This window comes from Devosia lacusdianchii (assembly GCF_022429625.1).
GTDB lineage: Bacteria > Pseudomonadota > Alphaproteobacteria > Rhizobiales > Devosiaceae > Devosia > Devosia lacusdianchii.
In genome coordinates this window covers 2,656,035-3,099,081 of the sequence record NZ_CP092483.1, presented here as the reverse complement: position 1 = coordinate 3,099,081, position 443,047 = coordinate 2,656,035, and the positions used below count along the sequence as shown (strand labels likewise).

At 62.8% G+C, this 443,047-nt stretch carries 444 protein-coding genes, 2 tRNA genes, 2 other RNA genes, 1 pseudogene and 1 riboswitch (2 of these 450 only partly in view); of the genes and pseudogenes, 235 read left to right on the top strand and 214 right to left on the bottom strand.

Annotated features, from left to right (window positions below; translation table 11 throughout):
* From xdhA to MF606_RS15270, 10 genes are all read left to right on the top strand, one after another.
* Positions 1 to 1,279: the 3' portion of a xanthine dehydrogenase small subunit gene (gene xdhA, locus MF606_RS15315; RefSeq protein WP_240230213.1), read on the top strand. The gene continues 188 nt to the left of window position 1, outside the view; 1,279 of the gene's 1,467 nt are visible here — the last part of the coding sequence; the start codon falls outside the window, past its left edge; its stop codon occupies positions 1,277 to 1,279.
* On the top strand, positions 1,276 to 3,603 hold the full coding sequence (gene xdhB / locus MF606_RS15310; protein WP_240230212.1) for a xanthine dehydrogenase molybdopterin binding subunit: 2,328 nt from the start codon (positions 1,276 to 1,278) through the stop codon (positions 3,601 to 3,603). Before xdhA ends, xdhB begins: the two co-directional genes overlap by 4 nt.
* Before the next feature lie 157 nt (positions 3,604 to 3,760).
* Positions 3,761 to 4,624, top strand: a complete 864-nt coding sequence (gene xdhC, locus MF606_RS15305) for a xanthine dehydrogenase accessory protein XdhC (protein WP_240230211.1) — start codon at positions 3,761 to 3,763, stop codon at positions 4,622 to 4,624.
* A gap of 1 nt (position 4,625) precedes the next feature.
* Positions 4,626 to 6,158 carry an ABC transporter ATP-binding protein gene (locus MF606_RS15300; protein ID WP_240230210.1) on the top strand — a complete coding sequence of 511 codons (1,533 nt, stop codon included), beginning with the start codon at positions 4,626 to 4,628 and terminating at the stop codon, positions 6,156 to 6,158.
* Entirely contained in the window at positions 6,142 to 7,224 is a 1,083-nt protein-coding gene (locus tag MF606_RS15295) for an ABC transporter permease (RefSeq protein WP_240230209.1), read from the top strand. Before MF606_RS15300 ends, MF606_RS15295 begins: the two co-directional genes overlap by 17 nt.
* A complete protein-coding gene (locus MF606_RS15290) occupies positions 7,224 to 8,147 on the top strand; it encodes an ABC transporter permease (protein ID WP_240230208.1) in 924 nt (307 codons plus the stop codon). Before MF606_RS15295 ends, MF606_RS15290 begins: the two co-directional genes overlap by 1 nt.
* Before the next feature lie 50 nt (positions 8,148 to 8,197).
* Positions 8,198 to 9,283, top strand: a complete 1,086-nt coding sequence (locus MF606_RS15285) for a BMP family ABC transporter substrate-binding protein (RefSeq protein ID WP_240230207.1) — start codon at positions 8,198 to 8,200, stop codon at positions 9,281 to 9,283.
* A 203-nt stretch (positions 9,284 to 9,486) separates the two neighbouring features.
* Positions 9,487 to 10,713 (top strand): urate hydroxylase PuuD, encoded by a 1,227-nt coding sequence (locus MF606_RS15280; RefSeq protein WP_240230206.1) that lies wholly within the window; start codon positions 9,487 to 9,489, stop codon positions 10,711 to 10,713.
* The gene (gene guaD / locus MF606_RS15275) at positions 10,710 to 12,011 is read left to right on the top strand and encodes a guanine deaminase (protein WP_240230205.1); all 1,302 of its coding nucleotides are present in this window, start codon (positions 10,710 to 10,712) and stop codon (positions 12,009 to 12,011) included. Before MF606_RS15280 ends, guaD begins: the two co-directional genes overlap by 4 nt.
* A 257-nt stretch (positions 12,012 to 12,268) precedes the next feature.
* Positions 12,269 to 14,428, top strand: a complete 2,160-nt coding sequence (locus MF606_RS15270) for a malate synthase G (RefSeq protein ID WP_240230204.1) — start codon at positions 12,269 to 12,271, stop codon at positions 14,426 to 14,428.
* Positions 14,429 to 14,523: 95 nt separating this feature from the next.
* Here MF606_RS15270 and MF606_RS15265 read toward each other — a convergent pair whose 3' ends face one another.
* Complete coding sequence (locus tag MF606_RS15265) at positions 14,524 to 16,170, bottom strand: CocE/NonD family hydrolase (RefSeq protein WP_240230203.1); 1,647 nt, start codon at positions 16,168 to 16,170, stop codon at positions 14,524 to 14,526.
* Positions 16,171 to 16,176: 6 nt separating this feature from the next.
* Entirely contained in the window at positions 16,177 to 17,886 is a 1,710-nt protein-coding gene (gene ade / locus MF606_RS15260; RefSeq protein WP_240230202.1) for an adenine deaminase, read from the bottom strand.
* A gap of 115 nt (positions 17,887 to 18,001) precedes the next feature.
* Between ade and MF606_RS15255 the strand changes: the two genes are divergently transcribed.
* Both MF606_RS15255 and MF606_RS15250 read left to right on the top strand, forming a co-directional pair.
* Complete coding sequence (locus MF606_RS15255; protein ID WP_240230201.1) at positions 18,002 to 18,163, top strand: hypothetical protein; 162 nt, start codon at positions 18,002 to 18,004, stop codon at positions 18,161 to 18,163.
* Positions 18,160 to 19,155 carry a DNA topoisomerase IB gene (locus tag MF606_RS15250; protein WP_240230200.1) on the top strand — a complete coding sequence of 332 codons (996 nt, stop codon included), beginning with the start codon at positions 18,160 to 18,162 and terminating at the stop codon, positions 19,153 to 19,155. The genes MF606_RS15255 and MF606_RS15250 overlap by 4 nt, the downstream gene beginning before the upstream one ends.
* Before the next feature lie 23 nt (positions 19,156 to 19,178).
* Here the strand turns inward: MF606_RS15250 and MF606_RS15245 are convergent, their stop codons facing one another.
* Positions 19,179 to 20,393 carry an ROK family transcriptional regulator gene (locus MF606_RS15245; protein WP_240230199.1) on the bottom strand — a complete coding sequence of 405 codons (1,215 nt, stop codon included), beginning with the start codon at positions 20,391 to 20,393 and terminating at the stop codon, positions 19,179 to 19,181.
* Positions 20,394 to 20,700: 307 nt separating this feature from the next.
* Here MF606_RS15245 and MF606_RS15240 point away from each other — a divergent pair, with 307 nt between their 5' ends.
* The 7 genes from MF606_RS15240 to MF606_RS15210 all read left to right on the top strand — a co-directional run bounded on the left by MF606_RS15240 (position 20,701) and on the right by MF606_RS15210 (position 26,887).
* Complete coding sequence (locus MF606_RS15240; protein WP_240230198.1) at positions 20,701 to 21,729, top strand: sugar ABC transporter substrate-binding protein; 1,029 nt, start codon at positions 20,701 to 20,703, stop codon at positions 21,727 to 21,729.
* A 170-nt stretch (positions 21,730 to 21,899) separates the two neighbouring features.
* On the top strand, positions 21,900 to 22,976 hold the full coding sequence (locus MF606_RS15235; RefSeq protein ID WP_240230197.1) for an ABC transporter permease: 1,077 nt from the start codon (positions 21,900 to 21,902) through the stop codon (positions 22,974 to 22,976).
* The gene (locus MF606_RS15230; protein ID WP_240230196.1) at positions 22,973 to 23,779 is read left to right on the top strand and encodes an ATP-binding cassette domain-containing protein; all 807 of its coding nucleotides are present in this window, start codon (positions 22,973 to 22,975) and stop codon (positions 23,777 to 23,779) included. Before MF606_RS15235 ends, MF606_RS15230 begins: the two co-directional genes overlap by 4 nt.
* A 166-nt stretch (positions 23,780 to 23,945) precedes the next feature.
* Entirely contained in the window at positions 23,946 to 24,998 is a 1,053-nt protein-coding gene (locus MF606_RS15225) for an NAD(P)-dependent alcohol dehydrogenase (protein ID WP_240230195.1), read from the top strand.
* Positions 24,991 to 25,287, top strand: a complete 297-nt coding sequence (locus tag MF606_RS15220; protein WP_240230194.1) for a barstar family protein — start codon at positions 24,991 to 24,993, stop codon at positions 25,285 to 25,287. Before MF606_RS15225 ends, MF606_RS15220 begins: the two co-directional genes overlap by 8 nt.
* Before the next feature lie 9 nt (positions 25,288 to 25,296).
* A complete protein-coding gene (locus MF606_RS15215; RefSeq protein ID WP_240230193.1) occupies positions 25,297 to 26,082 on the top strand; it encodes an SDR family NAD(P)-dependent oxidoreductase in 786 nt (261 codons plus the stop codon).
* Between the two features lie 301 nt (positions 26,083 to 26,383).
* The gene (locus tag MF606_RS15210; RefSeq protein ID WP_240230192.1) at positions 26,384 to 26,887 is read left to right on the top strand and encodes an MgtC/SapB family protein; all 504 of its coding nucleotides are present in this window, start codon (positions 26,384 to 26,386) and stop codon (positions 26,885 to 26,887) included.
* A gap of 292 nt (positions 26,888 to 27,179) precedes the next feature.
* Here MF606_RS15210 and MF606_RS15205 read toward each other — a convergent pair whose 3' ends face one another.
* The gene (locus tag MF606_RS15205; protein WP_240230191.1) at positions 27,180 to 27,626 is read right to left on the bottom strand and encodes a response regulator; all 447 of its coding nucleotides are present in this window, start codon (positions 27,624 to 27,626) and stop codon (positions 27,180 to 27,182) included.
* Positions 27,627 to 27,904: 278 nt separating this feature from the next.
* On the opposite strand from MF606_RS15205, the gene MF606_RS15200 reads away from it, so the two are divergent.
* A complete protein-coding gene (locus MF606_RS15200) occupies positions 27,905 to 29,641 on the top strand; it encodes a hypothetical protein (protein ID WP_240230190.1) in 1,737 nt (578 codons plus the stop codon).
* A 2-nt stretch (positions 29,642 to 29,643) separates the two neighbouring features.
* Here MF606_RS15200 and MF606_RS15195 read toward each other — a convergent pair whose 3' ends face one another.
* From MF606_RS15195 to MF606_RS15185, 3 genes are all read right to left on the bottom strand, one after another.
* A complete protein-coding gene (locus tag MF606_RS15195; protein ID WP_240230189.1) occupies positions 29,644 to 29,976 on the bottom strand; it encodes a DMT family transporter in 333 nt (110 codons plus the stop codon).
* Positions 29,977 to 30,062: 86 nt separating this feature from the next.
* On the bottom strand, positions 30,063 to 31,352 hold the full coding sequence (murD, locus tag MF606_RS15190; protein WP_240230188.1) for a UDP-N-acetylmuramoyl-L-alanine--D-glutamate ligase: 1,290 nt from the start codon (positions 31,350 to 31,352) through the stop codon (positions 30,063 to 30,065).
* Complete coding sequence (locus MF606_RS15185) at positions 31,342 to 32,673, bottom strand: MurL-like N-terminal domain-containing (protein WP_240230187.1); 1,332 nt, start codon at positions 32,671 to 32,673, stop codon at positions 31,342 to 31,344. Before MF606_RS15185 ends, murD begins: the two co-directional genes overlap by 11 nt.
* Positions 32,674 to 32,819: 146 nt before the next feature.
* On the opposite strand from MF606_RS15185, the gene MF606_RS15180 reads away from it, so the two are divergent.
* Complete coding sequence (locus MF606_RS15180; protein ID WP_240230186.1) at positions 32,820 to 33,239, top strand: YciI family protein; 420 nt, start codon at positions 32,820 to 32,822, stop codon at positions 33,237 to 33,239.
* Between the two features lie 5 nt (positions 33,240 to 33,244).
* On the opposite strand, the gene MF606_RS15175 is transcribed toward MF606_RS15180, so the two are convergent.
* Complete coding sequence (locus MF606_RS15175) at positions 33,245 to 34,135, bottom strand: metallophosphoesterase family protein (RefSeq protein ID WP_240230185.1); 891 nt, start codon at positions 34,133 to 34,135, stop codon at positions 33,245 to 33,247.
* Between the two features lie 111 nt (positions 34,136 to 34,246).
* On the opposite strand from MF606_RS15175, the gene MF606_RS15170 reads away from it, so the two are divergent.
* A complete protein-coding gene (locus MF606_RS15170) occupies positions 34,247 to 34,723 on the top strand; it encodes an NUDIX domain-containing protein (RefSeq protein ID WP_240230184.1) in 477 nt (158 codons plus the stop codon).
* 93 nt (positions 34,724 to 34,816) lie between these two features.
* Here the strand turns inward: MF606_RS15170 and MF606_RS15165 are convergent, their stop codons facing one another.
* Complete coding sequence (locus tag MF606_RS15165; protein WP_240230183.1) at positions 34,817 to 35,776, bottom strand: glutathione S-transferase family protein; 960 nt, start codon at positions 35,774 to 35,776, stop codon at positions 34,817 to 34,819.
* Positions 35,777 to 36,126: 350 nt separating this feature from the next.
* On the opposite strand from MF606_RS15165, the gene MF606_RS15160 reads away from it, so the two are divergent.
* The 3 genes from MF606_RS15160 to MF606_RS15150 all read left to right on the top strand — a co-directional run bounded on the left by MF606_RS15160 (position 36,127) and on the right by MF606_RS15150 (position 38,579).
* Positions 36,127 to 36,675: a GNAT family N-acetyltransferase gene (locus tag MF606_RS15160; protein ID WP_240230182.1), complete on the top strand. Its 549-nt coding sequence runs from the start codon at positions 36,127 to 36,129 to the stop codon at positions 36,673 to 36,675.
* Between the two features lie 108 nt (positions 36,676 to 36,783).
* Positions 36,784 to 37,410, top strand: a complete 627-nt coding sequence (locus MF606_RS15155; RefSeq protein ID WP_240230181.1) for a CoA pyrophosphatase — start codon at positions 36,784 to 36,786, stop codon at positions 37,408 to 37,410.
* Positions 37,407 to 38,579 (top strand): CCA tRNA nucleotidyltransferase, encoded by a 1,173-nt coding sequence (locus tag MF606_RS15150; RefSeq protein ID WP_240230180.1) that lies wholly within the window; start codon positions 37,407 to 37,409, stop codon positions 38,577 to 38,579. Before MF606_RS15155 ends, MF606_RS15150 begins: the two co-directional genes overlap by 4 nt.
* On the opposite strand, the gene MF606_RS15145 is transcribed toward MF606_RS15150, so the two are convergent.
* Positions 38,576 to 38,791 (bottom strand): DUF1059 domain-containing protein, encoded by a 216-nt coding sequence (locus MF606_RS15145; RefSeq protein ID WP_240230179.1) that lies wholly within the window; start codon positions 38,789 to 38,791, stop codon positions 38,576 to 38,578. The genes MF606_RS15150 and MF606_RS15145 overlap by 4 nt on opposite strands.
* 142 nt (positions 38,792 to 38,933) lie before the next feature.
* Here MF606_RS15145 and MF606_RS15140 point away from each other — a divergent pair, with 142 nt between their 5' ends.
* Positions 38,934 to 39,896 carry a quinone oxidoreductase family protein gene (locus MF606_RS15140; protein ID WP_240230178.1) on the top strand — a complete coding sequence of 321 codons (963 nt, stop codon included), beginning with the start codon at positions 38,934 to 38,936 and terminating at the stop codon, positions 39,894 to 39,896.
* Positions 39,897 to 39,901: 5 nt separating this feature from the next.
* On the opposite strand, the gene MF606_RS15135 is transcribed toward MF606_RS15140, so the two are convergent.
* The 3 genes from MF606_RS15135 to MF606_RS15125 all read right to left on the bottom strand — a co-directional run bounded on the left by MF606_RS15135 (position 39,902) and on the right by MF606_RS15125 (position 42,679).
* The gene (locus MF606_RS15135; RefSeq protein ID WP_240230177.1) at positions 39,902 to 41,077 is read right to left on the bottom strand and encodes an AAA family ATPase; all 1,176 of its coding nucleotides are present in this window, start codon (positions 41,075 to 41,077) and stop codon (positions 39,902 to 39,904) included.
* Position 41,078: 1 nt separating this feature from the next.
* On the bottom strand, positions 41,079 to 41,975 hold the full coding sequence (hemF, locus tag MF606_RS15130; protein WP_240230176.1) for an oxygen-dependent coproporphyrinogen oxidase: 897 nt from the start codon (positions 41,973 to 41,975) through the stop codon (positions 41,079 to 41,081).
* 233 nt (positions 41,976 to 42,208) lie between these two features.
* Positions 42,209 to 42,679, bottom strand: coding sequence for a tRNA (cytidine(34)-2'-O)-methyltransferase (locus tag MF606_RS15125; protein ID WP_240230175.1), 471 nt, complete (start codon positions 42,677 to 42,679; stop codon positions 42,209 to 42,211).
* Positions 42,680 to 42,913: 234 nt separating this feature from the next.
* Here MF606_RS15125 and petA point away from each other — a divergent pair, with 234 nt between their 5' ends.
* The 5 genes from petA to MF606_RS15100 all read left to right on the top strand — a co-directional run bounded on the left by petA (position 42,914) and on the right by MF606_RS15100 (position 46,577).
* On the top strand, positions 42,914 to 43,438 hold the full coding sequence (petA, locus tag MF606_RS15120) for a ubiquinol-cytochrome c reductase iron-sulfur subunit (RefSeq protein WP_275693090.1): 525 nt from the start codon (positions 42,914 to 42,916) through the stop codon (positions 43,436 to 43,438).
* Positions 43,439 to 43,452: 14 nt separating this feature from the next.
* Positions 43,453 to 44,703 carry a cytochrome b gene (locus MF606_RS15115; protein ID WP_240230173.1) on the top strand — a complete coding sequence of 417 codons (1,251 nt, stop codon included), beginning with the start codon at positions 43,453 to 43,455 and terminating at the stop codon, positions 44,701 to 44,703.
* A 17-nt stretch (positions 44,704 to 44,720) separates the two neighbouring features.
* Positions 44,721 to 45,596 (top strand): cytochrome c1, encoded by an 876-nt coding sequence (locus MF606_RS15110; protein ID WP_240230172.1) that lies wholly within the window; start codon positions 44,721 to 44,723, stop codon positions 45,594 to 45,596.
* 228 nt (positions 45,597 to 45,824) lie between these two features.
* Complete coding sequence (locus MF606_RS15105; RefSeq protein WP_240230171.1) at positions 45,825 to 46,019, top strand: hypothetical protein; 195 nt, start codon at positions 45,825 to 45,827, stop codon at positions 46,017 to 46,019.
* A gap of 24 nt (positions 46,020 to 46,043) precedes the next feature.
* A complete protein-coding gene (locus tag MF606_RS15100) occupies positions 46,044 to 46,577 on the top strand; it encodes an adenine phosphoribosyltransferase (RefSeq protein WP_240230170.1) in 534 nt (177 codons plus the stop codon).
* A gap of 160 nt (positions 46,578 to 46,737) precedes the next feature.
* Here MF606_RS15100 and MF606_RS15095 read toward each other — a convergent pair whose 3' ends face one another.
* From MF606_RS15095 to MF606_RS15085, 3 genes are all read right to left on the bottom strand, one after another.
* Positions 46,738 to 47,142 carry a GFA family protein gene (locus MF606_RS15095; protein WP_240230169.1) on the bottom strand — a complete coding sequence of 135 codons (405 nt, stop codon included), beginning with the start codon at positions 47,140 to 47,142 and terminating at the stop codon, positions 46,738 to 46,740.
* An 88-nt stretch (positions 47,143 to 47,230) separates the two neighbouring features.
* Complete coding sequence (locus MF606_RS15090) at positions 47,231 to 47,623, bottom strand: VOC family protein (RefSeq protein ID WP_240230168.1); 393 nt, start codon at positions 47,621 to 47,623, stop codon at positions 47,231 to 47,233.
* A 144-nt stretch (positions 47,624 to 47,767) separates the two neighbouring features.
* Positions 47,768 to 48,979: an MFS transporter gene (locus MF606_RS15085; RefSeq protein ID WP_240230167.1), complete on the bottom strand. Its 1,212-nt coding sequence runs from the start codon at positions 48,977 to 48,979 to the stop codon at positions 47,768 to 47,770.
* A 137-nt stretch (positions 48,980 to 49,116) separates the two neighbouring features.
* Between MF606_RS15085 and MF606_RS15080 the strand changes: the two genes are divergently transcribed.
* Complete coding sequence (locus MF606_RS15080) at positions 49,117 to 49,722, top strand: TetR/AcrR family transcriptional regulator (protein ID WP_240230166.1); 606 nt, start codon at positions 49,117 to 49,119, stop codon at positions 49,720 to 49,722.
* 42 nt (positions 49,723 to 49,764) lie between these two features.
* On the opposite strand, the gene MF606_RS15075 is transcribed toward MF606_RS15080, so the two are convergent.
* From MF606_RS15075 to MF606_RS15050, 6 genes are all read right to left on the bottom strand, one after another.
* Positions 49,765 to 49,941: a hypothetical protein gene (locus MF606_RS15075; protein WP_240230165.1), complete on the bottom strand. Its 177-nt coding sequence runs from the start codon at positions 49,939 to 49,941 to the stop codon at positions 49,765 to 49,767.
* A gap of 355 nt (positions 49,942 to 50,296) precedes the next feature.
* Positions 50,297 to 51,316 carry a TerC family protein gene (locus MF606_RS15070; protein WP_240230164.1) on the bottom strand — a complete coding sequence of 340 codons (1,020 nt, stop codon included), beginning with the start codon at positions 51,314 to 51,316 and terminating at the stop codon, positions 50,297 to 50,299.
* A 362-nt stretch (positions 51,317 to 51,678) separates the two neighbouring features.
* A complete protein-coding gene (locus tag MF606_RS15065) occupies positions 51,679 to 52,023 on the bottom strand; it encodes a hypothetical protein (protein WP_240230163.1) in 345 nt (114 codons plus the stop codon).
* 32 nt (positions 52,024 to 52,055) lie between these two features.
* Positions 52,056 to 52,613: a MaoC family dehydratase gene (locus MF606_RS15060; protein ID WP_240230162.1), complete on the bottom strand. Its 558-nt coding sequence runs from the start codon at positions 52,611 to 52,613 to the stop codon at positions 52,056 to 52,058.
* Positions 52,610 to 53,080: a MaoC family dehydratase gene (locus MF606_RS15055; protein WP_240230161.1), complete on the bottom strand. Its 471-nt coding sequence runs from the start codon at positions 53,078 to 53,080 to the stop codon at positions 52,610 to 52,612. Before MF606_RS15055 ends, MF606_RS15060 begins: the two co-directional genes overlap by 4 nt.
* A 221-nt stretch (positions 53,081 to 53,301) precedes the next feature.
* Entirely contained in the window at positions 53,302 to 54,174 is an 873-nt protein-coding gene (locus tag MF606_RS15050; RefSeq protein ID WP_240230160.1) for an AraC family transcriptional regulator, read from the bottom strand.
* A 105-nt stretch (positions 54,175 to 54,279) separates the two neighbouring features.
* Between MF606_RS15050 and melA (MF606_RS15045) the strand changes: the two genes are divergently transcribed.
* Positions 54,280 to 55,734, top strand: a complete 1,455-nt coding sequence (gene melA / locus MF606_RS15045; RefSeq protein WP_240230159.1) for an alpha-glucosidase/alpha-galactosidase — start codon at positions 54,280 to 54,282, stop codon at positions 55,732 to 55,734.
* Between the two features lie 71 nt (positions 55,735 to 55,805).
* A complete protein-coding gene (locus MF606_RS15040; RefSeq protein ID WP_240230158.1) occupies positions 55,806 to 56,393 on the top strand; it encodes a LysE family translocator in 588 nt (195 codons plus the stop codon).
* 229 nt (positions 56,394 to 56,622) lie between these two features.
* Here the strand turns inward: MF606_RS15040 and melA (MF606_RS15035) are convergent, their stop codons facing one another.
* From melA (MF606_RS15035) to MF606_RS15015, 5 genes are all read right to left on the bottom strand, one after another.
* Positions 56,623 to 57,993 (bottom strand): alpha-glucosidase/alpha-galactosidase, encoded by a 1,371-nt coding sequence (melA, locus tag MF606_RS15035; RefSeq protein ID WP_240233862.1) that lies wholly within the window; start codon positions 57,991 to 57,993, stop codon positions 56,623 to 56,625.
* 11 nt (positions 57,994 to 58,004) lie between these two features.
* Entirely contained in the window at positions 58,005 to 59,675 is a 1,671-nt protein-coding gene (locus tag MF606_RS15030) for an ABC transporter ATP-binding protein (RefSeq protein ID WP_240230157.1), read from the bottom strand.
* 11 nt (positions 59,676 to 59,686) lie between these two features.
* Positions 59,687 to 60,817, bottom strand: a complete 1,131-nt coding sequence (locus tag MF606_RS15025; RefSeq protein WP_240233861.1) for an ABC transporter permease — start codon at positions 60,815 to 60,817, stop codon at positions 59,687 to 59,689.
* A gap of 53 nt (positions 60,818 to 60,870) precedes the next feature.
* Entirely contained in the window at positions 60,871 to 61,881 is a 1,011-nt protein-coding gene (locus tag MF606_RS15020; protein ID WP_240230156.1) for an ABC transporter permease, read from the bottom strand.
* Between the two features lie 71 nt (positions 61,882 to 61,952).
* Positions 61,953 to 64,025 (bottom strand): ABC transporter substrate-binding protein, encoded by a 2,073-nt coding sequence (locus tag MF606_RS15015; RefSeq protein WP_240230155.1) that lies wholly within the window; start codon positions 64,023 to 64,025, stop codon positions 61,953 to 61,955.
* Between the two features lie 161 nt (positions 64,026 to 64,186).
* Between MF606_RS15015 and MF606_RS15010 the strand changes: the two genes are divergently transcribed.
* A complete protein-coding gene (locus MF606_RS15010; RefSeq protein WP_240230154.1) occupies positions 64,187 to 65,107 on the top strand; it encodes a helix-turn-helix domain-containing protein in 921 nt (306 codons plus the stop codon).
* Between the two features lie 77 nt (positions 65,108 to 65,184).
* Positions 65,185 to 65,445 carry a hypothetical protein gene (locus MF606_RS15005; protein WP_240230153.1) on the top strand — a complete coding sequence of 87 codons (261 nt, stop codon included), beginning with the start codon at positions 65,185 to 65,187 and terminating at the stop codon, positions 65,443 to 65,445.
* Here the strand turns inward: MF606_RS15005 and MF606_RS15000 are convergent.
* On the bottom strand, positions 65,442 to 66,257 hold the full coding sequence (locus MF606_RS15000; RefSeq protein ID WP_240230152.1) for a helix-turn-helix domain-containing protein: 816 nt from the start codon (positions 66,255 to 66,257) through the stop codon (positions 65,442 to 65,444). The two genes, MF606_RS15005 and MF606_RS15000, sit on opposite strands and share 4 nt — an antisense overlap.
* 85 nt (positions 66,258 to 66,342) lie before the next feature.
* Between MF606_RS15000 and MF606_RS14995 the strand changes: the two genes are divergently transcribed.
* Positions 66,343 to 67,176 (top strand): phytanoyl-CoA dioxygenase family protein, encoded by an 834-nt coding sequence (locus MF606_RS14995; protein WP_240230151.1) that lies wholly within the window; start codon positions 66,343 to 66,345, stop codon positions 67,174 to 67,176.
* Between the two features lie 4 nt (positions 67,177 to 67,180).
* On the opposite strand, the gene MF606_RS14990 is transcribed toward MF606_RS14995, so the two are convergent.
* From MF606_RS14990 to MF606_RS14975, 4 genes are all read right to left on the bottom strand, one after another.
* Complete coding sequence (locus MF606_RS14990; protein WP_240230150.1) at positions 67,181 to 67,618, bottom strand: GNAT family N-acetyltransferase; 438 nt, start codon at positions 67,616 to 67,618, stop codon at positions 67,181 to 67,183.
* Positions 67,619 to 67,622: 4 nt separating this feature from the next.
* Complete coding sequence (ychF, locus tag MF606_RS14985; protein ID WP_240230149.1) at positions 67,623 to 68,720, bottom strand: redox-regulated ATPase YchF; 1,098 nt, start codon at positions 68,718 to 68,720, stop codon at positions 67,623 to 67,625.
* Positions 68,721 to 68,792: 72 nt separating this feature from the next.
* Positions 68,793 to 69,488 (bottom strand): anti-sigma factor, encoded by a 696-nt coding sequence (locus MF606_RS14980; RefSeq protein WP_240230148.1) that lies wholly within the window; start codon positions 69,486 to 69,488, stop codon positions 68,793 to 68,795.
* On the bottom strand, positions 69,485 to 70,042 hold the full coding sequence (locus tag MF606_RS14975; RefSeq protein WP_240230147.1) for a sigma-70 family RNA polymerase sigma factor: 558 nt from the start codon (positions 70,040 to 70,042) through the stop codon (positions 69,485 to 69,487). Before MF606_RS14975 ends, MF606_RS14980 begins: the two co-directional genes overlap by 4 nt.
* A gap of 138 nt (positions 70,043 to 70,180) precedes the next feature.
* On the opposite strand from MF606_RS14975, the gene MF606_RS14970 reads away from it, so the two are divergent.
* Complete coding sequence (locus MF606_RS14970; RefSeq protein ID WP_240230146.1) at positions 70,181 to 70,960, top strand: DUF4394 domain-containing protein; 780 nt, start codon at positions 70,181 to 70,183, stop codon at positions 70,958 to 70,960.
* Between the two features lie 148 nt (positions 70,961 to 71,108).
* Here MF606_RS14970 and pth read toward each other — a convergent pair whose 3' ends face one another.
* The 9 genes from pth to lgt all read right to left on the bottom strand — a co-directional run bounded on the left by pth (position 71,109) and on the right by lgt (position 78,820).
* Positions 71,109 to 71,810 (bottom strand): aminoacyl-tRNA hydrolase, encoded by a 702-nt coding sequence (pth, locus tag MF606_RS14965; RefSeq protein ID WP_240230145.1) that lies wholly within the window; start codon positions 71,808 to 71,810, stop codon positions 71,109 to 71,111.
* A gap of 70 nt (positions 71,811 to 71,880) precedes the next feature.
* Positions 71,881 to 72,516: a 50S ribosomal protein L25/general stress protein Ctc gene (locus MF606_RS14960; protein ID WP_240230144.1), complete on the bottom strand. Its 636-nt coding sequence runs from the start codon at positions 72,514 to 72,516 to the stop codon at positions 71,881 to 71,883.
* A 147-nt stretch (positions 72,517 to 72,663) separates the two neighbouring features.
* On the bottom strand, positions 72,664 to 73,899 hold the full coding sequence (locus tag MF606_RS14955; protein ID WP_240230143.1) for an RNA polymerase sigma factor: 1,236 nt from the start codon (positions 73,897 to 73,899) through the stop codon (positions 72,664 to 72,666).
* Positions 73,899 to 74,249: a YciI family protein gene (locus MF606_RS14950; protein ID WP_240230142.1), complete on the bottom strand. Its 351-nt coding sequence runs from the start codon at positions 74,247 to 74,249 to the stop codon at positions 73,899 to 73,901. The genes MF606_RS14955 and MF606_RS14950 overlap by 1 nt, the downstream gene beginning before the upstream one ends.
* A gap of 89 nt (positions 74,250 to 74,338) precedes the next feature.
* A complete protein-coding gene (locus tag MF606_RS14945) occupies positions 74,339 to 74,698 on the bottom strand; it encodes a YciI family protein (RefSeq protein WP_240230141.1) in 360 nt (119 codons plus the stop codon).
* Positions 74,699 to 75,058: 360 nt separating this feature from the next.
* Positions 75,059 to 75,991: a ribose-phosphate pyrophosphokinase gene (locus MF606_RS14940; RefSeq protein ID WP_240230140.1), complete on the bottom strand. Its 933-nt coding sequence runs from the start codon at positions 75,989 to 75,991 to the stop codon at positions 75,059 to 75,061.
* 114 nt (positions 75,992 to 76,105) lie between these two features.
* Positions 76,106 to 76,897 (bottom strand): peptidoglycan editing factor PgeF, encoded by a 792-nt coding sequence (gene pgeF, locus MF606_RS14935; protein WP_240230139.1) that lies wholly within the window; start codon positions 76,895 to 76,897, stop codon positions 76,106 to 76,108.
* Positions 76,897 to 77,973, bottom strand: a complete 1,077-nt coding sequence (locus tag MF606_RS14930; protein ID WP_240230138.1) for a class I SAM-dependent methyltransferase — start codon at positions 77,971 to 77,973, stop codon at positions 76,897 to 76,899. The genes pgeF and MF606_RS14930 overlap by 1 nt, the downstream gene beginning before the upstream one ends.
* Entirely contained in the window at positions 77,966 to 78,820 is an 855-nt protein-coding gene (lgt, locus tag MF606_RS14925) for a prolipoprotein diacylglyceryl transferase (protein ID WP_240230137.1), read from the bottom strand. The genes MF606_RS14930 and lgt overlap by 8 nt, the downstream gene beginning before the upstream one ends.
* A gap of 110 nt (positions 78,821 to 78,930) precedes the next feature.
* On the opposite strand from lgt, the gene MF606_RS14920 reads away from it, so the two are divergent.
* The 6 genes from MF606_RS14920 to MF606_RS21645 all read left to right on the top strand — a co-directional run bounded on the left by MF606_RS14920 (position 78,931) and on the right by MF606_RS21645 (position 81,999).
* Positions 78,931 to 79,185 (top strand): accessory factor UbiK family protein, encoded by a 255-nt coding sequence (locus tag MF606_RS14920; protein WP_240230136.1) that lies wholly within the window; start codon positions 78,931 to 78,933, stop codon positions 79,183 to 79,185.
* Positions 79,186 to 79,187: 2 nt separating this feature from the next.
* A complete protein-coding gene (locus MF606_RS14915; protein WP_240230135.1) occupies positions 79,188 to 79,916 on the top strand; it encodes a metallophosphoesterase family protein in 729 nt (242 codons plus the stop codon).
* 250 nt (positions 79,917 to 80,166) lie between these two features.
* Positions 80,167 to 80,667: a type III secretion system chaperone family protein gene (locus tag MF606_RS14910; protein WP_056235929.1), complete on the top strand. Its 501-nt coding sequence runs from the start codon at positions 80,167 to 80,169 to the stop codon at positions 80,665 to 80,667.
* The gene (gene proC, locus MF606_RS14905; protein ID WP_240230134.1) at positions 80,664 to 81,482 is read left to right on the top strand and encodes a pyrroline-5-carboxylate reductase; all 819 of its coding nucleotides are present in this window, start codon (positions 80,664 to 80,666) and stop codon (positions 81,480 to 81,482) included. The genes MF606_RS14910 and proC overlap by 4 nt, the downstream gene beginning before the upstream one ends.
* Before the next feature lie 14 nt (positions 81,483 to 81,496).
* A complete protein-coding gene (locus tag MF606_RS14900; protein WP_275693089.1) occupies positions 81,497 to 81,886 on the top strand; it encodes a GNAT family N-acetyltransferase in 390 nt (129 codons plus the stop codon).
* A complete protein-coding gene (locus MF606_RS21645; protein ID WP_275693088.1) occupies positions 81,877 to 81,999 on the top strand; it encodes a hypothetical protein in 123 nt (40 codons plus the stop codon). The genes MF606_RS14900 and MF606_RS21645 overlap by 10 nt, the downstream gene beginning before the upstream one ends.
* A 630-nt stretch (positions 82,000 to 82,629) precedes the next feature.
* Here MF606_RS21645 and MF606_RS14895 read toward each other — a convergent pair.
* Complete coding sequence (locus MF606_RS14895; RefSeq protein ID WP_240230133.1) at positions 82,630 to 82,839, bottom strand: cold-shock protein; 210 nt, start codon at positions 82,837 to 82,839, stop codon at positions 82,630 to 82,632.
* 45 nt (positions 82,840 to 82,884) lie between these two features.
* The gene (locus tag MF606_RS14890) at positions 82,885 to 83,454 is read right to left on the bottom strand and encodes a hypothetical protein (RefSeq protein ID WP_240230132.1); all 570 of its coding nucleotides are present in this window, start codon (positions 83,452 to 83,454) and stop codon (positions 82,885 to 82,887) included.
* Between MF606_RS14890 and MF606_RS14885 the strand changes: the two genes are divergently transcribed.
* The 3 genes from MF606_RS14885 to ltaE all read left to right on the top strand — a co-directional run bounded on the left by MF606_RS14885 (position 83,431) and on the right by ltaE (position 86,904).
* Positions 83,431 to 84,309: a class I SAM-dependent DNA methyltransferase gene (locus MF606_RS14885; RefSeq protein ID WP_240230131.1), complete on the top strand. Its 879-nt coding sequence runs from the start codon at positions 83,431 to 83,433 to the stop codon at positions 84,307 to 84,309. The two genes, MF606_RS14890 and MF606_RS14885, sit on opposite strands and share 24 nt — an antisense overlap.
* Before the next feature lie 102 nt (positions 84,310 to 84,411).
* The gene (locus MF606_RS14880; RefSeq protein ID WP_240230130.1) at positions 84,412 to 85,608 is read left to right on the top strand and encodes a glycoside hydrolase family 5 protein; all 1,197 of its coding nucleotides are present in this window, start codon (positions 84,412 to 84,414) and stop codon (positions 85,606 to 85,608) included.
* Positions 85,609 to 85,887: 279 nt separating this feature from the next.
* Entirely contained in the window at positions 85,888 to 86,904 is a 1,017-nt protein-coding gene (gene ltaE / locus MF606_RS14875) for a low-specificity L-threonine aldolase (protein ID WP_240230129.1), read from the top strand.
* Here the strand turns inward: ltaE and MF606_RS14870 are convergent.
* A complete protein-coding gene (locus MF606_RS14870; RefSeq protein WP_240230128.1) occupies positions 86,901 to 87,407 on the bottom strand; it encodes a hypothetical protein in 507 nt (168 codons plus the stop codon). The two genes, ltaE and MF606_RS14870, sit on opposite strands and share 4 nt — an antisense overlap.
* 212 nt (positions 87,408 to 87,619) lie before the next feature.
* Between MF606_RS14870 and MF606_RS14865 the strand changes: the two genes are divergently transcribed.
* Together MF606_RS14865 and MF606_RS14860 are read left to right on the top strand one after the other, a co-directional pair.
* Positions 87,620 to 88,786 (top strand): GNAT family N-acetyltransferase, encoded by a 1,167-nt coding sequence (locus MF606_RS14865; RefSeq protein WP_240230127.1) that lies wholly within the window; start codon positions 87,620 to 87,622, stop codon positions 88,784 to 88,786.
* On the top strand, positions 88,779 to 90,080 hold the full coding sequence (locus tag MF606_RS14860) for an oligosaccharide flippase family protein (RefSeq protein WP_240230126.1): 1,302 nt from the start codon (positions 88,779 to 88,781) through the stop codon (positions 90,078 to 90,080). The genes MF606_RS14865 and MF606_RS14860 overlap by 8 nt, the downstream gene beginning before the upstream one ends.
* A gap of 85 nt (positions 90,081 to 90,165) precedes the next feature.
* Here MF606_RS14860 and MF606_RS14855 read toward each other — a convergent pair whose 3' ends face one another.
* Positions 90,166 to 90,960 carry a phytanoyl-CoA dioxygenase family protein gene (locus MF606_RS14855; RefSeq protein WP_240230125.1) on the bottom strand — a complete coding sequence of 265 codons (795 nt, stop codon included), beginning with the start codon at positions 90,958 to 90,960 and terminating at the stop codon, positions 90,166 to 90,168.
* A gap of 285 nt (positions 90,961 to 91,245) precedes the next feature.
* Positions 91,246 to 94,557 (bottom strand): carbamoyl-phosphate synthase large subunit, encoded by a 3,312-nt coding sequence (gene carB, locus MF606_RS14850; RefSeq protein ID WP_240230124.1) that lies wholly within the window; start codon positions 94,555 to 94,557, stop codon positions 91,246 to 91,248.
* Positions 94,558 to 94,925: 368 nt separating this feature from the next.
* Here carB and MF606_RS14845 point away from each other — a divergent pair, with 368 nt between their 5' ends.
* The 3 genes from MF606_RS14845 (at position 94,926) to MF606_RS14835 (ending at position 96,513) form a co-directional block, all read left to right on the top strand.
* Positions 94,926 to 95,429, top strand: a complete 504-nt coding sequence (locus MF606_RS14845; protein ID WP_240230123.1) for a hypothetical protein — start codon at positions 94,926 to 94,928, stop codon at positions 95,427 to 95,429.
* Positions 95,416 to 96,147, top strand: a complete 732-nt coding sequence (locus MF606_RS14840) for a hypothetical protein (protein WP_240230122.1) — start codon at positions 95,416 to 95,418, stop codon at positions 96,145 to 96,147. Before MF606_RS14845 ends, MF606_RS14840 begins: the two co-directional genes overlap by 14 nt.
* A gap of 78 nt (positions 96,148 to 96,225) precedes the next feature.
* Positions 96,226 to 96,513: a GIY-YIG nuclease family protein gene (locus tag MF606_RS14835; RefSeq protein WP_240230121.1), complete on the top strand. Its 288-nt coding sequence runs from the start codon at positions 96,226 to 96,228 to the stop codon at positions 96,511 to 96,513.
* 468 nt (positions 96,514 to 96,981) lie between these two features.
* Here MF606_RS14835 and MF606_RS14830 read toward each other — a convergent pair whose 3' ends face one another.
* A complete protein-coding gene (locus tag MF606_RS14830) occupies positions 96,982 to 97,476 on the bottom strand; it encodes a hypothetical protein (protein WP_240230120.1) in 495 nt (164 codons plus the stop codon).
* A 183-nt stretch (positions 97,477 to 97,659) separates the two neighbouring features.
* Here MF606_RS14830 and MF606_RS14825 point away from each other — a divergent pair, with 183 nt between their 5' ends.
* The gene (locus MF606_RS14825; RefSeq protein ID WP_240230119.1) at positions 97,660 to 98,313 is read left to right on the top strand and encodes a glutathione S-transferase family protein; all 654 of its coding nucleotides are present in this window, start codon (positions 97,660 to 97,662) and stop codon (positions 98,311 to 98,313) included.
* Between the two features lie 103 nt (positions 98,314 to 98,416).
* On the top strand, positions 98,417 to 99,046 hold the full coding sequence (locus tag MF606_RS14820; protein WP_240230118.1) for a class I SAM-dependent methyltransferase: 630 nt from the start codon (positions 98,417 to 98,419) through the stop codon (positions 99,044 to 99,046).
* 39 nt (positions 99,047 to 99,085) lie between these two features.
* Here MF606_RS14820 and MF606_RS14815 read toward each other — a convergent pair whose 3' ends face one another.
* Together MF606_RS14815 and MF606_RS14810 are read right to left on the bottom strand one after the other, a co-directional pair.
* A complete protein-coding gene (locus tag MF606_RS14815) occupies positions 99,086 to 99,907 on the bottom strand; it encodes an alpha/beta fold hydrolase (protein ID WP_240230117.1) in 822 nt (273 codons plus the stop codon).
* Positions 99,908 to 100,014: 107 nt separating this feature from the next.
* A complete protein-coding gene (locus MF606_RS14810; RefSeq protein ID WP_240230116.1) occupies positions 100,015 to 100,380 on the bottom strand; it encodes a VOC family protein in 366 nt (121 codons plus the stop codon).
* 145 nt (positions 100,381 to 100,525) lie between these two features.
* Here MF606_RS14810 and MF606_RS14805 point away from each other — a divergent pair, with 145 nt between their 5' ends.
* The 4 genes from MF606_RS14805 to MF606_RS14790 all read left to right on the top strand — a co-directional run bounded on the left by MF606_RS14805 (position 100,526) and on the right by MF606_RS14790 (position 103,645).
* On the top strand, positions 100,526 to 101,152 hold the full coding sequence (locus MF606_RS14805) for a TetR/AcrR family transcriptional regulator (protein WP_240230115.1): 627 nt from the start codon (positions 100,526 to 100,528) through the stop codon (positions 101,150 to 101,152).
* A gap of 8 nt (positions 101,153 to 101,160) precedes the next feature.
* Positions 101,161 to 101,667, top strand: coding sequence for a GFA family protein (locus MF606_RS14800; protein WP_240230114.1), 507 nt, complete (start codon positions 101,161 to 101,163; stop codon positions 101,665 to 101,667).
* A 188-nt stretch (positions 101,668 to 101,855) separates the two neighbouring features.
* Positions 101,856 to 102,719 (top strand): flagellar motor stator protein MotA, encoded by an 864-nt coding sequence (motA, locus tag MF606_RS14795; RefSeq protein ID WP_240230113.1) that lies wholly within the window; start codon positions 101,856 to 101,858, stop codon positions 102,717 to 102,719.
* Positions 102,720 to 102,739: 20 nt separating this feature from the next.
* Positions 102,740 to 103,645 carry a flagellar motor protein MotB gene (locus MF606_RS14790; protein WP_240230112.1) on the top strand — a complete coding sequence of 302 codons (906 nt, stop codon included), beginning with the start codon at positions 102,740 to 102,742 and terminating at the stop codon, positions 103,643 to 103,645.
* On the opposite strand, the gene MF606_RS14785 is transcribed toward MF606_RS14790, so the two are convergent.
* Positions 103,642 to 104,442, bottom strand: coding sequence for an alpha/beta fold hydrolase (locus MF606_RS14785; protein WP_240230111.1), 801 nt, complete (start codon positions 104,440 to 104,442; stop codon positions 103,642 to 103,644). The two genes, MF606_RS14790 and MF606_RS14785, sit on opposite strands and share 4 nt — an antisense overlap.
* A 146-nt stretch (positions 104,443 to 104,588) precedes the next feature.
* On the opposite strand from MF606_RS14785, the gene MF606_RS14780 reads away from it, so the two are divergent.
* Positions 104,589 to 104,861, top strand: a complete 273-nt coding sequence (locus MF606_RS14780) for a DUF2277 domain-containing protein (protein ID WP_240230110.1) — start codon at positions 104,589 to 104,591, stop codon at positions 104,859 to 104,861.
* Here the strand turns inward: MF606_RS14780 and clpS are convergent, their stop codons facing one another.
* Positions 104,862 to 105,167 (bottom strand): ATP-dependent Clp protease adapter ClpS, encoded by a 306-nt coding sequence (gene clpS, locus MF606_RS14775; protein ID WP_240230109.1) that lies wholly within the window; start codon positions 105,165 to 105,167, stop codon positions 104,862 to 104,864. It abuts the gene before it with no gap.
* Between the two features lie 140 nt (positions 105,168 to 105,307).
* On the opposite strand from clpS, the gene MF606_RS14770 reads away from it, so the two are divergent.
* Positions 105,308 to 106,147 carry an aldo/keto reductase gene (locus tag MF606_RS14770; RefSeq protein ID WP_240230108.1) on the top strand — a complete coding sequence of 280 codons (840 nt, stop codon included), beginning with the start codon at positions 105,308 to 105,310 and terminating at the stop codon, positions 106,145 to 106,147.
* On the opposite strand, the gene MF606_RS14765 is transcribed toward MF606_RS14770, so the two are convergent.
* Together MF606_RS14765 and MF606_RS14760 are read right to left on the bottom strand one after the other, a co-directional pair.
* Positions 106,148 to 106,618, bottom strand: coding sequence for a GNAT family N-acetyltransferase (locus MF606_RS14765; RefSeq protein WP_240230107.1), 471 nt, complete (start codon positions 106,616 to 106,618; stop codon positions 106,148 to 106,150).
* Positions 106,619 to 106,643: 25 nt separating this feature from the next.
* Positions 106,644 to 107,030, bottom strand: a complete 387-nt coding sequence (locus MF606_RS14760; RefSeq protein WP_240230106.1) for an ArsR/SmtB family transcription factor — start codon at positions 107,028 to 107,030, stop codon at positions 106,644 to 106,646.
* Between the two features lie 112 nt (positions 107,031 to 107,142).
* Between MF606_RS14760 and MF606_RS14755 the strand changes: the two genes are divergently transcribed.
* Positions 107,143 to 108,336 (top strand): MFS transporter, encoded by a 1,194-nt coding sequence (locus MF606_RS14755; protein ID WP_240230105.1) that lies wholly within the window; start codon positions 107,143 to 107,145, stop codon positions 108,334 to 108,336.
* Here MF606_RS14755 and MF606_RS14750 read toward each other — a convergent pair.
* Both MF606_RS14750 and MF606_RS14745 read right to left on the bottom strand, forming a co-directional pair.
* Positions 108,333 to 109,865, bottom strand: a complete 1,533-nt coding sequence (locus MF606_RS14750; protein WP_240230104.1) for a permease — start codon at positions 109,863 to 109,865, stop codon at positions 108,333 to 108,335. The two genes, MF606_RS14755 and MF606_RS14750, sit on opposite strands and share 4 nt — an antisense overlap.
* On the bottom strand, positions 109,862 to 110,605 hold the full coding sequence (locus MF606_RS14745) for an ABC transporter ATP-binding protein (RefSeq protein ID WP_240230103.1): 744 nt from the start codon (positions 110,603 to 110,605) through the stop codon (positions 109,862 to 109,864). The genes MF606_RS14750 and MF606_RS14745 overlap by 4 nt, the downstream gene beginning before the upstream one ends.
* Before the next feature lie 250 nt (positions 110,606 to 110,855).
* Here MF606_RS14745 and MF606_RS14740 point away from each other — a divergent pair, with 250 nt between their 5' ends.
* Complete coding sequence (locus MF606_RS14740; protein ID WP_240233859.1) at positions 110,856 to 112,082, top strand: MFS transporter; 1,227 nt, start codon at positions 110,856 to 110,858, stop codon at positions 112,080 to 112,082.
* Positions 112,083 to 112,087: 5 nt separating this feature from the next.
* Here the strand turns inward: MF606_RS14740 and MF606_RS14735 are convergent, their stop codons facing one another.
* On the bottom strand, positions 112,088 to 112,522 hold the full coding sequence (locus MF606_RS14735; RefSeq protein WP_240230102.1) for an organic hydroperoxide resistance protein: 435 nt from the start codon (positions 112,520 to 112,522) through the stop codon (positions 112,088 to 112,090).
* A gap of 132 nt (positions 112,523 to 112,654) precedes the next feature.
* On the opposite strand from MF606_RS14735, the gene MF606_RS14730 reads away from it, so the two are divergent.
* Positions 112,655 to 113,104, top strand: coding sequence for a MarR family winged helix-turn-helix transcriptional regulator (locus MF606_RS14730; RefSeq protein WP_240230101.1), 450 nt, complete (start codon positions 112,655 to 112,657; stop codon positions 113,102 to 113,104).
* A gap of 45 nt (positions 113,105 to 113,149) precedes the next feature.
* Here MF606_RS14730 and MF606_RS14725 read toward each other — a convergent pair whose 3' ends face one another.
* Complete coding sequence (locus MF606_RS14725; RefSeq protein WP_240230100.1) at positions 113,150 to 115,126, bottom strand: bifunctional 2',3'-cyclic-nucleotide 2'-phosphodiesterase/3'-nucleotidase; 1,977 nt, start codon at positions 115,124 to 115,126, stop codon at positions 113,150 to 113,152.
* A gap of 299 nt (positions 115,127 to 115,425) precedes the next feature.
* Between MF606_RS14725 and ypfJ the strand changes: the two genes are divergently transcribed.
* Complete coding sequence (ypfJ, locus tag MF606_RS14720; protein ID WP_240230099.1) at positions 115,426 to 116,358, top strand: KPN_02809 family neutral zinc metallopeptidase; 933 nt, start codon at positions 115,426 to 115,428, stop codon at positions 116,356 to 116,358.
* A 7-nt stretch (positions 116,359 to 116,365) separates the two neighbouring features.
* Positions 116,366 to 117,190, top strand: coding sequence for a neutral zinc metallopeptidase (locus tag MF606_RS14715; RefSeq protein WP_240230098.1), 825 nt, complete (start codon positions 116,366 to 116,368; stop codon positions 117,188 to 117,190).
* On the opposite strand, the gene MF606_RS14710 is transcribed toward MF606_RS14715, so the two are convergent.
* Both MF606_RS14710 and carA read right to left on the bottom strand, forming a co-directional pair.
* The gene (locus MF606_RS14710; RefSeq protein WP_240230097.1) at positions 117,187 to 117,924 is read right to left on the bottom strand and encodes a GNAT family N-acetyltransferase; all 738 of its coding nucleotides are present in this window, start codon (positions 117,922 to 117,924) and stop codon (positions 117,187 to 117,189) included. The genes MF606_RS14715 and MF606_RS14710 overlap by 4 nt on opposite strands.
* Before the next feature lie 3 nt (positions 117,925 to 117,927).
* Positions 117,928 to 119,133 carry a glutamine-hydrolyzing carbamoyl-phosphate synthase small subunit gene (gene carA, locus MF606_RS14705; protein ID WP_240230096.1) on the bottom strand — a complete coding sequence of 402 codons (1,206 nt, stop codon included), beginning with the start codon at positions 119,131 to 119,133 and terminating at the stop codon, positions 117,928 to 117,930.
* A gap of 196 nt (positions 119,134 to 119,329) precedes the next feature.
* Between carA and MF606_RS14700 the strand changes: the two genes are divergently transcribed.
* Positions 119,330 to 119,782: a GatB/YqeY domain-containing protein gene (locus MF606_RS14700; RefSeq protein ID WP_240230095.1), complete on the top strand. Its 453-nt coding sequence runs from the start codon at positions 119,330 to 119,332 to the stop codon at positions 119,780 to 119,782.
* Here MF606_RS14700 and MF606_RS14695 read toward each other — a convergent pair.
* Positions 119,779 to 120,930, bottom strand: a complete 1,152-nt coding sequence (locus MF606_RS14695; protein WP_240230094.1) for a GGDEF domain-containing protein — start codon at positions 120,928 to 120,930, stop codon at positions 119,779 to 119,781. The genes MF606_RS14700 and MF606_RS14695 overlap by 4 nt on opposite strands.
* Before the next feature lie 145 nt (positions 120,931 to 121,075).
* Positions 121,076 to 122,269: an MFS transporter gene (locus MF606_RS14690; protein WP_240230093.1), complete on the bottom strand. Its 1,194-nt coding sequence runs from the start codon at positions 122,267 to 122,269 to the stop codon at positions 121,076 to 121,078.
* A gap of 168 nt (positions 122,270 to 122,437) precedes the next feature.
* Here MF606_RS14690 and MF606_RS14685 point away from each other — a divergent pair, with 168 nt between their 5' ends.
* Positions 122,438 to 123,001 carry an HdeD family acid-resistance protein gene (locus MF606_RS14685; RefSeq protein WP_240230092.1) on the top strand — a complete coding sequence of 188 codons (564 nt, stop codon included), beginning with the start codon at positions 122,438 to 122,440 and terminating at the stop codon, positions 122,999 to 123,001.
* On the opposite strand, the gene MF606_RS14680 is transcribed toward MF606_RS14685, so the two are convergent.
* Both MF606_RS14680 and MF606_RS14675 read right to left on the bottom strand, forming a co-directional pair.
* Positions 122,998 to 123,891 (bottom strand): YihY/virulence factor BrkB family protein, encoded by an 894-nt coding sequence (locus MF606_RS14680; protein WP_240230091.1) that lies wholly within the window; start codon positions 123,889 to 123,891, stop codon positions 122,998 to 123,000. The two genes, MF606_RS14685 and MF606_RS14680, sit on opposite strands and share 4 nt — an antisense overlap.
* A 35-nt stretch (positions 123,892 to 123,926) precedes the next feature.
* Positions 123,927 to 124,322 carry a hypothetical protein gene (locus MF606_RS14675; RefSeq protein WP_240230090.1) on the bottom strand — a complete coding sequence of 132 codons (396 nt, stop codon included), beginning with the start codon at positions 124,320 to 124,322 and terminating at the stop codon, positions 123,927 to 123,929.
* Between the two features lie 171 nt (positions 124,323 to 124,493).
* Between MF606_RS14675 and MF606_RS14670 the strand changes: the two genes are divergently transcribed.
* From MF606_RS14670 to MF606_RS14640, 7 genes are all read left to right on the top strand, one after another.
* A complete protein-coding gene (locus MF606_RS14670; RefSeq protein WP_240230089.1) occupies positions 124,494 to 125,021 on the top strand; it encodes a hypothetical protein in 528 nt (175 codons plus the stop codon).
* A gap of 91 nt (positions 125,022 to 125,112) precedes the next feature.
* Positions 125,113 to 127,047 carry a DNA primase gene (gene dnaG, locus MF606_RS14665; RefSeq protein WP_240233858.1) on the top strand — a complete coding sequence of 645 codons (1,935 nt, stop codon included), beginning with the start codon at positions 125,113 to 125,115 and terminating at the stop codon, positions 127,045 to 127,047.
* Positions 127,048 to 127,234: 187 nt separating this feature from the next.
* Positions 127,235 to 129,310: an RNA polymerase sigma factor RpoD gene (rpoD, locus tag MF606_RS14660; RefSeq protein ID WP_240230088.1), complete on the top strand. Its 2,076-nt coding sequence runs from the start codon at positions 127,235 to 127,237 to the stop codon at positions 129,308 to 129,310.
* A gap of 104 nt (positions 129,311 to 129,414) precedes the next feature.
* The gene (locus MF606_RS14655) at positions 129,415 to 129,708 is read left to right on the top strand and encodes a DUF2442 domain-containing protein (RefSeq protein ID WP_240230087.1); all 294 of its coding nucleotides are present in this window, start codon (positions 129,415 to 129,417) and stop codon (positions 129,706 to 129,708) included.
* A 24-nt stretch (positions 129,709 to 129,732) separates the two neighbouring features.
* Positions 129,733 to 130,023, top strand: coding sequence for an HlyU family transcriptional regulator (locus tag MF606_RS14650; RefSeq protein ID WP_240230086.1), 291 nt, complete (start codon positions 129,733 to 129,735; stop codon positions 130,021 to 130,023).
* An 85-nt stretch (positions 130,024 to 130,108) separates the two neighbouring features.
* Positions 130,109 to 130,330: a hypothetical protein gene (locus MF606_RS14645; RefSeq protein WP_240230085.1), complete on the top strand. Its 222-nt coding sequence runs from the start codon at positions 130,109 to 130,111 to the stop codon at positions 130,328 to 130,330.
* A gap of 93 nt (positions 130,331 to 130,423) precedes the next feature.
* Positions 130,424 to 131,398 carry a DUF4424 family protein gene (locus MF606_RS14640; protein WP_240230084.1) on the top strand — a complete coding sequence of 325 codons (975 nt, stop codon included), beginning with the start codon at positions 130,424 to 130,426 and terminating at the stop codon, positions 131,396 to 131,398.
* Here the strand turns inward: MF606_RS14640 and MF606_RS14635 are convergent.
* The 3 genes from MF606_RS14635 to MF606_RS14625 all read right to left on the bottom strand — a co-directional run bounded on the left by MF606_RS14635 (position 131,395) and on the right by MF606_RS14625 (position 134,815).
* Positions 131,395 to 132,432: an LLM class flavin-dependent oxidoreductase gene (locus MF606_RS14635; protein WP_240230083.1), complete on the bottom strand. Its 1,038-nt coding sequence runs from the start codon at positions 132,430 to 132,432 to the stop codon at positions 131,395 to 131,397. The two genes, MF606_RS14640 and MF606_RS14635, sit on opposite strands and share 4 nt — an antisense overlap.
* A 475-nt stretch (positions 132,433 to 132,907) precedes the next feature.
* Complete coding sequence (locus tag MF606_RS14630) at positions 132,908 to 133,555, bottom strand: Vgb family protein (RefSeq protein WP_240230082.1); 648 nt, start codon at positions 133,553 to 133,555, stop codon at positions 132,908 to 132,910.
* 33 nt (positions 133,556 to 133,588) lie between these two features.
* On the bottom strand, positions 133,589 to 134,815 hold the full coding sequence (locus tag MF606_RS14625; protein ID WP_240230081.1) for a helix-turn-helix domain-containing protein: 1,227 nt from the start codon (positions 134,813 to 134,815) through the stop codon (positions 133,589 to 133,591).
* A gap of 89 nt (positions 134,816 to 134,904) precedes the next feature.
* Here MF606_RS14625 and MF606_RS14620 point away from each other — a divergent pair, with 89 nt between their 5' ends.
* On the top strand, positions 134,905 to 135,351 hold the full coding sequence (locus tag MF606_RS14620) for an SRPBCC family protein (RefSeq protein ID WP_240230080.1): 447 nt from the start codon (positions 134,905 to 134,907) through the stop codon (positions 135,349 to 135,351).
* Positions 135,352 to 135,374: 23 nt separating this feature from the next.
* Complete coding sequence (locus tag MF606_RS14615; protein WP_240230079.1) at positions 135,375 to 135,575, top strand: hypothetical protein; 201 nt, start codon at positions 135,375 to 135,377, stop codon at positions 135,573 to 135,575.
* Positions 135,576 to 135,647: 72 nt separating this feature from the next.
* Here MF606_RS14615 and MF606_RS14610 read toward each other — a convergent pair whose 3' ends face one another.
* Positions 135,648 to 136,340, bottom strand: a complete 693-nt coding sequence (locus MF606_RS14610; protein ID WP_240230078.1) for a tellurite resistance TerB family protein — start codon at positions 136,338 to 136,340, stop codon at positions 135,648 to 135,650.
* Positions 136,341 to 136,441: 101 nt separating this feature from the next.
* On the opposite strand from MF606_RS14610, the gene MF606_RS14605 reads away from it, so the two are divergent.
* Positions 136,442 to 136,795 (top strand): DUF4189 domain-containing protein, encoded by a 354-nt coding sequence (locus MF606_RS14605; RefSeq protein ID WP_240230077.1) that lies wholly within the window; start codon positions 136,442 to 136,444, stop codon positions 136,793 to 136,795.
* Positions 136,796 to 136,890: 95 nt separating this feature from the next.
* Here MF606_RS14605 and MF606_RS14600 read toward each other — a convergent pair whose 3' ends face one another.
* From MF606_RS14600 to MF606_RS14590, 3 genes are all read right to left on the bottom strand, one after another.
* Entirely contained in the window at positions 136,891 to 137,271 is a 381-nt protein-coding gene (locus tag MF606_RS14600; RefSeq protein ID WP_240230076.1) for a hypothetical protein, read from the bottom strand.
* 180 nt (positions 137,272 to 137,451) lie between these two features.
* On the bottom strand, positions 137,452 to 137,967 hold the full coding sequence (locus tag MF606_RS14595; protein WP_240230075.1) for a TIGR00645 family protein: 516 nt from the start codon (positions 137,965 to 137,967) through the stop codon (positions 137,452 to 137,454).
* A 136-nt stretch (positions 137,968 to 138,103) separates the two neighbouring features.
* Positions 138,104 to 140,344, bottom strand: a complete 2,241-nt coding sequence (locus MF606_RS14590; protein ID WP_240230074.1) for an OmpA family protein — start codon at positions 140,342 to 140,344, stop codon at positions 138,104 to 138,106.
* A gap of 259 nt (positions 140,345 to 140,603) precedes the next feature.
* On the opposite strand from MF606_RS14590, the gene MF606_RS14585 reads away from it, so the two are divergent.
* A complete protein-coding gene (locus MF606_RS14585) occupies positions 140,604 to 141,026 on the top strand; it encodes a secondary thiamine-phosphate synthase enzyme YjbQ (protein WP_240230073.1) in 423 nt (140 codons plus the stop codon).
* Positions 141,026 to 141,856 carry a sulfite exporter TauE/SafE family protein gene (locus tag MF606_RS14580; protein WP_240230072.1) on the top strand — a complete coding sequence of 277 codons (831 nt, stop codon included), beginning with the start codon at positions 141,026 to 141,028 and terminating at the stop codon, positions 141,854 to 141,856. The genes MF606_RS14585 and MF606_RS14580 overlap by 1 nt, the downstream gene beginning before the upstream one ends.
* A 117-nt stretch (positions 141,857 to 141,973) precedes the next feature.
* Here MF606_RS14580 and MF606_RS14575 read toward each other — a convergent pair whose 3' ends face one another.
* A complete protein-coding gene (locus tag MF606_RS14575) occupies positions 141,974 to 142,690 on the bottom strand; it encodes an SIMPL domain-containing protein (RefSeq protein WP_240230071.1) in 717 nt (238 codons plus the stop codon).
* Positions 142,691 to 142,873: 183 nt separating this feature from the next.
* Here MF606_RS14575 and MF606_RS14570 point away from each other — a divergent pair, with 183 nt between their 5' ends.
* Both MF606_RS14570 and MF606_RS14565 read left to right on the top strand, forming a co-directional pair.
* Positions 142,874 to 144,025 (top strand): fumarylacetoacetate hydrolase family protein, encoded by a 1,152-nt coding sequence (locus MF606_RS14570; RefSeq protein WP_240230070.1) that lies wholly within the window; start codon positions 142,874 to 142,876, stop codon positions 144,023 to 144,025.
* Positions 144,026 to 144,046: 21 nt separating this feature from the next.
* The gene (locus MF606_RS14565) at positions 144,047 to 145,486 is read left to right on the top strand and encodes an aldehyde dehydrogenase family protein (RefSeq protein ID WP_240230069.1); all 1,440 of its coding nucleotides are present in this window, start codon (positions 144,047 to 144,049) and stop codon (positions 145,484 to 145,486) included.
* A gap of 40 nt (positions 145,487 to 145,526) precedes the next feature.
* On the opposite strand, the gene MF606_RS14560 is transcribed toward MF606_RS14565, so the two are convergent.
* Genes MF606_RS14560 through MF606_RS14550 form a run of 3 tightly spaced genes read right to left on the bottom strand, consistent with a single transcriptional unit; the run spans position 145,527 to position 147,685 of the window.
* Positions 145,527 to 145,949, bottom strand: coding sequence for a DMT family transporter (locus MF606_RS14560; RefSeq protein WP_240230068.1), 423 nt, complete (start codon positions 145,947 to 145,949; stop codon positions 145,527 to 145,529).
* The gene (locus MF606_RS14555; protein WP_240230067.1) at positions 145,946 to 146,431 is read right to left on the bottom strand and encodes a DMT family transporter; all 486 of its coding nucleotides are present in this window, start codon (positions 146,429 to 146,431) and stop codon (positions 145,946 to 145,948) included. The genes MF606_RS14560 and MF606_RS14555 overlap by 4 nt, the downstream gene beginning before the upstream one ends.
* 48 nt (positions 146,432 to 146,479) lie before the next feature.
* Positions 146,480 to 147,685 carry an aminotransferase-like domain-containing protein gene (locus MF606_RS14550; protein ID WP_240230066.1) on the bottom strand — a complete coding sequence of 402 codons (1,206 nt, stop codon included), beginning with the start codon at positions 147,683 to 147,685 and terminating at the stop codon, positions 146,480 to 146,482.
* A 165-nt stretch (positions 147,686 to 147,850) separates the two neighbouring features.
* Here MF606_RS14550 and MF606_RS14545 point away from each other — a divergent pair, with 165 nt between their 5' ends.
* The 6 genes and pseudogenes from MF606_RS14545 to MF606_RS14520 all read left to right on the top strand — a co-directional run bounded on the left by MF606_RS14545 (position 147,851) and on the right by MF606_RS14520 (position 153,402).
* Positions 147,851 to 149,224, top strand: a complete 1,374-nt coding sequence (locus tag MF606_RS14545; protein WP_240230065.1) for an aminotransferase-like domain-containing protein — start codon at positions 147,851 to 147,853, stop codon at positions 149,222 to 149,224.
* Between the two features lie 13 nt (positions 149,225 to 149,237).
* A pseudogene (locus MF606_RS14540) lies at positions 149,238 to 149,521 on the top strand (YnfA family protein).
* Positions 149,522 to 149,556: 35 nt separating this feature from the next.
* A riboswitch (cobalamin riboswitch) is annotated at positions 149,557 to 149,765 on the top strand.
* A gap of 100 nt (positions 149,766 to 149,865) precedes the next feature.
* Positions 149,866 to 150,624 carry a (2Fe-2S) ferredoxin domain-containing protein gene (locus MF606_RS14535; protein WP_240230064.1) on the top strand — a complete coding sequence of 253 codons (759 nt, stop codon included), beginning with the start codon at positions 149,866 to 149,868 and terminating at the stop codon, positions 150,622 to 150,624.
* Positions 150,621 to 151,568 (top strand): ABC transporter substrate-binding protein, encoded by a 948-nt coding sequence (locus MF606_RS14530; RefSeq protein WP_240230063.1) that lies wholly within the window; start codon positions 150,621 to 150,623, stop codon positions 151,566 to 151,568. Before MF606_RS14535 ends, MF606_RS14530 begins: the two co-directional genes overlap by 4 nt.
* Complete coding sequence (locus MF606_RS14525; RefSeq protein WP_240230062.1) at positions 151,565 to 152,644, top strand: FecCD family ABC transporter permease; 1,080 nt, start codon at positions 151,565 to 151,567, stop codon at positions 152,642 to 152,644. Before MF606_RS14530 ends, MF606_RS14525 begins: the two co-directional genes overlap by 4 nt.
* Positions 152,641 to 153,402 carry an ABC transporter ATP-binding protein gene (locus MF606_RS14520; RefSeq protein ID WP_240230061.1) on the top strand — a complete coding sequence of 254 codons (762 nt, stop codon included), beginning with the start codon at positions 152,641 to 152,643 and terminating at the stop codon, positions 153,400 to 153,402. Before MF606_RS14525 ends, MF606_RS14520 begins: the two co-directional genes overlap by 4 nt.
* A 189-nt stretch (positions 153,403 to 153,591) precedes the next feature.
* Here the strand turns inward: MF606_RS14520 and phoB are convergent, their stop codons facing one another.
* The 7 genes from phoB to MF606_RS14485 form a co-directional block, all read right to left on the bottom strand.
* The gene (phoB, locus tag MF606_RS14515; protein WP_240230060.1) at positions 153,592 to 154,293 is read right to left on the bottom strand and encodes a phosphate regulon transcriptional regulator PhoB; all 702 of its coding nucleotides are present in this window, start codon (positions 154,291 to 154,293) and stop codon (positions 153,592 to 153,594) included.
* A 122-nt stretch (positions 154,294 to 154,415) separates the two neighbouring features.
* Complete coding sequence (phoU, locus tag MF606_RS14510) at positions 154,416 to 155,117, bottom strand: phosphate signaling complex protein PhoU (protein WP_240230059.1); 702 nt, start codon at positions 155,115 to 155,117, stop codon at positions 154,416 to 154,418.
* Positions 155,118 to 155,131: 14 nt separating this feature from the next.
* Complete coding sequence (pstB, locus tag MF606_RS14505; RefSeq protein ID WP_240233857.1) at positions 155,132 to 155,914, bottom strand: phosphate ABC transporter ATP-binding protein PstB; 783 nt, start codon at positions 155,912 to 155,914, stop codon at positions 155,132 to 155,134.
* Between the two features lie 70 nt (positions 155,915 to 155,984).
* Positions 155,985 to 157,349, bottom strand: coding sequence for a phosphate ABC transporter permease PstA (gene pstA, locus MF606_RS14500; protein WP_338084375.1), 1,365 nt, complete (start codon positions 157,347 to 157,349; stop codon positions 155,985 to 155,987).
* Positions 157,350 to 157,351: 2 nt separating this feature from the next.
* Positions 157,352 to 158,731 (bottom strand): phosphate ABC transporter permease subunit PstC, encoded by a 1,380-nt coding sequence (gene pstC / locus MF606_RS14495; protein WP_240230058.1) that lies wholly within the window; start codon positions 158,729 to 158,731, stop codon positions 157,352 to 157,354.
* Between the two features lie 66 nt (positions 158,732 to 158,797).
* Entirely contained in the window at positions 158,798 to 159,817 is a 1,020-nt protein-coding gene (locus MF606_RS14490; protein WP_240230057.1) for a PstS family phosphate ABC transporter substrate-binding protein, read from the bottom strand.
* Positions 159,818 to 160,119: 302 nt separating this feature from the next.
* Entirely contained in the window at positions 160,120 to 160,875 is a 756-nt protein-coding gene (locus MF606_RS14485) for an IclR family transcriptional regulator (RefSeq protein ID WP_240230056.1), read from the bottom strand.
* Positions 160,876 to 161,035: 160 nt separating this feature from the next.
* Between MF606_RS14485 and MF606_RS14480 the strand changes: the two genes are divergently transcribed.
* A tRNA-Ile gene (locus MF606_RS14480) sits at positions 161,036 to 161,111 on the top strand.
* A 113-nt stretch (positions 161,112 to 161,224) separates the two neighbouring features.
* On the opposite strand, the gene MF606_RS14475 is transcribed toward MF606_RS14480, so the two are convergent.
* Positions 161,225 to 162,112, bottom strand: a complete 888-nt coding sequence (locus MF606_RS14475) for a hypothetical protein (protein WP_240230055.1) — start codon at positions 162,110 to 162,112, stop codon at positions 161,225 to 161,227.
* A 114-nt stretch (positions 162,113 to 162,226) separates the two neighbouring features.
* On the opposite strand from MF606_RS14475, the gene MF606_RS14470 reads away from it, so the two are divergent.
* The 8 genes from MF606_RS14470 (at position 162,227) to brxL (ending at position 177,263) form a co-directional block, all read left to right on the top strand.
* Positions 162,227 to 163,519, top strand: coding sequence for a hypothetical protein (locus MF606_RS14470; protein ID WP_240230054.1), 1,293 nt, complete (start codon positions 162,227 to 162,229; stop codon positions 163,517 to 163,519).
* Between the two features lie 112 nt (positions 163,520 to 163,631).
* Positions 163,632 to 164,471, top strand: coding sequence for a BrxR family helix-turn-helix transcriptional regulator (locus MF606_RS14465; protein ID WP_240230053.1), 840 nt, complete (start codon positions 163,632 to 163,634; stop codon positions 164,469 to 164,471).
* Complete coding sequence (locus tag MF606_RS14460) at positions 164,468 to 165,064, top strand: DUF1819 family protein (RefSeq protein WP_240230052.1); 597 nt, start codon at positions 164,468 to 164,470, stop codon at positions 165,062 to 165,064. Before MF606_RS14465 ends, MF606_RS14460 begins: the two co-directional genes overlap by 4 nt.
* Positions 165,065 to 165,066: 2 nt before the next feature.
* Positions 165,067 to 165,657 carry a DUF1788 domain-containing protein gene (locus MF606_RS14455; protein ID WP_240230051.1) on the top strand — a complete coding sequence of 197 codons (591 nt, stop codon included), beginning with the start codon at positions 165,067 to 165,069 and terminating at the stop codon, positions 165,655 to 165,657.
* Positions 165,658 to 165,660: 3 nt separating this feature from the next.
* The gene (gene brxC, locus MF606_RS14450; protein WP_240230050.1) at positions 165,661 to 169,161 is read left to right on the top strand and encodes a BREX system P-loop protein BrxC; all 3,501 of its coding nucleotides are present in this window, start codon (positions 165,661 to 165,663) and stop codon (positions 169,159 to 169,161) included.
* Complete coding sequence (gene pglX, locus MF606_RS14445; protein WP_240230049.1) at positions 169,161 to 172,706, top strand: BREX-1 system adenine-specific DNA-methyltransferase PglX; 3,546 nt, start codon at positions 169,161 to 169,163, stop codon at positions 172,704 to 172,706. The genes brxC and pglX overlap by 1 nt, the downstream gene beginning before the upstream one ends.
* A complete protein-coding gene (gene pglZ / locus MF606_RS14440; protein WP_240230048.1) occupies positions 172,699 to 175,200 on the top strand; it encodes a BREX-1 system phosphatase PglZ type A in 2,502 nt (833 codons plus the stop codon). The genes pglX and pglZ overlap by 8 nt, the downstream gene beginning before the upstream one ends.
* A gap of 11 nt (positions 175,201 to 175,211) precedes the next feature.
* Positions 175,212 to 177,263: a BREX system Lon protease-like protein BrxL gene (gene brxL / locus MF606_RS14435; protein WP_240230047.1), complete on the top strand. Its 2,052-nt coding sequence runs from the start codon at positions 175,212 to 175,214 to the stop codon at positions 177,261 to 177,263.
* A gap of 12 nt (positions 177,264 to 177,275) precedes the next feature.
* On the opposite strand, the gene MF606_RS14430 is transcribed toward brxL, so the two are convergent.
* The gene (locus MF606_RS14430) at positions 177,276 to 178,373 is read right to left on the bottom strand and encodes a hypothetical protein (protein WP_240230046.1); all 1,098 of its coding nucleotides are present in this window, start codon (positions 178,371 to 178,373) and stop codon (positions 177,276 to 177,278) included.
* Between the two features lie 1,191 nt (positions 178,374 to 179,564).
* Here MF606_RS14430 and MF606_RS14425 point away from each other — a divergent pair.
* The 14 genes from MF606_RS14425 to MF606_RS14360 all read left to right on the top strand — a co-directional run bounded on the left by MF606_RS14425 (position 179,565) and on the right by MF606_RS14360 (position 193,615).
* Entirely contained in the window at positions 179,565 to 180,326 is a 762-nt protein-coding gene (locus MF606_RS14425; protein ID WP_240230045.1) for an AAA family ATPase, read from the top strand.
* A complete protein-coding gene (locus tag MF606_RS14420) occupies positions 180,262 to 180,699 on the top strand; it encodes a M41 family metallopeptidase (protein WP_240230044.1) in 438 nt (145 codons plus the stop codon). The genes MF606_RS14425 and MF606_RS14420 overlap by 65 nt, the downstream gene beginning before the upstream one ends.
* The gene (locus MF606_RS14415) at positions 180,692 to 180,904 is read left to right on the top strand and encodes a hypothetical protein (RefSeq protein WP_240230043.1); all 213 of its coding nucleotides are present in this window, start codon (positions 180,692 to 180,694) and stop codon (positions 180,902 to 180,904) included. Before MF606_RS14420 ends, MF606_RS14415 begins: the two co-directional genes overlap by 8 nt.
* A gap of 148 nt (positions 180,905 to 181,052) precedes the next feature.
* Positions 181,053 to 181,904: a hypothetical protein gene (locus MF606_RS14410; RefSeq protein ID WP_240230042.1), complete on the top strand. Its 852-nt coding sequence runs from the start codon at positions 181,053 to 181,055 to the stop codon at positions 181,902 to 181,904.
* A complete protein-coding gene (locus MF606_RS14405) occupies positions 181,898 to 184,234 on the top strand; it encodes a transposase family protein (protein ID WP_240230041.1) in 2,337 nt (778 codons plus the stop codon). The genes MF606_RS14410 and MF606_RS14405 overlap by 7 nt, the downstream gene beginning before the upstream one ends.
* Complete coding sequence (locus MF606_RS14400; protein WP_240230040.1) at positions 184,231 to 185,259, top strand: TniB family NTP-binding protein; 1,029 nt, start codon at positions 184,231 to 184,233, stop codon at positions 185,257 to 185,259. The genes MF606_RS14405 and MF606_RS14400 overlap by 4 nt, the downstream gene beginning before the upstream one ends.
* Positions 185,260 to 185,360: 101 nt before the next feature.
* Positions 185,361 to 187,190, top strand: coding sequence for a hypothetical protein (locus MF606_RS14395; protein WP_240230039.1), 1,830 nt, complete (start codon positions 185,361 to 185,363; stop codon positions 187,188 to 187,190).
* 58 nt (positions 187,191 to 187,248) lie between these two features.
* Positions 187,249 to 187,557, top strand: coding sequence for a helix-turn-helix domain-containing protein (locus tag MF606_RS14390; RefSeq protein WP_240230038.1), 309 nt, complete (start codon positions 187,249 to 187,251; stop codon positions 187,555 to 187,557).
* Between the two features lie 7 nt (positions 187,558 to 187,564).
* The gene (locus MF606_RS14385; RefSeq protein WP_240230037.1) at positions 187,565 to 188,245 is read left to right on the top strand and encodes an ImmA/IrrE family metallo-endopeptidase; all 681 of its coding nucleotides are present in this window, start codon (positions 187,565 to 187,567) and stop codon (positions 188,243 to 188,245) included.
* A 159-nt stretch (positions 188,246 to 188,404) separates the two neighbouring features.
* Entirely contained in the window at positions 188,405 to 189,952 is a 1,548-nt protein-coding gene (locus MF606_RS14380; RefSeq protein ID WP_240230036.1) for an adenylate/guanylate cyclase domain-containing protein, read from the top strand.
* Positions 189,953 to 190,687: an E2 domain-containing protein gene (locus MF606_RS14375; protein ID WP_240230035.1), complete on the top strand. Its 735-nt coding sequence runs from the start codon at positions 189,953 to 189,955 to the stop codon at positions 190,685 to 190,687.
* Positions 190,688 to 190,697: 10 nt separating this feature from the next.
* Positions 190,698 to 191,810, top strand: coding sequence for an adenylate/guanylate cyclase domain-containing protein (locus MF606_RS14370; protein WP_240230034.1), 1,113 nt, complete (start codon positions 190,698 to 190,700; stop codon positions 191,808 to 191,810).
* Positions 191,810 to 192,163, top strand: a complete 354-nt coding sequence (locus MF606_RS14365; protein WP_240230033.1) for a hypothetical protein — start codon at positions 191,810 to 191,812, stop codon at positions 192,161 to 192,163. Before MF606_RS14370 ends, MF606_RS14365 begins: the two co-directional genes overlap by 1 nt.
* A 453-nt stretch (positions 192,164 to 192,616) precedes the next feature.
* A complete protein-coding gene (locus tag MF606_RS14360) occupies positions 192,617 to 193,615 on the top strand; it encodes a DUF2806 domain-containing protein (protein WP_240230032.1) in 999 nt (332 codons plus the stop codon).
* Positions 193,616 to 193,749: 134 nt separating this feature from the next.
* Here the strand turns inward: MF606_RS14360 and MF606_RS14355 are convergent, their stop codons facing one another.
* The 4 genes from MF606_RS14355 to MF606_RS14340 form a co-directional block, all read right to left on the bottom strand.
* A complete protein-coding gene (locus MF606_RS14355; RefSeq protein WP_240230031.1) occupies positions 193,750 to 194,361 on the bottom strand; it encodes a LysE family translocator in 612 nt (203 codons plus the stop codon).
* Positions 194,362 to 194,465: 104 nt separating this feature from the next.
* The gene (locus MF606_RS14350; RefSeq protein ID WP_240230030.1) at positions 194,466 to 195,020 is read right to left on the bottom strand and encodes a fasciclin domain-containing protein; all 555 of its coding nucleotides are present in this window, start codon (positions 195,018 to 195,020) and stop codon (positions 194,466 to 194,468) included.
* A gap of 124 nt (positions 195,021 to 195,144) precedes the next feature.
* Positions 195,145 to 195,363, bottom strand: a complete 219-nt coding sequence (locus tag MF606_RS14345) for a hypothetical protein (RefSeq protein WP_240230029.1) — start codon at positions 195,361 to 195,363, stop codon at positions 195,145 to 195,147.
* A gap of 6 nt (positions 195,364 to 195,369) precedes the next feature.
* Positions 195,370 to 196,311 (bottom strand): nucleoside hydrolase, encoded by a 942-nt coding sequence (locus MF606_RS14340; protein WP_240230028.1) that lies wholly within the window; start codon positions 196,309 to 196,311, stop codon positions 195,370 to 195,372.
* A 144-nt stretch (positions 196,312 to 196,455) separates the two neighbouring features.
* Here MF606_RS14340 and MF606_RS14335 point away from each other — a divergent pair, with 144 nt between their 5' ends.
* The 9 genes from MF606_RS14335 to MF606_RS14295 all read left to right on the top strand — a co-directional run bounded on the left by MF606_RS14335 (position 196,456) and on the right by MF606_RS14295 (position 211,682).
* Positions 196,456 to 197,715, top strand: coding sequence for an AI-2E family transporter (locus MF606_RS14335; RefSeq protein ID WP_240230027.1), 1,260 nt, complete (start codon positions 196,456 to 196,458; stop codon positions 197,713 to 197,715).
* Between the two features lie 79 nt (positions 197,716 to 197,794).
* The gene (locus MF606_RS14330) at positions 197,795 to 199,654 is read left to right on the top strand and encodes a monovalent cation:proton antiporter-2 (CPA2) family protein (RefSeq protein ID WP_240230026.1); all 1,860 of its coding nucleotides are present in this window, start codon (positions 197,795 to 197,797) and stop codon (positions 199,652 to 199,654) included.
* A gap of 96 nt (positions 199,655 to 199,750) precedes the next feature.
* Positions 199,751 to 202,228: a glycogen/starch/alpha-glucan phosphorylase gene (locus tag MF606_RS14325; protein WP_240230025.1), complete on the top strand. Its 2,478-nt coding sequence runs from the start codon at positions 199,751 to 199,753 to the stop codon at positions 202,226 to 202,228.
* 106 nt (positions 202,229 to 202,334) lie between these two features.
* Positions 202,335 to 204,530, top strand: a complete 2,196-nt coding sequence (gene glgB / locus MF606_RS14320; protein WP_240230024.1) for a 1,4-alpha-glucan branching protein GlgB — start codon at positions 202,335 to 202,337, stop codon at positions 204,528 to 204,530.
* 54 nt (positions 204,531 to 204,584) lie between these two features.
* Positions 204,585 to 205,856, top strand: a complete 1,272-nt coding sequence (glgC, locus tag MF606_RS14315; RefSeq protein WP_240230023.1) for a glucose-1-phosphate adenylyltransferase — start codon at positions 204,585 to 204,587, stop codon at positions 205,854 to 205,856.
* Positions 205,856 to 207,316, top strand: coding sequence for a glycogen synthase GlgA (glgA, locus tag MF606_RS14310; RefSeq protein ID WP_240233855.1), 1,461 nt, complete (start codon positions 205,856 to 205,858; stop codon positions 207,314 to 207,316). Before glgC ends, glgA begins: the two co-directional genes overlap by 1 nt.
* A complete protein-coding gene (locus MF606_RS14305) occupies positions 207,297 to 208,931 on the top strand; it encodes an alpha-D-glucose phosphate-specific phosphoglucomutase (protein WP_240230022.1) in 1,635 nt (544 codons plus the stop codon). Before glgA ends, MF606_RS14305 begins: the two co-directional genes overlap by 20 nt.
* Positions 208,932 to 208,944: 13 nt before the next feature.
* On the top strand, positions 208,945 to 210,948 hold the full coding sequence (gene glgX, locus MF606_RS14300; protein WP_240230021.1) for a glycogen debranching protein GlgX: 2,004 nt from the start codon (positions 208,945 to 208,947) through the stop codon (positions 210,946 to 210,948).
* A 2-nt stretch (positions 210,949 to 210,950) separates the two neighbouring features.
* Positions 210,951 to 211,682 (top strand): metallophosphoesterase, encoded by a 732-nt coding sequence (locus tag MF606_RS14295; RefSeq protein ID WP_240230020.1) that lies wholly within the window; start codon positions 210,951 to 210,953, stop codon positions 211,680 to 211,682.
* A gap of 4 nt (positions 211,683 to 211,686) precedes the next feature.
* On the opposite strand, the gene MF606_RS14290 is transcribed toward MF606_RS14295, so the two are convergent.
* Positions 211,687 to 212,151 carry a GNAT family N-acetyltransferase gene (locus tag MF606_RS14290; RefSeq protein WP_240230019.1) on the bottom strand — a complete coding sequence of 155 codons (465 nt, stop codon included), beginning with the start codon at positions 212,149 to 212,151 and terminating at the stop codon, positions 211,687 to 211,689.
* A 209-nt stretch (positions 212,152 to 212,360) separates the two neighbouring features.
* Here MF606_RS14290 and MF606_RS14285 point away from each other — a divergent pair, with 209 nt between their 5' ends.
* Entirely contained in the window at positions 212,361 to 212,780 is a 420-nt protein-coding gene (locus MF606_RS14285) for a hypothetical protein (protein ID WP_240230018.1), read from the top strand.
* A 122-nt stretch (positions 212,781 to 212,902) separates the two neighbouring features.
* Here MF606_RS14285 and ureG read toward each other — a convergent pair whose 3' ends face one another.
* The 13 genes from ureG to MF606_RS14220 all read right to left on the bottom strand — a co-directional run bounded on the left by ureG (position 212,903) and on the right by MF606_RS14220 (position 221,311).
* A complete protein-coding gene (gene ureG, locus MF606_RS14280; protein WP_240230017.1) occupies positions 212,903 to 213,535 on the bottom strand; it encodes an urease accessory protein UreG in 633 nt (210 codons plus the stop codon).
* Positions 213,532 to 213,963: a DUF3995 domain-containing protein gene (locus MF606_RS14275; protein ID WP_240230016.1), complete on the bottom strand. Its 432-nt coding sequence runs from the start codon at positions 213,961 to 213,963 to the stop codon at positions 213,532 to 213,534. The genes ureG and MF606_RS14275 overlap by 4 nt, the downstream gene beginning before the upstream one ends.
* Positions 213,960 to 214,622 (bottom strand): urease accessory protein UreF, encoded by a 663-nt coding sequence (locus MF606_RS14270; protein ID WP_240230015.1) that lies wholly within the window; start codon positions 214,620 to 214,622, stop codon positions 213,960 to 213,962. The genes MF606_RS14275 and MF606_RS14270 overlap by 4 nt, the downstream gene beginning before the upstream one ends.
* A complete protein-coding gene (locus MF606_RS14265) occupies positions 214,619 to 215,083 on the bottom strand; it encodes an urease accessory protein UreE (protein WP_240230014.1) in 465 nt (154 codons plus the stop codon). The genes MF606_RS14270 and MF606_RS14265 overlap by 4 nt, the downstream gene beginning before the upstream one ends.
* Positions 215,084 to 215,178: 95 nt before the next feature.
* Positions 215,179 to 215,562, bottom strand: coding sequence for an MliC family protein (locus tag MF606_RS14260; RefSeq protein WP_240230013.1), 384 nt, complete (start codon positions 215,560 to 215,562; stop codon positions 215,179 to 215,181).
* A 57-nt stretch (positions 215,563 to 215,619) separates the two neighbouring features.
* The gene (locus tag MF606_RS14255) at positions 215,620 to 215,916 is read right to left on the bottom strand and encodes a putative quinol monooxygenase (RefSeq protein ID WP_240230012.1); all 297 of its coding nucleotides are present in this window, start codon (positions 215,914 to 215,916) and stop codon (positions 215,620 to 215,622) included.
* A gap of 55 nt (positions 215,917 to 215,971) precedes the next feature.
* Positions 215,972 to 216,421 (bottom strand): DUF4126 family protein, encoded by a 450-nt coding sequence (locus MF606_RS14250; RefSeq protein WP_240230011.1) that lies wholly within the window; start codon positions 216,419 to 216,421, stop codon positions 215,972 to 215,974.
* Positions 216,422 to 216,495: 74 nt separating this feature from the next.
* Positions 216,496 to 217,614, bottom strand: coding sequence for a methyltransferase (locus MF606_RS14245; protein ID WP_240230010.1), 1,119 nt, complete (start codon positions 217,612 to 217,614; stop codon positions 216,496 to 216,498).
* 48 nt (positions 217,615 to 217,662) lie between these two features.
* Positions 217,663 to 219,372 (bottom strand): urease subunit alpha, encoded by a 1,710-nt coding sequence (gene ureC / locus MF606_RS14240; protein WP_240230009.1) that lies wholly within the window; start codon positions 219,370 to 219,372, stop codon positions 217,663 to 217,665.
* Between the two features lie 112 nt (positions 219,373 to 219,484).
* The gene (locus tag MF606_RS14235) at positions 219,485 to 219,880 is read right to left on the bottom strand and encodes a hypothetical protein (protein WP_240230008.1); all 396 of its coding nucleotides are present in this window, start codon (positions 219,878 to 219,880) and stop codon (positions 219,485 to 219,487) included.
* 99 nt (positions 219,881 to 219,979) lie between these two features.
* Positions 219,980 to 220,285 carry an urease subunit beta gene (locus tag MF606_RS14230; RefSeq protein WP_240230007.1) on the bottom strand — a complete coding sequence of 102 codons (306 nt, stop codon included), beginning with the start codon at positions 220,283 to 220,285 and terminating at the stop codon, positions 219,980 to 219,982.
* A 9-nt stretch (positions 220,286 to 220,294) separates the two neighbouring features.
* A complete protein-coding gene (locus MF606_RS14225) occupies positions 220,295 to 220,597 on the bottom strand; it encodes an urease subunit gamma (RefSeq protein WP_240230006.1) in 303 nt (100 codons plus the stop codon).
* Positions 220,598 to 220,606: 9 nt separating this feature from the next.
* On the bottom strand, positions 220,607 to 221,311 hold the full coding sequence (locus MF606_RS14220) for an urease accessory protein UreD (protein WP_240230005.1): 705 nt from the start codon (positions 221,309 to 221,311) through the stop codon (positions 220,607 to 220,609).
* A 45-nt stretch (positions 221,312 to 221,356) separates the two neighbouring features.
* On the opposite strand from MF606_RS14220, the gene MF606_RS21640 reads away from it, so the two are divergent.
* On the top strand, positions 221,357 to 221,488 hold the full coding sequence (locus tag MF606_RS21640; protein WP_275693087.1) for a hypothetical protein: 132 nt from the start codon (positions 221,357 to 221,359) through the stop codon (positions 221,486 to 221,488).
* A gap of 42 nt (positions 221,489 to 221,530) precedes the next feature.
* Positions 221,531 to 221,863 carry a hypothetical protein gene (locus tag MF606_RS14215; RefSeq protein ID WP_240230004.1) on the top strand — a complete coding sequence of 111 codons (333 nt, stop codon included), beginning with the start codon at positions 221,531 to 221,533 and terminating at the stop codon, positions 221,861 to 221,863.
* Positions 221,864 to 221,920: 57 nt separating this feature from the next.
* On the opposite strand, the gene urtE is transcribed toward MF606_RS14215, so the two are convergent.
* From urtE to MF606_RS14185, 6 genes are all read right to left on the bottom strand, one after another.
* Positions 221,921 to 222,625: an urea ABC transporter ATP-binding subunit UrtE gene (urtE, locus tag MF606_RS14210; protein WP_240230003.1), complete on the bottom strand. Its 705-nt coding sequence runs from the start codon at positions 222,623 to 222,625 to the stop codon at positions 221,921 to 221,923.
* 130 nt (positions 222,626 to 222,755) lie between these two features.
* Positions 222,756 to 223,514 carry an urea ABC transporter ATP-binding protein UrtD gene (gene urtD / locus MF606_RS14205; protein WP_240230002.1) on the bottom strand — a complete coding sequence of 253 codons (759 nt, stop codon included), beginning with the start codon at positions 223,512 to 223,514 and terminating at the stop codon, positions 222,756 to 222,758.
* A 3-nt stretch (positions 223,515 to 223,517) separates the two neighbouring features.
* Positions 223,518 to 224,684, bottom strand: a complete 1,167-nt coding sequence (urtC, locus tag MF606_RS14200; protein ID WP_240230001.1) for an urea ABC transporter permease subunit UrtC — start codon at positions 224,682 to 224,684, stop codon at positions 223,518 to 223,520.
* Entirely contained in the window at positions 224,681 to 226,312 is a 1,632-nt protein-coding gene (gene urtB, locus MF606_RS14195; RefSeq protein WP_240230000.1) for an urea ABC transporter permease subunit UrtB, read from the bottom strand. The genes urtC and urtB overlap by 4 nt, the downstream gene beginning before the upstream one ends.
* A gap of 73 nt (positions 226,313 to 226,385) precedes the next feature.
* Complete coding sequence (gene urtA, locus MF606_RS14190) at positions 226,386 to 227,630, bottom strand: urea ABC transporter substrate-binding protein (RefSeq protein WP_240233854.1); 1,245 nt, start codon at positions 227,628 to 227,630, stop codon at positions 226,386 to 226,388.
* A 371-nt stretch (positions 227,631 to 228,001) separates the two neighbouring features.
* Positions 228,002 to 228,418 carry an META domain-containing protein gene (locus MF606_RS14185; protein ID WP_240229999.1) on the bottom strand — a complete coding sequence of 139 codons (417 nt, stop codon included), beginning with the start codon at positions 228,416 to 228,418 and terminating at the stop codon, positions 228,002 to 228,004.
* Positions 228,419 to 228,820: 402 nt separating this feature from the next.
* Here MF606_RS14185 and MF606_RS14180 point away from each other — a divergent pair, with 402 nt between their 5' ends.
* Positions 228,821 to 229,684: a hypothetical protein gene (locus tag MF606_RS14180; RefSeq protein WP_240229998.1), complete on the top strand. Its 864-nt coding sequence runs from the start codon at positions 228,821 to 228,823 to the stop codon at positions 229,682 to 229,684.
* A gap of 42 nt (positions 229,685 to 229,726) precedes the next feature.
* On the opposite strand, the gene ald is transcribed toward MF606_RS14180, so the two are convergent.
* Positions 229,727 to 230,845: an alanine dehydrogenase gene (gene ald / locus MF606_RS14175; protein ID WP_240229997.1), complete on the bottom strand. Its 1,119-nt coding sequence runs from the start codon at positions 230,843 to 230,845 to the stop codon at positions 229,727 to 229,729.
* A gap of 120 nt (positions 230,846 to 230,965) precedes the next feature.
* Here ald and MF606_RS14170 point away from each other — a divergent pair, with 120 nt between their 5' ends.
* Positions 230,966 to 231,430: an Lrp/AsnC family transcriptional regulator gene (locus MF606_RS14170; protein WP_240229996.1), complete on the top strand. Its 465-nt coding sequence runs from the start codon at positions 230,966 to 230,968 to the stop codon at positions 231,428 to 231,430.
* Here the strand turns inward: MF606_RS14170 and MF606_RS14165 are convergent.
* The gene (locus MF606_RS14165; protein WP_240229995.1) at positions 231,427 to 231,948 is read right to left on the bottom strand and encodes a MarR family winged helix-turn-helix transcriptional regulator; all 522 of its coding nucleotides are present in this window, start codon (positions 231,946 to 231,948) and stop codon (positions 231,427 to 231,429) included. The two genes, MF606_RS14170 and MF606_RS14165, sit on opposite strands and share 4 nt — an antisense overlap.
* 134 nt (positions 231,949 to 232,082) lie before the next feature.
* On the opposite strand from MF606_RS14165, the gene MF606_RS14160 reads away from it, so the two are divergent.
* Entirely contained in the window at positions 232,083 to 232,973 is an 891-nt protein-coding gene (locus MF606_RS14160) for a branched-chain amino acid aminotransferase (RefSeq protein WP_240229994.1), read from the top strand.
* A 176-nt stretch (positions 232,974 to 233,149) separates the two neighbouring features.
* Here MF606_RS14160 and MF606_RS14155 read toward each other — a convergent pair whose 3' ends face one another.
* From MF606_RS14155 to MF606_RS14105, 11 genes are all read right to left on the bottom strand, one after another.
* Positions 233,150 to 233,596, bottom strand: coding sequence for a molybdenum cofactor biosynthesis protein MoaE (locus MF606_RS14155; protein WP_240229993.1), 447 nt, complete (start codon positions 233,594 to 233,596; stop codon positions 233,150 to 233,152).
* A gap of 1 nt (position 233,597) precedes the next feature.
* Positions 233,598 to 233,849, bottom strand: coding sequence for a MoaD/ThiS family protein (locus MF606_RS14150; RefSeq protein ID WP_240229992.1), 252 nt, complete (start codon positions 233,847 to 233,849; stop codon positions 233,598 to 233,600).
* Positions 233,846 to 234,412, bottom strand: a complete 567-nt coding sequence (pgsA, locus tag MF606_RS14145; RefSeq protein ID WP_240229991.1) for a CDP-diacylglycerol--glycerol-3-phosphate 3-phosphatidyltransferase — start codon at positions 234,410 to 234,412, stop codon at positions 233,846 to 233,848. The genes MF606_RS14150 and pgsA overlap by 4 nt, the downstream gene beginning before the upstream one ends.
* Positions 234,413 to 234,582: 170 nt before the next feature.
* A complete protein-coding gene (locus tag MF606_RS14140) occupies positions 234,583 to 235,656 on the bottom strand; it encodes a 3-deoxy-7-phosphoheptulonate synthase (RefSeq protein ID WP_240229990.1) in 1,074 nt (357 codons plus the stop codon).
* A gap of 274 nt (positions 235,657 to 235,930) precedes the next feature.
* Positions 235,931 to 236,731 carry an ABC transporter permease gene (locus tag MF606_RS14135; RefSeq protein WP_240229989.1) on the bottom strand — a complete coding sequence of 267 codons (801 nt, stop codon included), beginning with the start codon at positions 236,729 to 236,731 and terminating at the stop codon, positions 235,931 to 235,933.
* Between the two features lie 3 nt (positions 236,732 to 236,734).
* Positions 236,735 to 237,538, bottom strand: coding sequence for an ABC transporter permease (locus MF606_RS14130; protein ID WP_240229988.1), 804 nt, complete (start codon positions 237,536 to 237,538; stop codon positions 236,735 to 236,737).
* On the bottom strand, positions 237,535 to 238,536 hold the full coding sequence (locus MF606_RS14125) for an ABC transporter ATP-binding protein (protein WP_240229987.1): 1,002 nt from the start codon (positions 238,534 to 238,536) through the stop codon (positions 237,535 to 237,537). Before MF606_RS14125 ends, MF606_RS14130 begins: the two co-directional genes overlap by 4 nt.
* 88 nt (positions 238,537 to 238,624) lie before the next feature.
* Positions 238,625 to 239,170 (bottom strand): putative immunity protein, encoded by a 546-nt coding sequence (locus MF606_RS14120; protein ID WP_240229986.1) that lies wholly within the window; start codon positions 239,168 to 239,170, stop codon positions 238,625 to 238,627.
* Positions 239,171 to 239,200: 30 nt separating this feature from the next.
* Positions 239,201 to 240,211 (bottom strand): magnesium and cobalt transport protein CorA, encoded by a 1,011-nt coding sequence (locus MF606_RS14115; RefSeq protein WP_240229985.1) that lies wholly within the window; start codon positions 240,209 to 240,211, stop codon positions 239,201 to 239,203.
* Positions 240,212 to 240,407: 196 nt separating this feature from the next.
* Positions 240,408 to 242,294, bottom strand: a complete 1,887-nt coding sequence (gene uvrC / locus MF606_RS14110; RefSeq protein WP_240229984.1) for an excinuclease ABC subunit UvrC — start codon at positions 242,292 to 242,294, stop codon at positions 240,408 to 240,410.
* Positions 242,291 to 243,073, bottom strand: a complete 783-nt coding sequence (locus MF606_RS14105) for an SDR family oxidoreductase (protein ID WP_240229983.1) — start codon at positions 243,071 to 243,073, stop codon at positions 242,291 to 242,293. Before MF606_RS14105 ends, uvrC begins: the two co-directional genes overlap by 4 nt.
* Positions 243,074 to 243,300: 227 nt before the next feature.
* Here MF606_RS14105 and MF606_RS14100 point away from each other — a divergent pair, with 227 nt between their 5' ends.
* Complete coding sequence (locus MF606_RS14100; RefSeq protein WP_240229982.1) at positions 243,301 to 243,621, top strand: hypothetical protein; 321 nt, start codon at positions 243,301 to 243,303, stop codon at positions 243,619 to 243,621.
* 79 nt (positions 243,622 to 243,700) lie between these two features.
* Positions 243,701 to 244,624, top strand: a complete 924-nt coding sequence (locus tag MF606_RS14095) for a DMT family transporter (RefSeq protein WP_240229981.1) — start codon at positions 243,701 to 243,703, stop codon at positions 244,622 to 244,624.
* Here MF606_RS14095 and MF606_RS14090 read toward each other — a convergent pair whose 3' ends face one another.
* Complete coding sequence (locus MF606_RS14090; protein ID WP_240229980.1) at positions 244,625 to 245,020, bottom strand: DUF2177 family protein; 396 nt, start codon at positions 245,018 to 245,020, stop codon at positions 244,625 to 244,627.
* A gap of 50 nt (positions 245,021 to 245,070) precedes the next feature.
* Positions 245,071 to 245,781 (bottom strand): pyridoxamine 5'-phosphate oxidase family protein, encoded by a 711-nt coding sequence (locus tag MF606_RS14085; protein WP_338084374.1) that lies wholly within the window; start codon positions 245,779 to 245,781, stop codon positions 245,071 to 245,073.
* A 120-nt stretch (positions 245,782 to 245,901) separates the two neighbouring features.
* On the opposite strand from MF606_RS14085, the gene MF606_RS14075 reads away from it, so the two are divergent.
* A complete protein-coding gene (locus MF606_RS14075; protein WP_240229978.1) occupies positions 245,902 to 246,342 on the top strand; it encodes a hypothetical protein in 441 nt (146 codons plus the stop codon).
* Between the two features lie 37 nt (positions 246,343 to 246,379).
* Here MF606_RS14075 and MF606_RS21635 read toward each other — a convergent pair whose 3' ends face one another.
* Together MF606_RS21635 and MF606_RS14065 are read right to left on the bottom strand one after the other, a co-directional pair.
* A complete protein-coding gene (locus MF606_RS21635) occupies positions 246,380 to 246,871 on the bottom strand; it encodes an SH3 domain-containing protein (RefSeq protein ID WP_275693086.1) in 492 nt (163 codons plus the stop codon).
* A gap of 80 nt (positions 246,872 to 246,951) precedes the next feature.
* Positions 246,952 to 247,374: a MarR family transcriptional regulator gene (locus MF606_RS14065; protein ID WP_240229976.1), complete on the bottom strand. Its 423-nt coding sequence runs from the start codon at positions 247,372 to 247,374 to the stop codon at positions 246,952 to 246,954.
* Between the two features lie 165 nt (positions 247,375 to 247,539).
* Here MF606_RS14065 and MF606_RS14060 point away from each other — a divergent pair, with 165 nt between their 5' ends.
* The 3 genes from MF606_RS14060 to hemH all read left to right on the top strand — a co-directional run bounded on the left by MF606_RS14060 (position 247,540) and on the right by hemH (position 251,241).
* Complete coding sequence (locus MF606_RS14060; RefSeq protein ID WP_240229975.1) at positions 247,540 to 248,439, top strand: LysR family transcriptional regulator; 900 nt, start codon at positions 247,540 to 247,542, stop codon at positions 248,437 to 248,439.
* 9 nt (positions 248,440 to 248,448) lie between these two features.
* Positions 248,449 to 250,134 carry a HoxN/HupN/NixA family nickel/cobalt transporter gene (locus MF606_RS14055; RefSeq protein WP_240229974.1) on the top strand — a complete coding sequence of 562 codons (1,686 nt, stop codon included), beginning with the start codon at positions 248,449 to 248,451 and terminating at the stop codon, positions 250,132 to 250,134.
* Positions 250,135 to 250,215: 81 nt separating this feature from the next.
* Positions 250,216 to 251,241, top strand: coding sequence for a ferrochelatase (gene hemH, locus MF606_RS14050; protein ID WP_240229973.1), 1,026 nt, complete (start codon positions 250,216 to 250,218; stop codon positions 251,239 to 251,241).
* Positions 251,242 to 251,281: 40 nt separating this feature from the next.
* Here hemH and MF606_RS14045 read toward each other — a convergent pair whose 3' ends face one another.
* The 10 genes from MF606_RS14045 to MF606_RS14000 form a co-directional block, all read right to left on the bottom strand.
* Positions 251,282 to 252,007 (bottom strand): FadR/GntR family transcriptional regulator, encoded by a 726-nt coding sequence (locus MF606_RS14045; protein ID WP_240229972.1) that lies wholly within the window; start codon positions 252,005 to 252,007, stop codon positions 251,282 to 251,284.
* Between the two features lie 69 nt (positions 252,008 to 252,076).
* On the bottom strand, positions 252,077 to 253,276 hold the full coding sequence (locus MF606_RS14040) for an aminotransferase class V-fold PLP-dependent enzyme (RefSeq protein ID WP_240229971.1): 1,200 nt from the start codon (positions 253,274 to 253,276) through the stop codon (positions 252,077 to 252,079).
* A gap of 1 nt (position 253,277) precedes the next feature.
* On the bottom strand, positions 253,278 to 254,165 hold the full coding sequence (locus MF606_RS14035; RefSeq protein WP_240229970.1) for an ABC transporter permease: 888 nt from the start codon (positions 254,163 to 254,165) through the stop codon (positions 253,278 to 253,280).
* A complete protein-coding gene (locus tag MF606_RS14030; protein WP_240229969.1) occupies positions 254,162 to 255,091 on the bottom strand; it encodes an ABC transporter permease in 930 nt (309 codons plus the stop codon). Before MF606_RS14030 ends, MF606_RS14035 begins: the two co-directional genes overlap by 4 nt.
* A gap of 178 nt (positions 255,092 to 255,269) precedes the next feature.
* Positions 255,270 to 257,027: an ABC transporter ATP-binding protein gene (locus MF606_RS14025; RefSeq protein ID WP_240229968.1), complete on the bottom strand. Its 1,758-nt coding sequence runs from the start codon at positions 257,025 to 257,027 to the stop codon at positions 255,270 to 255,272.
* Positions 257,028 to 257,097: 70 nt separating this feature from the next.
* Complete coding sequence (locus MF606_RS14020; RefSeq protein WP_240229967.1) at positions 257,098 to 258,702, bottom strand: peptide ABC transporter substrate-binding protein; 1,605 nt, start codon at positions 258,700 to 258,702, stop codon at positions 257,098 to 257,100.
* 242 nt (positions 258,703 to 258,944) lie between these two features.
* On the bottom strand, positions 258,945 to 259,301 hold the full coding sequence (locus MF606_RS14015) for an SH3 domain-containing protein (protein ID WP_240229966.1): 357 nt from the start codon (positions 259,299 to 259,301) through the stop codon (positions 258,945 to 258,947).
* A gap of 40 nt (positions 259,302 to 259,341) precedes the next feature.
* Positions 259,342 to 259,704, bottom strand: coding sequence for a hypothetical protein (locus tag MF606_RS14010; protein WP_240229965.1), 363 nt, complete (start codon positions 259,702 to 259,704; stop codon positions 259,342 to 259,344).
* 442 nt (positions 259,705 to 260,146) lie between these two features.
* Complete coding sequence (locus MF606_RS14005; RefSeq protein WP_240229964.1) at positions 260,147 to 260,656, bottom strand: pyridoxamine 5'-phosphate oxidase family protein; 510 nt, start codon at positions 260,654 to 260,656, stop codon at positions 260,147 to 260,149.
* A 580-nt stretch (positions 260,657 to 261,236) separates the two neighbouring features.
* Positions 261,237 to 261,431, bottom strand: a complete 195-nt coding sequence (locus MF606_RS14000) for a hypothetical protein (protein WP_240229963.1) — start codon at positions 261,429 to 261,431, stop codon at positions 261,237 to 261,239.
* A gap of 153 nt (positions 261,432 to 261,584) precedes the next feature.
* On the opposite strand from MF606_RS14000, the gene MF606_RS13995 reads away from it, so the two are divergent.
* Both MF606_RS13995 and MF606_RS13990 read left to right on the top strand, forming a co-directional pair.
* Complete coding sequence (locus MF606_RS13995; protein WP_240229962.1) at positions 261,585 to 262,121, top strand: hypothetical protein; 537 nt, start codon at positions 261,585 to 261,587, stop codon at positions 262,119 to 262,121.
* 309 nt (positions 262,122 to 262,430) lie between these two features.
* Positions 262,431 to 264,338 (top strand): NACHT domain-containing protein, encoded by a 1,908-nt coding sequence (locus MF606_RS13990; protein ID WP_240229961.1) that lies wholly within the window; start codon positions 262,431 to 262,433, stop codon positions 264,336 to 264,338.
* Positions 264,339 to 264,556: 218 nt separating this feature from the next.
* Here MF606_RS13990 and uvrB read toward each other — a convergent pair whose 3' ends face one another.
* The 4 genes from uvrB to MF606_RS13970 form a co-directional block, all read right to left on the bottom strand.
* Positions 264,557 to 267,115 carry an excinuclease ABC subunit UvrB gene (uvrB, locus tag MF606_RS13985; RefSeq protein ID WP_420842263.1) on the bottom strand — a complete coding sequence of 853 codons (2,559 nt, stop codon included), beginning with the start codon at positions 267,113 to 267,115 and terminating at the stop codon, positions 264,557 to 264,559.
* Positions 267,116 to 267,323: 208 nt separating this feature from the next.
* The gene (locus MF606_RS13980) at positions 267,324 to 268,187 is read right to left on the bottom strand and encodes a DMT family transporter (RefSeq protein WP_240229959.1); all 864 of its coding nucleotides are present in this window, start codon (positions 268,185 to 268,187) and stop codon (positions 267,324 to 267,326) included.
* Positions 268,188 to 268,351: 164 nt separating this feature from the next.
* Positions 268,352 to 268,822, bottom strand: a complete 471-nt coding sequence (locus MF606_RS13975; protein WP_240229958.1) for a DUF3597 domain-containing protein — start codon at positions 268,820 to 268,822, stop codon at positions 268,352 to 268,354.
* A 213-nt stretch (positions 268,823 to 269,035) separates the two neighbouring features.
* Positions 269,036 to 269,434 carry a hypothetical protein gene (locus MF606_RS13970; RefSeq protein WP_240229957.1) on the bottom strand — a complete coding sequence of 133 codons (399 nt, stop codon included), beginning with the start codon at positions 269,432 to 269,434 and terminating at the stop codon, positions 269,036 to 269,038.
* A 325-nt stretch (positions 269,435 to 269,759) separates the two neighbouring features.
* On the opposite strand from MF606_RS13970, the gene MF606_RS13965 reads away from it, so the two are divergent.
* A complete protein-coding gene (locus tag MF606_RS13965) occupies positions 269,760 to 269,972 on the top strand; it encodes a cold-shock protein (protein WP_240229956.1) in 213 nt (70 codons plus the stop codon).
* Between the two features lie 148 nt (positions 269,973 to 270,120).
* Here MF606_RS13965 and MF606_RS13960 read toward each other — a convergent pair whose 3' ends face one another.
* The 8 genes from MF606_RS13960 to gstA all read right to left on the bottom strand — a co-directional run bounded on the left by MF606_RS13960 (position 270,121) and on the right by gstA (position 274,721).
* Positions 270,121 to 270,702 (bottom strand): SH3 domain-containing protein, encoded by a 582-nt coding sequence (locus MF606_RS13960; RefSeq protein WP_240229955.1) that lies wholly within the window; start codon positions 270,700 to 270,702, stop codon positions 270,121 to 270,123.
* A gap of 125 nt (positions 270,703 to 270,827) precedes the next feature.
* Entirely contained in the window at positions 270,828 to 271,478 is a 651-nt protein-coding gene (locus tag MF606_RS13955) for an SH3 domain-containing protein (protein ID WP_275693085.1), read from the bottom strand.
* Between the two features lie 155 nt (positions 271,479 to 271,633).
* On the bottom strand, positions 271,634 to 272,287 hold the full coding sequence (locus MF606_RS13950; protein ID WP_240229954.1) for a peptidase inhibitor family I36 protein: 654 nt from the start codon (positions 272,285 to 272,287) through the stop codon (positions 271,634 to 271,636).
* A gap of 106 nt (positions 272,288 to 272,393) precedes the next feature.
* Positions 272,394 to 272,783, bottom strand: a complete 390-nt coding sequence (locus tag MF606_RS13945) for an acyl-CoA thioesterase (RefSeq protein WP_240229953.1) — start codon at positions 272,781 to 272,783, stop codon at positions 272,394 to 272,396.
* The gene (locus MF606_RS13940; protein ID WP_240229952.1) at positions 272,780 to 273,379 is read right to left on the bottom strand and encodes a thymidine kinase; all 600 of its coding nucleotides are present in this window, start codon (positions 273,377 to 273,379) and stop codon (positions 272,780 to 272,782) included. Before MF606_RS13940 ends, MF606_RS13945 begins: the two co-directional genes overlap by 4 nt.
* A 124-nt stretch (positions 273,380 to 273,503) precedes the next feature.
* Positions 273,504 to 273,710: a tautomerase family protein gene (locus tag MF606_RS13935; RefSeq protein ID WP_240229951.1), complete on the bottom strand. Its 207-nt coding sequence runs from the start codon at positions 273,708 to 273,710 to the stop codon at positions 273,504 to 273,506.
* A 10-nt stretch (positions 273,711 to 273,720) separates the two neighbouring features.
* Positions 273,721 to 274,110 (bottom strand): nuclear transport factor 2 family protein, encoded by a 390-nt coding sequence (locus tag MF606_RS13930; RefSeq protein WP_240229950.1) that lies wholly within the window; start codon positions 274,108 to 274,110, stop codon positions 273,721 to 273,723.
* Positions 274,107 to 274,721 carry a glutathione transferase GstA gene (gstA, locus tag MF606_RS13925; RefSeq protein WP_240229949.1) on the bottom strand — a complete coding sequence of 205 codons (615 nt, stop codon included), beginning with the start codon at positions 274,719 to 274,721 and terminating at the stop codon, positions 274,107 to 274,109. The genes MF606_RS13930 and gstA overlap by 4 nt, the downstream gene beginning before the upstream one ends.
* 128 nt (positions 274,722 to 274,849) lie before the next feature.
* Here gstA and MF606_RS13920 point away from each other — a divergent pair, with 128 nt between their 5' ends.
* Both MF606_RS13920 and MF606_RS13915 read left to right on the top strand, forming a co-directional pair.
* The gene (locus MF606_RS13920; RefSeq protein ID WP_240229948.1) at positions 274,850 to 275,203 is read left to right on the top strand and encodes a winged helix-turn-helix transcriptional regulator; all 354 of its coding nucleotides are present in this window, start codon (positions 274,850 to 274,852) and stop codon (positions 275,201 to 275,203) included.
* Positions 275,204 to 275,462: 259 nt separating this feature from the next.
* Positions 275,463 to 275,852, top strand: a complete 390-nt coding sequence (locus MF606_RS13915) for a DUF2147 domain-containing protein (protein WP_240229947.1) — start codon at positions 275,463 to 275,465, stop codon at positions 275,850 to 275,852.
* Positions 275,853 to 275,879: 27 nt separating this feature from the next.
* On the opposite strand, the gene MF606_RS13910 is transcribed toward MF606_RS13915, so the two are convergent.
* Complete coding sequence (locus MF606_RS13910; protein WP_240229946.1) at positions 275,880 to 276,785, bottom strand: DMT family transporter; 906 nt, start codon at positions 276,783 to 276,785, stop codon at positions 275,880 to 275,882.
* Positions 276,786 to 276,960: 175 nt separating this feature from the next.
* Here MF606_RS13910 and MF606_RS13905 point away from each other — a divergent pair, with 175 nt between their 5' ends.
* Together MF606_RS13905 and MF606_RS13900 are read left to right on the top strand one after the other, a co-directional pair.
* Complete coding sequence (locus tag MF606_RS13905; RefSeq protein WP_240229945.1) at positions 276,961 to 277,557, top strand: MarR family winged helix-turn-helix transcriptional regulator; 597 nt, start codon at positions 276,961 to 276,963, stop codon at positions 277,555 to 277,557.
* A gap of 87 nt (positions 277,558 to 277,644) precedes the next feature.
* A complete protein-coding gene (locus MF606_RS13900) occupies positions 277,645 to 278,388 on the top strand; it encodes a hypothetical protein (protein ID WP_240229944.1) in 744 nt (247 codons plus the stop codon).
* Positions 278,389 to 278,422: 34 nt separating this feature from the next.
* Here MF606_RS13900 and MF606_RS13895 read toward each other — a convergent pair whose 3' ends face one another.
* Together MF606_RS13895 and MF606_RS13890 are read right to left on the bottom strand one after the other, a co-directional pair.
* Entirely contained in the window at positions 278,423 to 279,649 is a 1,227-nt protein-coding gene (locus tag MF606_RS13895; protein WP_240229943.1) for an aminotransferase class V-fold PLP-dependent enzyme, read from the bottom strand.
* 149 nt (positions 279,650 to 279,798) lie between these two features.
* Positions 279,799 to 280,428 carry a Spy/CpxP family protein refolding chaperone gene (locus MF606_RS13890; protein WP_240229942.1) on the bottom strand — a complete coding sequence of 210 codons (630 nt, stop codon included), beginning with the start codon at positions 280,426 to 280,428 and terminating at the stop codon, positions 279,799 to 279,801.
* A 120-nt stretch (positions 280,429 to 280,548) separates the two neighbouring features.
* Between MF606_RS13890 and MF606_RS13885 the strand changes: the two genes are divergently transcribed.
* The gene (locus tag MF606_RS13885) at positions 280,549 to 280,935 is read left to right on the top strand and encodes a GNAT family N-acetyltransferase (protein ID WP_240229941.1); all 387 of its coding nucleotides are present in this window, start codon (positions 280,549 to 280,551) and stop codon (positions 280,933 to 280,935) included.
* Here MF606_RS13885 and MF606_RS13880 read toward each other — a convergent pair.
* Positions 280,932 to 281,567 carry a LysE family translocator gene (locus MF606_RS13880; RefSeq protein WP_240229940.1) on the bottom strand — a complete coding sequence of 212 codons (636 nt, stop codon included), beginning with the start codon at positions 281,565 to 281,567 and terminating at the stop codon, positions 280,932 to 280,934. The genes MF606_RS13885 and MF606_RS13880 overlap by 4 nt on opposite strands.
* Positions 281,568 to 281,583: 16 nt before the next feature.
* A complete protein-coding gene (locus MF606_RS13875; RefSeq protein ID WP_240229939.1) occupies positions 281,584 to 282,012 on the bottom strand; it encodes a CBS domain-containing protein in 429 nt (142 codons plus the stop codon).
* A gap of 591 nt (positions 282,013 to 282,603) precedes the next feature.
* Between MF606_RS13875 and MF606_RS13870 the strand changes: the two genes are divergently transcribed.
* Positions 282,604 to 283,020 carry a DUF4864 domain-containing protein gene (locus MF606_RS13870; protein ID WP_240229938.1) on the top strand — a complete coding sequence of 139 codons (417 nt, stop codon included), beginning with the start codon at positions 282,604 to 282,606 and terminating at the stop codon, positions 283,018 to 283,020.
* A 27-nt stretch (positions 283,021 to 283,047) separates the two neighbouring features.
* Here the strand turns inward: MF606_RS13870 and MF606_RS13865 are convergent, their stop codons facing one another.
* Positions 283,048 to 283,245: a hypothetical protein gene (locus MF606_RS13865; protein WP_240229937.1), complete on the bottom strand. Its 198-nt coding sequence runs from the start codon at positions 283,243 to 283,245 to the stop codon at positions 283,048 to 283,050.
* Positions 283,246 to 283,394: 149 nt separating this feature from the next.
* Between MF606_RS13865 and MF606_RS13860 the strand changes: the two genes are divergently transcribed.
* From MF606_RS13860 to MF606_RS13850, 3 genes are read left to right on the top strand one after another with little or no spacing between them, the layout of a single operon-like run.
* Positions 283,395 to 284,471 carry a LacI family DNA-binding transcriptional regulator gene (locus MF606_RS13860; protein ID WP_420842210.1) on the top strand — a complete coding sequence of 359 codons (1,077 nt, stop codon included), beginning with the start codon at positions 283,395 to 283,397 and terminating at the stop codon, positions 284,469 to 284,471.
* A 57-nt stretch (positions 284,472 to 284,528) separates the two neighbouring features.
* Complete coding sequence (locus MF606_RS13855; protein ID WP_240229935.1) at positions 284,529 to 285,731, top strand: pyridoxal phosphate-dependent aminotransferase; 1,203 nt, start codon at positions 284,529 to 284,531, stop codon at positions 285,729 to 285,731.
* Between the two features lie 6 nt (positions 285,732 to 285,737).
* A complete protein-coding gene (locus MF606_RS13850) occupies positions 285,738 to 286,253 on the top strand; it encodes a 2'-5' RNA ligase family protein (protein ID WP_240229934.1) in 516 nt (171 codons plus the stop codon).
* Positions 286,254 to 286,255: 2 nt separating this feature from the next.
* On the opposite strand, the gene MF606_RS13845 is transcribed toward MF606_RS13850, so the two are convergent.
* Complete coding sequence (locus MF606_RS13845; protein ID WP_240229933.1) at positions 286,256 to 286,630, bottom strand: cupin domain-containing protein; 375 nt, start codon at positions 286,628 to 286,630, stop codon at positions 286,256 to 286,258.
* 55 nt (positions 286,631 to 286,685) lie between these two features.
* Between MF606_RS13845 and MF606_RS13840 the strand changes: the two genes are divergently transcribed.
* Positions 286,686 to 287,138: a MarR family winged helix-turn-helix transcriptional regulator gene (locus MF606_RS13840; protein WP_240229932.1), complete on the top strand. Its 453-nt coding sequence runs from the start codon at positions 286,686 to 286,688 to the stop codon at positions 287,136 to 287,138.
* A 7-nt stretch (positions 287,139 to 287,145) separates the two neighbouring features.
* On the opposite strand, the gene MF606_RS13835 is transcribed toward MF606_RS13840, so the two are convergent.
* From MF606_RS13835 to greA, 8 genes are all read right to left on the bottom strand, one after another.
* Complete coding sequence (locus MF606_RS13835) at positions 287,146 to 287,610, bottom strand: hypothetical protein (RefSeq protein WP_240229931.1); 465 nt, start codon at positions 287,608 to 287,610, stop codon at positions 287,146 to 287,148.
* A 70-nt stretch (positions 287,611 to 287,680) separates the two neighbouring features.
* Complete coding sequence (locus MF606_RS13830) at positions 287,681 to 288,793, bottom strand: hypothetical protein (protein ID WP_240229930.1); 1,113 nt, start codon at positions 288,791 to 288,793, stop codon at positions 287,681 to 287,683.
* Positions 288,794 to 289,953: 1,160 nt separating this feature from the next.
* A complete protein-coding gene (gene corA / locus MF606_RS13825) occupies positions 289,954 to 290,946 on the bottom strand; it encodes a magnesium/cobalt transporter CorA (protein ID WP_240229929.1) in 993 nt (330 codons plus the stop codon).
* Positions 290,947 to 291,215: 269 nt separating this feature from the next.
* The gene (locus tag MF606_RS13820; protein WP_240229928.1) at positions 291,216 to 291,746 is read right to left on the bottom strand and encodes a hypothetical protein; all 531 of its coding nucleotides are present in this window, start codon (positions 291,744 to 291,746) and stop codon (positions 291,216 to 291,218) included.
* A gap of 67 nt (positions 291,747 to 291,813) precedes the next feature.
* Positions 291,814 to 292,521 (bottom strand): HAD family hydrolase, encoded by a 708-nt coding sequence (locus MF606_RS13815; protein WP_240229927.1) that lies wholly within the window; start codon positions 292,519 to 292,521, stop codon positions 291,814 to 291,816.
* 168 nt (positions 292,522 to 292,689) lie between these two features.
* Positions 292,690 to 293,583: a LysR family transcriptional regulator gene (locus tag MF606_RS13810; protein ID WP_240229926.1), complete on the bottom strand. Its 894-nt coding sequence runs from the start codon at positions 293,581 to 293,583 to the stop codon at positions 292,690 to 292,692.
* A 114-nt stretch (positions 293,584 to 293,697) separates the two neighbouring features.
* A complete protein-coding gene (gene trxB / locus MF606_RS13805; protein ID WP_240229925.1) occupies positions 293,698 to 294,648 on the bottom strand; it encodes a thioredoxin-disulfide reductase in 951 nt (316 codons plus the stop codon).
* Positions 294,649 to 294,804: 156 nt separating this feature from the next.
* A complete protein-coding gene (gene greA, locus MF606_RS13800) occupies positions 294,805 to 295,278 on the bottom strand; it encodes a transcription elongation factor GreA (protein WP_240229924.1) in 474 nt (157 codons plus the stop codon).
* A gap of 207 nt (positions 295,279 to 295,485) precedes the next feature.
* Here greA and MF606_RS13795 point away from each other — a divergent pair, with 207 nt between their 5' ends.
* Positions 295,486 to 296,625, top strand: a complete 1,140-nt coding sequence (locus tag MF606_RS13795; RefSeq protein ID WP_240229923.1) for a PQQ-dependent sugar dehydrogenase — start codon at positions 295,486 to 295,488, stop codon at positions 296,623 to 296,625.
* Between the two features lie 6 nt (positions 296,626 to 296,631).
* On the opposite strand, the gene MF606_RS13790 is transcribed toward MF606_RS13795, so the two are convergent.
* Both MF606_RS13790 and MF606_RS13785 read right to left on the bottom strand, forming a co-directional pair.
* Entirely contained in the window at positions 296,632 to 297,615 is a 984-nt protein-coding gene (locus MF606_RS13790; protein ID WP_240229922.1) for a GlxA family transcriptional regulator, read from the bottom strand.
* Between the two features lies 1 nt (position 297,616).
* Entirely contained in the window at positions 297,617 to 298,174 is a 558-nt protein-coding gene (locus MF606_RS13785; RefSeq protein ID WP_240229921.1) for a cysteine hydrolase family protein, read from the bottom strand.
* Between the two features lie 263 nt (positions 298,175 to 298,437).
* Here MF606_RS13785 and ppk2 point away from each other — a divergent pair, with 263 nt between their 5' ends.
* The 3 genes from ppk2 to MF606_RS13770 all read left to right on the top strand — a co-directional run bounded on the left by ppk2 (position 298,438) and on the right by MF606_RS13770 (position 303,292).
* Positions 298,438 to 299,352 carry a polyphosphate kinase 2 gene (gene ppk2, locus MF606_RS13780; protein ID WP_240229920.1) on the top strand — a complete coding sequence of 305 codons (915 nt, stop codon included), beginning with the start codon at positions 298,438 to 298,440 and terminating at the stop codon, positions 299,350 to 299,352.
* A gap of 89 nt (positions 299,353 to 299,441) precedes the next feature.
* Entirely contained in the window at positions 299,442 to 301,610 is a 2,169-nt protein-coding gene (locus MF606_RS13775; protein ID WP_240229919.1) for an FdhF/YdeP family oxidoreductase, read from the top strand.
* A gap of 95 nt (positions 301,611 to 301,705) precedes the next feature.
* Positions 301,706 to 303,292 (top strand): GGDEF domain-containing protein, encoded by a 1,587-nt coding sequence (locus MF606_RS13770; protein WP_240229918.1) that lies wholly within the window; start codon positions 301,706 to 301,708, stop codon positions 303,290 to 303,292.
* Positions 303,293 to 303,295: 3 nt separating this feature from the next.
* Here the strand turns inward: MF606_RS13770 and MF606_RS13765 are convergent, their stop codons facing one another.
* From MF606_RS13765 to MF606_RS13755, 3 genes are read right to left on the bottom strand one after another with little or no spacing between them, the layout of a single operon-like run.
* Complete coding sequence (locus tag MF606_RS13765; protein WP_240229917.1) at positions 303,296 to 304,621, bottom strand: M16 family metallopeptidase; 1,326 nt, start codon at positions 304,619 to 304,621, stop codon at positions 303,296 to 303,298.
* Positions 304,621 to 305,979, bottom strand: a complete 1,359-nt coding sequence (locus tag MF606_RS13760; RefSeq protein WP_240229916.1) for a M16 family metallopeptidase — start codon at positions 305,977 to 305,979, stop codon at positions 304,621 to 304,623. Before MF606_RS13760 ends, MF606_RS13765 begins: the two co-directional genes overlap by 1 nt.
* A complete protein-coding gene (locus tag MF606_RS13755) occupies positions 305,976 to 307,043 on the bottom strand; it encodes a TolB family protein (protein WP_240229915.1) in 1,068 nt (355 codons plus the stop codon). Before MF606_RS13755 ends, MF606_RS13760 begins: the two co-directional genes overlap by 4 nt.
* Before the next feature lie 135 nt (positions 307,044 to 307,178).
* Between MF606_RS13755 and ettA the strand changes: the two genes are divergently transcribed.
* The 3 genes from ettA (at position 307,179) to MF606_RS13740 (ending at position 310,080) form a co-directional block, all read left to right on the top strand.
* Complete coding sequence (gene ettA, locus MF606_RS13750) at positions 307,179 to 308,834, top strand: energy-dependent translational throttle protein EttA (protein WP_240229914.1); 1,656 nt, start codon at positions 307,179 to 307,181, stop codon at positions 308,832 to 308,834.
* 122 nt (positions 308,835 to 308,956) lie between these two features.
* Complete coding sequence (locus MF606_RS13745; protein ID WP_240229913.1) at positions 308,957 to 309,208, top strand: hypothetical protein; 252 nt, start codon at positions 308,957 to 308,959, stop codon at positions 309,206 to 309,208.
* Between the two features lie 20 nt (positions 309,209 to 309,228).
* Positions 309,229 to 310,080 carry an alpha/beta fold hydrolase gene (locus tag MF606_RS13740; RefSeq protein WP_240229912.1) on the top strand — a complete coding sequence of 284 codons (852 nt, stop codon included), beginning with the start codon at positions 309,229 to 309,231 and terminating at the stop codon, positions 310,078 to 310,080.
* Between the two features lie 123 nt (positions 310,081 to 310,203).
* Here the strand turns inward: MF606_RS13740 and MF606_RS13735 are convergent, their stop codons facing one another.
* A complete protein-coding gene (locus MF606_RS13735) occupies positions 310,204 to 310,653 on the bottom strand; it encodes a host attachment protein (RefSeq protein ID WP_240229911.1) in 450 nt (149 codons plus the stop codon).
* Between the two features lie 181 nt (positions 310,654 to 310,834).
* Here MF606_RS13735 and rarD point away from each other — a divergent pair, with 181 nt between their 5' ends.
* Positions 310,835 to 311,785, top strand: coding sequence for an EamA family transporter RarD (gene rarD / locus MF606_RS13730; RefSeq protein ID WP_240229910.1), 951 nt, complete (start codon positions 310,835 to 310,837; stop codon positions 311,783 to 311,785).
* A gap of 21 nt (positions 311,786 to 311,806) precedes the next feature.
* Here the strand turns inward: rarD and MF606_RS13725 are convergent, their stop codons facing one another.
* Positions 311,807 to 312,694, bottom strand: a complete 888-nt coding sequence (locus tag MF606_RS13725; protein WP_240229909.1) for a hydrogen peroxide-inducible genes activator — start codon at positions 312,692 to 312,694, stop codon at positions 311,807 to 311,809.
* Between the two features lie 96 nt (positions 312,695 to 312,790).
* Between MF606_RS13725 and katG the strand changes: the two genes are divergently transcribed.
* Positions 312,791 to 314,998, top strand: a complete 2,208-nt coding sequence (gene katG / locus MF606_RS13720) for a catalase/peroxidase HPI (protein WP_240229908.1) — start codon at positions 312,791 to 312,793, stop codon at positions 314,996 to 314,998.
* Between the two features lie 41 nt (positions 314,999 to 315,039).
* On the opposite strand, the gene MF606_RS13715 is transcribed toward katG, so the two are convergent.
* A complete protein-coding gene (locus tag MF606_RS13715; protein WP_240229907.1) occupies positions 315,040 to 315,390 on the bottom strand; it encodes a hypothetical protein in 351 nt (116 codons plus the stop codon).
* Positions 315,391 to 315,573: 183 nt separating this feature from the next.
* On the opposite strand from MF606_RS13715, the gene MF606_RS13710 reads away from it, so the two are divergent.
* From MF606_RS13710 to rnpB, 7 genes are all read left to right on the top strand, one after another.
* On the top strand, positions 315,574 to 316,704 hold the full coding sequence (locus tag MF606_RS13710; protein ID WP_240229906.1) for a DUF2336 domain-containing protein: 1,131 nt from the start codon (positions 315,574 to 315,576) through the stop codon (positions 316,702 to 316,704).
* A 178-nt stretch (positions 316,705 to 316,882) separates the two neighbouring features.
* Positions 316,883 to 317,833, top strand: a complete 951-nt coding sequence (locus MF606_RS13705; RefSeq protein ID WP_240229905.1) for an ArsR/SmtB family transcription factor — start codon at positions 316,883 to 316,885, stop codon at positions 317,831 to 317,833.
* A gap of 13 nt (positions 317,834 to 317,846) precedes the next feature.
* A complete protein-coding gene (gene metF / locus MF606_RS13700) occupies positions 317,847 to 318,749 on the top strand; it encodes a methylenetetrahydrofolate reductase [NAD(P)H] (protein WP_240229904.1) in 903 nt (300 codons plus the stop codon).
* Between the two features lie 2 nt (positions 318,750 to 318,751).
* On the top strand, positions 318,752 to 319,117 hold the full coding sequence (locus tag MF606_RS13695) for a GFA family protein (protein ID WP_240229903.1): 366 nt from the start codon (positions 318,752 to 318,754) through the stop codon (positions 319,115 to 319,117).
* Between the two features lie 185 nt (positions 319,118 to 319,302).
* Positions 319,303 to 320,127: a hypothetical protein gene (locus MF606_RS13690; RefSeq protein ID WP_240229902.1), complete on the top strand. Its 825-nt coding sequence runs from the start codon at positions 319,303 to 319,305 to the stop codon at positions 320,125 to 320,127.
* Between the two features lie 83 nt (positions 320,128 to 320,210).
* A complete protein-coding gene (locus MF606_RS13685; protein ID WP_240229901.1) occupies positions 320,211 to 320,987 on the top strand; it encodes a molecular chaperone DjiA in 777 nt (258 codons plus the stop codon).
* A gap of 58 nt (positions 320,988 to 321,045) precedes the next feature.
* An RNA gene (rnpB, locus tag MF606_RS13680) (RNase P RNA component class A) lies at positions 321,046 to 321,431 on the top strand.
* Between the two features lie 16 nt (positions 321,432 to 321,447).
* Here rnpB and MF606_RS13675 read toward each other — a convergent pair.
* Positions 321,448 to 321,921, bottom strand: a complete 474-nt coding sequence (locus tag MF606_RS13675) for a hypothetical protein (protein WP_240229900.1) — start codon at positions 321,919 to 321,921, stop codon at positions 321,448 to 321,450.
* A gap of 182 nt (positions 321,922 to 322,103) precedes the next feature.
* Here MF606_RS13675 and MF606_RS13670 point away from each other — a divergent pair, with 182 nt between their 5' ends.
* The 14 genes from MF606_RS13670 to ftsA all read left to right on the top strand — a co-directional run bounded on the left by MF606_RS13670 (position 322,104) and on the right by ftsA (position 337,287).
* Entirely contained in the window at positions 322,104 to 322,529 is a 426-nt protein-coding gene (locus tag MF606_RS13670; RefSeq protein ID WP_240229899.1) for a hypothetical protein, read from the top strand.
* A 4-nt stretch (positions 322,530 to 322,533) separates the two neighbouring features.
* A complete protein-coding gene (locus MF606_RS13665; RefSeq protein ID WP_275693084.1) occupies positions 322,534 to 322,758 on the top strand; it encodes a helix-turn-helix transcriptional regulator in 225 nt (74 codons plus the stop codon).
* Positions 322,759 to 322,880: 122 nt separating this feature from the next.
* Complete coding sequence (gene rsmH / locus MF606_RS13660; protein WP_240229898.1) at positions 322,881 to 323,882, top strand: 16S rRNA (cytosine(1402)-N(4))-methyltransferase RsmH; 1,002 nt, start codon at positions 322,881 to 322,883, stop codon at positions 323,880 to 323,882.
* Entirely contained in the window at positions 323,879 to 324,262 is a 384-nt protein-coding gene (ftsL, locus tag MF606_RS13655; RefSeq protein ID WP_240229897.1) for a cell division protein FtsL, read from the top strand. Before rsmH ends, ftsL begins: the two co-directional genes overlap by 4 nt.
* Complete coding sequence (locus MF606_RS13650; RefSeq protein ID WP_240229896.1) at positions 324,262 to 325,971, top strand: peptidoglycan D,D-transpeptidase FtsI family protein; 1,710 nt, start codon at positions 324,262 to 324,264, stop codon at positions 325,969 to 325,971. The genes ftsL and MF606_RS13650 overlap by 1 nt, the downstream gene beginning before the upstream one ends.
* 25 nt (positions 325,972 to 325,996) lie before the next feature.
* The gene (locus MF606_RS13645) at positions 325,997 to 327,439 is read left to right on the top strand and encodes a UDP-N-acetylmuramoyl-L-alanyl-D-glutamate--2,6-diaminopimelate ligase (RefSeq protein WP_240229895.1); all 1,443 of its coding nucleotides are present in this window, start codon (positions 325,997 to 325,999) and stop codon (positions 327,437 to 327,439) included.
* A gap of 180 nt (positions 327,440 to 327,619) precedes the next feature.
* Positions 327,620 to 329,011, top strand: coding sequence for a UDP-N-acetylmuramoyl-tripeptide--D-alanyl-D-alanine ligase (locus MF606_RS13640; RefSeq protein ID WP_240229894.1), 1,392 nt, complete (start codon positions 327,620 to 327,622; stop codon positions 329,009 to 329,011).
* Positions 329,012 to 329,038: 27 nt separating this feature from the next.
* Positions 329,039 to 330,124: a phospho-N-acetylmuramoyl-pentapeptide-transferase gene (mraY, locus tag MF606_RS13635; RefSeq protein WP_240229893.1), complete on the top strand. Its 1,086-nt coding sequence runs from the start codon at positions 329,039 to 329,041 to the stop codon at positions 330,122 to 330,124.
* 238 nt (positions 330,125 to 330,362) lie between these two features.
* Entirely contained in the window at positions 330,363 to 331,532 is a 1,170-nt protein-coding gene (locus MF606_RS13630) for an FtsW/RodA/SpoVE family cell cycle protein (protein WP_240233851.1), read from the top strand.
* Positions 331,529 to 332,638, top strand: coding sequence for an undecaprenyldiphospho-muramoylpentapeptide beta-N-acetylglucosaminyltransferase (gene murG / locus MF606_RS13625; RefSeq protein ID WP_240229892.1), 1,110 nt, complete (start codon positions 331,529 to 331,531; stop codon positions 332,636 to 332,638). The genes MF606_RS13630 and murG overlap by 4 nt, the downstream gene beginning before the upstream one ends.
* The gene (gene murC, locus MF606_RS13620; RefSeq protein WP_240229891.1) at positions 332,635 to 334,053 is read left to right on the top strand and encodes a UDP-N-acetylmuramate--L-alanine ligase; all 1,419 of its coding nucleotides are present in this window, start codon (positions 332,635 to 332,637) and stop codon (positions 334,051 to 334,053) included. Before murG ends, murC begins: the two co-directional genes overlap by 4 nt.
* A complete protein-coding gene (locus MF606_RS13615; protein ID WP_420842209.1) occupies positions 333,996 to 334,970 on the top strand; it encodes a D-alanine--D-alanine ligase in 975 nt (324 codons plus the stop codon). Before murC ends, MF606_RS13615 begins: the two co-directional genes overlap by 58 nt.
* Positions 334,958 to 335,977 carry a cell division protein FtsQ/DivIB gene (locus MF606_RS13610; protein WP_240229890.1) on the top strand — a complete coding sequence of 340 codons (1,020 nt, stop codon included), beginning with the start codon at positions 334,958 to 334,960 and terminating at the stop codon, positions 335,975 to 335,977. Before MF606_RS13615 ends, MF606_RS13610 begins: the two co-directional genes overlap by 13 nt.
* Positions 335,978 to 335,988: 11 nt before the next feature.
* Positions 335,989 to 337,287 (top strand): cell division protein FtsA, encoded by a 1,299-nt coding sequence (gene ftsA, locus MF606_RS13605; protein ID WP_240229889.1) that lies wholly within the window; start codon positions 335,989 to 335,991, stop codon positions 337,285 to 337,287.
* A 209-nt stretch (positions 337,288 to 337,496) separates the two neighbouring features.
* On the opposite strand, the gene MF606_RS13600 is transcribed toward ftsA, so the two are convergent.
* The 3 genes from MF606_RS13600 to MF606_RS13590 are packed head-to-tail and all read right to left on the bottom strand — an operon-like array spanning position 337,497 to position 339,349.
* The gene (locus MF606_RS13600; protein ID WP_240229888.1) at positions 337,497 to 338,351 is read right to left on the bottom strand and encodes a nucleotidyltransferase domain-containing protein; all 855 of its coding nucleotides are present in this window, start codon (positions 338,349 to 338,351) and stop codon (positions 337,497 to 337,499) included.
* A gap of 9 nt (positions 338,352 to 338,360) precedes the next feature.
* Positions 338,361 to 338,870, bottom strand: a complete 510-nt coding sequence (locus MF606_RS13595) for a chloramphenicol phosphotransferase CPT family protein (RefSeq protein WP_240229887.1) — start codon at positions 338,868 to 338,870, stop codon at positions 338,361 to 338,363.
* A gap of 17 nt (positions 338,871 to 338,887) precedes the next feature.
* Positions 338,888 to 339,349: a VOC family protein gene (locus MF606_RS13590; RefSeq protein ID WP_240229886.1), complete on the bottom strand. Its 462-nt coding sequence runs from the start codon at positions 339,347 to 339,349 to the stop codon at positions 338,888 to 338,890.
* 254 nt (positions 339,350 to 339,603) lie between these two features.
* Between MF606_RS13590 and ftsZ the strand changes: the two genes are divergently transcribed.
* From ftsZ to MF606_RS13550, 8 genes are all read left to right on the top strand, one after another.
* On the top strand, positions 339,604 to 341,274 hold the full coding sequence (gene ftsZ / locus MF606_RS13585) for a cell division protein FtsZ (protein WP_240229885.1): 1,671 nt from the start codon (positions 339,604 to 339,606) through the stop codon (positions 341,272 to 341,274).
* Positions 341,275 to 341,385: 111 nt separating this feature from the next.
* Positions 341,386 to 342,339, top strand: coding sequence for a UDP-3-O-acyl-N-acetylglucosamine deacetylase (gene lpxC, locus MF606_RS13580; RefSeq protein ID WP_240229884.1), 954 nt, complete (start codon positions 341,386 to 341,388; stop codon positions 342,337 to 342,339).
* A gap of 94 nt (positions 342,340 to 342,433) precedes the next feature.
* Positions 342,434 to 343,279, top strand: a complete 846-nt coding sequence (locus tag MF606_RS13575; protein ID WP_240229883.1) for an outer membrane protein assembly factor BamD — start codon at positions 342,434 to 342,436, stop codon at positions 343,277 to 343,279.
* A 232-nt stretch (positions 343,280 to 343,511) separates the two neighbouring features.
* Positions 343,512 to 345,182 carry a DNA repair protein RecN gene (gene recN / locus MF606_RS13570; protein WP_240229882.1) on the top strand — a complete coding sequence of 557 codons (1,671 nt, stop codon included), beginning with the start codon at positions 343,512 to 343,514 and terminating at the stop codon, positions 345,180 to 345,182.
* Positions 345,183 to 345,341: 159 nt separating this feature from the next.
* The gene (gene ligA, locus MF606_RS13565) at positions 345,342 to 347,543 is read left to right on the top strand and encodes an NAD-dependent DNA ligase LigA (protein WP_240233849.1); all 2,202 of its coding nucleotides are present in this window, start codon (positions 345,342 to 345,344) and stop codon (positions 347,541 to 347,543) included.
* A 28-nt stretch (positions 347,544 to 347,571) separates the two neighbouring features.
* A complete protein-coding gene (locus tag MF606_RS13560; protein WP_240229881.1) occupies positions 347,572 to 348,879 on the top strand; it encodes a hypothetical protein in 1,308 nt (435 codons plus the stop codon).
* Positions 348,880 to 349,063: 184 nt separating this feature from the next.
* The gene (locus MF606_RS13555; protein ID WP_240229880.1) at positions 349,064 to 349,531 is read left to right on the top strand and encodes a DUF3828 domain-containing protein; all 468 of its coding nucleotides are present in this window, start codon (positions 349,064 to 349,066) and stop codon (positions 349,529 to 349,531) included.
* A 102-nt stretch (positions 349,532 to 349,633) separates the two neighbouring features.
* Positions 349,634 to 350,125: a hypothetical protein gene (locus MF606_RS13550; protein ID WP_240229879.1), complete on the top strand. Its 492-nt coding sequence runs from the start codon at positions 349,634 to 349,636 to the stop codon at positions 350,123 to 350,125.
* 173 nt (positions 350,126 to 350,298) lie between these two features.
* On the opposite strand, the gene MF606_RS13545 is transcribed toward MF606_RS13550, so the two are convergent.
* A complete protein-coding gene (locus tag MF606_RS13545; RefSeq protein ID WP_240229878.1) occupies positions 350,299 to 352,122 on the bottom strand; it encodes an aminopeptidase P family protein in 1,824 nt (607 codons plus the stop codon).
* Between the two features lie 113 nt (positions 352,123 to 352,235).
* Here MF606_RS13545 and MF606_RS21630 point away from each other — a divergent pair, with 113 nt between their 5' ends.
* Entirely contained in the window at positions 352,236 to 352,370 is a 135-nt protein-coding gene (locus tag MF606_RS21630) for a hypothetical protein (protein WP_275693082.1), read from the top strand.
* Between the two features lie 122 nt (positions 352,371 to 352,492).
* Positions 352,493 to 352,624, top strand: a complete 132-nt coding sequence (locus tag MF606_RS21625; protein ID WP_263574796.1) for a hypothetical protein — start codon at positions 352,493 to 352,495, stop codon at positions 352,622 to 352,624.
* A 112-nt stretch (positions 352,625 to 352,736) separates the two neighbouring features.
* Here the strand turns inward: MF606_RS21625 and MF606_RS13540 are convergent, their stop codons facing one another.
* Complete coding sequence (locus MF606_RS13540) at positions 352,737 to 353,606, bottom strand: 50S ribosomal protein L11 methyltransferase (RefSeq protein ID WP_240229877.1); 870 nt, start codon at positions 353,604 to 353,606, stop codon at positions 352,737 to 352,739.
* Between the two features lie 106 nt (positions 353,607 to 353,712).
* On the opposite strand from MF606_RS13540, the gene MF606_RS13535 reads away from it, so the two are divergent.
* Positions 353,713 to 354,003 carry a putative quinol monooxygenase gene (locus MF606_RS13535; protein WP_240229876.1) on the top strand — a complete coding sequence of 97 codons (291 nt, stop codon included), beginning with the start codon at positions 353,713 to 353,715 and terminating at the stop codon, positions 354,001 to 354,003.
* A gap of 6 nt (positions 354,004 to 354,009) precedes the next feature.
* On the opposite strand, the gene MF606_RS13530 is transcribed toward MF606_RS13535, so the two are convergent.
* Positions 354,010 to 355,758, bottom strand: a complete 1,749-nt coding sequence (locus MF606_RS13530) for a GGDEF domain-containing protein (RefSeq protein WP_240229875.1) — start codon at positions 355,756 to 355,758, stop codon at positions 354,010 to 354,012.
* Positions 355,759 to 355,831: 73 nt separating this feature from the next.
* Positions 355,832 to 356,161, bottom strand: coding sequence for a heavy metal-binding domain-containing protein (locus MF606_RS13525; protein ID WP_240229874.1), 330 nt, complete (start codon positions 356,159 to 356,161; stop codon positions 355,832 to 355,834).
* Positions 356,162 to 356,317: 156 nt separating this feature from the next.
* Between MF606_RS13525 and MF606_RS13520 the strand changes: the two genes are divergently transcribed.
* Positions 356,318 to 356,740, top strand: coding sequence for a hypothetical protein (locus MF606_RS13520; RefSeq protein WP_240229873.1), 423 nt, complete (start codon positions 356,318 to 356,320; stop codon positions 356,738 to 356,740).
* A gap of 37 nt (positions 356,741 to 356,777) precedes the next feature.
* On the opposite strand, the gene MF606_RS13515 is transcribed toward MF606_RS13520, so the two are convergent.
* Together MF606_RS13515 and MF606_RS13510 are read right to left on the bottom strand one after the other, a co-directional pair.
* The gene (locus MF606_RS13515; RefSeq protein ID WP_240229872.1) at positions 356,778 to 357,194 is read right to left on the bottom strand and encodes a hypothetical protein; all 417 of its coding nucleotides are present in this window, start codon (positions 357,192 to 357,194) and stop codon (positions 356,778 to 356,780) included.
* A gap of 6 nt (positions 357,195 to 357,200) precedes the next feature.
* Positions 357,201 to 359,546 carry an ATP-dependent helicase gene (locus MF606_RS13510; protein WP_240229871.1) on the bottom strand — a complete coding sequence of 782 codons (2,346 nt, stop codon included), beginning with the start codon at positions 359,544 to 359,546 and terminating at the stop codon, positions 357,201 to 357,203.
* Between the two features lie 200 nt (positions 359,547 to 359,746).
* On the opposite strand from MF606_RS13510, the gene MF606_RS13505 reads away from it, so the two are divergent.
* Both MF606_RS13505 and MF606_RS13500 read left to right on the top strand, forming a co-directional pair.
* The gene (locus MF606_RS13505; protein ID WP_240229870.1) at positions 359,747 to 361,909 is read left to right on the top strand and encodes an esterase-like activity of phytase family protein; all 2,163 of its coding nucleotides are present in this window, start codon (positions 359,747 to 359,749) and stop codon (positions 361,907 to 361,909) included.
* 195 nt (positions 361,910 to 362,104) lie between these two features.
* Entirely contained in the window at positions 362,105 to 365,749 is a 3,645-nt protein-coding gene (locus MF606_RS13500) for an AsmA family protein (protein WP_240229869.1), read from the top strand.
* Positions 365,750 to 365,904: 155 nt separating this feature from the next.
* Here MF606_RS13500 and MF606_RS13495 read toward each other — a convergent pair whose 3' ends face one another.
* From MF606_RS13495 to MF606_RS13475, 5 genes are all read right to left on the bottom strand, one after another.
* Positions 365,905 to 366,114 (bottom strand): ribbon-helix-helix domain-containing protein, encoded by a 210-nt coding sequence (locus tag MF606_RS13495; protein WP_240229868.1) that lies wholly within the window; start codon positions 366,112 to 366,114, stop codon positions 365,905 to 365,907.
* A gap of 10 nt (positions 366,115 to 366,124) precedes the next feature.
* Positions 366,125 to 366,613 (bottom strand): SspB family protein, encoded by a 489-nt coding sequence (locus tag MF606_RS13490; RefSeq protein ID WP_240229867.1) that lies wholly within the window; start codon positions 366,611 to 366,613, stop codon positions 366,125 to 366,127.
* Positions 366,614 to 366,710: 97 nt separating this feature from the next.
* Positions 366,711 to 367,065: a transfer-messenger RNA gene (ssrA, locus tag MF606_RS13485) on the bottom strand.
* Positions 367,066 to 367,081: 16 nt separating this feature from the next.
* Positions 367,082 to 367,321 carry a YdeI/OmpD-associated family protein gene (locus MF606_RS13480; RefSeq protein ID WP_240229866.1) on the bottom strand — a complete coding sequence of 80 codons (240 nt, stop codon included), beginning with the start codon at positions 367,319 to 367,321 and terminating at the stop codon, positions 367,082 to 367,084.
* Complete coding sequence (locus tag MF606_RS13475) at positions 367,318 to 367,716, bottom strand: RidA family protein (RefSeq protein WP_240229865.1); 399 nt, start codon at positions 367,714 to 367,716, stop codon at positions 367,318 to 367,320. Before MF606_RS13475 ends, MF606_RS13480 begins: the two co-directional genes overlap by 4 nt.
* 176 nt (positions 367,717 to 367,892) lie before the next feature.
* On the opposite strand from MF606_RS13475, the gene MF606_RS13470 reads away from it, so the two are divergent.
* Positions 367,893 to 368,477, top strand: a complete 585-nt coding sequence (locus MF606_RS13470; protein WP_240229863.1) for a DUF1003 domain-containing protein — start codon at positions 367,893 to 367,895, stop codon at positions 368,475 to 368,477.
* Between the two features lie 30 nt (positions 368,478 to 368,507).
* The gene (thyA, locus tag MF606_RS13465) at positions 368,508 to 369,404 is read left to right on the top strand and encodes a thymidylate synthase (RefSeq protein WP_275693081.1); all 897 of its coding nucleotides are present in this window, start codon (positions 368,508 to 368,510) and stop codon (positions 369,402 to 369,404) included.
* 123 nt (positions 369,405 to 369,527) lie between these two features.
* Here thyA and MF606_RS13460 read toward each other — a convergent pair whose 3' ends face one another.
* Genes MF606_RS13460 through MF606_RS13420 form a run of 9 tightly spaced genes read right to left on the bottom strand, consistent with a single transcriptional unit; the run spans position 369,528 to position 381,544 of the window.
* Positions 369,528 to 369,983: an Lrp/AsnC family transcriptional regulator gene (locus MF606_RS13460; protein ID WP_240229861.1), complete on the bottom strand. Its 456-nt coding sequence runs from the start codon at positions 369,981 to 369,983 to the stop codon at positions 369,528 to 369,530.
* Positions 369,984 to 369,991: 8 nt separating this feature from the next.
* On the bottom strand, positions 369,992 to 370,918 hold the full coding sequence (locus tag MF606_RS13455; protein ID WP_240229859.1) for an electron transfer flavoprotein subunit alpha/FixB family protein: 927 nt from the start codon (positions 370,916 to 370,918) through the stop codon (positions 369,992 to 369,994).
* Positions 370,919 to 370,935: 17 nt separating this feature from the next.
* Positions 370,936 to 371,682 carry an electron transfer flavoprotein subunit beta/FixA family protein gene (locus MF606_RS13450; RefSeq protein ID WP_240229857.1) on the bottom strand — a complete coding sequence of 249 codons (747 nt, stop codon included), beginning with the start codon at positions 371,680 to 371,682 and terminating at the stop codon, positions 370,936 to 370,938.
* Positions 371,682 to 372,470, bottom strand: a complete 789-nt coding sequence (locus MF606_RS13445; RefSeq protein ID WP_240229856.1) for a crotonase/enoyl-CoA hydratase family protein — start codon at positions 372,468 to 372,470, stop codon at positions 371,682 to 371,684. The genes MF606_RS13450 and MF606_RS13445 overlap by 1 nt, the downstream gene beginning before the upstream one ends.
* Positions 372,470 to 373,327 carry a hydroxymethylglutaryl-CoA lyase gene (locus tag MF606_RS13440; RefSeq protein WP_240229854.1) on the bottom strand — a complete coding sequence of 286 codons (858 nt, stop codon included), beginning with the start codon at positions 373,325 to 373,327 and terminating at the stop codon, positions 372,470 to 372,472. Before MF606_RS13440 ends, MF606_RS13445 begins: the two co-directional genes overlap by 1 nt.
* Before the next feature lie 2 nt (positions 373,328 to 373,329).
* Complete coding sequence (locus MF606_RS13435; protein ID WP_240229852.1) at positions 373,330 to 375,297, bottom strand: acetyl-CoA carboxylase biotin carboxylase subunit; 1,968 nt, start codon at positions 375,295 to 375,297, stop codon at positions 373,330 to 373,332.
* A 2-nt stretch (positions 375,298 to 375,299) separates the two neighbouring features.
* Entirely contained in the window at positions 375,300 to 376,907 is a 1,608-nt protein-coding gene (locus tag MF606_RS13430) for a carboxyl transferase domain-containing protein (protein WP_240229851.1), read from the bottom strand.
* A 1-nt stretch (position 376,908) separates the two neighbouring features.
* On the bottom strand, positions 376,909 to 378,072 hold the full coding sequence (locus MF606_RS13425) for an isovaleryl-CoA dehydrogenase (protein WP_240229849.1): 1,164 nt from the start codon (positions 378,070 to 378,072) through the stop codon (positions 376,909 to 376,911).
* Positions 378,073 to 378,088: 16 nt separating this feature from the next.
* On the bottom strand, positions 378,089 to 381,544 hold the full coding sequence (locus tag MF606_RS13420) for an indolepyruvate ferredoxin oxidoreductase family protein (protein WP_240229848.1): 3,456 nt from the start codon (positions 381,542 to 381,544) through the stop codon (positions 378,089 to 378,091).
* A gap of 255 nt (positions 381,545 to 381,799) precedes the next feature.
* On the opposite strand from MF606_RS13420, the gene MF606_RS13415 reads away from it, so the two are divergent.
* The 5 genes from MF606_RS13415 to hflC all read left to right on the top strand — a co-directional run bounded on the left by MF606_RS13415 (position 381,800) and on the right by hflC (position 386,087).
* Complete coding sequence (locus tag MF606_RS13415) at positions 381,800 to 382,804, top strand: DUF4424 domain-containing protein (RefSeq protein ID WP_240229847.1); 1,005 nt, start codon at positions 381,800 to 381,802, stop codon at positions 382,802 to 382,804.
* A 21-nt stretch (positions 382,805 to 382,825) separates the two neighbouring features.
* Positions 382,826 to 383,308 carry a GNAT family N-acetyltransferase gene (locus MF606_RS13410; RefSeq protein ID WP_240229844.1) on the top strand — a complete coding sequence of 161 codons (483 nt, stop codon included), beginning with the start codon at positions 382,826 to 382,828 and terminating at the stop codon, positions 383,306 to 383,308.
* Positions 383,305 to 383,829, top strand: coding sequence for a dihydrofolate reductase (locus tag MF606_RS13405; protein WP_240229842.1), 525 nt, complete (start codon positions 383,305 to 383,307; stop codon positions 383,827 to 383,829). Before MF606_RS13410 ends, MF606_RS13405 begins: the two co-directional genes overlap by 4 nt.
* Before the next feature lie 62 nt (positions 383,830 to 383,891).
* Complete coding sequence (gene hflK, locus MF606_RS13400) at positions 383,892 to 384,995, top strand: FtsH protease activity modulator HflK (protein WP_240229840.1); 1,104 nt, start codon at positions 383,892 to 383,894, stop codon at positions 384,993 to 384,995.
* Positions 384,996 to 384,998: 3 nt separating this feature from the next.
* Complete coding sequence (hflC, locus tag MF606_RS13395) at positions 384,999 to 386,087, top strand: protease modulator HflC (protein ID WP_240229838.1); 1,089 nt, start codon at positions 384,999 to 385,001, stop codon at positions 386,085 to 386,087.
* Between the two features lie 67 nt (positions 386,088 to 386,154).
* Here the strand turns inward: hflC and MF606_RS13390 are convergent, their stop codons facing one another.
* Both MF606_RS13390 and serB read right to left on the bottom strand, forming a co-directional pair.
* Entirely contained in the window at positions 386,155 to 386,694 is a 540-nt protein-coding gene (locus MF606_RS13390) for a GNAT family N-acetyltransferase (RefSeq protein WP_240229836.1), read from the bottom strand.
* Complete coding sequence (serB, locus tag MF606_RS13385; protein ID WP_240229834.1) at positions 386,691 to 387,563, bottom strand: phosphoserine phosphatase SerB; 873 nt, start codon at positions 387,561 to 387,563, stop codon at positions 386,691 to 386,693. Before serB ends, MF606_RS13390 begins: the two co-directional genes overlap by 4 nt.
* A 23-nt stretch (positions 387,564 to 387,586) precedes the next feature.
* Here serB and miaA point away from each other — a divergent pair, with 23 nt between their 5' ends.
* On the top strand, positions 387,587 to 388,474 hold the full coding sequence (gene miaA / locus MF606_RS13380) for a tRNA (adenosine(37)-N6)-dimethylallyltransferase MiaA (protein ID WP_240229832.1): 888 nt from the start codon (positions 387,587 to 387,589) through the stop codon (positions 388,472 to 388,474).
* On the opposite strand, the gene MF606_RS13375 is transcribed toward miaA, so the two are convergent.
* Positions 388,471 to 389,886 (bottom strand): MATE family efflux transporter, encoded by a 1,416-nt coding sequence (locus MF606_RS13375; RefSeq protein WP_240229830.1) that lies wholly within the window; start codon positions 389,884 to 389,886, stop codon positions 388,471 to 388,473. The two genes, miaA and MF606_RS13375, sit on opposite strands and share 4 nt — an antisense overlap.
* An 85-nt stretch (positions 389,887 to 389,971) precedes the next feature.
* Between MF606_RS13375 and MF606_RS13370 the strand changes: the two genes are divergently transcribed.
* From MF606_RS13370 to MF606_RS13355, 4 genes are all read left to right on the top strand, one after another.
* Positions 389,972 to 390,343, top strand: coding sequence for a DUF423 domain-containing protein (locus MF606_RS13370; RefSeq protein ID WP_240229828.1), 372 nt, complete (start codon positions 389,972 to 389,974; stop codon positions 390,341 to 390,343).
* A gap of 99 nt (positions 390,344 to 390,442) precedes the next feature.
* The gene (locus MF606_RS13365) at positions 390,443 to 390,715 is read left to right on the top strand and encodes a glycine zipper domain-containing protein (RefSeq protein ID WP_240229826.1); all 273 of its coding nucleotides are present in this window, start codon (positions 390,443 to 390,445) and stop codon (positions 390,713 to 390,715) included.
* A 294-nt stretch (positions 390,716 to 391,009) separates the two neighbouring features.
* Positions 391,010 to 391,225, top strand: a complete 216-nt coding sequence (locus MF606_RS13360) for a cold-shock protein (RefSeq protein ID WP_035101027.1) — start codon at positions 391,010 to 391,012, stop codon at positions 391,223 to 391,225.
* Positions 391,226 to 391,346: 121 nt separating this feature from the next.
* Positions 391,347 to 391,811, top strand: a complete 465-nt coding sequence (locus MF606_RS13355) for an NUDIX hydrolase (protein WP_240229824.1) — start codon at positions 391,347 to 391,349, stop codon at positions 391,809 to 391,811.
* Here MF606_RS13355 and MF606_RS13350 read toward each other — a convergent pair.
* The 4 genes from MF606_RS13350 to MF606_RS13335 form a co-directional block, all read right to left on the bottom strand.
* On the bottom strand, positions 391,801 to 393,231 hold the full coding sequence (locus MF606_RS13350; protein WP_240229822.1) for an inorganic phosphate transporter: 1,431 nt from the start codon (positions 393,229 to 393,231) through the stop codon (positions 391,801 to 391,803). The two genes, MF606_RS13355 and MF606_RS13350, sit on opposite strands and share 11 nt — an antisense overlap.
* Positions 393,232 to 393,351: 120 nt before the next feature.
* Complete coding sequence (locus MF606_RS13345) at positions 393,352 to 394,911, bottom strand: MFS transporter (protein ID WP_240229821.1); 1,560 nt, start codon at positions 394,909 to 394,911, stop codon at positions 393,352 to 393,354.
* 41 nt (positions 394,912 to 394,952) lie between these two features.
* Positions 394,953 to 395,411: an SRPBCC family protein gene (locus MF606_RS13340; protein WP_240229820.1), complete on the bottom strand. Its 459-nt coding sequence runs from the start codon at positions 395,409 to 395,411 to the stop codon at positions 394,953 to 394,955.
* Between the two features lie 60 nt (positions 395,412 to 395,471).
* Positions 395,472 to 396,509 carry a GlxA family transcriptional regulator gene (locus MF606_RS13335; protein WP_240229819.1) on the bottom strand — a complete coding sequence of 346 codons (1,038 nt, stop codon included), beginning with the start codon at positions 396,507 to 396,509 and terminating at the stop codon, positions 395,472 to 395,474.
* Between the two features lie 118 nt (positions 396,510 to 396,627).
* Between MF606_RS13335 and MF606_RS13330 the strand changes: the two genes are divergently transcribed.
* The 5 genes from MF606_RS13330 to MF606_RS13310 all read left to right on the top strand — a co-directional run bounded on the left by MF606_RS13330 (position 396,628) and on the right by MF606_RS13310 (position 401,710).
* On the top strand, positions 396,628 to 397,098 hold the full coding sequence (locus MF606_RS13330) for an SRPBCC domain-containing protein (RefSeq protein ID WP_240229818.1): 471 nt from the start codon (positions 396,628 to 396,630) through the stop codon (positions 397,096 to 397,098).
* A gap of 307 nt (positions 397,099 to 397,405) precedes the next feature.
* A complete protein-coding gene (locus MF606_RS13325; protein WP_240229817.1) occupies positions 397,406 to 399,175 on the top strand; it encodes an acetolactate synthase 3 large subunit in 1,770 nt (589 codons plus the stop codon).
* 21 nt (positions 399,176 to 399,196) lie between these two features.
* Positions 399,197 to 399,751 carry an acetolactate synthase small subunit gene (gene ilvN, locus MF606_RS13320; RefSeq protein ID WP_240229816.1) on the top strand — a complete coding sequence of 185 codons (555 nt, stop codon included), beginning with the start codon at positions 399,197 to 399,199 and terminating at the stop codon, positions 399,749 to 399,751.
* 145 nt (positions 399,752 to 399,896) lie between these two features.
* A complete protein-coding gene (locus tag MF606_RS13315; protein WP_240229814.1) occupies positions 399,897 to 400,817 on the top strand; it encodes a hypothetical protein in 921 nt (306 codons plus the stop codon).
* Between the two features lie 149 nt (positions 400,818 to 400,966).
* Entirely contained in the window at positions 400,967 to 401,710 is a 744-nt protein-coding gene (locus MF606_RS13310) for a pyridoxine 5'-phosphate synthase (protein ID WP_240229812.1), read from the top strand.
* Here the strand turns inward: MF606_RS13310 and MF606_RS13305 are convergent.
* Positions 401,707 to 402,069: a MerR family transcriptional regulator gene (locus MF606_RS13305; RefSeq protein ID WP_240229810.1), complete on the bottom strand. Its 363-nt coding sequence runs from the start codon at positions 402,067 to 402,069 to the stop codon at positions 401,707 to 401,709. The two genes, MF606_RS13310 and MF606_RS13305, sit on opposite strands and share 4 nt — an antisense overlap.
* Before the next feature lie 73 nt (positions 402,070 to 402,142).
* Between MF606_RS13305 and MF606_RS13300 the strand changes: the two genes are divergently transcribed.
* Entirely contained in the window at positions 402,143 to 402,541 is a 399-nt protein-coding gene (locus MF606_RS13300; RefSeq protein ID WP_240229808.1) for a hypothetical protein, read from the top strand.
* On the opposite strand, the gene MF606_RS13295 is transcribed toward MF606_RS13300, so the two are convergent.
* Complete coding sequence (locus tag MF606_RS13295) at positions 402,538 to 403,131, bottom strand: TetR/AcrR family transcriptional regulator (protein WP_240229806.1); 594 nt, start codon at positions 403,129 to 403,131, stop codon at positions 402,538 to 402,540. The two genes, MF606_RS13300 and MF606_RS13295, sit on opposite strands and share 4 nt — an antisense overlap.
* 247 nt (positions 403,132 to 403,378) lie before the next feature.
* Here MF606_RS13295 and MF606_RS13290 point away from each other — a divergent pair, with 247 nt between their 5' ends.
* Entirely contained in the window at positions 403,379 to 404,581 is a 1,203-nt protein-coding gene (locus tag MF606_RS13290) for a multidrug effflux MFS transporter (RefSeq protein WP_240229805.1), read from the top strand.
* Positions 404,582 to 404,618: 37 nt separating this feature from the next.
* Here the strand turns inward: MF606_RS13290 and MF606_RS13285 are convergent, their stop codons facing one another.
* Positions 404,619 to 404,945, bottom strand: a complete 327-nt coding sequence (locus tag MF606_RS13285; RefSeq protein ID WP_240229803.1) for a hypothetical protein — start codon at positions 404,943 to 404,945, stop codon at positions 404,619 to 404,621.
* 325 nt (positions 404,946 to 405,270) lie between these two features.
* On the opposite strand from MF606_RS13285, the gene MF606_RS13280 reads away from it, so the two are divergent.
* The 3 genes from MF606_RS13280 to MF606_RS13270 all read left to right on the top strand — a co-directional run bounded on the left by MF606_RS13280 (position 405,271) and on the right by MF606_RS13270 (position 409,194).
* Positions 405,271 to 405,876, top strand: a complete 606-nt coding sequence (locus MF606_RS13280; protein ID WP_240229801.1) for an NADPH-dependent FMN reductase — start codon at positions 405,271 to 405,273, stop codon at positions 405,874 to 405,876.
* A gap of 157 nt (positions 405,877 to 406,033) precedes the next feature.
* The gene (locus tag MF606_RS13275) at positions 406,034 to 407,962 is read left to right on the top strand and encodes a potassium transporter Kup (protein ID WP_240229799.1); all 1,929 of its coding nucleotides are present in this window, start codon (positions 406,034 to 406,036) and stop codon (positions 407,960 to 407,962) included.
* A 2-nt stretch (positions 407,963 to 407,964) separates the two neighbouring features.
* Entirely contained in the window at positions 407,965 to 409,194 is a 1,230-nt protein-coding gene (locus tag MF606_RS13270; RefSeq protein ID WP_240229797.1) for an FAD-dependent oxidoreductase, read from the top strand.
* Positions 409,195 to 409,208: 14 nt separating this feature from the next.
* Here MF606_RS13270 and MF606_RS13265 read toward each other — a convergent pair whose 3' ends face one another.
* The 4 genes from MF606_RS13265 to MF606_RS13250 form a co-directional block, all read right to left on the bottom strand.
* Positions 409,209 to 409,406, bottom strand: coding sequence for a hypothetical protein (locus MF606_RS13265; RefSeq protein WP_240229796.1), 198 nt, complete (start codon positions 409,404 to 409,406; stop codon positions 409,209 to 409,211).
* Positions 409,407 to 409,464: 58 nt separating this feature from the next.
* The gene (locus MF606_RS13260) at positions 409,465 to 409,893 is read right to left on the bottom strand and encodes a hypothetical protein (protein ID WP_240229794.1); all 429 of its coding nucleotides are present in this window, start codon (positions 409,891 to 409,893) and stop codon (positions 409,465 to 409,467) included.
* Between the two features lie 102 nt (positions 409,894 to 409,995).
* Positions 409,996 to 411,105, bottom strand: a complete 1,110-nt coding sequence (locus MF606_RS13255; RefSeq protein ID WP_240229793.1) for a phosphatase PAP2 family protein — start codon at positions 411,103 to 411,105, stop codon at positions 409,996 to 409,998.
* 51 nt (positions 411,106 to 411,156) lie between these two features.
* Entirely contained in the window at positions 411,157 to 412,287 is a 1,131-nt protein-coding gene (locus tag MF606_RS13250) for an NADH:flavin oxidoreductase/NADH oxidase (RefSeq protein ID WP_240229791.1), read from the bottom strand.
* Between the two features lie 190 nt (positions 412,288 to 412,477).
* Here MF606_RS13250 and MF606_RS13245 point away from each other — a divergent pair, with 190 nt between their 5' ends.
* Positions 412,478 to 413,341: an alpha/beta hydrolase family protein gene (locus MF606_RS13245; protein WP_240229790.1), complete on the top strand. Its 864-nt coding sequence runs from the start codon at positions 412,478 to 412,480 to the stop codon at positions 413,339 to 413,341.
* A gap of 77 nt (positions 413,342 to 413,418) precedes the next feature.
* Here MF606_RS13245 and MF606_RS13240 read toward each other — a convergent pair whose 3' ends face one another.
* The 4 genes from MF606_RS13240 to MF606_RS13225 all read right to left on the bottom strand — a co-directional run bounded on the left by MF606_RS13240 (position 413,419) and on the right by MF606_RS13225 (position 416,648).
* The gene (locus MF606_RS13240) at positions 413,419 to 413,829 is read right to left on the bottom strand and encodes a BA14K family protein (RefSeq protein ID WP_240229788.1); all 411 of its coding nucleotides are present in this window, start codon (positions 413,827 to 413,829) and stop codon (positions 413,419 to 413,421) included.
* A gap of 44 nt (positions 413,830 to 413,873) precedes the next feature.
* The gene (locus MF606_RS13235) at positions 413,874 to 414,491 is read right to left on the bottom strand and encodes an outer membrane protein (RefSeq protein WP_240229786.1); all 618 of its coding nucleotides are present in this window, start codon (positions 414,489 to 414,491) and stop codon (positions 413,874 to 413,876) included.
* A 103-nt stretch (positions 414,492 to 414,594) separates the two neighbouring features.
* Positions 414,595 to 415,977, bottom strand: coding sequence for a sensor histidine kinase (locus MF606_RS13230; protein ID WP_240229785.1), 1,383 nt, complete (start codon positions 415,975 to 415,977; stop codon positions 414,595 to 414,597).
* A complete protein-coding gene (locus MF606_RS13225) occupies positions 415,974 to 416,648 on the bottom strand; it encodes a response regulator transcription factor (RefSeq protein ID WP_240229784.1) in 675 nt (224 codons plus the stop codon). Before MF606_RS13225 ends, MF606_RS13230 begins: the two co-directional genes overlap by 4 nt.
* A gap of 508 nt (positions 416,649 to 417,156) precedes the next feature.
* Here MF606_RS13225 and MF606_RS13220 point away from each other — a divergent pair.
* From MF606_RS13220 to MF606_RS13185, 9 genes are all read left to right on the top strand, one after another.
* Positions 417,157 to 417,807: a TetR/AcrR family transcriptional regulator gene (locus MF606_RS13220; RefSeq protein WP_240229782.1), complete on the top strand. Its 651-nt coding sequence runs from the start codon at positions 417,157 to 417,159 to the stop codon at positions 417,805 to 417,807.
* 24 nt (positions 417,808 to 417,831) lie between these two features.
* Entirely contained in the window at positions 417,832 to 418,851 is a 1,020-nt protein-coding gene (ilvC, locus tag MF606_RS13215) for a ketol-acid reductoisomerase (RefSeq protein ID WP_240229780.1), read from the top strand.
* A gap of 47 nt (positions 418,852 to 418,898) precedes the next feature.
* Positions 418,899 to 419,636, top strand: coding sequence for a hypothetical protein (locus MF606_RS13210; protein ID WP_240229779.1), 738 nt, complete (start codon positions 418,899 to 418,901; stop codon positions 419,634 to 419,636).
* Positions 419,637 to 419,672: 36 nt separating this feature from the next.
* Positions 419,673 to 420,143 carry a GFA family protein gene (locus tag MF606_RS13205; RefSeq protein WP_240229778.1) on the top strand — a complete coding sequence of 157 codons (471 nt, stop codon included), beginning with the start codon at positions 419,673 to 419,675 and terminating at the stop codon, positions 420,141 to 420,143.
* A gap of 2 nt (positions 420,144 to 420,145) precedes the next feature.
* Complete coding sequence (locus tag MF606_RS13200) at positions 420,146 to 420,637, top strand: heme-degrading domain-containing protein (protein WP_240229776.1); 492 nt, start codon at positions 420,146 to 420,148, stop codon at positions 420,635 to 420,637.
* A 9-nt stretch (positions 420,638 to 420,646) separates the two neighbouring features.
* Positions 420,647 to 421,534 (top strand): PhzF family phenazine biosynthesis protein, encoded by an 888-nt coding sequence (locus MF606_RS13195; RefSeq protein ID WP_240229774.1) that lies wholly within the window; start codon positions 420,647 to 420,649, stop codon positions 421,532 to 421,534.
* 792 nt (positions 421,535 to 422,326) lie between these two features.
* Positions 422,327 to 422,452, top strand: coding sequence for a hypothetical protein (locus tag MF606_RS21620; protein ID WP_275693080.1), 126 nt, complete (start codon positions 422,327 to 422,329; stop codon positions 422,450 to 422,452).
* A gap of 111 nt (positions 422,453 to 422,563) precedes the next feature.
* Positions 422,564 to 424,117 carry a 2-isopropylmalate synthase gene (locus MF606_RS13190; protein ID WP_240229772.1) on the top strand — a complete coding sequence of 518 codons (1,554 nt, stop codon included), beginning with the start codon at positions 422,564 to 422,566 and terminating at the stop codon, positions 424,115 to 424,117.
* Between the two features lie 52 nt (positions 424,118 to 424,169).
* The gene (locus MF606_RS13185) at positions 424,170 to 424,619 is read left to right on the top strand and encodes a GNAT family N-acetyltransferase (RefSeq protein WP_240229770.1); all 450 of its coding nucleotides are present in this window, start codon (positions 424,170 to 424,172) and stop codon (positions 424,617 to 424,619) included.
* Positions 424,620 to 424,688: 69 nt separating this feature from the next.
* On the opposite strand, the gene MF606_RS13180 is transcribed toward MF606_RS13185, so the two are convergent.
* On the bottom strand, positions 424,689 to 425,792 hold the full coding sequence (locus tag MF606_RS13180; RefSeq protein WP_240229768.1) for a pyridoxal phosphate-dependent aminotransferase: 1,104 nt from the start codon (positions 425,790 to 425,792) through the stop codon (positions 424,689 to 424,691).
* Between the two features lie 379 nt (positions 425,793 to 426,171).
* Between MF606_RS13180 and MF606_RS13175 the strand changes: the two genes are divergently transcribed.
* Positions 426,172 to 426,375 carry a hypothetical protein gene (locus MF606_RS13175; protein WP_240229766.1) on the top strand — a complete coding sequence of 68 codons (204 nt, stop codon included), beginning with the start codon at positions 426,172 to 426,174 and terminating at the stop codon, positions 426,373 to 426,375.
* A gap of 57 nt (positions 426,376 to 426,432) precedes the next feature.
* On the opposite strand, the gene MF606_RS13170 is transcribed toward MF606_RS13175, so the two are convergent.
* Positions 426,433 to 427,284, bottom strand: a complete 852-nt coding sequence (locus MF606_RS13170) for a mechanosensitive ion channel family protein (RefSeq protein ID WP_240229764.1) — start codon at positions 427,282 to 427,284, stop codon at positions 426,433 to 426,435.
* 132 nt (positions 427,285 to 427,416) lie between these two features.
* Between MF606_RS13170 and MF606_RS13165 the strand changes: the two genes are divergently transcribed.
* From MF606_RS13165 to MF606_RS13145, 5 genes are all read left to right on the top strand, one after another.
* A tRNA-Lys gene (locus tag MF606_RS13165) sits at positions 427,417 to 427,492 on the top strand.
* A 68-nt stretch (positions 427,493 to 427,560) separates the two neighbouring features.
* Complete coding sequence (locus tag MF606_RS13160; protein ID WP_240229762.1) at positions 427,561 to 428,706, top strand: serine hydrolase domain-containing protein; 1,146 nt, start codon at positions 427,561 to 427,563, stop codon at positions 428,704 to 428,706.
* Between the two features lie 164 nt (positions 428,707 to 428,870).
* Positions 428,871 to 429,575, top strand: coding sequence for a YjbE family putative metal transport protein (locus tag MF606_RS13155; protein ID WP_240229760.1), 705 nt, complete (start codon positions 428,871 to 428,873; stop codon positions 429,573 to 429,575).
* Positions 429,576 to 429,688: 113 nt separating this feature from the next.
* Positions 429,689 to 430,873: a lipid II:glycine glycyltransferase FemX gene (locus tag MF606_RS13150; RefSeq protein WP_240229758.1), complete on the top strand. Its 1,185-nt coding sequence runs from the start codon at positions 429,689 to 429,691 to the stop codon at positions 430,871 to 430,873.
* Positions 430,870 to 432,195, top strand: a complete 1,326-nt coding sequence (locus MF606_RS13145; RefSeq protein ID WP_240229756.1) for a lipopolysaccharide biosynthesis protein — start codon at positions 430,870 to 430,872, stop codon at positions 432,193 to 432,195. Before MF606_RS13150 ends, MF606_RS13145 begins: the two co-directional genes overlap by 4 nt.
* A gap of 6 nt (positions 432,196 to 432,201) precedes the next feature.
* On the opposite strand, the gene MF606_RS13140 is transcribed toward MF606_RS13145, so the two are convergent.
* Complete coding sequence (locus MF606_RS13140) at positions 432,202 to 432,807, bottom strand: GNAT family N-acetyltransferase (protein ID WP_240229755.1); 606 nt, start codon at positions 432,805 to 432,807, stop codon at positions 432,202 to 432,204.
* 194 nt (positions 432,808 to 433,001) lie between these two features.
* Between MF606_RS13140 and acs the strand changes: the two genes are divergently transcribed.
* From acs to MF606_RS13095, 9 genes are all read left to right on the top strand, one after another.
* Positions 433,002 to 434,945, top strand: a complete 1,944-nt coding sequence (gene acs, locus MF606_RS13135; protein ID WP_240229754.1) for an acetate--CoA ligase — start codon at positions 433,002 to 433,004, stop codon at positions 434,943 to 434,945.
* A 114-nt stretch (positions 434,946 to 435,059) separates the two neighbouring features.
* Complete coding sequence (locus MF606_RS13130) at positions 435,060 to 435,407, top strand: YciI family protein (protein ID WP_240229753.1); 348 nt, start codon at positions 435,060 to 435,062, stop codon at positions 435,405 to 435,407.
* Complete coding sequence (locus MF606_RS13125) at positions 435,391 to 436,641, top strand: RNA polymerase sigma factor (protein WP_240229752.1); 1,251 nt, start codon at positions 435,391 to 435,393, stop codon at positions 436,639 to 436,641. The genes MF606_RS13130 and MF606_RS13125 overlap by 17 nt, the downstream gene beginning before the upstream one ends.
* Positions 436,642 to 436,870: 229 nt before the next feature.
* Entirely contained in the window at positions 436,871 to 437,962 is a 1,092-nt protein-coding gene (locus MF606_RS13120; RefSeq protein WP_240229751.1) for a glycoside hydrolase family 3 N-terminal domain-containing protein, read from the top strand.
* A 150-nt stretch (positions 437,963 to 438,112) separates the two neighbouring features.
* Positions 438,113 to 438,910 (top strand): UDP-2,3-diacylglucosamine diphosphatase, encoded by a 798-nt coding sequence (locus tag MF606_RS13115; protein WP_240229749.1) that lies wholly within the window; start codon positions 438,113 to 438,115, stop codon positions 438,908 to 438,910.
* A 117-nt stretch (positions 438,911 to 439,027) separates the two neighbouring features.
* On the top strand, positions 439,028 to 440,239 hold the full coding sequence (locus MF606_RS13110; protein WP_240229747.1) for an MFS transporter: 1,212 nt from the start codon (positions 439,028 to 439,030) through the stop codon (positions 440,237 to 440,239).
* A gap of 66 nt (positions 440,240 to 440,305) precedes the next feature.
* Positions 440,306 to 441,370 (top strand): glycosyltransferase family 4 protein, encoded by a 1,065-nt coding sequence (locus tag MF606_RS13105; protein WP_240229745.1) that lies wholly within the window; start codon positions 440,306 to 440,308, stop codon positions 441,368 to 441,370.
* Between the two features lie 87 nt (positions 441,371 to 441,457).
* Positions 441,458 to 442,639 (top strand): MFS transporter, encoded by a 1,182-nt coding sequence (locus MF606_RS13100; RefSeq protein WP_240229743.1) that lies wholly within the window; start codon positions 441,458 to 441,460, stop codon positions 442,637 to 442,639.
* A gap of 94 nt (positions 442,640 to 442,733) precedes the next feature.
* Positions 442,734 to 443,047: the 5' end (the start) of an MFS transporter gene (locus MF606_RS13095; protein WP_240229741.1), read on the top strand. It continues 886 nt past the right edge of the window; only the first 314 of its 1,200 coding nucleotides appear in the window; its start codon is at positions 442,734 to 442,736; the stop codon falls past the right edge of the window.

The following is a 443,047-nucleotide window of genomic DNA, read 5'->3' as shown; positions in this document are numbered from 1 at the left end:
CGAGATCATCTATGACTCGGTAACATCATGCATCCGCTTCGTGGGGAGCCTGCACGGCACCCATGTCGTTACCATCGAGCATCTGCGCGGCAAGGATGGGGCGCTCCATCCGGTGCAGCAGGCCATGGTCGATCACCATGGCAGCCAGTGTGGCTTCTGCACGCCCGGTTTCGTCATGAGCCTTTATGGCCTGTGGATGCGCGAACCCAATCCGACGCAATCGGCCATCGAGAAGGCTCTGCAGGGCAATCTCTGCCGTTGCACCGGCTATGCACCGATCATTCGCGCCGGCAAGGCCATCTCGACCTATGGCCTGCCGCAGGGCGACCCGCTCTGGGCCGAGCGCATTGCGCTCAAGAGCAAGATCAAAGCGATCACCGACGGGACGCGGGTCGAGCTGGGCGAGGGCGCCGAGCGCATCATCGTGCCGGCGAGTCTCGATGATTTTGCTGCGGTCTATGAGGCCAATCCGGCTGCGACCATCGTCAACGGCTCGACCGATGTGGGCCTGTGGGTCACCAAATTCATGCGATCAATCGGGCCGGTGATCTTCATCAATCACTTGGCTGAGCTCAAGCGCATCGCCGAAAATGACAGCGAAGTGCGCTTCTATGCCGGCGTCAGCTATTCCGAAGCCCTGCCGGTGATGGCGGCCAATTTCCCGGACATGGCCGAGCTGTGGAACCGCATTGCCGGTGAGCAGATCCGCAATATGGGCACCATCGGCGGCAATATCGCCAACGGCTCGCCGATTGGCGATACGCCGCCGCCCTTCATCGCGCTTGGTGCCAAGCTCAGCCTGCGCCGCGGCGAACACCGCCGCGAGATCAAGCTCGAGGATTACTTCCTCGCCTATGGCAAGCAGGACCGGCAGCCGGGCGAGTTCGTCGAGAGCGTGACCATTCCGCTGCTGCCGGAGGGCGAGAAATTCGCCTGCTACAAGATTTCCAAGCGGCGCGAGGAGGATATCTCGACGCTATGCGGGGCGTTCCGGGTGTTCGTCAGTGATGCCGGTACGGTCGGCATGGCCCGCATCGCCTTTGGCGGCATGGCGGCAACGCCCAAGCGTGCCAAGGCGGTGGAAGCTACCCTGGTCGGCAAGCCATGGACGCAGGCGACTATCGATGCCGCCATCTCTGCCTTCGCCGAAGATTACCAGCCGATCACTGACATGCGGGCAAGCGCCGATTACCGCCTGCTGACGGCGCAGAACCTGCTGCAGCGATTCTTCCTCGAAACCACTGGTCACGGCCAGCGCCTGCGGCGGGAGGTGGCATGAACAAGCATGAAGCCCCCATCGCCATAGCGTCGCTGCACACCTCGACCCGCCATGACAGCGGGCCCAAGCACGTCTCCGGATCGGCCGAATATATCGACGACATGATCGAGCCGGCGGGCACGATGCATGCCTATCTGGCGCTGTCGACGCGCGCCCATGCCGAGATCGTCTCTATCGACTTCGCCCCGGTCGCCGCTTCCCCCGGCGTCATCGGTATTCTGACCGCCGACGATATCCCCGGCGAGAATGACGTCTCGCCCAGCCACAAGCATGACGAGCCGATCTTCGCCATCGGCAAGGTGCATTTCTGGGGCCAGCCAATATTCGCCGTCATCGCCGAGACGCGCGACCAGGCGCGGCGCGCGGCGCATGCGGTCAAGATTGAGTACAAGGACCTGCCGCATCATACCAATGTCCGTGCGGCACAGGCTGCTGGCGGCAAGCTGGTGACTGACCCACTCAAACTCGAGCGCGGCGATATCACCGCCGGCTTTGCCTCGGCCCCACGCCGGGTCAAGGGCAGCATCGAGATTGGTGGGCAGGATCACTTCTATCTCGAGGGTCAAATTTCTCTGGCCATTCCGGGCGAGGACGAAGACGTCACTGTCTTTGCCTCCACCCAGCATCCGAGCGAAGTGCAGTTGATGGTCGCCGCCGTGTTGGGCATTCGTCATCATGCGGTGACGGTCAATGTGCGCCGCATGGGCGGCGGCTTTGGCGGCAAGGAAACGCAGGGCAATCTGTTTGCCGCCGTAGCGGCCCTGGCGGCCAAGAAATGGAACCGCGCCTGCAAGATCCGCCCCGACCGCGACGATGATATGACCGCCACCGGCAAGCGGCACGATTTCGTGGTCGATTACGATGTCGGCTATGACGACGCGGGCAAAATCCTCGCGGTGGATGCCGTCTATGGGGCTCGTGCCGGCTTCTCCTCCGATCTCTCTGGTCCAGTCACCGACCGCGCGCTGTTCCACGCCGACAATGCCTATTGGTATCCGGCCGTGCGTGTGCGCAGCGAGCCGCTTTACACGAATACGGTCTCCAACACCGCTTTCCGCGGCTTTGGTGGTCCACAGGGCATGATGGCGGCGGAGCGCTGGGTTGAGGACATTGCCTACGCGCTGGGCCGCGATCCGCTCGATATCCGCAAGGCCAATTTCTACGGCACCGACACCGATAATGTGACGCCCTACCACCAGACGGTGGAGGACAACATCATCCATCGCGTGGTCGATGAGCTCGAAGCGTCCTCGGATTACCAGGCGCGCCGCGCCGCGATCATCAAATACAATGCAGGCAGCCCGATCCTCAAAAAGGGGATATCGCTAACCCCCGTGAAGTTTGGCATCTCCTTCACGGCCACCTGGTACAATCAGGCCGGCGCGCTGGTGCATGTCTATAAGGATGGCTCCATCCATCTCAGCCATGGCGGCACCGAGATGGGGCAGGGGCTCTATATCAAGGTGGCGCAGGTGCTGGCCGATGCCTTCGGCGTCGGGCTCGACGTGGTCAAGATCATGGCGACCACGACCGGCAAGGTGCCCAATACTTCGGCCACGGCCGCCTCGTCCGGCTCAGATCTCAACGGCATGGCTGCTTACGATGCGGCCCGGCAGATCAAGGCGCGGCTGGTCAAGCATGCGGCCAAGCTGCATCAGGTCAGCGAAGCCGAGGTGGAATGGGTGCAGGGCGGCATTCAGGCCGGCCCCATATTCGTGCCCTTCGCCGAACTGGCCGCCTCGGCCTATATGAACCGGGTGCAGCTCTCGGCCGCCGGCTTCTACGAGACGCCGAAAATCCACTGGGATCGCGCCACCGGGCGCGGGCATCCGTTCTACTATTTCGCCTATGGCGCTTCGGTCAGCGAAGTCACCATCGATACGCTGACCGGCGAATATACGGTCGACCGTGTCGATATTCTGCATGATGTGGGCAAGTCGCTCAATCCGGCCATCGATATCGGCCAGATCGAGGGCGGGTTCATCCAGGGCATGGGGTGGCTGACCACCGAAGAGCTGGTGTGGGACGACAAGGGGCAACTGCGCACCAAGGCGCCATCGACCTACAAGATTCCGCTCGCCTCGGATGTGCCGCCAATCTTCAACGTTAGGCTCGCCGAGTGGTCCGTCAATGCCGAACCGACCATTGGCCGCTCCAAGGCCGTGGGTGAGCCGCCGTTCATGCTGGCGATGAGCGTGGTCGAGGCGCTCAGCATGGCGGTGGCATCGGTTGCGGACTACAAAATTGCACCCCGCCTCGATACGCCGGTGACGCCCGAGCGGGTGTTGATGGGGTGTGAGCGGTTGAAGGGGGCGCGCGGGTGACTATGGTGCGCTTTGCCCCACCCCCTCCCAGCCTCCCCCATCGAGGGGGAGGTGCTGCTCCACTCGTTTTCCATGATCTTGCCCAACACTCTGACCTTCACCTCCCCCTTGATGGGGGAGGCCGGGAGGGGGTGACCTCCGGGCGCGGGATTGCCACATGACCCCCCGCACCACCGAACTCACCACCTTCTTCGCCACCAACCCGGACGCCATCGTCTGCGAACTCACCTCCGTCCGGGGCTCATCCCCGCGCGAGCAGGGCACCTTCATGCTGGTCGGTCCCGCTGCCATCTTTGGCACGATCGGCGGTGGTGCGCTCGAATACATGGTCATCGACCATGCCCGCCGCCTGATCGCTTCCGGCCGCGCCGAAGAGGCGATGGACGTGCCGCTCGGGCCCGAGATCGGCCAATGCTGCGGTGGTCGTGTCGAGGTGAGCCTGCGCTATGTCGATGCTGCTATCCGCGAACGGCTTGCGGCGCTGGTGATGGCAGAAGACGCCGCCTTGCCGCATGTCTTCGTGTTCGGCGCCGGACATGTCGGGCGGGCGCTGGCGCAGATGCTGGCGCTGCTGCCGGTGCGGCTTGAGGTCATCGACACCCGCCGCGAGGAACTCGACCTGCTGCCACAAACCATCGCCTCCCGCGCCGTCGCCATGCCGGAAGCGGTGGTGCGCACCGCGCCTCAGGGCAGTTCCTACGTCATCCTCACACATGACCATGCGCTCGATTTCCTGATCGCGCAGGAGGCCCTGGCCCGCACCGATGCGCCTTATGTTGGGATGGTCGGCAGCGAGACCAAACGCGCTCGCTTTTCGAGCTGGTTCAAGACCGAAGGCGGTGACGCCAAGGCATTGGAACGGCTGGTGTTACCGATCGGCCAGCAGGGGCTTGGGGATAAACGGCCCGAGGTGATTGCGGCACTGGCGGCGGCCGAAATTATGGTCCACATTGGGCAACGGGAAGCTGAAATTGCGCGGGCACGCACCCCCAAGTCATTGGGGGTGGTGATTGGACGCTAGTATGCATTATCGGCTGGAATTGACCGGCATCACCAAACGCTTCCCCGGCGTCTTAGCCAATGACAATATCAGTTTTGCGGTCAAGCCGGGCGAGATTCACGCCTTGCTCGGCGAGAATGGCGCGGGCAAGTCGACGCTGGTGAAGATGATCTACGGCATCATGCAGCCCGATGCCGGCGAAATCCGCTGGGACGGCGCGCCGGTCGTGGTCAGCAATCCCAAAGCCGCCCGCAAACTTGGCATCGGCATGGTTTTCCAGCATTTTTCGCTGTTCGAGGCGCTCACAGTGCTTGAGAACATCGCCCTCGGCATGGATGCCAAGATTCCGTCGCGCGAGCTCGAAGCGCGCATCCGCGAGGTGATGACGAAATACGGTCTCCTGCTCGATCCGCATCGCACCGTGGCGACGCTGTCGGTGGGTGAGCGCCAGCGCATCGAGATCGTTCGCGCGCTGCTGCTCGATCCAAAACTGCTGATCATGGACGAGCCAACCTCGGTGCTGACGCCGCAGGAAGTCGAACAATTGTTCGAGGTGCTGCGCAAGCTGGCGGCGCAGGGCTGCTCGATCCTCTACATTTCCCACAAGCTGCATGAAATCAAAGCCTTGTGTGACACGGCAACTATCCTGCGTGGCGGCAAGCTGGTCGATACCTGCGACCCCAAGCAGGAGACGAGCCGCTCGATGGCCGAGAAGATGATCGGCGCAGGGCTCAAGGATATTGTTCGTGCTTCCGGCCGTACGCTTGGGCAGCCCAAGCTGGTCGTGTCGCGTCTCTCCACGGCCAAGACCGGGCATTTCGAAGTGCCTGTCGACAATGTCAGTTTCACGGTCCGATCAGGCGAGATTTTCGGCATTGCCGGGGTGGCCGGCAATGGCCAGAACGCGCTGCTCGATGCGCTCAGCGGCGAAATCCGCAGCGACGACAAGGACGCCATCACCATCGATGGCCATCCGCTCGGCCTGCTAGATACCACCGGCCGCCGTAAGCGCGGCCTTTGTGCGGTGCCCGAAGAGCGCAACGGGCATGCAGCCGTGGGCGATTTCTCGCTTTCCGACAATTCGGTGCTCACCGCCCGCGATCGGCTTGGCATGGTCGTGCTGGGTCTGATCAATTCGGGCGCCGCCAAGACCTATACCGGCAAGGTCATTGCCGACTTCGCCGTCAAGGCGCTGGGGCCGGCCTCGACCGCCGGTTCGCTCTCGGGCGGCAATCTGCAGAAATACATTATGGGTCGTGAAATCCTGCAGAAGCCCAGCGTGCTGGTGGTGAGCCAGCCGACCTGGGGCGTCGACGCGGGGGCGGCGGCCGCCATCCACCAGGCGCTGGTCGATCTGGCGGCGGCCGGTTCGGCGATCGTGGTGATCAGTCAGGATCTCGATGAGTTGCGGGCGCTCAGCGACACGCTGGCGGTGATCAATATGGGTCGCCTGTCGGCGGCGACACCGGCCGATGAGATGACGGTGGAAGAGATTGGCCTCCTGATGGGCGGCGTGCACGGAACCATGGAGAGCCATCATGCAGTTCCGGCTTGAGAAGCGGCGCGAGCCATCGCGGGTGATGCTTTATGCGACGCCGGTAGCGGCGGTAGCGCTGACCATGATCCTGGGCGCCATCATCTTCTCGCTGATCGGCTATGACGGCATCGGCGCGGTGCGGGAGATTTTCCTGACGCCGCTGACCAATTCCTACAAGTGGCAGGATCTGGGGATCAAGGCGGCCCCGCTGATCATCATCGGCACCGGCCTCTCCATCGCCTATCGCGCCAATGTCTGGAATATCGGCGCCGAGGGGCAATATATCATCGGCGGCCTCGCCGGCACCGGCGTGGCGCTGCTGACCTGGGGCATGACCGGCTGGTGGATTTTGCCGCTGATGGTTCTGGCGGGCATGCTCGGCGGCATGGCCTATGCCTCCATTCCGGCACTGCTGCGGACCAGGCTCAACGTCAACGAAATCCTTACCAGCCTGATGCTGACCTACGCGTCGGTGCAGCTGATCTATTATCTCATCCGCGCGCCATGGAAGGACCCGATGGGGATCGGCTTCCCGCAGACGCGGCTGTTTTCCGAGGCGGCGCGTCTGCCGACCATCATCCCCGGCACCATCGTGCATCTGGGCGTGCCCATTGCCATCGTCGTCGCGGTGATCGCCTGGTTCATCATGACACGATCGGTGTTCGGCTATCGGATGCGCGTCGTCGGCGCGGCACCGCATGCGGCGCGCTATGGCGGTTTTTCCGAGCACAAGACCATCTGGCTGGCCATGCTGGTCAGTGGGGCACTGGCTGGGCTGGCCGGGGTGCTCGAAGTCGCCGGACCGTTCCAGCGCATGGTGCCCGGCTTCCCGACCAACTACGGGTTCACCGCCATCATCGTGGCGTTCCTCGGCCGGCTTAACCCGCTGGGTGTCATCGTCGCCGGCGTCGTCCTGGCCATCACCTTTGTCGGTGGCGAAGTGGCGCAGACGACCATCGGCCTGCCCAATGCGGCGACCGGCATTTTCCAGGCGATGATGCTGTTCTTCCTCCTGGCCGGCGACATCCTGATCAAATATCGGGTGCGACGCGTCGTACCGCAGGCATCGGCGGGGGCTGCATAATGGAACTGATGATTGCCATTCTTGTGACCGTTGTCGGCGCCGCAACGCCCATCCTCATCGCCGCCCTGGGCGAGCTGGTGGTCGAACGATCCGGGGTGCTCAATCTGGGTGTCGAAGGCATGATGCTGATCGGCGCCATTGCCGGCTTCGTCGTGCAGTTCCACACCGGCAATCCCTATCTGGCGCTGCTGTGTGGCGCCGCGGCGGGTATGGCGGCATCGCTGATCTTCGGTTTCCTCACCCTGTCGCTGTCGGCCAATCAGACGGCGACCGGCCTGGCGCTGACCATTTTCGGCACCGGCTTTTCGGCGCTGGCGGGCTCGTCCTATTCGGCCCGGCCGGTGACGCTGATGCAGCCGCTGTTTCCGGCGGAGCTGGCCACCCACCCCATCGCAAAGGTGATCTTCGGCTACTCGTTCCCGATCTACTTCTCCTTCATCATGGTTGTGGCGATCTGGTATTTCCTGCACAGGACCCGCGCCGGACTGATCCTGCGCGCCGTGGGCGAGAATGACCAATCGGCGCACTCCATCGGCTATTCGGTCATCGGCGTGCGCTATCTCGCCGTCATGTTTGGTGGCGCCATGGCTGGCATAGCCGGGGCCTGCTTCCCGCTGCTACTGACCCCGCAATGGGCCGAGCGGATGACTGCCGGGCGTGGCTGGATCGCCGTGGCGCTGGTGGTGTTCGCCTCGTGGAAGCCGTTCCGCCTCCTGGCCGGCGCCTATCTCTTCGGCCTGGTCATGACAATGGAGCTTTACGCAAAGGCCGGCGGCGGGCCGCTGTCGGTGATCCCGTCGGAACTCTGGGCCGCTCTGCCCTATCTCGCCACCGTCGTCGTGCTGGTACTGATTTCGCTGCGCCGCGACGCGTCCACCAATGCACCGGCCTGCCTCGGCAAGCCGTTCTTGCCTGCCAATTGAGACCAGCCGCAATTGTCTCAATCCAACGACTGTCATTCAGGGAGAAAGAAATGACGCTCAATCGCCGTACCTTCGTAAAGATCAGTGGCGCCGCCGCCGCGCTGCCGCTGCTGGGTTCGCATGCCTTCGCTCAGCTCGAAAAGATCAAGATCGGCTTCATTTATGTCGGCTCGATCAACGACAATGGCTACAACTATGCCCACAATCAGGGCCGCATCTTTGTCGAGGAAGCGCTGGGCGACAAGGTCGAGACCATTTTCGTCGAGAACGTGCCTGAGGGGCCGGACTGCGAGCGCGTGCTGCGTGAACTGGCCCAGCAGGGCTGCAACCTGATCTTCGCCACCAGCTTCGGCTTTGGCGACTCGGTGGTCAAGGTTGCCGCCCAGTTTCCCGATATCGCCTTCGAGCATGCCACCGGCTACATGCCTGGCCCCAATATCGGCCTTTACAATGCTCGCTTCTACGAAGGCCGTGCCGTTTGCGGCACCATTGCCGGCCATATGAGCAAGACCGGCAAGGCTGGCTATATCGGTTCGTTCCCGATCCCCGAAGTGGTGATGGGCATCAACGCGCTGGCCCTCAGCGGCCGCCGCATCAACCCCGCCTTCACGGTCAAGCCGGTCTATATCTCGACCTGGAATGACCCGGCCAAGGAAGCCGACGCGGCGCGTGCCATGATCGATCAGGGCATCGACATCATCGCCCAGCACACCGATGGCCCGGCTGCCCTGCAGGTTGCCGCCGAGCGCGGCATTATCGGCGGCTTCGGCCAGGGCGCCGACATGAGTGCCTTTGCGCCGGAAACCCAGCTCACCGCCATCATCGATAACTGGGGCCCACACTACCTGGCCTCGGCCGAAGCCGTGCTCGCCGGAACCTGGACTCCGGGCAATACCTGGGAAGGGCTCAAGGAAAACGTCGTTGAAATGGGCCCCTACGGCGCCAAGGTTCCGGAAGATGTCGTTGCCGACGCCGAAAAGGTCCGCACCGGCCAGATCGACGGTTCGTTCCACATCTTCACCGGCCCGATCAAGGACAATACCGGCGCCGAACGCGTCGCTGCAGGCGTCGTCATGACCGATGCTGAACTGCTCAGCATGGACTGGTATGTCGAAGGCGTCGAGCAGCCGGCATAAGGCTTGAACTGGGGGGAGGTGGGTTTCCCACCTCTTCCCTTCTCCCTTGCGGGAGAAGGTGCCCGAAGGGCGGATGAGGGGTTCTGAGCCATCGAAGCGCGTCGAGCGTAGGGATGGCTCCGGACCCCTCACCCTGATCATCCTGCTGAACGCCGGATGATCGTCCCTCTCCCGCGAGCGGAGAGGGGAAGAAGGAGAAGGCGATGCCGGACTACATCATTTTTTACGAATGGCTGATGTTCGCCGTGCGCTGGTTGCACGTGATCACGGCCATCGCCTGGATCGGCTCGTCCTTCTACTTCATCGCGCTGGACCTGGGCCTGCGCAAGACGCCGAGTCTGCCGCCGTTTGCCCACGGCGAGGAGTGGCAGGTGCATGGCGGCGGCTTCTACCACATCCAGAAATACCTGGTGGCGCCCGAGTTTTTGCCCGAACACCTGACCTGGTTCAAATGGGAGAGCTACTGGACCTGGTTTTCCGGCTTCATGCTGCTGGCGCTGGTCTACTACGTCGGCGCCGATATTTACCTCATCGACCGCAATGTGCTCGACCTCGCGCAGTGGCAGGCCATCCTCTTGTCGATCGCCTCGATCGTGCTGGGCTGGGTGCTCTATGACGGGCTCTGCAAATCGCCGATCGGCAATTCGACCACCGGGCTGATGCTGGTGCTGTTCGCCATCCTCGTGGCGATGAGCTGGGGCTATACGCAGTTGTTCACCGGCCGTGCCGCCATGCTGCATATGGGCGCGTTCACCGCGACCATCATGGCGGCGAACGTGGCCATGATCATTATCCCCAATCAGAAGATTGTGGTTGCCGATCTCAAGGCGGGCAAGGTGCCCGACGCCAAATATGGCAAGATCGCCAAGCAGCGGAGCCTGCATAACAACTACCTGACGCTACCCGTCATCTTCTTCATGCTGTCGAGTCACTATCCGCTGGCCTTCGCTACACAGTGGAACTGGATCATTGCCAGCCTGATCTTCCTCGTCGGCGTGGTCATCCGGCATTATTTTAACACGCGCCATGCGCGGAAGGGTAATCCGCACTGGACCTGGGCCGTGGCGGTCATCCTCTTCATCATCATCGCGTGGCTCTCCACCGCGCCAAAGCTGCCAGGGTCGGCGGGAGAGGAGGTGGCGTCTCGTGCGGCCGAACCCTTTCTCGCAGCAGAGCATTTTGCCGCTGCCAGCCTAGCGGTGCAGACGCGCTGCGCCATGTGCCACACCGCCGAGCCGGCCTGGCCCGGCATCTATGAAGCGCCCAAAAACGTCATCCTCGACAATGACATCGCCATTGCCAACCACGCCAAGGATATCGCCATGCAGGCCGGCTACGCCCATGCCATGCCGCCAGGCAATGTCAGCGAAATGACGGCTGAAGAGCGAGCGCTGGTTGTGGAATGGTTCCGCGAGGGCTCGGAGCAATGAGCCGGACGATCCTGCGCGGCCGCGTGCTCACCTTTGTCAGCGAGCCGCGGGGCCTCGATGACACGGAGAGCTATCGCTTTTTCGAAGATGGCATGATCGCCATCGCCGATGGCAAGGTGGTGTCAACAGGCGACTACGATGCAGCCGCCATTGGCGACGCCGAAGTCATCGATCATCGTCCGCATCTTATCCTGCCCGGCTTCATCGATATGCATCTGCATTATGTGCAGAGCCAGATGATCGCCTCCTATGCCGGCTCATTGCTGGAATGGCTCAGTACCTACACGTTTGTGGAAGAGCAGAAGTTCAGCCAGCAGGGCCATGCGGGTGCTGTTGCCGCTGCCTTCTACGACGAGCTGATCCGCAACGGCACGACCACGGCCGTCGCCTATTGTTCCAGCCACCCGCGCTCGGTCGACGCGTTTTTCGGCGAGGCCGAGAAGCGCAATATGCTGATGGTGGGCGGCAAGGTGATGATGGATCGCAATGCGCCCGAAGCGCTCTGCGATACCGCCCAGTCGGGCTATGACGACACCAAGATGCTGATCGAGCGCTGGCATGGCAGGGGCAGGGGCCTCTACGCCATCTCGCCCCGTTTCGCCATCACCTCGACGCCGGAGCAGTTGGACGCGTCGCGCGCGCTCGTGGCCGAGCATCCCGAATGCTATGTGCAAACTCATCTCAGCGAGAACGCCGCCGAGATCACCTTCTCGATGGAGCTTTACCCGAACTCGCCGGATTACACGGGCATCTACGAGGATTACGGCCTGCTAGGCCGCAAAACTTTGCTGGGTCATTGCATCCACCTCAACCACCGCGAAACCCATGTGCTGGCCGAGACCGGATCGGTGGCCGTGTTCTGCCCCACGTCCAACCTGTTCCTCGGCTCCGGCCTGTTCGACCGCGAGCGGTTGGCCAAGTCCGGCGTGCGGATCGGCGTTGCCACCGATATTGGCGGCGGCACCAGCTACGGCATGCTGCAGACCATGGACGAGGCCTACAAGATCCTGCAATTGCGCGGCCAGCGGCTGACCCCGCTCAACTCGTTCTACATGATGACCCTGGGCAATGCCCGCTCGCTGTCGCTCGAAGGCACCATCGGCACCATCGCCCCCGGTTGTGCGGCCGATCTCGTGGTGCTCGACGCCGCGGCGACGCCGGCGATGAAGCTGCGGATGGAGACGGTGGAGACCCTGGTCGAGGAGCTGTTCCTGCTGCAGACCCTGGGCGACGATCGCTCTATCGCCGAGGTCTATGTGGCTGGTGCAAAGGCAAAGTCGACTTTAGGCGGGTTGTGAGCCGGCCGCCCTTCGCCTAGATTTTATCCAGATGTCTCAGTCGTCCACCCTCCCCCTTGTGGGGAGGGAAGCGAGATAGGACTTAGCCTTGCTAAGTCCGTTAATCGAGCAGGGCGGGGGTATCTCTCCGCGAGTCCGGTGAATGTGACTACCCCCACCCTTGATCCCTCCCCACAAGGGGGAGGGTGTCGACTGGGAGAGCGGTGAAACCATTGCGATAGTCCCGCCCGATTGGCAGGGCCAGAGAAGGAACTAAAATGACGACCTACCAGACGAAATCCGGCCTATCGGTTCACCCCCTGCTGGTCGATTTCGTCGAGAAGGAAGCGCTTCCGGGCCTGGCGGTCAGCGCCGAACAATTCTGGTCCGGCTTTGCCGCTGTTGTTGCCGAGCACGCGCCGACCAATGCACGGCTTCTGGCCAAGCGCGACGACATCCAGGCAAAGATCGACGACTGGCATCGCAAGTATGGCCCGGTCGCCAATAACCCGCAGGGTTATGAGTTCTTCCTCAAGGATATCGGCTACGTCGTGCCGGAGCCTGATGATTTCACCATCGAAACCACTGGCCTCGATCCCGAAATCACCACCCTATGCGGCCCGCAGCTCGTCGTGCCGGTATCGAACGCGCGCTACGCGCTCAATGCTGCCAATGCCCGCTGGGGCAGTCTCTACGACGCCTATTACGGCACGGACATCATCGCTCGCGACGGCGAGCTGGCGCCCGGCAAGGGCTATAATGCGGCACGCGGCGCGGCCGTGGTCGAGAAGGCTGCGGCGTTTCTCGACGAAGCCTTCCCGCTGGCGACGGGCAGCCATCGCGATGTCACTGGCTATCACGTGGTAAAGAATGGCGACCACGCGCATTTCGAGGTCGACACATCAGCGGGTCGCACCGGCCTGCGCGATCCCGGTGCTTTTGTCGGCTATGGTGGCACCGAGGCGTCGGGCGAGCTGGTATTGCGCCACCACGGCCTGCACGTGATCCTGGTCATCGAGCCGGGCAGCGTCATCGGCGGCACGCACAAGGCCGGACTCGCTGATATCATCGTCGAAGCAGCGCTGACTACCATTCAGGATTGCGAGGATTCCGTTGCCGCCGTTGATGCCGAAGACAAGGTCGGCGTCTATCGCAACTGGCTCGGGCTGATGAACGGCACGCTCGAGGACACCTTCGAGAAGAATGGCCGTCAGATCACTCGCAAGCTCAAGGCCGATCGCACCTACAAGGGCGTCGACGGCCAGCCACTGGTGCTCAAGGGCCGCTCGCTGCTGCTGGTGCGCAATGTCGGCCACCTGATGACCACTGACGCGGTGCTGTTCGACGGCAAGCCGATTGGTGAAGGCCTGATGGATGCCGCCGTCACCGTGCTCTGCGCCATGCAGGACAAGGTCAACAGCAGCACCGGCGCCATCTATGTGGTCAAGCCGAAGATGCACGGCCCCGAGGAAGTGGCCTTCGCCTGTGCCATCTTCGCTTCGGTCGAGGCCATGCTGGGGCTCAAGCCGAATACCATCAAGATCGGCATCATGGACGAGGAGCGCCGGACCTCAGCCAACCTCAAGGCCGCGATCTACGAAGCGCGCCAGCGGGTGTTCTTCATCAATACCGGCTTCCTCGATCGCACCGGCGATGAGATTCATACCTCGATGGAAGCCGGCCCGGTGCTGCGCAAGGACGAGATCAAGGCCGAGCGCTGGATCGCTTCCTACGAAGATCGCAATGTGCTGATCGGGCTGGCCTGCGGGCTTTCCGGCCGGGCGCAGATCGGCAAGGGCATGTGGGCCCGGCCCGACGATATGGCGGCGATGATGGCGGCCAAATCCGGCCATCCCAATGCCGGTGCCAATACCGCCTGGGTACCCTCACCCACCGCCGCGACGCTGCATGCGCTGCATTATCACCAGATCGACGTGTTCGAGGCCCAGCGCCGCCGCCACAACCAGCCGTTGCCGCCGCTGAGCGAGCTCTTCTCCATGCCCATCCAGGTGCCGTTCTCGCTGAGCCGCGAGGAAATCACCCGCGAGCTTGAGAACAATGCTCAGGGCATTCTCGGCTATGTCGTCCGTTGGGTGCAGCAGGGTGTTGGCTGTTCCAAGGTACCCGACATCAACAATGTCGGCCTGATGGAAGACCGCGCTACCTGCCGCATTTCCTCGCAGGCCGTGGCCAATTGGCTGCGTCATGGCCTGGTCAGCCGCGACGAGGTGACGTCCACATTCGAGCGCATGGCCGCCGTGGTGGATCAGCAGAATGTGGATGATCCGCTCTATCGCCCCATGGCCGAGAATTTCCACTCGCTCGCCTTCCAGGCGGCGCTGGATCTGGCTCTGCACGGCGCGGATCAACCGAGTGGCTATACGGAGCCGCTGCTGCATGCGGCGCGGCGCAAAGTGAAAGCGCGGGACGCGAAGTAGGATTCCGACTGCAAGTCCCTGGCTATCCCCACCGATCGTCACCCTCGGGTCAAGCCCGAGGGTGACGATCGAGCGTGCGGTACCACACGGCAGGCCTACGCCATCCGATAGGTGGGCAGCGCTACGGTGGAGCCATGGCTGACTTCAATCTCGTTGGCCACCATCGTCGTTGTCGTCCCCACCGGCTCGCCCGTGCCGAGATTTCGCGCGTAGCGCGGATGAGCACCTGATGACACCTGTAGCCGCAATCTGTTGCCCGCCAGAAAGCAATGTGCGGTGGCGTGCAGAGTGAATGCCAGCCGCCAGCTCCCGTCCGGCTCGCGTGGCGTGTCGGGTGTCACCCGGATCAGCCCATCGCAAATGTTGATCGACACGCCATTCGGTCCGACATCGCAGAGCCGCAGGAAGAAGTCCACATAGGGTACGCTGGCCCGCACGTGTAGTGCCACCTGAGTCTGCCCGATCAATGTCAGGTCTTCGGCCAATGCTTCGGACGTATAGCTCAGCACATCGGCCCGGTTTTCGCGCAAGGCATTGTCGACCGGACCGGCGCCGGTGAAGGCAAACATGGCGCCACCGATATTGGGCGTTGGGTCGGCCGGGTCGTAACGGTAGGTATCGCGTTCATCCGCCGTTATTTTCCGTTCATTCTGACGGCCATTTGAAGGCAAAAGCCGGCGCTCGCTGCCTATGGTCCAGGTCTGCATGATCGGCGGACCCGGAGGATAATGGTCAAACTCCCGCCACCCATCGAGCCCGGAAATATGAATGCGCACCGGCTTCTCACGCAGTCCCGAAGCATCACCCATCAGCTTGGCGCGCATCCAGAGCAGCGTTTCACGCAGATTGTCGCGCTGTAGTTCGTCAGCGATATGGGTCCAGGTACCGATGGTTAGGTAGGGCGAATGACCCAATGAAACCAAACGCCTATAGTCATCCAGCAACTGGTCGAGCATGAAATCGTACCAGCCGGACATGAAGTGCACCGGTGGCGTATCCACAGTCAGCCGATGGCGGTGGTCGATGGTCTCCCAGAATGCATCATTGCCGATGGCCTCCTTGAACCAATGCCGCCAGAAGCCGATCGGCCGCCCGACCGCCGCGACATCTGCCTCGATCAGCGGCAATACCATCGACGCTTTGGCCGTAATGCGCTCGACACCCCCGGAAAACATGGTCCCGGCCATCTTGAGCGGCCGCTCGCGCAGCCCCTCGATCACCTGCAGCCAGCTCAGCCAAAGCCCGAGGTGAAAGGCGCCGGCGGGAAAAACGACTGAACGGAAATCGGCAGTCGTCACCTTGGTCGCCATGGCCGATACCTGCGGCAGTGCATCGGAAATCGCCCATTGTGCATAGCCGAGATAGCTGGGACCCGAGAGTCCCAGCCGCCCGTCAAACCAGGGCTGCGCCTTGATCCAGTCGAGCGTAGCGAGGCCGTCGGCCCGCTCGTTGACCAGCGGGTCGAATTCGCCGCCGGACTTCTCGGTACCCCGGCAGGCCTGCAGCACGACATGAAAACCGCGCTCGGCATAGGCTTCGGCGACGCCGGCAAAGCCGGTGCGACCATAGGGCAGGCGCATCAGGATGGTGGGGTGATCGCCGATGCTTTTGGGCGCAAAGTGGTCGGTCATCAGCACCACGCCATCGGCCATCTCAAGCGCAATGTTGCGATGACGGGTGACGCCGTTCAGCCGCGGCGGCAGCTTGTCGAGCCAGCTCAGGATGAGGGTGCGGAGGCTCATCTGTGGTCAGTCGACGAAGTCGAACTTGTCGACATCGAACAGACCCCGGTCCGTCATCTTGAGGTGCGGGATGACCGGCAGCGCCAGGAAAGCAACCTGCAAGAAAGGCTCCGGCAGGCTGCAATCAAGCTTGTACGCAGCTTCCCGCAAAGCATGCAGATCGTGCGTCACGTCCTCGAACGGCTTGGGGCTCATCAGGCCGGCAATGGGTAGGGCTAGTTCGGCGGTGACCTTGCCCCCATCCGCCACCACGAAGCCGCCGCGCAGCTCGATCAGGCGGTTCACCGCCACGGCCATGTCCTCGTCCGTGGCGCCAATGACGGTGATGTTGTGGCTGTCGTGCCCGACCGATGAGGCAATGGCGCCGCGCTTGAGGCCGAAGCCCTTGACGAAGCCGCGACCGATATTGCCGTTGCGGCCATGCCGCTCGATGACGGTGACCTTGAGCACATCGGCATCGAGATCTGGCATTGTGCCCTTGTCGCTGACCGGCAGTGCGGCACTCTCGCGGAAGGTGAGGATCAGCCCTGGCTTGACCCCGATCACCGGCGTCTGGTTGCGATCCGGCCGGGCGGGGACGATGAAGTCGTCGGCACTGACCGGCTTGGCTTTCATCGAGGCCAGGCCGACAGGCTCCACCGGCTTGCGGGCGGCGAACAGCTCCGGCACCACCAGGCGCCCACCGGTCACGACGTCGGAGACGCGGCAGTCCTCGAGGCTGTCGAGCAAGGCGATGTCAGCGCGCCAGCCCGGAGCGACGAGGCCGCGATCCCGAAGCCCGAAAATGCGCGCTGCCGAGTGGCTGGCGGCGCGGTAGACGTGATGCAGCGGCCGGCCCATGGCAATCAGGCGGCGGATCGAACTATCGAGATGTCCTTCCTCGGCGATGTCGAGTGGATTTCGATCGTCGGTGCAAAGGGCGACGAAGCTTGAGGTGTTTTCGTCGAGGATCTCGGCCAGCGCATTGAGGTCCTTGGACACTGAGCCTTCGCGGATGAGAATGGCCATGCCCTTGGCCAGCTTTTCGCGGGCCTCGGCGGCGCTGGTCGCCTCGTGATCGGTGCGGATGGCTGCGGCGAGGTAGCCATTGAGTGCGGTGCCGAGCAGCAAGGGCGCGTGACCGTCGATATGGCCGCCTTGAAAAGCCACCAGCTTGGCGATGATGCCTGGATCGGCGTTGAGGACGCCGGGGAAGTTCATCATTTCGGCCAGCCCGATGACCTTGGGATGGCTGCGGAAGGGTTCGAGATCGGCGATTTCCAGCGCCGCGCCAGAGGTTTCGAAGGCGGTGGCCGGCACGCAGGATGATAGGTTCACCCTGATATCCATCACCGTCTGCTCGGCGCAATCGAGGAAATACTTGATGCCCTCGGCGCCCAGCACATTGGCGATCTCGTGCGGGTCGCAGATGACCGTGGTGACGCCATGCGGCAGCACGCAGCGGTCGAACTCGAACGGCGTCACCAGGGACGATTCGATGTGCAAGTGCGTATCGATGAAGCCCGGTACGGCAAAACGGCCCCGGCCGTCGATGACGGTCTCGCCCTCATAATTGGCATGCGTGCCGACAATCCGGTCGCCAACGATGGCGATATCGGTGCGGGTCACGGCGCCGGTGATGACGTCGAGCAGTTGAACGTCCTTGATCACTAGTTCGGCTGGCGCCTTTCCCTGTCCGGCGAGGATCATGCGGGTGAGGGTGGCGGCGCTGGGCATAAGGCATTCCTGAATATGAGTCATGGGCGAAGGTCGGCCCGCGCGGTCGGCGCGTCAAGGGGCGGAACCGTCGCGCCCTGCGCACGTTGGATCTGACGACCGCAAGGAGTGCGTGATGGAAACCTATGATCCCGACAAGACCGCAACCGAGGTGCGCCAGGCCAGCCCGCGCAAGATGAACCTGCGTGTCTTGCTGATCTCGCTGATGGGTATCGTGGTGCTGTTTGCCATCATTTACCTCATCTACACCTTCACCCAATCCCCTCCTGCACCGTGAGACTGGTCAGGATCTATCGATCTGGACTAACGCTGACGCGCGAGCGCCGGGGAACCGGCTTTTCCTATCGGGATGGCGACGGCGGCACGGTCTCCGATGCGGCGACCAAGGCTCGGATCAAGGCACTGGGCATTCCGCCGGCATGGCGGCAGGTGCGTATCGCGCCGAACGAAAAGGCCCACATCCAGGCGCTGGGCGTCGATGAGGCCGGCCGCGAACAGTATATCTATCACCCCGAATGGGAATTGCGCCGCGACGGCAAGAAGCAGCGGCGGCTGGCCCTGCTGACTGGCGTGTTGCCCAAGCTGCGTCGCAAGGTCGCCGATGACCTGCATGCCGAAACCGGCAGTCGCCAACTGGCGCTGGCCATCGCCGTGGCGCTGATCGACAAGACCGCGATGCGGGTGGGACGAGAGAAATATCTCGAAAGCAGCGGCACCCGCGGTGCCGGCACGCTTTACGCGCGCGACGTGCGGGTGGCCGGTGACGAGGTCTGCATGGCCTTCGACGCGAAGGGCGGCAAGCGGGCCGAATACTGCCTCAATGACAAGAAGCTCGCTGACGCGGTGGCGCGGATCAAGACCCTGCCGGGCAAGCGGCTGCTCGTCTATCGTGACGAGGCAGGTAAGGCGCGCCCGATCAAGACGGGCAGTATCAATGCCTACCTGCGCGACCTCGCGGGAGTCGACATTGCGGCCAAGGATTTCCGCACGCTCCATGCTAGCGCCATGGCTGGCGAGGCTCTGGCTCAGCTCGACGCCGGCGGATCGGAATCGGCGCGGCGGCGGCAAATGGCGCAGGTGGCGCGTGACGTGGCCGACGTGCTGCGCAACACGCCGGTGATCTGCCGGAAGTCCTATATCGCGCCATGCCTGTTCAAGCTGTTCGACGAGGGCAAGCTCAAGGCGATGTGGGAGGCTGCTGGCAACGGTCGCACCGGCTTACTCGCCCGAGAAAAACGTCTGGGTGTAGTCCTGGCCGCAGTGGCCTAGCGAACCGATTATCAGCATGCCCATCAGCCGTTCTCCTTGAACAGCACTTCGCGGTCCTGGGTGAAATTGGCGAGGAGCGGCAGGCACGCACCGCCGACTTCGCGGGCGCCGAAGCCGATCGTTCCTTCCGACACGCCAAAGGGTGCCAGGCCCTGAAGATCAAACTCGGTCACGGCGATGCGCGTCGCATGCACCAGAGCGCGACGCACCGAGACCGGGAACGCACCGTCGATGACGATGGTGCGGAAGTCGATAATCGACACTGCGCTCACGACCGCGACCGCCAGGCTCCTGGCCGCTTGGGCGATCCAGTCGTCCAGCGGCCGGCCCAGGTCACCCCAGTCACTCGGATCGCGCCAGAGCACCGCCGGATCGACGCCGGCGGCACTCAGCTTGTCGGCCAGCACGTAGATCGATGCGCTGCGCAGAATCTGCTCGAAGCCACCGTCGGCGGTAGGGACGGGCAGGGGGCCGATGGCGCCGCCATAACCGGTTCGGCCCGGAAACAGGTGTCCGTTGAGCACGGCGCCGCCGCCGATGAACGAGCCGAGGAAAACGTAGAGAAAATCCTCTCCATGCTGGCCATTGCCCAGCACCAGTTCGGCGGCGCAAGCGGCGGTGCCGTCATTGTGGAAATAAACCGGCCAGGGGCTGATCGCGGCGATGTCGGCGCGGATATTGGCCTCTCGCCAGGCCTCGAGCACGTCCACAGGAGCGCCAAGCTGCGCGGCCCAGTTCCAGAGTTCGAACGGCGAGGCAATGCCGAAGCCGGCGACACGGTCGCGTTCTACCACGCTGAGGGCGCCCGGCAATTCCTCGATGCCGCGCCGGGCAAGCGCGAGCATGACTTGTGGCGTTGGGTAGGGGTGCGGCTCGTGGATACGGCCAAGCACGGTGCCGGCAAAATCCATCAGCACCACGTCGGAACTACGACGGCCGACCTTGAGGCCGAGAAAGAAGGCACCACGCGGATTGAGCGCGTAGGGCACCAGCGGCTGGCCGACCTTGCCGCGCAGCGGGTCGAGCCGGGTGATCAGCCCGTCGGCTTCGAGCGCATTGGCAATGGTGGAAATGGTTTGCGGGGAGAGCCCCGTGCGCCGCGCGATATCGGCCTTGGGCAGGCTGCCGTGACGGCGAATAAGGGACAGCACGAGCCGTTCGTTGTAAAGCCGAACGCCCGTCTGATTAGTGCCGCGGCTCAGATCGTCCGAGCTGGTGCGTCCCTCTGTCCTGACCATCAACAACGCCCCCTGCGTTAACGGCGACAACCCCTTGCGGGATCAGCCATAGGCGGCAAGATGCGCAAAATTGCAATCGATTTCATCGACTTGTGCAATGCTCCCTGCCGCTAGCTGACGTCATGAGCGCGGCTCTGTCAATTAATAAATCAATTGGACAAACTTATTGACAGGGCCATTTGGATCGCCTTTTATGACCGCCATGACCGGGTAGGGGAGGTACCGCACCCGGCCTCGTGATGGCCCAAGAGAGACCGGCAGAGCCGGCTGCGCGGGTCGAAGCAAAATCCTTGGGAGGGATACATCGATGGGTAAGTTCTTGAAGATCGCGGCCGCTGGGGCCGTGATGCTGGGCATGATGTGCGGCACTGCCGCCTATGCTCAGGAGGTCATTGTCGGCCTCATCACCAAGACGGAAGGCAATCCCTTCTTCGTCAAGATGCGTGAGGGCGCCCAGGCCAAGGCCGATGAGCTGGGCATCACCCTGCAGACATTCGCCGGCAAGTTCGACGGCGATAATGACAGCCAGATCGCCGCAATCGAAAACCTGATCGCTTCGGGCGCCAAGGGCTTCGCCATTGTGCCGTCCGACTCCAGCGCTATTGTGCCGACCATCCAGCAGGCGCGCGATGCCGGGCTGCTGGTGATCGTGCTCGATACCCCGCTCGATCCGATCGACGCGGCCGACGCGACCTTTGCCACCGACAACCGCCAGGCCGGACGCCTGATCGGGCAGTGGGCCGCTGGCTCGCTGGGTGACGCCGCTGCCAATGCCAAGATCGCCATGCTCGATCTGGCCGTGAACCAGCCGACCGTCGACTATCTGCGCGACCAGGGCTTCATGGAAGGTTTTGGCATCGACGTGAAGGACCCCAACAAATACGGGGACGAAGACGACGCCCGTATCTGCGGCCATGAAATGACCGGCGGTGCCGAAGACGGTGGTCGTACCGCCATGGAAACACTGATGCAGAAATGCCCTGACATCAATGTGGTCTACACAATCAACGAACCCGCCGCCGCCGGTGCCTATGAGGCGCTCAAGGCCGCTGGCCGTGATGACGGTTCGGTGCTGATCGTCTCGGTTGACGGCGGTTGCCCGGGCGTCGCCAACGTCAAGGACGGCGTCATCGGCGCGACCAGCCAGCAATATCCGCTGCTGATGGCCTCCATGGCGATGGAAGCGATCAAGAAGTTCGCCGACACGGGCGAAAAGCCCGCCGTTACTGAAGGTCTCGATTTCTTCGACACCGGCGCGGCCCTGGTAACCGACAAGCCGGTAGCGGGCGTCGAATCCATCGACACCACCAAGGGGGCAGAGCTCTGCTGGGGCTAAGCTGACTGGTGGGAAACTCATACGTTTCCCACCGACAGCCGTTCCCGCGGACTTGATCCGCGGGTCATTCTCAAACCGGCACGAGCGGCGAGAGACCCCCGGGATTAAGTTCCGGGGGAACGTCTGTGGGGTGGAGAGACCTAGTTACGACGCCTTGGGAGGAGACCTGCATGAGTGATGACGCAAGCGGCTCGGCAGTCGCTGAGAAGGGCCTGGCCGGCGCGACCCAGGCCGTGGCGAGTTTCGAGGAGGATCGAAAGGGGCCGATACGGCAGGTCCAGTCGTTCCTGCATAGCTATCCGACGGCTATTCCCTTCATCGTCCTCATCGTCGGCATCATCATCTTTTCGATCGCCGCGGGTTCGAAATTCTTCGCGCCGTTCAACCTGTCGCTGGTGCTGCAGCAGGTGACGATCATCGGTGTGCTCGGCATTGCCCAGACTCTCATCATTCTCACCGCCGGCATCGACCTTTCGGTTGGCGCCATCATGATCCTGTCCTCCATCGTGATGGGCCGGCTATCGGTCGTTGCCGGCGTCCCGGTCGAAATCAGCTTCGTGCTGGGCGTTGGCACCGGTATCCTGTGCGGGTTGATCAATGGCCTGCTGGTGGCGCTGGTAAAGCTGCCGCCCTTCATTGTGACGCTGGGCACCTGGTCGATTTACGGCGCCATGATCATCTTCATCTCCAATTCCGAGACCATCCGCAGCCAGGATATCGCGGCGATCGCGCCCATGCTGCAATGGATGGGCGCCAGGGTCGCATTGGGCGGTGGGGCGATTCTCACCGCAGGGTCGATGGTGATGATCCTGATCGCGGCGACGGTCTGGTACGTGCTCAATCGCACCGCCTTCGGACGGCATATCTACGCGACGGGCGATGATCCCGAGGCGGCGCGCCTGGCCGGTATCAACACCACCTGGACGCTGATCGGCGTCTATACGCTGGCCGGGTTCATCTGTGCGCTGGCGAGCTGGGTGCTGATCGGCCGTGTCGGAGCGGTGTCGCCGCTGGGCAGCCAGACGGCCAACCTCGACTCCATCACCGCGGTGGTGATTGGCGGCACCTCACTGTTCGGGGGTCGTGGCTCCATAGTCGGCACTCTGCTGGGCGCCCTCATCGTGGGCATGTTCCGCAACGGCTTGGCACTCGCTGGCGTCGATGTGCTCTGGCAGGAATTTGCCGTGGGCGCGCTCATCATCATCGCGGTTACGACCGACCAGTGGATCAGGAAGATTTCCGCATGAGCCAGGCAGCAAACCTAACGGCAACGCCCATTGCGGGAACCCAGCCGATCCTGTCGGCGCAGGGCCTGCAGAAGCGCTACGGCAAGGTGGTGGCGCTCGACAATGCCGACTTCGACCTGATGCCGGGCGAAATCCTCGCCGTCATCGGCGACAACGGCGCGGGCAAGTCGACCCTGATCAAGGCCCTCTGCGGCGCCGTCATTCCTGATGCCGGCACCATCAAGCTCGACGGTTCGCCCGTGCATTTCAAATCGCCGATGGAAGCGCGACTGGCGGGGATCGAGACGGTCTACCAGAACCTGGCTTTGTCGCCGGCCCTGTCGATTGCCGATAACCTGTTCCTCGGTCGCGAGATGCGCAAGCCTGGGCCACTGGGCAATATCTTCCGGCTGCTGGATCGCTCGGGCATGAACAAGATGGCCCGGGCCAAGCTCAGCGAATTGGGTTTGATGACCATCCAGAACATCAACCAGTCGGTGGAAACCCTGTCGGGTGGTCAACGGCAAGGCGTTGCCGTGGCGCGCGCGGCCGCGTTCGGTTCACGTGTCGTCATCATGGACGAGCCAACGGCCGCCCTGGGCGTCAAGGAAAGCCGGCGCGTGCTGGAGCTGATGCTCGACGTCAAGCGACGGGGGCTGCCCATCGTGCTGATCAGCCACAACATGCCGCATGTGTTCGAAGTGGCCGACCGCATTCACATCCACCGCCTGGGCAAGCGGATCGCCGTGATCAATCCCAAGGACTATTCGATGTCCGATGCCGTGGCGATCATGACCGGAGCGATGAAGCCGCCGGGGGCATAGGGTGTGTTGCATGCACTGCGTCATTCCCGCGAAAGCGGGAATTTCCCTTGTTCGACGTGCTGAAGGGAGATTCCCGCTTTCGCGGGAATGACGCAGTAGGCTATTGATGCTCAGTGGCTGGGCATTTGCTCAGCGCCTCACATTCTTATGCCCAGGGATGACCACCATGACCAAAGTCCGCGCCCTTGTTCTCGAGCGCCAGCATGAGCTGGCCCTGCGCGACATCGACCTGCCGCTCGATGTCGGTCCGGGCATGGTCAAGATCGCCATCCATACGGTCGGCGTCTGCGGTTCTGACGTGCATTACTATACCCATGGCAGGATTGGCCCTTTCGTGGTCAATGCGCCCATGGTGCTGGGGCACGAGGCCGCCGGTACGGTGGTCGAGGTCGGCGCTGGCGTGACCCATGTTAGGGTGGGTGATCGCGTCTGCATGGAGCCCGGCATTCCCGACCCCAATTCGCGGGCAAGCCGGCTGGGTATGTACAATGTCGATCCGGCGGTGAGCTTCTGGGCGACCCCGCCGATCCATGGCGTGTTGACGCCGGAAGTGGTTCATCCGGCCAACTACACCTTCAAATTGCCTGACAACGTAAGTTTTGCCGAAGGCGCGATGGTTGAACCCTTTGCCGTGGGCATGCAGGCGGCGACCAAGGCGAAGATCGTGCCCGGTGATACAGCGCTCGTGCTCGGGGCCGGTCCGATCGGCACCATGGTGGCGCTGGCGGCCCTGGCGGGGGGGTGTGCCCGCGTCATCGTTGCTGATCTCGCCCAGCCCAAGCTTGATATCGCGGCGCAGTATCAGGGCGTGATCCCGGTCAATATCCGCGAGAAGAGCATTGTCGAGGAGGTCGCCCGACTCACCGATGGCTGGGGCGTTGATGTGGTGTTCGAGTGCTCGGGCTCGCCTCACGCCTGGAAGACCATTGCCGACCTGCCGCGACCGGGCGGAGCGATCGTGATCGTGGGGCTGCCGGTCGAACCGACGGCGATCGATATTGCCGGCCTCTCGGTCAAGGAGCTGCGCATCGAGAGCGTGTTCCGCTATGCCCACCAATATGACCGCGCCATTGCGCTCATTGCCTCGGGCAAGGTGGATTTGAAGCCGCTTATTTCAGAAACGTTTGGCTTTGAGGACTCAATCAAGGCCTTCGATCGCGCGGTCGAGGCGCGGCCAACCGATGTGAAGCTACAGATCCGCATGAACCGCGATGACTGAAACTCGCCTCGTGGTGCTGGATGGCGGGTCGTGGCAAAGCCGCGATGACGTCTACCGCGCCATAGAGGCGGCGATCGGGCCGCAGTATTTCGGGCGCAATCTCGATGCTTTGTGGGACATTCTGCGGACGCCGGAGGATAGCGTTCTGCAACCGCCCTATGCGCTGGTGGTTGGCGGCATTGCCGAAGTCAATGATGAAGTTCGGCAAACCGTCGCCGCAATTGCCGGCGTCTTTGCCGAGGCCCGCGCGGCGGGCAATCTGGATATCGATCTGACCGTTAGCGACTAGGAGACAATGATGGACCTGAACCTGCGCGACAAAACCGCCGTCATTACCGGCGGCACGGTGGGCATCGGATTGGCCGTGGCCGAGGGACTGGCGGCCGAGGGCGTCAATCTGGTGCTGGTTGGCCGCAACAAGGAGCGCGGCGACGACGCGGCGGTCCAGGTGGCGCAGAGGTTTGGCATCATCGCCACGGCCATTGCCGCCGATGTTGCGACCGCCGAAGGATGTGCCTCGGTCATCCAGGGGACCAAACAAGCTTTTGGCGGCGCGGATATCCTCATCAACAATGCCGGCACGGGTTCCAACGAGACCATTGCCGAGGCGGATGATGGCAAGTGGCAATACTACTGGGATCTTCACGTGATGGCCGCGGTGCGTCTGGCGCGCGGTCTGGTGCCGGCCATGAAGACGCGGGGCGGTGGCGTGATCCTTCACAATGCCTCGATCTGTGCGGTGCAGCCGCTTTGGTATGAGCCGATCTACAACACCACCAAGGCGGCGCTGATGATGTTCTCCAAGACCCTCGCCAATGAGGTCGTGGGCGACAACATCCGGGTCAATACCATCAATCCGGGTCTTATCCTCACGCCCGACTGGGTCAAGACCGCCAAGCAGATTGCCGGCGAGGGCGGCTGGGAGGCCCATCTGCAAGGCGTGGCCAACGAGGCCGGCGGCATGAAGCGTTTCGCCACGCCGGAAGAGCTGGCGAACTTCTTCGTTTTCATGTGTTCGGACAAGGCCAGCTACTCCACCGGCTCGACCTATTTCGTCGATGGCGGGTGGCTCAAGACGGTTTAAGGCCAACCCCCTTCTAGCCCCCCATCAAGGGGGACGTATCTCTCCACTCTTGTGGCGTCATTCCGGCGGAGGCCGGAATCCATCCTGAGATGACTCCACGGCCGGTGAACGCTGATGGACCTCAAGATGGACCCGGCCTTCGCCGGGGTGACACCGCGCATATGAAGCGCTCCATGTGAAAGCCCCCCGCCATGCCGCGTCGGCTCGGTCGCCGTACTGCCTCGGGCTGAAGGTGATGACCGGGAACCAGGCGGGCTTTGGCAGGTTGTCATGCTAGCGTCACAAATCCGGAAAGTCCGCCATGGATATCGGCAACGAGTTTGGCTTCGTCCAGACCTATCTCCCCCAGCATATCATTGCTATTCGCCTGCTGATTGCGGCCGTGCTTGGCGCCATGATCGGCTTCGAGCGCGAGTGGAGCACGGCAGAGGCCGGATTGCGGACGCATATTCTCGTGTCGGTCGCGGCCGCCTTGTTCACCATCCTCGCCTTCGAGATTTTTCATACGATTGGACCCGATAGCGGCGCCAAGGCCGATCCGATCCGCGCCGTCGAGGCGGTCACCGCCGGCATCGCGTTTCTGGGCGCAGGCGCCATCTTCAAGAGCGGTGGCACGGTGCAGGGCATCACGACGGGAGCGGGCATGTGGCTGGCCGGCGCGGTCGGGGTAGCGACATCGCTGGGCTATTACATCATAGCGTTTGGTGTGGCGCTGCTGGCGGTGATCGTGCTGGCGGCCTTGCGGGCGTTCGCGCATCAGGTCGTCGGTGCTGATGCGGACGAGGAAACTCCCAAGAAGACCTAGCGATCGATCGCCGATCGTGGGGCCGCGGGGAGAAGCGTAATATCTTGGTGGCGGCGCTGAGGGACGAGCGCGCTACCAAATCGGCTTCTCCCCCCGTGCGGAAGCGACCGGGAGGTGTCGCGACCGCGCCCGCGTCGGTCCCCTTGGAGCAGGGCCGGCGCCCCCTTCCGCCGCACTGCAAGGCGAACGGAAGAGGAGTGGAGTGGCCGGAGGGACGCTTGGGAATGCAGACCGGTCAGACCGATTTGCAGCGCCCCTCCCGACCGCGGCATGCAACCTGTGGACGCAGGAGTTACATGCCGACTGCATCCAGGCGCTGACTGCGCGCCCAGAAACTGACAATGCCAGCCGCTTCACGCCGATAGGCGTCGAGTTCTGGCTGACGAATGAAAACCGATGCCGCGCCGGCATCGTAGAAAGCGTCGCGTTGGTCACGATCCGGCGCCTGCGTCATCACCACCACCGGCACGCCCTTCTGGTGGGCGAGCGGCTGGATCGAGGCGAGGAATTCTAGATTGGCCCCGCTATGGGCCTTGAGATCGACGATCAGCAGACCTGGCCAGTTGGCGTTCGGATCGGCCAGAACGGCCTGCAGCCGGGCCAATCCTTCGGCGGCATTGCCGTAGTGCTGCACCTCGGGCGAACCATGGGCGATCAGCATGCGGGTCAACAGGTGAGCCGAATACTGGTCGTCATCGATCAGCGCCAGAAATGGCAGATTTTCCACATACTCGTTCAATGCGCACCTCATTGCCCGCCCAGGCGGCGGACAAGCCAACGTAAAACAGCAACGGGCCTGGGCACTGAGAGGTGCTGGCCTGCGGCTTAGAACTGGGTGGTCAACGCTTCGAGCGGGGCCTAGCCGGCCGAAGACTTGTCCTGCACAAAGCATGGACAAGGCGGCGTATGATCGAAAGAGCGGGGGACGAGTAGGCAAACGCAGGTAAAATCAAGGTAACATGCGCTTGCGTTTTACATGTAAAGCGTCACAATCAGGCCTCCAATCCGGAGGTTTCAGTGCCCGTGGCGGCGCCAGAGCGCGATGCGATCATGGCCGCACTCGAGCGTTTGCTCGCGTGGCCGGAGATCGCTCGGTCGCCGCAACTGGGCAAGTTCCTGGACTATATCGTGCGCCGCACGCTGGATGGGGACGAGCAGTCCATCAAGGCCTATTCGATAGCCGTCGACGTGCTGGGACGGGGCGAGGATTTCGACCCCCAGTCCGACCCTATTGTCCGGGTCCAGGCGCGCCGGCTGCGCGGGCTGCTGGACGAATATTACCGCACGGACGGGGCGACGGAGAGCCTGCAGATATTGCTGCCGGTGGGCCGCTACGTGCCGGAATTCGCCTATGACGCGCGGCTCCCGTCTGGTTCGGGTGTGCAGGCCGCATCAGCCGACCAGGCTCGAACGGCGCGGCCCGGCGGCGTTACCCTGTCGTGGTTTGCACTGGTGGCGATTGCCGCCGGCGTGGGGCTCCTGGCCTATTCGTTATCGACCTGGGGACCCCGCAAGGGGGCGTTGGCGGCGGCTGATGCGATGAAGCCGCCGAGCGTCACTATTGTCGAGTTTCAAAACCTTGCGGACGCCGGCATGCCGGCGCCGCAGGTTTCTGGTCTGGCGATCGAGTTGGTCACCGATCTCGGGCAGTTCGAGGATATCGAGGTCCGCTATGGCGGCACCGGCGGCGAATCCAGCGGCGTGACTGCCGAAGTGCCAGCCAGCGATTTCGTGCTGACCGGCATCGTTCGGCTCGATCGGGATGTGGTGCAGTACAGCGCCATTCTGACCGACACGCGCACTACCAGCGTCGTCTGGAGTCACACAATTCCTGTGTCTGCGTCTGACGCGGGCGCCATGGATGTGCTCGACCTGGTGTCGCGCCGGCTCAGCCTCGTCCTCGGCAGCTCGCGCGGTCCCCTGCATGCCCGGACCCGGCAATTTCTCGCGTCGGAGACCCCCGTAGGGGAGCAGGTCAGCCTCTACCTCTGCCGCATCATGTTCGACGTCTATCGCGACACCGGTGGTGCTTCCGACGCCGAGCGGGCCGGTGCCTGCATTACCGCTCTCCCGGAGACGGAGCGGCAGAACCCGGTTGCCTTGGCCATATCGGCGAGCCTGACGGCGGAGCTGGCCGATCCCCAGATAGCGCCGGACGTATCGGTGGATGACCGGTTCCGGATTGCTGCCACTAGCCTCGAGCGCGCCATCGGCCTTTCGCCGATCAGCAGTTTCATCTGGGAGCAGCGTGCCCGATTGCAGGAAGATATGGGCGATGCCCGCATGGCGCGGGCCGATTTCGGCTCGTCGCTCCAGCTCAATCCCGCCAATGCGGATGCGCTTGCGGCCTATGCCAGGCTGCTGGCCTTCGGGGGCGAGCTGGCGCAGGCCAGGCCATTGGCCGGGGAGGCCGTCGAGCATTCGCCCAGCGCGCCGCCCTGGTATCAGGTCGTACCCGCCCTGGCGGCGCTGCGCGATGCGAACTATGCCGATGCCATCGCTCGAGCCGAGCTTTACGCCCAGGCGGATCGGGAATTGGGGCCGATCCTCGCGATCATGGCCGGCCAGGGGGCCGGGGATAGCGCCGTCGTCAATCGCTACTTGCCGCAGGTTCTGGATGTTGCGGCGTTTCGCGCGGGAGGCGTACTGCCCCGCCTGCGCCAGCGCATCACCGACGAAGTGCTGATCGAGGCAATCGGCGGCGCGCTGCTGAACGCTGGTGTGCCGCGCGATGCGTTGGATCGCGCCTACTAGGGCTAGTGCCCGGAGGATTGCGAGAACACGTTGATGACGATCACGCCGGCCAGGATGAGCCCGATGCCGATCAGCGCCGGCAGATCGAGCGATTGCCCATAGACGAAGAAGGCGATGATCGAGATCAGCACGATGCCTATTCCCGACCAGATGGCGTAGCCGATGCCGACCGGGATGGTCTGCAGCGCCAGCGAGAAGAAGTAGAACGTCACCCCGTAGCCCACGACGACGACGATGGTCGGTACGAGCTGGGTAAATCCGGCCGAAGCGCGCAAGAATGAGGTGGCGATGACCTCCCCGATGATGGCAAGGCCGAGAAAGAGATAACCGGGCATGATGTCTCCAGGGGTGCGGGCCTGCTGGGCCTGCCCCAGACTTACGCCGGGTGGGGCGCTACGGAAACCAGGATTCTCGAAAGCCTCTAGCCAAAGATGGCTTGCGCGAAGCCGACAAATTGTAGCCCTCGCTCTTCGAAATTCTTGAACTGATTGTAGGACGGGGCGCCCGGCGAGAGGATTACGGCGTCGAAGTCACGGCGGCGTTGACCCAACGCCTGCATCGCCGCTTCAAGGTCACGCTCCGCCAGCACCGCGATATGGGGCGCGGCAGCGCGCGCGGCAGTCGCCAGCCGGGCGCCTGTAACAGGCAGACACACCAACGTCGTCACGCCATAACCGGCGAGCAGCCCGGCGAGCTCGCCGTAATCCTGCTGGCGCTCATGCCCGCCCGCGATCAGCGCGATACGATAGCCGCGATAGGCGGCAAGGGCCGCCTTGGTGGCCTCGGGCGTGGTTGAGATGGAATCGTTGACGAAGATAGTGCCGCCGAACTGATGCTCTTCCAGACGATGCGGCAGCGGCACGAAGGCGCTGATGCCGCGCAGCACGCCATCGATCGATCCTCCGGCCGCCAGGGCGATTTGCGCGGCGAGGCGAGCATTGTCGATATTGTGGCTGCCCTTGAGGCGCGAACCGGCGGCGGCCTTGTCGATTGCTACCAGTTCCTCGCGCGTCAGTTCGCGCAGCAGGCGGCGATGATCGCGCACGGCGAGGGCCACCAATGCGTTGCCCTTGGCCCCGGCGCCCAGCGCTACGGGGAAGCCGCCCTCCCGGTCGATGAGATGCAGCTTGTCGCGGAAATAGCGGTCCACGGAGCCGTGCCAATCGACGTGTTCGGGGTAGAGATTGGTCACCGCGGCGATATCGGGCAAGAAGCTCATATCTGATGTCTGGTAGCTGGAGAGCTCGAAGATCACCACGGCATGGCGGTCGGCGATCTCGAGCGGCGCGACGCCCACATTGCCGGCAAGGCCCGCATCGATACCTGACTGCGTCAGCATCAGATGAGTCAGGGTCGCGGTGGTCGACTTACCCTTGGTGCCGGTGATGGCGATGACGGTGCGCCCTGACCGATAGGCGCCGCCCCAGAGGTTGAGGTTCGACGTGACCGGGATACCGGCGTCGCGGGCGATGTCGAACACATCCTTGTAGCGCGAGACACCGGGGCTTTTGACGATCAGGCCGAAACGGTGGGCGCGGATGGCGGCGGGCAGGTCGGCGGGTGCGATGATCTCGGCATCCTCGATGTCGGCGGTGCCGCTATCGACAGTGACGAAAACTTTCAGGTCAGGCTGGCGCGCTTTGAGGAAGGCGCGGGTGGACGCTGCCTCGCGCCCGGCGCCATAGAGCAATACGGGCTCTTCAAACCGCATAGGCGGCCACCTTGGCGGCAAGCGCGGGCGGAATGTGGTGGTCGTGGCTATCGGTCAGGCATTCGGCCATGGCCAATTGCAACTTGGGCTCGCCATATTGCGCCAAGAGGTCCGCCTTCACTGCCTGCACCACTGCCGCCTCGTGCCAATCAGCGTGGCGGGTCAGCGTATAGAGACAGGCGGCGGCCTCGAGGATTTCGCCGACGCATTCCCATGGCTTCTGTCCGGCCAGGCCTGCCAACTCGCGGAACGAGCCCTCGTTGGCCGGATTGTCGAGCAGGTCCTTGCCGAAGATCGACAACAGCCGGTCCTTGGCCATAAACGGCGCGAAGATCAGGAAGACGAAGTGGCATTTGGGGCATTCGCCGCACCAAAGCGGGCCGTCATTACCGGTCAGCCGGAAATTGCGATTGCAGCTCGAAAATACGTGATCGAACTTGGTCTCGTGTGTGAACAGCGACGCGATCCGCGCTTCCGAATAGGGCCGCAGCAGCGAGAAATACTTGAGTGCGCCGCCGGTGGCGTCGCTCAGGATCGAGGCAATCAGCAACTCGAAGCCGAGCGACTTGGAATATTGATGATTGGTCTCGCGTCCGTCGAACTCGACATTGCCCTCGCTGGCCGAGCGCTCGTTGCTGAGCACGATCTGGTTGTAGCCATAGAGGACGGCGCAAAGTGCCGCGATCATCGAGTTGATGGCGGTCGAGGGCACGTGGCCGTTGTAGTAGCCGGGCTCCTTGCCCAGCCGGATCATTTCGGCGTCGAGCGTTCGGGTGACATAGACAGGCGGCGTGCCGATCTTGTCGACCGAGGTCAGGATCGGGCCCTTGGGATTAACGGCGAAGGGCGAAAACTCGACGCCGGCATGGGTGAGCAGGTCGACGCTGACCAGCGAATCCTTGCCGCCGCCGATGGGCAGCAGCGTGCGATTGGGCAAGGTCGGGGCAGGGCGGCTCGCCTCGTCATCCAGCGGCGCATGGATGGTAAGTTTGCCGAAGCGCATCAGGTTGTTGCGGGCATAGAACTCGCCAAGGCCGTTCTCGTAGACGTCGATGGCAAAAACGCGCTCGGCCTCGCTGAGGGCAATGTCCGGCGCGGCGATTTCAAACGGAGCCTTGAGCTTGAAATAGCTGACGCCGAGCACGATGGCCGTCAGATCGAGCAGCTTGAGGAACGACGGGCTCGCGGCGGCCGCGGCATCAGCGCCGGCAGGTAGATCCAGGGTTTCGACGAAGCGCAGGCCGGCAATGCCATAGGCGAAGCTGGCCCTGCCCGTGGCAGGGTCGAAAATGGGACGCTCGATGCGGAATTGTTCGGTCACAGGCGGATCACTCGCGGGGTTGCCAACCATATAGGTGATTTGCTGACGTGGCGGGAGTGGGGCACTTTCGGCTTGTCGAAATCAGGGCATCGTGTTCGTCGTCGAGGCAGGAGGCTGGTTCTGGCCCCAGAAACAGGAGTGTGGGAATGCGCGTCATGGTTATGGTCAAGGCAACGCCGGACAGCGAGGCGGGCATCATGCCGTCAAACGAGCTGCTCGAAGCCATGGGCCGCTATAATGAAGAGCTGGTCGATGCCGGCATCATGAAGGGCGGTGACGGGCTGCACCCTTCGAGCAAGGCCAAGCGCATCGGCTTCGAGGGCGCCAGGCGGATGGTCATCGACGGGCCGTTCACCGAGACCAAGGAACTGGTCGCCGGCTACTGGATATGGGAAGTGCGGGACATGGAGGAAGCTGTCGAGTGGGTGAAGCGCTGCCCCAATCCGATGACCGGATACAGCGAGATCGAAATTCGCCCCCTGTTTGAGATGAGCGACTTCGCCAACGAAATGACGCCGGACGTCGAAGCGATCCATAATCGGGTACGGGACAGGACGGCGAAGTAGCCGCCTCAATAAATCCGCATCTGCAGGCGCATGACGATGTCGCTGCCCAGACGCTGGAAGCCGTATTCGCGCATGGTGCAGGTCCAGCCCTCGCCGGAGCGTTCGATCCGGAACAGGTTATAGCGCGCTGGATCGTCCAGCGTGCCGCCCTGCGCCGCGCTGGCGGCCGCCACGCCGACCACAGGCACTTCGTGGCCCTTGCCGGGGATCGAATGGATCGACGAGCGGTGGGTGTGTCCGTGCAGGATCAGCTCCGCGCCATGCTCGGCGATGACCTGGCGGAACAGCTTGTGACCCTTGAGGCCGAACGAGGGGTGCTGCAGTTCCGGATTGGGCGGGTGGTGGATCAGCACTGTGCGGAAATAGTCGGCCTCGCCCATCACCTTGAGGATGCGGCCCAGCCGCTCGGCCTGCTTCTCGTCAAAGCGGCCGATGGCGAGAAACGGTCGGGTCGGCACGGCGCTTGAACAGGAGATGACGGCCAGCTCGCCCACCCGGCGAACGAAGGGGAAGTGGGCGTCGTCGAGCGTTTCGCCGGTCATGTAGTCGCCCCATACCTCCTGGGCGGATTCGAGGGCGCCGGGCACATAGGCATCGTGATTGCCGGGGCAGACCGCGATCTTGTCGGGGGTGCCGAGGGCCTCTAGCCACTTGCCGGCGCGATCGACCTCGAAGCGCAGCGCCAGGTTCACCAGATCACCGGTGACGGCGGTGAAGTCGGCGTTCTGGGATCGCAGATGCGCCACGAGACTCGCCAGCGTTTCGCTGTTGAGCTCGTCGTGACGGCGCAGCTTCCAGTTCAGGAAACCGGTCAGGCGCTTGCCCAGCAAATCCCGCCACATGACGTCGGGCATGGGCGAAAGGTGAATGTCGGAGATGTGGGCAAGGGTAATCATCGCGGCCGTAATGCCAGAAGGAAGGGGGCAAGAAAACGGTCAATCGCGGCAGGCGTCAATTTTGTCGTCATCAAACCTCTGCTACCGATAGGACAACGAACGGAGTTGCCGATGCAGATGAATCGCTTCCAGCGCGTGCGAGCCAAGGTGTTCCTGACGCTGAAGGGCCTCTGGCAGCGGATGACCATTGGCGCTCGGGTAATGGTCGTCGATGGCAATAAGATCCTGCTGATCCGCCACAGTTACGTTCCCGGCTGGCAATTTCCCGGCGGGGGCGTGGGTCCGGGTGAAACCATCGACGCGGCGGCGCAGCGCGAAGTGCTTGAGGAAACCGGCTATCGTGTCACCGGGCCGATGGAGCTCTTTGGCATCTACCACAATTCCAGCACCGTGACCGATCGCGACCACGTCGCCTTCTATGTGGCCCGCAGCTTCGAGAAGGCATTCGAGCTCAAGCCCAATCACGAGATCGCCGAAGTCGTCTGGTTCGACCGCTCGGCCTTGCCTCAGAAGGTCACCCCGGCCACGTCGCAGCGCATCGACGAATATTTCGACAAGGCGCCGCGCCGGGATGTGTGGGGGTACTAGGCCTCGATTGCGTCACCGGCGTTTCCCGCGGACTTGATCCGCGGGAAGCGATTGTGGATGGGGTAAATCGGTACGCCCGAGAGTATTTCCGCCTTACTTCAAGAACGGCAACTCCGGGCCCACAGGAATGATCCGGGTCGGATTGATGGTGATGTGGCTCCAGTAATAGTGCGTGCGGATGTGGTCGAGATCGACCGTTTCCTTGACTCCGGGCACCTCGTAGAGTGCCTTGAGATAGTGTGAGATATTCTTGTAGTCGGCGATGCGCTGCCGGTTGCACTTGAAGTGGCCGACATAGACCGCGTCGAACCGCACCAGCGTGGTGAAGAGTCGCCAATCGGCCTCGGTGATGGTCTCTCCGGCCAGGTAAGCCGTTTCGCCGAGCTTGGCTTCGACCCAGTCGAGGGCATCGAACAGCTTGGCCACCGCCTCGTCGTAAGCGGCCTGTGTCGTCGCAAAGCCGGCTTTGTAGACGCCATTGTTGATGTCGTCATAGACGCGGGCATTGATCGGATCGATCACGGGGCGCAGGGCCTCGGGATAATAGTCATCGGTATTGCCGGTCAGCTCGTCGAAGGCCGAGTTGAACATGCGGATGATTTCGGAACTCTCGTTGGAAACGATGGTCCCGGTCTGCTTGTCCCACAACACCGGCACGGTGACGCGGCCGGTATAGTCGGGCACGGCCTGGGTATAGACCTGCCAGAGGAAATCCTTGCCGAGCACGGTGTCACCGGTCGAGCCGGTGGCCTTGTCGAAGCTCCAGCCGGTCTCATCGGGCATTTTGGGCGAAACCACCGAGACCGAGATCAGGTCTTCGAGGTTCTTGAGCTTGCGGAAGATCAGCGTGCGGTGGGCCCAAGGGCAAGCTAGCGACACATAGAGGTGGTAGCGGCCCGGCTCGGCCTTGAAGCCGCCGGTGCCCGATGGGCCCGCGCTGCCGTCGGCGGTGATCCAGTTGCGGAAGCCGGCCTGGCTGCGCTCGAATTTGCCACCGGTCTTCTTGGTGTCGTACCACTGGGTGGACCATTTGCCGTCGATCAATTGTCCCATGATCGAACCCTTTCCGTCATGTTGTCGACGCGTTGTCGGAGTCAAATCCCCGACCGTCGGTTGCGTTGCCTGACACATAGATGCCCATGATCGGATCGATAAGGGGGCATCGCGGCAACGAAGCGTTGTGCATTTTGAACACAGACGCCGACGCGCGTCTTGATTTTGCGGGGTAGGCCTATGACTTTCTGTTTACGCGACGCCCCCATGGTGCTAATGCGGATTTCAGGCGTGGAGGCGCCCAGGATGGTAAAGGTTTTGCTGGTGACACGACGACCGTAAGGGTCTTTCGAAGCGGTGCTCTTTGAGCGCCGGGTTTGTCCTACGCATTCCTCTCCCGGATCATTGTCATGACCCCTGTTTCTTCGGCTGCGGCCGCTGCTGTCTCCGCTCCTCTGGCCGGTGTGCCCTATGTTCGTCTGGCCACCGAAGCCGATGAGGCCTTCATCGAGGAATTGCAGGCCGTTGCTTTCGGGCCCGGCCGTTTTGCCCGTACCGCGTTCCGCGTGCGCGAGCGCTTTCCCATCGACAAGAGCCTGAGCCTCGTCGCCGAAGTCGACGGCACGGCCTGTGGCTCGGTGTGGATGACCCCGATCAGCGTTGGTGGCATCAACGGCTACCTGCTGGGCCCGCTGGCCACCCACCCCAATTACCGCAAGCGCGGCGCCGGCAAGCTGCTGGCGCGCGAAGTCACCAGCATGGCGCTGGCGCGCGGCGAGGGGAAGTTCGTGCTGCTGGTGGGTGATCGCGACTATTACTGTCCGCTCGGCTGGGAGCCCACAACACTGGGCAATATCCAGTTTCCCGGCCCGGTCGACCCCAGCCGCGTCCTGCTCTTCGCTGAGGACAAGTCCCTGGCAACGACACTGGCCGGCCCGATCGCAGGCTGGCAGGGCTAAGACGCGGGCCCCTTCTTATGCCTCTCCCCCGAAGGGAGAGGTAAGGGGTGCCCTTCCAGCCGATCCTCGCTTAAACTCCCGAATCCGAAGTGATTTTCCGGTGCTTTCTTGTCGTCCCACGACGCCATCATCGACAGACTGGCCGCTCGCCTGCTGACCGTGCCCCCGCCTTTGCCGGCGGCGGATACGCTCGTGGCCGATTGGGCGCCCCTAAAGCCGTTCAACCGCCCGCCCGTGCCGGCGGCGGTGCTGATTGCCTTGATTCGACGTCCAGAGGGCCTGACGGTGCTCTATACGGAGCGTTCGCCCGACCTGCGGTCGCATTCGGGGCAGGTGGCGTTCCCTGGCGGCAAGGTCGATGTGGATGACGAGGACGTCGCCGCGGCCGCGCTGCGCGAGGCGTTCGAGGAAGTCGGGATGGAACGCGAGGATGCCCGCGTCATCGGCTTCATGCCTACCTATTACACCGGCACCAATTACCTGATCACGCCCGTGGTGGCCGCAGTGCAGCCCAGCGGCCCCTTTGTGCCCAATCCCGGTGAGGTGCATTCGGTGTTCGAAGTGCCGCTGGAACGCATACTGAGTCCCGAAAGCTATGGCGAGTTCCGCATCAAGCGTGAGGGCAAGGAACATCGCAGTTGGCAGATCGACCATGATGGCCATCGCATCTGGGGCATTACCGCCAACCTGACGCGGCGCTTTCGCGATCTGGCGACCGGCGAAGGCGCATCATGAGTGTTGCAGCGCTGCAAACGGCCGAATGGCTGCGGCGCCCGGAGACGCAGGCGATCTTCTCGGTGCTCGACGGCGCCACACGGCGCACCCGCGCTGTGGGCGGGGTGGTGCGCGACACCATTCTCGACCACCAACGCGATAATCCCGATATCGACCTGGCGACCGAACTGCGGCCCGATGAGGTGATTGCCCGGGCCAAGACGGCTGGTATCGCGTGGTATCCTACCGGCATCGATTATGGCACGGTGACCCTCAAGCTCGGCGAGACGCTGGCGGAGGTCACGACGCTGCGACGCGATGTCGAAACCGATGGACGGCATGCCGTAGTCGCCTTTGGCACCGACTGGCGGGAGGATGCCAGCCGGCGCGATTTCACCATGAATGCGCTCTACTGCGCCGCCGATGGCACGCTCTACGACCCCCTGGGTGGGGTCGAGGACGCATTGGCGGCCAGGGTGCGCTTCATCGGCGATGCGGCCGAGCGGATCGCAGAGGATGGCCTGCGCGTCTATCGGCTGTTCCGGTTTTCGGCGAGCCATGGCGGCGAGCGCTTTGACCCGGAAGCCATCGCCGCCTGCGCCGCGGCCGTGGGTCACCTGTCCCATCTTTCGGCCGAGCGCGTGGGCGCGGAAATGCTGCGCATGCTGTCGCTGCCGACGATCGCGACGACGCTCGGCGAAATGTCGCGCATCAGTCTGCTACCGGTCGAGGCGGCCAAGCTCGCGGCTCTCGCCGGTTACGAGCGGCTGGGCGGACGCGGCACTGCGGCCCGGCTGGTCCTGTTGGTCGACGATCTCGATGCGCTGCAGGGGGAATGGCGGCTGTCCAACGACATGGTTGCGGAAGCGCGCCGCATTCGCACCGCCGCCGGCCTGCTGTCACGTGGAAAGATCGGCGAGGCTGCCTACCGGCAGGGCGAGTTCGCAGTCGAAGGCCTGGCGGTTGCCGCCGCCACCTGCAACTGGGGTAGCGCCCAAACCGCCGAAGCGGCGCGCGAACTGGCGGCGACTGTGGTTAGCAGTTTCCCAGTATCCGGACATGATCTTGCCGGCCTCGGCATGGCGCCGGGACCGGCACTGGGTCGGGAATTGGCCCGCCTGGAGCAGGCCTGGATCGAGAGCGGTTTTGCTCTGGGCAAAGGCGAGTTGCTGGCGCTGCTCGAGCGCTAGTGCTTGGTCGCCTTCTTCTGCTTCTTCTTACCCGTATCGCCAGTGTCGACGATACGCTCCTTGATACGCTCGACCATTTCCGGGCGTATCTCGGTTTCGCCATGCATCGTTCGAAGATTTTCGACCGCACGGCGAACCACCTCAGCCTCGCTTTCCGCCTCGGCATGCCAAGTGGAACCGGGGATCAGCGAGCCGGATTCAAAGCGCTTCATCTCTCATCTCCCATCCATGATGTGCCAAGGCACAACGCCTCGGTTCGGCAGGGGTTCCGATTGTCGCCAGAGCCCTTGACAGCCGGGCTATCCACAAATACTTACGATAAGTAAGTTACTAACAGTAGTTTTGGAGGCGAGTATGGCGGGCAATACAATGCGGGCGGCTGTTCTGGACCGGTTCGGGGGCATTGATGCCCTTGACCTGCGCGATATCCCGGTGCCAGAGATCGGGCCGAATGACGTGTTGGTCCGCGTCGAATGGGCCGGCGTGGGCTCGTGGGACGCGACCGAACGCGAGGGCCACTACGATGGCGCCTTCGGAATGCCCTCGACATTTCCCTATGTGCTGGGCTGGGACGGGGCCGGCACGATTGCCGCAACGGGCGGGAGCGTCACGCGGTTCACGCAGGGCGATCGCGTCTACGCCGCCTCGATGCCGCTGCCGCGCGGCGGATTGTACGCCGAGTACGCCGCTGTGGCTGCCGAGCATGTCTCCTTGATCCCCGAAAAGCTCAGCACGGAGCAGGCCGGTGTCATGGCCTGGGATGCCCTGACCGGCCTCAGCGGCCTCGACGTTCTCGACCTTAAGGCCAGCGAAACGCTGATGATCTTTGGCGCCAGCGGAGGCATCGGGCACATGGCCCTTCAGCTTGCCAAGCTGCGCGGCCTGCGGGTCTTCGCCGTGGCTTCCGGCGATGACGGCGTGGCGCTGGCGCAAAGGCTGGGTGCCGACGCGGTGGTCAATGGACGGAAGGACGATGTGATGGCCGCAGCGCGCGCTTTTGCACCGGATGGCCTCGACGCAGCACTGCTGACGGTCGGCAGCGACGCGGCGAACGCGGCGCTGCGGGCCCTGCGCGTCGGCGCGCAAGCGGCCACGCCCTATGGCGTGATGCCTGAACCGATCGCGCCATCGGGTGTCAAGCTCGTCATGTACAATGGTGATCGTGGTGCGCCATCAATCGAAAGGCTCAATAAGCTGATCGAGTCCGGCCCGTTCGCGCCCCATGTCGCCCAGAGCTTCGCACTCGACCAGGTCACAGCAGCGCATCGGGCACTCGCCAGCCACTATGTGGGCAAGCTTGCGCTGAAGCTGATGTAACCGCTTCACTCGTCGGCGAACTCGCCGATCTGGTTCAGGCCTTCCAGCCAGGTCCCGTTGTCGTCGCGGGTGACTTCGCGCGGCAGCGTGCCGCTTTCTGCCGCTATGGCGTCGGCCAGCTCGCGGGCATGGGTGACCACCCAGACCTGGCTGCGCTCGGCGGCCTTGACGATCAGCCGCGCCAGCATGGGCAGCAGGCTGGGATGGAGGCTGTTTTCGGGCTCGTTGAGGGCAATGAAGGGCGGCAGGCGATAGGAGAGCAGGGCGCCTGCCAAAGCGAGGAATTGCAGCGTCCCGTCGGACAGTTCGTGCGGCTGAAACACCCGCTTGGGCATTTCGGTATAGCGCATGCCGAAGCTGGCGAATTCCCCGACCTCGGGAATAACCAGCTCCGCGCCGGGAAAAGCGTCCTCGATGGCCCGGTCGAGGTCGATCCGGTCGCCGCGGATATGGTGCAGGGTCGCCAGCACGGCGCCCAGATTGCTGCCGTCGGAGGCCAGTGAGGGCGAAGTCACCGCGCGCGATGGCCGGCGCAGGGGCGATTCGGCATCGGTGCGGAAGCCGTGGAAGAAGCGCCAGGCGATCAGAGAATCGCGCACCAAGGCGATTTCCGATCGGCCCGACAGCGCCGCCAGGGCCGTTTCGCTGGCCAGCATGTCATCATTGGCCACTTCGCGCCGGCCTTCGGCATCGCGGGCCCAGGCCATGCCGCCCTTGCGGTCCATCAGGCTCACCGTTCTGCCGCGCTGCTGCCAGTCGAGGCTTTCGGTCTTGATCTGGGCTTCGTTGGGAAAGGCGGCCACGGCCTCCTTGCTGGCAAAGCCCACTTCCAGCCGGTAGGTGGGGTCGAAGCTGCCGTCACCGAGATCGGCAAAGCTCGCCGCCAGCCGCAGGCTGTGGCCCTCGCCCTTGCGATAGCCATCGGTGCGGTACATCGGATCGAAGTCGCCGTCAGGGCTGAGATTCTTACCGCCGGCCCAGAAGATCGAGCCGAGGCCGCCCTCACGAGCGATCTCGTCGGCCAGTGTGCCGCGAGCGGCCGCCTGCAACAGTTCAAGCGAGCGGTAGAGGTTGGTCTTGCCCACGCCATTGCCGCCGACCAGCACCGTCAATTGCCGCACCGGAAACCGGATCTTGCGGATCGAGCGATAGCCGATGATCTCGACGGCGGTGAGGGTCATGTCAGGGCCAGCGCACTTCCGGCGGCATCGACGACAGGATCGAGTTCACGTTGCCGCCGGTCTTGAGACCGAATGTCGTGCCTCGATCATAGAGCAGGTTGAACTCGACATAGCGCCCGCGCCGCACCAATTGCTCGTGCCGATCGGCCTCTGTCCACGGCGTCTCGAAATTGCGCCGCACCAGCTCGGGATAAATCCCGAGGAAGGCTTCGCCCACGGCTTGAGTGAAGGCAAAATCGGCGTCCCAATCGCCTGAATTGTGATGGTCGTAGAAGATGCCGCCAATGCCGCGATGCTCGTTGCGATGCGCCAGGAAGAAGTACTCGTCGCACCATTCCTTATAGCGCTGATAGTCGACACCGGGCCGGTTTTCGCAGGCCGCGCGCATAGCTGCGTGGAAATCCACGGTGTCCGCATCGTCCTGGGTGCGGCGCCGATCCAGTACCGGTGTCAGGTCCGCGCCGCCGCCGAACCATTGCTTGCCGGTGACGATCATGCGCGTGTTCATATGCACCGCTGGAACATGCGGGTTCCAAGGGTGCACGATGAGCGAGATTCCCGAACTCCAGAAGCTTGCCCCCTCCTCGGTACCCGGCATCTGCTTGGCAAAATCGGCAGAGAACTCGCCATGCACGGTCGAGATATGGACGCCCGCTTTCTCGAACACCCGGCCGTGCAGCATGCCCATTTCGCCGCCACCGCCTGTCGCGCGATCCCAAGGCGTGCGCTCGAACCTGCCGGGCGGCATGTGGGCGTTTGGCCCCTCAACTGCGGCTTCAATGGCTTCGAATGCAGCGCAGATGCGGTCGCGCAGCGCGCGAAACCAGGCCTGGGCTGTGGCCTGTTTGGCCGCGATATCGTCTGGAAGTGTCATGGTGTCAGTGAAATGAACCGTCATGTGAGCCCTGTAAACCCTTCGGTCCGGGTTTTTCTCCCGTCAACATAGCCACGACGGCAGGTTGTGCGTTGATCCAGCGCAAACGGATTTCCCGCCCGATAATATCAACGCTTGAGCATAGCCATATAGTTAGGTGCTGGAGGTGGTGGTGATGTTCAGGGAGATGCTGACCACCCTGAAGGCCACGAAGTCTGCGACGGACTGCGCCAACGCCTTCCTGGCCCAGTGAGGCCCTACAGCAGACCGGCAAATCCGTCGGTCTGCCTTTTTGCCTCGCCCAGGATGAGCGTTGCCGCCAGCGCCACATTGATCGAGCGCAAGCCGTCCCGCATTGGAATGCGGATGCGCAGGTCCGCCGCTTCGGCAACCGCGTCAGGTACTCCAGCGCTTTCGCGGCCAACCATCAATATGTCGTTTGGCCCATAGGCGGTGGCATAGGCCGAGGTTTCTGCTTTAGTGGTCAGCAGCACCAGCCGGCGTTGTTCGGATCGTCTCCAGGCATCGAACTGGCTCCAGCTCACGTGCTCGCGCACGCTGGCATGATCCACATAGTCGAGGCCGGCCCGCGCCAGGGATTTGGCCGAGAAGGCGAAGCCGGTGGGGTGGATGATGTGGATCGTGGTGCCCAGGCACGCGCTCAGCCGGATCAGGGTGCCGGTATTGTTGGCGATGTCGGGTTGGTAGAGGGCGAGATCGACCGGCATGGTTTTCCAACGGGCTTTTGCGGGTGGCAGGCCGCATTTGCGCGGCTGAGCCGGGTATAGTGTCGCAGTTGTTTGATGTCACCGTGCGGATCACTGGACAAGCGCTTGGGACAGTGCAAAAAGAACCCCAACTGACGGGCCGCTTGAGGGTGGTCGGCTGCCGATTCCGCTTATGCGTGAAATGGTTTGCCACTGCCGGCCGCGTTGGATGTGCATTGTACGGGGATACGGGCCTTGGCCGATAACCATAAAGATCCAAAAAACCGGCGGGATTTCTTGTTTGTCGCGACCGGAGCAGTCGCCGCTGTCGGCGCCGCCGCCACGGTCTGGCCGCTGATCAACCAGCTCAATCCCGATGCTTCGACGCTGGCCCTCGCCAGCATCGAATTCGGCCTCGACGGCATCGAAGAAGGGCAGTCGGTGACCATCATGTGGCGCGGCCTGCCGGTCTTTGTGCGCTACCGCACCGCCGACGAGATCGCTGAAGCCAAGGCTGTGCCTCTCAGCGAGCTCAAGGATCCGGCGACCGACGAATCCCGCACCAAGGAAGGCCACGAGCAGTGGCTGGTCATGCTCGCTAACTGCACCCATCTGGGCTGCATTCCGATCGGCGAAGCGGGTGAGTTCGATGGCTGGTCCTGCCCGTGCCACGGTTCGCAATTCGATACGGCCGGCCGTATCCGCAAGGGCCCTGCGCCGACCAACCTGATCATTCCGCCGTATGAATTCGTCAGCGATACGCTGATCAAGATCGGTTAGTGGGGGCTTTTCCGATGTCAGAACATTCGACTTACACGCCCGGCACCGGCATCGAGAAGTGGCTCGATGAACGCCTGCCGATCATCCGGTTCTCCAAAGAGCACCTGATGGACTTCCCCACCCCGAAGAACCTCAACTATTGGTGGACTTTCGGCGCCATCCTGGTGATGTGCCTTGCGGTGCAGATCGTCACCGGCATCATCCTGGCGATGCACTATACGCCCAATGTGGCGCTGGCTTTCGACTCGGTCGAGCATATCCGCCGCAACGTCAATGGTGGCCGCATCATCCAAGCAACCCACGCCGTGGGCGCCTCGATGTTCTTTGCCGCCGTCTATATCCACATTTTCCGCGGCATGTATTTCGGCTCCTACAAGGCGCCGCGCGAGATCCTGTGGATCCTGGGCGTGCTGATCTTCCTGCTAATGATGGCGACCGCCTTCATGGGCTACGTGCTGCCCTGGGGCCAGATGTCTGGCTGGGCCGCGCAGGTGATCACCAATATCTTCAGCTTCATTCCGATCATCGGTACGCCGCTGCTGGAATTGCTGCGTGGTGGTTTCACCGTGGATAACCCCACGCTCAACCGCTTCTTCTCGCTGCACTACCTGCTGCCCTTCGTGATCGCGGCCGTGGTGGCGCTGCACATCTGGGCCCTGCACGTGCCCGGCAACAACAACCCGACCGGCGTCGACGTCAAGGACAGCCGCGATACGTTGCCCTTCCATCCGTACTACACGATGAAGGACGCGTTCGGCATGGTGCTGTTCATGATTCCGTTCGCGTGGTTCATCTTCTTCGCACCCGATATCCTGGGCCACCCGGATAACTACGTTCAGTACAATAGCCAGGTGACGCCGGCGCATATCGTGCCCGAATGGTACTTCCTGCCCTTCTACGCGATCCTGCGCGCCATCGACTTCAACCTGCTGTTCATCAACTCGGGTCTGCTGGGCGTCATCTTCTTCGGCGGCTCGATCCTGATCTTGTTCCTCTTGCCGTGGCTGGATACATCCAAGGTGCGTTCGGGCAACTTCCGCCCGATGTTCAAGTGGTTCTACTGGCTGTTCGTGATCAACTTCATTGGCCTGACCTATCTCGGTGCGCAGCCGGCGGAAGGGATTTATGTGATCCTGTCCAAGATTTGTACGGCCTACTACTTCCTGCACTTCATCGTCATTCTGCCGGTGCTGGGTCGGATCGAGACGCCCAAGCCGCTGCCGACCAGCATTTCCGAGAGCGTTCTCGGCAAAGCGCACGCGTGACGGAAGGGATAGGAACCATGTTCAATACCAAGACTATCCTTGTCGCTCTGGCGCTGGTCACCGGGCTTGCCGGTATGCCGGCTGCCCAGGCGGCCGAAAGCACGGGCCCTGCCGTCGAGAAGCAAAGCTGGTCGTTTGCCGGCATCTTCGGCACCTACGATCAGAACCAGCTTCAGCGCGGGTTCCAGATTTTCCGCGAAGTCTGCTCGAGCTGCCATAGCGCGCGCCTCATCGCCTTCCGCAATCTGTCGGAAGAGGGCGGCCCCGGCTTCTCCGAAGAGCAGGTCAAGGCACTGGCCGCTGAATATGAGATCGCTGACATCAACGCCGATGGCGGCGTTCGTCCCGGCGTAGCGGCCGATCGCTGGCCGTCGCCCTTCGCGACGGAGCAGGATGCCAAGGACGCCAATGGCGGGGCCCTTCCGCCTGACTTCTCGGTGCTGGCCAAGGCCCGTGGCATCAAGGAAAGCGGCCTGTGGTGGATCGCCAACTACTTCACCGGCTATTCGGAAGGCGGCCCGGATTACATCCATGCGCTGCTGAACGGCTACCATGAGGAAGTGCCGGAGTCGGCGCCGCATAATGCCGACGGCACGCCGTTCGAGCTGCCCGAAGGCAAGTACTACAACGACTTCTTCCCAGGCCACGCCATCAGCATGGCCCCGCCGCTGCAGGACGGTCAGGTGACTTACACTGTCGCCGAGGGTCAGGAAGCTGTTCCTGAGACTGTGCAGCAGTACTCGACCGACGTTTCCGCCTTCATGATGTGGATGGCCGAGCCGGGCCTGGTTTCCCGCAAGGAAACCGGCTTCAAGGTCCTGCTGTTCCTGGTGGTGTTTGCCGGCCTGATGTGGGCCACCAAGCGCCGCATCTGGCAGGGCATCGAGCACTGATCATCGGCCGCTGCGCGGCAAAATCGCCCCGATGGGGCGATTTTAAATGGTCAGGCCCGAAGAGCTAAGCTCGCAGGGCCCAGACGCTCCACCAAACTCGATCAATCAAGGGCTCCCTCGGGAGCCCTTTTTCGTTTGTGCCATCACGCGCGCTTCAACCTCTTGCCATTCGCGGCGGGGACCGCAATATGAGGCGATACGCAAATCAGGTGCGCCGAGGGAGCCGACATGTCCGCCATCCGCATTGCCGTGACCGTGGTCGGCGCTGCCATCACCCTGAGCCGCCATCCTGTGGTACGGGCCGGCGTGCGCGCCGTGGCGAACAATCCCAAGGCGCGTGAGACTGCGATCAACGTCACCCGCTCGGCTGCCTACAATGCGGGCGTGATCGCCCGGCATCTGGTTGGCCGGCGTATTCCCTGATCCCGTCGACCAACCAGGTTTGCCATGCCGCTCGACCTCAAAGCCCTCGTGCGCACGATTCCGGACTATCCCAAGAAGGGTATCCTGTTTCGTGACATCACTACCCTGATCGAGCACCCCGAGGGGTTCAAGGAAAGCATAGAGCGCATCGCGCAGTCGTGTCGGGGGCAGGGCGTTACCCATGTCGCCGGCATCGAGGCGCGCGGCTTCATCTTCGGCGCCGGCGTGGCCATCGCGCTGGGAGTGGGTTTCATCCCGATCCGCAAGAAGGGCAAGCTGCCCGGCGAGACCATCGGGCAGAACTATGCGCTCGAATACGGCGTCGACACGATCGAGATACATGCCGACGTGCTGGATAGCGGCGATACCGTGCTATTGGTCGACGACCTGATCGCCACGGGCGGTACTGCCATCGCCGCCGTCGGCCTGTTGCGCCGCACCGGCGCCACGGTGACCAAGGCGGCCTTCGTCATCGACCTGCCCGATTTGGGCGGGGCCGCCAAACTCAAGGCGGAAGGTGTCGAGGTGACAGCGCTGATCGCCTTCGAGGGGCATTAGCCGTTGCGGCGGTGGTCCCAATGTCCCCCACCCATCGGCGCTTCCCTCGGGCTTGACCCGAGGGCCATTCTCAACACGGCACAAGCGGCGACAGGCCCTCGGGTCAAGCCCGAGGGAAGCGATTGTGCATGGGAAGGGTCTGTGTGACGTACGACGCGTCCTACCAGCTACTCCGCCCATCCACCTTCTCGATTGCGAGCGACGACCAATCGAGGTCGTCGATCAGCCGCAGGTTGACCGCATAGGTGCGTTCGGTGGGCATGCTGCCGGGTGTGAACCCATCCTTGGGCGTGCCGTCATTGTTGTAGATCGAAGCCCAGTCCGGGGAATCGCCCCAGGTTTGCATGCCGCAATTGCCGCAGAAATGGTGCTGGTTCATGCCGTCGCTGGCCGAATAGGTCTTCTCGCCGTCATTGGCGATAAACTTCATGGCGCCAGGCTGGTAATAGCCCCAGACTGCGCCGGTGCGGGCGCAATAGCTGCAATTGCACTCCTTGGCAAAAGCCGGAGTGTCGGGCAGTTCGATTTTGGTGGCGCCGCAATGGCAGGAGGCGACGAGGGTCATTGTTGGCTCCGAGTTGGTCGTTTCCAAGCCCTATCGTGCCCGTCCTGACAGGCATTGTCAGCAGCGTCGGCGTGCTCTGTACGGAGTTTCAGGCCGCGATGGCTTCACGACGATCCACGAGGCAGAACTGGTTGCCTTCGGGATCGCGCATGACAGTATAAGTGGGCAGAACGCGGACCGTCTCAGCGCCGGCTTCTTTCAGCCGTTCGACTTCGCCGGCCCGGTCGCCGACCTCGATGTCGAAATGGACGCGATTATTGTCGTAGCGCCGGCCTTCCACGTTCTGGAAGCAGATGGATGGGCCCGGGCCGTCCACCATCACGGTCGGGTCGGTTTCGGGCGTCAGGCCCAGCGCCGCCAAGCGTGCGATCTCAGCCTGGTCATAGGCACGGATGGCATAACCATCGAGCAGGCCAACCCAGAAAGCAGCGAGGCTCGAGGGCTTGCCGCAGTCGAATACGATCTCGTGGATCTTCCCCATGGTCGTCTCCTTCTTGTCGTTAACAATCTGGCTAGACCGCAATTGCGGCAAGACTGGGCACCGCCTGCATAAGGCGACGCCCAGTCTTGCCACAACTTGAGGCTGTACTCTCAGCCGCGTGGCCGGACTGCCAAGTGACCCGCGCTACTCGGCGGGCTGGGTGACCATTTCGGCCACGCGGCCGCCGCCCAGCACCTTCTGGCCGAGCAGCACGGTGAGCAGGGCTAGCACCCCCGCGATGACCGACACCCAGAAGCCGTTGGCCGCGCCATAGGTATCCACTACCCAGCCGGCCGCGAACGAGCCGAACGCCATGCCGATACCGATGCCTGTCATCACCCAGGTGATGCCCTCGGTCAGCATGGATTGCGGCACCAGCCGTTCGATCAGCCCGAAGGCGGTGATGAAGGTTGGCGAGATGGCGACGCCACTGACGAACACAGCCACGGCCAGAAGCGGCACAGTATCCACCAGCAGCAGCGGCACCGTGGTCACGGCGATGAAGCTGACAGCAACGGCCAACTGCCGCTGCAGCGGGAATTGCAGGTTCAGTGCGCCGACCACCAGGCCCACGACGAACGAGCCCACGGCATAGACGCCAATGACGAGGCTCGCGGCTTCCGGTTGTCCCAGTTCTTCGGTGATGGCAACCGCGCTCACCTCGGCGGTAGCGAAGATGGCGCCGATGAACACCAAAGCCAGCGTGATGATCTGCACCGGCCGCAGCCAGAAGGCGGACTGGGTCGAGATTTCGCTGCCGGTCCGCACGCGCGGCTCGGTCTTGCGCTGGGCGATGAAGGCGAGGCCGCCCACTGCCAGCAGCGCAGTGCTGACCACCAGTCCGGCTTCGGGGAACAGTGCCACGCTCAGTCCCACCGATAGCGACGCGCCGGCGACATAGACCAGTTCATCGGCCGACGATTCGAAGGCGAATGCGGTGTTGAGCTCGGGCCGGTCGCGGAACAGCTCGCCCCAGCGTGCGCGCAGCATGGCGGGAAAGCTCGGCATCATCGCTGCGGCGATGGCAGATGCGAACAGCATCCAGGCCGGCCAATCCTGGTTGGCGGCGGCGATCAGCACGGTGAATGCCACAATCGAGATAATGACGGTCGGCAGCAGCACTCGCGCCTGGCCCTGTCGGTCGACGATGCGGGAGATTTGCGGCGCCACGAGCGCATTGGTCAGTGCAAACGTTGCCGATACGGCGCCGGCGAGCCAGTACTCGCCATGCGTCTGCGACAGCATGGCGACGATGCCGATCGGGGCCATGGCGATAGGCATGCGCGCAAAGAAGCCGGCGGCGGCGAATCCCTTGGCTCCCGGAGCCCGGAATATCTGTTGGTATGGATTGGGCATGATAGCCTCCTAGACATTGGATCATGCGCCACTTAAATGGATTACATACGTGGCGTATGCCAACTCAGGTAATCACATACGTTTCGTATGTCAATTGGCATGCGTGACGTATGTGAAAAATTTCAGGATGGTTCCCGATGGCCCATAGACCCCGCAGCGAAATGATCGCCGAAACCCGTGCCAAGCTGATTGCCGCGGGGCGAAGGGCTTTTGCAACGGTGGGCTATGCCGAAGCCTCGATGGACGATTTCACCGCGGAAGCCGGGCTGACGCGCGGCGCGCTCTATCACCATTTCGGTGACAAGAAGGGGTTGCTCGAGGCCGTGATCGGCCAGATCGATGCTGAGATGACCGAGCGCCTCAAGGTGCGCGCCGCCAAGGCGCCGACGCTGTGGGAAAGCTTTGTCCAGGAGGGGATCGGCTATATCGAGATGGCGCTGGAGCCGGAAATACGGCGCATCGTGCTGCGCGACGGTCCGGCCGTGCTCGGTGACCCCGCGGCCTGGCCAACCGCCAGCGGCTGTATCACCGCCATGACCAGGAGCCTCGAAGGCCTCGTGGCGGCAGGAGAAATCCGCGCCGACATCGACTTCGAGGCCACGGCCCGCCTGGTGACCGGCGCGTCCAGCTATGCCGCCCAATGGATCGCAACTACCGACGACCCGCAGGCCGCCTCGCAACGCGCGTCAGCCGCTTACCGCCAACTGGTCGAGGGCCTGTTGTGCGACAGGCCGGTTCCGTAACCGGCCGTCGTTGACCCGGCGCCGAAGCGCCGGGCCAACTGGTCAGTTACGGGCCGATTTGAGCAGGGCCTCCAGTTCCGGCAGGGACATGGTCGGCTCCTGCTTGGGCTGGGCAATCTTGCGCGCTTCGACCTTTCGCATCGGAATGGGCGCGCCGTGGCGCGGTACATTATGCGAGTGGGTGACCTGTTGTGGGCGTTGGAACATGTTCTTTGGCATAGCAAAGCCTTCCGTCATCCCTGCCGGCGTTCTCAACGCGGGCGGCAGGGTTGTAAAACCGGGCGCAACGCAAAGCGCCGCGCGATGAAGCGTGGTTTTGGTCGGATGCCGGGATGCCGCTAGGGGGAGAGGATGAGCCGGGTTGCCCATTGGTCGGGCAGACGCGCACCTGAATCTGATCTCGCTCTGAACGGCATCCACAATCTTCCGGTCACGCGCAGGCGCGGAACGGCGGATTCTCGGGCGTCCGGGGCAAGTTCTCAGTTCATTTCGGTGCAGGACCTCATCTTGGAAACGGGCAGAACCTAAAAAATCAACGGGCCGGCGTCAAGCGCCGGCCCGCAATCTCCTCCCGTCAGGGTTCTAGTTGCCCTGTTTTCGGGGCCTGTTCGGCCCCGATATCGGGCTCGTTGCGCGTCTTGTACAGCGAGAAGATCACGCCACCGGCCAGGATCGAGATCGTCACCAGCAGCGACAGCAGCGTGTCGATGTGGATGTGCAGCGGCACGAGGAAGATCTTGATGCCAACCAGCACCAGGATGATCGCGAGCGACGTCTGTAGATAGCGGAAGCGGTTCATCGCGGCGGCGAGGGCGAAATAGAGCGCCCGGAGGCCGAGAATGGCGAAGATGTTCGAGGTGTAGACGATGAAGGTATCCTGCGTCACGGCGAACACGGCCGGCACCGAGTCGACCGCAAAGATCAGGTCGACGACTTCAACCATGATCAGCGCCACGGCCAGCGGCGTCAGCCAGGTCACCAGCTTGCCGGTCTTGGGGTCGGCTTGCTTGACCGTGAAGTTGCGGCCATGCAGCTCCTTGGTGACACGGAAGCGCTTGGTGAGGAACTGGAAGACCGGATTGTGCTCGATGTCAGGGGTTTCGTCCTGATGGCGGAACATGCGGAAGCCGGTGAACACCAGGAAGGCGCCGAAGCCGAACAGGATCCAGTTGAACTGGTAGACCAGCGCCGCGCCGAGGCCGATCAGGATGGCGCGGAAGGCGATGACGCCCAGAATGCCCCAGAACAGCACGCGGTGCTGATAGATGCGGGGGATGGCGAGGAAGCCAAAGATCGTGGCGATGACGAACATGTTGTCCATCGCCAGCGATTGTTCGATCAGGTAGCCGGTGAAGAATTCGAGCCCGGCTTCCGAGCCGCGCTGCCACCAGACCCAGCCGCCAAAGGCGATCGCGATCAACACGTAGAAGCCGTAGAGCGTCAGGCTCTCGCGAGCCCCGATTTCGTGTTCGTCCTTGTGCAAAATGCCAAGGTCGAACACCAGCAAGCCGATGACGAGCGCGATGAACGCGACCCAAAAATAGACGGGAGTACCGAGAAAATCGCCCATAAGGGCGGCAAGAAGCGATTCCATCGCCGGACCTTTCTCCATGAAGTTTGGAGCAGCTCCGACATCACGAGGACATAAGTCGTCCTCGCCAGAGGGGCCCGGCGCCGCACATGCAAAATGCCTGATTGGCTGGAAAGTTCAAGCGGGGAGTGACCGAATGTCGCTTTTTTGTGACGGCTGCTTCCGGGGAGAGTGCCTGCCCTGGACCTGTGATCCAACCACTATGTCATTCCGGCGAAGGCCGGAATTCATGTCGGGCGGCCACCGCAAACTCAGCGTCCTGGGCGCCATGCGGACATGGATCCCGGCCTTCGCCTGGATGACACCGTGGATATATGCGAGGGCGTCCGAATTAACGCTGGCCCTGTGAGGGATGAGCTAGCTGCTCAGCGCGGCGTGCAGAGCATCACAATGGCGTCCGACGTCTCGAGCTGGATGGCCACGCCGTAATTCGGATCGGGTACTATCCGCCCAGCCTGGATGGCCCGCGTAGCCTTGAGGCCACCGTCGTTGAAGCCGACGCCATCCTGGTAGCCGGTGATAGTGCCGGTTCCCGACGACGCATCGCCCGGCGTGGTCGAGGCAAAGCCATAGACGCTGCCATAGATGGTGAGAATGCCGGCCTTGCTGGCGGTCGCGTCGCGACAACCCCAGTTGCCCTCGAAATTCTGGGCGAAAGTCGGGGTGGCGGAGAGGGCAAGAAGACTGGCGATGAGGGCGATTCGGCGCATGGCACAGAGAGTGCCGGGGTGCCGATACGCTTTCAAGAGGCGCGCTGCAGCAAGGGGCCGATAACCGGCACTTTGGTGAGGGCAAGCAACACTCTGAGCTTGAGCGGCATCCTGTAGTCGCGCAGCTTGGAGAAGCCGACGAGATCAGCCTCGTAGACGAGGTCGCCATGCTGGTTGACGGCGGTGAGCTTGTTGAACAGCAGACCCCAGCCGGGAATCGAGTTGGAGGCGCGCTTGCTGGTCACGACCAGCTCGTAATGCACGGTGTCGCCGGGGCGCACCGGCACCTTGAAATCCATCGAATTGACGCCGGGCGACGGACCGGAGACGCCGGGCTCCCGGCCCAGGCCACGCAGGCGCTCTTCCTCGGCAAACAGCGCGTCCACCATCTTGCGATGACCGACGCTGACCGTGTGCCAGCCGCTGGCGACTAGACCGCCGAAGTGGCTGTGCTTGGCTGCTTCCGGATCGACGTGAAAATACTGCGGATCGTAGAGCGTGCCGAAGCGGATGATTTCTGCCTCGCCAAAGGTGTGGTTGCCCAGATCGAACACTTCGTCGATGACGATATCCTCGAACCAGCGGGTCATGCGGCGCTCCTGGTCTCGATGAGGTTAGACAGCCGCATGGTCAGCACCGGCTGCTGCTTCTGGTTCCGCACGTCGAAGTCGAGGGTCATGATGCCCCATTGCGGGTGGCTGCCCGAGCGTCGCAGTTCGGCGATCGTCACCGTGCCGCCAATGGTGTCGCCCACCATGACGGGGTTCTTCCACTTGAGATCGGAAAAGCCCAATCCACCGGCCGAGGCGAGTTTGCTGAGGAAGCTGTCCACCAGCATGCGCAGGCTCAGCGCCCCGGTCTGCCAGCCGCTGGAGGCCAAGCCGCCCAAAAGACTGGCTTTGGCTGCTGCCTCGTCGAGATGGAAGGGGAAGGGGTCGAACTCGCGAGCAAAGGTGATGATCATCTCGCGGCTGACCGTGGTCCGGCCGAGATCGATGACTTCGCCGACCGCCAGATCCTCGAAATGGCGCCGGTCCTTGGTGACAGGATTGGTCATTTGCTTGCCCTATACGTCAAGCAAGGGTTTTGCGCTTTTTGGGCCCTGTTGGCAACCCGGATTTGGCGAGCTTGATGGTGATCCTCTGAGATCTAGCACACCCACAGTCGCCTCCAGCGGACTTGATCCGCGGTCACTCTCAACGCGGCAAAAGGGACGAGAGACCCGCGGATCAAGTCCGCGGGAATCGACGGTGTGTGGGTGAGAAAGGAACCCGCACACTAAGTCCCTGTCGCCAACCGCCCGCTCTTCCGATAGTCCAGCGGAGCCATGCCGCGTTTGCGGCGAAACGCCTTGGCCAGGTAGTTGGCATCGGCAAAGCCGGTCGCCGCGGCGATGGCGACGACGCTCATGTCGGTCGCCAAGAGCAGGCGCTCGATCCGCTCGATGCGCCGCTCCAGCACGAAATCCGACGGCGCAATCCCCGTGGCTGCGCCGAATTGACGAACGAAATGCGCACGGCTCATTTCGGCGACCGCCGCCAGGCGATCCACCTGCAGTGAGCCGGTGAGATTGGCATCGATATGGGCCACCACCCGGGCAATCGCGGGCGGCAGGGCCTGCCCCGGCACCATATCGGCGCCGAACACGCCATCATGCAGCGCCGCCATGTTGGCATAGGCAGCACTCGACGCCTCTCCGGGCGTAATGTCCGGCCGGTCGATCAGCGTCAGACATGCCGCCGCCATGCGATCGATCACCGCTTGCGGGAGGGTTACCACCGGGCCTGCCGCATCGATGATCTCGCGCGCCAATCGTAGCGCCTCGCGCCCATTCAGCACCGTCCAGAAATATTCCCAACGCTGCCCGCGCTCCAGCCAGTAGCGGTGCGCGTGCGGCAGGCTCAGCACCATGGTCTGGCCCGGCGTCAGCCGATACTGTGTGCCGGCAAAATCGAGCCGCCCCTCGCCGACCAGCGTGTGCTGGATCACCAAAAATGGCGCCGTGCCGCGCTGCAGCCCGTCCCAGGTGTAGACTTCGTTGAGACGCTGCTCGTAGCCGGCGCTGATCGCCATGCAATGGAGAGGCACACTGCTCTTGGGCAGTGTCAGCACGCGGACCTTGTGGCCGTAGTCGAGGAGCTGAGAGAGCACAAAATTACCCTGAAACGCACAAGCTTTCTGTAGCAGCTTTCGCCGGCAAAAGGCTAAGCAATAAACCAGCATGCTTGCAGCACCTGCTGCTTCTGGAGGACCATCATGTCATTCAAGGTCACGGTCATCGGCGCCGGGTCGATCGGCTTCACCAAGACCCTCATTTCCGACCTGCTCAAGGTGCCGGAATTCGTTGATTGCGAGTTCGCGCTGACCGACATCAATCCGGCCAATCTCGACATGGCCAAGCAGATCATCGAGACCATCGTCTCGGTCAACAAACTGCCGGCCAAGGTCACGGCAACCACTGACCGCCGCGCGGCCATCACTGGCGCGCGCTACGTCATGAGCTGCGTTCGCGTCGGCGGGCTCGAGGCCTTTGCCACCGACATTCGCATCCCGCTCAAGTATGGCGTCGATCAATGCGTGGGCGACACCATCTGCGCCGGCGGCATTCTCTACGGGCAGCGTAACATTCCGGTCATTCTCGATTTCTGCAAGGATATCAGGGAAGTAGCCGAGCCCGGCGCGCTGTTCCTCAACTATGCCAACCCCATGGCCATGAATACCTGGGCGGCCGAGCAATATGGCGGCGTCAACGTGGTCGGCCTCTGCCATGGCGTGCAGCATGGCGCCCATCAGATCGCCCAGGTTCTCGGCGTTGCCGATAGCGAGCTCGACTATGTCTGCTCGGGCATCAACCACCAGACCTGGTACATCGACATTCGCGCCAAGGGCCGCAAGATCGAAGCCGACGAGCTGCTTGATGGCTTCGAGAAGCACCCGGTCTATTCCAAGCAGGAAAAGGTCCGCATCGACGTTCTCAAGCGCTTCGGGGTCTACTCCACCGAGTCCAACGGCCATCTCAGCGAGTACCTGCCCTGGTATCGCAAGCGTCCAAACGAGATCAATCGCTGGATCGACATGAGCGACTGGATCCACGGCGAAACCGGCGGTTACCTGCGCCATTCGACCGAGCGCCGCAACTGGTTCGAGACCGACTTCCCAATGTTCAAGGAGCAGGCCAACAAGCCGCTCAGCGAACACAAGCGGACCAGTGAGCATGCCAGCTACATCATCGAGGCCATGGAAACCGGGCGCACCTATCGCGGCCATTTCAACCGCCGCAACAACGGCATCATCACCAATCTGCCGGACGACGCCATCATCGAAAGCCCCGGCTTTGTCGATCGCTTCGGCATCAACATGGTCGAAGGCATCACCCTGCCGACCGCCTGCGCGGCAACCTGCTCGGTATCCGTTTCGGTCCAGCGTCTCTCGGTGGAAGCGGCGATGACCGGCAACATCGATACGCTCAAGCTCGCCGTGCTGCATGACCCGCTGGTCGGCGCCATCTGCACGCCCGACGAGGTCTGGGCCATGGTCGACGAGATGGTCGTGGCGCAAGCCCAGTGGCTGCCGCAATATGCCGACGCCGTGCCTGCCGCCAAGGAACGAATCGCCAAGTCCACCGTCAAGACCAGCGACTGGGAAGGCGCCGCTCGCAAGCGCGTCCGCTCGGTGGAAGAGCTGCGCGAGATGACTGGCGGGCATCACTAACCCGCTGCGAATAAAGCTCGATTTGGGGCGGGCAGTGGTGCGCCCGCCCCGTTTTCTGCTACCACCATCTCATGAGTGATCTGCTGCCTTTCGTTCTTGCCCTGCTGGCTTTGCTGGCCACGCCGGGGCCTACAAATACGCTTATGGCGGCGGCCGGGGCGCAACGCGGCGTGGTCCGTTCGCTGCCGCTGCTGGCGGGCGAACTCGGCGGCTATTTCATTGCAATCACTGTGTGGATCGAGCTGGTCGGCGCCGCCGCGGCGAGCCAGCCGCTGGTCCCTGTTATCGCCAAGTTCGTCGCTGCGGCTTTCCTTGTCTGGTCGGCGTGGAAGCTGTGGGTCAATGCCGGACATGCCGATCTGGCCCAGCGCGGCATTACCTTGGGCCGGGTCTTCGCCACCACGCTGATCAACCCGAAAGCGCTGGTCTTTGCCTTTGCCATCTTTCCGCATGTCGGCTTCGTGGCGCGGCTGCCGTTTCTGGCAATATTCACAGTGCTGGTAGTTGGGACTGCTGTGGGTTGGATGACGTTGGGCGCGGTCGCGGCCAGGTCGTCGTCAGGTCTGCTGACGTCGTCGCGGGTTGAGCGGATCACCGCCGTAGCGCTGGCGGTGTTTGCAACCCTGCTGGTGGTGCAGACTGTGCAGGGATTGTTGTGAGCACCTCTGTCCATCCTACCCACGGTCGCCTCCCGCGGACTTGATCCGCGGGTCACTCTCAACTCGGCACAGGCGACGAGAGACCCGCGGATCAAGTCCGCGGGAAGCGACGGCGGAGGTGGAAACATCGAAGGCCATCAAGGGAATAGTCTCCCCAAAGCCCAAACGGCCCCGATGCTTTCGCACCGGGGCCGTCCTTTGGAAGCAGAGGGAGGATATGCGCCGCGAATTACGCCACGCGCTGCTTCCGGGAACCGCGGGCCCATTCGGGCAGCCAGGTGCCATGGGCTTCGGTGAGGTCGTCGACGAGGTTCCAGATCTGCTCCAGATCCAGCTCGGCGGCGGTGTGGGGGTCCATCATCGCAGCATGATAGATGTGCTCGCGATTTTCGGTCATCAGCGCTGCTACGGTTAGTTCCTGCACGTTGATATTGGTGCGGATCAGCGCGGTCAGCTGTGGCGGCAGGTCACCGACAAAGGTTGGCTGCAGGCCATTGTCATCGACGAGGCAGGCCACTTCCACCGCGGCATTGTTGGGCAGGTTGGTGATGACGCCATTGTTGCGCAGATTGCCGTAGATCACCGAAGGCTCGCCGGTCCACACCGAGTTGACGATGGATGAAGCGTATTCCTTGGACTGGGCGACCTCGATGCGGTCGGCCTTGCGGTAGTCTTCCGAGGTCTTCTTCCACTTGGCGATCTGCTCGACGCAGCGCTTGGGGTACTCATCCAGCGGAATGCCGAACTTCTCGATGATGTCCTCGCGGCCTTCCTTGATGAAGTAGGGCGTGTATTCGGCGAAGTGCTCGGAGCTTTCGGTCACGAAATAGCCGAGGCGCGTCATCATCTCGTAGCGCACCTTATTGGGGCAGCGCGGGTTCCAGGTCGGCTTTGGCGCGCGGCCTTCGGCATAGGCGCGGTGCAGGTCCGGGTAGAGGTCCTTATACGAGCCATCGGGCTGGCGGTGCTCGAACTTGAGATAGAAGGCCATGTGGTTGATGCCGGCCGACTTGTAGCGGATTTCCTCGTAGGGAATGTCGAGGTCGTGGGCCAATTCCATCGCCGTGCCCTGCACCGAGTGGCAGAGGCCGACCTGCTTGATGGTGGGGTATTTTTCCGAAATGGCCCAAGTGTTGATGGCCATCGGGTTGACGTATTGCAGCATGATCGCGTCGGGCGCCACCTGCAGCATGTCTTCGCAGATGCTCCACAAATGCGGCACCGTCCGGAGGCCGCGCATGATGCCGCCGACGCCCAGCGTGTCGGCAATGGTCTGGCGCAGATTGTACTTCTTGGGCACTTCGAAATCGACCACGGTCGAGGGCTCGTAGCCGCCAATCTGGAAGCAGACGACAACGAAGTTGGTGCCATCCAGCGACTGGCGCTGATTGGAATAGGTCTCCACCTGAGCCGAAACGCCGAGGGTGGCGATCAGTTTCTTGGCGATGATCTCGCTCTCTTCCAGGCGCGTCGGGTTGATATCCATCAGGCGGATGGTGGCGCCCGCCAATGCGGGGCGCTGCAGGATGTCGCCGACAATGTTCTTCATGAACACGGCCGAGCCGGCGCCGATAAAGGTGATTTTGGGATTTGCCATAATGAATGCTCCAGCTAGGCGGCTATTTCGAAGGCGGCGCGAACGAGGCGGGCCGTGTATTCGGTTTGCGGGTTGGTGAGGACGTCGGCAACCGGACCCTGTTCGACGATCTTGCCATATTGCATCACCATGACGCGGTGGCAGAGGGCCCGAACGACTTTGAGGTCGTGGCTGATGAAGAGGTAGGAGAGGCCCTTTTCGTCCTGCAGCTTGCGCAGCAGGTCGATGATCTGGGCCTGAACGGACAGGTCGAGAGCGGAAGTTGGTTCGTCGAGCAGGATGAATTCCGGCTCGAGCGCAATGGCCCGGGCGATAGCGATGCGCTGGCGCTGGCCGCCCGAGAATTCGTGCGGAAAGCGGTTGAGGATGCCGTCCGGCATGCCGGCATCGCGCAAAGCCTGGCGCACACGGTCGCCCCGTTCGGTCCGGTTGGCGCCGATATTGTTGACGATCAGCCCTTCCTCGATGATCTGGCGGATCGACATGCGCGGATTGAGGCTGGCAAACGGGTCCTGGAACACGATCTGCATGCGGCTGCGCAGCGGCCGCATCGCCTGGCGATCCTTGTTGTCAATGCGCTCGCCGTCGAAGTAAATCTCACCACCCTGGTTGCCGATCAGCCGGATCAGTGCTTGCCCGAACGTGGTCTTGCCGGACCCGGATTCGCCAACAATACCCAGCGTTTCGTGACGCATCAGCTTGATGTCGAGATTGTCGACGGCCTTGAGTTCGAAGAAATCCGGCTTGAAGAATCCGCCGCGCTTGAGGGTGAAGCTGACCTTCACCTCCTTGCCTTCGAGCACCGTTTCGTGGGCGCCGTCTTCCAGCGGCAGCGCTGTACCCTTGGGCTCCGAGGCCAGCAGGTGCTTGGTATAGGCATGGGTCGGATTGGCGAACAAAGCCTCGGTGGCGTTGTGCTCCTGCACGCGGCCATTCTGCATCACATAGACATATTCGCTGAACTGGCGGACCACGGTCAGGTCATGGGTGATGAGGATCACCGCCATGCCATACTTGTCCTTGAGGTCCTTGATCAGGTTGAGGATCTGAGCCTGCACGGTCACATCGAGCGCGGTGGTCGGTTCGTCGGCGATCAGCACATCCGGCCGGTTGGCCAGCGCCATGGCGATCATCACGCGCTGGCGCTGGCCGCCCGATAGCTGGTGCGGATAGTTGTTGAGGCGAGCGCGCGGCTCAGGGATCTGCACTTCAGTCAGCAGCGCCTCGGCCTTATCCATCGCCTCCTTGCGGCTCATCCTGTTGTGCAGGTGGATGATCTCGCAGATCTGCTGGCCGATCGTATAGACCGGGTTCAGCGAGCTCATCGGCTCCTGGAAAATCATGGCAATATCGTTGCCGCGCAGCTTCCGCATGTCGCGGTCGCTCATCTTGACGATATCCTGACCGCTCAATGTGATCTGCGTATTGGGCAGGATCGTCGCCCGCTTGGTCAGTAGTTTCATCAGCGTGCGGGCGGTCACAGATTTACCCGAGCCGCTTTCCCCCACAAGGGCGATGGTCTCGCCTTTGTGGAGCTGGAAGGAGACGTCGCGCACGGCGTTCACCGTGCCGCCTTCGACCTTGAAGTCTACACCCACATTGCGGGCATCGAGGATAAGTTCGCGGCCGTGGCTGCCGAGATCGTGACGCGTATCGGAAACGGGCGTGTAGCTGGGTTCGGTCATCTGCCTGCTCCTCAATACGGGTCGATGGCGTCGCGCAGGCCGTCACCGAGCGCATTGAAGGCGAAAACGGTGATCAGCACGAACACGACGGGGGATAAGATCCAGGGATAGGACCCGATTACCGAGAAGGTGCCGGTATCCTGGAGCATCAGGCCCCACGAGATCAGCGGCGGCTTCACCGCGAAGCCGAGGAAGCCGAGGAAGCTTTCCAGCAGCACCACGCTCGGAATGGCCATCGTCACGGCCACGATGATGTGGCTGAGCACGTTGGGCAGGATGTGCCGGGTGATGATGCGGCTATCAGTGGCGCCGACGGCGATGGCGGCGCGGACATATTCGATGCGGGCCAGCGACAGGGTCTTGGAGCGCACTTCACGGCTCAATTGCGCCCAGCCCAGTACGGCCATGACGAAGATCACGAAAGTGAGGAACACATTGGATGGGGCCGTCACCGGGATGAGCGAGGTCAGCGCCAGATAGAGCGGCAGCTGCGGGAAGGCGAGGACGAAATCGACGAAGCGCTGGACCCAATTGTCGAGGCGTCCACCGATATAGCCCGAGGTGATGCCCACGAGGGTGCCGACAATGGTGGTCAGCGTCACCACGGCCAGAGCGATCATCAGCGAGATGCGGGAGCCGACAATGCCACGCGACAGGATATCGCGGCCGAACTTGTCGGTGCCAAGCAATTGGATCGGCCTTCCATCCGTCGCGCCGAAGAAGTGGATATTGGACGGGATGAACCACAGGAAATTGTAGCTGTAGCCAGGCACGAAGAAGCCTGTCGGAGTCGGGTTGTCCTTGATCAAGCCAGTCAGTGGCTGGAAGGTGATCGGGTCGAATTCGCCGGTATCGCCAATTGGATAGACATAGGGGATGAGGCTGAAATTGCCGGCCGGGTCTTCGAAGGCGATGACATCGGGCGGCGCGAAGGGCAGGTTGGCCTCTTTGGGGTCCATCGGCGCGAAGAAGTCGGCGAAGATGGACACCACCAGCATGATGGCGACGAGGATCAGCCCGACCATGCCCATGGGCGAGCGCCGAAAGCGGCGCCATACGAGCGTGGCATAGCCTTCATTGCCACTGCCGAACCGCGTGACCACGACCTTGGGGTTCGCGGCCTCTTCTGCCGGGGTTGGCATGGGGCCGCCGGCGTCGGGCGGCAGCGGAATGGATGAGCGGGTATCGGTGGTGCTCATTCTGCGCCTCCTCCTAGCCGGACGCGGGGATCGAGGGCGACCAGCAGCACGTCGGAGATGATGTTGCCAATGATCAGCGTGGCTGCGAGCACCAGCATGAAAGTGGCGGTGACGTAGACGTCGCCGACGCCCATGGAGCCCACAATGGCCGGACCCACGGTGGCGAGACCGAAGACGATGGCGACTTCGATCTCGCCGGTCAGCATGTAGGGCAGCACCACGCCCTGGTAGGCGACGAGTGGGTGCAGGGCATTGGGCACAGCGTGCTTCATGATCACCGCACCTTCGGGCAGGCCCTTGGCGCGTGCCGTTTCGACATATTGGCTGTTGAGCACGTCGAGCAGGTTCGCCCGCATCACGCGCATATTGTAGGCCAGGCCGCCGAACGTGGCGATGAAGATCACCGGCCAGATGTGGGTCATGAGGTTGACGAACTTGTCCCAGCTCCAGGGCGCGCCGCCATAGCGGGCGGAGAAGAACATCCCGACCTCGCTGACATTCATGCGGAACACGAGGATGTAGAGGATGATGATCGCCAGCAGGAAGCGCGGGATCGTCATGCCGAGGAACGAGAGGACGCCGAGGCCGGTATCGACCCACGAATACTGACGGGTGGCGGCGAGAATGCCGAGACCGATACCCAGGAAAGACGCGAGGATGTGGCAGACTAGCGCCAGTGCGATCGTGGCAGGCAGGCGCTCGGTAACGACCTGGCCGACTTCCTTGTTGTAGAAGAAGGAATGGCCGAAATCGAAGCGGGTGACGATGCCGGTTATCCAGCGGAAATACTGGACAACGAGAGGGTCATTGAGGCCGTTGGCCTGGCGATAGATTTCGGCCTGTGCTTCGGCTTGTGCAGGCGGCACGCCGCCCTGGTTGATCAGCATGGAGCGGATGGTGTCGCCGTAGTCGCCCGGAGGCGCCTGAATGATGGCGAAGGTCACGATGCTGAGCAGGAACAGCAAAGGGATCGCGCCCAAGACGCGCATGGTCAGAAATCGAAGCATGGCCGCAAGCCTTTCCGTTGAGGGCAGGGGGACGACATCCCCCTGCCAGGGTTCGCTACGCTAGACGACGATCACATCGGGCCGGCGGAGCCAGGCGCGCCTGGCAGCGTTTCGGGATGCAGTTCGTAGTCGCCCTGTGCGTCGGCAGGTACGAAGACACGCTCGCGGATGATGTTGTCTTCGGCCCAGTTGAACATGAAGATCGGAGCACCGGCCGGGATATTGGCAAAGCGCTTGTTGATGATCAGCGCACCCGGGTACTGGGTCAGGCCCACCGAATAGACATTCTCGGTGAAGATCTGCTGATACTTCTTCATCAGTTCGACGCGTTCGGCATTATCGCTGGTGGCGATGAATGCGTTCACGGTGTCGACAAGTTCCTGCTCGAAGGGGAGCAGGTCGAGCACGTCGCCGGTACCAGCGCGGTGGAAGTAGCTGGTGCGCGGGCCGGTTGGAGCCAGGCCTGCCGTGCCCTGAACCACCGAAACCATCTCGGAGCCCTGGCGGCGGACGTGCCAGTCGAACTGGCCAGCCTGCTGCATGTCATCGCGGGCAGTACCCTGCTGGAAGTTGGCGATGACGCGGAGACCGAGCGGTTCCATCATGGCTATGACGCCTTCGGCCAGGTTGGTGTCGGTGGCGTAGTCAGTGTTTGCCAGCAACGTGATTTCGACGTCGGCGCCGCCATCGGGGAAGTTGCGGACGCCGTTGCCGTCGGTATCGGTTAGGCCGATGCCATCGAGCAGGTCATTCGCTGCGTCCAGGTTGAACGGATAATAGACCGTCGAAGCCTTGTCGTAGTAGGCGGTTCCGGCATAGAGCCCGCCGGGGTAGATGGCGGTAAACGGACCACGGACAAGCGAGTCGCCGAGGCGCTGGCGGTCGATCGCGATCGAGATTGCCTTGCGGAAATCGAGATTGCGGTTGAGTTCACGCACCGACTGGGCGCGCGCGTCGGGTTCACCCCAGCCATTGGCCGAGAAGTTGAAGTCCAGCGCATATCCAATGGTGCGGGCGCCGAACTGCAGACGGGCAGGGGCAGTGTCTTCAGCCGAACGCTTCAGGGCCTCGACATAGCTTTCGGCCTGTTCGAGGTTGGAGAAGTCGCCCGAACCGGCAACAGCCTGAACGTCGCGGTCAGCCCAGGTCGAGAGGCGGTAGTGCAGCTCGTTGAGGTAGGGGAGCTGGTTGCCGTTCTCGTCGGTCTTCCAATAGTAGGGGTTGCGGCGCATGACGATGATGTCGTCAGGACGATATTCTACCGGCACCCAGGCACCCATCACCGGAATGTTCATGTATTCCGGCGGGAAGGCGTTCTTGTATTCCTCGTAGGTATTCTCGGCGTTGTACTTGGGATGCTCGGGTTTGAGGATATGGCTCGGACCCGGGCAGAACGTGCCGTAGGCCATGGCATAGAGGTACTGGGTCGGCCGGACTTCCTTGAAGGTCCACTTGATCGTGTAGGGATCCAGGGCTTCCAGAGTCGTGCCAACACCGAAGGTCTCTGGCGTGCCACCGTTGAGCGGGGAAACGTTGGTGTCGAGGATATTGTCGTTCCAATAGAACATGACGTCATCGGCATCAAAGGGGTCGCCGTCGGACCATTTTGCACCTTCGATGAGCTTCATCGTCAGCTCGTGCCCGTCTTCGGACCATTCCCAGCTCTTGGCGAGGTTGGGGAGAGGCTCGAGTTCGTCGGCCTTGACCTCGAACAGTGGCCCGGTGCGAGTCAGACATTCGGATAGACCGATGTCGATGCCACCCCAACCCTGGGACTGACCGCCGATATAGTTCCAGCCTTCCGGGCGTCCGCCAATCACATGGCGCATGGTGTCGCCGTAAACACCGATGCCATCAGGCATGTCGCCGGTCTTGAAGACGAGCGGCTCCTTGGGGAGACGTTCAGCGACAGGCGGCAGGGTGCCGGCGTCGACATATTTCGAGGTGACCCAATCGGGCTCGTGGTATTCGGGCAGCGCCTTGTATTCCAGAATATCGGTGACGCTGACGAAGTTCGGTTCGCTCTGTGCGGCGAACGCCGGCGGATCGGGCAGTTCGCCGGTCAGTTCCTGGGCCTGCACTGCAAGCAGTGAGACGCCCAGCATCAAGCTCGCCCCGCCAAGGGCAATCGCATGTCTTCTCATCATTCCTCCCATAGCAGCGGAACGGCATTGGCTGCCGCCGACCGGATACTCCCTTCCAGTCTTGTTCCGTGCTCACCCCAAAATGGTACGCCTTGCCTTGGCCGAAACAATCCGGAATGATAGAGACTTATTTCGGGTTTCTAAGATATGAGCCGATAAGTATGATTGTTGAAAAGACTCTCGACAGTCGCCCCAAGCGCGAGCGCGCGCCGCGGCCCACGCCGCGACCGGACCGCAGCTTCTACTCGTCGGGCAAGGCCTTTGGCCGGTTCGGCATCCGTTCTTTTGCCCCCCAGATCATGCCACAGCCCCATAGCCACGGGCATATTGAATTCAATTGGCTGACCGCCGGGCGGATGGACTACGTGTTCGATGGCGGGCCGGTCACCGTGGGCGATGGGCGGCTGGTGGCCTTCTGGGCCGGCATTCCGCATCAGACGGTGGCCCTGCACGAGGTGGGCGACGGGCGGCAGCACAATATCTACCTGCCCATGGACGCGTTCCTCGAAATGCCGCAGCTCGGCCGCCTCACAGAGACTCTGATGGGCGGCGGTGTCATTCAGCTCAATCCGGATTGCATCGGTCTCGAAACGCTGGAGCGTTGGCACCAGGACTATCGCAGCGGCAATGCGCTCCGCACCGATATCGTTCGCGCCGAAATCGGCACCATGTTTCGCCGCGCCGCCATTACGGGGTGGGACACGCTGTTGCCGGCCTGGGTGGAGGGCACTGGCACGCGGACGCGTACGGGGTCCCCGGTGCGTTATGTGGTCCGCATGGTGCGCCACATCGTGGAGAACATCACCGACCCGCTCAGCGCCGACAGCATCGCCGACGTGGTGGGCCTGCATCCCAACTATGCCACCAACCTTTTCACCAAGGTGATGCATATTTCCGTGCAGAAATTCGTCACCCGCATGCGGTTGATCCGGGCGCGCTCGTTGCTGTTCGACGGCAGCCTGTCCATCGCCAATGTGGCGTTTCAGTCAGGCTTTGTCAGCCAAACCCAGTTCTATGAGCATTTCCGCAAGGCCTATGGGATGACGCCGAGCCAGATGCGCAAAGATACGATCGAAGGGTAGGGAATGCCCGCATGCCCTGCGCAGCCGCCTCTTAAGCGATCGCGCCCACGATCGCATGGTCAACAAATGGTGTTGCCATGCGGGAAGTCTATTACCGGGTCGAGAGCGTCGACGAAGTTCCAAGGACTGCTGCCTTTGTGCGGATATGGCGTGATGGCGCGCTACCCACGGCAGAGGTGACGACCTGGGGTATCGAGTGCACCACGTTTCCAACCGACCCCGATGTTGCGCTCGTCCGGGCGGGTGTGGCGCGGGCGCGATACGAGCTGTTGGGCGTGTTCGTCTGGGTCGAGGATGAGAGCCTGTGGCATCATGAGTGGGGTGATCTGGTGCATTAGCTCGGGTCCTGTCGCCGACGGAAGGCGAGGGGAGACATGCCCGTCCAGCGGCTGAAACGCTGGGAGAAGTAGAACTGGCTTTCGAACCCTGCGGCCGCTGCCACCTGCTTGACGGGGAAGCTGGTGCGCCGGAGCAGATCGGCGGCGACCTGCATGCGCCGTGCCTCGAGATAGCCCTGCACAGTCTGCCCCGACTCGTCCTTGAATAAATGCGCCAGGCGCGAGGGGGACAGGCTGACGGCGTTGGCGACGTCGTCGATCAGAACCTTGTCGGCCAGGTGTTGGTCTAGATAGTGCATCGCGCGCGCGACCCGCGCATCGCCGGCCAGTACGTCGCCGTGCCCATTGTGTGCATCGATGTGGAGCAGCAGCGCTTCCAGCGCGTTCATGGCGAAGGCCTCGCGGCGAATTTTCTGGCTGTTGAGCAGGGCATGCACCTCGGCGAACTGCGCGCTCAACGCTTCACCCTCGATGTGCAAGCGCATCAGACCGTCGGCCACCTTTGGCCAATTCATCCACGCCAGCCAGTCCGGCCGTGGCTGGAAATGGGCCCAGAGCAGGTCCCAGCGCTGGAGCGATGGTTCGACACCATAGTCGTGCGGTGTGCCGGGCCGCAGCAGCACCCAGTCGCCGATCTCGGAGATCAACTCGCCACCGGCATGACCAAAACGTCCGCGTCCGCCGACGGTGTGGATGAGCAGCCAGTCCCTGACGCCGTTCCGGCGAACGGCGCGATAGCCCGATGTCTCGTGAAAGAACCCGGTGAGCAGGTTGAGTACGGTTGTATGCGCGGTTTCGGAAGGATCGGTCATAGCAGGATATTACATATGATCGGCAGGACACTCCATGGCGCGAAGCGGGCGTTCCTTCTTAGATTGACCGCAGGAGGAGATCGAAATGGCACATGCTGGTTTGGATGCGGCACAGAAGGCCCAGTTTGGGCGCGATGGTTTTTTGGCCATCCGGGGCTTGATCGGCCTGGATGAAATCGCCGAGATTCGCGACACTTTTATGCAGGCGGCGGCCGACGGCCCGGTGCCCGGCCTTTCGGATGTCCCTCGGGTCAGGGAAGGTGCGCCTGTGGGTGCCGATCCGCTGAGTCGGTTCCCACGCATGATGCATCCGCATAAGCATGCCGACAAACCGGTCGGGGAGGTGGCGGCTCGCTACATGTTCGACCCGCGACTACGACCTATCCTGGCCGACCTTTTTGGCGAGGAACCGTTTGCCTGCCAATCCATGTTCTACTTCAAGCCGCCCGGCGCGCGCGGGCAGGATCTGCATCAGGACAACTTCTATCTCCGCGTGAAGCCTGGCACCTGCATGGCGGCCTGGGTCGCGGTGGACGACGCCGACGCGGGCAATGGCGGCATGATGTGTGTACCCCAGACCGCCATGCTCGACATTGCCTGCCCGGAACCGTCGGATCCGGCGCTGTTCTTCACCACCGAGCATGTCGAGCCACCGGCCGGCCTCGAACCGCAGATGATGCAGCTCAAGGCGGGGGATGTGCTGTTCTTCAACGGCAGCGTCATCCATGGTTCGACGCCCAACACCAGCCCCGACCGCTTCCGCCGCTCGCTGATCTTCCACTATGTCCCGGCCAGCACGGTCGAGATGAGCCACTGGTACGAGGCCATGAGCTTCGACGGCCATCGGCAGGATATCGCGACCAACATGGATGGCGGACCCTGTGGCACGACGCAGGCCGCACCGATGGGGCCGCACTAAGGGGCTAGCCGACCGTGATCCTGTGCGTCACGTGGTCGACGCCCGGCAGGTGCGCAAAGCCCAGGCGTTCGTAGAACGCAAAGGCCGTATCGGGTGCATTGGTGTTGAGATAGTCGAAATGGGTTGCGGCACCGTCGAGGATTGCCGCGATCAAAAGCCGACCGGCACCACGGCGTCGTACTGACTGCCCGACATAGAGATGCCGCACGCGGCCGGCGCGCGGATTGATGTCATACGGGTCGATGTTTCGTCCGCAGATGCCGACAAGCACCCGGTCGTCCAACAGTCCAAGGACGGTCTCGCCCGGACGCTCAAACCTGTTGCTACCGCTGCGCCAGCTCTCGTCGAACCGCAGCAGCATCCTGTGCCCTTCGGCGAGGCTCTCCTGCAGCAGGTCGTCGAAACCCGCCACGTCGGGTATGACAGGCGCGAGCGCGAACATCGCCCTAGGTGTTGAATTTGAACAGCATCACGTCGCCGTCCTTGACGACGTATTCCTTGCCTTCGTCACGCGCCTTGCCGGCTTCCTTGGCGGCAACTTCGCCGCCCAGCGTCACGAAATCCTCGTAGCCGATGGTCTGGGCGCGGATGAAGCCGCGTTCGAAGTCGGAGTGGATCACGCCTGCCGCTGCCGGAGCCTTGTCGCCCTTATGGATGGTCCAGGCGCGGGTTTCCTTGGGGCCGACGGTGAAATAGGTCTGCAGGCCCAGCAGCGCATAGGCCTCGCGGATCAGTCGGTTGAGGCCGGCCTCGTGCAGGCCCAGCGATTCCAGATATTCGGCCTGCTCAGCATCGGGAAGCTGGGCGAGCTGGCTCTCGATTTCGGCGGAGATGATGACAACGCCAGCGCCATTGGCATGGGCATAGTCTTCCACCGACTTGCTCATGGCATTGCCGCCTTCGGCCGAACCTTCGTCGACATTGCAGACGTAAAGCACGGGCTTGGAGGTGAGCAGCTGCAGTTCCTGGAAGGCCTTTTCTTCCTCGGCCGAGCGCTCGACGAAACGGGCGGACTTGCCTTCGCGCAGCAGCACCAGTGAACGATCGATCAGATCGAGCGTGACCTTGGCTTCCTTGTCATTGCCCTTGGCCTTCTTCTCGACGCCGCTGCGGCGCTTCTCGAGGCTTTCGAGGTCAGCCAGCATCAACTCGGTCTCGACCACTTCGGCATCGGCCAGTGGATCGACCTTGTTGGCGACATGGATGATGTTGCCGTCTTCAAAGCAACGCAGCACATAGGCGATGGCGTCGCATTCTCGGATATTGGCGAGGAACTGATTACCCAGGCCTTCGCCCTTGGATGCGCCCTTCACGAGGCCTGCAATGTCCACAAAGCTCATGCGAGCGGGCAGAACATTGACGGACTTGCCGATGGCGGCCAGCTTTTGCAGACGGGCATCGGGCACCGGCACGTCGCCCACATTGGGCTCGATGGTGCAGAACGGAAAGTTTGCTGCTGCTGCTGCTGCGGTGCGTGTCAGCGCGTTGAAAAGGGTCGACTTGCCGACATTTGGCAGGCCAACGATGCCCATCTTGAAACCCATGGGGAAGCTCCGGAAACTGTTGGCCTCCACTTGGTTCGGATCGGGCGCGATGTCAATGCGCAGCGCCGCGCATCAGACCGGCGGTTTGGCAAATCCCTTGACCAGAATCGGGCCGGTGGGGCGGCCCGTCGGCGATCCGGGCGCCGGTTCCAGCGTGATTTCGTAAAGCTGCCCGTTCTGCGGCAAGGGCAGGTTGGGGCCGGCGAGGCGGATGTCTTGCGACGCAGTCAGCGTGCCCAGCGATACTGGCCCGGTTTCCGGGTCGGGCAGGGTCCAGACCTGCAGGATTTTGCCCTCGGGAACCTCGAAATTGTCGAGCGGCACCAGATGGACACTGTCATCGGCAAAGGCCTCGACGATTACCGCGGGGCTGGCGTCGGTCTGGTTGAGCAGCACGGCGATGACCGTGGGCTCCGGCGGGGTTCGCAGGACGTTGCCGGCGGCGTAGCCGAGACCGAGGGCGACGATGACGCTGGCGGCCATGGCGTACCAGTTCTGCAAGACAGGCCGCCGGGCAGGGGGCGGCGTGCTGGCAGCATGCTTGGGCATTTCTGCAAGCCTATTTTCGATTTTCGACCACAGGTCACGGCTCGCAGCGACTGGCGTAGCCGTATCGTCAAGGCTCGCCATTTGCCGCGTCAGTCGATCGACGGCAGCGAGCAGTTCGGCGTCATCCGCCATCGCGGCTTCAAATGCGGCGCGCTGAGACTCGTCCATGAGTCCGAGCACGTAGTCGCCAGCCTGTGCGAGGCGCTCTTCCCGGGTCATGACAGGCACTCCTGCAAGGCGATGGTGCCGCGTCGGATCCAGGCCTTTACCGTGCCCAGCGGGGCGTTCAGGGTGGCGGCCACCTCACCGTGGTTAAGCCCGGTCACATAGCAAAGCAGGATTGCCTTGCGCTTGGTTTCGTCGAGGGCGCCGAGGCAGGCCTTGAGCGCGTCGCGTTCGGCCAGCGCATCGAAGGCATTGAGGGCGTCGACGGACCGGTCGCCAAGGTCGGTCAGCGTCTGGTCGTCGTGATAGTCTATCCGGCTGCCGTCGCGCACCAGGTTCAACGCCCGATTGCGCACGATTGTGGCGATCCAGGCGCGAGCATTGCCGCGCCTCCCGTCGAACTGCGATGCCCGCTGCCAGATGGAGACGAAGGCATCCTGCACGACTTCCTCGGCGAGGTCCGGTCGGCGGACGATGCGGCGGGCGATGGCGATCAGGCGGCCGGCTTCCCCATCGAACAGGACGGCCAGTGCATTTCGGTCGCCAGCAGCAATGCGTGGCAACAGGGCGTCGATGTCTTCGCTGCGCGGCTGCGGGTGCATCATCATGCAGACCTTACACGCGTCGGGGCGCGATGGATGCAAGGCCGCGAATATTTTTCCGCGGGCTGCATCTGATGGACGATCCCGTGGGTAAAGCCCTCGTAACCGGCGCTTCGAGCGCCACCCATAACGAGGAGACGTCCCATGTCCAAGCTAATGCGCCTGACCCTGCTCTCCGGCACCACAATTGCCGTTCTCTCTACCGCGGCTCTGGCTGCCCCGGCCGTTGGCCTTGTTGGTGGCAAGACGCTGGTTATGTTCGATACCGAAACGCTCGCCGTGTCCGGCACGATGGAGGTGACCGGCGTTGACGGTCTTGCCGGCATCGACGTGAGGCCCGCCGACAAGATGCTCTATGGCGTCTCGCTGGCCGGCGAAGTGGTCACCATCGATACGGCGAGCGGCGCTGCAACGGTGAAGAGCACGCTCTCTGAGAAGCTCTCCAGCTATGAAGGCGCGATCGTCGACTTCAACCCGATGGCCGACCGTCTCCGGCTGATGGGTACCGATGGTACCAATCATCGCGTCAACGTCGATGACGGCATGGTTACGGTCGATGGCTCGCTGGCCTATGTCGCCGGCGACATGCATGAGGGTGAAACCCCCGCCATTGTCGCTGCATCCTACATCAACTCGATCGGCAAGCCGGAAGCGACCGGCATGTTTGATATCGACGCCACCATTGCGGCACTGATCAAGCAGGCACCGCCCAATGACGGCACCCTGGCCGCTGTCGGCAAGCTGGGTGTGGAAGGGTCGAGCTATGCCTTCGACATTTCCGCCACCGAAGACCTGACCAACACGGCCTATCTGGTGATCGATAACGCCCTTCATACGGTCGACCTCGAAACCGGCGCGGCAACGGCCGTTGGCGCGATCGAAGGCGTGGATGGCATGATCAGCGACATTGCTGTGTTGCAGTAGTGGAGCGTCACCTCTCCCCATTGGGGAGAGGTGGGCGCGTAGCGCCGGGTGGGGAGGCTTCGCTGGCCTCTGGTTGAGGTGAAGGCCGCCTCACCCGACCCAAGAAGGTCGACCTCTCCCCCGGGGGAGAGGTACGGGGATCGCGTCGCTACTGGCCCTTGAACAGCTTTTTGAGCATATCCGCCATTGGGCCGGACTTGGGAAGCTCCACCTGCGGCTTGGTTGGCCGGGCCGCGCGAATGTGGCTCTGGCCCTTCGGGGCAGGTTTGGACTCGGTCTCGTCGGCGGACTTGGTGGCGAGCGCCAGCTTGTTCATGAAGCCGTTGTCATCGCCCTTGAGCAGGAGGCCGACATGCTTGCCGATGCCATCCAGCAGGGGATCGAGCCATGTCCGGTCGGCTTTGGCGAAGTCGCCCAATACATGGTGGGTGACGAACTCCTTGCCGGGGTGGCCGATGCCGAGGCGGACGCGCTTGTAGTCGAGGCCGATCTGCGGATCGATCGAGCGCAGGCCATTGTGCCCGCCATTGCCGCCGCCGACCTTGACGCGCACCTTGCCGGCTACGAGGTCGAGCTCATCGTACAACACGACGATATCTGACGGCGCGATCTTGTAGAACTGGGCGACCTGCTGCACGCTGTCGCCGGAGCGGTTCATGAAGGTCTGCGGCTTGAGCAGAATGACCTTCTCGCCCTCGATGCTGCCTTCGGCAAGGCTCCCGGAATGCTTGTTGCGAAACTGGGTGATGCCGTGGGCGCGCGCGATCGCGTCCAGCGCCATGAAGCCGATATTGTGGCGGTTGCCCTCATACTGGCTGCCCGGATTGCCCAGGCCGACAAGCAGCTTCATTGGATGCTCCAGAAACGAAAGAGGCGACCCGTAGGCCGCCTCGAACTTATAGCAGAAACGAGGGGCGCGATTACTCGGCCTTGGGCTCGTCGGCTGCTTCGGCGGCCTCGGCCTCTTCTTCGCCAGCCGACTTCAGAGCCGACGGGGCGACGATGGTGGCGATGGTCACGTCGTCTTCATGGCTGTGATCGACCGAGCCGGCCGGCAGCTTGACGGACGAGATGTGGATAGTGTCGCCGATGTCGAGACCGGTCAGATCGACGGTCACTTCCTCGGGGATATTGTCCGCATCGACGGTCAGATCGAGCGTGTGGTGCACGATGTTCAGGGTACCACCGCGCTTGAGGCCCGGGCTGGCTTCTTCATTGATGAAGTGCACATGCACCTGGACGTTCAGCTTGGTGCCCTTGCCGACGCGGAGGAAGTCCACGTGGATCGGGAAGTCCTTCACGGGATCAAGCTGGTAGTCGCGCGGAATCACGCGGTGCTTGGTGCCGTCCACATCCAGCTCGAGGATGTGCGAAAGGAAACCGCCAGCGTAGATGTACTTGTGTGCATCCTTGTAGGCGAGGGCGACGGTGACGGGGGGCTTCTTGTCACCATAAATAACAGCGGGAACGAGTCCCTGACGACGCAGTTCACGAGCGGCCCCCTTGCCCACTCCCTCACGCGCCTGTGCCTTGAGCACCTTGGTAGTCGCAGCCATGGAAAAATCCATTCTGGGTTGGTGTATGCGTCACTACAACGGCATACGCGCCCGTCCTCCAGGGGTGACGAGCGCTTCATGGCGCGGGCTATAGCGGAAAGGGGCGGGAGGAGCAAGAGATTGTGCCACGAGGGCGTGGCATGAAAACTAGCCGTCCTGCAACTTGTTCCGTTGGTCCATCAGATAATGCCGGACCGCCTCGTCAGTGGATAAGCCGATGGCCAGCGTCAGGGCTTCATAGGCCTCGTCCTTGCGGCCGGCGCGCGCCGCGAGGTGGCCGCGGGCGGCCCAATAGGGTTGGTAGTCGGCCATGCGTTTGTCGGTGGCAATGGTGTCGAGACTGGCGAGAGCCGCCGGCGCGCCCAGGGTTTCGAGCAGGGCGGCGGCACGGTTGAGGATGACGACCGGCGAATCCGTCAGTTTCAGCAAGACGTCGTAGAGCGCGACCACGGCATCCCAGTTCGGTCGGCCGGTGACGCGGCGCGCCACATGCGCGGATTGGATCGCGGCCTCGATCTGATAGCGGCCCGTGGGGCCGGCGCTGTTGGCATCGCGCAGCATGGCCTCGGCGGCCATGATCTGCGGCTCATCCCATAGATCGGTGTCCTGCTGCTCAAGCGGGACGTAAGCGCCGTTGGCGGTTCGGCGGGCGTGACGGCGCGCTTCGGCGTAAAGCATTAGGGCGAGCATGCCTTTGGCTTCGGGCTCATCGGGCAGCAGGGACACGACCAGGCGCCCAAGCCAGATGGCTTCGTCGGCGAGGCGATCGGCGGTGGTGTCGCCGATTTCGGTCCAGCCCTTGGCATAGGCGGCGTAGATAGCCTCCAGCACGGCGTCGAGCCGCTCGGGCAAGTCCTCACGCTCGGGAATGGCGAAGGGTATGCCGGCTTCCTTGATGCGCGATTTGGCACGGACCAGCCGCTGCCCCATAGTGGCGGGCGGAATCAAGAATGCGGCGGCGATGTCGATCGCCGTCAGACCGAGAATGGTCTGCAGGATCAGCGGTGCGCGCATACCGCGTTCGATGGCGGGGTGGACGCAGGCAAACATCAGCGCCAGGCGGCGGTCGGGTATAGCGGCGGGGTCAGCGGCCGCTTCTTCCAGTTCTTCGGTCATGAGTTGAATGTGAGCCTCCCCACTGGTGCGGGTCTGCCGACGCCTGATGGCATCGGCCTGGCGGCGGCGGGCGACCGTGAGGAGCCAGGCATCTGGATTGGTTGGCACGCCATCGTCCGGCCAGGATTTGAGCGCGCTGGCAAAGGCCTCCGCCAGCGCATCTTCGGCACCCGCCACGTCACGCGTGCGGGCGGCCAGGAAGGCGACGAGGCGCCCATAGCTTTCGCGGGCAGCCCGCTCGGCTGCTTTGCGCGCCTCGTCAGTCATCAGCCCTCACCCGCGCCGACGATTTGGCGAATCTCGATCGTGCCGAAGCGCGAGCTGGGGCAGCGATTGGCCCACTCCACCGCTTCTTCAAGTGTTGGTACGTCGATGAAGAAATAGCCGGCGAACTGTTCCTTGGTGTCGGTATAGGGGCCGTCGAGGACATCGGTTTTGCCGGTGCGAGTACGCACAATGGTGCCGTCTTTGCCCGGCTGCAGCCGCTCGCCACTTGTGAAGCCAGCGCCGGCCTTGGCCAAGGCTTGATTGAACGCGGCGTAGTCGGCCCAGAGCTGCTGCTGATTGGCGCCGGCTAAGGCCTCGTCGTCGTTATGGATGACCATCATGTAACGCATTCAATTTCCTTTCGTGGTCGGCGCATCTTGCTCCGATGCAACAATGTCGGGGCGCCACGACGGCTTTCGACTTTTCGACAAAAGTATTTTCAGTCGGGCTCATAACCGGCGTGAAAGGGGCGAATTTCGATAGGTCCCCAGGTGGCTGCCGGGCACAGCGCTGCCAGTTCGACGGCGCGATCCATGTTCGGGGCCTCGATCATGAAATAGCCGCCGAACTGTTCGCGCGTTTCGGCATAGGGGCCGTCATGCACCTTGAGCTCGCCATCATACTTCGTGATCGTCCTGGCATCCCAGGTTGGTGCCAAAGCCGCGGTGCCGACAAAGGCACCAGCCTTTTCGAGCGTTTCCTGATAGGCGCCCATCAGCTTCATCGCCCCAGCCATCTCTTCGGGCGAGAATGAGGCGCCGACCTTTTCGTCGGCCATCAGCATGAGCATGAACTTCATCGCAGGTCTCCTCGTTGCGGGCACCATAGCCCTTCAGCGCAATGCTTCGAGCCGGCCGAAGGCAAATCGCTCCGGTGGAGCGATTTTAGGTGAGAAGGCCACGAGGGCTGCGCCCGAATGGCTGCGAGCCAAAAACTGCATGCAGCGGCGCTACTTCATCTCTCGACCGGCGGGCAGCATAGCCCGTCAGAGCGATGTCGCGCGAGGGGAGGGGATTTCGACAGCCGTGCTAATTTTCTTCCCACTCCGTTCGGGGAAGTCTGGTGCAGGTGCGCGGGGCCTTCGTGCCATTCGAGCGTAGCTCTCATGGCCTAGTCAGCAAAATCGCTCCACCGGAGCGATTTTGCCTTCGGCCGCTGCCTAGTCAAACAGGCTCGACACGCTCTGCTCGCTCGCGGTCCGGGCGATGGCTTCGCCGATCAGCGGGGCGATGGCGAGACGGCGGATATTGCCGGCATTGCGCTGGGCCTCGGTCTCCTCGATGGAGTCGGTGACCACCAGTTCCTTGAGCTTGCTGGCGGCAATGCGCTCCGATGCCCCTTCGGACAGCACGCCATGGGTGATATAGGCCGAGACTTCCTTGGCGCCGGCCTTGAGCAGGGCTTCGGCCGCGTTGACCAGCGTACCGCCAGAGTCGACGATATCGTCGATGAGGATGCAGGCCTGGCCTTCCACGTCGCCGATGATGTTCATCACTTCGCTGACGCCGGCGCGCGGCCGGCGCTTGTCGACGATGGCGAGGTTGGCACCGATGCGGCCCGCGACGTTGCGGGCGCGGACCACGCCGCCAACGTCGGGCGAGACGATCATCACGTTCTTGACGTCGTAATTGTCCTGGATGTCGCGCACCATCACCGGCGCGGCAGTGAGGTTGTCGGTGGGGATATCGAAGAAGCCCTGGATCTGGCTGGCATGGAGGTCGAGCGTCAGCACGCGGTTGGCGCCGGCCTGGGTGATGAGGTTGGAGACGAGCTTCGCCGAGATCGGCGTGCGCGGAGCCGATTTGCGATCCTGACGCGCATAGCCGAAATAGGGCAGAACGGCCGTGATGCGCCGGGCCGACGAGCGCCGCAGGGCATCGGTCAGGATCAGCAGTTCCATCAGGTTGTCGTTGGCCGGATAGCTGGTCGACTGCAGGATGAAGGCATCCTCGCCGCGCACATTCTCGTGCACTTCCACATAGACTTCCTTGTCGGCGAAGCGCTTGACCGTACAGTCTGTCAGAGGGAGCTCGAGGTAGCTGGCGATAGCCTGGGCGAGGGCGCGGTTGGAGTTACCGGTCACCAGCTTCATAAGCGCGATCCTGTCTCAACGGGCCGCCAAAAAGGGCGGCCATCCAGTTTCGAGGCGAGCTTTAGCGGAGCTAAAGAGGACTCGCAACGCAACAAACGTCGGATGGCTAAAGATTCACGTCAGTCCGATGACGGCGATTTGCCGGCCGGTCCGTGTCCCATGATGGGTGGCGTAGCGGTGGGAGAAGTAGCGGTCGGGGTGAGCATAGGTGCAGCCGCCGACGCGGTCGATGCCCAGCACGCCCGTATCGCGGAGGCAATCTTCCACGAATCCCGGCAGATCGAAGTGTTCCACGTCACCTTCAGGCACGAAGACCCGATTGCGCGCGTTCGGATAGAGCTTGAGTTCATCGGCGACGAATTGCGGGCCGACCTGGTAGTTGGCGCCAGATATCGTTGGACCGATGGCGGCAATGATACGGGCAGGATCAGCGCCCAGCCTGACCATGGCATCGACTGTCGCCTCACAGATGCCATGCGCGGCACCGCGCCAGCCGGCATGGGTGGCTCCGATCACACCGGCCTCGGGGTCTGCGAAAAGGATTGGCGTACAATCTGCGGTCAGAATGCCGAGCAGCAGGCCCGGGACATTGGTGACCATGGCGTCAGCCTCGAATGGGTGTGACCCGCCAACGTGGCTGGCGGGATTTTCCTGCCGGCCGGTCACCACGCGCACGGTGGCGGAATGCACTTGCTTGAGTACGCAGAGGGCGTCGCTCTCAAATTGCATGGCCGCTGTAACCTGGCGGCGATTGGCGGTGGTGGCTTCGACGCTGTCCGTTTGGACGTAAGACATGTTGTTGGACGCGAAGTCGCCCTGCGACACGCCGCCCCGGCGGCCATAAAAGCCGTGCCTGATGGCGCTGATGGCGGCCAGGGCTGCGCTTTGCTCGAATGGTTGGGTCATCAGGCAAATCCCGGTGGTTGCAGGCCCGGACTGGCGGCGCAGAAGGCCTTGAACAGATTGCCCATCTGTTCGGGCGCAACCAGCCTTGCCTTGGCGGAAGCGATATCTGCGGCAGAGCCCGGATTGGCCCCGCTCAACGCCTTGGCGCGGTCGTTGATGCCCATTCGCGTCAGGAACTGCCCTTGCGTCGCCAGCGGTTGGACCGTGAGGCCAGCCTTGGCGGCGACAGCACCCAAGGCCTCGAAATCCACATGGGCCGAGAGATCGACTTCGCCCGGCGCGTCGAGCACATCGGCATATTGATGCCGGCGCACGCCTTGCAACGTCTCGCCCGTCTGGGTGCGGGCATAGCCGTAGTCGATGGCGAGGATGGCGCCGCCCTGGGTCGAGACGGTACGAGCCAGGCGCGTCATGACCTCGCCATTGGCAAGCCCCACTTCGAGCACGCTGTTCGGCTCTGCATTGGCAACCGCTTCGGGCATTGCCGATGCCGGTATCGGGGTCGGACTGAGGCCGAAGCTGCGCTTGCCGTCGCTGAGGCCCACCATGCGTTCGTGCCAGCCATCCACGCCGCGGACGAACTGGCGGATCGGCAGGGCGTCGAAGAACTCGTTGGCGACGACCAGCAATGGCCCCGGTCCGACCTTGTCGAAGCCGTCGATCCATTTCGGGCCATAGGGCTCGAGACGGGCATTCTGCTCGGCGATGAGCGCGGGGTTGGTCTCGAACAGGCGCAGGTCGAGACCATCGCGAAAGCCTTCAGCGCGGCAAGCCACCCGCAGCATGTCGGCCATCAGGGTGCCGCGACCCGGGCCCAATTCGAGCAGGGTGAATTCCTTTGGGCTGCCCATCTGCTGCCAGAGGCTAACGAAGAAAAAGCCGATCAATTCGCCGAACATCTGGCTGATCTCTGGCGCCGTGACGAAGTCGCCAGCCGCGCCCAATGGATCAGCGCCCTTGTAATAGCCCTTGGAAGGGTGGGTGAGGCACAGGCCCATATAGGTCGCAACCGACATCGGGCCGGTGGTGCGGATCTGCATGTCGATCAGTTCGGGCAGGGTCGGGGCGTCAGACATGCCCGGGCTCTCGCAGCGTGCTCTGCTTGCGGGTAGCCGCAAAAACCACGAGCCCAATTCCTCCCAGCACTAGCGGCAGGCTGAGCAGCATGCCCATGGTGAACCAACCACCGAAGAGGTAGCCGAGCTGGCTATCGGGCAGGCGGACGAACTCTACCGCAATGCGCGACAGCCCGTAGCCGATGCCGAAGATGCCGGCGACCATGCCGGGGCGGCGCAGGCTGTAGAAGACGTGGGTGAAGATGCGGATAACGAGGAAGAGCAGCAGGCCCTCGAGCGCCGCCTCGTAAAGCTGGCTTGGGTGGCGGGCGGTCTGGTCGGGATCGGTCGGGAAAACGACGCCCCAGGGCAGGGTGGTCGGAGCACCATAGAGTTCGGCATTGATGAAGTTGGCAATGCGCACGAGGAAAATGCCGATCGTGCTGACCGAGGCGATGAGGTCGAGGCCGCTCAACAAATTGCCCTGTTTGGATCGCGTGAACAGGATGACCGCCAGCACCAGCCCCAGCATGCCGCCATGGAAGGACATGCCGCCGTCGAGCGTGTTGATGATCTCGGTGGGGTTCGCCAGATAGTAGGGCAGGTTGTAGAACAGCACATAGCCGGCGCGGCCACCGATGACGATGGCCAGCATGGTCCAGAAGGCGAAATCCCAGATATCCTGCGCGGGGAAAGGCGGCTTGCCCTTGGCCCAAAGCCGCGTATTGGCGAGCAGCAAATAGCCATAGGCAGCGCCAAGGCCGACGCCGAAGAGATAGCCGAGGGCGTACCAGCGTATCTCGAGCGGACCGATGCCGAAAAACGGGCCAAGGGCAAAGGCGATCGGATTGATATCGGGGAAGGGCAAAAAAGGCTCCTGCGGCAATCGGCCGGACCATTGCCGCTTCGGCCTCTCTGGTCAAGTCGGGAGGCATCGCCTAAATATCAAGCCAAGGGGCCGAACCGAATGGATGTGCGATGAGCCAGAACAGCAAGATATTTGACGGTCTGGGACGGGTGATGAACGAGGCCGCGGGCGTTGCCGACGGCGTTCGCCGCGAGGTCGAGACCGCGGTCAAATCGCAGGCGCACCGCTTCGTTGCCGACATGGATCTGGTCAAGCGCGAGGATTTCGACGCGCTGCGAGAGCTGGTGCAGGTGCAGGGCGAGGAAATCGACGCATTGCGCAAGGAACTCGCCGCCCTCAAGGGCAGCAAGACCAAAGCAAGCTGAGCTTGCGCTTCGCCGTCATCTCAGATGTGCATGGCAATGCACTGGCTCTGGACGCTGTGCTGGCTGACATTGCCGTGCAGGGCGTCGACGCGACGCTCTGCCTTGGCGACCATGTCAGCGGCCCGCTCGATCCGGCCGGGGCTGCCGACCGGCTGATGCAGCTCGACGGCCCGGTGATCCGTGGCAATCACGATCGCTGGCTGGTCGAGCGCAACCGCGAAGGCAAGGACCTCGACCCGGTTGATCGCTTCGCCCTCATGCGCATGAAGGCCGCACATCGCGCCTGGCTCGAAGCCATGCCCGCCACGGCGGTGTTCAATGGCGAGATATTCCTTTGCCACGGTACTCCGGCCAGCGACAACGCACCCTGGCTCGATGGGTGGTATCAAGATCGGCGCATGACCCTGCCCGCTGAGGAAAGCGTGAACCGGGCCGCCGCGGGTATCGACTATCCGGTGATGCTCTGCGGCCATACCCATATCGCCCGATCGGTGCGGCTGCGCGATGGCCGGCAGATCATCAATCCGGGCAGCGTCGGACTGCAACTGGTTCACGGCTCGCCCGACGCGCGCTATGCGATCGTCGAGCGGCGCAATGGTCGTTGGACGACCGATCTGCGTGTCGTGCAATACGACCATCACGCTGCGGCTGAGCAGGCGGTCGCCAACGGCTTCGAGCCGTGGAGAGACGCTCTTGCGACCGGCTGGACCCATGCGGATGGCCTGTTTTGAGGCAGTTTCGCTGTTAACTCTGCGGCGATGTTAACAGTCCGTTAACACTGTCGCGCCGATCATCATCCACAAGAGATTGCCGTCCTCGGTCTGCGTCGCGTCCCCGGAATCAACGGGGCGGTGTAGGGTCAAATCATCAGGACGATTCGTAAGCCTTTGTGCGTGCGGCCAGTTCCCTGAGTATCCCACAATTGTCGGCCCATTGGGCCGCGTTGATCGACCACTCGCGTTGCCAGGACGGAAATCGTCAATGTCGCTTCTTCAAGTCGAGCCCGATCGCAATGTCCATCCGGTGGACATCATCGAGCACATCGCCTCGATCAATGACTGGACGTTCGAGCGACAGGACGCCGACGAGATTTCCATTTCTGTCCGTGGCGGCTGGAGCGACTATCACGTGTCGTTCAACTGGATGGAAGATCTGGAGAGCTTGCATATTGCCTGCGCCTTCGACCTCAAGGTGCCGGAGGGTCGGCGGGGCGAAATCAAGCAATTGATTTCGCTCATTAACGAGCAGCTCTGGATCGGCCACTTCGATATCTGGAACAAGGAAGGCGTGGTGCTGTTCCGCAATTCGCACCTGCTGACCGGGGGCGCCGAGGTGTCGCCGCAGCAATGCGAGGCGCTGCTGCGCTCGGCGACTGATAGTTGCGACCTTTACTACCAGGCGTTCCAGTTCGTGGTCTGGGCCGGCAAGACTGCCGCCGACGCGCTGAGCCATGTCATGTTCGAAACGGTCGGTGAGGCATGAGTGTGTCGCTGCGCAATATCGGGCCGGTCATGCTGGTTGGCGCCGGCAAGATGGGCGTTGCATTGGCGCGCGGCTGGCTCAATGCGGGACTGGCTCCCACCAATCTTATCCTGGTTGATCCGGTTCCCGGTGCCGCTGCGCTGGAACTGGCCGAAGATTTCGGGCTGATCCTCAACACCGATGCCAGCGGGCTTCTGCCTAACGTGCTGGTGCTGGCGGTTAAGCCGCAGATCATCGACGCGGTGATGGCGTCCCTGTTGCCCATCGTCGGGCCAAATACGCTGGCGATCTCGATAGCGGCGGGCATTGATATTGCCAGGCTATCGCGGGGCCTGGGCATGGGCCGGATCGTGCGCACCATGCCGAACACCCCGGCGCAGATCGGCAAGGGTATTACCGGGGCGGTGGGTGGGCCGGATATTGGTGCAGAGGATCGGCAGGTCGCTGAGGCCCTGCTTGCCGCTGCCGGGCCGGTCGTGTGGTTCGATGATGAAAGCCAGATCGACGCGGTGACGGCCGTTTCCGGGTCGGGTCCAGCATACGTCTTCCATATGGTGGAAGCCCTGGCTGAGGCGGGCCGGAAGCTGGGTCTGTCCCATGCCATCGCCGAGCAACTGGCGCGGCAGACCGTAATCGGTTCGGCCGCCCTGCTGGAGGCCGACCCGGCGTCGCCGGCCGTGCTTCGGCAAAATGTCACTTCGCCGAATGGCACCACAGCCGCTGGGCTGGCCGTGCTGATGGAAGAACTGACGCCACTCATCGAGCGTACCACCGAGGCTGCGCGCCGACGCAGCGAAGAGTTGGGGCGCGGCTAGGTCCGCTGTTGCGGATGCTGCTGGAACAGCTCAATCGATCCCATATCGACGCCATCGTCAGATGCGACGGTGGCAAGGGCTGGAAGAACGACCGGGCGAGCTGGGAGCAAACCGCGCAAGAGGTGGAAGCCGGTGGTAGGATCGTCATGGTCGCGCCGTCCGGCGAGGCTGTCTGTGGTTATGGCAGCCTGCTCTGGCATCCCGACTATCCGCCGTTCAGGGCGGCGGGCATTCCAGAAATTCATGACATCGCGACCGCGCGTGCGTTTCGTCGCCAGGGGGTGGCGACCAAGCTCATCTCGGCGTTCGAGCGCATTGCTGCTGAGCGCGGTTGCGCTGCGGTCGGTCTTGGCGTTGGGCTCTATGCGGACTATGGCCGGCACAACGCCTCTATGTGGCGCTAGGCTACCTGCCGGACGGGCGAGGGATAACCTACAATGGCAATCCCGTTACGCCCGGCGGCTCTGTTTCGGTGGATGACGACCTGGTGCTCTGGCTGGTCAAGCCGCTGTCCTAAGCGACGAGCGTATCCATCGATGCCACGCGGCTAACGTTTCGGGGCGCATGCTGAGCGCCTGCGCCGGCCTGGCCACCCGGGGAGCGACATCCCGGCCCCATTTATCCAGCGGAAGCGGGGCGACCCTCGATCCATTCACCCTCTCCATGCCGACCGTTCGGGGGAGCGTGGCGCGAACCTAAACCCACCAGCCGTCACCCTCGGGCTTGACCCGAGGGTACTGAACTGACCCAACGCTCAGCAAGTGTAGAGCCCTCGGGTCAAGCCCTGACGTGACGAGCGGTGGCGTGTGGCGGACTTGTCGAACGGCGGATCATGCGAATAGCCACGGAGATGGATCCCGGCCTTCGCCGGGATGACATCGGGGTTGGGGTGCCTGCTCCATACCTTCCTACCCACCGGCGCTTCCCTCGGACTTGATCCTAGGGCCTTTCGCCGCTTGCGCCGTGCTGGTGCCGGCCCCTCGGGTCAAGCCCGAGGGTGACGCGGTGGGTGCGGTACGTTTTGTCTTCGCTGCAGCCTCCCCGGGAGAGGCGCCTCGCGGCTGCCTTCCTTGAAGAGGGCCAGGCAAAAGAAAAGGGCGCGTCACCTCCCAGAGACGCGCCCTCATTCTTGGTCGGCCAGGCTGGATTAGCCGGCGGTCAGGTTGTCGGCGGCGGATTTGCCGGTCCGCTTGTCCTTGACGATCTCGTAGTTGACCTTCTGGCCTTCATCGAGACCATTCAGGCCCGAGCGCTGAACAGCGGAGATATGGACGAACACGTCCGCCCCGCCTTCGTCGGGCTGAATGAAGCCGTAGCCTTTTTGGCCGTTGAACCACTTTACGGTGCCAGTTGCCATGATGCGCGTTCCCTCGTGCAGTCTGCTGGTAGGCAGCCCTGGCCACTATTGGCCAGGACGTAGTGATATCGAAATATCGGAAAGTGACGTCAGCAGGCGCGAATTGAGGTTCGCAGGATCAGATCGGTCGGCCGCAATATTCGATCCGACCAGCTTAGCCGCAAAAAAACTTGCGTTCAATATCTGTTTACACATGACAAAACGCCCGGCTGGAAAATCGTTCCAGCCAGGGAAAAACAAAGCGTCGTCAAGTATTTGCACCGAACCCGGGGGTTCGACGCCGGCGCGCGATAGACAGGCAAGGCAGACGGGAGTCGGTCTCGTGCCAAGGACGCCATGCCGCGATACGACGCCCATTGCGCCGAACCGGACAGGCTCACAATAGCGCAATTCCCGCAGGTGAAAACCAGCACTATCGTCGCACGCCGAAAATAGCGTCAGCGGTGTCTCTTGCTTTTGTGCGGATTTTGCTGCAAACCCCCGCGCGCCGGGCGATTGGGCCCGCTGCACCCCCGAGATCACATCGTCTTGAGCAAGGCGTTTCATTCTTCCGGCGATGTCATCGCCGACCGGCGAGCGGGCTATGCCAAAATGCTTGCCGAAGGCGGCGACCACGTGGCCGCCGCCGATCTGATGAGCCAGGCATTGGACCTGGCACCCGATTGGGCCGCCGGCTGGGATTTGCTCGGCGGCTATCACGACAAGGCCGGGAATGTGGCGGGCGCCATCTCGGCCTGGAGACATCTCGAAGCGCTGGACGATGAAGGCGTCTTCGGAGCCCGCCTGAAGCTCGCTGTCCACGGCGCCGGCGCCATAGGCGAGGGGACGGCGGTGAGCTATGTCGAGGCGCTCTTCGATCAGTACGCGACACAGTTCGAAAACGCGCTGGTCAACAAGCTCGAATACCAGGTTCCCGACCTGCTTGATGCCCTTTTGGAGCAGGAGGCCGCGCGGTTCGGCATCGCCCGGTTTGACGTGGCATTCGATCTCGGCTGCGGTACCGGGCTCATGGGGCAGCGGTTGCGCGATCGGGTCGAACATCTCGAAGGCATCGATCTTTCCGCCGCGATGATTGCCGAGACAGCGCGCAAGGGGGTCTATGATCGGCTGGAAAAGGCCGAGTTGGTGGCGTTCCTGAAGCGTCATGTTGCAGAAGCCGATCTGGTGACGGCGGCGGATGTGTTCATCTATTGCGGTGCGCTGCCGCCAGTGCTGGATGCGGTGGTTCCGGCGATGCGGCCCGGGGGATTGCTGGCGTTTTCGCTCGAGGCCCATGAAGGCGAAGAGCCAGTATTTCTGCGGGCCTCGCTACGGTATGCCCATGGCGTGGAGGCGGCACGGCAAGCATTGATAGATGCCGGGCTGGAGATATTGCGGTTTGAAAGCGCGACGCTGCGGCAGGATCGGGGTATGCCGATTTCGGGTCTCCTCATCGTCGCACGAAGGCCGTTGCTGTTAACGGACTATTAGCATTAGCAGACGCCGAACGTGCAAAACCGCCGCTTGCGGAAGCGCCGCCACAGTCCTACCCGGATCAGCCAATGGGAATCGGGCAGCGAAAGGCGGAATTTTATGAGAATTGCTCTGAAGACGGGTTTGGCGCTCGTGGCATTGGGTGCGTTGTCGATCCAGAGTTTTGGAGGCGACACGATCGCGTTCTGGGACCAGCAGCGCAAAGGCACTAACTTCTTCTCGGTCCAACCGCTCGTGGAGAGGTTCATGGAAGCCAAGGCGGCTGGCGTCAGCTGGGGCCGCCTGGCCTATGACAAGTGGGATGGGGCGGAGCGCGACTTCCTCATCGGCAATGCCGACCAATATGACGGTCTGGTGGAGCCGGATATGGCGCGGCTCGAGGAGGTGCTGGGCTGGGCCCATGATGCCGGGCTCGGCATGGTGATCGCACCGCTGACGCTGCCGGGCGCGCGCTGGCAGCAGAACAATGACGGCAAATTCGACAACCGGCTCTGGGAGGACAAGGCCTATTGGCAGCAGTCGGCGGACTTCTGGCGCGATCTGGCGGCTCGCCTTAGGGATAATCCGGCGGTTGTGGCCTACAATATCGTCAACGAGCCGGCGCCGGAGCGGGGCACCGGCGCGGCGGAGAACACCGTGCCCGGCGACACGGCGAGTTTCGTCGCGTGGTACGCCGAGCATAAGGGCACGGCACGCGATCTGCCGGCCTTCTACGAGATGGTGATCGCGGCAATCCGCTCGGTCGATCCGGATACACCGATCATGGTCGATAGCGGCTGGTACGCCAATGCCGGCACGTTCAGCGCCTGGCCGACGGCGCTGAGCGACGACAAGGTGCTCTACGCCTTCCACATGTACGAGCCCTACAATTTCACCGCCGGCAAGAATTTCCGCGAGGAACTGGGATATGTTTATCCCGGCACGGTTCCGTTCGGCGAGGGCGAGGTCGCCTGGGACGCCGGCACCGTGAATGCCTTTCTGCAGCCGGTTTACGCCTGGGCGGCCAAGCAGGGCCTGCCGCCTAGCCGCATTGTCGGCGCCGAATTTGGCTGCATGCGGCGCAACGAGGGTTGTGCGGCCTATCTCACGGACGTCATGGCCAATTTCAACGCGCACGACATCCACTGGGCGTTCTACTCGTTCCGCGAGGACGAGTATGACGGCTTCGACTACGAGCTGGGCAGCGATGCCCTGGGCTGGAAGTATTGGGAGGCGGTGGAGAAGGGCGAAACCCCAGTTATGCCCTACAAGGATAATCCCTTGTGGGATGCAATCCAGGCGGGGCTGAAGGAGTAATGGTTCTTTCAGTCGACACCCTCCCCCTTGTGGGGAGGGATCAAGGGTGGGGGTGAGTCACACACACTGAGTTCTCGGAGAGATACCCCACCCTGCTCGATTTAACGGACTAGCAAACGCTAAGTCCTATCTCGCTTCCCTCCCACAAGGGGGAGGGTGATCGACTGAAACATCCGATATCAAACAATTCCCCATCGGATATTTGTTGGTGGCAGTCACGGCTGGTCAAACCGATCGAGGATTGGCACAACCGAGTGGCGTCTTCCGCACGAGGCCCTCATGAACACCATCCGCTACGACTTCCGCTCCGACACCGTCACCAAGCCATCGGCCGCCATGCGCGCCGCCATGGCGGAGGCGGAGGTGGGGGATGATGTGTTTGGCGACGATCCGACCGTCAACCGGCTGGAGCAGCGGATGGCGGCGATGCTGGGCAAGGACGCGGCCCTGTTCGTGCCGTCAGGCACGCAATCCAATCTGCTGGCGCTAATGAGCCATTGCGGGCGTGGCGACGAATTCATCGCCGGGCAGAAGGCCCATCTCTATGTGAACGAGGCCGGCGGCGCGGCGGTGCTCGGCTCGATCCAGCCGCAGCCGATAACCCACCAGCCTGATGGGACGCTGGCGATCGAAGACATCGAGGCGGCGATCAAACCCGATGACAGCCACTTTGCGCGTACCCGCGTGATCGCCCTCGAGAACACCCATGGCGGGCAGATCCTGCCGGTGGACTACATGAATGCCGTGGGCGAGCTGGCGCGGCGGCGCGGACTGGGGCTGCATCTGGATGGCGCGCGGGCCTTCAATGCCAGCGTGGCGCTGGGCATGGATATCAGGGACTTCACTGCGCCGTTCGATACGGTCTCCATCTGTCTTTCCAAGGGGCTGGGCGCGCCGGTTGGGTCGGTGCTGATCGGACGCGCCGACCTGATCGCAACCGCGCGGCGCCATCGGAAGATGCTGGGCGGCGGCCTGCGTCAGTCGGGCATCCTGGCGGCTGCCGGGCTCTATGCGCTGGAGCACAATGTCGCCCGTCTAGCCGACGACCACGGTCGCGCAAAGCGGCTGGCGGAGGGGCTGGCGGCCTATTCGGGGCTCAAGGTGACGATGCCGCATACCAACATCATCTTCGTCAACAGCGAGGCGGAACTCGGTGAACGGTTCGGCGCATTCCTGGCCGAGCGCGGCGTCGCGGTGATCGGGCGGTACGGTCAACAGCGTTGGGTGACGCATCTGGACGTGGATGACGAAACGGTGGATGGCGCGCTGGCCGAGGTGGCGGCGTTTTTCCGCTAGTCGGCGAGCCCCGCGCAGAGTTCGTCCATGTTGAACAGGGTGAAGACCTCCAACGGGTAGGTCATTTCCACACGGCTCTGCGGCGTACCTACACCCAGATAAGAGACTGAAAGGGCACGGTCGAGCAGCGACACGGTGAGGCCGTCGGGTGTGCCGTAGACATCGGGAAGCGGCTTATCGAGGCCGGTCTGCGCATTGATGATCTCGCCCGCCTGGACCGGCGCAACCGGTGCCGAGAAGCCGGCCATGCGCTCGTGGCAGAAGAGGAAAAAGCTGGGATTGGGCGTGGTCTTGATGGTCAGTATCAGGGCCGACTTGTCCTTGGAGCCCGCCACGCCAGGGCTGGTCTCTGCGGGCGCGCCGTAAGCGGCTTCGATCGCTGGCTGGGCCTCGGCCAGTGGCATGCGGTCGAGCGTGGCCTGAAACGGATTGAAGGCCTCGCTTTGGGCCAAGGCCGGCGTGGCGATCGTCGCGACCAGCAAAATGGTGAGAACAGGCCGCATGGTGCCTCCGAGCGGTAATGCCAAGCGCCCAAACTGGGTCGGCGGCACGGGGGCGTCAATCCCCGCGTGTGGACCCATGACATCGCGCCAAGAGGGCGGCGGCCCATATCACCGCTGGAGAATCTTCTTCCGCTGACGGGGATTTAACCTCTCTCGCAATCGCTTGTTCAACTCTGGGCTCTAGTGTGCTCCTTAGCGGACGGGGGGCAGTCGTGTCGAAGCCGGGCATTCTGGAAACGCGCATCATCGAAACTCTGGACGGGGTCGACGCTATCGCCGAAGCATGGCGCGGGCTCGAGATTCACTGCGCTGATCCGCTGAGTTACTTCCAAAGCTATGACTGGTGCAGCACCTGGCTGCGCCATTTCAATGATGCGGGAACACGGCCCTATGTCGTTACCCTCTGGCTCGATGACCTGCTGGTCGCGGTGTGGCCGCGCATGATCGTCGAGGCCGCCGGGCTGAGGCGGCTCGAAACGCTGGGCGTGCCACATAGCCAGTATTGCGGTGCTCTGGTGCGTCAGGGAGCGGCCGGCGCGTCGACTGTCGGGCGCATGATGCGCGACGCCATGCGGGCCTCAGGTGCAGACATCACCATTTCCCGTTCTGTGCCTGAGGGGTCAGCGCTGGCGGGTCTTCTGGTCGACAAGCCGGTCGTGGCCGGCAGCGAGAACGTCGCTTCGATCCTCGACCTTACGCAGTACAGTTCGTCCGAGGACTATGCGCAGCAACTCGGCAAGGTGCAGAAGCGCAATCGCAATCGGCGGCGCAACCACCTGGCGCGGCTAGGCGAGCTCGATTTCCAGGTCATCTGGCCGGGGCACGAGGAATTCAAAGATCTGGTGCAACTGGCGACCACGATGAAGCGGCGGTGGTTGACGGAAACGGGGCGCTACAGCGTCGGGTTTGCCATGGCCGGCTATGGCGACTTTCTGGCAGATCTCGATGGCGACGAGGCGGTGTTGCGCGGCGCTTGTCTTTCGGTGCTGCGGGCAGGGGACAGGGTGGTGGCGCTGGAGCTCGGCTTTATCCAGAACCGGCACTACTACGCCTATATCGGCGGCTTCGACTGGGATTTGAAGGACATGTCGCCGGGCAAGGTTCAGATGGACATGACGGTGAGCTGGCTGATCGATGCCGGTGTCAGCGGATATGACCTGCTGATCAATCGCGCCAGCTACAAGGAAAGTTGGACCAATCGCACAATCTCCATAACCACCCGGGCCGAGGCCTTGACCTGGAAAGGTTGGATCTATGCCGGGGCATGGCTGCCGACGGTACGGCCGGCCCTCAAGCGCTTGCATGCCTGGGCCCCTGCTGCCTGGCAGTCTACCGTCAACTGGCTTCGTCCCGCCGCCTGCCTGCTGCTGTATGTCTGATAATAAGAGCAGTGGATTTGATGCGGCGCTGGCGCTGCTGATCCGTCTTGCCAGTGCGGGTTTGGTGTTCGGCCTCCAGGTACTGTTGGCGCGACTCATGCCCGCCGATGGCTATGGCGGCTTCGTGACGCTTTGGACCTGGATGCTGGCTTTGGGCAGCTTCGCAGCGCTCGGCTTTGCAGAATCGAGTGTACGGTTTTTGCCGCGCTATCAGCTTCGGGGGCGCCAAACGGCGCTTCGTGGGTATTGGCGGTTCGGTCTGCAGGTCGTGATCGCGGCAAGCGTGCTCCTGGCGGTCCTCGCGGTTTCGGCGGCTTTGTTCGCCGGAGCGACTGGACCGTGGTTAATGGTGCTGCTGGTGGCGCTGGGGCTGCCATTCCTCGCCATCGAGTATTTTCTTGAAGGCGTGGCGCGCAGCTTCGGGTGGTTCCGGCTGGCCGCAGTGCCGGTCTATATCGTCCGCCCTGTACTGGTCGGGGTAACCTGCCTGGGGCTTGCTGGACGGGGCGTGGCGCTGGACCTGCCGCTCGTCGGCGCAGTGATGATCGGGGCCATGGCCGTGACCGCCATCGGACTGGCGGTCACGCTGGGGCGGCGGCTGGGCCGCTTGGCGCCGTTGTTGGGGCGCGCGAGCCGCGGGCAGCGGCGGCTGTGGCTCCTGGCGTCGTTGCCGTTGCTGCTGCTCTCGGGTCTGGAAGACCTCACCGGCTATGCAGACTTGTTACTGCTCAGCGTTCTGGCTCAACCAGAGGATGTGGGCGTCTATTTTGCTGCGGCCAGATGCCTGGCGCTGGCGGGCTTTGTTGCCTATGCGATGACGTTGGTCGCCGGGCGGCGGTTTGCGCTGGACTTGGCGGGGCGGTCGCGGACGGATCTCCAGCGCAGCATTACGCAATCGACGCGGCTGACGCTTTGGGCCACCGTCGGGGCGGTTCTGGTCGCGATGTTCGCGGCCCCGCTGCTGCTGGGGGCATTCGGGCCACAATTTCAGACAGGGCAGGTGGCGATGTGGGTGCTGGGCTGCGGCATGGTGGTGCGCGCCATGGCGGGCCAGGCCGGCGAGGTGCTGATCGTTACCGGACGGCAGCGGGAGGGGCTCGTCGTGGGCTTGATCGGGCTGGCTGCAACTTTGGCGGTTGGCGTGATCGCGATACCGGCTCTTGGCATTGTCGGGGCGGCATTGGCGAGTGCGGTGGGCATGGCGGTGCGCAGCGTCGGGATGAGCTTGGTGCTGTGGCAGCGTGAGGGGCTGCGGATGATCGCTCTGGGATTTCCTGTCCGTTCGGGGGCATAGGGTCGTTGCAATGGCTTCTTCGTCCTGGCGCGCCCGGACGAAGAAGCGAGTACTGGGCGGACCGGTGCGATCCGCCCAGGTTGACTCAGCCCTGGTCCAGGGCGACGCGGATTGCCAGTTCGACGGGGGAATAGGCGCCATCCGCGCGGTCGATCTGCAGCGGGCTGGCTGGCACGAGCGGCGGCTGCGCCATGAAGCGTGGCCTAGTGCCGCGATGGGGCTGGGCCGCATGCACCAGGAACGGATGGCAGAGATAGACCGTGCCCGCGGCACCTGTAGCCAGGACCTCGGGGCAGTGAGCTGTGCTGGCAAAGCCATCGGCGGCCAGTTCGCGCAGGGTCAGGCCCGCTTCGCCTGATGGAGCCAGTTGGCGGGCGATATCGAGATGCGAGCCGACACGAATGCGGGTGGGGGCGTCCTGTTCTCCAACATCGGAGAACAGAAACAGCATCAGGAGGGCTCGCCCTTTCGAGCTGACATTGGCGCGCCAGGACATGAAATCCGGATCGTCGAAGCCAAAGCTGACATCGACGTGCCAACCCGCATCGCCCGGATCATCCGCCGAGGGGAAGCGCACCGGAAACGTGCCGAGCACGCTGCGCGGCACCCAGCGACCGGCGCCGACCAGTTGATCGAACGCGGCATGCAGAACCGGCGTATTGGCCGCCGCCTTGAAAGGCGGCTGACCATACTGGTTGAGGCGGATGACCGGCTTGGTCCAGGTGGCGGGATCATCCGGATCGCAGCCGGTATCGGCCCAGAGAATGGCACGGGCGGCATCGGCCACCTCGCGCGAGAAGGCGTCGTCGATGCGGACGAAACCGTCAGTGATGAATGCGTCAATCTGCGCTGCGGAGAGCGCGGCAAAATTGGCAGGCATTGAATGTCCATGAGTTCGCGTGGCCACTGGCGTGGCCTAACAGAGCGGCGCGCCGCTCAATGTGTGCCCGAGATGGGCGCCATCAGGCGCCGAGGAACACTGCGAACTTGTTGGACTGGATCATCATCATGATGCGGAGAGGATAGTTATCGCGGCGGAGGTGTCAAGCGGAGGGATCGGAGCACCCCTCCTAGCCTCCCACTGATCGAGTTTATGGCTCGATCTTGCCGCTACCACTGCATCGATGCCTCCCCCTGTCAGGGGGAGGCTAGGTGGGGGTATCCGCTAGGCCGCGAAATAGCTTTGCAGCGAGCGGACCTGGAGGCTGCCCTTTTGCAGGGCGACGATGCCTTCCACCGCGGCGAGGGCGCCGTCGATAGTGGTGTAGTAGGGAATCTTGGCGAGCAGGGCAGTGCGGCGGATGTCGCGGCTGTCGCTGATCGACTTCATGCCGTCAGTGGTGTTGATCACCAGCTGCACGCCGCCGTTCTTCATCGAATCCACGATATGCGGGCGGCCTTCGAGCACCTTGTTGATCTTGGTGGCGGGGACGCCATTCTCGACCAGATATTTCTGGGTGCCGCCGGTGGCGAGGATGGTGAAGCCGCCCTCGACGAGATGGCGGGCCATATCGACAATGTATTGCTTGTCCTGATCGCGCACCGAGATGAAAGCCGTGCCCGAGGCCGGGACCTTGGAGCCGGCGCCCATCTGCGACTTGGCGAAGGCCATGGCGAAATCGGTGTCGAGGCCGATGACCTCACCCGTCGACTTCATCTCCGGGCCCAGTACGGTATCGACGCCGGGGAAGCGGTTGAACGGGAACACGGCTTCCTTGACGGCGATATGCTTGAAGGTCTTCTCGACCAGGTTGAAGCTGGCGAGGCTTTCCCCGGCCATGATGCGGCTGGCGATCTTGGCGATGGGCTGGCCGATCACCTTGGCGACGAAGGGCACCGTGCGGCTGGCGCGCGGATTGACTTCGAGCAGGTAGATGACGCCGTCCTTGAGCGCATATTGCACGTTCATCAGGCCGCCGACCTTGAGGGCGAAGGCGAGTTCGGCAGTCTGGCGCTTGAGTTCGGTGATGATCTCGGGGCTGAGGTTCTGCGGGGGCAGGGAGCAGGCGCTGTCGCCGGAGTGAATGCCGGCTTCCTCGATATGCTCCATGATGCCGGCCACGAAGACGTCCTTGCCGTCACACAGGGCGTCGACGTCGATTTCGGTGGCGCCGGACAAATATGCATCGAACAGCAGCGGATTGTCCGACAGGACCGAATTGATCTGGCCGGTCTTGTCGTTGGGGTAGCGCTGCAGGATGTCGGGCGGGACGAGGCCGGTCAGCGTATCCTGCACATAGCGTTCGAACTCGTTGGCCGAGTGGACGATCGCCATGGCGCGGCCGCCGAGCACGTAGCTGGGACGGATGACCAGCGGATAACCCAGGCGCTCGGCAACCAGGCGCGCTTGCTCGAGGCTATAGGCGATGCCGTTCTTGGGCTGGGTCAGTTCAAGCTTGTTAAGCAGCTTGCTGAACAGGTCGCGGTCTTCGGCCAGGTCGATGGCGTCGGGCTGGGTGCCCAGGATCGGCACGCCTGCCTTGAGCACGGCTTCGGCGAGGTTGAGCGGGGTCTGGCCACCGAACTGCACGATCACGCCATGCAGCGTGCCGTTCTGCTTTTCGGTGAGCAGGATTTCGATGACGTCTTCCTCGGTCAGCGGCTCGAAATAGAGGCGATCGGAGGTGTCGTAGTCGGTCGAGACGGTTTCGGGATTGCAGTTGACCATGATGGTCTCGTAGCCGGCATCGGCCAGCGCGAAGGCGGCATGGCAGCAGCAATAGTCGAACTCGATGCCCTGGCCGATACGGTTGGGGCCACCGCCGAGGATGACGACCTTCTTGCGGTCGGACGGCTTGGCCTCGTCGGCCACGATGCCGGCAAAGGGCGTCTCGTAGGTCGAATACATATAGGCGGTCGGCGAGGCGAATTCGGCGGCAGAGGTGTCGATGCGCTTATAGACCGGGCGAACCTCAAGCGAATGGCGCAGCTTGCGCACGTCGGCAGGTTTTACATTGGCGAGCTGGGCCAGGCGGGCATCGGAGAAGCCCATGGCCTTGAGCGAGCGCAGGTTCTCCGCGTCCTGCGGCAGGCCGAATTGGCGGACCTTGTTCTCGGTCTCGACGATGCCGAGCATCTGCTCGAGGAACCATGGATCGATCTTGCAGGCTTCGTGGATTTCTTCGACCGAGAGGCCTTTGCGCATGGCTTCGGCCACATGCAGCAGGCGATCGGGGGTCGGGGTGCCCAAGGCGGCCTTGATGGCGTTCTTGTCTTCGCCTTCGCCGAGGCCGGGAATGCCGATCTCGTTGAGGCCGGTCAGCCCGGTTTCCAGCGAGCGCAGGGCCTTCTGCAGCGATTCCTGGAAGGTACGGCCGATGGCCATGGCCTCGCCCACCGACTTCATCGAGGTGGTCAGGCGGTTGTCGGAGCCGGGGAATTTTTCGAAGGCGAAACGCGGGATCTTCACCACGACATAGTCGATGGTCGGCTCGAACGAGGCCGGGGTCATGCCGCCGGTAATGTCGTTGTCGAGTTCGTCCAGCGTATAGCCGACCGCGAGGCGCGCTGCGACCTTGGCGATGGGGAAGCCGGTGGCCTTGGAGGCGAGGGCCGAGGAGCGCGAGACGCGCGGGTTCATTTCGATGACGACCATGCGGCCGTCAGCCGGGTTGATGCCGAACTGCACGTTGGAGCCGCCGGTTTCGACGCCGATCTCGCGCAGCACCGCCAGCGAGGCGTCGCGCATGATCTGGTATTCCTTGTCGGTCAGCGTCAGCGCCGGGGCGACGGTGATGGAGTCGCCGGTATGGACGCCCATCGGGTCGATGTTTTCGATCGAGCAGATGATGATGCAGTTGTCCTTCTTGTCGCGGACAACTTCCATTTCGTACTCTTTCCAGCCGAGCACGCTTTCCTCGACCAGCACCTCGTTGGTCGGGCTGGCATCGACGCCGCTCTCGACGATGGCGAGGTACTCTTCGCGGTTATAGGCGATGCCGCCGCCGGTGCCGCCCAGGGTAAAGCTGGGGCGGATGATGGCGGGCAGTCCGATGACTTCGAGCGCCTGCAGGGCCTCGATGGTGTTGTGCGCCAGCATGGAGCGCGGGGTTTCGAGGCCGATCTTCTTCATGGCGTCGCGGAACAGTTCGCGATCTTCCGCCTTGTCGATGGCTTCGGCCGTGGCGCCGATCATCTCGACGCCGAACTTCTCCAGCACGCCCATCTTGCGCAGCGAAAGTGCGCAGTTCAGCGCCGTCTGGCCGCCCATGGTGGGCAGCAGGGCGTCAGGGCGTTCCTTCTCGATGATGCGGGCGACCACTTCGGGGGTGATCGGCTCCATATAGGTGGCGTCGGCCAGATCAGGATCGGTCATGATCGTCGCCGGATTGGAGTTCACCAGAATGATCCGGTAGCCCTCTTCCTTGAGTGCCTTGCACGCCTGGGTGCCGGAATAATCGAACTCGCAGGCCTGCCCGATAATGATCGGACCCGCACCGATGATGAGGATCGATTTGATGTCGGTACGTTTTGGCATGGCGCTCGCTCAACTCTAGGACGCGTCCGGGGACGCGGGGTCGGGCGAGAAAGAATCACCCGGCTCGTGACCACCCGCACCGTATGCGCACGGCAACAGGGCGTTGCAGCGCTTCGGGAAGGCTTGGACCGGGTGGTTAGGTGGGCTGTCTAGCGGAAGTGGGCGGGGAAGGGAAGGGGTGGTGAAAGTAGTCACCATTGCTTCCTGATAGGACCGCGGGATTGTGGCTACTTTGATTGTTGGTGGTCACGCTCGTCAGGGCTGGACCCTTGCTGCGCGAATACCGGCCCCGCCCCGCAAAATGACACCATCTTGGAATCACACGCACCTCCAAGTAACTTGAGATGGGATTGGGGAGGGATAGGAAGTTGACTTCAAAACTAAAAATCAAGATGGGTCATGTTGAATTTGAGTACGAAGGTGATGCTCAGTTCGATGCCGATGCCATCAAAGACCTTTTTAGCCACTTGGAAAGTCTGGTTGGTATTACACCTGCGGCTGCCTTCAACACTCTGTCAAACAGCGCTTCTACCACTGCTGCGGGCAGTGCTGGCGATGCGGCCCTGACCACCCTGAACATGGCTGTGGGCACGATCGCGGCTCGCCTCTCGGTAAGCAGTGGTCCGGACCTGGTAATTGCTGCCGCGGCTTATCTCCAAATTGGCCAGGGAATGGCGAGCTTCAAGCGCGCTGACCTACTGAGTGCGATGCAGAGCGCTACGGCTTATTACAAGGCCAGCATGGGCGGCAACTTGACCGCCGCGCTGAAAAGCCTTGTGGGCAGCAAGAGGCTAAACGAGTTGACAGGAAGCGCCTACTCTTTGACAGCGGCCGAACAAACATCGCTAAGGTCGCGACTTGAAGCTGAGTGATGCAGAGCTGAAATTACTGCTACAAGCGGACGGGCTCCAGCGGATCGACCGGGTACTATTAACGCTCGCGGCCTTCTCGCAACCAGCGAGTGTCAAAGACATCCGCTCTAAGGCGGGGTCGGTCGGCTGCAACATGGTCGGCTGGAACATTTCCGACATAATAGCCCGAGCAAAAGGCGTCGCTATTCAGATCAACGGTGGCTATGAGCTCTCCGAAAAGGGCAAGGCGAAGCTGCCAGAATTGGGAGCAACGTGGGGGAGTCCGGCGGCAACACAGGTTGCCATAGATCTTAGAACCCACCTTGCTAAGATCACGGACAAGGATACACGAAATTTTGTCGAAGAAGCCATTGCTTGCTATGAGGCCCGCCTTTTTCGGTCGGCCATTGTGATGTCTTGGCTCGCAGCGCTAGACGTCATAAAAAAGGACGTGGTCAAGTCGCACCTTTCGCAATTCAACGCCGAAGCAAAGCGCATAGATGCAAAATGGAAGGTCGCGGTAACAGCAGACGACATTGGGGTGATGAAGGAGGCTGACTTCCTCAATCGCCTTGTCGCCATCTCAGTACTTGGCAAGAACACCAAGCAGAGATTGGAGCAGGCCCTAACCTTACGAAACGGTGCGGGCCACCCAAACAGCCTGCAGGTTGGTCCGAATGAGGTAGCTGCTCACATCGAAGCGTTACTAAGAAACGTCTTTGAAGTTTTCAGTCCATAGGATGCCCGAAATTCCGGCCACCCACCGCGCGTCACCCTCGGGCTTGACCCGAGGGCTCTGTACTTCAAGATGTTGGCCATGGGCGGCTTTGTGTACATCCTTGCCAATATGCGACGCGGGCGCACCTATATCGGTGTGACCAATGACCTGCTTCGCCGGGTCTACGAGCACCGCGCAGGGCTGGTGAAAGGCTATACGAAGTACCGCGAGATAAAGCGTCTGGTGTATTTCGAGCAGCATGACGACATTACCATGGCCATCCAGCGCGAAACGTCGTTGAAGCGATGGTATCGCAGCTGGAAAGAAGCGCTGATCGAAGAGAACAATCCCGAATGGCGCGATCTTTGGGACGACATCGTCAAGTGAAGAGCCCTCGGGTCAAGCCCGAGGGTGACGGCCGGTGGTGTATGGTGGGCACCGTGGGTGGTTCGGGTAACGCGGCTCGCTTCCACCCTCGGCAGAAAACTTATCCCCGCCCCCAATCGGCTCCGCCATACTCCACCCATTCCCGCCGCTCACGCGGTGCTGACGAGGCATTGGGCGGGGAGATGGGTGGATCGGGGTCGCCTGGTCCAGGCAGGGGGAACCCGGCAGCTGCGCTTGCGATACAGCGTACCTGGTCCGAACCTGCCCAAAACCCCATTCGTGTGAAGCGGCTTTCGCCCTTCAATAACCAATCAGGCGGCGCAAGCCGTCGGGGCGAAAGCCGCTTCACACCGTGATCCCGAAGGGCGCTCTTGCGCTCCCCCGCCGGCGCTCTCGCGCTCGGCAGGGCGCTCCTTGCGCGCCGGCCCCGTGACGCCGCAAGGCGGGGCGGCGTTCACATCTGCCTGGTTACCCACACCGCTCCAACACCTTCCCGATCGCGGACTTGGACCCCTTTGCCCCGAACACATTCGCATCAAACACGTCCAGCGCGCCCGATGCCGTCTGCCGGACATAGGCCACCCGGATCGTGTCCCGTGCTGCCTGCGCAATCCGCGCCCATCGCCGCGCCACGGGGCCGCGGACGATCACCGAGCTGCCGTCGCTGTGGATGAGGGGGATTTCCTGGGCGAAGCTGGTGCCCGATGTTGTCGAGACGGTGCTGGTTTCGGCGGCATCGGGGGTGATGGCGACGCTGATGGAGCCGGCCTGGGCAACGTGGGCTTCGGGCTTTCGGACCCAGAAGCCCATGGCGAGGTCGCCGCCGCGGCAGGCGAATTGCAGTTGGGCGGCGCCAGTGTCGAAATAGGCGATGGGTACGCTGGCATTCTCATAGCGCCACTCGTCGGCCAGAGCCGGCGCGGCGAGCAGGAGGGCGAGGGCGATGGGCAAGGCTTTGGACATGGATGCTCCCGAATCTGGGAAAAGTAGTCGGCGAGCGGCGGCGCGGCAACTGGGAGGGTCCGGAGACGCGGGCGCTAATCTCAGGGAAAAAGGGGATAGGCTGTCGAGGAGGCCGGCAGTCGTTCGTCATCTTGATGGCCGCGCAAGGACGCAGAGGCCGCCACGCATTTATTGGAGCTAGCCATGACACCCACCATCACCGCCTTCGAAACGTCTCCGGATCGCGGCAAGGGCTTCGCGCGGGATATGCAGGTCCGCTGGGCTCTGGAAGAGGTGGGGCAGCCTTATGAGGTGCGCCTGGTTTCGTTCAAGGCGATGAAGGAGCCGGCCCATCTGGCGGTACACCCGTTCGGACAGATTCCGACCTATGAAGAGGGCGACCTGGCCCTGTTCGAGTCGGGGGCAATCCTGATCCACATCGCGGGCCAGCATGCCGGCCTGCTGCCGGATGATCCCGATGCGACGGCGCGGGCCATCATGTGGATGTTCGCGGCGAGCGACACAGTCAAGGCATCGATCATCGAGCGGGAAGGGGCTTTGCTTGTCGAGCGCGACAAGCCGTGGCAGGCGGAGCGCATGCCTATGCTCGATGAGCGCGTGCGCAAGCGGCTGGGTGAATTGTCCAATCGTCTCGGCGATGCCGAATGGCTCGATGGTGATTTCAGCATCGCGGATATCATGATGGTGGGGTTGCTGCGGCGGCCGGCGGCAACGCCGCTTGTGGCCGAGTTTCCCAACCTTGTTGCCTATGTCGAGCGCGGCAAGGCGCGACCTGCATTCCAGCGGGCGTTTGACGCTCAGTTTGCCGTTTTTGCGAACGCGACGCCAAGCCCTTGAGCGGAGGCATGATGATCCGGGTCACGGCGGAGGCTTTTTTCCGCGCCAGCCAGCTATATATCTCTGACGCGTTTCCGCATTTTCTTGCGCAACAGGTGGGATGATGGCCCAGGCGAGCCGGTTTTGGGACAAGATGGCCGACACCTATGCGCGGCGGCCCATCGCCGACGAAGAGGTCTACCAGATCAAGCTGGATACCACGCGGCGCTACCTGCGGCCCGAGATGAGCGTGTTCGAGTTTGGCTGCGGCACTGGCGGCACCGCCCTCGCCCATGCGCCCTATGTGAAGCACATCGAGGCCATCGATTTCTCGGAGAACATGCTGGCGTTCGCACGGGCGGCTGCCAACGAAAGGGGCATCGACAACGTTACGTTCAGCAATGCCGAAATTGCGGGCTATGAGGCCCCCGCCGGTAGCTTCGATGTTGTGCTGGGCATGAGCATATTGCATCTGCTGGAGAACAAGGCCGACGTGATCGCCAAGGTCTATCGCCTGCTGAAGCCGGGCGGGGTCTTCGTGTCGAGCACGGCCTGCGTGGGCGACACCATGAAGGTCTTCAAGCTCTTCGCGCCGCTCGGCCAAAGATTGGGCCTGCTGCCGCAGCTCGATGTGATGACGACAGCAGAACTGGTGGCCAGTCTGCGCGCCGCAGGTTTCGCCGTCGAGCATCAATGGCAGCCAGCCAGGGATCAGGCAGTCTTCATCGTCGCCCGAAGACCGGCCGATCGTTGACATGCTGTGGCCGCGCTCGAAAGCGCGGCCACGCCGGGATCAGGGTTTGGAGAGGGTTTCGTCCAGCGTCCTGGCAAAGGCCTCGGCCTGAGGGCCGAAGCCCATGTGATCGCCGGGAAAGGTCACCGGCGTGCTGCCCAAAGCGGTGGCGGCGGCGTTGGTCATTTCCGAGATGGGCTGTCCGGCTGATTGCTCGCCGAGCGCAACCACGATGCGCGGCTTGCCGGCGCGAAGCGTTGCCACATCGGGCTCATAGTTGGAGAGCGGCAGCATGCCGTGCGCCAGCCAGTACTCGAAATTGCCCATGACGCGACCAAAGGTTTCGGCTTCCTCAGGCGGCATTTCGTAGTCGGGCGGCGCCTCGGCGTCTTCCAACCCGTTCTCGGAAAAGAACTGGCCCATGGCCGCTTCGACGCCATGATTTTTGTAGGTGTCATAGAGCGCCTGATCGGCGGCCTGCGCTGCGGTCGGGTCGGGTAGCAGAACGGTAGTCGGCGGTTCGTGCGCGACCAGGGTGGCGACGCTCTCGGGATGACGCGCGGCAAGATTGAAGCCGATCTGTGCGCCGCCGCTGGTGCCGAAGACATGCGCCGGGCCGCCAATTTTGGCGATGAGCGCGGCGGCGTCGTCAGCCTGCGTGTCGAGGTCCAACTCGCCGAGCGGGCCATCGACCACGGTGCGCGAATTGCCGCGCGGGTCATAAGTCACAACGGTGTAGCGATCGGCCAATTGCCGGGCCAGGTCGGCGAACACGCCAGCATCCTGCGGGCCGCCCGGGATGATCAGCAGGGTGGGGCCGGAACCGATGGTTTCATAATAGATTTCGGCGCCGGGGACTTTGAGCATGGCGGATTGGGTCATGGTGGATCCTGTGACTGTGGGTTGAGTGTTTTGGGCGAGGCCGGGAAGCGGGCTGACCAGGAGAAGGGCGGCGAGTGCGGCCAGCAGGGTGGGGATTTTGGACATGGTCATTTGCTGCCGATCACCATGCGGTTGCCTTCGCTGTCGCGAAATTCGGCGACAGTGCGACCGGGCTCCCAAGGTGCCTCCTGCGGTTCGGTGATAATCTCGACGCCCTTGGCCTTCAGTGCGGCAACGGCACCGGCAACATCGGCCTCGACCAGCACCAGGGTAGGGATGTCGGATGGCGCCTCGTCGTTGCGGTGGATGAAATGCAGCCGGGTTTCGGCGCCGGCGAATTGCAGTTCGATCCAGCGCCAGCCGTCGGCGCCCATGGGGGCATCCGAAGCGACGCTGCAACCAAGATTGCCGACGTAGAAGCGCTTGGCGCGATCCTGGTCGAACACGGGAAGTTCGGCAAATTGAATGTGCATCGAAGCACCTCCTGTTGGATTTATGAACTGAACTGGACCGTCTAGTACTGGTGGTTGCAAAAAACTAGACCGTACAGTACTGATGTGTCAATAGGCTTTCACAGGTGGCGGTGACGAGGTGGTTTCGGTAGGTATTTCGGACAGCATGGAGCAGGGCAGGTCGGCGCAAAAGCGGCGGGCGATCCTGGATGCGGCGACGGAAGTGTTTTTGCGCAGCGGGTATCTGGGCACAAACATGGACGAGATCGCGGCGCTCTCGGAGGTGTCCAAGCAGACCGTCTACAAGCACTTCGCGAGCAAGGAAGGGCTGTTCATCGAGATCGTCACCAGCATGACGGGCGCCGCGGGCGATGCCGTTCATACGATGCGGCCAACGGCCGAGGACAGCGCGGCGTTGTCCAAGTATCTGTTCGACTATGCCTTCGAGCAGCTCACGGTGGTGCTGACGCCGCGGCTGATGCAATTACGGCGGCTGGTGGTGGGCGAGGTCGCGCGATTCCCCGAGCTGGCCAAGGTGCTCTATGAGCGCGGGCCGATGCGCGCCATGGCGGCGCTGGCGACTGCCTTCGAGAGCCTGCGGGAGCGGGGGCTGCTTAAGTTCGACGACTCGGCGATGGCCGCGGCGCACTTCAACTGGCTGGTGATGTCCGAAGCGCTGAACCGGGCAATGCTGCTGGGTGACAGTGCTATTCCGAGCGAAGCGGAATTGCGGCGCCAGGCAACTGAAGGGGTGCGCGCGTTCCTCGCGGCCTATGGAACGCAACAAAGCTGAGATCGGGAATGGCTAGCAAGGGTTGGGTCGGTGCATGCGCCTGCGGCCGGGTGCAGATCGAGGTGATGGGCACGCCCATTGCCAGCGTTGCCTGCTATTGCGACGACTGCCAGACCGGCTCGAAGCAGATCGAGGCTTTGCCCGATGCGCCGGCGGTTCGGGATGCCTATGGCGGCACGGCCTACGTACTTTATCGCCGCGATCGGTTCCGCTGCGTGCAAGGCGAGGCCTTGCTGAGGCCCTACAAAATCAAGGACAATTCAGCGACGAGCCGTTTGGTGGCGAGTTGCTGCAACTCGGCCATGTATGTCGGCTTCGACGATATCAGGCATTGGGTGACGGTGTATCGCGACCGTCTCGGCGCAGATGCTCCACCGATAGAGATGCGGATTTGCACCCGGTTCAGGACTGGCGATGCCGATTTGCCCGGTGACGTACTGACGCATAAGGGAATTCCGTTCGCCTTCGGCACACGCTTGCTGACGTCGGGAATTTCCATGCTTTTGAAGCGTTAAGCCGCAGAATTTGCATCGATCACGGACGCTGGAGCGCGGCTCGGATACACCGGCTGTTAAGGTTACTTCCGCGATAGTGGCACGGTAGGAGCGGTTCGTTCGCTCCAAGTCAGTCGGGCGGGGCAGTTCGGCGCTGGTGGCAACGCATTGCTGCGACGCGACGGCCTTAAACGTGAGTGTCTGGTGCCATGCGCCTCATTATCGGTATCGTTGTCGTGTTTGCCAGTGTGCTCGGGGGCTATATGGCGCTCGGGGGACACCTCGAAGTGCTGTTCCAGCCGTTCGAGTATGTCATCATCCTGGGTGCGGCGATCGGCGCATTCATCATCGGCAATAGCGGGGCGGTGCTGAAGGGGACGATGGGCACGTTCGGCACGTTGTTCAAGGGGCCGAAGTACAACAAGGCCGCTTATATCGAACTGCTCGGCATGCAGTTCACGCTCTATAAGCTAGTGCAGTCCAAGGGCATTCTGGCGCTTGAGCAGCACATCGAAAACCCGCACGAATCGACGCTGTTCAACCGCTTTCCGAAATTCGCCGCCAACCACCACGCCGTGGAATTCGTCTGCGACTACCTGCGCATGGTCACGCTCGGGGCCAATAACGTGCACGAGATCGAAGCGCTGATGGATGAGGAACTGGAAACCCACCATCAGGAGCAACACCGGCTCGTCAACGCCATGCAGTCGCTGGCTGACGGTACCCCGGCGCTCGGCATCGTGGCCGCCGTGCTGGGCGTGATCAAGACCATGGGCTCGATCGCCGAGCCCCCTGAAGTGCTGGGTCACATGATCGGCGGCGCGCTTGTTGGTACGTTCTTCGGCGTGTTCGTCGCTTACGGGTTCTTCGGCCCGTTCGCCCAGTCGCTGCGCAACAGCTATGAGGCGGAGTCGAAGTACTTCCTGTCGCTGAAGGCCGGGCTGCTTGCCCATATTTCCGGCCAGGTGCCTGTTATGGCCGTCGAGTTCGCCCGCAAGGCGCTGCTGTCGGAAGACCGTCCGACCTTTGCCGAGATCGATGAATCGACCTCAAACCTGCAAGCCTCAACCTGAGTCTGAGAAAGCGCTGAGCCATGGCCCAGTATGACCGGCCGATCATCATCAAGAAGGTCAAGAAGGCCGCGCATGCCCATCATGGCGGCGCCTGGAAGATTGCTTATGCCGACTTCGTGACCGCCATGATGGCGTTCTTCCTGCTGCTGTGGCTGATCAGCATGACCACGCCGGAGCAGAAGGAAGGGCTGGCTGACTATTTCGCGCCGCCGAACGTGGCGCCCTCGACCAGTGGCTCCGGCGGCATGCTTGGTGGGACGGCCATGGACAGCACTGGCGCCAAGATGGCCGGGTCGATGCTCGACGCCACCCAGGATGCGGCGACGTCGCCCAACAGCACCGAATTCGGCTCGCCCGAGACGGGCCTCGGCGCGCAAGGCGCTGAGACAGTGGTCGCGACCTCGCAGGATGAAATCAAATCGGAGGACGACCAGGCCTTCCACAGCGCCGCCGCCAGCATCAGGCAGGCGTGGCAGGCACTGCCCGACATTACCGAGATGTCGGATAATCTGATCGTCGAGCAGACCGAGGAAGGTCTCAACATCCAGATCATCGATCAGGAGGGGCGGCCGATGTTCCCGGAGGGATCGAAGTACCCGACCGAGGAAGCCCGGCAGGCGATTGCCGCCCTGGGGCCGATCCTGCAGAAGCTCTCCAACCAGATCACGATCTCCGGGCACACGGCCGCCGGCGGGACCTATGCCAATCCGCGTTACGGTTCCTGGGAATTGTCGGCGGACCGCGCCAATGTGGTGCGCGCGCTGTTAGGCGAGTTCGGCCTTGCCGACGACCGGATCAGCTCGGTCGTCGGGCGCTCGACGGCCGATCCGTTCTTCCCCAACGACCCGTACCAGGCGGCCAATGAGCGCATCAAGATCACCGTGCTCAACGAGGCGCCGCCGGTGCCGGTTGATCTCGGAATCTAATCGCTGCCCATAAACTCGGCCAGTACCGGCGCGATGGCGTCGGGGCTGGGCCCATGTCCTTGCCCGGCGAGGGTGATGGAGCGCGCCCTGGGCAGGCTCGCAGTGACCGCAGCCACCGATGCCGGGATGAACGGGAAGGTCTGGTCTCCCGTCACCACCAGTGTGGGCTGTGTCACTCGTTGCCAACGGGCCGGAAATTGTCCATCGCGGTATGCATCGGTCATGACCCGAGCGTCATAGGCCAGGGTTGGCGCAATGGCTTCCAGCACCGGCCAGAACTCGGACTGCTTCATGCCTTCGATATGGTCAGCGGGCATGCCCACATAGTGCATGAAGTGCGTAGCGGCTGCTCCCCGATCGCCACGCGCAATATGGCCTTCAAGCGTGGTCAGGTAGTCTGCCGGCGTTCGCAGCGGATCGTCGGGGTCGACGCGGAATGGCGGTTCGTAGAGCACCAGGTTTGTGATCGGAAGGCCGGCAGCCGCCGCCTCGATGGCAAGAACGGAGCCAGAGGATGACCCATAAAGGCTGGCTTCGCCGCCAACGGCTTCGATCACTGCCGCGATATCTTCGATCTCCCGCGCTACCGCATAAGGCTGGGTGTCGCCGCTTTCGCCCCGGCCGCGACGATCGTATATCACGAAGGTGAAACGATCCGACAAAATGCGGCCGAGTGCAACGGCGCTGGGATCAATGCCTCGAAACTGGGTAGCGCCCATGACCATCACAATGGCCGGGCCGCTGCCGATGGCGGTATAGCCGATGGGTGTGCCGTCGTGCGACCGGGTCGTGCTCATCTCCAACTCCATTTAGTTAAGATGTCGCTTAACTAAATGGAGTTGGGGAATGTGTCAATAGTTAGGTAGACAATTTAGTATTGGCTGTTGGCTCTCCGGGCCAGAGATGTCAGAATGGGGCCAAACCCAATTTGCGGAGAGCCGCCATGTGTAGAAACATCAAGCCCTTGTTCAATTTCGAGCCGCCGGCGACCAAGAACGAGATGCATGATGCTGCGTTGCAGTTCGTTCGCAAGATCTCGGGTTATTCGGCGCCATCGAAGGGCAATGAATCCGCCTTCTACGACGCGGTGGAAGAGATCGAGAAGTCGGTGCGCAAGCTGCTCAAGTCGCTCGAGACTAATGCGCCGCCCAAGGACCGGGAGGAAGAGGCCGAGAAGCGCAAGGAGCGCTCGAAGCTTCGCTTTGCGCGGGCCTGATTATTCTTCCGGCTCGGTGGTGAACATCAGCGGGTAGCCCTCATTGCGGGCGAACTCGGTGGCGCGGGTGGCCTTTTCCTCCGCGATCTCCTTGGTGAAGACGGCGACGATGCAGGCACCCTTGGTGTGGGCGGTGAGCATGATGCCGAGTGCCTGCGCTTCGGGCACGCGAAACTCGGCCTTCAGCAAGCGCACCACGAATTCGCGCGGTGTGTAATCGTCATTGAGCAGAATGACCTTGTGCAGCGGCGGTCTGGCCGTTTTCACGACGGTCTTGGTGCGGGGCTTGGTGTTGGTATCGGCCATGGCGAGTCTCCAGCCAGCGCCGCCATTCTAATCGGGCCGTGGGCGGACCGAAACCCGTTCATGGGGCATTCGAGCCATCCGTGCATTGAACCATGGGGCAGCCCATTCGTTAGGGTGGTACCATTCCAAAGGAGCCAGCCATGGCCGATATTCCCGCAATCACCCTCAACGACGGCAAGACCATTCCCCAGCTTGGCTTCGGTGTCTGGCAAGTGCCCAACGGCGCTGTTACCGAGGCTGTCCAGACTGCAATCAAAGCCGGATATCGGTCCATCGATACGGCGCAGGGCTATGGCAACGAGGCCGGCGTCGGCAAGGCGATCGCTGAGAGTGGCGTGCCGCGGGAAGAGCTCTTCATCACCTCCAAGCTCCGTACGCGAGATCAGGGCTATGACAGTACGCTGAAGTCACTGATGGGGACGCTTGATCGGATGGGTCTCGACTATCTGGATCTGTTCCTCATCCATTGGCCGGTGCCAGCGCATGACCGCTATTCGGATACCTGGAAAGCCTTCGTGCAATTGCAGCGCGATGGCCGCATCCGCTCGATCGGGGTTTCGAACTTCCTGCCCGAGTATCTGGATCGGATCATCGGGGATACGGGTGTGACCCCGGCGATCAACCAGATCGAGGTGCATCCCGAGTTCCAGCAATTGGACGTCCGGGCGTTCCACGACCAGCACGACATCGCGATCGAGAGTTATAGCCCGCTGGGCAGCGGCAGCGGTATTCTAGACAATGCCGTGATTGGCGGCATCGCCAAAAAGCACGGCAAAAGTCCGGCCCAGGCAATCCTGCGCTGGCACCTGCAGCAGGGGCTGATCGTAATCCCCAAGTCAGTCCATGCCGAGCGCATCAAAGCCAATATCGACGTGTTCGATTTTGAGCTGGACGAGGACGACATGGCCGCGATCGGCAAGCTTGACCGGCCGGACGGCAAGACCGGTGACGATCCGGCGACCAATAACAGCCTTTGGTAGCTAGAGCAGCAGCTTGAAGCCCTCGTGGCTCTGGGCGAAGCCGAGCTTCACATAGAATCGGTGCGCATCCTTGCGCACCTTGTTGGACGTCAGCTGCACCATGCCGCAGCCGGCCTCGCGACAGCGCTCGATGGCCCATTGTACCATTTGCGTGCCGAGACCCGTGCCCCGCTGGTCGGCGCGGACATGGACGTTTTCGAGGAGCCCCCGCTTCATGCCGAAACGGGGCAGACCTGGAATCAGGCTGATTTGCAGCGTGCCGACGATCTCCCCATCCTTCTCTGCCACGATCAGGCGATGTCTTGGATCGGCGGTGATCTCGTCGAAAGCAGCGCGATGTCTTGGGTCGTCCAGGGTCGCCTGATCAAGTGGCGGTGTGTCGATCCCGCGTGCGTCGCCGGCGTGGCTAAGTGTCAGGATGGTGCTGACGTCGGCGGATGTGGCGTCGCGATAGATTAGCGTGGTGGTCATGGCAGCAGCCTCGTTTGGCTGTCGTTTAAGCGCGAGCGGGTACCCCCGGCAAGGTCACTTCGTGCAGGGTCAGTTCGTGCAAGGTCATCTCAACCAGCGGCATATCGATGGCATTGGCAATGACACTGTCGAAAAACCCGGGAAAGCGGCTGTCGAGATCGGCTCGACGGAGCGTGACGCGGCGGCGGGTGCCTTCGGGCCGGACATTGATGACCCCCGCCTCGCGCAGCTTGGCGACGTGGTAGGTAAGGTTGGTCTTGGACGTCAGGCTGCCCAATTGGCCGCAGACCAGCCCGCCCATATCCTCGCAGCGCGCCAGGCAACCGACAATGGCCAGCCGTGTCTCGTCGCCAAGGGCGGCAAGAACAGTGGACAGATTGATCTGGTCGGTATCGGGATGCGGCAATGTCATGGCCGCTATGTAGCCGTTTTTCGTGCTTAGTTCAACATCTGTTGGACAAGGCATTGACACGAGGGCGGGCGAGGTTCAATTGTTCAATGAATTTTGAACAAGGATCGTTCTTATGGATATCCGTCTGATCTGGCTGGCGGTAGGCACCTTCGCCATTGGCGTTGAGAGCTTCGCTATTTCGAGCCTCTTGCCGCAAATCGCCGAATCCACAGGCGTCTCGCTGACCCAAGCCGGTTACCTGGTTATCGCCTTTGCCCTAGCTAATGCTTTCGGTTCCCCCGTCTTGGCCGCACTCACCGGTACTGCCGATCGGCGGCGCATACTGGCCGTCACGGCGCTGCTGTTCTCGGTCGGCGCGGTTTGGGCCGGCCTTTCCTATGGCTATGCCGACCTGATGGCGGCCCGCATCCTGATGGCCTTTTCGGCCGGCCTCTACACGGCGACGGCCCAGGCGACCGGTGTCGCCATTTCGTCGGCGGATCATCGCGCCCGGGCCATCTCCGTCATTGTCGGTGGCACCACCATGGCGGTGGCCTTTGGTGCGCCACTGGGCGCTTTGGTGGCCGGTCTCGTCAGTTGGCGCGGTAGCTACTTCATGGTGGCCGGCTTTGGCGTGATTGCCGCCGCGGCTGTGTGGCTGTTGCTGCCGTTAGGCTTGCGCGGTGCTCAACTCAGCCTCCGTCAGCGCATCGCGGCTGTGGCACTGCCCGGTGTTCCCGGAGCGCTGATGACAACCTGGCTCAATCTGGCGGGCGCCTTCACCGTCATCATCTACCTCGCTGCGGTGACCACACAGGCCATCGGCCTGCCGCGGGATCTGGTTCCGCTGGTCTTGCTGGCTTTCGGCATCGGCGCGGCTTTCGGCAATGCGGCGGGCGGACAGTTGGCCGATCGCGTCGGGGCGCGGCCGACAGTCATCGGCGCTGCGCTGCTGAACATGGTGATGCTTGTTGCCATCTCATTGGCGGCGCACCTGCCCACTGGTCTGATGGCGCCCGCCTTCTTTGCGCTCATCTTCGTCTGGGGTGCCACCGGTTGGGCTTTTCCGCCGGCCCAGTCGAGCCATCTACTCAGCCTTTCGCCGACCAATGCGCCACTTGTGTTGTCGCTCAACGCTTCGGCGCTTTACCTGGGCATAGCATCGGGATCGCTGATTGGTGGGCTGGTGCTGCAGTATGGCACGCCCGGCGATCTTGGCTGGGTCGGTGCCCTGCTACCGGCGCTGTCGCTGCTCGGCATTGCGGTGTCTTCGCTGCTGCGCCAACCTCGACGCCGGCGGCAGCCGCGCTATGTCCGGCTGGGCTAGGCGCGGCGGGGGCTGATCAGCTTTGCGAGGCCGAGCACCAGAATGGCGATGATCGCCGGGCCGATGGCGAGCCAGGTCCCGGCGGCCATGAGGGCGCCTGTGCCGGCCCACATGATCGAGGCAAACGCTTCGCTCAGCGTGGCGGCTCGGGAGGCCACCTGACGGCGGCGGAACATTGAGCGTTTGGCGACAACCCGGAACCAGAGCTGGATAGCCGTTGCTGAGCCGGCCGACAGAGCGGCGCAGAAGGCGGTTATCAGCGCCATGCGTGGGGAGGTGATGGCCATCAACAAGAGTAACGGGGCCAGCACGACGGCGATGACGATCAGCACGGCCTCGATTTTGGCGAGCAGCACGGTGCGCGGATGGACAGGGGCTGTGACGACCAGGTCATGCGCGTCTTCGCCCGAGATCGCCAGCCAGGCGAGACCGCCGGCCAGTTGGCCCGATGCCATCACCAGCACCGGCACGACGACCACGAACGCTCCCGAGCTGTTGCCGAAATTCATCCAGAGCAGCAGGGCGGGCGGCACGAGATAGAGTATCTGCATCAGGGTTTGCGACAGCAGCCAGGGATCGCGTTGCAACAGGCGCCATTCCTTGATGCGCAGCACCTGACGTTGCGAGGTCGGGCGGAACCGGCGGGCAGCGGGTCGGCGCTGGCTGCGGACATGACTGATGCCCGCCGCAGAAATGGCATGGCGGCCATAGCTGGATGCCGTCACGGCGATGGTGACGACGAGCGCCCCAAGGCCGATGACCAATACGCCGGCAAGCAGGCCCAAATCGCCCATAGCGGCGCGGGCTGGCGCCCAGAGGATGCTACCCGCTTCGGGCGCCGCGGCGATGACGTCGGCCGATTGGAACAGGGCGAAGCGGGACATGTTGCCGTAGTATAGGATCGCGGCCGCCTGGATGCCGATCACAAAGCCCGCGCCGATCACGGCGGCGACGATCTGGGCCATCAGCCGCGTGCGCCTCGGGCCAACGACGCGAAAGAGGGTAATAGTGACGGCGACGGCGATGGCCGTGGACAGAGCGCCCAGCGCAATGACCACGCCATAGGCGGCGAGCCATTTCGGGCCGTCGAGAATGGCCAGCATATTGATCAGCGGGCTAGCTAGCAGTGCGGTTAGCGCGACGGTCGAGAGCGCCACCGAGCCGGTGCGTACGGCGAACAGCCGCTGCGACGAAGCGGGCGACGACAGGATCAGGTCGAGATCGGAGCGGGCGTAATAGACCCGCGTCACCGATTCCAGCGCCTGGGACAGCATCACCGTCCAGAACAGCAGGCCAGAGCCGGTGATCATGACCAGCGTTGCCTTGTCCGAGGCGATGCCGTGCCGAACCCAGGGCAGGACGAGCCCGAATGCCATGGCGTGCAGCACGAGCGCCGCACAGGCCAAGAAGATGACGAGGCCGACACCACGGGTCCGGCGGCCGCCGGTCATCATCGCAACCCATTCGCGCCAGGCGAGATTGAGCTCGTGACGGGCGAACCAGGTCAGCGATGCCGGCCTCGCGCTCATGCCGCTTCCGTGCCTTCGGCCACCAGATCGAGGAAAATGTCCTCAAGGCTGGACTCGCGGCCGATGCGCGTACGAAGCTCCGCCAGCGTGCCTTCGGCGATCAGCCGGCCCTTGGCGATGACGCCGATGCGCTCGGCCATGCGCTCGGCCACTTCAAGGATGTGGGTGGTCATGATGACGGTGACGCCGTCACGCACCTTGCCGAGGAGCACATCCTTCACCTGCCGGGCGGAGCCAGCGTCGAGGCCGGTCAGTGGCTCGTCGAGGATGATGAGCTTGGGGTCGTGCACGAGCGCCCCGGCCAGGGCAACCTTTTGCAGCATGCCTTTGGAGAAACCGCCGCAAAGCTCGTTGGCATGGGGCCGCAGGCCAAGCCAGTCGATCAGCTCATCGGCCTTGGCCTGCGCGGTCGTGGCGTCGATCTGCCAGAGGCCGGCGACGAATTCGAGATACTCGAGAGGGGTCAACCGGTCATAGACCATGGGCTCGTCCGAGACCCAGGCGACGATGCGCTTGGCGGCGATCGGATCGCGCCGGGCGTCGATGCCGAAAATGGATATACTGCCCTCGTCGGGCTGCAACAGGCCGGCGACCATGCGCAGAATGGTGGTCTTGCCGGCGCCGTTGGGGCCGAGCAGCGCGTAGAACTCACCGGCGCGCACCGTCAGATCCAGCGCGCTGACCACGGGTCGGTCAAAGCTTTTGGACAGGCTGGTGGTGGCGAGGGCAGGAACAGTCATGGCGCAGCTCCGCAGCATAGCCGCCGCAGCCTAGCCGTGTTGCCTTTCGCGCGGGTGAATCGAAAGCGTTAAGATTTTGAGCGTCAGTCCTTTCACGCAGGGCGGCTGTGCGAAAAGTGCGATTGTCCGGGGCAGGGCTAACATTTTAGTCTAGCTGCCATCCGGCTCTCCAAGCTGGATATCCCTCATGACTGATCGAGGTGCGGCGCCAAGCGGTTCCGGCCTTCGCCTGCGCAGCCCCGGAGCCGCCATGACCAATGTCGATGCACCTGCCAGCGGCTTTTCGGCGCTGCCGACCAGGCTAGCCATTCTGGCGATGGCCATCGGTTCATTCGGTATTGGCACCGGCGAATTCGCTATCATGGGGCTGCTGCCCAATCTGGCAGGTGACCTGGCCATCAGCGAACCGGAAGCTGGCCATGTCATCAGTTCGTACGCGCTGGGCGTGGTCGTGGGCGCGCCGCTCTTCGCCATCCTCTTTGCCAAGGCACCGCGCAAGCCATTGATGATGTGGCTCATGGCTTTGTTTGCGCTGGGGAATTTCGGCAGCGCCGTAGCGCCAGAATACTGGTCGCTGATCGGCCTGCGCTTCCTCGCCGGGCTGCCGCACGGCGCCTATTTCGGCATCGCGGCGCTGGTGGCGGCTTCGATGGTGGATGTAGGCTATCGCGCACGCGCCGTCGGCCGGGTCATGCTCGGCCTCACGATCGCGACGCTGATCGGCATGCCGCTGGCGACGTGGCTGGGGCAATATATGGGCTGGCGGCCGACTTTTGCGGCGGTCGGCCTGGTCGGTGTATTGGCGCTGGCGATGATCGCGCGGTTCGTGCCGCAGTTTCAAATCGCTGAAGGCGCGAGCCCGCTGCGCGAACTGGGTGCGCTCAAGCGGCCGCAGGTCTGGCTAACGCTGGGCATAGCTGCGGTCGGATGCGGCGGCATGTTTTCGGTGTTCACCTATGTGGTGCCGCTGCTGACCGAAGTGGCGCATGTGCCCGTGGTGTGGGTGCCGGCGGTGCTGGCGCTGTTTGGTGTCGGCATGACGCTTGGCAATATCATCGGCGCGGCCATGGCCGACAAGGCGCTGATGCCGACAATCGGCGGCATGCTGGTGTTCAATGTGGTGAGCCTGGCGGCGATCCCATGGACGGCGCAATTCTGGGCAACGGCGTCGCTGAGCGTGCTGCTGGTGGGCTTCACCGTCGCGATCGGCACGGCGCTCCAGACCCGGCTGATGGACGTGGCGGCAGACGGGCAGACGCTTGCCGCAACGCTCAACCATGCCGCGTTCAACATCGGCAATGCACTGGGGGCGCTGTTTGGCGGCCTGGCGATTGCTGCGGGCTTTGGCTGGACTTCGACCGGACCTGTCGGCGCGGTCATGGCGGTCGGCGGCCTGTTGCTGTTCGTGATCTCGCTGCTGCTCGATCGCAGGACGCAGCGGTGGCAGCCGCTTCAGGTCGTGCCTGAAGCGGCTTAGCCAGGTCAGACGACGGTCAGCTTGACGTCGACATTGCCGCGCGTGGCGTTCGAATAGGGGCACACGGTGTGGGCCTTCTCGACCAGCGCCACGGCCGCTTCATGCTCGAAGCCGGGCAGGGTCACCTTGAGCTCGACGGCGATGTTGAAGCCCGTGCCCTTGGCATTTTCACCAAACGACACCGAGGCGTCGATCGTGGTCTCGTCCGGCACCTTGACCTTGTCGCCGCGGGCGACGGCCTTGATGGCGCCGAGGAAGCATGCGGAGTAGCCGGCGGCAAAGAGCTGCTCCGGATTGGTGCCTGGACCGCCATTGCCACCCATCTCCTTGGGCGTGTCGAGTGTGACCGAGAGACGACCGTCATCGGTGGCGCTGGTGCCGGTGCGGCCGCCGGTGGTGTGAGCGTGGGCGGTGTAGACGGCTGACTTGATCGAGGACATGGGAGTCTCCTTGGTCCAAAATTGATTTCGTTTGACGTGATAATCGATAGTGCACAATTAAATTGTGTGCAATAGATATTTTTGTGCTAGATTGCCTTGGTGACGGAGGGTCCGTCGCTTCGAGGATGCTCTATGGCTGCCAAAACTGATCCGCTCCGGCTCGATTCCATGCTGTGCTTCGCTGTTTATGCGGCGGGGCACGCGTTTACGCGCTTCTATAAGCCGCGGTTGGATGCGATCGGGCTGACCTATCCGCAATACCTCGTGTTCCTGGTGCTATGGGAACAAGACAACATCACGGTAAAGTCTCTTGGCGACAGCCTATTTCTCGATTCAGGCACGATTACGCCGCTGCTCAAACGGCTTGAGGCGCGGGGGCTAGTCCGCCGGCAGCGTGATGAGATGGACGAGCGGCAGGTGCGCATTCACCTGACCCAGCATGGGCGCGACCTGCGGGCAAAGGCGCTGGCAGTACCGCTGGCGGTGGGAGATGCCCTCGGGCCGGAAGCGGAGGCCGCGACGGCGTTGCGAGAGGGACTGCATCGCCTGCGCGAGCGGCTGGATGGAGCAATCGAGGCTTAAGCACCACCGGGCCATTGCTGACCCGGTGGTTCGTTGTCCTGGCGTCTAGAGCGTGATGCGGTAGAGGCCGAAACCGTCGGCATTGGTTTCGCCGGTGGCTTCGATCTTGACGGCGGTGACCTGGTCAACAAAGTCAGCGGCCTTCGGGCCAGTGGCGAACAGCACGGTGGTGTCGCCGATCGGGGCGAGTGACCAATTGCTGTCGGCCGACGGGTTAATAGTGCCGTTTTCAACGATGAACCGGACGATGATGTCGCGGTTGGTATCGGGACCCTTGAAGATGATCACTGGGGCGCCGATGCCGGGGAAGGTGCCGCCGCCACCAGCGCGGTAATTGTTGGTGGCCACGACGAACTTCTGGGCCGGATCGATCGGCTTGCCGTCATACATCAGGTCGACAATGCGGCTGGCGTCGGGGTTCGGTTCTTCCTTGCCGTCGGACGAGAAGCGCGACGGCTGGGTGAGGTCGATCTTGTAGGTCACGCCATCGATCACGTCGAAATTGTAGGACGGGAAATCCGGGTTGATGAGCTCGGCATCCTTGGCGCCCTTCTCGACCTGGTTGAAGATACCAGCCGAGCGTTCGAGCCAGTTCTTCACATCAGCGCCAGTGATGGCCACGGCCTGGATAGTGTTGGGGTAGAGATAGAGATCGGCGACGTTCTTGATGGCGACAGGGCCAACCGGCACGTCAGTGTAATAATCCGGACCGCCACGGCCGCCGGCTTTGAACGGCGCCGCCGCCGACAGGATCGGCAGGCTTTCCCACTCGGTGCCCTTCATCATCTGGGCGATGTACCAGGTCTGGGCCTGGCTCACGATCTGCACCGACGGATCGTCGGCGACCAGCGCGAAGTAGGAATAGAGCGGGGCGGACGTCTCGCCGACGGCGCGGCGGATATAGTCGAGCGTTTCGTCATGCTCGGTCTGGGCCGCGGCGATGACTTCGGCTTCGTCCTCGACCAGCGCATTGACCTTGCCGTCGACGCGCTCGGATATCGGGCGGGCCTCGGAGGTGTGCGAGGCAATGGTCCATTTGCCGTCGGAGTCTTGTTCGAGCAACAGGTCGATGAGGCCCATATGGCTGCCCCAGAAACCGGCCATGACGGCTGGCTTGCCGCTGAGGGTGCCGGCGGTGATGTCGGCGCCTTCGACGCCTTCATAGTCGGGGCCGGGGAAGACCAGATGCTGGTGGCCGGTGAGGACCACGTCGATGCCTTCGACGGCTGCCAGCTGCAGCGAGGCGTTTTCAGCGCCGGTAACCTGATCGGCGGCGATGCCGGAATGGGAGAGGGCGATGATGATATCGGCGCCTTCTTCCTTCATCTTGGGCACGTAGGCGGTCGCGGTTTCGACGATATCGCGGGTTGCGACCTTGCCGGTGAGATGGGTGGCATCCCAGGTCATGATCTGCGGCGGCAGGAAGCCGATGAGGCCGACCTTGATGGTCTTGGTAGCGCCAGAGCCGTCGACCAGCTCCTTTTCGACGATCAGGTAGGGCTTGATGTAGGTGGTGTCGCTGAGCGGATCGGCGGCGAGTTCGCCCTTGACCAGATTGGCCGAGACAAACGGGAAAGTCGCGCCCGCCAGGGCTTTGTCGAGATACTCGAGGCCGTAATTGAACTCGTGATTGCCAAGGGTCGCGGCCTCGTAGCCTAGCGTGTTCATCGCTGCGATGACGGGGTGGACGTTGCCGTCGAGGCCCTTCTCATAGGCGATGTAGTCGCCCATCGGGTTACCCTGGATGATGTCGCCATTGTCGATCAGCATCGAATTGCCGGCCTCGGCGCGAATGGCCTCGATGATCGAGGCGGTGCGGGCCAGACCCATCGTGTCGTTGGGAGCGTCGGCATAATAGTCATAGGCAAAAACGGCGACGTGCAGGTCGGTGGTTTCCAGAATGCGCAGATGCGCCTGGTTGGCCTGGGCCATGGTGGCAAACGGGTGCATGGCGGCCATGGCTCCGACGCTGGCCGAACCGGCAAGGAATGTGCGCCGCGAAATCTTGGGCAGGAAATTCATTGGTGTCTCCCTGAAGCGTTCTTCGATGACGTCATAGCCGGGGGGCGCGGTGCTCCCTGGCAGCCAGACTCATGTCCGGCGCGTGGCCCCGGAGTGCGGAGCGAGCATGCTCATGCCGTCGAGAGGTGACGCTTGGATGACGGCGGACGGTGACGGTAGGTAATTTTGACCGGGCGGTCAATTTATGACAGTTCGATGACATGCCTGGAAATCCCAACGGAATGACAATAGTTGCCGCGGAACTCATTTGCAGCGGCGGGGCTTGTTGCTAGGCTGGGGACAATCGGAGAATTACCACCATGAAATGGCGCGGCAGGCAGCAGAGTTCGAACATAGAAGACCGTCGCGGTCAGGGCGGGGGCCTTGGCGGCCTGGGTGGCAACCCCTTTGGTCGCGGTGGCGGCGGTGGTATCCGCCTGCCGAGCGGTGGCGGTGGCTCGCGCGGTGGGATCAGCAGCCTGATCGGTATCGTCGTGGTGCTGGGCATTATCTGGTTCGTCACCGGGCAGAACCCGCTTGACATGTTGACCGGCGGCGGGAGCCCATCGAGTTCGTCGGCCAGCTCGTCGAGTCAATTGCCCACCAGCGGCGACCAGGACGAGCTGCGCGACTTTGTCGGCGTGGTGGTGAAGGAAACCGAGGATCTGTGGACCGACGTGTTCGCCCAGCAGAACGAGACATATCCGGCTCCGACCGTGGTGCTGTTCACCGGTGGCGTAAACACGGCTTGCGGCGCGGCAGATTCGAGCACCGGACCGTTCTATTGCCCGGGCGACCAGAAGGTCTATATCGACCTCAGCTTCTATGACCAGTTGCGTGAGCAATTCGGCGCACCGGGCGATTTCGCGCAGGCCTATGTGCTGGCCCATGAGGTCGGCCACCATATCCAGAACATCACCGGCGTTTTGCCCGAGTTCAACCAGCGGCGTGCCAGCATGAGCACCGAACAGGCCAATGCCTATTCGGTGCGGGTTGAGTTGCAGGCTGACTGCTATGCCGGCGTATGGGCCAATTATGCCGGGCAGCAGGATCTGGTGGAGAGCGGTGACTTCGAGGAAGCGCTCAATGCGGCCGAGCAGATCGGCGACGATACTTTACAGAAGCGCATGCAGGGCTTCGCGGTACCCAAGACCTTCAATCACGGCACCTCGGCCCAGCGCCAGACATGGTTCGAACGCGGCTACACGTCCGGTAATCCCGGCGATTGCGATACCTTTTCGGGCAACGTGTAACGGCAGGATGGCGGGCAGGGCGGTGCTGGGAATACCCGATAGTGTGATGCCGCATGTGCGGCGCTTCGGTTTTTCCGGCGTGATCGCCGTGGCGATCATCGTGGTCATGCTGTTCGGTATCAATCCGATCACCGTGCTGACGGGCCAGGTGGCCGAGCCGCTGCCGCATACGACGCTGACAGCGCTGGCGGCCATCAACGCGGGTGAGGGCAAGCCCGAGGATCTGGTTGAGGCGGTGCAGCGCGAAGCCAATGGCTTCTGGGAGCGGGCCTTCCGTAGTGCCGCTGTCTATTATCCGCCGGCCACCCTGGTGATGGTGCCGACCAGCCGCGAACTGGGCTGTGGCATGGCAGGGGCCGATCTTGGTACATTCTACTGCCCTGAGAACAGCACGATCTATGTCGACATGGATGCCTATTCGAACCTGGTCGAAAACTATCCGACCGAAGGCGATATCGCCGAGGGCTACCTGATCGGCCTGGCCTACGGCCACCATGTGCAGAATGCGCTGGGCGAGCTGGACAAACTCGCCGACCTGGAAGAGGCCCAGCGACCGGAGCGCGAGCTGCAACTTGGTGCGCAGGCGGCCTGTTATGGCGGCGCTTGGACCAAGTGGGCGGGCCTCGAGATGCTGTTCGATAATCCGGCGATTACCGAGGCGATCGACGCGGCGAGCGGGAGTGCTGGCATCACCGCCGCTCCGTCCCGTGACCTGCCACCACGGCTGTTCGCGCAACCCAGCGCCGCCTACCGGAAGTTTGGCTTCGATCTCGGCTACGCTATTCCGGCTGGCGGTAGCTGCCAGCTTGCCAAGATCGGTGCGCCGATCTAGAGCGGATGTTCCATCCACAGATTGGGTTCGAGGCAGGTGCCGCGGTCGGCTGCGAGGTCGATCTCCAAGGGCGCGAGCGCGGCCGGAATGGCGTAGCGTCCGCTGGCCGGGAATTTCATGCCGGTCCAGCGCTGCCATTGCTCCAGGGTGCCGGTAATGGTTTGCGATGCCATGGCCGGGCCGATCACATGGGCGCCCAGTGCTTCGTGGGTGCGCAGCCATGGGTCGAACGGCGTGCCGTCGTCGCGGCGCCAGGCGCAATAGGTGGCAAAATCCTGCAGCGGGTAAGCAGCTTTCAGCGTGGGGCGAACTGGCGCGACCATGCTCGTCAGGCCCACTTTGCGGGCCGGCGGCTTCATGGCTTCGAGCAGGCGTTGGGCAAGCCCGGTGCCACGATGGCTGGGGTGGACGGCAGCGGCTAGGGCGGAGATCGCGTTCGTCGCGCTGCCCGATCGGGCCGCCAATACGCCTTGTTCAAGCACCCAGTCCCAGCCGGTATCCGGCAGGGTGTCTCCGCGCAGGAAGGGTATGCTATTGCCCAGGCCCACGACCTCGCCGCTGGCGTCGTCGACGGCAATGGTCTGGAATGCCGCCAACTCCGCTTCGTAGAGCGCGGACCAATAGGCCCGCAAAGCGTCGGTCGCCAGCCAGTCGGGCCATTGCGAGCCGCCCATGACTTCGGCCGGCTCGACCAGATCAGGTCGGTCTTTGGCGGAGAATAGCGAAACCGTCATGGATCAGGCCGCGGGAGCCACATATTCCGGCTTCGCGTCCATGCCCCTTTGCGCGCGGACGTGGTTCATGAAGCGCGTGAAGAGGTAATGGCTGTCGCGCGGGCCGGGGCTGGCTTCGGGATGGTACTGCACCGAAAAGATCGGCTTGCCATCGACGCTAAGGCCGGCATTGGACTGGTCGAACAGCGAGATGTGGGTCTCGGTGACGCCGGCAGGCAGGCTCGCCTTGTCCACGGCAAAGCCGTGGTTCATGGAGGTGATCTCCACCTTGCCGGTGGTCAGGTCCTTGACCGGATGGTTGGCGCCATGGTGGCCCTGATGCATCTTGGACGTGGTGCCGCCCAGGGCCAGGCCGAGGAGCTGGTGGCCGAGGCAGATGCCGAACACCGGCTTGCCGGTTTCTATCAGCTTCTGGATGGTGGGAACGGCATACTTGCCGGTGGCCGCCGGATCGCCAGGGCCATTGGACAGGAAGATGCCATCGGGATTGTGTGCCAGCACCTCGGCGGCGGTTGCCGTCGCTGGGACCACCGTTACCTTGGCGCCCTGGTCGGCCAGGCAGCGCAGGATGTTGCGCTTGGCGCCGTAGTCGATGGCGACGATATGGAATTCGGGGTTCTCGAGCTTGCCGTAACCCTTGTCCCACTGCCAGCCGGTCTGATCCCAATGGTAGGTCTGAGCTGTGGTCACTTCCTTGGCGAGGTCGAGACCTTCGAGGCCGGGAAAGGCCTTGAGCTCGGCCTTGATCGAGCCTTCGTCGAACATGCCCGTGGGTTCGTGAGCGATGACGCCGTTCGGCATGCCGTGCTCGCGGATCTGCGCGGTCAGGGCGCGGGTGTCGATGCCGGCTATGCCGATGATGTTGCGCTTCTTCAGCCAGGCGTCGAGCTTTTCGGCGGCGCGATAATTGGACGGGTTGGTGATGTCGGCCTTGAGCACGACGCCACGGACGCCGGACAGAGCGGCCATGTTGACCGTCTCGATGTCCTCGTCATTGGTGCCGACATTGCCGATATGGGGGAAGGTGAAGGTGATGATCTGGCCGGCATAGGACGGATCGGTCAGCACTTCCTGGTAGCCGGTCATCGCCGTATTGAAGCAGACTTCGCCTGCTGCGTGACCGACGGCGCCGATACCGCGGCCTTCCAGGCTCGTACCATCTGCAAGGATCAGAAGTGCGGTCGCGGGGGATTGCTGCCAGCCGGTCACGGTGGGCCTCCAAGGTTGGTTTCAGATGGTCGCGCGCTCGAACCGGAAAAGTCGTGCGAACTTTTCCTGCCCATGGGTTGCGGTATGTCGGTTGAGGCCTCGTCTTAGAAGCCCCAAGGCGGCAGCGCAAGTAGCGGAACGGCCTTATTGTGCCTATATGGGCCCAAGAAAATTGAAAGCCAAGAGGACAAAAACCATGCGCGAACAGTTCAGCGAAGGTCTCAAAGTGGCCCTCAAGGCCCGCGATCAGCGGCGTACCGCGACCCTGCGGGCCATCACGTCGGCCATCAAGGATAAGGATATCGCGATCCGCCAGGAGAATCGCGGACCGGCGACCAATGAAGAGATTCTGGCCATCGTACAAAAGATGGTGAAGCAGCGCGAAGAGAGCTTTGCCATCTACGCGCAGGCTGGCCGCGCCGACCTCGCCACGGTCGAAAAGGAAGAGATCGACATTCTCAACGAGTTCCTGCCCAAGGGACTCAACGATGATGAAGTCGCCGCTGCCATCCAGGCCGCGATTGCTGCCACCGGAGCCGAAGGCGCCAAGGACATGGGCAAGGTGATTGCCCAGCTCAAAGCCGACTATCCGGGTCGCATCGACTTCGGCAAGGCCAGCGGCAAGGTCAAGGCGGCGCTGAGCGCCTAAGCGACCAGGCGGGGGGTCGGCGCAACGACGCGGTTTCGGCCGGCGGACTTGGCGGCATAAAGCGCGTCGTCCGCCCGTCGCAGCACGGCCTCAAAGGGCTCGCCGTCCACACCACTGATGGCGACCCCGGCGCTTACCGTCGTCCTGGCCGTGCCGCGCGTCGATTCGATGGCGGTCGCTTCAAAATTGATGCGCGTTTGCTCGGCTACGGCAGCGGCGGAGCGTTTGGTCAGGTCGCGCAGGACCACGCAGAACTCTTCGCCGCCGAGACGCGCTGCAAAGTCATCGCTGCGCAGGTCGGTCGTCAAAACGCGCGCGAAGCGCTCGAGCACAGCGTCACCCATGGCATGGCCCCACTGATCGTTGATCGACTTGAAGTGGTCTATATCAAACATGATGACGGCCATGCCGGGCGCCAGTTGGCCACTCGACAGGTTTTCGAACAGGGCGCGGCGGTTGAGCAGGCCGGTCAGCGAGTCGGTCATGGCCTGCTTGCGGTGGTGGCGTGCCGAACGGGACTGATTGAGCATGAGTGAGATTGCGCCAATACCGGTCATGCAGACGATGACCACTACGGTGTTCAGGTCTTCGGCCCAGTTCTTGGGGTATTCCGACAGCGTCCAGCGCTGCTGGACCAGCAGAACCGCAGCGCAGAGCGCAAAAGACACGGCCGCTGCGTTGTAGAGCACGGTATTGGCAACCATCTGCCAGCGCGCTTCGGCCCGGCCCTGCCAGTATTGCCAGCTTGCCAGGCCCAGCAATAGCGCCATGGCGAGGTTGGCGAATATCGCCGAGATGCCCGAGAGTCCTGCCAGAAGCGTAAGGCCGGTGATCGCAATGAAGCCAAAGCCCAGGATTGCGATTGCTCCTATGGGTGCCGTTCGTGTTCGATACTGGATTGCGCCCGCATAGACGAAACTAAAGCCGGCAATGGTCAGCGCGAATGCCGCAAAATGCGTGAGGGCGCCGTAATCGACTGCGAGCAGCGCATAGGCGGCTACACCCAGGGAGATCAGCAGCAGGCCGATGCACCAGCTCAGCAGGTAGGTATCGCGGCGCGCACCAAGCCAGCTGACGAGCATGGTTGTCGTCAGCGCGGTCGAAGACAGTGCGATGGCGGCGAGCAGGGAGATTTGATCGAGAGGCATGCCTAGTCCAGTCAGAACGTCCGCCGTTCCCAGCCGGCATACTATGCCGAGCGCACCGGCGCCGTGGCCAAAGCTCGGGTCTTGGTGACCAAAGTGTTAGTCAGGCTTAGGGGCGGAAGCCCATCGACGTTGAGCGCTGCCCCGACTACTCTGCGGCTAGCGCATTGGCGGGTACGGGTGGCACGGCCAGGCTGCGTTTCTCCCAAGCGTAGGAGATAAACGCCACGAGCACGGCTACTGCCAATGCGACAGCGCCCAGCAGGGGCAGGCTGCGATAGCCCAGGCCGGCGTTCAACATGGTCCCGCCTATGAATGCGGCGAGGGCAATCCCGATATTGAAGCCCGAGGGGATAAGTGAAGACGCCAGGCTGGGTGCGTCGGCGGTCCAGCTGAGGATGCGCGTTTGAATCGGGGTCCCGATCGCGAAATTAAGCGCGCCCCAGACAAATATCGCGGCGACCATCGGCAGCGGGTAGGGGGCGGCCAGGTACAGGGTGAGCAGGGCGACGACCTGCAAGGCCAGCATGGCGATCAGCGACGGCATCAGCTTCCAATCCGCCAGCCGCCCGCCGAGAAAAACGCCGATGGTGGAGCCGACACCGTTGAGCAGCAACACCCATGGAATCCAGGCCGGGTCGAGGCCTGTCACGTCCTGCAACAGGGGGGCGATGTAGGTGAAAGGCACGAACTGACCGAGCATCAGCATCAGCATGAGTATCAGCGATGTCCAGGCCTGTTGGCGGCCGAGCACGCGGACCTCGTGGCGAAAATCAGGACGAGAGGCAGCGGCGTTCTTTGTGCGAGGCACCCACAGCACAATGGCAAGGCTGGCCAACAGTCCCAGCGTGCCCATGGCCCAGAACGTAGCGCGCCAGCCGAGGTAATTCCCGATAGCCGCGCCCAGAGGCACGCCTATCACATTGGAGACGGTCAGGCCGGACAAGATCAGGGCGACGGCAAAGCCTCGGCGCTCCGGAGCAACGAGGCCGGTGGCGACAACCATGGCTATGCCAAAGAAGCTGCCATGAGCAATGGCGATCAGCACACGCAGGACCAGCATGGCGGAGAAGCTCGGCGCGAGGGCACATGCCACTTGCCCGATGGTAAAGGCAGCGATCAGGCCCAGCAGCAGGGTGCGGCGGGCGACATTTGTGGTCGCGAAAGTCAGCAGCGGTCCGCCCAGAGCAATGCCGATGGCGTAGCCGGAAACGAGATACCCCGCGATGGGGATGGTGACGCCAAGGCCGCCTGCAACCTGTGGAAGAACGCCCGCGATAACGAACTCGGTGGTGCCAAAGGCGAACGCGGCAAGAAAAAGGGCGATCAGCGGAAGGGACATGCGGGCCTCGAGTGAAACGGTCTCAAACCACAGCGCCAAACTGTTCGCAATCAACAAAATCGGCGGTACGATATAGAGAATCTATAGGCGCAAGTGCTTGGGCCGCTTCAAGGACTGCGCTAAGCTCGGTGCGGGATATGCGGCGAGTCCGCCGCTATGGAGGCGAAAATGGCGGTTTCGGCTGAGACGAAGAGACGGTTTGCCTTGGCGACGGCCTTGCGCGGGGTGCTCATGCTGTTAGCGGGGCTTTATGCCATCATCTGGCCGGCAGAAGCGCTGACGGTGCTGGTGCTGGCGGGTGGCATCCTGCTGGTGGTCGACGGCGTCCTGGGGCTGTGGAGCCTCACCTTCGGCGGCGGCAAGAGCGGCAATTACTGGTTCGATGTGGTTGCGAATGCGCTTTCGCTGATCCTGGGTATTCTCATCCTGATCAGCCCGCTGCTGGCGACCATCTTCACCGTCACCTTTATGGCGAGCCTCGTCGGTATCGCGGCGCTAATCGTGGGCATCATGCAGATCGTGGTCATCACCCGCGAGCGCGAGCACTATGCCCGCATCTGGCCGGTGGTGCTGTCGGGCGTGTCCTACATCCTGCTCGGCCTAGTCTTCCTGTTCTTCCCGCTGCTCAGCGCCTCCATTAGCGTGATCTTCGGCGGGGTGCTGCTGGTGTTCTTCGCGTTCGGCCTCTTCGGCTGGGCCTGGCGGCTCTATCAGCGCAGCAAGGCCGCCTAGATCGCCAGGGCCCTCTCGGACAGCACTTCTCGTTCCAGCTCGGCGTTGATGGTGGCACCGAGCACGACGATGAGCGCTGAATTGTACATCCAGAGGAGCAGTACGATGGCCGTCGCCAGCGAGCCGAAGCTGGCCTCGAAATTGCCGAGCCGCTCGACGTAGAACGAGAATATGGCGCAGACGAACAGCCAGAGCAGGGTCGCTATGCTTGCGCCGGGCCAGATCCACCGCGCCTTCTTTGCCTTGCGGTCGGGCGCGAAGCGATAGAAGGCCGCGATCAGCAGGACGCCCAGGATCAGCAGAACCGGCCAACGCAGAAACAGCAGCAGTAACTGGTTGTCCGCGAGCCAGGGCAAGGCAGAGAAGTAAGCCGGAATCACGGCCACAAGGGTCAGCACGACGACCATGGCGATGCCTGCTAGCAGCGTCGTCGCGATGGCCACAACGATCGACGTGACGAGGCTGCGCTTTTCCGGCTCGGGCCGCGTCCGTGAGGTTGCGAAGATCAGGGCAGCGACGCCGCGCGATCCACTCCACACGGCTATACCTGATGACAACAGCAAACCAATACCCAAGCCGGCGCGCGGTTGTTCCAGCAGGGCTACCAACTGACCGGCAAGCAATTGAAGGGCCATTTCGGGTACGAGGCCCTCGAGGCGCTCCACCATGTTTGCCAGAAATATGGGTTTGGCGAACAATCCGAGCAGCAGCACCACCGTGGCAACGGCGGGAAACAGCGACAGGAAGCCGAAATAGGCTACGCCAGCGCAGCGCATGGATGTGTCCATCTGCGTCATGGATTTGGCGGTGCGCCAGAGCACACGACGCCAGCGCCGACGGTAGTTCTTGGGCAGAGGCCGGGTAAGAGTTTCGACTATGGTGTCGGTCATCTCGCTCAACGTGCCGCAGCGATCCGCGGTTGCGCCTAGCGGTAGATCACCGAGACGCCGGCTACCGACTCGTCCTGGCGATAGATTTGTGCGCCGGGGGGGACGGTGACTTCGATATTGCCGAAGCCGTCCCAGCGGGGCTCCAGATCAGCAGCGACACCGATGGAGAGGAAGCTCGCGGCGTCGTAGGGCAGGTCCTCGCCTGACGGGATCAGGGCGGCCTGGGTGTTGAAGCCAGTGGTCGCGCCGCAATCGCGCGAGAAAACAACAAGATCGAACTGGTTATCGGGCGAGGTGATGCGCGCATGCTGCGCGGTTGCACAGGACGGCAACAGGCTCGACAGATACCAGAGACCGCCGCCTATGAGCAGGGCGGGAATGGCAGTGAACAGGACGAAGATGCGGAGTGGGAACTTCTGGATGGATGCCAAGGGTGGTTGTTCTGCTCTGATTGCTGGGATGGCTGCCGATTTCATATTGAAGACTGTAGCGGGCGGCGCAAGCGCCTCTCAAGCGTGGCGTTGGCCCCTGACACCGTCCCCTGCTTGACTCGGCCAAAACGGCATGAGTACATATCGGGAACAAACGGCTTTGGGGCAGTCATGGCTGTGGTGTATGGATATCGCGCTGCTTGGCGTTTGATCACGATCCTGATTGTCGTTTCCCTGATTTCAGGCTGCGCATCGCTGCGGACGCCGGTGGTGTTGACGGCGTCGTTTGATCCCCAGTCTGCGGCGTTTATCAATGCGAGCGGGCGCGCGAAAATCAGCGGACAAGCCTTTGTCCGCCGGAATAACGGCAAGCTGCTTCGCGCGGTCGGCACGGATGTGTTCCTTGTGCCCCGGACCGCCTATGCGGACGAGCGTATTGCCGCCATCTATGGCGACCGGAAGCAACAGGGTAGGGGCGTGCAACTGCCCGACGCGGATCCGCTTTACAAGCAAAACATGCGCAAGACGATTGCCACGTCGGGCGGCTCCTTCAGTTTTGACCGCGTTGCCGACGGGGAATATTACGTCATCGCCATGATCCACCTTCCCAGCGAGGTCATGTTTCTGCAGTTTTCCATCCTGGAACGCGTCACCATCGAGAATGGAAAGAGCGTCCGGCTGGTCATGCGAGGATACTAGCGTGGCGCATCGCTGGGGCTGACGCAGAGGACAGTGGGGAACTCCTCGCGATAGTGATGACTTGGCGGCGCCAAGCGCCTATCTAAGCCTCATGCGCTTTTCCGACCAGTTCCTCGACGAAATCCGTCAGCGCCTGCCGATAACGCAGGTGGTGGGCGAGCACGTCATCTGGGACAAGCGCAAGAGCCAGCCGGCCAAGGGCGACATGTGGGCCTGTTGCCCGTTTCATGGCGAGAAGAGCCCGAGCTTTCACGCCGATGACCGGCGCGGCATCTACCATTGCTTTGGCTGCGGGGTGTCGGGCGATCACTTCCGGTTCTTGACCGAGAAGGCCGGGATGAGCTTTCCCGAGGCGGTGGAAAAGCTTGCGGGCATGGCCGGCGTGCCGATGCCGGCACGTGATGAACGACAGGAGAAGCGTGAAGCCGAGCGCAAGAGCCTGATCGACGTCATGGAGTTGGCGACCAAGTATTTCGAGGCGGCGCTGCAGCACAATATCGGGGCGCGGGCGCGTGGCTATCTGTTCGAGCGTGGGGTGTCGGCCCAGAGCCAGACGCGCTTCCGCATCGGTTTTGCGCCCGACAGCCGCAATGGGCTCAAGGAGCATCTGGCGCTGAACGGGGTGTCGGCGCAGGACATGATCGATACCGGCCTCGTCGCCAGCCGCGACGATGATCCGCTGACCTATGACCGGTTCCGCAACCGGGTGATGTTCCCGATCACCGATTTTCGTGGTCGGGTGATCGCCTTTGGCGGCAGGGCAATGTCGCCAGACGTGCCGGCCAAGTACCTCAACTCGCCGGAGACAGAGCTCTTTCATAAGCGCCAGACGCTCTACAATGGGCAAAACGCTCGCAGCGCGGCGCGCGATGGCAGCGCGGTCGTGGTGGTGGAAGGCTATCTCGATGTGATCGCCGCGGTGTCGGCCGGCTTCGAAGGCACCGTGGCGCCCCTGGGCACAGCCTTGACCGAGGAGCACCTCCAGTTGCTCTGGCGCATGTCGCCCGATCCGATCCTCTGTTTTGACGGCGACAAGGCGGGGCTTAAGGCGGCCGAGCGCTCGGCCGACCTGGTGATGCCGCATCTGAAGCCCGGTTTTACGGTCAAGATCGCCACGCTGCCGGAGGGGCAGGACCCTGATGACCTGATCAAGGCGCAGGGCAGGGGCGCGTTTGCCGATGTGCTCGATCGGGCGCGCAGCTTGTCCGACGTGATCTGGAGCATGGAGACGGGCGGTCTGGTGCCGGAGACGCCGGAGGCGCGTGCAGCGTTGCAGGCGCGGCTGCGGGAGCGCGCCAACTCGATTCAGGACAGCTCGGTGCGCTTTCACTACGCGCAGGCGTTCGATGAGAAGTTGCGGGCGTTTCTGGCGCCGGTGCGGCAGAATCGGTTCGAGCCGCGCAATGGGCAGCAGCGCTATGGTCAAAGCGGCGCCTACGGCTATCCGCGCGGGGGCACGCCTCGACTGGTGGTCAGCGACACCTTGCGTAACTCGCGGCTGCTGAAGCCGGGCTCTGTGGCCGATGCCACGCCGCGCGAGGCCACCATTATCCTGAGCCTCGTCAACCATCCGGCGCTGGTCGACGACAAGTTCGAAATTCTGGCGGCGCTCGACTTCGAAACGCCGGCAGCACAAAAAGTGATGAGCGAAATTTTGGGCCTCGTGGTGCGCCATCACGACATATCGAGCGCGGACTTGAGGTCGGCGCTGGGCGTGCGCGGACATGGCGCGGCGCTGGATCGGATGGCCGACGTGCTCAACCGGCAGGGGGTGTGGCAGATCGCCTCGGAGATCGCTCTCGTGGACGCCGAGACCGGATTGAGTCACGCCCTGGCCTTGCATAACAAGAAAGTTCAGCTAAATAGGGAACTCAAGGCAGCCGAAGCGGCGCTGGGCGAAGACCCGAGCGAAGAAACCTTTGAAAGGCTGCGGGACATCAAGAACCAGATTACCACTGTCGATGGCACAGAGGCATTGATCGAAGGATTTGGTTCGTTATCGGGACGCGCGACACGCAGTTTTTAGGGGTGACTCTAGAAACCCGCGGGTACGCGCGATTTTGCATATGGCGATGTGCAATAAATTCCGAGGCGAACCTAGTCGCGCTTTGAGGCGTTAACGCTTTAGCGACCAACCCTTTACCTTGCCTTGAGGTGTCACCACTTAAGCCTTACCCGGACCCGGGCGCTTGCGGGATCCGACGGAGTACCAGATGGCCACGAAGGCAGCTGCAAAGACCACCACCAAGGATACCGAGAAGCCGGAAGCCGGCGCCCCCGAGGCGACGAATGACAGCCCGCTACTCGATCTCTCCGATGCCGCCGTAAAAAAGCTCATCAAGGTCGCCAAGAAGCGCGGCTATGTGACGTATGAAGAACTGAACGCGGTCATGCCGTCGGATGAAGTGTCGTCCGAGCAGATCGAGGATTTCATGTCCATGTTCTCCGACATGGGCATCAACGTCGTCGACGAAGACGAGGTCGAAGAGACCGAAGTCGAGAAGGACGAGGAAGACCAGGGCCAGGAAGTCGCACCGGCGACCGGCACGGCGGTTTCCACCACTTCGAACACCAAATCGGGTTCTGACCGCACCGACGATCCGGTGCGCATGTATCTGCGCGAAATGGGCTCGGTCGAACTCCTGAGCCGCGAGGGCGAAATCGCCATCGCCAAGCGCATCGAAGCCGGTCGTGAGACGATGATCGAGGGGCTTTGCGAGAGCCCGCTGACCTTCCAGGCCATCATCATCTGGCGCGACCAGCTTGCCCAGGGCGAAATCCTGCTGCGCGATATTATCGATCTCGAGGCGACCTATGCTGGTCCCGACGCCAAGCAGGCGGCACCGTCGCCGGATATGGTGAGCCTCAACGCTGCTCCGCGCCCGGAAACGGTGGCCGAGAAGCCCAAGGCCGCTCCGGCGCCGAAGCGTGCGTCGTCCGGCGACGATGATGATGATTACGTGCCCGAAGAGCCGCAGGCTCCGCAGGATCCGGCGCCCGATGACGATGACGATGAGTTCGAGAACGCTCTGTCGCTGTCGGCGATGGAAGCCGAGCTCAAGCCGCAGGTCGTCGAGACCTTTGACCGCATCGCCGAAGCCTATGGCAAGATGCGCGAAATGCAGGACAAGCATGCCGAGGACCGTTCGGCCTCGGTGTCCGATTCCGAGCGCAAGCAGATCGATGCGTTCCGCGGCGAAGTCATCGCCGACGTCAAGTCGTTGTCGCTCAATGCCGGCCGTATCGAGAACCTGGTCGAGCAGCTCTATGACATCAACAAGCGCCTGGTGAAGCTTGAGGGCCGCTTGCTGCGCCTGGCCGAGAGCTATGGCGTCAAGCGCGAGAAGTTCCTCGAGAGCTATTACGGCCAGGAAGTAAATCCGGCCTGGGAGGCTGGCCTTGCCAGCTTCGAGGGCAAGGGCTGGGCGGAGTTCGCCAAGCGCGAAGCCGACACCATTCACGAAATCCGTGGCGACGTGGCGACGCTGGCGACCGAAGCCGGCCTCAATATCGCCGAGTACCGCCGCATCGTGCATAAGGTGCAGAAGGGCGAGCGCGAAGCCGCGATCGCCAAGAAGGAAATGGTGGAAGCCAACCTTCGCCTGGTGATCTCGATCGCCAAGAAGTACACCAATCGCGGCCTGCAGTTCCTCGATCTGATCCAGGAAGGCAATATCGGCCTGATGAAGGCCGTCGATAAGTTCGAATATCGCCGCGGCTACAAGTTCTCGACCTATGCGACCTGGTGGATCCGCCAGGCGATCACCCGCTCGATCGCCGACCAGGCCCGTACCATCCGTATTCCGGTGCACATGATCGAGACGATCAACAAGATCGTCCGCACGTCGCGCCAGATGCTGCATGAAATCGGCCGCGAACCGACGCCAGAGGAGCTCAGCGAAAAGCTGCAGATGCCTTTGGACAAGGTCCGCAAGGTGCTCAAGATCGCCAAGGAACCGATCAGCCTCGAAACGCCGATCGGCGACGAGGAGGATTCGAATCTGGGTGATTTCATCCAGGACGTGAACGCGATCCAGCCGATCGATGCGGCGATCCAGTCTAACCTGCGCGAGACCACCACCCGCGTGCTGGCCTCGCTGACGCCGCGTGAAGAGCGCGTGCTGCGCATGCGCTTCGGCATCGGCATGAACACCGACCATACGCTCGAAGAAGTCGGGCAGCAGTTCTCGGTGACCCGCGAACGTATCCGCCAGATCGAGGCCAAGGCCCTGCGCAAGCTCAAGCACCCCAGCAGGAGCCGGAAGCTGCGAAGCTTCCTCGACAACTAGTCAAAAAAGCAGGTGCACCCGGCGAAGACCGGGTCCATCCTGATACCAAGATGGATACCGGCCTTCGCCGGTATGACGCCGGGTTGGGGGGGGCGCTACGGAACATGGATAGCCCTAGCCGCCTCAAGCTCACCAGCATCCGGGCCATCGTGCCATTCAGGCTGGTGGTGACTTTTTCCGATGGGTCGTCCGGCACGTTCGACGCGGCCCCGATGATCGGGGAGCGTGGCGAGGGCACCGAACCGTTGCGCGACCGGCGCTTCTTTGGCACGGTCGAATTGAAGAACGGCGTGCCGACCTGGCCGAACCACTTCGATATCTCGCCAGGCTGGCTGCGCGAGGAAATGCAAAAGCGCGGCGAACTACAATTGCCGCTGCCGGTGCGCCGCAGGCGCTGACCGGGACGAAACAGGAGACGCGCCATGTCGTTTTTGAAGAAGCTTTTTGGTGGTGGCTCGGCTGCCAGCGAACCGGCCGGCGACAAGGTGCTCGGCGAAGAGAGCTATAAGGGCTTCTTGATCAAGGCCGTCGAGATGAAGGCGGGCAGCGAGCTGCAGTTGGCCGGCACGATCGAGAAGGATATCGGCGGCGAGCTCAAGACTTACCGCTTCGTGCGTGCTGACAGGATGAGTTCGCGCGAGGATTTGACCGCCATCGCGCTGTCCAAAGGGCGGCAGATCATCGATGAGCAGGGCGAGCACATCTTCCGCTAGCCCGTTACCCCAGTTTATGGCACGCGCGGGAACTCGCGGATCATATGATCCGGCGAGCCCGGCCTGCCGCATAGGAGACAGACAAATGGCCAAGAAACCAACCGCCCGCAGTGAATTCGTGATGTTCGATGTCGTCTACGAGGACGGCAGCCAGCGCTCGAACCGCAAGGTTGATGCCAATCTGCTCGGCGGCCTCGATGGCGACGAGCCGGCGCGCACCGCGATCATGGAACAGGATCGCGCCATTTCCGAAAAGTCTGGCCTGCCGCCGCTCGCTATCAAGACGATCAAGCGCTCGGGCAAGTGATGATGCCGGCCGCCGGCCAGTAGCTACTGGTACGGCAAGGCGCTTCCTATCCGTCCGTCCATCGGCAACAATGCCTATCGGAGGGACAGACCGATGAAGCCATGGCTTTCTGCGCTGCTGATATTGCTGGGATCGACGCCCGCCTTTGCCAATGGCGCCATGGCGAGCTTTCCCGCCGGCGGCGTCGAGTTCAAGGACAGCGCCGATATCTCCATCGCCCGGGAGGATTTGCGTCTCGGCCCGGGTGAGGTCCGGGTTCAGTACAGGTTCGTTTCGACAGCTGCTGAACCGCAAACTGTCACCATCGGTTTCCCCCTGCCGCGCGTGCCCAGCTCGCCCGATACGCCTGACTCCGTTGGAGCCGTCGAGGGCAGTGGCGGCGACATGCGCAACTATCTGGGTTTCGGCGTGTCGGTTGACGAGCGCCCGCTGATCCCGATCCTGCATGAATTTGCCTGGCTGGGCGAAAAGGACGTGACCGCTACGATATTGGCGGCTGGCCTGCCGCTGATCAGCGACTATGAGACCTGGCAGGTCCAATCAGCAAAGCTCAGCCTGGAGGAGGCCACTGCGCTGGTGGCGGCGGGTCTGGTCTATGGCAAGCCGGGTGGCTATCTCGATCCTCTGTGGGACTACCAAGCGATCTATGAATGGAGCCAGGAGTTTACCCCTGGCGAGACCGAGGTGGATATCCGCTATAAGCCGCTGATGGGGTGGCCGGGGGATTTTGGCAGCACCTACGAGGTGGGCGAACACGCCGATAGTGCCTGTGTCGACGATGCGCTGCGGGCCGAAATCGCGGCGCGAGAGGCCGATGGGCACTATTATCAGGTGGCCCAGCTCGACTACATCACCCAAACGGCCAAGCATTGGCACGGGCCGATCGGCGAGTTCAACCTGACCATCGATGCCAGCCAACCCGAAAACTGGGCCGCCAGCGACAGCGGTGTGCTGTTCGCGTCCTGCCCGGTCGCCCCCACCCAGCTCGGTGAGCATGAATGGGGGTTCACGGCAAAGGACTATGTTCCCGACCGAGACGTGCGGGTGTTCTTCTACTTTTTCGACTAGGCCAGGGCCTTGTCCACCGCCGGCTTCACCACCGTGCCGTAGAGCTCGATGGCTTTCATGACCTTGTCGTGGGGCAGGGTGCCGACGCTCAGTTGCAGGCCGAAGCGGTCGTGCTTGAACCATTCGTGCTGCATCAGGATCTTGTCGATCACCTCCTGCGGCGAGCCCATGAAGTAGGCGCCGTTGGGCGTCGCGCTGGCATCGAACTGGGCGCGAGTGGTTGGCGGCCAGCCGCGCTCCTTGCCGATGCGGCTCATGGCGGCGCTGTGGGCCGGGAAGGCGATGTCGCGGGCGTCCTGGCCGTCGGCAGCGATGAAACCATGCGAGCAAATGCCGACCGGCAGGGACTTTGGATCGCGGCCGACCTTTTCGGCGGTTTCGCGGTAGAAGTCGACCAGGGGTGCGAACTGGCGGGGTTGGCCGCCGATGATGGCAATCATCAGGGGGAGGCCGTAATAGGCGGCGCGGGCGACCGAATTGGGCGTGCCACCGACGGCGATCCAGACGGGTAGCGGGTCTTGCACCGGCTTGGGGTAGATTTCGATGCCGGGAATGGGTTTGGTATGGCTGCTGCCCGGCCAGGCGACCTTGCCGCCCTCGCGGATTTTCAGCAGCATTTCGAGCTTCTCCTCGAACAGGCTGTCGTAGTCGTTGAGGTCGAGGCCGAAGAGCGGGAAGCTTTCGACGAAGGAACCGCGGCCGGCCATGATCTCGGCGCGGCCATTGCTGAGCAGGTCAAGGGTGGCGAATTGCTGGTGGACGCGGACCGGGTCGTCAGAGCTCAGGACCGTCACCGCGGTCGACAGGCGGATATTCTTGGTGCGCGCGGCGGCGGCAGCGAGAATGGTCACAGGCGCCGAGGCCACGAAATCGGGGCGGTGGTGCTCGCCCAGGCCATAGAATGCCAGGCCGAGCTGATCGGCCAGCTCGATTTCCTCGAGCAAATCCTTGAGCCTATCGGCGGGGCTCTGCAGCCGGTCGCCGTTTAGCGGATCGGGGGTGTTTTCGGCGAAAGAGTAAAGTCCGAGTTCCATCTGGGTGACTCCTGGTTGGCCCACAGATGGCCGGTCGGCCCGGCACGATCAAGAACGCACATGTGTGATACCGCAGTCGGCGCGGGCGATTCGAAGTCGGCAGCAGAAAACGCCGCCCGGCCCTGAAGCGTCGCGGTTTCGTGGAGCGCAAGCGCCCGAGACGGTAACGGGCGGCCATTGGGCCTTCCGAAACAGATAGAACGGACCAATGGCCGCCCGTCACGAACCGCTCTTTGGGCAGGGTCCGGGTTCAGGCGGTACCATTATTGCAGGCCCGGCTGCCGAGTTTCCCCCCACTGAACAGGCGCCCCCGTTCCACGGTCTCCCCGCCCGACCCTGCGTCGGGGCCGCGTGTGTGGCGGGAATGGGTGCATAGTGACATGGGGTTTTGGGGCGGGGATAAGTTTCCTACTATTGCCGTTCATTTGCCGCGCGAAGGCCTGCCGATCGTGTGGGCTGGCTGGCGGGCCGTGGACTAAGATGCCGTTCCGGCCTTAGGACGCCGGATGGCCAGGACTTTGCCGGTGCCGCCCCATCCGCAGAAGAAGCGGTCACCGCCATCGGATTCGAGGCCCGAAACGCCAATTCCCGCAGGCATCTGGAGCGTTTCAAGTACTTTTCCGGTCTGGCTGTCGACGTGGCGAACCTCGCTGGTTTCCGCCTCGGAGGTGGCGTGCCAGAGTTCGCCATCGACCCAGGTGACACCGGTGACGAAGCGGTTCGACTCGATGGTGCGCAGGATGACGCCGGTCTCCGGATCGATCTGATGGATTTTGCGGGCCTGGTATTGACCAACCCAGAGCGTGCCCTCGGCCCAGGCCAGCCCGGAATCGCCGCCGGCGCCGGGCGCCGGAATGGTGGCAAGCACGCTGCCAGTAGCGGGGTCGAGTTTGTTGATCACGCCCTCGGCGATCTGGAAGATGTGCTTGCCATCAAAGGCGGTGCCCGCATAGGCGGCGGTGTCGAGCGAGCGCACCGGCTCGCCGGTATCGGGGTCGAAGGCGTTGATCCGGTCTCCGGAGGCGAACCAGACGTCGTGGCCATCGAAGGTCACGCCATGCACGCTATCAGCGCCGGGATAGGGACCGTATTCGCGCAGGACGTCGGCGGTGTTGATCTTCATGATGCTGATCTCCTCGTTAAACCGAGTTCTAGCCTAGCTGCCGGGAAGGGGGCCCGGGAGTAACAAGATTGTCGGGAAGCCGGGGACGGACGGGACTATCCAGCGGCGTGCGCGGCCCTGTCCGAAGGACTGTGCCTTGCCGGCGGTCGCGAGGTCATCGAGGGCGCGCTGGACGGTGCGGGCGCTGGTGCCAAGCGCTATGGCCAGGGACGAACTCGACCACGCTTCGCCATCGGCAAGCAGGGCCAGGATCGCGGCATGCCGCTCTTCGACTGGTGGTGCAAGCACGACAATCTCGTGGGTATTGCGGGGCTTGAGCGCGAAGCCGCGCTCGGTGGCGGATATGCCGGCCAAAGGGCGCAGCATGGCCCGCAGGCGTCCGATCTCGACCCGCAACCGGGCGCGATGGGATTCGTCGACATGGCGGGCGCCGAAGGCGCGGGCGAGAAGCAGATCCCGTGTGACGTCGGCGGGCCAGGCTTCGGCCATGGTCCGCATCAGCGCAAAGAGGACGGGGCGGGTCGCCAGCGGGATCAGGACCTCGCCTCTGCGCACCAGATTGCGGTTTGCATCGACCACGAGGGCCGCGGAAGCGTGAATGCGCTCGACGTCGTCGAGGAGAAGCAGGCGCTCTTCGTTGCCGGCGATCAGCCGTGCTGCGGGGCTATTCAGCAGGGTCGATGCGCTTTCGACCTCCGCAACGAGAGCAGTGATGCCGGTTTCCTGGGCCGCGATGCGGGCGCGGGCGAGGGCGATGCGCGCTATTCCGGCCTGCGGACGGCGCATGGCGATGCCGGCAAGGGCCAGTTCCCGCGCCGTCCGCAGCGCTGGGGGCAATGGCGTGGGCGTGGGCGTGGGGAGAGCGAGCCTGCGCTCGGCCTCGTCAAGATGGCCGAGCAGCAACAGGCGCCGTACTTCGAGATGGAGGGCATGGGTGGCGTTCACACGATCGCCGCGCGCCTCCAGCGTCGTACGCGCGGTAGCCAGATCCTTTTCAGGCCACCCTAAATCGCGCGAGACCAGGGCGATTTCGGCTTCGGCCACGATGCATCGGGCGCGGGCGACGGCCTCGCGCGGACCGAAGCCGCGGGCTGCGCTCTTGAGCAGGGCTTTGGCGCGGGTGAGATCGCCGAGTTGCGCCATGGCGATGCCGCGCAGGGCCAAAGCTGGCGGGTCGTCCCTCAGCGCGACGCGCTTGAGGGCACCCAGGACGTCACCGGTCGCGAGAGCCCATGCGGCGGCGGCGATCAGGGCGTCCATCGGAATCGCGCCACACTTGTAACTCCCACCATCGGTTTGTCCCGTCCTAGCCTGGCTCCATTGCAACGGCCAAGCACAGGAGAAGCTCCATGCCGGACATTCTACACAGAGTCGGAATCAAGTCGCCGTCCACCGAGAGCACCTACACCGCTCTCAGCACCATCAAGGGACTTTCTGAGTGGTGGACAAATGACACTAAGGGAAACAGCGCCGTCGGCGGCGAGATGCAGTTCCGCTTTGGCCCCGCCGGCGGTTTCGACATGAAGGTGCTCGAACTCGATCGCGACGAACGCGTGTTGTGGCAAGTCGTCGATGGCCCTGCCGAGTGGATCGGCACCCGGGTCGGCTTCGAGCTGAAGCAGGAGGGCGACTACGCCATCGTTCTGCTCAAGCACATGGGCTGGAGGGAGCCGGTGGAGTTCATGCACCACTGCAGCACCAAGTGGGCCACTTTCCTGATGAGCCTCAAGGAGCTGATCGAAACGGGAAAGGGCAAACCGCATCCCGACGACGTGCTCATCGACAACTGGAACTAGACGACCAAACCAAGGAGAGGACGATGATACCCTCGACCTATCAGTTCAAGGACGTCTATGGCGAGCCGGGACTGCACCCAGGTGTGACTGCGGAGATCGAAGCGGCGCGCGAGCGCAACGGCGGTGCACAGCCGGTCCGGCGGCGGGTGTTTGCTGCATGGCTGCAGCAGGTGATGCAGACAAGGCAGACCCGGCATGAATGGTCGCACGTGCCGGCCGAATAGTCGGCACAAGCGATGAGACCAAAACGATTTCGCCGCCATCGGTTCAGAGATGGCGGCGAAATCGTGCAAGGGTCAGACGTTGCTGCCTGAGGGAGTATAGGCAAAGGGCGAGGCGGGCGCCGGGGCTGGTTCGGGGGCCTTCTCGCCGGCGGCCTTGTGGATTTCGCTCACCAAAGCCGGGTCGAGCTTCAGCTTGGAGGCGAGTGCGTCGAGATAGGCGCGCTCCGAGGCCGTGTCGGCCGTGATGGCGACCAGCGAGGCCGCGTAGATTTCGGTGGCATGCTCGGGCGTGTCGGCGCGGGCAACGACGGCGTTGATATCGAGCGGGCTCGAAAGCTCGTCGAAAACCCAGGCCTTTTCCTCGGACGACAGGTTCATGGTCTCGAGCTTGCCGAAGATGGCTTCCTTCTCTTCGGCGTCGATCTTGCCGTCGGCCTTGGCAGCGGCGATCATGGCGCGTACCAGCGATTTGCCCAGCTCTTCCTGGCCGCGGGTATCGCCAGCGGGCGGAATAAACGCGTCCTGTACCGGTACAGGAGCCTGGCTGCCGGGCTGCTGGTTCTTCTGGTAATTCTGCCAGGCGCTGTAGGCGAGACCGCCCACGGCCGCCACGGCGCCGATCTTGACGGCATTGCCGGCAAGCTTACCGAGGCCACCACCGCTGAGCAGCATGCCGGCGGCCAGGCCCGCAGCGCCGGTCATGGCGGTGCGCTGGGTATTCTTGTCGGTCTGAAGGGCTTTGACGATCTGATCGATATTGAACATGGGGACTCCCTTTTCTGTGTTGCGCACATGGGGTTTGAATAGGGTGTTCTCAAGGCGGGAAGCGCGGACGGAATGTCGCGCATGAGTTCGGGAGAAGACGAATGAAGTCCGTTGTTGCCGCCGTTGTCCTATTGGCGTTGACGAATGGCGCGCAGGCCCAGCAATGGGGCGCGATCGCCTATTCGCAATCGACCGGCGCTAGTGGCTCCAGTTATGGCTGGGAGTATCAAAGCGATGCTGAGGCGACCGCGTATGAGGGATGCGCGGACTATGCCAATGATTGCGAGATCGCGGTTTACTTCGAAAGCGCGTGTGGTGCTCTGGCCGTTGGCTCCAATGGCGGGTGGGGGGCAGATTGGGGCTATGACGAGTATAGCGCCAGCAGCTCGGCAGTGGGCCTGTGTAGCGATTACGACGACGGCTGCGAGGTTCATACCTGGCAGTGCAGCTACTAGGACACGCGCCGCACGTGAAAAGACCCCGGTGGGGCGACCGGGGTCTCGTTTGATGCCATCAGAGGGAGAGCTGAGGCATCCGGGAAGTCAGGCCATTAGTTGGTGGCCGGAGCAGCCGGTTCGGCAGCCGGAGCAGCGTCAGCGGCGGGGGCCGCATCAACAGCAGGGGCAGCATCAGTCGCCGGGGCGGCCGGGGCTTCCGTCATCGGGGCTGCGTCGGTCGCCGGAGCGGCCGGGGCCTCAGTCATCGGAGCCGGTGCAACGGCAGGGTCAGCCGGGGCTTCAACAGCCGGCGCGCCGTTCACATCGACAGTCGTCGACGGACCCGAATTGGCCGAGAAAACAAGGTAGCCGATGGCCAGAAGGGCCAGGGCAACAATGATGCCAACGAACCAGCCAGTGCCACTGCTTTCGCGGGTATAGACGGTGCGGTTGCCATCATTGGTATAAACGGTATCGCGTTCAGGGGTAGCCATGAGTTCGCTCCTTTGTTTCACCGTATGGCTAAGAAACGCGGGCTTTTTGTTTTCGTTCCCAAAAGCGTGATCACACCGCACATCTCCGATCTACTCGAAAATGCGCCTTTTGAATCAATAGATTGAGAGGCGTCTGCGCGATGCCGCGAGCGAGAAATTTCTGAGAGTCGCGCAGAAAAATCAGATGTCGGGGTCGTTTCCCTTGCCCGGTTTCTTGGAAATTCGGTCGATCAGGGCCAGGAACAGCGCCGACAAGATGAAGGTCACGTGGAGGATGGTGAACCACATGATCTGGTTGTCGGTATATTCGGGCACGTTGAGGAAGATCTGCAGCAGGTGGATCGAGGATATCGCTACGATGGTCGAGGCCACCTTGATCTTCAGCGAGCCGGCGTCGATCTGGCCCAGCCAATGGACTTCGCCCTCGTTGTCGAAGCGCGAAACGAAATTTTCGTAACCCGAGATGATGACCATGACGACGAGGCTGGCGATGAGCGCGGCGTCTATCAGGCCGAGAACCTTGAGGATGGTCTCGGTCTCGTCCATCCCCATCATGTGGGTAGCGAAATCCCAGAGCTTGATGCCGAAGGTGACGGCATAGAGCGCCAGCGCCACGCCGAGGCCGATATAGAACACCACCAGCAGCCAGCGCGATGCCAGGATGATGCTCTCGACGAAGATTTCCAGCCGCTTCATGAGGTGCTCCGAAACTTTGGCAAAGGCATAGCCATTTTCTGGCATCTGGCAAGACGACTTGCGCGCGCAGGGGCACTCGGCGCCATAGAAAAAGGCCGGGCGCTGGGCCCGGCCTTTCATCGTGCTGGTGGTCAGCCTAGTTGCTGGCCACGGTGATCAGCGGCGTAATACGGCGGATGGTAACGCGGCGGTTTTCGCGTTCGCCAAGTTCGGTGCGAATCTTGAGGTAGCGCTCACCATAACCCTGGGTAGCCAGGTTTTCCGGCGGCACGCCGTAGAAGTCGGTCAGGATACGGGCCACGGTGGCGGCACGCAGGTCCGAGAGCTGCAGGTTCGAAATTTCCGAACCCACGGCGTCGGTGTGGCCTTCGATGAGGAAGGTTTCACCCGGATTCTGCTGGAGTAGGGCCAGCATGCCGTTAGCGACGGCCGACAGGGCGCTGACCTGGTCGCGACCAATGGTGGCCGCACCCGTATCGAAGGTCAGGCCGCCGACTTCGAGCTTGCGCACGCTGTCGCGGACACGAGCCGAACGCTTGACCTCGTCGATCGAGTAGAGACGGGCAACCTGTTCCACTGGCGGCTGGCGGAAGAAGGTCTCCACCTGGCGGTCGTCAGCGAACTCGGCATCCAGCACATAGTCCTGCACCGGAATGTTGAGGCGCAGCGGCGGCAGGTCGAGGCCCGGATCGCGCCATTCGACGAGGTTGTCGTAGTAACGATCATCGAAGTTGGCCAGCACGTATTCGCGGCCGCTTGGGTCGAAGCGCGAACGACGCAGAATATCGCCATTGCGATTGCGAACGGTGACGATCTGGCTGCCGTCCGGACGCGTGATGGTTTCTCGCGTACGACCGTTGCTCAGGTCTTCGTAGAAGATTTCGTCTTCGTTGGCGTCATAGAAGCGGTCAGTATCCTGGCCGACGGAGTTGACGATGAGCTGGCTCCCGACCTGCAGGATAACCTGGGTGATCAGATCGCCGGTGTTGACCGCTGTGACAGGTGCCTGTTCGATAACGGTGATGTTGTTCTGCTGAACGACATTGTTCTGCGTGTTGTTGGTGACATTACCGTTGACGGTATTGTTCGTCACATTGGTGACGTTCGTGATGTTGGTGATGTTGTTGACGTAGTTGTTGACCACGGTCTGGTTGACGGTGGTGTTTCCAGTGGCCACCACTTCCGTACCCTGGGCGGCAGCCACGGATTCGACCGGTGCTGCGGCGAAGGCCTGGATGTCGGCGGACTGGGCGGCTGCGTCGTTCGCGGGAAGGGTTTCGACGGTCACCACGGTCGCTTCGACCGGCGGCGGGGCTTCAGCCGGCGCGGCGGCCGGGTCAACGGCGATCACGGTTTCCTTGCCCGAGTCGGTCAGAGGTGCTGCTTCGCCGGCAGCGCCCTCAGGCACTGGCTCGGTGGGCACCACGGCCGGATCGATTGCAACTTCGGCGGCAGGCTGCTCAACGGCCGGCGCGGGCTGCTCGGCGGACGGCTGCTCGGCAACGGGAGGCTGCGGCAAGCCGGGCACTGCCGGCAGGCTCAGGCTGTAATTGGCGAGGCAAGCGTTGACGTCGGTCATGCCCACCTGGGCGCAGAGGGCCGCGATGTTCTGCTGGGCAGAGGCAATCTGCGCCTGTGCCGCAGCGGCATCGCCGCCATTCATCATGTCGGTGACAGCGCCGTTGTAGATATCGACCTGGGCTTGCAGATCGGCGGTGATATCGACCGTGGCCGGTGCGGGCTGTTCGGCCGGCGCTGCCGGCTGCTCAGCTGCAGGTTGTTCCGCTGGGGTGGTCGGTTGTTCTGCCGGTTGTTCTGCAGGTGCGGTCGGCTCTACGACGGGCTGCTCCGCCTGGGCGGGTTCGGCGGGGGCAGGTTCTGGAGCAGGCGCCTGCTGTTCAGCCTGTTCAGCTGCGGGTTCGCCTGCCGGGGCGGGTTCGACCACCGGAGCTACCTCGGCTGGGGCCGGTTCAGGCGCAGGAGCCGGCTCAGCAGCTTGCGCCGGTTCGGCCGGTGGAGCGGCTTCGGCAGGCTCTGGGGCTGGTGCCGGTTCGGCAACTGGGGGGGCAACAGCTTCCGGCACCGGCTCAGGCTCCGGGGTTGGCGCGGGTTCTGGAGCGGGTTCTGGAGCGGGTTCTGGAGCGGCCTCGGGCGCAGGTGCGGCCGGCGCAGCTTCGGCCGGAGTCTCCGCAGGAGCGGTCGCGCTGGGATCGGCCGACATGAAGACAACACAGTCTTCCGGCGTCGCAATGCCAGCGTCGATACAGGCCTGGGGCAGTTCGACGGGTGGAGCGGAGTCCTGCGCGAACGACCCGAACGGAGCCATTGTAAGCAGTGTCAGGCTCGATCCGGTCAGGAGCCAGTTTCTGAGGCGCATTGTTTTTTCCTTTTGTGTCGAATGGCACTTGTGCCGAGCATCGCCAGAGCAGTCTGAACGCAAACTGAATGAATTTCGGTATGTTCGCAGACGATGCCTTTTCCCCGTAAGGCCCGCAACGCCTGGCTTTGCGCAAGGTTCCAAATCTTGCACGCGTCCAGACGGCAGTGCGAACATGGCCCCATTGCGGCAAGAAGGACAAGGCGGATTACTGCGTGGCCTGCTGGCCGCGCGGCCGGCTTCGTGTTAGGCCCACCTCATGCAGCAGGCGGTCGACACCCTCACCATCCAAACGCGCGGGCAGGGACTTCACGAGTTCACCAACGCAGTTCGGCAGTTCGTGACCAATTGCGACGTCGCCACGGGCCTGCTGACGATCTATGTGCGTCACACGTCCTGCTCGCTGCTGATCCAGGAAAATGCCGACGGCGACGTCAAGACCGACCTGCTGGGTTTCTTTGCGCGTCCGGTACCCGAAGGCATGGACTGGCTCGTGCATACCACCGAGGGCCCAGACGACATGCCGGCCCATATCAAGGCAGCTTTGACGCAGACGTCGATCAGCATTCCTGTGGTCGATGGCGCGCCGGTCTTTGGCACCTGGCAGGGCATTTATCTTTTCGAGCATCGCAAGCGTCCGCATGGGCGCGAGGTGGTGCTCCACATCATTGGGGACCGTTGATGGATTGGACGACGCTGGCCGGCTACTGGCCCTTTGTCTTGGGGCTGATGGTAACGGGGGTGTTTTCCGGCATTGCGGCCGGTCTGCTTGGCATTGGCGGTGGGGCGATTATCGTGCCGGCGCTGGCCACGGCGCTATCCTTCCTGGGCTACGACTCAGACGTGGTGCAGCACGTGGCTGTCGGCACCTCGCTCGCCATCATCATCCCGACCGGCATCATGAGCGCCCGGGCGCATTACAAGCGTGGGGCGCTGGACGTGAAGGTGCTGCGGCTGTGGGTGCCGTTCATTGTCGCCGGCACGTTTATCGGCGGATTGATGGCGGGCTACTTTTCCGGCGACGTGCTGCGCGTCGTCTTCGCCGTCATGGCCTTTGTGATTGCGGCCAATATCGTCTTCGGATTTCAGACGAAGCTGATGGGGCATCTGCATGGATCATCGCTGACGCATCGGATCTCCGCATTTGTCGTCGGCTACATTTCCTCGTTGATGGGAATTGGCGGCGGGTCGCTTACGGTGCCGACGCTGGTGGCGTTCGGGGCGACGATGCATGCGGCTGTGGGCACGTCGGCAGCCATTGGTGTCGCCATCGCGATCTCCGGCACGCTCGGCTTCATCATTTCGGGCTGGGGCACGGCCGGATTGCCGCCGCTCAGCGTCGGTTACATCAATCTGGTCGCCCTGGTGCTGGTCGCCGTACTGGCCGCGGTCTTTGCGCCCCTTGGCGCGGCGCTGGCGCACCGACTGGATCAGAAAACGCTGAAATATGTGTTCGCGGCGTTTCTGGTGGCCGTCGGGCTCAATATGCTGTGGAAGGTGCTGGCCGGGTAGGAGCACAAACGAAAATCCCCGCCGGAGCGGGGATTTGGAAACGGTTGGTGGGGACGGGTGACTACGAATGTCCGTCCCCACCGCCCAAGCCCCCTCTGAAGAGGGGTATTGGATCTGTTATTTCGCGGCTTCGTCCAGTTCCCACTGGACGCTGACATTTATGGCGAAGCTCAGCTCACCGGCTTCGACCGGAACCGGCGAGCCGGCTGCGTCAGCACGGGCATACATGGCGACGGGTTGTGGCGAATTGTAGCCCTGGGTCTCGGAAATCGACACGATTTCATCCAGCGAACCGCCAGCGGTGACTGCGTAGAGCTCGGCCTTGGCGCGGGCGTCGGCGAAAGCGGCCTTGCGGGCATTGTTGTAGAGCTCGGCCGGATCGGCCACCGAGAAGCTGACGCCATTGATGGTGTTGGCACCAACAGTCACCGACTTGTCGAGGATGGAGCCGAGGGTATCGAGCTTGCGCACGGCGACGGTCACGGTGTTGCTGACCTGGTAGCCGTTGATCTTGGGCGGCAGCGTGTAGCCGTTGGCGTCGCGCTCGTCGGTATAGACATAGTTCGGGTTCACCGAGAAACCGGAGGTCTGAATATCGCGGGCCTCGATGCCGGCGGCCTTGAGTTCGGCGATCAGCTCGGCCATGGCGGCGGTGTTGGCGTCGAGCGCCTCACGCGCGGTGGCACCCTGCGTGGTCACGCCGGAATTGATCGTGGCCATATCGGGGGCGGCCGTCACTTCGCCGCGTCCTTCGATCGAGATCGTGCCGGCGTAAGCGGGCAGGGTCAGGCCGGCGAGAAGGGCGAAAGGAACGAGGGCAGCAAGGCGACGCATATCAAAACTCCATGGCTGATGCGAGGGACTAGTCCCCATCCATTGCGTCAGTATTGCGGCGTAGATGAACGGGAGTTGAACGGGCCTGTGGAGAGGTGTTCATAGTCAAAAGTATGACTTAAGAGGCTTGCATCGCATGCGTACGGTGCGGTACTCACTGCCCTAACATTTTAGGGGCAGGCAATGAGCGGCAAGCACTATCCTGACGGCATCCTCCTGGGCCGCGCCAAAGTTCCGGGATTGCCGCATCCGCGGGTGGTCACGGTCCGCGATAGCGACCTGATCGATATTACCGCCAAGGGTTTTGCGACTGTTCGCGACATCGCCGAGAGCGGGAAAGCTGCCGAGTACGTGCGCGGTGCTACCGGGGTCAGCCTCGGTAATGCCGATGCCGTGCTGGCCAATAGCGTCGCCGGCCATCATGCCCCAGTACATCCCAGCCTGCTGTCGCCGATCGATTTGCAGGCGGTGAAGGCGTCGGGCGTGACCTTCGTGGTGTCGCTGCTGGAGCGCGTCATTGAGGAGCAGGCGCGGGGCGACAAGTCGCGGGCCGATGCGCTGCGCGGCGAAATCCTGGAGCTGATCGGCACCGATCTCAGCGAACTGGTGCCCGGCTCGGAAACGGCAGCCAAGGTCAAGGCAGCGCTGATCGCCAAGGGCGTGTGGAGCCAGTATCTGGAAGTCGGCATCGGGCCGGACGCCGAAATCTTTACCAAGGGCCAGCCGATGAGTTCGGTTGGCTTTGGCGCCGAGGTGGGGCTGCATCCGGTATCGAGCTGGAACAATCCGGAGCCGGAGGTGGCGCTGCTGGTGACGAGCAAGGGCGAAATTATCGGCGCGACGCTGGGCAATGACGTCAATCTGCGCGACGTCGAGGGCCGCTCGGCGCTGTTGCTGGGCAAGGCCAAGGACAATAATGCGTCTGGCTCGCTCGGTCCGTTCATCCGGCTGTTCGATGGCGATTTCACGCTGGAGACGGTCAAGCAGTCGGAAATCGCGCTGCGTGTCGAAGGCCAGGACGGGTTCGTGCTCGAAGGGCATTCCTCGATGAGCCAGATTTCGCGCACGCCGGAATCGCTGGTCGCTGCGACGATCGGCAGCCATCATCAGTATCCGGACGGGCTAGTGCTCTATCTCGGCACCATGTTTGCTCCGGTCAAGGATCGTGATGGCGCCGGCAAGGGCTTTACCCATAAGCTGGGCGACATTGTCGCTATCTCGACACCGGCGCTGGGTACATTATCTAACAGTGTGAACCTCTCCACCAAATGTCCGCCCTGGACGTACGGCACCAGCCATCTGCTGCGTGACCTGGCCAAGGCCGACCTCCTTTAGTCCCACCGAAAGGCATCCCAAATGGCTGAATTGCATAAGAACCTCATCAACGGGGAATGGGTGGGCTCGGACGGGGTCGAGAACATCAATCCGTCCAATACCGCGGAAGTCGTTGGCGTTTATGCTCGCGCTACGGCCGAAGAAACCAAGCAGGCGATAGCCGCTGCTAAGGCCGCGTTTCCGGCATGGTCGCGCTCGGGCATTCTGGAGCGCCACGCCATCCTCAGCAAAACCAGCCAGGAAATCCTGGCACGCAAGGCGGAATTGGGCGAACTGCTGAGCCGCGAAGAGGGCAAGACGCTGCCGGAGGGCATTGGCGAAGTCACCCGTGCGGCGCAGATTTTCGACTTTTTCGCAGGCGAAGTCTTGCGGCTTGCTGGCGAAGTGCTGCCATCAGTGCGTCCTGGCGTGGGTGTCGAAATCACGCGCGAGCCGATCGGGGTGATCGGCATCATCACGCCGTGGAATTTTCCGATCGCCATCCCGACCTGGAAGATTGCGCCGGCGCTGGCTTACGGCAATACGGTGGTGATCAAGCCGGCCGACCTGGTGCCGGGTTCGACCTGGGCGATCGTCGATATTCTGGTGCGCGCCGGTCTGCCCAAGGGCGTGCTCAACCTGGTGATGGGCAAAGGCTCGGTGGTTGGCCAGACCATGCTCGACAGCAAGGATGTCAACGCCATCAGCTTCACCGGCTCCGTTGGCACCGGCAAGCGCGTGGCGGCGGCTTCGATCGAGCATAACCGCAAGTTCCAGCTTGAGATGGGCGGCAAGAATCCGACCGTGGTGCTGGATGACGCTGACCTCAAGGTCGCGGTCGAGAGCGTGGCGCAGTCGGCGTTCTTCTCGACGGGGCAGCGCTGCACTGCGAGTTCGCGTGTCATCGTTACCGAGGGCATCCACGACAAGTTCGTCGAGGCGCTGGCCGAGCGGACGCGTAACCTGCGGGTTGGCGATGCGCTCGACAAGAATACCGAGATCGGCCCGGTGGTTGATCCGAGCCAGCTCAAGCAGGACACGGACTATATCGCCATCGGCAAGGCCGAAGGGGCCAAGCTGGCAGCCGGCGGCGAGCTGGTGAAGGCGGCGACCGAAGGCTACTTCCTGCAGCCGACGCTGTTCACCGAGGCGACCAATTCGATGCGGATCAGCCGCGAGGAGATTTTTGGGCCGGTGGCGTCGGTGATCCGGGTCAAGGATTACGAGGAAGCGCTGGCGACGGCGAATGATACCGAATTCGGGCTTTCGGCCGGTATCGTCACCACGTCGCTGAAATATGCGACGCACTTCAAGCGCAATGCCGAGGCGGGCATGGTGATGGTCAATGTGCCGACGGCGGGTGTGGATTTCCACGTGCCGTTTGGCGGGCGCAAGGGCTCGAGCTATGGCTCACGCGAGCAGGGCAAGTATGCGGCGGAGTTCTTCACGGTGGTGAAGACGGCTTATACGGCTGCTGGCTAGGGGGACCCTTACCTCTCCCCCAAAGGGAGAGGTGAAGGGGCTAACGCCGCCGTTGGGTCAGGGCCATGCCGGCCAGGATCAAAACCACACCGAGCGCGCTGGCCCAGAGCGTGCTGGGCACTTGTCGGACCAGGTCGAGCACGACGCCCGAGACCATCTGGCCGCCGATGACGAGGAGTGCGGTGTTGACGGCGCCGATGCGTGGGATGAGCCAACTGCCAGCGGCGACGAAGACGACGCCGATGGGGCCGCCTATATAGGCGTGCCAGGGGGCGTGGGCAGCGCCCGCGGGGATCAGGCCGCCGATGGCGAGGCCCAGGGCGGTCAGCGCGACGAAGCCGACAATGTGGTTCCAGAACGACGCGATCAACGGCGAGCTCGACAGGGCGAGCCGTCCGTTGAGCTGGCGGCTGAGGCCGACGAGGATGCCGGCGAGGCAGGCGAAGGCGATCGAGAGGGTCATGCCGCACCCATGCCGAAGAGAATGATGAGCGTGCTGCCGGCCACGATCAGGGCCAGGGCGGCCAGGTCGCGCGGGCCGGGGATGCGCTTGGGCAGGCCGAACAGGCCCCAGCGATCGGCGGCGAGGCTAAACACCACCTGCCCGGCGAGGCCCAGGGCCAGGGTGCCGGAAAGAGCGAGCGGCGAGTTGACCGTGGTCGAGGTCAACATGACCGTCGCCGCGCCGGAAATGCCGCCGAGATAGGCCCAGAGCGGAGCTTTGCCTGCCGGCCTATCGGCGGTGGTGCGGCGGCTGCGATAGAGGATTGCGAGGAACAGCAGGGCTGCGACGGTGCCAGTGCCGTGCGCCGCCCAGGACGAGAACAACGCGTTGCCGTGGCGTCCCAGTTCGCCGTTGAAATGAATCATAAGGGTCAGCAGGCCGCCCGTACCGAAGGCGGCCAGCAGATGCAGCGGATTAAGCCGCTCGGTGCCGGAGGTCATGGGAAGGTCCGATTCGATGGTGGGATCGAAACCTTACCACGGGCTTTCTCAGTACACATTGACCGCCTTGGCCATGGCCTGCTGGCCGATGAGGCTGCAGAGCTTGAAGATGCCGACCTCGATCTGGGCTTCGTCGCTCAGTGAGAAGCTCAGCCGCATGGTGTTGCGACCGGCGCCGTCGGGGAAGAATGCGCCGCCGGGGACGAAGGCAATGTCCTGGCGGATGGCCTGCTCCAGCAGCACATAAGCATCGATGTGGTCGGGCAGTTCGAGCCAGATGAACATGCCACCCTCCGGCTTCTTCCAGCGCAGGCCGGGCGGGGCATGGTGATCAAGCGCCGCAAGCATGGCATCGCGCCTGACCCGGTAAACGGAGCGAATGCGTTCGAGCTGGCTATCGAAGCCCATTTCGGCGACCTGGTGCATCACCATCTGGTTGAAGCTCGCGGTGTGCAGGTCGGCGCCCTGCTTCAGCATGGCCAGTTTGCGGATGAGGGTTGCCGGGCCGCAGATCCAGCCGATCCGTAGTCCGGGCGACAGCGTCTTGGAGAAGGTGCCGCAGTAGAGCGTGCGTGTGGCATCGATCGAGCCGGCCTCGGCGGCATCGAGTGCGGCGATGGCGGGCAGGTCTTCGCCGTCATAGCGCAAGGACGAATAGGCGGCGTCCTCGACGATCACGGCGTTGAGCACTTTGGCCTGATCGAGGGCGTTCTGGCGTGCCGACCGGCTCATGGTCTGGCCGGTTGGGTTGGCGAAATCGGGGACCAGGTAGATCAGCCGGGCTGCATCGGGGCCGGTCGGCTGCGGTGCTTCGAGGGGAACGAATTGCGGCTCGAGGGCGGAGAAGGCCTGCAGGGCGCCGAGATAGGTCGGGCGCGCGGTGATGACCTTGCTGGCCTTGTCGAGCAGCAGCTTGCCCACGAGGTCCAACCCCTGCTGCGAACCTGAGGTGATGAGGATGTTTTCCGCGGTCGCGGGCACGCCGAGCTTGCGCATGTGGTCGGCCAGCCATTGGCGCAGCGGCGCATAGCCCTCGGTGGTCGAATATTGCAGCGCCTCGCGGGCGATGGATGGGCCACCGAAGGCGTGACGCCAGGCATCCTGAAACAGGCCGACATTGAACAGGCCGGGATCGGGTATGCCGCCCGCGAACGAGATCATCGACGGTTTGCCCACCAGCTTCAGCAGCTCGCGGATTTCCGAAGCCTTCATCGATTGGGCGCGGGACGAGAGGCGAAATTCCGATGGCGTCATTTGTCTCACCATGCAATGATACGAGTGATACAAACAGGCAATCATTGTTATGTCAATAGTATTGACATAATTGGATGTGACTTGGCCTGATGGCGCCGGCCGGAGCTTGTTTGGGGCCTAATGGAGCGTTGGACAATCAGTGTCATTCAGCGTAAGGCTTCGCTCATGAGTGATACAATTTCTGCCGTTAGCGATACAATGTTGAACCTGCCTGACAATGGCCAGCCGCTGCACGAGCGGCTGGCCAGCGCAGTCGAGATGGCCATTGCCGAGGGGCGCTATCGGACTGGGGCGCGCCTGCCGACGCACCGGCAGCTGGCGCAGCAGTTTTCCGTATCCATCGGCAGCGTGACCCGCGCTATCGATGCGCTTAGCGCGCGTGGCGTGGTTCGGGGAGAAATCGGACGCGGGACGTTCGTGCTCGGTTCGGCTGTGGGCGAGGACGATGGTGGTATCATCGACCTGGCGATCAACGCACCGCCGCCGGTCATCAGTGCGCAGAGACTGGCCGAGGCGACGGAATTGGCCAACACGCATGCGCTCCGCCTCGTCCTCGGTGGCTATGAGGATCACAGCGGGACGGCGCGGCAACGGCGCATCATGGCTGGGTGGTTGAGCCAGACGCGCACCGCTGTTGATGCCGACGAAATTCTTCTCTGCAACGGTGCGCAGCAGGCGCTGCATCTCGCCTTCGCTGCGTTGCGTGATATCGCCGGGACGATCATCCTGACCGAGAGCGCGAGTTTTCCCGGTGCCATTGCGGCTGCAACCAACCTTGGCATGACCATGTCGCCGGTGGCGCATGACAGCGAGGGCTTCATTCCCGAAGCGCTGGACGCCGCTTTGGCGGCAACCGGTGCCCGGATCGTCTACACCACGCCGGTCTGCCAGAACCCGCTGGGGTTCGAGACGGGGCCGGAGCGGCGCCGGGCTCTGGCCCGCATCGCCGAACGCCGCGGGGCGATGATCGTCGAGGACGACATCTATGGGTTCTACGCGGCCAAGGGGAACCTGACCTATCGCGAACTGGTGCCTGACCGTGTGATCTATGTCACGGGCCTATCCAAGAGCCTGACCCCGTTAGTGCGAATGGGGGTGATCGCGCCGCCAGCATCGCTGGCTGCGAGCGTGCGGCGGCGGTTGCGAGCGGAAAGCTGGGGTCAGCCGCCTTATGCGGCCGAACTTGCCATAGCGATGATCGAAACCGGGCTAGCGGCGGAGGCACTCGCCGCGATCCGCGCCGAGGCAACCGAACGGCTGGCGCTGACCAAGGTCGCGCTGGGCATAGCCAGCGTTCCGATGCCTGGCGGGGCGCCACATGTGTGGCTGCCGATGACAGCATTGCGGGCGGAACAATTTTCGCGGCGCGCCAGCGAGGCCGGGGTGCGCCTGACGCCACCGACGGCGGTGCAGGTGGGGGAGGCGCCGGTGGCCGGGGTGCGCCTCTGCATCATGGCGCCGCCGACGCGGCCAATGCTGGAGCGCGGACTCAAAATCATAGCCGAGATACTGGCGACCGACGAAGACGTGCTGGTGTAGCGCCGTGCCTGTAATCGTGAGTACGGCGCTGATCTATGCCGGGGCGGCGCTGGCCGAGATTGCCGGGTGTTTTGCCTTCTGGGCGTGCCGGCGCTGGTGGCTTTCGCCTAGCTGCTGACGCTGGCTCCGGCCGAGCATGCCGGGCGAACCTTTGCGGCCTATGGCGGCGTTTACATCGTGGCGTCGCTGGCCTGGCCGTAGGCAGTGGAGGGGCGGGTGCCCGATCGCTGGGACCTTACCGGCGGCGCGCTGGCGCTGATCGCGGCTGGCATCATCCTCTTCGCGCCGCGCGGTTAGCCGACGGCCCTCTTGCGAGGGGAAAAGCGATCGGCTACCAGTGACGCGCTTTCGGTTCCGCCAGGACGCGCGGATTAAAAGGGAACACGGTGCGGATTACCCATCAGGGGCCAATACCGTGGCTGCCCTCGCAACTGTAAGCGGCGAGCCATCCGTGCGCATGCCACTGGTCCACCGGGACCGGGAAGGCTGCGGATAGCGCCAGAGCCGCGAGCCAGGAGACCTGCCAGAGCGCAAGACCAAGTAGCCGGGCGAGGTGCCCCGGCAGGGGGCGCGATTGGAACCTGGCACGAATTTCGTGGCACGGTCGATGAATTGGCCTTCTCCCTTATGGAGAAGGCGAGATGGCTCGACCTGACGCAATAGTCTTCTGCATATCCCAGCAATATCTGAGTGCCGGCCGACAGGCGGCGCTGGCTGAAGGCCTGCTCGCGGCATCGCCTGTGCCGGCGCGGCTGGTGCGGCTGGAGGGCACCGGCCCGCATCTGGGCATGGTGCTGGATGAGCTGGCCGATGAGGGTCATGGGCGCATACTGGTGCAACTGCTGGGGTTGCCGTTTTCGCAGAGCCTGGCGGCCTGGATTCCAGGTGTGCTGGCGCATTGGAAGGCCGAGCGCGGTGACGGCGTCGAGTTGCTGCTGGGCGATGACGATCTGATCGACGCCGATATGCTTGGACGCATGGCACAGGCCGCTGTGGACCGGACCGACGGTGCGGTGGCGATCACCGACCAGAAGCCGAGCCTGGGCAAGCCGGGCTGGAACAAGGCGCCGCCCTTCAAGCACCACCTGCTGGTCTGCACCGGGCCGCGCTGCCATTTCCGCGGCGCTCCCAATCTCAAGATTGCGCTCACTGAAGCACTGACCGCTGCCGGCCTCAGCAAGGAGTGCCTGGTGGCGACGACCGGCTGCCTCTACCCGTGCAGCCAGGGGCCACTGCTGGCCGCCTATCCGCGCGGCGAATGGTACCGCCTGCTCGACCGCGCGGCGGTGGAGCGCTTCGTCACCACCGTCATCGGCGCCGGCGAGGCGCTGCCCGACCTGATCGTCCAGCATGTTGCGCCGCTGGACACCCCATCCCTTTCATCTGGAGAGACCCCATGAAGTTGACGACCCTGTTTGCGGCCGGCCTGTTGCTGGCCGTTTCGGCGCCGGTATTGGCGCAGCAGACCAGCTACCCGCTGACCATCCAGAATGGCGAAACCACGCTGGTATTCGAGCAGGCGCCGGAGCGGATGGTGACGCTCAACGGGCATACCACCGAGCTGGCGCTGGCGCTGGGCCTGGCGCCCAAAATGGTCGGCACCGCCTATATGAACCACCCGGTGCTCGACAGCCTCAAGGCCGAGTACGATGCCATCCCGATCCTGTCCGATGGCACCGGGTCGCCATCGCTGGAAGTGGTGCTGGGCACCAATGCCGACTTCACCTTCGGCCGCCTCAGCGCCTATCGCGACACGGCGGTGGCGCCGGTGGAAAAGCTCGGCGAGCTTGGCATCAACGCCTATGCGGTGACCGGTACGCTGATCAAGGGCGCGACCATGGACGTGGTCTATGAGGACATTGCCAAGCTGGGGCAGATCTTCGACATCCAGCCCAAGGCCAATGCGCTGATCGAGAGCATCAAGGCCGACATCGGCGCGGTGCAGGACACGGTGAAGGCGGCCGGCGTCGCGCCAGTGACGGTCATGGTCTATGACAGCGGCACCGACGCCATCTACACGACAGGCAAGGCATTGCAGACGCACCTGATCGAACTGGCCGGCGGCGTCAACGTGTTCGCCGACGTGGACGAAACCTGGGCCAATGTGAGCTGGGAAGAAGCCGTGGCGCGGGCGCCCGAGGTGATTGTGATCAACGACTATGGCCAGGTGAGCGCCGCCGACAAGATTGCGCTGCTCAAGGCCAATCCGGCCCTGGCCAGTGTGCCGGCCGTGCAGAACGACCGCTTCGTGGTGCTGCCGCTGCCTTCGGCCTTCGAGGGCGTGCGCAACCCCGAGGCAGTGCGGACGCTGGCGGCCGGATTCTATCCGGAACTGTTCCCGTGACCACGGACACACTCAATGCTCCCGCCGGCTGGCGGGAGCATTTGCGGGCGCTGCCGGTGGCGCTCATCGTTGCGGCCCTTGGGTTGGCGCTGGCGCTATCGCTGACGCTGGCGGTGACCATCGGCCCGGTGCCGCTGGACGCCAGCCTGGTGTGGCGTATCACCCTGGCCAAGATCACCGGCGCGGCCGGCGACTGGACGGCGGCCGAGGAGGGCATCGTCTGGACGCTGCGACTGCCGCGCGTGCTGCTGGCAGCGCTCGTCGGCGGTGGGCTCGCGGCCGTGGGCGTGGCCATGCAGGCGGTGGTGCGCAATCCGTTGGCCGACCCTTATGTGCTGGGCATTTCATCGGGGGCCTCGGTGGGCGCTGTGCTGGTGCTGGGCACCGGGGCATTGGCCGGACTTGGACTTTATGCCGTGCCGGCGGGGGCGTTTGCCGGCGCGCTGGTATCGTTCGTGCTGGTGTTCCTGGTGGCGATCGCCGGGGGGCAGATGTCGCCATTGCGGCTGGTGCTGGCCGGCATGGCCTGCGGCTATTCGCTGTCGGGGCTGACAAGCCTGATCGTGCTGACCTCGGAAAATCGCGAGCTGGCGCGCAACGCCATGGAATGGCTGCTGGGCAGCCTGGGTGGAGCCGCCTGGAGCGACCTGGGACTGCCTGGCGCGGCGCTGCTGATCGGCACGATCTACCTGGCGGTCAACGGGCGGGCGCTCAATGCGCTGCTGGTTGGCGACGAGACGGCGCGGACGCTGGGCGTCGATGTCGGCCAGTTGCGCCTGGTGCTGTTCGTGGTGCTGTCGCTGCTGACGGGCGTGATGGTAGCGGTGAGCGGGGCGATCGGCTTTGTCGGCCTGGTCATTCCGCATGTGGTGCGCATGCTCGTCGGCAGCGATCACCGCCGGGTGGTGCCGGTGGCGGTGCTGGTGGGCGCGATCTTCCTGATCTGGGTCGACGTGATCGCCCGCATGGCCTTTGCTCCGGTGGAATTGCCGGTGGGCGTGATCACGGCGTTGCTGGGCGGGCCGTTCTTTATCTGGATGCTGGCGACGCAGCGCCGCAAGCGGGAGGCGGCATGAACCAGGTATGGGTCAAGGGCGTCTCGGTGGAGGCGGCGGACCGGCGGATCGTCGATTCGGTGATGTTCGGCGTGGAACACGGCGAGTTCGTGGGCCTGGTGGGTCCCAATGGCAGCGGCAAATCGAGCCTGTTGCGCACCATCTACCGGGTGCTCAAGCCGATGGGCGGGGCAGTGCTGCATCTGGGCGACGACGTGTGGCGGCTCTCGGCACGCGAGGCGGCGCGGCGCATGGCCGTGGTGGCGCAGGAACGCACCGGCGAGTTCGACTTCACGGTGCGTGAACTGGTGTCCATGGGCCGCATGCCGCACAAGGCTGTGCTGTCCAATGACGGCCCGGAGGACCGGGCGATCGTGGCGCGGTGCCTCGATACGGTGGGCATGGCCCACTGCGCCGGGCGCAGCTTCAGCACGCTATCGGGCGGCGAGAAGCAGCGGGTGCTGGTGGCGAGGGCGCTAGCGCAGGAGGCGCCGTTCCTGGTGCTGGACGAGCCGACCAACCACCTCGACATCCGCCACCAGCTCGAGCTGCTGGCGCTGGTGCGGCGGCTGGGGACGACGACGCTGGCGGCGCTGCATGACCTCAACCTGGCGGCGCGCTACTGCCACCGGCTGGTGATGCTGGCCGAGGGCAGGGTGGTGGCGATTGGATCGCCGGCCGAGGTGCTGACGGCGGAACGGATCGCTGATGTCTATGGCGTGGGCGCCACCGTGCGGCTGGAGGAGGGCGTGCCGCGGATCGAGTTTTATCCGCTGTGAGGGGTGTCTTTGTTGAACGCCCCCTCCCAGCCTCCCGATAGGGGGAGGGGCTGCGCTGGTGGATGACGCGTCATTGGGCCCCCGGCAAGCCGTGGCCGCGACCTCGTCCTTCGACAGGCTCAGGATGAGGTCCATGGGGGATCGGTTGCGCGTCCGCACGGCACCGTGAGAGCAGCAAGCCCAAGGGGCTCAAGCCACCTGGGCAAATCTCTCGTCGAAGGCGTAGCCGGCGCCACGGACGGTGCGGATGGGGTCGGATTCGCGGCCGCGGTTGATGGCGCGGCGCAGGCGGCCGATATGGACGTCGACGGTGCGCTCATCGACGTAAACGTCGTTACCCCAGACGCCATCGAGCAGTTGTTCGCGGGAGTATACCCGGCCCGGATGGCGCATCAGATATTCGAGCAGGCGGTATTCGGTGGGGCCGAGGTGGACGTCGCGGTTGGCGCGGCGTACGCGGTGGGTGGTGCGGTCGAGCTCCAGGTCGCCGACCTTGAGGGCAGCGGTGACCAGGTTCGGGTTGGCACGGCGGAGCAGGGCGTGGATGCGGGCGACCAGTTCGGGCACCGAGAAGGGCTTCACCACATAGTCGTCGGCGCCGGTGGCAAGACCACGAACGCGCTCTTCTTCCTCGCCGCGGGCGGTGAGCATGATGATCGGCACGCGGGCCGTTTCCTCGCGGGCGCGCAGGCGGCGGCAGAGTTCGATGCCCGAGATTTCCGGCAGCATCCAGTCGAGCAGGATCAGATCGGGCAGCTTCTCCTGGATGGCGTGCTGGGCCTCGTCGCCGGTTTCGGCGGTGACGACGCGGAAGCCCTCGGCTTCGAGGTTGTAGCGCAGCAGGATGGCGATATCGCCTTCGTCTTCAACGACGAGGATGGTCGCGGGCATGGGTGGCTCCCGTCGGGTCTCTTGGCACCACGTCGGTGCGTGTGGCTCCACCCCCTCCTAGCCTCCCCCATCAAGGGGGAGGTATGGGCCGGTGGTTGGGAGGCTTCAGCGCTTCTTGCGGCTTAGGCCTTGATCTGGGTTCGGTGCAGCTCCTGCACGTCGGCGGTGAGCTGCTTGCCGGTCTGCAAGTAGTAGGCGCGCTCGGCGATGTTGGTGGCGTGGTCGCCGATGCGTTCGAGGCTCTTGGCGCAGAACAGCAGATGCGTGCAGGGCGTGATGTTGCGCGGATCTTCCATCATGTAGGTGAGGAGTTCGCGGAACAGCGAGGTGTGCATGGCATCGACTTCGTCGTCGCGGTTGCACACTTCGATAGCGGCGGCGGAATCGCGGTTGGAATAGGCATCCAGCGCTTCCTTGATCTGCCGCAGCACCAGCGCCGTCATGTTCTTGACGCCGTTGTAGAAGGTGGGTTGCAGGCTCATGCCCTCGAGCTTGAGCGAGCGGCGCGCCAGTTGCTTGGCCATGTCGCCGACGCGTTCCAGATCGGAAGCGACGTGGATGGCGGTGATGATGGCGCGCAGATCCGACGCCATGGGCTGGCGGCGGGCGATCATCGAGACGGCCATGTCATCGATCTTGCGCTGCATGTCGTCGATCCGCTGGTCGGCAATGATCGTGACGTCGGCCAGCTCGCGGTCGAGCTTGAGCAGGGATTTGGTGCCGTTCTCGATCGCGACTTCGACCTGCCCGCCCATTTCGGCGATGGTCTGGGCGAGAGCAACAAGCTCGTCATTGTAGGACGAAACGATGTGTTCGGTAGCCATTGTGATTCCTCGCCTTAGCCGATGCGGCCCATGATGTAGTCCTGGGTCTGCTTGTTGACCGGGTTGGTGAAGATGTCTTCGGTGACGCCTTCCTCGATCAGATTGCCCAGGTGGAAGAAGGCCGTCTTTTGCGACACACGGGCAGCCTGCTGCATGGAGTGAGTCACGATGACGATGGTGTAGTTCTCGCGCAGTTCGTCGATGAGTTCCTCGATGATGGCGGTCGCGATCGGGTCGAGGGCCGAGCAGGGCTCGTCCATCAGGATGACTTCGGGACCGACGGCGATGGCGCGGGCGATGCAGAGGCGCTGCTGCTGGCCGCCGGAGAGGCCGGTGCCGGCTTCGTTGAGGCGATCCTTGACCTCCTCGAAGAGGCCGGCCTTGCGGAGCGAGGACACGACGATCTCGTCCAGATCGGTCTTGGAACGAGCCAGGCCGTGGATTTTCGGGCCATAGGCAACGTTCTCGTAGATCGACTTGGGGAAGGGATTGGGCTTCTGGAACACCATGCCGATGCGGGCGCGCAGCTCGACGACGTCGAGGGCGGGATCATAGATATCCTCGCCGTCGAGCTTGATAGTGCCGCCGACCCTGGCGCCTTCAATAGTGTCATTCATGCGGTTGATGCAGCGCAGGAAGGTGGACTTGCCACAACCCGAGGGTCCGATGAAGGAAGTGACGGCGCGATCGGGAATGTCGATCGAGATGCCGTGCAGGGCCTGCTTGGCACCGTAGTGGACGGTGACATCGCGGGCGGTGAGCCGGATCTGGCGGTCGAGCATGTCGGTGGGATTCATGGTGGTGTTCACTGATTGCTGGGTCATCTTAACCTTGCCGGCGACCATATCCATTTGGCGTGTCCTTGTCCTAGGCGCGCTTTTCGAGGCGCGAGCGCAGGTAGATGGCGACGCCGTTGAGCATGATCATCACGAGGAGGAGGACCATGATGGCGGCGGCGGTGCGGGGTTCGAAGAAATTGCGGTTTTCGTTGCCCTGCCAGAGATAAATCTGGACTGGCAAGGCGGTGGCCTGGTCGAGCGGCGTCGCCGGGACAGCGGCCACAAAGGCCTTCATGCCGATGAGCAGCAGCGGGGCGGTTTCGCCGAGCGCGTGGGCCACGCCCAGGATGGTTGCCGTCAGGATCGATGGGAAGGTGACCGGCAGCACATGGTGGAACACCATCTGCGTCTTGGATGCACCCATGCCGAGGGCGGCCTGGCGGAGCGCTGGGGAGACGCCAAGCAGGGCGCCACGGGTAGCGATAATGATGGTGGGCAGCGTCATCAGGGTCAGCACCAGGCCGCCGACCAGCGGGGCGGAGATGGGCAGGTGCATGTAGTTGATGAAGGCAGCCGCGCCGAGGAGACCGAACACGATCGAGGGCACCGCGGCAAGGTTGTTGATGTTGACCTCGATCAGATCGGTGAGGCGCGACTTTGGCGCGAACTCTTCGAGATAGACCGCTGCGGCCACCCCGATCGGTACGGCAAGCACGATGACGATCAGCATCATCCACAAGGTGCCCACAAAGGCGCCGAGCAGGCCAGCGGAGGCTGGGGCAGATCGGCTATCGACGTTGGTGAAGATGGACCATGCGAAGCCGTTGGTGATGGCCCCGGTGGCGACCATTTCGTCGATCAGCGCTCGAGCCGGGGCGGAGAGTTGCTGCTGGGCATCGCCCAGCGAACGATCGATGTTTCCCTTGATCCAGTTTTGTGCATTGGCCGACGCGAGGACATCGACTTCAACAGTCTTGCCCAGCAGGGACGGATCGGCGACAAACTGCGCCCGAACCTGGTGGCGGGCATCGGTTTCAGCGATGGCCAACAGGTCCTTGGAGTCGATCTCGAAGCCGGCCGGCGCTGCAGCGCGCAGGCTGGCTTCGATAACCTTGTTCCAGTTGAGCATAGCCAGGTCACGTTGCCACTTGAGGTTGGCGGCCTGGAAGTCTGCATCGGACTGGCCGTCGGCACGGACCGGGGCGGGTTCGACGTCGATGATCGCCGGATCAAAGGTTACCGACAGATGCACATTGGACTGAGTGAAGGCCGGGGCCCCCTTGCGGACGATGTCGACAAACAGCAGGGCAACAAAGCCGAGCGCCACGACAATGGCCGCCAGACCGAGACTCTTGAAGATATTCTCGCTGAGGTGACGCTTGCGCAAGCCGGCGCGGATCAGCTTGGTGCGTTCGATGGAGGCCTGGTGGTCAGTGGAGAGCATATCGGTCATGATTATTCGTACTGCTCCCGGAAGCGGCGGACGATGTAGAGGGCGAAGACGTTGAGGCAGAGGGTGATGACGAAGAGCGTCAGACCCAGAGCAAAGGCCACCAGCGATTGGGGACCGGCAAAATCCGAGTCGCCGGTCAGCTGGTTGACGATCGACACCGTGATGGTGGCCACCGGCTCGAAGGGATTGCCACGCAGGACCGGCGAGTTGCCGGCGGCCAAGACCACGATCATCGTTTCGCCCACGGCGCGGCTCACAGCCAGCAGGAAGGCCCCGACAATGCCGGGGAGAGCCGCGGGCAACAGCACGTTGCGAATGGTCTCGGACTTGGTGGCTCCCAGGCCATAGGCGCCATCGCGCAGGGTGCGCGGTACCTGATTGAGAATGTCGTCTGATAGGGACGACACGAAGGGGATGATCATAATGCCCATGACCACGCCCGCGGTGAGCGCACTGGTCGCCTTGATATCGAGGCCGATGAAGCCGCCGACATCACGCAGGAATGGGCCAACCGTCACCAGGGCGAAGAACCCAAAGACGATGGTGGGAATGCCGGCCAGGATCTCGATGATCGGCTTGGCCACAGCGCGGAAATTGTGGTGGGCATACTGGCTGAGATGGATTGCCGCCATCAGGCCGACCGGCACGGCCACCAGCATGGCGATGAGGGTAATCATCAGCGTGCCGGCGAGGAGCGGAAGCAGGCCATACTGACCGTGCGCGCCACCGCCGGTGGAGGAAAAGCTGGGGTTCCAGACCGTGCCAAAGAAGAAATCGATCGGGTGGATGAAGGTGAAGAACTTATAGGCCTCGCTGACCAGCGAGGCGACGATGCCGACGGTGGTCAGGATGGCAACAGCCGAGCAGGCCAGGAGCGCGATATTGATGACGCGCTCGACGGCGTTACGGGCCCGGAGGCGGGCGGTGATGCGGCTGCGGGCGTAGAGCAGCGCCGCGACACCAGCCACCGCGGCAGCAACGATGACAACCAGAAATGTGATGAACTGGAACGAGCGCAGCGCATCGCCCGCGGTCTGTTCATAGGGCAGGACTTCGCCCGCCACACCATAGCCCGATGCCAGCGACTTGATGCGGGCGATGGTGGCGTTGAGGCCGACCTGATCGAGCGACTGGACGGTTTCTACGGGGATTTGGCTGACGATGAAATTGTGGGTGATGCCATCGCCGAGCCAGGCCCAGAGGATGACGATGACGATGGTCGGAACCAGCGTCCAGATGGCGACGTAGGAGCCGTGATATTGCGGGCGGGAATGGACCTTGACGCCGTTGGCGGTCGCCAGACTGCGGCTACGGGCCCAGCCGGATTGGTAGGCCAGACCCAGCAATACAAGCAGCATGCCGGCAATTATCAGGGAATTCATCGGTACGCGCCCCCGCGGAGGAAATGAGGTGGGCCGCGCGATGGATCGCGCGGCCCGTTGGGGTTCTTACTGCGCGCCGGCTTCGAAAGCCGCGAGAACTTCGGCGGTCTTTTCGGCCGGCTGCGGGATCAGGCCAGCGGCTTCCAGCGTGCCACCGACGCCCGACATCTGCTCGGACAGGAAGAACTGGACAAACTCCTCGATGCCAGGGACCACGCCGATATGCTGGCCCTTGACGTAGAAGAACAGCGGACGGCTGACCGGATACTCGCCAGCAGCGACAGCTTCAGCCGACGGCACGACGCCGTTTACGGTCGCTACCTTGAGGGTGTCGGTGTTCTGCTCGTAGAAGCTGAGGCCGAACACGCCAACGGTGTCCTTGTTCGAGGTCAGGCGAGCGAGCGTTTCTGTATAGTCGCCAGCGATCTCAACAACGACGTCCTGACGGAAGGTGGTGCAAGCGGCGTCGAGTTCTTCTTCGCTCATCTCGGGCAGACCGGCTTCTTCGCAGCCAGCGTGAGTGACCTTTTCCTCGAACACTTCACGGGTGCCGTGGTTGGAACCCGGAATGGCCAGGGCGATCGCCTGATCGGGAAGCGAAGCGTCGACTTCGGACCACTTGGTGTACGGGTTGTCAACCATGGCGCCGTCAACGGGGACCTTGGCGGCAATGGCCTTGAACACCTGGACAGGGGTCAGGGCGAAGTCTGGGCCGGTGGCAGCAGAGGCGAACACAATGCCGTCGAAGCCGAACTGGATTTCGCGGACGTCGGTCACGCCAGCGGCGGTGCAAGCCTCGAGTTCGCTGTCCTTGATCTGGCGCGACGCATTGGCGATGTCGATGGTGTTCTCGCCGACGCCCTCGCAGAACTGCTTGAGGCCGCCGCCAGTGCCGCCCGAACCCACGACCGGGGTCTTGAACTCAGGGAAGGCAGCGCCGAATTCTTCGGCCACGATCGAAGCGAAAGGCAGAACGGTGGAGGAGCCGGCGATCTGGATGGTGTCGCGCGACTGGGCGAAAGCGGCGGATGTGCCGAACGCGGCAAGCGCGATCACGGCAGCACTGGCGAAAAGTGCAGACTTCATGGGAATTTCCCTTTCGGAATTCAGTTCAAACCTGGCTGGCCGATCCGGCAGTTCATTCCCCGGTGCCGCCCTTTGACGTGGCCGACCATATGGGGGGTACGCGACAGTTTTATTGCGATTGCATGACGCGTTTGTGACAGGTTAATGCGCTGATTGCGTTGATTTTTTCCGATGGCAAGTCGGCTGTGGCATCGCTGTGTGACATTCGAATGTGACACATTTGGTTGGGCCGGGCCGCGAGTCTGCAGGGCCCTGCAAGACGACAATAGCGGGCGATTGTGACAGTCGTGTTATCGCCCGGCCTAGCGCAGCAGGGGGCGAACTTCGGCCTGTACCTTGCGCATCAGGGGCAGGAAATTGGCGATCATGTGGGAGGTGGAGGCGCGGGCGGATTGGGCCCCGATATTCAATGCTGCCACGGTCTGGCCCTGGGCATTGAACAGCGGCACGGCGATGGAGCAGAGGCCCAGTTCGAGCTCCTCGTCGATTACGGCGAAGCCCTGGGCAGCGACAACCGCAAGTTCGGTGGTGATGGAGCCCAGATCGGCCTTGGTCTTGGCCGTGTAGGCAACGAGATCGGAGCGGTCGAGAACCTCCCTTGCCTCTGAGGCGGGCAGGGCGGCGAGCATGATGCGGCCCATGGAGGTGCAATAGGCCGGCAGGCGCGCACCGGCACCCAGATTGATCGACATGACCCGCCGGTAGGACGCGCGCGCGATGTAGAGGATTTCGGTGCCATCCAGTACGGCCGCGGACGAGCTCTCATTGATCTTGGCGGACAGCTCTTCGAGGAAGGGCTGGATCAGCCGTGGCAGTGGCGTGGCGGCGAGATAGGAATGGCCAAGATTCAGGACGCGCGGCGTCAGGCGAAAGAACTTGCCGTCATAGGTGGCATAGCCGAGATGGGTCAGCGTCAGCAGGCAGCGCCGTGCGGTGGCGCGTTCGAGGCCGGTGCGATTGGCGACATCGGTGATCGACTGGCTGGCGTGTTCCTCGTCGAAGCACTCGATGACGGACAGGCCCTTGACCAGGCCATTAATGATATCGCCTTCACGCATGTCATTCCCACCTGAGCGCTGTGCGCACGAATAGCGCCTTGCGCACGGCGTTGTCGAGGTTTGGTGCCATGCGGCGGCATGGAGGCTGCGGTTCAATTGTTCGGCCGCGCCAAATTTCCGTTGACCAAGCAGGGTCGGAAACCCTAGGAAAGCCGCCGGCGGGCCTATAGCTCAATGGTTAGAGCCGACCGCTCATAACGGTCTGGTTCCAGGTTCGAGTCCTGGTGGGCCCACCAACTATCCTTCGTTATTGTCGGATAAAATTAAGACCGAGTCGATTTCGAACAATCGGGAGTCGATCCGGCGTTTTATCCGACAGCGCCGAGACGATGTCTGTAACCTATCGAACTCAGGTCGATCCAGAATTGATCGGCAGGCTCCGAACGAGAAGTTGCAGCAGGGCGAACATGCGATGGAACACGTAATCCACCTCTTCTGAGCTGACAATCTTCTCCTGATTGGTCTCATAGTGGCGAATCTGGAGTTGGTTGCCGATTTCAGTCAGTGCTTTGGCGTCCGTCTCGAGAACAGTCCGCATACCAGGAGCACGAGCTGCCAAGTCCAGAAGGGCCTTCACGCCCGCTCGCTTGTCGGGATCCAGGAGCGTCTTTACCCTCTCGAAAGCGTCCCAGAGGCACTCGACCGCCTCCCGACGCACGTCCAGCTTAGGCGCGAGATACTTCTGCCTTGCGTCCTCAATGAGCCTGTCCAGCTCCGTGTCGCCTGTTGGAAGCCTCGGCCGCTGCAGTGCGTCTCTGATTAGTTCGGGAGCCAGCCGCGTCATCAACCCCTGATCATTCATCACGTAAGAGATACCGTTGCGTCGGAATAGCTGGTTCAGGCGATCTCGCCACCCGGCTAGCCCGGCTTCGCGATCATGATCCAGATGGTGGTGGTTCATATAGCTGTGAAACCCTCGCTTGTTGGGCTCACCGACGTTCAGGGCTATGAACTCCAAGCAATCCATGAGCTGATCGGTTGCAGGTGGGTTGTCCATGTCCCACGGCCAGAGCATGCCGGGCAATTCCGCTTCTAGGCCGTTTTTGAATGCCGCGCGGTCACAACCGCAGCAGCCGGCACCATCGGTACAGAAGTCTGGAAAGCCGAAGCCCATAGCGCCGTCTTCAATCCGTTGTTCCACGGCGTCCGCGATGGCGCGATAGACACTTGTAGGGATGATGTCCTTACTTCTTGGGATCGGGCCAGACAGCCGTTCTGTGAAGTACTCGTGTGTCATCCACCACTCATCCAGGAGACGAAAAGAAAAGCTGCACCGACACTGTGCTGGATCCAGATGCTGAACTCAACGGCTACAGTCCGCCAACAAGACCGCGACGATAAAGGAGCACTGATGGTGACCCGTGAAGAACTATACGAGCTGGTCTGGTCGCAGCCCATGACGAAGGTATGCGAGCAATTTAGTGTCTCGAGCAGCTATATGGCACGCGTCTGCTCCCTGCTGAACGTGCCGCGGCCGCCAAGGGGATATTGGGCCAAGCTGGCCGTGGGTAAAGCGCCCGCCGCCGAAGGGCTGCCCGATGCTCTGCCTGGCGATCATCTGACTTGGAACGAGAAGGGTGAGCCGCTGCCGGCATCGCCGCCAACGCGGCCTGCGATTCCACGACGGCAAAGATCGGCAACCAGGAAAAGGGTTCCGTCGACCGACGTCCACGAGTTGATCCGGAATGCTCGTGCGGAATTCCTGCGCTCGAGGCCGCGGGAGAGCGGCGGCTACCTGAAACCGAGCAAGCGGCTTCTGCCCGATATCAGCGCATCAGAAGCCCAGCTCGATCGGGTGCTCGGCGTGGCGAGCACCTTGTACAACCAGCTTGATACGCAGGGGGCGAGAGTCCTGGTGGCGCCAGGCGATCGAAGATGGCATTCAGTCAGGGTGGACGAGCGCGAGGCGCCCGATAAGGCGCGCGAATATTCTCACCGCTCAAGCGCGGCATGGTCGCCGATGCGGCCCACGGTCGCGTTCTTCGAGAACGCGGCCATCGCCATCACGGTGGTGGAGATGTCCGCCGAAGTTACCCTGCGATACGTCGGCGGCCACTACATCAGGGAAACCGAGTATCAGGCGAACCCGCGAAAGTACCGATATCCGCACTCCTTCACCACGACCGCGGAGCTGCCCATAGGCCGCATCAGGATATTCGCCTCGACGACCGAAGGCGGCGATTGGTCGGCGAGCTGGCAGGAGAAGAGCGAAGGCACCATCGAGGCGATGCTGCCTAGGATCGCCAGGGAGATCAGAGGCGCCATCCCGATCATCCTCGAAAGGGCCGAGGAAGCGCGCCGCCAGGCGGAGATCCGCCGTAAAGAATGGGAAGCCGAGCAGGACCGGTGGAGAAGGCAGGAGGATCGCCGGCGGATTGAGGAGTCGACAAAGCAGAGCAAAGATGCGCTGGGCCAGGTCATCGAGCGCTGGCGCGAACGCATGGCGGTGGAGCACTTCCTCGACGAGTTGGCCGCAGCGATCGAACAGGCGTCGGAGCCGGAACGGAGCGAATTGATGGAGCGGCTGCGGCTGGCACGGGAGTTCGTGGGTACTGCAGATGCGTTGGATTTTTTCAGAGGCTGGAGGACGCCGACGGAAATCTACACACCGGTGTACCCGGACGAGTCCAAAACCAGCTCGTGAGATGCTGAAAAAGCCGTAGCCAAGAAATATGTCTTGCGCACGATCAACGGATCCGCAACTGTGAACTCACAGAAAATGTGAGCTCGCTTCTGCGAGCCGTGTGGGGATGCCGGTGAAACAGAAATGGACGATTGAACGCCGCTTGGCATTCATCGAGTTTCGCCTGCAATGGGACGGCAGGGTCAATCGTACCGATGTAGCGACGAAATTCGGCATCTCCTTGAACCAAGCGACCAACGATCTCGTCGCCTATGCAAAGGCTGAGCCGCAAAACATCAGATATGACCTAAGCTTGAGGGCATATGTCCGAGGCGATGGCTTCAACGCTCGATACGGTACCAGCACCGCAGAGCACTACCTGGCGCAGCTGCTGGCAACGCGGGACGCGCGGCAGCAGGACACGGATCTATGGATCGGACAAATCCCAGAGGTTGAAGTCATCGCGACGCCTGTAGGGCCCGTCAGCAGTCACATCCTTCGATCCATCGTCGGCGCCGTGCTGACCGAAGAGCCGATCGACTGCCTTCTGCAGACGGAGCGCGATCCGCGGCCCTGCTGGGATACCATCGCGCCTCATGCGATGCTGATGGATGGAGCGCATTGGTCTGTGCGTGCGTACTCGCAGTCCATCCACGGTTATGCGACCATTCCACTGGCACGCATAGTCGAGATGCGTGGCGCAAACACCCCACTTGCCTCCCACGGCCCCGACGAGGATTGGTCGACGATTGTCGAGCTGCGAGTGGCACCTCAGTCCAACCTGACCGAGGCCGATCGAAACACGCTAATTCGCGACCTCGGGATCAAGGGCGAAAGCACTTCCATAAAGGTGCGGCGCGCTCTTATTCCTCAGCTTGCCAAGCGGCTTGGAATCTCGACGCCGTCCTCTCCGGCCGATCGATTGGTCATCCTGAATGTCGATGACGCCGATGTTGCGGGAGCGGTGCAATGACGATGGCCTCGTACAGCATGTCGTTCACGACCGGCGGCCTGTTCCTGAATGAGAGCATTCAGATGGCTTTCTCCTATCGATCGCTTCGCAACTGGCAGGCCGCGATCGTCGACCTGGGCCAGACCTCGACCCTCTCGGCACCAAAGCAAAAGTCCATGCAGCGCATAGGGCGCGAGATTGCCAACAGGCTTGCCACGTTGAGCGATCCCGAAATGGACTTCTTGGCCGAGACGAGTTCGCGGACCGACCAAGCCGCGTTGCTTTGGCTGGCCGTGTGCCGCACGTATCGGTTGATCCGTGAATTCGCGGTCGAGGTGATCGTCGAACGCTACGAGGCTCGTCAGCGGCATCTTCCCAAAGAACGATACGACAGCTTCGTCCATGACAAGGGCGAATGGGACGAATGGCTGGCGGCGCGTTCTGCGTCCACCATTCAACGATCGCGACAGGTCCTGTTCAAAATGATGCGTGAAGCGGGCCTGGTCAACGAGGGGCAAGAGATCCAGCGCCTCGCGATCTCCCCTGCGCTTCGTCGACTATTGGAAGAGGTGCCGCAGGACCACGGCGTGTTTCCCGGGGGAGTGAGGACATGAGCATGGGTGAAGTCGAGCGCTTCAATCACCTGGTGAAGGTGCTGACGAGCGAACGGTTCCTATCCAAGCAGGGATTGGGGAACGAGGTCCCCTTTTTCATCTGCGCCTATCCAGCCGAAGAAGGGCTGTCGATGGAGGCCGGTCGACGCAATCTGACGAAGCAGATCGGCAATTCCGGCGTGCGCGTGCTGGACCTCAACCTGTTCGACATGTCGGTCGAAATTCTTCAAGAGCGCGGCATCTTCGATCAGGTCATCGAGCTCGAGCCCACCTTGGCCAAGGACGAGCTGCTGGAATTGCTGCAGGGTGTTCTCGACCCTGCAACGCATCTCGTTCCCAGGATCGCCAGGGCGATCGCTTCAGTCGAGCACGACGTGATCTTCTTGTCTGGGATCGGCGAGGTTTACCCGTTCATCCGCTCCCACAACGTCCTCAACAATCTCCAGAGCACGGCCAAGGACAAGCCTACGGTCATGTTCTTCCCTGGAGAATACTCGCATGCGCTTGCGACCGGTGCCGAGCTGGTCCTTTTCGGCGTCATGCGGGACGACAAATACTATCGCGCTTTCAACATCCTGAATTTTGAGGTCTGATCGATGACTGCTCTTAGCCAGATCTTTTCGAAGCAGATCGATCGACCGATCGATGGCGTCATCAAGGCAGACGACGAAGCCAGCTTGCTGGTGGAGTTGGACGAGTACGTCATCACTGATGAGATAAGCCGGCGCCTCGAGCAGTTCCTCGACGCCTACAACAATTACTCCACCGCCAACGGCGTCTGGATCTCGGGCTTCTTCGGCTCTGGCAAGTCGCACCTGCTCAAGATGCTCGCGTTGCTGCTTGAGAACCGCCGGCTTGACGATGAGACGGCCTTCCAGATCTTCGAGAAGAAGGATGAGGTCCGGGGCAACCCGATGCTCGCGGGAGCGCTGCGCAAGGCAGTCTCGATCCCGTCCAAGAGCATCCTCTTCAACATCGACCAGAAAGCCGATGTCATCTCTAAGACGGACATCGACGCGCTGCTGTCGGTGTTCCAGAAGGTCTTCGACGAAATGTGCGGGTACTATGGGAAGCAGCCGCACATCGCCCAGTTCGAGCGCGACCTGGATAGCCGCGGAAAGCTGAGTGACTTCAGAGACGCTTACGCCAGGATCGCTGGCAGGCCCTGGGAGCGCGGCCGTGAGCAGGCGCTTCTGGAGAAGGCCAATATCGCGCAGGCCTTCGCCGAGGTCATGGGACCCCAACAGCTCACTGGCGACATCCTCAGCCAATACCGCACCGACACCCGTGTCTCGATCGAGGACTTCGCCAACACGGTGAAGGCTTGGATCGACACGCAGGGCCCAGACTACCGCCTGAACTTCTTCGTCGATGAGGTTGGTCAATACATCGCCGAGCACGTGAAGCTCATGACCAACCTGCAAACGATTGCCGAGAGCCTGAATACCCGGTGCAAGGGCCAGGCTTGGGTCATTGTCACTGCGCAGCAGGAGATGTCGTCGATCATTGGCGATCGATCGCAGAACCAGGGCTACGACTTCTCAAAGATCATGGCGCGTTTCGCCACGAAGATGCCGTTGAACTCGGCCGACGTCGCGGAGGTCATTCAGCGGCGCCTGCTCGAAAAGACCGAAGCCGGCGAGATCATGCTTGGCAACATGTATGATCGAGAGGAGCACAATCTCAGGACCCTCTACGACTTCACCGATGGCTCCTTGAAGCTCAAGAGCTTCAGGGACCGCGACCACTTCGTTGCGAGCTATCCGTTCCCCCCATACCAGTACGATCTCTTCCAGCTGGCGATCCGCGAACTGTCCGAGCACAACGCCTTCGAGGGCAAGCACAGCTCGGTGGGCGAGCGCAGCATGCTTGGCGTCTTCCAGGCCGTTGCGAAAAGCCTGACGACGATGGAGGTCGGCGGCATGGCTTCGTTCGACATGATGTTCGAGGGCATCAGGACGGCGCTGAAATCATCCGTGCAGCAGTCGATTCATCTGGCAGAACGCAACCTCGACGACGAGCTTGCCGTCAGGATCCTCAAGGCCCTGTTCCTGGTCAAATACGTGAAGGGTTTCAAACCCACCGTCAGGAACATCGCAATCCTTCTGCTGACAGACCCGGCGGCCGATCAGATCGCGCAGCGTCGGCGCATCGAAGAGGCCCTCGGGCTGCTCGAGCGCAACACGCTGATCCAGAACAATGGCGACAGCTACGACTTCCTGACCAACGAGGAAAAGGATGTCGAGCAGGAGATCAAGTCCACCGAGATCGACCTCAGCGAGCTTCAGAAGGACCTCGAAGAGCTCGTGTTCGACCAGGTGATCAAGCAGCGCAAGATCAAGTACGCCACCACGCAGCATGAGTATCCGTTCTCACGGCGCTTGGACGGCAGCCTCTCCGGCAAGGAGCAGGAGCTTGGTGTTCACGTCGTGACATCCCTGTCCGACGACAGGGCTTCCGACGCGGTCAAGATGCGCAGCATGGCATCTGCCGATGTCGTAGTCCTGTTGCCGGACGACGATCGCCTGATCCGCGATCTCTCGCTCTATCGCAAGACGCTGAAATTCGTTCGGCAAGCCAAGCAGAGCTCGGAGCAATCGTCGAGGACCAGGATCATCGACGAGAAGGACGAGCAGAACGCGCGGCGCTACAAGGACGTCGAGACGAGGCTGCGCAGGTTGATGTCCGATGCTCAGATCTTTGTTCGCGGAGATGAGCTCGAGCTGGCCGGCGATCCTCAGGATCGTGTTCTGAAAGCGTTCCAGACGCTGGTGGAGAAGGTATACGTCAACCTCCCGATGCTGAGGGGCGTGACCTACAAGGAAGCCGACATCGTCAAGGCCGCGTCGCCCGAGAGCACCCTGTTCGGTCGTGAAGGCGAAGGGCTGACCGAGCCGGAGCAGGAAGTACTGAACTTCGTCCAATCTCAGGATCGCACTGGCGTCCGAGTGAGCATCAAGACGCTGTTGGAGAACTTTTCTGGCAACTCCTACGGTTGGCCGGCGCCAGCAACGCTGTGCCTTGCTGCGAGCATTACGGCTCGTGGAAAGGTCGAGACCCGACTGAATGGCGTGCAGCTGGAAGGTCTGGAGCTCGCCAAGGCCCTGCAGAACACGTCGCAGCATCAATTGGTCCTGCTCTCGCCTCAGCAGGAGTTCACCGCCGCTCAGATCCGCAAGCTCAAGGAGCTTTACGGAGAGATGTTCAATCGTCCGGCAGATGCTGGCGATGCCCGGTCCCTTGGTGCCCTGTGGGCAAAGGGTATTGGGGAACTTCTTGTTGAGATCGGGAGGCTGGCTGCCCAGGTGGACAGATACCCCTTTGTCTCCTCCCTCGAGCCTCTGCGCGCGACACTGCAGGCGGCTGCCGACAAGCAGCCTGGGTGGTACGTCCTCGAACTCCCCAAGAGCGAGGACGATCTTCTCGACGGCAAGGAGGATGTACTCGATCCGATCCGCGCCTTCATGAATGGCCCCCAGAAGGCGATCTACGACGAGGTGCGTGTCTTCCTCGAGAAGAATGAATCGAACTTTCAGTACGTCGGTTTCGCCGAGGTGAAGGCCATAAAGGCCGCGCTCGAAGATCCCAACTGCCATAAGGGCGGCGTGATCCAGGGCCTGAAATCGTCCTTCTATGAGCTCAAGGCCAGCGTCGAGCTGAAGGTTCTCGAAGAGCGGAACTTCGTCGTCGCCGCCGTCGACGAGTGCCTTTCGAAGGTCCGGCAACTGTCCGAGTTCGGCTCTCTCTCCCCTGAAAGTCAGCAGTCCGTGCTCGCGCATATCGAGAGCCACAAGGAAGGCCTCGGGGAGGTGCATCTCATCGCCGTCCTCCGCGATCGTGCGACTGGTGCACGCACGCGCGTGTTGAAGGACGTGATGGCCGAGATCATGCGGCTCCTCGCGCTTCAGAACCCACCGGGTGCTGGCGACCCTCCTGGCTTGCCACCTATCGAGGAAACGTTCGTGACAGGGACGGATCTCTTCGTTCGCTGGGAACGGCCCTATCTGGCGAGCGAGCAGGACGTGGAGGCCTATTTCGAGTCCAACAAGCAGACGTTCCTGACCGAGATCCGGAAAGGTCGGAAGGTGATCGTCTGATGGATACCAATGCCCTGAAGAAGTTCGCCCAGGCGGCACGCAACCAGCTCATGGATCAGGTGCGTGGCAAACTCGGCCTTGTTCTTGCCGAAGGCAGCGCGGCGCGCCGTGAGGCGCCTCAGGCAGTGAGGGAGTTGGAGGCCGCGATCTCCCTCAATGGGCGAGAGCAGGTCGTCGAGCAGGTCGCCTATACCTGGTTCAACCGGTTCACCGCGCTCCGCTTCATGGATGCGAACGGCCTCACCTCGTTACGGGCCGTGTCGCCGGCCGATGGTCAGACTCGTCCTGAGCTTCTCGCCGAGGCTCTAGCCGGCAACGTCGGTGACGACGTTTCGACCGCCATCAAGGCCAAGGTTCTTGCGTTGCTCGACGGGCGCTCGCCATCGAGCGATCCCCAAGGCGAGGCCTATCGCCTCCTGCTAGTGACGACCTGCAACCAGTGGCATGAGCGCATGCCCTTCATGTTCGAGAAGATCAGCGACTTCACCGAGCTGCTGATGCCGGACGACCTCCTCTCGCAGAACTCGATCCTCGCCCATACCCGCAACGCAATGAACGAAGAGGCATGCCAGGACGTCGAGGTGATCGGCTGGCTGTACCAGTTCTATATCTCGGAAAAGAAGGACCAGGTCTTCGCCGGGCTGAAAAAGAACCAGAAGATCACCGCCGAGAACATCCCCGCCGCGACCCAGCTCTTCACGCCGCATTGGATCGTTCGATACCTCGTCGAGAATTCGCTAGGGCGGCTGTGGCTGCTGAACAGGCCAGGTTCGAAGCTGGCCGAGCGGATGGACTACTACATTGCGCCAGAGGAGCCAGAGACCGACTTCTTGCGCATTCAGTCGCCGAAGGAGATCAAGGTCTGCGATCCAGCCTGCGGCTCAGCTCACATGCTGACGTATGCCTTCGACCTGCTTTACGCGATCTACGAAGAGGAAGGCTTCGATCCTTCCGAGATTCCAGCTCTGATCCTGGAGCACAATCTGACCGGCATCGAGATCGACGATCGTGCGGGTGCTCTGGCTGCATTCGCGCTCGCAATGAAGGCTGCCGCGCGGCTGGGGAGACGGCGATTCCTGCGCTTGGAAGTCAAACCCAACATCGTCGTGCTGCAGAACATATCCTTTACACCGACCGAGATGCAGGATGTGGCCGCTGTGGTTGGGCGCGAACTGTTCTCGGGAGCGTTGCGCGAGACTTTGTTGCAGTTTGAGCAGGCGAAGAATCTCGGTTCCTTGATTGTGCCAAAAGTCCCTGACCCGACTGAGGCGTTGCTGGTGGTCGAGGCGCGGACTTCAAGTGCCGACCTTGTGCTAAAGCCGGTGTTGGAGCGCGTCTTGAACGTGCTACGCATGGCCAAGGCGCTGTCGTCCCAGTATCACGTCGCCATCGCCAACCCCCCCTACATGGGCGGTAAAGGTTTGAATGGAAAACTCGGCGAATTCGTTAAGGTCAACTATCCCGATAGCAAATCTGACCTCTTCGCTGTGTTTATGGAAGTAGCGCTAAGGCTTGGCGCAAAGCGCGGCCTGATTGCGATGATAAACATGCAGTCGTGGATGTTCTTGTCATCCTATGAAAAGCTGCGGGGTAAGTTGTTGTCAAACGCGACAATCTTATCCATGGCTCACATCGGCGAGCGCGGATTTGATACTATTGGCGGCGCTGTAGTCTCTACAACTGCCTTCGTCATAAAAAATGCCCATGACAAGGGTCGGTTGGGCGATTTTATACGCCTTATCGACGGCATGTCCGAAAGGGAAAAGATCTTACAGCTGCGAGAGGCTATCCAAAATCCGAACTGCGGCTGGTTCTACCGCGTATCGTCAGATGACATTACAAAGATCCCCAGTAGTCCAATAGTTTATTGGCAAACAGAACGTTTTTACGAGCTGTTTCGTACGTTGAGTGGTCTCAGCGAAATAGCCAAACCTAGGCAAGGTGCTACGACGTCAGACAATGACCGGTTCTTGCGTGCCTGGACCGAAGTCTCCAGCCAAAGTATAGGGTTTTCGCATGCAGATAGAGGGTCTGCTGCTTCTAGCGGGTGTAAATGGTTTCCTTACAACAAAGGAGGCGAGTTTCGTCGCTGGTACGGGAATCAGGAGTTCGTCATTAACTATAAGAATGACGGAGAAGAAATTAAGGAATTTCATGAGGAGCTAAACAAGACGCGCCCTGGAGGACGCCTAAAAAATCAAGAATACTACTTTTGCCAAAGCGTAAGCTGGTCAAAAATATCAACGGGGTCTTTCGCAGTAAGATATTTCCCAGCAGGGTTTATATTTGATGTTGCTGGATCGGCCATTTTCTTCGAAAGAAAGGAGGATATTTCGTATTTTATAGGTTTGTTGAACTCCACTGTAGCAACATCGTTTCTGCAGGCGTTGTCGCCCACCCTTAATTTCGAGGCTGAGCACCTGAGCAAGATACCTGTTTTTGCCACCAAGGCCCGAGATGAATATGCGGATAATACATCGAGGATCGTAGAAGAGGTCTTAAGTTGTAGCATGTCTGACTGGGACGACTACGAAACGTCTTGGGGTTTCGCTAGCCTCCCGCTGCTGTCGAGTGATCTCCGAGCAAAGACACTTGCTGACACCTATGCCAATCTACTAGCTCATTGGCAGAGCATGACAGACAAGATGCGGCGGTTAGAGGAAGATAATAACCGCATATTTATTGACGCGTATGGTCTGCGAGACCAACTCACCCCAAAGGTGCCACTCGACGAAATCACCCTCACCTGCAACCCCGCTTATCGGTATGGCGTGAAGGGATCGGAAGCCGAGCGGGAAGTTCGATTGCTTGAGGACACGGTCGCGGAGTTCCTTCACTACGCGGTCGGCTGCATGTTCGGCCGCTACAGCCTCGACACGCCCGGCTTGGTGCTGGCGAACCAAGGTGAGCGGCTAGAGGACTACCTAGATAGAGTCCCGTCGCCCACGTTTATGCCCGATAAGGACAACGTCATTCCCGTCCTAGATGGCGAGTGGTTCGCCGACGACGTCACCGAGCGCTTCCGCAAATTCCTGCGCGTCACGTTTGGGGAAGATAGCTACCGCGAGAACCTGGCGTTCGTGGAGAAGGCGTTGGGCAAGGACATCCGGAAGTGGTTCACGCGCGACTTCTTTGACTACCACGTCCGTCGTTTCAAGAAGCGCCCGATATACTGGCTGTTCTCCAGTCCCAAGGGCACGTTCCAGGCATTGATGTACATGCACCGTTATCGGCCCGAGACGGTATCGGTGCTGCTCAACGACTACCTGCGGGAGCACATCCGCAAGCTTGAGGGCCATCGCGTATCGCTGGAAAAGCAGGCCGATGATCCGTCTACGCCATCCGCAAAGGCGACCAAGGCCCGCAAGGACATCATCACCGTGTCCCAGCAGATCGACGAGCTCAAGGATTGGGAGCGCGATGTGATCTTCCCGCTCGCCCAGCAGCGGATCGAGATCGACCTCGATGACGGCGTGAAGTCGAACTATCCCAAGTTCGGCGCCGCACTGCGGACGATAAAGGGGCTGGAGGCGACCGATGAGTGAGCGGATTTCCTCCTCGCTGCGCCGGCTGTTCGACCAGCACCGCATCGTCTTCTGGTACGATGCCGATCGCGATCTTCGTCATGAGTTCGATGATGCCGATATCCCCGGAGTGACCAAGGTCGAGGTCGCGAACAACGAGTTCGGGCTGAAGTATCGCATGCTTCGGCAAGAGACCGAGCGCAAATTCCTCGTCTATCACCACGGTCCTAAGCCGGTGGACCAGACCAACTGGCTGCTCGACATCCTGCTGTCGACCACGGAATTCCATGCCGATCAGGCCACCCTATGGCTGACGGAGCTCGGGCTTCCGCTCAAGTTCGAGTGGGTCGTCCGCGACCATATGGAGTTCTATCGAGCCAAGGGGCGCGTGGAGGGTCTGAAGGCGCGCATGCATGAGACCGACACGCCGTCGCAGCTTCGGATGCGGATGCTTGCGGTCTGCGTGAATGCTGGCGGGGGTCTCGACACCATCATCGAGGCGCTGCTGGTGGAGTTCGCCGATGGATCGGACGAGTATCTTCGCCTGATCACACGCTGCAATCTCGATGGTTTCCTCTGGAAGCAGATCGGCACCGCTTACGGCTACACGGTCGAGCAGCCAAACTTCGAGGATTTCGCGCTCACGCTTTTCGACTCCGCCTACAAGCTCGCTTTCGGCGAGGCCGCTTCTCTCAAGCCTGAGGCGCAGTTGCTGGTTGCCCGTTGGAAAAACGACCGTCGCGGCAGCCAGGCCTTCGAGAAACTGTCCTCGAAATGGCAGGACGTGCTCGAGATCCCCAAGGATGTTCGAGGCCGTGAGCTCTCCACCTTGGACGGCACCGATCTTTTCGAGGAGATCGACCGCCAGCTCATCCGCTCCGTGGTGCATGCTTTGGCGGAGCAGACGCTGCCTGCGTCCGAAGCACTCCATCTGATCCGTCAGCGACGGCAGAGCCACTGGTACGAGCGCTACGCCGACATCTATCAGGCCATCGACTACGCCATTCAATTCCAGCAGGGTCTGGCCGAGGCCAATCTCGGGATGACGTCGCCGGCGGAGGCCATTCAACGCTACACCACGACCTGGTTCCGGCTAGACCAGCTCTATCGCAAGTTCATCCTGCACATGCACAGGAGCAAGCAGCCATCCATCCTGGGCGAGCTGTTCCACACGGTGGAGAACCATTACGGGTCCAGCTTCCTGCTACCGCTCAACAATGCCTGGCAGGATCAGGTCGCCAAATTGTCCGATTGGTCCGTGCCAGGCTTGCCTCGCCAAATCGATTTCTATCGGCAGCAGGCTTCGGAATTCCGTCGCAAGGACCAGAAGGTCGTCGTCATCATCTCTGACGCGCTTCGCTTCGAGATCGCCGAGCAGACCCTTACCGAGATCAAGAAGCTCGATCGTTTCGACGCGGAATTGTCGGCCATGATCGGCGTACTCCCCAGCTTCACCCAGCTGGGCATGGCTTCGTTGCTGCCGTCCAAGGCGCTGCACCTTTCGCCTGAGGACGGCTACACCGCGCTGGATGGCCAGCAGAAGATCGTTGGCACGGTCGGGCGCGAAAAGCAGCTCGGCACAGGACGCGTCGGCGACAAAGTCAAGGCCATGCCTGCCGAGGAGATGCTCGGCATGCGGGTCGATGAGGGCAAGGAACTGTTCCGCGACCACGACGTGGTCTACATCTATCACAATCAGATCGACGTGGTCGGCGACAACGCGCGCTCAGAGGAGCGTCTGCCCGAGGCCGCCGAGACTGCAGTCGCAGATCTTGTCGCCCTCGTGCGCAAGCTGACGTCGGCGAATTTCTCCAACATTCTGATCACCGCCGACCATGGCTTCATCTATCAGCATCGGCCGCTGGAGGAGAGCGACTATTCAAGCGCGAAAGCCGCCGGAGAGCAGATCCTTGCCCAGAACCGACGTTTCGTCGTCGGGCGCGGGCTGGACGCCGTCCCCGGCTTCCGGAAGTTCAGCGAGCGCCAGCTCGGTCTCGACGGCGATCTCGATGTGCTCATCCCCAACTCCATAACCCGCCTGCGAACGCAGGGCGGCGGCAGCCGCTTCGTTCATGGCGGCGCCTCGCTCCAGGAGATCGTCGTACCCCTGTTGCGCGTCGGCAAGTCCCGTGAGGCCGACACCCGCAACGTCGCCGTGCAGATCGTTTCGTCGGGCAAGAACCTGATCACGTCGGGTCAGATCTCGGTCACCTTCTACCAGTCGGAACCGATGACCGCCAAAGTCCAGGGGCGGCAGCTCCTCGCCGGCATCTATGCCGAGGACGGAACGCTGCTGTCGGACGAGCACGTCATCGACTTCGATTTCACGTCCGAGAACCCGAGGGACCGCGAGGTGCCCCGCAAGTTCCTGCTGGCGCGCGAAGCCGATGCCTACAACAACCAGACTGTTCTGCTGAAGCTCCGAGAGCGGCAGGGGAGCACGCGCTTTTTCCAGGAATATGCCAGCCAGCGTTTCCAGCTGCGCCGTGGCATCTCCGCGGACTTCGATTTCTAGAGGGGGCGCGGATGAGCAGCCTTGACGACAAGATCAATGCCCATTTCGCCGGCTACGTGGTGCGCAAGGACCTGGTCAAGGCGGTGAAGGGCAACGCCATCGTGCCGACCTATGTGCTCGAATACCTGTTGGGTCAGTACTGCGCGACCGATGACGAGGCCTCCATCCAGACCGGGATCGAGACGGTCAAGGAAATCCTGCGGAAGCACTATGTGCACCGCAACGAGGCTGGGCTGATCCAGTCCACTATCCGCGAGAAGGGCCGGTACAAGGTCATCGATCAGGTCAGCGTATCGCTGAACGAGAAGACCGACAGCTACGAAGCGGTCTTCGACAATCTCGGCATCAAGAAGGTGGCGATCGACAGCGGCACGGTGAAAGCCAACCCCCGGCTGCTTGTCACCCAGGTCTGGTGCATCACCGACGTCCAATACGAATTCGATGAGGACGCTCGCAAATCCCCATGGGTGATCGAGAACCTCAAGCCGATCCAGATCGCGCGCGTCGATTACGACGCCTATCTCGGAGCTCGATCGGAGTTCACCACCGACGAGTGGATCGACCTGCTGATGCAAAGCATCGGTTGGGACCCGGCGGCCTTCGGGCGGCGCAGCAAGCTGCTGCAACTGATGCGTCTCATTCCCTTCGTCGAGCGCAATTACAACATCATCGAGCTTGGGCCCAAAGGTACGGGCAAGTCGCACATCTATTCGGAATTCTCCCCGCACGGGCAACTGATCTCAGGCGGAGAGGTCTCGGTGCCGAAGCTCTTCGTGAACAACGCGAACGGGCGCATTGGCCTGGTCGGCTATTGGGACGTCGTAGCCTTCGACGAGTTCGCCGGCAGGGACAAGTCGGCGAACAAGGCCCTCGTCGACATCATGAAGAACTACATGGCCAACAAGAGCTTCTCGCGCGGCATCACCCCAATGGGCGCCGAGGCCAGCTTCGCCTTCGTAGGCAACACCGACCACAACGTTCCCTACATGCTCAAGAACAGCGATCTGTTCGAGGCGTTGCCGCCGCAGTTCCACGACTCCGCCTTCATCGACCGCCTCCATGCCTACGTCCCTGGGTGGGAGATCGACGTCATACGCGCCGAGATGTTCACCAAGGGCTTCGGGTTCATCGTCGACTATCTGGCCGAAATCCTCCGCCATCTGCGGCAAGAGGATTTCTCGAACCGTTTCCAGACGCACTTCCAATTGAGCGAGAAGATTTCGACGCGCGATCGCGACGCCATCTACAAAACGATGTCTGGAATGCTCAAGCTCCTGTTTCCTAGCGGCGGCGAGACCGCACCAGAGGTCGAGGAGCTGCTGCGCCTGGCTCTGGAGAGTCGAAAGCGGGTCAAGGATCAGCTTGCACGCATCGACAGCACATATCCCGAGGTCGATTTCCATTTCATCGGTTCCGACGGCCGGAAGCACGCGGTCACGACCATCGAAGAACAGGAGTATCCGCAATTCTATCACAAGCGAGGCGGTGCCTCGGTCGTCCATGCAGATCCTGAGGAGACCGTCGCGGCCCCAGAGCGGTTTGCGCAAGCCCCTCTGCCCCAACCCGTTCCGACCGAGGGACACGAGGTCTTCGGTGAGAACCGCAAGGGGATCAGCTACGAAACCCTCTTCGGGCCCTATCTCCAGGGCGCCAGGCTGGTGACGATCACCGACCCCTACATCAGGCTTTTCTACCAGGCCCGGAACCTGATGGAGCTGATCGAGGTCATCGTCAGGAGGAAGGCTCCCGAGGACCAGGTGAAGGTGCACCTCGAGACCGTCGCCGACGATTTCGGCGCCGACAAGCAACGGGAGCATCTGGATGCGATCGTCGCCGGATGCCAAGGCTCTGGCGTCGATTTCACCTGGTCGCTGGATTCCTCTGGCAGCGCGCATGCCAGGCACATCGTGACCGACACCGGATGGAAGATATCGTTGGACCGAGGTCTCGACATCTTCCAGCAGTTCGCATTGAACGATGCTTTCACGTTGGCCAACCGACTTCAGGAGCACCGCGCCATCAAGCGGTTCGAGGTGACCTATCTTCGCATCGGCCGTTCCTGAGCTGCCGCGAGTCTAGTCGGAGATCACCACCCGGCCGAGACGCGACAACCGCTCTGCAATGGATTCCGTCGTCATCGACGACGGTTCTGATGCGTCTGGTTTGCTGGATGGCCTGCCGCTGGGACGGGCTTGGTTCTGCTCCGGCAAAAACATCAGCCCCAGCAGGAAATGAGTCAGTCTCGGTGTCCACCTCGCACCAAGGACGGTGCGATGCCCATCGCGGTTCAGCATCTCGGCGACCTGTCGTGGCTTGCGAAATCCGTCCTTGGCATAGGAGCGCACGGTCGGGAGCAAGTCGTCGCAGAGCTGCTGAACGGTCCTATGCCGGGCGTGGAAGTGCGCCATTTCCTTCTTGGTCATGTCGTAGGTCCGAGCCGGCTTGATGGGTAGCCTCGATGCCGGAGCCAGCTTCAGCCTTGGAATGTGCGGCGCGGGAGCCTGCATCGCCTGTTTCTCAACGGCCTCTACTGTCACAGGTCCGCCCGACATGAATCCGGCCGGCGACATCGCTTCCTTGTACAAGAACGAGAAGCGGTTGCCCTGTCGACTGAGGAAGTCGCCGACCTCGAAGAGGGGTTCGTCCGATATGCAGGATATCCAAACTCGCTGCGCATCATCGCTTGCCAGATGCTCGGTCAGCAGCCTGATCGACTTCCCTCGTCGTTCCACGGCCACCACGACGAGCAAATGCCAGCGACCCACGCCTGCAGAAGCGTGAAAGGCCCCAGCAGTTCTTGCTGCCTCCACCAGTTCCTGGGTGATGCCTGCGGCTCGACGCACAGGCCCACCGGCAAAGGCCGGATGCTCGCGGATGGTCCTTCGTGGATTGTCGGTGCAGGGGTGCTTCTGCCAAGGGGGACCAAGGTCGTCGAAATAGACCTTGCTGCCTGAGGCGTTGGCGTAGAAGAACACGGCCGCCCCGCAGACGGGGCAATTGGCATTCGGATTGACGTAGCATCCGGCGATGGATCTGGCGCCGTTCCTGGACAGAAAGGTCTTGGCTTCGTGCACCCGATAGGACGCACTGAGCTGAGCGCGATCGATGCGCGTACGACCGTCGTTGACGCACCATCCGCATGGGCAATCTGGATAGTGGTTGTAACCGGTCATGCACGGCCTCCCTCCAGCATCATGCGAACCGCAGGCCTTTCATGCAAGCGGTCGAGATTAACCTTGTCGCGGACCGGCTCGGAATTTTGTCAGACCGTCGTTGACAGGGTTTTGGTTGTTCACTATCTGTTCACTTGTCGAACGAGATCCCGCCATGTCGCAGACCCTGCACATTGCCGTCGAAACCGCCCGCCTCGTTGCTGCGGCCGCGCTCGTTCGCGCTCCTCGTCACCTCATATCGATATCGGCCAAACGCTCGTCCTGAGCGACTGAACCCAATCCGACATTGCGCCCGAAGTGGGCATTGAGGACCGGCAGCACGCCGGGCGTCCAGGCACGCCCATGCGCCGGCGAAGAGAGAAATCATGGCCGACGAACCCGACTGGCTCGATGGGCTGGACGAGACCCCGTTGATCATCACCGGCAGGCTGTCCAACAAGAACCAGGACAAGGCACCGCAATTCATCCTGCCGCTTGCGCTTCTGGAGAGCGTCGTCGGCATGGAGGGCATCAAGCGGCTTCACGACGAGCCACGCCTGTGCGCTGTCCTGAAGGTCCCGGGACCCGACTGGGTCCAACCCTTCCACGCGCTGATGAAGCCATGGCACTGGGACTTCGCGCACTACCGCACTGTCCCGCTTCGAGCTTCCCAGGTGGCAGACGACACCACATCGGGCCAGACCATCTCGGCGCTGTCCGCCGGCGGCCGAGTGCTCGGGATCTCCCAGGACCCGGCGAAGCTGTTGCCCGCCTCAATGAGGACGGGCGCCGACATGACGATCGAGCTGCCGGCGCCGACCGGGCGCGTCGTCGCCGCCGTCATTAAGCGCATGACCGGCAAGCTGCCGCGGAACCTGCCCGACGACATGCCGATCTCCCTGTCGTTCGACGAGATCTGCGCCTGCCTGCGTCCCAGGGAAAGCGCGACTAGGGCCGTCGAGCGGCTCAGGAAGGCGATGGGCGATCGCAGCCTGAGCGATCCCATGACCGCCGACGTGCCTCATATCCGCGACCTGCACGGCTATGGCGCGGCTTCGCAATGGGCCTTAAACCTCATCGACGACCTGGAGGCGTGGCGGAAGGGCGAGCTGGATTTCGATCAAATCGATTCCGCGGTCGTTCTGGCGAGCAGCCCGGGGGCTCGGGAAGACAACGTTCGCTCGAAGCCTCGCCCACAGCGCCGGCCTTCCGTTGATCGCGACGTCAGTCGCCGCGTGGTTCTCGAACTCGCCAGGCTTCCTCGACAGCGTGATCAAGGAGATCGACAAGCTGTTCGAGCAGGCACGCTCCATGGCGCCGGCGGTGGTGTTCTTCGACGAGATCGACGCCATCCCCAACAGGGCCACCCTGAGCCCCAGAGGAGCTGATTGGTGGCTGCCCGTCGTGACTCATATCCTTACGACTCTAGACGGCGCCGTTGCCGATACTACCAACCGGCTGGTCATCCTCGGGGCGACCAACCACCCTGAGAAGCTCGACAGGGCGCTGATCAGACCAGGCAGGTTGAACAGGGTGATCGAGATCCATCCTCCCGATGCAGCGGCACTGGCAGGGATCTTCCGGCAGCACCTTGGTGAGGATCTGGCCGGTGAGGACCTGACGCATGTTGCCCAGCTGGCCATCGGTGGATCCGGCGCCCAGGTCGTGCAGTGGGTGAAGGCGGCACGACGGCTGGCTCGTTCTGCCAGGCGCTCGATGATGATCGCCGACCTCATCGATGCGATCGCACCCGCAGACCCCAGGACAGCCAAGGCGTTGCATGCAACCGCGGTGCATGAGGCCGCCCATGCAGTGGCCGCCCTCGTCCTCGAGATCGGCGTGGTGGAATCGCTCAACATGGTGATGCGCAAATGGGAACGGGGGCAGCACCTTCCTGCAGTTCGACGGCATGCTGCCGACGAGGCAGTCGGTCGAGGACTTCGTCGTCCAGCTGCTGGCAGGCAGGGCCGCTGAGGAACAGATCTTGGGCGAAGCCGGGACAGGGTCCGGCGGCAATGCGACGAGCGACCTGGCGCTTTCCACTCGATACGTGGCAACCCTCTACATCTCGGAGGGTTTCGGCGAGGATCTCATCTATCGCGGCGACAGGGACGATGTCCCCATCGTCCTTGCTCGAAACGCCGACATCGCACGCGCCGTGGATGCGCATCTGAAGCGGCTCTATTGCCGGGCGATGGAGTTGTCGGCGGCGAACCGACACCGCATTCGAGCCGTCGCCGACGAGCTCATGAAGACCCGCGTGATGGACGGGGAACGCTTCAAGGCCGTGGTCGCTGCGGCCGATGCCACGATGGGCACCGAGATCGGGAGCGACCGCAATGACTGACGAGCTCCTGATCCGCGTGCTGACCAGGCTGCTGCGCGTCCATGACGAGCTGGGACCGAACGCATTCGAGGAAGCCGCACAGCGCTCCCTCGTCGCGATCGCCGTCTCCGTTCAGGCGGAAGCCAACCGGCGGGCCGACCTGCACCCCGAGGGAATCGAGGACGTGATCCCTTTCCCAATCCGCCCAGGTCACCTCAAGCCATGACCGCGAGGCCGGCTGCCATGATCTTCATCGCTCGTTAGGCAGTCGGTCTCAGCATTCTACGAGGTTTTCAAAGTTATCAATTCTTGGCCGCCGTCAGCACGAAAGGCTGTCGGCAACATATTCATGCGTCGCAGGAAAGGATCGCCGATTGTCTTCTCATCGCGAGCGCATCTTCAAGCAGGGATTTCAGACCGTCGACGGCGGCGCAATCGCTGAGATCTTCACCCGAGGCTCCCAGCCCTATCGAAAGATCGTCACCGGCCGCCAGCGCAAGCCAGTCGGCCGGCCAGTGATGGTCAAGGCCGGCATGCGAGCCATCGAGTGGGAATCCATCAGAGCCGAGAAGCCCTTCTACGAGCTGTGCGAGGTCGCCACCCCGGTGCACAGCATGTTCGCCCAGCCTCATCTTCTCCGCATGGCGATCGTCGGCGAGGCCAAGAGGATGGACTTCATCCCGGATCTCCAGGTCACGGTCGACACCGCCTTCGCGGCATCCGTCACGAGGGGCGTGCCCTTCGTCGACGCCGTCAGGGCATGGAAGCCCAAGAGCCAAGGAACGATCTCCACCATGATCATCGAGGTGAAGGACGACGAGGACCCGCGCAATCACGATCAGGGCTACCTGAACAAGCTCGCTCTTGCCGAGCAGGCCTACAGGGCCGCCGGATGGTTCTTCCTCACCGTTGTCAAGAGCGAGCACATCTCCCATCCCGTTACCGACGCCCTGGTGCAGAAGGTCTTCCTCAAGCGCAAGGCGACGCTCTCGGCCCAAGACCTGACGCTGGTCAGGGAGGCATTCGGCGATGATCAAACCCTGCCTTGGAGGCGGGTTCTCGAGGCCCTGGGCGATGGACCCAAGGCGCTCGCCAAGGCCTGCTCGATGCATGTGCGTCGACTGATCGCGATCGATCTCGCCGTTCCGCTGACGCCGAGCACGACGGTATCCCGCGTCCAGGACAAGAGACCGATCTTCGAGCTGCCAGGTGGCTTGCCATGGTGAACGATAGCGATGTCGAAGAAGGGCAGGTCTATGAGCTGCTGCTTCCTGAACATTCTGCGCCGGTCCTCGCCGAGTACCGCGAATGCATGATCGAGCGCGACGCCGAACCTGCATTCGTGTTCCGCCAGAAGTACATCAACGCCCCCATCGTCCTCGAGAAGTCCATCTTCGACCAGATGCGAAGCGATGGCCTTGCCAATCGCATCGGGACCCAGAGCAGGATTAGACCCGAGGCCGAGGTCGATCCATTGGCCCTGCTTCCCGCCGATGATCCCAAGATCACCCTCAAGGAGAGGGAACGTCGGCTGATCGCCCAGCAACGGCTGATGCAGGCGAGGACGCTGCGTTTTTATTGTAGGCACTACGACGACCTGGGAAATGTCGGCAGGGGCACAGTCGGCGTTCGCCGTTTCATCAGCGACCATTATGCGCTCGCCAAGGAAGCCGGTCTCGACTGGAGGCCATCTCCAGGTGCGCTGCTGCGGGCCCTCAATGACTGCGGCGCGCCCATGGAACGGCCGTTGGCCGCCTTCTACGACAGACGCGGCAAGCATGACCGCGAGCAGCGCTGGCCCGAGGAGATCCTGACCCTCGCGAGCGCTGTCGTCGCCTGGTACTGGGCGCGGCGCGCCCGACGCCCCAGCGATGCCATCGCTCTGTTCGATCGCGCCTATCGCATCCTCGTCATCCGCCGTGAGAACCGCGGCCGACCCATCACCGACACCGACCCGTTCCCGCGTCCGCATGACCAGACCATCCGCAACTGGATCAAGGTCAGCCGCAACATCTGGAACATGGAGCAGAAGTACGGCGCCAAGGAAGCCTTCCGGCGCATGGGCGGCCGTCGTCGGCCGATGATCGCGTCCGAGCCCCTGGAACTGGTGATGATCGATCATACCCTGATCGACGTCTGGTCCACGGTGCTCGACGAGAACGGCAAGCCGGTCGCTGCCGGTCGATTGTGGCTGACCTGCGCCATCGACTGCTATTCAAGGATGATCCTGGGCGCGGTCTTCACCTACGAGCACCCCAGTCTCAATTCCGTCATGGAATGCCTGCGACAGGTCCTGCGCAGGAAGAAGTTCCTGCTCGACGAGTACGGCGAGAAGAACGTAGCCGCGGATGGTTATGGGAAGCCTGCGACCATCATCGTCGACAACGGCTGGGAGTTCGTCGGCACCTCGTTCCAGACGAGCTGCGAGGCGGCCAACATCGATGTGATCTGGGCGCCGGTGAAGATTCCGATGTTCAAGGCCTATGTCGAACGCATCTTCGGCACCTTGAACGAGAACGTCTGGCATCGGCTTGCCGGAGGTATCCCCTTGACCCCGAAGGACAGAAGCCTCCTCGAGCTCGAGCCCGAGGTGGATGCGGTCCACGATCGACAGCGTCTTCAAGACCTGTTCTGGCGGTTCGTGGTGACCCGGTACCACATGGAGGTTCATTCGGGCATCAATGCGGCTCCAGCACTGAAGTGGCGGGACGGCCTTGAGGCCCATGGACGTCCGAAGGCGGACAAGGTCGCGGTGCTGGACAAGGTCATGGGCATCACCAAGGAATGCCTCCTGACCGCGGAGGGCATCACCTTCGAGGGCCAGCGGTTCCACGATCCGAAGATCACCACCGAGCTGATGAGCGAGCTCGCCCGCTACAGCAAGGAACGCGATCAGCGAAAGGGCGTCACGTCGAGCCGTTCGGTGAAGGTGGTGGCCACCGCTTCGGCGGGCAATGCCGACAACCTCTATGTCTGGCATCCGGCCAAGCGGACATCGATCGCCCTGCCGAACTGGGATCCGCAATACCAGAAGGGCACGTCCTGGTACCTCCTGCGCAAGATCCAGAAGTTCGCCAAGAACCGCAACATGGCGTTCCATTCCTACGAGGATCAGGCCGCTGCGCGTGCAGCCTACATCGACGCCATCGAGCACGCCCCGTTCACGGGGAAGTTCGCGGAACGCCGACAGCTCGCGCCCATGCGCGACCCCACCCCGCAGCTGGTCCCGGGCGACGAGGTCGTATTCACCGATCTGAGCGACGAGCACGACATCCCTCAGGATTCTGCTGCCGATCGCACCCCCGGCGAACGGCACGTCAGCAAGTCGCCCCGTCGCGGCGGGAAGAAGGCAACGGAGAAGGCGGTGCGGACAAGGATGAAGCTCGCCGCCAAGAAGAAGGCGGAGGAGCCGGCAGAAGAGGTCGAGACCAACGCGCCGGCCGAAGCTCAGCCGAGCCCGACGGCGCCACTGAAGGATGCCGAGAGCCGCTTCGGTTCCCCAGCCGACCTCCTGGCCGAACTGATGAAGCAGGCAGAACAGGAGATCAAGCGATGAACCAACCACTGTCCAGAGCCGAGATCGCCGCGATCTTCAAGCAGATGCGCATCCACCACCCGAGGGTCGACGCCATCATCGAGGCCTGCGAGGGTGCCCGACGAGGCGTCCGCTTGAGCCCTTGGGAGCCGCAGGGATGGCTCGAGCTGTTCGCATTCAGCGGATCGGGCAAGTCGCACGCAGTGAAGATCTACCTCGAGAAGGTCGTCGTGCCCGAGGTGATCGCGGAGGGGCTGTTCCCCGCCGAGATGCCGGCCGCTGAGATCGCCCGCCGACAGGTTAAGGTCCTGCACGTGACGCTCAACGAACGCGCTACGAGGGAAGGCCTCTACTCCGATATCCTCACCAGGCTCGGCGCCGAGGTCAGCCCCTCTGCCAAGATCGGCACTCTTCGCAAGCAGCTCTATTCCTACCTGCGCGGCGAGAACGACGAGATCAACAATCCCAACCGAGTACGACCCTGCGAACTGCTCATCCTCGACGAGATCCAGCATCTTTCCCAAGGGGCGATGCGACAGTCCAAGGGACGAAGCACGAAGACGTTCGAAACCACCGGCACCGACGTCACCGATGCCCTGAAGTTCATGATGATCGAGGGCATGGTCCCGATCATGTTCGTCGGCATTCCCGAAGCACGCGTCCATCTCTCGGTCGACGCGCAGCTCAGAAGCCGGTTCGTCGACGAGGTGCCATTCGATCCCTTGCGATGGAGCGATGACGACGAGGCCCGACTGTACATGAACTACTGCGGCATGATCGGCATCAAGATCCATCAGCATGGGCTTCTGCCCCAGGTGTCGAACCTGCTGGAGCACGGCATTCCCGAAATGCTGTGGCAGGCCTCCGGAGGTCTGCTCGGGATCACGTGCCGCATTGCCGAAGAAGCGGTCTATCACGCCCAGCGTGCAGGCCACTCAACCGTCACGCTGGGCGATCTCGCGGACGCGGTGGACTCCAGGGCCATCCCCAAGGGCTATTGCCTCTACAATCCGTTCAGGGAGGACCGCGTCAAGCGGACCGGCTGACGATGCCCGTTTTCAGGCCAACACCTCCCATGCCGGACGAGTCCTTATCGGGACTCGTCGCACGAGCTTCGGGTACCAACGTCTACGAAAGAACATCGGACATGCTCGCCTTCGCGGGGCTGGGCAGGAAGAAGCCGGAGTCGATCGCATTCGCGGGGCCGGATGTCGTCCCACGCCTCGAGCACCTGATGGGTCTTCCGCCAAACACGCTGGCGCGACACATGCACGCGACACTGGAAGACGGCAGGGTCGACTTCTTCGGCGTGCCTCTGCGCGACATCTTCATCGAGCGCATCCCGCGACGCGTGTCGCCGGCTGCTTTGCGATCATCCCCCTATGCTCGGGCCATCTGGCAGATCAGAACCTTCGGGTTCGATCCTGAGACCCTTGATCCGCTCATCGCAGCATGCCCGCGATGCGAGCAGGCCCTCGGGTTCAAGGTCACGCAGGGCATCGCGTTCTGCGATCATTGCAGGGAGCAGACCGACCTGGGCTTCGACGTGCCAACGGTGGACCTTCGATCCATCGTTCAGGACCCCATCCACGTCGAGGACAGAGAGGCCCTTGACTTCGTCACGTCGCTGATCGACCCCCGGTTCCCTGACCTCGATCTGAGCTTCCTGCCGACCGCCTTTGCGTCGTTTAGCCGGGGAGAGTTGTTCGAGATCGTCCATGCGATCGCCGCCGCGACCAAGATGAACGTCGACGGCACGGACGCCACCAAGAACTTCCAGCGCTCGATGATCGGCACGATCGAACCCCACCTCCTCGCTGGCGCTGGTCGTGCCATCCTCGACTGGCCCAATGGCTTTCGGTTGCTCCTCGACGAGGCCTGTCGGTCGTCGGGCGATCGGCCGGGGGAATGGGGACCCCGGAAGGCCTTCGGCGCTCTGGCTCTGGTCCACCGCGATCGTTTCCTGCCCACCGACTTCAATCGGCTTGCTCTCGAAACCCTCTCCGAGCATCTCGCGCTTGCCGCAGCCATGTTCGGCGTTGGAGGCAAGGGCACGCAGCGACCGGCCAAGTTCATTCCGATCAAGACGATCAAGACCGAGATCCTGGACAACCAGGAGGTTCTGATGCGCCTCGCTTCGCATTCGCGGATCCGACGAACCCAGATCGGGACATCGTCCAAGGCACCCATTCTTCTCCATGAAGGTCAGGTTCGATGGACGTTCGTGCAGTACAAGGATCACGTCCCGCTGATGACGGTGGCGCTCGAGCTCGGTATCCCGGGGGACGCGGTCTATGACCTGGTCCGCCGGCGTCACATGTTCATCTACGTGGGGATGTCGGTCGATATCACGGCGCTCGGCCATCAGCTTTCCAAGCGCAGCCTTGCAAAGCTGGTGGGAGCGATCGCGGACGGCCGACCAACCGGTCCGTTGAAGCCGGGTTTTATGTCCGTTTCCGATGCCATGTCATGCTTCCCGGCCGGTCGTCGCCCGTGGGTGCCGCTGATCGAGCGGATGCTCGATGGTCGCCTCGAGTACCAGTTCTTCAAGCCGGTGGGCAGAGGCCTGCTCAAGGCGGTGGCGGTGCAAGGCGTCGAAAGTTTGCTCGATGAGCTCATTGCCGAACAAGCTGAGCTTCCGGCGCCGAAGCTCGACAGGGTCACTGCTGGAACGGCCAACCTGATCCTGGGGGTCGCGGATTACCGCGTCTATCAGGCGCTGATCCAAGCCAACCAGCTCTCCGTCTCCGTCGATGGAAGCCTCGACTATCGTGAGGTCCTCGAATACGCGCGAAACCATATCCTGCCACCGGAGATCGCGGCGCGCGGCCGTCGCTCCAGTAGGCAAGTTCGATCATGGATGGACGCCCATGGAATCCAGCCCACCCTGGATCTCGGAGTCGCGGGCGGCGTGGTCTACAGACGGCAGGACGTCGAACCGCTGCTCGAGTTCCAATACGACAGGCAATACGCGTGACATTGGCCACGAAGCAGCATAAGCTGCCAATCCGCAGATAAGCGTATCGAGTAGTGCGATGACGATGACATTCGGGGCATTCGTGTCCAAGCAGCGCAAGGAGTTGGGGATCAGCCAGAAAGACCTGGCTGGGATGATCCTGCGCGAAGAGGACAGTCAGCCCATCTCGCCCCAATACCTGAACGATATCGAGAAGGATCGGCGCCAGCCTACGTCGGACCACATGGTCGAGCAGTTCGCCAAGGTGCTCAAGGCGGACAAGGACTACCTCTATTTCCTGGCCGGCGTTCTGCCGGCCGACATTCGCGCCACCGCCATGACGCCCGAGGCGGTGGTGGAACGCTTCAAAGCCTTCCGCAAGTCCTGAGGCCGCCATGGTGCGCTGGTGTCCCGACGACAAGGGCCGGTTCCACAAGCGCCCATTCTACAAGGCCGAGGAGCTCGACGCCGAGTGCGAGAAACTCCTGGCCGATTTTCGCAGGGAGACCGGGCGCAAGCCCGATGTCGCGATCGATACCGATGATCTGACGGTGATGATCGAGCGCCATGTCGGCGACCTGGACGTCTATGCAGACCTGAGCGAGGATGGCCCTGAGGTCGAAGGCGTCACTTTGTTCGCCGCGCAGCGAAAGCCCGATGTCGCCATAGCCGAGCGCCTGACGTCGGACGATAGACGATCCAACCGGTTCCGCACCACGCTTGCCCACGAGCTGGGCCATGTCGTCCTTCACGATCCGCTCTATCAGGAGAAGCTCGCAACGGGCGACCTGTTCGCCGCGGTCACCGAAGAGCGCCTCATCTGCAAGCGCGATACCATGGTCGACGCCCCCATGACCGACTGGATGGAGTGGCAGGCCTGCTACTTCTCGGGCGCGCTGCTCATGCCCCGTCGGGCGATGATCGATCTGGCCAAGGAACACGGCGACGGCATCACCGGTGCCCCGCGACTCGGCACGGACAAGGCGGCCAATCTGATCGCCGCCGCCATGGATAGGTTCGTCGTTTCGCAAGAAGCCGCAAGGGTGAGGCTGTCCGTCCTCGGACTCCTGGCCTGAATTTTTCCGTGCCACCTTGAACTTAGGAAAAGGGTTAACGACCTGTTGACAGATTGACGCACCTAAGGTTATACGGCAATTAGCGTATTAGCAGATAGCGCGATCTGATGGATCTCTCGCATTCCGCTACGCAGTTGGGCACTGATGTGGAGATTTGGAATGGTATGGTCTAGGTCGCGCGCTGAAGAGCGCATCAAAGGGTTTCAGAAGAGCGTCCCCCAGACGGCGGTCAGCGTCGAAACGTTCGAGGCGCGGTACGCACGGGACACGCTGAAGCGTGCTGAGCTCGGACAATCGAAGAGGCGTTACAATCCTCTGGTCAGCATCCCGCCCAGCCAAGCTGTGCTGGTCGATGGCGTGCACGTGTATGTTCAGCTCACCGACTACCACGCAGTGATGACGGATCAGAAGCGAGAGCGCTCAGAGCGATACATGCGCGCGCTGAAGTTCCTGCACACGCACTACTCTGCGACAGATCAGATCGTTATCGAGTACCAGGCGCAGCGGGTGGACTATCACGGTCCTCGTCTGCATGCGGTGATAGCCACACCGACCGGCAAGTCCAACGAGCTCGAGCGCATCAAGACGGCCATCGATTTCGCGATGGCGATGAAGCGGATGATCGAGGTCACCGGTGACAAGGTGCTGGGCGGAGAATTCAAGACCGCAGTGCGCATTGGCATAGACTCCGGCATGGCCGTGGCGGTGAACTCCGGGCGCGGCAGCGAACAGGAGCCGCTCTTCCTGGGAAACCCGGCCAACTATGCGGCAAAGCTGGCCGATGGCGAGGAGACGGGCATCTATCTGAGCGAAAGAGTGCGGATGGTGCTGGGGATGGCCCGTATCGCAGACCTGGCAACCCAGAAACGCTCGCCCTTCACTCAGGATCAGATCGCCATGAATTTCGTGGCACGATCCGTGACTGACCAGCGCATCGAAGTGTTGGCCGAGGACGTGAAGACCACTGTCGAGCCCCAGGTTCGCGCAGCTGAATTCAGTTTCCACCGGCACCAGCCTCCGCTGTCCTCCATCGATTACGGTGATCTGCGGCCCAGCAACACGATCTACATGGAGATGCTCTCCATATTCGCGGACATCGACAACTTCACCAAGTATGTCCAGCACTGCATCGACACCGGTGACGTCAAACAGCTTGTGGCAAACCTGCACGTCATCAGGAAGGAACTGGCTGCCGTCCTGAAGTCCGACTTCGGGGGAAAGAAAGTTCGGTTCATTGGCGATTGCCTTCATGGCCTCGTCGCCGAGGGCTCCGTCAGGGAGACCGATGCTGCCGGGACGATCGAGACCGCCGTGCTCTGCGCTGGAGCCATGCGATCGAGTTTTGAGCTGTGTCAGGAGATGCTGCCCGGCATCAAGGACCTTGGGCTTGCCATTGGTCTCGAGTACGGCAGTACGCCGGTGACGCGCCTTGGGACCCGCGGCGACCTTTCCGTCCGCTGCGCCACCAGCAGGGCGGTCTCGGAATCGGAACGACTGCAATCCGAGTTGGACGGCGATGAGACGGCCCTGGGCAGCAGGGCGCTTTCCAAAGCATCCTTGAGGGTGAAAAAGCTCTTCGACCAGAACGGTCGGCAGTCGGGCCTCGATTATAGGGGAGCCTCCGTGCTGCTGATGTCCGCGCCGGCCGTGGCCACGGCAGCCCAGCAGGAAGACCGTCCCGAGTTTCGTGGACATGCGAGGCGCTGATTGTCCAGTCTATCGCTCCTGATGGATGCAGCACCCAACTGGTTCAGCGTCAGCAGCCGCGGACCCACCCTCGTCGAGGGCGTCTGCACGGTCATCGATGACACGGCTACATCTGACGAGGACTACTCGATCACCATCGAAAGCGTTGCTGGTGAGGTCTACGCCCGTGAGACGAAGCCAGGTGAGAAGCTGCCGTTGGCCTGCTTCAATCGCCATATCATGCCTGGCGGGTTGTTCTGCGTCGGTCTGAACGCGGGGAGATCGGTAAGGACAGCGAAGGATGCGAGGGACTGGTGGTCCAACCTATCGCAGTTCCTTCGGCTTCAGGGCGTGGCTTCGGCGACGAAGAGATGGCCGCGTGGGATGGAGCTCGACCACGGTGCCGCAGGAAATCATCATAAAGCCGCCCTGGACGCGGCAGCGAAGCTTGGTGTTGCTGAGGAGTACGAACTGGCGCTGCTTGGCCAGAAGTCCTGGATCACGAGCATGCTGAGCCGCGATGGAAAGCGGATCATCAATGGCAGGGCACCATGTCCCGTCGGGTGCACCCATAAAGGCCGGAGGCGACTTCGGTGCGAGTGCTGCGCGGCACCTGTCGTGCTCGACCTGCTGCAAAGCGAGCGACGAAGATCGGTAGCTTTAGCGAAGTTCTGGGAAGGCCTTCGTAGTGCTGAATCTATGGTCTGCTGCCAAACGATGATTGATTGCCCGCTGAAAAACCGAAAGGCGGCTTGAGGAGATGAGCATGGGAAACGTTGAAACTGGCATCCAGCTCTTGGCCAAAAGGTTTGCTGCCGACCCCGAGCGATTCCAGGCCGTGCTGGAGGAGGTTCGACATCTCGAGCGGCTCAATGACGGGGACTTTGTCTGCAGAGCAGGCGAAGCGGCGGAGTGCCTCTGGATAATCGAAGATGGAATCGTGGTCATCGGTGAAGGCGAGAAAATCACGAGACGCTACAAGGGCGATCTGGTGGGTGAGATCGCATTCCATCGCCGTGGCGAAACGACCCGCTCCACCAGCATGAAAGCGGACGGTACGGTTCGCCTGTGGCGTATAGATCGATCAAAAATCGATGCCATGCTGCCGGAAGACCGTGTCGTCTGGCTGGATGTCGTTGCCGCGGCTTTGTCCGAAAAGGTCATCGAAGCCACGGAGCAGAGGTCCAACCTGCTGAGGGACAACGTTTCACTGGATCACGTGCTCAAGCGCTTTGTATGCGGGGATGGCATCATGGCGGTGAACGGTGCCTTCGACAGGCAGCACATCGTGCCGGATCAAACGACAGCGCTACTGTGGTTCAGCGATCTGGCAGGTTTTTCAGCGTTCTCCAAAGACCTGCCGCCCGGAGTCGCGGGCGAACAAATCCGTCGTTTCATGGAAATCCAGGTTGAGGAAATCCATCGCGCAGGCGGAGAGATCGATAAGTTCATGGGGGACGGGCTCATGGCTTTTTGGCGTGTGCCCGATGATATGCGCCTGCACGACAGGGTTCCTCGAGCAGTGAATGCAGCTCTGATCTGCGTGGAACGGATCAAGTCAATTGTCGTCGCTGAGGGTCTGGCCCTGGACATCCGGATCGGCCTCCACATGGGGCCTGTCGTGATCGGTGACTTTGGGGGCAATGATCGGATTGCTTACACCCTTCTGGGTGAGACGGTGAACTCGGCTTCTCGATACGAGCAAGCCCGCCAGGATACGGCTGGGCGGCCGCTGGGGAATATCAGGCTTAGCGGACCCGTTTTTGCCAACCTTCATGATGAAGAGCTGGTCTCTCGTTTCGAGGCCGAGCCACGTGAGTTCGAGGCCAAGGCTGGTCGCACGTTTTCGACGCATAGCTCGATCGACGGAGGTCCGTGATGCCAGCCCACTATTTGTACGATAGTCGCGGTACACACATCGCCAATGTCGTCACGGGACAGCTGCACTCCATAACAGGTCACAACATCGGTCATCCCGCACCTTCGGGAAAGTTCTTCATGGACATGCAGGGCCGCTACCTAGGCGAGATTGTCCATGGCAATCGTTTTCTCGACAACCTGCACTCCCCGTACCAGGGCGTGGATTATGGCGTTTACGGGGATTATGGCTTTGTGGGCGACTACGGCAATCCAGGAGACATTGGCAGCATGCAGCTAAGCTCTGGATATCGCGATATTCCGCGAGAGAAGCTGGGTCTGAAGCCCCAAAGGGCCGGAAATCAGCGCTGGTAGCCGATTCTCAAATCTTCGAAAAATGCCGAAATCGACTCGCGATTTCTCGAATAACCGACTCTCGAGTTTTTTCCTGGCTTAGGTTTTCCAGGGCTTTGATCGACTCGCTAATTTTGTGAGCCGACAGTTATTTTTCAGTACTTTAGTATATTTCTTGCGGACGGCGCTAGGGTTCGCGAACCTAAGACACCTGCAGCCAGTAGCAGCGCCAGCCAAGCTACAATCGCCCCGATCCGAGTGAAAAACATGCTTCGCCCTCTGTCCTATCTTGGACCAGGTGGATTTGACATGGCTATCTATCAGCGCGGCTAAGCACCTTGGACAGAAGACAGCGGACAGTTGGCAGTTGGCAGTGGACGAAAGTCGGGTAGTTTGGCAGCGAGCTTCTGAGAGGGAACATGACCAAAAGCGGACCAAACGACGAAATTTCGCTTAGTGTTAACGGAAACTGGAGTGACTGGCAAAGCGAAAGGACGGGCGCTTTCAGTTGTACAGCGATGGTTTGGGTCTGCGCTAGCACCAGTCATTGCGCGAAATAACCGACTGGCGGCGCGTGAACGACTTCTTAGCTCACTTGAGCAAGAGGCACTGAAGGACCTTGGCGCACAGGCCATTGATAAGTTGCGGTCAAACCCGGACGCAATTGATGCGGTTCTCGACGCTATCGCTCCACCCGGCACCACGCGTAAAATAGATAACACAGGCGCTGTCTTCGAGAAGGCCATTGAGGACCTACGCCTCAATCCGCCTTCGGACACTCAGGCTAGCTCCGGAGCAGAGGAAATCGCGCCAGAGATCGCGGACCGGCTTGAGCACTATGCCTCCGGAGCGAGCACCGATGAGGTAAGAGAGCGCTGGGGTAGGGTGCTTGCAGCTGAAATTAGGCAGCCGGGAACCTTCTCTTTGAAGGTTCTTAGGATTATCGATGAGATCGATGACGACCTTCCGCAGATATTCGAGGAGTTTGCGGTAAACCGTTTTGACAATGGCAGCATCCCACGCTGTCTGTCTGGGAGGATCAAGTACTCCGACCAAATCCATTTAGTGGACGCCGGCCTCCTGCACGATCCGGGGACGGGTGGCTCATCGTTTCCAATGCGAGTTTGGGGATCAGTCGAACTTTCAAACGGAGACCCTGTCTGGGCATATGAAGCGGGAAATAGCTATTTCACCATTCCAAGAGAAGGGTCGTACTCGGTTGAATTCCACAACAGCGAGCAACCAATAGTCAGCGAGAAGGGGCTCCCCGCAACGCCAAGCTATATCTTGACGACGGCAGGACTGGCTATCGGCAAAATCCTACCACCCGTCGATAACGCCCGCCCTTACTTGGCTGCACTCAGGAATGTCATTCCGGGCGCGCGCTTGTGGGTTCGGCATGATGGGAAAGAAAAATGGGCTGAGGTCGACCCGCTGCCTGCTGACTTAGCAGCAGAAGGCACGACCGCTTGAGAATTACCCGGGCCGGGGGCAAAGCGAAAGCTGGACCCTTACCCGGAATGGATCAGTTGGCGGTCCCGTATTGTCAATTATCGTCCCAATTGAGTCGGCTGCGGGTCGCTGCAACTGCCCGAAATCTAGGCGACTCAATGCTGCCAGACCACGAGGCCAGCGGCGGTGGCCATCATCACGCCGGCCGTCTTATTCAGGCGGCCGAGCGCCTTGGTGCTCTTGAACATTTCGCGGGCGGCCGAGGCCAACCAGGCATAGCCGCAGCCGATGATCAGCAGGACGACGATCACGATGAAGGTCAGTTCGGCAAAAGCGACCGGGTTCATCTGGTCGAGCGGGATCACCGTCGGCAGGATGGCGAGGTAGAAGACGATGGTCTTGGGATTGCCCATGGTCAGCGAGAAGCCGGCCAGGAAGGTCTTCCACGAGTCCTCATTCTTGGGCTTCATCTGCTCGGCGCCGGGTTTGGCGGTCCAGAACTTGTAGGCGATGTAGAGCAGATAGGCCGCGCCAGCCCAGCGAACGATGACGAAGATCGGTCCGAAATAGGTGGCAATGGCGGCAAGCCCGAAAACGGCGAAGACGAAATAGACCAGATCGCCAGCGAGAATACCCAGCACCATGGGGAAGGCGCCCTTGAAGCCGCCGCCAAGGGCGCGGGCAACAACCGCGGCCACGCCTGGCCCAGGGACCAGCACGGCGATGGCATAGGCGATGGTGAAGGTCAGGAGGGTGAAGGGTTCCACGGGGCAGGTCTCGGTTTTGGGTGGCGGACACTAGCGCCGGACCCGTGAAAAGCAAAGGCCCCGCGCGAACGCAGGGCCTCGGGCCTCAATGTTAACGCTGAACGTTACATGGGAAGCAAGACGTCGTCGACGACGTGGATGACGCCGTTGGACTGGTTGACGTCGGCGATGGTGACGCGCGCAGCTCCGCCGGACTCGTCATAAATGAAGATCGCATTGCCTCGGGCGGTGGCGGTGAGGGTATCGCCGCTGACGGTGCGCAAGTTGAACTGGCCATTGCTGCTGGCCGCGATGCCCGCCAACAGATCGGCACCGGAAACCTTGCCGGGCACGACATGGGCGGTCAGCACCTTGACCAGTTGCCCCTTGTTTTCGGGCATCAGCAGCGTGTCGACGGTACCTGCGGGCAGCTTGCCAAATGCGGCGTTGACCGGAGCGAAGACGGTAAAGGGACCGGCGCCCTGCAAGGTTTCGACCAGGCCGGCGGCGGTAACCGCGGCGACCAGGGTGGTGTGGTCGGCCGAGTTAACGGCGTTCTCGACGATGTTCTTGTCGGCGAACATGGCGGCGCCGCCGACCCTGGGGTTGTCCTGGGCGAATGCCGATGTGGCCGAGAGTATTATGAACGCGGCCCCGGTGGCCAGCTTGGCGAAATGCATGATTGTCTCCCTGTTGAGCCGGCCGCGGGTCAGTGCCGGCGGCTCGGTTGCGGGGAGTTACGCCGCCGGGCGAAGGGCAGTTTCGGCGGTCACATCACGCTTGGGTGATCGGCCGAGCGTTCGATCAGTGCCGCCACATCTGCAGGAGCCAGCGGGTGAGGAGCAGCAGAAGCCAGACCAGCGTCGCAACGGCCGCGACGGCGCTCATGATGAGAAAAGCGGGAATCAGCGCAACGGCAAGCGATGCCGGGCCGAGGGGGCCGGGCGTGGGCAGCACGTAAACCGCCCAGCCGACAAGGAGCACGAGGCCCGCGGCGCCGAAGAGGTAGATGACGAGGCCCATCTGCCGTTACGGCAGCCGCGCCAGCCGCCCGGTCAAGAGCCTGTAGAAGCCCTCCGCATTGCCGTTGCGGAGATAATTGACGTTCCGCACTTTTCCAGTGACGTGCCAGTAGTCGGTTACAGTCATGCCCACGGTGAGGTCGCTTGCCGTCTCGATAGTGACGTTGCAGTGGCGGCCTTCGAACAGGTCGGGTTGGAGCAAGTAGGCGATCACGGTGGGGTCGTGGAGGGGCGCGCCGGCCCAGCCGTATTTCTGCAGGTCGAAGGTTTCAGAGAAGGTCAGCATGGCATGCACTGCCGCGCCGGACTTGTTGCCGAGGGCCAAAATAGCGTCGAGACGTTCGGGCGTAGACTGGATCTGATGGGTGACGTCGAGCGGCAGCATGGTGATCGGCGCGCCGGAGCGCAGCACGACGTCGGCCGCTTCAGGATCGACATAGATGTTGAACTCGGCCGCCGGCGTGATGTTGCCGACCTCGAAATAGGCGCCGCCCATCATGACGATTTCGGCGATACGCTCGGCGATGGCCGGCTGCTTGACCAGGGCCATGGCGATATTGGTCAGCGGGCCAAGCGTGCAGAGTGTGATGGTGCCCGGTTTGGCCGCCATCAGCGTATCGATGATGTAATCGACGCCGTGCTGGGCCTGTAGGGGAATCGTGGGCTCGGGCAGGTCGGGGCCGTTGAGGCCGGTTTCGCCATGGACGTGCTCGGCAGTGACCAGATGGCGGCGCATGGGCCGGGCGCAGCCGGCATAGACGGGTACGTTGCGGCGGCCAGAGAGCTCGACGACCTTGCGGGCGTTGTTGGCATTGTGGTGCAGGCCCACATTGCCCGCCACTGCGACGATGCCGATAACGTCAAGTTCTTCTGGAGATGCCAGCGCCATGAGAATGGCGACGGCATCGTCCTGGCCGGGGTCGGTGTCGATGATGATCTTGCGGGGCATTTCCGAGCCTCTTGGTGTCGATTCCGGAGCGCACACTAGCGACTGGAAATGCGGTGGTCGACTGCTGCGCGCACTGTGCTGAACGGAACGTTTGCGCTGCGCTGACGTTGCTGGAATCGCGAGGGGCCCAACAACGGAATCGGCATGGCACGCGGTGCAACGAAGCGGGCTTCGCCCGAGACTATGAGCGAAAGCCAGTTCGAGCGAATCCTGGGCAATGCAGCGCGGGTCGCGATCGTGTTTGTCGGCTTTCTCGCGCTACTGTTTGCGCTGCAAGTAGGGCAGGTTTTCCTAGCGCCGGTTACGCTTGCCATTGTGATCGGGCTGATGTTCGGGCCGGTTGCCGACCGGGTTGAGCGCTTCGGCGTACCGCCCGCGCTTTCGGCAGGCATCGTGGTGCTAATGCTCATTGGCGTGATTGCGGCCGGCATAACGCTGTTTGCGGTGCCGCTGTCGGAATGGGTCGCCCGAGCGCCGATGATCTGGAACAAGCTGCAAATGCAGCTCGCCAATCTGCAGGGACCGCTGCAGGCGATTTCCGCATTTCAGGAACAGCTTTCCTCAATCCTCGGCAGCGACAGCGCCATGGCTGTTACCGTGGAAGACGGCGGGCAGGTTATCAGCGTGGCTATGTTGGCGCCGGCCATACTGGCGCAGGTGCTGATTTTTCTCGCCAGCCTCTATTTCTTCGTCGCCACCCGCGACCACATTCGGATCTCGGTATTGTCGCTGTGCGTGAGCCGGCGCATGCGCTGGCGGACGGCACATGTGTTCCGCGACGTGGAGCAGAAGGTCAGCCGGTTCCTGCTGTCGATTACATTCATCAATGCCTGCGTGGGGTGTGCCGTTTCGCTGGCCATGTGGGCCATCGGCATGCCGTCGCCCATCCTGTGGGGCGCGATGGCGGCAGTGTTGAACTATATTCCCTATGTGGGGCAGGGCGTCATGGTGCTGGTGCTGCTGGCCGTTGGGCTCGGAACCGAGACGGGCCTCCAAAACATCCTGTTGCCGGTAGCGTGCTATGTCGCGATCAACTTCGTCGAAGGGCAGATCGTCACGCCGCATTTCATCGGCAGAACGATGACGCTCAATCCGTTCCTGATCTTTCTCTCCATCACCTTTTGGCTGTGGGCATGGGGACCGATTGGAGGGCTGGTGGCGGTGCCTACCCTGCTGATCGCGACGTCCATTCTTGCCCATGCGGTGCCAAGCAAGCCGATGGTGCCGAGCTCACCTGTCCGGCGTACGCGAAACATGACGGATCGCCAGGAATTGCTCGCAAATGCGGCCAAGGCCATTCGCGAGCGGGCCGAGGAGGAGAAAGAGCCAAACGAGAAGCGCAAGGGCGAGCGGTTCGAGCCGCCCGAAGGCACCGCGCCGAGTGGCGTGGAGACCGCCGGCTAGGCAGCCATGCCAGCATCGTGCTTGACGCGGCGACAGCGGAAAGAAAAACTCCGGACCTGATCAGGGTTTGGAGACTGTCGTGGCAGGTGAAGTAGTTGGACATGCGGCAGAAGCCGCGGGGCACGGCGTTGACCTTGTTCCAATCGTCGTCTTGCTGGGTGCGGCGGTCATCGCCGTGCCGCTGTTCAAGCGGCTGGGCCTGGGCTCGGTGCTCGGCTATCTGGCCGCCGGGCTGCTGCTTGGTCCTTCCGGCATCGGCCTGATCAATGATCCGGAATCAGTGTTGACCACGGCCGAACTCGGCGTGGTGATGTTCCTGTTCATCATCGGGCTCGAGATGGAGCCATCCAAACTGTGGGCACTGCGCAAGCAGATCTTTGGGCTGGGTGTGATCCAGGTCGCGACCTGTGGCGCGCTGCTGACCGGCGTTGGCATTTTGCTCGGCTTTGCGCCGGTGGTCGCGTTTATCTTCGGCATGGGCTTCGTGCTCACTTCGACTGCGATCGTGATGCAGATTCTGGGTGAGCGCGGCGAGCTTTCCACCGATAGCGGGCAGCAAATGGTGTCGATCCTGCTGCTGGAAGACCTGGCTATCGTGCCGCTGCTGGCGGTGGTGGCGTTGCTCGCGCCTTCGTCAGGAGGCGAAGTCGACCTGACGACGCGCCTGCTGAGCATCGGCGCGCCCATCGGCGCTGTGCTCCTGCTGATCTTTGTCGGCCGGCGGATCATGAATCCGTTCTTTGCGCTGCTCGCTTCGACGAAGCTGCGCGAGGTCATGACTGCTGCCGCCCTGTTGGTGGTTCTCGGGGCGGCACTGCTGTTTCAAGCCAGCGGGCTCTCGATGGCGATGGGCGCGTTCATGGCTGGCGTGCTGCTGTCGACCTCAACGTTCCGTCATCAGCTCGAGGCCGACGTGGAGCCCTTCCGCGGCATTCTGCTCGGCCTGTTTTTCCTGGCGGTGGGCATGTCGCTGGACCTGACGATCGTAGCCAGCAGCTGGCAGATCATCGCGATGAGCGTCGTGGCCTATATGCTGGTCAAGGGGAGCGCAATCTACGTCATCGCTCGCCTGCTCAAGTCCAGCCATGGCGTGGCGCTGGAGCGCGCCGTGCTCATGGGGCAGGGCGGCGAATTTGCCTTCGTGCTCTACACGACGGCGGTTGCCGCCGGGATCATAGACGGGCCAACCAACGCTATCTTCACAGCCACTGTCATCGTCTCGATGGTGTTGACGCCGTTCCTCGTCATCGGTCTGCGGTTCGTCATGCCCAAGCAGACGCAATCGTTCGAGGGTGTCGAGAAGGCGGAGGACCTGCATGCCAGCGTGCTGCTGATCGGGTTCGGGCGGTTCGGCCAGATCGCCAGCCAGCCTCTGCTGGCGATGCGGCACACGGTTTCGATCATCGACAATGACACCGAGATGATACGTGCCGCGGCGCAAATCGGCTTCAAGGTCTATTACGGCGACGGCACGCGCCTCGATATCCTGCGGGCGGCGGGTGCGGGCACGGCCGATCTGATCCTGATCTGCACCGACAAGAAGGCGGAGACGACGCGGATCGCCGAGCTGGTGCGCGATGAGTTCCCGCTGGTCAAGGTCATGGCGCGCGCCTTCGACCGTGGCCACGCCATCGAACTGGTCCGGGCCGGGGTGGATTACCAACTGCGCGAGATGTTCGAATCGGCACTGACTTTCGGCCAGCAGGTCATTCGCACGCTTGGCGCGACAGACGAAGAGGCCGAAGCGGTCATCGAGGGCGTGCGCGACCGCGACACACAGCGGTTCGACCTGCAAATGGTGGGCGGCGAACAGATGGCCGGGCGGCATCTGCTGATCAGCAACGCCGTGGAGCAAGCGCGCGAGGGCGGTGTCGAGGTTCCGGCGGACAAGGTGGAAGACGAGGTTTCCAAGACGACCCGACCCACGCAGCCGGCATAGGAGCGAGTATCGCGTGGGGGCTTCCGCCTGCACAAATTAAGTGCAAGACTAAAGTCTCTAGAGGGGAATACATCGTTATGAAATCTGGATTGCGAAATGCCGCAACAGCCGATCGTTTACGACGCCCCTACGCCGGAGCCACGCGCCACTAATGTCGAGGCTATTCAGGCAGAAATTCTTGAAAGACTGATCTACTCAGTCGGCAAGGACCCGATTGTCGCCCGGCCGCATGATTGGCTCGCCGCGACCATCCTGGCCGTGCGCGACCGGGTTATGGATCGCTGGATGGAGTCGTCGCGCGAGACGTGGCGAACATCGCACAAGCGTGTCTACTATCTGAGCCTGGAGTTCCTGATCGGGCGGCTCATGCGCGATGCGATGAGCAATGTCGGGCTCATCGAGCCGGTGCGCGATGCCCTGAGAAATTTGAATGTCGACCTTGGCGACCTGATCAATCTCGAGCCTGACGCGGCGCTCGGGAACGGCGGTCTAGGGCGCCTCGCGGCTTGTTTCCTTGAATCGATGTCGTCGGTGAAAATCCCGGCCTATGGCTATGGCATTCGCTATGTGCATGGCTTGTTCCGCCAGGAAATGAGCGAGGGCTGGCAGGTCGAACTGCCCGAAGAATGGCTCGCCCACGGCAATCCATGGGAATTCGAGCGTCGCGAAAGCGCTTATGAAGTCGGCTTTGGCGGCTATGTGGAGCCGGTCACCGACCCGGATGGCAGCGTGCGGCAGGAATGGCGGCCGAACGATCATCTGCTCGCAGTGGCCTACGATACGCCGATCGTGGGATGGCGTGGGGCGCGGGTGAATACGCTGCGCCTCTGGAGCGCGCAGCCGATCGATCCGATCCTGCTCGACAAGTTCAACTCGGGCGATCACATCGGCGCGCTGGAAGAAAGCGCGCGGGCGGAAGCGATTACGCGCGTTCTCTACCCGGCCGATTCCACCGCCGCGGGGCAGGAGCTGCGCTTGCGGCAGGAGTTCTTTTTCTCCTCGGCATCGCTGCAGGATATCGTACGGCGGCATCTGCAGCAGTATGGCGACCTGGGCTCGTTGCCCGACAAGGTCGCGATCCAGCTCAACGATACCCATCCGGCGATTTCGATCTGCGAACTGATGCGCATCCTGGTGGATGACAACGGGATCAAGTGGGCCGATGCCTGGAAGCTGTGCAAGGGCGTGTTTGGCTACACCAACCATACGCTGCTGCCCGAGGCGCTGGAGAGCTGGCCGGTGGCGCTGCTGGAACGGCTGCTGCCACGCCACATGCAGATCATCTACCAGATCAATGCTGATGTGTTGGCCGATGCGCGCCAGCGCGCCAAGTTCAGCGACGGGCAGATTGCTAATGTATCGCTGATCGATGAGGCCGGCGGCCGTCGCGTCCGCATGGGGCAGCTCGCCTTTGTGGGCTCGCATTCCATCAACGGCGTTTCGGCGCTGCATACCGAGCTGATGAAGCAGACCGTGTTCTCGGACCTGCACAAGCTCTACCCCGATCGCATCAACAACAAGACCAACGGCATCACGCCGCGGCGCTGGCTCATGCAGTGCAATCCCGGTCTCACCAAGCTGATCGCGGACCGGATCGGCCCAGGATTTCTAGATGATGTCGAGCTGCTCAAAGGGCTCGACGCCCATGCGGACGATCCGACGTTCCAGGGGCAGTTCGCGGCGGTGAAGCAGGCCAATAAGAAGGCCCTCGCCAAGCTGATCAAGGACCGCCTCAACATCGTCGTGTCGCCCGACGCGTTGTTCGACGTGCAGATCAAGCGCATCCACGAATACAAGCGGCAGTTGCTCAACGTCATCCAAGCTGTTGCGCTGTATGATGAAATTCGAGCGCATCCGGAACGGGACTGGGTGCCGCGCGTTAAGATTTTCGCGGGTAAGGCAGCGCCGGGTTACTGGAACGCCAAGCTCATCATCAAGCTGATCAACGATGTCGCCAAGGTCATCAACAATGACCCGGCGGTGCGTGGCCTGCTCAAGGTGGTGTTCCTGCCGAACTATAATGTGAGCCTGGCCGAAGTGATTGTTCCTGCCGCCGATCTCAGCGAGCAAATCTCGACGGCGGGTATGGAAGCATCAGGCACCGGCAATATGAAATTCATGGCGAACGGAGCGATTACCATCGGCACCATGGATGGCGCCAATGTCGAGATGCACAAGGAAGTGGGTGCCGACAACATCGTCATTTTCGGTCTGACGACGGATCAGGTGAACGAAAAGCGGGCCAAGGGCGAAGTGCCGCGCTCGGCGATCGATGCGTCGCCGCGCCTCAAGGAGGCGCTGGAGTCGATCTCATCCGGGGTGTTCTCGCCGGATGATCCCAACCGCTATCGCGATCTGATCGGTGGCCTCTACGACCATGACTGGTTCATGGTGGCCCGTGATTTCGACGCCTATGTCGCCGCCCAGGCCGAGGTTGATGCGATTTGGCTCGACAAGAAGCGGTGGAACGCCATGGCGATCCGGAACACGGCGCATATGGGTTTTTTCTCCTCCGACCGGACGATCAGGCAATATGCGCAGGACATTTGGGGCGTGACGGTCGCTTCGACGTGACAGACGGTAGCGGGCGAGAGCTGACAGCCAAGATCAGAGCGCCCAGTAATTTGTGGTTTGGCGGCCGCGCCGTTAGGTGCCGTGCCGTTGACGGGGGAGCGAGCGCATGACGAAGGAAGACTGGCAGGCCGATTCGCGGGAAGTGGAAGCCATCGTGGGCGGCCGCCATTCCAACCCGTTCGCATTTCTGGGCCTGCATCAGGTCAATGGGCAATGGGTGCTGCGGGCCTTCGTGCCTCATGCCGAAATGCTCACCGCCTATACGCTCGACGGCAAGGAATTGGGGCATCTGATCCCGCGTCATGCCGGCGGCCTTTTCGAGGGCAGGGTGGACATCGATCGGCAGCAGCCGATCCGCTATCGCGCCAAGAATGCCGGTGGTGAGTGGGACGTCTACGACGCCTATTCGTTCGGGCCGGTTCTTGGTCCGATGGACGATTACTATATCGGCGAGGGCAGCCATCTGCGGCTGTTCGACAAGCTGGGCGCTCACGAAATGGAATTCGAGGGCATCCACGGCACGCACTTTGCGGTCTGGGCACCTAATGCTCAGCGGGTGAGCGTGGTCGGGCCATTCAACGAGTGGGATGGCCGCCGTAATCCGATGCGCAACCGCTTCGAGAACGGCATTTGGGAAGTGTTTATCCCGGTGCTGGGTACGGGGACGCTGTACAAATACGAGATCGTGGGGCGCGATGGGGTGGTGCAGCCGCTCAAGGCCGATCCGTTCGCGCGGCAGTCGGAGTTGCGGCCACGTACGGCGTCGGTGGTTCCCGATCCGACGCCCTTTACCTGGACAGATGGCAAATATCTCGAGGAGCGGGCGACGCGCGACTGGCGCCGTACGCCGATGTCGATCTACGAAGTGCATCTGGGGAGCTGGCGCCGCCGGCCCGATGGCGGGTTCCTGAGCTACGACCAGTTGGCCGAGCAGCTCGTGCCGTATGCGGCTGACATGGGCTATACCCATATCGAGCTGCTGCCGATTACCGAGCATCCGTTCGACCCGAGCTGGGGCTACCAGCCGACCGGCATGTATTCACCAACCGCCCGTCATGGCGATCCGGCCGCGTTTGCCCGCTTCGTCAACGCGGCGCACGAGGCCGGGCTCGGCGTCATCCTCGATTGGGTGCCGGCGCACTTTCCGACCGATGCGCATGGGCTGGCGCATTTCGACGGCACGGCGCTCTACGAGCACGCCGATCCGCGGCAGGGCTACCACCCCGACTGGAACACGGCGATCTACAATTTCGGGCGCAAGGAAGTTGTCGGCTTCCTGGTCAACAATGCCCTCTATTGGCTCGAGAAGTTCCATATCGACGGGCTGCGCGTCGATGCGGTGGCATCGATGCTCTATCTCGACTATTCGCGCCAGCAGGGCCAGTGGGTGCCCAACAAGTACGGTGGCAACGAGAACCTGGAGGCGGTGGAGTTCATCCGTAAGGCGAATTCGGAGGCCTATCGGCTCCATCCCGGCACCTTCATGATCGCGGAGGAATCCACCTCGTGGCCCGGCGTGAGCCATCCTGTGGACGCGGGTGGGCTGGGCTTCGGCTTCAAGTGGAATATGGGCTTCATGAACGACACGTTGCGGTTCATGAGCCGTGAGGCGGTGCATCGCAAGTACCACCATAACGACATGACCTTTGCGACGGTCTACGCGTTCTCGGAGAATTTCGTGCTGCCGCTCAGCCATGACGAAGTGGTGCATGGCAAAGGCTCACTCCTGGAAAAGATGCCCGGCGATGACTGGCAGCAATTCGCCAATCTGCGTGCCTATCTCGCCTTCATGTGGGGCTTTCCCGGCAAGAAGCTACTGTTCATGGGCCAGGAATTCGCGCAGCGCGAGGAGTGGGCGGAGGGCAAGTCGCTAGACTGGTATCTGCTCGACGCGGGTATGCATGAGGGCATGCGCCGCCTGATCGCCGATCTCAACCTTGCCTATCGCCAACTGCCGGCGCTGCACGAGCGGGATTGTGAGCCCGATGGCTTCGAGTGGCTGATCGGCAATGACCATGCCAACTCGGTTTTTGCCTGGCTGCGCAAATCGCCTGGAGCGGACCCTATCCTGGTCGTGTCCAATTTCACGCCAGTGCCACGCAGTGGCTACAAGATACCCATGCCGCTCGTCGGCAACTGGGTTGAACGGATCAATACGGACGCGGGCTGGTATTCCGGGTCGAATACGGGAAACCAGGGCGCGGTGAAGGCCTATGCCGTTGAGGGGCAGCATTGGCCGGCGGAAGCGGAGCTGTATCTGCCGCCGCTCTCGACATTGTTCCTGAAATTCGAGCCGGCATAAGCCGGCACGGTTGAGATACGTCCCGGAAAAACGGGCGCTAGTGGAGGGATAGAAATGGCAGACTACAGGGTACCATCACCGCTGGCCCGCGAGGCCATGGCCTATGTGCTGGCAGGTGGACGCGGCACACGGTTGATGGAATTGACCGACCGGCGCGCCAAGCCGGCGGTGTATTTCGGCGGCAAATCCCGCATCATCGATTTTGCACTCAGCAACGCTATCAATTCGGGTATTCGCCGTATCTCGGTGGCGACGCAGTACCAGGCCCATAGCCTGATCCGTCATCTCTCACGCGGCTGGAATTTCCTTCGGCCGGAACGTAACGAGAGCTTCGACGTGCTGCCGGCCAGCCAGCGCGTGGCCGAGGACATGTGGTATGCCGGCACGGCCGATGCGGTGTACCAGAACATGGACATCATCGAGGATTACGGCGCGCGCTACATCGTCATCCTCGCGGGCGACCACATCTATAAGATGGACTATGAAATCATGCTCCGTCAGCACGTCGATACCGGCGCTGACGTGACTATCGGGTGTCTGGAAGTGCCGCGCATGGAAGCCACGGGCTTTGGCGTGATGCATGTCGATGGCCGCGATCGCGTCGTCGATTTCGTCGAAAAGCCCAAGGACCCGCCGGGCATTCCCGACAAGCCGGATACGGCGCTGGCTTCTATGGGCATCTATGTGTTCGAGACGCGCTTCCTGATGGAGCAGCTTCGCCGGGATGCTGCCACCGAGGGTTCGAGCCGTGACTTCGGCAAGGATATCATCCCCTATATCGTCAAGAACGGCACCGCCTGGGCGCACCGGTTCACACGGTCCTGCGTGCGGTCGTCCAAGGAAGATGTCAGCTACTGGCGCGACGTCGGCACTATCGATGCCTATTGGAAGGCATCGATCGACCTGACCGATATCGAGCCGCAGCTCGACCTCTACGACCGGGACTGGCCGATCTGGACCTATGCCGAGATCACGCCGCCGGCCAAATTCGTGCACGATTTCGACGGGCGTCGCGGTTCGGCGGTCAATTCGCTGGTTTCGGGCGATTGCATCGTATCGGGCGGGCATTTGCAGCGGACGCTGCTGTCGACCGGCTCGCGCGTGCACTCCTATTCCGAGCTGCATGAGGCGGTGGTGCTGCCCTATTGCGATATCGGGCGGAACGCGCGGCTCAAGAAAGTGGTCATCGATCGCGGGGTGAATATCCCCGAGGGTCTGGTGGTCGGTGAAGATCCGGAGTTCGACGCCAAATGGTTCCGGCGCACCGATGACGGCGTGACGCTGATCACCCAGGCAATGATCAACAAATATCTGGCGGGACGATGATCGAAGTTCTCTCGGTAGCGTCCGAGGTCTATCCGCTGATCAAGACCGGGGGGCTCGCCGACGTGGCGGGCGCCCTGCCTGCCGCGCTGGGGCCGCATGGCGTAACCATGCGGACATTGGTGCCGGGTTATCCCGCCGTCATGGCGAAGCTGAATGGCGGGCGGGTGGTTCGGGAGATCGGCGATCTGTTCGGCGTGCATGCCAAGCTGATCGCGGGACGCGTGGAAGGGCTCGATGTTATCGTCATCGAAGCCCCTGCGCTCTACGACCGGCCGGGGAACCCCTATGTGAGCCCGGATGGCTGGGACTGGCCGGATAATTGGAAGCGTTTCGCGGCCCTTGGCTGGACAGCTGCCGAGCTCGGGCAGGGGATGGTCGAGGGTTACAACCCGCATGTCATCCACGCCCATGACTGGCAGGCGGGCCTGGCGCCGGCCTATATCAAGTTCAGCAGCAGCTCGCACGTCAAGACGGTCATGACCGTCCACAATATGGCGTTCAAGGGCTTCTTCGGCTCGGAGATATTCAACCAGCTCCGCCTGCCCCCACATGCTTTCGGCATGGGTGGTGTCGAGTTCTATGGTGGAATTTCGTATCTCAAGTCGGGGATGGAATGCGCCGACTATGTCACCACGGTCAGCCCGAACTATGCCGACGAAATCCGTACACCGGCGTTCGGCATGGGGCTTGAGGGTCTGCTCAATGGTCGCGCCGACACGGTGGTTGGTATCCTCAACGGCATCGATGTCGAGGCCTGGGACCCCGCGACGGACAAGGCACTGGTGCAGAACTTTACGGCCAATACCATCCATCTACGCCGCGCCAACAAGCTGGCGGTGATCGAGAAGTTCGGGCTGGACGGCGAAGATGGTCCGCTGTTCTGCGTGGTCAGCAGGCTGACCGACCAGAAGGGCATGGACCTGCTGCTGCAGGCGGCCGATGGCCTCGTAGATCTCGGTGGTCGACTGGCCGTGCTGGGCTCGGGCGAGGCCTATCTCGAAGATGGCTTCCGGCACCTGTGGGCCAGGCACCCGGGTAAGGTCGGCATCATCACCGGCTACAATGAAGCGCTGTCGCACCTGATGCAGGGCGGGTCTGACGCTATCCTTATTCCGTCGCGGTTCGAGCCGTGCGGGCTGACCCAGCTGTACGGTTTGCGTTACGGCTGCGTGCCGGTGGTGAGCCGTATCGGCGGGCTGGCGGATACGGTTATCGACGCCAATCCGGCTGCGATCGCGGCTGAGGTCGCCACCGGCGTCGTATTCGATGCCGGAACGGCCGACGCATTGTACGAGGCTATCCGCAAGACGGTGCGTCTCTATCGCGACGAGAAACTCTGGAAGAAAATCCAACGGCGGGGAATGAAATCGGACGTCTCCTGGGAGGCGAGCGCCGCGCGCTATGCCGATCTCTACGCCACTATCACCGGGCTGAAGGCAAATGATGATCCAGACAATTAAGACCACGCCCTACGCGGACCAAAAGCCTGGCACATCGGGCCTGCGCAAGCGGGTGACGGTCTATCAGCAGCCGAACTATGTCGAGAACTACATCCAGGCGATCTTTGACAGCCTCGAGGGTTTTGAAGGCAAGACGCTTGTCATCGGCGGGGACGGCCGCTTCTACAATGATGTCGCCATCCAGAAGGCCATCCGCATCGCGGCGGCCAATGGTTTCGGCAAGGTCCTGGTCGGCCAGCATGGCCTGCTGTCGACGCCGGCCGCGAGCCATATCATCCGCCACTACAAGGCATTCGGCGGGCTGGTGCTTTCGGCCAGCCACAATCCTGGCGGGCCGGAGGGTGACTTCGGCATCAAGTACAATATCGGCAATGGCGGACCGGCGCCGGAGAAGATCACCGACGCCGTGTTCGAGCGCTCCAAGGTCATCGATACCTACAAGACCATCGATGCGCCGGATGTGGCCCTGGGCCATATCGGGGCACAGCGGTCCGGCGACATGGTGGTGGAGGTCATCGACCCTGTCACCGACTATGCTGCCCTGATGGAAACGCTGTTCGACTTCGCCGGCATCAAGGCGCTGTTCGCATCGGGCTTCCGGATGACATTCGATGCCATGAACGCCATTACCGGGCCTTACGCCCATACGATCCTTGAGGGCATTCTGGGGGCGCCCAAGGGTACAGTGGTCAATGGTACGCCGTCGCCCGACTTCGGCGGGGGGCATCCGGATCCGAACCTGGTCTACTGCAAGGATATGCATGACCTGCTGATGACGCCTGATGGTCCCGATTTCGGGGCGGCGTCGGACGGTGACGGCGATCGCAATCTCATCATCGGCAAGAACCGCTTCGTGACGCCGTCGGACTCGCTGGCGGTGCTCGCGGCCAATGCGGCGCTGGCTCCCGGCTATGCCACCGGCATTGCGGGCATCGCTCGATCCATGCCGACAAGCGCTGCGGCCGACCGGGTGGCCGAGAAGCTCGGTATCGAGATGCACGAGACGCCGACGGGCTGGAAGTTCTTCGGCAATCTGTTGGATGCGGGGCGCGTCACCATTTGCGGCGAAGAGAGCGCGGGAACGGGCTCCAACCACGTCCGCGAGAAGGATGGCCTGTGGGCCGTGCTGCTGTGGCTCAATATCCTGGCCAGCCGCAAGCAGAGCGTCGACCAGATCGTGCGCGAGCATTGGGCGACCTATGGGCGCAACTATTATACGCGGCACGACTATGAGGAGGTGGACGCAGGGATAGCCGGCAAGCTGGTGGATGATGTCCGCGCACTGCTTCCGGCATTGCCCGGCAAGACTTTCGGGGACGACCTGCAGGTCGCCTATGCCGATGACTTCACCTACCATGACCCGGTGGATGGCTCGACCAGTGCCAAGCAGGGTATCAGGATCGGCTTCACCGATGGCTCGCGTATCGTTTTGAGGCTCAGCGGAACCGGCACTGTCGGCGCTACGTTGCGACTCTATCTAGAGCGATACGAGGCAGCCGATGGACGACATGATCTTGAAACCCAATCCGCCCTCGAGCCCCTCATCGAGCTGGCAGAACAGCTCGCAGGGATCAAGCAGCGCACCGGGCGTCAAGAACCCAGTGTCATCACCTAACATCGGAAACTCAATGAAACCCATGCTGATCCCCAACGGGGGCAGTATCGAACATCTCGGTGCAACAGTCACCGAGATGGGCGTGAACTTCGCCGTCTACTCCGAAAGCGCCACCAATATCTGGGTGTCGATCTTTGACGAACAGGACCAGGAGACCGACCGCTTCGAGCTGGACGTACATCGGGACAATATCCGTGCCGGCCTGATCTCAGGGCTTGGCGGAGGCACGCGCTACGGGCTGCGCGCCGACGGGCCGTATGATCCGGACCAGGGCTATTTCTTCGACCCGATGAAGCTGTTGGTCGATCCCTATGCCAAGCGGCTCGACCGGGTGTTCGTTCGCTCGCCGCGCCTGCGGCTTGACCGGGCCGAGGCCGTCGATACGGCGCCGCTGATCCCCAAGGCGATCGTGGGCGAACTGGGCAACGAGAACATCCTGCCGCGCAAGAAGGCGCCGGGGCTGTTCTACGAAATGAACGTTCGCGGATACACGATGCGGCACCCCAGCGTGCAGGGGCCACTGCGCGGCACCATTGCCGGGCTGACGACGCAGCGCGTCATCGATCATCTCAAATTCATCGGCGTCGATACGGTGCAGCTGATGCCGACCGCGGCGTGGATCGACGAGGGCCACCTGCCGGTGTTGGGGCTCACCAATGCGTGGGGCTACAATCCTGTCGCCTATTCGGCGATTGATCCGCGCATTGCGCCGCGCGGCCCGCAGGAATTGCGGGTGATGACCGATCTATACCGCAAGAACGGTATCTCGGTGATCCTCGACGTGGTCTACAACCATACCGGCGAGAGCGACGCAAACGGGCCGATGCTCAGCCTGATGGGGCTGGACGCAAGAACCTATTATCGCTTCGTCGAAGTCGACGGCAAACAGCATCTGGTCAATGACACGGGCACGGGCAACACCTTGCGTTGCGACCATCCGGCGGTTCAGCGGCTAGTGATCGACAGCCTGCGCTACTGGGTCGAGGAAATGGGCGTTTCCGGTTTCCGCTTCGACCTGGCGACCGTTCTCGGGCGCGATCCGGGTTTCAATCCGAATGCGGTGATGCTGCAGAAGATCAAGGCCGATCCGGTACTCAAGCAATGCATTCTGGTGGCCGAGCCTTGGGATCCGGGTCCGGGCGGCTATGCCCTTGGCCAGTTCGGCAAGGAATTCAAGGAACACAACGACACCTATCGCGACGATATCCGCGAGTTCTGGCGTGGCGAGGATGGCAGGATCGGCGCACTGGCAGGCAAGGTCGCCGGATCGGCGGAGATCTTTGACTTTGCCGGCCGCAAACCGAGCCATGGCGTCAACATGCTGGCCGTGCATGACGGTTTCACGCTGCGCGATCTGGTGAGCTATCACGACAAGCATAACGAGGCGAATGGCGAGGGCAACCGCGACGGCCACAACCACAATGCGTCGTGGAATTGCGGGGCGGAAGGCGAAACCGAGGACGAGGCCATCAATGCCGCACGCAAGCGCGACGTGCGGGCCCTGCTGGCGACGCTGTTCCTGTCGCGCGGGGTGCCGTTGATCCAGCAGGGTGACGAGATGTTCCGCACCCAGCAGGGCAATAACAATGCCTATGCCCAGGACAATGAAATCACGTGGGTGGATTGGGAAAGCGCGGACGGTGACCTCGTCGATTTCGTCGCGGCCGTTCATAAGTTTCGCAAGGCGCATTCAGCGCTGACGCACGACCATTTCCTCTCGGGGCAGGAAAAGAACGGCGTCCGCGATGTCGTCTGGTTGCATCCGGACGGGCGGGAGATGAACGAAGGTGACTGGCGATATTCGGGTGCGTCGGTGTTGGGCATGCACTTGCGCAACAAGGACGACGAGGTGCTAGTCTGGTTCAATCGAAAAGCCGAGCCGGTGGTGGCGCGGCTACCCGAGGGGAGCTGGATGGTCGGCATTCTATCGGACAATACCGCAAGCGTTGCCTTTTCCGAGGGTACGGCGACACTAACCCCGCGTTCGGTGGTCGCGCTGGTTCGCGCGGTGCCCTGACCATGATCGTCGCTCAGCTCAGCGATATCCACGCCGATGGCTCGGATGGGCCGCTGGATCGGCTGGATAAGGTGCTGCGCTGGCTCAAACCGATGCAACCGGACGCGATCATCGTCAGCGGTGACTTGGCCGAGCTCGAACACCGCCGAAGCTACGGCGAGGTTCGCGACAGGCTGGAGGCGACCCAGGCGCCGTTCTACGTGGTGCCGGGAAATGTCGATGATCATCATGAGATGCGGATGACATTCGGATCACGCTTTGACTGGCCTGATGAGGACCACCTCAATTGCACGGCGCGTGTGGGGTCGGAGCTGAGGGTGATCGGGTTGGACGTGACGGTGGCCGGGGCTCATCACGGCGACGCGGTGCCGGTGCTCGAGTGGCTGGCGGTCGAGCTCAATACGGGTGGGGCACCGGTGCTGATTTTCCAGCATCAGCATCCGTTTCTGTGCGGCATCGGTGGCAAGGACCGGAATATCTGCCGGGGTGGGGAAGAGCTCGCCCAGGTCATCAACGAGGCGCGTGACCCGGTTGTTGCCTTGACCTGTGGGCATGTGCACCGGCCGATGTTCACGCGGTTTGCGGGCCGTCCGGCGACGATGTGTCCGTCAGTGGCGCGTGCCAATCGGTTGCGGCTGGACGGCAAGGACCCGGAAATCTCCGATCCGCCCGGGCTGCTGCTGCATCACTTCCAGGATGACCGGTTGGTTAGCCATGTGGTGATGGTGGATTGAGCAGCTAGAGCGGCGCCTCGACCATTCCCACGCGGCGGTAGAGGCGAAGGGCGGACGTGTTCGCCGTGATGACCTTGAGGTCGACATGCCCCAGGCCCCGATGCCGGAATGCTGCGAAGACCGCGTATAGCAGCGCGTCGCCGATGCCCTTGCCACGCCACGCCGGCACCACTGCGAGATCCTTGATGAAACCGGACGTCCAGCATTGCGCGACGCCGATTGGTTGCCCGACTTCGTCAGCGGCGACGAAGACCAGGGCGGGATCGAATTCGGTGTCGGCGCTTAGCTTGGGCCACCAGTCCTCGAAAGGGGCGGTGCTGCCGAAGCCGTTGGCATAGGCGTCGGTGAGTATGGTGTGGAGGGCACGTGGGTCGGCCCGCTGCAAGGGCAGGAGCCGGACACCGGCAGGCCAAATGGCGGGCGGCAAGGCGTCATCGAGGTGCCGGCGCATGCGGATATGGTCGCTCATCGCGTCACCTTTCCAACGTTACGAAGCGTCCACATTTCGAGCGGTTCCATAATCCACCGGAAAGCCGAAATCATGCCGCCACAATACCCTCAATCGATCCAATATCCGCCGTTCGGCAAGAGCCATATAGCAGCCGTCGACGCGATATCACGCCGATGACCGCTCGCAGAACCCTGCGGCCTAATCTCGTAAATCGTATGGAGCTCAAAATGAACCCGATGCGCAACCTATCGGCGGCAGTGCTGCTCGCTGCCATTCTCGCCGTGCCTGGTACCGCCGCTTTCGCCGCGACGGCCGACACCGCCAAGGTCACGATGGGTGTGAAAACCGAAATCGTGCCGGTCGCCAATCTGGTGGACATGATCGGCAGCTGGACCGCCGGCGACCTGGCCTTCCTCGACAAGGCGACCAGCATCAAGACCTTCGACACCAAGGCGCTCTATCCGGCCGCTGACCAGGCCAAGATCGCCAGCGCAGAAACGGCCAAGGCGAGCCAACTCGGCAAGTTCCGTGACGCCATCCGCGCCGACACCGCCCTCAATGCGTGGTTCAGCGCCAACCATATCGACGTGAACCGGGTGGTTGCGGTCGCCGACCCGAAGGGCAATCCAGAAATCTTCCTGTATTAGGGCGCATTGACCCGGGTCTTGCCGGTCCACGCCCTGGCGCCCAGCTACCCCCGAGCTGGGCCAATACGCCGGATCCGAAAGGGTCCGGCGTATTCATCTGGTGGAATGTGTTCGCCGCGTGGTCACTCCGCCGCTTGAATTTCCACTAATCCGCCGGACTTTTCGATGAAGGCGATGATCTGGTCGAGGCTTTCGCGGCGGAGCAGGTCGGTGAAGACGTAGGGGCGACCGTCGCGCACCTCCTGGGTGTCGCTTTCCATGACTTCGAGGCTGGCGCCGACATAGGGCGCCAGGTCGGTATGGGTGATCACCAGCAGGTCGGACCTGGAGATGGCGGGGCCGCCCTTGCGCGGGATCTTTTCGCCTTGGGCGACCGAGATGACGTAAAGCGTGATGTCGGCCAGATCAGGCGAGAACGTCGCCGCCAGGTTGTCGCCGCCGCTTTCGATCAGGATGATGTCGAGATCGGGAAACTTGCGGTTGAGGTCGTCGATCGCCGCCAGATTGAGCGAGGCGTCTTCGCGGATAGCGGTATGCGGGCAGCCGCCGGTTTCGACGCCGACGATGCGGTCTTCCGAGATGGCCTGGACCCTGGCCAGGATCAGCGCATCCTCGCGGGTGTAGATGTCGTTGGTGACGACGGCCATGGAGTAGCGATCACGCATCGCCTTGAGGAGCATTTCGCAGAGCGTCGTCTTGCCGGAGCCCACAGGGCCGCCTATGCCGATCCGCAGGGGGCCGTTCGGGGATTTCATATCAGCCTCAGGATGACGAGAGCGAGAAAGCCGGCGCCGAGAAACAGGCAGATGGGGGAATAGACCCTGCGATCATTGAGCCGGAAGTTCGGCTGCGGCGTCTTCTCGGCCCACCAGGCTGTGTAGCCGACGACGCCGCGCGCGAGGAAGATGGCGGCCAGCGGCAGGCTGAGCAGCGTCAGCGGCAGGCCACCGCTGGTATGGTCGGCGAGCGCCAGAGCCAGGACGCCGGCGGCAAGCGTCGCCACGGCGACGGCAAAGGATGCGAGCTTGGGCGGCATGCGTTCGATATCGCGAAAGCCGACAACGGTCTGGGCGAGGAGCTTTTCCTCGCGAATGGGCCAGGTGCGCCCGATCGACCACAGGAAATGCGCGACGCTGACGGCCAGCAGGGCGATGAACATGAAGGCGGCAATGAGCATGCTCATGAGCGGAAAACTCTCGTCGTCAGGGTTTCGTGGGTCATCTGTGCAATATCAGCCGCGTAGGCCACCGAGCCAATATCGTCCAGTGCGGCATGCTGGCACAGCGCCGCGGTCGAGGCTATGGCCGGCTCCAGCGCGGCCATGATGGCGAGTCCGTCGGATTGGCCGATAGGGACGAGCCGCACGGCGACCGACACCTGGGAATGGACGGCGGCGGTGAGGTAGGCGAGCAGGCCGGATTCAATATCGATGGCGTGACCGGCGGCAACGGCGCCGACCGCGATGGGGTAGGGGCAAGGATCCGGGAGGCTGGCCAAAACAGGCGTGGGCCAGGCCTTTGCCGCCTTGGCAAAGGACGCTCCGGTGACGGTAGTCTCGTCGTGCCGCTCACGGGCGGGCGTGAGCGCGAGGCAGAGGTCGGCAAGCCCCTGGAGGGCAGGGGGATCGGCCGCCTCCCGGTGGGCATGGGCGAAGAGGATGGCGTCTGTTCGCAGCGAGCCGTGCGTCAGGTTGCCTTCGACCCATTGCTGCGTCGAGGCGCGGTCATGCACCGTGCCACCAACGATGGCTGCCTCAAGCCCGGCCGACCAGGCGAAGGCACCCACTGGGAACGCCGGGGACAGCCAGGTCAGCAGCTTCTGCAGGTCATTCCTGGTGGTCATCGGGCGAGCAATGCGTGGCCTTGCTCGCCGTGGCTGTGATAGGCGCCGTGTTCGGCAAAGAACGGCTCCGACACATTGGTGACCGTGGCGCCCAACCCCTCGAGCATGGTCCTGAGCACATGGTCGCGCTTGATCAGGATGCGGCCCTGTTCAAGTTGCGCAGAAGTATGACGATTGCCGATGTGCCAGGCTAGGCGCACGAGATGAGCCGTGTCGCGCCCGCGAATTTCATAGAGCGCTTCCTCGGCCGCGACGATTTCGACGATGCGGCCGTCGTCCAGTTCCAGCGCACCGCGATGATCGAGCGTCACTGTCTGGGGGAAGTCGACCATCACCTCGGTGCCACCCCTGAAGGTCAGCAGCTTGCGGCGCAGGCGGCGCTCATCATGGGCGAGGGTGATGGAGTCGGCAGGCGCGCCGCGTCCATGGTTGGCGGGCAGGTGAGTAATGGCGCGGAGCATCTGTGGTCTTTCCGAGCGGACCGGCAGTCAAAGGCTTCCCAACCTTGCGTACACCATAGCTGCTCGGCTGGGTCGATTGAAGACCCATGTTGCCATCAGGGCGTGTCGTTGAACTCGGAGCAGGTCAACAGCGGCTCCGCATCGTCGCCCAGCGTCGCATCGTAGAGAGTGGCTTCCGGACCTTTGGTCCACCAGACCCAGTGACCGGAGACGTAGCGCACGCCCGATGCCGAAACGACCGAAACGAAAACCAGCGGCTGTGGTTCGTCGGCGATGGGAACGACCGCCAGGAAGTTGGGAACAGCATTGAGGTAGATCACTTGAATCGGCGTCTCGGCCCCGCAGTCATAGGTAATGGTACGACGCTCGAAATCCTGGTCGGTGCTGAGCTGCAATTGCAATGTCGACTCAACGGCGCTTGCCGGAAGCGGTGCGAGAAGGGCAAGGGCGGTCAGGGCGGCGATCGACTTCGTCGTCATGGGTAAACTCCGGGCGCTGGAGACCGCGATGCTACATGCACAAGCGGCGAAATTGGGTCAGATGACCTCGATGTGATCCGGATGGATGATCTCGACATTGGAGGACACCACGAATGGCTCGATGGCGGCGCTGAAGGCGGCCACCTGCGATGATGCCAGGTGAGCATCGAATGAGGCGCGGTCGCTCCATCGCTCCATGCAGACGAGCCGATCCGGATCGGTGACGCTGGCATGCAGGTCGTAATAGACGCAGCCGGGCTGTCGCCGTGCGGTGTCGATCAGCACATAGGCTGCCTCCACGAAAGGCTCGATCGTGCTGGGACGGATGCGGAAGGTGGCAGTGACGTAGATCACGCAGGGCTCCTGTTTGCCGAAAGCTAGCGCAACCCCGTGACGGCCACCATCCCGATCAGACCAAGTAAACGATCAACAGGGCACCGGCGACCGCCACTACGTCTTCGATAAGCGCGGCGGGCAGGTCGCGGCCAAAGGCCTTGGCCAGACGGCTGCGAATATCGGCACCAACATAGGTACCGATAACGGCGCCGACGGCGCCCAGCACAAGGCCGATAATCCAGTTGCCCGGCAGCAAAGCGCCGGCGATAGCGCCCATCACGATGCGGGTGCCAAACTGCACCGGCACCTTGCGGCTGGGTGTCGAGGGTAGTTGATCGGCAACCAGTTCGGCTATGGCTAGCGCGGTCAGGATCAGCACGGTGATGATGTGGCCGATGAAGCTGACCTGCGTTCCGCTGAAGTCGATCCAGCCGAGATAGCCCGCCCAGCTGATAGCGGCGAGCGGCGTCGCGGCACGCAGGCCCGCAATGACGCCGATGAGAATTGCGAAGATGTAGACCATCACGAAGCCCCCTGTGCCCTGGCTGTGTTGCCGGGAGCAGTATTGGCGCTTCTGCGGTCTGCCAACAAGATCGTTCAGGTGCGGGCAAGCAAATAGAGCGCGCCTGAAATGGGCAGGTTGCGTTCGCGGCGGACCTGAATATCGCGCTGCTCCAGGATGGTGAAGCTCTGCTCAGCGGCAAGGTCGGCAAGGTAAGGAGTCGGATGGGCAAAGCGGCCGCTTGAGCGGACGGTGACCTGCTCGCCGGGCACGGTCTCGACCGAGAAAGCGAACAGCCCGGCCGGGGCGAGGGCGCGGGCGACCGCTGCGAAAACGGCTTCAAGCGGACCCATGTAGATGAAGACGTCGGCCGCCGTCACCAGATCATAGGGGCCGGACAGATTTGCGTCAGAGGCCATAGCCTCCACGGCGTCGCCGGTACGCAGGTAACGATAAATGTCGCGTTCAAGCGCCTTGCGGACCATTTTCGGCGAGATGTCGATGCCGTCTTTCTCGGCGACGATCTCATGCAGCGCGGCGCCTGTCAGGCCGGTACCGCAGCCGATGTCGAGCATGGTGTGCGGGGTGGCCTGGCGCGCCAGAAGCGTTTCGCGGATCAGCTCGGGTACGCGGTATTCCAGCGTGCCGGTCAGGTGTTCATCGAAAATGTTGGCATAGGTATCGAAGAGGTCGGGCACGTAGCCGCCCGAGGTCTTGCTCGCTTCGCCGGTGAGCGCGGCGATCATGTGTGCGGCGTATTGGTCGTAGGGCAGGACGGAGAGGGTCTTGCGAAAGCTCTTGAGGGCGTCGGCGCGATTGCCCATGTCCAACTGTGCTTGACCAAGGCCGCGGAACAGGGCGCCATCGTTGGGACGCAAGGTCAGGCCTTTCTTAAAGGCGGTCAGGGCTTCGGCGGGGCGTTGGCCGGCCAGCAGCGCGTTACCAAGCTCCAGCAGAGTATCGAGCGACCGGGGCGTCACGGCCAGCGCGCGCGAAAAGCAGACGATGCCGATATCGGTCGCACCGGTCTGCATCGCCAGCTGGCCCATAAGCCGAAGCGCGCCGACATGGGTTGGCTCGGCCTGGACGATCTGGGCGGCGAGAGCTGCAGCCTGGTCGATCTTGCCGGCTTCGCGCAGGCGGCGGGCTTCCAGCACGGCTTTGTCGGCCTGCAGGGTTCGCATGGGATCGATGGTGGCAGATGGCTTTGGCATGAAACTCCCTCGTCGCCGTCATATGCCATCGCACGCGGCATGTGGCGACTAGAAAAGGAAGTAGCGTTGCGCCATCGGCAAAACCGTTGATGGTTCGCAGGTGAGGAGTTCGCCATCGGCCCGCACTTCATAGGTTTCCGGATCGACCTGAATGTCGGGCGTTGCTGAATTGTGGATCATCGCCGCCTTGCCGATGCCGCCGCGGGTATTGGAGACCGGCAGCATCTGCTTGTCGACGCCCAGCTTGTTGCGCAAACCGTCGTCGTAGGCGGCCTGCGAGACGAAGGTGACGGATGATCGGGTGCGCAACTTGCCGAAGGACGCGAACATGGGCCGGTAGTGCATTGGCTGCGGCGTGGGGATGGAGGCGTTGGGATCGCCCATTGGAGCGGCCGCGATCGAGCCGCCGAGCAGGATCATCTCAGGCTTCACCCCGAAAAAGGCGGGGTTCCAGAGAACCAGGTCGGCACGTTTGCCGACTTCGACGGAGCCGATATGCCGGCTCATGCCATGGGCGATGGCGGGGTTGATGGTGTATTTGGCAATGTAGCGCTTGACGCGGAAGTTGTCGTTTTCGCCAGTTTCTTCTGCCAGCCTGCCGCGCTGTTTCTTCATTTTGTCTGCCGTTTGCCAGCAGCGGATGAGCACTTCGCCAACGCGACCCATGGCCTGGCTGTCCGACGAGATGATCGAGAGTGCACCCATATCGTGCAGGATGTCCTCGGCGGCGATGGTTTCCTTGCGGATGCGGCTTTCGGCGAAGGCGACGTCCTCGGGAATCGATGGCGAGAGGTGGTGGCAGACCATCAGCATATCGAGATGCTCGGCGATGGTGTTGACGGTGTAGGGCCGGGTCGGGTTGGTCGAGGAGGGGATGACGTTGGGCAGGCCGGCGACGCGCAGGATGTCGGGCGCGTGACCACCGCCGGCGCCTTCGGTGTGGAAGGCGTGGATGGTGCGTCCCTTGAAGGCGGCGATGGTGTCTTCGACGAAGCCGGATTCGTTGAGGGTGTCGGTATGGATCATCACCTGCACGTCGTAATCGTCGGCGACAGACAGGCAATTGTCGATGGCGGCGGGGGTCGTGCCCCAATCCTCGTGCAGCTTGAGGCAGGAGGCGCCGGCGAGGATCATTTCGGCGAGCGGGGCCGGGAGCGAGGCATTGCCCTTGCCGGCGAGGGCCAGGTTCATCGGGAAACCGTCAAAGCTCTCGATCATGCGCTGGATGTGCCAGGCGCCGGTGCAGGTGGTGGCGAGCGTGCCATGGGCCGGGCCGCTGCCGCCGCCGAGCATGGTGGTGACGCCACTCATCAGCGCTTCCTCGATCTGCTGAGGGGCGATGAAATGGATATGGGCGTCGAAGGCGCCAGCGGTGAGGATGCGACCTTCGCCGGCGATGACTTCGCTGGAGGGGCCGATGACGATGGTGACGCCGGACTGGGTATCGGGATTACCCGCCTTGCCGATGGCGGCGATGATGCCGTCCTTGAGGCCGATATCGGCTTTGTAGATGCCGGTGTGGTCGACGATCAGGGCATTGGTGATGACGGTATCTACCGCGCCTTCGGCCCGCGTCTTCTGGCTCTGGCCCATGCCGTCGCGGATAACCTTGCCGCCGCCGAACTTGACCTCTTCACCGTAGGTGGTGAAGTCCTTCTCGACCTCGATGAAGAGCTCGGTATCGGCCAGCCGGACGCGGTCGCCGGTGGTGGGGCCATACATGTCGGCATAGGTGGCGCGGGAGATGCGAGCGGGCATCAGATGGCTCCGTCTGGCGTGGTGAGGGATGCGAGGGCGCACAAGCTTGCGGCCGCTGGCCCGCAAGGAGGCGAGCGGCGATCGATAGCTGCGACTGAAGTCGTGTGGCGGTCTAGTTGGCCCTGGCCTGCTTGGCCTGGCGATGTACGGCCACTGCTGTGTCGATGACGTGATCGAGCAATTGCTCGCCGGCAGCCATTTCCGGGTCGCGGCGTTGCGTGCCCGCGATGAGCGAGATCGCCAGGAGCTGGATGGCGTAAGCGTGCTTCTCGCGCCCCTCGCGATGATGCTCGGTGCCGCGCGTCTCGAACACTTTCAGCAGGTTGTCGTAGGTCGCCTTGTCGGTGACCGACTTGGCCGCCGACCAGCTCGCGCTCTTGAGGTCGTCGGCAAGGTCGGAGGCCAGGGTGCCGACCAGCCACATGATCTCGGGATCCTTGGTGCCATTCTGCTGAAAATCCTTCAGCACGGTGGCGAAGCGGATCTTGAAGTCTTGTTCCTTGGTCATGGCGGCGGTCCCGATCCGAGAAGATGGGCGCCCTTAAAGCACTTAAGCGGCCGCCACGCCATGGTGGCGAACCAGATTCTCGATGCTGAGTGCGGGAGATCACAGCGCTCCCATGATCTGTTGGCGAAAGCCATAGACGGTTCGGTCGCCGCCCAACGGGATGAGACGGACTTCGCGCGTCTGTCCGGGCTCGAAGCGTACCGCAGTGCCGGCGGCGATATCGAGGCGCATGCCACGCGCCCGGTCGCGGTCGAAGCGCAGGCCGGCATTGGTCTCGAAGAAATGATAATGCGAGCCGACCTGGATCGGACGGTCGCCGGTATTGGCCACTTCGATGACGATCTGCGTGGCGCCGACGTTGAGTTCGATGTCGCCGGCCTTGGGGATGACCTGACCTGGGATCATGCTGGGCTCCTACCGGATGGGCTGGTGAACAGTGACGAGCTTGGTGCCGTCGGGGAAGGTGGCTTCGACCTGAACGTCGTGGATCATCTCGGCGATGCCCTCCATCACCTGGGCGCGGGTGACGACATGGGCGCCGGCCTCCATCAGCTCGGCCACCGGACGCCCGTCGCGGGCGCCCTCGACGACGAAATCGGTGATGAGCGCGATGGCTTCGGGATGGTTGAGCTTGACGCCGCGCTCGAGCCGCTTGCGGGCGACGATGGCCGCCATTGCTATCAGGAGTTTGTCTTTTTCTCGGGGCGTGAGGTTCATGGGTCTGTCCTAGAAATGCCAGAGGCGTGGCAGCGTGCCGGCGCCGGAGAGTTCGGCAAGAACTGGAACGATCAGCCGGCGGAGCGCAAGCCCAGTCTGGGCCAGGACGCGGACGACGAGCCGTTCACCATTGGCGCTGGCGGCAATCCGGCCATCCTGCGGCAGGATGGCGCGAAGCCGCGCCATCTGGGCGGCGCAGTGATCGGCGGAGGCGGCGACATGGAGGACGGTGGCGAAGGCGCGGCGTCCGGCAAGGAGCGACAGCGCCTCGCGCTCGGCGATGGTGCCATCGAGCCGGGTCGCCTCGGCATGGATGAGCCGACCGTTGCGGCGAATACGCCAGTTGTCGCGCAGGCGGGCATTCAGAGCTATTTCGCCCATGGCGTCGCGACCCAGCAGGATGGCCTCAACAGCGGTGAGGCTGGCGTCGTCGGCTAGGTCGATGTCGATGCGCCGATCGAGCTGGCTCGATTCAAACAGGATCGTCTCTTGCGGCAGCCAGTCGAGGTGAGCGCCAATGCCAACCGACAGCTTCGTTTCGACGCGCGCGGCGCCACCGATGGAACGATATATGCGCTCGCAGGCTTGTGTGGTCAGAACCACCTGGCCACCGGCGGCAATATCCGCAGACCAGGTCATGTTATCGCCACCGGTCAAGCCGCCAGCGGTATTGATCAGCACGGCTTCGAGTGCGTGGGTGTGGGTATGCGGCAAGCGTATCTTCGCGCAGCCCTCCTGGTAGAGGGTGGCTAGGTGAGTATGGCCATCGCGCTGCTTGGTGGTTATGCCGCCGACGCCATGGGCGCGCTGAAGCCGTACCGTCGCAGTGTTGATGCTGTCAGACAGAATTTTTATGGCAACGTTTTTCAAGGTGGCACGTTTTCAAGATGAGCAAACGCTCTTTCATAGAGATTTTTCAGAAGGCCAAAGAAAATGCACGTTAAATCTGTTGTTTCTGCTGTCGCCCTTTCTGCTGCCATGCTTCTTTCTGGTACTGCATTTGCGCAGACTATGCTGGGTGGCGTCGAAGTTTCCGCTGAAGACTTGCCGGCTGTTACCGAGCGCTGTGAGCAGCTTGTGACCGCCGAAGCGAGCGGCTCGCTGACCGATAGCGATACCACCGCCGATGACAGCGCCGGCGCTGCCGATGCTACCGTCGACAATGCCCCGGCCGTGAACGAGGTGGAAGCCGCTACCTCGACGATCGACCTCGACACGATCACCCTCGAGCAGTGCACTGAGGCTGGTCTGGGCGGCGCAATGTAAGCGGTTCATTCCGACCTAATCCCTCCGACGCCCGGCTCCGGCCGGGCGTTTCTGCGTCTAGACCATGAGGTGACGCCGCACCTCGGGCAAGTCCAGATCGCTGGCCGGTCCTGCATGCCGGATCTCGCCGCGATCCATCACATAGATGTCGTCGGCGACCTCCCGGCAGAAGTCGAGGAACTGTTCGACCAGAAGGATGGCCATTCCCTTCTCGTCACGCAGGAATTGCAGCGCGCGGCCGATATCCTTGATGATGGAGGGTTGAATGCCCTCGGTGGGCTCGTCGAGCACTAGGACCTTGGGTCGGGTGACCAGCGCGCGCCCGATGGCGAGCTGTTGCTGCTGGCCGCCCGAGAGGTCTCCACCGCGCCGGCCCAGCATGGACTTCAGCACGGGGAATAGTTCGAAGATGTAGGGCGGAATGGTCTTGTCGGCGCGGGGCAGGCCGGCATAGCCGGTTTCCAGATTTTCCTTCACCGTGAGCAGCGGGAAGATCTCGCGTCCCTGGGGCACATAGCCGATGCCCATGCGGGCGCGTTTATAGGGCGGGGCCTTGCGCAGGACCTCGTCGCCGAAGGTGATTTCCCCGGCCGAGATGTTGTTGACGCCCGTGATGGCGCGCAGGGTGGAGGACTTGCCCACGCCATTGCGGCCGAGCACGGCGGTGATGCGCCCGGGTTTGCACGCAATGGACACTGATTTGAGCGCCTGGGCAGCACCATAATGCAGGTCGATGGCGTTTATGGAGAGGGCGGTACTCATTGCTCTTCCTTCTCCCTCCCCCTTGTGGGGAGGGCCGGGGTGGGAGTGATGGTGGGCCTGGTGCGTGTGGCCCACCCCCACCCTTGATCCCTCCCCACAAGGGGGAGGGCGTCGACTGCGAGTTCTGCCCTCATCGTCCCAGATACCTCTCGATCACCACCGGATTGGCGCTGACCTGGTCGAGGCTGCCTTCGGCGAGGACCGCGCCTTCGGCGAGGCAGGTGACGCGGGAGCCGAGTTCGCGGACGAAGCTCATGTCGTGTTCGACGACAACGACCGAGCGGGTCTTGGCGATGTCCTTGAGCAGCTTGGCGGTTTCGACGGTTTCGGCGTCGGTCATGCCGGCGACGGGTTCGTCGACCAGCAGCAGCTTGGGGTCCTGGGCCAGCAGCATGCCAATTTCGAGCCACTGCTTCTGGCCGTGGCTGAGATTGGCGGCATAGTCGTCTTTGCGGGCGATGAGGCGCACGGTTTCGAGGATTTCAGTAATGCGGGCGATGTCGGCATCGTCGGCGGTGTAGAACAGGGTGGCGAAGACGCCGCGCGGCTTCTTGAGCGCCATCTCGATATTGTCCCAGACGGTGTGGGACTCGAACACCGTCGGCTTCTGGAACTTGCGGCCGATGCCCAGATTGGCGATGGCGGCTTCGTCGAGTTTGGTCAGATCGGTGCGGCCGTCGAACAGGACCTGGCCGTCGTCGGGACGGGTCTTGCCGGTGATGATGTCCATCATTGTGGTCTTGCCGGCGCCGTTGGGGCCGATAATGGCCAGCATTTCGGCGGGGTGGACGATGATCGACAGGTTGTTGATCGCCTTGAAACCGTCGAAGGCGACTGAGACGCCGTCGAGGTAAAGCATGGTCCCGAGCTTTTCGGATGCCTCGGACATGGTCTACTCCGCCGGATTGGGTTGGGGATCGACGCCGGCTTCGACCTGTTTAGGCGTGGGGGCGTGCTGTTCGCGTTTGGTGGTCGCAGCGCGATATTGGCCGATGAGGCCGACGATGCCTTTGGGCAGGAACAGAGTGGTCACGACGAACAGCGCGCCGAGCGCGAAGAGCCAGTATTCGGGGAAGGCGCCGGTGAAGTACGATTTGCCGACATTGACCAGGATGCCGCCGATGATCGGCCCGATAATGGTGCCGCGGCCGCCGACGGCGGTCCAGATGACGACTTCGATGGAGTTTGCCGGATCGAATTCGCTGGGGTTGATGATGCCGACCTGGGGGACGTAGAGCGCCCCGGCTATCCCGGCGATGATGGCGGAGACGACGAAGGCGAAGAGCTTCACATATTCGACGCGATAACCGAGGAAGCGGGTGCGGCTTTCGGCGTCGCGGACGGCAATCAGGACCTTGCCGAGCTTGGAATTGACGATCATCGAGCAGGCGAGGACGGCCAGGGCAAGGGCGATGGCCGAGGCGGCGAAGAGGCTGGCGCGGGTGGTCGGCGCCGAGATGGATTGACCCAGGATATCCTTAAAATCGGTCAGGCCGTTATTGCCGCCAAAGCCCATGTCATTGCGGAAGAAGGCCAGCAGCAGGGCGTAGGTCATGGCCTGGGTGATGATGGAGAGATAGACGCCGGTGACGCGGCTGCGGAAGGCGAGGAAGCCGAAAACGAAGGCCAGCAGGCCCGGAACGAGAACCACCATGATCATGGCGACCCAGAAATTGTCCATGCCGAGCCAGTACCAGGGCAGTTCCTTCCAGTTCAGAAAGACCATGAAATCGGGCAGGGTAGGGTTGGCGTAGACGCCGCGGGTGCCGATCTGGCGCATCAGATACATGCCCATGGCATAGCCGCCGATTGCGAAGAAGGCGCCGTGGCCGAGAGAGAGAATGCCGCAATAACCCCAGACCAGGTCGAGTGCCAAGGCGAGCATGGCATAGGTCAGGTATTTGCCGAAAAGCGGGACGGCGTAATTGGGCAGGCGCAGCGGGTGGCCTGATGGCAGCAGCAGGTTGGAGGCGGGTACGGCGATGGCGACAAGCAGCAGGATCGCGACGATCCAGATGGCCTTGCGATCGAGGGCACGGAAGAGGGCCTGGGTAATCATGCTTCGATCGAGCGTCCCTTGAGCGCGAAGAGGCCGCGCGGGCGGCGCTGGATGAAGAGGATGATGAGGACGAGGATGATGATCTTGCCCAGCACGGCGCCGGCATAGGGCTCGATGAACTTGTTGGCGATGCCAAGCGTGAGGGCGCCGACCAGGGTGCCCCAGAGATTGCCCACGCCGCCGAAGACCACGACCATGAAGCTGTCTATGATGTAGCCCTGCCCAAGGTTGGGCGAAACGTTGCCGATCTGGCTGAGGGCCACGCCGGCGAGGCCGGCAATGCCGGAGCCGAGGCCGAAGGTCATGGCGTCGACGAGCGGGGTTCGGATGCCCATTGATGAGGCCATGCGGCGGTTTTGGGTGACAGCGCGCATGTGGAGGCCAATGGCGGTGTATTTGAGCACCATCAGCAGGGTCAGGAAGACAAGGCCCGCGAAGATGACGATATAGAAGCGGTTCCACGTGATGGCGAGGCCGCCGAGTTCGAAGGAACCGGACATCCAGCTTGGGTTGCCGACTTCGCGAATGTTGGCGGTGAAGATGCGCTGCACGGCCTGCTGGATGATGAGCGACAGACCCCAGGTGGCGAGGAGGGTTTCGAGGGGGCGACCGTAGAGGAAGCGGATGACTCCGCGTTCGATCGCGATGCCGATGAGGCCGGTGACAAGGAAGGCCAGCGGCAGAGCAATGGCGAGGGACCAGTCGAACAGGCCGGGGTAGTTCTGGCGGATGACTTCCTGCACCACGAAGGTGGTGTAGGCGCCCAGCATCACCATTTCGCCATGGGCCATGTTGATGACGCCCATGACGCCGAAGGTGATGGCGAGGCCGATGGCGGCCAGCAACAGAACTGAACCAAGGGAAATCCCGAACCAGACATTCTGCGCCACATCCCAGACGGCGCGGTCGCGGGCCAGGCCGTCTATGGCGGTCTGGATGGCGGGCTTGACCGCTTCGGGTGCGGTGTTGAGCGCGGTGGTCAGCGTATTGAGCGCATCGCGGCCGCCGATGGCCTGGACCACGGGAATGGCGGCCTCCCAGTCCTCGACCGAGGCGTCCGGGGTCTTTAGGATAATGGCGGCGCGGGCCTGCTCCATGACGCGCCTGATGCCGGCATCGGTCTCGGCGGCGATGGCGCTGTCGAGCAGTTCAAGCTGGGCCGGATCGGCGTCGCGCAGGATGGACTGGGCGGCAAAGAGGCGGACGTCGGGGTCTTCGCTCAGCAGGGTCATCTGGCCGATTGCAGTGCGCAGCACACGGCGCAGGCCGTTATTGACCTTCACCTTGTCGAGCCCGTCCTCGGTGAGATCGGGCAGTTCGGCGCCGGTGACCGGGTCGGAAATGGTGCCTTCGCCGCCGGCCTCCGACGTGAAGACGACCTTGCCGCTGGCCTCGTCGAAATAGAGTTCGCCCTCGAGCAGGACTTCGAGCACGGGCACGACGCGCGGATCGCCGGTGGCGACGAGAACGCCGATGGCGGCTTCGCGATCCTTGAAGTTACCCGGAGCGAGAGCGTCGACCAGGGGCGTGAGCTCAGCGTCGGCGACCTGCGCCTGGGCGGGGTTGGCGAGGCCGAGAGTGAGAGCAAGGAAGAGCGCGATAGTGCGGAGAAGGCTGATTGCGTTCATCGTTGGCCTCATGCGTCGATCAGTCGGAAGACGAGGGCGGCAAGGCCGCCCTCGTCGGATGCAGCAGGCGGGCTTAGCTGGCGCCGCCGCAGGTCTTGGTTTCGGTATTGTAGTTGCCGCACGAGATCGGGGCCGTCCAATCGGCTTCGATCATCTTGGATTCGGGCAGGAAGTCGGACCACGCGTCGCCGGGGACGAGGTCGGATTCGGAGACGACTTCGAACTGGCCGTCGGCCTGGATTTCACCGATCAGCACCGGCTTGGTCAGGTGGTGGTTCGGGAGCATCTTGGCGATGCCGCCGGTCAGGTTGGGGGTTTCGAGGCCGATGATGGCGTCGAGCACGGCGTCGGTGTCGGTGGTGCCGGCCTTTTCAACGGCCTGGACCCAGAGATTGAAGCCGATGACGGTGGCTTCCATCGGGTCATTGGTGACCTTTTCCGGGTCATTCATGAAGGTCTGCCAGGCCGAGATGAAAGCCTCGTTTTCCGGGACATCGACCGACTGGAAGTAGTTCCAGGCGGCGAGGTGGCCAACCAGCGGGGTGGTGTCGAAACCGGCGAGTTCTTCTTCACCGACCGAGAAGGCCACGACCGGGATGTCCTCGGCCTTGATGCCCTGGTTGGCGAGTTCCTTGTAGAACGGCACGTTGGCGTCGCCATTGATGGTCGAGACGACGGCGGTCTTCTTGCCGGTCGAACCGAAGGTCTTGATGTCGGAGACAATGGTCTGCCAATCGGAATGACCGAAGGGTGTGTAGTTGATCATGATGTCTTCGGCGGCGACGCCCTTGTCCATGAGGTATTGCTCAAGGATCTTGTTGGTGGTCTGCGGATAGACATAGTCGGTGCCGGCGAGCACCCAGCGCTCGACGCCTTCGTTTTCCATCAGGTAGTCGACGGCCGGGATGGCCTGCTGGTTGGGAGCCGCGCCGGTGTAGAACACGTTGCGCTGACTTTCTTCACCCTCGTATTGGACGGGGTAGAACAGGATCGAGTTCAGTTCCTCGAAGACCGGCAGGACCGACTTGCGCGAGGAGGAGGTCCAGCAGCCGAACACCGCGGCAACGCCGTTGACTTCGATCAGCTCGCGGGCCTTTTCGGCAAACAGCGGCCAGTCGGAGGCGGGATCGACGACGACGGCTTCGAGTTGCTTGCCCAGCAGGCCGCCCTTCTTGTTCTGCTCGTCGATCAGGAACAGCATGGTGTCCTTGAGCGTCGTCTCAGAAATGGCCATCGTGCCCGACAGCGAATGCAGGACGCCAACCTTGATTGTCTCATCCTGGGCGAATGCCGGAATGGCAATTGCGCCCATAGTCATAGCCACGCCCAGCCCCAGCCCCGCAATCGCGCGGTTTCCTACTGTCATGTTTACCTCCGACAGATGTGTGTTTGCACCGTCGAGGTAGTTGCAAAGGCCATGCCAGCGCTTGGCGTGAAGGCTCAAAGCATTGATTCAGCTTCAATTGCTGATGGTGTGCACGCGGCAGCCGAGCGGGGCCCTCTCGCGGGGTGTCGGCGATTGCTGATTATCTGAGCAGCACTCTCGCGGTGTGCTTAATATTTGTGCGTTCTGCGGCTGAGTGATGACCCGACAGGCAATTTGCACTATGGTCGGGTCACCGAAGTATTCTTCGGCAGAGGTTGTTTGCACCACTACCTCGGCCCCGTGCCTGAAATGGCGCGGGGCTTTTACTCGGCGGGCGACAAGCGCGCGAGGCTGGATGCTCCGGGGCCGCTCAAGACCAAATCGCCATCGACGATGCTGTAGCCGTCGGCCGCTTCCAGTGCGGCAAAGTAGGCCTGTTCCTGGGACAGGCCATCGCAAGCCATCATGGTGGACACGATTTGATGGATATCGATGCTTGTGGGGGTGAGCTTGAGGTCGCCGCCAAAGCTATTGCATCCGCCATTGCCGCCCACATTATCGGCCGAGATGACAAGGGTCGAACTGATCGCGTCATCGGTTGGCGACCCGTTCAGCTCCACTAGTCGCCAACTGGTACCCACGAGGTCATTGGCTACGGCGCCATCGGCAATGGCTGGTGTGGCGAAGAGGGCGAGGGTGCCCAGCAGGGCGATTGGAGTCAGGTAACTCTTTGAGGTCATGATTTTTCTCCCGGTCGAGCAACAGGCTGCAAGGCGATTGTGGCCGTTTTCGAGGGGTGCCACATGGCCTGTTTCCGATCACAGATAGAAGTGGTGGGAACTCTTGTCCGCTCGTGTCGTTGAGTGGGGGAACCGTGCTGCGGCGAGCTGCAAATCGGAACCAGATTTGGCATCCGCTTCCTCCCTGGATGCCAAGCGATCGGTGGACTGCTGCAGAGGCTGACGCTCCTTTGTGGTGTCTCCGGTGGGGGCGCGAAACTCTGTTTCGCGCCCTTTTTCACGGTCGTACAAATTGCTGCGACTTTTCCACACATCAGCATTTACTTGTAATATCAAGCTAAGAAAATTTCTACGCTCGCTTTATGTCGCTGTTTCCCATGTATTCGCGTGCCTGGTGAGGAGTTGAAACAGGCGGAATACATCGCTCGTACCTTCTTCGTGACCATAGTGGTTGCTTGGAAGGAGATGTCTATGCGTAACGCTGTTTCAGTTGTTTTCGCCAGCGTCCTACTTGCTGGTGCAGTTATGCCCTCTCACGCTCAAGATCTGCTGGGTAACTTGCTCGGCGGTGATGGTGGTGGTGGGCTCGTCACTCTTGGATCTGGTGAGGCGTCGTCCGGCGGCCTAGTGAATGTCGGTCTCGGCGGAGGCGACGGCAATTTGGTCGATCTCAATGTTGGCGGCAGTGAAGGATTGGCGACTGCCAATATCTCCAGCGGCAGCGGAAACGGTCTGCTCGACGCCAATGTTGATCTGCTCAACGATACCGTGGGCGTAACCGCCAATGTAGGCGGGGATAATCTCCTCGGTATCGGGATCGCGGTCGGCGGGTCTGGAAATTCCGGTGGACCTGGCGGCCCCGGGGCACCTGGCAATCCAGGTTCACCCGGCAATCCAGGTGCGCCGGGGAATCCAGGATTGCCCAGCAATCCCGGCTTTTCCGGGAGCGGTGTGGCCAATAGTGGTGGTGGCGCGGCGTGCGACGGAGCCTCGCCTAACCAGATTGCTCGCCTGATCCGGTCAACGCAGGTCGACGCTTCGTGGATGCGGGCATCGAACGTGGCGATCCAAAGGGTGCAGGTGTGTCCCGAGGTTCGCGTCTGGCTGAGCAGTCAACTCGCCGGCTCCGGGCTTGGGCCCGTGCTGCAGAACGCGGTGGCGTCTGATGCGCTGATCAGCACGTCGCTGGGTCGGAGCAATTACGGCACTGATCGCGTTTTCGCCGTGAAGCGCTCGGGCGCACAACTGACTATCTACGTTTACTAGACGCGTGCGGCCCGGCGCGGTTACGCGCCGGGCTTGCCTCATTTAGATAGCCAGAGCCGTTTCTGGTGAAACGAATTCGTAGCCCAGAACCTGCGCCACCGGGGCGCAGGTTACTTTGCCATGCCAGATGTTGAGGCCGGCGCGCAGGTGTGGATCGGCGCGTAGTGCGTCCTTCCAACCCAAATTTGCCAGTCGTGCCACATGCGGCAGAGTGGCGTTGTTGAGCGCGTAAGTGGAGGTGCGCGCCACACCGCCGGGCATGTTGGCCACGCAATAGTGGACGATGCCGTCGACAACGTAGGTGGGTTCGGCGTGGGTGGTGGCGTGCGAGGTTTCAAAGCAGCCCCCCTGATCGATGGCGACGTCGACCAGCACGGCACCCGCTTTCATGGTGGAGAGCATGGCTCGGGTGACCAGCTTGGGTGCGGCGGCGCCGGGCACCAGTACGGCGCCGATGACCAGATCGGCATTGGCGACATGCTCGGCGATGGACGCCTTGTTGGAATAGAGCACGCGAGCTTTGGCGCCGAAGTGGCTGGCGAGCCGTTCGAGGGCGAGGGGGCTCTTGTCGAGAATGGTCACGTCGGCCTGTAGCCCGACGGCGTTTTCGGCCGCGTGGAAGCCGACGACGCCACCGCCGAGAATGACGACCTTGCCTGGTTGTACCCCGGGCACGCCGCCCAGCAACACGCCGCGACCGCCATGAGCTTTTTCCAGTGCCGTAGCGCCTGCCTGGATCGCCATGCGGCCGGCGACCTGGCTCATCGGCTTCAGCAAGGGCAGGGCGCCCGTCGGGTCGGTCACGGTTTCATAGGCGATGCAGGTTGCGCCCGACGCGACGAGATCGCGGGTCTGTTCCGGGTCGGGCGCGAGGTGGAGGTAGGTGAAGAGGATCTGGTCCTTGCGGAGCATGGCCCGCTCGGCGGGCTGGGGCTCCTTGACCTTGACGATCATGTCGGCGGCGTCGAACACGACGCGGGCGTCGTTGGCGATTTCGGCGCCGGCGTCGCGGTAGTCATTGTCGCTATCGCCGATGCCTGATCCAGCCTGGGTTTCGACCAGGACCCGGTGTCCGAGATGGGTCAGCTCCGCCACGCTTTCGGGCGTGAGGCCAACCCGGTACTCATGGTTTTTGATTTCTCTTGGTACGCCGATCAGCATTTTTTCCTCCCAATGCTTATGACGCACAACAGATCAAGCTCCGGGCAGAATGTGCTTGCGTTTTTTGTGCAATTCCTGGCCAAACTCGAATGACATTCGAGGAGGCCGAGAAAAATCGCGATGATATTGCAAATCGATGCCGTGGACCGGAAACTGCTGCGCGCCTTGCAGAGCGATAGCCGAAAGAGCGTGCAGGTCCTTGGCGATGCGGTGGGCTTGTCAGCCTCGGCCTGCCACCGGCGTCTCAAGGCACTGGAGGAACAGGGACTGATCGAGGGCTACCGGGCCGTGTTGAGCGCAGGCCGGCTGGGCTACTCGATGCAGTTCTTCATCGAGGTCGGGCTGATCAGCCAAAGCGAGGCGGCGCTGGAGGCGTTCGAGACCGCTGTGCAGGATATTCCGGAGGTGCTGGAGTGCCACCTGATGGCCGGGCAGTCAGACTATATCCTGCGGGTGGTTTGTCGCGATCACGAGGACTTCGAGCGGCTGCACCGGCGACTCAGCGCGCGGTTGCCGGGGGTGGCGCGTATTCACTCGAATATGAGTATTCGCACGGTGAAGGCGCGGACGGGGCTACCGATCTAGAGACCGGTCGTCAGGTTCAACCGATCCAGCACATTGCGGTCGTCGGGGTCGACCATGCCAACCAGGAAGCGGGTGACGATGCGGCGCGAATCGGGGGGCAGGCTTGATATGGCGGCGTCGATACGGCTGGCCTGGGTGGCCGAGAGGGTCCGGAAGAACTGGCGGCCCTTTTCGGTGGCGAAGAGCAGGCGCTGGCGGCGGTCGGAATGGCCGGTTTTCTGTTCGACATAGCCGTTGTCGATCAACTGGCGGAGAACGCGTGCCAGGCTCTGCTTGGTGATCTTGAGGATGTCGAGCAGGTCGGCGACGGGCATGCCGGGGCGCAGATTGACGAAGTACAGCACCCGGTGATGGGCGCGGCCGAAGTCCTGCCGGCCCAGCAGGGCGTCGGCATCGCCAGTGAAATCGCGATAGGCGAAAAAGAACAGGCCCATGATGTCGAGGGGCAGGGTTTCACCCCCGCTTGGCAGGGCGGAATTTATGTCAGCTATGTTGACATTTTTATCGTGCGCTGCCATTGTCTTCCCATCAGGACGCCGTTCCGTCTTATCCCTCAGCCTTTGTGGTTTGCCAAGGCCTTGGGCCTGGGGCATGATCGGCGCCAAGCTGTTCGCCACAGGCGAGCCAATAAACAAATATGCGGAGAGGGATCATGGCCGGCGTGCCCATGGACCAGCGTGAAGGCTGGATCTGGTTTGATGGCGAATTCAAACCTTGGAAAGACGCGAAGATTCACGTGCTGACGCACGGGCTGCATTACGCCAGCTCAGTGTTCGAAGGCGAGCGTGCGTATGGCGGCGAGATTTTCAAGTCGCGCGAACACACCGAACGGCTGATCCGTTCGGCCAAGACGCTCGACATGCCAATGCCGTGGTCGGTCGACCAGATCGAGGAGGCCAAGCGCGCCGTTCTCGAAAAGAACGGCCTGGTTGACGCCTATATCCGCCCCGTCGCATGGCGTGGTTCGGAAGAGCTCAGCGTTCCGGCGCGCAACAATACGGTGCATCTGGCGATCGCCGCATGGGTGTGGCCGAGCTATTTCTCGGTTGAAGAGAAACTAAAGGGCATCCGCCTCGAATGGAGCAAGTGGAAGCGCCCGTCGCCGGAGACGATCCCGTCGTCTGCCAAGGCGGCCGGTCTCTACATGATCTGCACGCTGTCCAAGGACGCGGCCATGGCCAATGGCTATGCCGATGCGCTGATGCTGGACTATCGGGGCTATGTGGCGGAAGCCACGGGCGCCAACGTGTTCTTTATCAAGGGCAAGGACATCACCACGCCGACGCCGGATTGCTTCCTCAATGGTATCACCCGGCAGACGCTGATCGAGCTGGCCAAGCGCAACGGCTATACGGTCACCGAGCGCCACATCATGCCGGAAGAGCTTGGCGATTTCGACGAGTGCTTCCTGACGGGCACCGCCGCGGAAGTGACGCCGGTGAGCGAGATCGGGCAGTACAAGTTCAAGCCGGCAGAGGGTTGCCGCACGCTGATCGATGCGTATAGCGCCGAGGTCCAGCCCAAGCGGGTTGCGGCGGAATAAGCGGAATCGATTTGTGAAGAAGCCGGGCCAAGTGCCCGGCTTTTTTGTTGGTTTCGCTGTGTTGCATTGCATTTGCCGGCCAACCACTGGCCGTCACCCTCGGGCTTGACCCGATGGTGACGCGCGGTGGATGGGGGCGCAATGTCGCTGCGAAGTAGTTTGGAAAGTTCACACCGCTATTCCCACCGCGCCTTGGCGGCGTCGTCTTCGGCTTTGGCCTCGACCCAGTGCGTGCCCCTCGGACCTGTTTCCTGTTTCCAGAACGGGGCGTCGGTCTTGAGGTAGTCCATCAGGAATTCGGCGGCCTTGAAGGCGGGGTCGCGGTGGGGGGATAGGGTCATCACCTGGACGATGGGTTCGCCGGGGCCGAGGGTGCCGTAGCGGTGGATGATGGTGGCCGCCAACAGGTCGAAGCGGGTCGTTGCCCTGGCGACTATGTCGTTGAGCTGGTTGATGGCCAGTTCTGGATAGCATTCGAGCGTCAGGGCGGTGATCGGGTCGTCGGACTTGCTGCGGACGACGCCGGTGAAGGTGACGGCGGCGCCGGCGCCATTGCCGGCCTTGAGGAAGGCGTTGGTTTCGGCGCCGGGATCGAAGGGGGCGGGGGAGACGCGGACGGTCATCTCAGCCGCCCGTCATCGGCGGGAACAGCGCCACGACCTTTGCGCCCGTTATCGACGCGGTGTGTGGGACCAGCTTGGCGTCAACGGCGGCTTTGATCAGGGCGCGCTTTTCGACGGCAAGGGCGAAGGCTTCGTCGCGGGCGGCGAGCCAGTCGATCAGGTCGGCGATGGTGGCGACCGTTGCTGGCGGCGAAACCTCTTCCTCGCCGCGATTGAGGCGTTCGCGCAGCCAGGCGAAGTAGAGAATCTTCATTTCTGGTCTTCGACCAGATGCGGCCAGCTGGCGCGTAGATACTGGAAACCGGTCCACAGGGTTAGCGCACCCGCGGCCCACAAAGCGATGTCGCTGGTCAGGCGCAGGCCGGGCACGATGCGTTCCAGCAGCACGATGGCGAGGGCGACGAGCTGGATGGTGGTCTTCCATTTGGCGAGCCAGCTCACTGGCAGGACCACTTTCACGTTGCCGAGGAATTCGCGCAGGCCGGAGACGAAGAACTCGCGGAAGAGGATGGCGCAGGCCGGGATCATGTCCCAGCCCGAAAAGCTGCCATCCCATGCGAGGGCGGCGATGAGGATGCCGACCAGCAGCTTGTCGGCTATGGGGTCGAGCATGCGGCCGAGAGGGGAATACTGGTTCCAGGCGCGCGCCAGGTAACCGTCGAGCCAGTCGCTGGCGGCGGCGATGACGTAGATGACCAGAGCAATCAGGCGCAGGATGACGTCGCCGTTCATCACCAGCGCAACGATCGGGATGATCGCCAGGATGCGGGCGATGGTGATAATGTTCGGGACGAGGAAGAGCGGGTTTCTGGCCATGGGGGGACAGAACAGGAATGGGCGGAGGGGGTCAAGGTGTGGCGAAGTTGAGTCTTCGTGAGGTACCCCCTCCTAGCCTCCCCCTGATAGGGGGAGGGACCGATTGAGAACGTGGCAAGATCTTCGAAAGCCCGGTGGGGTTCCTCCCGGTTAGGAGGGGGTATTCTTGCTTACGCCACCTGCTGGTTCGTTGCCGCCCGCCGTTGCGTCACCGCTTCGGCCAGTGCCTCCAGCGCCACCACCGTGGTATCCCAGTCGATGCAGCCGTCGGTGATCGACTGGCCGTAGACGAGGCTGCGGCCTTCGACGAGGTCCTGCCGTCCGGCGACGAGGTTGGATTCGATCATGACGCCGATGATGCGGCGGTCACCGGATGCCATCTGGGCCCCGATGTCGGCCAGGACGATTGGCTGGTTTTCCGGGTTCTTGGAGGAGTTGGCGTGGCTGGCGTCGATCATGATCACTGGCGGCAGCCCGGATTTTTCGGCAGCCTTGGCAGCGGCGTCGACGCTGGCGGCGTCGTAATTGGTGGTTTTGCCGCCGCGCAGGATGATGTGGCAATCCTCGTTGCCTGTGGTTGCCGCGATGGCGGAGTGGCCATCCTTGGTCACCGCCAGGAAGTGATGCGGCTGACTGGCCGAGCTCACCGCGTCAAGGGCGATCTTCACATTGCCGTCGGTGCCGTTCTTGAAGCCGACCGGGCAGGACAGGCCGGAGGCCAGTTCGCGGTGAATCTGGCTTTCGGTGGTGCGGGCGCCGATGGCGGCCCAGCTCACGAGGTCGGCAATGTATTGCGGCGTGGTCATGTCGAGGAATTCGCATGCGGCCGGGATGCCGAGGTTGGCGACGTCGAGCAGCAGGGCGCGGGCGGTGTGGAGGCCGGTGTCGATGTCGAAGCTGCCATCGAGGTTGGGGTCGTTGATGAGGCCCTTCCAGCCGACGGTGGTGCGGGGCTTTTCGAAATAGACGCGCATGATGATCTCGAGCCGGTCGCCCAGGGAGGCGCGCAGCGCGACGAGGCGCTTGGCGTAATCCAGCGCCGCGGCGGGATCGTGAATGGAGCAGGGGCCGACGACGACGGCGAGGCGGTCGTCATTGCCGGCGAGAATATTATGGAAGGCGTGGCGGGCGCTGATGACGGTGCGGGTGGCGGCGTCGGTACGCGGATGTTGTCGCATGACCTCGATCGGGGTGGTCAGCTCCTTGATGGCGCGGATGCGCAGGTCGTCGGTGGATTTCAGCACTTGTGGTCTCCTCGGGGATTTTTGGGCGAGGCGGCCAACAAAAAAGCCGCCTCGGGAAGGGGGCGGCTGGCTTCGGGTTTGGTCGTATCTTGTGAGATCAGATCAAGCGCGCGGTAGCCTCCGCCGGGAGCGGATAGCTAAACCAAAACGAGAAAGTGGCGGCGGAACGGATCATGGTGAAAGGTGTAGCGTGAGAATCTGGGGTTGTCGAGGCTGAGTTTTCGGTGGCACGACCTCGTGGTTCGACAGGCTCACCATGAGGTCTACTGCTGGGTTAGCCGCCGGCGCCCTGGTAGTTGCGCAGGCAGTAGCGCCAGTGGGCCATGGCGATGAGCACGGCGATCGGGCCAGCGAGCAGCGAGGCGGGGCCGGCCCAGTCGCCGAGCAGCGGCACCGGTTTGCCGAGGGCCACTGCGACCGGGACATAGGCCATGAAGCCGAGCGGCGCGATGGTGAGCATCAGTACCTGCAGGGGAAGCGGGAAGATGTTGAGCGGGTAGCGCGCCAGTTCCCAAAAGCCAAAGAAGATCGAATAGAGGTGGCGTGAGCGCACCCAGACGAGCGCGGTAGCGCCGATCATGGTCATGACGGCGCAGACGATCATGCAGGCCCCGGCCAGGGTCGCCAGCAGATAGAGCGCTATCGGAACCGACCACCCGATCTGCACCTGGGTCAGCGCCCAGGCCATGAGGCCGATAGCCAGCACGACGTGGCCGGCATAGCCGATATTGAGGCCGGAAAAGACCAGATAGGTCCACGGACTGATCGGCTTGACCAGAATGGCGTCCATGGTGCCCTTGCGCACCAGTTCTTCCATTTCGCGGAACTGGGTGAAGCTGAAAGCGGCGCCAAGGGAATAGCCGAGCAGGTGGAAGCTGAGCAGCAGCGCGATTTCGGGCCAGAGCCAGCCGCCGAGGACGCCGAAGCGGGCGAGGATCAGGGCTATGGCGGTGTACATGGCGGCGTAGGAGACGAATTGCGACACCCAGCCGAGGATCATGGCGGTGGGATATTCGGTCCTCGTGCGGATGTAGGTGCCGACCAGGTGTGGGATGACGGCAAGGGAGCGGGCCATGGGTCAGCCTCCCTGCACGACGAGGCGGTGCCGGGCGCGGCCCCAGAGCCAGGCCAGAGTGCCCATCAAGGCGGCGAGCCAGAGCAGGCCAACGCCGAAATAGATCAGTGTTTGGAGGGGCGCGAGTTTGCCCAGATAGACTGCGGCCGGATAGTAGGAAACCCAGGCGAAGGGCAGGTGGCCGGCAATGGCGGCGAGCCAGCCGGGAAAGAACCAGAGCGGGACGAGGCCGCCCGACAGCAGGGTCATGATGCTGCCGAAGAACCAGTCCAGCGAATGTGCGGTCATCAACCAGAATGCCGCCAGGCCCAGTAGCGTCGCCAGGGTGAAGAGCATCATGAAGGACAGCGCCCAATAGGCGAGGAAGGCAAGGCCGTGGAACAGGCCGGCAGGTGGGACAAGGCCGAAGGTGAGGCCCACGATCAGCGCGACCGGCACGGTCATTGCCAGGAATTCGAAGATGAAATTGCCGAAATGACTGGCGAGCAGGAAGCCGGGATAGTGCAGGGGCTTGAGCAGGTAGACTGCGATATCGCCCGTGCGCACGACGGTATCGACATCGCTGAGCAGACGCGAGTAGTCCCAGTAGAGAATGGGTCCGGCCAAGAGGGCATAGGTGATCATTTCGGGCAGGGTGACGCCGTCAACGCTGGAGGTGGCAGCGGCGCCGAAGACGGAAATCCAGATGGCGATGCGGGCAAAGATGAAGACGAGATCGCCAAAGGCACCGGCCCAGACCTGATTGCGGTAGGCCAGCCGGGTCTGGAAGGCGTTGGCGGTGAAGGCGGAATAGGCGAGGGTCTTCATCCCGCTGCCACCAGATTTGGCTTCTGCTGGTAGAAGGTGCGGATAACCTCCTCGATGGCCGGTTCGTGCAGGGCGACGTCCTTGAGATCGTAGCCGGAGCCGAGTTCGGTCAGCACGTCGAGAATTGAGGTCTCTTCGCTGTCGAGCAGGAAGTGCTTGATGGCACCTTGATCGGTGGCGAGGCTGGCGGTGGTGAGGGCGATCGGGCCGGGATCGGTGCCGAATTCGAGCGTGAGGCGGCGCCGCGTGCCGAGGCTGGCGCGGAGCCGGCCGAGTTCTCCGTCGAATAACAGCTTGCCGTCATCGACCATGATCAGGCGCGGGCAGATTTCCTCGATGTCCTGCAGATCGTGGGTGGTGAGGATAATGGTGGTGCCGCGCTGGCGGTTCACCTCGGAGAGGAATTTGCGCACCGCATCCTTGGCGACCACGTCGAGGCCGATTGTGGGTTCGTCGAGGAACAGGATTTTTGGATCGTGCAGCAGCGCCATGGCGATCTCGGCGCGCATGCGCTGGCCGAGACTGAGCTGACGCACCGGGCGATCGAGGTAGGCATCCATGGCCAGCATCTGGGAGAGATAGGCCAGGTTGTCGGTGTAGCGGACCTCACTAATGTCGTAGATACGGCGATTGAGCTCGAAGCTGTCGCGCACCGGCAGGTCCCACCAGAGCTGGCTGCGTTGGCCGAAGACGACGCCGATCTCGGAGGCGTTGACCATGCGCTGCTCGTGCGGTGTGCGGCCGAGCACGGAGAGGGTGCCCGCCGAGGGGACCAGGATGCCGGTCATCATCTTGATCATGGTGGATTTGCCGGCCCCATTGGGGCCGAGATAGCCGACGGCTTCGCCGGCATCGATGTTGAAGCTGATATCGACGACGGCCCGCACTTCGGTGAATTCGCGGCTGAATAGGCTCTTGACCGCCCCGCCAAGCCCAGGAAAACGCTTCGGCTGGCGGAAGGTCTTGACGACCCCGCTGGCAGTGATGATGCCGGTCATGATGATTTCCTCGCGAGGAGGAAGCTAGCCGATTCTCGGGGCGCGTGAAGGTTTTGTGACGTGCCGGTGATGGTGGCCAGGCGGCTGCCTAGTCCAGTTCGGTGTCAAGGCCATGCTGCAAGTCGCGGATAATGACGCCGAGTTGGCCGGAGGCGAGCAGGCCCGGGCCCAGAGGGCCCGAGCGGTCCTGGCCAATGGGCGGGAGGGTAAGCAGGGCGGTGCGCATCCCGGCCGTCAGCTGCTTGAGCTGCCAGCGGATCTCGTTGGGGATGGCCTCGGGGTCGTCCGGGGCGCTCAGGCCGATGGCCTTGGCCGCATAGGCCGCGGCGCCCAGGGCATGGGCTCCCATATGGCAAATGGCTGCCGCTTGACCGGCGGCTCGCGCGGCTGCGGCAGCGGCGAGAGATTTCGCCTCGCTGGCAGCGCTGCCGCCGGCAAAGCGCTGGCGGATTTCCTCGGCCGTATCCAGCTCGCCGCGCGCATAGGCACGGGTCCGGGCGATGGCGGCGCGGGGGCGGTCGTCGGCCGGTCTTTCGGCCTCAAAAATCCACAGGACGCGTTCGGCACAGTCCGCTCCCCACGCGGCGACAAGGCGTCGGTCGGAATCGCTGAGTGACTGCGAGGATTTTGCCATCTCGGCCTCGATGAAATTTGGCGCGTGGCGTTACAGCCAGCCGCTGCGGCGCAACCTGACATAGAGAGTGATGCAGATCGTGGCAACGGCGGTGAGGACGACCAGGTAGCCGTATTGCCATTTGAGCTCGGGCATGAATTCGAAGTTCATGCCGTAAATGCCGGCGACGGCGGTGGGGACGGCGAGGATGGCGGCCCAGGCGGCGAGGCGGCGGGAGATATGGGTCTGCTGCACCTGGCCGGCCATCATGGAGGCCTCGAAGGCGAAGGCCAGGACTTCGCGCAGGGCGTCGATTTCGTCCTGTACGCGGCGGATGTGGTCGGTGACGTCGCGGAACAGCGGCTGCATCGAGGCCTCGATCGGGCGGACCTCGACATGCTGCACGCGGCGGCAGACGTCGACCAGGGCGGAAGCGGCGTTACGCAGGCGGAGCAGGTCGCGGCGCAGCATGTAGAGGCGCTGCACCTGGATCTGGGTCAGCTCGCCTGCAAACACCTGATCCTCGATGGCCTCGACCTCGGTATTCATGGTTTCGAGGACCGGCATGTAATTGTCGACGATGAAATCGAGCAGGGCGTAGAGGATGTAATCCTCGCCATGGGACAGCACTTTGGGGCAGGATTCGGCGCGCTGGCGGACCGGGGCGTAGGACGTCGAGGCGCCGTGGCGGACGGAGACGATGTAGCCGCGGCCGACGAAGATGTGGGTTTCCCCGAAGCTTATGCGGCCCTCGAGCATATGGGCGGTGCGGGCGACGATGAAAACGCAGTCGCCATATTGTTCGAGCTTGGGCCGCTGATGGGGCTGGCCGGCATCCTCGATGGCGAGATCGTGGAGGCCGAACTGGACCTGCACGCGGGCGAGGAGTTCGGGGCTGGGTTCGAGCAGGCCGATCCAGACGACGTGGGCGGGGCGCTTGGCCCAGGCGCCGGCCTCGTCGACGGCGATATCGGTCAGGCGATGGCCATCGGCATAGACGCTGGCGGCGACAACGCCGGTTTCAAGCGCGGGTTTTTCCTCGACCGGAACTGCATGCAGCATGGTGGGCTCCTCCCTTGTGGGGAGGTTACGCTTGTTGGGTTAAGGAGAACAGAGTGGGGGTGGCGAGCGGAAGCGCGGTCCACACTCGATCGTCACCCTCGGGCTTGACCCGAGGGGACTGTACTTACCGAACGTTTCGTAAGTGTAGAGCCCGGGTCAGGCCCGAGGGTGACGGCCGGTGCGAGGTGAGGAAGCGTCACCCCGCCGACCGATTGAAATGATCGTAGATCAACTGCGCCATGGCGCTTGAGATGGTCGGCACGGACTCAAGATCAGTCAGGCTGGCGCGGCCGACGGCTTTGGCGGAGCCGAAATGGTTGAGCAGGGCCCGCTTGCGGGTCGGGCCGATGCCGTCGATTTCGTCGAGCGGGTTCTTGATCTGGGCCTTGTTGCGCTTGGCGCGATGGGTGCCGATGGCGAAGCGGTGCACTTCATCGCGCAGGCGCTGGACGTAGTAGAGCACCGGATCGCGATGCGGCAGCATGAACGGCTCCCGGCCCTCCATGTGGAATTTCTCGCGGCCGGCGTCGCGCTCTTCGCCCTTGGCGATGCCGATGAAGATCACTTCCCTGGGCAGGTTCATTTCGGCGATGACTTCGCGCACCGCGCTCATCTGCCCGGCGCCGCCGTCGATGAAAACCACGTCGGGCCAGTCCGGCATGCCTGTGGCTTCGTCCTCGGTGTCGTCTTCGCTCTCGTTGACCAGGCGGGTGAAGCGCCGCGTCAACACTTCGCGCATCATGCCGAAGTCGTCGCCGGCCGCGATGTCGGATTTGATGTTGAAGGTGCGGTAGTGCTTCTTGGAGAAACCTTCCTCGCCGGCCACCACCATGGCGCCGACCATGTTGGTGCCCGAGATATGCGAATTGTCATAGGCTTCGATGCGGCGCGGAACCTCTTCGAGGCCGAAGGTTTCGGCCACGCCTTCGAGCAGCTGGCGATTGGTGGCGCCTTCGGCGAGCTGACGACCGAGGGCCTCGCGGGCATTGTTGAGCGCGTGGTTGACCAGGTCGCGCTTTTCGCCGCGCTTGGGCTGTTCGATATAGACGCGGCGGCCGGCGCGGGTGGAAAGGGCTTCCTCCATGACGTCGGGTTCGGCCAGATCGTGGCTGATGAGGACCAGGCGGGCCGGAGTACGATTTTCGTAGAACTGGCCGATGAAGGCTTCGAGCACTTCGGCGTCGGTAAGGCTGGCGTCGGCGCGCGGGCGATAGGGGTAATTGCCCCAGTTCTGGAAGGCGCGGAAGAAGAAGACCTGCACGCAGAACTGGCCGCCTTCGTGGTGGATGGCGAAGACGTCGGCTTCTTCCACGGTCTTGGCGGTGGCGTCGCCCTGCGACTGGATCAGCGCCAAGGCAGAGAGGCGGTCGCGGAGCAGGGCGGCGCGTTCGAAATCAAGCTGTTCGGCGGCGGAGTTCATGTCAGTCTGGAGGTGATTTCGGACGGCGCTGGATTTACCCGAGAGGAATTGGCGCGCGTCTTCGACCAGTTCGCCATAGCCCTCGAGGCTGATTTCGCGGGTGCAGGGCGCGGCGCAGCGCTTGATCTGGAATTGCAGGCAGGGACGGGTGCGGGCGGCGTAGAAGCTGTCCGAGCAATTGCGGAGCAGGAAGGCCTTTTGTAGGCTGGCAATGGTGCGGCCGACTGCGGTGGCCGAGGCGAAGGGGCCGAAATAGTGGCCCTGGCGGCGTCTTGTGCCGCGATGCTTGGTGAGTTCGGGCGCCTCGTGATCGGTGGCGATCAGGATGTAGGGGAAGCTCTTGTCGTCGCGCAGCAGCACATTGAAGCGGGGTTTTAGCCGCTTGATCATGTTGGCTTCGAGCAGCAGCGCTTCGGACTCGGTTTCGGTGCGCACGAACTCCATGCTGACCGTCGAGGCGATCATCCGCTGCAGGCGGACTTCGAGGCCATCAGGGCGGGTATAATTGGTGACGCGCGCCTTGAGATTGCGGGCCTTGCCGACATACATGACCTCGCCTTCCGCATCGAGCATGCGGTAGACGCCCGGGGCTGCCGGCAGGGTGCGGACGAAGGCGCGGATGACCTCGTGACCGCTGGGCGGGGGTGCGGTTTCGTCGCTCATGATCGGGGCGTCGGGCCCTGGCGGGCCGGATATTCGAGATGTTCGCCGCCATCGAGCGCCAGCATCTGGCCGGTCATCGACGGCGTCTTGAGCAGCATCAGGATGCCTTCGGCGATGGCTTCGGGGCCGGCATGGCGCTGCAGCGGCAGGGCGGCGACCGAGCGGTCAAACTCGGCCTGGCTCTGGCGGCTATGCGGCAGGACGGGGCCAGGGCCAATGGCGTTGACGCGAATGGCCGGAGCGAGCGACTGGGCCAGGGTGCGCGTGGCCGTCCACAACACGGATTTGGAGAGCGTGTAGCTGAAATAGGACGGCGACGGGTGCAGGACGCGCTCGTCGATCATGTTGATGATGTTGCCATCGGCGCCATCAGGCAATTGCGCGGCGAAATCGCGGGCGAGGAAAATCGGGGCCTCGGCGTGGATGGCGAAATGCTGGTCCCACAGGGTCTCGTCAACGTCGTGCGCACTGTCGGGGTCGAAGGTCGAGGCGTTGTTGACCAGCACGGTCAGCGGCCCGAACGCTTTGGCCGCTCGGGCTATCAAGCCAGCGCGCTGCGAGCGGCGGCCGAGATCGGCCTTAACGATGGCGGCCCGGCCGCCATTGCGGACAATCTCCTTGCGGACGGCGCGGGCGCCCTCGGCATCGGACCGGTAGTGGATGACTACCGCGTGGCCGTTGCGGGCCAGAGCTCGGGCGATCGCTGCACCGATGCGGTCACCAGCGCCGGTGACGAGCGCGACGGGAAGGGCGGGCGATGAAACGGGTTGATTCGTCATGACTTACGGGCTTTGACCTGTTGGGCGGACCATAGGCCGGTTTGGCGGTGTTCTTCAATGCCGTGCACGAAGCGTGAACAGGCACAGGATGCAAGGCTTTTCTGCGCTTGGCCTGCTGACAGGTTCGGGCAGCAGCATTGTCCTTTTGTTGCAGTGGCTTCAGGCGTAGGCTTCCTCTTGTCGCCGCTGGGCAGGTGGCTTGGCGGTATTCCTGGAGGGGGACTCAGATGGAAGTTATCGTGCCTATTCTCGTGCAGTTGATCGGCGGCGGGGTCGGCGGCAACGTCATCGGACAAATCGTCAAATCGCTCAATCTCGGGACGACCGGAAACACGATCGTTGGCGCTATCGGCGGCATTGCCGGTACGTGGCTCGCGAGCAAAGTGCCGGGACTCGACTCCCTGGTTGGGGCTGCGGCAGGGGCTGCCGGTACCACTGGCGGGATGGATCTTGGTGCGCTTGCGGGTCAGGGCGCGACCGGCCTGGTCGGCGGCGGCATCTTGACCGCCATTGCCGGCCTTATCAAGTCGGCAACGTCCAAGGCTTAATCTACCGCTTAGCGCTCAAGCGCCCCGGTGCCATCGGGTGCCGGGGCGCTTCCGTTTCCTCCTCCGTTTCGCGTTGACCATGTCCCCTTCCATCGCCGAAATCCGCACCGACAATGTCGGCCGCGCCATCGTCCTGACGCTCATCACCGTTGGTGTTTTCGGCGTGCAGGACGCGATGTCCAAGACGCTGGTGCAGACCTATTCCCCGTTCCAGATCACCATGATGCGCTATTGGGGTTTTGCCCTGTTCGCGCTGATCTTGGTGATGCGGCAGGCGCCGCTGCGGCAGGCCCTGGCCTCCAAAGTGCCGGGGTGGCAGGTGTTGCGCGGCGTGCTGCTGATGGCGGATATCTGGTTCTTCGCACTGGCATTGCGTACGGTGCCGCTGGGCGAGCTGCAGGCGATAACGGTGGTCTATCCGCTGCTGGTGACGCTGTTCGCCATTCCCATCCTGGGCGAAAAAGTGGGTGTGTTCCGCTTTGTCGCCGTCGGGGTGGGTTTTGCCGGCGCACTGATCATTGTCAGGCCGGGCGGGCTGCCGCTCGACTGGGGCGTGTTGTTCGCCCTGCTGTCAGCGGCATTTTATGCCATCTACATCGTGATCACGCGCAAGGTCAGCCAGTTCGACAGTGCGCCGACCAGCATGGCCTATGCCGCGATCATCGGGCTCGTGCTGTCCGGCGCCGTCGGCGTGTTCTTCTGGCAGCCAATGGGCTGGGTGGATTTCGCCATGGTGGTCGGGATCATGATCACCACCTGCGCCGGGCATGGACTGATGGTGTTCGCGCTCAGCATGGCGCCGGCAAGCGTGGTGCAGCCGTTCAACTATTTCTCGTTGCCCTGGGCGATCGTGCTAAGCGCGGTGGTTTTTGGGCACTGGATCGATGCGATCTCGCTGCTGGGCGCGGCGATTATCGTTGGCGCGGGCCTCGTGGTCATGGCGCGCGAGCGGATGCGCAAGGTGGCGGTGGCGGGAACGCCGACCTTGCCGGGTACCGAGTAATCAGCCGAAGAAGCGGATGATCCAGACGCCGCCGGCGGCGCTGATGGCGGTCAGCACCGTGCCCCAGGCTATGTCGACCATGGCGACTGTCGGGGTGAAGCCCTTGACGGTCGAGAGGTTGGTCAGGTCATAGGTGCCATACGCAACGAAGCCGAGAATGGCGCCCATCAGCAGGGCCTTGCCGACATCACCGTCGGCTGGTGCGGCCACCAGGACCACCACGCCGACCAGATAGGCGAGATAGAACAGACCCGCGATAGCCAGGTTGGGATTGGGGAGCAGCAGGTCTCCCAGCTCGCGGCGATAAAAGCGCTGGGCCATGGTCGAGAGCCAGATGAAATCCAGCGGAAAAAAGACCACGGCGCAGGCGGCGTAGAGGAGCAGGTACTTGGTCACAGGACGGTCTCCGCGGAGGTGACGCCGATGGCATCACCTCCGGGCTGGGATCACAAGATGACTTTGGCGTTTTCACCGATCTTCGGCGTACGGCCGGTGACGGCAGCGGCCAACATCGAGATCGTCGTGACGATGCGGCCGGGGCTGTCCCACAGTTCGGCGTCCTGCGGCACGACCTTGATGACGCGGATGGCCGGGTCTTCGGGGCTATCCCACCAGGCCTTGGCGAAGGGCGACCAGAGGTCCTTGATCCGCTTGCGGTCGTTCGAGACCGTGGCCTTGCCCGAGATCGCTACATACTTGCTGCTCTTGTGATCGGCGAAGCTGACGCTGACCATCGGAAACTCAGAGACCTGATCATCCTTCTCACCGTTGATGTCGATGAGGAAATAGATCGCCCCTTCATCCTTTTCGACGCTGGCAGCCAGCGGACGGGCGCGCTGTTGCTTACCATCCCAGGTCACGAACATGGCGATGCCAATGCGCTTGGCCAGTTCCCAGACGCGGTCGACGTGATCGTCGTGTTCCTTGCCGGTCATGCTGGAGTCGCGGGACTGCCGGTTGGCCGGGCTGGCGGCGCGCTTGGCGGCCACGGGCTTGGTTTTTGGGGCGGACTTGGCTTTGAGGGTCTTGGCCGCGCCCGCATTGGCCGCTGGCTTTGCCGGGCTCTTCGCGGCCTTAGTGGCGGCAGGTTTTGCGGAAGCCGCCTTCGTTGCGGGGCGGCGAGGGGTCGTCTTGGTATCGGTGGTGGCGGTGGCCATGATGGACTTCCTTCAACTGACGTTGGTTTGACAACGAGCCAGCGGCGCAGGGGTTGCGCGGTCTTGAAGTCCGTGATCGGGAAGGGCATGTGATGCAGCATAGGCAATGGGAGGCCCGTAATGATCTGGCTGATTGAAATTGCGCTGGTGTTGCTGCTGGTGGGCGGCGGCTGGACGCTATTGTCGCGCGGCAAGCGTACCGACGAACGGGAGTCGCTGACCATGCGGCGCGTCGATGCCTATATCGAGACGATCCGCCGTGAACGGACCAATCGCGATCTCGTCGCCATGAGCGATACCGAGCTGCGCGACCTGTTGCATTCGGGCGCGCGGAACCTGCGGCTGGCCAGCGAGCGCAAGGGTTGGACGCTGCTGGGAGCTGCGGGCGTGACCTTGTTCTCGGCCATCGTCGCGGCCAGCCAGGATGGGCTGCGCGGCTTTGCCATAGCGTTAATCGTCGGCGGGCTGGTGACCTATGGGCTCAACGAATTCCTCGGGCGGCGCATGCGACAGCCGCTGGAGCAGCGCGGGATCGACGTCGATCGGCTGAAGGTGGAATAAGAAAAACGCCGCCCCGGAGGGCGGCGCTCGAAATGGCTTAGTTGCCGATGCAGAAGTAGCCGTTCGGACCGTTGAAGCACACGCTACCACCCGGACGCTGCGGGTAGGGCGGGTAGACAGGCCACGGACGCGGCGGGCGCGGGTTCCAGTGCGGCGGACGCGGCGGGCGCGGGTTCCAGACCGGCGGCTCGTAATAGTCGTCGTCGTCCCAGCCGCCGCCATTGTAGCCACGGTCGAGATAGCTGGCCGAGACCCAGCCGTCGGGACCACGACGATTGACCAGGCACCAGCTGCCGCGGCACTGCTGCACATCGACCTGTTCACCGCGGCGCATCACGTCGACGACGCCGTAACCCGTGCTCGGACCCGAGCGGACATTGACGTTGCCGGTTGCATAGCGGGGGCTGCCATTGCGGCACCGGCCGTCGCCATAAGCGCCAGGGCTGCGAGGCCGCCTGCCATGAGTTTCTTGCTCAAAGCCATTGCTTGAACTCCTTTTACTTGGGCATCGCTTGCCCGATGTCCCCACAAAACACTTTCCCGCCTGAACGGAAGCTGAATGACTTCGTCATCAGCGCGCTGACTTTGTCAGAACCGGATGGAGTGCGGCTAGAAGTGGAGCAATTCGACGAAGCGCTTCAGCCGATCGCCCAGCTTCTTGCGTTGCTTGGCTTTCAACTCGCCCATGAGGGCATCCTCGAGCTGGGTCCAGTGATCGGCCAGCCCGTTACGGATGCGCACGCCGCGTTCGGTCAGGGCAATGCCAGGTGCAAGCTCCGGCCCGACAGCCTGCCGAGTGACGAGGCCTCGCTCGCCGAGACGGCTGAGGCGGGCGGCGATCGCGTCGCCATCCAGGCCCAATTCCGCGGCAAGGGCCGCCTCGGTCATCCCGTTGCGGCCAAGCTCGAACAGGATGGCATCGTCGCCGGGTTCGAGCCCGCGCTCGACGAGCGGCAGCAGCAGCGCCTTATGCGCGAGCTGGCCGGCTTCGATCAGCCGATAAAGCGTGGAGCGGGATGAGGGTTTGGACATGGGCGGGAAAATAGTCCGAACTCCTTGGGCGCGTCGATTGGCGTTTCCATCCTATCGTTAATCGTGGAACGACCAAGACCCGTTATTGTTCACCTGGTGCAGATGAGTTATGCGTCCATTACGTCGATCCCGTGAACGGAACATCATGACGCAGGACTTGCTTTCGTGACACAGGACCTGGCCCGCATCCGCGCCTTCGTCCAGGTTTTCGACTCTGGCGGCTTTTCGTCGGCCGCGCGCCAGCATGGGCGCTCCAAGGCGCTGCTCAGCAAGTACGTCACCGACCTTGAGGATTATCTCGGGGTGAGGCTGATGAATCGGACCACGCGGAAGCTCAGCCTGACCGAGGCGGGCGAGGCCTATTATCGCGAGGCCAGCGCGCTGCTGCAGCAACTTGACGATCTCGATGCGACCATTACCGACCAGACAGCCGAGCCGCGCGGCCTGTTGCGGGTGTCGGCACCGCGCAATTTCGGCGAGGATACGCTGGCGCCGGCTATCTACGAATATCTGCGCAAGCATCCGAAGGTGACGCTCGATCTGCGGCTCGAGGATCGCTATGTCGATCTGGTCGACGAGGGGGTCGATGTGGCGTTGCGCATTTCGACGCTCGCCGACTCCTCGCTGATCGCGCGCAAGATCGCCGACATGCACGTGATCGTGGGGGCCTCGCCTGGTCTGCTCAAGCAGCATGGTACGCCCGAGCATCCCGAGGACCTGCGGCATTTGCCCTGCATTATCGACGTCAACCTGCAGGGTCAGTCGAACTGGCGCTTCACCGAAGATGGCAAGACGATCTCGGTGCCGGTCAATGGACCATTGCGGGTCAATTCGCCGCTTGCCGCGCGCAAGGCGGCGGTGATGGGTCTCGGATTTGTCATATTACCGTCCTATCTGGCGGACCCGGTGGTAGCCAGCGGCGAGCTTGTGCCGGTGCTGAAGGACTTTCTGCCGACCGGCCAGACGTTGCAGGCGGTGTATCCGCATCGGCGGCATCTGGCGGGCAAGGTGCGGGCGCTGATCGACCATCTGGTCGACTGGTTTGCGACGCATCCGATTAGCTAGGGGCGGAATGTGACGCTGCGTAGTTTTTGCGGCCGGCTTGCCGGTTTCGTATTTGGCATGCTGGCCTTTGCCGCGCCGGCTTTTGCTCACCCGCACATTTTCATCGATGCGAAGGTAACCATCCGGTTCGACGATAGCGGCGCCGTTGTTGGTCTGCGGCACGCGTGGACCTTCGATACGGCATTCTCGGCCTGGGTGACGCAGGGGCTCGATACCAATGGCGACCGGCAAACCAGCGCCGAGGAGATGCAGGGCCTCGCCGACGAGAACATGACCGGCCTGGCGGACTACGGCTTCTATACGATTGCCGGTGACGCCAGTGATCCGCTGACATTCAGTCCAGTTGGCGACCAGCGGATGGACTATGCCGATGGTCATACGACGCTGACCTATTCCCTGACGACGAACCGGCCGCATCCGCTGGGCAAGCGGTTCGAGATGGGCGTCTACGACCCGGAATACTATGTGGCGATTACCTTCGGCAGTGCATCGGACGTTACGCTGGAAAATGCGCCGGCTGGCTGCGCGGTGACGCTCGATCCGCCCAAGGATATGGATCCGGATGTGGAGCAGCGGCTCTATGCGCTCGGGCCAGACGTCACTGAATTGCCGCCCGACCTGGCGGCGGCGATGCGGGGTACGCAGGGGCTGATCGTCGTGACCTGCGACGGCGCTCCGGCGGCAGCGCCAGCCTCGGCGCTGGAGGCGGTCAATGAGGTCGCGCAGGCAAGGCCCGCCATGCCGTTCGGCGGACCACCGCCCGAGCCGGGGCTCAACCTGCCGCGCACGGGCTTTTTTGGCTGGATCCAGGAGCAGCAGCGCAATTTCTATGGCGCGATGACCACCTCGCTTGATGCGTTGCGGACGGATTGGACGGCATTCTGGGTGTTGGGCGGGCTGAGTTTTCTCTATGGCGTTTTCCACGCTGCGGGGCCGGGCCACGGTAAGGTGGTGATCTCGTCCTATGTGCTCGCGAACGAAACGCAATTGCGGCGTGGCGTGTTGCTGAGCGTGCTGTCGGCGCTGATGCAGTCGCTGGTGGCCGTTGTGTTCGTGCTTGTCGCGGCCGGGTTGCTGGGTATGACCAGCATCGCCATGGGCGATGCGGCCAACTGGATCGGCATTGCGTCTTACGCCATGGTGGCGCTGCTCGGGCTATGGCTTGTGGCCCGCAAGGTGTTCGGCTGGGGGCATTCGCATTCGCACCAACACGATGACATGGCGCATAAGGCGCATGCTCACCTGCATAGCCATGGTGAGCACGATCACCATCATCATGGTCACGATCACCACCATCATGATCATCACAATCATGATGACCATGGCCATGACCATGCCGGCCACGATCACGTTCATATCGTAACGCCCGAGGCGACGACCGGGAGTTTGCGGGAGCAGCTCAGCGTGGTCCTGGCGGTTGGTTTGCGGCCGTGTTCGGGCGCGCTGGTGGTGCTGGTGTTCGCACTGTCGCAGGGGCTGCTGCCGGCAGGTATTGCCGCTGTGTTCCTGATGGGAGCGGGGACGGCAATCACGGTCGCAGTTCTGGCGACACTGGCCGTGACGGCGAAGGGTCTTGCGCGGAGGATCGGGGGCGTCGACAATCCGGTGACTGCTGCCCTGGTCTGGTGGGTGGAACTGCTGGGTGCGGTTGCGGTGCTGGCATTCGGCGTGCTGCTGCTGATTGCCAGCCTCTAGCGCGACCCATCGCCGCCTTGCGGATGAGCGGGGAGCGTTTATGGTGCGCCCCAGCCTAGAACAGTTCAAAAACCGGCGCCCATGTCCCACTCATTGCCCCCCGACCATCCGTTTATCCAGAAGCCCAAGATCGGCGTCTTGCTGCTCAATTTGGGCACGCCGGACGCGACGGACTATTGGAGCGTACGGCGCTATCTCAAGGAATTTTTGAGCGATCCGCGTGTCATCGAGACGCCGAAATGGCTGTGGTGGCCGATCCTCAACCTCGTGATCCTGAGCTTCCGGCCGCAGAAGAGTGGCCATGCCTATGCGCAGATCTGGGACAAGGAAAAGAACGAAAGCCCGCTGCGGGTGATCACGCGCAACCAGACCGAAGCGCTGGCCGCGCGGCTGGCCGGCAACGAGGATATCGTGGTGGATTTCGCCATGCGCTACGGCAACCCCTCGACCAAAAGCGTGCTGGAAAAGATGCGCGCGGCGGGATGCCAGAAAATCCTGCTGGTGCCGCTCTATCCGCAATATTCGGCCACGACCACCGCCACCGCCAATGACAAGGCGTTCGAGGCACTGGGCGCGATGCGCTGGCAGCCGGCTGTGCGCACAGCGCCGGCCTATTTCGACGATGCCAAGTATGTCGAGACGCTGGCCAATTCGATCCGTGACGGCGTTGCGGCGCTGGATTTCGAACCGGATCTGGTGATCACCAGCTATCACGGCATGCCGGTCGAATACCTGGAGCGCGGCGACCCCTATCACTGCCAGTGTCACAAGACGACGCGGCTGGTGCGCGAGCAACTGGGGTGGGACAAGTCAAAGATCATGGTGACGTTCCAGTCCCGCTTCGGGCCAACCAAGTGGCTGGAGCCCTATACGGACGTGACGCTGGGTGAGCTGCCTGGCAAGGGCATCAAGAAGATCGCCATACTAGCACCGGCCTTTTCGGCGGATTGCATCGAGACGCTCGAAGAAATCGCCATGCAGGGCAAGGAAACGTTCATGGAGGCCGGGGGCGAGCGCTTCGCCTACATTCCGTGCCTTAATGACAGCCCTGGCGGAATGGACATGATCGAAGCGATGGTGCGGCGGGAATTGAGCGGCTGGATTTGAGGTTCTCACCTCTCCCCCAAAAGGGAGAGGTGAAGAAGGCTTACCCCAGCTTGCCGTCGTCGATGATGGCTTTGACTTCGATTTCCACGGTGTCGAGCAGGCGGTTGATTGCCTGGACGGCCAATTCGGCGTCGGCGGCGACGATGGCGTCGGCCAGGTCGCGGTGGAAGGGGAACGATTCAAGACCGAAGTTATCGGCGGCGAAGGGGGACTCGTTGCCACGCTCCAGCGCTCGGCCGAGGTTGAACAGAATCTGCCCATACATCGGATTGCCCGAGGCATCGTAGATGGCGCTGTGGAAGGCGTGGTCGACTTTGCCCCATGAGCGGCCGGCATTAACCTCGACCAGCAGCACATCGCAGAGGTGCGAGATTTGCTGGCGCTGGGCGGGCGTGGCGTTGATCGTCGCCTTGCGCACCACGTCGTTTTCGAGCGTACGGCGGATTTCCATCAGGCGCAGCAGCGCCTCGCCTTCGAGGCGGACCATGGTGGGGACGAGGCCGCGCGAGGTCTGGACGCGGGCCGACAGATAGGTGCCATCGCCGCGGCGGCGGCGGATGATGCCGAGGCCTTCCCAGCGGTTGAGGGCCTCGCGGATGGTGGAGCGGCCGACGCCGAGCGTCGCGGCAAGGGAAACTTCGGGTGGCAGGCGGTCGCCAATCTTGAGGCCCGAACGCTCAACCATTTCAGCGAGCGCGTCGAGCACGGCCACGCCGCGCGTGCGGGTTTCCAGCGGTTCCAGATAGGTCAATGCTGCCCGAGTCACCGCACGCTTCCTCCTGGTGTGCCGCAAGCCAGCGGCACACACACCACAGTTCGCGCCGTTTGTCAGCCTTTACGAGGCTTTGCGGCTTCCGGCGGCTTTCAAGTCGAGCAGTTCGGTGACTGCCTCGATCAGCAAATCCATCTGCGCCTTGGAATTGTAGCCCTGTACCGAGACGCGGACGAAGTGGCCGTCCTTCCATTTGAGGACGGGAATTTCGATGTTGTGGCGCTCCAGCAGGCGATCGTGGATGTCGACCGGATCGCATTCCGGGATGGGCATCGAGACCATCTGCGGGGCGGAGAATTCCGGGCTGCTGATCGGGGGCAGGCCGGTGATCTCGCCAAGGCGGCGGGCGGTGTCCTGGGCCAGAGCCTGACAGTGGGCGGAGATGGCCCACCAATCATTCTCCTTGCGGTAGTCGAGCGCGGCGGCGACGGCCAGCCAGGCGGCCGGATCGCGCGTGCCCTGCATTTCGATCTCGTCGATGAAGGGCGAATTGCCGAAGGCGCCCTTGGCGCCGGGTTCCTTGGAATCCTTGGTCCAGCCATGCGAGATGACCAGCGGATTGAGCATGCCCTGCAGTTCGGGGCGGGCATAGAGGAAGGCCGAGCCCTTGGGCGCCATCATCCATTTGTGGCAATTGCCCGAATAGAAATCAGCCCCGATGGCGTCGAGATCGAGCTTGATATGGCCGGGGGTGTGAGCGCCGTCGATGATGCTCCAGATGCCCCGTTCGCGGGCGGCGGCGATCGAGCGTTCGATGGGGAAGAGCAGGGCGGTCGGTGAGGTGATGTGGCTGAGGAACAGCACCTTGGTGCGGTTCGTGAAGGCGTTGACGATGGTGTCGGTGAACTGCGCTTCTGACGTCAGTGGCAGGGGAATATCGACAACCACGACCTCGGCCCCAGTCTTACGGCAGACATAGGCCCAGGTCTTTTCCAGCGCCGAATATTCGTGGTCGGTAGTGAGGATCTGGTCGCCGGGCTTGAGGTCGAGCGACTGGGCGACGATGTTGAGTCCGGCCGTGGCATTGACGACGCCGGCAACGTTGTCGGGACTGGTGCCGAGTTCTTCGGCAAGCGCTACGCGAGGCGCGCGCATGAACTCGCTCAGGCGACGGCCGAGAAACTCGACGGGCTGGCCTTCGAGCTCGAGCTGCCAGTTCTGGTAGGCTTGGAATACCGGGCGCGGGCAGGCGCCGAACGAGCCATGGTTGAGAAAAACGACATCCTCGCGGAGGAGGAATTGCCGGGCGAGATTGGAGGACAATTCAACGGCCTTTCAAAGTCGGATCGAGGGCATCGCGCAGGCCGTCACCGAATAGCGTCGTCGCCAATACGGTGATGGCGAGCGCGGCGGTCGGAAAGACCGCCATGTGCCAATAGAAAAACATGTAGTCGATGCCATCGCTGATCATCTGGCCCCAGGTCGGCGTGGGCGGTGGCACGCCTATCCCGAGGAAGCTGAGGCTGGCCTCGAGCATCATCGCCAGGGGAATGGCGAGCACGAAACCGACGATGATCGGAGAGATCGAATTTGGAATGAGATGACGGCGAATAACGTACCAGGGTGAGGCGCCCAGAGCCTGGGCGGCGCGGACGAACTCCTTTTCACGAAAGGCTTTGACCTGGGCGCGGACGAGCAGGCACACGTTGACCCATCCAAACAGCGCCGCGATCAGGATGATGGTGACGTACCCGCCACGCGTGAGCGCGCCGAGCAGCATGGCGGCCAGCAGCGGCGGGACCACCGAGAACAGCTCGATGACACGCATGATGAACCAGTCGGTCTTGCCACCGAAATAGCCGGCCAGAGCGCCGAGCGGAATGCCGATGACGACACTGAAGACCGCAGCGGCAAAGCCAATGGTGAGCGAGACGCGCGCTCCGTAAACGATGCGCGTGTAGAAATCGCGGCCCAGGCCATCGATGCCGAACCAATGCTGCGCCGAGGGGAAGGCCAGGCCTTCGGTAAGGAACAGCTGCGCGTCTGGCGGCACGGGTGTGATCCAGGGCGCGAAAATTGCCATCAGGATCAGGATCCCCAGCACGATGCCGCCGACGATGGCGGCCTTATTGCCCGAGAAGCGGCGCAGGGCGAACCAGAGCGGGCTGCGCTGGCGGTACTTCTGGGGGGTGGTGACGGTCTCGACGGTCATTCTGCGCCTCCGACGCGGATGCGTGGATTGATGAGGGCGTAGACGATGTCGGAGAGCAGATAGGCGATGCAGTACATGAAGGTGATCATCAGCATCAGGGCCATTTCTAGGGGGTAGTCGCGGACCTCGATGGAGGAGACGAAATAGGCGCCTAGGCCGGGCACGCGGAACATGGCTTCGACGAAGATCGAGCCGGTGGCGGTGCCGATGAACATGGGCAGGAACACGGTGACCAATGGGATGGCCGAATTGCGCAGCACATGCTGGAAGATGATGCGCCGTTCGCTCAGGCCCTTGGCGCGCAGCACGGTGACGAACTGCTTGTTGAGCGTGTCGAGCATGGCCGAGCGGGTGTAGCGGGCATAGGTGGCGAGCGGGATCAGGGCATAAGCGACGATCGGCAGGATCCAGCGTTCGGGCTTGCCCCAGCCATTGGCGGGAAGCCAGTTGAGCCAGATGGCGAAGACCAGGATCAGCAGCATCGAGGTGACGAAGACCGGGATGGTGAGGCCCAAGGTCGCCAGGGTCGAGGCGAAATAGTCGATCCAGGTGTTGCGGTTGAGGGCGGCGGCCATGCCGAGCAGGATGCCGAGCGGCGCGCCGATGACGACGCCGAGGCCGCCGAGGACGAGGCTGGGCACCCAGGCGCGGGACAGAAGTTCGGTGACGGTTTCGCCGGGGCTCTGATAGGGCACGCCGAAATCGAAATGCAGCACGCCCCACATGTAGCGGAGGTACTGGATGTGCAGCGGCTGATCGAGGCCGAGCTGGGCCATCAGCTTGGCGCGGACGGCCTCGGAGACCGGCATGTCATTGGCGTCGAACGGCCCGCCCGGGATGGCGTGCATCATCAGGAAGATGATGAGCGAGACGACGATGAAGGTGACAGCGACGGAGACGAGGCGGCGGAGGATGTAGGTCAGCATTGATTGCCCTCCAATGGCCGGTGAGCGTGGCCCCACCCCCTCCTAGCCTTCCCCATCAAGGGGGAGGTATCTGCCAGCGGGTGCGGTGCAATAGTGCCCAAAATGCCGAGCGGCACCTCCCCGCTTGCGGGGGAGGTTGGGAGGGGGGTGGGGTTGGCGAGATGCATTGTAACCTCCCTCATGTCGTCACGATCGCTTCGACGCGGTGATTGGGAGCGATGGTCACCAGTTGCGGGCTGGCATTGGGGGCCAGGCCGGTCTGGATGACGGTGAAGCGCGGGGTTTGGGCCTCGATGTCGCTGGCGGCGAGGAAGGTGCGCTCGCGGCGGTCGCGCGGATTGGTCGCCGGGATCGCATCAAGCAGGGCGCGCGTATAGGGATGCTGCGGGTCCGAGAAGATGCGCTGGGTCGGCGCTTCTTCGACGACGCGGCCGCGATACATGACCACTACCGTGTCGGTCAGGGATTTGACCGTCGAGAGGTCATGGCTGATGAACAGGATCGACAGCCCCATTTCGGCCTGAAGTTGCTTCAGCAGGCCGATGATCTGCGCCTTGACCGTGACATCGAGGGCCGAGGTCGGCTCGTCGGCGACGAGCACCGAGGGCTCCAGAATGAGGGCGCGGGCGATGGCGACGCGTTGACGCTGGCCGCCGGAGAGTTCGTGCGAATAGCGGGAGCCGAAATTGCGCGGCAGGCCGACGCGCTCGAGCCAGTCGAGGGCTTTCTCGGTCTGTTCGCGCGGCGTGCCGATGCCGTGAATGTGCAGTGGTTCGGCGATGATCTGGGCCAGGGTCATCATCGGATCAAGGGCCGAGTAGCTGTCCTGGAAAACGATCTGCATGCGGCGGCGGAAGGATTTGAGTTCGGCGGGCTCAAGGCCCGAGATATCGGTGCCGTCGACAAGTATCTGGCCGCCACTCGGTTCGGTCAGGCGCATCGCCATCAGGCCGGTCGTGGTCTTGCCGGAGCCGGATTCGCCGACAATGGCGACGATCTTGTTGCGCGGCAGCACGACATCGACGGCGCGGACAGCGTGGAAATCGCCATAGGTGTGGAAGAAACCGGAGCGCCGGCGGATGCGATAGGCCTTGGCCAGACCACGCAATTCGAGCGCCGGGGCGGCCGTGGGATCGCTGTCCTTGGAGGGCTCAAAGCTGGAATGGAGGCTGGCGAGCAGGGCTTTGGTATAGTCGTGCTTGGGGGCGTCGAAAATCTGCTGAACGGGACCTTCTTCCATGACCTCGCCATTATACATGACCAGCACGCGATCCACGGTTTCAGCGATGACGCCCAGATCATGGGTGATCATGATCAGGGCCATGCCGAACTCGGCCTGCACCTTCTTGATGAGATGGAGGATCTGCGCCTGGATGGTGACATCAAGCGCGGTGGTCGGCTCGTCGGCGATCAGCACTTTGGGCCGACAGGACAGCGCCATGGCGATCATGGCGCGCTGCAGCATGCCGCCGGACAGCTGATGCGGGTAATAGCCGAGGATATCGGCGGCGTTCTTGATCTCTACGCGGAGCAGCAGTTGTTCGGCCTCGGCGAGCGCTTCGCGTTTACTGATCTTGCGGTGGGCAATAATCGTCTCGGCGATCTGGTGGCCGATGGTGAAGACCGGATCGAAGGCGGTCATCGGGTCCTGGAAGATCATCGCGGCGGCGCGGCCGCGCATGCGGGCCAGGTCTTCCTTGCCAGCCTTGAGAACGTCGATGCCATCGAGCTTCAGCGATGCCGCGGTGACATTGGCGGTCGCGGGGAGAAGGCGGAGCAAGGCGCTGCACGAGACCGATTTGCCGGAGCCGGATTCGCCGACAATGCCCAGGCTTTCGCCTTCGTTGACGGAGAAACTCACGCCACGTACCGCATCGATCTGGCCGCCGTATTGGCTGAAGCTGACCTTGAGGTCGGAGATTTCCACGAGGGGCATTGGCCTGCCTTGCTGGAGAGCGGGGCGCTTCCCGGCCTTGGGGATCCGGGAAGCGCTGGCGCGATCGAAACTACTGCTTCGTCAGATGGGTGAAGAAGTAGTGGGCAAGGCGATCGAGCGAGGTAAAGCCGAGCTTGTTGGGCGCGGCCGCGTCGCCGCCGAGCTGGTCGGAGATAACGGCGATGGTGATCGGGTGAACGAGCGGGACGATGAGGCCCTGGTCGATCATCACCTGCTCAGCCTGAGCATAGAGCTTGACGCGTTCTTCCCAGACCGGCTCGGAGTCGGCCTTGGCGACCAGCTCGTCATATTCGGGGATGAAGTAGCCGTGACGGCCGCCATTGTAGAAGATGCCGTAGAAGTTGGACGGATCGAGGTAGTCGTATTCATAGGGCGCGATGAAGATGTTGTTCTTCTTGCCGCGCAGACCATCCATCCATTCCGGGCCCGGCAGCGGGCGGACATTGAGGTTGATGCCCAGGACTTCCTTGAATTCGGCCTGCAGGTATTGCGCCATGGCGGGCACGATAGCGCCGTTGTAGCCACCCTCGTCGCGATACCAGATTTCGACATCGGGGAAGCCTTCGCCATTGGGGAAACCGGCATCGGCCAGGAATTGCTTGGCCTTTTCCGGGTCGAAGGTCGCCTGGGCGACGACAGACTCGCTGTAGCCGGGATAGCCGGGCGGCAGGATCGAACCGGCCGGGATGGCGATATCCTTGAGCACGGTTGAGGTCAGCTCGGCACGGTCGACCGCATAGTAGAAGGCGCGGCGAACGTTGACGTCGTTGAACGGGGCGGCATCGAGATCGTACGAAATGTACGAGGTGGCGAAGACGGCGTTCTTGCGGATGCCATCGGGGAAGCGCTGGGTCGCCACCGGCACCTGGCCGGTATTGAGGAAGGAATAATCGGAATCGCCGGCCAGGAATGCGGGGAGGCCGACTTCGGGGGCGTTAAGCGTCGGATCGAGTTCCAGGCGATCGATCACAGGCGACCAGGGGCCGGTATAGGTATCGGACTTGGTGAAGACGACGGAATTGTTCGACTTCTCCCAGCTCTCGATCTCGAACGGGCCGGAGGATACGATGGACTCGACATTGACGGCCCAGTCATCACCAAGCTCATCAACCTTGTGCTTGGGCACGGGGTACCAGAGGCTGGTGACCGATGGCAGATAGGGTTTGGGGGCGACGGTGGTGACTTCGATAGTGAGGTCGTCGACAGCCTTGAGGCCGAGGGTCGCAACGTTGGCAGTGCCTTCGGTGACTTCCTTCCAGCCCTTGATGCCGCCGGCAAAATCCCAATACCAGGCAAAATCATAGCCTGAGGTGGCGGCGCGCTGCAGGGCGAAGACGTAGTCTTCCGCGGTCAGCGGTTCGCCATCGGACCAGACGAGGCCGGCGCGCAGCTTGAAGGTCCAGGTGAGGCCGTCCTCGGACTGGCTCCAGCTTTCCGCCGCCATCGGCGTCAGCTCAAATTCCTTGTCGAAGGTCGCGATCGGGATCTGCAGCAGTTCGGAGCCGGTGCCGCGATCATAGACTGTTTTCATGTAGTCCATGTAGGTGCCGGCGGTGGATCCGCTCGGTGCGATGACGGTCGTCTGTGCCAGTGCCGGCGCGGTCAAAGCCGTCGCCACGGCAAGCGCGCCGGCGATTTTCAACAATGCATTCATGGAAGCTCCCTCCTTGTGCAGAGCCAGTTCTTGGACGTTCCCGAGTGCCGGCGCCTCGTCGGGAGCCGGTCATTTTGCGCAGATCGAATTTCCCTCGAAATCTGCCTAATGACATATGTCTGACAAATGAAGGTGGGCTTGGCAAGCCGGGTTGTGGAGAAGAGGGTGGTTGTGGGCGTGAGGCTCGGCTGCTCGATCCGGGCGCGGCGGTTGTGGCGCCCGCTGCGTTCCGCCGGTGGCTGCTACCAGCCGGGGCCGGAGAAGTCGGGGGGCGTGACGTTGACCAGGCCGCGGCCGACTATGCCTGATCGCCGGACCCAGCCTTGGTCGGGGATGCGGCACCATTGGGTGGCGCCGGCGCCGCCGAGCGGATAGCCGGCATCGCCCCAGCTGCCGAAGGCGGAATCGGAGTCGGTCTGGGTGCAGTGGTCGATGGGGATTTCGCTGCCGTCGGCGACGCGACCAAGGATCGGATAATCGCCGCCCGGCCCGCTATGCACGGCGATATTCCCGCCGGAGACGCGCGCCGTGATGGTCAGGGCGTAGGCGGGTGCGGTGGCTGCGATGAGGGCGAGGGCGGTGAGGACGGCTTTGCGCATGGCATTGTGATGCATCCCCGTGGTGGCGGTTTCAAGGCGGTCAGCTCGTGGACGTGCCGTTGGCGATATGCAGGGCGGCGGCGCGCTTGCGTCCGTCTTCGGTCAGGTGTTGGTAGCGTTCCTCGAAGGCGAGGCAGGCGGCTGTCAGCTGCGCCACCAGGATGGCGAGATCGGCCTGGCTCATGGTGGCATCGGGACTGACCAGGATGAATTGCGGCAGGTCGGCATGGCGGTGGAACAGCCGGTTGGCGCGATTGAACAGGCCATTGAGCGTGAACAGCGTATGGGCGTGGCAGGCACCGGACGGCTTGGCGACGCGCAGCACGTAGTTGAAGGCGGCGAGGTCGCGGTTGAGCCGGTTGTAGCTGGCAATGCCGCGATCGCCGAGATGGGGGAGGGTCAAGGTCGTCTCCTCGTTGTATTCCGGCCGATGATAAGGCGGCAGCGGGGAGCGGGGATAAGTGGGATCGCGGACATAATTGTGCGCCGCCCGGCTTGCGCCAGCGGTTGTACGGAGCGTAAGCGCCCGCGGGAGCGCAGATGCGCCCGCGGCGGGTAATGGGCGGCCTTTGGCTCGATCCAGTTTACAAACTCAGGGAGCCAAGGGCCGCCCATCACGGATCTGGAGCTTTCTCACTGGGTCCGGCTAAGCGGGACTATTGTTGCAAGCCCGGTTGCCGACTTTCTGCCCAGCCAAACGGGCGCCCCCGTCTCCAGCCTCCCCGCCCGAACCCTGCGTCGGGGCCGCGTGTTGGCGGGGATGGCTGGAGTATGCGGGAGGGATTGGGGGCGGGGATAAGTTTTTTTGGCGGGCACCGTCCCGCGCCGGCGGGACGGCCCTGCGACTAGAGCTTGACCTCGGCATTGTCGCCCATTTTGGGGGGCGCGCCGGTCACGGCGGCGACGGCCATCTTGGCGAAGGTGACGGCGGCATTAGGGCTGTCCCAGAGTTCGCCATCCTCGGGGGTGACCGTGATCAGGCGAATGGAGGGATCGTTTTCGTCATTCCACCAGGCCTTGTCCCAGTCGGACCAGAGGCTGGCGATTTTGGCGCGGTCATTGCTGAGCTTCGCCTTGCCGGCGATCACCACATATTTGTGGCCGCCGCTATCGACCCAGGCGAGCGAGACGGTGGGGAAGCGCTCGATCTCCGCGTTCTTGTGGCCTTCCACGTCGACCAAGAAGTGGATGGCATTCTCCTCGCGGAAGACGCGGGCGGAGAGCGGCCGGCTGCGCTGGTTCTGCCCGTCCCACGTCGTGAACATGCAGATGTCGATCTTCTTGGCGAGTTCCCAGATGCGATCGGTCACTTCGGCCGGGGTCTTCTTGTTGTCGTCGGGATGTTCCTTGGCCATGGCTTGGCGCTCCTGCTGTGGGCAGGGGTAATGGCTGGCGGGGCGGGTGGTTGCGGCGGCCGGACGCTATTGGCGGATTGTGAGCGTGTTGGTGCCGCGGATGATGACCAGTTCATAGGGCTTGCTCAGAAGGGTGCGGCCATATTCGGGCTCGAATTCGGCGAACTTGAACCCTTCGAGTTGTCCCGTAGGGCAAATCGCTCCGGTGGAGCGATTTGAGACGAGAAGGCCGCGAGGCTGCGCCCGAGTGGCGGGGCCTCGGCCATCTGGCTGGCTTCGAGCCGTCCCGCAGGGCGGAGCGCTCCGGTGGAGCGATCCGAGGCGAGAAGGCCATGAGGGCTTGAAGCGACCCGAAGGGGCAAATCGCGCCAGTGGCGCGATTTAAGCGAACAAGGCCCGAATGGCGGGCAAGGGAAGCCATGATGGTTCCGCAAATGCAGTTAGGACCTATTTGCAAAGCGTGTGGCGTAGGGGAGAGAGGGAGGGAGGCAGCAGGCAGGGGGAGGGACGGATGAAGGGAGCCAGCGGCGTCGGACTGAGGCGGGTTGGTGTGGCGGCGCGGCGCGTGGCGTGGCAGCGGCTATTGGCGGATGGTCAGGGTGTTGGTGTCGCGGATGATGACCAGTTCATAGGGCTTGCTCAGGCGGTAGCGACCATATTCGGGCTCGAACTCGGCAAACTTGAAGCCGGCTTCGGCCATCTGGCTGGCCTCGGCCAGGGTGAGCGGCAGCTCGCGGGTGGTGCGGTTGGCGAGTTCGGTGGTGAAGGTGGGCATGGCGACCTCGACAGATAATGTTCCTGTTTTGTTCTAGCGTGTGTCGGGGTGCGGAGTCGAGAGGGGCGGTGATCACAAGGTGAAGTAATGAGCGGCGGGGTCAGCCATGACAGCCGTATTGCGTGCGGCTATGCTGATCTGGGGGAGGGGGCAATGCAGACGATCGTGCTTCATAACCGACTTACGCCAGGCTGGCTGGTCATGCTGGCCGTCAAGCTGGGCATCGGCCTGTTGCTGCTCGGGGCGGGCGTGACGGCGCTCGTGCGCGGCAACGCCTCGGAGTCACATTGGCTGACGCTGGTCGGGGGGCCGGCCATGATCGCGGCGGGCCTGTTCGACCTTCGGCTGCTGCTGGACCGCAGGCCGCAGCTGACGCTGACGCCGGAGGGCCTGCTGGACCATCGCATGCGCGAACCCCGGCTGGTGCCCTGGGCGCGCGTGGTGTCGATTTTCCATGACAGCACCAATGGGCACAGGCTGCACGTGACGCTGTCCGGTCTCGACCCGGCGCTATTTACGGGGCCGGGGACGGAAAAATCGCTGGTGTCGGGCAAGGACGTGGTGGTGACGCTCGAACATGTGGATGTGTCGTTCAACGACCTGGAGCGGCTGGTGCACCAGGTGGCGCCGGGCGTGGTGTTTTCGAGTTTGACGCGGAAGCAGCACGACGCGCAGGGGCGGGTGGGGTAACTTTCTGCTCCTCCCCCCAGGGGGGAGGCCGGGTGGGGGTGCTGCGGTGCCAAGAAAGAAACCCCCACCTAGCCTCCCCCTGCAGAAGGGGGAGGGACCGATCGGGGATGCGGCTCGGGCGGTGGTCTGGCCACGGAGCAGCCCTCTTCAGGGGGGGCGGGTGGGGTCTCTAAAGAGTATACCTCCTGCAGACCGCAGAGCTTAATTATGTGGGTAACAAGAGATACATCACTAGATGGCGTGATTTGTACAAAAAAAGCATGCATGCATGCGTGCACGTGTTACTGCGTTGTTGCGCTGGAGAAGAAATTGACTGACCAAGCGACAGAAGCCGCGTTTGCCGCTACCGCCGCTCAGATGGCGAAAGAATACGTCGATAGCACTCTGTCGCAAGTGTCGCGGATGGTCAAAAACCAGATTCTCCCGCATCTGGTCGACTTTAGAGAATACATGTCAGTGACCTACCGGAAGTGTAACTCGATAAAACTGATCGTAGATCGGGATCAGGTGCATAGACTTGATGCAATCTATGTCAAAGGCAAGTATACCAACGGTGGTCAAGCGTACGATGACGACGATCTTGCGGACATGGTCCGACAGTCTGGTCGAGTGGTAGTTCAGGGTTTTGGTGGTATTGGAAAAACAGTATTACTAAAGTATATTTGGCTATGCATTTTCAAGTCGTCGGAAGGAAAGATTCCCCTATTTATTGAGCTAAGAAGGCTCAATGAACTTAAAGCCGTAGACCTTCTCTCGTTCATCAGGGCCAGCCTTGCTCCGAGTGGGCAGCCAATGTCGGAAGAACAATTTAGTACATTGCTCCGCGCAGGGAGGTTCATTTTTCTCTTTGATGCCCTCGACGAGTTAAACGATGAGCTAAAGACAGAAATTGAGAAGCAAATACTTGGATTGTCCTATACATATGGTGATTGCGGTTTTCTTGTTTCTAGTCGACACGATGCGCGCTTCCAAAGCTGGGAACAGTTTGTTGTATTCCAGTCTAAGGCGTTTGATCGGGCCCAGATCGAAGACGTCATTAAGAAGGTCCCATTCGACATAAAAACTAGAAACAAGTTTCTTGCTGAAATTATCCAGAAGAAATTTGAGCGCTATGAAACATTCTTAAGTACCCCGTTATTGGCGATTATGATGCTAATAACATTCGATCAGTTTGCTGACATCCCCGACAAAATTCATATATTCTATCGTTATGCTTTTCAGACCCTGTATACTTTACATGATGCCGGAAAGGAGTCTTTCAGAAGGAGAAGAAAATCTGGTCTAAGTGAGGATGACTTCACTAAGATATTCTCTATTTTCTGTCTGGCGACTTACATGCGTCGAGCAATCTCATTTGATCGCCAACGCTTGATTGAGGAAATTTTGGTCGCATCGCGGCGGGCGGGAGTAACGGTCAACGCAGCAAAATACGTAGAGGAAGTGCTCGAGTCTGTGAACCTAATGTACGAGGAGGGTATCATGATATCCTTCACCCACCGTTCGTTCCAAGAGTACTTTGCGGCCTTTGCGCTTACCAATCACTTCGCAAACGACTTTGGTCGCCTGGCTGGTCGGATACCCAATGCGAGGTCTGACTCTGTATTCTCACTGGCCTATGAGATGAATAAGGAATTGGTCGAGGACGCCTATCTCGTACCGACATACGAGCAATTCCGCTCAACTTTTCCTGACTTCTTTAACAAGGATTGTCCAGAGTTGACGCTGGTAGGTCATTTGGGTCTGAATTATCTGGTGTTTATGGGCCATCGGTCAAACAAGAATTCGCTGATGTCTGAGCGTTATTCAGTGGCTCCATTCGCTGATTTTATTAAGCGTGCCGCTGCATTTCTTCCGGACCTGCGCGGTATTAACGTCGGCGAAACGCAGTTGACCACCGATTTTGAGCCTGGCTTTAGGAGGCTTTGTATCAAAATCTCCGAGTTGGCCGGATATGATCAGAAAGTAGTTGCCCCATTTGTTACGATGGCACTGGATAGTGGAAGGGTCACCGTCGAAGGTAATGGGGATACTCGATGGCAAGCTGAATTAGGAAGTAGCCTGCTAAGTATGTGGCTCGAAGATAAAGCCGCGAAAAAGATGATAACAGAAGCAATCGGGAGTTATCGATTGTTGTCGTCGAAGGTCGATGCAGCAATGAATGCTGTGAAGATGCGATCTTCGCAGCGAGGCGAAACTTTGGATGAACTCCTCGACTAATCGTCGTGATCGAGCGGCGCGGAGCGATGGCGCGGTTAGTTCACCTCCCCACTCAACGTATCTAGCTCCATCTCTCGCAGCCAGTTGACCTCGTCGCGTAGCCTTGCTGAAGCCATTCGGGCGTAGCCCTCATGGCCTTCTCGCCTAAAATCGCTCCACCGGAGCAATTTTGCCGCCGTAGGCGGCCGGTTCGAAGTCTCGAAAATTCGAGAAGGCCGCTACGACACCTCTCCCGACAAGGTATCGAGTTCCATTTCGCGCAAGCGTTTGACCTCGTCTCTGAGGCGGGCCGCCTTCTCAAACTCCAAATTCGTCGCCGCTTCGCGCATCTGGGCTTCCATGTCCTTGATGACGGCCGCCAAATTCGCGCCGACCTGGACCTGTTCCTTGCCGTCCTTGCCTTTGCCAATTGATATCGTGACGTGGTCCTGTTCGTAGACGCTGTCGACGATGTCGTGGATGTTGGAGCGGACGGATTGGGGGGTGATGCCGTTGGCTTCGTTGTAGGCCATCTGCTTTTCGCGGCGGCGGTTGGTTTCGGCGAGGGCGCGTTCCATGGAGCCGGTGATCTTGTCGGCATAGAGGACGACCTTGCCGTCGACGTTGCGGGCGGCGCGGCCGATGGTCTGGATCAGCGAGGTTTCGCTGCGCAGGAAGCCTTCCTTGTCGGCGTCGAGAATGGCGACGAGGCCGCATTCGGGGATGTCGAGACCTTCGCGCAAAAGGTTGATGCCGACGAGCACGTCGAAGGCGCCCAGGCGGAGGTCACGGATGATTTCGATGCGCTCGATGGTGTCCACGTCACTGTGCATGTAGCGGACGCGGATGCCCTGTTCGTGCAGGTATTCGGTGAGGTCCTCGGCCATCTTCTTGGTGAGGACGGTGAGGAGGGTCCGGTAGCCGGCCTTGTTGGTCTGGCGGATTTCGTCGACCACGTCATCGACCTGGGCCTTGGCGGGGCGGATTTCGACCGGGGGGTCGATGAGCCCGGTGGGGCGGATGACCTGTTCGGCGAAGACGCCGCCGGTCTGGTCCATTTCCCATGAGCCGGGCGTTGCGGAGACATAGACCGATTGCGGGCGCATGGCGTTCCACTCCTCGAAGCGGAGGGGGCGATTGTCCATGCAGGAGGGCAGGCGGAAGCCGTATTCGGCCAGGGTCGCCTTGCGGCGCAGATCGCCGCGATACATGGCGCCGAGCTGGCCGATGGTGACGTGGCTTTCGTCGACGAAGACCAGGGCATTGTCGGGCAGGTATTCGAACAGGGTCGGTGGCGGCTCGCCGGGGCGGCGGCCGGAGAAGTAGCGGGAATAGTTCTCGATGCCGGCGCAGGAGCCGGTGGCTTCCATCATTTCGAGATCGAAGAGGGTGCGCTGTTCGAGGCGCTGGGCTTCGAGGAAGCGGCCGGCGCCGTTGAGTTCTTGGAGGCGCGCTGACAGTTCGGCGCGGATGAGCTTGAGCGCCTGATTCATCGTGGTGCGCGGCGTCACGTGGTGGGAATTGGCGAAGACGCGGATGAAGGTGAGGTCGGCGGACTTCTTGCCGGTGAGGGGATCGAATTCGGTGATGGACTCGATCTCGTTGCCGAAGAGCGAGACGCGCCAGGCGGCGGCTTCGTAGTGGGCGGGGAAGATTTCGACCGTGTCGCCGCGCACGCGGAAGGTGCCGCGAACGAAGCCAGTGTCGCCGCGCTTGTATTGCAGGGCCACCAGCTTGGCGAGCAGCTCGCGCTGGTCGATCTTCTGGCCCTTCTGCACGTCGATGGTCATCGCGGTGTAGTCTTCGACCGAGCCGATGCCGTAGATGCAGGAGACGGAGGCGACGATGATGACGTCGTCGCGCTCGAGGATCGCGCGCGTGGCCGAGTGGCGCATGCGGTCGATCTGCTCGTTGATGGTGGATTCCTTCTCGATATACGTGTCCGTCCGGGGAACATACGCCTCGGGCTGGTAGTAGTCGTAGTAGGAGACGAAGTATTCGACCGCGTTGTCGGGGAAGAAGGACTTGAACTCGCCGTAGAGCTGGGCGGCGAGGGTCTTGTTGGGGGCAAGGATGAGGGCCGGGCGGTTGGTGCCGGCGATCACCTGCGCGGCGGTGAAGGTCTTGCCCGAGCCGGTGACGCCGAGCAGGACCTGGTCGGTCTCGCCATTGTTGATGCCTTCGATGAGCTCGGCGATGGCGGTGGGCTGGTCGCCGGCGGGCTTGTAGTCGGTCTGCATGCGGAAGGGGCGGGCGAGGCCGCGCTTTTCGAGCAGGTTCGATGCCTTGTGCGGCACCCAGGGGGAGGAGCCTTCCACCTCCTTGCGGCCATGCAGGATGATCTGTTCGAGCGCCTTGACCGTGGCGGTGACACCGACGGTGGTGGCGTTGGAAACGTCCTCGTTATTGCGGGCCTTGTTCTTCTTGACGGAGGCATCGAGGGCTTCGCGCAGCCTGGCCTGCGCCTCCGGATCGGCTGCTGCGGCGCGGGAGATTTCCCGGGCGCTGGGCTTGTGGCCGAAGCCGGCCTGCTCGGTTTCGCCGAAGCCGAAATCGATACGGTCGACCGAGTTGATCTTGGTCTTGTTAGTCCGCGCCGACATGCCGGTGGCGGTGTCGTTGTTGGATTTGGTGGTGCGGCGCTTTTCGAGGGCGGTCTTCTTCTTTTCGGCGGCAGCCAGGGCCTTGCGCGCGTCTTCCTCAGCCTGCGCAGCTTCGGCGGCGAGTTTTTGGTCGGCACGGTCGAGGGCGCGCTTGTTGCGCATACGCTCGGCGTAAAGCGGCTTATTGGCCGCCATGTCCTCGGCCTTCTCGATTTCGCCGAGGAAATCGTCGATGGAAAAATCAGCTTTGCCGGGACGTGCGGACTTGTCGGCCATGGGAAGCTCGCGATCTGGGGAAGCGACTCAAATGGGGAACGAGACGCGGTAATGCAATGTTCCCCAAACCATAGCGTCTATCGAACGGAGAGGGAACAGGGGCTGCTGACAGGTGGTGTCAGCAATATCAGCGGGCGAAGCGGCGGGCGCCGGCGACACAGAGGATGACGCCGACGGTTACCACCAGCATCATGGCGCTCACCGGTTCGTGCAGCAGCGTGGCGGCCAGGGCGAGGCCGAAGAAGGGCTGCAGTAGCTGCAATTGGCCGACGGCGGCAATGCCGCCCTGGGCCAGGCCGCGATACCAGAAGACGAAGCCGATCAGCATGCTGAACAGCGCGAGATAGGCGAGGCTGAGCCAGGCGGGCCATTCGATATTGGCGAAAGTCGGGGGGCGGTAGACCAGTAGCAGGATCAGCATGATCGGCAGTGAGAGGACGAGCGCCCAGGAGATGACCTGCCAGCCGCCCAGCCGGCGCGAGAGCTTGGCGCCTTCGGCATAACCGAGGCCGCAGACGATGATGGCCGCCAGCATCAATGCGTCACCCAGTGGCGAGGCAGCGAGACCCTGCATCAAGGCAAAACCGGCGACCAAGGCGCTGCCGAGGGCGGAGAACAGCCAGAATGCCGGTTTGGGTCGTTCACCGCCGCGCAGGACGCCGAAGATGGCGGTGGAGAGCGGGAGCAGGCCGATAAAGACGATCGAATGGGCAGAGGTGATATGCTGCAAGGCGAGAGCGGTGAGCAGGGGAAAGCCCACCACGACGCCAAGGGCGACGATCAGCAAGGAGGCCAGGTCAGTGCGGGCGGGGCGCTTCTCCTTGAAGGCCAGCAACAGGGCGAGGCCGAGCAGGCCGGCTATGGCTGCACGGGCCACGGTGAGAAAAACCGGATCGAACTGCATGACGGCAACGCGCGTGGCCGGAAGCGAGCCGCTGAAGATTACGACGCCGATGAATCCATTGATCCATCCGCTTGTTGCCTTGTCCATGCAGGCTCTCCCTCACGAGTGACCGTAAGACGCAAATGTTTCGGATGGCTTAGGGCCATTCGACATTCAATGATGCCGGCCAGGCTGAGGATGAGGTCTACCGGATTTCCGCGTAGACCTCATGGAGAGCTGGTCTGCCTGCGAGCGGCAGCCACGCTGGAGCGTCAGGCCAGCATGCTGGCCGGCAGAGTGCCACCATTAGCGGCAAGTTTGGCGATGACCTGCTTGTGCAGCCAGATGTTCATGCTGGCGGAATCCGAGGTGTCGCCGGTATAGCCTAGCTCGGCGGCCAGGGCCTTGCGGGCGGTCAGCGAGGAGTCGAGGTCGAGCGCCTTGAGCAGGTCGACGATCGAGGTCTTCCAGTTCAGCTTCTGGCCGGATTTGGCGACGGCGGCATCGAGCACGGCGGCGACATCGACCGGCTGGGCGGGCGCTGTGGAGGCTGGCGTGGCCGCGGCGGTCTTGGCTGCTGCTGCATCGGCAGCGACCTTGGCGGCCGCCGCCTTGCCGATGGCGATAGCGGCTTCATTCGCTGCGGCAGCAGCGGCTGATGGCGTTGCCGACGCTGGGGTAACCGCAGCCGAAGCAGCCGGAGCGCCGAAAATACGGCTCTTGATGTCGTCGAAAATACCCATGGTCGATCTCGCTCCTGATTGTTGCTCCACTCTGGCCCAGCCCGGTTCGTCGGGCAAGGCCAAGTGTCGGGCAAGTTGTTAGTTGGCGACCGGGCCGAAAATCGGGCGAAAGTCAGGATGGGCAAAGATGTGGCGGGTGTCGGTCCAGAAGCGGCGTCGTCAGCGGAGGCGGTGGCCGAGCGCCGTCCCCGCGTCGGCGGCGCCCGGTTTCGGCTATTCGGCGGGATGGGCCACGACAGCCGGATGGGCGGGCATCCAGACGATCCAGGCGAAAAGCAGAACACCGACGAAGGTGAGCAGTGAACTGCCGGCGACGATCGGCTCGAGGGCGGTATTGCCCGTCAGTACCAGATAGAGCGAGATCGCCATGACAACGACGCCTATGGTGTAGACCCAGTATTGAACCAGCGGCGGCAGGCCGGTGGCCTTGGCCGGGTTCAGCGCGTAGTAGCCGCCGAATATGGCGCTGGTGACCCAGCCGAGCAGGTTGATATGGGCATGGGCGCCGATGACGTTGTGGTTCTGGCTGATCGACATTTGCAGCCCGAGGCCGATGCCGACGATCAAGAACAGGATCGCGGAGCGGAAGAAGAGTTCTGAGATTTTTGGCATGATGTGTCCCTCAAATGACGGGTGCTGCCAAGTCCCTCACGCGGCACACCCGCGGATAGCCAGAATACCGCTGAAATGCCCAGGATTCCAGCGGGTTCGAGGGATTCAAGGCGGGCGGGGATGAGCGCCGAAATGGTATTGCCTTGTCATTGCCGCAGTTTCCTGCGACAATCGCAGTTACGTTTTCAGCCTAAGTCGGCTGCCTGACACCGGTTTCGCCGGTTTGGCTACCTTCTCCTCGTGCGAACGTGCATCCGGCCGGCATGTTGCCATCCGGAAACCGCTCGTCCGCATGCGACACGAGCCTATACTCAGGATTACGACCATGGCCACCATCACTGGCACCGTTAAGTTCTTCAACGCCACCAAGGGCTTCGGCTTCATTTCGCCCGAAGACGGCGGCAAGGACGCGTTCGTTCACGTTTCCGCCGTTCAGCGTTCGGGCCTGCAGGGCCTGTATGAGAACGACAAGGTGACCTACGAGCTCGAGACCGGCCGCGACGGCAAGGTTTCGGCAACGAACCTGACGCTGCTCTAGGCGTCAAAACAGTCTGGCGCGGCGCGGCTCACAAGGCAGCGAAGCGCTAAAGGGCCACCGCGATGTTGAAAACGCGGTGGCCTTTGCTTTTCCGGCATACAAAAATGCCGCCCTTGGGGGCGGCGTTTTTGTTTTGGGACTTCGCCGATCAGTAGATGCGAGCGGAGGAGAGGCTGTTGACCAGATACTGATCGAGAACCGGCTGGGACTCGATGATGCGCTCGCAATAACTCTGGAAGAAGCGGTCGCGGCAGGCGGCGACTGAGACGTTGCCGGTGAGCTGAACCGAGCGGAAGTGGTTGTCCATGTTCAGCAAGGCGAGGTCGTTGAAGACGCGGCCGGGGCCAGCGCAGAGGCTGGTGCCGGTGTAATTGGCGCCAGTGAAGAAGCAGACCGAGCCGGGGCCGCCGGCCGGGTAATCGGGATTGATGCCGCCCGGCCAGTCGGTAGAGGTGCGGCCAAAGGCGATGGCGCCCATGCCGGTCCAACCGCGACCGCCGTCACCATCGACCACGCACCACAAGCGTTGGCAGCGGAGAACCCGGATGGCGACATCGGCGGCGATCTCGCCGGTCACTCCATAGGCGGCGCCGGGGCCGGAGCGCAGCACCAGCGGGCGGGTGCTCCAGGCGTGGCTGCCCGTGTCGGAGCCGGCGAAAACGGGTGGCGCAACGGCCAGAAGCGCGATCAGGCTAACAATCAGCGAAGCGAGGCGACTGAATAGACGCATGCGTGGAATCCCGTCGGCTGTAAAAATCAGCGGCACACTAGCCCGGCCTTTGTCCGACTCCAAGGGGGCAAACAAAAAGGGGCGCCGGCTGAACCGGCGCCCCTCGATCGGCTTGATGCAGGCGCTTAGCGGACGCGAATCGAGACGATGTAGTCGTCGAAGTCGCCCAGCGAGGAAGCGCTGGTGGTGTAGGTCCGGCAGTTCCGGAAATTGCTTTCCGAGCAGACCTGAACCTGCAGGCCATCGGGGTTTTCGATCGAGGAGATCTGGTCAGCCCAGTCGCCGAGGTTGCGAATGCTTTCGCCCGATTCCAAGCAGGTGCTTTCGCCACGGAAGCGGGTGCGCTCGTAGAAGCAAACTTCGCTGTAGACCGGCACGACCGGCGGGGCGATGACCGGCGGGCGCGGGTTGCCGACGCCGATATTGACCGACGGGCCACCGGGGCCACCGATGTTGAAATCGAAGGACAGGCCGGGCTGGCTCGGATTGACCGGGCTGCCGCCGGCGCTGAGATAGCTGGCGGAAACCCAGCCGTCCGGACCATTCTTGGCGATGTAGCACCAGGAGCCCTGGCACTGCTGCACGTCGACCTGGGTGCCGCGACGCACGGTATCGACGACACCGTAATTGGTGCCGGGGCCGGACCGCACGTTGACATTGCTGGTCACGACGCCGGGGGCGGCGTAGGCGGCGGGGAGAAATACCACCGCGGCCGTTGCCGCGACGGCAACACCAGTGGCGATATTCAGCAACATCCGGCGCGTGCTACGATTCATATCTGGACTCCTCTCGCGGAACCGGCCGGTCCCGGGGATCGGGACGACGCTTTGCAGCCGGTACGCATCAGCTTTGTTGTCTGGGAAACGAGGGCGGAAAGAAAAGAGTTCCGCCCCCGGCAAAATAGTCGAATCAAATCCGTATCTTGGCCGGGTCAGTAAACCTCAACTGAGGACGCGCGGCGATCCAATTGACTCGGCAGACGGCTCGAGCTCGAGCGCAGCGTGATGCAGTTGCCATAGAGGTTGCGATCGCTGCACAGGTCGACCCGCGCGCCACCGAAAACCTCCACCGAACGAATGCGGTTATCCCAGGTGCGGAAGGAGTTGAGGCTTTCGCCTTCCTCGAGGCAGAAGCTGGACCCACCGAAATTGCGTTCGCTGTAGAAGCATGCGCCGGCGTCTTCATAAATCGGCGGCTGGGGCTGGGGGCGCGGCGGTTGGGGCTGCGGCCACGGCTGAGGCTGGGGCCAAGGCTGCGGTTGCGGCCACGGCTGGGGTTGTGGCCACGGCTGAGGCTGGGGCAGGGGAACCGGCTGCGGTTGCGGCTGGCTGCCGCCACCGGAGAAGTAGAGGCCGCCTTCCTGCATATAGCCGCTGGCGCCGCCACCGGAGATGTAGCACCAGCCGCTGCCGTCGCAGCTGGCATCGACCTCGGTTCCGGACTTGATGATGCCGATGGCGTTGGGTGAGCCGGGGCCGTCAAAGTACTGGGCATCGACTCGAACCTTGGCCGTGGCGGCATGGGCGGCCACGGCGCCGGCAAGGATCATGGCAAGAGCCAAAAGGCCGAGGCGGAACGATTTCATGGTGGTCTCCCGAAATTCTGGCGAGGCGAAGTGGCCCCGATGGCGCTGTTTGATCACACCGCAACTGAACGCTGTCTGAACGAATTCGTTCAGACAAAATAGCGTCTTATGCCGGGTCGATCGGGCGCTTCTGGCCGTCTTCGCCGATGGAGACATAGACGAAACGGCCCTGGGTGACTTTGACCCGATCAGAGAGGCGATTGCGGCGGGCCCAGGCTTCCATGGCCACGGTGATCGAGGTGGTGCCGACCCGCTCGACGGTGGTGTAGATGCACAGCACGTCGCCGACCTTGACCGGGGCGATGAAGGTCATCGCTTCGACGGCGACGGTCACGGTGCGGCCCTTGACGCGCTCGACTGCGGCGATCGAGCCAGCGATATCCATCTGGCTCAGAACCCAGCCGCCGAAGATGTCGCCGGCCGGATTGGTATCGGCCGGCATGGCAAGGGTGCGGATGGTCAGAGTGCCCTGCGGCTCGGCAGAGTCTGGGGTCATGCGGACGGTCCTTTCACGGGCCAGCGGCCAACGGCTTCTTCCCAGTGCTTGCGGCAGAGCGAGACATAGACCGATTTTTCGATCGAGACCTGCTCGCCCTCGGTCAGCACCCGACCCTCGGTGTTTTGCCTGACGACCATGGTTGCCTTGGCACCGCATTCACAGATGGTGCGAATTTCGCGCAGCACATCGGCGATGGCAAGCAGCTCGGAGGAGCCGGGAAAGAGCTGGCCGCGGAAATCGGTGCGGAGGCCGAAGCACATGACCGGGATTTTGAGGCGGTCGCTGACGCGGGCCAGTTGCCACACCTGGGCGGGCGTGAGGAACTGGGCCTCGTCGACGAAGACGCAGTCGACCTTGCCGGCTTCGGTATGATCGCGGATGGCCTGGTAGAGATCGTCGTCGGCGCCGTACAATTCTGCGGCTTCGGAAATGCCGATACGCGAGGCGATCAGCCCGATGCCGTTCTCGACATAAAGTGAGGACGTGTAGAGCAGCGGCCGCATGCCGCGCTCGCGGTAATTGTAGGCAGCCTGCAGCAGCAAAGTCGATTTGCCGGCATTCATGGCGGCGTAGGAAAAGTAGAGCTTGGCCATCGATCGTCCCGTTCCGCCCCGTTGTGCCGGACGGAGGAAGACGGCGCGAGGGGCGAAGCGAGGTGGTCCACAGGTAAATGGACGACGCGGCTTGGTGCCGCGCCGTCCGGATGCGCTGGTGGAATCAGGTGCTGGCGCGACGGCGGTATTCCTCGACGGGGAGCCCGCCGATGCCCCAGTCTTCCAGGGCGACTTCGTCGATGACCACGAAGGTGGTGGCCGGGTTCTTGTTGAGGACGCGTTGCAGCAGTTCGGTGGTGCCGGCGATGAGCTCGGCCTTCTGCGCGGGGGTGGCGCCCTCGCGGGTGATCTTGATGTTGACGTATGGCATGGCGTTGTCCTCAGGGTGCAAGTGGTTCGGCGTGGAAGACTTTGGCGACGATCTGCCAGCGGCCGTCAATCCAGAGCAGGCTCAGTAAGTCGACATAGGCATTGCTGCCAATGGCGCAGTGTACGCGCGCCAGGGCGGTGGTGGGGCCGGCAAAGTCGATGGCGGCCACGCGGTCGCGCCGCTGTTCGTGGCGTGCCGCCGGTGCTTCGCGCCGATCGACGATGGGGAAGTACGCGTCCATGGTGCGGTGGAGCAGGGCTCCGTCGACAATGGCGGCATAGGTGGCGCTGGGGTGGAACACGTGGCGCAGGCGTGCGGTGTCGCTGAAATAGAGGCCGTCGAAATAGGTGTCGAGAACCGCCAGGACGGCGTCGAAGCGATCTGCGTCAGTGCCGGTCAATTGGTCAGGCCCTCCGCCAGCAAGGCGGCCCGGGCGGCTGGACGCTCGGCGACGTGGGCCAGGAAGGCGGCGAGGCGCGGCCAACGGGCATAGCCCAGGCCAACCGCCTCGACCCAGCGACCGACCGCGAAGAGATAGGCGTCGGCAACGCCGAAGCGCTCGCCTAGGAGATAGGCGCGACCGTCGGCGAACTGCGCCTCGATATGGTCGAGCCGGGTGGAGAGGCGAGCCTCCGCGCCGGAGCGCTCGGCCTGGCCCAGCGGCGTCGGGGCGAAGAAGGGGCCGAAGGCCTTGTGCAATTCGGAGGCCAGGTAGTTCAGCGCCTCGATCAGGCGGGCGCGCTCGAGAGTGCCCCATTGCGGGGCGAGGCCGGTTTCAGGCCGGGTATCGGCGAGGAACTGGAGGACCGCCGCGCCCTCGGTGAGCACATCGCCTTGCGGCAGGCGGATGGCTGGGACGTAGCCCTTGGGATTGATCGCGCGAAAGTCGGCGCCGGTTTCGGTGCGCTTGGTATCGGTATCGACGCGTTCGATCGAAAAGTCGGTGCCGAGCTCGTGCAGCACGATGTGGGCGGCGAGCGAGCAGGCGCCCGGCTTGTAGTAGAGCTTCATGATGTCCTCAGGTCTGGTGCCGGCTTGGCGGCGACGGGCGGACCCTAGATTTCAGCAGTTACCATTGTAAACTACACAACCTCATGTTACCGAAATCACCGGTTTCCAGACGGTAACTCGGGTTTGCCATGCTGAAGATGCGAAAGAACCGGACGCCCGCGCCGCCGGACCATTGTCCGCTGACCGAATGCATGTCGGTGCTGGGTGGCGCCTGGACGCCGAACGTCGTCTGGCACCTGGACGCAGGTCCACGCCGCTTCAGTGAATTGCGGGCCGATATTCCGGCGATTTCGGCCAAGGTGCTGACACAACGCCTGCGTGATCTCGAACAGAAGGGCGTGGTGAGCCGGGTGGTGAAGCCGACCTCGCCGCCGTCGGTGGAGTATGCGCTGACGGAGCTTGGGCGTGACCTGGGGCCGGCCATCAAGGCCATTGTCGAAGTGGGGCACAAGCTCAAGCTCAGCCGGGGCGAGATCATCTGAACCAAAAAAAGAGGCCGCCCGGCGGGCGGCCAAGATGCCGACTGGATCGGCGAGGAAAACCGGGGTTGGCGGCCGGGTTTTCCAAATGGCCGGGCGCGACGTGGGGACGTGGGGCGCGGCGGTTCCGGACCGCATGGGGGGAGGCCAAGAACAGCACGACGCTAGTTAACTTGTGTGACGGCGGCATGACGGGCTTCGTTCAGCGGCGGTTCAGATGGAAACCGGCAGGCTGGTTATCCCCAATGCGGAGATTTCTGGGATGAGAGTACTGGCTCGCGGCCTCATGGCCCTCGGTTTGATTGTGGCCACGGTCGCGCCTGCGCTGGCCTCGCCGGTAGGCGTTTGGGAAATCGAGATGCGGGATTCCCGCTACAAGGTGGAAATGTGCGGCGACGGCACGCAGCTTTGCGGCACGCTGATCTGGCTCGGCAATGGCGCCGACAATGCCGAGAACCTGCCCTATCTCAATACGCTGCTGATCGACCACGCGCCGCAAAGCGGACCCAACCGCTGGAAGGGCACGCTCAACCTCTATGGCAACAAGGCCACGGGGACGATTACCCAGGTCAGCGAGGATCAGATCACACTCAAGGGTTGCGTGCTGCTGGTGGTGTGCAAGACGTACCAGATGTATCGCTACGCGGAATGAGGTAGCGCTTGCGCTCCGAGTCGCCCGCTAGTTCGTGGTGCGCGGGGCGTGGGTTTTGCGACGATCCCATAGGGGTGGGATCGCTTCGACGGCCACGATAGCGGCGAAGATAAGCGCCGCGCCGGCATAGCCGACCGGCGGCAGGCGTTCCCCAAGCAGCAGGGCGCCGCCGATGGCCGCGAACAGGCTTTCGGCGGACAGGATGATCGCCGCATTGGCTGGTGGCACATATTGCTGGCCGATGGCCTGGAAGGTGAAGGCCACCGCCGTCGACAGTATCCCGGCATAAGCAATCTGCACCCAACCCTCTGAAATGCCCGCGATGCTGGGCTGCTCGATAATGAAGGCAATGCCGAGCGCGAGTGCGCCGGCGAGCAGGAAGCTGACGGCGGATACGAAGACCGGCAGGCCGGTGGCGCGTCCCAGATAGCCGATCAGGATCACATGCATGGCCCAGAAGACGGCGCTGATGACGATGAGGCCGTCGCCGTTGTTGAAGCTGCTGAGCCCGCCGCCGTTGAGATAGTAGATGCCAATCAGCGCCAGTGGCACGCAGACGAAGATGATTGGGTGGGGGCGGGTGCGGAACAGCAGGAAGCCGAGCACCGGCACGAAGAAGACGTAAAGGCCGGTGAGGAAACCGGCATTGGTGGCGGTGGTGCTGGCAAGCCCAGCCTGTTGCAGCCAGGAGCCGGCGAAGAAGACCAGGCTCATGCCGATGATTACGCCCCAGAGCCGATTGCCCAATGGTTCGCTGCGCTTGCGGCGTTCTGCCAGGGCAAGCGGCAGCACGATGATGCCGCCGAGCAGGTAGCGCACGCCGGCAAAGGTCAGCGGTCCCATGCTGTCCATCGCCGACTTCTGGGCGATGAAGGCAAAACCCCACAACATGGTGCAGACGAGAAGCAGGAGAGCGGCAAGGGCGCGGGGCATGGGGAACTCTGGGTTCGTCCCTCCCGCCATCCCAAGCATGGGGGCTCGGCTGCGGCAGAAGGTTCCCCGTGACGGGGATTGAGGCGGGCTATGCGGATGTCTAGCGGGACGGCCAGGCGTCGTGAAGAGGGGGGGTGGGATTGATTTGCATAGGAGTCCTATGCAATATCGCGGTATGAGCAGCGCAACCACACAGATCGCTACCGGACTGTCGCGTATCGGAACGGTCATCCGGGCCGAGCGGCAGCGCGCGGCCAGCGAGCAGGCCCTGTCACCAACGCAGGCGCAAATCCTGGGGTTGTTGACGGCGCGCGGGCCGGCGCGACTGTCAGTGTTGGCGGCCGAACTCGCCGTGAGTCAGCCGACCGCAAGCGATGCGGTGGCGGCGCTGGTGCGCAAGGGCCATGTCGAGCGGCGCGCCGACCCCGATGACGGCCGGGCCACGAGGCTGTATGCGACCGATAGTGGGAGTGCGCTGGCAAAGTCGCTGGCGGGGTGGCCGGAAGCGCTGCTGGGAGCGATCGACGTTCTCGACGAAACCGAGCGCGCGGTGCTGGTGCGCGCGCTGATGCGGGTGATCGTCAAGCTGCAGGATGAGGGGGCCATTCCGGTGCAGAAGATGTGCGCCACCTGTCTTCACTTCCGCCCCAATGCTCATCCCGGTGCGGAGCGGCCGCATCATTGTGCCTTCGTGGACGCGCCCTTTGGCGATGCCGCCTTGCGGATCGACTGTGCCGACCACGCGGAAGCCGGACCCAGGCGGGTCGTCTGAGTCCAAAAAATGGACGCCCCGACCACTGCAATGGTCGAGGCGCCCGGATTGTCCACTGCCCTTGCGAAAAGGAAGGAACACCTCATCATGCCATATGCATACAGACTTATCCACGCCAGCGGCCTGGCGGTGCTGGCGCTTGCAGCGCCGGCTCTCGCGCACGAGACCGGTATATCGGCCGATCCAGGCAATGCCGAGGTCGCGGGGTTCGATATCGTGCACGCTCGGCTCGATACCCAGGGCGATACGGCGATCTTTCACATGCAGGTGTCGGCCGACGCTGGCGCCACGCGGCCGACGGCGGTGGGTACGCTGGCCGGTTCGGAGGTGTTCGCCTATGTCTGGCCGACCAGCATCGACCCATCGGAAGTCGGGTTCGATGAGAAGGCGGGCATCCTGGCCATGACCGTCACCGCCCACCCCGATTTTGACGATACGCCGCTCGAGGACGAGAATGGCGATGGCGACAAGACCAATGATGGCAATGTGTGGCACAGCCACTGGGTGGTGCTGGGGCCGGACGAGGCTTGCGGCGCGGGGGCGTTGAAGGTGATCGACATTCCAGAGGGCGCCAAGCCGAAGCTGCCGCCAACCTGGCCGGGACTGCCCATCCTGATCGACAGCCCCGGCCATGTGCCGGAGCTGGAGGCGGAAACCGTGTCGGTGCGGGTGCCGTTCGCCGATATCGGGGTGGTCGAGGCCGCCAGTTTTGATGGCGTGACCGCGGGGTTGCGCGTCAATGCCAACGTCCATGCGCCGCTGTTGTGCGTGACTGACGTGTTCGACGTGGCCTCGGGCGACCTCAGCCTGCAGGGCAAGGCCAATCAATAGTGGCGGGGCCGGCGGGCTGACCGCCGGCCTTCAATCAGCGTAGTTCGGCATCAAGCGCGGCGATGAGCTGCTGGATTTCCTCTGGTGTAGTGTAGTGCACGAACGAGAGGCGCAAGACGCCGTGGTCGGGAGCGATACCGACGGCCTCTAGCAGGCGATAGGCGTAGAAATGGCCGCCGCCGGCCATGACGCCATGCCGGGCGAGACGGGCCGCGACGGTAGCGCCGGGTTCGGCAAGGCCGAGAGCGATGGTGGGCGCGCGCTGGGCGGGATCGTCCGGGCCGATGATGCGCACCGAATTCTTCTGGCGCAGATAATCGAGCAGGGGCGCAGCCAGCGCGATTTCCTGGGCGCGCATGGCGGCGTGGGCCCGGCGGAACGGATCGGCGCCCTCGACACCGGCAATGGTCGCCACGGTTTCGAGATAGTCGACAATGCCGGAGGCGGCGGCGATCTGGGCGTGGTCGGGACCGGCCGGGGTGAGGCGATAGCGCGGCTTGGTTTCGTTGAAGTAGTGGCCCTGATTGGGGAGCGCCATCGCCAGTTCTGGGCGAACAGCCATGATGCCCTGGTGAGGGCCATAAACCTTGTAGGCGGAGAAGAAATAGATGTCGGCGCCGAGCGCCTGCAAGTCGGGTAGGCCGTGGGGGGCATAGCTGACGCCATCGATGGCGGTGACGGCGCCAACGGATTTCGCACGTGCAGCGATCTTGGCGACGGGATTGATCTCGCCGGCGACGTTGGAGCAGTGCGGCGCTGCGATCAGGCGAACCTTGCTGTCGAGCAGGGCATCAAGCGCGGTAAGGGACAGGCGGCCGGTCTGACGGTCGACCTGCCATTCTCGGACCTCGACGCCTGTTTTGGCGAGCTTGCGCCAGGCGCCGGAATTGGCCTCGTGATCCTGATTGGTCACGATGACGGCATCGCCGGGCTTGAGCCATTCGCCAAAAGCCTTGCCCAGCACATAGGTGTTGGCCGAAGCCGAGGGGCCGAAATGTATCCATTCGGCGGTGACGTTCAGCGCCTGCGCCAGCCGCTCGTAGCTCAAATTCATGGCCTCGCCAGCCGCCTGGGAGGCTGGGTAAGTGCCGTAGGGTTGCACCTTTGTGGCGCGATAATAGTGGTCGAGCTTGGCGAGGACGGCGCGCGATGTATAGGAGCCGCCGGCGTTTTCGAAGAAGGCCTGGGCCTGAAGCGACGGCTCGGCAAAGGCGGGGAATTCGGCGCGGATGCGAGCCGGGTCGAGGGGTAGGGCGGTCATGGCGGATCCAGTCGGTGGTTTCCGATTGGTAGAGCACGGCCCCGCAAAAGCAAACCCCGGCCGTTGAGGGCCGGGGCTTGCGCGGAGCTCGGAGGGAACTCCGCCAGGCGGCGACACCGCTGCCAAAGGATACGGTGTCGCCGAGGCTATCAGCCGTTGGCCGGAGCGGGGGCGTCGGCAGGGCCGCCCATTGGGCCAGGGCCCTGATGACGCGGGCCACCGCCATGCCAATCCGGGCGCTGGGGCGTGAGATCGGCCTTCTGCGCGTCGGTGAGGCTATCGAAGAAGGCGGTCGCGGCGGGCTGTATCGCCTGGAGAGCGGCGAGGCGGGCGGTTTCGATCGCGATGCGGTTTTCAAGACGCTGGGTAAAGTCGGGGTGCTCGACGGTTTGACCGGCCTCGGGCGCGGCCGGCCGGAGGCCCTCGACGGCGGTCGAGAAGGTCTCGGCGGCAGCTAGCGCGTCGGTCTTGAAGGTGTCAAATAGCGGCTGCTGCTCGGCGGTCAGTTCGACGGCATGGCTGAGACGAACGAGGGCGATCTCGACGGCTTCGGTACCGCGCTCGAAGCCGAGAAGATCACGGAAGCCGCCGCCATCCTGGCGCGGACCCTGATTATGATGGCGGAAATTGAGGCCGGGACCTTTGCCCTGGACCTGTTCCTGGGCGGGAGCGGGGGCGGCCGGAGCTTGCGTTTCCTGGGCGTAAGTAGGGGCGATGGCGGTAAGGCCGAGCGTGGCGGTCATCAGTGCCACAATGGCGGTCGTCGTGATCGTCTTCATGGTAGGTCCTTTGCATGGGAGCCGGTTCGTCCGGTATGAGCCAGACTAGACGGGCCACACTCTTCGCGACCTTGCGGGGACATGAAGACTTGGTCACCTTGGTAAGCTGGGAGGTGCAGAATGATTGAGATTGTCACCGATCCGTTTCCGAGCGACGACACCTTGCGCCTGCTCTGGCTGTCGGCTTGGGGTGATGAGGGGCCGGCTACGTTCCAGCCGCTGCTGAGCCGCAGCCTGACGCATGTGGGCGCCTATGACGGAGCCGTTCTGGTCGGGTTCGTCAATGTGGCGTGGGATGGGGGCGTGCATGCCTTCATCCTCGATACCTGCGTCCACAAGGCCCATAGGCGGCAGGGGATTGCGCTGCGACTGGTGGCCCGGGCGGCCGAGGTTGCCAAGGCGCGCGGGGCGCATTGGCTGCATGTCGATTTCGAGCCGCATCTGGAGGGCTTTTATCGACAATGCGGGTTCGGGCCCACCGGGGCCGGATTGATGCGGCTCAACTAGGGGCGGATGTCGCGGACGCCGGAGACGATAAGCGTCGCGCCAAGCGTGCCGAATGCGGCGCCGAAGGCGCCTTCGATCCAGCGCCAGAAGCGGGCATAGCCGCGCGACGCCAGTTGGGTCGAGAAGATCCAGCCGTAGAAGCCGTAGATGACCATGGCGCTGACGGCGACGACGGGGCCGAAGGCGAGGACTTGCGGGCCGGTCAGGCCGGTGCCGAAAAGGAAGGTGGCGATGGCCAGCCACATCAGCACGGCCTTGGGATTGGTCATGACCACGAGGAACCCGCGCCGCCAGGCTGCCCCGGCGGTCAAGGCGCGGGTTTCGGCGCGCAGGGTCGCTTCGGAGCCGCGCCAGGCGGCCCGAAGGCCGCGGAAGCCCATGTAGCAGAGGTAGCCGCCGCCGGCGAATTTGAGCACGCTGAGCAATGCGGGCATGGAGGCGAAGACCGCGCCCAGGCCCAGCGAGGCCAGCATCGACCAGACGAGCGTGCCCGAGGCGATGCCTGCAACGACCAGCAGCGCAGCGCGACGCCCGCAACCGAGCGCCGTTTCGATCACTGCGAACATATTCGGCCCCGGCGAGGCCTGAGCGGCAACGACGCCAAGCCAGACGACGACAAAACTCTGCAACATCGGAACGTCCGGAAAGTCAGGAAGCGATGTACTCTCTTAGCACTTCGGCTTCGTGTTCGGCTTCCTCAATCTTGTGCTTGACCACGTCGCCGATGGACACAATGCCGATGAGCGCGCCCCCTTCGGTGACCGGCATATGGCGGATGCGGTGGCGCGTCATCCGCTCCATCACGTCGGCGATGGTGGTCTCGCGGGTGCAGGTTACCACACCTCGAGTCATGCAATCGCCGATGCGAAGGGCGAGGGTGGCTGCCGCATCCTTGCCGAGGCGGCGGACAATGTCGCGTTCGGAGACAATGCCGGTGATGGCGCCGGCCGCGTCGGTGACCACCACGGCGCCGATATTGTGGCTGTTGAGCATGGCCACGGCGTCGGCCAGCGTATCCCTTTCGGGAAGGGTGTGAACGACCACGCCCTTGGTTTGAAGGATGGTATCGACAAACATCGTGAAGTCCTCCTCGGGGGAGAGACTGGACCTGTGCGGGGGCAGCCGCAATAGGCGGTTTGTCTGAGTGTCCAACTCCAGCGCAAAGAAAAGGGCCGGCGCTCGGCCGGCCCAGTCGTGACGTTGGTCAAGGAACCAGAAGGTCAGCCTTCGCCGCGGCCGGGGGACCAATGGCGACGGGCTTGCCGGCGAAGAGGTGCTTCGGCCGGGAGGTGGCCACGCAAGGCAAAACGCGTGACCTCGAACATGATCGCGAGGACGAGAATGGTGAGCGGAACCATGAAGACTGCGATTTGCGTATCCGGCTGGGTCGCAAGGTTCGCAGCGGTTGCCGGTGTGACGCCAGCAACCAGGGCAGCTACGGAGCCGGAGGTGACCAGAACCGTGGAAGCGATGGCGTAGAGCTTGAAACTTTTCCGCTTTGGAGACGTAGATTTATGCATGGGGTCGACGTCGTACCTTGTCTTCGCAATGGACCCAGTAGGCCATGCGAATGCGGTTCGAGTTTGTGTCGAATTTGGTCGGTCGCGTACCATTTGACGGCAGAACTGTGGCGACGCTTCTTGGCGTGCACAGGATCAGGAGGCGGGCATGCGCGTATTTCTGGTTTTGACGATGCTGTTGGCGCTGGTTTTTCCAGCAGCCGCTCAGAATGATGAAGCACCCTGGCAGGCGACGGTTACCGGGCAGATCGAGGCGTTTCGCGCCAAGGATGGGGCGGCCGCGCTGACGTTTGCCGGGGAAGGATTTCGTACCCAGTTCGAGGGACAACCGGACGCATTTTATGCGGCTGTGGTGGCGACCGGATATCAGCCGATCGTCGATTCCCGGTCGCACAGTTTTGGCGAGTTCAACCGGATCAACGATGGGGCGGTGATGCAGGTGGTGCGGCTGGTGGGGCCGGACCAGGGGCTCTACGAGGCGCTTTATCAGCTCGTAGATGAGCCGGAGCAGGGCTGGCGGATCATCGCAGTGGCTTTGCGGAAGGAAGCCGGCGTCGGGATTTAGCGACGCCGGCTGGAGGTACTGGCGGCCTTAGTCATAGGCGTGGCTGCCGAAATACTTGGCGGTGCGATGGGTACGGCGATGCACCATGGCGCTGATGGCCCCGGCGATCGGGGTCATCAGGCCGTCGAGGAAGTGGCCGCGGTTTTCAACAATGGCGGGCGTCGCGTCTGGCTCCACCCACTTCTGAGTGTAGATATCCTTGAACAGATAGCTGGCAGGGATCATTTTGTCTCTCCGATTGAATCGGTTCAATTTGGCGACGCGATAAGGCGTTGAACCGGTTCAAATCTAGGACTCGGATGGTGATGAGTCAAGCACAAATTGAATCGGTACAAAAGTTGTGCTATATCAATTGGATCGGTTCAACGAAGGAGATGGGTCATTTGGCTCGCGGCAGCGAATCCGGCGTGAAACTCAAGGATGTGGCAAAGGCAGCAGGGGTGTCCCAGGGCACGGCTTCCAATGTCTTCAGCAAGCCTGAAGTGGTGCGCGAGGAGGTGCGTGAGCATGTGATGGCCGTGGCCAAGCAGCTTGGTTATGCCGGTCCGAGCGTGACCGGACGGCTGTTGCGGCAGGGCAAGGTCAATGCGGTGGGCGTGGCCGCGATCGAGCCGATCAGCTATTTCTTCGAGGACCTGTGGGCGCGGCAGTTGATGAGCCAGATTTCGGAAATCTGCGACGCGCGCGGGGCGGGGGTGGCGCTGGTCTCGGCGCTCAATGACGAGCGGCTGGCCTGGAACATCCAGTCGGCGCTGGTGGATGGGTTCATCCTGCTGTGCGTCGAAGGCGGCGAGCGGCTGGTGGAGATTACGCGGCAGCGCCAAATCCCCTATGTGGCGCTGGCCATTGGAGCGGAAGACAGCACAATCCCCGCCATCGGCGTCGACAATGTCGGCGGGGCGCGGATGGCGGCGGAACATATGCTCGGGCTAGGGCACCGGAAGCTGGCCATCCTCGCAACCGAGCTGACGGACGATCACCATGGTCTCGTCGGCGTCGAAGACGTGAAATCGGCGACCTATACGACGACGCGCGATCGTGCGCTGGGCTATTGGCAGGCGCTGGAGGCGGCCGGCATCGACCCGCGATCGGTGCCGATCTACGAAACCCGCGAGAACGAGAGCTCCACCCACGACGTGATGGCGGAGATGTTCGCGGTGGCGGAGCCGCCTACGGCAATCCTGGCCATGTCCGACAAGATTGCAATGCATGCGGTGGATTGGCTGTTCCGCAATGGCCGGACAGTGCCCGGCGACGTATCGATGGTCGGTTTCGACGGGGTGCCGGAGGCGGCCGTCGCGACGCCCAAACTCACAACCATCGAGCAGCCGATGAAGGAGATCGCCCGGAGGGCGGTCGATGCGGCACTGGGCGGCACGCAGGTGAGCGGCCGGCAGGTTCTGCCGGCCCGGCTGGCGGTGCGCGAATCCACGGCGCCGCCGCGCTCCTAGCTTGCCCGAGCCTGCGGGAGCCCGTATCAGTCTGTCCGGATTTCCGGGGAGGCTAATTTGGGGTTCTTGTCTGAGGCATTGGGGCGCGTGGCGCCATCGGCAACGGTGGGTATCACCCAGAAGGCGCGCGAGCTGGCGCGCGAGGGCCGCGACATCATCGCGCTGAGCGCTGGGGAGCCGGATTTCAACACCCCGCAGCACGTACGCGACGCCGCAATCCGTGCCATGGATGAAGGCAAGACCAAGTATACCAATATCGACGGCATTCCCGAGCTCAAGGAAGCCGTGGCAGCCAAGTTCCGCCGCGACAACGGTCTCGATGTGACGGCCGCCGACTGCTTCATCAGCTCGGGCGGCAAGCAGATCATTTTCAATGCGCTGATGGCCACGCTCAATCCGGGCGACGAGGTGGTGGTGCCGGTGCCCTATTGGGTGAGCTACCCCGAGATCGTGCGCCTGTGTGGAGCCGAGCCTGTGTTCGCGGTGGCGGATTCCACCACCGGCTTCAAGCTCAAGCCCGAGGTGCTGGAGGCGGCGATCAGCCCCAAGACCAAGTGGGTGATGCTCAACACGCCATCCAACCCCACCGGCGCGGCCTATACCGCCGAGGAGCTCAAGGGCCTAGCCGAGGTGTTGATGCGGCATCCGCATGTGCACATCCTCACCGACGATATCTACGAAGTGCTGGTCTATGACGGCGGCAGCTTCGCCACGATCGCGCAGGTGGAGCCGGCCTTGCAGCCGCGCACGCTGACGATGAATGGCGTATCGAAGTCGCACGCCATGACCGGCTGGCGCATTGGCTATTGCACCGGCCCGCGGCCGCTGCTGGCGGCGATGACCAAGTTGCAAGGGCAATCGACCACCAATCCGTCCTCGATTTCGCAATGGGCGGCGGTGGAGGCCTTGAACGGACCGCAGGATTTCCTGGCCGAGTGGCGGCAGGTGTTCCAGGATCGCCGCGATCTGGTGGTCAAGGGGCTCAACGCCAATACCGGGCTCGATTGCCTAACGCCGGAGGGGGCATTCTATGTGTTCCCCTCGTGCAAGCGGCTGCTCGGAAAGACCAGCGCCGGCGGCAAGCTGCTCAATACGGACGAAGATTTCGTCATGGCGCTGCTGGACGAGACCGGCGTGGCGCTCGTGCATGGCAGCGCGTTTGGACTGGCCGGACATTTCCGGCTGAGCTACGCGGCAAGCAATGCCGAACTGGAGGAGGCCGTTCGGCGCATCCAACAATTCTGCGCGGGCATTGCGTAGGACGGGATGGCCTATGCCTTCTGCCTGAGGTTCGATGCGGAGACCGAGGCGGCGGTAAGTGCGGTCTGGACGGCATTGGCCGACGCGGGCATTAGCGAAGATATGCTCCAGCTCGGCTATGCGCCGCATCTGTCGCTGGCAGTGCTGGATGATGAGCCTAGTCAGGACGTGGTCGAGGGGGCGCTAACAAGTCTCCCAGGGTACGGCGCGCTGAGCCTACAACTCGGTGGGGTGCGACAGTTCGAGGGCACTTCGATCGTCTGGCTGGCGGTTGACGGAGGCGCCGCGCTGACGGACCTGCACACACGCTTGCTCTCGCTCCTGCCAGTGAATCAGGTTCGGACGCATTACCGCCCGAACCAATGGGTGCCGCACGTAACGCTGCAGATGCTGGGAAACGTAGACACAGCTATGGCCCTGGTCGCGGAGCAGTGGCCGGCCCAAGTGCTGGCCCGCGCCATTCGCCTCGAGCTGGTCAGGTTCCCACCCGTGATCGTGCAGCGCAGTTTTGCGCTGGTTTAGCGCTACTCGGCCCAGGGCGGCGTAAAGGGGGCGTGGCCGGGGCGGACGGCCTGGCCGCCGACGGGAAATACCACGATTGCCTCAAAGGGAACCTGGCCCGGATTGGAAAGCGAGAAATCGGTGTCGGCAGGCACGATCAAGGCGTCGCCCTGCGTGAGGCGGAAGCTCGCGGCGCCGATCCTAGCTTCGCCTTCGCCGGCGATGCAGACAAAGACTTCTTCGCGGGTTAGCTGGTGAACGGCCCCGGTGCTGCCGGGTTCGCTTCGCGTGTGCCACACGGCATTCTCCGAAGAACCACGTGCCGGCGATGCAAGGCCGGTGAATAGTGTGCCGGGCAGCTGGAATTTGGGTGCGCTTGCTGCGCTAATAAGGGTCATGACGTGTCTCGTACCGTGTTATCGTCTAGTACCTTGACTAACGGAGGTGTCGGCATTGGTCAAGAGACTTGACGAAATTCCACGACCACGGCTGATCGACCACATTGGTTGGCGCCTGACCCGGCTCAGCCGAAAGTGGAAGGGCGAGTTCGATGCGGCGATGGTGGCGCGAGGGCATGCCTGGATGACGCAGGCGCCGGGCCAGATCGTTGGCCACCTGCGCGAGACCGGCGTGCCACAGGGCGAGCTGGCGGCGCTGATGGGTGTCAGCAAGCAGGCCGTGCAACAGCATGTCGATGCGCTGGTCGAACTCGGCGTGGTTGAAAGGGTGACCGATGCCGCTGACGCGCGGTCGCGGATCGTACAGTTGACGCACAAGGGCGCTCAGGCCCTGGCCGATGCCAATGCGGTCAAGCTCGAAATCGAAGATCGCTATCGCGCGGCCTTGGGCGGCCCGGCGTTTGCTAATCTTGAAGAAGCGCTCGATCAGCTATTCGAGATGGAATAGCGCCGAATTAGCTCGGCCAGATCGAGACTTCGATGATGTCGGGATCGACGGGGACGCTGTCGTCGCGGATGCCTTGGAACTCCATCCAGTGGATGCGGGCGGTGATGCTGGCGCTGTCGAGGAAGAATGTGGGCCCGCCGGGCAGGGGATAGGGCGTCGATGGGCCGGAGAGGGTGAAGCGCTGTGAGGGGAAGCGTGCCTCGACCGTTTCGATCCGGGTCCAGGGATTGGTGCTCATGACTTCGACCGGCGGATGATCGGGTTCGGTGTCGTAAATCTGGATGCGGATGTGCTGCTGCAGGCAGCCGCCGGTGTAGATCACGAGGCCGCGCTCGAGAACGGCCAGGCTTCGACGCTCCATCTCCGGGGTAATCTCGATCGGCGCCGCGAAGTCGAGATCGTCGCCGTCGATGAGATAGAACTGACTATAGTCAGCCTGCCATGCAAAGGTCGCCCAACCGCGCAGCGTCAATGTGCCTCCAGGGACCGGATGAAATGTCGGTGGCTTAACGGCTAACTGGCGTTGAAGCTCCGTTGTGCGCCTATTTTCCCATCCAGCTTAGAAAGCCGGTATTGCTGCCGCCGGCTTCGGCGAACATCTGGGTGAGTTTGGACGTGGTCTGGTAGCTGGCCAGGGCGGTCTGGTAGAACTCGGTGCTCCAGCCGGCGGCCTGGCGCTCCTCGGCACTCATGGATGAGTAGAGCGAGATGATGTTCTGGCTGAAGGCGGTGGGGTCGCTGGATTTGGCAGCGCTCTGGAAGCCGGCCAGCAGCGCGGCGCCGCTCTTGGAGCGCATGGCGCCTTCGGCCGCCCGGACCTCTTCGGCGGAAAACTTGTTGCCGGTATTGAGCGCGATCGAGGACAGGGTCCGGCTGTCGAAGCTCGACATGTCGATAAAGGTGCCGACCGTGGTCTGCTTGTTGAAGGTGGGCGCCTTACCGTTCTTGATGGCATCGGCATAGAGCTTGTCGAGCGCCTTGCGGGCGCTGGTGGCGACGTCGCCAATGTTCTGCGGCTTGGACTCTTCACCGGCTTTTACCAGCGCCAGATAGAGCGCTACCGGATCGTCGTCGCCGGCATCGGGCAGTTTCTTGGGGTCGGTCTGGAGCTGCTTGAGGCCTTCGGTGACGGCGGCGCGGCCATTGATCCAGTCCGCGTCGGCTTTTTCCTCGGCGCCGAGGCTATCGAGATATTCGGCGGCGGCCTTGTAGAGGCCGGTGTAATTGCCGGTGACCTTGGCGAGAGCGGCGGGGCCGGCCATGGCGGCCTCGAAGCGGCGCTGCATTTCGAGGCCAGCGGCGGCGCGCTCGTCTTCGGTGAAGCTCTTGTCGCTGGCCATGGCGTAAAGCTCGCGCGGATCCAGACTCGACAGGTCGAGCGCCAGTTTGCCGCCTTCGAGCGGGGAGGTGCGGTCGGCGTCCTTGAGCAGGGCGGTGAGCTTGGCTTTGGCGTCGGCAATGACCGTTGCGAAGTCCTTGACCGCCAAGGCGGCCATGGCGGCGCTGGACAGGGTGACCGAGGTAGCCGCCTGTTCGGTGCTGGTTGGCTGCGAGGCGCTGGCATTTGCGGTGCCCGATGCAGCGTTGTTGGCCGCCAGGGTTGAAGCCAGGCTCAGGTAGCTGGTGTTGGAGTAGGCGGTACCGACGGCTACCATGGCGCGCTCCTGCGATCTGCTGCGGAACACTATGCAAGCGCCATGCCGTAGGCCTACCAAGTAAAATCAATGGCTTAACGGATTGGAACGCAGCTTGGGAGGCAGATCTTGCCGGGACAGCGGGCAGAAACGACCGCTGGAAACAGAAAGGCCCTGCCCGAGGGGATGGGCAGGGCCTAGGGGTCTTCAGCCGGGGCTTCTGACCTTGGAGGAGCGGCGCCACGAACGCCGCCGAAACCGTTGGACTGGTTATCCAACAGCCAGCCACGCGGCACAAACGCTCAATCGGAAGTGCTGCCATGCAGATTCGCCGATGACGCGATGCGGGCAAAAAAAGAGGCTCCAACCGAGGTTGGAGCCTTATGATAGGGCCGAAGCCAAATCTGAGTAATGGTCCTGCGCAAGGGAGGAGGATATGCGCCAGACCAGGTGGACCCAAGCCGAGGGAGGAGGATACGGCTTCGATCCGGTGTCGCAAGACGCGGGTCCGAGGGAGGAGGATACGGAGCGGCGTCACCAGCGACAAAGCCAATATAGGTTTTGACCGTTTGGTCAGCAATACATGGGTCAACATGACTGCCATGCATTCTGAACAGCGACAAATTGTCATTCGACAATGGGCGTAGGCGTCGGCGGCGCAAAAAAAAAGCCCTGTCCGGAGACAGGGCTTGATGACTGGGCCGAAGCCAAATCGAAAGTGGGGCAGAGAGCAAGGGAGGAGGATATGCCGCTCTGCCATGAACCTTGATCGAGGGAGGAGGATACGATCTTGGTTCGGTGTCGCGATACGGGGTCCGAGGGAGGAGGATACGGAGCGCGTCTCAGCGACAATGGCAATATGAACTCGATCAGTTCAGTAGACAATAGCGAGGCTGACATGTCAGCCATGCAAACGATGCAGGTGCCGGAAAAGAAATGTGGCCCCGCTCGAGGGGAGAGCGGAGCCACATAAGTTGCAGGAGCAAGTCCCGCAAGGAGGGAACGCAGCGGTCGCAAGGGAGGAGGAGAAGCGCCCGCTGTGCTGGGGGTCATATATGGCCTGAGCGTCTGCTCAACAATTGGGCACCTAGCATGTTAGCTATGCAGCCATTGCATGCACTTCGGAATAGTTCAGCGAAATCAAAGGCCGCCGGACCAACTCCGCCAGTTTGTCGCAATCCTCAGAGCCAGCCACGCCGCTTGAAGAATAGGTAAGGCAGAACCGCCGACGCCACCATGAGCCCAAGGGCCCAGGGATAGCCGACCTGCCAGGCCAGCTCCGGCATGAATTCGAAGTTCATGCCATAGATCGAGGCGACAAGCGTGGGCGGAAGGAACACCACCGCCGCGACCGAGAAAATCTTGATGATCTGATTCTGTTCGAGATTGATCAGACCCAGGGTCGCGTCGAGCAGGAAGTTGACCTTGTTGGAGAGGAAGCCGGCATGGTCGCCCAAGGAAGCGGCGTCGCGCTGCAGGATCTTGAACTCCTGCCTCGTATCGCGAACAGCCTTGGTATTGGTGGTTTCGCGGGTCTGGTGGAAGGTCGTCAGGCGCAGGATGCTGACAAGGCTCTCGCGCACGAGGGTTAGCATGTCACCCTTGTTACCGATCTTCTCGATCAGAGCCTCTAGGTTGCGCGCCTTTTTCGTCGCGCCCTTGACCTTGGAGCGGAACACTTCGCGCGAAATGGCGTCGAGATCGTCGCCCGTAGTTTCCAGCACCTGCGCCAGCCGGTCGATGAAGGCTTCCAGCAGGCCCAGCATGACGAGTTCGCCAGTGGCGACGGAACGGCCGCCGGGCTTGGTGACGCTGGTCTCGAAAATGCTGAAGGGCTGCGGCTCGGCATAGCGGATGGTCACAAGCGCCCTGTCGCGCAGGACGAAGGTGATCGGAGTCTTGAGCGGGTCGTGAGCGTGCAGATTGGTCAGGACCGTCGCGGTCATGAATTCGGCGTTGGCCTCGTTGTAGAGGCGGGCCGATGGCTCGATGTCTTTCATCTCGTCACGCGTCGGCACGAGGATGCCGAGGCACTTCTCGACGAGCTGTTCCTCGTCGCGCGTGGGATTGATGAGATCGTACCAGATGGCTTGATCCAGCCCGGTCGGGTCGGTCAGGTCGTCGGTGTTGACGCGGGTGAGGGTGGCGCCGGTGGTGGCGTAAATGCGCAGCATGATGCAGGTCCTTCAGGGCGGGCGACGACGCCCGACGGACCTGGTGGTCAGGTCGGGGCGCGGGCGGTCCAGTACAAAGATCGACTTCGAGAGTCGGGGTTCACGGGTCGTGTCCTATGGTTGTCTACGACGGGGCACAGATGCGCCCGCGGGCTGGCCGGGTCAAGGTGCAAAAGCACCCTCCAGCGCCGATTGCAGCGTTCTGCCAGTGGCATAGGTGATGTCGTCGATGCGCAGGAAGGGTGGCATGCCGGGAAGGGTGCTTTGGGTCACTCTTCGAATGCAGCGTGGATGAACTCGCGCAGGGTGCTGCCGTCGCCCAGTTCGACATCATGAATGCGCCAGATGTAGGGAGGGCCGTTCTCGCCATATGCTGGCAGGAGGATCAGCGTGTCTGAATAGTTGGCAGAGGGCGCGTCAGAGAAGGTGTAGTTTATGACGACCCTGACGAGCAGGTTGGTTTCCCGGGTGAGCAGTTCCGCTTCCGATGGTTCCCCAACTGTGCAGCCGTCGGCGTAGTCGGGCCAGCTGCGCCACGGAATGCCATCGCCCAGCGGCGACTTTTCTCCAGGATGAGCAACTTGGTATTCGTTGTTCCGGGCTGACGCGTCCTTGAGCAGATATGTCAGGTCTTCGGACAGGACGCCCCACACCGGCGACATATCGTTGCCGAGACTGCCGATGCAGAAGATCTGGCCGATCTGCTCGGGCGTGATGCTGATCATCTGCTCCTGCGCAAGCGCGGGTAATGCGGGCGCGAGAAGCAGCGGCAGGACGCCGAGAGTTGTGAAATGACGCATCCATGTAGCCCCGAGTGAGTGTGACGCCGCTTTAGTGCCCATCGACTGAACTGCCGATGAACAGAGCTTAGCGCGATCGCTCGAGGTACGCGATGGCCTCGGCGAGCTCGCCGAGATGGGCGATTTTTGCATAGCGAGGTTCGTCGACTGGTTCGTCGGCGTGTTCGTAAGACCATGTCAGGTCATGCGGCACGTACACGGCAAAGCCACCAGCCTGGAGAGCGGGGAGAATGTCTGACCGCAGCGAATTGCCGACCATGACCGTATGCTCCGGACCTTCGGTGTGGCGCTCGAAGATGCGGGTATAGGTGGCGGGGTCCTTGTCGGCGACGATCTCGATCGCGGCGAAGTACTCGGCGAGACCGGAAGCGGCCAGTTTGCGCTCCTGATCGAAGATGTCGCCCTTGGTGACGAGGATCAGGCGGTGCGTTTCCTGAAGCTGGCCCAATGCCTGATCGACATAGGGCAGCGTCTCAATGGGATAGGTCAGCAACTCGCGCCCGGCGGCGAGAATTTCCGCGATCACCGCGCCCGGGACACGGTGATCGGTCACTTCAAGGGCAGTCTCGACCATCGACAGGGCAAAGCCCTTCATGCCGAAGCCGTAATACTGCAGATTCCGGGTGACGGCGGCGATCAGCCGATCGTTGAGATCGGGCGCATCGGTATAGGGCGCCAGCAGGTCGGCGAAACGCTGCTCGGTCAGGCGGAAGAACTGTTCGTTCTGCCAGAGTGTGTCGTCGGCATCGAGGGCGATGGTGGTGATGCGGGGCATGGTGTGGGGCGGACTCTCAGTCGACACCCTCCCCCTTGCGGGGAGGGGGCAAGGGTGGGGGGTGTCCCGATATCTTGGCTCTCGCACCCCACCCTAGTTTCGCTACGGCCTTCGGCCTAGCTGCACTACCCTCCCGCAAGGGGGAGGGTGAATTCGGTGGTCGGGCCGTTAGAAGCTCCATTCCCTCGCCTTGCCGACGAGGAAGTCGCGGAAGACGCCGACGCGTTTGGAGTTTTTCAGGGCCGGTGGGTAAACGAAATAGGCTTCGTAGGCGGGCAGCTCGATCTCAGGCAGGACCTGGACCAGGCCGTCTTCCTTTTCGGTCACGTAGTCGGGCAGCATGGCGATGCCGATGCCGGCGCGGCAGGCCTGCAGCATGCCGTAGATGGCGTTGACCTTGAGTACCGCACGGCGCGGGCTCGAATCGGTGCGGCCCATGCGCTCTAGGAAGTTGATGTCGCCCAGGTAGGACGGCACAGGCTCGCCGAAGCTGATAACGCGGTGGTCATCGAGATTTTCCGGGCTGGCCGGCATGCCGTGTTCGTCAATATAGGCGTTCGACGCGTAGAAGTGGTTGTGGACCGTGAACAGCTTGCGCTGGATCATTTCCGACTGATTGGGGCGGTGCAGGCGAATGGCCACGTCGGCCTCGCGCATGGCCAGGTCGAGCTCGGCGTCGTTGAGGCGGATTTCGAGTTGGATCAGCGGATAGAGCTTCAGGAACTCGTCGAGCCGCGAGCTGAGCCAGGTGGAGCCGATACCCACAGTGGTGGTGACAATCAGCGGGCCGGTGGGGACGTCCTGACTTTCGGACATCTGCGTTTCGACCTGCTGCAATTCCCAGTGCATGCGGTGGGCGGTGCGGAACAGTTGCTCGCCGACTTCGGTCAGCACCAGGCCGCGGGCGTGGCGGATGAACAGCTTGAGGCCGAGGTCGTCTTCGAGCGCCGAAATCTGGCGGCTGACGGCGGACTGGCTCATGCCGAGCTTCTCAGCGGCATGGGTGAAGCTGCCCGACTCGGCGGCGGTGTGGAAAATCCGGAGCTTGTCCCAGTCGAGCATTTTTGACGCTTTCTTGTTTCCCGTCAGCCGGGGTGCGGAACCTTACCCGCCATAACGGCAAGGGCGGGGCAGATTGTGGCGGCGCTATGGTTCTTTGCAGACATTTCCAAAGACCTATTCGGCCGCTTCGGCGAGTTCGTGTTCGGCAAGATATCGTTCCGCTTCCAGCGCAGCCATGCAACCCATGCCTGCCGCCGTGATTGCCTGGCGGTAAACGTCGTCGGTCACGTCGCCGGCAGCGAAGACGCCAGGGACATTGGTTTCGGTGGTGCCGGCTTTCACTTGCAGGTAGCCGCCGGGCTTCATGTCGAGCTTGCCGGCGAAGATCGAGGTGGACGGCGCGTGGCCGATGGCGATGAAAATGCCGTCGATCTTCTGCTCATAAGTGCGATTGCTGGCGATATCGCGCAAGGTCACGGAATTGACCGATGGCGGCATGGCCGAGCCACCGACTTCGGCGACCTCGGTATTCCAGCGCACTTCGATCTTGGGGTTCTTGAACAGGCGATCCTGCAGGATGCGCTCGGCGCGGAACTCATTGCGGCGGTGCACCACGATCACCTTAGAGGCGAAATTGGTGAGGAACAGCGCTTCTTCGACGGCGGTATTGCCGCCGCCGACCACCAGCACTTCCTTGTTGCGATAGAAGAAGCCGTCGCAAGTGGCGCAGGCGGAGACGCCGAAGCCCTGGAATTTCTGCTCGCTCGGCAGGCCGAGCCACTTGGCCTGGGCGCCGGTGGCGATGATGAGGCTATCGGCGGTGTAGATATCGCCGCTATCGCCGGTCAGCACGAAGGGCCGGCGGTCGAAATCGACATTGACGATGAGGTCGTTGACGATTTTCGTGCCGACATGCTCGGCCTGAGCCTTCATCTGATCCATGAGCCAAGGGCCCTGGATGACGTCGGCGAAGCCGGGATAGTTTTCGACATCGGTAGTGATGGTCAACTGGCCGCCGGGCTGAAGCCCCTGAATCATCACGGGTTCCAGCATGGCGCGCGCCGCATAGATCGCGGCGGTGTAGCCAGCCGGGCCGGAACCGATGATGATGACTTTCGCGTGCATCGCAACGCTCTCCGACAATAACGAATAATCCCTCGTCCCCTAGTTAAGGGCCGAAGGAGTACTCTTTCAAGGCAAACTGTTCCTTGGGCAGATTCCTGCCTGTGGAACAAACGGAAATGTCACACCAAAGTCGGGCGTTTGCCCAACAATTGGGCATCAGACATACTTTATCTTGATGATTTCGTAGCTCTTGGCACCACCTGGAGCAGAGACCTCGAACGAATCGCCTTCACTCTTGCCGATCATGGCGCGGGCGATGGGCGAAGAAATCGAGATGCGGCCACCCGAAGCATCCGCTTCGGGATCGCCCACGACCTGGTAGGTCTTCTCTTCCTCAGTGTCCTCGTCGAGGTAGGTGACGGTGGCGCCGAACTTGACGGTGGAACCGCCCAGCTTGCTCACATCGATGATGTCGGCCAGAGCCAGGATGGTCTCCAACTCCTTGATGCGGCCCTCGTTGAGGCTTTGCTGCTCCTTGGCGGCCGAATATTCGGCGTTCTCGGAGAGATCCCCATGGGCGCGCGCTTCGGCGATCGCATCGATGATGCGACGGCGCTCGTTAGCAGTGCGGTGCTCAAATTCGGCGGTAAGGGCCTTATGGCCACCAACCGTCATCGGGATCTTGTCCATTTTCGTCGCCTCCAATCGGCACGGCAGATAAATAGGCTCATCCCCAGCCAAAATCCGTTCGGCGTGCGCTTCACGATTAGTTTTGAGGGGAGATAGGCGCAAACTGCCCCGCTGCCGCGTTCCGGTCAAGCGGGTGTCGTTATCAAGATGGTCATGTCCACACGCGCATGCAAGTTTTTGAACCAAATCGCGGCGAAAGGTCCATCCATGCGAGCTCTCCTCATTTCCTCCGCAATCGCCGGCCTGGCGCTGTCGTCACCAAGCTCGGCGTGGGCGCAGACCACCGAATCCAGCGCCGGTCCGTTGACCGCCACCGTGCTGGCCGAAGGGCTGGACCATCCCTGGGCCCTGGGCTTCCTGCCCGACGGGCGGATGCTGGTGACCGAGCGCAGCGGGCAATTGCGCGTGATCAATGATGGCGCCGTCGGCGAGCCGATCGCGGGGACGCCAGACGTCTACAATGAAGGCCAGGGTGGCTTGCTCGATCTGGCATTGGCGCCGGATTTCGAAACCAGCGGGCAGATTTACCTGACTTTCTCCGAGCGCGCGGAGGATGCCGGATTGCAGCGCGGGCAGGGCACGGCCGTGCTGTCGGCCAAGCTGGTGCTGGAGGGCGATGGCGGGCGGCTGGAAGATAGCCAAGTGATCTTCCGCATGAACAAGTTCACCACCACCAACCGGCATTTCGGCTCGCGGGTCGTCATTGGCAATGACGGCAACCTGTTTGTGACGCTGGGCGAGCGCGGTGACCAGGACCGGGCGCAGGATTTTGGCGACCTGGCCGGCGCCATCGTGCGCATAGCGCCGGATGGTTCGGTGCCGGAGGATAATCCCAAGCCGGAGGGCTGGGCGCCGGAGCTGTGGAGCAAGGGGCATCGCAACCCGCAGGGCGCGACATTGCGTGATGATGGCGTGCTGTTCACGGTGGAACACGGCGCGCGGGGCGGCGACGAGGTCAACATGCCCCAGCCGGGCGCGAATTATGGCTGGCCGGTCATCACCTATGGTGTCGACTATTCTGGCGTGTCGATCGGCGAAGGCACCGAGAAAGAGGGGCTGGAGCAGCCCCTGCACTATTGGGACCCGTCGATATCGCCCTCGGGGCTCGATTTTTACGAAGGTGAACTGATGCCCGAATGGCAGGGTGACCTGCTTGCTGGCGGGCTCAGCGGACAACTGCTGGTGCGGCTCGATGTCGAGGGGGACACTATTGTCGGGGAGGAGCGGCTGTTCGCGGGACAGTTGGGGCGCATTCGTGACGTTCGCGTAGGCCCCGATGGCGCTGTCTACCTGCTCACCGACGAGGACAATGGCCGGCTGATCCGCGTGGCGCCCGAGGGGAGCTGACCCCGGTCAAGCGCTTCTGAGCGCGCTGGGCGGTTCGGCATGTATACGGCTCCAGGCCCGCCGAAGTTGGCGACTCGAGGCGAACCCGGCGCGCTCAGCGACGTGTTCCATGTCGAGTGATGTCTGGGTGACTAGTTCACGCGCCAGTGCCACCCTCAGGCGGTTGACGAAGTCGATGGGCGTCATGCCTGCGGCCTGCTGGAACAGACGCGATAGGTGTCGCGGGCTGGCCGCTGCGAGATCGGCCATGCGCGTCAGTGTCCAATCCGCCGCGGGGTTGGCGGTGATGGCGTCCTGCACCCTGTGAATGGCGGGATGGAGGTGGTTGCGGCCGTCGAGCCAAGGCGAAAGCTGCGCGTCGTGGCCGCCCCGGCGCAGGTAAACAACCAGGTGGCGGGCGATCTGCATAGCGACCTGGGGGGTGGTCGAGCGGGCGACGAGGTGCAGCATGAGGTCTATGCCCGCGGTGATGCCAGCGCTCGTGAGGCAGGGGCCATCTTCGACGAATAGTCGGTCGTCCAGCACGTTTGCCCGCGGCGCAAGCTGGGCCAGCTTCGCGCAATCGGAGAAATGCGTGGTGCAGGATCGTCCGTCGAGCAATCCGGCTCGTGCGGCGAGGAGTGCGCCGCTGCAAATACAGACTAATTGGGTGCTGCTGCCGGCGAACTGGCGGAGCCAATTGACGATCGCCTCGTCGGTGGCGCCGGCCGGCTCGATGTCCTGATGCCGCTCTTGCCCGAGAATGTCGGTTGTATCGCCGCTAACGATGACCAAGGCATTGGCGGGTATGTGGTCGGGTAGGGGCATGAGTCCGGCGAGACGCAGCCCGATCGAGCTGGTCACCGAGGGCAAGGAGCTGACGAAGCTCACGTCGAACGCGACCTCGGCCTGGAACGCGTTGGCGAGGCGCAGGACTTCGATGGGGCCAGCGACATCCAGCAGCAGGGTGTGGGCGGGCAGGACAACGAAAGTGGGGATGCGCCTGGGCATGCTACGCGGCGGCTTTCGCCGGGCCGGCGAGAGCGCCCTCGATGGTGGTCACACGGGCGAAGCGCCCATCCAGAACCGCAGCGGTGCGGGCCTTGAGATCGTCGGGGGACCAGGTGCGGCCGGTCGCGTCGGTGATCGGCATGGTGTGGGTGGCTTCGGTCACATAGTCGACGGTCCAGCCAAGGTCGGAGGCGTGACGGGTGGTGGTCTCGCAGCACTGCTCGGTGCGAATGCCCGAAACGATAAGACGGCGAATGCCATTCTCGGTTAGCCAGATCGGCAAGTCGGTGCCAGCCAACGCCGAATGCCGGGTCTTGATGACGGTAAAGTCCGGCTCGTAGCTGAGTTCGGCGAGCGGCCGCACGAAACCCGAGGCCAGCGAAAAGATGCCCTCGGGCTCGACGTGCAGCACGCGCACGATGCGGATACCGTTGGCGCGCGCGCCGTCAATCAGCGCCTGCTGGCGGGCGAGATAGCCTGATGAGTCGACCTCGAACCAGTTCTGGCGCTGGCGGAAGGACTCCTGGGCATCGATGACGAGAAGCGCGGTATCGGACATTTTCTGCTCATGGGCTGAGTGACGTTGTTCTGGATTATTTCGTCTTGGAGCTGGCGGAGCAAGGCCGCGGTTTGACCAATAGCGGACAAATCCGGACATCGCTGAGAGCGTGTCCGGACGGCCGTGCCATTCGCGCACAGCGCTCATGGCCTTCTCGCCTAAGATTGCTCGACTGGAGCAATCTTGCCCCTGTGGGGCAGGCGCGAAGTGTCACAAAAGTGCAATCTGGGTGTGAACAGTCAGCGCGAGACCCGGAGGCGCCCATGACTGAGTTTGACCGTCTGAGTGAACTGGACCGCATTCGCGACGAAATCACCGACAGTTTCGATGAAGAACTGGAGTTGCAATTCGAGGATGACCAGCTCGAACTGATGGCCGGCGGCGAGGAGCGGCCGGGCGCCAGGTCGCTGGATCGGCGCGTCTATTTCCGCGAGCTGTTCCGCCTGCAGCATGAGCTGGTGCGGCTGCAGGACTGGATCGCACACAACAAGCTCAAGGTCGCGGTGATCTTTGAAGGGCGCGACTCGGCCGGCAAGGGTGGCGCTATTAAGCGTATCACCCAGCGGCTCAATCCGCGCGTCTGCCGCGTGGTGGCGCTGCCGGCCCCGAGCGATCGCGAGAAGACGCAGTGGTATTTCCAGCGTTATGTGCCTCACCTGCCGGCGGCAGGCGAAATGGTGCTGTTCGACCGCTCCTGGTACAATCGGGCCGGTGTTGAGCGGGTGATGGGGTTCTGCTCGCCGGCGGAACTCGAAGAGTTCTTCCGCACCGTGCCCGAGTTCGAGCGGATGCTGGTCGGGTCAGGCATCATCCTCATCAAGTTCTGGTTCTCCATTACCAATGAGGAGCAGGAATTCCGCTTCCGGATGCGCATCAACGATCCGCTCAAGCAGTGGAAGCTCTCGCCGATGGACATGGAATCGCGCCGCCATTGGGAAGATTACACCAAGGCCAAGGAAGACATGCTGCAGCGCACTCACACGGCGGATTCACCGTGGTGGGTGGTGGATGCGGACGACAAGAAGCGGGCGCGGCTTAATACCATCGCCCACCTGCTGGCAGCCATCCCTTATGCCGATGTACCCAAGCCGGAAGTCGTGTTGCCTGAACGCGTGCGCCACCCCGACTACGCGCGCGGTCCGGTACCGGCGGATATGTATGTGAAGGCGGTTTACTAAGGTCAGGGCCCTCCCTTCAAGGAGAGGTCAAGGCTTGCGCCTTGCTGCGCTGCGGCCGACAATGCCGGTGCAGCAAGCGGAGCATAGTCGTGGCCGATACCAGCCATATCGTGGGCGGCGGACCCAAGAAGGTCCTCTACACACTGGCAACCATTGCCCGTATGGGCGTGGGCAAGGCCGGCAAGGCCTTGACCGCCAAGAATGCCTGCAAGGCCTGTGCCTATGGCATGGGCGGGCAGCGCGGCGGCATGACCAACGAACTCGATGAGTTTCCATCGGTCTGCAACAAGAGCGTGCAGGCCCAATCGACCGACATCCAGCCGGCGATTCCGCGCGAAATCTTCGAACATACGATCGATGACCTGCAGGAATTAAGCGGCAAGGAGATGGAGCACCTGGGCCGTCTCGGCACGCCACTATTCAGGGATGCAGGTGCTAACCGGTTCCGCCCGGTGGATTGGAATTTCGCGATTACCCACGCGGCCCAGAGGCTGGCGGCGACCGATCCGCAGCGGACATTCTTCTATTCGTCCGGGCGTTCGTCCAACGAGGCGGGGTTCCTGTTTCAGTTGCTGGCGCGGGCCTATGGCACCAACAACGTCAACAATTGCTCGTATTACTGCCACCAGGCGACCAGCGAGGGTCTCGCGACCACGATCGGCAAGGGTACGTCCAGTGTTGAACTGGAGGACCTTGTTGGAGCTGACCTGATTTTCGTCATCGGCGCCAACCCATCGTCCAATCATCCGCGCTTCATTCACATGCTGAAGAATTGCCGCGAGCGGGGCGGCGAGGTGATCGTCATCAATCCGGCCAGGGAGCCGGGGTTGGTAAAATTTGCCGTGCCGAAATCACCCAGCTCGATGCTCAAGGGCGGCAGCGAGATCGCGTCGGCCTATGTGCAGCCCAAGATCGGGTCCGACATTGCATTGATGAAGGGCATCGCCAAGGCGATCCTCGAAATGGGGCTGGAGGATGCGGCGTTCATCGCGGCGCATAGCAGCGGCTACAAGGCGTTTCGCGATGATATCGCGGCCCTGTCGTGGGACGTCATCGTCAACGCGTGCGGTGTTGCGAGAGCCGAAATCGAGGATATCGCCCGCCGCTATGGTGCAGCGCAGCGAGTGGTGTTTGCCTGGGGCATGGGCATGACCCACCATGTGCATGGCGTGGAGAATGTCGAGGCGATCGCCAATCTCGCCATGCTGCGCGGCATGGTGGGCAAGCGCTTCGCCGGACTGCTGCCGCTGCGCGGACACTCCAACGTGCAGGGTATCGGTACGATCGGGGTCAAGCCAGTGCTGGCCAGGGACGTACTAGCGCGCATGGAAGCCGAATTCGGCGTGACCTTCCCGACCGAGAAGGGCTTTGACACCATGGCCTGTCTCAAGGCGGCCGAGAGCGGTGCTATCGACAGTGCGGTGATCATGGGCGGCAACCTTTGGGGCGCCACGCCCGATCGCGCCTTTGCCAGCCGCGCGATAGGGGCGATCGGCTTCAAGCTGTTCCTCACCACGACGCTCAATATGGGGCACGTGCACGGCCTCGGCGATGGCGAGGTACTGATCCTGCCTGTCACGGCGCGTGACGAGGAATGGGAACCTACGACGCAGGAATCGATGTTCAACTATGTCCGCCTGTCAGATGGCGGCATAAGGCGGCTTGATAATGTGCGGCCCGAGAGCTGGATACTGGGCGAGATCGGGCAGCGGCTGCTGCCGCATTTGCCCATCGACTTCAAGGCGTTCAGCGCGCATTCGCGCGTTCGCGATGCCATCGCCGCCATCGTGCCTGGCATGGAGCAACTGGCCGACATCGACGTTGCCAAGCGTGAATTCCATATCAATCACCGGGTGATGCATACGCCCGAATTCGGCACGCCTGACGGCAAGGCGCATTTCGTGGTGACGCCGATCCCGAGCTTGCAACACGATCGCCTGAGCCTGGCCACCGTGCGCAGCGAGGGGCAGTTCAACACTATTATCTACGAGGAGCAGGACAGCTATCGCGGCGGCGCCGGGCGCTTCGCGGTTTTCCTCAATGCGGACGACATGGCAGCGCTTGGGGTCACGGAAGGACAGGCGGTAACGCTGGCCTCCGACACCGGGCGCATGCCGGCGGTGGCCACGGCGTTCGATCTGCCACGGGGTAGCGCCATGGCCTATTATCCAGAAGCGAATGTGCTTGTTGGCACCGAGGTCGACCCGCGCAGCAAGACGCCAGCGTTCAAATCGGTGCCCGTGTGGATCGAGGCATAGCCGCTCACGGGCAGTTTGTAGGCGCGCGGTTCTGCGTTTCTTAACGTCGTCGAACTAAGCTCAGCGGCCTGTTAACCGGCTAATGAGTTGAGCCCTTGCCCGGCGATCCTGCCTCAGACCTGACCGCAGAACTGGCCGAAACCTGGCGGCTGGGGCGCACCGGCCAGTCGGTGGCTGCGCTGTCGCGGGCCAAGGTGCTGTTTCAGCAGGCGCGCGACGCCGGGGACACGGTATCGACGGCGTCGAGCCTCACACAGATAGCTTGGTTCTGCCTGCAATTGGGACAGGCGGAGCATGGCCTTGACGCCGCGATCGCCGCGAAACGCCTATACGTGCGCGGCGGCGACATAACCGGCGAAGCCCATGCGGCAGCCATCTTCAGTTGGCTGCTCCTGGAGATGGGGCTGAACGAGGAAGCCTATGAGGAGGCCGGGCAGGCCGTGGAACTGGCCGAGGCGCAGGACGAACCGGGCGTGCTGGCCTATGCCCTCAACGCCAAGGCTTCGGTATTGATGTATGCCCGGCAGCCGCTCCTGTCTGGACCATTGCTGGAGCGGGCCATCGACTTGATGCAGTCCCGCGGCGAGCCAAGTGCGGTGGCCCTGTTCCTGATCAATCTGGCCTATGGGCAGGTAACCTGTGGCGAAATCGCTGAGCAAGAAGGCCGGCTCGATGAGGGCCGCGACTGGCGCGAGATCGCCGTCAAGACCAATGACATCGCCATTGTCACGGCTGAAAGCGGCGGCGACGGCTGGAACCTGCGGACCGCGCTGTGCAACGGCGCGGAATACCACGCGCTACTGGGCCGCCCCGAGGAGGCTCATGCTTATCTCCAGCGCTGGCTTGGCGTGGCGGGCCAGCCCGGCATGCGGGAGCGCATCCACTATCTCTACACCTTGGGCGAGCTGCTGACCCGCACCGGCGAGCTCAGCGCGGCTCTCGATATCTGCCGCGAGGCCGTGGCCCTGGCGGATGCGACCACCCATGTCAACCATCAGGCCAATACCGTGCGGCGGCTCGGTGATATCCATGAGGCGATGGGCGACTTCCAGGCGGCCCTCGCCATGCACAAGCGGTATCACGGGCTCTATGAGGTGCAACTCAGCGAGGCGACACGTCGTCGGGCGCATATTGCCGACATCAGGCTGGAAAACGGCAGGCTGCGCGCGGAAGCCGAACGCCTGGCCGACGAAGCAGCGCGCGACGGGCTTACCGGGTTGCCGAACCGGCGCAGCTTCGACCAGATGATGGCCGCTATGGCTGGCACGGAGCTGGCGCTGGGCATTCTTGACCTCGACTTCTTCAAGTCGGTCAATGACCGCTTCTCGCATGTGGTGGGTGACGCTGTGCTGCGGCGCACCGCCGATCTGCTGGCGGCGCGGGCGAGCGCCGATCTGAGGGCGTTCCGGTTGGGCGGCGAGGAGTTCGCCTTGGTCTTTCCCAACCACGGGCTGGACTATGCGGTAACCCGTTGCGAGGCGATTTGCTCGGATATCGCGGTGATGGATTGGCAGGATCTGGCAGCTGGCCTGGCAATTACCGCCAGCATCGGCGTGGCGATCGGCCCAGCCGGCAGCGCCCTGATGGCTGCCGCCGATCGGCGCCTCTACCGGGCCAAGGCGGCCGGCCGCAACCGGGTGACCGGCGACGAGCCCCCGGAAGTCCGCCAGGCGACGGGGTAGCTGCTAGGGGGTCGCCTTGGCCTGCGGCCCCAGCATCAGGACAGTTGGCTTGGCGCTCAACAGCCTTGCGGCGATGGCTTTGACATCGGCGACCGTGACGGCGTTGATCTCGTCGGCGCGCTCGGCGATGTAGTCGATGCCCAAGCCGCGCAATTGCAACCCGACAAGCGTATTGGCGATAGCGCCGGAGGAGCCAAGCTCGTTGATGGCGTAGGAGCCGATGACGTATTTCTTGGCTGAGGCCAGTTCGGCTTCCGTCGGACCATCCGCGGCCAGCCGGGCGATCACCTCTTCGGTCAATGCCAGTGTTTCGGCGGCGCGGTCAGCGCGGGTGGCGGTGCCGATGATGAGCGCCTGTGTGTGCTTCATGGTCAGCAGCGAGGAGCCGATGCCATAGGTCAGCCCGCGCTTTTCGCGCACTTCGGCGGTGAGGCGGGAAAGGATGCTGTCGCCGCCCAGGATTTCGTTCATCAGATAGGCGGCGAAGAAGGCGGGATCGGTCCGCTCGATGCTCGGATAGGCCATGTAGATGGCCGTCTGCGGCAGGTCGTAGTTGACTCGAAGTTCCTTACCGAACTCGGGCGTCATGTTGGGAACCGGCGTCAAGGTCGGCTGTTCGGGCAGGGCGCCGAACAACAGGTCGAGCGTCTGTGCCGCGGTTTCGGCGTCCATGGCACCGACAATGCCGACATGCAGGTTGCCCCGGGCAAAGATAGCCTTGTGGAAGGCGCGCAGGTCGTCGGCGGTGATGCCGGCCAGGGTTTCGGGTGTGCCTTCGCCGCGGCGTGCATAGGGGTGCTCGCCATAGAGCGCCTCGGCCCAGCGCAATTGCGCTTCGGTGCCGGGATCCTGGGCGGAGGCGGTGATGCTGGCCACGATCTGGGCCCGCATGCGGTCGATGGGGTTCTGGTCGAAGCGCGGTTCCTCGATGGCGAGTTTGAGCAAGCCCAAGGCCTCGTCGCGCTGGTCGGCCAGCATGCGCATCGAGCCATAGACGGCGTCGGCATCGGCGGTGAAGGCCATTTCGGCGCCGGCGTCATCGAGCTTGATCTGGAAGGCTTCGCTGTCGAGATCGCCGGCGCCTTCGTCGAACAGCGAGGTGATGAGGCCGGCCAGGCCTTCCTTGCCTTCGGGGTCTTGCGTGGTGCCGCCCTCCAAGGCGAAGCGGATGGTCACCAGCGGCACCGAATAGTCTTCGACCAGCCAGGCATCGATGCCCTTGGGCGAAGTGATCTGCTGGAACTGCACCTCGGCATAGGCGGGGGCGACGAGCAGCAGCAGGGTGGCAATGGCCGCAACGGGGCGGCGGAGCGACGGAAGACGGATCATTATTGCGCTCCGGTTTCGGGCGGCAGCAGATAGCTGGTCACGGCGATGGATGGATCGAGATATTTGGCGGCGACGGCCTGGATCTGCTCGGCGGTAACGGCCCGGATGCGGTCGGGCCACTCGGTGATGTCGGCGACGGTGCCCCCCAGAGCGAGTTCGCTGCCATAGATGTTGGCCATGTTGAACTGGGCATCGCGGGCGAAAATCAGCGAGCGCACATAGCGGGCCTTGGCACTGTCCAGCTCCCTTTGGGTCACGCCGTCCTTGATCAGGAGAGTCAACTGGGCGTCGATGGCGGTCTCGACATCGGCCAGCGTATGGCCGGCCTGCGGGGCGCCGTAGAGGGCGAAGGCGCTGGGGTCATAGGCCCCGCCATCATAGGTGGCGCCGGCCGAAGCGCCGATGCCGGACTTGACGATGACCTCCTGATAGAGCCGGCTGCGCGTGCCCCCGCCCAGGATTTCCGAAAGCAGGTCGAGCGCCTCGGCTTCGCCGGGTTCGGCGGTGCGATAGTTGGGTACGATCCAGGACTTGCCGAAGCTGGGAATGCCGACGCGCGGGTCGCTTAGCGTCACGGTGCGCTGCGTGTTTTGCTCGGGCTCTGTCGGGCGGATGCGCGGCGGCAGGGTGGGGCCGCGCGGCACCTTGCCATAGGTGGCTTCGGCCAGGACGCGCACGGTTTCCGGGTCGACATCGCCGGCCACGACCAGCACGGCATTGTTGGGCTCGTAATAGCGCTCATAGAACTCGGCCGCATCGGCACGGTTGAGCTGCTCGATCTCGTGCAGCCAGCCAATGGTGGGAATGCGATAGGGATGGTTCTGGAACAGGGTGGCGTTGACCTCTTCCTGCAGCAGCGCCTGCGGGCTTCCATCGGTGCGCATGCGGCGCTCTTCCAGCACCACGTCGCGCTCGGCGCCGATCACGTCCGCGGTGAGGATGAGGCCGCGCATGCGATCGGACTCGAAATCCATCATGGTGGCGAGGGCGTCGGGCGGTACGACCTGGAAATAGGCGGTGACATCGCTAGAAGTGAAAGCATTGCCACTGCCGCCGATCTCGGCGATCACGCGGTCCAGTTCGCCGGCCGGATGCTTGGCGGTGCCCTTGAACATCAGGTGTTCGAGGAAATGGGCGATGCCCGACTTGCCGGGCGGCTCGTCGGCACTGCCGACCTTGTACCAGACCATATGGCTGACGATGGGGGCGCGATGATCGGGAATGACCACCACCTCCAGGCCATTATCGAGCACGAAGTTCTCGATAATGGCGGCTTCCTGCGGCGCGGTCTCCTCAGCCAGTACGGGGGTAGCGAGCAGCGCTGTCAGGGCGAGAGCCAAGGCGGTTCTGAAAATCATCGGCAAGTTCCCGGAAATTCGACGCGGCATGGGTAGACGAGATCGCTCCGGTTCGGGAAGCAATTGTTTGTCATGGTGCGCTGAGACCATCCCGATACGGCGAAGGCGCGGCCAGATAGTGCTGGTCCTGTGGCAATTAGCGGTCCGCGCCAACGATATCGTGAGCGTGGACTATCCCAGCGGATAGGCCACGTAGGCGAGCCGCCTGCTGTCGGGGGCCCAGGAATTGACGTTGATGGTGCCCTGGCCACCGAAAAAGCTCGCCAGCGTGCGGATTTCTCCGCCCTCTGGGCCCATGAGCCGCAGCAGCACGTCCTTGTCGGCGGATGGCCGGTGGTGCCGTGGGGGTAGCTCAGCAGCGCCACCACTGAACCGTCGGGCGACAGGTGCGGGAACCAGTTGACGAAGGAGTCGAAGGTCAATTGCTCGAGCCCGCTGCCGTCGGCGGCATTCATGCGGAAGATCTGGGCATGGCCCGGCCGGCTCGCGGCGAGTTCGGAATTGAAATAGATCCAGCGGCCATCTGGCGAATATTCCGCGCCGTCATTGGGCACCGAAAGTTCGGTTAGTCGCGTATCCGGCCCGCCGCTGGCTGGGATGGTGAAGACGTTCACCTGCCGTTCGTCATGCGGCTGCTCCACCGCGACATAGGCGAGCGTCATGCCATCGGGCGAGATGCCGTGGAGGTAATAGTGATGGGGCGTGACGTGGTCATTGGACACCCGGCGCGGCGCGCCGCCGGCAAATGGCAGGGCGTAGAGGTGGCCGTCATCGGAGCTAACGTAGATCGTGCTGCCATCGGGCGAGAGCACGTGGTCGTTGTTGAGGTCGACCAGGGGGCCGGTCTCGACCGCGGCAGGCTGGCCGCCCTCGGGCGCGATGCGATAGAGCCGCCCGCCGGCATTGAAGATTAGCCAGCGCCCATCGGGGGACCAATTGGGCGCTTCGATCACCTCGTCGGCGGTGAAGACGACTTCGGCATTGCCATCGAGATCGATGATGGTCAGTTCCGAGCGTTGGCCTTTGGCCAGGGAGCGACCACGGCGCGGAAACGAGAAGCTCACGATGTTCACCTGGAGGCGGAGGGGGGCAGCTAGACCCTAGCGCAGCAATTTGCCCCGTGCCAGCCCGGTTGCCCCTTCACGCGGCTTGCCCTACATACGGGCCCAAACTCTTCCCATGCCGAGGTCCCAAGCCGAATGGCTCGCCAATTCATCTATCACATGCACGGAATGTCCAAAGCCTATGCCGGTGGCAAGAAGGTGCTGGATAACATCCATCTCAGCTTCTACCCCGACGCCAAGATCGGCGTCTTGGGCCCCAATGGCTCGGGTAAGTCGACCCTGCTCAAGATCATGGCTGGCGTCGATACCGAGTTCCAGGGCGAAGCCTGGGTCGCGCAGGGGGCCAAGGTTGGCTATCTCAGCCAGGAGCCCGAGCTTGATCCGGCGCTCAACGTGCTCGGCAATGTGATGACCGGCGTCAAGGAAAAGAAGGCCATCGTCGATCGTTACAACGAGCTGATGATGGAATATTCCGACGAGACCGCCGACGAAGCGGCCAAGCTGCAGGACAAGATCGACGCCGAGAACCTGTGGGATCTCGAATCGCAGGTCGAAGTGGCGATGGAGGCCCTTGGCTGCCCGCCCGGCGATGCCGACGTTACCAAGCTCTCAGGCGGCGAGCGCCGCCGCGTGGCTTTGTGTGCACTGCTGCTCAGCAAGCCCGATCTGCTGCTGCTTGACGAACCGACCAACCATCTCGACGCCGAAACCACCGCATGGCTCGAACGCCACCTGCGCGAGTTCGAGGGCGCCGTGCTGATCATCACCCACGATCGCTACTTCCTCGACAATGTCACCGGCTGGATTCTCGAACTCGATCGCGGCCGCGGCGTGCCCTACGAAGGCAATTACTCGGCCTATCTCGACGCCAAGGCCAAGCGCTTCGCGCAGGAAAAGAGCGAAGATGCGGCCCGCGCCAAGGTGTTGGAACGCGAGCGCGAGTGGATGGGGCAGTCGCCGCAGGCCCGCCAGTCCAAGTCCAAGGCCCGCCTCAAGGCCTATGACGAGCTGGTCAAGATCAACGAGGCGCGTACGCAGTCCTCGACCGCGCAGATCATCATTCCCGCCGGCGAGCGGCTGGGGCAGAACGTTATCGACATCGATGGGCTCTCCAAGTCCTACGGCGATCGCGTGTTGATCGACAACCTGACCTTCAAGCTGCCGCCGGGCGGCATCGTCGGCATTATCGGGCCGAACGGCGCCGGCAAGACCACTTTGTTCCGCATGCTGACCGGCCAGGAAAAGCCCGATGCCGGCACGGTGACCGTGGCCGACAGCGTGCATCTGGGCTATGTCGACCAGAGCCGCGACAGCCTCAACCCCAACAAGACCGTCTGGGAAGAAATCTCGGAAGGCGACGAAGTGCTGATGCTGGGCAAGCGCGAGGTCAATTCGCGCGCCTACACGTCGAGCTTCAACTTCAAGGGCGGCGACCAGCAGCAGAAGGTGGGCAATCTCTCAGGCGGGCAGCGCAATCGCGTGCACCTGGCCAAGATGCTCAAGAGCGGCGCCAACGTACTGCTGCTCGACGAACCGACCAACGACCTCGACACCGAAACCCTCGCGGCTTTGGAAGAGGCGCTGGAAGAATTCGCCGGCTGCGCTGTGATCATCAGCCACGATCGCATGTTCCTCGACCGCCTCGCGACCCACATGCTGGCCTTTGAAGGCAACAGCCATGTGGAGTGGTTCGAGGGTAACTTCGCCGATTACGAAGCCGACAAGATCCGCCGGCTTGGCGCGGATGCGGTCAATCCGAAGCGCGCGACATATAAGCCGCTGACGCGCTAAGATTATGGGGCGGGCATCGAGCCCGCCCCTTTGCTGTGGGGGCAAGATTGAGACTTTTGGGGGCGGCCCTCATTTGGGGCGCAATGAGTGCGGTGGCTTTGGCAGCGCCGGCGCAGTGTGAAGTGACCGGCTACGGCACGTTCGATTGTGACGTGGCGCTTGATGGGGCCGGGCTGACGTTTGCTTTGCCGGATGGGCAGACTTTTGTCTTTGCGCTGACCGAGGCGGATGTCGGGATGGCTTATCTGATTGGCGCCGATGCGCGGCCCGGGCAGCGGCCGGATGAGCTGCGGGAATTCCGCGCGGTCGACGGCCGTCCCGGGTGCTGGGCGCGGGACGAGGACTATCAGTTCTGCGTGCTGGTCCAGCAATAGCGTCGCTAGGAGATGGGTGCGTGGTAGGCGAGGCGTTTTCGGTCAAGGTCGGTGGGGCGACGCTGACGGGTGCTGATCTGGGCGAGGGATTGCCGGTGGTGTTCCTGCATGCCGGGGTGTGCGACAAGCGCATGTGGGAAAGCCAGATGGTCGCCGTGGCCGAGGATGGCTGGCAGGCTATTGCCTATGATCGGCGCGGCTATGGCGAGGCGGTCAGCGACGACGTGCCGTTCAACCATGTCGACGACCTCGAAGCCGTGCTCAGGGCGTTCGATATTCATGCTGCGGTGTTTGTCGGCTGCTCGATGGGCGGCGGGCTGGCGGTGGATTTTGCGCTGCGCCATCCGGGGCGGGTGATCGGGCTGGTGCTGATTGGCACCTCGATTACAGGGGCGCCGTGGAGCGCGACCGAGGTCGAGCAGATGATCGAGGCGGCCGAGGAGGATGCCTTCGAGCGCGGTGATCTCGACATGCTCAATCGCGTGCAGGCGCATGAATGGCTCGATGGGCCCCGGGCGCAGAGCGGACGGGTTGCCGGTGCGGCGCGGGCGCTGTTTCTCGACATGAATGCGCTGGCGCTCGGCAAGCCGGAACTGACGCTGGAAGAGAAGCGTCCGAGCGCCTGGCGGCGGGTGAGCGACGTGAATGCGCCGACGCTGCTGCTTGTCGGAGACGAGGACTTCTCCGCCATTATCGAGCGGCACGATCACCTGTCGGAAGAAATGCCGAATGCTTTTGCGGCTGTTCTGGAGGGCGCCGCCCATATTCCGAGTATCGAGCGGCCGGAGCTGGTTAATTCCATGCTGCTGGAATTTCTCGACGCCATCGATGGCATCGACGACGAGGAAAGCGACGAAGATTCAGAGCAGTAGCCGGAGCCGGTCGCACGCGGCTGCCGAGGTTTGCGAGTTTGATTCAACACGTTGAGGGTCCGATTCAACTGCTTGGCAGATTGAATCGGACCCTCTGTTCAAGTGATTGAAATATCAGGCGGTTCAGGCGACCAGGATGGTGTCGAAATGCTGGCCGAGCTGTGCGGTCGGCAGATTGGTCAGATCCTTGTTCAATTCGGCGACGATGGTCTTCTTGACGGCGGGCGAGATGGCCTTGCGGATATCGCCCAGCGCGATGGGCGCCGCGGCGATTACCAGGCGATCAAAGGCGCCTTTTTGCTGCTGACGGGTCAGCATGTCGGCCAGCGATTTGACGAACTCGGTCTCGCGGTGTTCGACCGGGTCGGTCTTTGGCTCCATGGCACTGCGGCCCGAGCCATTAGACGAGAAGCTGCGGCCGGGCTTGTCGCTGACAATGTCCTGCGCCTGCAGCGGTTCGATCGCGAAATCGAGGCCATCCACCTGCTTGAGCCCTTTGCCCGGACCAGTGTTTTCGAGGACACGCGCTTGTGCGCCGTCGGCGATCAAAACCCAGGTGACGGTCTTTTTCATAGTGAACTCCTGCTGGTGGATAATCGTCAGTGGAAGCGCCGGAACCGGCGCTCATAACCAACGCCCTCAGAAGGAAAAGGTTGGCTCGTTCCATCAGCTTTGCAACCCCGTGCGATCACAAACTCTGATTGGCCGGGCGTCGCGCGCGCTGGTATCACAGCATGGTTATGCGGAGTTTTTGATGTCTTTGCCTGAATCCGCTCCGGAGGCGATTGCGCCTGCCGCCGCCATCCCGGCCCGGGTGCCGGCCAGCGAGGCCAGCAAAGGCATGCTGGCGGCATTGGCCGTCTATTCGCTCTGGGGTTTCCTGCCGCTGCTGTTTCATGCGCTGGAGCCGGCCGGCTCGGTGCTGATCGTAGCCGAGCGAACGCTGTGGTCGCTGGTGCTGCTCGCCGTCATCCTGGGCGTTGTCGGGGGGGTCGGCGAAGTGCGGACGCTGTTCAGCGACCGGCGCCGCATGCTGGGCACATTGCTCTCGGCGGTGCTGCTGGGCGGGAACTGGCTGCTTTATGTCTGGGCGGTGGAGACCGGGCAGGTGCTGGAGGCCAGCTTCGGCTATTTCATCACCCCGCTGATCAATGTGCTGATCGGCATGGTCCTGCTGGGCGAACGGCAAAACCGAATGCAGACCATCTCCATTCTTATCGCCGCGGTGGCGATCGCCATCCAGGCCGTCGGGTTGGGCAGCATTCCGTTCGTTGCCCTGGGGCTGGCGTTGACGTTTGGCTTTTACGGCTATTTCCGAAAGACGGCGCAGCTTGGGCCGGCCTCGGGTCTGTTCGCCGAGACCCTGCTGATTGCGCCAGCGGCCCTGGCCTATGTGATCTACGATATCGCCACCAAGGGTGCCGGCGTGCACGCCGATCCCATGCTGATGACGCTGCTGGTCTTCACCGGGCCGGCGACTGCGGTGCCGCTCCTGCTGTTCGCCTATGCGGTGCGGAGGCTGCGGATGACCACGATCGGCATGTTCCAATATCTGGCGCCGACGATCCAGTTCCTCGTGGCGATCCTGCTGCTGGGCGAACATCTCAACGGCCCGCGCCTGCTCAGCTTCGCGCTGATCTGGGTATCGCTGGCCGTGTTCAGCTATGACAGTTTCCGACGCCGGGGCAGGGTGGCGGCAGCTTAGCGGCTACTCAATCGCCGGCTATTACCGCGTGCTGCGGATGACATCGGCGATCTGTTCGAATGTCCCGCCGAAGGGCGTGGCTTCGCGCCAGACCAATGACAGCAGCCGGCCGGCGCCGGGGGAGAGCAGCGTGTGGATGGCGATGCGCGGGTCGGTGGCCTCCTTGCGCAAGGCGATCTGCGGCAGCAGCGTCACGCCCTGACCATTGGCGACGAACTCTACGATCGTCGACAGCGAGGTTGCGGCAAAGGTGCGGGCCGAGGGGTCGCTGTCGAGCCGGCAGGCGGCGATGGTCTGGTCGCGGAAGCAGTGGCCCTCGTCGAGCAGCAGGATCCGCTCGGGCGCCAGCGTGGCCAGCGATACCGGCTCGGCGGTCAGCTCATCGCGGCTGGTGGCCAGCACGAAGGGATCGTCGAACAGCGGTGTGCTGACGAGCCTTGGTCCGTGTTCGGGCGCTTCGGTGCCGATCAGCGCGATATCGAGGCTGCCATCGATCAGGCCGGCAATCAGGGCCTCGGTGCGGTTCTCGCTGACGGTAAAGTCGAGGCCGGGCAGGCCCTTGGTCAGGGCGGGAAAAATCTCAGGCAACAGGTAGGGCGCGACGGTCGGGATGAGGCCGAAGCGGATCGGCCGGTCGGGCTTGCCGGTATGGCCGAGGGTGAAGGCGGCGAGGGCATCGGCGCTTTCGAGGACGAGACGAGCGCGGGCGACGAACTCGGTTCCGAACGGGGTTGGCCGCACCCCGGCCTTCAGGCGGTCGAAGAGCGCCGTGCCGCAGATTTCCTCAAGGGATTGCACCTGCTGGCTGAGCGCCGGCTGGCTGATATTACACCCCTTGGCGGCCCGGCCGAAATGGCCGGTTTCGGCCACGGCGACGGCATAGCGCATCTGTTTAAGCGAGATCGACACGATAATTTTTACCTATCAACGAGGCAAGAATTATCGATTGGCCCAATGGATGTCACCCGCCTATAACGATTCTAAAGCAGCAAGCAGGAGCGCCCCATGGACGACAAGATTTCCCCCAATCCGCATGGCGAGGCTCCGGCCGGCAAGTGCCCGGTGGATCACGGTGGCGCGGCGGGCCGCAGCAATCGCGATTGGTGGCCGAACCAGCTTGACCTGTCGGTGCTGCACCAGCATTCGGCGGCGTCCAACCCGATGGGCGAAGCTTTCGACTATGCCGCAGCGTTCAAGGCGCTCGATCTCCACGCGCTCAAGGCGGACCTGCGCGCGCTGATGACGGATTCGCAGGATTGGTGGCCGGCCGATTTCGGGCATTACGGCCCGCTGTTCATCCGTATGGCCTGGCACAGCGCCGGCACCTATCGTGTGGCCGATGGTCGTGGCGGCGGCGGTGGCGGTCAGCAGCGCTTTGCGCCGCTCAATAGCTGGCCCGACAACGTCAACCTCGACAAGGCGCGCCGCCTGCTATGGCCGCTGAAGCAGAAGTATGGCAGCGCCATCTCCTGGGCCGATCTGATGATCCTCGCCGGCAATGTCGCGCTCGAATCCATGGGCTTCAAGACTTTCGGCTTTGCCGGCGGCCGCGCCGATACCTGGGAGCCTGAGCTCGACATCTATTGGGGCAAGGAAGGCAAGTGGCTGGCCGACGAGCGCTATAGCGGTGATCGCGCGCTCGACGATCCGCTGGCGGCCGTGCAGATGGGCCTTATCTATGTCAACCCCGAGGGGCCGAACGGCAATCCGGATCCGCTGGCCTCGGCGCGCGATATCCGCGACACCTTTGCCCGCATGGCGATGAATGACGAGGAAACCGTGGCGCTGATCGCTGGCGGTCACACCTTCGGGAAGACCCATGGCGCCGGCGATGCCGCGCTGGTTGGCGCGGAGCCTGAAGCGGCCGGTATCGAAGCGCAGGGTCTGGGCTGGGAGAACAAGTTCGGTTCCGGCAAGGGCGGCGACACCATTGGCAGCGGTCTCGAAGTCACCTGGACCTCGACGCCGACCAAGTGGAGCAACAACTTCTTCTGGAACCTGTTTGGCTATGAGTGGGAGCTGACCAAGAGCCCGGCTGGCGCCCAGCAGTGGACGCCAAAGCATGGCATGGGCGCCAATAGCGTGCCCGACGCACATGACAGCAGCAAGCGCCATGCGCCTTCGATGCTGACTTCGGATCTGGCCCTACGGTTCGATCCAGCATACGAGAAGATTTCACGCCGGTTCTACGAAAATCCAGACGAGTTTGCCGACGCGTTTGCCCGCGCCTGGTTCAAGCTGACCCATCGCGACATGGGACCGAAGGTCCGCTATCTCGGACCCGAAGTTCCGGCCGAAGACCTGATCTGGCAGGACCCGATTCCGGCGCTCGACCATCCGGTGGTCGATGAGGTCGATATCGCGGCTCTCAAGACGAAAATCCTGGCTACGGGCCTTTCGGTCTCGCAGCTGGTTTCGGTGGCCTGGGCCTCGGCCTCGACCTACCGTGCTTCGGATATGCGCGGTGGCGCCAATGGTGCGCGCATCCGGCTCTCGCCGCAGAAGGATTGGGAAATCAACAAGCCAGCCGAACTCGCCGATATCCTGGGCAAGCTGGAGACCATCCAGGCTGAGTTCCACGCCGGTCAGACTGGCGGCAAGAAGGTGTCGCTGGCCGACCTGATCGTGCTGGCCGGCAGTGCCGGCATCGAGAAAGCCGCCAAAGATGCCGGGCTCGATATTTCGGTGCCGTTCACGCCGGGCCGCATGGATGCGTCCGACGAGCAGACCGACGCGGCATCCTTCGCGCCGCTCGAGCCCACGGCCGATGGCTTCCGCAATTATGCGCGCGGTCGTCAGCGCCTGTCGCTCGAGGCGGGCCTGATCGACAAGGCACAATTGCTCGGCCTTACGGCGCCGGAGCTGACCGTGTTGGTGGGTGGATTGCGCGTGCTGAAGGCGGGCGAGCCAGCGCATGGTGTTTTCACCAAGCGGCCGGAAACGCTCAGCAACGACTTCTTCGTCAACCTGCTGGATATGGCCACGCAGTGGGCGCCGGCTGCCGAAGGGCAGGGCATTTATGAAGGCCGTGACCGGGTGACCGGCGAGGTCAAATGGACCGCAACCCGCGCCGATCTGATTTTCGGTTCGCACTCGCAGTTGCGCGCGCTCGCCGAGGTCTATGGTCAGTCCGATGCCGGCACGAAGTTCGCCAGGGATTTCGTGGCGGCCTGGGTCAAGGTGATGAACGCCGACCGGTTCGACCTGCGCTGATCGCACGCTAAAAGGCCGGCCCTGGAGGCCGGCCTTTCACATCAGCTCTTGCAGCGTTTGTAGACGTCGGGCGCTGCGCCCATGCCGTATCCCTCGCCATTGTGCAACAGCACGTCCTGGGTGGCATCGTACTCGAAATTGTCGACGACACCTTCCTCGGTCCAGTGGATGGCGCCGTTGCCCGATGGGCTGTCGTTGGGGAAGAACTCCACCGCTTCACCCTTCTGGGCTCCGAAGCTTAGAAGGCCCGCCTCGACATGGATGGAATCGTCGGCCTTGTCGCAGGCGCCGCCGATCGCCCAGTGGCCGAGAAGGTCTGCCGGAATATCTTCGGCGAAGGCCGGTACGGCGCAGATGCAAGCCATTGTCGTCGCTAGTACTAGGATGCGCATGATGTCCTCCAGTCGCGTGAGACAGCAATGAACCACCGCTGCCACCTATCAGCAAGCACGGCGTGGTAAGGGTATTCGGTACAATTTGAATCAAATTTCCGGGCTTAACTTCAGTCGCCGCAAGAATGTCCCTGCGCATCGTCAGGGCCAAGATTTACGGCAGAAGCCCGGGGCTAACCTACGATGAGCGAACTTGACGAAGGCCAGCGCGCGTTTTCGAGTTTCCGCGTGCTGAATGGTGAGGATAACCATTCAGAGCGGGAACACCTCTTCCGCAACATGGCCCAGCTTTTCAGCTACGTGTCCGATCGCTGCGATGACGATCAGGTTGCTCAGTATGACGAAGTGCTCTGCCAGCTTGCCGAGCTGGTCGAAGTCGAGGCGCGGGTCCATGTCGCCAAGCTGCTGGCGCCGCTGGAACGTGCGCCTGGCACGGTGGTGGTCAAGCTCGCCAACGACGATATCGAAGTGGCCAAGCCGCTGCTCGAATTCTCCAATGTGCTCAGTGACGACGACCTGATCGACATTATCGGCCGCCAGAGCGAAGAGCATCGCGTGGCCATCGCAAGCCGCACCAGCGTGCCCGAACGTGTCGGCGAGGCCATTGTTGAGCACGGCGAGAAATCGTCGGTGGTTCGCCTAGTTCGCAACTCCAACGCCGAGTTCGACAAGGCGACGCTGGAAAAGCTCGTCGAGCGCGCCACCCGCGATGCCGAAATCGCCGCAGACTTGCGTGGGCGTCCGGACCTCGACTGGAAGTCGCTGCGCGGCGAGATTGATACCGTTGCCAACAAGGTGCTGGAAAACCTCGCGGAGGTTTCCCGCGCGCTGGACCCGGTCGCCGCCGGCAAGGTCAATGCCGTGGTCTACAACCGCATGCGCAACCGCGCCGGTTTCTCGGCCACCGAATGGAAGGTGGCCTATAACCAGGTCAAGGCGCTCAGTGACCGCAAGCAGCTCGACGACCGCGCCTTGGCCCGCTTCGCCCGTTTCGGCTACGGCCACCATGCGGCGGCGGCGCTCACGGTAATGCTGCGCGTCGGGCCGGAAGTCTTCGTCAAATGGCTCGCCAGCCAAGACTACGTCGCGATCACCGTCGCCCTCAAGGCGGCCGGGCTGTCGCCCGACCTGTTCGAGGCCATCGTCGCCACGCTGCCATGGCGCGATTTGCCGAGCGAAGCCGATAAGACCATGGTGCTGAGCCGGTTCGAAGCAATTGAAAAGGACGAAGCGGCCGGCATCTTCCAGCTCTGGCGCGCCCACTCCTTTCGCAAGCGGGCCGTCAGCGAAGACCGCGCCGCGGTAAGCGCCTGATCGCGCTCATCGGCGATCGTCGCCCTCGGGCTTGACCCGAGGGCACTTCACTTGAACAGCACGGGAAGTGGAACATACTCGGGTCAAGCCCGAGGGTGACGACCTATGGTACCAACAACCCTCTAGACCGCGCTCGCAAAACGAATATAAAGATATCTTTATATCTCGCGGAGGCGACGTGGCTGAGTTGACGGAATTGGTGGGGGTGCTGAAGGCGGCGGGTGAGGGCACCCGATTGCGCCTGTTGGCATTGCTCGCCGATGGCGATCATTCGGTCAAGGACCTCACCGAAATTCTCAAGCAAAGTCAGCCCCGGGTGTCGCGACACCTGAAGCTGCTGGCCGATGCGGGGTTGGTGCAGCGCAATGCCGAGGGCGCGTGGGCCTATTACGGGCTGGCGCAGGCAGGCGATGGTGCGGCGCTGGCGCAATGGCTGATTTCCCGCGTCGATACCGGTGATGCCGATCGCCGGCGGGATATCGAACGCCAACAGGCTGTGCGCGCCGGGCAGCAGGCGCAGGCGACCCAGTATTTCGCCAAGGTCGCTGGAAGCTGGGATCTGCTCAAAACGCTGCACGTGCCCGAGGAAGCGGTAGAAGCCGCTGTCGTAGAGGCGCTGGATGGCCGCAAGGTCGAAACGCTGATCGATCTGGGCACCGGCACCGGGCGCATGCTCGAACTGTTGAAGGATTCGTACAGCCGTGGCATCGGCCTCGATTCGAGCCGCGAGATGCTGGCCGTGGCGCGGTCGCGGCTCGCCGGGGCAGGGATCGCGCATGCGCAGGTCCGGCTGGGCGATATTGGCGATCCCGACGTGGTCGTGGGTCCGGCCGATGTGATCGTCATCCACCAGGTGATGCACTATTTCGACGATCCCGGCCGCATGCTGGCGCAGGCTCGCCGCCTGCTCAAGCCCGGCGGGGAAATGATCATCGTCGATTTCGCCCCGCATGACCTCGAATTCCTGCGCAGCGAGCATGCCCACCGGCGGCTCGGCCTGTCGCAGGCACAGATGAGCGGCTGGGCCGCTGCCGCTGGCCTCGAAGTCGAGGCGGTGCGCGAGTTTCCCGGCGACAATGGTGAACGTGGCTTGACGGTCTGCCTCTGGCGCCTCAGCGACAAGACTTGAACGGACCAGACCTATGATCGACGACAATGTGCGCGCCAGCCGGCAGACGGCGGACAACCGGCCCGAGCTACAAATCTCTTTCGAGTTCTTCCCACCCAAGACCGACGTCATGGAGGAGAAGTTCTGGGACAGTGTGCACAAGCTCGCCCCGCTCCAGCCGCGTTTTGTCTCGGTGACGTATGGTGCCGGCGGCACGACCCGCGAGCGTACGCTGCGCATGGTCAGCCGCATCAAGGCCGATACTGGTGTGGACGCCGCCGCCCACCTGACCTGCGTCGGCGCGACCCGCGAAGAAGTTGATGTGGTGGTTCGTGGTTATCAGGCGGCCGGCATCAATCGCATCGTTGCGTTGCGTGGCGATCCACCAGAGGGCGTCGGCCAGCCGTTTACGCCGCATCCGGGCGGTTACCAGAATGCCGCCGACCTCGTGGCCGGTATCCGGCGCATCGGCGACTTCGACATTTCGGTCGCGGCTTACCCCGAAAAGCATCCGCAGAGCCCCGATTGGCAGACCGAGATCGATAATCTCAAGCGCAAGCTGGATGCGGGCGCCGCGCGCGCCATCACCCAGATGTTCTTTTCGAACAGCGATTATCTGCGTTACGTCGAGCGCGCCCGTGCTGCCGGCATTACCGCGCCGATCGTGCCGGGGATTCAGCCCATCCACAGTTTCAAGCAGATTTCGAACTTCGCTGCCCGTTGTGGCGCGTCCATTCCCGCCTGGCTGGCCGAGCGTTTCGAGGGGCTGGACGAGGAGCCGGAGACCCATGCGCTGGTCGCTTCGGCGGTGGCGGCCGAGCAGGTCACAGAATTGCTGGACGAGGGTGTGACGGAGTTCCACATCTATACGATGAACCGGTCGCCGCTGGCGCTGGCGCTGGCGCGCATCCTGGGCCGGCGGCCGGTGGAGGGCTAACTATGGCCGAGGTCATGGGCTCCTGCCATTGCGGCGCGGTGCGCATCATCCTCGACGCCGCTCCAGAGACGGTGACGGAGTGCAATTGCTCCATTTGCCGACGCTATGGCGTGCTTTGGGCGTACTACGCGCCGAACCGGGTGCGCTTCGAGCCATCTGAGCCAGTGACCGACACCTACCAGCAGGCGTCACGCACCCTGGCATTTCATCGCTGCCGAACCTGCGGCTGCGTCACCCACTGGGCGCCGCTTGCCGGCCGCGATCCGAACCGCATGGGCATCAATGCGCGGATGCTAGATCCCATCGTGCTAGCAGCGGCGCAGGTCCGCCATCTCGATGGGGCGGTTACAGAGCGCTATATCGATTAACCTTGCGTTCACCATGATCTGGTGCCATGAGGTCGCCGCCCGCAGTTCTGGGGTCTGAAAAGCGTCATTCAGGTTCCGTTCAGCTTGCGGGTCGCATTGAAGCGAGGGTGTGCCCATTTCATAAAATGGCCACGAAACTCCGGCTCTTTCGCCCATGAGGGCGGAGCAAATCGGGACGTATGATTATGCAGATCGATCGCCGCGTTACCAATGGCCTGGCCTGGGCCGGTGTGCTTCTCGTCGTCGGTATTCCGGCGGCAGACCTGGTTTCGGCCCAGTTCATGGGTGGGGATTCGTCCGCCGCGCCCGCGCAGATCGCCGTGGTTGAGCCCGTCGAGCCGGTGGCTCCGGTCCCCGCGCCGTTGAGCCAGCGTCCTGCCGAGCCGGTGGCCGTCGCTGCCGTGGAGCCGAAGCCAGCCGTTGTTCCGGAGCCCGTCGAGGTCGCGGCGGTGACGCCTGCGCCGCAGCCCGCGCCTGTTGTGACCAAGCCGGCAACGCCGTCTGCCGCGCAGACGGCCGACGCTGTCGACGCCTTCCTGCAGTCGGGCAAGGAGTTGCCCAGCTACATTACCGGTGCGCCCAGCGCCGCGCCTAAGCCCACGCAGACGGCAACGACGCCGTCGGCCCGACCGATCATCACCACCGAGCCGACCGACCCGGTGCAGGTCGCTTCGATCCCGGCCAAGGTCGCGCCGACGCCGATGCCGCTGTCGATGCGGCCGCAGTCCGTGGCCGTGCCTATTGCGGTGATGCCGCCGAGCAATGAGCCGCTCATCCTGCCGAACGCCAATGGGCCGGTGCCGCCGGTCGACGTGACGGCGCGGGACCTGGAAGAATGGGAAACCGGGCCGCTTTCGGATTTTCTCGCCAGCCGGCAGCAACCGCGGCGGGCCGAGCCCGATCCGCGATATGATCAGGATGGTTTCTTCCTCGACGAGGGTCCGAACCAACCCCGCCGCGGCGATCGCGTGCTTGGGCCTGCCGACGGATACTTCTTCCCGTTCGATTGAGGTAGAGAAGGCATGCGCGCCACGCGGTAGACCGCGCGGGTGACAGACTATATGCTCGTCCAGCATATACCCGAATCCCACAAATGGCGCTGCAGGTCGTCCATCGCATGCGCGAGCCCGAAGAGAATACCGACATGTGGCAGAGACTGTCCGACTTTGTCGGCTCGTTCAGCCAGAGAACCGGGCTGGCGGGATCGCTGGCCAATGCGCTCGATCCGGACACCTGGTTGCCGGGCGGGCGGGATGCTGCCTTTACGCTGGCGCTGATTGCACTTGCCGCCAAAATGGCCGTGGCCGATGGCGTGGTGACCGCCTCGGAGGAACGGGCTTTTCGCGCGACCGTCGAGATCGCTGCCGGTCACGAAGAACAGATCGCGCGGGTGTTCAACCTGGCCAAGCAGGATGTGGCCGGCTACGATTCCTACGCGCGCAAGGTGACGCGCTTCTTCCAGGACAGCCCCGAGACGCTCGAGCACGTGCTCGATAGCTTGTTCTTCATCGCCACGGCCGACGGCATGGTGCATGAGGCCGAGCTCGACTATCTGAAGTCGGTCAGCGACATTTTCGGCTTTGACGACATCCGGTTCGACCAGTTGGCCAGCCAGCATGTGCGGCTCGAGGCCGGTGTCGATCCTTATGTGGTGCTCGGTTTGGCGCCGAATGCGCCGCCCGATGAGATTCGTCGCGTCTATCGCCTGCTGGTTGCCGAGCACCATCCCGACCGGCTGATCGCCAAGGGCGTGCCCGAGGATCTGATCGATGTGGCCACGGCGCGGATGAAGTCGATCAACCTGGCCTACCAGGCGCTGACCAAGCCGCCGCAGCTGCCACTGCTGACCTCCAGCACCACCAGCGCCTGACCGCCATTCGAGGCGGGAAGCTTGACGGCCTTGCTGCTCTCACGCACAAGGACGCCAGCCAGTTGACCGGGTGGCCGCTGGCAGTGGGGTAACCTGCTGCTGGAGGAAAGTCCGGGCTCCATCGAAACACGGTGCCGGTTAATGGCCGGCGAGGGCGACCTCAGGGAAAGTGCCACAGAAAGCAAACCGCTTTGCTTCGGCAGAGTAAGGGTGAAAGGGTGCGGTAAGAGCGCACCGGGCGACCAGCAATGGAAGCCGCACGGTAAACCCCACCGGGAGCAAGACCAAATAGGGATGACGCGGGGCTTCGGCCCCAGCCGGTTTTGAGGCCAGATCATCCGGGTTGGTTGCATAAGGGTCTTGGCAACAAGGCTCGCAGATGAATGGTCACCACGTCGCGGCAACGCGGCCCTACAGAACCCGGCTTATAGGTCAACTGGCGTTTACCTACCGGCGCGCATCAGGGCTCGCGACAGGCCTGGATGGCCTTGTCGATGACCTCGGGCCCTGACTTGGCGGTGAAGTGCCCAAGCTCCTCTCCATCGACGCTTACGGTGAAGCGATCACGGAGCAGGGCGTTCAGGGGGTCTTCGAATGCCACGATGCCTTCGACGACGAAGTGATCATCGAGGGTATTGCCGGTCGCGTCTATCGGGAGGGTGGTGCCTTCATGGCTCAGCACTAGATCGAGCTTTGCCTGTTCGGGCTTGCCGGTCAGGTGCGAATAGAACGCAAGGACGACATCCTTGTAGCCCGGATTGCAGGTTATCCCGATATCCACGTCCTTGTTCGCAGCGTCATAGTGTACGAGGTAGTAGGTGGTGGATGCGGCGTCCTCTTCGAGCACCCAGCCGTCCGGAATGTCCTGCGCCAGCGCTGGCAAGCTGGCGAGCGACAAGGCGAGAAAACCAAGGGCAACAGCAAAACGTCTCATCGGACCGCTCCAGATTGCTGGGGAATTGGTGCCCAATAACGGGATGGAGATCAAACTCTGGCGGCGCGATGTCAGCAGTCATCAGCGATCCTGACGTGTATTTACGACATTGTGTATGAATTAATTGACATTGTGTCGTGTTTGGCATACATCACCTCCATCGAGGATGGTGGATGAGCGTCATGACCTACAAAGAGATGAATGCAGCGGTGATGCTGCTGGGTGCGGTGGTGATCAGTGCATGGGTTTTCCTTGGCGCGGCGGAAGCGTCGGCGTTGCCGCTGGATGCGGCGGCGCAGCGGTTGTGCTGGGCTATCTTGGCGTCGATCGTGTTCAACATCGTCGCGGTGATCGTGTTCTCGATCCTTATCAGCATCGCGCAAGGGCGGGAGCTAAAGGACGAGCAGGCCGATGAGCGCGATCGCTCGGTTGGCGCGAGGGCAATGCGCAATGCCTATTTCGTGGCGTCGCTGACCGGGGCGATTACCCTGGTCGTCTGGGCGCTTGGCACTGACCTCAATGGCGGCCTCAATGTGCTGTTCGGCGGGCTGATGTTGGCGGGTGCGACCGACGCCGTTTCGCGGCTCTACTACTACCGGATCGGTTAGGACGATGGGCAAGGGCCAGCCGGGCATCACCAACACCATAAGAGTGTTGCGCTTCAACGCCGGGGAAATGACCCAGGCGGCGCTGGCCGAGAAGGTCGGCGTGACGCGCCAGACCATCGTCGCCATCGAGCAGGGGCGCTATTCGCCGTCGCTCGAAGTGGCGTTCCGGATCGCCGCCGCTTTTGGCGTGCCGATTACCGACGTGTTTGGCTGGCAGGCGAGCGACTGAACGCCTCTCGGATTGAAATCTTCACCAAATCGCTAATGGGAAACAGAATCTTAAACGTCGTCGGTCAATGTGCGGGGAAGTTTACGAACCGGTCGCCTGGTTCAGTGGAGTAGTCGCACCTGATGGGCAAGCGTTCCATGCCCGAAACCAGCCAAAATGCTGGCCCGCATGTTCCTGTCCTCCTGGACGAGGTGCTTGCGGCTCTGTCTCCGCTCGACGGCAAGCGCATTGTCGATGGTACCTTTGGCGCCGGCGGCTACTCACGTGCCTTGCTCCAAGCTGGAGCGATCGTCATCGCCATCGATCGCGACCCGAGTGTGAAGCCATTTGCTGATGCGCTGATGGCCGAGTTCGAAGGGCGGCTGATCTTCGTTCCGGGCACATTCTCCGAGCTCGATACGCTGGCGGCCGAGCACGGTCCGATCGACGGCGTGGTGCTCGATATCGGTGTTTCCTCCATGCAGCTCGACCAGCCCGAACGCGGCTTTTCGTTCATGCGCGAGGGGCCGCTCGATATGCGGATGAGCGGGGCGGGCGAGAGTGCCGCCGATCTCGTCAACACGCTCGAAGCCGAGGCGCTGGCCAATCTGCTCTACGCGTTCGGCGAGGAACGTAAATCGCGCCGCATTGCACAATTCATCGTTGCCGCGCGGAATATTGCGCCGATTCAGACCACGCTGGAGCTGGCCCGGGTGATCGAGAAAGCCATTGGCCGCAAGCCCGGCGACGCCCATCCGGCGACGCGGTCGTTCCAGGCGCTGCGCATTGCCGTTAACGCAGAGTTCGAGCAACTGGTCGAGGCGCTGTTTGCCGCCGAGCGCCTGCTGGCGGAAGGCGGGCGGCTGGCGGTTGTGACGTTCCATTCGCTCGAAGACCGCATCGTCAAACGCTTCTTCGATCCCGACAAGGGCGGTCCGGCTCAGTCGCGGCATCTGCCGCAGGTCGTGACCGAGGATCGCCGCTGGATCGAGGTTGCCAAAGCGGCTAAGCCGGGTGAGGCCGAACTCGGCGGCAATCCCCGGGCTCGGTCGGCCATCCTGCGTGCGGCGACGCGTTCGGCTGCCCCAGCGCGTCCGGTCAAGTTCGACGGCCTCGGCGTTCCGCAAGTGCGGGGTGCGGCATGATCCGGAACCTCAACATCATCCTGATCTTCACCAGTGTGCTGATGCTGTCGGGTGTCTATGCGCTCAAATTCTCCATCGAAAATACCGCGAGCGAGCGCACGGCGCTGATAGCGCTCATCGATAGCCAGGAGGGCGATCTGTCGCTGCTCAAGGCCGACGAGGCGGTGCTCAACCAGCCGGGCCACATCGATCCCATCATCAAGCGGCATGAGATGGCGCTGGCGATTGCGCCGGTAAAGCAGGAGCAGTTCGGCGCCTTCGAGGCCCTGCCGATGCGTCCGGCCAAGCCGAACAGCGCGGCGATGGATACGCTGTTTGAATCGCTGGAAGCCGGCGTCGACCCGATCGACGCCATCCTCGAACTCGAGGGCATTGAATAATGGCCGTTACCGCCGAAGACTTCGGACCCACCATTTCGCTGGAAGGCGCGCGCAAGGCGCGTGGCAACCTGACCCAGGCGCGTATTCGCTGGATGGTGCTGGCTCTGGTGTTGGGTTTCGGTCTGGTCGGAGCACGGCTGATCCAGCTCGGCATGGTGGTGCCGGACTCTACCATCGAGGGCCAGGCGCGTGATGTCATCACCGCCACCCGCCCGCCGATCCTGGACCGCAATGGTCTCGAAATGGCGGTCGATATCCGCGTGCCGTCGCTGTTCGCCGAGCCCCGACGCATCATCGATGTCGAGGAGGCGGTGCGGAAACTGCGCACCGTGCTGCCCGATCTCGACGAGGCCTGGCTGCGCACGCGTCTCACCGGGGACAAGGGGTTCGTCTGGGTGCAGCGCGAGCTGTCGCCGACCATCCAGGACCGGGTCATGCGGCTGGGCATTCCCGGTATCGACTTCATCACCGAGTCCAAGCGCTTCTACCCCGGCATGACCGAGGCCAGCCATATCCTGGGCTCGACCAATATCGACAACCAGGGCATTGCCGGCATCGAGCGGCACATGGACAATGAAGACGTGGCCCTGCTGCAAGAGCTTGGCCTGGCGCGCGGCAATGCGCTGGCGCCGGTGGAACTGTCGGTGGACATGCGCGTGCAGCACATCATGCACGAGCAGCTCGTCGATGCGCTGACCCGCTACCAGGCCATCGCCGCCGCCGGCGTGATGATGGACGTGCGGACCGGCGAGATCATCGCGCTGGCCTCGCTGCCCGATTTCAATCCCAATGAGCCGGCCACGGCGCTGGTCAAGGACAGCTTCAACCGCATCACGTCGGGTATTTTCGAGCCGGGCTCGATCTTCAAGACCGTGACCATGGCCGCCTCGCTCGACTCCGGCGCCGTCACCATCAACGACGACTTCGATGCGCGGTTCGGCGTGCGCTTCGGGCGCTACACCATCGACGACTACAAGGGCAAGCACCGCGTCCTGAGCCTGCCGGAGGTGTTCAAATACTCCTCCAATATCGGCACCATCCGCATCATGCAGGCCATGGGCAAGGACAATTACCGGGCGTTTCTGACCCGGATGGGGTTCGATCAGCGCGTGCCGTTCGAATTGCCTGAAATGCGTCTGCCTTCGATCCCCAAGGAAATGTCGGAAGTGTCGGCGGCGACCGCTTCGTTCGGCCACGGGCTCTCAGTTTCGCCACTGCACATGGTCACGGCCTATGCTGCGTTCGTGAATGGCGGCAACTATATCGCGCCGACGCTCTACCGACGCGACCTGGCCGAGGCGCAGGCGCTCTACCAACCCGTCATCAAGCCCTCGACCAGCGCCGATATTCGTTATCTGCTGCGCCTCAACGCCATCGAAGGCGGTGCGACGCAGATGAACAAGCTGTCGCTGGGCTATCGCGCCGGCGGCAAGACCGGTACCGCCGAGAAGGTGGTGGACGGGGCTTACTCCTCGGCCAAGAACACCAACTTCTTCGGTTCGGTATTTCCGATGGATAACCCCCATTATGCCATGATCATCATGGTCGATGAGCCCAAGGCGGAAAATATGCAGTCGGGCGTGACTGCAGCCTGGAATGCCGGCCAGGTCAGCGGCCGCATCATTCAGCGCGTCGCGCCGATGCTGGGTATCGCCCCCGATTTCGCCGAGGTTCTGGACCAGAACCTCACGCCACCCGAACTCAGATAAGATTGATCCAGAAGGATTTGTCGCCGTGTCACTCAGTGTAACGCAACTGCTCGAAGGCTCCGGCGCCCGCCCCAAAAAGGGCCTGGGCGCGGTATTCGGGCTCAATTCGGATAGCCGGCGCATTGAGCCGGGCGACATTTTCTTCGCGCTGCCTGGGCACAATGTGCATGGCAACCAGTTCGTCGCCGACGCGGTCAAGCGCGGCGCGCTGGCTATCATCAGCGACACGGCGCCGGTCGGCGATCCGGGTGTGCCGGTCATCATCGTCAAGGACGTGCGGGCTTCTTATGCTCGTGCCGCATCGCGCATTTTTGAGCCGCAGCCGGAAATCACGGTGGCCGTCACCGGCACCAACGGCAAAACCTCGGTCGCGTCCTTCGTGCGCCAGATCTGGACGCATGCCGGCATTCCGGGCGCCAGTGTGGGCACGCTGGGGGTGGAGACGGCCACTCGTCTGATCGAGGGTAGCCTGACCACGCCGGATTCGCGCACGCTGCATCAGTCGATGCGGGCATTGAAGGCGCAGGGTATCAATCACGTGGCGCTTGAGGCCTCCAGCCACGGGCTCGACCAGCGCCGGCTTGATGGCATGCATTTCGAGGCGGTGGCCTTCACCAATCTCAGCCGCGACCACCTCGACTACCACAAGGACATGGACGAGTACCGCAACGCCAAGCTGCGGCTGTTCACCGACCTGCTGGTCGATAGCGGCCCGGCAGTGGTCAATGTCGACGACCCGGAATACGAGCCCTTCATGTTCGCGGCGCTGGGCGCCGGCGCGACGCTGCTCACGGTGGGCCGTGAAGGCGCCTATATCGAAGTACTGTCGATCGAGCCGGAAGGCTATGGCCAGCGTGTTGTCGTACGCCATGTCGGCGAAAAGCTCAGCTTCCACCTGCCGCTCACCGGCGAATTCCAGGTGAGTAACGCCATCGTGGCGGCGGCGCTGGCCATGTCGACCGGCGTCGACAAGGCACAGGCTTTCCCGGCGCTCAGCGAGCTCAAGGGGGCCAAGGGTCGGCTGGAACTGGTGGCCGAGCACAATGGCGCGGCCATCTTCGTTGATTATTCCCACAAGCCGGTGGCGCTGGAGTCCGCGCTCGCCTCGCTTCGGCCATATGCCAAGGGAAAGCTGCGGGTCGTGTTCGGCGCGGGCGGCGATCGCGACAAGGGCAAGCGGCCGATGATGGGCGAAGTGGCCCAGCGCATGGCCGACGACCTCATTGTCACCGACGACAATCCCCGCACCGAAGACCCCAAGGCCATCCGCGCGGAAATCCTCGCGGCGACCAAGGGCGCGCGAGAAATCGGCGACCGCAAGGCGGCGATTACCGCAGCGGTCAAATCGCTGCAGCCGGGCGATGTTTTGCTGGTTGCGGGCAAGGGCCACGAAGACTACCAGATCGTCGGAACGACGAAACATCACTTCTCCGACCATGAAGCCGTGGCGGAGGCGATCAAGGGGTAAGGCTTTGAGCGGTCCGCAGCCACGGAGCTTCACCTCTCCCTTTGGGGGAGAGGTCGGCGCGCAGCGCCGGGTGAGGGGGCCTTCCTCGGGCACCGAGCCCAGCAAAGGCCCCCTCACCCGACCCAACAGGGTCGACCTCTCCCCCAAAGGGAGAGGTGCAGCTAGCGCCCGCATTCACCTATGACCAAACCCCTCTACACAATTGCCGAAATTCTTGCCGCTACCGGCGGCGTAAGTGCGCTCGATCCCTCCACGCCTATCAATTCCGTCTCCATCGATTCCCGCGAGCTCGGTCCCGACGCGCTGTTTGTCGCAATCAAGGGTGACCGGTTCGACGGACATGACTTCGTCGATAAGGCGCTGGAGAACGGCGCTGTCGCAGCTCTGGTGAGCCGGGGCGAAGGCGACAAATGCGTCGTCGTCGGCGATGCACTTGGTGGCCTGCGCGACATCGGCATTGCGGCGCGGGAGCGTAGCCGAGCCATTATCGTTGGCGTCACCGGCAGTGTCGGCAAGACCACGACCAAGGAGGCGATCCGGGTGGTGTTCGAGGCGGCGGGGGAAACCCACGCCTCAATCAAGAGCTTCAACAATCACTGGGGTGTGCCGCTGATGCTGGCGCGCCTGCCTGAACGGGCGCAGTTTGGCGTGTTTGAAATGGGCATGAACGCGCCCGACGAAATCCGCCCATTGTCGCAGATGGTGCGACCCCATATTGCGGTCATCACCACTATTGCTCCGGCGCATCTGGAGGCGTTTGGTTCGCTCGATGGCATTGCCCGCGCCAAGGCCGAGATTTTCGCAGGCCTAGAACCCGGCGGCACGGCTGTGCTCAATGCCGATCATGGCCAGATCCGCGTGCTGCTCGATGAGGCGCAGGCGGCGGGTATCGCCAATATCGTCACCTATGGTGAGGCGCGCGGCGCTGATTGGCGCATTGTCGATATCGAGACCGCCGCCGACCGGAGCTTTGCCACTATAGAACATGATGGCGAGCGGCATGCTTTGGTGCTCAGCGTCCCGGGCCGACACATGGTGGCCAATGCCACCGCGGCGCTGGCCGTGGCGCATCTGGCCGGGGTCGAGCCCGATGTGGCGCTGCGAGCACTGGCTGGCTTCGGCGCGCAGGCGGGCAGGGGGCAGCGTAGCCTGCTCGGCCCGGCCGAAAAGCCGCTGCTGCTGATCGACGAAAGCTACAACGCTAATACCGCCTCTATGAATGCGGCGCTGGAGGTGTTTGCCGTGCAGGCCGCTCCGGGCGGACGTAAGGCGGTCATCCTGGGCGACATGCTCGAACTCGGGCCGCAGGGGCCGCAGCTTCACGCCAGCCTCAAGCCATCCGTGATCGCTTCGGGGGCGGACCGTGTCTATCTCGTCGGTTCGGGTATGGGAGCGCTGGCAGACGCACTTGGCGCCGGTGGCGTTGCAGCGCACACACAGACGGCCGCAGAGATGGCGGAGATCGTACTCAACGACCTTGCCTATGGCGACGCTATTATGGTCAAAGGCTCTAACGGCGTGGGGCTGGCAAGTATCGTGGACAAGATCCGCAAGCAGTTCGAGAACAACTGACCCCATCCAACGAGGACGTTTCCCTTCATGTTGTACTTTCTAGGCCAGTTGGGTGACGCGCTCACGGCTTTCAACGTCTTTCGCTACATCACGTTTCGCACCGCCGGTGCGGTCGTAACGGCGCTATTCTTCGTCTTTCTGTTCGGCCCGGGCATGATTGCCCTGCTGCGGCTCAAGCAGGGCAAAGGCCAGCCGATCCGCGAAGACGGGCCTGCCGGCCACCTGCTGACCAAGAAGGGCACGCCGACCATGGGCGGGCTGATGATCCTCTCGGGCGCGGTGATTTCGACGCTGCTCTGGGCCAATCTCAGCAATGGCTATGTGTGGGTGGTGCTGTTCGTCACCGTCGGCTTCGGCGCGATCGGGTTTTACGACGATTACCTCAAGGTCAAACGCATGAGCCACAAGGGCTTCGGCAGCAAGCAACGGCTGCTGCTCGAAGCGCTGATCGGCGGCATCGCGGCCTTCGCCATCTCCCAGCTCGCGGCGGGCGCATACGGCACCTCGATGCTGTTCCCCTTCGTCAAGGACCTGGCCTGGAACCTGGGCTATTTCTACATCCTGTTCGGCGGCTTCGTGGTGGTTGCGGCGGGCAATTCGGTCAACCTCACCGACGGCCTCGACGGCCTGGCTATCGTGCCGGTCATGGTGGCAGCCGCCTGTTTCGCGCTCATCGCCTATCTCGTCGGCAGCGTGAATTTTTCCGATTACCTGCTGCTCAACTACGTTCCCGGCACGGGCGAATTGTCGGTGGTTTGCGGCGCGCTGATCGGGGCCGGACTGGGCTTCCTGTGGTTCAACGCCCCGCCGGCGCAGATATTCATGGGCGATACCGGCTCGCTGGCTCTGGGCGGCGCCCTGGGCACGATCGCGGTGGCGACCAAGCATGAGATCGTGCTGGCGATCATCGGCGGGCTGTTCGTGCTCGAGACGGTATCGGTGATCGTACAGGTAACGTCGTTCAAGCTCACCGGTAAGCGCGTGTTCCGCATGGCCCCGATCCATCATCACTTCGAGCATATGGGCTGGACCGAAAGCCAGGTGGTGATCCGCTTCTGGATCATCAGCTTCGTGCTGGCGCTGATCGGGTTGAGCACGCTGAAGCTGCGGTAGGGCACACAAGGCACCGGGCTTCCCCACACACCGAGGCTTCTCGTGGACTTGATCCGCGGGTCTTTCACCGCTTCCGCCGTTTTGAGAGTGACCCCCGGATCAAGTCCGGGGGAAGCGATTGTGGGTGGGGGCGGGCAAGTGCGCGTCCAGCCGACTCGCAAAACGCAATTGCGATTGGGAAATCGGTAACCAACGGCCTGCTACAATTCGATGCAGTTTGTATCGAGTTCAGACCATGATGTTTTCCCGTGCCGAAAAAACGCCTCTGGCGGAGTGGTGGTGGTCGATCGACCGGGAACTGCTTGGTGCGCTGATCCTGTTGCTAACCTGCGGCATGGTGCTGAGTTTCGCGGCCAGCCCGCCGGTGGCCGAACGCATCGGGCTCTCGCCCTGGTTCTTCATCATCCGCCATGCGCTGTTCTGCCTTGCCGCCTTGCCGGTGATGATCGGGGCGTCGCTGCTCAATCACCGACAGGCCCGGGTGGCGGCGCTCGTCACGTTGGTGGTTAGCCTCATCCTGCTGTGGGCGACGCTGCGCTTCGGTACCGAGGTCAAAGGTGCGCGGCGCTGGATTTCCTTTGCCGGCCAGTCCGTGCAGCCCTCCGAATTCGTCAAGCCGGCCTTTGCCGTGCTGGGAGCCTGGCTGTTCTCGGAGTCGATGGTGCACAAGAACGTGCCCGGCAAATTCCTGGCCTCGCTGATCATGTTGTCTATCGTGGCTGGCCTGCTGCTGCAGCCCGATATCGGGCAGACGGCGCTGGTCACCGCTACCTGGGCCGTGCTGCTGTTCCTGTCGGGTATTTCCTGGCTGATCATCTTCGGCTTGGCCGGTGCGGCCGGTGCATTGCTGTTCGGCGCCTATGTGTTCTTCCCGCACGTGTCGCGCCGTATCGATACCTTCCTCAACCCGGAAGGGGGCGGCAATACCTACCAGATCGATCGCGCCTTGCAGTCGCTGCTCGAAGGTGGCTGGTTCGGCAGGGGGCCGGGTGAATCGATCGCCAAGAAGCTCATTCCCGATGCGCACGCCGACTATGTGTTCTCGGCCGCCGCGGGCGAATTCGGCATCCTGTTTTGCCTCGTGCTGGTGGTGTTGATCGCCTTCATCGTTATTCGCGCCATGATGGGGGCACAAAGGCAGACGAGTCTGTTCTCGCGCCTCGCCGCCTCGACGCTGGCGATCCAGTTCGCCATGCAGTCGGGTATCAATCTGGCCGTGAACCTGAACCTCATTCCGCCCAAGGGCATGACGCTGCCGTTCGTTTCCTATGGCGGCACCTCGATGATCGCCATCGCCTTCGGCATGGGCCTGATGCTCGCCTTTACCCGCACCAAACCCGAGGAGCGCATGGCGACCGGTATTCCCAGCTACAAGAGCGCTGTGGCGCCATTGGCGCCGGCCGAATGAAGAAGTTCATGCTCATGGCCGGCGGGACGGGGGGGCACCTCTTCCCGGCAATGGCGTTGGCGCAGGAGCTCATCCGGCGCGGCAATACGGTCGAGCTGATGACCGATCATCGCGTCGAGACTTATGGCGCCGACTTCCCCGCCAGCCAAATCCACATTGTGCCGTCGGCGACGCCATCGGGGAAGAACCCGCTGGTCATGGCCGGGGCCGCTTTCAGGATCGTTTGGGGCATTGCCGTCGCCTTCGGCAAGTTGCGCGCCAGCAAGCCCGATTGCGTGATTGGTTTCGGCGGTTACCCCACCTTTCCGCCCTTCATCGCGGCCAACCTGCTGGGCATTCCGGGCATTCTGCATGAGCAGAATGCCGTGATGGGCCGGGCTAATCGTGCGCTTGGTCGCTTTGCCGATATCCTGGCCATGAGCTTCGCCAATACCAAGTTCGCCGATGCGCAGAACCTGGAAAAGGTGCTCACCGGCAATCCGGTGCGCGACCGCGTGCGCGTGGCAGCCGCGACGACTTATCCCGCGCTTAACTCAGATAGCCCCATACGCCTCGTGATCTTTGGCGGCAGCCAGGGGGCCAAGGCGTTGTCCGATATCGTTCCGGCGGCCGTCGCTTTGGTTCCCGACGCCATCCGTCATCGCCTGCAGATCGTGCAGCAGTGCCGTGCCGAGGATCTCGACCGCGTGGCGGAGGTCTATCGCCAGGCCAAGGTCAATGTGGAGCTGGCGGCGTTCTTTGGCGATCTGCCCGAGCGCATCTCGCGCAGCCATCTCGTCATTGCGCGTTCGGGTGCGTCGACTATTGCTGAAATCACGGTGCTGGGACGACCGGCAATCCTGGTGCCGCTGCCGGGCGCTATCGATGCGGACCAGAAGAATAATGCCCTGTTCTTCGAGAGTGCAGGGGCCGGCTGGGTGGCCGAGCAGGCCACGCTGTCGCCGCAATCGCTAGGCACTCGCCTGACTATCCTGCTAACAGACCCGGCCACCCTCGCCAAAGCCGCCGCTGCTGCCCGCTCCCTCGGTCAGCCGCGCGCCGTCGAGAGGTTGGCCGATATCGCCGAGATGCTATCCGGCAAGAACACAATGGAACTCACCTCATGAAGATGCCCCGCAATATCGGCCCCGTCCATTTCATCGGGATCGGCGGCATCGGCATGAGCGGTATCGCCGAAATCCTGCATAACCAGGGTTATGTGGTGCAGGGCTCCGACGCTGCCGCCAATCCCAATGTGCAGCGCCTGCAGTCGATGGGCATCAAGGTTGCCATCGGCCAGAGCGGCGACAATCTGGGTGAAGCCGCCGTGGTCGTCGTGTCCTCGGCGATCAAGAAGGATAATCCGGAGCTGGCTGCTGCCCGCGCTCGCGCCTTGCCAGTGGTGCGTCGTGCCGAAATGCTCGCCGAGATCATGCGCTTCAAGAACGCCATCGCCATCGGCGGTACGCATGGCAAGACCACCACGACGACGCTGGTGGCGACGCTGCTCGACGCGGGTGATCTCGATCCGACCGTCATCAATGGCGGCATCATCAATGCCTATGGCACCAATGCCCGTCTGGGCAGCGGCGAGTGGATGGTGGCCGAGGCCGACGAGAGCGACGGCACTTTCGTCAAGCTGCCGGCCGATGTCGCCATCGTCACCAATATCGATCCTGAACATCTCGACCACTATGGCGACTTCGAGGGGGTCAAGAAGGCCTTCCTGCAGTTCGTCGAGAACGTGCCCTTCTATGGCTTTGCCGTGATGTGCCTCGATCACCCCGAGGTGCAGGCGCTCGTTGGGTTGATCAAGGATCGCCGCGTCATCACCTATGGCCGCAATCCGCAGGCCGATGTGCGGCTGGTCGATCTCGAAACCGTGGATGGCGTCAGTCACTTTGCCGTCGAGATCCGCGACCGCATCCGTATGACCCAGCTCCGCATCGATGGGCTGGAGCTGCCAATGCCGGGCGTGCACAACGCGCTCAATGCTACCGCCGCCATTGCCGTGGCCGATCAGCTTCACGTGCCCGCCGAGGCCATCCGCAAGGGCCTCAAGGGCTTTACCGGGGTCAAGCGCCGCTTCACCAAGACCGGTGTCGTCGGCGGCATTACCGTGATCGACGATTATGGCCATCACCCGGTGGAAATCGCCGCTGTGCTCAAGGCGGCGCGGCAGTCGACCAAGCGCGACGTCATCGCCGTGGTGCAGCCACACCGCTACTCGCGTCTGCACGACTTGTTCGACGATTTCTCCGCCTGCTTCAACGATGCCGATACGGTCATCGTCGCGCCGGTCTATGCCGCCGGCGAGCAGCCGATTGCCGGCGTTACGCATGAAGAGCTGGTCAACCGCATCCGCGCGCGCGGTCATCGTGACGCGCGGGTCATCGATCGGCCCGAAGCGCTGGCGCCGCTTATCGCCAGCCGCGCCGAGGAGGGCGACTATGTCGTCTGTCTGGGCGCCGGCAATATCACGCAATGGGCCGCAGCGCTGCCGGCCGAACTCGGCGCGCTGATCGGGGAGGAGCCCAAGTGAGCAAGCACGTTGCCGTCCTCATGGGCGGCCTATCCAATGAGCGTCCCGTATCGCTCAGCTCGGGCAAAGGATGCGCCGAGGCGTTGCGCAATGCCGGCTATCGGGTGACCGAGGTCGATGTCGGCTACGACATTGCCGAGCGGCTGCGCGAAGTCGCGCCCGATGTGGCGTTCAATGCGCTGCATGGCCGCTTCGGCGAAGATGGCGCGATCCAGGGCGTGCTGGAATTCCTGCGCATTCCCTATACCCACTCAGGCGTGCTCGCCTCGGCCCTGGCCATGGATAAGCACCAGGCCAAGATCATGCTCAAGGCAGCCGGTGTGCCGGTTACCGATCACGTGGTCGCCAGCCGGGCCGAGGTTGGCTGCTCGCACGTCATGCAGCCGCCCTATGTGGTCAAGCCGGTGGCCGATGGTTCAAGCTTCGGCATCCTGATCGTCAAGGCCGACCAGTCGCATCCGCCCCAGGAGATCCTGGGCAGCGACTGGAAGGGCGGCGAGGACCTGATGGTCGAGCGCTATATTCCCGGTCGGGAACTGACCTGTGCGGTCATGGGCGATGTCGCGCTGGCGGTAACCGAGATCGTGACCGACCTCGCCTTCTACAATTACGAGGCGAAGTACTCGGCTGGCGGATCACAACACGTTATCCCGGCACAAATTTCACCGAAAATTTACGACAAAGTGCAGAAGATGAGCCTCAGGGCACATGCCGCGCTTGGGTGTCGCGGCATTACCCGCACCGACTTCCGCTACAACGATGCAGCGGGGGAAGATGGCGAGCTTGTCTGTCTGGAAATCAACACCCAGCCGGGCATGACCCCCACCTCGCTGGCGCCTGAACAGGCGCTGCATGCAGGGCATTCGTTCGAAGAATTGGTCTCCTGGATGGTGGAGGACGCGAGTTGCAACAGGTAAAGAGCGAGGCGTTTCTCGCTGGCGCAAGGATCGTCGATCCTCGCGCGCTGCCTGTTCCTGTCCGCTCTCCCCGCCGCAAGCTTGCCAACAATCTCGGTCGCACCTGGGTGCTGCATCGGCGCGTCATCAAGCGTGCACTCGCGATTGCCGCCTTGCTCGCTGCAAGCACCGCCGTCTACCAATTGCGCGAGCCCATCGCCGCAGGTGGCATGGTGCTGGGAGATCTCGCGCAGGGCCGCTTTGCCGATGCGGGCTTCGCCATTGGCGAGATCTCGATTACTGGCCAGACGCTGACCGGCGAGCAGGCGATTTTTGACGCCCTCGGCGTCGAGCCTCATACGTCCACTGTTAGTTTCGATGTGGAAGCGGCGCGCCAGCGGATCGCCGAACTGCCGGCCGTCGAAAGCGTCAGCGTCCGCAAGACCTATCCCGGCGACGTCATCGTATCGGTAACTGAAAAGGTACCGGTCGCGCGTTGGCGCGTCGACGGCATCACCTTCGTGGTCGATAGTACCGGCGAGCAGATCGGCGAAGATCGCGGTGCGTATTCCGACCTGCCGCTGGTCGTGGGTGACGGCGCCAATGACGACGCCATCGTCATGATCCGCGCGCTCGATCAGTATCCGGAGCTCAAGGATGGTCTGGTGGCGCTGTCGCGCATTGCCGACCGCCGGTGGGACATCATCTACGATACCGGCTTGCGGATACAATTGCCTGAACTGGGCGTGGCGCGCGCGCTGCGGCACCTAGTGACCTATCAGAACGACTATCAGTTGCTCGATCGCGACCTGACCGTCATCGACTTGCGGGTTCCCAGCCTCGTGGCCGTACGCCCGACCAAGACCGAGGAAGAAATCGCGGCGGCGGAAGAGGCGCGCCGGCAGGCCATCATCGAGCGGGCCAAGTCGGGCCAGCCCTATCCGATGCCGCCGCGCACACTGCCATCGCAGGCCTTTTCCGCACCGCTGCCGCCCGAAACTCCAGCCAGCCCGATTATCCCGCAATGATGACCGACGCCATGACATCCCGGCTTCGCCCCGTCCAGCCCGGCAAGACCACGCTGGTCGCCGTGCTCGACATCGGCTCCACCAAGATTTGCTGCGTCATCGCGCGATTGACCCCGCGCGCCGAAGGCAAGGCGTTGAGGGGGCGCACTCACCAGGCCGAGGTGATCGGCTTCGGCTACGGCCCATCGTCCGGCGTCAAGAGCGGCGTGGTCACCGATATAGAGAAGGCCGAGCAGACTATTCGCTCCGTCGTGGGCATGGCCGAGCGCGCCGCAGGGCTGACGCTCGAATCCGTGATCGTCAACGTCACCGCCGGACGCCTGGGCTCCGAGACCTTTTCGGCCGCCGTGTCGCTCGACGGGCAGGAAGTGGAAAAGGCGGATATCTATCGCGTGCTGCGTGCCGTCAACGAGCGGTCTGTGCGGCCGGAGCGCTCCATCATTCACGCGTTGCCCATCGGTTACGCGATTGACGGCCAGAAGGGCGTCCGCGACCCCAAGGGCATGGTCGGCGACAAGCTGGGCGTCGATGTGGCCGTGGTCAGCTCGGAAACGCTGGCCATGCGCAATCTCGAACTGGTGCTGCATCGCTGCCATCTGCAGATCGAAGCGCTGATCGCGACGCCCTATGCGTCCGGTCTGGCGACGCTGGTCGACGACGAGGCCAAGCTCGGCGTCGCCTGCATCGACTTCGGCGGCGCGACCACGACCGTGTCAGTCTTCAATGACGGGCACCTGGTCTATGCCGACGCCATCGCTATTGGCGGCCACCATCTGACGCTTGATATCGCCCGCCAGCTCTCAGTGAGCGTCGCTGATGCCGAACGACTCAAGACCTTCTACGGTTCGGTATTGCCCGGCCAGGCAGACGAGCGTGACTTGATCCCGATCCAGCCGGTTGGCGCCACGCATGACGAAGCGCCGGGGCAGGTGGCCCGCTCGGTGCTCACCCGCATCATGCGCCCGCGCATCGAGGAAATCCTCACCGCTATCCGTGACCGCATGCAGGCCACTGGTATGATGGATGTGTGCGGCCGCCGTTTCGTTTTGACGGGCGGGGCCAGCGAGATGACTGGCCTGCCCGAAGTCGCCCGCCGCATCCTGGCCCGCAACGTCCGCAACGGCAGGCCGATGGGCATTGCCGGCCTGCCTGAAATGGCCAAGGGCGCGGCCTTCGCCACGGTTGCCGGCATGCTGATCTATCCGCAGGTCTGCGCGCAGGAATATGCCGAGCCGAGAGGTCGCGGCCGGCTCACCGGCACCGACGGGTATTTTGCCCGGGTGGGCAATTGGCTGCGGACGAGTTTCTAGCGGATACCCCCTCCTAACGTCCCCCTGAAGAAGGGGGGACCGATCAGGTGCGTGACACAATCTTGGTCAAATTACCGGACGTCACCCCTCGGGCTTGACCCGAGGGGCCCTCACTTGCCTTGTCACTGGTAAAGTGTAGTGCCTCGGGTCAAGCCCGAGGGTGACGGCCGGTGGAATCGACATTGGTCGTGGGTGCTCCGATCCCCGACCTACCAGGCCCGCCCCGCGGCTTCCCCTAGTGTCAGCGCTAACCGCCTCCGCGTCGCGGCCTCGAACTCTTCTGGCCATTCGATGTCCAGCCGCTTGCCCATGGCCCGTGCTCGCGGCATGAATTCCCGTGCAATAGCGAAATTGGCATTGATCAGCGCCTCACGTTCTGGATCCGGATAGGGCAGGCGGGCCAACAGCGCCATCTGGTCGGGCGGCAACAATTTGGACTGGTGCAGGATCCCGCCGGGGTCGGGATTGGTCACATCCTGCATCAACAGCGCCTCGAGATGCCCGCGCATCATGCCGACGCCCAGCACCATGGTCACGTATTCATGCCGTCCGGCGCCGACCGGCATCAGGCCCAGCATGCGGATGAATTCGTGGATCAGGTAGCGCACCGTGCCCGCGTCAGGCTCCCTGGGTGGGAGCGTGTCGGGCAGGGCGTCATAGATGCCGTCGTGGTCGATCAGCGGTTTGACCAGGTTCTTCGCACGTCGGCCGAAATCCTTTGATGTGACGATCGTAAGGTCACAGCGCAGCCACTCCTCCGAGATCGCATTGAGCACGATGACCCCGCGCAGGAGCTCGTTCCAGAATACGATGGGTGTGATTTGCTGGAGCGTCGTGCGCCATTCATCGGCGAGCGCGCGTTCCTGACCCTCCGGCACCACGGCGATCAGGTCGACGTCGCTCCACTCATCCGCCGTGCCGCGACCAAAGCTGCCGGCCAGGAACAGACCACGGACGGCTTGTTTGTCTGCCATTTTTTCTGTGATCGCCGCGATCAGCTTATGCTGGTCCATCTCTGTCTCCTCCATGCGGGGGAGATGAGCATATGCGCCATTGGCGGGCAACCGATTGGCTCAGCGGGCCGCGCGCATCCGCCATGCCGCAGCGACGTCGGCGGCGATCTGCTCGATTGGGGCGGACGTGGTGTCCGCCTCCAGGTCGTAGCGGCAATAGTCGTGTGTCTTGAGATGATAGGCTGCTTCGCCCGTCTGCCGATTGCCGCGGGCGCGCTCGCGTTGTTCGAGAACGGCGAGCGGCGCGTGGACGCCGATCCAGAACACGTCGAGATGACCGATCAGCGCCGCTAGCTGATCGGCCCAGGTCCGTTGCTCCACAATATGCTCGATGATGACGTCGTTCCCCGCCGCTGCAAAGGCGGGGATGGAGCGGTGGAAACCATCAAAGAACCGCTCGCGACCGGCATGACGTTGATGCGGCGCCGGTGGGCGGAAACCCGCATCGGCCAGTTGATCGGAGGCATAGAGGCAAAAGGGCTCGGCCAATTGCGCTCGCAGAGCGTGGGACAGGGTGGTCTTGCCGGCACTGGAGGTGCCGTTGAGCAGGATTATGCGTCCGTCGGCCATGCGCTTCTCTTGAGAGATTATTTTCCCTCATAGGCTTTCCGCAGGTCCGCCACCACCAGTTTCCGCATGGACAGCATTGCCTGCATGGCCCGCTCAGCGCCGGCCTTGTCGGGGCCGAAGACGGTTTCGAAAATCTGCTTGGGCACGACCTGCCAGGAGAGACCGAACTTGTCCTTGCACCAGCCGCACATGCTTTCCTCGCCGCCATTGTCGACGAAGGTATTCCAGAAGTGGTCGACCTCTTCCTGACCGTCGCAGTCGATCATGAAGCTCACTGCCTCGGTGAACTTGAATTGCGGTCCGCCGTTGAGAAGGAAGAACTTCTGCCCGTCGAGTTCGATGATGGCGGTGAAGGCGGGCTTGTCGGGCGCGTGGCGGACCAGCTCATGCACTTTGGCCGACTTGAAGGTCTCGGAATAGAACTTGATCGCGTCGTCGATGCGGTCGTCGAACCACAGGCAAGGCATTGGTTTTGGCATGATCGTCGTCTCCTCGTGAACGGCCCTTTATAGAACCAATGTGTTATATTTCTAATTGGTTATTTATAGACTGTCAACTGACACGACTGGGTTTTTTGAGGCCCACGGGGCGGGCCGTGGTTAACCAGTCGTCAATGTCTGGGCGATGCTCCTCGCAAATTGCGTTCACGTTAACACCGGTGAGACAATTGTTAGGGAGCGGTTAACGTTTGCGGGGGTAAATCTTTACCAATCACGCCACTATGAGGCCCTTCATGACTATCAACCTCACCATCCCGGACATTCAGGAACTGAAGCCTCGCATCACCGTATTCGGTGTTGGCGGTGGTGGCGGCAACGCCGTCAACAACATGATCGAATCCGGGCTTGATGGCGTGGACTTCGTTGTTGCCAATACCGATGCGCAGGCCCTGGCCCTGAGCAAGGCGCAGCGTATCATCCAGCTCGGCGTCGGCGTCACCGAAGGCCTCGGCGCCGGTTCGCACCCCGAAGTCGGCCGTGCTGCGGCCGAAGAGAGCTGGGACGAAATCAACGATCACCTTAGTGGCTCGCATATGGTGTTCATCACCTGCGGTATGGGTGGTGGTACCGGTACCGGCGCGGCTCCCGTTGTGGCTCGGGCGGCGCGCGAGCAGGGCATTCTGACCGTTGGCGTGGTCACCAAGCCGTTCAACTTCGAAGGTAACCGTCGTACCCGCCTCGCCGATGACGGCATCGACGAGTTGCACCGTCATGTCGATACGCTGATCGTCATCCCGAACCAGAACCTGTTCCGCGTTGCCAACGAAAAGACCACGTTTGCCGACGCGTTCGCGATGGCCGACCAGGTGCTGTTCTCCGGCGTTGCCTGCATCACCGATCTGATGGTCAAGGAAGGCCTGATCAACCTCGACTTCGCCGACGTGCGCGCCGTAATGCGCGGCATGGGTAAGGCGATGATGGGTACCGGCGAAGCCTCGGGCGAAGATCGTGCCCGCCACGCCGCCGAAGCCGCCATTGCCAACCCGCTGCTCGACGACGTGTCGATGCAGGGCGCACGTGGTCTGCTGATCTCCATCACCGGCGGTCCGGACCTGACGCTGTACGAAGTCGACGAAGCGGCCAGCCGCATTCGCGAAGAAGTCGATCCCGATTGCAATATCATCCTCGGCGCGACCTACGATCCGGGCCTCACCGGCACGATCCGCGTCTCCGTTGTGGCCACTGGCACCGACGCGACCATGGTGCAGGCGCTGGAGCCGGCAAAGCCGCATGCTTCGCGCACGCCGCTCGAAGTGCGTCGCCATGTGCCGGTCGAGCCGACCCGTGTTGCCCAGGAACGTGCTGCATTTGCGCCGGCTCCGACGGTGACACAGATCGAGCATCAGGTCGAAGCTGCCGTCGCCGAAGCGATCACGTTCGATAACCCGGCTCCGAGCTATCATGGCCAGGAAGACGATGGCGTGTTCGTCGAGCCCTACATTCCGGCCGCTGCCAGCGTGCAGGAGACGGACGAGCCGACGACTATGGAAGACGAATCGCCGGTTCCCAGCGTCTATGTGCCGTCGCACGCCGCTCGCCCCGAAGGTCAGCGCCGCATGCCGCGCACCGAGGAGCTGCCGATTGTTGCCCGCCGGTCACAGGAACAGCAGGAACGTCATGAACCCGAGCCGCGCAATGCCCGCGCTCTGTTCAAGCGCCTCGCCTCCAATGTTGGCCTGAACCTAGGACAGCCGCAGCCGGTCGAACGCGAAGAAGCACCCCACCCGGCGGCTGACGACGCCGCTGCCCGCAGCGCAATTGAAGCTGGTGGGGCAAGGGCTTCGCGGGTTGCACCATCTGTCGACGGCGCCCGTGGCAACCTCGACGCCCAGGGTCGCCAACCGGCTCCAGCGCCGCAGAAGGATAGCCTGGAGATTCCAGCTTTCCTGCGCAAGCACGGTTAACGATCACCTGCTGATCATTTGAAACATTGCTCGGTGCGGCTTCCGCGCCGAGTTTTTTTTGGCTAACACAGTTTTTGGGCGTTCGGGGTTTTGGGCCGGAGTATTTCGAGTATGCAGAAACTTTCCACGCGCCAGCGTACCCTCGCGGCTGCGATCAGCTTCTCCGGCTATGGCGTTCATAGCGCCCAGCCGGTGACCCTCACGATCAGCCCGGCCGCTGCCGACAGTGGTATCATGATATGCCGGGAAACCGAGAGCGGCACCACCGCCCCTGTACCAGTGCATTTTTCTCGCGTGACCCGTACGACGCTGTGCACCACGCTCGATCTCGGCGATAGCGTCAGTGTCGCCACCATCGAACACGTCACCTCGGCCCTATCAGGCATGGGCGTCGACAATGCGCTCATCACGCTGGATGGCGGCGAATGCCCCATTCTGGATGGCAGCGCGCGCCCTTTTGCCGAAGCGATCGTCGAGGTCGGCCTCGAAATTCAGCCGGCGCAACGGAAATTCCTCAAGATCATGCGCGCCGTTACCGTGCGCAACAACGATGCCTTCGCGGCGCTCGAGCCGTATAACGGCCGCGCACTCGATCTCGAAATCGACTTCGACAGCAAGGTCATCGGCCGTCAGCGCATGATTTTCGACTGGACCCCGCGCCGCTATTACGAAGACGTTTCGAGCGCGCGCACCTTCGGCTTCGTGCGCGATGCCAAGATCCTGCGCCAGGCGGGCTATGCCCTCGGCTCCAGCCTCGACAATTCCATTACCGTACATGAGGACCGTATCCTCAACCCCGGCGGCCTGCGCTACGAAGACGAATTCGTGCGCCACAAGCTGCTCGATGCGATCGGCGATCTGTCGCTGGGCGGACTGCCAATCTGGGGCCGCTTCCGCTCGTACAAGGGCGGCCACGCTCTTAACGCGCATGTGCTGGCGGGTCTCTTTTCCAGCGAAGCCAACTATGAGATAGTCGGCGCAGAGGACCTGCCACTCGAATTCGAGGCGTTCGACGATCAGCCTATGGGGTTGGCGGTCAATCATTATCTGCGGTCCGTGCGCTAATCCCCGTGGGGGACGGCGCGCGGCGCCACAGTTTTGATCCATTTGCTAACTACGCCGCAACGCTGCGGTTTTCGTTATAAGGACGGGGCAGTTCGTGACAGTTGACGTTATTGGTGGTCTCACCGGCCGTGCGACCCGGTTCCTGACCGTTGCCCTCGTTGCGGTCGTGCTCGCAGGCTGCTCGGGGATGAACCTGTTTGGTCCGCCCAAAATCAGGGAAGCGGCCATTGTTCCGGCGGCGACGCTGTATCAGAAGGCACTGGACGACATGGATCGCCAGTACTTCCAGACCGCTATCAAGAGCCTGGAACAGCTTGACCGCCAGCACCCGCGCGATCCGCTGGTCGAAAAATCCAAGCTGATGCAGGTCTTTGCCAACTATCGCGGCGGCGAGCTCGACCAGGCGATTCTGGCAGCGGACCGGTTCCTGGCGCTCTATCCGACCGCCAAGGACGTTCCCTATGTGCTTTATCTCAAGGGCAATTCCTATTTCGCGCAGATCAAGGACATCACGCGTGACCAGCAGTTGTCGCGCGATGCCATCGACACCTACAACCTGCTGATTTCCAACTATCCGCAGTCTGAATATGCCGAGGACGCGCGCGAGAAGCTGTTGGTTGCCTTTGATCAGCTGGCCGGCAAGGAAATGTCGGTGGGCCGTTACTATCTGGGCAATGGCCAATACACGGCTGCCATCAACCGGTTCCGTACGGTCGTCGAGACCTGGCAGACTTCGACTCACATCGAAGAGGCGCTCTATCGCCTGACCGAGGCCTATCTGTCGCTTGGCCTGACCACCGAAGCCATGACTGCGGCCGCCGTGCTGGGTCACAACTACCCGTCGAGCAGCTGGTACAAGCAGGCTTTCGAACTGCTGGGCAAGCAGGGTCTCGCACCGACCGTCAACAACGGAAGCTGGATGGCAGGCTTGCGGAACTGATCGTTCCGGGGAACTAAGAGTTCCTAAGTAATTTGTTGCTAGTTTGTTCTGGGGCGCTAAGATGCGCCCCAGTTCGTTTGTGGCGGCGGTCAACGCTCGCCGCGTCATTCCCGCGAAAGCGGGAATCTCCCTAGCTGTGTGAAAGGGGGATTCCCGCTTTCGCGGGAATGACGTGATGGTAGTAGATTAATGTTCGTACGCCACCAGTGCAGAAGTCTGGGATAGTCCGCGCATGCTGAACGCGCTTTCGGTTCGCAATATTGTCCTCATCGATCAGCTCGATCTGGCGCTCGATGGCGGTATGACTGTTCTCACCGGTGAAACTGGCGCCGGCAAATCCATCCTGCTGGACGCGCTGACGTTGGCGCTTGGCGGGCGAGGGGACGCATCTCTGGTCCGAACCGGGCAGGAAAGCGGGCAAGTGGTGGCGGTGCTGCAATTGCCGGCCGACCATCCGGCGCGCGCCGCACTGCGCGACAACGCCATTCCCGATGATGAAGACGTCATCCTGCGCCGAGTTCAGTTCGCCGATGGCCGCACGCGAGCCTTCATCAACGATCAGCCGGTGTCCGCAGCCTTGCTGCAAAAGATCGGCGGGCAGATCGTGGAAATCCACGGCCAGCACGATGATCGCGCGCTGGTCGACGTGGCGACCCACCGGGCGGCGCTCGATGCCTTTGGCGAACTCGAGGCCGCCGTGGCGCGGGTGCGGGACGCCTGGCAGGACCTGAGCGACGCGCAGGAGGCCGTGGCGGCGCAAAAAGCGCTGGTGGCCGAGGCGCTGGCTGCCGAGGATTATGCACGGCACACGGTCGAGGAATTGGGCAAGCTCAAGCCGCAAGCCGGCGAAGAGGAAGAGCTCGCGGAGCGCCGGCAACACCTGCAACAGGTCGAGCGCTCGGCCTCCGACGTCACCGAAATCGACGAGATGCTCAACGGTCCATCCGCGCCTGCGCCGGCCCTGGCGAGCCTGATGCGCCGGCTGATGCGCAAGATCGACGGTGGCGCGACGCTGTTCCAGCCCATTGTGGACACGCTCGACGCTTCGCTGGGCGCGCTGGACCGCACGGGTGATGCACTCGACGAACTGAAGCGTGAAATGGCCTACGACCCCGCCGAGCTGGAAGGCGTCGAGGAACGGTTGTTCGCCCTGCGGGCGGCCGCGCGCAAGCACCAGACAAGCTGCGGCGGCCTGCAGGATGTACTGGCGAAATACACGGCAGACCTCGAAACGCTGCAAAGCGGGGAGGCGCGCCTCGCGGCGCTTGAAGCGGCCGAGGCCAGGGCCATGGAGGCTTATCGCAAGGCGGCTGAGACGCTGAGCGCCGGGCGTCTCAAGGCAGCCGGTGCGCTGGCCAAGGCGGTGGGCGCCGAATTGCCCGATCTCAAACTGGGCGCGGCCAAGTTCATCGTCGACCATCAGGTCGACAAAACCCGCATCGCCGCCGCCGGTTTCGACCAGATCGCTTTCCATGTGCAGACCAATCCGGGCACGGCGGCGGGGCCATTGCTCAAGGTCGCTTCGGGTGGCGAGCTCAGCCGGTTCCTCCTGGCGCTCAAGGTGGTGCTGGCCGATCGCGGCTCGGCGCCAGTGCTGATCTTTGACGAAATTGACACCGGAGTGGGTGGTGCCGTGGCCGACGCCATTGGCCGACGCCTGGCGCGGCTGGCCGGCAAGGTGCAGGTGCTGGCGGTGACCCACGCGCCCCAGGTGGCGGCGCGGGCGCAACGGCATCTGCTGATCGAGAAGCAGGCGGTCAAGGAGGGGGCGTTCATGCGCACCCATGTGAAGCCGCTCGGCGCCGATGCCCGGCAAGAGGAAGTCGCCCGCATGCTGGCTGGTGCTACCGTGACTGACGAGGCAAGGGCAGCCGCGAGCAAGCTGTTGAGCGAAGTTGGGTAGCAAGGATACCCCCGCCTGAGCTCCCCTAGAAAGGGGATCTAGCCGGCGCATGTGGCACGATTTCGCTGCAAGCGCGATCGGTCCCTCCCCCTATCAGGGGGAGGCAAGGAGGGGGTATCCTCGTTGATAGAATCTGCCTCCGAGTATCCCATGACCGACCTGTCCAAAAAAACCGTCGATGATCTAACCGAACAGGAAGCCGATATCGAGCTGGCTCGCCTTGCGGAGGCGATTGCCAAGGCCGATATCGCCTACCACCAGAAGGATGCGCCTGAGATCACCGACGCAGACTATGACGCGATGCGCCGACGCAATGAAGCCATCGAGGAGGCGTTTCCCAACCTGGTGCGGGAGGACAGTCCCTCGCTGTCGGTCGGCGCGCCGCCGGCAGAGGGCTTTGCCAAGGTCCGCCATGCGGTGCCCATGCTCAGCCTCGCCAAGGCCTATACCGACGAGGACGTGGTCGATTTCATCACCCGCGGCAAGCGCTTCTTCGAGCGGGACAAGGATCTCGATATCGCCTTTACCGCTGAGCCCAAGATCGACGGCCTTTCGGCCTCTTTGCGTTATGAGAATGGCGTCTTCGTGCAGGGTGCCACCCGTGGCGACGGCGCGGTGGGCGAGGACATCACCGCCAACCTGAAGACGATCGCCGATATCCCGCACAAGCTCAAAGGCTCGGGTTGGCCGCAGAGCATCGAGATACGCGGCGAGGTCTATATGACCTATGCCGAGTTCCAGGCGCTGAAGGCCCGTTCCGCCGCTGCTGGTGGGCAGGACTACGTCAACCCACGCAATACGGCGGCCGGCTCGCTGCGTCAGAAGGATGCGTCGGTTACGGCCAGCCGCAACCTCAAATTCTTCGCCTATGCCTGGGGCGCCACCACTGAGGACCCGGCGCCGACTCAGTTTGAGGCGGTGCAGAAATTCGCTGAGTGGGGTTTCAAGGTCAGCCCGCTGATGGTGCGCGCCAAATCGGTCGACGAATTGATTGCGCAGTATCGGCTGATCGAGGAGCAGCGCTCGTCGCTGGGCTACGACATCGACGGCGTGGTCTACAAGGTCGACCAGCTCGAACTGCAGCGCCGCTGGGGCTTCGTCACCGGCGAGCCGCGCTGGGCCGTGGCCCACAAGTTTCCGGCCGAGCAGGCCACTACTGTGGTGAAGCGTATCGACATCCAGGTCGGCCGCACTGGTACGCTGGCCCCGGTGGCCCGGCTGGAGCCGGTGACGGTGGGTGGCGTGGTCGTCGAGAATGTGACGCTGCACAACGAGGACTATATCAAGGGTTTTGACAGCAACGGCCTGCCGATCCGCGAAGGCGTGGATATCCGCATCGGCGATACCGTGGTCATCCAGCGGGCAGGGGACGTGATCCCGCAGATCGTTCGCGTGGTGTTGGAAAAGCGCCCGGCCGACGCGGTGGCCTATATTTTCCCCGATACCTGCCCGGTTTGCGGATCACCGGCGACCCGCGAGCTCAACGAGAAGACCGGCAAGGAAGACTCGCGCCGTCGTTGCACCGGCGAGCTGATCTGCCCGGCCCAGGCGGTGGAGGGGCTGCGCCATTTCGTGTCGCGCGGCGCCATGGATATCGAGGGACTGGGGGCCGAGAATATCGACCTGTTCTTCAATGCCGGCCTGGTCAAGACCGCCGCCGATATCTTCACGCTGAAAGATCGCCGGCCTGCCGTCACCAAGGCGCTGGCCGAGCGGCGCGAAGAGCAGGCGCGGCTGCGCGAGGCTGCATCGGGCAAGACGCGCAAGAATGTGCGCAGCGTCGAGGACCGCAACTACGAAGGGCTCGACAAGCTGTTCGCGGCCATCGATGCACGCCGGGAGCCCGAACTTGACCGGTTCATCTTCGCGCTAGGCATCCGCCATATCGGCGAGACCACCGCGGCGGTGCTGGCGCGGACCTTCTCGACCATGGAGGAGCTGATCCGGGTCGGCAAGGAAACCGCCGCCGCCGAAGACCCGCATAGCGTCTTCTCGTCGGTCGACGGCATTGGCGGCACGGTGATCGAAGCGCTGGTCGATTTCTTCGGCAATGAGCGCAATGACGACGTGCTCGATGCGCTGCTGAACCAGGTACATCCCAAGCCCTATGTGGTGGTGGTCTCGGCTGATAGCGTGGTGGCGGGCAAGACGGTGGTGTTCACCGGCTCGCTCGAAAAAATGTCGCGATCGGAAGCCAAGGCTATGGCCGAACGACTGGGCGCTAAGGTAGCCGGCTCGGTATCGGCCAAGACCGATATCCTCATTGCCGGCCCGGGCGCCGGGTCCAAGCTGAAGACGGCAGAGGCGCTTGGCGTCGAGGTCATCAGCGAAGACGAGTGGTTTGTGCGCGTCGGCAAGTGAATTTGGGCGATCCGCCCAGGGAGAGTACATGAAGAGACTGGCCGGACTGGTGATAACGGCAACGCTGCTATCGGGCTCCGCACAGGCGGGCGAAGCGGGCGATGCACTCATCGAACATCTCTATGCCGGCAAGGCGGCCCAGGGCCTCGCCGTCGCTGGCAGCGCCTGCGACGCGGCCGATCAGGAAGGGTGTTTCGCTCTCGGTCTGCTGAAATTCGTCACGGCCTATGAGGGCTTGGCTCAGGATCTCTACCGCTATGGCGCAACCACACCCGGCACCACCGCCGCGGCCATGCTGTTGGGCCTCAACATGGGCGCCGAGTCCATTCCGGCCAATCCCAACCCGGAACCGCTGACATACGACGCGTTGCGCACCGTGCTTTCGGACTTTGTGGTTGATCTGGATCTGGCGCGAACCGCTTTCGAGCTCTCCGGCGGAGAGGGCGACTATGTCATCACCATCGATCCGCTCAAGGTGCGGATCGATTTCAACGGCAATGGCGAGGCCGATGCGGGCGAAACGCTTGGCGCGGTGATCGAGTCGTTCGATAATTTTGACGAGTTCGATGAGTTCGACGAATTCGAAGTCCCGGACGCTCCGCCGCCGGGCGGCAAGAGCAAGACCAAGGATGTAGAGCCGGCGGTGGTCGATACCACCATTGGCTTCGATCGCGCCGACGCCATCTGGTTTGCCGGCTATACGCAGGTCACGGCGGCGCCGTTCGATCTGCTTCTGGCCCATGACTTCACGGACTTCTTCAACGCCTACCTGCACCGTGTCTTCCCTAAGGCCGATCTGCCAATGCAGGACTATTCGCGCGGCGGCATGCTGTTCATGGATCCTGAGAGCGATACCGGCATCGCCGATATCATCGCCGCGATCCACACGCTGAACTTCCCGGTAACCGATGCCGAGCGGCTGGCCGGCGTGCTCGACCGCCTCAAGTCGATCACGGCACTGTCGCGCCAGAACTGGGAGCTGATCCTGGCCGAGACGGACGACAACAGGGAATTGGTGCCATCGCCCAGCCAGACCTCGCTGGTGCCCGATACCCCGGTAACGCAGAAGACCGTGGATGCCTGGATGGCAACGCTTGATACCGTCGATCAGGTGCTCGATGGCGAGTTGCTGGTGCCGCATTGGCGCTTCAAGCAGGGCTTTGATCTCAAAGCATATTTCGAGACCGCGACCCGCACCGACCTCGTCATGATCCTGACTGGCGCGGGGGCACTGCCTTACCTCAAGGACGGCCCCATCGCCGATGCGCAGAGCTTTGCGGAAGCCAATGAGGCGTTCGGTGTCGACTGGCTGAATTACGTGTTCTGGTTCAATTAGACCCTGGGCACGACGACTCTTCGCTCAATCGTCATTGCCCGGGCAATCCAGCATGCCCAGGGGCGCATTTGAACCACCCGAACAAGTCGGGTGGTGACGATGTGGAGAGGTTGGCGTATCACCACCAATACCGGATGCTGACTGGAAGAATAGCCAGCCCTCGTTCTGTTCTTGGAGATTTCCCATGCGCCTTGCTGCCCTCGCCACCGGCATGTTCCTGGCCCTGACGGGTTTCGCTGCTGCCCAGGCTTTCGAAACGCCGCAGGATTTGCTTACGGCGTTCTATGAACCGTATTTCAGCGACGATTTCCCCGAGGACGAGGTGCAATTCCGGTCGGCGGCGCTGCAGGCGCTTTACGACAATGATGCGCTGGTGACGCCGGAAGGGGAGATGGGGGCGCTGAGTTTTGATCCCTATATCGACGGGCAGGACTACGAGATCACCGATTTCGAGATCGGTGCGCCCGGCATTGCTGGCGACTATGCCTCGGCCGACGTGACCTTCAAGAATTTCGGCGAGCCGCGCAGCCTAACCTATGAGCTGGTGCTGGAGAACGGCGGCTGGAAAATCGACGACGTCGTTTCGACCAATCCGGACAATCCCTATCGCCTCAGCGAGATTTTCGCGGAAGCCGCCGCACTCTACAATTAAATGGACGAAATTTAAGGCAGCTGTCGCAAATCCGCCACCGCCCCATCACAGTCATGCCGTGCGACGCAGCTAGCAGGCTGGCGTCACATGAGGGGCAAGGGAATGCGACAGATATTGGCGGCGTTTGCGGCCATGGCGATGGTGCCATGCGCCTGGGCGGCCGAGCGCTTCGACAATCCGAAGGCGCTGGTGGCGGCCATCTATGACGACTACCAGCTCGGCCAAACGGTCGCCGATCCCACCGTCTACTACTCGACCCGGCTCAAGGCGATCTTCGACCAGGCGGTCGAGAACGACGTGTTCTCCAGCGATGCAGCGATGAGTGGCTCTGAATTCACCATCGACGCCGTGTTCAATCCGTTCCTGCCCGACGTCAATGCGCTGCTGTTCGATGTCCATATCGGGGAACCGGCGCAGATCGACGACCGGGCGGTGATCAATGTGAGCTATCACAATTTCGACCAGCCACGGCTGCTGAGCATAGCCATGGTGCGCGAAGCCGAGGGCTGGAAGGTCGATGATGTCTCATCGATGGGCAGCGAGGAACACTGGCTTTTGAGCTGGGCCCTGACCTACGATCCGCTGGGGTTTTAAGGTTCTTCACTCCTCCTTCGGGGAGAGGTCGCTACCCTTCTCAACCCACAGTCGCTCCCGCGGACTTGATCCGCAGGTCTCTCACCGCTTGTGCCGTGTTGAGAGTGACCGCGGATCAAGTCCGCGGCAAGCGATCGTGGGTAGGGCGGTCTCTGTGCGCCGCAAAAAGGCCTCTACAATTCCTCAGTCGCGTCCTTGAGCCAGTCCTTGACCTTGCCCTTTACCAGCGGGCCGATCTCCTTCCACACGCGGCGGTGGTAGGCGTCGATCCAGGCGCGCTCGGCTTCTGTGAGCATGGACTTGCGGATGAGGCCCCGATCGATCGGGGCCAGGGTGATGGTCTCGAACTCGAGATAACCATCGAAACCCGCGCTCGGCACCACCGTGATCAGGTTCTCGATGCGAATGCCGTATTCACCGGCCTTGTAAAAGCCCGGCTCGTTGGAGATGACGTTGCCGATCTCGAGCGGCATCGTGTAGCGCGAGGAAATGCCGATCGGGCCTTCGTGGACGCCCAGATAGGCGCCGACGCCGTGCCCGGTGCCGTGATTGTAAGTCACCCCCGCCTGCCACAGGAATTGGCGCGCCAGCACGTCGATCTGCGCACCCGAGGTGCCCTTGGGGAACCGCGCCATCGAAATGGCCACCATGCCCTTGAGCACGCGGGTGAAGCGGTCGCGCTGTTCGTCGCTTGGCTTGCCAGTCGACATGGTGCGGGTGATGTCGGTCGTGCCCGACAGATATTGCGCGCCGCTATCGACCAGCATGATTTCGCCGGGATTGAGCACGCGGTCGGTCTTGTTGGTCACGCGGTAGTGCACGATGGCACCGTTGGGCCCGGCACCTGAAATGGTGTCGAAGCTGGCATCGACGCAGGTCTCCTCCTCGCGACGGAAGGCTTCGAGCGCCGTGACGATGCCGGTTTCGGTTAGCCCGCCCTTCGGCGCCGCGTCGTCGAACCAGGCGAGAAACTTGGCCAGCGCCACGCCATCGAGCTTGTGGGCTTCGCGCATGCCGGCCAATTCGGCATCATTCTTGCGCGATTTTGGCAGCAGCACCGGGTCGCGCTTCTCGATCAGCTTCGCGCCGGCATCCTTGAGCGCGGTGGCGACGGACTCCGGCGCGGTGGCGGGGTCGATCAGCACGGCTTTGGAGCCCTTGCCCAACCGCGCCAAAGCCTCTGGCAGGCTTTTGCTGCTGGACAGCTTGGCGACGCCATCCAGCGCCTTGCGGATGTCGTCGGTGATCTTGGCCGGGTCGAGATAAAGCGTCGGCAAGCCCTTCTTCGGCACGATGGCAAAGCCCAGGACGTAAGGCGTGTTGGGCACGTCGCGGCCGCGCATGTTGAACAGCCAGCAGATCGATTCGGGTAGGGTCAGCACGCCCGCATCAGCGCCGTCGGCAGCCAACGACGCTTGAATTTCGGCAATTTTGTCGGGGGCCGTCTTGCCGGCACGGTTGTGGCCCAGAAATTCGATGGGACTGACCGGGGCGCCGGGGCGATCCTTCCAGATGCTATCGACCAGGTTGGCGGATGGGACCATGGTGGCGTGGCCATCGAGCATGGCCGTTATGTCGCGCACTTCGCCCGGCGTGTGCAACCAGGGGTCGTAGGCAATGGTGCCACCCTTGGGCACGTAGTTGCGAGCCTCGGCAGCAATGCCCCGACTCTCGGTCTGGATCACCGTGATCTTCTTGGTGTCGGTCTGCGCTGGGGCCTGCAGCGTGTAGCGGCTGTCGACGAATAGCGCCGCCTTCTTCGCGCCGACCAAGGCGACGCCGGCGGAGCCGGTAAAGCCGGTGATATAGGCCAGCCGCGCTTCGCTCGGTGGAACCGACTCGCCGCGATGCGCATCGGCGCGCGGAATGAGGAAGCCATCCACGCCTGCCTTGGCCATGGCCGCCCGCAACGCGGCGAGGCGCGGAGCCACGTTCTTCGGGTCGGCCTTTTCCTCGAAGCTCTGGAAAACGGCAGGGGGGAAGCTCTGGGCGGTCATGGGCGGGAATTCCTCGTGCCGGAGTGCGCTCCGGTCATGGCTGGCTTGTTACGCCGGGCAATCGCAAATCGGCGCCGGCGCCCTAACTTAGATGGAGAAGCAAGGAGAGCGAAATGGATAAGAGCAAGAATTTCGTGGTCCGCGTCTTCGATGCGATGATGGCGGGACGCGAGCGCGAGGCGCAGCGCTACCTCGACCGCTTCGAGCGCGACTATGGCAAGCTGAACGGCAAATTAACAAAGCGGTAACGGGGTTTGCGAGTCTTGCAGGGCTGCCTTGACCGCTAGGGCCTAACCAAACCCTACCGGTGAGACTAAATAACATCGCGACGGGGGCAATAGACCATCGTCACAAGTGCATGGAGACTAGAATGACTGAGAGCAAGAACGATTTCCGCAAGGCACTGGGGTCCGTTATCGACGCCCGTGGCCGTGAATCGAGCCGCCAGGTCAGCTACCGCATGCAGCACCAGCTGATCGGCGCGTTCACCAAGCGCCCGTAAGGCCGCTGCAGTTTACTGCTGACGATCTGACGATCCCCGGAGCTCGCTTCGGGGATTTTGCTTTTGGGGTGAGTAACGGAACGCAGCTTGGCGGCGCCACTCGGCCCGTCCGCTACTTCATTTCCAGCATCAGCGTGGTCCAGTCTTTGCGCTGCAGCTTCTGCGTCAGGGTCATGCCTTGGCGAGCATAGGCGTTGATAACGCCGCGCGCCTGATGCTCCAGAATGCCGGACAAGATGATGGTCGCGCCCTTCTGCGCCGCGCGGCCAACGGCCGGCGCCAGCGCCATCAGCGGCCCTGCGAGAATATTGGCCACGATCAGATCGTAGGGTGCATTTTGCGCGATCGCCGGGTGGTTTAGCCCCGTCGCTTCAAGCGCGATAATGAGCTTGCCGACCCCGTTCTGGGTCGCATTTTCCTGCGTCGTCACCACCGAGATCGGGTCAATATCGGTGGCGATCACCGTCGTGCGCGTGCGCTTGGCAAGGGCAATGGCGAGCACGCCGGTGCCGGTGCCAACGTCGAGCATGTGGCGCGGTTTCCGGCGCTTCAGCAGCTTGTCGATGGCCTCGAGGCACCCGGTGGTGGTTTCGTGGTGACCGGTGCCAAAAGCCTGCGCCGCGTCGATCCGCATCGGGGTCAAGCCGCTCGGAACCGGTCCGGTTTCGTGGCTGCCGTAGACATAGAATCCGCCGGCGATGACCGGCGCCAGGCCTTCAAGCGACTTGGCAACCCAGTTGATTTCTGGATCGATCGGCGAGACTGAAAATTCGACAGCCCCACCAAGGGTTTGCCGGGCCAGTTCAACAAATGATTCAACATCGGGCGGGCTGTCGCAGGTGGCCTCGAAGAACCACTCGCCGGTGTCTTCGTTCTCATGGGCCGAGGCCGTCAAAGCCAGATCGTCGCGTTCCATGACGGCGTCGACCAACGCGTAAGCCTGTTCCTTGGTGAGCGGGGCGGAGAGCTGGTCGACGGGCATAGCGAGATCCTTTGTTCCGCGCCTAGTTGCGCCATGTGCGCCCAGAGGTCAATCTGGCTTATCCCCCGCATGGCGGGCTTGGTGTAGATTCGGTGGAGCTCAACCAATGTATGGTTTGATCGGAAGAATGCTGGCGGCACCGGGCAAGCGCGAGGAGCTGCTGGCTATCATGCTGGAGGGGAACGACGCGATGCCGGGCTGCCTCAGCTATGTCATCGCACGCGACCCCAAAAGCGAAGACGGCATCTGGATTACCGAGGTCTGGGACACCAAGGATAGCCATGCCGCCTCGCTAAAGCTGCCACACGTGCAGGCAACGATTGCGAAGGCGAAGCCGATCATTGCCGGTTTTGGCGAGTACTTCGAAACCGAGCCGCTTGGCGGGGTCGGCGTCTAGCGTGCGCTAGGCGGAGGCGGCGATCGATTCGCCTGGGTCGCTGAAGCAGACCTGGTTCCTGCCGCAGCGTTTGGCCGTGTAGAGGCGACGATCGGCGATCGCCATGATCTGTTCCCATGACTCGCTGGATGAAGGCTGACGGACGGCTACGCCAAAGCTGGCGGTCACGAACAACTGGTCCTGCCGGCTGATCACGCTCTGACTCAGGCTGGCCCGCATTCGTTCGGCGGCCAGGCTGGCCCGGCCGATATCGGTATTGCGCAGCAGCACAACAAACTCTTCGCCGCCATAGCGGGCAATAATGTCGTTGGGGCGGAGCAGGGGCGGCAGGATCTTGCCGATCTTCTTCAGTACCACGTCGCCCATGGAGTGGCCGTAGGTGTCGTTGACGACCTTGAAATGGTCGACGTCGAAGATGATTACAGCGATGGGCTGGCTGTCGGATGCACTGGAGTCGAACATCTGCTCGGCCGCATCGCGCAAAGCGCGCCGATTGGGCAGGCCGGTCAGTGTATCGGTCTCCGCCAGGGATTTGAGGCGCTGCGTCATGCGGCGCTGCTCGCGCTCCAGCCGCTGCTTCTCGCGCTGGTGCTGGCGCAGTACCGCGACCCCGGCAAGCATATCGCGAATTTCGCTGCCGATAGGACGCGTCGCAGGGGGCTCGGTTAGATCGCCCGAGGCGACAGCGAGAATTTGCTCGCGAACGCTGGCGAGCGGCATGAAAAGGATGCGGCGGAACAGCAACCCCAGACCCAGCAAGACCAGAACGATGACGCCAGTAAGCGCGACCGAGCGGAACACGGCAGTGCTGGCGTCGTTGCGCAGTTGCCACAGCCGGGTCATCGACTTGGTTATGATCAGATCGCGCAGGCGCTCGGACGAGGCCATGCCCGGAACGTAGTTGGCGGTGAAGTCGGCGGCGCTGATCGATGCAGCATCGCCGAGCTGGGCGATCTGCCAGGCATAGGGAAGCGCCTTGCCGAAATAGTCCGTGTCGACGCTCTCCAACATTGCGAGAAGCACGGGGGTCGCGGAGAGGTAAGCGCCGGCATAGCCGCCGAGCATGTTCCGAAGCTGGAGGACATGGGCCTCGGTCACCGCGAGCCTGGTGAGGAGCGGCGCGTCCTGCGTCGCATCCGATGCCAGCATCATAACGACATAGGAACCCAGACGTCCCTCGAACTCCCGCAGCTCGCTGGCCGTCGCGGTCAGCATGATCTCAGTGGTGATTTGTGGCGTCGCTTCAATGATATGCTGAGCGATGTCATTGCGCAGCATGGCCGCGCTATCTGCTGCTGCAAACATGCTTTCTATGGTGCGGGCTACCGCTAACCCGGAGCGCTGGCCCGCGGGCGTCGCTATCAACCGGTCGACAGCGGCGCGGCCGGTCGACAAGGCCCTGCGAAGGTCGCCTAGTTCGGAGTCGTGCAGGTCGTCCTGCTTGCTGGCGAGGTCGTTGGCGAGGCCGGCGATCTCCGCATCGACAGACGCCCGCTTCACCGCCAGCGCCGCCACCAGACCCGGCATCTCGTCGGTATCAGCGCCAAGGGCGGCATTTGCCGGACCGCGTTCGGCGGAAACGGCGTTGGCGACGGCCAGCATTAACTTGAACTGCGCCAGCTCCGCTACGCCGACATCGTATCGCGTGTAGTCATTGACGCTGACCAGCAGCGCCGACCCGCCAAGGAGCAGTCCGCTCACGGCGACAATGGCGGCGCCGAGCCACTGCAAGTTTTGAATGCGGATCGGGGCCATGGCACGGGAAACTCAATACTCGCGCCCTTGTGCCATGGCGATTGGTAATCAATTGTGAATTTGCGGCACCGCTCTACTGCCGAGACTGCAGTTTTACCGCGGTTCCAGACACCGACACCATCAGCATCGAGCCGCCCTGGCCGACGACCTCGTAGTCGATATCGACCGCGACCACGGCGTCCGCTCCCAAACGCCGTGCCTCGGCCTCGAGCTCGCCGAAGGCCTGCCGGCGGGCGTCGCGCAGGGTCGATTCATAGGCTCCGGCCCGGCCGCCGACAATGTCCCGGATGCCGGCGAACAGGTCCTTGAAGATATTAGCGCCGACAATGACTTCACCAGTGACGATGCCAAAATACTCCACGATATCGTGGCCTTCGAGTGTGGGCGTGGTCGAAATGATCATGCGGTGTCTCCTCTGTGCTGGGGCAAGAGATAGGTCCAACCCGGCCGTCGCGAAAGGCCGGCGAGGAATCTTTGGCCAATTTGTCGAAGCTTGCGCAATCTGTGCGACATGGTTTCGAACCGCCGGGCTCGCCGGCCGCAAGAAGAGGGTTTCACCGTGCTCGCCGTAACTAGCTATCCCGAAGTCTATGTCCAGCTCACCGCCGCCAAGATCGACGAGCAGCTGGCCGCCTATGCCGCGCTCGCGGCGGCCGTGAAGGGCAATGCAAAGGCCGAAGCGGCGCTAGCGACGTTCGCGCCGGGCTATTTCAACGCCATGCTGCTGGCGCTCGACCACCACTTCATGCACCGCATGCGCGGCGCCGAAGGCAAGGATGGCAACCCGCTCAACGAAGTGCGGATGCTGAGCGACTCCATCATGGAGAATGACGGGGTGCTGAAGGACAATAAGACGATTAAGTACAAGGTCGAGAAGGCTGCGGCGGGAATTGCGGTTGGGCAGACGATCACGTTGGATGCCGAGCGGTTCGGACGCCTGGCGAAGGCTTATATAGCGGAGATTGGGAAGCGGTTTCCCTGACCAGCGTCAGATGCAGAAATCGAGTTGTCGCCGCTCGCTAGAGCTGCAAGCCAAGGTCGGTGACCCGCCATTGACCCGTGTGGTCAGACAACGCCACCTGCACCGCGCCCGTGCCGTTCTCGAACTCGCCGGGGCAGACGGCAAGCGCGGTGGCCTTGCCATTGACGATGTCTAGATTTGTCACTTGGCACTTAGGCATTTGAACCGCCTTGCCCAGCATGGCGTAGGTACTCCACGACTTGGGATTGTCCACGAGTGACTTGTAAAAGCCTTCGTCAGCGAAAGGCTCTATCGAAGCGGGATTCCAACCCACGACGACTGCCGTGGCGACCTGGTTGGCGAATGCCGTGGCGCTATCGCTGCGCGAGGACATGTAGGAGAACAGCTGTACTCCGCCAAAGACCAGGGCTGCAATCGCAACGCCAATGCCGCCGGCTATCAACAATACCTTCACCGGCGATCACCCCTTTTTGACAAAGCTCTCCAGCACCTTCTTCCGGCCGGCCTTTTCGAACTCGATACTGAGCTTGTTGCCTTCGATCTCGACGATTTCGCCATAGCCGAATTTGAGGTGGAAGACGCGCTCGCCCATGCCGAAGGCCGACTTGTCGTTTCCGAGGTCGACTGAGCGGGCGACGAGGTCGCCGTCGATGGTCAGCGGGCCGCCGCCCTTGCGGTTGGCCTGCTGGGCGCGGGCTCGTTGCCAGCCGGGGGTTTCGTAGACGCTCTCGAACGGATCGGACATGTTGAAGCGGCTGGTGGCGCCCCCGCCATAGCCATAGCCGCCATAGGACGAGCCGGTGTCCTTGACCTCAACGGCGTCAGGCGGGAGTTCGTCGAGGAAACGGCTGGGAATGGCCGATTGCCAAAGGCCGTTGATGCGGCGGTTCTGCGCGACCGACAGCCGGGCGCGCTTGCGGGCGCGGGTGATGCCGACATAAGCGAGGCGCCGCTCTTCCTCGAGACCGGCGCGGCCGCTCTCGTCCATAGTGCGCTGGCTGGGGAACAGACCTTCCTCCCAGCCGGGCAGGAAGACGGTGTCGAATTCGAGCCCCTTGGCCGAATGCAGCGTCATGATAGAGACGGCGTCCTCGGCCTCTGCCGTGTCGCGATCCATCACCAGCGAGATGTGTTCGAGGAAGCCGCCCAGCGTCTCGAACTCCTCCATCGAGCGGACGAGTTCCTTGAGGTTTTCGAGGCGGCCAGGCGAATCCGGCGATTTGTCGTCCTGCCACATCTTCGTGTAGCCGCTTTCGTCGAGTATCTGCTGGGCCAGTTCCCAGTGCGATATGCCGTCGAGGCGTGATGACCAATTGTCAAACTGACCGACGAGCTCGCGCAGAGTGGTGCGCTGCTTGGGTTTAAGCTCTTCGGTTTCTAGCAGCATCCGGGTCGCCGCCAGCAGTGAGACGTTGGCCGAGCGGGACGCGTTGTAGATGATCTGGACGGTAGAATCGCCCAGTCCGCGCTTGGGCACGTTGACGATGCGCTCGAAGCTCAGGCCGTCGGAAGGATTGGAGACGACGCGCAGGTAGGCGATGGCGTCGCGGATTTCCTTGCGCTCGTAGAAGCGCGGGCCGCCGATGACGCGATAGTTGAGCCCAAGCGTGATGAAGCGCTCTTCGAAGGCGCGCATCTGGTGTGAGGCGCGGACAAGGATGGCCATCGAGTTGAGTGGCTCGCCGGCACGCTGGTAGTTCTCGATCTCGTCGCCGACAGTGCGGGCCTCTTCCTCGCTGTCCCATAGGGAGGTGACGGAAAGCAGCTCGCCCCGTTCGCCGACATCGGTCTGCAGGGTCTTGCCCAGCCGGCCTTCGTTAAAGGCGATAAGGGTGGAGGCGGCCTTGAGGATGTTGGAGGTCGAGCGGTAGTTGCGTTCGAGCTTGATGACCTTGGCGCCGGGAAAATCCTTCTCGAAGCGCAGGATGTTGTCGACCTCGGCGCCGCGCCAGCCATAGATCGACTGGTCGTCGTCGCCTACCACGCAGATATTGGCCTCGCTCGCCGGCTTGCCCTGGGCGAGCAGGCGCAGCCAGAGATACTGGGCGGTGTTGCTGTCCTGATATTCGTCGACCAGCATGTATTTGAACTTGCGGTGGTATTCGGCCAGCACCTCCGGATACTCGCGGAACAGGCGGATATTCTCGAGCAGCAGGTCGCCGAAATCGGCAGCGTTGAGCACCTTCAGCCGGGCCTGATAGTCGGCATAGAGCTTGGCGCCGCGGCCGTTGGCATAGCTGCCGCTTTCGCCCGGCGAGACGTCTTTTGGCAGCAGGCCGCGGTTTTTCCAGGTGTCCATCATCCCGGCGAATTGCCGGGCGGGCCAGCGCTTCTCGTCGATGTTCTCGGCATCGAGCAATTGCTTGATGAGCCGGATCTGGTCGTCGGTATCGAGGATGGTGAAATCGGACTTGAGGTCGACCAGTTCGGCATGGCGGCGCAGGATGCGCGCGCCGATGGAGTGGAAGGTGCCAAGCCAGGGCATGCCCTCGACGCTGGCGCCGACGAGATGGCCAATACGCTCTTTCATCTCGCGTGCGGCCTTGTTGGTGAAGGTCACCGACAGGATTTCGGACGGCCAGGCACGCTTGCTGGTGAGGATGTGGGCAATGCGGGTGGTGAGAACACGCGTCTTGCCGGTGCCGGCGCCGGCCAGCACCAGCAGAGGGCCATCGATGGTCAGCACGGCGTCGCGCTGCTCTTCATTGAGGCCCTTCAGATAATCGGGCGCGGGCGCGCTACGGCCGAGCTGGCTAGTGATCGGCCCCGATGACGGGCGGTCGATGGGCTGGTTTGCACCGGGCATTCATGGGCCTTTCCATCGCTGCGGCCGGAGCTGGCGGCGCGGCGCGGGGATTGACGAATCTTATTTTGTTCTCGTTGGCAATATAGGGATTGCCGGACCCAGTGTATAGAACGCCGGCCCGTCACCGATGTGTCATGTTGGCGTCATCGGACTGTTGTGTGGCCGCCCTAAGCGGATCGGACTACAACAGGGGCTCCATCATGTTCTCATCGAAATCCTTGGCCGCGCTGACCGCGGCGCTGCTCGCCACGACTGCGTCGGTGGCTGCTGCCGAAACCTTCAACCGCATTGCCAGCTTTCCGGTGGAACTCAACAATCCGGAGGCCGAAGCGAGCTCGTCGGAAATCATCACCGCAACCGATGACGGCATGACCCTGATCTATTCCGATAGCCCGGCTGGCGGCATCGGCTTCATCGACATTACCGACCCCAAGGCGCCCAGGCAGGGCGGCTTCATGGATATGGGCGGCGAGCCCACTTCGGTCACCGTGATCGGCGGGAAGGCCTATGTTGCGGTGAACACGCGCGAGAACTTCGTCGAGCCGTCCGGCAAGCTGGTCGTCGTCGATATCGCCACCAAGGCGGTCGAAGGCGAATTCGAGCTCGGTGGTCAGCCGGACTCGATTGCCCACAACAAGGACAACACGATCCTCGCTATCGCGATTGAAAATGAGCGCGACGAGGAGGTCAATGATGGGGCCATTCCGCAGGCGCCGACGGGCTTCCTGACCATCGTCACGCTCACCGATGGCGCTGTGACTGAAACTGGTATCAAGAAGGTCGAGCTGACCGGTCTCTCCGATGTCGCGCCTGATGACGTCGAGGCCGAGTTCGTTGATTTCAACGACGCTGACGAGATCGCCGTCACGCTGCAGGAAAACAACTGGGTCGCCATCGTTGATGCCAAGACCGGCACGGTGACTGGCGGCTTCTCAACCGGCGCCGTTTCCGTTGAAGGGATCGACACCAAGAATGACGGTGCGATCGACTTTACCGGCTCCAAGGATGACCTGCCGCGCGAACCCGACTCGGTGAAGTGGCTGGACAATGATCGCCTTGTTGTCGCCAACGAAGGCGACTGGAACGGTGGCTCGCGCGGCTTCACCATTTTCAACCGCGATGGTTCTGTGGCCTTCGATTCAGGCAATGCGCTCGACGTACAGGCAGCATTGCTGGGTCACTATCCGGACTTCCGCAACAAGAAGGGCGTCGAGCCCGAGGGTCTGGAAGTCGCGACGTTCGGCGATATCAAATACATCTTCGTCGCCGAGGAGCGCTCCTCGCTGATCGCCATCTACAAGGATACCGGGGCCGAGCCGGAATATCTTCAGTCGGTGCCGTCGGGCATTTCGCCAGAAGGTCTGGTCGCCATTCCCGAGCGCAACCTGTTGGCCACGGCCAACGAGGTCGATCTGCGCGAAGACGGCCTCGGTGGCTCGCATGTGATGGTCTATGAGCTGAGCGAAGCCGAGGCCGCCTATCCACAGCTGGTGTCCGAGCTTGATGCGGATGGTCACCCGATCGGCTGGGCCGCCATTTCGGGCGCCGTGGCTGATGCCGACAAGCCCGGTATTCTCTACGCGGTCAGCGATAGCGTGCTGTCGGGCGCGCCAGCGATCTATGAGATCGACGCGACCGCCAAGCCGGCGCGCATCGTCAAGAAGACGATCATCACCCGCAATGGCGAAACCGCGCAGAAGCTCGACCTTGAAGGCATCACCCTCGATGGCGAAGGCGGTTTCTGGCTCGCCAACGAAGGCGATAGCGACAAGCTGGTGCCGCATGCCCTCATTCGCGTGAACGCCGAAGGCGAGATCGAGGACGAGGTTGGCTTCCCCGTCGACCTGCTGGCTGGTCAGAAGCGCTTTGGCGCCGAAGGCGTCGCCAAGGTTGGCGATACGCTTTGGGTCGCCGTGCAGCGCGAATGGGGTGATGACGAGAAGGGCTCGGTGAAGCTGCTCGCCTACAATACCGAAAGCGAAGAGTGGGGCGCCGTGCGGTACCCGCTCGAGGCCGCGCCGGAGGGCGGCTGGGTCGGCCTCAGCGAAATCACTGTGCATGGCGACTACGCCTATATCGTCGAGCGGGACAACCAGATCGCCGGTAGCGCCGCACTCAAGGCGATCTACCGCGTCGCGCTGACCGACCTTGTTCCGGCCGCTCTCGATGGCGAATTGCCGGTCGTGACCAAGGAACTGGTGCGCGACCTGGTTCCCGACCTCGCCAGCAATAACGGCTACGTGGTCGACAAGGTCGAGAGCTTTGCCATCGATGCCGATGGCACCGGCTATGTCATCACCGACAATGACGGCGTCGATGACTCGTCGGGGGAGACATTCTTCTGGTCGATCGACGCTCTCTAAGGTGTTGGTATTTTGTATGGGGCGGTCGGGCTTTCGGGTCCGGCCGCCTTACCATTTACGGCGATGATCGAACTGTGATCGGCGCGATCCCGTTTCGGCCAGAATCCTCGCGTGTATTCAAGGCAATGGCGGGGTTGCGCGGCAGGCGCTCTTGCCTACACTCTGCCGCGGGAATCCGGGTGACTGCGCGCAGTGTTGAACCGCATCTACATCATCGTTGGCATGCTGGCGATCATCGTGCTCGCCGGCGCCTTCATCGCGCCGCGCTTTATCCACTGGAGCGATTATCGCGGCCGCATGGAAGAGCTGGCGACGGGTGTGCTGGGCACGGCCGTGACGATCCGCGGCGATATCGAGTTCTCGCTGTTGCCGCAGCCGCGCCTGACCCTGACCGATGTGCTGGTGGGATCGCCCGAAGAGCCCGCCGCCACCGTCGATGGCGTGGAAGCCGAATTCTCGCTGATGGATTTTCTGCGCGACAATTACAACGTCACGCGGCTGGTGCTGCACGCCCCGGTGATCGACTTCACCGTCGATGAAAGCGGCTTGTTCGGCAGTGGCGTGTCCATTGCCGGAAGCGGTGGCGGTGTGGCGCTGACCCAGACCAGTATTGTCGATGCCACCCTGCGCCTCTCGGATCGGCGGTCGGGCGAGACGTTTACCGCTGATGATGTCGACGGTGAGTTCAAGCTTTCGAGCTTTGCCGGCCCATTTCAGTTTCAGGGTTCGGCCAGCCATGGCGACGACCGCTACAGCGTGCGGTTCAATTCGGCGCTGGTCGATGCTGCGGGGAACACCAGGGTCACCGGATTTTTGCAGGACGGCGACTTCTCGATTGGCGCCGAAGGGGTGCTGACGCCGGGCATGGCGCCCAAGTTTGACGGCACGGTGACCTATCGACAGAAGCCGCCGGTGACTGATGTGGCGGACGACATTCGCGGCGACCTGGTGCTGGAGAGCAAGGTCACCGGTTCAACCGATCGGATCGTGCTATCAGGCTATACACTACAGCCCGACGAGAACCGGGCCGGGACCAGACTGACGGGCGCCGCCAGTATCCAGCTTGGCAATCGACACAGCTTCGATGCGGTGATCTCGGGCGGTGTGTTCTCGCTGCCGCCGCGCGATGCCAACGAGGACGCCTCAACCTTGCCCTACGAGGCGGTGCGGCTGCTGGCGGAACTGCCGGCGCCGATCATGCCGAACATGCCGGGCAGGGTGGGCATAGACCTGGCCGAGGTCGCCCTGCGGGGTTTTGCACTGCGCGAGGTGCGGGTCGATGCCAGTACCGATGGCCAAGTGTGGCAGATCGAGCAGCTCGTCGCCCAGATGCCTGGCAATACCGAGGTGCGGGCGAGCGGCGAGCTATCGAGCGAAAGCGAACGCCCGGCCTTCCGGGGCACGGTGTCGCTGGTGAGTCAGCGGCTTGATGGGCTGGCGGCGTTGTGGCGCAAGCCCGATACCGACAATCCGTTGTTCAACCAGCCCGGGAGCCTTGAAGCGCGGGTCATGCTGGTCGGCGATGCGCTGGGTCTGAGCGGCGGTCTGCTGACGCTGAATGGGCGCAGCCACGCGGTGGAATTGCGCTTGGGTTTCGGTGCCGAGAAGCGGCTGGACCTGGCGGGACATTTCGACGAACTCGGCGCTACCGGCAGCGCGATGCTAGGCGCGTTGATGCCCAATATCGCGGCCGAGGCCGCCTTTGGGCTGAGTTTCCCCGAGGGTAGCTTTTCGCTGACCGGGAAGACGGCCAGGGTGTTTGGTCAAGACGGCACCGATTTGGTAGCCGAGGGGCAATGGGTTCCGAACACCGTGCGGTTCACGCGGCTTTCCGCGGCGGACTGGGGCGGTGTCGGCATAGATGCCGCTCTTGCCGCAGGCGGCACTATTGCAGTCCCCAACGTGTCCGGTTCGGGGCGGCTCAGCGTGCAGCGAGCCGATGCGCCGGCGCTGACGGCACTCTACGACCTGTTGGAAACGCCGCAGGCATGGCGCGACTTTCTGGCGCCGTCGGCACCAGCAGAAATACTGGTCGATCTCGATCCGCCCGACAATGACGGTGGGCAAGTCCTGACGCTGGACGGCACGCTGGGCGTGGCGGATCTCGACCTGCGAGCCGAGCTGGGCGCGGGAATTGCCGCGATACCAACCGGGCAACTGCGGCTGACTGCGACTCTCGACTCCACCGATACCGAGGGCCTAACCCGGCAAATCGGTCTTGGCTCGGCGCAAATCTTCAGTGGGGATTCGATGCTGGTCAGCGTCGGGCTGCAGGGATCGCCGACAAATAGTCTCCAGGGCCAGCTTAATGCCAGCGCGGGCAGCGAGAGCATCGGTTTCGCCGGGGAGCTGCTCACCATTGGGGATGGCGAAATCCAGGGCACCGGCAGGCTCGATATCGCCTTGGCCGACGCGGGTGGCATGGCGCATGTTGTGGGTGCTCGCGGCCTCAGCCTGCCCATGGCCCAGGCCAATGCTGAACTGCATTTCGAGGGTGGGCGGCTGGCGCGACTGACCGACATTACCGGGACATCCGGCACGACCGGTTTTTCGGGCGAGCTTTCGCTCACACGCACTGGCAGTACCGCGGCGGTGGCCGGAGCCGTGGCCATCGACGCGATTTCGATCGAGGGACTTGCCGCGACCATGTTTGGCCGAGCGGCGCTGGTGGCGGGTGACGGCGTCTGGCCGGACGGGCCGATCGAGGTTGGGGCAGAGCCCCGGCAGACCCGCGGGTCGGTGAACGTTACTGCCAATGCGATTACGGGCGGCGGGCAGGAACGGCTCGGCGCGACGCAGTTCGAACTGAGCTGGGACGAAACCAAGCTACGGCTTGCCCGCTTCGAGGCTGTAAGCGGCGAGGCCAAGGTCAACCTCGACCTGACGGTCTGCTGCGCCGGGCCGCTAACCGACAAGACGGTCAGTGGTCGGTTGAGCGTCACGGACGCCCCGGTCGACGCGATTGTCACACCTGCCGTGGCGGCATCCCTCGGGGGCGTGCTCGATGGCGGTGTGCGCTTCGAGGGTACCGGCGCCAGCATTGCCGAAGTGCTGGGCGTGATCGCGGGCGAGGGCAGCTTTACGCTGGATGGGCTGTCGGTGGAGCAATTGGCCCCGGCGGTATTCCCGACCGTCGCTGGTCTCGACGATATTCTCAATATGGATGCCGACGCTCTCGGTGCGATCATGGGTCTGGCGCTGGGGCAGGGCCAGTTCACCGCCCCCAATGCCGCCGGCACATTTACGATTGCGGGCGGGGTCGCGCGGCTCGCCAATTTCATCGTCGAGGGCAATGGTGGGCGACTCGCCGGCGATGTCAGCCTGGCGCTGGCGCCGCTCGGGCTCAATGGCGGCTTCGTGCTGACGCCGTTGGACTTCGAGGATGAAAACGGGCTGGTCGGTGAGGACACGGCGCGGATCACCACGCGCATTGCAGGGACGCTGCTCCAGCCTGAGATCACCCTGGACGTCGACGAAATGGTGGCGGCCGTGCAGGTGCGGGCCAATGAGTTGGAAGTCGATCGGCTCGAGGTTCTGCGTGCGGAGGATGAGGCCCGGCAGCGAGCGGCGGCCGAGGAACGGAACCGCTTGATCGAAGAACAGCGCCGCCGCGCGGCGGAGGAGGCGGCGCGGCTGGCAGAGGAAGAAGCGGCCCGGCTTGCCACCGAGGAAGAGCAGCGCCGGTTGTTGCTAGAACAGCAGCAGCAACAACAGCAGGCGCCGCCGGTTTCGCCAGCGCCGCCGCCCAACCAGCCGCTCCAGGGACCGCTCGATCTCGGATTTCAGCCGCAGCCTCAGGTCAACCAGCCGCAGTTCGGCGTCAACCAGCCGATCAATTAGTGTGAGCTCAGCCGTGTTGCTGAAGCGAACAACCACCGCGCGCTGGTGGGGTGGATAGATCAAGCCAGAGCTTGGCGAGGTGCAAACTTGGGGAATGCACAAAGCAAGTCCACACCACGGCGTAGTCCCCCGCGAAAGCGGGACCCTCTAGAGGTTCAGCCCGCCCGCTGTTGATACCAGCGCAGCACTGCCAGTCTGGCGGCCGAGGATAGGTTTGCCGTTTCGCGGGTTTCGTCGATGGTACGGATCAGGCTGGCCATGGTCTGGCCGGACTGTGCGGCCATGAGTTCCAGCGCGGCCCAGAATTCGGGCTCGAGCGCAATGGATGTGCGATGACCAGCGATGGACAGGGAACGCTTGTCCATCAAGCTATTGTCAGGGTTTCTTGCGGAAAGCGTCGAGGCTCACGACTTTTTCGCCGCTCTTTTCCCCGTCGCCTTCGGATGCGCCTGCCGTGGCTTCCACCACCTCGTCGGCCTCGGCTTCGACGGCTGCCGAACCCGGTGCTGTGGCGGGGTCGAATTGAAGGCCGAACTGCACCGACGGGTCAAAGAAGCCCTTCACCGCGGAGAAAGGGATGACCAGGGTTTCGGGAATGCCGTCAAAGGACAGGCCGACCTCGAAGCCGGTTTCGCTGACCTTGAGATCCCAATACTGGTTCTGGATGACGATGGTCATTTCCTTGTCGTACTGGCCGAGCAATTTTTCGCTCAGACGCACGCCGGGCGCGCGGGTGACGAACGAAATGAAGAAGTGATGCTCCCCGGGCAATCCGGTTTTGGCAACCTCGGCCAGCACCTTGCGCACGACGCCGCGCAGGGCTTCCTGAGCGAGTATGTCGTAGCGCATGTGATCTTCGGCCATAGGCAACCTTCCAGTCCCAGGGGATAGAATCCCTAATTGCCCATATCAGCCTTAGGCGCCGTGAGAATTCAAGGAGAAAGGCGCCGGGGCGATTGAAAGTGCAGGCTTCTGTTGCCAGGTGCCTGCGAACCCCGCCTGTCACCCGGCTAGGGGTGGAGGACTTAAATTCCCAGTGCTAGCACCGCTTACGCGGCGAGAGCGACCGGAGCCTTATGGTTGTCATTTGCAACTATAAGTTTTGGACCGATAACGGTGGTACCTCACCGAGCAAAAGCACACCCTTTACGCCCTCGTCGATCCTGTTTCGCCCCCATTGGCTCCCCCTGAGGGAGAGATGGTGGAGGCGCCGGGTACTGCCCCCGGGTCCGAAAGGTTTATTACGATGACAGTTTATCGCCATAGCTCTTGCGAGCAGCTTCTATATAGGCGCGGGGACCGCATGATGCAATCGGCTCGCAAAAAGGTGGGTCAGCCGTTCCACGTCATGCCCATGTAAACGCCGCCGGCTTCCAGCTCATCAAGCATCTGATCAAGGTGCTTTTGCTTGGTTTTCTCGCCTTTGACCTTGTTGATCCAGAGCAAGTAGTCGTTGCGCTGGTAAGGCGGGCGCGCGTCGTATTTGTCGCGCAGGCCACGCTCGTCCAGTGCCTTGCGAACAAAGTCGGGCATGTCTTCGCGCTTGCGTAGCGGGCGGAGGACCGGACTCATTTCAATACTGCCAGAGCTTCGATCTCGATCAGGAAATCGGGGTTCGCGAAACCGGGGACGCGCAGGGAAGTGACGGTGGGCGGATTGGTGTTCTTGCCCCAGACTTTCATCCACTCGGCGAAGCCTGCCCGAAGGTCGGCATCATTGTGCAGGATGATTGTGACCTTCACCAGATCCTTGATGGTAGCGCCGGCGGCCTCGAGCACCTTCTGCAGGTTGGCGAGGGCCTGGGCGGTCTGCTTGGCAATGTCCGTCTTGTCGACGACCTGGCCCTTGGCATTGGTACCGTTCTGGCCGCCGATGAGCAGCAGCCGGCCATTGGACGGCAGGATGATGCCCTGCGAGAATATGGGGCTCTGATACATACCTTCGGGATTGATGTGTTCGACGGACATGTCGGTCTCCTGTTGCGTGATGGAGCCTAGCTAGCGTCACGGCGCTGACGCCCGCTGTCAGGATAGGGAGAGGTATTCTATTACCTCATCAACTGTTTCCCGCCCGTCCGGTTCCATCGTAGCGTCGCAACGCGCGAATGGTTGTAGGCTGGGCGGACATTGCGAGCGAGCCAATCATGACCGACACTTCGAGCGAAATACTGATCACCGCCGCCGAGAGGTTCCTGGGCAAGGGCGAGAAAGCTCTGACCCAGAGCGAACGACAGGTGCTGGAGCAAGCCATCGGCAAGAAAGCGCTATCGCGCGACACCAGCACGGTCTTCGATGAGAAGTCGACATTAGGGCAGCGACTGGCAGATGGCGTGGCCGCCTTTGGTGGTTCATGGACCTTCCTCATCAGCTTCGGCATCGCGCTGGCAGCCTGGGTGCTCGGCAACCTGCTGCTACGCGGCGAGGCGCCGGACCCGTATCCCTTCATCTTTCTCAACCTGTTGCTGTCCATGCTGGCGGCTGTCCAGGCGCCGGTGATCATGATGAGCCAGAACCGTCAGGCGGCGAAGGATCGGCTGGTGACCAGCCACGACTACGAATGCAACCTTAAGGCCGAGATCGAGATCATGGCGCTGCACGATAAGGTGGATCAGATCCGCAATGACGACCTCAAGCAGCTCATCGCCAAGCAGCAGGAGCAGATCGACCTGCTGACCCGCCTCGTGGAAAGCCACATCGCCACGGCGGCGGCGAAGGGCGAATCGAAGTAGGCTGGTTGTTCGGCTATCAGGAGGCCATCGGTGCGCCACCCGGAACTTCAATATCTGGACCTCATGTCCGCCATTCTCGAGCATGGGGATCAGCGCGTCGATCGGACCGGCGTCGGCACGAAATCCATCTTCGGCGCGTCGGTTCGCTTCGACTTGTCCCGCGGACAGGTCCCGATCCTGACCACCAAACGCGTCTATTGGAAAACGGCGGTCAAGGAGATGCTGTGGTTCCTGACCGGCGGCACCAATATCCAGCCGCTCATTCGCGACAATGTGCGGATTTGGACCGACTGGCCATTGGCGGCATATCAGAAGGCCACGGGCGAGGCGATTTCACAGGAAGCCTTCGAGAGCCGTATTGCTGAGGATGACGCCTTTGCCGCCAAATGGGGCGAGTTGGGGCCGGTCTATGGCAAGCAATGGCGGCGCTGGCTGGGGGCGGACGGGCGCGAGCATGACCAGATCGCCGGCCTGATTCACACGCTCAAGACCAATCCGACCAGCCGCCGCATGCTGTTCCATGCCTGGAACGTACCGGAAATCGGCTCGATGGCACTGCCGCCCTGCCACATGGTCTACCAGTATTATGTCACCTCGGATAACAAGCTGAGCTGCATGATGTATCAGCGGTCATGCGACCTGCTGCTGGGGGCGCCGTTCAACTATGTCGGCTGCGTCGCCCTGCAATATATGATTGCCCAGCAGGCCGGGCTCGACCTGGGAGAATTCGTATGGTTCTCAGGCGATACCCACCTTTACCTCAACCATTTTGAGCAGGCGAAGCTGCAGATTTCGCGTGAGCCGCGCGACCTGCCGACGATGACGCTGGCACGGCGGGCAGCGAGCATAGACGAGTATACGATCGACGACTTCGCGGTGGAGGGATACGCCCCGCACGACGCCATCAAGGCGGACGTGGCCGTTTAGGCTCTTGCTTGAAACGCGCCACCACGACGGTGCCTTTCCCGCGAAAGCGGGAATCTCCCATCTGCACCACGCTTCGAAAGGGGATTCCCGCTTTCGCGGGAATGACACCGTGGTTTGACGCGCTTAAACCGGTAGCACCGTCACGTTCTTGACCTCGCGCAAGGCGAAGCTCGAATTGACGAAGGCGACGCTGGGCAGGTGGAGTAGCGAGCGCTTGACGAATTCCTCGTAGTGCTTGACGTCGCGTGACACCACGCGCAGCAGGTAGTCATGTTCACCCGACATCGAATAGCACTGCACCACGAAGGGCAGTCGCATCACTTCGGCCTCAAAGGCATTGAGGGCGTCTTCGTCGTGGTGGTTGAGCTTGACGAAGCAGATGACCGAGACATCCAGCTCGACCTGGGCCGGATCGAGCAGGAGCGCGCGGCCGCGGATAACACCCTGGGCCTCCATCTGCTTGATGCGTCGCCAGCAGGGCGTGTGGCTGAGGCCCACCCGCATGCCCAGCTCGGTCATCGGAATGTCCGGCTCCTGCTGCAATACCCGCAGGATCTTGAGATCAATCGCGTCGACCATGCCGTCCCCTAGAGTTTGGCCGTCAGCTCCGGCACCAGGGTAAAGATATCGCCGACCAGCCCATAATCGGCCAGCGCGAATATGGGGGCATTGGGATCGGAGTTGATCGCCACGATCACCTTTGCGGCCTTTATGCCCGCCACGTGCTGGATGGCCCCGGAGATGCCGCAGGCAATGTAGAGGTCGGGCGCGACGACCTTGCCGGTCTGCCCTACCTGCAGGTCATTGGCGGCATAGCCGGCATCGACCGCGGCGCGCGAGGCGCCAAGCGCCGCGTTGAGTTTTTCGGCGAGGGGACCGAGAACCGCGTCGAACTGGTCCTTGCTACCGAGGGCACGGCCGCCCGATACGACCACGCGGGCGGCACCCAGTTCGGGCCGATCGCTGACGGTCTTCTGTGTTTCGACGTGTCGGGTTCGGCCACTCCATCCTGGCGCCGCAACCGACTCGATGGGGGCATTTCCGGCCTCCGGCGCTGGTTCGAACAGCGGTGTGCGGACAGTCAGGACGATCTTGCTGTCCGTGGTTTCTACGGTCTGGATGGCGTTGCCGGCATAGATTGGCCGCTTGAAGGTGCGGGGTCCGTCGATAGCGATCACGTCGGATACCTGCATCACGTCGAGCAGCGCGGCCACCCGTGGCATCGTGCTTTTGCCGGTGCTCGACGCTGCCGCGGCGATGACCTCGTAATTGCCAGCCAAGGACGTGATGAGCGCGGTGAGCGGCTCAGCGAGGTGATGTGCGAGCGAAGCTCCATCGGAATGAAGGACCTTGCCGACGCCAGTGAGACGAGACGCTGCCGCGGCGATGTCGCCGACGGCGTTACCGGCGACGAGCAGGTGAATATCGCCCAACCCAGCCAGGGCGCTGACGGCGCGGGCAGTATCGGGCGACAGGTGTGTGCCGTCATGCTCGGCGAGCAGGAGAGTGGTCATGCGCTGCCTCCGTTCGGTTACAATATGGCCTGGGCTCGCAGCCTGTCGATGAGCTCATCGACCGACGCCAGGGTGGCGCCGGCTTTGCGGGCAGGCGGTTCTTCGGTGCGCTGCACCTTGAGGCGCGGGGCGAGGTCGAGGCCAAGCGTCGCGGAATCAATCTGGCTCAAAGGCTTGCTCCGGGCCTTGAGGATATTGGGCAGACTGACAAAGCGCGGCTGGTTGAGCCGGAGATCGGCGCTCACCACTGCCGGCAGCGTCAGCTCCAGCGTTTGCGTGCCGCCGTCGACCTCGCGGGTGACGCGGATTGCTTCGCCGGCGACGGTGACTTCGGAGGCAAAGGTTGCCTGGGGCCAATCGAGCAGAGCGGCCAACATCTGGCCGGTCTGGTTGGCGTCGTCGTCGATCGCCTGCTTGCCGAGGAGCACGAGGTCGACGCTTTCGTCACGGGCGACCCGGGTCAGGATTTTGGCCACGGCCAGCGGTTCGGGGGCAATATCGGTGGTGACCAGAATTGCGCGCGTGGCGCCCATTGCCAGCGCCGTCCGCAGCACGTCCTGCGCAACGGCTGGACCGATGGTCACGGCTATAACTTCGGTTGCGGTGCCGGCTTCTACCAGGCGCACTGCCTCTTCAAGCGCGATTTCGTCGAAGGGGTTCATCGCCATTTTCACGTTGTTCAGGTCGACGCCCGATCCATCGGGCTTGACCCGGATGCGGACGTTGAAATCGACTACGCGTTTGACGGGGACCAGGATTTTCATCACGATTTCAGCCAGTTAGGTTTGCGCTTTTCAAAGAATGATTCAACGCCCTCGCGGGCCTCGTCGGTCTCCCAGGCGTCGGCCAGGGCGGTTATGGTGGCGTCGATGACGTCAGCATCGATCGGCGGGCCGAGCCGCCGCGCCAGCGCCTTGGCGCGGGCTACGGCCCCAGGCGCGGCGGCGAGATAGGGCCGGACTTCGGCCTCCACAGCGGCGTCGAGTTCACCCGCGGGCACGGCCCGCGCAACAACACCCAGCGTGACAGCCTCGGCCGCATCGAACAGCCGGGCCGACATGAATACGCGGCGGGCCACTGCCTCGCCTAACCGTGCCAGTACATAGGGGCTTATGGTGGCTGGGATCAGGCCGAGGCGGGTTTCGGTGAGGCCGAAACGGGCGGAGTCGGTGGCTATGGCGATGTCACAAACACACAGGAGGCCGATGCCGCCGCCATAGGCTGCGCCTTGCGCCTTGCCGATTAGTGGCTTGGGTAGGGTGTTGAGTGCGCTCAGCATTTCGGCGAGCAGGCGGGCCTGGGCGATGCGGTCGGCGCGGGTGGCGTCCATCTGGCGACGCATCCAGTCGAGGTCGCCGCCGGCGCAGAAGCTGACGCCAGCACCGCTCAAGATCACCACCCGCACGGCTGGATCTGCTGCCAGCATGCTGGCGACTTGCTGCAATTCGGCGATCATCGTGCCGTCGAGGGCGTTATGGCGCTCAGGTCGGTTGAGCGTCAGCGTCGCGACGCCGCGACTATCGGTTTCGAACAGCAGGGTGGAAAACGCCATCAGTTCACCTCGCGCAGGCTGCGGGCGAAGCGGGCCGCGTCGACCAGTTTTGCAGTATCCAGCCCGGTGTCGAAGCCGCGCCCGTGGAGCATTTCGACCACGGCCTCGGTCGCCACATTGCCACTGGCGCCGGGGGCGAAGGGGCAGCCGCCAAGGCCGCCGGCCGATGCGTCAAAAACGGTGAGGCCGCGATCGAGGCAGACGGCGATATTGTCGAGTGCGCGTCCGCGTGTGTCGTGGAAGTGCCCGGCAAAGCGGGTGGCAGGCGCGATGCCGAGCACGGCGCGGAGCATGGCGGTGGTGGTTTCCGGCACGGCGGCGCCGATAGTGTCGCCGAGCGAGATTTCGTGGCAGCCGATGGCGAGCAGAGCCTCGGCGACGCGAGCGACCTTGGCGGGCGGGGTGGGACCGTCATACGGACAATCGGTAACGCAGGAGACATACCCGCGCACCGGCAGGCCATGGGCAACAGCTGCGGCAGCGACGGGCCGGAAGCGTTCGAGGCTTTCGGCTATGGTGGCATTGATATTGGCGCGCGAGAAGCCTTCGGATGCGGAGGCGAAGACGGCGACCTCGCTAGCGCCGGCGGCGCGAGCTGCTTCGTAGCCGCGCATGTTCGGGGTTAGGGCGGCGTAGACGACGCCGGAGCGGCGCTTGATGCCTGCGAGTACTTCGGCGCCGTCGGCCATCTGGGGCACGAGCTTGGGCGAGACGAAGCTTGCCACCTCGATCCGTGTCAGGCCGCAATCGGAAAGCAGGTCGATCAGCCTGATCTTGTCTTCCGTCGCGATCAGCCGGTTCTGGCTTTGCAATCCGTCGCGCGGGCTGACCTCGTAGATGGTGACGCGGTCCGCCATGCTCACGCCTCCGGCTTGAGGTTGACCAGCAGGGCGCCCTGGTCGACCTGATCGCCGATGCCGACCAGCAACTCCGCTATCTGGCCGTCACGTGGCGCGCGCAGGGTATATTCCATCTTCATGGCTTCGAGCACGATCAGCGCTTGGCCCTGGGTCACCGCTTGACCCGGCTCGGCGAGCACGGCGCGGACGGCGCCGGGCATGGGCGACAGGACGTGGTCGGCGGCGTCCTCGTTTTCGGCCTCGCCGTCTAGGGGATCGTGGAGTGCGAAGGTGAAGCTCGCATTGCCAGTGAAGACGGTGATGATGTTGCCGAGGCGGATGGCTTCGGCGGCAATCAGGGTGCCATTGAGGCTCAGCCGTCCAGGGGACGGTATGGTCACCGAGAAGCGGTGGTCGCGTACCTCGATCTCGTAGGCGGCGGGGGTCGGCGTCACGGATGCGGGCAGGGGCGTTTCGCCGTGAAGCGTTATGGTGTGGGTGGCATTGCCCCAAGCGCGCCAGCCGTGGCGGGCACCCCAGGGGTTGGGGTCGGGTGAGCCGGGGAGGCCAAGCGCGGTCAGGGTCGCGAGGGCGATGGCCGCGTCGGGCAGGTCGGGTTGAGCCGTCAGCGCTTCCTGCTTGCGAGCGATCAGGCCAGTATCGACATCGCCGGAAGCGAGGTCCGGATCGGCGGCGAGAGCTGAGAGGAAGGCCAGATTGGTGACGGTGCCCGCAATCTGGCACTCGGTCAGCGCGGCGCGCAGCCGGGCGAGAGCGGTGGCGCGATCCGGTCCGTGCACGATCAGCTTGGCGATCATCGGATCGTAATATGGGGTAATGGCGTCGCCCTGCCGCACCCCGCTATCGACACGGACCGGGCCTTCGGTCTGCGGCAGGCGCAGGTGGCCAAGGGTGCCGATGGCGGGCAGGAAGCCCTTGGCGGCGTCCTCGGCGTAGAGGCGCGCCTCGAAAGCCCAGCCGTCGATCTTGAGATCGTCCTGGGTGAATGACAGTTCTTCGCCGGCGGCGACGCGCAGTTGCAGTTCCACCAGGTCGAGCCCGGTGATGAACTCGGTCACCGGGTGTTCCACCTGCAGTCGCGTGTTCATTTCCATGAAGTAGAAGCGGTCGGGCCGCAGGCCATCGCTGGCGTCGACGATGAATTCCACTGTGCCGGCGCCCGCATAGCCGATGGCCTTGGCGGCCTTGACGGCCGCTTCGCCCATTGCCGATCGCATCTCAGGCGTCATGCCGGGCGCGGGGGCCTCCTCGATGACCTTCTGGTGGCGGCGTTGCAGCGAGCAGTCGCGCTCGAAGAGGTGTACGGCATTGCCGTGGCTATCGCCGAAGACCTGCACTTCGATGTGGCGCGGGCGGGCGACGTAGGTTTCGATGAGGCAGTGGCCGTCGCCGAAGCTGGCCAGCCCCTCGCGCTGGGCGCCAGCCAGGGCTTCGGCGAAGTCGCGGGGATCATCGACCCGGCGCATGCCTTTGCCGCCGCCGCCGGCGCGTGCCTTGATCAGGACGGGATAGCCGATGCGCGCGGCTTCCGCGGCCAGCACGGCGGGGTCCTGGCTAGCGCCGTGGTAGCCGGGGACCACCGGCACGCCCGCCTGTTCCATCAATGCCTTGGCCGCGTCCTTGAGGCCCATGGCGCGGATGGCTGACGGGGAGGGGCCGATGAAGGTGAGGCCCGCGACAGCGACGGCCTCGGCAAACTCCGCGTTTTCCGACAGGAATCCGTAGCCGGGGTGAATGGCCTGTGCGCCGCTGGCGAGTGCGGCGGCGATGATCGCGTCGCCGCGCAGGTAGCTTTCGCTCACCGGCGCGGGCCCGATCCGGTGCGCCTCGTCGGCCATGGTTACGTGCAGCGCGCCGGCCTCGGCGTCGGAATAGACGGCGACCGTGCGGATGCCGAGACGTTTTGCGGTGCGGATCACGCGGCAGGCTATTTCGCCGCGATTGGCGATCAGGATGGTCTGGAACATCATCACATCCTGAAGAGGCCGAAGCGGGTTTCGGAGATGGGCGCGTTGAGGGTAGCCGAGAGGCTTAAGCCCAGAATGTCCCGGGTTTTTCGCGGATCGACAATGCCGTCGTCCCAGAGGCGGGCCGAGGCGTAGAGCGGATGGCTCTGCTCTTCGAACTGAGCAATGACGGGGGCCCTGAAGGCGGCTTCCTCGTCGTCGCTCCAGCTCTTGCCTGACCGCTCGAGGCTGTCGCGCTTGACCATGGCGAGCACGCCTGCGGCCTGTTCGCCGCCCATGACCGAGATGCGCGAATTGGGCCAGGTCCAGAGAAAGCGCGGGCTATAGGCGCGGCCGGCCATGCCGTAATTGCCAGCGCCGAACGAGCCGCCGACCAGCATGGTGATCTTTGGCACCTGCGTTGTGGCGACCGCGGTCACGAGCTTGGCGCCATCCTTGGCGATGCCGCCGGCCTCATAGCGCTTGCCGACCATGAAGCCGGTAATGTTCTGCAGGAACACCAGCGGGACTTTCCGCTGCGAGCAGAGCTCGACGAAATGGGCGCCCTTGAGCGCGCTTTCGGAGAACAGCACGCCGTTATTGGCGATGATGCCGACTGGCATGCCGTGGATATGGGCGAAGCCGCAGACCAATGTGGTGCCGTAGCGGGCTTTGAACTCGTCGAAGCGCGAGCCATCGACAACGCGGGCGATGACTTCTCTGATATCATAAGGGGTGCGGGGATCGGCGGGGACGATGCCTGATATTTCGTCGGGGTCGTAGAGCGGAGCTTCCGGCGTTTCGAGCTGCATGTGCGCCCGCTTGCCGCCATTGAGGTTCGCCACCGCCCGGCGAGCCAGCGCCAGGGCGTGGGCGTCGTCGCGGGCAAGATGGTCGGCCACGCCGGAGAGGCGGGTGTGGACATCGCCGCCGCCGAGCTCCTCAGCGGTCACGATCTCGCCGGTTGCGGCGCGGACCAGGGGCGGGCCGGCGAGGAAGATGGTGCCCTGATCCTTGACGATGATAGCTTCGTCGGACATGGCGGGCACGTAGGCACCGCCGGCGGTGCAGGAGCCCATCACGACAGCGATCTGGGCGATGCCGCGTGCCGACATGTTGGCCTGGTTGAAAAAGATGCGGCCGAAATGCTCCTTGTCGGGAAATACCTCGTCCTGGCTGGGTAGGTTGGCGCCGCCCGAATCCACGAGATAGACGCAGGGCAGCTCGTTTTCGGCGGCAATTTCCTGCGCGCGCAGGTGCTTTTTGACCGTCAGCGGATAGTAGGTGCCGCCCTTCACGGTCGCGTCGTTGCAGACCACCATGACTTCGCGGCCTTCGACCCGTCCAATGCCGGCGATGGCCCCAGCGGCGGGCGAGGCGCCGTCGTACATGCCGTGGGCGGCAAAGAGACCGACTTCGAGGAAGGGCGAGCCGGGATCAAGCAAGGCATCGATGCGCTGGCGCGGCAGGAGCTTGCCACGCGCCACATGGCGATCGCGTGCGGCCTGGCCGCCGCCGGCCATGGCGGTGTCGGCCGCCGCTGCGACCTGGTCGAGCGCTGCCGCCATGGCTGCGGCATTGGCATCGAAGCCCCCGCTGCGCCGGGTGATCGACGACTTGATGACCGCCATGTCAGCGTGCCTCTGCGAACAGTTCCCGTCCGATCAGCATACGCCGGATTTCAGACGTGCCAGCCCCAATCTCGTAGAGTTTGGCATCACGCAGCAGGCGGCCGGCCGGGTACTCGTTGATATAACCATTGCCGCCCAGGGTCTGGATGGCCTCGAGCGCGAGCTGTGTCGCCTTCTCGGCCGAATAAAGAATGCAACCAGCGGCGTCCTTGCGGGTGGTTTCGCCGCGATCACAAGCAGCGGCCACCGCATAGACATAGGCGCGGCAGGCCGAGAAGGTGGTGTACATGTCGGCCAGCTTGCCCTGCATCAGCTGGAACTCGCCGATGGCCTGGCCGAACTGCTTGCGCTCATGCACGTATGGGATGACCAGATCCATCACCGCCGCCATGATGCCGAGCGGGCCGCCTGACAGCACGACGCGCTCGTAGTCGAGGCCGCTCATCAGCACCTTGGCACCACCGCCGACTGCGCCGAGCACGTTCTCCTCGGGCACTTCGCAATCTCTAAAGACCAATTCGCAGGTGTTGCAGCCGCGCATGCCCAGCTTGTCGAGCTTCTGGGCGGTGCTGAAGCCGGGGAAATCCTTCTCAACGATGAAGGCGGTAATGCCCTTGGCGCCGGCGTCTGGATCGGTCTTGGCATAGACGATCAGCGTTTCGGCATCGGGACCGTTGGTGATCCACATCTTGGTGCCGTTGAGGATGTAGCGGTCACCCTTCTTGACGGCGGCGAGGCGCATCGAAACCACGTCCGAGCCGGCTCCGGGCTCCGACATGGCCAAGGCTCCCACATGCTCACCCGAGCATAGCGGTGGCAGGTACTTCCGCTTCTGCGCCTCGGTGCCGTGCCGGCTGATCTGGTTGACCGCGAGATTGGAGTGCGCGCCGTAGCTCAGCCCCATCGAGGCCGAGGCGCGGGATACCTCTTCGACGGCCACCACATGGGCGACGTAGCCCATGCCCGAGCCGCCATATTCGGGGTCGGCGGTCATGCCCAGGAGGCCCATTTCGCCCAGCTCCGGCCAGAGGTCGCGGGCGAAGGTATTGGTCTCATCGATCTCGGCGGCGCGCGGCGCGAGGCGCAGCTGTGCCCAGCGGATGACGGTGGCCCGGATCGCCTCGATTTCCTCGCCCAGCCCAAAGTTCATTCCGGTCGTGAACATGAAATCTCCCACTCACTCATTCAGCGGCCATGGCCGGGACCGGCGATGGCGATTGGTATTGCGCCAGGAGCTGGGCGGCGCGCGCCCTGGCTTTTTCCGCAGCCTCAGCCTTGACCGGGCCGTAGCCGCGCACCTGATCATGCAGGCTCAGCAGCTGGGTGGCGAGGTCGGTTTGGCGGCGGTCGAAGCCGGCTAGAACCTGGTCCAGCAAAGTCTCGTATTCAGTGATCAGCGCGCGCTCGAGCTTGCGATCATGGCTGATGCCGAAGATGTCGAGCGGCGTTCCGCGTAGTCCTCGCGCGCTGGCGAGGACGCGAAGGACGGGCAGCATCCAGCGGCCGAATTTGCGCTTCTGCGGCCGGCCATTGGCAGCCTTGCCGGGCAGGAGGGGCGGCGCCAGGTTGAACTCCAGACGATAGTTGCCGTCGAATTGGGCCTCGAGGCCGGCCAGGAATTCTGGGCGGGTATAGAGCCGGGCGACTTCGTATTCGTCCTTGTAGGCGAGGAGCCGCGCATAGGTTTGCGCCACCGTGCGGGCAACTTTGTCGCCTGCGGCGCTGCGTACCCGTTCAACTGCCGTGCGATATTTCTGCGCCAGCGCGGCATCCTGATAGTCGGTCAAATGCCGGGCGCGGTGGGTGATGAGCTGGTCGAGGGTCATGTCCGCAAGCACGGGTGGCTTGGGCGGTTCGGCGATGGCTGCCTCCACGCTGGCGCGGTCGGCAGCGATGCGGCGGCCCCAGTCGAAGGCGGCGAGGTTGGCGTCGATGGCGACCTTGTTCAACCGGATTGCCTCGGTGATGCTTTCCCGGCTCAGCGGCACCAGGCCCTGCTGCCAGGCATAGCCGAGCATCATGACGTTGGTGGCGACGGCGTCGCCGGCCACGGCTTCGGCAATGGCGGTGAAATTGACGAAGTGTTCGGATGAGCGAAGCTGCCGGCGCAGGGTGGTCTCGACTTCGGCGGTCTTGAAGTCGAGGTCGCGCTTGCGCACGAAATCGGCGATGGGGGCGAGGTGGGTGTTGACCACGCCCTGGGTGCGGGCCGGGTCGCAGAGCTGGGCGCCGTCCTTGGAGACGGCCACCACGTCGTCGGCGGCCAGCAGCAGGTCGGCGCCGCCGGTGACGATGCGCGGGGAGCTCACATCCTGCGGGGTTGCTCCCAGGCGGATATGGCTGAGAACGGCGCCGCCTTTCTGCGCCAGGCCGGCCATATCGAGCACCATGGCGCCCTTGCCGTCGATATGCGCGGCCATGCCGAGCAGTGCACCGATAGTGAGCACGCCCGTGCCGCCGACGCCGGTTATCGCGATGTTCCAGGGTTTTGCCGTCAGCGCTGGAACATGCGGTTCGGGCAGGCTTGAGGCATCGAAGGCGGCGACTGGGGCACGCTTGCGCAGGGCGCCGCCATGTATGGTGACGAAGGAGGGGCAGAAGCCCTTGAGGCAGGAGAAGTCCTTGTTGCAGCTGGACTGGTTGATCACCCGCTTGCGGCCGAGGGCGGTTTCCAGTGGCTCAACCGAAATGCAGTTGGATTGCACCGAGCAATCGCCACAACCTTCGCAGACCGAGGGTTCGATATAGACGCGCTTGTCGGGCTCGACGGCGATGCCGCGCTTGCGGCGGCGGCGCAGTTCGGCGGCGCAGGTCTGTTCGTAGACGATGGCCGAGCAGCCGGGCAGCTCGCGGACCTCTTCCATTACGGCGTCGATGAAGTCGCGGTGCTTGAGGATCACGCCCGGCGCCAGCTCGCTCAGCTCGTAGACATCGGGTTTATCGGTGAGGAAGTAGATCGGCTTGACGCCCTCCTGATGGAGCTGGTGCGTCACCTGCTGCGGGGTCAGGTTGCCGTCGACATGCTGGCCGCCGGTCATGGCCACGGCGTCGTTGTAGAGCAGTTTGTAGGTGATGTTGGCGCCGGACGAGACGGCTTGGCGGATGGCGAGAATGCCCGAGTGGAAGTAGGTGCCGTCGCCCAGATTGACGAACATGTGCTTTTCGTCGGTGAAATGCGACATGCCGGTCCACGGTATGCCCTCGCCGCCCATATGCGAGAAGGTTTCCGAGCGCCGGTCCATCCACTGCACCATGTAGTGACAGCCGATGCCGACGGCCGCCCGGCTGCCCTCGGGCACGCGGGTCGAGGTGTTGTGCGGGCAGCCCGAGCAGTAATAGGGCGTGCGGATCAGCGGGGCGACGTGATGCTGGGTCAGCGCGTGGCGCTTTTCGAGGTAGTCGAGCTCGGTCGCGATCTTGGCCTTGAGGCTGGCATCGAAGCCGAATTGCAGCAGCCGGCCGGCGATGGCGCGGGCCACCGTACCGACGGTGAGTGACTCAGAGAGCGGCAGGACGTGATGGTCCTTGTCGTCGAGCTTGCCGATGATGCGCGGGCGCACGTCGGCGCGCCAGTTGAAGAGCTGCTGCTTGATCTGGTTCTCGATGATCTCGCGGCGTTCCTCGACGATCAGGACCTCTTCGAGACCCTCGGAGAAGTGCCGGATACCCTCGGGCTCCAGCGGCCAGGGCATGCGGACCTTGTAGAGCCGCAGGCCGATGGCCCTGGCTTCCTCGGGCCCGATCTCGAGCTCCTTGAGCGCCTGCAGGACGTCTTCATAAGCCTTGCCCGACGCGACGATGCCGAAGCGTGCATTGGGGGTGTCGAGGACGACCTGGTCCACCTTGTTAGCGCGGGCGAAGGCGATGGCGGCGTAGCCCTTGTAGTTCTGCAGGCGATCGTCCTGCACCATGGGCGGGTCGGGCCAGCGCAGATTGAGACCGCCGGGGGGCATCTCGAAATCATCCGGCAGCACGAACTGGCGGTGCTCACCGGCCAGGTCCACCGAGGCGGTAGTTTCCACCGTGTCCGAGATGAACTTCATTCCCACCCAGCAACCCGAATAGCGCGACATGGCAACGCCAAGCAGGCCCATTTCGAGGAATTCGTGGATCGAGGACGGGTAGAGCACCGGCATCAGCGCCGACATGAAGGCATGGTCGGATTGATGGGGAATGGACGAGGACTTGGCCGAATGGTCGTCGCCGGCAAAGGCCAGAACACCACCATGTTGCGAGGTGCCTGCGGCATTGGCGTGCTTGAGCACGTCGCCCGAACGATCGACGCCCGGTCCCTTGCCGTACCAGAAGCCGACCACGCCCTGCTTGCGCGCACCGGGGGAGAGGTGCAGCTGCTGGCTACCCCAGATGGCGGCGGCGGCGAGGTCTTCGTTGAGGCCGGCCTGGAAATGGATGTCGAGCGGATCGAGGTGTTTGCGCGCGGCCATCACCTGCTGGTCGTAGCCGCCGAGCGGGGAGCCCCGGTAACCCGAGATTAGCGCGCCGGTATCGAGCCCGGCCGCGCGGTCGCGGCGCATCTGCGCCATGGGCAAACGCACCAGAGCCTGAAGGCCGGACATGAACACCCGACCCTCGGTTGCCGAGTAGCGGTCATCCAGTGAAATCACCTTTGCCGTCATGCCGTCCTCCCGAGGCAAGATTGGCACGGACCGCATAGGAGCATTTCACTATCCGCAGGGCCAACTGACCCCGAAATAGGATGGCGTCCGTCTATCAGCCTTCATGTTAGGATGGATGTCTTGAGTGCGTCGGGATGTGCGTTGCGCGCGTCGTGGGATATGCACCGTGCCCAACAAACTGCGGCGGGACGATTCCGGCTTTCTCGGTCATGACGTCGTGGTAGATGACATGACGCTGATCACCGGGAGGATGGAATGAAGGCTCAACTGGCCGCAGCGCTGCTGCTGATAGCTGCACCGGCTTTCGCCAACGATACGTCGGCTGTGCTGACTACGGGCGGGCTGGAGTTCATCACCAGCACCGACATCGTGATGGAGAGCGAAGAACTCTTCATCTCCAAGGATGAAATCCGCGTGGTCTACAAGTTCCGCAATGACGGGACCGAGGACCAGAACATCCTCGTGGCTTTTCCGATGCCGGATATCGTGCCGAATTTTTGGTCGCCGGTCGCCTTTCCGATGGGGCCGGACGACAATCTGTTCGAGTTCGAGACTACGCTGGACGGCCAGAAGGTCGATGCGACCCTGCATGAATATGCCTACGCGTTCGGTGTCGATCGCACCAAGCTGATCAAGCAGCTCGGCTTGCCGCTGGTGCCGATTTCGGAGGCGGCTAGCGAGGCTACCGATGCGCTCGACGATGAAACGACGGCGGAGCTGCTGCATCTGGGCATGCTGACGCCTGATGAATTCGATGCCGGCGAAGGCTGGGAAAAGCACTATTGGCCCGCATGGACCTATAAGGCCACCTATACGTGGGAAGGCCATTTCCCGGCCGGCAAAACGGTGACGGTCGAGCACCGCTACAAGCCGAGCGTTGGCGGCACTGTGGGCGTGAGCTTCCTGAGCGAACCCTATGAGGGTTACGATCCGGCGGCGGAGTACCGAACCAAGTATTGCACGGATGATGGCTTTATCAGCGCGGTGCGCGCTACCCTGACCAATCCGGATGAGCCCTGGTCGGCGCCCTTCTACGAAAGCTGGATTTCCTACATCCTCACCACCGGCGGCAATTGGGGCGGTGGCAGCATCGAGAAATTCCGGCTGGTCGTCGACAAGGGCAGCACCGAGAACCTGGTTTCCTTCTGCGGCGATGACATCAAGAAGACCGGCCCGACGACCTTCGAAATGGTCAAGGAAGACTTCTGGCCGGAGAAGGAACTGGAAATCCTCATTCTCGAGCGGCAGCCCAGTGAATAGGACCGCACTTCCGAGCCAAACATGACAGCACCGACCATCCGCTCCGCCACCGCAGCCGACGCCGCGGTCATCATCGACTTCATCGCAGCGCTGGCCGCTTACGAGAAGCTCAGCCACGAGGCCAAGGCTGATGAGGCCGACATTGTACGTGACCTGTTCGGTCCCGAACCTAAGGTGTTTTGCGAGATCGCCGAATGGGAGGGCAAGCCGGTCGGTTTCACATTGTGGTTCTACACCTACTCGACCTTCCAGGGCCGACATGGCATTTGGCTCGAAGACCTGTTCGTCGACCCCAGCATGCGGGGCAAGGGGATCGGCAAGGCGCTGCTGGTCAACCTGGCGCAACGGTGCGTGGCCGAGGGGCTAGGGCGCTTTGAATGGTGGGTGCTCGACTGGAACGAGCCGAGCATTGAATTCTACAAGTCGCAAGGCGGCGTGATGCAGGACGAATGGACCAAGGTGCGGGTCGATGGCGATGACCTGCTGAAGCTGGGGGCATCATGACCGTCAAGATCGCCATGATCGCCGGGGTCGCCGAGAATGGCGTCATCGGCAGCGACCAGACCATTCCCTGGCGCATCCCGTCAGACTTCGCCTATTTCAAACGAACGACGTTGGGCAAACCCATTATCATGGGTCGCAAGCAATATGAGACAGTGGGCAAGCCGCTGCCGGGACGAACCAATATCGTCGTCACGCGGCAAACGGACTACCAGCCCGAGGGTGTCCTGGTGTTCAACGACGTGGACAAGGCGATAGAAAAGGCGCGCGAGATCGCCCGGGCCGACGGTGTTGACGAAATCATGATCATCGGCGGCGGCGACCTATATGCGCAGCTCATGAACCGCGCTGACCGGCTCTACATCACCCATATCGACCTGGCTCCGGCCGGGGATGTCCGATTTCCGGCCATAGATCCGGCAATTTGGACCGTGGTCGATGTTCCCGATGTCCCGTCCAACCCCAAGGACGAGGCAAGCTACCGCGTCAAAGTGTATGAGCGGCATAAAGGTTCTTCTCATTGATCGCCTGAAGCGCTTGCCTATATAAGTCCACAACGAAATGAGAACTATTCGAAAGGGACGCGATGCCGTGGGAGAATAACGGAGGCGGGGGTGGCCGCAACAATAATGGCGGCCCCTGGGGGCAAGCGCCCGGTGGTGGTGGCAGCCCGCGTCGCCCGGGTGGCGGCAATACGCCCAACCTCGAGGATATTCTCAACCGCGGCCGCGACCAGTTTCGTGGTGGCGTACCCGGCGGCCGCTGGGCGCTGATTGGCGGCGTCATCGCCGTCGTGGCGTTCTGGGCGCTGAACTCGATCTATACCGTCGATCCGCAGGAAGTCGGCGTCGAGCTGCGCTTTGGCGCGCCCAAACCCGAATTGTCCATGCCAGGCCTGCATTTCCATCTGTGGCCGATTGAATCGGTCGAGCGCGTCACTGTGACCGAGAACCAGACCACGATCGGTTCGGCGACCGGCGCTGGCGCGCGCGGCGATGACGGCCTGATGCTCTCGGGTGACCAGAATATCGTCGACGTGCGCTTTGCTGCGCTGTGGTCGGTGTCGAACCCGATCGACTACCTGTTCAATGTCCGCGATCCGGAAGACATGGTACGCAACGCTGCCGAAAGCGCGATGCGTGAAGTTGTCGGACGCCGTCCGGCGCAGGATATTTTCCGTGACGACCGCGCTGGTATCGCCATCGAGGTCCAGGAAATTACCCAGTCCATTCTCGACAGCTACAATCTGGGCGTTCGCGTCAGCCAGATTTCGATCGAGAACGCCGCGCCGCCGGCCGAAGTAGCGGACGCCTTCAACGAAGTGCAGCGCGCCGAGCAAGACGAGGATCGCCTGCAGGAAGAAGCCCGCTCCTACGCCAATACCCTTTTGGGTGACGCGCGTGGTCGTGCCGCGGCCCTTCGCGAAGACGCTGCCGCTTACACCAACCGCGTGGTGCAGGAAGCAACCGGTGAGGCCCAGCGCTTCAACGCCGTCTATGCCGAATACGTCAATGCCCCCGAAGTGACGCGCAAGCGCCTGTTCCTCGAAACGATGGAAGAAGTGCTGGGCGGCTCGCAAAAGGTGCTGATCGAGAATGGTGCGAATGGGCAGGGCGTCGTGCCCTATCTGCCGCTGCCAGAATTGCGCCCCGGCGCCTCGACCACGACCACTATGCCGGCGGGGAACTAAGCCATGAACAATCGTCTGATCATCATTGGCGTCGTTGTCCTCGCCGCCCTCTATGTCTTCTTCTCGTCGATCTATGTGGTCAACGAGCGCGACCAGGCCATCGTTACGCGCTTCGGTAACATCACCGACATCCGTACCGAGCCCGGAATTTACTTCAAGATTCCGACCGATTTCGTCGACAGCGTGCAGATCATCGAAGACCGGCTGCTGCGCCAGGACATTGCTGACATGACCGTGCAGGTGTCGGGCGGTGCGTTCTACGAAGTCGACGCGTTCCTGACCTATCGCATCACCGATCCGCGCTTGTTCCGTGAACGCGCGCTGGGTCAGCTCTCGGTGGCCGAAGACCGTATCGCGACCCGCTTCGACGCGGCCCTGCGCCAGGTCTATGGTCTGCGCGAGTTCAACGCGGCTCTTTCCGAGCAGCGCCCGCAGATGATGCGGGAAGCGCGTGACCTGATCCGTCCGGATATGGCGGAACTGGGCATCGAGGTCGTGGACGTGCGTATCCTGCGTACCGATCTGGCGGCCGAGGTTTCCGAACGCACCTTCGAGCGCATGCGTGCAGAGCGTCTTGCCGAAGCCGCGTTGCTCCGCGCTCGTGGTCAGGAGCAGGCACAGAGCCTGCGTGCTATCGCCGATCGTCAGGCGGTGGAAATCGTGGCAGCGGCAACCCGTGATGCGGAAATCATCCGCGGTACTGGTGACGCCGAGCGGAACCGGATCTTCGCGGCCGCCTATGGCCAGGATGCCGAGTTCTTCGAGTTCTATCGCTCGATGGAATCGTATCGCAACGCGCTGACTGGCACCGGCACGACCATGGTGCTCTCGCCCGATAGCGAGTTCTTCCGCTACTTCGGTTCGAACGGCGAACTGCCGGCAGCGAACCCGAATCCGGCGGCGCCGATTCAGCCAACCGCTGCACCGATCACCGCCCCGGAAGGCGATGAACCGGCACTTGATGGACTCGGAATCGAGGACACGGTGGCACCGAGCCTGACGCTCGAGGATGGCTCGCAGCTCGAACCCACCGTGGGTACCGATGTGCCCGCGCCGGTGGAGGAGCCAGCACCTGCTACGACGACGCCTTAAACGTCCAGTCGAGAACGCTCAGAAGCCGGCGCAGTCAATGCGCCGGCTTCTTCGTTTTCGGTGGTCCCTATGGGGCCGGATTGGCGATGCGGTAGAGTACGTGCGGACGCAGAGGATTGCCCTGTGGCACCGACGGATGCTCGAAATCCGCGGCGGGATCGCGGGTCATGCCGATCTTCTTCATCACGGCCTGGCTCGGTTCATTGATGCGGGCGGTGAAGGCAGCGACTTCGGGTGCACCAAGCGCGTCGAAGGCGTGCGCCAGTGACGCGCGGGCGCCCTCGGGCGCGTAGCCCTGGCCCCAGTATTGCTGGCTGAGCACCCAGCCGATTTCGAGTTTTGGCGACGTGGGTATTTCGAAGCGGATCGTGGCTGTACCGGTGAGGCCGAGCAGCGCGCCGTCGCTGCGGCGCTCGACGGCGAGGAAGTGCGCGGAACCATCGCTCAGGCCAGCGATCATCTTGTCGATCCAGGCATCGGCTTCGGCCGGTGTTCTTGTCGCCGGGTAGTAGCGCATGACGTGGGGATCGCCGACAATCGCGGCAAAGGCCGGGCGATCCGCGTCGCGCCATTCGCGCAGGATCAGCCGCTCGGTTTCGAGCCTCATCTGACGATGTCTTCGTCGGCATAGCCTTGCAGATAGAGCAGGGCGGTGAGGTCCCCGTGGTCGATGCGGATGCCGGCTTCGGCCGCGACGGCTGGCTTGGCGTGCAAGGCGACGCCAAAGCCGGCGACGCGGATCATGTCGAGGTCGTTGGCGCCGTCGCCCACGGCGATGGTCTGGCTGAGCGGCAGGTTGCGCTCGGCGGCGAGGGCTACCAGCCGCTCGCGCTTGGTGTTCTTGTCAACGATAGGTTTGGTGACGGTGCCGGTCAGGCGGTCGCCGTCGAATTCGAGCACATTGGCTATGGCTTCGTCGAAGCCGATGCGCTTGCCGAAATAGTCGGCGAAGAAGGTAAAGCCGCCCGAAACCAGCGACGTATAGGCGCCGTAGGCTTTCATGGTCTGGATCAGGGCGCGGCCGCCAGGGGCGAGGGTGATGTGCTCGCGGCGGACTTCCTCGATGACCTTGCGTTCAAGCCCCTTGAGCAGCGCCACTCGCGTGTCGAGAGCTTGCCCGAAATCGAGCTCACCGCGCATGGCGCGGGCGGTGATCTCGGCGACTTGGTCCTTGATGCCGAGAGCGGCAGCGAGTTCGTCGATGCATTCCTCGTTGATCATGGTGGAGTCCATGTCCGCGACGAGAATGGGCTTGCGGCGGTTTTCGCTGGGGACAAGGGCGGCGTCGACGCGCCTCGTGCCGATGACCTGACGCGCCAGCGTCACCGGGTCTGTTGACTTCGGCTCGATGATCTCGCAGGCAATACCGTGGTTGAGCCAGTTGAGCTCGCCGCCCGTCTGTTTGACCACCGCCGCCGCCAGCGCCGGATCGAGTTCGGAATCGGCGGGATTGGCGATCAGGCAAAGAACCGGCATGGGTCTACTCGGGGAGGAAAAAGGTGACAGGCCGCAGGCGCGCCGTTCTGATAGCGGGTCCGACTGCCAGCGGCAAGTCGGCGCTTGCGCTTGCCATGGCGCAGGCCGAGGGCGGCGTGGTCATCAATGCCGACGCCATGCAGGTTTACGACACGCTTTGCGTGGTGACGGCGCGGCCGACGGCGGAAGACAGGGCGTTAGCCGATCATAGGCTCTACGGCACCGTGCCGGCATCGACCCGGTTTTCGACGGGGCAATGGTTGGAGGCGGTGCGCGGCGTCATGGCCTCGGTCCCTGAGAGTGTGCCGCTGATTTTCGTTGGAGGCACGGGGCTTTATTTCGATGCGCTGCTAAACGGATTCGCCGACATACCCGAGATTTCGCCGGCGCTGACGCTTCAAGTTCAACAAGAGATTCAAGCGCTCGATGGAGCGGAGAGGCTGGCGCTGTTGCAACGGGAGGACCCGGTAGCGGCGTCGCGGCTCAGGGTGGCCGATCCGCAGCGATTGACCCGGGCGCTGGCGGTGAAGCGGGCGACCGGCAGGACGCTGTCGAGTTTCCAGGACCGTCAGCAGGCGGGCCTGTTGGGTGAGTTCGTGGTGGAGCGGGTAGTGCTTGATCCAGATCGCGACGTGCTCCGCCAACGTATCGCGCGACGCTTCGAGGCCATGTTTGCGGGTGGCGCGGTGGAGGAGGTCAAGGCGCTGCGCGGGCTCGATCTCGATCCCAGCCTGCCGGTCATGAAGGCCATCGGTGTTCGCGAGATCGGCGATTGGCTCGATGGCGTCGCTGAGCGCGATGACGCCATCACGCTCGCGACTATCGCAACGCATCAATATGCGAAGCGGCAACGGACCTGGTTCCGCAATCGCTTCAGCGATTGGCCACGGCGGGGTATTGCGGGGACCTAGCCTCGCGGCCGCAAAAGTCCCAGCTGTTCGCGCATGGCGAAGCGGGCGACCAGTACGATGGCTGCAAAGGCCAAGCCTGCCGCGAGGCCGATCCAGATGCCGACGCCGCGCCAATCCAGCGTAAAGCCCAGAACGTAGGCAATCGGCAGACCGACCACCCAATAGCTGAAGATGGCCAGGACCATGGGAATCTTGGTGTCGCTCAGCCCGCGTAGCGCGTGTGCGGCCACCACCTGGGCACCGTCGACCAGTTGGAACACCCCGGCAATCACCAGGAACGTCGCGGCCAGCGCCACGGCGTTGGCGTTCTCAGGGATGCGCGGATCGAGGAACAGGGAGACAATGGGCCGGCCCAGGGTCAAGAACAGCGCGCAGGAGAGTGTCATGAAGGCCATGCCGAGCGCGAATGCGGTCCAGCCTGCCTTGCGAATGCCTTCTGGGTCGCCGCGGCCATAGGCCATGCCGACGCGGACCGTTGCGGCGATGCCGAGCCCTAAGGGAACCATGAAGGCCATGGAAGCGCTTTGGAGGGCAATGGCATGGGCGGCGACCTCGTCGGTGCCCAACCGCCCCATCAGCAGGGCCGCAGCCGTGAAGAGGCCGACCTCGGCGAGCACGGTGAGGCCGATCGGGGTGCCGATGCGGAAGATTTCGCGGAAACGTGGCCAATCGGGCTTCCAGAAGCGGATCAGCACGTGAAAGCGCTTGAATCGCCGATGGCGCAACACATAGGTCAGCATCAGACCGAACATGATGAAATTGGTTATGACGGTCGACAGCGCCGCGCCGCGCAGTTCCAGCGGGGGCAAGCCGAAGTTGCCGAACATCAGCAAGTAGTTGCCGACGGCATTGGCCAGCACGCCACTGACGGTGATGGCGAGAATGATGCGTGTCGAGCCGAAGGCGGACAGCAGCGAGCGCAGGACGATGATGGCGAGCCCAGGATACAGCATCCACACCGCGACCTGGATGTATTCCTCAGCGCGGGCAGTGGCGACAGGATCCTGGCCGAGCGCCTCAAAGATTGGCCGAATCTGCAGCAAGACCGGGATCATCACCGTCGCGAGGATCAACGCGGCCCAAAAGCCCTGGCGGGCGATGCGGCGTATCGCCTTGATGTCGCGCGCGCCGCGGGCCTGTGCAACCAAAGGAGCAACGGCGCCGACGATGCCGATGCCGCACACCAGGAACGGCATCAGGAAGGTGGTCGCAAGCGTGCCGGCCGCCAGGGATTGCGGACCGAGCCAGCCCATCATGATGACGTCGGTCGTGGTCAGGGCCGTCTGCGCCAACTGCGCGATGACAAGCGGCCATGCGAGCGTAAAGGTGGCGCGCAGTTCGGCGCCCCAGCCCGTTGGTGTCGAAGAGATAGCGGCGCCCCCGGCCGTGGCGACCGCGACTTGCTCGTTCATGGGAAAATGTCCTACTCGCGGGAAATTGGTCTAAACGAAACCTCAAGCAGGCGGAAGGGGCGGGGCGCCCCGGGGAGAGCAGCACATGGCAGCCGCGTATGGCAAGGTATCGAGGGCGATCCTCGCAGCCGCGGGGCTCGTGGGCGCAGTCGGCGTCATGGCCGCGGCGGCGGCCTCGCATAGCGGCGAATCGCGGAACCTGGGCGCGATCGCCGCGATTTGCCTGGCCCATGGTCCGGCGCTGCTGGCGCTGGGCCTGGCGGGCCGGGGCAGGGTGCTCGAGTGGGCCGCCATCATTCTTGCGCTTGGAACGATCGTCTTTGCCGGCGATCTGGGCATGCGCGAGTGGTTGGGACGTGGCGCATTTCCGGGCGCGGCGCCGCTTGGTGGTGGCGCGATGATCGTCGGATGGCTCGCGGCGGCGATTGGCGGCCTAGTACATTTTCGCTCGTCTTGATCGCGCGCGAAGCGATTGCCGCAATATAGTTAAAATTGTACTGGAACCTTTGTCTGGATCACGCATTCTTGTGGTCGAGAGTTTTCTCGGAGGGTTCCAATGCATAAAATTCTGATCATCGCCGCCACTTGCCTGTCGCTCGCAGCCTGCACCACTACCCAGCAGGGTGCTGCGGTTGGTGCCGGCGCTGGCGCAATCGTCGGTGCGGCTACGACTGGCAGCGTGCTTGGCACGGTTGTCGGTGCCGGTGTTGGTGGTGTCGTCGGCGCAGCTGCCGGCAACATGATCGGCAGGCGCTCGGGTTACACTGACCAGTGCGTTTACGAACGTCCCAATGGCAGCCGTTACTACGACACCTGCCCGCGCGGATAATCAAGGTTGCAGCATCGCCCCATGCTGCCAGCGCCTCTAAGGCGCAAAGCACCCGGTTCGGAGTCCCTCCTGAACCGGGTGCTCTTCATTGACCAGTGAATCGCCTTGAATTTCTGACTGATAGCCGCCATATATTTCGTCTACGACACTGTCTTGCGCTATCTGATCTACCGGCAAAAACCGGGAACTTGGCTACCTCCTGATCTGTGAATCGTTAGGCCGGGTCTGATCTTTTGGGCCCGTTTTCAACCCTTAGCCGCCTCGGCGGCGCCCACTCGCGAGGACTTCAGTTCCATGGCCACCATTACCGGTACCGTAAAATTCTTCAACACCACCAAGGGCTTCGGCTTCATTTCGCCTGAGAATGGCGAAAAGGACGCGTTCGTTCACATCTCCGCCGTTCAGCGTTCGGGCCTGCAGGGCCTCTACGAAGGCGACAAGGTGACCTACGAGCTCGAGACCGGCCGTGACGGCAAGGTGTCGGCAACGAACCTGACCCTGCTCAGCTAAGCCTATTGGTTAGCGCCTTTCGGAAGGGCCCCAGTGGGGCCCTTTTTTATTGACTTGCGCCTCGACTCGATCGGCCGGTCCGTGCAAGTCTCCTGGCCGGAACACAGATGGAGGGCGGTCCATGCTGCGAGAATTCCTGCGAAACTGGAGTCCAAGAGTCGAGGCGGTTCCGGCACTGCGCCAGTCGGGCGCACTTCCCTATTCCATCGTCAATGATCGCGTGGTGTTTCTGCTGGTGACGTCGCGGCGCACCGGCCGCTGGATTTTCCCCAAAGGCTCTGTCAGCGCGGGAATGACACCGTGGGATAGTGCCGCCAAGGAGGCGCTGGAGGAGGCGGGCGTGACCGGCGAGGTCGGCACCAATGCCATCGGCAGCTACCGCAATTCCGACAAGGGTCTGCTGGTCGATATCGATCTCTATCCATTGCGGGTCGACGCCCAGTTCGATGCCTGGCAAGAGATGGACCAGCGGTTGCGGCACTGGGCGCTGCTAGCCGAGACCCGGCGCCTGCTGGCGGATCGCTCGCTGGCGCGCATAGCGGAAGCGCTGCATCGGCAGCTCACCGTGCGCCGGCTTATGCAATGAAGCGGGTAAGTCCGAGGTAAATCACTGCGGCGAGGCCGGCTGAGGCCGGCAAGGTCACCACCCAGGCGGCTGCGATGCGTGCAACCTTGAGGCGGCGTACCAGATAGCGGCGTTCGTTGCGGCGCTCGCGGGCCAACGCGTCTTCAGGCGTGGCATTGAGCATCGAAGCTTCGACGAACTGCGCCCTTACCGGCACGGCAGCGCCGTTCATGTTGCGGATGGCCAGGAACTCCCGCAGGAAGCCGACGCCGAATACTGCCCCGACCGCGACATGGGTGGATGACAGGGGAAAGCCCAGCGCGGAGGCGGCCAGCACGGTGGTGGCCGCTGAAAGGGCTACGCAGAAGGCGCGGATCTCGTTGAGCTTGGTGATCTGCTCGCCGATGGTGTGGATCACGCGCGGACCGAAGAGGGCAATGCCGAAGGCGATGCCCAAAGCGCCGATGGCGAGTAACCAGAAGGGTGCCGACAGGGTCTGCAACGGCTCGGCCTGCACCACGGCGAGAATCGCAGCCAGCGGGGCCACCGAATTGGCGACGTCGTTGGCGCCGTGCGCGAAAGACAGCAGGGCCGCGGCGACGATCAGGGGAGGGCGGAACAGGCGGGCGACCTGCTTCTTGCGGTTCTCCAGGGCAAGCGACCGCATGCGGACCCATGGCATGGCGATCAACCAGCCGAGCGCAGCAAAGACAATGCCGGCCAGCAGCGTCGTGACGAAATTTGGGTGCCAAAAGCGGCCAAGGGCCTCGGTGGAAAGGTACATGGCGAAAATGCCAGCCATGCCTGCGACCAGAATCGGTACCCATAGGCGGGCAGCGCCGATCTTGTCGGCCCTCCGGGTGATCGTGGAGCGAATAACAGCATGCAGCGCCGCGGCGAAGATGCCTCCCAGCAAGGGCGAGACGGTCCAGCTCACCGTGATCATGCCAATGGCGGGCCAGGCGACCGCGTCGATACCGGCGGCCGCGATGGTGGCGCCGACAATGCCGCCGATAATGGCGTGGGTGGTCGAGACCGGAGCGCCGACGAAGGTGGAAAGATTGATCCACGCCGCCGCCGACAGCAAAGCAGCGATCATGACAATGATGAGGCTGACGGAGGTGGGGGCCAGTCCTGGCACCAGTAGATCATTGGCAACCGTATCGATGACATCGCCACCGGCGAGTAGCGCTCCCGCAGCGTCAAAAACCGCGCCAATCGCTAGCGCGACGCCCATGGTCAGTGCCTTGGCGCCAACGGCCGGGCCGACATTGTTGGCCACATCATTGGCGCCAACATTGAGCGCCATGTAGCCGGCGGCGGCAGCGCCTAGGATCACCAGGTATCGCAGCGGGCCATCGGGAATGACGATGCTTGCCCAAGCGGCTGCCCCCAGCAGAAACAGCAATGCGATGCCGAGTGGCAGAACGGTGCGGGGCATCGGTGGGCGTTCAATCCTCGTCGCTTGGAACAATCTCCCTTGGACTACGGTTCGCGGGGTTTGTCGACACAAAGCGCACCCGCCTTGCACAGAAGGCGGATGCGCGGATTTGACTGGTCGTCACTGGGCAGGGGCGGGGTGAGCGGCCGTACCGTCGGATAGTGGCCGCAGGTGACGGAGCTGGGTGAGAACCGTCAGGCCAACGCCGGCCAGAATGATCGCCACCACGGTAACAGCCATCTGCATGCCGCCCATGAAGGCGGAGCGTGCGGCGGCTTCGAGCAGAGTTGCGGTTTCGGCGGGCAGAGTGGCGGCGACGGCGAGGGCACTCGCCAAAGTCTCGTGTGCGGCAGCGACCGTTTGGGCCGGCAGGCCCGCCGGCAGACTGGCATCGAGGCTGGTTCGATACATTGCCGCGGCGGCGCTCCCCAATACGGCGATCCCAAGGGCAAAGCCGGTTTCGGCGGAGGTTTCGGTCAGAGCCGCCGCAGCGCCGGCTCGCTCGGGGGCAACGGCGGTCATGACGATGCCGTTGGCCAGCACAACCATGGGGGCGCATCCGCCATTGAAGGCCACGAAGCCGATGATGACGGCATAGAGCCCCCAGTCCCCTGCCTGGGCGACCACGACAGCGCCTGCGACTGCGATGGCGAGGCCGGCGGCGATCAGGCGAGCGGGCGGGATGTGCTTAGCAAAAACCGGGCTCAGCATGAAGCCCACGACCGAGGCCGCGACACCCGGCAGTGTCCATAACCCGGCCTGGAGCGGGGAAAGGCCGGCCACCAGTTGCATGTATTGATTGGTGAACAGCATGAGCGCGCCGGCGCTGGCAACGAAGGCCATGCCGCCGATAGCGGTGGCGACACGCGGGTTGGTCAGCAGCTTGAGGTCGAGCAGGGGATGATCGAGCCGCCGCTGGCGGAGGATGAAGATCGTCCCCATTATCAGGCCGACTGCGATGCTGATGAGCGGCAGCACGTCGATGCCGGCCTTGGCAATCTCCTTGAGGCCGTAGACCACGGGCAGTGTGGTCAGGAGCGACAGCGCCACGCTGATGAGGTCAAGCCTACCCGCACTGCGATCGCGGAATTCCGGCAGGAAGGCGGGAGCGAGCGCCAGGAGTAACACCATCACCGGAACGCCAATAAGGAACACCGAGCCCCACCAGAACCACTCCAGCATGACGCCGCCGACGACTGGGCCCAGCGCCATGCCGCCCATGAAGCAGGTGAAAAAGATGGAGAGGGCCGTACCGCGCTGGGCCTCGTTGCGGAACATGTTGGTGATGAGCGCCATGGCCGATGGCGTGATCGTCGCGCCGGCCACGCCAAGCAGGGCGCGGGAGATGATCAGCAATTCGGCGGTCGGCGAGAATGCGGCGAGGATCGACGCGCCGGCAAAGGCGGTGCCGCCGATCATCAGCAGCTTGCGCCGGCCGATGCGGTCGCCCAGCGTGCCCATGGTGATCATGAAGCCGGCCAACAGGAAGCCGTAGATGTCCATGATCCAGAGCATCTGGGTGCTGTCGGCTTCGAGGCTCGCGCTGATATGCGGCAGCGCGAGCAGGATGACCGAAACGTCGATGGAAACGAGCAGGGTGGGCAAGGCGAGGACTGCGAGGCCGACCCATTCGCGGGTGCCGGCGCGGGTTCCTTCGGGCAAGGGAGTGCCGTCGAGCATCTTGATGCTCCTTTGAATTGCAATGAAGCTGAATGCGTTGGCTAGTTGGCGGTCTGCCGGGCGAGTTCGGTGCCGAGTGCATCGACAAGCTGTTCGGTGCCGGCCCGGCGTTGCTCGAGATTGTCGAGGCCGTCGAGGAAGCAACCATGCTCGGTGACGGTCATCCGCGCGCCGTTGCCGTCGGGGTGGATCTCGATCGCGGCCACCGAAACCGAGATGCGCTGGCCGTTCATAGTCATCTGGTAGCCGTAGATGATGCGCTGGTTTTCCACGATGTCCTGGTACTGGACGTCGAAGGTGTAGGTGGTGTCGCCCATGCTGCCTTCAGCATATTCGCGGCCACCCTCGCGGAAGTCGAAGGATTTTACGTCTTCATTGCCGGCGCCAAACCAGCGCTTCTTGACCTCTGGGTCGGCCCAGGCCTTGAAGACGCGGGCGGGATCGGCGGGGTAGCGGCGTTCGACGACGAAGGTGCCGTGAGCTATGGATCGTTCGGTCATGTCAGCGTCCTCTTGATTGTTAAGTCAACAATTAAGCGACGGTGGCGTGCCGAGTCAATGCTAAACTTTCTGATTAAGTGATGGTCCCCGGTACCGTCGGCGGTAATGGGCAGGCGTCACCCCGGCGAGACGGCGGAAAAGCCGGCGAAAGAAGGTTGGGTCTTCATAGCCGACTTCGGCGGCGATGCTGTCGATACCATCGCCGGTGGTCTCGAGCATCTGCTTGGCTTCCTCGATGCGGATGGCTTGCACGTAATCGACCGGCGCGTAGCCGGTCGCCTGTTTGAAGCGGCGCTTGAAGCTGCGTTCGGGCAGGGCGGATACGTCCACCATAAGGCCTACGGGATTGGGCTTGGCATAGTTATCGGCAATCCAGGCCTGGCTGGCCGCGATCACCGCGTCATCGTGCTGGCGAGGCCGTGTCATGGCGGCGAATGGGAGCTGGCCTTCGCTGCGATCGCCAATCAGGAATATCTTCGCTGTGCGGACTGCTTCGCTGGGGCCACAGTATTTGCCGATAAGGAAGAGCGCCAGATCCTGCCAGGCGGACGCGCCGCCGGTGGTGATCAGGCGGCCTTGATACCCGCTGTCGCAGAGGATGCGCTCGGGCCGGAACCGCACTTTGGTGTAGCGGTCGCGAAACAGCTCGCCGGCACTCCAGTGAGACGTGGCTTCGACGCCGTCGAGCAGGCCGGCCTCGGCCAGAACCACCGAGCCGCTGCAGGTGGAATTGACGCTGGCGCCTGCTTCCAGCCGCCCGCGAAGCCAGGCGATCTCCTGCGGCCAGAGGGTCGCGGGATCAGCCGCCAGGGGCAGTTCGATATCGGTGACGATGACAACGTCCGAGTCGGTATCGTCGACTATGGAGGCCTGCGGGGTGATCGGGATGCCCAGCACCGAGTTGAAGGTTTTGCCGTCGCGCGTGACGATCCTGGGGTCGATGCTGCGGACGCGCGTGGTCTCTCCGGTTACCGCAGCCCAGACTTTTCCGACTGAGCCGAGAACTTCGTAGAGTCCATAAACGGCCATGGGCGCGGTCTGCGGCAGGACCAGAATGCTGACCTTGAGCGGCGGCGCGTCGAAATGTTTCGGGATCATGGCTACATGCTGGCACGAAAGCCCCGTTTTTGTCCAACCTGCCACTCAAGATGGTGACTGCCGCCGCCTAATGTCTCCCTAAGCGATCCAGTTGGGATCGTTGAAACAGGAGATTGTCATGACCCATATTGTTCACGAAACGCTTGAGTTCGAGCGCATGCTGGATGCAAGCGCGACCGATGTCTTTGCCGCCTTCGCCAGCAAGCAGGCATTGCTCGACTGGAGTGATCCGGGTGAGGGCTGGGACATGAGCTACGATGTTTTCGACTTCCGGGTTTCCCATACCGACGTCGCTTCTTTCGGCGTGATCGGGCAGCCGCCCTACACGAGCACAACCCACTACTTGGCGATCAACTCGGGCACCCGCATCATCTACGCCAGCACGTTGACGCATAAGGGCAAACTCACCTTTGTCGGCACGGTTACCGTGGAGCTGCAACCGCTTGGTGCTGCCGTTACCCAGCTGCGCCTCGTGGAAGCCGGGGCATATATCGATGGCGCCGACGGTCCCGAGGGGCATCGCGACGGATGGAACTTCATGCTCGACAATCTCGCCAAGTACCTCAAGCGTGCCCGCCGGGCGGCCTGAGGATCGGAATGATGCCTGATGGTCGGCGCCGGATCGAAATGGTCCGGCGCTGACGCCCCTTGACACCTTTGCGGCATTACTCCTATCAATGCGGCCACAATTTTGGTTGGAGAGGTCCCGTGCGGGCACTCATTCTCGTAGTAGGCAGGCGCATCGGCAACGTGGGGTAAAACCCCGCGCGTAAGCTGGTGCGCCGAAAACAGGTCCCGAAGGGGGCCTTTTTTATTGCCCAGTTTTCGCCGGTGCGGCGCTGGGCTGGTTCAAGAGACTAGCCTTCAGGGGCAAAGGGACTAGGAAGGAATTGACGATGGCCGAAAGAATGACCGGCGCAGAGATGGTGATCCAGGCACTGGCCGATCAGGGAGTCGAGCATATTTTCGGCTATCCGGGCGGCGCGGCCCTGCCGATCTATGATGCGATGTTCCAGCAGGAGCAGGTGCAGCATATCCTGGTTCGGCATGAACAGGGCGCGACGCACATGGCCGAAGGCTATGCGCGGTCGACCGGCAAGCCTGGCGTGGTCCTCGTGACCTCCGGCCCCGGCGCAACCAACGCGGTGACCGGCCTCACCGACGCATTGATGGACTCGATCCCGCTGATCTGCATCACCGCGCAGGTTCCAACGACGCTGATCGGCTCGGACGCGTTCCAGGAATGCGACACGGTCGGCATCACCCGCTCCTGTACCAAGTACAATTACCTGGTGAAGCGCGTGGAAGACCTGCCGCGCATCATGCACGAGGCCTTCCACATCGCCACGACTGGCCGCCCCGGCCCCGTGGTCATCGACATTCCCAAGGACGTGCAGTTCGCCGTCGGCGACTATTACAAGCCCGATCTCGAGACGCTGCGCCACCAGAGCTACCGCCCGCAGATGGATGGCGACGCGGCCGCCATCGAAGCGGCGGTCGACCTGATGCTCAAGGCCGAACGGCCGATCTTCTATACTGGAGGCGGCGTGATCAATGCCGGCCCGGAGGCGTCCGAGCATCTGCGCGAACTGGCCGAGTTGACCGGCTTCCCGGTGACCTCGACCTTGATGGGTCTGGGCGCGTTCCCGGCGTCCAATCCGCAATGGATGGGCATGCTTGGCATGCACGGCACCTATGAAGCCAACCTGGCGATGCATGACTGCGACGTGATGATCAATATCGGGGCGCGCTTTGACGATCGCATCACCGGTCGCATCGACGCCTTCTCGCCCAATAGCCGCAAGATCCACGTCGATATCGACCCGAGCTCGATCAACAAGGTCGTGCGCGTCGATATTCCGATCGTGGGCGATTGCGAGCGGGTGCTGAGCGAGATGGTTCGCGTGTGGCGCAGCAAGACGAACCAGCCGCGCACCGAGGCGATCGCGCCGTGGTGGAAGCAGATCGAGAAGTGGCGGGCGGTGGATTCGCTCGGCTACAAGAACTCAGATACCACCATCAAGCCGCAATATGCCATCGAACGGCTGTATGAAGCGACGCGAAAGCAGGGCAAGGAGGTGTTCATCACCACCGAAGTCGGCCAGCACCAGATGTGGGCCGCCCAGCATTTCCACTTCGACAAGCCGAACCACTGGATGACCTCCGGCGGGCTGGGCACGATGGGTTATGGCCTGCCAGCGGCGGTCGGCGTGCAGGTGGCGCATCCGGATGCACTGGTGATCGATATTGCCGGCGAAGCCAGCGTGCAGATGACGATGCAGGAACTCTCGACAGCGGTGCAGTATCGCCTGCCGATCAAGATCTTCATCCTCAACAATGAGCGCATGGGCATGGTCCGCCAGTGGCAGGACCTGTTGCACGGCTCGCGGTACGCGCATTCCTATTCAGAGTCGCTGCCTGATTTCGTCAAGCTGGCAGAGGCTTACGGCGGGAAGGGCATCCGCTGCGATAACCCGGCCGAGCTCGACGCCGCCATTGCCGAGATGCTCGATTATGACGGCCCGGTGCTGTTCGACGTGCTGGTCGAGAAGGACGAGAACTGCCTGCCGATGATTCCGTCGGGCAAGCCACACAACGAAATCATCCTGCCCGACACGGCCAATATCGGCTCCATCATCGACGAGAAGGGACGGCAGCTCGTCTAGGGCGCTGCAGGGGACAAAACCATGAACGCACATCTGCAGCCAACTGGCTCGGCCTACTTCCTGACCAAGGAAACTCAGGAAACCGAGCGCCATACCCTCTCGGTGCTGGTCGACAACGAGCCGGGCATTCTCGCCCGCGTCGTGGGCCTGTTTTCGGCGCGCGGCTACAATATCGAAAGCCTGACCGTCAGTGAGACGGAACACGGGCGGCGACTTAGTCGCATCACCGTTGTCGTCATCGCTACGCCCAAGACGCTGATCCAGATCAAGCTGCAGCTCGAGCGGCTGGTGCCAGTGCACAAGGTGCACGATTTGACCGCTGAAGGCGCGTCATTGGAACGCGAGCTGGCGCTGATCAAGGTCGCCGGATCGGGTGACCACCGCGCCGAAACGTTGCGCCTGGCTGACGCGTTTCGGGCGCAGATCGTCGATGCATCGGTGGAAAGCTTCGTGTTCGAGGTGACCGGCAAGCCGGCCAAGATCGACAGCTTTATCGCGCTGATGCAGCCGCTGGGCTTGGTCGAGGTGGTTCGCACCGGGCTGGCGGCGATCTCGCGCGGGCCGCAGAGCATGTAACGCCGGTTCACAACTGATTTTCGGATGGGGCGGCTCGCCGGGAGGTGGCCGCCCCATAGGTTTTCGTTGCCTCAAATGTCGACATCGGACCCAAGGTTCTTCGCGCCGGCGGCGTCTTATGGAGACTGGAGTCGAGGGGCGGCGAATGAGCAGAATTGTCCTTGCGGTCGTTACGGCCCTGGTGATCCCCGTGCTGGCGGCGGGCGTCTGGTGGTCGCTAGGCACTTGCCGGTTCCTCGATCGCCTGCTTGGCGCGACCTCATGCGTGTCGACGGCGACGATTGCTGACTTCGAACCGCTGCGCGGCAATGGTTTCATGGCAACGCCGACGCAGGCGTCAGGCGGAAATGCAGGTCGAATGTTCGGTTTCGATCTGCGCGATGGCAGCCGGCGTCCGGCGATGATCCAGCTCGATATTGAGAGTGGCGAGGAGCTTGGTCGCATTGCGCTATCGGTTCGCGATAGTTTCGAAGCCGTGATCCTGGCCCGCGATGGTCAGCGCGCGATGCTGGTGTGTGATGCCGGCGCTTATTGCGCCCTCGATCAGGACAGGGACGGCGTCATCGTCGCGCTGGAGACGGCGGCGGTGCTTGAGTTGGTGGATAGCGACGGCCGCGGGCTCGATGGCTTTCCGGGTGAGCCGAAGGCGCCGGAGGGGTTTGGGTTCTTCGCGTTTCAGGCTGGGTCCAATGTCGTGACCTATGAGCCGTCGGCGCCGATCGAGTTGCGAGCCCCCGACCAATCTTTGATCGCCGTCTTGATCGAGGGCGACAGCGGTCGCTCGCTCGGGCGTGGTGTATTTTCGGTGTCGCCCAGCGGGCGCTATGTCGTGGCGCTTGATTTACGGCCGCTGCCGAGCGAACGGGCAGGGGCCGTGGTCTGGATATTCGACACAACCAGTGGAGCGCTTTTGCACAGGATTGCGACTGATCCGGGGTACGTCGCAGCCGGCTCAGCTACCTGGCACTCCGATGAACGGCATATCAGCCTGCTGCGGGCCCAGGGCAGCGATGTAGAAGTCGGCCGTTTTGCGCTGCCGGCGCTGGGTGATCCGCGAGGAAGGTAGGCTTTGTTCCGATCGCCCCTGACAACGCCAATCTGACGCGAAGCGCGGCGCTTTGGCCATTATCAGCTTGTGGCGCGAGCCTACCCGGGTGTAACGCCGTTACAGGATGGCATATTGTCGACGCCTGCCACGGAACCTGATTCAGTCCCATGACCCTTCTCTCCGTCAACCTCAACGCCGTCGCTCAGTTGCGCAATCGCCGCGACCTTCCCTGGCCGAGCGTCACTGGTCTGGCTCGGGTGGTCCTCGATGCCGGGGCCAGTGGGATCACCGTGCATCCCCGTCCTGACGAGCGCCACATAAGGCGGACCGATGTCCTCGATCTGGCAAAGCTGCTGCGCGAGGACTATCCCGCCGCCGAGTTCAACATCGAGGGCTATCCCAGCCCGGAGTTCTTCGCGCTGATCGAGGAGGTCAATCCGCAACAGGTCACCCTAGTGCCGGATGAGCCGGGGCAGGCCACCTCTGACCACGGCTGGGATTTCCACAGCAAGGGGCCGCTGCTGACCTCGGTTGTGCAGATGTTGAAGGGTGAGGGGCGGCGGATTTCGCTGTTCTGCGATCCTGATGCGGGTGTTGATGGCGTGACCGTGGCCAGGGCCAGCGGTGCCGATCGCATCGAGCTTTATACCGGGCCATATGGCAGCTGCCACAATGATCCGGATCGGGCTGAGTACGAGCTGGCGGCGCTGGCGGAGACGGCGCGCGCGGCGCATGCAGTCGGACTTGGCGTCAACGCGGGGCACGACCTGACGCTGGCCAACCTGCCGGCATTTCAGGCCGCGGTGCCTGACGTCGCCGAGGCGTCGATCGGCCATGCCATCACGGCAGACGCGCTGCTTATGGGTTTCCCTGAGGCCGTGCGCCGTTACCGGGCCGCGTTGGGCAGCTAGCGTCGCGACGGCGGCAACAACGGACACGCCGCTTCGAGCCGTCCAGCCAGGTCTTCGCGGAGTGCCGCGAGGTCGGCAATGCGCGCATCGATCGCCGCGATCTTGCCTCGCAGAATAGTCGCAACTCTTTCAGCAGTGACGCCTTGATCGGCCAGGCTCGGCAATTCGGTCTCGATTTCGGCCAGGCTGAATCCCAGCTTCTGGGCGGTGCGCACATAGTCCAGCACGAACAGGGTGCCATCCGGATAGTGGCGATAGCCGTTGGGCCGGCGATGTGCGCGGATCAGGCCGCGCTTCTCGTAAAAGCGCAGGGCGTCGCGGCTTATGCCCGAGCGTTCCGCCAGTTCACCGATCTGCATACGATTTCCTCTTGACCCTAGAGTACGCTCCAGCGTTTAGCGCAGGTGCATCCATCAGCAAAGGAGTTCGATCATGCTGGATGCAAAACGCTATCTCGATATCGTCAGGGCCAGTGCACTCTACGACCTCGTCGTTACCCTGCCATTCCTCACGCCCTGGAGCTTCGGTCTCGTCGTCGCTCTCATCGCCGGGGTGGATTCCGGCCTCAATTTGCCGGGCGATGCCCTCGATCCCGAGATGACGACGGTGCTGTTCGCCAATCTCATGGGAGCGGTCGTGGTGGTGTGGTCGGTGGCCCGCCTGCATCTTGGGCTGGCGGTGCTTGGCCGTTACGACGGCGTGGCGCGCCTGTTGTTCGCCACCTGGCAGATCAATGCGCTGCTGAATGGCATGAGTTGGGCGATACTGCCCCTGCTGGTCGTCGAGATCGGTTTCGGCATTGCGCAGTTCCTGCCGGTGCGCCGAGCCTAGTGCTGCCGGGCCCCAAAGGCGCGGAGGAAGGTCGAGACGCCCATGCTGGCGGCCCTGTGGAGAGCTTCCTCCGAGGGTCGGACGCATGGGCCCTGGTCGTTCGGCAGGTCAGCGCGGATGAGCGCCATGAACTGCCGGGCGGCGAGGCTGGCATCGTCGATGTCCAGGTAGCCTTCGTGTGCGAGCCGCGCGAAATGCCCTGCGATCAGCGGCCAATCCTTGCCCGGCCCATATTCCTTCCATGCCAGGAAAAGCTCGGGATAGCGATAGGCTTCCTTTTCGAGCAGCATGATGAGCGTGCGCCCGTCGATGTCGCAGAGGCAGCGCGATAGCAGGCCGACAGCGAAGTCGGTGAGGGCGGTCTGGATATCGTCGGGCTTGCTCGGGAAGCTGACGAGCACTGCCATCAGTGAGGCGCTGGAGCGGGTTGTGACGTCTTCGATAACGGCCCGGAACAATTGGTCCTTGTCGCCAAGCTGGTTGTAGACCGTCTGCCGGGACACGCCGGCTTCCATGGCAATGGCGTCGATGCTGACGGTGCCGACCCCGTCACGAACGAAGGCTCGCTTGGCCGCATCAAGAATGGCCATGCGCTTGGATGGCGCCTTGGCGGACCCGGATCGCGTTGGTGCAAGATCAATGTCACTCATCGGCATAAGGATACACGCTTTGACGTATTTTACAATACTGTCCATTTTTCTGGACGATCACACTTGACTGATTTTACAGTGCTGTCCAATATGGGGTCGTCGGCTGCCTGATCCTCCATCCCGCGCCGACCTGAATTCTGGACATAGCGACTCGCCGCCTCTACGCGGGTCGAAGAGGTATTGCCAAATGAACTCTCCCATCCTGCGCGCAGCGCTGGTGCTCGGCTTGCTGTCGGCCATCGGTCCGTTCGCCATCGATATGTATCTGCCGGCGCTGCCGGCCATCGGCCTCGACCTGGGAGCCGATACGGCGGGTGTGCAAGCCAGCCTGATGGCCTTCATGGCGGCCATTGCAGTCTGCCAGCTCTTCTACGGTCCGATCAGCGATATGGTCGGCCGCAAGCCGCCGCTCTATTTCGGCATGGCCCTGTTCACGCTGGGCGCGATCGGCTCGGCCATGGCCCCATCGATCGAATGGCTGGTCGCCGCGCGATTCGTGCAGGGCGTTGGCGCCTGCGCCGCCATGGCGCTGCCCCGCGCTATCGTGCGCGACGGCTATACGGGCGCTGATGCCGCCCAGTTGCAGAGCCTGCTGATGCTGGTGTTCTCGGTCTCGCCGATTCTGGCTCCGCTGGGTGGCAGCCTGATCGTGCAGTTCGGTAGCTGGCGCGAAATCTTCTGGGTGATCGCCGGGGTCGGCGTGCTCGGCGCTCTGCTCGTGCTGTTCTTCCTCAAGGAGACCCGCCCGGCCGAAGCCCGGCTTGAGAGCAGTGTCGGTTCGGCTCTGCGGGGTTACGGCGTGCTGCTGCGCGATCGCAACTTCCTTGGCCTCAGCATGATCGGTGCTTTCGGCATGTCGAGCTTCATGGCCTATCTTGCCAATTCATCGTTCATCCTGATCGACCATTACGGGCTCAATCCCACGCTTTACAGCGTCATGTTCTCGATCAATGCGGTGTCGTTCATCGGCGTTTCGCAACTGACCGGCGTGCTGACCCGCCGCTTCGGGCTCAATGTGGTGGTGCGGACCGCCGTCAACGGCTTCATCGTCACCATGCTGGCGTTGCTGGCGGTTTGGATGCTGGGCGTCGACCGGCTCGAAGTGCTCGCCGTGCTGCTGTTCATCGGCTACGGCTTCCTGGGCCTCGTGATCCCGACCACGGCGGTACTGGCGCTCGAAGAGCACGGCCAGATTGCCGGAACGGCCTCGGCCCTGATGGGCACGCTGCAACTGGTGACGGCGGCAGTGGTGATGGGTGTGGTGGGCAGCTTCTTCGATGGCACGGCAAAGCCGATGGTCATCGGTATCGCGGCCTGTGCGGTGATTGCCTTCGCGCTGACGCGGCTGACAATCAAGCCAACGGTTCTGGCGCCCGCGGCGGCGGAGTAAACAAGAAGGCGCCGGGATGACCGGCGCCTTTATTGTATTAGTCGGTGAAGCTGAACTGGCTGAGTTCACAAACATTGTTATCGGCCGAGACGACTTCGTCACCGTCTTCGAACACGGCCAGGAAGTCGTATTTGCAATAACCGCTACCGTCATCGATATTGATGACCACGCTATGGCCAGCCGGCAAGATGTTGCGGCCCAGGATATCTTCTTCCCAAGAGCGGCTACCCGTATTGGACGCGTAGAACTCGACAATGTCGTAAGACGATTCATTGTTGATGCGCACGCGACGATCCAGGGCCGAAGCCTGGACCACGCCGAACGCTAGTATAGCCAGCGCGAACGCGGCCGAGATTTTCTTCATCATGACCCTCATAGTTTGAAGCTTTGCCCCGTGGCGCTATTAAGCGCGCCCGCAGGGGCCTCGCAACCCGGATTCATGGGTACTGGTGCATCATCGCGCGATTATGCGCTAAACGGTGAACAGTCCGTTGGCGCGCAGACGTCAACGCTCATCCCTGCTGCCTTAATCCGCATACGGGGGCGAAAAACGCAGATTTTGCTTACGCTTACATGACTGTGCCCTAGGCATGGCATTGTCTCCGCACCACAACAAGGTGCCTCCTTGCAACGTACTTCTTTGGTCACTTATATCGCCTCAGTTACGATTTGTTACCAAGGAGGCTCAAATGTCCAAACTCAAGATTGCAGTTATCATCGGCAGCACCCGCGACGCTCGCTACGGCGACAAGCCGGCAAAGTGGATCGCCGACCTGGCCGCCCAGCGTCCCGAACTCGACGTCGAGATCGTCGATCTCAAAGCTTTCGAGCTACCGCTGTTCAACGAAGCCGCCTCGAACGCCTGGGTCCCCTCGCAGAACCCCCAGGCCATCGCCTGGCAGAAGAAGATCGCCGAATTCGACGGCTATATCGTAGTGACGGCCGAGTACAACCGCTCGATCACCGGTTCCCTCAAGAATGCCTTCGACCAAGCCTATAAGGAATGGAATCAGAAGGCGATCGGCTTCGTCGGTTATGGTTCGGTGGGTGGCGCGCGCGCCATCGAGCACGCTCGTACGATCGCTGTCGAATTGCAGATGGCGAACACCCGTTCGGCCGTCCATATCGGTGGCAGCGACTTCTTCGGCATCTATATGGGCAAGCAGACGCTGGCCGATATCGAAGCCAACATCGCGCAGAGCGCCAAGGACCTGCTCGACCAGCTGACCTGGTGGACCAAGGCCACCAAGGCGGCCCGCGAAGAGGATGCCGAGGTCGCTCAGGCAGCCGAATAAGCGCTTACGAAGACCTCCAATCTTCGTTTACCGGCAGGGGTCGTTCCGTGAGGGACGGCCCCTGTTGGTTTGGACCATTGTGGCGGCAAGGTGTTGTGTGTGACTGTGGGGGGGTGTATAGCGGCGCCCGCCTTCGACCGAAGAGAGCACAAGGTTCATGACGCAGACGAACTCGGCCGGCACCCATGCCGTCGGCGATGCGGGCGACCTCAGCCAATCCCATTCGCGCAAAGATCTCCCGCTCCTGATCCTGGGGGCGCTTGGCGTCGTGTATGGTGATATCGGCACCAGCCCGATCTATGCCTTCCGCGAGGCCATGCATATCCGGCCGGGCGCGACGTCCAGCGACACGGAAATCCTGGGACTGCTATCGCTCATCGTCTGGGCGCTGACGCTCACCGTCTCGCTCAAGTATGTCTTCTTCGTCACCCGTGCCGACAACAATGGCGAAGGCGGTACGCTGTCGCTGATTGCCTTGGCGCGCAAGACCTTTACTAAGCCCCCGGCCTGGATCACCGGCCTTGGCGTGGTTGGCGCGGCGCTGTTCTTCGGCGACGCGATCATTACGCCGGCCGTTTCGGTGCTTTCGGCCGTCGAGGGCCTCAAGGTCGTCGCTCCCGACCTGACGCAATATGTCGTGCCGATCACCTGCGTGCTCATTATCGGTCTGTTCATGGTGCAGCGGTTCGGTACGGCCAGGGTATCAACGGTGTTCGGGCCGATCACCGGGATTTGGTTCCTGACGCTCGGCATTTCCGGGCTGGCCCATATTTTCAATTATCCGGAAGTGCTGTGGGCCCTCAATCCGCTATTGGGCGCGGAGTTCGTCGCTACCCACGTCAGCATCGCTTTCGTGGTCATCGGCGCCATCTTCCTGGCGGTCACCGGCGCCGAGGCGCTTTACGTCGATCTTGGCCATTTCGGCCGCAGGCCGATCGTGCTCGCCTGGTTCGGCATGGTCTTCCCCTGTCTGCTGCTGAACTATTTCGGGCAGGGCGCCTTCGTGCTCAGCGTCGGTGTTGAGAACGTCGAAAGTCCTTTCTTCGAAATGCAGCCGGAATGGGCGCTGGTGCCGTTCGTCGTACTGGCTACGGCGGCGACCATCATTGCCAGCCAAGCGGTCATTTCCGGCATGTTCAGCCTGGCGCAGCAGGCCATCGCGCTCAACATGCTTCCGCGCATGGTCGTGCAGCATACGTCCGAGACACAGAGCGGGCAGGTTTACATGCCCCAGATCAACAGCATGCTGATGATCGGCGTGCTGCTGCTGGTCGTCAGTTTCCGCAGCTCGGCGGCGCTGTCGCATGCCTATGGTATCGCGGTGTCCGGCGTGATGGTGGTGACATTGACGCTGCTGCTTGTGGTGATGTGGCGAAATTGGAAGTGGCATCCGGCCGCGGTCATCGCGTTCGGCATTGTGTTCGCCATTATCGACGGTGGGTTCTTTGCCGCCAACGCGTCCAAGCTGTTCCAAGGTGGTTGGGTTCCGGCCGTCGTGGCACTTGTGGTCGCATCGCTGATGGCGAGCTGGATCGGTGGCCGTCGCCGGCTGTCTGAAAAGACGCGCCGCGATGAGGTGCCGTTGCAGTTCCTGGTCGACAACCTCTCCAAGAAGAAGCCGACCCTGGTCCCGGGAACGGCCGTGTTCCTGACCAGCGATATCGAAGGCGCGCCCACGGCGCTTCTGCACAGCCTGAAGCACTACAAGGTGCTGCATGAGCAGAATGTCATTCTCACCGTGCGCACCTCGGCTTCGCCACGCGTGCCAGACGACGAGAAGGTGACCATCGATGCCTATAACGAGCTGTTCAGCCGCGTGGTGGTGACCTTTGGCTACATGGAAACCCCCAATATTCCCAAGGCGCTGGCGCTCGGTCGCAAGCTGGGTTGGAAGTTCGATATCATGTCGACCTCATTCTTCCTGTCCCGCCGCTCGCTGAAGCCGGGTCCGAAGTCGGGCGGCCCGCTGCGCTACTGGCAAGATCGGTTGTTCACCCGGTTGGCGAAGAATGCCAGCGACGCGACGGAGTATTTCCATATTCCCACCGGCCGTGTGGTGGAGATCGGTACGCAGGTCGTGCTGTAGCCTTGGCAGTTCTCGATGTTGCCATTTGCGGTGCCGGGCCGGCTGGGCTGGCGACCGCGCTCTATATGCTGCGGCTTGGCCATCGGCCGACCATTTTCGAGCGCTTTGACGCGGCGCGGCCCATCGGTTCGGGCCTGGTGCTGCAACCGACGGGGCAGGCCGTGCTGCACGACCTTGGCCTGCTTGATGCGATCCGGGAACTGGGCGCGCCGCTCGACCGCTTGCATGGTGCGGATGCGCGGACCGGCAGGGTTGTGCTCGACGTGCGTTACGATAGCTTGCCGCGTGCTGGGCGCGGTCTGGGCATTCACCGCGCAGCCTTGTTCGGTGTGCTGCATAATGCCGTGCTGGCCGCCGGCATTCGCGTTGTCACCGAGCAAGAGGTGCGTGGCCTGCGTGACGCGGCCAATGGCAAGCGGGCCCTTATCTTTGCGGGCGATCGCCTGTCGGAGGCATTCGATCTCGTGGTTGATTGCCTCGGGGCGAACTCGCCGCTAAAGACCTATTCGGCCAAGCCGGGAACGTCGCGGGCCCTGTCGTTCGGCGCTATCTGGACGACGCTGCCCTGGCGTGCCGAGGGCTTCGAGGATACGGCGCTGACCCAGCGCTATCGCCGGGCCGGCGTGATGATCGGCGTCTTGCCGGTGGGCCGCTCTTCGCCCGATAGCGCCGCGCGCGCTGCGTTCTTCTGGAGCCTCAAGCCCGCCGAATACGAGGCCCTCAAGCAGGCGGGTCTCGATGCCTGGAAGCAGACCGTGCTGGCGCACTGGCCCGAGGTTGCGCCTCACCTCGACGCCATCGCTGATTTTCCCGATATGACCCTGGCGCGCTATGCGCACCATACGATGCCGAACCCCACCGGCGATGCGCTGGCCTTCGTGGGCGACAGTGCGCATTCGGCCAGTCCGCAATTGGGGCAGGGGGCGAACATGGCTTTGCTCGATGCCCGGGCGCTTTATCTCGGACTGCGCGATCATCCGGAAGACATGGGGAAGGCGCTGGCGCGCTATGCCGCCCTGCGACGCTGGCATGTGCGGCTCTACCAGGTCCTCAGCGCCATGTTCACGCCGTTCTACCAGTCCGACAGTCGGGTGCTGCCGCTGATCCGCGATGTCTTCGTGTCGTTCATTGCTCGCATTCCACCCGCGCCGCAATTCCTGGCGGCGATAGTTTCGGGATCGCTGCTGGCACCGCTCAAGACGCTGGAGCTGAAGCGGCCGCCGAGCGTCTAGCGCGCCGCCGCGATCTATCGCGACCAGAGGCGGGAGACGCCTGCGATCACCTGCTGCTGCAGGTCGGGATTGGTCCACAGCACGTAGGCGCCTGCCGCGAGGGCGATCAGCAAGACGATGCCGAGCATTTTCTTGACCAGCGAGAATACCAGCCACACGGCCAGCAGCCCGGCGAGACCCAGGCCGATCAAGGTGTAGGTGTCCTGGGTCATGGGCAGCTTTCGGGCGGGAATGGCTCGGGCAGGTCGCTCGGTTTCTCGGTACGCAAGGTCAGCGCGGCATGTCCGGGCAGACATAGGGGACAGTGGCCGTGACGAAGCGTTGTTCCTGGACTTCACTGCCGAGCTTGAGGTTCAGCACAAGTTCGGTGTCGCTGACGCTGGCGATGTCGGCATCGATGGTCATGCCGTCCTCATCCCAGCTGATAGCGCTGTCGGAGACCTGCTGCCATTTGCTGAGGCGATAGGTTTCCCAGCAGCTATCTGTCACCAGCGTGCCATCCGCGAGAAAGATCTGCATGGGGCCGGGCAGGGATTCGTCGGTGTCGGCGCGCACCCAGACCTTGTTGAGCAACGGATTGCTGCGATCGCCATCGTCATCGGTGGCGTCCTCGGTTTCCTGGGCCATGGCGGGGATGACGGCGCAGGTGCCGACACCCCAAACGCTCAAGAGGGCTATGACTGCGGCCTTGGTATCCATCGAGCGTTCTCCCTGGTCTCGCCGCTGATCTGGTGACGGCTCCGACGCATGACAAGAGTGGTCGGGCAAAACGGCAACATTGCGTTGCCGCCTTGGCGCTTTTCAGGAATTCCGAGCAAAGACCTCGGTGGGTCTTTCAGCGCGCGCCTTCCAGCGCAACCGGGCCAACGTGGGTATCAGCTTGCGCAGGGCCCAATAGATGGCTGTCACAGTCACGACTGAGACATAGCCATCGATCGCGTAGTGCCAGCCGAGATAGACCGAGCTCATGATGATGAAGACGACATAGGCCCACATAAGCACTGAAAAGCGGCGCGAGATTTCGCCGATGAAGAGCGCGTTGATAGTGGTGACGGCAACGTGAACCGAGGGAAAGGCCGAAATGCCCGAGCCTATGCCTACATTGCCACTGGAGTACAGGTACCACAGATAGGACTGGAACGCCTGAGCGGAGTTGCGTTCGCCCGCAGTGGTTGACAGGAAGGCAAGTTGGTCGGCGAAACGGGCTGTGTCGCCAGTGACAAGGCCGTAATAGGCTGGGCCGGCTGACAGCCAGGTGCCCGCCATGACCGTGCCGATGAGGGCCCAGCTTAGCAGCCAGGTCAACACGTAGCGGACGCGCATGCCATTGGTGCGTGGCGAGGTGCAGACCCAATAGAGCGTGAAGTAGCAAATGATGAACCAGATGACATTGTAGTTCATCTCGACGATGCGGAGCACCAGCGGGTGCTCAGCGACCGCATAGAGCAAGCGCCAGGGATCGACACCGAAGTGGATTGCTTTGTCAATGTCGGCTTGTGCTACGTCGAACCGGAAACCGTGATCAATTGGGAAGCTGGTCTTGATCGCTGAAAACATCGTGGTGAACAGCAGAACCGCCGTCAGCAGTAGGATGGTGCCGGCCACAAAGCGAGCAACGCGCCGGGGCGCGAACATGGCGCGATAGGCCAGGCGGCGGCGCGCGTCGAGCCGGATGACAATGTGCAGCAGCCCGATAATGGTGACGAAAACAGGCCCCAGCACACCAAAGTGCATGCTCCAAGCGCCATAATAAACATTGAGCATGCCGAAGGCGAGGTACCCCTTGCCGGCCATGAACACGTAACCAATGACGATATAGATCGCTGCCACGGCGTAAATCGCTGCGTCACTGCGCAGCTCAATCCAAAGTGCCTCCAAGTAGCGGGCAGCAAGCGGGCGAATACGATCCATCGGGTGCACTCCTGATGGATCGATGCGTAACAAATCTCGCTTAAGAACTGGTTAGGTCGGCTGGAACGATCTGAGGCCCAGAGCGCGGTCGCGTTCGCGGACGCGTTGGGCTTGTTCGGGCCAAAGATCGTAGTCGGTGGCACCCAGTCCGTGGCGGGCGTGAACCGCCCAGTTTGGATCGTCAAGCGCGCCGCGGGCGAGGGCGACGAAATCGGCCTGGCCAGCGGCGACGATGGCTTCGGCCCCGGCCACATCGCCCAATAGGCCCACCGCTATGGTCGGGATGTCGGCGCCTTCGCGGACGGCGTGAGCGAACGGCACCTGATAAGCGGCGACTGGCGCGATGCTGCCACCGTCGAAGCCGCCGCTTGAGCAGTCGATGGCGTCGACGCCTCGCGCCTTGAGTTCGCGCGCGAGCACAACGCTGTCCTCCACCTGGCAGCCGTCCGGACGATTGTCGCTGACCGACAGACGGGCCAGCAAGGGCTTGTCAGAGGGCCATACCGCGCGCACGGCTTCAGTTACTTTCAGCACCAGTCGCATGCGGTTTTCACGGCTGCCGCCATACTCATCCGTGCGCTTGTTGGCGAGAGGGGAGAGGAACTGGTTGAGCAGATAGCCGTGAGCCGCGTGGATCTCGACCGTGTCGAACCCCGCCTGTTCGGCACGTCGGGCGGCGGCGACGAAGCTATCGACGATGTTGCGGATGCCCGCCAGATCGAGGGCGTGGGGCGGCGTGAAATTCCTGTTCTCGGCGTGGATCTCGGCCGTCGGCGCTACCGGGGTCCAGCTCGCGAAGCCGAGCGCGCGCTTTTCTGCCTCGGTCTCAGTGAAGCCGCCACGCCACGGGATTGGCGTCGACGCCTTGCGGCCGGCATGGGCCAGCTGGATGCCGGCAGCAGCGCCCTGGCTGTGCAGGAAATCGACGATGCGTGCCAGCGGCGCAATCTGCTCGTCCTTCCACAGGCCCATATCGCGATAGGAAATGCGCCCCTCGGCGGTAACGCCCGTGGCCTCAACTATGATGAGGCCGAAGCCGCCCATGGCGAACCGCCCGAGATGCACCAGGTGCCAGTCATTGGCGAAGCCGTCCTCGGCCGAGTATTGGCACATGGGCGCAACAACAGCGCGGTTGCGCAGGGTGAGGCCGCGCAACTGCGCGGTGGAAAAAAGTGCGGACATGGCAAACTCTGGGTTGGCATCGGTGCAGGGGCAAAGATGCACACCACGGCATTTATCGGCAAGTGCCGATGGAAAGACACTCTGTTGCGCCCAGCGCATGAAGTGTGATGACTTCCTCTGGTTGACCAGCGTTGCAATTGGTACCCCAAACATGCCTGTTTCCCCTTCCAGACTCCGCGAAATCATAGGCTTGTCGGAGCCGCCGATCGCCTTGATATCAAGCTGGGAAGAAGTCGCCCGAGACTATGTCATCGAGCATTTGCGCCTGCGGCTCGGCGAGATCGAGGTTCGCGGTATTCTTACGAGGCCATCGGGTCCGCCAGGTCCACTTCCAGCCATCCTTTATGGCCACTCGCATGGTGGGCGCTATGACATCGGGGCCAACGAACTGCTGGTGGGACGGGAGTATCTGGTCGATCCGCTGGGGCCGGTTTTCGCTCGGCACGGCTATGTCACACTCTGCATTGATATGCCGGTATTCGGCGAACGGTCCAGCGTCAGCGAAGGTTCTGCTGCCAAGGCTCTGCTTTGGCATGGCAAATCGCTGTTTGGACAGATGCTGTCGGACCATGCGGCGGCGCTGACCTATCTGACCGGGCGGCCAGACGTCGATGCGTCGCGCATTGGTGCCTTCGGCATCTCGATGGGATGTACCCTCAGCTATTGGTTGGCTGCGATGGACGAGCGTATAGCGGCCGTCGCGCACCTCTGCTGCTTCGCCGATTTTCGCACCATGATCGAATTGGGCGCCCACGACGGACACGGCATCTACCTGACCGTGCCGGGCCTGCTCAACGAGGCCGATGGCGGCACAATTGCAGCGCTGGTGGCGCCGCGGCCGCAACTGGTTTGCATCGGCGAGGCCGACAAATTGACCCCGCGCGCGGCGGTGGCCCGTGCATGGGCAGAATTGGAGCCGGCCTATGCCGGTGCGCCCGATCGGCTGGTTCTCGTCAGCGAACCGGGCATCGGCCATAGCGAAACGCCACGCATGCGGGCGGCGATGCTGGCGTTCTTTGCAGAGCATCTGGGCGGTCAAGCAAAACCCGCGTGACGATCGTCACGCGGGGTCTATCGACAGGCGGGCGCGAGATGCGGCCGAGGCGGGGATGCAGAACCTGTTACCCGCGTCTATTGGCAGCGATAGCGACGCCCGTCATGGCTCAGAAAAGTGCCGCTTGCCGGATCGAAGCTCCGATACTTGCCGGCGCAGTAGGCCAACCAGCGCTCGTAGTCCGTCATGGGGCGGGGCCTGTCGTTTTCGGCCGAACTTGCCGCGCCGGCGATGATGGCGCCCAGCGTGAGTCCGATGATCCCTACCCCGATTGCCGTCCCCCAGTCAGCGTCCTCATTGGGGCGTGCGCCGTTGAAGCAGCGCGCCCGTTCCCGCCTGTCACGGATGGTTTCGCAGGGCTGATGCCAACGTTGATCGCTGGCCTGGGCCACGTCGAACCGATCTTCGTCAAAGGCAAAGGTGGGCGCGGTTGCCGTCAGGGCCAGACACGCAGCCATGCATAGCTCGAGCAGGGGTTTCCTGGTCATGGGGTTTCTCCTTCAGTGGAGTTGTGGGGCGGCGATCGAATGGCCTAGAAGCGCAGGTTGATGCCGGCCTTGATCGAGTGGTTCACGAGGTCGTTCGAAAACCGCGCGCCACCGGCCACGGTCGTGCTCACGTCGTCCATGCGCATCTGGGTGTATTCCAGCTTGGCGGAGAGGTTGCTGCCCAGCCCTTGCTCGATGCCGCCACCGAAGACCCAGCCGCCCTGCCATTTCGGGTCGGAAATGACGTTGCCCTTGGGGTCGAGGCGGGCGAAGCCATAGCCGGCCGTGCCGTAGATCAGGGTAGCATCGAGCGCCACACCGGCCTTCAGCTTGGCCGTCGCGGCCCAATGCTGGGACAGCGTGCCGCCGCCGCCGGTGTCGTAAGTCCTGCCGCCGAGGTAGCTGCCCTCGATTTCGCCGCCGACGACTGCCGGCCCAAGCTGCATGGTGTAGCCGGCGACGACACCCCCTTGAAGCGAGTTGTCCTGGAACACGTTAGGGAATTTGGAAGGCGTCAGCCCGCCGTAAATTCCGGCATAGAAGCCGGTCCAGTCGAAGGGTGCCTGATAGCCGCCATACTGCTGCGCATTTGCGCCAGTGGCAGAAATCACCGTGGCAATCACGGCCCACGCCGCGAGGTGCGACGATCGTTTTTGGGTCATTCCATAAACTCCATATGGCAGCAGGCCCAAATGCTTGGCCGCCACTCGTGACAACCGCCGGAACAATAACCAGCGATACCGAGGGGCATTCTGCTGACGGGAGTTACGCCAACATTACTGACGTGGTGCCAGTGGTTTCACGGGCAGCCAGCGGCAGGCGGATCCGAAACCCAGCGCCGCCCGCGGGACTGTCGAACACCAGGATGTCGCCACCGTGCCGGTGCACGATGTTGCGCGCCAGATTGAGCCCAAGCCCCGATCCATGGCTGAGCGGCCGGACGCGATAAAAGGGCTCAAACACCCTGTCGCGATGTTCGGCCGGGATGCCCGGCCCGGAATCCAGCACTTCGAGCGTGCCGCGCGCATCGACTGTGACCTGGATTTCGCCCGCATTGCCCGCGTGGGTAATGGCGTTCTGCACCAAGTTGACCAGCAGCCGCTCCAGCGAGCCGGCGTCGCCCTTGACCCAAACATGCTCTGGCGCCGCTTCGAGCGAAATGTCATAGCCGCCGGCAATGGCGAGGGGGGCAATGTCGGCAACGACCTGGCGGGCTGTCGCCACCAGGTCCACTGGCAGTAGTTTGACGTCGTCACGGGCGAGCCGCTGCAAGTCGAGCAGCTGGTCGGCCAGTCCGACCAGACGGGCAATATCGCCGAGCAGGCGGGCCTGGTCGGGGCCGCCGGACAGGTTTTCGACGCGCGCCTGCAGGATGGCGAGAGGCGTTTTGAGCTCGTGCGCGGCATCGGCGAGAAACCGTTGCTGCAGGCTATAGCCGTTGTCCAGTCGAACCAGGGCCTGGTTCACCGCCGTCACCAGACCATGAACTTCCTTGGGGACGCGCGCGTAGGATAGTTGTGTGCCGCGGTTGCTGAAATTGATCGACCGTGCGTCTGCCTCGGCCTTTTCGAGTCCCCTCATGGCCCTGCGCACAGCCAGCGGGATAGCTACTGCCGTTACCAGGCCCAAAATGAGCAGCAGCGGGGCGCTCATCAGGCCGGCGAGCAATAGCCCCACCATTACCGCGCCGATATAGGCGCCGCCACCCGCCATGACCCGCACTGTGCCGAGTTTGCTCTGCACTGGCCGCAGGACGGCCGACAGGTCCTCATCGAAATTGCCACCGCGCACGTCGACAAAATCGATGTTTCCAAGGTTCTGCGCCAGGGCCAGGTATTCGTCCGGAACATCGCCTTCGATGTACACTCGCTCGCCCTCATCGACCGCAACAAACCAGAACGTTGGCGACTCGGCGCGATAACGGTCGAGTGACTCGCTCTCGCCCACCGTGAGACTGCCGTCAGCCTGCCGCTCCAGCGCGCCGGCGATGATCTCGGTTACACCGGAATCCACCATTCGGCCTTCCATGGATAGCTGGAGCAGCAAGATGCAGAGCACAGTGGCCGTCAACGTCAGCGACAGGATTTGCAGGACGATCAGCCGCCAGGTGAGGCCGAAGCGTAGTGATGACGAGCGCGGGCGCTTCATGCTGAGGCTCGCAGCAAATAGCCCACGCCTCTGATGCCATGTATGTCGACGAGCGCCCCAGCATCGGCCAGCTTCTTGCGCAGACGGGATATGTTGGCGTCCAGCGAGTTCGACTGGATTTCGTCGTCAAAAGTATAGACGGCATCCTCCAGCGCCGAGCGCATGACCGCTCGCCCGGCGCGCTGCGTCAGGCATTCCAGGATCAGCAATTCGCGACGGGCGAGTTCCAATGGTCGCCCATCCACATGGGCGCTACGATTAGCGGATTCGAAGGTCAGCGCGCCCACGTGAATGCTGCCGGTCTGCATCGCCAGCGGCCGGCGCAACACGGCGCGCAGGCGGGCCAATAGCTCGTCCGTAGAAAACGGCTTGGCGAGATAGTCATCGGCGCCGCAGTCCAGTCCCTCGATCCGCTCGTCCAGGGTGCCTCGGGCCGAGACCACGATAACCGGCACGTGCTGGCGCCGGCTGCGCATATTGGCGATGATGGTGATGCCGTCGCCGTCAGGCAGTTGGCGGTCCACGATCAGGGCGTCATGCACTTCATTGCGGATGGCCTCCTCGGCGTAAGCGAGGGTGGGTGCGTGATCCATGATGATGTCGTGCTTGAGCAGCAAGCTCCTGAGGGCAGATGCCAGCTCCGTCTCATCCTCGATCAGCAACACTCTCATGCTACGGCTCCGGTAGTGAATGGTGGCGGTCATGGCAAGCCGCGAGGATTACGTGAGCATTACGACATCCCGCATGGGCGGTATCTAGGTCAGCGGAGCTGCTGCTTCCACCTTTTCGATGGCTTGACCGACCGTCGAATGACAAGGTCGGCTGCGGTATCATGACTACGCGACATTGCCGTCAATACCACTGGATTGACAGACTTTGGCGCGTGAGCTGACCTATGCCAAGCTGGCCTGGACCAGCGCCGACCTTTGATCCAAGCTTTGAAGAGCCGGAGCCCGGAACTGGCGTTTCGCGCTTCCCGCCTTGGTCACGCCCCGCTTAGTCGAGCGGCTTACCTCGGCGTTCGAACCGATAAGTGAGCTCCAAACCCGGGACCTTGCCGTGAGGCCCGGCAAAGACCTAAGCTAGGCTCTCGCAAAATAGGGACTTGCATCGAACCGTACCGTACGGTACGGCTGCGATATCGGCTGTATTGGTCAGCAGTGTTTAAAGGACGACGCCGTGCCCCTGACCATCAAGGTCAACGAAGAGACGTTCACGCCCCGGCAGCAAGCTGTGCTGACGGCGGCGCTAGATCTGCTCGTCGAAAATGGCGATGGCTTGACCATGACGGCTGTGGCGCGCCGCGCGTCGTGCTCCAAGGAAACGCTCTACAAGTGGTTCGGCGACCGCGATGGGCTGCTGACCGCGACTGTGCAGTGGCAGGCGGCCAAGGTGCGCATGCCGGTGGTCGATCGCTCCCACCTTAATGCCAAGGCGCTGCGCCTCTCCATCGAGCAGTTCGCCCGCGATCTGCTGACCGTCATCACCGGCGAAGTTTCGATCACGCTCAATCGTACTGCCGTGACCCACGCTGCGCAGGAGAAGGATAGCCTGGGCATTATCGTGCTCGAGAATGGTCCGCTGGCCATTCGCCGCCGGCTCAAGCCCATCCTCGAAGCTGGGCGCGATGCGCGCCTGCTGCGCTTTGACTCCAGCGAAGATGCCTATCGCACCTTTTTCGGCCTCGTCGTTCGCGACGTGCAGATACGTCTGCTGCTCGGCGACAAAGCGCTCACCCAGTCCAATGTGACTGACAATATCGAAGCGGACGTCAAGGCCGCGACCGACCAGTTCTTCGCCCTCTATGGGGTGAAAGCCAACAACGCCTAACACAGCATTTTCAGGGAGAAACCCATGCGCGTTTATTACGATCGGGATGCCGATCTCAACATCATCAAGTCGCGGAAAGTCGCAATTGTCGGTTACGGTTCGCAGGGCCATGCCCACGTGCTGAACCTGCGCGATTCCGGCGTGACAGATGTTGTCGTCGCCCTGCGTCCGGGTTCCCCGTCGGCCAAGAAGGCCGAGGGCGAAGGCCTCAAGGTCATGTCGGTTGCTGACGCGTCCAAGTGGGCTGACGTCATCATGATGCTGACTCCGGACGAGCTGCAGGCCGATATCTACAAGCAGCATATCGAGCCGAACATCCGTGACGGCGCCGCGCTGGCTTTCGCCCACGGCCTCAACGTGCATTTCAACCTGATCGAACCCAAGTCGACCGTCGACGTGATCATGATCGCGCCAAAGGGCCCGGGCCACACCGTGCGTGGCGAGTACCAGAAGGGTGGCGGCGTGCCGTGCCTGATCGCCGTGCATCAGGACGCGTCGGGCAATGCCCATGACATCGCGCTGGCCTATGCCTCGGGCGTTGGTGGCGGCCGTTCGGGTGTCATCGAAACCAATTTCCGCGAAGAATGCGAAACCGACCTGTTCGGCGAGCAGGCCGTGCTGTGCGGCGGCCTGGTGGAGCTGATCCGTGCTGGCTTCGAAACACTGGTGGAAGCCGGTTATGCTCCGGAAATGGCCTATTTCGAGTGCCTGCACGAAGTGAAGTTGATCGTCGACCTGATCTACCAGGGCGGCATTGCCAACATGAACTACTCGATCTCGAACACGGCCGAGTGGGGTGAATACGTCACCGGTCCGCGCATCATCACCTCGGAAACCAAGGCCGAGATGAAGCGCGTGTTGCATGACATCCAGTCGGGCAAGTTCACCAGCGAGTGGATGCAGGAGATCAAGTCGGGCGGCGCCCGCTTCAAGGCCACCCGCCGCCTCGCCGACGAACATGCCATCGAAGAAGTCGGCGGCAAGCTGCGCGACATGATGCCGTGGATCAAGGCCGGCGCGCTGGTCGACAAGGCCAAGAACTAATCAGACATGCAACGGCCGGGGGAAACCCCGGCCGTTGTGTTTTTGCCATGCAGATCGTTCCGGTCTCCGATATCGACATTCGCCGTGTGCCGGGTCGGTGGCCGCTCACACCGGTCCAGCGCGCTGCCGTGGCCGACTATTGGCGCGAGGCGACAGCAGCCAATCCGCATTTGTGGGATGGTCGCATTCTCGGGCTCTCGGCGCCGGATGGCGGCGTGCCACGCCTGGAGGGTGGCGTGTTCCGCGCCGAGGCGCGCGAGGATGCGTATTCAGCCTTCATGCTGTGGCGCCAGCAAGGCTTTCCCGAAATCGGCATCTGCCACGCCTTCGGCTGGGCATTGATCGTCAGCGGCGACAATGCGCTGATCTACGGCGTCATGGGCGGGGACACCACCAATGCGGGCCGGGTCTATCCGCCGGGTGGTTCTCTCGAGCCGCGCGATGTGCTGCCCGATGGCCGGGTCGACGTGCCAGGCTGCATTGCGCTCGAACTGGAGGAGGAAACCGGGCTGCGCACTGACGAGGCGGAGGCGGGCGGTATGGTCGTGGTCTTCGACGGGCCGCGGCTGTCGTTCGGCCGGGTCTTCCGCTTTGTCGAACCCGCCGAGCACCTTGCCGCCCGCATCCGCGCCAATCTCGTCCGGCAGGAGCATCGTGAATTGGCCGATATCGTCGTCCTCCGCTCAGCCGCCGATGCCGGGCGGGCAGGGGCGGTGCCCTATGCCACGGCGGTGGCCGAAGCGTTCTTTGCCGGCACCCTTCTGCCCCGACCAAACTTCGTCTAAAACCTGACGGGCCAAGCATCTGGAGTCGTGGGCAAAATGGACCTGCCGGATTTTCCCGTCGAGGGCGGTTGCCAGTGTGGCGCCGTGCGCTACCGGCTGAAGGCCAGCCCTCTATCGGTCTACAATTGCCATTGCAAGGACTGCCAGCGCTTCTCGGGCGCCGCGTGGTCCATGTCCATGCCGGTACGCAGCGACGATATCGAGCATCTGAGTGGCGCGCTCGACCGCTATGACCGCGCGGCCGACAGCGGCCGGACCATCGCCATGCTGTTTTGCGCCAACTGCCACACCTGGCTCTGGAATGAGCCGCCCACGCCCGGGCTGATGGTAGTGCGCGCCGGTTCGCTCGACAGCTTGGATTGGGCGGTGCCCATCGGCAATATCTGGACCGACAGCAAGGCGGCCTGGGCCGCCATCGATCCGAACCGAACCAATTTCCCCGGACAGCCGTCGAGCCGCGAACCGCTCTACGACGCCTGGACCCGGTTTACCCATAAGGACACGTGACCATGGCTGTTGCCGAAGACATCGAGCTCGTCAAGAAACAGGAGCGCGAGCTGGTTCTCGCCGCGTTCGACGAGACCGTGGCGTATGAGCTGGGCACGGCCATTCGCCAGCGAGCGATAACTGAAAAACTGGGGCTGGTGGTCGATATCCGCACCTGGGACCGGCAGATGTTCTTCGCGGCCACCACCGGAACCAGCGCGGACAATGCCGAATGGGTGCGTCGCAAGATTAACACCGTCCGTCGCTTCCAGCGGGCGAGCTACCGCATGGTGCTGGAGCGCGGCGAAGCGCCGTTCTCCCCGCAATCGGGGGTGGACCCAGCAGATTACGTGATAGCCGGCGGCGGCTTCCCCATCCGGGTCAAGGGCGCCGGCATTATCGGGTGCCTGACGATTTCCGGATTGCCTGGGCGCAACGACCATGGCGTGGCCGTTGCAGCGCTTGCCACACATCTTGGTTTCGAGCCGCAGGATTTCGCGCTTCCGCCCGAATGAGGTCTTCCGATGAAGCTCAACTATCTGATGCTCGACGTGTTCACGCGCGAGCGGCTAAAGGGCAACCAGCTTGCCGTCGTCACCAAGGCCGATGGCCTTCTCGATGGCGAGATGCAAGCCATCGCGCGCGAGTTCAATCTCAGCGAGACGGTGTTCATCCTCAAGCCCAATGCCGAGCGCAATACGGCGGCGATCCGCATCTTCACGCCCCATACGGAGCTGCCCTTTGCGGGGCACCCAACGGTCGGTGCGTCCGTTGTGCTCGGACTGCAGAACAAGGTCAGCGCGGTGCGACTGGAGGAAAAGGTCGGGCTGATCACGGCGCTGTTCGAAAAATCCGACAAGCGCTCGGGCGAAGCCCGCTTCGCCCTGCCGCGCCTGCCGTCGCGGGTTGCGCCGCTGCCGGACAAGCTCGGCATGGCGCAGGCGCTGGGGATCGAGATCGAGGATATCGGCTGTGACATGTACCAGCCCGGCGTCTATTCGGCGGGCGTGACGTTCCATCTCGTCCCAGTGCGCGATGCCGAAGTGCTGCGGCGCGTGAAGGCGAACCCGGCGATCTGGAACAAGGTGTTCCACCACGATCATAACTCGGCCTATGTCTTCACCCTTACGCCGGACGAGCCGGACAACGATCTGGCCGCGCGGATGTTCGGCATGGATATCGGGGAAGATCCGGGCACCGGTTCGGCCGCGGCAGCGCTGATCGGGTTGCTCTCGGAGCACGCCAATCTGGCGACCGGCCAAGCCGATTTCGTGCTGCGCCAGGGCCACGAAATGGGGCGGCCTTGCCGGATCACGATCCAGTTGCGCAAGGAGAACGACGTGTTGATCCACGGGGGCATCGGTGGCCACGCCGTTATCGTCGGCGAGGGTGTGCTCGATCTGGGGGAGTAGGGCACACGCCGTGAGCCGCAATTTGCGCTCATTTCGGGAACGATATGAGGCTCGGTAGCGGTTCGGACACGAGGATGCCCTTGTCGTGGGCCTGAGGGATAAGATTGTTCTTTATGGTGCGGGCTTAGCCTTCATTGGCGGCATGGCGCTTTTGGCTAGTCGGTCGCTGCTGACGCCACCCGATGGGCCGAGTGAAGCTGAGTTGGCAGCTATTGTGAGAGGCTTGACATCGGGCACGGACCGGTATGGCCGAACGCTTCGGCAAAACCGGGGGGATGCGAGCGCCTCTGGCTAAAGGAAGGCATCATGTGTTCCTTCGAACTCGACCCGGGCAATGACCCTCCCAGGTCCAGTGAACACTGGAGGTTTGTGAAGATCGAAGGCGAATGGGACGCCGTCAGCTATCGGGTACCCGCCCCTTGACCTGAGCCTAGCTTGAGCCAGAGAGCTTTACTGCTGACAGCCTGGGAGAAATGGTCCGTAGCTTCCCGACAGACGGCCACAGCTGCCAACTTTTCGTTGCAGTTGCGTTGAGGGCCGCGGCATGGACATTCTGGTCAAGCTATTGTTCCGGGGGCATCTGCTGGCGTTAGTCGGCGGCGGCGCGCGGCTGGCCTAGCGGGGCGGATAAGTGGCCTTGCCCTGGTCGGCATCGTCCTGGCGGCGGTGTTTGCGTTTAGCCAGAGGCGACTACGCCCAATGGGCTAAGCAAAAAATCAACCGCTTCGGCTGGCGCGGGCTTGCGCGCTTCGGCGGATTCGCGCATTCTGCGTGGAAATCGGGACTAAACCCATGCAGCGCAAGCGCGCAATTGCCATCGCCGCCACACAACGCCAGGAGCGCGCTCGCGCCCTGATGATTGCTGGCGGCCTGCTTTTGCTGCCTGCTGCGCTTCTTCTCCTTCTTATCAGCCCCTGATTACCGACAGCTCGGCTTCGAGCGGGTCGTCAGGGGATAACGCCGCAAGCCGAACAGTAAATGTCCGGCCTAGAAGAGCTTTGCTCTGGGCCGCCCGATAGGAAAAGACCAATGTCCGCCGATACCAACAAAGACCGCGTATTCATTTTCGACACCACTTTGCGCGACGGCGAACAATCGCCCGGCGCCACGATGACGCTCGAAGAAAAGCTGCAGGTCGCCGAAACGCTCGACGAGATGGGTGTCGACATCATCGAAGCAGGCTTCCCGATTGCCTCCAACGGCGACTTCGAGGCGGTGGTCGCCGTGGCCAAGCAGGTCAAGCGCGCCACTGTGGCCGGCTTGGCCCGCGCCATATCAGCCGATATCGACCGCGCCGGCGAAGCGGTGCGGCATGCCCAGAAGGGCCGCATCCACACCTTCGTCTCCACCTCGCCGATCCATCTGGCGCACCAGATGAAGAAGACCGAGGACGAGGTCATCGAGATCATCGCCCGGACTGTGGCGCAGGCCCGCAACCTCATCGACGATGTCGAATGGTCGGCCATGGACGCGACCCGCACGCCGATCGAGTTCCTGAAGCGCTGCGTCGAAACCGCCATCAAGGCCGGTGCGACCACGATCAATCTGCCCGATACGGTGGGCTATGCGGTGCCCGACGAGCATTTCCGCATGTTCAAGACCATCATCGAGAGCGTGCCGGGCGCTGACAAGGCGATCTTCTCGGTGCATTGCCACAACGACCTGGGCCTGGCCGTGGCCAATTCATTGGCCGGTGTGGCCGGTGGCGCCCGCCAGATCGAATGCACCATCAATGGACTGGGCGAACGCGCCGGGAATGCGGCGCTCGAAGAGGTGGTGATGGCGCTGCGGACTCGCGGCGATGCGATGCCCTATCACACCGAGATCGAAACGACCCATCTGGCCCGCGCCAGCAAGGTCGTCTCGGCGGCCGCCAATTTCCCGGTGCAGTACAACAAGGCCATCGTGGGCAAGAATGCTTTCGCGCATGAAAGCGGCATTCATCAGGACGGCATGCTGAAGAATGCGGAGACCTATGAAATCATGACGCCGGCCAGCGTCGGCATCAAGGAAACCACCCTGGTAATGGGCAAGCATTCCGGCCGTGCCGCCTTCAAGGACAAGCTGCGCGAACTGGGCTACGAGCTGGGCGATAATGCCTTCCAGGAAGCCTTCGTGCGCTTCAAGGACCTGGCTGATCGCAAGAAACACGTCTACGACGCCGATATCGTAGCTCTGGTGGATGACGAAGTCGGCTCGGTGGGCGATCGCATCAAGCTGGTCGGCATGGAGGTCGTGTCCAAGATTGGTGGGCTGCACCACTGCGACATGACGCTCTCGATCGACGGCGAGGAAACCAGCGTCTCATTCGACGGCACGGGCTCGGTGGATGCGATCTTCAATGCCATAAAACTGGCGGTAGGCCAGCAGCCGCATCTGGTGCTCTATGCCGTCGATGGCGTGACCGGCGGCACCGACGCGCAGGCGAGCGCGCATGTGCGCCTCGAAATGAACGGCCGCATCGTTTCCGGTAACGCGGCCGAGCCCGACACGCTGGTGGCGTCGGCCCGTGCCTATCTCAACGCCTACAATCGCCTGCTCATCGAACGCGGCGCGTCCGCGCAAGGCGCAATGGCCGGCTAGACATCATGACTTCCCGTGCCCCGACCGATGGTGGCCGGGGCAGCGAGGAAACATGGGATACGAGCTCGTTGAGGTAACCGATCCTGTCGATTGGGCGGCCTACCGCGCGATTCGACGGCAGGAGTTGTTCGAGGCGCGGGGGCGGCATGGGATTTACAACGAAAACCATCCCCATGACCGCGCGCCCAATGCCTACCCATATCTGCTGAAGCTTGACGGCCGACCGCTGGGTACGGCCCGTCTCGATGTGCGCGACGACGGTACCGCCGTCTTCCGGCTCGTCGCGATCACGGGATCGGAGCAGGGCAAGGGACACGGCCGGGTGATGGGTCAAATGATCGAGGATCGCGCCCGGGCGTTCGGCACGCATACCGTGTTCCTCAACGCAGCAGACACGGCGGTCGGCTTCTACCGCGCCACCGGATGGCACGAGCACGTCTGGGACCAAACCGAGCTCGACACCTTCGCGCAGGGCTGCACCCAGATGCGCAAGAGCTTGTAGGCACCCAAACCACGGCATCATTCCCGCGAAAGCGGGAATGATGCCGTGGTTTGGTAAGCGGTCTACGTCTCAGCTCAATTCCGCCAAGACCGCGCCCAGCGCCTCATCAAACAGCGCCACATCATCCGGTGTTCCAGCACTCACGCGGATGCAGCGGTTGAGGCCGGTGACGGCTGGCTTGCGCACGAAGATGCCGCGAGCCGCGAGGCCGTTCAGGATCGTCTGCGCGTAGGGGCCGTCGCGGCCGCAGTCGATGGCGATGAAGTTCGTGGCCGTCTGCAGCGGCTCCAGCCCATGCCGGCGGGCAACGTTGGCGATGGCTGCCAGCGATTGGCGGACGGCTTCGATCGATGACGCCAGGTGCGCCGCGTCGGCTAGCGCTGCGATCGCTCCGGTCTGGGCGATGTTGCTGACGCCGAAGTGGTTGCGGATGCGGTTGAAGGCCGAAATGTTGGTGGCCTCGCCGATGACATAGCCGACGCGCGCGCCAGCCATTCCATAGGCCTTGGAGAAGGTGCGCATGCGCAGGAGGTTGACGCGATCTATGTCCAGCGCGGGTAGGGTGCCCGGTGGTGCGAACTCGCCATAGGCCTCGTCCAGTACAATCATGGTGCTTTCGGGTACCGCCGCGATGAAGCGGTCCACCGATGCAGCGTCCCACCAGCTGCCCATCGGGTTGTCGGGGTTGGCGACGTAGACTATGGCGGCATTGGTATCGCGCGCGGCGCGGGCCAGGGCGTCGATGTCTTCGCGGTCACCGATATAGGGAACGGTGTGCATGACCGCGCCATAGCCGGCGATATGGTAGTTGAAGGTAGGGTAGCCGCCCAGTGACGTCACGACCGTTGAGTTGGGCGCTGCAAACAGGCGCACGGCCATACCCAGGATGGCATCGACGCCTTCGCCCGGCATGACGTTCGCTGAGGGAATGCCGAGATGGGCGGCGATGGCGATGCGGAGGTCGTGGTTCTCGGGATCGCCATAGTGCCAGGTGTCGCGGGCGGCCGCCTGCATGGCGGCAAGCACGGATGGGGCGGGGCCGAACGGGTTTTCATTGGCACCGATGCGGGCACGGGTAGGGACACCGTCGCGCCGCTCGATGGCTTCAGGCCCAACAAAGGGCACGGTTTCCGACAGGTTTGCGGCAATGGGGGCGAGGGACGGACGGGTCAAGGCAGGCTCGCGATGTCTGGGGTGCCGTCTGGCGGCGGAATAGCGTAATCGGTCGTTCAGATAGACCACCTCCCACCGTCGTGCGGCAAGAGCGTCAAAGCGATTCCCGGCATGCGCCGGCCCAGATTCGGTTATCTCCGCACTCCGGCAGCAGGCGGCAGCCTCGCCTTCGTCCGGTTTTACACAGCCGCCAAGGTTTTCCCGCAGCCGCACAGCCCCCGTATTGCAGTCGTCTCGGCCAGAGTGTGTGACAGATTGGATTTGAAACAAAGGCCAACCGTTCTGGCAAGTTTGTGGAAGGCATGGCGCCCGCACCCTCTGCCTCGCGTCACTACCCCAAGGCGCTCCCAAAAAGTGATTCTCAAATGGAGCTTCGTCTATGCTGCCAACCTACGTTCTTGCACGAGACCACCTGCAGCGCGCCGCGGTCATCCTGCAGGGAAGCGATAGCCGTTCGCGCCAGTTGCGCTACATCATCGAGCGGACGGTCAGCCTGATCGATGAATTCGATGTCGAGCCGTCACGCTCCGACAATGTTCTGGATTTCGCGGCCTTCCGTGCCCGCGCCGTCTCTTTCGACTAAGATTGCACGCGTGCGCTGGCGGTCGATCCGCCGGCGTACCCGATCGGCTTGCCGTGACTAGCGGTGGGCCTGCGTTTCGGGGCTCGGATTGGCCGGATCAGGCGTTACCGAAATCCCCGCTTTGTCTTCCTTGCTACCGCTCAGTTCGCGGTTGAGCGCGATCTTGGCCTCCTCGGTCAGCGCATAGAGCACGGGCAGATAGTCGGGCGTCGAGACCCAAGCCCGTAATTGCATATTCACCGCCGCCCCGGAAAAGCTGTCGACATGCACATTCGGCGCCGGATCGGCCAGCACACGTTTATCCGCCGTGGCGATGCGCAGCAGGATCTTGCGCGATTTGGCGATGTCGATCGTGTCGGGCACGCTCACATTGACGTCGATGCGCCGCCGCGGCTCGCGGCTGTGATTGGTGATGGCCGAGGCCCACAATTTCTGGTTTGGCGTAAAGATATAGAGCCCGCTCGACGAGCGCAGACGCGTGCCGAACAGCCCGATTTCGACCACGATACCCGCCACGCCATCACCCTGAATGAACTCGCCGATGGCGATGGGGCGCAGCCAGATCAGCATGATGCCCGCCGCGATGTTGGCCAGTGTGCCCTGCAGCGCCAGGGCAATGGCGAGGCCGGCGGCGCCCAGCACCGTCAGGATCGACGCATTGGAGACGCCAAGCAGGTTGAGGGCGGTCACGAGGGCGAAAATAATGATGCCGTAGCGCGCAGCCTGGGACAGCAGCGGCGCGAAATTCTTGTCGACGCCGTAGGCCAGCGGCAGCAACTGCCTTATGGCCCGAGCGGCCAGCCTGGCGAGGTACCAGCCGGCGACAAGCACGGCGACTGCCGCCAGCAAACTCACCGCATTGGTGGCGAGCCAGCCGACCGGGATCATCAGTATTTCCGAAATTGTCATGCTGCCCCGGTTCTTGGCGCCTTTTGCGGCTGCGGCACTCTAGCAAACCCTACAGATGAGGAAAGTGGAGCGAAGCGCTAGACAGGGTGGAATCCCTTTGATAGAGAGGCGCCACTTTGGAAGCTCCAGTAGGGGCGAGTAGCTCAGCTGGTAGAGCAGACGACTCTTAATCGTCGGGTCCACGGTTCGAATCCGTGCTCGCCCACCAAAGTCCCCCGTCAAGCAGCCGTATTTCCGCCGATTTGGGTCTCCAATCGGGTGCGTGGAGGGTGTTTCATGCGCAAGTGGATTATTGGAGCGATCCCGGCGCTAGCGGCGGGCACGTTTGGCGTGCTGGCCCATGCGCCATACCTGCCGCAGTTGCTGATAGAGGGTTTCCCGCCGCTGGTCTTTTCCGGCCGGGGTCATTTCGTGGAGATCGCCGGCGCGGGAAGTCCACGCGACCTGCAGGTCGCCGAGGACGCGCAGAAGCGTGACCTCGTGCCCGAACTCGCGACCATGTTTGCCGACACCGGTGGGCAGGCCCTGCTGGCCTATCGCGACGGAAAGCTCGTGCTCGAGCACTATGGTGCCGGCAAGACTTCAGACACCCGGTTCAACTCCTATTCCATGGCCAAGAGCCTCATCGGCGCGCTGGTCTACAAGGCTATCGCCGAGGGTAAGATCGCCAGCCTTGACGTTCGCCTTGGAGAAGTCCTGCCGGATGATCGCGGCATCGAGGGGCTCACATTACGCAGCCTGATCACCATGCGGGCCGGAATTCACTTCGACACGGCGGATTCCAAGCTCGGCAATGGCAATGGCAAGGACAGCGACACGGCGCCCAATCCATTCGGCCCCTTGGCACGTCTGCATTTCATGGGACTGCCCGCAATTGAAGCCGGCCTTCAGCTGGCGACCGCCCCCGAGGGAGATTTCAACTACCAGAACGTCAACACAGCCCTTCTCGGCGAAGTGCTCGAAGTTGTGTATGGCCGTCCACTCGAAACCCTGATGGCCGAAAAGGTCTGGGGGCCGGCAGTGGCGCAGACCGCGCTTTGGCGCAAGCCTGGCGAGACCGCGTCCGTCTCGGCTTACTGCTGCATCTACGCAACGGCCCGCGATTGGATACGGATCGGTGTCTATCTGATGCAGAACGGTACGGTGAATGCACCGTTCCTGCCGGAGCCGCTGTGGCGCGAGTTTATGGGTCTCGATGTCGATGCGGAGGCGCTTGCCGTGGGCAATTACGGTCAGCACATCTTGCAGAACGTGCTCGACCGGCCGGGGCAGGCATTGCAGGGGCCGTTCACCTACTTGATGGGGCAAGGCGGACAGATGCTCTATCTGATGCCGCAGCGCGGTCTTGTCGTCTATCGGGCCGGGGACAATGTACAATTGTTGCACTCGACGCTCTACGGCGTGTGGAACTCGCTCGACTAACGTGCGTCATATCTCGCGCCAAATCTGTCATGAACCTGTCAGCGCGGGCCAAAACGGCCAGAAATCCTAAGACTTTTGTCGATTCCGCCGCACTTGTGCTTTCAAGTGCGTAGGGGGAGCGCTATAGGCGTCCCTATCGTTCAGCGCTCAGACAGGGACCATTCATGTTCGGCATAGATCCGAGTTTTCTCAGCTCACTGGTTCAGGTCATCCTGATCGACCTCGTTCTGGCCGGCGACAATGCCGTGGTGATCGGTCTCGCTGCTGCGGGTCTCGCGTCCGATGTGCGCCGCAAGGCCATCCTGATCGGTATTATCGCGGCAACCCTGCTGCGCATCTTCTTCGCGTTGATCACCACGCAATTGCTGGCGCTGGGTGGCGGCCTGCTGATCGCCGGTGGCGTGCTGCTGCTTTATGTGTGCTGGAAGATGTATCGCGAGCTCACCACCAGTCAGGCGGAAGAGCACGAGGCGCAAGAAGCACTGGAAGACCACGACACCAATGCCGACGGCACGATTGCCGGCAAGGCACCGCGCAAGACGCTGCGCCAGGCCGTCATCCAGATCATCATCGCCGACGTCTCAATGTCGCTGGACAACGTGCTGGCCGTGGCCGGCGCCGCCGCGCATCACTTCGAGGCACTGATCATTGGCCTGGCCCTGTCGGTGGTCATGATGGGGGTTGCCGCGACGTTCATCGCGGGCTTGCTGCATCGCTTCCGCTGGATCGCATGGGTCGGCCTGCTGATCATCCTGTTCGTGGCGATCCGCATGACGCTTGAGGGGCTGGGCGCCTTTGTGACCATCCCAGAGATCCCGCTTCTCTACACCCCGCATGCCGCTGCGGCAGCTACGACGGTCGCGCATTAGCCTTTAGTAACCAAGGGTCGAATTTTGCGGCATTTGTCGTGACCGCATAGGGATTTGATCATCTTGTCGCTCTAGCTTTCCGCTCAAGTTGTTATGAGCGGAAAGCGCCCATTATGTCTGTGATCGCCGATCGACTGGCCCATGCCGGATCCGACGCGCACCAGAAGGTGCGGCCCGCTGCCGTGGCCGTGCCGAAGCTGCAAACGCGCATTGTCAGCGGCGCCGAATGGGACCGGATCATCGCCGAGTTCGATGAGACCTGCCAGGAACAGCTCCACGCCTTCGCCGCCACCCGCTGGCCCTCCGTCGCGCAGGAGCCCATGCTGTTTCTACTCGACGGCGAGATCGTGGGCGGCTCGCTAATGATGGTGCAGCCATTGCCGCTGCGCCTGGGCCGGATCGCTGTTTCCAAATGGGGACCGATGCTCAAGGACGCGAAGCGCCCGGATGCCGATGCCATTCACGCGGGCATGGTCGAAGCGCTGATCGCTGATTATGCCGACAAGCGGGGGCAGATGCTGTCTGTCTTACCGCGCGCGTCGATCACCCCTGTTAATCGCGAATACGAGCGCCTCCTGGCGCGCGGGTTCAAGCGCGGTTCCGAGCTAACATTCCCCAACCGCTACATCGTCAATCTGCGCCTCGACGACGCCGCGTTGCGCAAGAGCTTCCATCAGAAGTGGCGCTATCATCTCAACAAGTCCGAGAAAGCCGGGTTGAGCTTCGAACATGCCGGGCCGGAGCGGATCGGCGAGTTCGAAACGCTCTATACCGCCATGACCGATCGCAAGCAGTTCACCGATCATTCGGCCTATGGCACCGTCACCGCGCTGATGAACATCGACGTCCCGGCGCTACGCCCGGAGCTGTTCTTTGTCCGGCATGATGGCGAGCTTGTCGCCGGTGCGCTGGTGTTCAAGGCCGGCGATCGCGCCGTCTATCTCTATGGCGCTACCAATGATCAGGCGCTGCCGCTGCGAGCGGGCTATTTCCTGCATTGGCATGTCATCCGCTGGCTGCGCGATAACACGTCAGCCACCTGGTACGATCTTGGCGGCACCGACGGATTTCAGGGCCTGCACCAGTTCAAGAAGGGCATGGTGGGGGAGGCCGGCGTCATCCGGCCCGTCCCGCCCGTTGCCAACTACGCCAGCCGCCCGCTTGCCTATATGCTGGGCGCCGGCGCTTTCGCCGCCCGCGACGCCTTTCACTTTACCATGCGAACTATCGACGCCTGGAGCAATCCAAAGAAGCGTCCGACGCAGGCCAAGCATGAGCCAGCCGGAGCCGAGGAATGAGCCTGCAGCGGCGTCTGGCGTCACAGTCGACCGTCATCTTCGGCGCCCGCCTCTGCGGTGCGGGGCTGATCTTCCTGGCCCAAGCGCTGATCGCCCGCATCTGGGGCGCGGAGCTGCTGGGCGAGTACTTGGTGGTGATGGCCACGGTGAACCTGGTGGCGGTGGTAATGCCGCTGGGTTTCCATACTGTCGGCACCTATTTCACCGCCGAGTATCGGGCGCGGGGCGAGCGCAAGCAGCTCGATGTGTTCCTGATCCGGGCCTATGGCCACGTGCTTGGCACGCTGGCTCTGCTGCTGGTGGCCGGACCGCCCGTGCTTGCAGCGGTCGGCATGGGTCGTGGTGCCTTGGCCGAGCATTTCTTCCCGATGGCGCTGATGGCTTTCGCTGCCGCTAACGTCTTTGTCAGCGGCGCAATTTTGGTCGGCCTTAAGCGGCCATTCGCCGGCTTTTTTGCTGATGCCATCTTCCGCCCGATCATCGTCATAGCAGCCTTCCTCGTCACCATGAGCTTTGCCGTGCCGACCGAGGGCTTCTCTTCCATGCTGTGGATCATTGCCATCGGCTTTGTTGCCGTGTCGCTGGTTCAGATCGGTTTCGTCGTCGCCTCGCTCAAGCAGGTCTCCGGCGAAGCCCCGCCGAGAGCCAACGAGCAGCGCCGTTGGTGGCGCTTCGCGCTGCCATGGGTGCTGATTTCGCTGGCGACCGATTTCTTCTTCGATATCGATCTGCTGATGCTCAGCCAGGTGCTGACCCGCGAGGAGCTGGCGGTGTTCGGCGTCTGCACGCGCATCTTCGCGCTGATCTCGTTCGGCGTTGCCGCCGTCTATGCGGTCACCCTGCCAGATATGTTCGAGAGCGAGGCCAACGACGATCGCGTGGCTTTCAACCGCAAGGTGGGTGACGCCAATATGGTGGCCAGCGGGCTGTCGGTCATTCTGTTCGTGCTGATGGCGCTGCTCGCGCCGTTGGCGCTGATGCTGTTCGGGCCGAGCTTTTCGGTTGGTGCCGGTCCATTGGCGGTGCTCTGCCTCGGGCTCGTGATCCGATCAGCAATGGGGCCGGCATCGCTGGTGCTGTCGATCCATGATCGGCCCTATGCCAGCCTGCCGTCCGTGGCGGTAGGCATTGCCTCGCTGGCGCTGTGCAACTGGCTGCTCGTGCCGCCATTCGGGCTTATGGGTGCAGCCGTGTCGGCCATAATCGCCATTAGCGTCTGGTCGGTCGGCTTGTGGTGGATCGCCCTGCGCACCGCCAAGATCGACGTGTCGATCCTGCAATGGTTCCGCAATCGTCGTATGTCCGTGGCTCTGGCTGAGTAGCGTCGGCTAGCGCCGGAAGGCCAGCTTTAGCTTGCGCGCCAGCTTGTGTCGCAGCCCGCCCTTTGTGCCGCGATCATAGCCCGGCTCGACCTTGTTGAGCGGACGCTCGTAAAGCAGGTAGTCCTCGCCGAAGATGTGCTTTTCCAGCGTCGCGACGTATTTGTAGCCCATGCGCAGCATGATGGCGGCTGCGGGTTCGTTGCCGGTCTTGGTATAGGTGGCGATCTTATGAAAGCGGCCATTGTCCCAATGATCGATAAAGGCGCGCATCCCCGATACACCTAGCGTCGAGCGCCGGTTCTCGGGGAACACATAGCTCCAATAGAGCCACAGCGTGCCCAGTTCCGGGCCCGAAATCATGAAAGCCGCCGTCTTGCCCTCGCGTTCGAACACCATCACGTGGTGTGGATCGGCATCGATCAGGCTCGCCAGGTAGTCCTTGGTCAGCCGGGCCGATTCGTAGGCTTTGAATTCGGGGCTGTAAAAGGGCGAGGTCTCGATGGCCTCCTGCAGGCGGTGATGCACCAGCCCGATATCGGCATAGGTCGCGGGCCGGTAGATGGGCGCGCGCGGCGCAGCGGCTACGGCGGAACTGACGGCGACATCGCTCATGACGGACTCCCGGGGTCCAATGAACCTCGACAATACCAGAGCCCAGGCGGGCGTCGAAGCACCGTCCTTCGCGGCAGTTAACGCCGCATCGACAAAGCCTTGCGCGAACTTACCCACTAAGTCGCAGTCTCAAGCCCTTGCCGGGCGACGGACGTGTCATTAGAACGGGGGCCGGGAGAGATAAGGGAGGTACTATGAGCGAGCAGCTCGTATTCCAGCCAAGTGCGGCTGCAATCGCACGCACCCACGTAACCAAGGCGCAGTACGACGAAATGTATGCGCGTTCGGTCAACGATCCCAACGGATTCTGGGCCGAACAGGCCAAGCGTCTCGACTGGGTCAAGTTTCCGACCAAGATCAAGAACACCAGCTTTGCTTATCCGGACATTTCCATAAAGTGGTACGAGGACGGCGTTCTCAACGTGTCCTACAATTGCCTCGACCGGCACTTGGCTGATCGTGGCGATCAAACCGCCATCATCTGGGAAGGCGATAGTCCGGGCACGGACGGCAAGGCGACCTATCGCGAATTGCATGATCGCGTCTGCCGTTATGCCAATGTGCTCAAGGCCAGTGGCGTCAAGAAGGGCGACCGTGTCACCATCTACATGCCGATGGTGATCGACACCGCCGTGGCCATGCTGGCCTGCGCGCGCATCGGCGCGGTGCATTCGGTGATCTTTGGTGGCTTCTCGCCCGATTCAATCGCCGGACGCGTGGCCGATTGTGGTTCGAGGATTATTCTTACCGCCGACGAAGGCCGTCGCGGTGGCAAGACCATCGGGCTCAAGAAGAATGTCGACGAGGCGCTGACCAAGGTCTCGGGCGTCGAGAAGGTCATCGTGGTCAAGGTGACCGGCAATCCGGTGAACATGGTCGAGGGCAGGGACGTCTGGTATCACGACGCCGTCGCGACTGTTGATGCGAACTGCCCGCCCGAGCCGATGAATGCGGAAGACCCGCTGTTCATCCTCTATACGTCGGGCTCGACCGGCAAGCCCAAGGGCGTGCTGCACACCACAGGCGGTTACCTGGTCTATGGCTCGCTGACGCATCAGCTCAGCTTCGACTACCAGGACGGCGACGTATTCTGGTGCACGGCTGACGTGGGCTGGATTACCGGCCACACCTATATCGTCTATGGCCCGCTCGCCAATGGCGCGACCACGTTGATGTTCGAAGGTATTCCGAGCTATCCCGATGCCAGCCGGCTTTGGCAGGTGGTCGAGAAGCACGAAGTCAACATCTTCCACACCGCGCCTACCGCCATCCGGGCGCTGATGGGCGCCGGTTCGGAATTCGCCGACAAGTACGACATGCCCAGCCTGCGCCTGCTCGGCACGGTGGGCGAGCCGATCAATCCGGAAGCCTGGACCTGGTACCACAAGCATGTGGGCAAGGAGCGCTGCGAGATCGTCGACGCCTGGTGGCAGACCGAAACCGGCGGCCACATGATCGCGCCATTCCCCGGCGCTATTTCGACCAAGCCGGGGTCGGCCACCAAGCCGTTTTTTGGCGTCCAGCCGGTGGTGTTGTCGCCAGAGGGCCGACTGCAGGAGCAAACCAAAGCCGAAGGCGTGCTCGCCATCAAGGACAGCTGGCCGGGCCAGATGCGCAGCGTCTATGGCGATCACCAGCGGTTCGTCGAGACCTACTTCACCCAATACAAGGGCTATTACTTCACCGGCGACGGCTGCCGTCGCGATGAGGATGGCTACTACTGGATCACCGGTCGCGTCGATGACGTGCTCAACGTGTCCGGGCATCGCCTGGGTACCGCCGAGGTCGAAAGCGCGCTGGTCAGCCACCCCAAAGTGTCCGAGGCAGCCGTTGTTGGCTATCCGCACGATGTAAAGGGGCAGGGCATCTACTGCTATGTCACCCTGATGGCGGGCGAGGCGAGCGACGACGCGCTTAAGGCCGAACTGCGCAACTGGGTGCGCAAGGAAATCGGCCCGATCGCCACGCCGGATCTCATCCAGTGGGCCCCCGGCCTGCCCAAGACCCGATCGGGCAAGATCATGCGTCGCATCCTGCGCAAAGTCGCCGAAAACGACTTCGGCTCGCTGGGCGACACGTCGACACTAGCTGACCCCGCGGTGGTCAACGACCTGATCGAAAACCGACAAAACCGGTGAAGAAAATGCTGTGGCGGCGAGTAAAGGCTCGGCGCCACAGCCATCGGGTTCGAATTTCTGTCCGATAACTGGAAGCTCATGCGTCACTAGCTCGTAGTGAAACAGGAGAATGCCATGACGATCCGGAAATTCCTTTGCCTGCAGGCTTCCGTACCGAGCGTTGACGCATCGGCGTCCCGTCCTTCGCCGGAGGAGATGCAGAAGATGTACGAGGCGTTCGACAGTTGGCGAACACAATTCGCCAGCCACATCGTTGATCTGGGCGGAAAGCTCACCGGATCGACCACCATTGTCAGCCAGGCTGACGATATTGACGGCATCTCTATCGAGGCGCGTGAGGTCTTCGGTGGCTTCATGATCCTGGCCGCCGCGGACCTGGAAGAGGCAGGGATGATCTCACGAGCTTGCCCGGGCCTCGTTGGACCGCGTTCCCAGGTCGTGATCCGTGAAATCGCTGGCTGAGGGACAGTTCGGCCCCCGATTTTTTCAGCATGGTTATGGCCGACTGGTCGCGCTTCTTGCGCGGCGGCTCGGACGTCAGAACCTGGCGCGTATAGAGGACGCGGTCCAGACGGCGCTGCTGCGTGCTCTGGAAACCTGGACCCGCAGCTCGCCTCCGGCCAGTCCGGAGGCGTGGCTCTACCGTGTGGCCGTCAACATCTATCTCGAGGAGGTCAGGCGCGAAGCGCGTCACCAGACCATCCTGCAGAGCGATATGGCCGCCGCGGAGGAGGACTTTATCGAGTCCGATCTGGCCATGGTGCAGATGCTGGTGGTCTGCTGCGATGGGCAGCTCTCCACCAAGACCAGCGTCGCGCTGGCGCTGAAGCTCCTGTGTGGCTTTGGCGTGCCGGAAATCGCCCTCAGGCTGTTCGAGACCGAGAGCAGTATCTACAAAATCCTGCAACGCGGCCGCGCCGTGCTCGGGCGCAGGTCGAAGTCGGTCCTGGAGGTCGGTGACCGTCAGCTTCAGACCCGCATGCCCGCCCTGTGTACGGTGCTCTACACGCTCTATTGCGAAGGCTACAATTCGCTGGCCGGCGAGGTCGCCGTGCGCGCCGAATTGTGCGGCGAGGCCATTCGGCTTGCCACGCTGGTGGCGGCAACCGCACGGGTTCCATCGCCCATGCTGTTCGCACTGTTGGCCCTGATGCACTTCGGAGCGGCGCGGTTGCCTGGCCGCATCGGCGCCTCTGGGGAGTTGCTCCTGCTGGATGAGCAGGACCGATCCGTTTGGGATGGCTCGCATATCGCGGTGGGCTTCGCGTGGCTGGCAAAGTCCGCCGAGGGCGATACGTTCTCGCGCTACCACGCCGAAGCTGCCGTGGCCGCGGAGCATTGCCGGGCGGTTTCAAGGGCCGATATGAACTGGCATAAAGTCGTCCAGAGCTATGAGTTGCTTTTTGCCTTTGATCCGTCACCCCTCCACCAGCTCGACTGGGTCGTAGCCGTCGGCGAGCTTCACGGCCCGTTGGCGGCAATCGAAGCCTTCCATGGGCTTGAGCTGCCGGTCAGGGTTCGCCGGTCCTACGTGTATCTAGCGGTGGCCAGCACTCTTGAGCGCCGGATTGGGAATCTGACCGCCGCCGCCGAAATATCGCAGCGCGCCATGGCCGCCGCGCCCACCGCGTCGATGAGAAGGCTGATCGGCAGGGCGTTGTCAGGTCCGGAACCTGACGGACGGCACTACGAGTAGCCGGTCACGGGCGGAGACCCCAAGATCTCCGCCCGATCAAGGCAACGGATTCATGGGCCGAAAGGTTGAAAACGGCCCAGGCCCCCAAGTCACCTTACCCAGATTTGCACCGGGATGACTGCGCCGCATCCCCCAAATGGGGGGGAGCGCTACTGTATTAACGCGCGGCCATTGTTTCGGCTCCATTTGACGGTCATCGTCGCGCATCGATTCCAGCCCGGACCAGCCCGTGACCGTCTCTTTGCGCTCCCTCGCCATCCTGCCGCTTCTTGCCGTGGCGGTGCCCACTGCCCATGCCGCCACACTGGAGCAGATGGCCGGGCAGATGATTGTGGTCGGCTTTCAGGGCGACGATGTCGACGATGCATCGGTAAAGGCGCTGCAAGCCGAAATAGCCGCCGGCCGCTTGGGCGGCGTCATGCTGCTCAAGACCAATGTCAAAAGCCTTGATGCCGTGACGGCAATGAACGCGGCGTTTCGCGCCGCTTCGCCCGACCTGCCGCCGTTCATCACCGTCGATCAGGAGGGAGGCGCGGTCGAGCGGCTGACTGAAGATGTCGGGTTCAAGGAAATTCCAAACGCTGCCGCAATAGCCGCCGCCAATACACCTGATGAGGCCGAGGCGATCTATTCCACCATGGCCGCCTCGCTCGCCGATCTTGGTTTCAGCGTCAATTTTGGCCCGGTCGCCGATCTCAATGTCAACACCAGCAACCAGGTCATTGCCAAATTCGGCCGCTCGTTTAGCGTCGATCCGGAAGTGGTGACGGCCTATGACCAAGCTTTCATCAAGGGCCACCACGCTGCGGGCATGCTGACGGCGCTCAAGCATTTCCCCGGCCATGGTTCGTCCACGGCTGATAGCCACGAGGGGTTTGTCGACATCACCGAGACCTGGCAACCGGTGGAGCTGGAGCCCTATCGTGCGCTGATCGCCAGCGGCGATATTGACATGGTGATGGTGGGCCATCTCTATCACGCCGACTATGCCGACGCGGGCAAGCAGACTCCATCGTCGCTGTCGTCGCAATGGATCACCGGAGTCCTGCGCGAGGACCTTGGCTTTGACGGCGTCGTCATCAGCGACGATCTCGAAATGGGCGCCATCCGCGATCATTTCACGCTCGAAGAGACGGTGATCATGGCCGTCAGCGCGGGCATGGACGTGCTGCTGTTCTCCAATACCGCCAAATATCGCGCCGGCCTCGGCCAGGAAATTCTGGATATCCTGGTGGCGACCGCCGAAGCCGACCCGGCCTTCGCCGCACGGATAGAGCAGAGCTACGAGCGGATCGTTGCGCTGAAAGCGGGGATTCAGTGAACTACAGACTGTCACCCACGGGCTTGACCCGAGGGTGAAGTGTGGTGGTAGTGGCGCAACCGCCTTTCCCCACCTTCTCTTCGCCAGCGGTTCCCTCCTGCCACAACCGCAGATAAAGTGCGCTCCCACGAAAGCAGGAGTCGTTGCTTGATGGCGGATGACCGCGAAGTCCGACAGGTCCGGGCCATATTCATCTCGGATGTGCATCTGGGCATGAAGCCGATCCGCTGCGGCCAGCTCATCGAGTTCCTGCGGGCGCACGAGGCCGAGACCATCTACCTGGTCGGCGATATCATCGATGGCTGGCGGCTGGCGAAGAACTGGCACTGGCCGAGCGAGTACAATTTGCTGGTGCAGGTACTGCTCGACAAGGCCAATGCCGGCACCCGGGTTATCTATCTGCCTGGTAATCACGACGAATTCCTGCGCGAGTATCTCGGCACCTATTTCGGCGAGGTCGAGTTCGTCGATCGCACCGTGCACACCACAGCCACAGGCAAGACCTATCTCGTCATCCATGGCGACCAGTTCGACGTGGTGGTGATGAATGCCAAGTGGCTCGCCCATGTCGGCGACTGGGCCTACAACGCGGCTTTGCGCGTCAATATCGCCATCAACTGGGTGCGCCGCCGGCTAGGCCTGCAATACTGGTCGCTCAGCGCCTGGGCCAAGCAGAAGGTCAAGAATGCGGTGTCGGTCATCGGTCGCTTCGAGGAAGCGCTGGTGCACGAGGCCAAGGAATCGGGCGTCGATGGCGTCATCTGTGGTCACATCCACTTCGCCGACATGCATGACCGCCTGGGCATCCACTACATCAACACCGGTGACTGGGTGGAAAGCTGCACTGCCATTGTCGAAACGCCCGAGGGGGCGTTCGAACTGGTGAAATGGACCGAGATGGTGGCGGGAGAACCCCGCAAGTTCCGGTTGCGCCGCGCCGCGAGTTAAGCGCCTCGAACCACGAGGGTGTGGCACACAACGCCAAACCGCGCTTGCCTCCGCCACACTTGCAGCCCATTGTTGCGGCTAGTGATTTCACCCGCCTTTCCCCGGAGCCGTTCTGCGATGGGTTTGCCTTTGGCAGCGCGCCTTGGTTCGCCGGCTGTCCGGACTGGTCTTTTCTATGCGACACTGTTCACCTCGGGTGCGGTGTCAAATCCGTTCCTGCCGATCTGGCTGAGTGAGCGCGGCATTGGCACCGCCGAAATCGGTGTCATCAACGCCGCGCCGATCTTTGCGATGATCGTCATCAACCTCATCGTCGGACGCCTGGCCGATCGCGCCAGCGACTGGCGCACGGTCATCGTCATCGGCTCCATCCTGGCGGCGATCCCGCCGATCTTCCTCTTGTTCATGGATAGCTACGTCGCTGTGATCATCCTGTGGACTCTGGTCATCGTGCCCTTCCAGGCGATTGCACCGGTGGTTGACGCCGCCGCCTATCGCATGGCGCGGCGGACCGGGATGGACTTCGGCGCCATTCGCGTCTGGGGCACCATCGGCTTTGTGGTTGTGACGTTGCTGGCCGGGGTGGTGCTCGACCGGCTGGGGCCGCAGGCATTCATACCACTGCTGATCGCCGTCAGCGTTATCAGGGCGCTGATGTCGCTCGGCTTGCCGCTATTCCGCGCGCCTGACGAGTACATGCGGCCGATGCATCCCATCGACGCGCCCATCAACCCGCTGATCGCCATTCGCCTGGGGCAGATGTGGCGGCCGTGGTTTCTCCTAACGCTGATCGGTGCGTCGCTGCTGCATGGCAGCCACATGATGCAGATGGGTTTCGGTGCGCTGATCTGGGCGGAGGAGGGGATACCCGGCTGGGTCATCGGCATCCTGTGGGCCGTGGCGCCTACGGCCGAAATCCTGGCCATGGTGTTTTTCGAGCGCATCACCAAGCGCTTCGCGGCGCGCCATCTGATCCTGCTCGGCTGCATCGCTGGCGCCATCCGCTGGTGGGGCTTTGCCCTTGAGCCCGATATCTGGGTGCTGGTGCTGTTGCAAACCTTGCACTTGGCCACCGTCGGCCTCACCTTCCTCGGCATCACCAATTTCATCGCCAACTGGACCAGCGAGGACATTGCCGCGGAAGCTCAGAGCTTCTTCGTCATGATCCGGCAGGTCATCACGGTGGTGGCCCTGCTCGGCTTCGGCTTCCTCGCCGGATCGCTCGGGGCGGGGGCGTTTTATGTCGCCTCGATCATGAGCGGTGTGGGTGCCGTCATGGTGCTGGCCTCGCTTTTCATTATGAATCCGAAGAAGGAAGCCACAACCTAGGGGGTTCACGCACCCGACACGGACTCATGCCAGCTTCGGCCCGTCATCGATCAGAGGCGGTGCCGTATGTCGCAGCTACAATTGGCGGGAGCGCCGTCGCGGCGCATCATTGTTATCACTGATGCCTGGCGTCCCCAGGTCAACGGCGTAGTGCGAACGCTCGAAAGTGTGGGCCGGGAACTCACGGCGGCGGGTCACGCGGTAACGTTCCTCACCCCTGAGCGCTTCTGGACGCTGCCGGTGCCGACCTATCCGGAGATCCGCATCTCCCTGGCCAGCCTCGGCGCCGTCGCCCGGCAGATCGACGCCGCGATGCCCGACCACATCCATATTGCGACCGAGGGGCCGCTAGGCCTGCTGGCACGCCATCATTGCCTCGAGCGGCATCTGGGCTTTACCACGAGCTTCCACACCCGGTTTCCCGAATATGTAGCGATGCGCGTGCCGGTGCCTGAGGAATGGAGCTACGGCTATCTGCGCTGGTTCCACAGCGCTGCGGTCCGTACCCTCGTGCCGACGCCTTCGCTGCGCGATGACCTGCTGGAACGCGGCTTCGTCCGGCTCGGACTCTGGAGCCGCGGCGTCGATGCTGTGCGCTTTCGGCCGGGACCCAAGACCAGATTCATCGATCTGCCGGGACCGCATCTGCTCTATGTCGGGCGCGTGGCGGCGGAGAAGAATGTCGAGGCGTTTCTCGACCTCGATATTGCCGGTACCAAGATCGTCGTGGGCGACGGGCCGGATTGCGCCCGGCTCATGCGGAGTTACCCAAAGACGGTGTTCATGGGTTATCGCCATGGCCAGGAGCTGGGCGAGCTCTACCGCAGCGCCGATGTGCTGGTCTTTCCCAGCCTGACCGATACGTTCGGCAATGTCATTACCGAGGCGCTCGCCTCAGGCACGCCGGTTGCGGCCTATCCGGTTACCGGTCCGCGGGACGTGCTCAGCGACCCGCGCGCAGGCACTGTGCATGAAAAGCTCGAAATCGCCGTGGCCCAGGCGCTTACACTCGATCGCGCCGACGCACGCACGCATGCCGAGCGCTTCACCTGGGCAGCCAGTGCGGCGACGTTTCTGACGGCTCTCGAACCGCTCCGCCAGCCCCAACCGGCGCTTGCGGCGGCCGTATAGGCGAAACCGCATAATGGTCCTTGCGTTGCCAGGCCAACCGAGTCACCAAAGGCCCCGGGCACTGATTTGCCCGGAGTTCATTTTTCCATGCCATCGGCACTTTCGCGCTTGGGCACACCCGAGCTGCGCGCCTCATTATTTCAGTTCTCGGTCTATCTCCCCGGCGCGGTCAGCGCGGTGTTTCTGGGGATATGGCTCAGCGAACATGGCTTGCCTGCTGACCAGATCGGCCTGATCAATTCGCTGCCGGTGCTGGGCCTGCTGGCCCTCAACATGATCGTCGGCCGCATCGCCGACCGGGCCAAGGACTGGCGCAGCGTCATCGTCGTGCTGTCGCTGTTGGCCGGAGTGATGCCGATCGGCCTGTTCTTTGTCAGCGAGTTCTGGGGCATCCTCCTGGTGTGGCTCGCCTGCACCATGACCAACGGCTCCATTCCGCCTGTCATCGACGCCGCGACCGTGCGCATGACGCGTCGCAACGGCACTGACTTTGGCGCTGTGCGCGCCTGGGCGACGGTGGGCTACGTAGCTGGCGCTGGTGGTATCGGGGTGCTGATTACCGTCTTCGGTGCATCGGCCTTCGCGCCGCTTTTCCTCGCCATGTCGGCCCTACGTGCGGTCATCGCGCTGTTGCTGCCACGCTTTCGCGCGCCCGAACATCAAGCGACCCTGGCACAGGCAGCAGAGCCCACGAAGCTGCGGGACTCGCTCAAATTGTGGTTCGTGTTGCCGCTGATCGCCTTCGCGCTCATCAATTCCAGCCACGCGTTGATTGGCGGCTTCGGTGGTCTGCTGTGGGTGCAGAACGGCATACCTGATTACTATATCGGCCCCCTGTTGGCGGTTGCCGCAATGGCCGAAGCCATCGTCATGTTCGCCTGGCGTCGCTTTGGTGGGCGGATCACCGCTCGCAACATGATTCTCGCAGCCTGCATTACGTCGCTGGTGCGCTTCACCGTCATGGCGTTCAGCCCGCCGGTCGGTATGCTGTTCGCTGTGCAGATGCTGCATGGCATTACGTTTGGCGTCGGTTATTTTGGCGTCGTGCACTTCATCGCCAATTGGACCAGCGAATCCAATGCCGCCGAGGCGCAGGGGTTTGCTACCATGTTGCAGCAGGGCGCGATCGTGCTGTCGCTTGCGGCCTTCGGCTGGCTGGTGACGTATTTCGGCAGCGCCGCGTTCTTCGCTTCCACGATTGTGGCAGTGATCGCCATCGTCTGCGTGCTGGTTTCGCTGCGTATTCGGCCGCCCAAGGATGCGCATTGACTGGCCCGATGAAATCGATATGGGTGCTTGAATACCGACGATCTGCTGACGTTTGCCCCGACCGCCGGCGCGGTTGCACCAGAGTTCACTCCACATGTCTTCGCCAGAGGCCCGCTCGCGCCTAACGCCCGAATTTCGGACGAGCGTGTTCTATTTTACCTATTTCATGGGGCCGGGCGCGGCCGTGATGTTCCTGCCCATCTGGCTCAGCGAGAAGGGCATCACCACCGAGCAGATCGGTCTCATCAACGCGGTGCCGGTCTTTGTCATCCTGGCGCTCAACCTGATCGTCGGTCGCGTCGCCGATCGCGCCAAGGATTGGCGCCAGGTGATCGTCATCGGCGCGCTGATCGCCGGTATCGTCCCCATTGGCCTGTTCTTCGTCAACGAGTTTTGGGGCATCCTGCT

What these genes read in the sequence shown, in the direction of transcription:
- xdhB (WP_240230212.1), top strand. Translation starts at nt 1,276, where the DNA reads ATGAACAAGCATGAAGCCCCCATCGCCATAGCGTCGCTGCACACCTCG.
- xdhC (WP_240230211.1), top strand. Translation starts at nt 3,761, where the DNA reads ATGACCCCCCGCACCACCGAACTCACCACCTTCTTCGCCACCAACCCG.
- MF606_RS15300 (WP_240230210.1), top strand. Translation starts at nt 4,626, where the DNA reads ATGCATTATCGGCTGGAATTGACCGGCATCACCAAACGCTTCCCCGGC.
- MF606_RS15295 (WP_240230209.1), top strand. Translation starts at nt 6,142, where the DNA reads ATGCAGTTCCGGCTTGAGAAGCGGCGCGAGCCATCGCGGGTGATGCTT.
- MF606_RS15290 (WP_240230208.1), top strand. Translation starts at nt 7,224, where the DNA reads ATGGAACTGATGATTGCCATTCTTGTGACCGTTGTCGGCGCCGCAACG.
- MF606_RS15285 (WP_240230207.1), top strand. Translation starts at nt 8,198, where the DNA reads ATGACGCTCAATCGCCGTACCTTCGTAAAGATCAGTGGCGCCGCCGCC.
- MF606_RS15280 (WP_240230206.1), top strand. Translation starts at nt 9,487, where the DNA reads ATGCCGGACTACATCATTTTTTACGAATGGCTGATGTTCGCCGTGCGC.
- guaD (WP_240230205.1), top strand. Translation starts at nt 10,710, where the DNA reads ATGAGCCGGACGATCCTGCGCGGCCGCGTGCTCACCTTTGTCAGCGAG.
- MF606_RS15270 (WP_240230204.1), top strand. Translation starts at nt 12,269, where the DNA reads ATGACGACCTACCAGACGAAATCCGGCCTATCGGTTCACCCCCTGCTG.
- MF606_RS15265 (WP_240230203.1), bottom strand. Translation starts at nt 16,170, where the DNA reads ATGAGCCTCCGCACCCTCATCCTGAGCTGGCTCGACAAGCTGCCGCCG.
- ade (WP_240230202.1), bottom strand. Translation starts at nt 17,886, where the DNA reads ATGCCCAGCGCCGCCACCCTCACCCGCATGATCCTCGCCGGACAGGGA.
- MF606_RS15255 (WP_240230201.1), top strand. Translation starts at nt 18,002, where the DNA reads ATGGAAACCTATGATCCCGACAAGACCGCAACCGAGGTGCGCCAGGCC.
- MF606_RS15245 (WP_240230199.1), bottom strand. Translation starts at nt 20,393, where the DNA reads ATGGTCAGGACAGAGGGACGCACCAGCTCGGACGATCTGAGCCGCGGC.
- MF606_RS15240 (WP_240230198.1), top strand. Translation starts at nt 20,701, where the DNA reads ATGGGTAAGTTCTTGAAGATCGCGGCCGCTGGGGCCGTGATGCTGGGC.
- MF606_RS15235 (WP_240230197.1), top strand. Translation starts at nt 21,900, where the DNA reads ATGAGTGATGACGCAAGCGGCTCGGCAGTCGCTGAGAAGGGCCTGGCC.
- MF606_RS15230 (WP_240230196.1), top strand. Translation starts at nt 22,973, where the DNA reads ATGAGCCAGGCAGCAAACCTAACGGCAACGCCCATTGCGGGAACCCAG.
- MF606_RS15225 (WP_240230195.1), top strand. Translation starts at nt 23,946, where the DNA reads ATGACCAAAGTCCGCGCCCTTGTTCTCGAGCGCCAGCATGAGCTGGCC.
- MF606_RS15220 (WP_240230194.1), top strand. Translation starts at nt 24,991, where the DNA reads ATGACTGAAACTCGCCTCGTGGTGCTGGATGGCGGGTCGTGGCAAAGC.
- MF606_RS15215 (WP_240230193.1), top strand. Translation starts at nt 25,297, where the DNA reads ATGGACCTGAACCTGCGCGACAAAACCGCCGTCATTACCGGCGGCACG.
- MF606_RS15210 (WP_240230192.1), top strand. Translation starts at nt 26,384, where the DNA reads ATGGATATCGGCAACGAGTTTGGCTTCGTCCAGACCTATCTCCCCCAG.
- MF606_RS15195 (WP_240230189.1), bottom strand. Translation starts at nt 29,976, where the DNA reads ATGCCCGGTTATCTCTTTCTCGGCCTTGCCATCATCGGGGAGGTCATC.
- murD (WP_240230188.1), bottom strand. Translation starts at nt 31,352, where the DNA reads ATGCGGTTTGAAGAGCCCGTATTGCTCTATGGCGCCGGGCGCGAGGCA.
- MF606_RS15180 (WP_240230186.1), top strand. Translation starts at nt 32,820, where the DNA reads ATGCGCGTCATGGTTATGGTCAAGGCAACGCCGGACAGCGAGGCGGGC.
- MF606_RS15175 (WP_240230185.1), bottom strand. Translation starts at nt 34,135, where the DNA reads ATGATTACCCTTGCCCACATCTCCGACATTCACCTTTCGCCCATGCCC.
- MF606_RS15170 (WP_240230184.1), top strand. Translation starts at nt 34,247, where the DNA reads ATGCAGATGAATCGCTTCCAGCGCGTGCGAGCCAAGGTGTTCCTGACG.
- MF606_RS15165 (WP_240230183.1), bottom strand. Translation starts at nt 35,776, where the DNA reads ATGGGACAATTGATCGACGGCAAATGGTCCACCCAGTGGTACGACACC.
- MF606_RS15160 (WP_240230182.1), top strand. Translation starts at nt 36,127, where the DNA reads ATGACCCCTGTTTCTTCGGCTGCGGCCGCTGCTGTCTCCGCTCCTCTG.
- MF606_RS15150 (WP_240230180.1), top strand. Translation starts at nt 37,407, where the DNA reads ATGAGTGTTGCAGCGCTGCAAACGGCCGAATGGCTGCGGCGCCCGGAG.
- MF606_RS15145 (WP_240230179.1), bottom strand. Translation starts at nt 38,791, where the DNA reads ATGAAGCGCTTTGAATCCGGCTCGCTGATCCCCGGTTCCACTTGGCAT.
- MF606_RS15140 (WP_240230178.1), top strand. Translation starts at nt 38,934, where the DNA reads ATGGCGGGCAATACAATGCGGGCGGCTGTTCTGGACCGGTTCGGGGGC.
- MF606_RS15135 (WP_240230177.1), bottom strand. Translation starts at nt 41,077, where the DNA reads ATGACCCTCACCGCCGTCGAGATCATCGGCTATCGCTCGATCCGCAAG.
- hemF (WP_240230176.1), bottom strand. Translation starts at nt 41,975, where the DNA reads ATGACGGTTCATTTCACTGACACCATGACACTTCCAGACGATATCGCG.
- MF606_RS15125 (WP_240230175.1), bottom strand. Translation starts at nt 42,679, where the DNA reads ATGCCGGTCGATCTCGCCCTCTACCAACCCGACATCGCCAACAATACC.
- MF606_RS15115 (WP_240230173.1), top strand. Translation starts at nt 43,453, where the DNA reads ATGTCAGAACATTCGACTTACACGCCCGGCACCGGCATCGAGAAGTGG.
- MF606_RS15110 (WP_240230172.1), top strand. Translation starts at nt 44,721, where the DNA reads ATGTTCAATACCAAGACTATCCTTGTCGCTCTGGCGCTGGTCACCGGG.
- MF606_RS15105 (WP_240230171.1), top strand. Translation starts at nt 45,825, where the DNA reads ATGTCCGCCATCCGCATTGCCGTGACCGTGGTCGGCGCTGCCATCACC.
- MF606_RS15100 (WP_240230170.1), top strand. Translation starts at nt 46,044, where the DNA reads ATGCCGCTCGACCTCAAAGCCCTCGTGCGCACGATTCCGGACTATCCC.
- MF606_RS15095 (WP_240230169.1), bottom strand. Translation starts at nt 47,142, where the DNA reads ATGACCCTCGTCGCCTCCTGCCATTGCGGCGCCACCAAAATCGAACTG.
- MF606_RS15090 (WP_240230168.1), bottom strand. Translation starts at nt 47,623, where the DNA reads ATGGGGAAGATCCACGAGATCGTATTCGACTGCGGCAAGCCCTCGAGC.
- MF606_RS15085 (WP_240230167.1), bottom strand. Translation starts at nt 48,979, where the DNA reads ATGCCCAATCCATACCAACAGATATTCCGGGCTCCGGGAGCCAAGGGA.
- MF606_RS15080 (WP_240230166.1), top strand. Translation starts at nt 49,117, where the DNA reads ATGGCCCATAGACCCCGCAGCGAAATGATCGCCGAAACCCGTGCCAAG.
- MF606_RS15075 (WP_240230165.1), bottom strand. Translation starts at nt 49,941, where the DNA reads ATGCCAAAGAACATGTTCCAACGCCCACAACAGGTCACCCACTCGCAT.
- MF606_RS15070 (WP_240230164.1), bottom strand. Translation starts at nt 51,316, where the DNA reads ATGGAATCGCTTCTTGCCGCCCTTATGGGCGATTTTCTCGGTACTCCC.
- MF606_RS15065 (WP_240230163.1), bottom strand. Translation starts at nt 52,023, where the DNA reads ATGCGCCGAATCGCCCTCATCGCCAGTCTTCTTGCCCTCTCCGCCACC.
- MF606_RS15060 (WP_240230162.1), bottom strand. Translation starts at nt 52,613, where the DNA reads ATGACCCGCTGGTTCGAGGATATCGTCATCGACGAAGTGTTCGATCTG.
- MF606_RS15055 (WP_240230161.1), bottom strand. Translation starts at nt 53,080, where the DNA reads ATGACCAATCCTGTCACCAAGGACCGGCGCCATTTCGAGGATCTGGCG.
- melA (WP_240230159.1), top strand. Translation starts at nt 54,280, where the DNA reads ATGTCATTCAAGGTCACGGTCATCGGCGCCGGGTCGATCGGCTTCACC.
- MF606_RS15040 (WP_240230158.1), top strand. Translation starts at nt 55,806, where the DNA reads ATGAGTGATCTGCTGCCTTTCGTTCTTGCCCTGCTGGCTTTGCTGGCC.
- MF606_RS15030 (WP_240230157.1), bottom strand. Translation starts at nt 59,675, where the DNA reads ATGACCGAACCCAGCTACACGCCCGTTTCCGATACGCGTCACGATCTC.
- MF606_RS15025 (WP_240233861.1), bottom strand. Translation starts at nt 60,817, where the DNA reads ATGCCAACCCCGGCAGAAGAGGCCGCGAACCCCAAGGTCGTGGTCACG.
- MF606_RS15020 (WP_240230156.1), bottom strand. Translation starts at nt 61,881, where the DNA reads ATGCTTCGATTTCTGACCATGCGCGTCTTGGGCGCGATCCCTTTGCTG.
- MF606_RS15015 (WP_240230155.1), bottom strand. Translation starts at nt 64,025, where the DNA reads ATGAGAAGACATGCGATTGCCCTTGGCGGGGCGAGCTTGATGCTGGGC.
- MF606_RS15010 (WP_240230154.1), top strand. Translation starts at nt 64,187, where the DNA reads ATGATTGTTGAAAAGACTCTCGACAGTCGCCCCAAGCGCGAGCGCGCG.
- MF606_RS15005 (WP_240230153.1), top strand. Translation starts at nt 65,185, where the DNA reads ATGCGGGAAGTCTATTACCGGGTCGAGAGCGTCGACGAAGTTCCAAGG.
- MF606_RS15000 (WP_240230152.1), bottom strand. Translation starts at nt 66,257, where the DNA reads ATGACCGATCCTTCCGAAACCGCGCATACAACCGTACTCAACCTGCTC.
- MF606_RS14995 (WP_240230151.1), top strand. Translation starts at nt 66,343, where the DNA reads ATGGCACATGCTGGTTTGGATGCGGCACAGAAGGCCCAGTTTGGGCGC.
- MF606_RS14990 (WP_240230150.1), bottom strand. Translation starts at nt 67,618, where the DNA reads ATGTTCGCGCTCGCGCCTGTCATACCCGACGTGGCGGGTTTCGACGAC.
- ychF (WP_240230149.1), bottom strand. Translation starts at nt 68,720, where the DNA reads ATGGGTTTCAAGATGGGCATCGTTGGCCTGCCAAATGTCGGCAAGTCG.
- MF606_RS14980 (WP_240230148.1), bottom strand. Translation starts at nt 69,488, where the DNA reads ATGACCCGGGAAGAGCGCCTCGCACAGGCTGGCGACTACGTGCTCGGA.
- MF606_RS14975 (WP_240230147.1), bottom strand. Translation starts at nt 70,042, where the DNA reads ATGATGATGCACCCGCAGCCGCGCAGCGAAGACATCGACGCCCTGTTG.
- MF606_RS14970 (WP_240230146.1), top strand. Translation starts at nt 70,181, where the DNA reads ATGTCCAAGCTAATGCGCCTGACCCTGCTCTCCGGCACCACAATTGCC.
- pth (WP_240230145.1), bottom strand. Translation starts at nt 71,810, where the DNA reads ATGAAGCTGCTTGTCGGCCTGGGCAATCCGGGCAGCCAGTATGAGGGC.
- MF606_RS14960 (WP_240230144.1), bottom strand. Translation starts at nt 72,516, where the DNA reads ATGGCTGCGACTACCAAGGTGCTCAAGGCACAGGCGCGTGAGGGAGTG.
- MF606_RS14955 (WP_240230143.1), bottom strand. Translation starts at nt 73,899, where the DNA reads ATGACTGACGAGGCGCGCAAAGCAGCCGAGCGGGCTGCCCGCGAAAGC.
- MF606_RS14950 (WP_240230142.1), bottom strand. Translation starts at nt 74,249, where the DNA reads ATGCGTTACATGATGGTCATCCATAACGACGACGAGGCCTTAGCCGGC.
- MF606_RS14945 (WP_240230141.1), bottom strand. Translation starts at nt 74,698, where the DNA reads ATGAAGTTCATGCTCATGCTGATGGCCGACGAAAAGGTCGGCGCCTCA.
- MF606_RS14940 (WP_240230140.1), bottom strand. Translation starts at nt 75,991, where the DNA reads ATGAAGCTGGTGACCGGTAACTCCAACCGCGCCCTCGCCCAGGCTATC.
- pgeF (WP_240230139.1), bottom strand. Translation starts at nt 76,897, where the DNA reads ATGACCCAACCATTCGAGCAAAGCGCAGCCCTGGCCGCCATCAGCGCC.
- MF606_RS14930 (WP_240230138.1), bottom strand. Translation starts at nt 77,973, where the DNA reads ATGTCTGACGCCCCGACCCTGCCCGAACTGATCGACATGCAGATCCGC.
- MF606_RS14920 (WP_240230136.1), top strand. Translation starts at nt 78,931, where the DNA reads ATGAGCCAGAACAGCAAGATATTTGACGGTCTGGGACGGGTGATGAAC.
- MF606_RS14910 (WP_056235929.1), top strand. Translation starts at nt 80,167, where the DNA reads ATGTCGCTTCTTCAAGTCGAGCCCGATCGCAATGTCCATCCGGTGGAC.
- proC (WP_240230134.1), top strand. Translation starts at nt 80,664, where the DNA reads ATGAGTGTGTCGCTGCGCAATATCGGGCCGGTCATGCTGGTTGGCGCC.
- MF606_RS14900 (WP_275693089.1), top strand. Translation starts at nt 81,497, where the DNA reads ATGCTGCTGGAACAGCTCAATCGATCCCATATCGACGCCATCGTCAGA.
- MF606_RS14895 (WP_240230133.1), bottom strand. Translation starts at nt 82,839, where the DNA reads ATGGCAACTGGCACCGTAAAGTGGTTCAACGGCCAAAAAGGCTACGGC.
- MF606_RS14885 (WP_240230131.1), top strand. Translation starts at nt 83,431, where the DNA reads ATGCTTGCCGAAGGCGGCGACCACGTGGCCGCCGCCGATCTGATGAGC.
- MF606_RS14880 (WP_240230130.1), top strand. Translation starts at nt 84,412, where the DNA reads ATGAGAATTGCTCTGAAGACGGGTTTGGCGCTCGTGGCATTGGGTGCG.
- ltaE (WP_240230129.1), top strand. Translation starts at nt 85,888, where the DNA reads ATGAACACCATCCGCTACGACTTCCGCTCCGACACCGTCACCAAGCCA.
- MF606_RS14870 (WP_240230128.1), bottom strand. Translation starts at nt 87,407, where the DNA reads ATGCGGCCTGTTCTCACCATTTTGCTGGTCGCGACGATCGCCACGCCG.
- MF606_RS14860 (WP_240230126.1), top strand. Translation starts at nt 88,779, where the DNA reads ATGTCTGATAATAAGAGCAGTGGATTTGATGCGGCGCTGGCGCTGCTG.
- MF606_RS14855 (WP_240230125.1), bottom strand. Translation starts at nt 90,960, where the DNA reads ATGCCTGCCAATTTTGCCGCGCTCTCCGCAGCGCAGATTGACGCATTC.
- carB (WP_240230124.1), bottom strand. Translation starts at nt 94,557, where the DNA reads ATGCCAAAACGTACCGACATCAAATCGATCCTCATCATCGGTGCGGGT.
- MF606_RS14835 (WP_240230121.1), top strand. Translation starts at nt 96,226, where the DNA reads ATGGGCGGCTTTGTGTACATCCTTGCCAATATGCGACGCGGGCGCACC.
- MF606_RS14830 (WP_240230120.1), bottom strand. Translation starts at nt 97,476, where the DNA reads ATGTCCAAAGCCTTGCCCATCGCCCTCGCCCTCCTGCTCGCCGCGCCG.
- MF606_RS14825 (WP_240230119.1), top strand. Translation starts at nt 97,660, where the DNA reads ATGACACCCACCATCACCGCCTTCGAAACGTCTCCGGATCGCGGCAAG.
- MF606_RS14820 (WP_240230118.1), top strand. Translation starts at nt 98,417, where the DNA reads ATGGCCCAGGCGAGCCGGTTTTGGGACAAGATGGCCGACACCTATGCG.
- MF606_RS14815 (WP_240230117.1), bottom strand. Translation starts at nt 99,907, where the DNA reads ATGACCCAATCCGCCATGCTCAAAGTCCCCGGCGCCGAAATCTATTAT.
- MF606_RS14810 (WP_240230116.1), bottom strand. Translation starts at nt 100,380, where the DNA reads ATGCACATTCAATTTGCCGAACTTCCCGTGTTCGACCAGGATCGCGCC.
- MF606_RS14805 (WP_240230115.1), top strand. Translation starts at nt 100,526, where the DNA reads ATGGAGCAGGGCAGGTCGGCGCAAAAGCGGCGGGCGATCCTGGATGCG.
- MF606_RS14800 (WP_240230114.1), top strand. Translation starts at nt 101,161, where the DNA reads ATGGCTAGCAAGGGTTGGGTCGGTGCATGCGCCTGCGGCCGGGTGCAG.
- motA (WP_240230113.1), top strand. Translation starts at nt 101,856, where the DNA reads ATGCGCCTCATTATCGGTATCGTTGTCGTGTTTGCCAGTGTGCTCGGG.
- MF606_RS14790 (WP_240230112.1), top strand. Translation starts at nt 102,740, where the DNA reads ATGGCCCAGTATGACCGGCCGATCATCATCAAGAAGGTCAAGAAGGCC.
- MF606_RS14785 (WP_240230111.1), bottom strand. Translation starts at nt 104,442, where the DNA reads ATGAGCACGACCCGGTCGCACGACGGCACACCCATCGGCTATACCGCC.
- MF606_RS14780 (WP_240230110.1), top strand. Translation starts at nt 104,589, where the DNA reads ATGTGTAGAAACATCAAGCCCTTGTTCAATTTCGAGCCGCCGGCGACC.
- clpS (WP_240230109.1), bottom strand. Translation starts at nt 105,167, where the DNA reads ATGGCCGATACCAACACCAAGCCCCGCACCAAGACCGTCGTGAAAACG.
- MF606_RS14770 (WP_240230108.1), top strand. Translation starts at nt 105,308, where the DNA reads ATGGCCGATATTCCCGCAATCACCCTCAACGACGGCAAGACCATTCCC.
- MF606_RS14765 (WP_240230107.1), bottom strand. Translation starts at nt 106,618, where the DNA reads ATGACCACCACGCTAATCTATCGCGACGCCACATCCGCCGACGTCAGC.
- MF606_RS14760 (WP_240230106.1), bottom strand. Translation starts at nt 107,030, where the DNA reads ATGACATTGCCGCATCCCGATACCGACCAGATCAATCTGTCCACTGTT.
- MF606_RS14755 (WP_240230105.1), top strand. Translation starts at nt 107,143, where the DNA reads ATGGATATCCGTCTGATCTGGCTGGCGGTAGGCACCTTCGCCATTGGC.
- MF606_RS14750 (WP_240230104.1), bottom strand. Translation starts at nt 109,865, where the DNA reads ATGAGCGCGAGGCCGGCATCGCTGACCTGGTTCGCCCGTCACGAGCTC.
- MF606_RS14745 (WP_240230103.1), bottom strand. Translation starts at nt 110,605, where the DNA reads ATGACTGTTCCTGCCCTCGCCACCACCAGCCTGTCCAAAAGCTTTGAC.
- MF606_RS14740 (WP_240233859.1), top strand. Translation starts at nt 110,856, where the DNA reads ATGACCAATGTCGATGCACCTGCCAGCGGCTTTTCGGCGCTGCCGACC.
- MF606_RS14735 (WP_240230102.1), bottom strand. Translation starts at nt 112,522, where the DNA reads ATGTCCTCGATCAAGTCAGCCGTCTACACCGCCCACGCTCACACCACC.
- MF606_RS14730 (WP_240230101.1), top strand. Translation starts at nt 112,655, where the DNA reads ATGGCTGCCAAAACTGATCCGCTCCGGCTCGATTCCATGCTGTGCTTC.
- MF606_RS14725 (WP_240230100.1), bottom strand. Translation starts at nt 115,126, where the DNA reads ATGAATTTCCTGCCCAAGATTTCGCGGCGCACATTCCTTGCCGGTTCG.
- ypfJ (WP_240230099.1), top strand. Translation starts at nt 115,426, where the DNA reads ATGAAATGGCGCGGCAGGCAGCAGAGTTCGAACATAGAAGACCGTCGC.
- MF606_RS14715 (WP_240230098.1), top strand. Translation starts at nt 116,366, where the DNA reads ATGGCGGGCAGGGCGGTGCTGGGAATACCCGATAGTGTGATGCCGCAT.
- MF606_RS14710 (WP_240230097.1), bottom strand. Translation starts at nt 117,924, where the DNA reads ATGACGGTTTCGCTATTCTCCGCCAAAGACCGACCTGATCTGGTCGAG.
- MF606_RS14700 (WP_240230095.1), top strand. Translation starts at nt 119,330, where the DNA reads ATGCGCGAACAGTTCAGCGAAGGTCTCAAAGTGGCCCTCAAGGCCCGC.
- MF606_RS14695 (WP_240230094.1), bottom strand. Translation starts at nt 120,930, where the DNA reads ATGCCTCTCGATCAAATCTCCCTGCTCGCCGCCATCGCACTGTCTTCG.
- MF606_RS14690 (WP_240230093.1), bottom strand. Translation starts at nt 122,269, where the DNA reads ATGTCCCTTCCGCTGATCGCCCTTTTTCTTGCCGCGTTCGCCTTTGGC.
- MF606_RS14685 (WP_240230092.1), top strand. Translation starts at nt 122,438, where the DNA reads ATGGCGGTTTCGGCTGAGACGAAGAGACGGTTTGCCTTGGCGACGGCC.
- MF606_RS14680 (WP_240230091.1), bottom strand. Translation starts at nt 123,891, where the DNA reads ATGACCGACACCATAGTCGAAACTCTTACCCGGCCTCTGCCCAAGAAC.
- MF606_RS14670 (WP_240230089.1), top strand. Translation starts at nt 124,494, where the DNA reads ATGGCTGTGGTGTATGGATATCGCGCTGCTTGGCGTTTGATCACGATC.
- dnaG (WP_240233858.1), top strand. Translation starts at nt 125,113, where the DNA reads ATGCGCTTTTCCGACCAGTTCCTCGACGAAATCCGTCAGCGCCTGCCG.
- rpoD (WP_240230088.1), top strand. Translation starts at nt 127,235, where the DNA reads ATGGCCACGAAGGCAGCTGCAAAGACCACCACCAAGGATACCGAGAAG.
- MF606_RS14655 (WP_240230087.1), top strand. Translation starts at nt 129,415, where the DNA reads ATGGATAGCCCTAGCCGCCTCAAGCTCACCAGCATCCGGGCCATCGTG.
- MF606_RS14650 (WP_240230086.1), top strand. Translation starts at nt 129,733, where the DNA reads ATGTCGTTTTTGAAGAAGCTTTTTGGTGGTGGCTCGGCTGCCAGCGAA.
- MF606_RS14645 (WP_240230085.1), top strand. Translation starts at nt 130,109, where the DNA reads ATGGCCAAGAAACCAACCGCCCGCAGTGAATTCGTGATGTTCGATGTC.
- MF606_RS14640 (WP_240230084.1), top strand. Translation starts at nt 130,424, where the DNA reads ATGAAGCCATGGCTTTCTGCGCTGCTGATATTGCTGGGATCGACGCCC.
- MF606_RS14635 (WP_240230083.1), bottom strand. Translation starts at nt 132,432, where the DNA reads ATGGAACTCGGACTTTACTCTTTCGCCGAAAACACCCCCGATCCGCTA.
- MF606_RS14630 (WP_240230082.1), bottom strand. Translation starts at nt 133,555, where the DNA reads ATGAAGATCAACACCGCCGACGTCCTGCGCGAATACGGTCCCTATCCC.
- MF606_RS14625 (WP_240230081.1), bottom strand. Translation starts at nt 134,815, where the DNA reads ATGGACGCCCTGATCGCCGCCGCCGCATGGGCTCTCGCGACCGGTGAC.
- MF606_RS14620 (WP_240230080.1), top strand. Translation starts at nt 134,905, where the DNA reads ATGCCGGACATTCTACACAGAGTCGGAATCAAGTCGCCGTCCACCGAG.
- MF606_RS14615 (WP_240230079.1), top strand. Translation starts at nt 135,375, where the DNA reads ATGATACCCTCGACCTATCAGTTCAAGGACGTCTATGGCGAGCCGGGA.
- MF606_RS14610 (WP_240230078.1), bottom strand. Translation starts at nt 136,340, where the DNA reads ATGTTCAATATCGATCAGATCGTCAAAGCCCTTCAGACCGACAAGAAT.
- MF606_RS14605 (WP_240230077.1), top strand. Translation starts at nt 136,442, where the DNA reads ATGAAGTCCGTTGTTGCCGCCGTTGTCCTATTGGCGTTGACGAATGGC.
- MF606_RS14600 (WP_240230076.1), bottom strand. Translation starts at nt 137,271, where the DNA reads ATGGCTACCCCTGAACGCGATACCGTTTATACCAATGATGGCAACCGC.
- MF606_RS14595 (WP_240230075.1), bottom strand. Translation starts at nt 137,967, where the DNA reads ATGAAGCGGCTGGAAATCTTCGTCGAGAGCATCATCCTGGCATCGCGC.
- MF606_RS14590 (WP_240230074.1), bottom strand. Translation starts at nt 140,344, where the DNA reads ATGCGCCTCAGAAACTGGCTCCTGACCGGATCGAGCCTGACACTGCTT.
- MF606_RS14585 (WP_240230073.1), top strand. Translation starts at nt 140,604, where the DNA reads ATGCAGCAGGCGGTCGACACCCTCACCATCCAAACGCGCGGGCAGGGA.
- MF606_RS14580 (WP_240230072.1), top strand. Translation starts at nt 141,026, where the DNA reads ATGGATTGGACGACGCTGGCCGGCTACTGGCCCTTTGTCTTGGGGCTG.
- MF606_RS14575 (WP_240230071.1), bottom strand. Translation starts at nt 142,690, where the DNA reads ATGCGTCGCCTTGCTGCCCTCGTTCCTTTCGCCCTTCTCGCCGGCCTG.
- MF606_RS14570 (WP_240230070.1), top strand. Translation starts at nt 142,874, where the DNA reads ATGAGCGGCAAGCACTATCCTGACGGCATCCTCCTGGGCCGCGCCAAA.
- MF606_RS14565 (WP_240230069.1), top strand. Translation starts at nt 144,047, where the DNA reads ATGGCTGAATTGCATAAGAACCTCATCAACGGGGAATGGGTGGGCTCG.
- MF606_RS14560 (WP_240230068.1), bottom strand. Translation starts at nt 145,949, where the DNA reads ATGACCCTCTCGATCGCCTTCGCCTGCCTCGCCGGCATCCTCGTCGGC.
- MF606_RS14555 (WP_240230067.1), bottom strand. Translation starts at nt 146,431, where the DNA reads ATGACCTCCGGCACCGAGCGGCTTAATCCGCTGCATCTGCTGGCCGCC.
- MF606_RS14550 (WP_240230066.1), bottom strand. Translation starts at nt 147,685, where the DNA reads ATGACGCCATCGGAATTTCGCCTCTCGTCCCGCGCCCAATCGATGAAG.
- MF606_RS14545 (WP_240230065.1), top strand. Translation starts at nt 147,851, where the DNA reads ATGAGTGATACAATTTCTGCCGTTAGCGATACAATGTTGAACCTGCCT.
- MF606_RS14535 (WP_240230064.1), top strand. Translation starts at nt 149,866, where the DNA reads ATGGCTCGACCTGACGCAATAGTCTTCTGCATATCCCAGCAATATCTG.
- MF606_RS14530 (WP_240230063.1), top strand. Translation starts at nt 150,621, where the DNA reads ATGAAGTTGACGACCCTGTTTGCGGCCGGCCTGTTGCTGGCCGTTTCG.
- MF606_RS14520 (WP_240230061.1), top strand. Translation starts at nt 152,641, where the DNA reads ATGAACCAGGTATGGGTCAAGGGCGTCTCGGTGGAGGCGGCGGACCGG.
- phoB (WP_240230060.1), bottom strand. Translation starts at nt 154,293, where the DNA reads ATGCCCGCGACCATCCTCGTCGTTGAAGACGAAGGCGATATCGCCATC.
- phoU (WP_240230059.1), bottom strand. Translation starts at nt 155,117, where the DNA reads ATGGCTACCGAACACATCGTTTCGTCCTACAATGACGAGCTTGTTGCT.
- pstB (WP_240233857.1), bottom strand. Translation starts at nt 155,914, where the DNA reads ATGAATCCCACCGACATGCTCGACCGCCAGATCCGGCTCACCGCCCGC.
- pstA (WP_338084375.1), bottom strand. Translation starts at nt 157,349, where the DNA reads ATGACCGATATGCTCTCCACTGACCACCAGGCCTCCATCGAACGCACC.
- pstC (WP_240230058.1), bottom strand. Translation starts at nt 158,731, where the DNA reads ATGAATTCCCTGATAATTGCCGGCATGCTGCTTGTATTGCTGGGTCTG.
- MF606_RS14490 (WP_240230057.1), bottom strand. Translation starts at nt 159,817, where the DNA reads ATGAAGTCTGCACTTTTCGCCAGTGCTGCCGTGATCGCGCTTGCCGCG.
- MF606_RS14485 (WP_240230056.1), bottom strand. Translation starts at nt 160,875, where the DNA reads ATGCGTGAAGGCGATATCATTAATGGCCTGGTCAAGGGCCTGTCCGTC.
- MF606_RS14475 (WP_240230055.1), bottom strand. Translation starts at nt 162,112, where the DNA reads ATGACACACGAGTACTTCACAGAACGGCTGTCTGGCCCGATCCCAAGA.
- MF606_RS14470 (WP_240230054.1), top strand. Translation starts at nt 162,227, where the DNA reads ATGGTGACCCGTGAAGAACTATACGAGCTGGTCTGGTCGCAGCCCATG.
- MF606_RS14460 (WP_240230052.1), top strand. Translation starts at nt 164,468, where the DNA reads ATGACGATGGCCTCGTACAGCATGTCGTTCACGACCGGCGGCCTGTTC.
- MF606_RS14455 (WP_240230051.1), top strand. Translation starts at nt 165,067, where the DNA reads ATGGGTGAAGTCGAGCGCTTCAATCACCTGGTGAAGGTGCTGACGAGC.
- brxC (WP_240230050.1), top strand. Translation starts at nt 165,661, where the DNA reads ATGACTGCTCTTAGCCAGATCTTTTCGAAGCAGATCGATCGACCGATC.
- pglX (WP_240230049.1), top strand. Translation starts at nt 169,161, where the DNA reads ATGGATACCAATGCCCTGAAGAAGTTCGCCCAGGCGGCACGCAACCAG.
- pglZ (WP_240230048.1), top strand. Translation starts at nt 172,699, where the DNA reads ATGAGTGAGCGGATTTCCTCCTCGCTGCGCCGGCTGTTCGACCAGCAC.
- brxL (WP_240230047.1), top strand. Translation starts at nt 175,212, where the DNA reads ATGAGCAGCCTTGACGACAAGATCAATGCCCATTTCGCCGGCTACGTG.
- MF606_RS14430 (WP_240230046.1), bottom strand. Translation starts at nt 178,373, where the DNA reads ATGACCGGTTACAACCACTATCCAGATTGCCCATGCGGATGGTGCGTC.
- MF606_RS14420 (WP_240230044.1), top strand. Translation starts at nt 180,262, where the DNA reads ATGCTGCCGACGAGGCAGTCGGTCGAGGACTTCGTCGTCCAGCTGCTG.
- MF606_RS14415 (WP_240230043.1), top strand. Translation starts at nt 180,692, where the DNA reads ATGACTGACGAGCTCCTGATCCGCGTGCTGACCAGGCTGCTGCGCGTC.
- MF606_RS14405 (WP_240230041.1), top strand. Translation starts at nt 181,898, where the DNA reads ATGGTGAACGATAGCGATGTCGAAGAAGGGCAGGTCTATGAGCTGCTG.
- MF606_RS14400 (WP_240230040.1), top strand. Translation starts at nt 184,231, where the DNA reads ATGAACCAACCACTGTCCAGAGCCGAGATCGCCGCGATCTTCAAGCAG.
- MF606_RS14395 (WP_240230039.1), top strand. Translation starts at nt 185,361, where the DNA reads ATGCTCGCCTTCGCGGGGCTGGGCAGGAAGAAGCCGGAGTCGATCGCA.
- MF606_RS14390 (WP_240230038.1), top strand. Translation starts at nt 187,249, where the DNA reads ATGACGATGACATTCGGGGCATTCGTGTCCAAGCAGCGCAAGGAGTTG.
- MF606_RS14385 (WP_240230037.1), top strand. Translation starts at nt 187,565, where the DNA reads ATGGTGCGCTGGTGTCCCGACGACAAGGGCCGGTTCCACAAGCGCCCA.
- MF606_RS14380 (WP_240230036.1), top strand. Translation starts at nt 188,405, where the DNA reads ATGGTATGGTCTAGGTCGCGCGCTGAAGAGCGCATCAAAGGGTTTCAG.
- MF606_RS14370 (WP_240230034.1), top strand. Translation starts at nt 190,698, where the DNA reads ATGGGAAACGTTGAAACTGGCATCCAGCTCTTGGCCAAAAGGTTTGCT.
- MF606_RS14365 (WP_240230033.1), top strand. Translation starts at nt 191,810, where the DNA reads ATGCCAGCCCACTATTTGTACGATAGTCGCGGTACACACATCGCCAAT.
- MF606_RS14350 (WP_240230030.1), bottom strand. Translation starts at nt 195,020, where the DNA reads ATGCATTTCGCCAAGCTGGCCACCGGGGCCGCGTTCATAATACTCTCG.
- MF606_RS14345 (WP_240230029.1), bottom strand. Translation starts at nt 195,363, where the DNA reads ATGGGCCTCGTCATCTACCTCTTCGGCGCCGCGGGCCTCGTGCTCCTT.
- MF606_RS14340 (WP_240230028.1), bottom strand. Translation starts at nt 196,311, where the DNA reads ATGCCCCGCAAGATCATCATCGACACCGACCCCGGCCAGGACGATGCC.
- MF606_RS14335 (WP_240230027.1), top strand. Translation starts at nt 196,456, where the DNA reads ATGGCACGCGGTGCAACGAAGCGGGCTTCGCCCGAGACTATGAGCGAA.
- MF606_RS14325 (WP_240230025.1), top strand. Translation starts at nt 199,751, where the DNA reads ATGCCGCAACAGCCGATCGTTTACGACGCCCCTACGCCGGAGCCACGC.
- glgB (WP_240230024.1), top strand. Translation starts at nt 202,335, where the DNA reads ATGACGAAGGAAGACTGGCAGGCCGATTCGCGGGAAGTGGAAGCCATC.
- glgC (WP_240230023.1), top strand. Translation starts at nt 204,585, where the DNA reads ATGGCAGACTACAGGGTACCATCACCGCTGGCCCGCGAGGCCATGGCC.
- MF606_RS14305 (WP_240230022.1), top strand. Translation starts at nt 207,297, where the DNA reads ATGATGATCCAGACAATTAAGACCACGCCCTACGCGGACCAAAAGCCT.
- glgX (WP_240230021.1), top strand. Translation starts at nt 208,945, where the DNA reads ATGAAACCCATGCTGATCCCCAACGGGGGCAGTATCGAACATCTCGGT.
- MF606_RS14295 (WP_240230020.1), top strand. Translation starts at nt 210,951, where the DNA reads ATGATCGTCGCTCAGCTCAGCGATATCCACGCCGATGGCTCGGATGGG.
- MF606_RS14290 (WP_240230019.1), bottom strand. Translation starts at nt 212,151, where the DNA reads ATGAGCGACCATATCCGCATGCGCCGGCACCTCGATGACGCCTTGCCG.
- MF606_RS14285 (WP_240230018.1), top strand. Translation starts at nt 212,361, where the DNA reads ATGAACCCGATGCGCAACCTATCGGCGGCAGTGCTGCTCGCTGCCATT.
- ureG (WP_240230017.1), bottom strand. Translation starts at nt 213,535, where the DNA reads ATGAAATCCCCGAACGGCCCCCTGCGGATCGGCATAGGCGGCCCTGTG.
- MF606_RS14275 (WP_240230016.1), bottom strand. Translation starts at nt 213,963, where the DNA reads ATGAGCATGCTCATTGCCGCCTTCATGTTCATCGCCCTGCTGGCCGTC.
- MF606_RS14270 (WP_240230015.1), bottom strand. Translation starts at nt 214,622, where the DNA reads ATGACCACCAGGAATGACCTGCAGAAGCTGCTGACCTGGCTGTCCCCG.
- MF606_RS14265 (WP_240230014.1), bottom strand. Translation starts at nt 215,083, where the DNA reads ATGCTCCGCGCCATTACTCACCTGCCCGCCAACCATGGACGCGGCGCG.
- MF606_RS14260 (WP_240230013.1), bottom strand. Translation starts at nt 215,562, where the DNA reads ATGACGACGAAGTCGATCGCCGCCCTGACCGCCCTTGCCCTTCTCGCA.
- MF606_RS14250 (WP_240230011.1), bottom strand. Translation starts at nt 216,421, where the DNA reads ATGGTCTACATCTTCGCAATTCTCATCGGCGTCATTGCGGGCCTGCGT.
- MF606_RS14245 (WP_240230010.1), bottom strand. Translation starts at nt 217,614, where the DNA reads ATGCCAAAGCCATCTGCCACCATCGATCCCATGCGAACCCTGCAGGCC.
- ureC (WP_240230009.1), bottom strand. Translation starts at nt 219,372, where the DNA reads ATGCCCGCTCGCATCTCCCGCGCCACCTATGCCGACATGTATGGCCCC.
- MF606_RS14235 (WP_240230008.1), bottom strand. Translation starts at nt 219,880, where the DNA reads ATGACCAAGGAACAAGACTTCAAGATCCGCTTCGCCACCGTGCTGAAG.
- MF606_RS14230 (WP_240230007.1), bottom strand. Translation starts at nt 220,285, where the DNA reads ATGATCCCAGGTCAGGTCATCCCCAAGGCCGGCGACATCGAACTCAAC.
- MF606_RS14225 (WP_240230006.1), bottom strand. Translation starts at nt 220,597, where the DNA reads ATGAACCTCACGCCCCGAGAAAAAGACAAACTCCTGATAGCAATGGCG.
- MF606_RS21640 (WP_275693087.1), top strand. Translation starts at nt 221,357, where the DNA reads ATGGCCATCGCGCTGCTTGGTGGTTATGCCGCCGACGCCATGGGCGCG.
- MF606_RS14215 (WP_240230004.1), top strand. Translation starts at nt 221,531, where the DNA reads ATGCACGTTAAATCTGTTGTTTCTGCTGTCGCCCTTTCTGCTGCCATG.
- urtE (WP_240230003.1), bottom strand. Translation starts at nt 222,625, where the DNA reads ATGAGTACCGCCCTCTCCATAAACGCCATCGACCTGCATTATGGTGCT.
- urtD (WP_240230002.1), bottom strand. Translation starts at nt 223,514, where the DNA reads ATGTCCGAGGCATCCGAAAAGCTCGGGACCATGCTTTACCTCGACGGC.
- urtC (WP_240230001.1), bottom strand. Translation starts at nt 224,684, where the DNA reads ATGATTACCCAGGCCCTCTTCCGTGCCCTCGATCGCAAGGCCATCTGG.
- urtB (WP_240230000.1), bottom strand. Translation starts at nt 226,312, where the DNA reads ATGAACGCAATCAGCCTTCTCCGCACTATCGCGCTCTTCCTTGCTCTC.
- urtA (WP_240233854.1), bottom strand. Translation starts at nt 227,630, where the DNA reads ATGACTATGGGCGCAATTGCCATTCCGGCATTCGCCCAGGATGAGACA.
- MF606_RS14185 (WP_240229999.1), bottom strand. Translation starts at nt 228,418, where the DNA reads ATGACCTCAAAGAGTTACCTGACTCCAATCGCCCTGCTGGGCACCCTC.
- ald (WP_240229997.1), bottom strand. Translation starts at nt 230,845, where the DNA reads ATGCTGATCGGCGTACCAAGAGAAATCAAAAACCATGAGTACCGGGTT.
- MF606_RS14170 (WP_240229996.1), top strand. Translation starts at nt 230,966, where the DNA reads ATGATATTGCAAATCGATGCCGTGGACCGGAAACTGCTGCGCGCCTTG.
- MF606_RS14165 (WP_240229995.1), bottom strand. Translation starts at nt 231,948, where the DNA reads ATGGCAGCGCACGATAAAAATGTCAACATAGCTGACATAAATTCCGCC.
- MF606_RS14160 (WP_240229994.1), top strand. Translation starts at nt 232,083, where the DNA reads ATGGCCGGCGTGCCCATGGACCAGCGTGAAGGCTGGATCTGGTTTGAT.
- MF606_RS14155 (WP_240229993.1), bottom strand. Translation starts at nt 233,596, where the DNA reads ATGACCGTCCGCGTCTCCCCCGCCCCCTTCGATCCCGGCGCCGAAACC.
- MF606_RS14150 (WP_240229992.1), bottom strand. Translation starts at nt 233,849, where the DNA reads ATGAAGATTCTCTACTTCGCCTGGCTGCGCGAACGCCTCAATCGCGGC.
- pgsA (WP_240229991.1), bottom strand. Translation starts at nt 234,412, where the DNA reads ATGGCCAGAAACCCGCTCTTCCTCGTCCCGAACATTATCACCATCGCC.
- MF606_RS14135 (WP_240229989.1), bottom strand. Translation starts at nt 236,731, where the DNA reads ATGGCCCGCTCCCTTGCCGTCATCCCACACCTGGTCGGCACCTACATC.
- MF606_RS14130 (WP_240229988.1), bottom strand. Translation starts at nt 237,538, where the DNA reads ATGAAGACCCTCGCCTATTCCGCCTTCACCGCCAACGCCTTCCAGACC.
- MF606_RS14125 (WP_240229987.1), bottom strand. Translation starts at nt 238,536, where the DNA reads ATGACCGGCATCATCACTGCCAGCGGGGTCGTCAAGACCTTCCGCCAG.
- MF606_RS14120 (WP_240229986.1), bottom strand. Translation starts at nt 239,170, where the DNA reads ATGGCAAAATCCTCGCAGTCACTCAGCGATTCCGACCGACGCCTTGTC.
- MF606_RS14115 (WP_240229985.1), bottom strand. Translation starts at nt 240,211, where the DNA reads ATGCTGCATGCAGTTCCGGTCGAGGAAAAACCCGCGCTTGAAACCGGC.
- uvrC (WP_240229984.1), bottom strand. Translation starts at nt 242,294, where the DNA reads ATGAGCGACGAAACCGCACCCCCGCCCAGCGGTCACGAGGTCATCCGC.
- MF606_RS14105 (WP_240229983.1), bottom strand. Translation starts at nt 243,073, where the DNA reads ATGACGAATCAACCCGTTTCATCGCCCGCCCTTCCCGTCGCGCTCGTC.
- MF606_RS14100 (WP_240229982.1), top strand. Translation starts at nt 243,301, where the DNA reads ATGGAAGTTATCGTGCCTATTCTCGTGCAGTTGATCGGCGGCGGGGTC.
- MF606_RS14095 (WP_240229981.1), top strand. Translation starts at nt 243,701, where the DNA reads ATGTCCCCTTCCATCGCCGAAATCCGCACCGACAATGTCGGCCGCGCC.
- MF606_RS14085 (WP_338084374.1), bottom strand. Translation starts at nt 245,781, where the DNA reads ATGGCCACCGCCACCACCGATACCAAGACGACCCCTCGCCGCCCCGCA.
- MF606_RS14075 (WP_240229978.1), top strand. Translation starts at nt 245,902, where the DNA reads ATGATCTGGCTGATTGAAATTGCGCTGGTGTTGCTGCTGGTGGGCGGC.
- MF606_RS14065 (WP_240229976.1), bottom strand. Translation starts at nt 247,374, where the DNA reads ATGTCCAAACCCTCATCCCGCTCCACGCTTTATCGGCTGATCGAAGCC.
- hemH (WP_240229973.1), top strand. Translation starts at nt 250,216, where the DNA reads ATGTCCCACTCATTGCCCCCCGACCATCCGTTTATCCAGAAGCCCAAG.
- MF606_RS14035 (WP_240229970.1), bottom strand. Translation starts at nt 254,165, where the DNA reads ATGACCGTCGAGACCGTCACCACCCCCCAGAAGTACCGCCAGCGCAGC.
- MF606_RS14030 (WP_240229969.1), bottom strand. Translation starts at nt 255,091, where the DNA reads ATGCTGACCTACATCCTCCGCCGCCTCGTCTCCGTCGCTGTCACCTTC.
- MF606_RS14025 (WP_240229968.1), bottom strand. Translation starts at nt 257,027, where the DNA reads ATGCCCCTCGTGGAAATCTCCGACCTCAAGGTCAGCTTCAGCCAATAC.
- MF606_RS14020 (WP_240229967.1), bottom strand. Translation starts at nt 258,702, where the DNA reads ATGAATGCATTGTTGAAAATCGCCGGCGCGCTTGCCGTGGCGACGGCT.
- MF606_RS14015 (WP_240229966.1), bottom strand. Translation starts at nt 259,301, where the DNA reads ATGCGCAAAGCCGTCCTCACCGCCCTCGCCCTCATCGCAGCCACCGCA.
- MF606_RS14005 (WP_240229964.1), bottom strand. Translation starts at nt 260,656, where the DNA reads ATGGCCAAGGAACATCCCGACGACAACAAGAAGACCCCGGCCGAAGTG.
- MF606_RS14000 (WP_240229963.1), bottom strand. Translation starts at nt 261,431, where the DNA reads ATGCCCACCTTCACCACCGAACTCGCCAACCGCACCACCCGCGAGCTG.
- MF606_RS13995 (WP_240229962.1), top strand. Translation starts at nt 261,585, where the DNA reads ATGCAGACGATCGTGCTTCATAACCGACTTACGCCAGGCTGGCTGGTC.
- uvrB (WP_420842263.1), bottom strand. Translation starts at nt 267,115, where the DNA reads ATGGCGGCCAATAAGCCGCTTTACGCCGAGCGTATGCGCAACAAGCGC.
- MF606_RS13980 (WP_240229959.1), bottom strand. Translation starts at nt 268,187, where the DNA reads ATGGACAAGGCAACAAGCGGATGGATCAATGGATTCATCGGCGTCGTA.
- MF606_RS13975 (WP_240229958.1), bottom strand. Translation starts at nt 268,822, where the DNA reads ATGGGTATTTTCGACGACATCAAGAGCCGTATTTTCGGCGCTCCGGCT.
- MF606_RS13970 (WP_240229957.1), bottom strand. Translation starts at nt 269,434, where the DNA reads ATGCCAAAAATCTCAGAACTCTTCTTCCGCTCCGCGATCCTGTTCTTG.
- MF606_RS13965 (WP_240229956.1), top strand. Translation starts at nt 269,760, where the DNA reads ATGGCCACCATCACTGGCACCGTTAAGTTCTTCAACGCCACCAAGGGC.
- MF606_RS13960 (WP_240229955.1), bottom strand. Translation starts at nt 270,702, where the DNA reads ATGCGTCTATTCAGTCGCCTCGCTTCGCTGATTGTTAGCCTGATCGCG.
- MF606_RS13955 (WP_275693085.1), bottom strand. Translation starts at nt 271,478, where the DNA reads ATGAATCGTAGCACGCGCCGGATGTTGCTGAATATCGCCACTGGTGTT.
- MF606_RS13950 (WP_240229954.1), bottom strand. Translation starts at nt 272,287, where the DNA reads ATGAAATCGTTCCGCCTCGGCCTTTTGGCTCTTGCCATGATCCTTGCC.
- MF606_RS13945 (WP_240229953.1), bottom strand. Translation starts at nt 272,783, where the DNA reads ATGACCCCAGACTCTGCCGAGCCGCAGGGCACTCTGACCATCCGCACC.
- MF606_RS13940 (WP_240229952.1), bottom strand. Translation starts at nt 273,379, where the DNA reads ATGGCCAAGCTCTACTTTTCCTACGCCGCCATGAATGCCGGCAAATCG.
- MF606_RS13935 (WP_240229951.1), bottom strand. Translation starts at nt 273,710, where the DNA reads ATGCCATACGTCAACATCAAGATCACCCGCGAGGGCGCCACCCCCGCG.
- gstA (WP_240229949.1), bottom strand. Translation starts at nt 274,721, where the DNA reads ATGAAGCTCTACTACAAGCCGGGCGCCTGCTCGCTCGCCGCCCACATC.
- MF606_RS13920 (WP_240229948.1), top strand. Translation starts at nt 274,850, where the DNA reads ATGCTGAAGATGCGAAAGAACCGGACGCCCGCGCCGCCGGACCATTGT.
- MF606_RS13915 (WP_240229947.1), top strand. Translation starts at nt 275,463, where the DNA reads ATGAGAGTACTGGCTCGCGGCCTCATGGCCCTCGGTTTGATTGTGGCC.
- MF606_RS13910 (WP_240229946.1), bottom strand. Translation starts at nt 276,785, where the DNA reads ATGCCCCGCGCCCTTGCCGCTCTCCTGCTTCTCGTCTGCACCATGTTG.
- MF606_RS13905 (WP_240229945.1), top strand. Translation starts at nt 276,961, where the DNA reads ATGAGCAGCGCAACCACACAGATCGCTACCGGACTGTCGCGTATCGGA.
- MF606_RS13900 (WP_240229944.1), top strand. Translation starts at nt 277,645, where the DNA reads ATGCCATATGCATACAGACTTATCCACGCCAGCGGCCTGGCGGTGCTG.
- MF606_RS13895 (WP_240229943.1), bottom strand. Translation starts at nt 279,649, where the DNA reads ATGACCGCCCTACCCCTCGACCCGGCTCGCATCCGCGCCGAATTCCCC.
- MF606_RS13890 (WP_240229942.1), bottom strand. Translation starts at nt 280,428, where the DNA reads ATGAAGACGATCACGACGACCGCCATTGTGGCACTGATGACCGCCACG.
- MF606_RS13885 (WP_240229941.1), top strand. Translation starts at nt 280,549, where the DNA reads ATGATTGAGATTGTCACCGATCCGTTTCCGAGCGACGACACCTTGCGC.
- MF606_RS13880 (WP_240229940.1), bottom strand. Translation starts at nt 281,567, where the DNA reads ATGTTGCAGAGTTTTGTCGTCGTCTGGCTTGGCGTCGTTGCCGCTCAG.
- MF606_RS13875 (WP_240229939.1), bottom strand. Translation starts at nt 282,012, where the DNA reads ATGTTTGTCGATACCATCCTTCAAACCAAGGGCGTGGTCGTTCACACC.
- MF606_RS13870 (WP_240229938.1), top strand. Translation starts at nt 282,604, where the DNA reads ATGCGCGTATTTCTGGTTTTGACGATGCTGTTGGCGCTGGTTTTTCCA.
- MF606_RS13865 (WP_240229937.1), bottom strand. Translation starts at nt 283,245, where the DNA reads ATGATCCCTGCCAGCTATCTGTTCAAGGATATCTACACTCAGAAGTGG.
- MF606_RS13860 (WP_420842210.1), top strand. Translation starts at nt 283,395, where the DNA reads ATGGGTCATTTGGCTCGCGGCAGCGAATCCGGCGTGAAACTCAAGGAT.
- MF606_RS13850 (WP_240229934.1), top strand. Translation starts at nt 285,738, where the DNA reads ATGGCCTATGCCTTCTGCCTGAGGTTCGATGCGGAGACCGAGGCGGCG.
- MF606_RS13845 (WP_240229933.1), bottom strand. Translation starts at nt 286,630, where the DNA reads ATGACCCTTATTAGCGCAGCAAGCGCACCCAAATTCCAGCTGCCCGGC.
- MF606_RS13830 (WP_240229930.1), bottom strand. Translation starts at nt 288,793, where the DNA reads ATGGTAGCCGTCGGTACCGCCTACTCCAACACCAGCTACCTGAGCCTG.
- corA (WP_240229929.1), bottom strand. Translation starts at nt 290,946, where the DNA reads ATGCTGCGCATTTACGCCACCACCGGCGCCACCCTCACCCGCGTCAAC.
- MF606_RS13820 (WP_240229928.1), bottom strand. Translation starts at nt 291,746, where the DNA reads ATGCGTCATTTCACAACTCTCGGCGTCCTGCCGCTGCTTCTCGCGCCC.
- MF606_RS13815 (WP_240229927.1), bottom strand. Translation starts at nt 292,521, where the DNA reads ATGCCCCGCATCACCACCATCGCCCTCGATGCCGACGACACACTCTGG.
- MF606_RS13810 (WP_240229926.1), bottom strand. Translation starts at nt 293,583, where the DNA reads ATGCTCGACTGGGACAAGCTCCGGATTTTCCACACCGCCGCCGAGTCG.
- trxB (WP_240229925.1), bottom strand. Translation starts at nt 294,648, where the DNA reads ATGCACGCGAAAGTCATCATCATCGGTTCCGGCCCGGCTGGCTACACC.
- greA (WP_240229924.1), bottom strand. Translation starts at nt 295,278, where the DNA reads ATGGACAAGATCCCGATGACGGTTGGTGGCCATAAGGCCCTTACCGCC.
- MF606_RS13795 (WP_240229923.1), top strand. Translation starts at nt 295,486, where the DNA reads ATGCGAGCTCTCCTCATTTCCTCCGCAATCGCCGGCCTGGCGCTGTCG.
- MF606_RS13790 (WP_240229922.1), bottom strand. Translation starts at nt 297,615, where the DNA reads ATGCCCAGGCGCATCCCCACTTTCGTTGTCCTGCCCGCCCACACCCTG.
- MF606_RS13785 (WP_240229921.1), bottom strand. Translation starts at nt 298,174, where the DNA reads ATGTCCGATACCGCGCTTCTCGTCATCGATGCCCAGGAGTCCTTCCGC.
- ppk2 (WP_240229920.1), top strand. Translation starts at nt 298,438, where the DNA reads ATGACTGAGTTTGACCGTCTGAGTGAACTGGACCGCATTCGCGACGAA.
- MF606_RS13765 (WP_240229917.1), bottom strand. Translation starts at nt 304,621, where the DNA reads ATGATCCGTCTTCCGTCGCTCCGCCGCCCCGTTGCGGCCATTGCCACC.
- MF606_RS13760 (WP_240229916.1), bottom strand. Translation starts at nt 305,979, where the DNA reads ATGATTTTCAGAACCGCCTTGGCTCTCGCCCTGACAGCGCTGCTCGCT.
- ettA (WP_240229914.1), top strand. Translation starts at nt 307,179, where the DNA reads ATGGCTCGCCAATTCATCTATCACATGCACGGAATGTCCAAAGCCTAT.
- MF606_RS13735 (WP_240229911.1), bottom strand. Translation starts at nt 310,653, where the DNA reads ATGAAAAAGACCGTCACCTGGGTTTTGATCGCCGACGGCGCACAAGCG.
- rarD (WP_240229910.1), top strand. Translation starts at nt 310,835, where the DNA reads ATGTCTTTGCCTGAATCCGCTCCGGAGGCGATTGCGCCTGCCGCCGCC.
- katG (WP_240229908.1), top strand. Translation starts at nt 312,791, where the DNA reads ATGGACGACAAGATTTCCCCCAATCCGCATGGCGAGGCTCCGGCCGGC.
- MF606_RS13715 (WP_240229907.1), bottom strand. Translation starts at nt 315,390, where the DNA reads ATGCGCATCCTAGTACTAGCGACGACAATGGCTTGCATCTGCGCCGTA.
- MF606_RS13710 (WP_240229906.1), top strand. Translation starts at nt 315,574, where the DNA reads ATGAGCGAACTTGACGAAGGCCAGCGCGCGTTTTCGAGTTTCCGCGTG.
- metF (WP_240229904.1), top strand. Translation starts at nt 317,847, where the DNA reads ATGATCGACGACAATGTGCGCGCCAGCCGGCAGACGGCGGACAACCGG.
- MF606_RS13695 (WP_240229903.1), top strand. Translation starts at nt 318,752, where the DNA reads ATGGCCGAGGTCATGGGCTCCTGCCATTGCGGCGCGGTGCGCATCATC.
- MF606_RS13690 (WP_240229902.1), top strand. Translation starts at nt 319,303, where the DNA reads ATGCAGATCGATCGCCGCGTTACCAATGGCCTGGCCTGGGCCGGTGTG.
- MF606_RS13685 (WP_240229901.1), top strand. Translation starts at nt 320,211, where the DNA reads ATGGCGCTGCAGGTCGTCCATCGCATGCGCGAGCCCGAAGAGAATACC.
- MF606_RS13675 (WP_240229900.1), bottom strand. Translation starts at nt 321,921, where the DNA reads ATGAGACGTTTTGCTGTTGCCCTTGGTTTTCTCGCCTTGTCGCTCGCC.
- MF606_RS13670 (WP_240229899.1), top strand. Translation starts at nt 322,104, where the DNA reads ATGACCTACAAAGAGATGAATGCAGCGGTGATGCTGCTGGGTGCGGTG.
- MF606_RS13665 (WP_275693084.1), top strand. Translation starts at nt 322,534, where the DNA reads ATGGGCAAGGGCCAGCCGGGCATCACCAACACCATAAGAGTGTTGCGC.
- rsmH (WP_240229898.1), top strand. Translation starts at nt 322,881, where the DNA reads ATGGGCAAGCGTTCCATGCCCGAAACCAGCCAAAATGCTGGCCCGCAT.
- ftsL (WP_240229897.1), top strand. Translation starts at nt 323,879, where the DNA reads ATGATCCGGAACCTCAACATCATCCTGATCTTCACCAGTGTGCTGATG.
- MF606_RS13650 (WP_240229896.1), top strand. Translation starts at nt 324,262, where the DNA reads ATGGCCGTTACCGCCGAAGACTTCGGACCCACCATTTCGCTGGAAGGC.
- MF606_RS13640 (WP_240229894.1), top strand. Translation starts at nt 327,620, where the DNA reads ATGACCAAACCCCTCTACACAATTGCCGAAATTCTTGCCGCTACCGGC.
- mraY (WP_240229893.1), top strand. Translation starts at nt 329,039, where the DNA reads ATGTTGTACTTTCTAGGCCAGTTGGGTGACGCGCTCACGGCTTTCAAC.
- MF606_RS13630 (WP_240233851.1), top strand. Translation starts at nt 330,363, where the DNA reads ATGTTTTCCCGTGCCGAAAAAACGCCTCTGGCGGAGTGGTGGTGGTCG.
- murG (WP_240229892.1), top strand. Translation starts at nt 331,529, where the DNA reads ATGAAGAAGTTCATGCTCATGGCCGGCGGGACGGGGGGGCACCTCTTC.
- murC (WP_240229891.1), top strand. Translation starts at nt 332,635, where the DNA reads ATGAAGATGCCCCGCAATATCGGCCCCGTCCATTTCATCGGGATCGGC.
- MF606_RS13615 (WP_420842209.1), top strand. Translation starts at nt 333,996, where the DNA reads ATGGGCCGCAGCGCTGCCGGCCGAACTCGGCGCGCTGATCGGGGAGGA.
- ftsA (WP_240229889.1), top strand. Translation starts at nt 335,989, where the DNA reads ATGACATCCCGGCTTCGCCCCGTCCAGCCCGGCAAGACCACGCTGGTC.
- MF606_RS13595 (WP_240229887.1), bottom strand. Translation starts at nt 338,870, where the DNA reads ATGGCCGACGGACGCATAATCCTGCTCAACGGCACCTCCAGTGCCGGC.
- MF606_RS13590 (WP_240229886.1), bottom strand. Translation starts at nt 339,349, where the DNA reads ATGCCAAAACCAATGCCTTGCCTGTGGTTCGACGACCGCATCGACGAC.
- ftsZ (WP_240229885.1), top strand. Translation starts at nt 339,604, where the DNA reads ATGACTATCAACCTCACCATCCCGGACATTCAGGAACTGAAGCCTCGC.
- lpxC (WP_240229884.1), top strand. Translation starts at nt 341,386, where the DNA reads ATGCAGAAACTTTCCACGCGCCAGCGTACCCTCGCGGCTGCGATCAGC.
- recN (WP_240229882.1), top strand. Translation starts at nt 343,512, where the DNA reads ATGCTGAACGCGCTTTCGGTTCGCAATATTGTCCTCATCGATCAGCTC.
- MF606_RS13560 (WP_240229881.1), top strand. Translation starts at nt 347,572, where the DNA reads ATGAAGAGACTGGCCGGACTGGTGATAACGGCAACGCTGCTATCGGGC.
- MF606_RS13555 (WP_240229880.1), top strand. Translation starts at nt 349,064, where the DNA reads ATGCGCCTTGCTGCCCTCGCCACCGGCATGTTCCTGGCCCTGACGGGT.
- MF606_RS13550 (WP_240229879.1), top strand. Translation starts at nt 349,634, where the DNA reads ATGCGACAGATATTGGCGGCGTTTGCGGCCATGGCGATGGTGCCATGC.
- MF606_RS13545 (WP_240229878.1), bottom strand. Translation starts at nt 352,122, where the DNA reads ATGACCGCCCAGAGCTTCCCCCCTGCCGTTTTCCAGAGCTTCGAGGAA.
- MF606_RS21630 (WP_275693082.1), top strand. Translation starts at nt 352,236, where the DNA reads ATGGATAAGAGCAAGAATTTCGTGGTCCGCGTCTTCGATGCGATGATG.
- MF606_RS21625 (WP_263574796.1), top strand. Translation starts at nt 352,493, where the DNA reads ATGACTGAGAGCAAGAACGATTTCCGCAAGGCACTGGGGTCCGTTATC.
- MF606_RS13540 (WP_240229877.1), bottom strand. Translation starts at nt 353,606, where the DNA reads ATGCCCGTCGACCAGCTCTCCGCCCCGCTCACCAAGGAACAGGCTTAC.
- MF606_RS13535 (WP_240229876.1), top strand. Translation starts at nt 353,713, where the DNA reads ATGTATGGTTTGATCGGAAGAATGCTGGCGGCACCGGGCAAGCGCGAG.
- MF606_RS13530 (WP_240229875.1), bottom strand. Translation starts at nt 355,758, where the DNA reads ATGGCCCCGATCCGCATTCAAAACTTGCAGTGGCTCGGCGCCGCCATT.
- MF606_RS13525 (WP_240229874.1), bottom strand. Translation starts at nt 356,161, where the DNA reads ATGATCATTTCGACCACGCCCACACTCGAAGGCCACGATATCGTGGAG.
- MF606_RS13510 (WP_240229871.1), bottom strand. Translation starts at nt 359,546, where the DNA reads ATGCCCGGTGCAAACCAGCCCATCGACCGCCCGTCATCGGGGCCGATC.
- MF606_RS13505 (WP_240229870.1), top strand. Translation starts at nt 359,747, where the DNA reads ATGTTCTCATCGAAATCCTTGGCCGCGCTGACCGCGGCGCTGCTCGCC.
- MF606_RS13495 (WP_240229868.1), bottom strand. Translation starts at nt 366,114, where the DNA reads ATGGACAAGCGTTCCCTGTCCATCGCTGGTCATCGCACATCCATTGCG.
- MF606_RS13490 (WP_240229867.1), bottom strand. Translation starts at nt 366,613, where the DNA reads ATGGCCGAAGATCACATGCGCTACGACATACTCGCTCAGGAAGCCCTG.
- MF606_RS13480 (WP_240229866.1), bottom strand. Translation starts at nt 367,321, where the DNA reads ATGAGTCCGGTCCTCCGCCCGCTACGCAAGCGCGAAGACATGCCCGAC.
- MF606_RS13475 (WP_240229865.1), bottom strand. Translation starts at nt 367,716, where the DNA reads ATGTCCGTCGAACACATCAATCCCGAAGGTATGTATCAGAGCCCCATA.
- MF606_RS13470 (WP_240229863.1), top strand. Translation starts at nt 367,893, where the DNA reads ATGACCGACACTTCGAGCGAAATACTGATCACCGCCGCCGAGAGGTTC.
- MF606_RS13460 (WP_240229861.1), bottom strand. Translation starts at nt 369,983, where the DNA reads ATGGTCGACGCGATTGATCTCAAGATCCTGCGGGTATTGCAGCAGGAG.
- MF606_RS13455 (WP_240229859.1), bottom strand. Translation starts at nt 370,918, where the DNA reads ATGACCACTCTCCTGCTCGCCGAGCATGACGGCACACACCTGTCGCCC.
- MF606_RS13450 (WP_240229857.1), bottom strand. Translation starts at nt 371,682, where the DNA reads ATGAAAATCCTGGTCCCCGTCAAACGCGTAGTCGATTTCAACGTCCGC.
- MF606_RS13445 (WP_240229856.1), bottom strand. Translation starts at nt 372,470, where the DNA reads ATGGCGTTTTCCACCCTGCTGTTCGAAACCGATAGTCGCGGCGTCGCG.
- MF606_RS13440 (WP_240229854.1), bottom strand. Translation starts at nt 373,327, where the DNA reads ATGGCGGACCGCGTCACCATCTACGAGGTCAGCCCGCGCGACGGATTG.
- MF606_RS13435 (WP_240229852.1), bottom strand. Translation starts at nt 375,297, where the DNA reads ATGTTCCAGACCATCCTGATCGCCAATCGCGGCGAAATAGCCTGCCGC.
- MF606_RS13430 (WP_240229851.1), bottom strand. Translation starts at nt 376,907, where the DNA reads ATGGCGGTCATCAAGTCGTCGATCACCCGGCGCAGCGGGGGCTTCGAT.
- MF606_RS13425 (WP_240229849.1), bottom strand. Translation starts at nt 378,072, where the DNA reads ATGTTCACGACCGGAATGAACTTTGGGCTGGGCGAGGAAATCGAGGCG.
- MF606_RS13420 (WP_240229848.1), bottom strand. Translation starts at nt 381,544, where the DNA reads ATGACGGCAAAGGTGATTTCACTGGATGACCGCTACTCGGCAACCGAG.
- MF606_RS13415 (WP_240229847.1), top strand. Translation starts at nt 381,800, where the DNA reads ATGAAGGCTCAACTGGCCGCAGCGCTGCTGCTGATAGCTGCACCGGCT.
- MF606_RS13410 (WP_240229844.1), top strand. Translation starts at nt 382,826, where the DNA reads ATGACAGCACCGACCATCCGCTCCGCCACCGCAGCCGACGCCGCGGTC.
- MF606_RS13405 (WP_240229842.1), top strand. Translation starts at nt 383,305, where the DNA reads ATGACCGTCAAGATCGCCATGATCGCCGGGGTCGCCGAGAATGGCGTC.
- hflK (WP_240229840.1), top strand. Translation starts at nt 383,892, where the DNA reads ATGCCGTGGGAGAATAACGGAGGCGGGGGTGGCCGCAACAATAATGGC.
- hflC (WP_240229838.1), top strand. Translation starts at nt 384,999, where the DNA reads ATGAACAATCGTCTGATCATCATTGGCGTCGTTGTCCTCGCCGCCCTC.
- MF606_RS13390 (WP_240229836.1), bottom strand. Translation starts at nt 386,694, where the DNA reads ATGAGGCTCGAAACCGAGCGGCTGATCCTGCGCGAATGGCGCGACGCG.
- serB (WP_240229834.1), bottom strand. Translation starts at nt 387,563, where the DNA reads ATGCCGGTTCTTTGCCTGATCGCCAATCCCGCCGATTCCGAACTCGAT.
- MF606_RS13375 (WP_240229830.1), bottom strand. Translation starts at nt 389,886, where the DNA reads ATGAACGAGCAAGTCGCGGTCGCCACGGCCGGGGGCGCCGCTATCTCT.
- MF606_RS13370 (WP_240229828.1), top strand. Translation starts at nt 389,972, where the DNA reads ATGGCAGCCGCGTATGGCAAGGTATCGAGGGCGATCCTCGCAGCCGCG.
- MF606_RS13365 (WP_240229826.1), top strand. Translation starts at nt 390,443, where the DNA reads ATGCATAAAATTCTGATCATCGCCGCCACTTGCCTGTCGCTCGCAGCC.
- MF606_RS13360 (WP_035101027.1), top strand. Translation starts at nt 391,010, where the DNA reads ATGGCCACCATTACCGGTACCGTAAAATTCTTCAACACCACCAAGGGC.
- MF606_RS13355 (WP_240229824.1), top strand. Translation starts at nt 391,347, where the DNA reads ATGCTGCGAGAATTCCTGCGAAACTGGAGTCCAAGAGTCGAGGCGGTT.
- MF606_RS13350 (WP_240229822.1), bottom strand. Translation starts at nt 393,231, where the DNA reads ATGCCCCGCACCGTTCTGCCACTCGGCATCGCATTGCTGTTTCTGCTG.
- MF606_RS13345 (WP_240229821.1), bottom strand. Translation starts at nt 394,911, where the DNA reads ATGCTCGACGGCACTCCCTTGCCCGAAGGAACCCGCGCCGGCACCCGC.
- MF606_RS13340 (WP_240229820.1), bottom strand. Translation starts at nt 395,411, where the DNA reads ATGACCGAACGATCCATAGCTCACGGCACCTTCGTCGTCGAACGCCGC.
- MF606_RS13335 (WP_240229819.1), bottom strand. Translation starts at nt 396,509, where the DNA reads ATGATCCCGAAACATTTCGACGCGCCGCCGCTCAAGGTCAGCATTCTG.
- MF606_RS13330 (WP_240229818.1), top strand. Translation starts at nt 396,628, where the DNA reads ATGACCCATATTGTTCACGAAACGCTTGAGTTCGAGCGCATGCTGGAT.
- MF606_RS13325 (WP_240229817.1), top strand. Translation starts at nt 397,406, where the DNA reads ATGGCCGAAAGAATGACCGGCGCAGAGATGGTGATCCAGGCACTGGCC.
- ilvN (WP_240229816.1), top strand. Translation starts at nt 399,197, where the DNA reads ATGAACGCACATCTGCAGCCAACTGGCTCGGCCTACTTCCTGACCAAG.
- MF606_RS13315 (WP_240229814.1), top strand. Translation starts at nt 399,897, where the DNA reads ATGAGCAGAATTGTCCTTGCGGTCGTTACGGCCCTGGTGATCCCCGTG.
- MF606_RS13310 (WP_240229812.1), top strand. Translation starts at nt 400,967, where the DNA reads ATGACCCTTCTCTCCGTCAACCTCAACGCCGTCGCTCAGTTGCGCAAT.
- MF606_RS13305 (WP_240229810.1), bottom strand. Translation starts at nt 402,069, where the DNA reads ATGCAGATCGGTGAACTGGCGGAACGCTCGGGCATAAGCCGCGACGCC.
- MF606_RS13300 (WP_240229808.1), top strand. Translation starts at nt 402,143, where the DNA reads ATGCTGGATGCAAAACGCTATCTCGATATCGTCAGGGCCAGTGCACTC.
- MF606_RS13295 (WP_240229806.1), bottom strand. Translation starts at nt 403,131, where the DNA reads ATGGCCATTCTTGATGCGGCCAAGCGAGCCTTCGTTCGTGACGGGGTC.
- MF606_RS13290 (WP_240229805.1), top strand. Translation starts at nt 403,379, where the DNA reads ATGAACTCTCCCATCCTGCGCGCAGCGCTGGTGCTCGGCTTGCTGTCG.
- MF606_RS13285 (WP_240229803.1), bottom strand. Translation starts at nt 404,945, where the DNA reads ATGAAGAAAATCTCGGCCGCGTTCGCGCTGGCTATACTAGCGTTCGGC.
- MF606_RS13280 (WP_240229801.1), top strand. Translation starts at nt 405,271, where the DNA reads ATGTCCAAACTCAAGATTGCAGTTATCATCGGCAGCACCCGCGACGCT.
- MF606_RS13275 (WP_240229799.1), top strand. Translation starts at nt 406,034, where the DNA reads ATGACGCAGACGAACTCGGCCGGCACCCATGCCGTCGGCGATGCGGGC.
- MF606_RS13265 (WP_240229796.1), bottom strand. Translation starts at nt 409,406, where the DNA reads ATGACCCAGGACACCTACACCTTGATCGGCCTGGGTCTCGCCGGGCTG.
- MF606_RS13260 (WP_240229794.1), bottom strand. Translation starts at nt 409,893, where the DNA reads ATGGATACCAAGGCCGCAGTCATAGCCCTCTTGAGCGTTTGGGGTGTC.
- MF606_RS13255 (WP_240229793.1), bottom strand. Translation starts at nt 411,105, where the DNA reads ATGGATCGTATTCGCCCGCTTGCTGCCCGCTACTTGGAGGCACTTTGG.
- MF606_RS13250 (WP_240229791.1), bottom strand. Translation starts at nt 412,287, where the DNA reads ATGTCCGCACTTTTTTCCACCGCGCAGTTGCGCGGCCTCACCCTGCGC.
- MF606_RS13240 (WP_240229788.1), bottom strand. Translation starts at nt 413,829, where the DNA reads ATGACCAGGAAACCCCTGCTCGAGCTATGCATGGCTGCGTGTCTGGCC.
- MF606_RS13235 (WP_240229786.1), bottom strand. Translation starts at nt 414,491, where the DNA reads ATGACCCAAAAACGATCGTCGCACCTCGCGGCGTGGGCCGTGATTGCC.
- MF606_RS13230 (WP_240229785.1), bottom strand. Translation starts at nt 415,977, where the DNA reads ATGAAGCGCCCGCGCTCGTCATCACTACGCTTCGGCCTCACCTGGCGG.
- MF606_RS13225 (WP_240229784.1), bottom strand. Translation starts at nt 416,648, where the DNA reads ATGAGAGTGTTGCTGATCGAGGATGAGACGGAGCTGGCATCTGCCCTC.
- ilvC (WP_240229780.1), top strand. Translation starts at nt 417,832, where the DNA reads ATGCGCGTTTATTACGATCGGGATGCCGATCTCAACATCATCAAGTCG.
- MF606_RS13210 (WP_240229779.1), top strand. Translation starts at nt 418,899, where the DNA reads ATGCAGATCGTTCCGGTCTCCGATATCGACATTCGCCGTGTGCCGGGT.
- MF606_RS13205 (WP_240229778.1), top strand. Translation starts at nt 419,673, where the DNA reads ATGGACCTGCCGGATTTTCCCGTCGAGGGCGGTTGCCAGTGTGGCGCC.
- MF606_RS13200 (WP_240229776.1), top strand. Translation starts at nt 420,146, where the DNA reads ATGGCTGTTGCCGAAGACATCGAGCTCGTCAAGAAACAGGAGCGCGAG.
- MF606_RS13195 (WP_240229774.1), top strand. Translation starts at nt 420,647, where the DNA reads ATGAAGCTCAACTATCTGATGCTCGACGTGTTCACGCGCGAGCGGCTA.
- MF606_RS21620 (WP_275693080.1), top strand. Translation starts at nt 422,327, where the DNA reads ATGCAGCGCAAGCGCGCAATTGCCATCGCCGCCACACAACGCCAGGAG.
- MF606_RS13190 (WP_240229772.1), top strand. Translation starts at nt 422,564, where the DNA reads ATGTCCGCCGATACCAACAAAGACCGCGTATTCATTTTCGACACCACT.
- MF606_RS13185 (WP_240229770.1), top strand. Translation starts at nt 424,170, where the DNA reads ATGGGATACGAGCTCGTTGAGGTAACCGATCCTGTCGATTGGGCGGCC.
- MF606_RS13175 (WP_240229766.1), top strand. Translation starts at nt 426,172, where the DNA reads ATGCTGCCAACCTACGTTCTTGCACGAGACCACCTGCAGCGCGCCGCG.
- MF606_RS13170 (WP_240229764.1), bottom strand. Translation starts at nt 427,284, where the DNA reads ATGACAATTTCGGAAATACTGATGATCCCGGTCGGCTGGCTCGCCACC.
- MF606_RS13160 (WP_240229762.1), top strand. Translation starts at nt 427,561, where the DNA reads ATGCGCAAGTGGATTATTGGAGCGATCCCGGCGCTAGCGGCGGGCACG.
- MF606_RS13155 (WP_240229760.1), top strand. Translation starts at nt 428,871, where the DNA reads ATGTTCGGCATAGATCCGAGTTTTCTCAGCTCACTGGTTCAGGTCATC.
- MF606_RS13150 (WP_240229758.1), top strand. Translation starts at nt 429,689, where the DNA reads ATGTCTGTGATCGCCGATCGACTGGCCCATGCCGGATCCGACGCGCAC.
- MF606_RS13145 (WP_240229756.1), top strand. Translation starts at nt 430,870, where the DNA reads ATGAGCCTGCAGCGGCGTCTGGCGTCACAGTCGACCGTCATCTTCGGC.
- MF606_RS13140 (WP_240229755.1), bottom strand. Translation starts at nt 432,807, where the DNA reads ATGAGCGATGTCGCCGTCAGTTCCGCCGTAGCCGCTGCGCCGCGCGCG.
- acs (WP_240229754.1), top strand. Translation starts at nt 433,002, where the DNA reads ATGAGCGAGCAGCTCGTATTCCAGCCAAGTGCGGCTGCAATCGCACGC.
- MF606_RS13130 (WP_240229753.1), top strand. Translation starts at nt 435,060, where the DNA reads ATGACGATCCGGAAATTCCTTTGCCTGCAGGCTTCCGTACCGAGCGTT.
- MF606_RS13115 (WP_240229749.1), top strand. Translation starts at nt 438,113, where the DNA reads ATGGCGGATGACCGCGAAGTCCGACAGGTCCGGGCCATATTCATCTCG.
- MF606_RS13110 (WP_240229747.1), top strand. Translation starts at nt 439,028, where the DNA reads ATGGGTTTGCCTTTGGCAGCGCGCCTTGGTTCGCCGGCTGTCCGGACT.
- MF606_RS13105 (WP_240229745.1), top strand. Translation starts at nt 440,306, where the DNA reads ATGTCGCAGCTACAATTGGCGGGAGCGCCGTCGCGGCGCATCATTGTT.
- MF606_RS13100 (WP_240229743.1), top strand. Translation starts at nt 441,458, where the DNA reads ATGCCATCGGCACTTTCGCGCTTGGGCACACCCGAGCTGCGCGCCTCA.